The organism is Wolbachia endosymbiont of Culex quinquefasciatus Pel, assembly GCF_000073005.1.
Taxonomy (GTDB): domain Bacteria; phylum Pseudomonadota; class Alphaproteobacteria; order Rickettsiales; family Anaplasmataceae; genus Wolbachia.
The window spans coordinates 346,157-807,529 of record NC_010981.1 but is presented as its reverse complement, the minus strand read 5'-3'; the positions used below and the strand labels follow the sequence as shown (position 1 = coordinate 807,529).

Sequence of the window (461,373 nt, the reverse complement as noted above, 5' to 3'; positions counted from 1 at the left end):
CTTATTTTGGTAGAATTTTTCAACGTTTTTAAAATCATATTTCATAAATTCAATCACAGTTTATATGTACTAAAGGATCGACTGCTTGACCATTATGTCTTATTGTGAAACACATCTGCGGATCTTTATCTTGTGTGCTTGATTTACCTGCAGATCCAATTACTTGACCTTGTTTTACTTTATCACCAATTTCAACTTGTATGTTTTTTAAATAGGAGTACATAGTCATGTAATTATCTTTATGTTCCACTATAATTAAATTTCCGTACCACCTCAGGCCTTTGCCTACGTATATTACTTTGCCAGGTGCAGAAGCAATAACCTTTGTTCCACTTTGAGCAGTAATTTTTATGCCATCTTGACATATTTTATCAGAAGAGGTAACTGCACCTTTAACCGGTATTACAAATTTACACATGCTTTGTGCATTATTGTTATATACCTTATCTACAAAGGCTTTTCTACTTTCTTTTCGCAGCGAAGAATCAACATTTTCTTTAATCAAATGATACTCCCTTGTGTACTCTAGGTCTCTTTTCCCATAAAATTCTTCGCCTTTAAGTAGTACAGGTGCAGGTTTTTGCAGGCCACAGCTTATCAGTATTGCTGATAATATAAAGAACAAGGCTATACGACACATACACTTATCTCTAGATATATCAACTTTCACAAAACTTTATAGTGTTTTTCGTCTATTTATTACTTTCTTCATTTATTTTATCAGTCAAATAGTCTCTTAAATCGGTAAGTTCTTTCAACAAATTTCTTGAATAATGATCAATTCTTACATCGTTACCAAATTCCTTTTGTACTCCTTTTATTGTATATCCTTTGTCATATAGCATATATTTTATTTTCTTTATTGCCTCTATACACTTATGATCATATAGTCTTCTTCCCTTCCGTTTTATGGGTTTAATTTGATGGAATTGACTTTCCCAGAATCTTAAAACATGCTGCTCCAAATGTAGTTCTTCAGCTACTTCTCCAATTGTGTAAAATAATTTTTCCTTATTCATCGGTTGTTTATTAATTTCTTCATCATTTTTGAAGGTCTAAAAGAAATTGATTTTCTCGCTTTAATTACTACCCTTTCCGATGTCTTTGGTATATTTCCTGGTCTTTCTTTCTTGTTTTTAACCAAAAATGTTCCAAATGAAGATATTTTTACTATTCCATCCTTTGCTAAGCTCGTTTTTATCTCATCCAATATGTCATCTATTATTGCAATAGAGTCTTCTTTCGATAATCCAATTTCCTGGTTTATACATTCAGCTATTGTTGCCTTAGTTACTGTTGTGTCTTTTGTTGTCATAATTTATTACAGTATGTTAATATAATATAACAATCGACTCAAGATTCAGCTACTTTATTTTTATAGTATGTTTCTTTTGTAGCATAATTAAAAATACTAGCAAATGTTAACATTGCAAATATTGTGAAAAGCGCCATTTGATGATCTGAAAAAAGTGCTAAAATTGACACTAAAATTCCACTCATAACAAACATAAATCCATTGATAATGGATGATGATGTGCTAATATACTTCTGCTCAACAATCTCACTACCAACAGTAAAATTAAGCATATGTCCTCCTGCAAAAAAACCAAACATTAACATACAAAAGTATATAATATGAACTGTTAAATTACCGCATAGTAAAATAATAGCTGAAATACTTTGCAATGTGGCAAAAGCAGAGATTACGTGCCTTCTATTTTTAAATAGATTTGAGATTAGATCTGCAATTGGAGCACCAACTGCAAGACCAAGCCACAATATTGCAGTTGCCACACCTAACTCCATTGTATTGAGTTCTAAGTTGCTTAGTAACCTTGGTGCCCACAGCATATTAAGCGCTAAAAATGTTCCAAAAGTAATAGCACCCACTATTGAGGTTATCCAGATATCTCTTAATTTTAGCACTGTTAGTACAGAACATATTACTGTTTTTATAGAGCTCTTTATTGTGTATTCCCCCAAATTTTTTTTTGAAAGTCCTTTCGGATAAAAAAACATAAGTACGAATATCGATACGCCAAATAATATTACGCATACAATAAGATTTTTCCAATCTGCACCTTCGGCAAGCAAGCTAGAGAAGCACATTTGAATCATCAAAGCAGAAAGACTTGAAATTGTCTGCACTAGTGAGAACATCAGTCCAAATTGAGTAAGGGGAAAATATGTGCTACTTACATGAGCAGCGCCAACAAAACCAAACGATGCTCCAATTGCGATCAAAAATTGAGATAAAATTAAATGGGCAAAATTGTCACTCTTGATAAGGACAAAAAAACCAAAGAGCATGATTGACAACGAGAAAAAATAAATTTTTTTGCTGGAAAAAACATTAAACATTGCCCCACTAAAAAATTGTGAGATAGCAAAAGTCCAAGTATATGCTGAATTAGCTAGTGCAACTTGCGCAATCGTGAGCCCAAGTTCTTTTTCAAGATTCACACTTATAAAGGTGTAGATTATCTGCATATTGCTGAATATAACAATTAAGTTGCTGATCAGCCAAATGAACCAAGCTTTATTTTCCATAAGATTTTTTATAAATAGTCCATTGATAATAAACCTCTTTTAGGCTCTGATTATTGTTAAAACAGTTGCAATTATAGTATGATATAAAAGCTATGAAACAACAAATTTGTTGTGAGATTTAATTTGTTAGAGTCTGTACATAATCTCAAGAAAGAAATAAGTTCAACAATCATTACCTATAAGATAAAAGGTGAAAATTTGAAATTATCATGAACTGGCTCATTTTTCTGCCACTTAGATGATGTTTTTTCAAATTGTTGATAAATCAAAGTCAGTTTAGCTATTAATTATTCATCTTTTTTCTAATTATGCAGTGGATCTATTATTAAACCTTTCAATAATACTTTTTATTTTTGCTGCCTCTTCAAACTCTAAATTTTCAGCATGCTTCAACATTTGCTTTTTCAAACTATTTAGATCATCCTTGCTAAAATTCTCAATCACCACTTTTTCCTGTAAAGTATTTGATATAGGCTTTATTATAGTTTTTGGTACAATATTATGCAGTGTATTATGCTCTGTCTGTTTCTTTCTTCTCCTTTCAGTTTCTTTCAGTGCACGATCCATAGAATTAGTAATTTTGTCTGCATATAAAATTACTCTGCCTTCAACATTTCGTGCAGCACGACCTATCGTTTGAATGAGCGAAGTCTCTGATCGTAAAAACCCTTCTTTGTCAGCATCTAAAATTGCAACCAATCCACACTCGGGAATATCAAGACCTTCCCGCAACAAGTTAACGCCAACAAGAACATCTATTTCTTTAGATCTTAATTTGCATATAATTTCAATTCTTTCCAGTGCACCAATATCTGAATGTAGGTAAGTTACTTTCATACTGAGCTCACTCATATGCTCAGCTAGCTTTTCAGCCATTTTTTTTGTCAATGTGGTAATTAGAATACAAAATCCTTTTTTTATTGTTACTTGCGCCTCGTGAATCACATCATCAACCTGACTCTCTGTTGGTTTTATGGTGCAGATGGGATCTGTCAGTCCTGTTGGGCGGATAACTTGCTCTATAAATGCGTGATTAGTCTTTTCTAATTCATATTTTCCTGGAGTAGCCGAAACGTAAATAGTCTGTGGCCGTATTGCCTCCCACTCTTCCAATTTTAATGGACGGTTATCAAAAGCAGAAGGTAGCCTAAAACCATAATCTATCAATTTCTTTTTACGTGCTTCATTACCGCTATACATTGCACCTATCTGGGGAACGGTTACATGGCTTTCATCAACAAATAAAATTACATCTTTAGGTAAATACTCAAACAATGTAGGCGGTGGATCTCCGGCTTTCATTCCGTAAAGATAACGCGAATAATTTTCAATACCTTTACACACTCCCGTTGCCATCATCATTTCAATATCAAAATTAGTACGCTGCTCAAGGCGTTTTGCTTCAACAATTTTGTTCTGTGAATAGTAATAATCCAGGCGTTCATGTAGTTCTTTTTTAATCAATTGAACTGCTTGCAAAAGAGTCTCACGTGATGTAGTGTAATAGCTATTTGGAAAAATGGTGACTGTATCTATGCATCTGATAATATTGCTGTTCATGGCATCAATCTCAGAAATTTCCTCTATTTCATCACCAAACAATGATAAACGCCAAGCTTTATTTTCATAATAGGCAGGAAATATATCAATAATATCGCCGCGCACTCTGAAATATCCTCGCTCAAATCTGACATCAGAACGTTTATATTGGAGATTAACTAAATTATTCAGAAAGTCATTAACATGAATCTTATCTCCAGCACTTAAAGTCAAGGTCATGCTGAGATAGCTCTCAGGCGAACCAAGACCATATATACAAGAAACACTCGCAACTACAATCGTGTCCCTACGCTCCAAAAGAGAGCATATAGCAGAATAGCGTAGCATATCAATTCTTTCATTTATTAAAGAGTCTTTTTCAATATAAGTGTCTGTTTGTGGCGAATAAGCCTCAGGCTGATAATAATCATAATAAGAAATGAAGTATCCAACAGCATTGTGAGGGAAAAATCCTCTCATCTCCTCGTAAAGCTGCGCCGCTAAAGTTTTATTATGTGCCATAATTAATGCAGGCCTGTTTGTTCTTGCAATAACATTTGCCATAGTGAAGGTTTTTCCAGAACCAGTAACTCCAAGCAAAACCTGATCTCTTTTATTACTATTTAACCCTGCAACTAAGTTGTCTATTGCCTGTGGTTGATCTCCAGCTGGCTGAAAATGTGTAACTATTTGAAATTCCATACCTTTATATTTTCATAATGTATTTATTACTATACAATACATTTGCTAGTGTAAATAAGGTATGAAAGAATGAACATAAAAAACTCTATTTTTTCTTTTTATAGAGCCTGCTCCAAATCCTGTTGTTGGTTAATACAAAAAACACCGTCAAAATTATAAAATATGTCACTATTTTTAGCCCAAGTTTATGTCGGCGCTCCAGTTCTGGCTCTGCTGCCCATTGTAAGAAATTTACCACATCATATGCCATATTTTCAACTGTGGCTTGCCTTGTACCATCATATTCTACCATTCCTTCAGAGAGTGGTGGGGCCATAGCTAACCTGCCTGTTGAAAAATATGGATTAAAATATAAACCGTTCTCATCATGTTCACCGTTTTGATAACCAATTAGTAGTGAATAGACATAATTTGCACCATCATGTCTTGCTTTGACAATTAATGATAAGTCCGGTGGAATTGCTCCATTGTTGCTTGCTGCAGCTGCTTCTTTTGTGTCAAAAGGTGCAATAAAATAATCCGAAGACACTCCCGGCCTATCAAACATTTCACCCAAATCATTCGGACCATCTTTAACTTGGTAAGAGGCTGCAATTTGTTTTACATCCTCTTCAGAAAAACCAACATCTTGCAAATTACGAAACGCTATTCTATTCATTGAATGGCAAGCAGCACAGACTTCCTTGTATACTTTATAGCCACGCTGAATTGACTCTCTATCGAAAGATCCAGTAATTCCATCAAAACTCCAGTCGATTTTCTTATTTGGTAAAGGTTTAAACTCCTCTGCAGACAAAGAATTAGTGAGAAGTAATATACAAAATACAGCAACTTTAATCAACAGCATCACTTCATCTCCGGAACGGAATCGCTTATTGTTTTCGGTAATTTTTTTGGTTTCTCATACTTACTAAGTAAAGGTAAAACTATCACAAAATATGAAAAATAATAAAGAGTTGAGAGCCTACTTAAAGTAATGTAAGGCTCCTTAATTTCTTGTCCCCCAAGCCAGGCAAGAAATGCAAAATTTATTGCAAAAACCCAAAAAAATTTCTTAAATAATGGGCGATAAGCACCACTTTTAACCTTTGATTTATCAAGCCAAGGCAAAAGAAACCACACTAAAATAGATCCAAACATGGTAAGTACACCAATAAGTTTATTTGGAATTGAACGCAGCATCGCATAAAAAGGTAAGAAATACCACTCTGGCACTATATGTACTGGAGTTACCATAGGATCAGCCTCTATATAATTATCAGGATGCCCAAGATAATTAGGGGCATAAAAAACAAATGCAAATAAAATTATAAAAAATAAACCAAAAGTTATGCAGTCCTTTGCTATATAGTAAGGGTAAAAAGGAATGGTATCCTTATCTGACCTGACTTCTATTCCACTTGGATTATTAGAGCCAAACCTATGCAGAGCAACAACATGCAACATAGCTAAAGCGATAATAATGAAAGGCATAAGATAATGCAGCGCAAAAAAACGATTGAGCGTTGGATTATCAACAGAGAAACTTCCCCATAGCCATATAACTATTTTATCACCAATTAAAGGTATAGCCGAGAATAAAGTAGTTATAACTGTTGCACCCCAAAAACTCATTTGTCCCCATGGAAGAACATATCCCATAAAGGCAGTTGCCATCATTGCAAAAAATATAAATATGCCAATAAACCATACCATTTCTCGCGGTCTCTTATAAGATCCGTAATATAATCCACGCATGATATGAACATAGACCACCATAAAGAAGAGTGACGCCCCAACAGCATGAGTATAGCGTATTAGCCATCCGTAACTTACGTCACGCATTATACGCTCCACGCTATTAAACGCGTAATCAACATGCGGAGTATAGTGCATAGCAAGAAATATACCTGTTATTATTTGTAAAATCAGCGCTATACCAGCCAAAGAACCAAAATTCCAAGCATAATTTAAATTTTTTGGTACTTGATAAGAAGCAATATGTTTTAGAAAAGAAAATATAGGCAGTCTATATTCTATCCAACCTAATATACCTTTTTCTTCTATTATTTCTTTTTTGCTATCATCTTCCATAACTTAAAGCTTTGTCATCTTAACTCATTGTATTGTAACAATTTAACGCTAATAAACAATAAAAAGTTTAAGTTTAAAGAGTAGATTTCACAAAAACAAGCACTCAAATTTGAGTGCTTGTTTTAAAGGGACTTTTGATGATATACACCTTTAGATATTGTTGAATTGCTTAATGAACTTCGAGGACATTGATAAAGTTTTTCACAATTACTAAGTGCCATCTTGACATTTCTTTCTATAGCACTAACCTTTCTTTCTTTAATTTGCTCCAATGTCAAAAGCGAATTATCCAGTGGCATTGAATATCTTTCCCCTGTGAATTTACTGATTGCTATAGCAGTTAGCAGAATTGCTCCATTACAATCAACTTGTGAAGAACCAATTGAGCTTCCAGTTGAATGTGCAATAGATTGCTGTGCAGGAGGTAAAGCAGGGGCACTCTGAAATAAGCTACTGAGTGCAGCAGTTGTTGAAGTTCCCATCCAACTAAATACACTATTAATAAAAGAAGAAGGTCTTACTGCACTACTTGGTGCAAGAGTAGTATCACCTGGGTTTACATTGGCACTCTCTGCTTCTGCAACAATCTCTTTTATCGTTTTACCGGGATAAAATAACTTAACATAATCTGATGGTGTCTCGTTCCTTATATCCTTAACATTATCAATATCAGCACCACTATCGTATAACAGCTTCATTATTTTTGGACGTTTTAAACTAATAGCCAAATATATAGGTGTTTGTCCCTGTTCGTTTTGAACATTGACATCAGCACGATATTCAATAAGAAGCTCAACTATTCTTGAGTAGTTTTTTTCAATAGCAGCATGTAGGCATGAATTTTGTGAATAAGCAAGAAGATCAAATTTGCCGTTTGGGCTAGCACCATGTTTAAGTAAGACCTCCACTTTTTCCGGACTATTCTTGTCTATAGCCCAACCTACAAGAGTGCGTTTTTTATCAGCATATGAAAAATAACCACTAATGCTTGCTCCTTTATCGATTAGAAGCTCTATCATTTTTTTGGTGCCCTTTGTAACAGCATAGTATATAGGAGGCACACGAAAAAAGTCCTCAATATTAACATCTGCACCATTCTCAATTAAAAACCTCATCATTTCTAAATCTTGTTTACTAACAGCAATCGATAAAGGTGAGTTACCATTTCTATCTTTAGAGTTAATAACATTAGTAGTATGTGTCTTTCCTTCTCTAATATACTCCTCAGCTTTTTGAAAATCACGTTCCTTTACTGCAGAACGTAACCCATCTCTCCATTTTTCAACTTCTGTTTTTGTAACCATAACCCTCCTAAAACCTCAGTTATGGATTAGCCGATAAAGAAAGGCATAGAAATAGAAGGCTTTTTGGACTGCATGGAGTAGGAAATCAGAACAGAAAAAACATGAATTAGGAAATTTGTTGGCGATCTATGTCTTGTATGCTCAATCTCAAATTTGTTTTTCAAGGAATCAAAAACAGTCTCAATAATCGACCTTTTCCTTAATAAAATCTTCTCTTTAAGTGAAATTAGTGCGTTTTTCATACCTTTTTTTACTTTAGTGACTAACTTTAGGCCTCTATCGAAGAGTTTCTCAAAAAGCTCTTTCTTTATATAGCCCTTATCTCCAAACAAAAGTCCGGTCAGTCTTTTAGTGAGAGTTGGTAAAGGTTTTCTGTCATCAACGTTACCTTTGGTTAGGGTAAGTGCTTGAATTTCACCAATTTCGTTAATCACTAAGTGCAACTTGAAGCCAAAAAACCAACCATACGTACTCTTACTAATTTCTGCTAGATGATTAAAAACTTTATTCCTAGAGATCCTTTTTTTGTGGCAAACGGCAATCGTAGAGGTGTCGATGTAGGAAGTGCCGGTCATTTTCGCTTGTTCACAGAACCATTGCAAAAGTAATGCTAAATACCACAAAACTCGCGGCTTTAAGGCAATAAATCTGTGATATGAAGGCAGCTTTGAAAACTCTGATCTATAGAATAACTGAAGATAACAAAGATAAAAAGCCTTGAAGTTTTTACATGGTGATTTATGGTATAACAGGATTATGGTTAGAATTTCTGAGTGCGCTATTTCTGGTACTCTGGTTGGTTTTTTGCCGTTTGATAAGAACCTATTTGCAAAATTATCATCTACCGCACGACAAAAATCCTCGACGCAACAGTACAGTTCTGTAATATCTTTCTTCATGGGTAACCTCTTATTATTACTAAAATACTCGAGTTTACCCTGTTTCCCTCTTCTTAGTTATACTTTTATCTATTTTCTAATCCATAACTGAGGTCTAAAGGATAAAATTTTTGCCCTTATACCACATAATTTGGGCATATGCTAGTGAAATTTATATGTAAAATTAAAAAAAATTTACAACGTAAGAGATTGTTATTTGATCACGTGCTACATTTAGTTTTTGTACAAAACACCATAAGCCTCCTTAGTTTGCTTAAATTGCTTAGCAGCTTATTCTCAACATATAAGAGCTTTAACTTAAAGAGGATTATACGAAAATAAGCACTCAAGCTTGAGTGCTTATTTTAACTGATTAAAAGGGACTTTTGATGTATACCTTTAGATATCGTTAAATTGCTTAATGAACTTTCAGGACATTGATAAAGTTTTTTAAACTTACTAAGTGCTGTCTCGAAGTTTTTTTCTATAGTGTTAAGCTTTCTTTCTCTAATTTCTTCTATTGTGAGAAGTGAATTGTCCAGTGTCCTTGAATATTTTTTTTCTGTGAACTTACTCATTGCTGCAGCAGTTAGTAGAATTATTCCATTACAATCAACTTGTGAAGAACTAATTGGGCTACGATCTAAGTGGTCAACAGATTGCTGTGCAGGAAGTAAAGTAGGAGCACTGCTGAATAAGCCATTGAGTGTGGCAGTGGTTACCCAACTAAATATACTATTAATAGAAGAAGAAGGTTTTACTGCACCGCTTGTGATGCTGCTAGCTTCTTTAAAATCTGCTCTGGTAGGAGTGGAGGAAGAGTTCACTGTGCTACTTGCCAAGTTTTTGGTATTACTAACTTCCAATTCTATCTTAATTGCTTTGGTAGGGGATAATTGAAGACTCGCTGCACTACTTACAAAATCTGTGCTGTCGTTAGCGTCTTTAATACCTGCTTTTATAGAAGTTAATTTTGCTTCACAGTCAGCTTCAGTAGAACTGCTCAATACAGATTCTATTTTTTGAATTTCACTACTACTACATTCATCTTTTCTAGCATTTCCAACAACATCTAATGCTGTTTTGCCATACTGACTTTGAATACTAGCATCAGCACCCTTGCAGAGTAGGAGTTTTACCATATTTAAATGACAGTGGTCAGATGCTAAGTACAGAGGTGTAAAGCCTTTATAATTTGTAGCATTGATGTTAGCATCACGATCAAGTAAAAACTTTGCTATTTCTAGTTTATCATGTCTAGCAGCAATGTGCAAGGGAGTACTCAAATATCGATTACTAATAGTAGTATTAACATCAGCACCGCTGTTACATAAAAACTCTAATATCTTTAAATTACCCAAGAGAGTAGCATGATGTATAGGTTTCATATAGTATCTTTCATAATTCAAAACTTCATTTTTTATTTGTTCATACTCTATCTCTTTAATACATTCTTTAACTTTCTGAAAATCACCTCTGCTTATAGCAGAAACTAATTTTCTTCCTAAAATCTCAATTATTTTTTGTTTTTCCATCAAATACCTCCTAAAAGAGAATCTCCCGGGTTTATATCATGCAACTTAATATGCGCAAGCAAAATTTACAGAGAAAAATTTCAATAGTTAAAAATTAGGTCTTCAGCAACCTACCACGTTAACTTTTGTACAAAATATGCTGAGCTTCATTATTCAAATTTTTTTGCTCTTAATAAGAAGCAATCTGCTTTAGAAAAGGAAATAAGGGATAAGTTTTGTAAATAAGCACTCGAATTAGAGTGCTTAGTTTAACTGATTTAGAGGTGCTTTTGATGATGCACGCCTTTAGATATTGTGAAGTTGCTCAGTGAGCTTTCAGGATGCTGATGAAGCTTGTCACACTTGCTAAGTGCCATCTTGACATCTCTTTCTAGAGAATTAAGTTTTCTTTCTTTAACCTGTCTTATCGTTAAAAGTGAATCATCCAGTGGCATTGAATATCTTTTCCCTGTGAACTTACTTATTGCTACAGCAGTTAGCAGAATTATTCCATTACAATCAACTTGTGAAGAACCAATTGAGCTTCCAGTTGAATGTGCAATAGATTGCTGTGCAGGAGGTAAAGCAGGGGTACTTTGAAATAGGCTACTGAGTACAGCAGTAATTGAAGTTCTCACATAACTAAACATACTATTAATAAAAGAAGAAGGTTTTACTGCGCTGCTTAACGCATTTGTACTATTATCATGATAGCTAAAGTAATTCCTAGCTTCTATTACCTTAGGATTTGCTCTAGAAGCTAATGTCTGACAATTAACTTCTTTATCAGCACATTTTAATGTAGATATTATTTTTTGCCTTGTATTACTAGTACATATAGATTTTGGATCATCTCCAACAACATCTAGTGGTATTCTACCACCCGCATCTCTTATATAAATATTAGCATCATGCTTGATAAGAAGTTCCACCATTGCCACTTGGCAATGGAAAGACGCTAAGTGCAAAGGCACCTTACCCGTTATATCTTGCAAATTGATCTTAGCATAACGACTAAGTAGAAGCTGTCCTGCATCTTCTCTGCCATATTCAGCAGCAACGTGCAATGCAACTCTCAAGCTTTCACTACTAGCAGCATTAACATTGGCGCCGTTATTAACCAAAAACCTCAATATCTTTAAGCTATTTTCTTTCACAGCAAAACTTATAGGTTTCATACCGTATTTTTCACCAATAAAAATCTGCTTTCTTAGGTTCATGTACACTGCACTTCTGATACATATGTTAGCTTTTAGAAGACTATGCTCTTTTATGGCAATAAATAACTCATTTACAAAGTTCTCAGTTTTTATCCGTTTTTGCATCCCTTGCATCAAATATCTCCTAAAAGACAACGTTCCCGATTTTGTATCACACAATTTGATATATACAAGCAAAATTTACAGAGAAAAATTTCAATAGTTAAAAATTAGGTCTTCAGCAATCTATCACGTAACTTTTTTGCAAAATATTTTAAGCCCCTAATTCATAATTTTTATTACTTGATAATAAGCAATCTGCTTTAGAAGAGGAAATAAGGGATAAGTTTTGTAAATAAGCACTCGAATTAGAGAGCTTATTTTAACTGATTTGAAGGGACTTTTGATGCATACTTTTAGATATCGTTAAATTGCTTAATGAACTTTCAGGACATTGATAAAGTTTTTCACAACTACTAATTGCCGTCTCGAGTTTTTTTTCTATAATATCAAGTTTTGTCAGAGGTGGATTGTCCAGTAGTCTTGAATACTTTTTCCCTGTGAACTTTTTGACCACTACATCAACTAGTAGAGCTGTTGCATTAAAATCAACTTGTGAAGAACCAATTGGGCTACCAGCTAAGTGATCAACAAATTGCTGTGCAGGAAGTAAAGTAGGAGCACTGCTGAATAAGCCATTGAGTGTGGCAGTGGTTACCCAACTAAATATACTATTAATAAAAGAAAAAGGTTTTACTGCACTGCTTGGTGCAGGATTTGGAGTATCACCAGCTTCCAATCCTATCTTAGTATTTGCCCTGGTGGAGGTTGAGAAAGGGTTTGCTATACTACTTGCTGCATCTGGAGTATCACCAGCTTCTAACTCTAATTTAGTATTTATTCTAGCAGAAAGTAATAGTTCTGTACAATTATTTTTATGAAATCTTAACACAGCTAAGAATATTTTTTCTATGTCACAGCCATCACTGCAAAGACTTTCATAACCAGGGATAACCTCAAATGCCGTTTTGCCATTTGCATTTTTAATATTAATAGTGTTATTATTGAGCAGAAGATTCGCGATATCTAATCGACAATAAAAAAAGGCTAAGTGTAAAGCTGTAAAACCTTGCATTACTTGGGAAGTGGTACTACTAGTACAATGATATATCATTTCTTTTATTTCTGCTTTTCTATTCATGGCAGTAACGTACGAGTAAGGAACAAGACATCCATCACTAACAGCATTAATATTAGCATTATTTTTAAGCAAAAACCGCACTATCTCTAAGCTACCTCTATAAACAGCAAGATGTATAGGTGCCATACCATCTTTTTTACCATTAATAATCTCTTTTTCTTTATTTATATATCTTGCCTTTTTAACATATCTTTTAACTTTATTAATATTAAGCTCATCTATAGCCGCAAATAAATTCTTTCTCAATCTCTCAAGTTTTTTCATCAAATACCTCCTAAAGAATAATGTTTCCGGTTTTATATCATGCAACTTAATATGTACAAGCAAAATTTACAGAGAAAACAATAGTTAAAATTAGGTCTTCATCAACCTATCACGTGCTGCGTTTAACTTTTGTGCAAAATATTCCGAGCCTCCCTTGTCTGGATGGACCAGTTTCATTAAATTTTGGTATGCCTTATTGATTTCATTTTGGCTTGCCTCGGAATTCAGCCCCAGTATTTTTAATGCTTCATCTTTGGACATATTATCACCAGTGTAATTTTTGGTGTAACTTTTACTGCTGTTAAATTCGTTCAAAAACTTACTTAATATAGAGTGCATCATAAAACTTATGTTATTTCTCTTTGCCAAAAAGAGAAAAAATACAACAACGCTAGGTAAAACAAACGTGATTATTGTGAATATCAAAAAAAGGAAGAAGATGAATGACATGTATATTTTTTTATCATTTTATGATTAAATAGTAACAATTATAATTGTCATGGTAAATAACATGTTTATCCAGATTGAAGAAACACCAAACCCAAACACGCTGAAATTTCTTCCTGGTTTTGAAATTCTGAGCGAAGGAGAAACAGCTGATTTTTCAAATGCAGATGAAATAAAGAACTCCAAACTAGCAGTAAATCTTTTTCAAATAGAACATGTTGTAAGAGTATTTTTTGGTCATGATTTTATTTCGGTAACAAAATCAGATAGAATGAATTGGGATATAGTAAAGGTGGAAATTTTAACTACAATTATGGATCACTTTACTTCTGGTGGAAAAGCATTTGATAAAGAAGGAGTAAGTGATAATAAAATGCTAGAGGAAGAATTCTTTAATGAAAATGATATAGAAATTGTAAATAGAATAAAAGAATTGATGGAAAGTTATATTAAACCTGCAGTTGCTCAAGATGGTGGTGATATCAAGTTCCGTGGCTATAAAGACGGAATAGTTTACGTTGAACTGCAAGGAGCTTGCTCTGGGTGCCCAAGTGCTGCAATTACCTTAAAACAAGGAGTGCAGAATATGCTAAGCTATCACATACCAGAAGTTTCAGGTATAGAGACTATGCTATGACTAATCAAACAGTTAGAGGAACAAAAGATCTCCTGTTTGATGAATGGTACAAGTTTAAACACATAGAGCAAACAGCAAGCAGAATCTCAAGTTTATACGGCTTTTTACCTGTTCAAACTCCGATATTTGAATACACAGAAGTCTTTACAAAGACTTTAGGTGATAGCTCAGATATTATCACTAAAGAGATGTATACTTTTATTGATAAAGGGGGAAAGAGCATAACTCTGCGTCCTGAGTTCACTGCAGCTATTGTTAGGTTACTCATTGAAAAAAAACTACAAGCGCCGATAAAATTATTTTCAATAGGGCCTGCATTTCGCTATGAAAGACCGCAAAAGGGAAGACAAAGGCAATTTCATCAGATAAATTTTGAGGTTTTTGGCATAGAAGATCCAAAAGCTGATATTGAATTGATATCACTCGCTCAGCACTTACTAACTGAATTTGGCATCAATAAAAATGTAAAGCTGGAAATCAACTCTCTGGGTGATAGTGAAACAATAACTCAGTATAGAGAAGCTTTGATATCGTATTTAAAAAAGTTTCAAAATGACCTATCAGAAGATAGTCAAAATAGATTGATTAAAAACCCACTCAGAATATTAGACTCTAAGGATAAGACAGATAAAGAAATAATCTCTGACGCACCAAAAATCAGTGATTATTATACAAAAGAATCTTCATATTTCTTTGACCAGGTGTTAAATGGACTGCAAGCTCTTGGCATACCTTACACTGTAAATAGCAAATTAGTTCGAGGTCTAGACTATTATTGTCACACAGTATTTGAATTTGTCACAGAAGATTTAGGTGCACAAGGAGCAGTTTTTGCCGGTGGAAGATACGATAATCTAGTATCTTCAGTAGGTGGAAAACACACTCCAGCAATAGGATTTGCAGGGGGGATTGAGCGTATAATGGAATTAATCAACTATGCTGAAAAAAAAGAGAGGCCTATTTATATAATTCCAATCGGTGGAGAAGCTGAAGAACATGCTCTAACACTTGCAAGTGAATTACGCAGAAATGGTTTATATGTGATTTACGAATATAGTGGAACTCTAAAAACCCGAATGAAAAAAGCAAATCAAGCAAATGCAAAAGTTGTATTAATCTTTGGTGATGAAGAGCTAAGCAGTAAAACTTTAAAAATTAAAAATATGGACACGGGTGAAGAAAAAATGATTGCTCGCGATAAAACCGTAGAAAATATCTAATCAGAAGCAATAGGAGTGTTAGCTATAGAAGAAAATTCCTCTGCACAAGAATTTTTCATAGCATTTAATATATCATAATCTGTAAAATCTAATTTTATCGGTGTAATAGTAATAAAACCTCCTTTTATTTTATCTACACTACCACTGCCTGAGTGTTCCCGAGACCAATTTAAGCTCAAAGAACCATTTAAATTTTCAGTAAAAGTTAAATCACCATCAATGTTATATTCACCTTGTTCAGCAAATTCTACTCCTTTCACTTTTTCTGTAGCAGGAAAATTTATACTCATCACTATATCTTTAGGCCAACCAACTTTCATTAGCTTGGCAATAACCTTTGGTGCAAAAATCTTTGTATTGTTCCAGTCTATTTTATCATGATAAACTTGGCTCAGCGCAATAGAAGGTATAGATCTTGCAGCACCTTCCATTGCAGCACCGATTGTGCCTGAATAACAAATATCATCGCCGACATTTGATCCAATATTTACTCCAGATAATATTAAGTCTGGTTTTTTATTCATAATTTTATTTAACGCGATAATGACACAATCTGCGGGAGTACCAGACACACTAAACTCCCTTTCACTATGTTGACTTATTTTAATAAATTGCTTTACTGGATAGTCAAGAGACCTTGCAGCTCCACTCCTATCAGCATCTGGCGCCACTATCCATACTTCCGATGCAAAATTTTGTGCAATTTCTTTAAGTAATCTTATTCCTTCACTTTCAAAACCATCATCATTTGTTATCAATATTATCATATGTAACACTCAGCTATCAAAGTATACTGATGAGATTTCTTTGCATAATTACTAACTGTAACAAAAAAGCCCACTACAAATCAATAAGAAAAATTAAGAGATTAAGCAGCAGAAAATCTTGCCATGCCCCCTATAAATGCTTTCACTTTTTCAAGATAAGTAGATGGTTCTGCAGGAACTTCTATCTCGTCTATCTTACAAGATATTGCTGCATCTATGACTTCACCTGTTATTAATTCCCTTAGCTTTTGTTTTATCTGTCCTCTACGAATATGTTCTCCATAGTCATTATAAAACTTCACATATAACTCTTTAAATACAAATTCTTTTATAGCACTTCTCATATGAGAAATTCCATCCTTTACTTCATCATTTGCATTGCTCAAATCCACTTCAGAACCTAGCGAATATAAGTCATCAAAATTTTCTTTTAAAATTTTTATTTTAAAGTAGTGCTTATCTACAGATCTCTCAAGAAATCTTTTAGTAGCATTACCGGCCAATTCTCCTATTATCTGAGGCTCTAGTTGAGCTGCAAAATTATTTTCTGCTTCAAGGCCACTTAATGCATAAATGATACGATTAAGCATTCCAGGACCACATTGGCGATTACTTTCCTCAAAACGAACCAGCAATATGGATTTCAACAGCTCTACATCTGCATTTTGCTTTGTTGCTGCAATTAAAACTAGATTTATGGCCTGTGTTAATGTCAGTCCGGTTTTGGAATCTACCCACCTTACCCATTCTCCTTCTCTATAATTATCTACCTTCAAATAAGGCGCTATCAGTTCTTTCTGCTGATTTGTCAAACCGCCTATATAGTTTTTAAACTCTTCATCCAGCTCATTTGACGGAGTCCCATATTCTTCCTTTAATTTTTTGGCACACTCAATAACACTTTGCTCAAAACTTCTAGTATGAACATTCTGATTACCAGTACCTACATCACTTACATTAAACAAAAAGCTCATTTGCTTTACACTTAAACCCAGAGGCGAGAAGAGCTTTATTAATGGATACTTTATTAACTCAAGAAGCGCTACAGGGATCAATAATATAGTATTGATAAGCACTAAACATATTCTAAGACCGAGCGCTCTACTCTCTGATAACATTCTACTAAGTTCTGATATCTTTGATGCACAATACAAAAATGGTAATTGAATGTAGTATATTGAGTATATAGAAAAAAATAAAATCTTATCTTTTAACCCTACTGTTGGATCATTATATACTTCAGAAAAAATGTTATCATCACTATTTTCATTTTTGAAAGACTGATAGCTGCTTGTAATTTTTTCTGTAAAAATAGAACAGAGCTTATGCAGTCCGTAGCATGAAACGCCAACAGCTAAAAAAATTGCAAGTGTTCCAAAAAATGCTAATACTTCACTTGAAGTTTTGGCAAGAAGGAATGCATAAAGCGCATTAATAAAGATATCAAATAAATATTCAAATAAAAAAATTGCTCCAATAGCGGAAACAAACAATAAAATACCCCCACAAATAATCAAAAAATCTTTTAACCTTGGATTCATACCCCGCCTCTTAATAATCTATTAATATACTTTTTATTATATGCTTAAATTAAAAAAATGCAAATTTTGTAAAGACCAATTGAAATTTCTGAGCTTCAACTATATTGTTAATTATTCAGATAAAAATTAAACATTGTCGTGTCAAATAAAATAGGCTTTTTTGCTATTTTTGCCTTGGTGATTAGTAGCCAAATTGGCTCTGGAATTTTTATGCTCCCAATCAGCCTTGCACCATACGGCGCTTATAGCCTCATAAGCTGGGTTATATCAGGATTTGGTGCTATATCTCTTGCTTTAGTTTTTGCTTCACTCTGCGCAAAATTTCCAGAAACGGGTGGTCCTCATATTTATGTGAAACATGCCTTTGGCTCTACAGCAGCTTTTTTTGTTGGCTGGACATATTGGGTAAGCTCGTGGGTAAGCTCAACAGCTGTGACAATTGCAAGTATCGGTTATTTAGCCCCGCTTTTTCATAATGATATACAAGATATACGTTTGCTTTTAGAAATAACATTAATTTTAGCTATCATGCTAATAAACTTAAGAGGGGTAACTACTGCTGGGCATGTTGAGCTTCTTCTGACCATTGTTAAAATTATCGCACTTCTTGCAATACCCATAGCAGGATTATTTTTCTTTGATAGAAATAATTTTGTTGTAAGTGAGGAAGTATCAAACTTTACGATGTCTCAAGTCCTTGCGCGCTCTACACTCCTTACTCTATGGTGTTTTATTGGACTTGAATCAGCAACGGCACCTGCAGGATCTGTCAATAATCCCTCTAAAACAATACCAAGGGCTATAGTGCTTGGAACAGTCTGTGTTGCTGTGATATATTTCATCAATAGTCTTTCAATTATGGGATTGATAAGTGGTAATGAACTAGCTAGTTCAAAAGCACCATATGTTGATGCGATAAAAATTATGCTTCCAGGTAATTGGCATTTAATTGTTTCTGTTGTTGCCTTTATCGTTTCTGTAAGTAATTTAAATGCTTGGTTTTTAGCTGATGGACAGGTCACCTTAGGCCTTGCAAAAGACAAGTTAATGCCGCAATTTTTTGGCAAAAAAAATAAGCATGATGCTCCATTATGGGGAATAATACTCAGTACTTTGGGGGTGTTAGTTTTACTTATCCTAACGTCAAACAAAAGTTTTGCTGAGCAAGTAACTTCAATAATTGATATCTCTGTGGTGTCATTTTTGTTTATCTACTTAGCATGTAGCCTTGCTTTTCTCAAAGTTAATATACAAGACAAAAGCTACTGCAAATTTTTAATTGGAGGTGTGGCTGTATCTTTTTGCTGTTGGGTAATATACGAGACTTCTATAAAAACATTGTTAATATCAAGTCTATTCCCTTTAAGCGGAACACTTATTTATCTACTTTGGTATCATAAACTAAAAACTTAACTTAAATTTTTTATTTGCTAAAATTCTTAAGCTATACTACTGGCTTACATTAATAGAATTAAGAGGTATTGTGTCAAATAAAATAGGTTTTTGGGCTGTTTTTGCTTTAGTCATTAGTAGTCAGATCGGCTCTGGGGTTTTTATGCTTCCAATTAGCCTTGCTCCATATGGCGCTTATAGCCTTATAAGTTGGATGATATCAGGAGCTGGTGCTGTGTCTCTTGCGCTAGTTTTTGCTACGCTATGTGCAAAGTTTCCAGAAACAGGAGGTCCTCACGTTTATGTGAAACATACTTTTGGTTCTACCGCAGCGTTCTTTGTTGGTTGGACATATTGGGTAATCTCATGGGTTAGTACAACAGCTTTAATAGTTGTGGGTGTTGGCTATCTTACACCATTTTTCCATGAAGATATCAAAAGTATGCGTTTATTTTTAGAGCTGTTGTTATTTACAATCATTACATTAATAAATTTAAGGGGAATAGCTACTGCAGGGCACGTTGAGTTTCTGCTCACGGTTGTGAAGGTTGCTGTATTGCTTGCAATACCTGTAGCAGCGTTGTTTTTTTTCGATAGAAATAATTTTATCATAAGTGAAGAAATATTAAGTCTTACAACATCGCAAATTCTTGCCCGCTCTACACTCCTTACTTTATGGTGTTTTATTGGACTTGAATTGGCAACAGCACCTGCAGGGTCAGTTGATAATCCAGCTAAAACTATACCAAAAGCTGTGGTGCTTGGCACAGTTTGTGTTGCTGTTATATATTTTATCAACAATTTTGCAATTATGGGATTGATCAATGGCAACAATTTAGCAAGTTCAAGAGCACCATATGTTGATGCGATAAAAATTATGTTTTCTGGTAATTGGCATTTAATTGTTTCTATAGTTGCATTCATTTTTTGTGTTGGCAGTCTAAACGCTTGGGTTTTATCTAGTGGACAAGTTGCTTTTGGTCTTGCAGAAGATAGACTAATGCCAAAATTCTTTGCTAAAAGGAACAAGCATGGCTCTCCTTTTTGGGGAATAACAGTTAGTTCAATTGGAACTGCAATTTTACTAATTCTCACTTCAAACAACAATTTTGCCCAGCAGATTACGTCGATTATTGACTTTTCTGTAATTTCATTTTTGTTCGTTTATCTTGCGTGCTGTTTTGCCTTTCTAAAGGTTATTATACAGGAGAGGAGTTGTTATAAGCTTTTAATTGGTAGCATAGCAACAACCTTTTGTTGTTGGGTGATATTAGAAACCCCTGTAGGTACTCTGCTGATTTCGAGCCTGTTCACTGCAAGTGGCATACCCATTTATTTATTTTGGTACTGCAAAACTTCTGTGCAACAAATTCAGTAGTGAGAGATACACTTTAAATGGTTAATATTTATGGGCCAAGATTTTTTTTCTCTTTATCTACTTGTTCAATATTACCATTCTCAAGTTTGCTACCTACTTCTTCTGTGCGTTTATTATCTATGTAGATCTCATTTTTTGCTTTATTAGAAAGACCTATTTGCGATTGCAGTTTTTTATACTCTTCTTTTTCAGGCGTGAAAATTTTCACTAAAAATCTTCCTATTATTGGTATTGAACTTAAAAAATCTCTTAATCCAAAAGATTCTTGCTTCTTGTTTGAAAGATGCTGGTCTATCTTAGAAATTTTCACACCATACTTTTTATCATCAAAATTTATCGCTGGCTTGCTTTTTTTCGAAAGAACATTTTGAATCTCTAATCTATTGACTTTTTCAGGCTTTTGAAATGCAGATACTGCAGGTTTGACCTTAGTGTCATCATGTTTTTTACTCATTTCATTCTACCATGCAATATTATTAGTGTCTTATAATTATAACTAAATTATGGTTAATTGCAAGGTAAAAATATTAAAGTAATTGTAAATTTTATCAGTAAAAATATAATATAGCTTTAAAATCAGAGGTTTATTTATATGGGATGTAAGATTGCAGTTATTGGAGCAACAGGAAGAGTAGGATATGAGGTATTGACCATGCTTGCTGAGTTTCAAAAAGAGGGAAAATTTTCGATAGATTCTGTTGTTGCTTTTGCATCGAAAAAATCAAAGGGAAAAAAGGTAAGTTTCGGCGATGAAGAATTAACTGTCTTAGACCTTGAGAACTACGATTTTGCTGGAATTAATATAGCAATTTTCTGTGCTGGGTCTCATGTTTCCGAGAGATACGTACCGATTGCAACTGAAGCTGGATGTATTGTCGTAGATAATACCTCTCATTTTAGGATGAAAGAAGGCGTGCCACTAGTTATTCCAGAGATCAACAAAGATAAAATTACGGAGTATAAAAACCATAACATAATATCTAATCCAAATTGTACTACAATACAAATGTTGCTGGCATTACATTTATTACACCAAAAAGCAAAAATAAAGAGAATCGTTGCTTCAACTTATCAATCAACTTCTGGTGTAGGTAAAGCAGCAATGGATGAGCTTTACAATCAGACAAAAAAAATCTTTATGAATGAAGCTAAAAAACCTGAAATATTTCCTAAGCAAATAGCATTTAATTGCATTCCTCATATAGGAGAGTTCATGGAAGATGGTTCTACAAAAGAGGAGTGGAAAATGCAAGAGGAGGCAAAAAAAATTTTAGAAGAGGATATAAAAGTAACTGCAACTTGTGTCCGAGTACCTGTTCTTGTTGGTCATGCTATAGCAGTAAATGTAGAATTTGATCAGCATATAACTGAAGAAGAAGCTCGTGAAATGCTCAGTGAAGACGATGGAGTTTTAGTGCAAGATAAGCGCGAAGATGGTGGATATATGACTCAGATTGATGTTGTGCAAGAGAATGCCGTATACATATCGCGTATTAGACAAGACGATACCGTTAAACACGGATTAAATATGTGGATAGTAGCTGATAATCTACGCAAAGGTGCAGCACTAAATATAGTGCAGATCTTGGAGATCTTGATCAAAGAGCATTTATAGCTCAATAGCTTAAATCTATATTGACATGTCCCATTTTACGCTTGTCCCTAACCTCTTTTTTCCCATATATGGTTAAACTAGCTTTTTCGTTGCTCAAATATTTGTGAGAATTATATATATCATTACCTATTATATTTTTTGTCATGCAAGGAAAGCGTAATACTACTTCCTGCATAGATAGCCCGCATATTATCCTAACTAGCTGCTCGAATTGACTAACGTTGCATGCATCCAAGCTCCAGTGGCAAGAATTGTGGGGTCTTGGGGCCAGTTCATTAACTAGTAATTCATGATTTTGAGTGATGAAAAATTCAATAGCTAGAATTCCTACTACATCAAGTGCAGTTGCTATTTTCTCTGCAGTTTTTTGTACCTCTTGGGCTAATTTATTATCTATTTTAGCTGGTGCTATTGAAGTATTAAGTATTCCGTCAACGTGGTGATTCTCTGCTATAGGAAAAAAAGCTACTTTACCGTTTTTATCTCTTGCAACGACTATTGAAACCTCTTTCAGTAAATCAACACTTGCTTCAAGAATGTACTCTTTATTCCAATCGAAGGAAGCAAATTGCTTCAGTTCAGAATCATTTTCAATCATATATTGTCCTTTTCCATCATAACCCATTTCTGTTGTTTTTAGCCTCACTGGATAGCTAAAAGTTTCACTACTTTCTAGTAGCTGATTATAATTTTGTATACTTTTGTAATCAGCAGTTTTTATGCTTAAATCTCTAATAAAATCTTTCTCTCTCAGCCTATTTTGCGAAATGTGTAACGCCTTTTTACCTGGATAAAAATCTGTATGCTGCGACACAATATCAATTGCACTACATGGAATATTTTCAGACTCAATAGTGACTAAATCCACACTCTGTGCAAAAGATTCAAGTGCCCTCTTATCACAGAAGTCTGCTATTGTTAAATCATCAGCAACAGAACAAGCTGGATCGTTTTTAGCACTGGCAAAAATATGCGTTTTGTGCCCAAGTTTTATTGCAGCGATAGCAGTCATTTTACCTAATTGCCCACTTCCTATTATTCCTATCACTTTTTTATCCAGTGGATCTGTTTTGTTCATCATGTAGATTAATATTTCCTAGTTAGAGTACGATAATATGCTTGGAAAATCTATGAAAAAAGTGTATAATTGAAGTGTGTTAAACTTTTATCATGAACACTTTACGATGACCATGAAATACACACTTATTACTAATTCTGTTGAAGTTACAGTTTTGCCAATTTACATTGAAGAGCAATCCATTCCTTATGAAAATTGTTACGTATGGATGTATAATGTTAAGATAAAAAACAAAAGCTCATCAACCATTCAATTATTAAGTCGCTATTGGCAAATAATAGATCATAAGGGGAAAATAAATGAAATTGCCGGAGTTGGTGTTATTGGAGAACAACCTGTAATAAAATCTGGAGAGGTATTCAAATATACAAGTGGAACATACTTAAATACACCATCAGGAATAATGCAGGGTAAATATGAATTTCTGAACGAAGAGAGCATAAAAACCTTTGATGTTATGGTACCACCCTTTTCCTTAGATAGTCCATACGTTAACACTAGACCTCATTGATCATCAAGATAGTGTATTTGTTTAAGTGCATCTGAAACCAGTGCTTCTTGTTTTGTCATTTGAGCTTCCATAATGTCATCCGAGTAGCTGATACTGAGATCCAACTAAGTTGATAAACACGAAAGCACTGACCATTTGCTTCTATAGTTGTCTTTTTTCGTCTATCTTATTTTGTTACTCTGCTGAACAGATGCAAAATAGTTTATTTTTGATTCTTATCATCAAGTGTGAATAAGATTATTGTAGAGGTTAAACCTATAATAACTATCATTAACGAAAATGGGGCAGCTTCTCTGTAACGCTCATCGCTGACAAGTTCATATACTCTAGTTGATATAGTTTCAAAATTAAATGGTCTGATAATTAGTGTTGCCGTGAGTTCTTTTACCGTATCCATAAACACGAGCAGAAATCCCGATAGTATACTTTTCTTGATAAGGGGAATATGAATATTCAGGCACGTGGAAATAGGCCCATGACCCATAGTATATGCAGTCCATTCAATTTCATTTGGTGTTTTTTTGAGTCCCGACTCTATCGCCTTGAAAGATATAGCAAAAAAACGAAATAAATATGAGTAAACTAATGCGCCAATAGTTCCTACCAAGCTAATTTCTACAATATATTGAGTAATGAAAGAAGATATTCTGCTTAAAAACATTATTATGCTAATTGCAATAATTGCATTTGGAATTGCATATCCAAGAGAAATTAGACGTGCTATATTGCTTATTAGCTTATTTTTACGTGCTGTATATCCAATAATTATTGCAATGCTGATCGAGATTAGCGCGGTAATAAATGATAAACTAATACTGTTTGTTATTATATTGTAAAATCTTGCTTCGTATATGAAAAAGCCTTTCTCTATGCTCCAATATATAAGTGGAATCATTGGTAAAATAAAGCCTATTAATATCGGCAATAAACACATAAGATAAGAAAAGATCAACGATATAGAACCGTTTATACTACGTTTATTGTGATAATCTGCATTAGTATTGATTGAAGAGTAAGATATTTCTCTTTTTTGTAGTTTTTTCTCGATAACTATTAGTGTTGCAACGAAAATCAGTTCTGCAACTGCCAAAACAGTAGTTGAATATTTGTCATGCAGTAAAAACCAAGTACGGTATATTCCCGTCGTGAAAGTATCGATAGCAAGAAACTGTGGTGTGCCGAAATCTGTAATTACTTCCATTAGTACCAAGGATAACCCAGCTATAATTGATGGACGTATGGAGGGTATGATGACAGAAAACAGACTCTGTAATGAGGAGAACCCAAGTGTTGATGCAATAGTGACTGAGTTACTAACGCTCTTTAGACTTGAGCGGACCAACATATAAACGTATGGATATAGACTAAATCCCATTACTAATATTCCACCACCTAGGGATTTGATCTTGGGAAACCAATAGTCACCTTTGCCCAATTGAAAAGTATCTCTTAACAAGCTCTGAATCGGACCTGAAAACTCTAGCGTATTTACATAAACAAACGATACTATATATCCAGGAATTGATATCGGAAAGAATAAGGCAATCTCAAAAATTCTACTTCCGGGAAACGAAAAAAATGTAGTAAGCCAAGCTGGAATTACTCCAAATATAAAGGATATTAACCCTACTCCTACCATCAAAATCAACGTATTGAGTATATATTCAGGAAAAAGTCTACTAATTACCCATCCAGAGTTTGCTGATTCTGTAAATAGAATCGATATTAACGATAGTATAGGGCAGACAAATAATACACTTACTAAAAACAAGAATATATTTTTAAATACTCTCAGAAACATTAACTTGAATCTATATTTGATATTAAAATGTTATATGCAAAAACTAAAGATATCCAGTAATTAACAGCCGTCCTATTGAATATCTTCATAATTTTATATATTATGTTTTAAATCGATAAACTAATTAATTATGAGTTTTGTCATTGCAACTTTCTATCATTTTGTAAAACTCTCTAATTATTATGACATGAAAGATGAAATAAAAGTTGCATGCGACAATGTCGAATTAAAGGGTACTATACTCCTTGCAGAAGAGGGTATTAATGCAACCGTATCTGGTGAAAGAAACGCGATTGATAAAATATTCGATTTTCTACGTTCTGATTATAGACTAAGGGACCTTACATGGAAAGAGAGTGCAGCAGAATATCAACCATTTAGTAAGATGAAAGTGAGATTAAAAAGAGAAATTGTGAATCTTGGTGTAAGTAATCTCGATACTTCCGTTAGAGGTCAGTACATTGATCCAGATTATTGGGATGATTTTATCTCTCAACCTGATGTTTTAGTGATAGACACACGAAATGATTACGAAGTAAAACTAGGCAAGTTTAAAAATGCAATCAATCCACATACTCAGCGTTTTCGAGATTTTCCTCAGTGGGCAGAGTCTTTCTCTGAGAGTAAAGATCTGAAAGTGGCTATGTACTGCACTGGTGGAATCAGATGCGAGAAATCTACAGCATATATGAAAAGCCTTGGATTTAACGATGTTTATCACCTTAAAGGCGGTATTCTTTCCTACCTTGAAAAAACTCACAACAAAAGTGGTAATTGGGAAGGCGAGTGTTTTGTTTTTGATGATAGAATTGCTGTTGATCACTCACTCGCCCCAAGTGATAAAATAAAATGCATATTCTGCTCAAGTAAAGTTTCAACTGATGAGCTGAAATCAGTTCCACGTGGCCAGGTAGTTTGCTCTGATTGTAAATCTTTAAGTATTGAAAGAAAGCTAGAATTCAATACGAACCTCTAAGAAAATTTGCTTATTGCACACTTACTAACCTCAATTTTATCAAGACATTTACCTACTACATAGCTCGCTCCAGCTCCAAGTAACGCACCAACTATAGCAAATGCAATCAACACTACACCAGAACCGCCAATAAGAGCTAAAGTGTCTTGCCATAAACAACATGCTGCAACTAGACCAGCAACTAAACCAATTCCTACACCTATGCACCTAAGTTTCATGTTATTACTAATATTGTAACCTCTTCTATGCTTTAGGCTATGACTAGTATTGTTACTTATCCAATCAAAGATTTTGACATTTGGGTTTTTGTCCATAAAATCGATAAGCTCACCTATTGTTTTGTTACGCAAACTATCTAAAAATATAATTTTATCTTCTACATATTGTTCAAATACATTTTTTTTACGTGTCATTTATTTTTCCATACTATTAGAATATGTTTTTACTACACTGCACATCTTAACAATTGGTAAATTCCCATATAAGAATAAGTAGATAATCTTACCACTATAGGTGGGACTAAAGCGCTATAAGATTAAATTCCTGAAAAATGTTGGTAAGAAGAGCTTTTCCAAAAACAATAAAGTTAAGAGTTGAAGAGATAGTAAAAGAGCGACTTACAGTTAATCCAATTGATTTTGGTGAATCGTTTTGTTACAAACTCAAAGGATACAGAAGACTGAGAACTGGCGATTATCGTATCATATAAATGCTGCAAAGTATGAAGTGTTTCAATAAAACACAGAAAAGACATTTACGAGTCTGAGGCTCCATACTAATATCCTTCCAGTATTAACTTACTGTAACCTTTCCGGTTGAGCCACTGCGATTCTTTGCAACGTTTATCTCTAATCCGTTATTAGCATCGATTTTATAGTCTGTAGAGTAGTAAAATTATAGGGGTATAGTCAAAAAATGAGTTATTTTTGAGCTGAGCAAAGCCACCTAAGGTGAAGAGGAAGGAGGGCTGTATAATGAAATATACAATGCTTATAGGAAGGTTCTAACTTTTATAGATGTATTCTCTATTGCAGTAATTATTACTGTACGTTCTAATTTACTTATCCTATAAACCAAACGATAATCACCAGATCTTATTCTACGATGTCCTTTGAGCTCACCGAGCAAGGGATCTCCTGCCTTCTCAGGAGAAAGTGTAAGACGCTCTTTTACGATTTCTTTTACCCTTGACCATATTGTCTTTGGAAGATTTGGAATGTCTTTGTGAACTACATTTTCCTCATAGCAGATTAAATACTTATCACCAGTTGATGTCTTCATGCCTGATGAATTTTGCATTTCGAGTGTCACGTTGAATAGCAAGTTTGGCTATTGCCATATCTTCTTCATTTTCAATAGCTTCTTGTATAAACTGCTCTGCTAGCTCTTGAGCTGATTGATTCTTTACTTTAGCTAAACGAGTAAGGTTTTTTAAAACTTTTTCACTAATGTTAATACTTGAATCAGCCATAAGTTTTACCGAAATCTACTGCATAATTATACAACATTTTCCTAAAATTTTCAATAAAGAATTGTATTGACGGATTATGGTAGATTGAGTATATACTAGTATTAGATTTTAGGGAGAAATGACACAGACGTATTGCAAGACATCATTAGGAATAAGGAAGGTATGCTGGCTACTGGATGTATTTCTATGATAACAACTACTCTTCATCATCAAAAATCAAGAAGGCTCTGCAACTTGATAACTCTATTCTTTTATTGACGTAGATGACTCTGAAAAATTGCGGAGCTGAAGTGCTATGGTTATTACGGTTTAAGAACAAAACGGAAAATCCTATGTTACACTAGAAATAATGTGCGGAAAAGGGGGGATTCGAACCCCCGACATATTTTCATATGTGCACGCTTTCCAAGCGTGTGCTTTAGACCGCTCAGCCACCTTTCCATACTTATTCATAATATTAAAAATTATGCTGCTAAACAACTGGTATATATGGTTCGCCACGGAAATTCACAGTATTGTTAAACTTGTTTTTGCACGTTAAAAACGCTTTATCACAACCTGCAAGTATCGAATATTTATCTCCGGTAGAAATTTGATATGGAGGAGAAGCAAATAATGTAACTACTTTATTTTTGTATTCTTTAACTACAACTTCAAATGTTGCTGAACTAAACACTCCGTGCTTATAATATCCATCGCTTTCGATTAAATTAGTGTCTTCAAATCTTCTTTCATCTATCACTTTAGTAATTGTGCTCATTCTACTAAACTTTTTAGCATCAGCTTTACATCTATCATCGCAAAATTGTGCCCTGCATACAGGAGAATATAGCTCTGTTATGCTTCTCTCAAGCTTTGTCGCAAGACCTCTAATTTCAGCGATAAACCTCCCACTATTTAATGTTACTTTACCAAAAGTTCCTGCATGCAAATTCATAATTCCCTGACTCAAATCTTTATAATTCACAAGAAATATTTCAATATTTGCAAAGTCATACCTTCCTGATAAAACATCTTTTTCTTTAATATCAGCACTATTTAATATTCCTTCAATTTCTAAATTATCAGTTCTCAAATCGCTATTTAATATTATACTGCTGGCTATAAAACCGCTTGAAGATTTATAGAATACATTATTGAGATTTAAATCTTCATCATAGTCAGTAAATCCCATTACTTCTCCACTTACAAGTGTTAATTTCCAGCAAGTAGCGATGGTAAGTAATTCTCCAGTTAAATGGTTTTTTAGTTTGGTTTGCATACTGCTTAATTGATTGAATTTGAAAACGTTCGATAGGTAAGGGATTATATCCATTATCTGAGTAGCCATAGGGTGTCATGCCAGCGCCCAGACTATTGGCATCCAGTTAAATTTACGAGTATAAAAGTAATGTTAAAATACAACGTTTCTGATGATGATGGAAAAATGGATCCCAGTGTCAAGCACTGGGATGACACCATTTACTATGCAAATTGCCACAATTTTCGTACAGCTGTGACTGGGATGACATTACTTATTGTGTGAATAAAATAAATACTCGTAGAGTTTATTACGCACTGGCTTATGTTTATTTGATCGATGAGTAAATGCTAACAGATAAGATACACACCACATTCAAGTTGTGGTGTGTATTACTAGAACAAATTAGAAAGAAAACTTCACACCAGTGAGGAGAAGAATTCCTTTGTTGGAAGGTACATCAGCATTATTTTTATCTTTCAGCGCACCTTTTTCATCAGTCATAAAATAATGTAAGGCTGCATAAGGAACAAATTTGCTCTTATTGCAAGAAGATAGATCATACTGAACACCAAGTGCAACATCATGAAGCATATCTTTATCACTCATTCTGCTACCAAAGTATGTCAAGCTTGTGTAGATATTATCATATTGATAACCAGCACCTGCAGTCCAATACATAGTGTTTTTACCGTCCCCATCAAACTGAGCTTTCAGCCCTTTTACTCTTTTGTCATCATCAGTAGTACCGTTACCATCAATTTCTGTATAGGTATCACCGACTAATTTTTTAATACCCTTCGGTTGACCAGATTTGCCTAAATATGCAAAAGAAGCAGCGAATTTTATATTTTGACCTTCATCAATCTTATAATCAGCGCTTGCACCCAAATTAACACCCATCAGGTCATTGTACTCTACAAATTCCTTATAAAGATGCTTATCTTTACTCGGTTGCTTTGAAACCCCATATTCACCAACTACGGAAGTTTTAACTTTTACATTATGTTTACTAAAGTCATATTCATATGACGCACCAGCACTTATTATATGCTGGTAATCTGGTCCAACATGTCTTAACGTTTCCTCATTCTTTACCCCTGTTACCTTATTACTTGAATCTTTGAGGAAATCTGGAGCTATTTCTTTTACAACGGATAAACCACTATCGTAGCGAGGTGAGTAGCTAAGACCAAATCTTGCACCCATATAATTTGGTGAGTAGTAAGCAGCTCTAAATGGCAATGTGGTCATAACCTCTTTGTTGTATTTTCCTGCCATACGGAAGGAGAGTTTTTCGCTCTCGCTCGAGAAGCTTTCAGTGTAAAGACGTGGTGTTACGTAAAATGGGAAGTTTGCAGCACTTCCTTCTAAGTTTACTTTTCTGAACCAGTCACTATCTGCAGCTCCATCAACAGTTGCAATTCTTGTTGCATCAAGTCTCATCAGAGACTCAGGACCAAACTGATAGCCAAGTTTCAGATCACCATATTTTGAATTCAAAAACACATGTGCACTTCTACCTCTTGCAGCATTCACGCCTTGTGAAGCTCCTTTACCTTCAGTAACTGGAACATGGAATTGTACATCGGCACCATAACGAAGACCAATATCCTCATTTTTATTTTCAGCTCTTAAGTGCAATATTGCATCTGAAATCATGCCCATGTTTTCACTGTAATCACCAATATTCCCTATCCCTTTAGGAAATATTGGATTTGCTCCTTTTATACTATCTGGAGTATTGTTAAAATAATCTGTAGATTTACCTGGCATAACATTATAATGGTTATAGCCACTTAGCCCATGGTTACCATAACCTTGAGAATCAACAACGCCACCGAAAGTTATTCTTAAACCATCCCCTTGATTGGTATTGATAATATCAATACCACCAACTGAAACAACAGGACTTGCCTTACCTTTTTCCTCTGTATTGCTGTTAACAACTTTTACATCCTTTTTTATATCTTTAGCTTCAATTTTAGCATTCTTAGTTTTAGAACCCTTAATTTTTGACTTTTCTACATTAGAATTTTTAGTGCTTAGAGCTTTCGCCTTTGAATCCTCTATAAGCTTTGCTTTTTTCTCTTTTGCTAGCCTAATTTCATCTTTTTTCTTTTGTTTTGCTACTAATTTTAACTCTTCTTTTTTCTTCTTTTGTTCAGCTGCTAATTTTAACTCCTCTTTTTTCTTCTGCTCAGCTGCTAATCTTAGTTCTTCTTTTTTCTTAAGCTCCTCGGCTTTTTTTCTTGGATCAGCATTACATATCCTGTCCATTTTTTCTTTTAGTTTCTTATTTGACGTCTTCATCACTTCCATCTTTCCAGAAGTTTTGATTGACTCGTTACTCTCTTGCTTTTTTACTTCCTTCATACTCTCGTCAGAAAAGTCAGCAGCAAAGCCACTGAAAGAACATAAAGTCAATAGAGAAGCTAGAGCAGTTCTAGTATAAATAGATTTTTTCATGAAGTGCCCCCAAAAAATTTTAAAATCATAACATAAATAGTATAAAGGTGTTGAAAATCCAACTTAAAGCAACCTTATAGCGAAAATAAAGGTAAAATGCAATACTTTAAAAGCAACTTTCTTAATACGCTCAACGTGTATATTAACCAAAATTTAGTACAGAGGTTTGCTTGTTAGTGTATTATAACTCTATACTTATTCTATGGAAGTAAAATTTACTCAAAGTAAAAGCATAAAAAGATTAAATTATTAATATAAATTGTTGACAATAATATTAATTTGTATTATAGTTGGTAGATTATTGTTTTATTTTTGATAGATTAGGGTACTTATGGATTTTAGTTTTTTACGCAATTGGTTTAGCACTACAGGTGCTGCTACAGGCTCAGAGCCAGGTAATACTGAACAGCCAGACTCTATTTCAGTAGATGATGGCAAATACGAGATGAAAGAATATGACGATGAATTTGAGATCATTGAAGATTATGAATTTATAAATCGTGCTGATCCAAATGAGCCATGTTCTTTACCTTCTGACTATAAAATAGATGAAAGTATTGTAAAAATTGCAGGATTTGATAGAGAGAAATTATTAGAAATGGGTAATTTCTGCAAGATAAGCTATGGCGATGATGATGGTAAATTAAGTAAAAAAAAGATGTAACAACCTAGCTCAAAGAGTATACAAAACTGAATTTGAAATTGTAGAAGATTTTGAAATTGTTCCATCTACTGAAAAAATGTATAAAACTAGAGCTGAACTCATCAGCGAAGGTTATGAAATTATTCCATTTGGTAATAGCTTTGAAAAAGATGCTGGTCACGTTTTTATAAAAGGTAAAGAAATAACAATAGCCTACCATGGTACTCGTCTGAGCCAGAGTTTTAATGATGGAATTACTGATATAAATGTACTTTTTGCTACTTCGGAATTTTTACCTGAAGGTGGAAGAATTCATTGTGGTTTCTATAATTCATTTATGGATTCATGGCCTAATCTGTATGGCATTTTGAAATCTCATGCTGAAAAACAGGGATCAGAAATCAAGGATTTTAAAATTAATCTCACAGGTCACAGTATGGGAGGAGCTATTGCTAAGATAGCTGCTTTATGCCTCAATAAAACAGAAGGAGCTGAAGATGTTCATGTTGCAACTTTTGGTGATCCACGAGTTTTTGATCTTACTGCTAGTGAATTTTATAATGATGTTCTTCAAGAAAAAACCATTAGAGTAACTCAACATAGACAAGACCCAGTACCAGCGGTATCACCTGGTATTTGTGGTTATGCTCATGTAGGTGCACAATTGAGAATATCAGTACCTGAAGGATATTTTGTTCATCAAATAGATGGTTATCATGAAGCCATTAAAATAATGGATGAAAAAGATTTCCGATCGAACAATAACGTTTCTCTCTTTTATTACCCTTCGAGAATATTAAGTCGAATTAACTGTGCAGTTTTAGGTAATGCTCAATATTATGCTGCTAATTTAGGTAATTATATTCTTGGTGGACAAAATTTTTTCGAGAAAGTAAAAAAGGAATACCAAGATAAAAACTTAGAAAATTTTTCTAAGCTTGAACAAGCAGAAGTTAAGCAAAGGGCACATCAAAATGTCTTTTCTACTACAAGGAGTTTATAACTACTATACAGAGCAATCATTAGATTGCTCTGTAGCATCTATTCATTTAAATTCAATATAAAAATTTCCACCAGAAGTTATTTTCCATTCTTCTTTAAATTTCTTTAGGTGTTCTTTTTTTTCGCATTCTAAAAGCAGTTCTTCTATGCTCTTATTATAGCTTTCTGTAGTAATTCTTCCTTGATGATGCATAAACCTCAAATAAATCAAATAAGTGTTAATCACATCTGTTTCACAATAATCGCGAATCTCTTGTATTTTGCCACTATCATATAAGTCCATAACTTGTGAACCATCAACTCCAATCTTACCGGGAAGATTAAATGCTGCGCAAACTTCGTTCATCTTCATTCTTGCAGAAGCTCCAAAATCAGAGAGAGATTCAAGCAAATCACAATGCCAATCACTACTGTACCTCTGATTGTAACTATTCCACTTATCGCCAGCTTTGTGAAAATATTCTGCTTGAATGCCATGAACCATAGCACGGTACTTCAGTACCGGTATATCAAAAGTGCGTCCATTGAACGAAACTAGTCTTGGCTTTTTCTCTGATATGTAGTTAAAAAATCCCTTTACTAGCTCTTTTTCATTGGAGTTTACTGTGCCTCCAGATCTTATTTCTTGTAGTGTGAACATTTCATAACCGCTCTGGCGTGTTATATTACAAAGTAAAAAACTAATGACTACAACAAGGTGGAAGGGCTGACGCAGAAAAGAGTTTTGCCCGTTTGTTATTTCAAGATGATATTTTGTTAATGCGTTCCTCTTTTCTTCTACACTGCTATCATCACTAATATTTAGTAAATTCTTGCAGGAATTTACATCTGGTATAGTTTCAATATCAAATACTAACAAAGAATTAAGCATTACTTATATATTCCTCAGGGCGATCAGTCCAAGGTCGCACTTTTACGAACAAAAAGAGATGAACTTTACACTCAAATAACTTTTCCAATTCTGTACGCGCCTCGATATTAATTTTTTTTATGCTACTGCCGTCTTTTCCTAGCACTATTTTCTTATGATTATCTTTCAATACAAATATGATCTGTTTTATGACTAAACTCTTATCTTTTTTTTCCTCAAATTGTTCAGTTATAACAGCTGTAGAGTATGGCAATTCTTCACGTAGGTTCAAGAATAACTTTTCTCTCGTAATTTCCGCTGATAAAAAATCAGCTGAGGAATCAGTTATTTGATCTTTTTCATAAAACCAAGGGCCTATCGGTGCAATTTCAGACAAGTAACTAGTCAGATCAGAAAGTCCATCATTCTTCAGTGCCGAGATCGTAAAAATTTTTTCAAACTTATAAAGCAAATTTAGGTGCTCATGTGCCATCTTGAGCTCTGATTTCTTTACTAAATCAGTTTTATTGATAACCAAAATGCATCTGCCTTTTGTGCGCTCCAGTCGTGCAAATATCGTTTTTATTCTTTCTATATTTTTTAGGTAATTGTTTACATCAACAAGCAATAAAGTAATGTCACTATCCTTAACTGCTCCCCATGCAGATTTGACTAAAGCTTTTTCAAGATTTGTTTCTGCTGAAAACACTCCCGGAGAGTCAGTAAAAACAATTTGCGCATTGTTGCATATAGCAACACCCCTTACCTGTGTCCTTGTTGTCTGCACTTTAGGGGTGACAATTGCAATTTTCTTGCCTACGATGCTGTTAATTAGCGTTGACTTTCCAGCATTTGGCAAACCAGCTATCGTTACAAATAAGCATTTTTCTTCTTTCACAAAGGAAATTATAAAGAAAACTAAATGCTAACGTCAATTGATTATTTTGCAGGTAGATTGCACTCTTCCTCTTTTGAAGAAAAACGCTCAACTATAGGTGATATAATATAATCATTCACTTTTTCAGCTATTGGTTCAATAACACAAAATGTTACAAATACCCCTGCGATTACTGCTATGGGTGCTATCACCGCACCTGCTAAAGCTGCCGATCCCATTCCAAGCATTGCACCAGGGAAAACAGCAGTTGCAGCTGCAGCAAGACCAACTCCAGTTGCAAAGCTTGCAGCACATGAACAAGCACCAATAAAAAAACTTTCTTTGGAAAATTTTTCATTATAAATAAATTTACATGCAAGTAAGGCTGCCGAAACCGCAGCAATAATTCCACCCATTACTAAAGGTGATAAAGCTGTAAAACTGAGTCCCAAACCTGTAAGTGCTCCTATTGATGTAGCTATACCTAAGGCAAATAACATTGGTTTAGTCTTGTTGTCCATATAATCCTCCTAAATAATAATTTTCTAAAAAGCTTTTAGCTACTTTTAGTATAGCTGAACTAGTTGAATAGGGGAAGGAAATTTTTTATGTTAAAATTAAAGAGCGGGAGAAGGGGTTCGAACCCTCGACCTCAACCTTGGCAAGGTTGCGCTCTACCAACTGAGCTACTCCCGCAGTTAAATTCTGCTTAGATTCTACTTCTAATTATAGGTACATATTACAATTTGTAAACCCTACATGCATGAAAATCATGAGAGCCAATTTTCTATGATCTTTTCGTATACTTAAAACTCATTTTTGATTATTGTATGTGTCATAAAACATATTAAATTTATGAGAATATTTATATATAAGGACGACCTGCCAGCCAGTGCAATACCGAATGATATAAAATCTATAGCTGTTGATACAGAGGCAATGGGGCTACTGCATAGCAGAGATAGATTATGCCTTGTTCAGCTCTCTTTCAATGATGGCAACGCTCACTTAGTTCAATTCAAAAACGATTATACAGCTCCAAATTTGAGAAAAATATTAGAGGATAAAAATATAACCAAAATATTTCACTTTGCGCGATTTGATGTGAGTATAATACATTACTACCTGCAAACTTGGGCACTGCCTTGCTATTGCACGAAAATAGCCTCACGTTTAGTTCGCACCTACACAGATAATCATAGCTTAAAAGAGTTGTGCTTAGAACTACTTGATATAAAATTAAATAAGCAACAACAATCTTCTGATTGGGGAAATGAAAATTTAACAGACAAGCAAAAAAGTTATGCTGCATCTGATGTTTTATATCTCCATAAAATAAAGGAAAAGCTAGATTTAATGCTAGAACGTGAAAATAGAAAAGAATTAGCCGAAAAGTGCTTTGAATTTCTTCCTACTCGTATTGAGCTAGATTCAATGGGTTGGGGGAGTGTAGATATCTTTAATCATCATATGTAATCACTTCACTTGAATCCAGAAAAATTTAGTTGATCAGCTGTTAATTGATACGCTATATTTATAAAAATTTAGGTATTTTATGAGTGATGATATTAAAGCGGTAAATGATCAAAATTTCGAATCTGAAGTTGCTAACCACAAAGGATTTGTGCTGGTAGATTTTTGGGCAGAATGGTGTGGACCATGCAAAAGTCTGATGCCACGTATCGAGCAATTGGCTGAGGATAGAAAAGGCAAGATCAAGATCTGCAAGTTCGACATAGATGGAGAAACTGAAGTGCCAAGTAAGTATGGAGTTCAATCTATACCTACTTTAATCATATTTCAAGATGGTAAGGAAATTGCACGCAAAATTGGCGCAATAAATGATTTACACAGTTGGGTTGATAGTGAAATAAGCGAGTAGACAAATTTCCTTTTGCGTGTATTATAGGTGTTGATAAAAGGGATTGTAGCTCAGTCGGTTAGAGCAGTTCGCTCATAACGAATTGGTCGTAGGTTCGAGTCCTACCAATCCCACCACTATCGATACAATTGCAAGGTCTACTTTCTTGGATAAGCTTTTTGCCTTATTAAAGTACTTGGTTGTTAGTGTTTGAAAAATCCATGATATTAGATTCCTTGCATAACTGGAATTCAAAAATTCCAGCGCGGTTTTCTTATTGGATCTCAGCTGGGATGACGCCTGGTTATGAAAGAAATCTATTGTCAAAAAAAATTACTTCCGCGTATTTTGAATCTGATTATAATGACAATTAGAGATATTTTAAGAGCTCAAATTTGTCTGCAGACTTTCAATTAATCTTTCAATAAAAAGCGTGCTCTTCAGCTTATATCTGTCGTGTGTGCGCTGCATTTTTTTCTAATCTTTTTATACAGGAGGATTTTATGTCCAGAATTCCAGATATTTGACCTTTACTTTAGCTAATCACAGGCGCCTGTGATTTTTATAAAGAAAGTGTAGGAAAAACTTTTTCCAGGCATAAATTTGCCATGTATACCTAAAAAGTAATTATATTAGCATAATGTTCATACTTATATGCTAATATTAATATTATTAAAATTGAAGAATATTATGGAACAACAAGCATCAAACAAAGAGAAAGGGATTGAATTTAGATATAATCAATGTAATCAGAAATGCCATTCCTACAAAACAAAACGGACAGACCAAGAATGCCTAGATAAATGCTATGAGAAGTACGTTTCTAAACTTTATCCACAAATTAGTGAGAAATTATTAGCTAGTGAAAACAATCTCTATGATGAAAGCGAAAAATTATTGCTTATAGCAAATGAAATACACAATCAAGATGCAATGTTTTTTTAATCACAAAAGAAACACTTATTTCAATATTTGCAGAGATGTTAGATTTTTAGATATACTCTGACTTATTGAACAATTCTTTAAATTGGTAAAATACTGTTTCTTTTCCTCTATTTCTTTTTCACTATTCTTTCCACATATCGCTTCTGTTTTTATCTCTGGTTGTTTCTCTTGATTGAGAGAGCCCTTCTTTTCAAAATAATTATCTGTGAATTCTAAAAAGAGTGAAATCAGCTCAGGAAGATTGTATTTGTGTTCACTTGATGAGCACAATTCTGTAATCGAAGAAAAGTGAATATCATCTGCCTTAATAGGTAGTAACGATAGAAACTTATTCCAGCATTTTCTCATTATTCCAACTTCAGATTCAAGGTTTTTTATTTTAGCTAAATCGGTATGCTCCATGAAAAACTCTTTGTATTGCTCAAAACCTTCAAAAGTTTCTTTTTTTTGGTAGTTTTTTTCCTATGACTTTTTTCTATGTCAGCAATTTTAGTACCTATATTTGCCTGCTTACTAATAAAGCCATCGTTCTCTAAGTTAAAACAAATTGTGTATGGAGTAATGTCGTTTACTATTGTGTGTGGCTTAAAGTGCCAACCAAAGCATTTGAGTATGAATTTTATTATAGGAGGAAATAGCCATTTAGGTTTTGATATGTGTAGTAATTTCACTACAAGTTTTTTGAATGAGCTAAAGGATTTATTGATAACGCATCTTAAATGAACATTGTCATCTTTTTTAAACTTTTTATAAACCTCTGCAGCTATTGGTCCTCCAGCACAGCTTCCATACAGTACTATTGTCTGGGTGAATGCCTTGCTTTAGAAGATCTGAAATGACTGCAATTCCTGCATTTACTCGATTTTGACCGTTTAAAGAATGACCTTTGCTTTTTCCAGAACCAGGAAAATTAATAAGGTGAACATCCATACCTGCTTCAGCTGCCCAATTCCATTCACTTTTGTCTTCATCTGGCTCTTTTTCAAAAGTATATGTAAGCCCTGGAAAGTAAACTATATGCTTTTTCTTTCTGCTATCTGCACTGCTCTTCGAGTTTGACATCACTATCTTTTGAATTCGCATTCCATTTTGAACTTCTACGAACTCTTCCCTAATTTTTATTGTATTTTCTTCTGTTACTTTCATTTTGCGTTTTTCACTATATTGATTTAATAATACATGAAATTTTAGAAAAAATCAATTTTACTAAAAAATTAACTTATAGCGTATCTATCTTTATATTTATTGGAATTAAAGTAGTAGTGAGAAATGCCTCTTGACATTTGATAAACCTAAACGTAGCCTAAAACAATTTACTGTTTATTTATGACATTTGTTCAATCACTTAATAATCAATTAGATAGTTTACACTTATTAAAACACCCGTTTTACGAGTCATGGAATGAAGGTAGCTTAAGCCTGCAGGCTCTGCAAACCTACGCTAAGGAATATTATCACCATGTTGCTGCTTTTCCTCGTTATATCAGCGGTATACATTCCTTGTGTCCGAATTTGAAAATGCGGCAAGTTTTACTTGGTAATTTAATAGAGGAAGAACAAGGCGACGAGAATCACCCAGAATTATGGCAGCGTTTTGCTGAAGGACTGGGAGTAGCACGATCTCAACTTCTTGAGGATGCACAGGTTAAGGAGACACGAGAATTAGTTGACGGTTACTTTGATATTGTAAGATCAGGTTTTGTAGAAGGTCTTGGAGCTCTGTACGCTTATGAACGTCAAACTCCAGAGGTTTCTAAATCTAAAATTGAAGGTCTAAAAAAACACTATTCAATAAATGATGAGCGTCCTCTCAAATTTTTTACTGTTCATATGGAAGCTGATGAGTGGCATTCTGAAGAATGTGCAAACCTTATTGCAGATTTAAACGAAGAAGAACAAGAGAAAGTTATGCAAGGCGCTGAAAAAGGAGCAAAACTCTTATGGGGTTTTCTTGATGGCATGATGAATGTTGATGTTTGTCATTAATTATAAGTAGATACTAAATTCAGTGGTAGCATGTAATCTTCTTATATCTGATTTACGGCTTTGGGTTCATTTGGGATGTAGTGCAGAAGAGAAGTTTTCTCCCCAATTGGTGAGTATTGACGTTGATTTCACTTTTAAATCTCCTCCTTCAGGGCTTACAACTGATCAACTTAAAGATACTATCTGCTATTTGGAAGTAGTGCAAAATATTCAATCTCTTGTTCAGGGCAAGCAATTTAATTTAATCGAGCATTTAACTCATGATATATACAGGATGATTAACGACCTTTTTATGCAAAAAGAGCATTCTGTCAGGGTGACTACTCACAAAATCGCACCACCAGTTCCTGGTGTGCATGGGGGCGTTTTTTTTACTTACTGTAATGAATTGCAAGAATGATCTATATTTCTATTGGATCAAATATAGGGAATCGCCTTTCCCATTTACAAAGAGCTACTGAGTTACTAAAGAAGCGCTATTTAAAAGACTTAAAGTCTTCGATCATTCTAGAAACTAAGGCTATTTTACCAAATGGTGCTCCACCTGATTGGAACAAGCCATTTCTCAATATGATTGTCTATGGAAGTTGTTCTTCTTCTCCTGAGGAGCTACTAAAAGGCTTAAAACAAATCGAATGTGATATTGGTCGTCCACAAGTCTACGAAAAATGGGCACCTCGTGTTATTGATTTAGATATTTTGTTATGGGATGATCTAACGCTTGATACACCTGATCTTAAAATTCCTCACCCAGAATTGGTAAACAGGCCATTTTTGATCCACTTGATGGCAATGGTTAACAAAACATTTGCTTTCAATGTTCAAGACTGTTTTTCAAAGAGTTTTACGATTTCACCAAAGCTTATGGGTATTGTCAACATTACCCCTGATTCATTTTCAGATGGTGGTCTTTATTATGATGCGAATCGAGCAACCAAGCAGGCATTGCAGCTGGTATCAGATGGTGCAAGCATAGTTGATCTTGGAGCTCAATCAACAAGGCCTGGAGCTTCAATAAAGACGCCAGAGGAAGAGTATGAACGTCTAAAACCAGTACTTGATAATCTTAGCGACTATATGAAAAATGGTGATATTGAAGTCAGCATTGATAGTTTTTGGCCAGACGTTATTTTAAACGTTTTGAAGCACTACAATATTGCCTGGGTAAATGATCAGAAGGGAGATCTGAGTAGTATAGCCTTTCTTGTAATAGTCTGAATGTGATAAGATATGTGTTTATGGCTATAGCAGGCCAGTAGCATATTACGGTCCGTTCGGATTATTGTGAAAAAAGCTATAATACCTTAAAAGAAGTTGCTAGCAGTGGGTGTAGTGTCGTTATTATGCATTCACTTTCGATACCACCACATAAGGACAATATTATTCCACATGATATTGACCCAATTGATATCATAAATAATTGGGCAGAGGAGAGCATTAATAGGTTACTTGCCCTTGGTTTTGATGAAAGTTCAATAATTATTGATCCTGGTATTGGTTTTGGCAAATCTATGTATCAGAATATTCAGATTTTACGCAGTATAGAAACTTTACAAAATTTTGGCTGCAAGGTTTTAGTTGGCCATTCCAGAAAGTCATTTATTTCCTCTTTTTCCATAGAATCTCCCTCTAATAGAGATTTAGAAACAATTGCTATATCTGCTATACTGCAAAATAAGGTTGATTTCCTTAGAGTGCATAATGTACGCGACCACATGAGATTTTTTGTAGCCCAAGCTGTCTTAAAGTGATGAAGATTATTGGAATTATGGCTGTTGACCCTAATGGGGTAATTGGAATAAATAATGATTTGCCCTGGCGTTATCCAAGTGAGTTTAAACATTTTTGTCAAGTAACTGACAAGCAAGTTATTGTGATGGGAAGAAAGACATTTGAAACCGTGCCTCAGAGTATACTAAAGAATCGTACACCTATTGTTTTCTCCCGTAACAAGTGTTTTAATAGAGGCCCAAAATGTACTGTTGTCTCTTCCATGCAAGAATTTCTGTCAATTCAAAGTAGTTCTCAAGTCTTTGTGATTGGTGGGGCACAAATAGTACACCTTTTTTTAGAGCATAACCTAATCTCAGAATTTATTATGACTGAAATGCATAAAACTTATAAAGGTGATACGTATTTCAATTTAGCACTCCTTGATCAGTGGAATAAAACTATTCTCACTAAAACTAAAGACTATACTATATGCAATTGTGTCCGTTCAGCAGAGTAGTAAAATAAGGTAGGCGAGAAAAGACAACTATCAGTGCATGACACTGGCTCCTTTATGATGGTCAGTGCCCAGAAACTGGCATCCAGTTAAATTTATGGATCTCAGTGTTAGCTACTTAAATAACAGGGGAGAGCTACTAAATGACATCTTCAATTTCTGTACAGCTACATCGCAAGAAAGGAAGCACTGGCTTTCACATTAGCAAATTCCCTGAATAGATGAATACAATTTAATGCATAATGAAGTGTGACCTTAGCCAAAAAAAAAGCAGCAAAAAAGTTAACGCGTTCTAGACGTAACTTTACTAAGTACCATTTCTCTTAATTCTTCAGTCAGTGTGCCACTATCCAAAACACTGTTATGAGGATCATCTCCATATATAAACAGATCATCACGAATCTTAATCGGATTACCATTTAATAATTGATCACCTCTTATCGCATTTACCAATTGTGCAGGCAGTGGTATTAATGTGTCTCTTGCGTGATTAATAATTACTATTGGCGTTTTTTCATTTTGTGACTTTTGCAAATTATCTGCTATATCAAAGTCTAAAGCGAAGGCTTTTAGTATTCTTTTTAGTAGGAATAAAGGCAGTATACTCAAAATTTTCGTTTGAGGCATTGGAAAATGCTCTATTGCTGTATGAAAAGAACTAAAAGTGCTAGTGAAGACGATTCCTCCAAGTTTAACATCTCTATTCGCAAAATGCCTTGATACTTCCGATGCAACTGCTCCTCCAAAAGAATGACCGAAAAGTATAATATTTTCGGGTTTTACACCTTGATATATTAGTTGATCAATTTGCTCTATTGAAGACTTGAATAACTTTTGATCCTTATTTAGAAACGGAATCATGAGTAGGAATATAGATAAAAAAACACAAGCTGAAGCTGATAAGACTGCCAATCCAGCTGTTCTAGCTGTTATTGGATTAGTGAGCAGTATGACAGTAGGTGGCAATATTGATGCTAGTAAGCATACGAAGCTGGTTAAGGCATAAGTTACTATAATTTTGAAATGCAGCCGGGTATTTGTGTGCATGAGTGTGAAAATTAGGTATATCATGGTGGTGCATGAGCTCAGATTGCATATCTTTACAGAATGTAGTTGCATTTTTATAATTATCCCCTAACCCATGAAAGAATATAAGATGTATTTCTTTTTCTTTAGTGTTAGGCATTATTTTCACTATTAAATATTTTCAATTATATACTATTCTTATAATTTTGTTGAGCTTTTTCTATGTTAACTAGTGAACCGGCAATCTTAAAATGCTTGCAAGATCTACTTACATCAAGGTGCATGAGTTTTTTTTGTATCCGTTCATCAGAGTAGTAAAATAAGAAAAAGAGAAAAGAAGACTAAATGAATTTCATCCGAGTAGCTGATACTGGCATCTATATAAAGACAATCTAATGCACTCATTTAAAGTGAAGTTTTCTGGATCCCAGTGTCTAGGCACTGGGATGACAAGAAAAGAGTTGACTTGAATGACACCGAATAGGTATTGGGACAGAGGCTACTTGAATAATATTTTACCATGTCATTCCAGCACTTGATGCTGGAATCCAGAAGTTTTTTGAGCACAAAAGTCATGCTAAGTTTTTGTTGTTAAGAAAGGCTGGATAGCTACTTGCATGACATCATTTGTTACTGTGTTTTTGTCTATCTTATTTTGCTACTCTACTGAACGAATACACAAAATCTAACTTTTTTCTATACAACCAGCCAGGTCAAGAAAGGTGAATCTATCTCTTGTTGCAAATGTAAGATTGACTACCTTGCAATATTGCTCTTTGTTCCAATTAAGATGCTCCGGTAAGTACGGAATTGATAGATCTTCAAATACTTTCTGCAGGTGTTTTGCAGATAGTAAATTTTGCTTAATTAAACTAGAAATATTACTCCATTCTTTGCAAATAATCTCTTGAATTTTTTGCTGCATCATTTGCTTCTGCTTTAGAATTTTTATAAATTCGGTATTACCAAAGCACTGAGTTATATGTTTTACATCTAAAGTGATCGGTTTGGTAATCGGGTTTCGTATTGACAATATCTCCTCTTGCAAGTTAGCCATGGTAATCGTTGTCACAGCAATTTTTTCCCCATGTAACGAGGAGGAATAATCCTGTGTTACCATCTCAATTGCATGAGCTATCATATGTTCTCCTTGACTTGCAGAGTAACTGCCTTTTGACATCACCATTCCGAGTCCTGAAATCAATAAGGCTTCCATAAGTAATAAAACTACTCTTTTATCTTTTTTAGCAAGTGCCAAGTGTTCTCTGAGCAAAATTTCCTCCAGATTGCGAACAAGTTTAAAGGGGAGTTCATTATATTCTGTGCCAAGTAATAGATGAGATAATAGCCAATCGGCTTGTACTGTTGAACGGCAGATGAAATCTGCAAATCCACTTAATGTGAGGCGTAGTGGTGCGTTGGCAATTATATCGGTATCAATGTATATTGCCTTTGGAAGATGTGCTCCGAACGATTTTTTATATCCATCAACTAATATTGAAGCGTTTGCAGAGCTATATCCATTCATGGAAGCAGCTGTTGGAAAGGATATGTAGTCTTTGCCTTCTAAATAGCTTGCGTACTTACAGATATCATTAACAGTGCCACTGCCAAATGCAACCATTAAGTCACTATCTTTTGCTTTATTTCTAACTAGGTTTACAGCTTGGAGAGAAGCAGCTCTGTTCAGTCTATTTGGTGTCATCCAAGTAGCGTGACACTGCGATCCATCATAGTCACGCGCTGGAATGACAGGTGTGGCTGGAATAATTAAATGAGAAACTTTATTAAGTATGTTTTTGTTTAAAAGTTTTGCTGTATTTTCATCTGCAATCAGAAAAATGTCATTTCCATATTGTCTACATATTTCATAGATATTATCAGCAACTTCCCTAATAAGAACTTGTTCTGTGTGCTGTAATATTTGTTTTAAATATCGCATAGAATGTTTACAATACGGTAATGTTAGTATTTCAAGATTGGTATGAAGATTGACCCTGTAGAACTAACTAAGAAATTAATTTCTTTTAAAAGTATAACACCAAAAGACGATGGGGCAATAGAGCATATAGCAGCCATTCTCAAGAAAAGTGGTTTTGAATGTGAGATTTTAGAGTTTGGTGATAAAGTTAAAAATCTTTATGCGAAATATATAAATGGAGTACCAAACTTGTGTTTTGCTGGACATGTTGATGTTGTACCACCAGGTGAGTTAAAAGATTGGATATCTGATCCATTTAAGCCAGAAATTAGAGATGGAATGCTATATGGAAGAGGAGCAGCTGATATGAAAAGTGGAATAGCCGCATTTATTGCTGCTATCGTAGATTCAGTTGCAGGTAAGTTTCGATTCAGCGGTTCAATCAGTGCATTGATTACCAGCGCTGAAGAAAGCACGGAAGAACATGGAACAAAGGCCGTTTTGGAATGGATGAAAAGCAAGCAAAAAAAGATAGATTTTTGTATAGTTGGAGAACCAACGAGTAGTGAGAAATTAGGTGATACCATAAAAATAGGTAGAAGAGGTTCTGCAACATTTAAATTGATTTGCCATGGAAAACAAGGGCACGTTGCCTATCCAGAACTAGCGGATAATCCAATATATAAAATGATATCGATACTAAGTAAGATAAAAGATACCACTTTTGATACTGGTAATAAATATTTTCAGCCTTCACATTGCGAAATTACTACTATCGACGTTGGAAATAATACTAATAATCTAATACCTAGCTCAATAGCAGCAGGTTTCAATATTCGATATAACAACATACAGACGCTTGACGGCTTATATAAGCTGATTGATGAAATATGCTCTAGTGTAACTAACGATTATAAACTGTCTATGCAGAGCAGCAGAAACGTTTTTCTCTCTATTCCTGATAGAAATACTGATATTATGCTTGATGCGATAAATAAAATTACCGGCATTGATGCTGTGCTGAGTACAAATGGTGGCACATCTGATGCTGCGTTTATTAAGGATATTTGTCCAGTAATTGAATTTGGTATGATCAACAAAACCGCACATCAGGTAAATGAATGCGTATCAATAGACGATATACATAAATTAACAGCTATATATAAGGAGTTTATAAAAAATTATTTTTACCCCACTAATAAAATATTAAACCAGATCAATGTAATTGGTAATACGCCTGATGGTCCATTATTAGCTTGAGGTGCAGTTGCATAGAGAAGAAAACTTACTAGACACATTTTACCAGCCCCTTATTATAATATTAAGGGTATTTTTGACTCAAAACTTGTCTTTGATCTGTGCGAGCTCAATAACAAAAATTCAGTAGAAAGCTTATTGGCGAAAATTATCTGTTCAGCAGAGTGACAAAATAAGATAGACAAAAAGGGTATAAGAACAAATAGTGTCATGCAACACTGGTTTTTGTACACAAAACGTTGTAAAGCGCTTTTGTCAACCTGGATTCCAGCAGGCTTTGTTGCACCACTCAAGGAAAGAACAGGCAGTTACTGATGGAATTTGTTATAAAATAGATATTTAGCCGACAAAGGAAAAATATGCCAATAAGAATGAAAGTCAGTAACTGCAATGAATATAACAAATTTCTTCAAGAAAGGGGAAATGTTTTTCATTATATCAACGATGCCATTGAAAATTGGTACGAAAATAGTCCAAAAGTAGCAGGTGGCAACAATGTCTACAGCGACAAAGTAGTGATTCTAATTCACATAATAACCTATCTATTCAGGATTGGTCTTAGGCAAACAGTGGGATTTATAGAGAAATATCTTGAGCAAATAGGGAAAATTTTGCAAATTATCAGCTATTCGCAGGCTTCAAGAAGGTTTAAAAAGCTTAATATCAAAATCAACGACTGCAGAGTTGATAAGAACGATATGGAAGATATTGAAATTGCTATAGATAGTACAGGTATCAGCATCTACAATAATATTCCAAGCCATAGTAAGGCAAATGGTACAGATAGAAAGTATCGCCGCTATGAGCAAACAAGATGTAATGCTAGAGATAGGTAGTAAAAAAGTTATAGCTGCAAAATACAGTAGTGGAGTTTATTCCGACCACTATGGAGCCTGTGATCTTATTGAAAGAGTGGATACCAAGTATAACATAAGCACGATATATGCAGATAGATCGAAAGAAGTTATACAAACTGTGCGATGAGCTTGACATAAAGACAAGGATTCCTCCGCAAAATAATGCAGTAGAGCATCCAAAGTTGGATTATATGAATGAGAGAAATTCTACAATCAAGCTCATAAAGTCATATGATGAAGATGGTATGAAGAGGTGGAAAAAAGAGATAAATTATTGGAAGAGATCTTATATAGAAAGTTTTTTCTCGCGACTGAAGCAAATATTTGGATTTAGTTTTAGGAATAAATCTGAGATTAATCGTGAGAAGGAACTGCTACTCAAGTGTTATTTGCTTAACAAATTTACTGAAATAGGCATGGCTAAGTTTGATATAGCTTCATGAATTTATTATACATTACCCACTATCCGAAGAGCTGTGCAACAAAGCCCACTGGAATCCAGAAATTTTTTGAGAACAAAAGTTATGCTAAGTTTTTGTTGGTAAGAAAGGCTGGTGTCTAGGCACTGGGATGACAGTAGTGTGAGATGGGGCTACTTGGATCTAATTTGCTATTCACAATCCAATTATTACCTTGTTTAAAATAAATATTGAATTTTTATTTTAGTTATATAATAATTAAATATATCATTTAAGATTAAAGATGAGATTATGACAAGTGATCAATTACTAGCAGAAGTACTGAGTATAATTAACGATAAGACAGATTTAAATGAAGATAATATAATTCAGGAAATAGAAGAAGAACTAAAGAAACAGAATCAAGATCTACATGAAGAGTGGAAGAAAGTTGGATTTGATGTAAATCATTTATTTAGTCAAGAACTTACATTGTTGCACGTAGCTGCTAGAGGTGGCTTTGAAAACGTAGCAAAAGTCCTGGTAGCAGGAGGAGCTGATGTTAATAAGAAAGATAGTAAGCGCGAGAAGATTCCTTTACATTTAGCTGCTGAAAATGGTCATGTTGAAGTAGTAGAATTTTTCTTAAATAAAGGAATAAGTGTTAATGTAATGGATAAAGAGGGCAATACCCCTTTGCATTATGCTGCAGATAATGGAAGTAGAAAAACAATATCAATTCTAATAAGAAAAAATGCAGATCCTTGGTTAAAGAATTTTTATGGTAAAACTCCAGTGAATATTTATGCATTCAAGCATCCTAATGGCTCTGGATACTTAATGCAGCTGAAAAAAGCGAAAATTCAAGGTTATATCGTTTTTGGCTCAATGTTGTTGTTAGGTGCTGCTATGGCAACATCAATTGTTGCGGTTAATTTAATTGTACCTGATGTGCCTGTATTAAAGGTGTTATTGTGTGTAAGTATTTTGTATGCATTTGCATCTATAGCTAAATATATTACGTACAAAGCGGCTGAATTGGATGCTGAAAATGAGATTAAAAACGAGCAAGATTCAAACATAATAAATATTGAAGAAGTGAGTGATGAAAAAAAATCGGTTAATAAAGCAACGCACTCAAAAGAATTAAATGATCTTGTTTGTGCAATAAAAGGCTCTTCTAGAATAGAGATAGTTGATCCAGACAAGCAGAAAAAAGTAACACTTGATGGTGTTATTGTTTCAGATGAAGTAAGAAAAGAGTTAAAAATGATTTGTGGTCATATATCAGAGAAGAAGAAGAAAGCTCTTGAAATGCTAAGTTGCAAAATGCCAACAGGCTATATTTTATATGGTCGACCTGGAAATGGTAAAACTCTTATTGCTCGTGCAATTGCATGTGAAGCTAATGCTAAATTTATTAGCGTTTCTGGATCTGAATGTATGCAAAAATATGCTGGACAAAGCGCACATTACATAAAAGATCTTTTTGCAAAAGCGAGAGAAAATGCTCCTTGCATAGTCTTTATAGATGAAATAGATGCTGTTTGTACAAAACGTAGTAATAATAATGCATACAATGACGAAGAACGCAACCGAATTGTAAATCAGTTTTTACATGAACTTGATGGTTTTAATCCTATAGAAGGCGTGACAGTCATTGCTGCAACTAATCGTCTAGAAAGTTTAGATGAAGCAGTAATTAGATCAGGTCGCCTCTCTAAACATATTGAAATTATTTTACCAGATAAAAGCCTACGTGAAAAAATATTGGGTCTTTATACGGAGAAAGTGCCAATGGAACCAGATGTAAATCTAGCAAAACTTGCAGAAGAAACTAATGGTTTTTCAGGAGCTGATCTAGAAAATTTGGTAAATGAAGCAAAACTTCATGCTGTAGATCAGATTTGCGAAGAAGAGTCAGAAGATGAAGAGCTAAAAGTGACAGTGAACATGGATGATTTCAATAATGTACTTAAAGATCTTAAATCTAAAAAGGTTGAGAATGAGCAAGTGGATAGTAAGATGGAGTTGTTGAACAATATTGTGAATTTTGCAAATTTGAGCAAAATGCTTAATAAAAGTGCATAGAAAACATATGGAGCTGCTTTATTGTAAAGCAGGAAAGTGATTCAGCGAATGTAAATGCAAAAGTAGAGATAGAGTACAGAGAAAGCGGGTAAAATAGTGATTTTAATTGTGTTAGATAGATTTTGACTTTCTGTTCTTTTTCTTACTATTTATCACAAATCTCCCTAACGTTTATATCTCTCTTACAGATTCATTCAAACTTAATTAAGTGGGAGTATTGTTAATGCGAAAAGGGTTTAATTAAAATGGTATGGCGTGTGAGGAAGACATACATCAATTGGTAGAAAGTGGATTTGATATTAACTCAAAAGATGTAAGCGGAGTCACTCTCTTACATAAGTTTACAAAAGAAGGCGATTTAGTTGGAGTAAAATCATTATTAGAACACGAAGCTGACTTTAATGTTGTGGACAACGAAAATAGAAATCCACTGCATTATGCTATTATGCATGGACACAAAAAAATTGCTAAACTTCTTGTTAATCAACTGACAATTAATTCTAGAGATAAAAATGGATTTACTCCACTTCACCTTGCTACACTACAAGATGATACAGAATTAATGGATTTTTTAATAACAAAAGGCGCAAAAGTTAATGAAAAAGATGCTGAGGAAGGCTATACTCCTCTTCACATAGCTTCATTATACGGTTCTAAAAAGAGCGTCCAGATTTTAATTGATAGCGGAGCAAATCTTGAATGTGAAGATAACAACTTTCGTACTCCTTTATTTTTGACCATTTATCAATGTACTACACATTATGAAAGTAGAGCAGAGATTATAGAATATCTGATAAAGAAAGGTGCAAACATAGAAGCAAAAGATGCAGAAAATAATACTACGCTTTTTCTAGCAGCATATAACAACAAAATGCAACTGGTAAAGCTTATTGTAAAGCAAGCAAAAGCTAGGTTAAAAGAGTTTATTTGCATAAAAAACAAACATGGCTTTGATGCACTGGATTGCGCTATTGAGCATAATAATAGGCAAATGGTAACATTTCTTGTTTCAAAGGGAATAGAAGCAGATGACCAAGATTGTAGCGGTAACACCAGATTACATAAAGCTAGCTATAATGGTGATACTAAAGCAGTTAAGTTCTTATTGGAGCTTAAGGTAAACGTTAATGCCGTAACTAGATGCAACAGAACTCCTCTGCTACTTGCAGCTAAAAAAGGTCATATAGAAATTGTAAGAATGTTGTTAGCAGTAAAAGCCAATATGAATATTTGTGATCAACAAGGTTTTACACCTCTGCATCTTACTATTCAAAAGGATTATTTTGATATAGCTCAGCTATTAATAGAAAAAGGGGCAATTAATTGTAGTAATGATTATACTGCAATAGATATGTTTATTGACAAGGCTCATAGCAAAAAAAATATTGAAGAAAATTACAAAAAATTTTGTAGGTTTTTGATGCTTTACTTGAAAGAGCTACATAGTAAACACAAAGCCTTTTGTGTACTTTCAATCCTAGCTCTAAGCTTAACAATTATAGGTTTACCATTTATTTTCAAGCCTATTATTAAATATAGAGAAAGAAGTAAAATATATAAAAAAATTAGGGCTATGCTGATTTATATTTAAGTATAACAGGAGAACTAAGCTAATATATGACAATTATCTGCTCGATAAAAATGGAATTAAATGTATCCGTTTAGCAGAGTGGCAAAATAAAATAGACAAAACCATAAAAATAAATGGTGTCATGCAATTTGAGCTTCGGCATAGATCCCACATAAATTTTTTGGTACATATTTTTTCAACATTAATTTCGTATTCCATTCAAAGAATATTAATATTGGCATATAAGTATGAATATTATGCTAATATAATTACTTTTTAGGTATACATGGCAAATTTATGCCTGGAAACAGTTTTTCCTACACTTTCTTTATAAAAATCACAGGCGCCTGTTATTAGCTAAAGTAAAGGTCAAGTATCTGGAGTTCTGGACATAAAATCCTCCTGTATAAAAAGATTAGAAAAAAATGCAGCGCACATATGACAGACCGCTGAAAAAGATACGCTACGTTTTTTATTGAAAAGTTAACTGAAAGTCTGCAGACAAAGATAGATTTTGAGCTCTTAAAATATCTCTAATTGTCATTATAATCAGATTCAAAATATGCGGAAGTAATTTTTTTTGACAATAGATTTCTTGCATAACCAACCAGCTGGGATCCAACTAAACACTTTACAACGTTTTTTGCGCGAAAAGGCTGGATGCCAGTGTCAGCTACTTGCATGACATCGTCTTGGATGAAAATCAGTACGTGATGCACCAAAAATTGTGCATCAAAAGGGTGTCATTTGAGTAACTTTTTTGTTGTCGTGCCAGTGTCAGCTACTTTCATGACACCTATTTGTTCCTATGATAGTCTTATCTGTCTATCTTATTTTGCTACTCTACTGAACAGATACGTTTTTTTTACCTTTTTTATTCTGTAAATTTTTTAGTATTTGTATGTTTAACATAAGAACTACACAAGACTACAAATGGTGAATCAGCATTACCTTAAAGAGAGTACCCATATTTTCAGTTAACCTTAAAAATTCACTGAAGATCTTATTCTTCTGTTCATTACTTGCATTTTTCATTAAAGCTTGTGCTCTTTCCTTTATACCAAAAAGGTGTAAAAATTCTCTTTGAGTCAAAATCTCACAATTTACGTGCCTTAATGAATCTTTTAATGATTGAAAGTTCACAAGTGCAGTGATGTCACTATTACCGACGTTTTCAAGAAAATTAGTATATTTATGCTGCCTTATCGATTGCAAAGTGCTCTTATATTCAGGATATACATAACCATAATCTATAATCAGGGCAGCTCCTCCGTTATTGACTATCTTATTCTCAAGTTTCTTTAATATTTCGATTCCGGCTAGGCATACTTCCACTACTGCACCATTGAAACCCCCTGTCATTCCAGTCTGGAATCCAGTTTTTGGTCTGGTTAAGCACTGGAGTGACAATGAAAGACTGCCATCATCTTGTTTTATTACTCTATTTTCATACCACTGCTCATCACGATAAATAAATTGGTCAATTGGAAGGGCGTCAAATAACTCATTTGCAAAAAAAATAGTTGGCTGATTTGGTAAGTTGTCGACATCTGTGTGCCAATTAATATCTAATCCCTTTAATTTTTCCTTTTGTATTTTCTGTAAAAGAGGACTTATTTCAACTAGGTGAATGTTCATTGAGCTAAAAAAACAGCTGTATTTTTTAGTAACTCTTATTATATCGTGAATGAGTGTTCCTTTACCTGGTCCAAGTTCAACTAGAGAAAATTTTGATGGCTTTCCTAATTTTTCCCATGTATTCATTATCCACACTGCAATTGTTTCACCAAATAGCTGACTAATTTCAGGTGCAGTAATGAAGTCACCATCTTTGCCAAGTGGTAATTTATTCATGTAATAACCGTACTCTTTATGATATAGAGCAGCACTTATGAAATCGCTGATAGATATTGATCCTTGGCTTTTATCAATTAATTCGTGTATATAAGTGAGCATATTATTAATAAACATTTAACTATAGCGTGCCATACTATAAAATAGTGGAGTATTTATATATATAATATAAGTTTAAAAACATATGAGTAGTATTCCTTTGGTTATGGACAATCAAGATACGGATTATGTTACCCTTATACCTCAAGATGATGGTATTGAATATAAATTTAAAGAAGCTATCAATTTTGTAGAAAATAAGGTTGTAAGTGCTGATGGATTAACTTTAGCGGAGGTATTTCAAGCATTGGTTCAAATGTTGAATGGTGATCTAGAGTTAGTAAAAAAAGTGTTAGCATATACTAATATTATGGTAAAACATGGAATGAGGGTAGCAAAAGAGTCACAGCTAAGCAGAGCCGATGTTCGTCGAGCTTTAGAAGGCAAAGAAAGTGTGTTTAATAGGCAAGATTTTATCAAAAAACCACCTCTTGTATCTTCTATAAAATCGGTTAAAAAGAAAAGTAGAGGTCTTTAAATGGCTGAGTCTATAAAAAAATTTACTGTACAGTGTGATTTCAAAGGACAGAATGCACCTTTTGCAGTATATATAGGAAATCCAAAGGGTGATACTCATCCAATTCACCATCAAGATTCATGGCTTGCAAAGGAGCGTGGAGGAAACATTCCTAATAAAGTTAAAGAAAGTTTGCAAAAATTATACAAGTTGTCTCAAGAAAACGGGATCTCTTTTCCAGAATTATGCGCATATGCCATTACTATAGTTAGTAATAATGATAAAAAAAGTGACGGTAAGTAGTTAGATTCTCAATATTTCATTTATAGAAGTTTTTGATCTCGTCTTCTCGTCCACTTTTTTTACTATAACTGCACAATAGGTTGAGACATTATTTCTAGATCGAGTAGATCCTGGCACGACTACAGAATAAGGTGGCACTTCACCGTAAAATACTTTGTTCGTTTCCCTATCAATGATTTTTGTTGATGCTCCAATAAACACCCCCATACTAAGGACTGATCCTTCTCTTATTATAACACCTTCGGCTACCTCACTGCGCGCTCCAATAAAGCAATTATCCTCTATAATGACTGGAGAAGCTTGAATAGGCTCGAGAACTCCGCCTATTCCCACTCCACCGGAAATATGACAGTTTTTTCCTATTTGTGCACAACTACCAACTGTTGACCAAGTGTCTATCATTGTGCCAGAATCAATGTATGCACCAACGTTGATAAAGCTTGGCATTAGAACAACATTTTTACCTATGTAAGCAGATTGGCGGACAAAACATCCAGGAACTGCTCTAATTTTTGAATGGTAAAATTTTTCTTCATTCCATTCACTAAACTTACTACCGATTTTGTCAAACCAGCAATTGGTGTTGTCTATTATTTTGCTTTCCTCAGTGAGGAAATGTAATAATATTGACTGCTTTATCCACTTATGTACTATCCATTCTCCACTTGATAGCTTTTCTGCTACTCTAATTTTACCACTGTCAAGTAACTCAATTACCTCTTTGATTATTAATCTTGCTTCGTGTTTTAGATTATAGTCGTTAAGTTTTTCTTTATCTTTCCAAATATTTTCTATCTCATCTTGTAATTTTTTAGTTGCAAATTTTTCATTTATTATATACATATTGATATCAAATTTATATTATTTTATACGTAAGCACTATGAAAATACAATGTCATAATTGTACTAAAACTTACTTAGTATCTCGTGGGCAAATAGGTGAATCTGGAAGAAAAGTGAAATGTACAAACTGCAATCACATGTGGCATGAGTATCTAAAAGAAATGTCAAGTGAATTGTGCCCTGCTGGTATACAAGAAAAAAAAGCTAACTGGAGGCAAAGTTTAACTCTAGCTTTTGCAACAGTTGCAGGGTTATGCGTTATAATTGTTGGTGGTATCTTTCCAGGAGAGGTAAGTAAGATATATAAAGCAGTTAGTTCATATAAAGATTCAATAAGCCATAAATTAGGATACAAAAAAGTGCAAACGGAAAATTCAAGTGCGAGAGAACTTGTTGTAAATGAGTTTTATCAAGATTACCTTTTTCTATCTAATTTTAGATCTAATTAAATAGGCATAAGTCATCAATGTTATGCAAATAACTACACTTATTCCTTTATGATAGTGTCATTCCAATTTCAGCTACTTTCATGACGCCCTATGATTGTTATTACATCGTTTACTATAGATTTGTTTCAGAAGCTTACATCCAGAAAACTTGTATAGATTTTTTCTACTTCTGTGATATTATAAGCCTGTGATGATAAAATAAGTGGATATGGATAAGTCAGCGTATGAAATCATAGAGCATGAGTATGATGTGGTGATAGTAGGTGCAGGTGGAGCAGGGCTTAGAGCAACACTTGGAATGGCTGCAACTAATTTTTCAGTTGCCTGTATTTCTAAGATTTTCCCTACACGGAGTCATACAGTTGCAGCACAAGGCGGAATTAGTGCAGCCTTGAGCAACATTGCTGAAGATGATTGGCGCTGGCATGCGTATGACACAATAAAAGGTTCAGACTGGCTTGGCGATCAAGATGCAATAGAGTATATGTGTAAAAATGCTGCCAAAGCTGTGATTGAACTTGAAAATTTTGGTGTACCCTTTTCTCGTACGGAAGATGGAAAAATATATCAGCGTGCCTTTGGTGGAATGACAACTCACTTTGGTAAAGGAAAATCGGCTCAGCGTACTTGTGCAGCAGCAGATAAAACTGGGCATGCAATTCTTCATACTCTATATCAGCAATGTCTTAAATTTAACGCTGAATTTTTTGTCGAATATTTTGTAATCGATTTGATTATGGACAAAGGGACATGCTGTGGGGTGATAGCTTGGTCGCTGTGTGATGGTACGTTGCATAGATTTCGTGCACATTTTGTGGTAATAGCAACAGGTGGTTATGGACGTGTTTATTTTTCTGCAACAAGTGCACACACCTGCACAGGTGATGGTAATGGCATGGTGGTAAGAGCTGGGTTGCCACTTGAAGATATGGAGTTTGTGCAATTTCATCCAACAGGAATATATGGCTCAGGGTGCTTGATGACGGAAGGATGCCGCGGTGAAGGTGGGTACCTCGTTAATTCTCAGGGTGAGAAGTTTATGGAACGTTATGCGCCAAAGGCAAAAGATTTGGCTTCTCGTGATGTAGTAAGTCGAGCAATGACAATTGAAATTAGAGAGGGAAGGGGAGTTGGGCCAAAGAAAGATCACATGTACTTGAATATATCGCATCTTGATCCGGAAGTAATAAAGCTCAGATTGCCAGGTATTAGTGAAACAGCAAAGACCTTTGCAGGAGTTGATGTTACTAAAGATCCGATACCTGTTATTCCAACTGTTCACTACAACATGGGCGGTATTCCAACCAACTATCATGGGGAAGTGATCACGTTGCAAAAAGGTAAAGAAGAAGTGGTAGAAGGATTATTTGCAATAGGAGAGGCAGCATGTGTTTCTGTACATGGTGCAAATCGACTAGGTTCCAACTCGCTTCTTGATCTTGTGGTTTTTGGTAGAGCTGCCGCGCTTAGGGCAAAAGAAAAATTGAAACCTGATACACCACATAAAAAATTGCATTCAGACTGCACAGACTGGATAGTAGATAGATTTAATAAAATGAGATTTGCTTCCGGAGAGTTCAAAGTAGCAAAAATACGAAGTGAAATGCAGCACACTATGCAGAAATATGCATCGGTATTCCGTGTTGCTGAAGTTTTAGAGGAAGGTAAAAAAGCTATAAAAGAAGTAGCAAAAATGATGCCTAACATTGCAGTTGAAGATCGTAGTATGATATGGAATAGTGATTTGGTTGAAGCTCTGGAGCTTGCCAATATGATTCCACAAGCAGTTATTACCATGGAATGCGCAGCTAATCGCGAGGAAAGCAGGGGTGCTCATGCTCGTGAAGATTTCCCTGAACGTGATGATAAAAACTGGATGAAGCATACTATAGCATGGCTTAAAGAAGAGAAAAGCCAAGTTAGTGTAGAAATTGACTATAAAAAAGTTGCTGAAAAAACTCTGAGCGATGAGATTGATTTCATCGCCCCGGAAAAGAGAATTTATTAGTTAACCCATCTGGTTTATTTATAAATTGACGTAGTATTGATACATAGCTCATTTGAGTAGCTGGGCTTTCTGTATGCTCCGATTGATTTGACGATCTTTGTACTTCTTGCTCTGCTGAGTTGTTAGCTAAATTTTGTTGTTCAGTAATATTTTCAGGTTGTTTTGCAGCTAGGTGATCATCTTTACGGCTTTGCTTATCGTTGGTTAATTCCTTAACAGACTTCCTAATGCCGCTAAGTCCCAAAGTGAATATCAGACAGACCACTCCTGTTATAGCTATGATGGGTAACGCTGCTCCAATTGCAATTTGTCCTTGAAAGCAAGAAAGTGTTACCATTGTAATAATAGTAGTTGCTACTGTGATTGCTAACAATACACTAGCTCTCCTGCCCGGATCAATGCATTTCCATACAACAGATGCTCCTTTTTTTACACCAGAACCTAGCTTTTTAATGCCTGATTGACATTTTTTCGAAGCAGTTCCACAGTGGTATTTTTCCTCAAGCTTCTCTTTTAGTTCTTTAGCTTTCTCCTGTGCTTTCTGTGGAGTGCTTGAACAATCTTTTAGATCTCGTAAAGTTAAATAGTACTTTTTAGTATGGAGTTCTGGATCTTCTAACCATAAAGAATCAGGGTTAGCACCGTTTTGTAATAATGCTGCACAAAACTTTGTTGTATTATCATAATTAGTTGCTAAATCAAAAATTGTTTCTTGCGATAGGTATTCGATACTTTTTTTTTCTGCTTTTTTCTTTAGTGCTAATTCTAGAGGTGTATTTCCTTGCCTGTTAGTTGCTTTTATAGCTTCATCTAATTTATCTTCAGATATTTTTCTTTCTTTTACTAAGGCTGATATTAATTTCAAGCATGTAACTTTTTGCTTCCCTCTCAGCAAGGCAATATGGTGTAAAGCATTATTGCCATTTGCATCTTTAAGGTTAATATCTGCTCCTTTTTTCAATAATTCCTTAAAAGATTTTTCATCTTTATCTTTAATTGCTAAATGTAGTTGATAATTATCATTACTATCTGGAGTATTTATGGTATGGGCTATAACTTCTTCAACTTTTGTTTTTATTTCTGGTTTTCGCTCAGCCAATTTCTCTAAAAATTTAAGATAGTATTCATTTTGCTTTTTAGATAATTTTTCTAAATCCTCTGTAGGTAAGCTTAGCTTGGCTCCATACTTTAACAATTTTGCAAGAAACTTAAGTGTGTTATCGTTATCTTGGATTGTGTGAGAATCATGTTTCCCTTTTATTATCTTGTTAATTAGTGCTACCTGAAAAGGAGTCTTTCCTTCTTGATTTTCACTATCAACAAGTTGTACTAAATTTTTCTCGTTAGCTATTTTTATCAAGGTATCTAGAAACTTAAGCTTTTGTTTCTTTTTGAGCGATGCAATAAGGTGTAAAATATTATTTCCTTTTTCATCTGTTATGCCACTGATATTTGTGCAATCTTTTAGGTATTTTCTAAATTTCCTGTTGTTTCCATTTTGGATTGCATTTAGTAATTGAACGTCATTATCAGAATCCGATATTCCGTTTATTCCATCTTCAAAATCGCTATCAGAATCTGATATTCCGTTTATTTCATCTTCAAAATCGCTACCGTAGCCACTGTCTTGTTCGCTGTACCTACTAAAACAACTTTTAGTGACTTCAGAAATTACTTGTTTTTTTGTTTCATTTGATATTCTTTTCGATCGTTCTATTACTTCACCTAGCACTGGAAGGAAACATTGGACATAATATCTGTGATATTTTTCCTGTTCTCTAAGCGATTCTTCTAATTTAGTTAATACTTCAGGACTAGCGCCTTCCTTAAATAACCTTTTACATTCCTTGAGTGTTCCATCTCGACTTCTTGGTTTTTCATGCTTATGTTTTTCTTTTTTTACCTTTCTCTCTATAATATTATACAATTGCTTGTCTTTTTTATCTTGTTTTTCATTTTTGTTTATACATTTGTCTAGTTTATTTGCATTACTAACTAATACACTTGAATCTATACTCATATTAAAACCTCAATATTAAAAGCTATTTGGCGTTAACGAATTGTATTAAACTTTTAAATTGAGCTAGATGTTATCGAAATATAGGTGAAAAGGCAGAAAACTAGTTTCTATTAGAAAATCTATTGTCATAGTCAAATCCCCACTTTAGCACTTGTCTACTATTTTAACTATTTTATCTTAAAAAATAATAAATGTGGCTAAACTGTGAAGCGTGAATGCTGCTAAAAGAGATAAACAAATATTTTTATAGATCTTTCAAACTTGATTTTTCTTCTAATTTTTTAAGCATTCCTTTACTTAGTATTGATTTTATCTCTTCTACGCTTTTATCAAGATTATCATTAATTATTACGTAATCATATTTATTACTTTTACTTATCTCTTTTTGCGCTTCGGCTAATCTACGCTCTATTTCAATTTCATCATCACTATTACGCCTTTGTAGACGCAGTCTAAGCTCTTCCATTGAGGGAGGTAGTATAAAAACACTTACAACTTTTTCTCTTAAGATTTCAAACAAATGAAATGCTCCTTGCCAATCTATATTCAGTAAAACACTTATTCCACTGCTCAGGTTTTGTTCTATAAAATCTTTTGGTATACCGTAAAAATTCTCAAAAACTTTGGCATATTCAAGCATTTGACCAGCCTTACATAGTTCGTGAAACTTTTCTTCAGTAACGAAAAAATAGTCTTTTCCGTTTACTTCACCGGGACGAGGTTTGCGTGTAGTCATAGAAACAGACATAACTAAATCAGTTGATTGCTCAAGTAATTTTTCTGATATAGTAGTTTTTCCAGCTCCAGAAGGAGAGGATAGAATCAGTAGTATGCCCTCATTTTTTACGGTCATTTTTCTTTATTTAACAAGTACATTATAGAGCTTTTTTAAGACTTTGTATTTTTTAAATCAAAGTTTAAAAGACTAGAGCCCTCTAAATTAGAATTTGATAAATTGGCATCAATAAGAGAGGAATTATCAAAGACAGTATAACGTAAATCGGCTTTTTCAAGATTTGCCTTATTCAAATTAACGTTTACAAACTTTGCTCTGCTTAATATTGAATTAGAAAAAATAGCATTTTCTAAATTCATATCTTTAAACTCAAAGTAAGAATAATTTACATCAAATTTTTCACCCTGCGATATTTTCTCTTGCAGATCTTTAATTGAAGTTATAGCACTCTCTAGACCTGTAATTTTGCTCTGTCCCTGATTGTCAATCATAATTGAATTATCAAATTTGCAATCTGTTAAATGAATATCAGCAATTGAACTTTTATATATGCTTGAAGAGAGGAAAGAGACATCACTCACTGTTGAATTATTCAAATTGCTAAGAAAAAAACTAGTCTTTCTAAAGGCATTATCATAAAACACGGAGGATTTGAAATCACTTTCAATAAAGTTTGAATTAGTGACTTTTGACTTAGACCAGCTCGAATTATCAGCTAATAATTTGAAGAATATTGAATTTTCTATCTCACTCGAATCCATATTATGGTGGGAAAGAGTACTATTATAAATTTGAGAGTCTTTAATTTTTGTCTTATAAATTGAAGTTCTAGAAAGATCTGAATCTTCTATTTTTGCAGAGGTAAACAATGAATGATCAAAGAACGAACCACTCATGTCAGAATTCACAACTTTAGTATTATGAAACTTTCCATGACAAATGTTAGCGTTATAGGTATTAACTTTATACAATTCACTAAAACTAAAATCAATATTAGATAAATCAGCATCCTGAAGGTCTGCTTCGAAAACATATGCATGTTTTATCTTGGAACCATTTAGTATAGATTTAATGAAGTTTGAATTATCCCCTTTCACATAGGAAATTTGTGAATTGCTTAAATTGGCTTTTTCGAAATTACTGTTGACTATAATGGAAGAATTAAAATAGGCGTTTGAAAGATTGCTACCTGTAAAATCCGATTTTTTTATTTCTGCACCATATATGTTAGCATTTTTTAATGAAGAAAATTGTACCTTGAGCTTATGTGCATCCACTCCAAAGAAACTTGCGTTGTCGAAATTATTTTTCTGCATAACAGTGTCGTTTATTTCACTATCACTAAAATTGATGTAGCTTGCACTTGAGTTTGATAAATTGGAGAAATTCATTTTTACATTCAAAAACTTGGTATGCAAACCAATTATATTACGCATACTTACTTTGTTGAGATTAGAATTGATAAAATCAGCATAACTGATATTAGACTGATCAAATATGATATCTGTTAAATTTGTAGAAGCAAATTTTGAAAAACTTAAATTTGTGCCTTTTATTTTAACGCCATGTAAATTAGCATTGGAAAAATTGGCACCACGCAAATCAACATCGATAAAAGACACATCTGATAAATCGGTGTTAGAAAAATCGGCACCAATTAAACTTACTCCATCAAAAATAGATTTGCTTAAATACAATTGACTAAAATTAGCACCATTTAAATTAGGACCAAAACCTTTCTTAAAATCTTGTGGTATGCTGGCTTTATTACACTGTACTAAAAATTTAGCAAAATCTTTTGTATTGTAAGATATGTATTTTACATCGTGCAGAGCACTTAAAAAATCATTGATTGCATCATCTCCATAGCATAAATGACCAACTAAAATTAATATCAAAAGTCTAATTATCTTTTGCATCGCAGGTACTTTCTTTTGTTTTTATAGCAAAGTTATACATCTCTGAGTCTTCTTCATTGTTTATTTCTTTATCCTCTAAAAGGTATGGCATCATTTCAGCAATTGCATTTATTATATCGATCTTCTTTTTCTCAATTGCTATGTCGATAGGGGACTTAAAATTATTATCAACTACTCTAGGATCAGCACCTTGTAATAAGAGAAAGCGAACTGTGTCTATTTGACCTTGTTTCACTGCATAAATTAGAGGAGTATCACCCAATTTATTTCTAAATCTTAGTATTTCTTGAATTGTTAATCCAATTTTTTCTAGCTTATTTATTACTCCTCTTAGACAAATTAAGTTGCCCTTCTTGATGCAGTAAAAAAATTGCTTACTGTAATCATCAGTAAATATAGTTTTAGGAAGGTGCTCATTTAGGCTATCATATTGTCTTTTATATATAGACTTGCTTTTATGTTTTTTTATTTCTTTGTTTAGCTTTGTCCATTTTTCGCTTTTTTCATTTTTTTTGTTCACAGGTGTTATATTGTCAGGCTGTTCTTCTTTCTTTTTCTCTGTTAATTGGCTTGTTGAAAGTTCGGTGTCTTTTTTGCTAATCTCCTCTTCAGGCTGTAGGTTTGTTTGATTATTGTGACTGATTTTCTTCTCTTCAGGTTCTTCTTTTTTTTCTTCTGATAAAGGACTTGTTAGAGCTTTGGTATCTTTTATATTAGTCTCCTCTTCAGACTGTAGGTTTGTTTGATTACTTGAAGGTACTTCTTCATTGATTACATTTGTTGGGTCTGTGATTTCTTTGAGTTCGCTCAGAAGCGGAGAAGTTTTTTCAGCATCAGTGTTGCTTTTCGATACGTCTTCTTGATTTATACTGCTTTCATTTTTATTTTCTTCAGGCTGTTCTGCAGCAAGCAGGTTAGATATAACAATTAATAGTATGAAGAATGCTTTATATTTCATAAACATTGCAAATATAGGCTTAATTAAAATGATACTATAATCAAATGATTAATCTACAGTAAAAAGTGCTTTAGTTATTGTACAAGTATGATTATGTAAAAATTTATTTTTCTCTTTTATCTAGGTTTTATTTGAAATTGTCATTTGAGTAGCTGACATACAACTGTACGGACATTAAAGAAATCAGTATACAGCTGTATGAACATTGTGGTAATTTGCGTACTAAACAATGTCATCTAAGTAGCTGACACTGGTTTCTATCATTATCAGAAACGTTATATTTTAGCATAACTTTTAACTCACAAATTTAACTGGATGCCAGTACTGGCTACTTTTATGACATCTATCATTTTATGTTTATAGTATTTTTAGCAAATAAATATTTGCTAAATTAAGTGCAAAAATTACTTGACACATTTTGTAGTTTGATTATTATTGGTGAAAATGAGGGTATTTTAGAGCTCGAAATTCACCTTATTCAAGTCTGCAGACTTTTCAACTAATCTCTCAATAAAAAAATATAGCACAGTCTACTTCAGTGCATACTTAATTTCTGTCATGAGGTGTGTTATATTTTTCTAAATCGTTTTTTATAGGAGGATCATTATGTCTAAAATTCCTTAAAATTAATTAAAGTTAAACATTTATTAAATAGTGCAGTACTGCCTTACGCGTTGCTAATCCAAACTTTACTTGCTGTAAAATAACACAATCTGCTATATCATTGCTAATTTCGATACCTCTATTTATTGGTCCTGGGTGCATAACAATTGCATCGGGTTTTGCATGCGATAGTTTTTGTGCATCAAGTCCATACAAATGAAAATATTCTTTTTCTGAAGAATTATTATTCATGCGCTCTTTCTGCAACCTCAAGAGCATAATTACATCAGCATCCTTTATACCTTCAGTTAATGAATAATGAAGTGAATCTACTTCAGAAAAATGTTTACACATCAAAGCTGGTGGTGCAACTAAGCTTATTTTTGCTCCAAACATTTTTAGCAATCTTATATTTGATCTTGCAACTCTACTGTGCAAAATATCTCCACATATCACAATTTTGAGGTTTTTTATTTGCTTTTTATGACTGATAATTACGAGATAATCTGCAAGAGCTTGAGTTGGGTGTTCACTGCTTCCATCGCCTGCGTTGATTAGCGAGCAATTGACATGCTTTGCCAATGTATTAATAATACCACTACTTTTATGCCTGATTATCATATAGTCAGGATTCATTGCATTTAGTGTTTTTATCATATCTTTTAGATCTTCCCCTTTGTTAATAGAAGAAGATTTTATTGGTAAAGTTATAACATTTGCTCCAAGGCTCTTTGCTGCTATTTCAAAAGATGCGAGCGTACGTGTTGAATCTTCAAAGAATAGGTTTATGACTATTTTATTTTTCAGAACATGACTATTTTCAACTTTTTCTTCAAGGTATTGGTTGGCTAATTTAGTTATATTTTCTACATCACCGATTGTGAGGTCTGAGATATTTAATAAATTCCTTCTCTTGTCCATAGCTCCTTTTTTGAGCTTATTCTACTTTCTTAATTTCAATTACACAACTGTAAAGTAAAGTAGAAGGAAGCTATAAAATTTTATTTCCACTTACATTCATCTGCTATCATAACAGCCTCAAAGAGATGCTTCTCAAGCTCACTTATAGGCAGAGTACTTTGTAGGTAATTTCCCCAAGATTTTAACACATCAGAAGTTTCAATACCTTCAACAATAGGATATTCTTGATTTTTTTTAGCATATAGCTCTTGAGCCTGTTTGCTTACAAAAAACTCCAATAAAGCTATGGCATTTTCTCTGTGTTTTGCGTTTTTTGTTACTGCTGCACCACTAATATTCACCATTACACCATCACTCGGAAAGAAAGCTCCTAACTTTTCTGTGATATTCTTTTTATTTTCTGATGAAAGGATTCTTGCAAAGTAGTAGCTATTTACTATTGCAACATTGCCTTCACCAGCGGCTACAGCATAAATTTGATCTGTGTCACCACCGCTTGGTTTTCTTGCCATGTTGCTTACAATTCCACTCACCCATTCTTTTGTTTTTTCAAAACCATTTTTTGCAATCATAAAAGCGATCAATGATCGGTTATATGGACTTGTGGAAGAGCGTACTAATATTTTCCCTTTCCATTTTTCATTCGCTAAATCTTCATAGGTACTTAATTCCTTAGGATCTACTGATTCTTTATTGTAAACCAATATTCTAGCTCTTTTTGTGAGACCAAACCAATAATCTTCATTATCTCTAAATTTTGCAGGTATGGCATTTTTTAGAGTCTCTGAATCCACTTGAGATAAGAGCCCTCTTTTTTTGGCTAAAATCAAATTCACTGCATCTGCAGTTAAAAACAAATCAGCTTCACCACCATTTTCCATGCGTGAAAGCAATTGGGAATAATCGTCAATGATATAACGTACCTTAATGCCAGTGGTTTTTGTAAAATCATCAAACAAACTATGTACTAATTCTTCTTTACGTGATGAATAAACGTTTACTACTTGTGAATCATCAATTCCGCTATTTTTATATAAAAAATTAACGACTATCAATAAAGCCGCTACTAAAGATATAAATATTAAACCTTTTTTCATAAACAAACCCCTTCCTTGTCATCATCTCAAGCTATCAAAATAGCAAGGTCTTAGCAAGTGTAAATCTTCAAAACGTTGCAGTTACAGTACTGGAATAGCGATAAAAAGAAGTACGAGCCAGATTTAATTAATAATATAAGTAATATCTGGATGGCCACATCGTTCAGCAACTACTTGTAACAATTTTGAACTAATCTTTTCTTGACTGCTTTTTACAGTTTTAATAGCTGTTTTATTAGCTGTTTCATTAGGATTTTCACTATTAGCATCTTTTGTATCTAATAACAAGTAATCTTTAAAATCAGTTTTGCTCCAATGATGAATTGTGCAAGCTAAAGTGAAAAGCAGTAGAGTGCCTGAAATTGCAACGATTGGCCAGTAAATAGTAGGATTTGTGTATGAACTTACTATGTTGCTCAAACCACCTGTTGAATAAAGTGCTAAAGGGAAGGTTATGTTTCCAGTAATAAGAACTGTTCCTAAGATAGGAAGCCATATTCTATCATTGATTAATGAATTTACTTTACTCTTGTAATAGATTGGCTGGCCTGTAAGTTCTACGATGTTCGGATTACTTTTTGCTTTTTCTGGAAGAGAGTGAAACGTAAAGTAAACACGATTACCGTTGCTATATTTTAATACCAAAGATTTGATGCATTCCTCGTCTTTTGAAAGTGTATTTGATATCTCATCTAAAACTTCTTGAGTATCTCTTTTTGTGATCTTGTGCTCCTTAGTACGTACTGCTTGCATAAATTCCCACATAATTCCCAAGGCTAAACAAGACGCTAATACTCCGACAAATATAGTAACAGGATTTATGCTGCCGATGAATCCAATGAATTCTCTTTGCTTCACAGCTAAAACGATTGACGTAATACAACATGCCGTAATAAGACCTACGAAAGGCATTGTAACTTTCTTCTTTTGCATCGTATATTTTACTTTCTGTAAAAATCTGTTTGTCTTTTTATTATCTCCAAGGAAAGATTCTTCAGAGCCATTTGTGTGATATGATGGTGGAGGAGTTGGATTTGCCTTCACTCTTTCTTTTAAATTTTCTAATGTTTTTTGACTATTCCAAGGTTCGCTGTATACTGTTTCTTGAGAAGGTGATCTGCTAACTGATACACTATCTGAACTCTTTTTTGGAGATTTTGTATTTGGATCTATGGATGCATAAATATGTTCTGTATTTGCACCATTCGATTCTTCTTGCCTTTCTTCATCAGAACTTGATTCGCTAGCCGAATTTGTTTGTAACGCTGTGTTTCTAGGTGCTGGTGTTGGTTGAGTTGCTGCACTATTTTTACTCACCGTTGTATGAGAAACCAGTGTGACGTTATCTTTATTTCCTGATTCAGGCATATTCGCTCCAAAATTAATTACAATGTTATGTTGATTACGCTATAGTTATTAAGATATAGTGAATACTAATTTAAGAATAAATATTAGTATAAGAACTGCTGATCAAAGATCCTTTCATTCAAAGGGCAATCTTTGTCAAAAAGTAGAGTGACTGTATTTTCGTGATCTTTCTGTATTTTTACCTGCGATATGTCGTGAAATTCCTTGTAATCTGATACTACAAGTGCTGGACGATTTTTCACATCATTGATATCAATTTGCACTATTGTATCATTTGAGATTAGCGCTCCATTCCAACGCCTTGGGTAGTAGCTATTAATGGAAGTCAGTGCAAGTAAATTTGAATTAAGTGGTAAGATTGGCCCACCGGCAGAGAAGTTATATGCAGTGCTACCTGTTGGGGTAGACAATATAATTCCATCTCCTCTGAATTTTTCTACTTTTAGCTTATCATTAATGGTAATATTCATCTCCACTATTTGATTTGCATTTCTAAAGACATACACTTCATTTACTGCGATGTAATGGTGTTTTTTGCCATTTATGTCTTTGGCTTCCATTTTTAGTAAAGTTAGCTGAGTAGGAACTGCATGTTCTATATGATCAATTAGATCTTCAAAGCATTTATTCATCAAAAATCCGACGTTACCGGTATTTATTCCATACACATGTATATCTTTATTTCCTATGACGTAGTTGTGCAGAGTGCGTAGCATAAAACCATCACCACCAACAACTATCAGCAGATCAACTTCATGCTTACCTGCTTCTGCTATATTGATAAAATTGAGTTTCTGTAGTAGTTTAGATACTTCCTGAGACTTGGGTAGCGAAGAAGCAATATAGCCTACATTTTTATATTTATACATGTTAAATAAAGAGGGGAGGAACTAAAAAAGACTCCCGTATTTATCATTAAACTTAGCTATTTTACTATCCTTCTCCCCTGAACCGCTTGTCAAACTTCCAGTCCATGCAGGATGAGTAAGAGGATCTCTATCAAGCTTTATTCTTTGACCTTCTTTTCCATAAGTGGAATAAGTTTCAAACTCTTGACCATCTGTCATAACTATAGTAACTTTGTGATAGTCGATTTCTGCCATTGTTCTTACAAATTTCTTACCAGCTAAGATTTTAGTGAATCTGGTTCATTTGGTCAATCATTATTGTGAAATATTGACAAAAAATAAATAAAGTAGTATTATCAATGAAGAATGAAAAACTTTTTATGATTTTTGCTTTTCCTGGTCAGGGCTCCCAATTTGTAGGAATGGGAAAGAGCTTATATGATGAATTTTCAGTTGCAAGGAACGTATTTGATGAAGTAGATGACATATTGGGTAGAAAGCTGTCTCATTTGATTTTCAATGGCCCTATTGAGAAATTAACCATCACGGAAAACGCTCAGCCAGCTATAATGGCAGTGTCAATTGCAACGCTACGTGTTATGAAGCACGTATTTGGTGAATCTCTTTACAGCGTTCAGTATGTTTGTGGGCATTCAGTTGGCGAGTATACAGCGCTGTGTGCTGCAGGGGCATTGACGCTTGAGTCTGCAGTCAAGTTGCTAAAAGTTCGTAGCGAAGCAATGCATGAAGCTTCACTAAAATGCAAAGGTGGAATGTTTGCTCTACTTGGAGCAGAAATAAGTGAAGTAGAAGGTATATTAAAATCAGCTCAAATTGATTGTGAAATTGCAAACGATAATGGTGGTGGGCAGGTAGTGGTGAGTGGTACTGCAGAGGCTCTTGAGGTCTTACCTGATTTATTCAAAAACTCAAGTGTCAAGAAAATGATAAAATTACAAGTTAGTGGGCCTTTTCATTCATCTTTTATGAAACCTGCTGATGAAAAACTTCTGGAATTTTTAAAAAGCATCAACATAACTCGCCCTTCGATTCCTTTTGTATCAAACGTTACAGCTAAGGAAGAAAGTGATCCAGAGATCATAAGAGCTTTGCTCGCTAAGCAAGTTGTAAGTAGAGTAAGATGGAGAGAGATGGTTTTATATATGACAAGCCATGGCACTAATAAGTTTGTTGAAGTTGGCCCTAACAAAGTTTTATCTAATCTAGTTAAAAGAATTGACCAATCTATCAATACAAAAAGCATAGGTAGCATTAGTGATGCTGATAACTTCTTTAATGAATCATTAATGTTGACAGCAAAAAATTTAAAAATAAAAAGCTTATAACTAACATAAAGTAAAATTTGTACTATTTTTTGCTTTGATTATTGATAGCAGCGGAATGTCAAACATCGACACTAAAGAATATGATCTAGCGTTGGGTGATACCACGGTTAAGCTTTTTATTAAAAGTAGCGATACAAGTGGGATCAATTTTATTAATGTGCATCAAAATGAAGTAACTTCAAAAGGGGCTGGTGAGCATATACTCCAGCAGTTTGGTGGAAGAATGCTATACATTACTCATGGTGATGGTACTCCGCGTAATGTAGAATTTTACTTAAATGGTGAGCGGTATGAATTCGATCCCAATCGCATGTTTGATGATGTAGGTGCAGAAGCTAGCTTAAGAGAGTTTGGCAGTGTTTCAGAAGATGCTTTGAGAGCTGTTAGAAACTTTGCAGAAAGAATTTTAGATTTTTTACTTCCTGGTCAAGATCACGTTATCGCTCTGCACAATAACTACAATTCTCCCAGCTACTCATTCAAGAGCTATTTTTCTCCACCACTTTCTCATGATGTGCTAAAGATTTCTCCAGAAGTGTGTCCGGAAAGTGGAACGGGTGAGTTTTTCTATACGACAGTTGAAGATTGGTTCGATGCTTTAAAACAGAAAGAAATTTTTAATATAGTATTGCAAAATAACAAAGCAGTTGAAGATGATGGTTCTTTATCTGTATATGTAGGGAAGAATAATATTCGGTACTCTAATGTGGAAGCTGAGCATGATCATTTAGAGCAGCAAATAGATATGCTATCTTCTATACACAGTGTTTTATTTCCTCAACCCTTAACAATAGAGTTATAGCAACATGGAACGCACTAACGAACTACCTGTCATCTCGTTTGGCTTTTTAAGTCCAAGTAGCTGTAAAATAGTAGGAGCAATATCAGATAATTTTCCATCTCTCAGTTTTAAATTTTCACAAGATATAATAAATGGAACTTTATTTAGAGTGTGCGCTGTCTGAGGTGTGTTATTTTCTTCATCGAACATACATTCCACATTACCATGGTCTGCTGTAACAATGAGTGCAGTATTACCCACTTCTTTGACAACGCTGAGTACTTTTGCAAGGCAATCATCTACAGCGAGCACAGCTTGCTCGGCTGCTTTTATATTACCTGTGTGTCCCACCATATCAGGGTTAGCGTAGTTTACAACTATCAGCGCAAATTCTTGAGAATGAATTTTTTTTACAAGCTCTTCTGTGAGCTCAAAGGCTGACATTTCAGGCTGCAGGTCATAAGTTTTAACTTTTGGTGAAGGAATGAGTATTCTTTCTTCACCAGAAAAAGGTTCTTCTCTTCCACAATTAAAAAAGAAAGTCACATGCGCGTATTTCTCAGTTTCAGCAATGCGCAGTTGCCGTAATTTATTGTCTTCTATTATCTGTCCCAAAGTGTTGGCAAAAGATTCAGGAGGAAAGAGATAAGGGATTTTTAAGTCCGCTTTATATTGCATCATACTTAAAATTGAAGAAAATTTTGCTACCTTAGCGTAATCTGTTTTGCCTAGCAAAATACTTGCCAATTGTATCATTCGATCAGCACGAAAGTTAGCCAATAGCAATCCATCTTCTGGTTTTATACCTTGATAATCGCCTATTATTGCGGGCCTGATAAATTCATCGGTTATATTATTTTGATAATTTTCATCAATAAGCGATACTGCATCATCATAACGAGGCGCCTTTGCAAATGCGATGGCTTCATAAGCTTCAATTGTTCTTTCCCACCTATTATCACGGTCCATAGCATAATAACGCCCAGAGACAGTGGCGATTCTTATATCATTTTCCTTTATGCTTTCTGTAAATTCTTGAATGCATCTTTTCCCTGAATTTGGCAATGTATCTCTGCCATCTAAAAATGCGTGTATTACAACTTTAATTCCGCGCTGTGATATCTTGTTTGCTAAAGCTGAAATGTGCTTTTGATGCGAATGAACACCACCATCTGATATCAATCCCATTATATGGCATATGCCATTCTTACTTTTTAGATCATTAATAAAATTCTGTAGATTTGCATTATTTTCTATCGTTTCGATTGCTTGATTAATACGCTGAAGGCTTTGCATTACCACTCTACCGCTACCAATATTCATGTGACCAACTTCTGAATTGCCTATTTGGCCTTCTGGTAATCCAACATCAGTTCCACAGGCAGATAAACTGCACTTTGGATAATTAGAGCTAATATGTTGCCAACAAGGTGGATTTGAATTGCTAATAGCGTTGTATTTACTATTTTCTATTCCATTACCCCAGCCATCTAATATACATAAAACGACTGATTTAAAGTTCATATAAAAATTAACATCGAAAACCCTCGATGATACCAAAAATAAACTCTTCTCACAACTTTTGTGTTAAAGTAGGAGATAGAAAAAGCTGCGTAGAGGCAATAGTATATGAGTTTTTTCATAAAATATTTTATTAAAGTGATTGACAGTTGCTGAAGTGTTTACTAAAACACTTGCATAGCTTTAATAGTGAGGTTAAATGAGCTCTAGCCAATATATAAAAGGTAATACTTTAGCAACATCAGGTGCTATAATTAATGTTGATAGATTAGTAAACTTTTTAAAAAGCAATACAAACATTACAAGACTTATTTTACGATATTCAAAAATTAATTATGAAGGTATAAAAGAACTAGCTAAGCTTGCACATCTTACTTCACTTGATCTGAGTTGCAATTGTGTTGGTACAGAAGGTGCAAAGATTTTAGCAAGCGGGAATCTTATAAATCTTACTTCGCTTGATTTAGGAGGAAACGAAATTGGTGATGAAGGTGTAGAGGCTTTAGCCAGTGGAAATCTTACAAGTCTTACTGAGCTTAAATTATATGATAATAAAATTGGCGATAGGGGGGCAAAAGCTTTAGCAAGTGGAAACCTTCAAAAGCTTATTTTACTGAGTTTAGGATGGAATGAAATCAGTAATGAAGGTGCAGAGGCTTTAGCAGCAAGTGGAAACCTTAAAAATCTTATTACACTTAAAGTATATGATAACAGCATTAATTACAGAGATGTACAGACTTTGGCGAGTGGAAATTTGGTGCGTCTTACTTCGCTCATTTACAATTATTGCAGTATTGATGAAACATTGCCAAAAAATGTCCTTCCTCAATTAAAAAGGAAATGTAATAAAAGAAAAATAGGAGAGGAGCCGGATAGCAAGCTAAGTGAGGTACAGACGTCTTTGCATTTTGACAGTAAAGGCTTTAAAGCTATATAAATCCACACGTTTTGTCTGTTTAAGAGAAAGAGAAAAGATAGTGAACTCTGGGCTAAAAATGGGGTGTACAGATTGTATAAAACAATGCTCCCCGGGCCGGATTCGAACCAGCGACCAATTGGTTAACAGCCAACTGCTCTACCACTGAGCTACCGAGGAATAAACTGCTTTCAACTTATCACATTGAACGCCGATTGTAAACGATTTTTATGTAGACTTTAGACCTAGATATCATTCCAGTGCATGGAGCTGTAATCTAGTTCTTATTACCTGATATGCTCATTTGACAGTTAAGTCTTCTCTACCCCTATTTGCATAATACCTTCGTTTACGGTTAAAAGATATCGAGGTAGTAGGGTGTATTAGTTTTTGCAAGCTGTTATTTTGCTATGGATTGCTGTAATGGCATCATCTATTTTATTGTTATCACAGCCTGTTTGGGCAAGTTCGGCATTTCCACCGCAATCCCTTCTGGTTAAAGTAGATACTAGCTCTTTTGCATTGATCTTATTAGTTAAATCTTTACTTACTTTAACAATCAAAACTGTTTTATCCTTTTCTATTACCATGAAGGCTATTACAGTTTTCGGTTTTTGTTGCTGTAGAGCAAATTCCCTTATTATACTTCCTGGAACGTTATTGAAAGTGTGGCTTACGAAATTTATTCCATTTATTTCGGTACTTTTTACAGTTTCTACACTGATAAGCTTTTTATAAAGATTTTTTATTTTGACTTCAAATTCTTTGCGCTCCTGGCTTAAAATACTGAGTCGACTTATTATTTCATTTACTGGTGCTTTTACGCATTCTGCAACTTTTTTTAAGCTAATTTCGTTATTGCGTACATAATTAATTGCTTCTTGACCGGTTAAAGCTTCAATTCTTCTTACTCGAGATGCAACGGAACATTCTGCTGCTATCTTAAACAAACCAATTTCTCCGGTACGCTCCACGTGTGTACCACCACATAATTCTTTTGAATCTCCAATTTTTACAACCCTAACATTATCACCATATTTTTCACCAAATAAGGCCATCGCTCCTTCGTCTATTGCCTCATCCATACCTTGAACTTTTGTGGACGTAGAAAGATTTTCTCTGATTAGAGAGTTTACTATATCTTCTACTGAAGACAGCTGATCCTGAGTGACTGGCTTATTGTGACTAAAGTCAAATCTTAGTCTATTTGGTGCGACTAGAGAACCTTTTTGAGTAACGTGATCACCTAAGATTTTTCTGAGTGCAAAGTGTAGAAGATGTGTAGCTGAATGATTTCTTCTTAAGTCTTGTCTTCTTTTTTTATTAATACTAGCTGTAACTGTGTCACCTTTACGAACTGAACCAGATTCAACTATACATCTGTGTAAATATAGGTCGTTAATCTTGTTGGTATTTTCCACTGTTAACGTACTTCCATCAGACTTTATAAAATTTCCAGTATCTCCCACCTGTCCACCTGACTCTCCATAAAAAGGTGTTTTATCAAGTATAATAGTTATCTTTTCTCCTTCTTTTGCAGAATCAATTACTTCATTTTTAGAGGAAATTATTGCGAGTACTGTTGCATCCTTTACTTCATCACGTTCATAACCAACAAATTCCGTTTTGCCAAACTGATCGATTAAATTAAACCATACTTGTTCAACAGATTTTTCACCAGATCCAGTCCAATTAGCACGTGCTCTTTCTTTTTGCTCTTTCATTGCATTATCAAAACCTTTTTGGTCAAAATTTATTTTCCTTTCTTTCAAAATATCAAGTGTGATATCCAAAGGAAATCCATAAGTGTCATATAGTTTGAATGCTGATTCTCCAGATAGAGTGTCACCTGATTTTAAATCTGCAGTGAATTTGTCCAAGAGATTAATGCCTTTCATTAAAGTGTCTTTAAAGTTTTCTTCCTCTGATTTTAACGTTGTTTCTATTAAGCTTTTAGCTCTGATTAGCTCTGGATAAGCATCTCCCATATAAGCCAAACTTGTGCCATCTATGAGTGCAGGAAAAACAAGGTTCAATAGAGAATCATTATATCCAAGTAGGTGGATATAACGTGCTGCTCTCCTGATCAATCTGCGTAGTACATAATTTCTTCCTTCATTTCCAGGAAGCACTCCTTCTGCGATGAGAAATGCAGCTGCACGAAGGTGATCTGCGATAATCTTATGAGCTACTTTATTTTCCGTATTTCCACAGTACTCTTGCGATTTACTTACCAGAGCAGAAAATAGGTCAATATCATAGTTATCATGAACGTTCTGCATAACAGCTGCTATTCTTTCAAGGCCCATTCCGGTATCGATGCATTTTTTTGGTAATTTTTGTAAATTACCTTCTTCATCTTTATTAAATTCCATGAACACCAGGTTCCAAATTTCAACAATTCTGTCGTCTTCATGTAAAGCGGAATTTCCATGATCGTAAAAGATTTCAGAACATGGGCCACATGGACCAGTATTGCCCATGCTCCAAAAGTTATCATCTGTTGTAATTCTTATGATTTTATCATCTGAAAAGCCACTTATCTTACGCCAAATTTCATATGCTTCATCATCAGTGTGGTAAACAGTTATGGATAGTCTGTTTTTATCAAGAGACAATTCTTCAGTAATAAATTTCCACGCAAATTCTATCGCAGTTTCTTTAAAGTAATCACCAAAGCTAAAATTTCCGAGCATTTCAAAAAATGTGTGATGCCGAGATGTATAGCCAACATTTTCAAGATCATTGTGTTTACCACCTGCTCTGAGACACTTTTGACTTGAGACGGCACGTTTCATTTCAGTTTTTTGCGTGCCGGTAAAGATGTTTTTGAACTGTACCATACCAGCATTTGTAAACATGAGTGTTGGATCATGCTCTGGAATCAAAGGAGAAGAAGGAACTTGCTCGTGATTATTATTTACAAAAAATTTTATAAATCTTTCTCTAATTTCGTTTAGCTTCATCGTTTTTACTGAGGTTATCTATGCATAATAAGTTGTAACAGAAGTAAAATCAATTTATCAATCTAAATATTAATATATACATTACTTAGTATAATAAAAGTAACTTTTACATAAAAATTTTAATAAAAAGATATAGGTTTAAATATTTTATCCACTAACATAGAGAAGTATTTGTTAATTCAAATAATATTTTTGTTAATTAATTTAAGGAGTGTGAAATGCCAAAAAAATTCCAAAACACTAAGAATAGCATGCGAAAGAGAGAAACAACAAATAAGCAGGAGATGGATGGTCCAACAATTAGAATTGTATCTGACTTGGAAAGTATAAAACAAAACAGAAGAGTAGAATTTTTAATTAAAGGAGAGAATTTAACAGTAAAAGACCTCTCTATATCTTCTAGAGCAGCTGAGATAGGCTTGGTTACAGGAATAGTAAATTCAATAGACATTCCTCAAGCAATTCGTGAATCGACAATAGATGGAATTATTTTAGGTCTTAAGAGTGGAGAAATAGAAAAAAGTAAAGAATATAATTATAGAGAATTTAAGAAAATATATCTAAAAAACCTTGTAGATGAATTGGGTAAGGATAGTTCAAAAAAGCTAAAAGAAAGAACTGATGAAAATAGCCAATTGAGAGAATCTACTACTGAAGAAATTGATTATCAGATGCAGGAAGATGTAACTATCGAATCAGCTTCTTTAACAAAACAAGAATTCGATTTTGCATCAAGCAAAGTAACTACTAAAGAGATTAATGACGTAATAAATGAAATAGAAGAATCAAATGCTAGTTATGGAATTACTCCTGAAGATATAAGTAGTGTTTCCCGTTTTGATAGTAATTCACAAGAAGTGTTAGATCATTCTATATTTAATAGCACAGATGTGGAAGGGCCTAAATTACCCGAAATAAATGGAGGACAGTATATAGGAATAGCAGGGATTGCTGGTGGTATATTTGGTGGAGTGCTAGCAGTAGCTTTTGCAGGATTAGGATACTTTGTATGGCATAGAAAAAATAGGGAAGGTAGTTACGATGTTGAAAAAGCGATGAAAAACCTTCCTGAACAAGCTCAACTTGAGCATTCCGGATCTACATCAGAAATAGAATCTTTGCTCAGCAATGCTACATCGGTAGCACATCTATCTTCTCAGATTAGTGTCGAGTAAGATTCCAGAGTTTGATGGCACAACAGTGCCATCAACTTAGCTCTTACAGCACTTATATGCTCTGGAACCAAAGGAGAAGAAATTTTCCTGTCTTACAAAAAATTTTATAACTCTTTCTCTAATTTTATATCGTTTTTACTAAGGTATAATAAATTGCAATGAGAAATTCAGATATTAATATATGTATTATTTAGTATAATAAAAATATAAAAATCTTAGTGAAAAGATGTGGACTTAAATAATTTATCTTTTATACATAAGGAAATATTGGTCAGCTTGGGGGTCATATATGTCAAGAAGATTTAAAAATACTGTAGGAAAAAAAAGATCAATCAATAAGGAAAAAAGGAATAGATGGATTAGTATTGAATCAGAATTGCGAGATGTAGAACAAAACAGAACAATATATTTTCTATTGGGAGGAGGTGATTTAAAACTTAAGTATGTATGTATGCTTGACGATACATCTTATCGTATTCTTGTTGCTGAAGGAGAAATAGTGCATGCAGAAAATCCAAAAGTGATGATTGATGATATTGTTTCTGATCTCAAGAGTGGAAAAATACGAAGTTATAAAAGATATAATGCCAAAGAGTTTTATGAAAAGTATCTCAAAGAGTTTTTGAGTAATGAGAACTTGCAAAAGCTGGAAGCTGGTGATATTGAAAATACAACAGCAGAACTACCAAACTTAAAACAAGTAATGGAAGAAATGAAAAAATCAAACGCTAGCAATGGAATTACAATGCGAAATATAGAAAGTGTTCAAAATACGACGAATATTTTGGGTAATCCTATGATTCATGATACAAACTTGAGAGAGTTTAAATTATTGGAAACACCTTCAAACGAGAAAAATAATATAGTGTTCACAGTAGGTATGTTAGCAGTAACAGTAGCTTTGGTAGCAGCTGTACCATTTAAATGTTGGTTTTATAATAGAAAAAATAAAAGCCATAGTAGTGCTAAGGAAGAAACTCCATCTAGTTATTTATTAAGTGCAATAACTTTAGAAAGTGGAACTAATTCTATTCGTTAGCCAAAATATTGCAAAAATAGAATTTTTTTATTATTTTTTTACAGTTTCCTCATTTAATAATTTTTATGCTCTAATTATTATACTTAATTTATCATTACCTGTTGTGTAAACAGGATGAGAATTTTCAATAATCTACATCCTTTAGTAAGAAAAAATCAATACATTCACGATAAATTTACCTCATATCTGTGTTTTATATGTGGAATTTCGAATGGAAAATTATGCAGGCAAAGAAAGAAGAATAGTGAATATAGTTACTCAACATTGGAGTGATATAAAAGGATCAGATAGAGAATGGCCAGAAAGACATGAAATAGACACTGCAGAAATCATGGAGTCATGGCAGCATTGTTTTATCATTGAAGTTAAAGATCGAGGTTATATTTGTGAAAATGCAGGAGAAAAAGCTATTGAATTCTATGGTTTTGAAAAAAAGATGTACATCGATGATAAGTATGCAATTGATGCACCATTTTTGCGGTTATATAAAATAGATGCAGTTATTGATAAACTTGAGACTGTAATAGAGAGTAAATGCTCAATTAACGAAGAGGAAGAAAGTGAAAGTGTTAAAATGAGGCAAGTATTGTTGCCAATTGGAGATAAAGAAGGTATAACACATATACTGGGTGTGATTACATTCAAGCTGCTTTAAAATACAATTTTAATTTGATTTTTTAATAAAGTTATCTATACTCATACTTAATTACTAATAAAGAACTAAATAGTGATGTTTGTAAATTTGTTTAGAATATGACGAAAATAAAATTAAAAACCAAATCTTCTGTCAAAAAGCGCTTTCACCTTACAGCTAAGGGTAAAGTCATCTCTACTCAGTCAGGTAAGAGACATGGCATGGTAAAAAGAAGTAAATCTAATATTCGTAATCAACGCGGTACAACGATTCTCAATAAATCTGACTCGCGTATAGTTAAACTTTATATGCCTTATGGTATTTAATAAAATGGAGGTAAGATAAAAATGGCTCGGATAAAGCGTGGAACCGCTACTCATGCTCGTCATAAAAAGGTATTAAAATTAGCAAAGGGTTATAGAGGACGGGCAAAGAATTGTTATAGAATTGCATTACAAAGGGTTGAAAAAGCACTACAGTATGCTTATAGAGACAGAAGAAATCGCAAGCGTGATTTTCGTGGTTTGTGGATAATACGTATTAATGCAGCGGCAAGAGAACATGGACTTACTTATGGTAGGTTTATGCATGGTCTTAAACTTGTTGGAGTTGATTTGAATAGAAAAATTCTTGCTGAGATGGCTGTTAATCATAAGGATGATTTTGCTAAATTAATAGAAACTGTAAGTAGTAAGTTAGCAGAAAATTCCTAAAGCAAACACACCTGAAAACATGAGAATTATTTTCATGGGGTCACCGGGGTTTGCTGTTGGTGCGTTAAACTTACTATTGAAATTACAGAGTGAAGTAGTAGCAGTATATACCAAAGCTCCAAAGCCTTCTGGACGTAGGCAGAGGTTAACAAAATCGCCAGTACACATCGTTGCTGAAAAAAGTGACATAGAGGTATGTACTCCTGCCTCTTTAAAATCTTCGATAGAGCAAGAAAAGTTTGGAAATTTTAAGCCAGACGTTGCAGTTGTTGCTGCGTATGGATTGATACTTCCAAAAGAAATTTTAAATATTCCCAAATATGGTTGTATTAATATTCATCCATCATTGCTGCCTAGGTGGCGCGGTGCAGCTCCGATACAGCACACAATTTTAGCCGGAGATCAAGAAACCGGAGTTAGCATTATGCAGCTAGATGAAGGATTAGATTCTGGCCCTATTTTAAAACAGAAAAAATTTCTTATTGAAAAAAGCGATAATTATAAGACGTTGTATGATAAATTGTCTGAATTAGGTAGTGATTTACTGCTGAAAGTACTAAACGAAATTGAAAAGCAAGTTCCCTTAAAACAGAGCGATAACGATGCGTGCTATGCTGACAAAGTAAAAGACTATAAAATTTACGCAAGTGACGCCTGTGAAATTGCTTATAGAAAGGTTAAAGCATTTTATCCAAAAGCATTCATTAAGGTAGAGAATAAACGTATCAAGATACTTGATGCTGAATTTGAAGCCTTCACTTCAGGACAAGGTGAGATCATTAATGATAATATGCATATAAGTTTAAAAGGTGGTACTTTAATTCCTAAAGTTGTACAAATGGAAGGAAGAAATCCTTGCGATATTAAAGATTTTGTTCGTGGCTTAAAATCAAGTTTAACAAAAAAATTTATAGAATAGACTACTTTGAAAGGAGAGTGAGGAGAGCTAAAGCAACTTCTACAATTTGGTATTCCGCTGCTTGTTAGCGGAATCTACAACAAGATACCGCGTTTTGGTGTACGAACATTGCAATTTGCAGGTAATTTGAGTAGTAGATGGTCAGTGCTTGACACTGGAATGGCTTTGTTGCACAGCTCTTCGGATAGTGGGTAATGTATAATAAATTCATGAAGCTATATCAAACTTAGCCATGCCTATTTCAGTAAATTTGTTAAGCAAATAACACTTGAGTAGCAGTTCCTTCTCACGATTAATCTCAGATTTATTCCTAAAACTAAATCCAAATATTTGCTTCAGTCGCGAGAAAAAACTTTCTATATAAGATCTCTTCCAATAATTTATCTCTTTTTTCCACCTCTTCATACCATCTTCATCATATGACTTTATGAGCTTGATTGTAGAATTTCTCTCATTCATATAATCCAACTTTGGATGCTCTACTGCATTATTTTGCGGAGGAATCCTTGTCTTTATGTCAAGCTCATCGCACAGTTTGTATAACTTCTTTCGATCTATCTGCATATATCGTGCTTATGTTATACTTGGTATCCACTCTTTCAATAAGATCACAGGCTCCATAGTGGTCGGAATAAACTCCACTACTGTATTTTGCAGCTATAACTTTTTTACTACCTATCTCTAGCATTACATCTTGTTTGCTCATAACCTCAGTTATGGATTAGCCGATAAAGAAAGGCATAGAAATAGAAGGCTTTTTGGACTGCATGGAGTAGGAAATCAGAACAGAAAAAACATGAATTAGGAAATTTGTTGGCGATCTATGTCTTGTATGCTCAATCTCAAATTTGTTTTTCAAGGAATCAAAAACAGTCTCAATAATCGACCTTTTCCTTAATAAAATCTTCTCTTTAAGTGAAATTAGTGCGTTTTTCATACCTTTTTTTACTTTAGTGACTAACTTTAGGCCTCTATCGAAGAGTTTCTCAAAAAGCTCTTTCTTTATATAGCCCTTATCTCCAAACAAAAGTCCGGTCAGTCTTTTAGTGAGAGTTGGTAAAGGTTTTCTGTCATCAACGTTACCTTTGGTTAGGGTAAGTGCTTGAATTTCACCAATTTCGTTAATCACTAAGTGCAACTTGAAGCCAAAAAACCAACCATACGTACTCTTACTAATTTCTGCTAGATGATTAAAAACTTTATTCCTAGAGATCCTTTTTTTGTGGCAAACGGCAATCGTAGAGGTGTCGATGTAGGAAGTGCCGGTCATTTTCGCTTGTTCACAGAACCATTGCAAAAGTAATGCTAAATACCACAAAACTCGCGGCTTTAAGGCAATAAATCTGTGATATGAAGGCAGCTTTGAAAACTCTGATCTATAGAATAACTGAAGATAACAAAGATAAAAAGCCTTGAAGTTTTTACATGGTGATTTATGGTATAACAGGATTATGGTTAGAATTTCTGAGTGCGCTATTTCTGGTACTCTGGTTGGTTTTTTGCCGTTTGATAAGAACCTATTTGCAAAATTATCATCTACCGCACGACAAAAATCCTCGACGCAACAGTACAGTTCTGTAATATCTTTCTTCATGGGTAACCTCTTATTATTACTAAAATACTCGAGTTTACCCTGTTTCCCTCTTCTTAGTTATACTTTTATCTATTTTCTAATCCATAACTGAGGTTCATAGCGGCGATACTTTCTATCTGTACCATTTGCCTTACTATGGCCTGGAATATTATTGTAGATGCTGATACCTGTACTATCTATAGCAATTTCAATATCTTCCATATCGTTCTTATCAACTCTGCAGTCGTTGATTTTGATATTAAGCTTTTTAAACCTTCTTGAAGCCTGCGAATAGCTGATAATTTGCAAAATTTTCCCTATTTGCTCAAGATATTTCTCTATAAATCCCACTGTTTGCCTAAGACCAATCCTGAATAGATAGGTTATTATGTGAATTAGAATCACTACTTTGTCGCTGTAGACATTGTTGCCACCTGCTACTTTTGGACTATTTTCGTACCAATTTTCAATGGCATCGTTGATATAATGAAAAACATTTCCCCTTTCTTGAAGAAATTTGTTATATTCATTGCAGTTACTGACTTTCATTCTTATTGGCATATTTTTCCTTTGTCGGCTAAATATCTATTTTATAACAAATTCCATCAGTAACTGCCTGTTCTTTCCTTGAGTGGTGCAACAAAGCCCACTGGGATCCAGAACAGGTAATAAGAAGCACTGAAATGACATCTCTATAGAACTCCTAACCAATCAAAAATATTAAGAAATTTACCAAGCAAAAAAAGGCAAAAGAATCCCCCAGTAGTGAGTTTTAACCCTATAATAATGTAAATCGGCATTGTAATAATGTGCTAACGCTTATTTAAAGCGCGTTTTGGCTGAATGTAGAAAAAATAAAAAAGACATGCAGCCGCTATAATTTTATGTAATCTGCCAATATATACCTGAGTTTTTTACTGAATTTTTGTTGTTAAATCTGCAGAGATTAAAAACAAGGATAAATACTCTTATTGTCATGATAAGAAGACTGATGAGGTTTGTCAAGTTGACTCTATTGCATATCCTTATAAGTAAATTAATGTTATCCTTAACTATTGCTAATCTAAAATTTTTTATGTTCATACACTTACGTGTTCATAGCGTTTATTCTCTGCTTGAGAGTTCGGTTAAAATTGAGGAGCTGATTGGTCTTTGTTTGCAGAACAAAATGCCGGCAGTTGCAGTTACTGATTCAGGCAACTTATTTGGCTCACTTGAATTTGCAGAATATGCAGCAAATAAGGGAATACAGCTAATAGTAGGATGCAATATTATCGTTCGACACTTAGAACAAAATTTATCAATACTCCTACTTGCAAAAAATGAACAAGGGTACACTAATTTAGTCACTTTGGTGAGTGAGTCTTTTAAAAAGCGCAAAAATAGCAGCGATATTCCCTACGTTGATTTTGATGAGCTATTAAGTTTTAATACAGGTCTAATCGCCTTAACTGGTGGATGTTTGGCTCAACTGTTATTGGAGCAAGACAAAGAAACGGTTGAAAAACTGCTTTCAGCATTCGATGGTCATTTATATGTTGAATTGCAGCGTCATGGGCTGAATAAAGAGCTAGAGCTTGAAGAAGCTTTAATAGATTTTGCTTATCAGCGCAATATACCACTAGTGGCAACGAATGATGTGTTTTTTTCAAATAGATCTGATTATGAAGCTTATGATATATTAACGTGCATATCGGAGGGCAGTTATGCCCTGGAGAATAACAGAAAGAAGTTAACTACCGAGCATTACTTCAAATCTGTGGCAGAAATGGAGGAACTGTTCAGCGACATTCCCGAAGCAATTTATAACACTTTAGTGATAGCTAAGCGGTGCTCTTACATGCCAAGAAGCAGGCAGCCTATCTTGCCTAAATTTCCTTGTCGAGAAAATAAAACTGAGAATGAAGAACTGAGGGAGCAGGCAGTTGCAGGATTAGAATTCCGCATTGCAAATGAAACGGACATAGACCTTAAACAATACTACGATCGGCTGAATTACGAACTAAGCGTAATAACTTCGATGAACTACGCTGGCTACTTTTTGATAGTTTCTGATTTCATTCGTTGGAGCAAAGCAAATGGCATTCCAGTTGGACCGGGAAGAGGTTCTGGTGCTGGATCAATTGTTGCTTGGAGCTTGCAGATTACAGATCTTGATCCAATAAAATTTGGTCTGATCTTTGAAAGATTTTTAAATCCTGATCGTGTATCGATGCCTGACTTTGATATCGATTTCTGCCAAGAGAAAAGGGACCTGGTTATTGATTATGTTCAGAAAAAGTACGGTTATGTTGCTCAAATAATCACTTTTGGAAAATTGCAAGCAAGGGCAGTATTGCGTGATGTTGGTAGAGTATTGCAAATGCCTTACTCTCAAGTGGATAAAATATCTAAAATGGTTCCATTTAATCCAGTAAATCCTGTAACTTTATCGCAAGCGATAGAGTTTGATCAAAATCTTCAGAAAGAAAGGGATAGTGATGAAGTAATTGCCAAACTTCTTGATATATCTCTAAAGCTCGAAGGAATATATCGTCACGTTTCAACTCATGCTGCTGGAATTGTAATATGCGATCAAAAATTAGAAAATTTTGTTCCCGTCTATTATGATCCAAATTCGGCTCTGCCAATCACTCAATACAGCATGAAATATGTAGAGAAAGCTGGGTTAATAAAATTTGATTTTCTTGGACTTGGTACGCTAACACTAATAGATCATGTATGTCGTTTAATTAATCGTGATAAAAAAAAATTTGATATTTCCTCAGTTTCTTTGATTGATCAAAGAACCTATGAAATGCTCTCAAGAGGTGATTCAATCGGAGTGTTTCAGCTTGAAAGTTCGGGAATGAGAGAAGCTTTAATAAAACTAAAGCCAGACTGCATTGAAGATATCATCGCTTTAATTTCTCTTTATCGCCCAGGGCCTATGGATAACATTCCAACTTATGTTGCAAGAAAGCATGGACTTGAAAAGCCAGATTACATTCATCCATTGCTTGAGGAGGTGTTAAAAGAAACATTCGGAGTAATAATCTACCAAGAACAGGTAATGGAAATAGCGCGTATTCTCTCTGGATATAGCTTAGCAGAGGCGGATTTACTCAGACGTGCCATGGGTAAGAAAATTAAGGCAGAGATGGATAAACAACGTGAACTTTTTGTTCAAGGAGCAACAAAAAACGGTGTTGATTACGACAGGGCAAGTTATATTTTTGATCTTGTTGCAAAATTTGCTGGTTATGGATTTAATAAATCCCACGCTGCAGCATATGCGATTATATCTTACCAAACAGCTTACCTTAAGGCTAACTACCCGCTAGAATTTTTTACGGCCTTGATGAATCTCAACATTGATGATAGAGACAAACTGAATTTGTTTTATCATGCTGCAAAATTCAGTGGAGTTGCTGTTCTTTCGCCTGATATCAGCAAATCTAAGGCTGAATTTTCAATAGGGGGTGAGCACATACGCTACGGAATTGCTGCTTTGCGTAATGTTGGTTTTGCTATAGCAGAAGGAATAGTAAATGCACGCTCAAGTTCTTATAAGGACATATGGGAATTCATTCAAAATTTGGGGCATATAATAAATAAAAGGGCATTAGAAAGTTTAATTAAATCTGGAACATTCGATAGTGTGCACAAAAATAGAAAGCAGTTATACGAGTCAATAGACACATTGATTTACTTTGCAAATAAAAATAGGCAGTCAAATCAAGCTGCTTTATTTGGTCATCTTGATATTCTGAAGCCAAAACTTGAGAACGTGGAAGATTTTAATGAAGAGGAAAAATTAGAGCATGAGTTATTTTCATTGGGATTTTACTTAACTAATCATCCACTTGAAAAGTTTAGAACTCTCTTGAAAAAATTAAATATTGGGTTTATCGGAGAGAGTAAAACGATAAAAACTGCTGGTGTAATATTAAATGTGCGTATGAGAACCTCAGAACGTGGAAGATTTGTTATACTAACACTTTCTGATCCCCACAATGTTTCTGAAATAGCATTCTACAATAATGAAATAATAGAAGAAAAAAGGAATCTATTTTCACCTGGAGCATTTGTGATAATTGATCTTGAAATTTCAGAAAACACAACGAGACTATCAGGAAAGGACATATCTGAATTTACAGAAAAGGTTACTTCTCTAATGAAAGGATTAGTTTTAACTGCTGTATGTTCAGATTCGCAAAAAGTTGCTGAGGAGTTGAATGCAGTGTTGAAAAATGGAGGCAAAACCAAAATAATGCTAAAGTTTCTTCTCGAAAAACATAAAGTCAGCATCTTGTTGCCAGGTACATATTCAATCACCCCCAAAGCTATTTATGAAATATCTCACTTAAGTTGGATTGAAGACGTAGAAATTAATACAAATAACTTGCTTATATAAAAAAGTTTTATATAATTAAAGTGTTTAATTGATATTAAAGGAAGATATAGTGAATCTCTATGAATTTACTTTTATAGCACAACCGAACTTATTGCAGCAAGAAGTAGAAGAAATGGTCCAAGAATTGGCTATTTTGTTGAAAAATATTAAAGCAGATGTTATTTCTCAGGAGGTTAAAGGTCTCATAGAAAGAGAACATAGCACAGTTACAAAACAAGAGCTAGAGGCAAGTACCGAAAGCATTAAAAAAAGTCTGATTGTTTACTCTGATTTTTTGGAAACTCTGACAAAAATTTTGTGGGTTGAATTGGAAGAAGATTTTTCAAATTTAAAAGAAATAAAGTCAAGAATCGATAAAGAATTGAAAAATGAACTAAGTGATACGGGAATAAAACAAAATTTTATGGACCTTCCAGGAGCTAACATTAAAAGTGCATTTATCTATAATGTAGTAAATGCTTTTAAGGAAAATATTTCACAACATCTAATAAAGCCCCTTCAAGAGGTTTTAAAAAGTTTTAAAATAGTAGACTCAAATCAATTGAATAAAACGCTGGAAGTGCTTTTGAAAAATATTGAAGCTTCAGGATTGATAAAATATGAATATTGGGGTCTATTGGATTTTGCATACCCAATAAATAAGATGAAAAGTGGTCATTACTGTATGATGTGTATAAGTTTTACTTCAAGCATTATGGATGAATTTGAGCGTAGAGTAAAACTGAATGAGAATATTATTCGCCACTTGTCTGTACGGGTTAATGAGTTTTTTAAAGGTAAATCTTACATGATGGATAAACAAATTGAGGAGAAAAGTGCATAATGATGAAAAGACGAAATAGTTTTAATAATTCTTACGTGTCTGTAAATAACAGAACTGGCTTTAGGCGTCCTAAGGTCTGTCCTCTTGCTGCATCTAAAGATGAGGACATAGACTATAAGAATATAGATTTATTGTCCAAATTCACCTCTGACTATGGTAGAATATTACCTAGAAGGTTAACAGGTGTGTGCGCAAGAAAACAAAGAAAGTTGCGCTTAGCAATTATAAGAGCACGCTTTTTAGCTCTTGCTCCTTACTGTACTAAAAAAGTTAGGTAATTTATGTTAATAATTTTAAAGGAAAATATAACAACTTTAGGTAAGCTTGGTGAAGTTGTCAAAGTTAAGCCAGGTTATGCACGTAATTTTCTTTTTCCACAAAAAAAGGCGATGAAAGCCACTAAGGAAAATTTAATAAAGTTAGAGGAACAGCGTTTATTATTGGAAGAAGAAAATACCAAAAAATTAAATGCAGCAAAAGTGCTTGCATCATCACTGCATGATAAATTTATTATATTAATAAAGCAAGCTTCAGAGGATGGAAAGATTTTTGGCTCTGTAACCACACGTGAAATTGCAAAAACTTTATTACAAGAAGGATATGATATAAGTCATCATAGTTTATCTTTGGGTGGAATAAGCATCAAAAATTTGGGCGAGTATCAAGTGAATATAGAATTACATAGTAAAGTGATAGTGCCAATTACTATATACGTTGTCAGATCTGAGAAAGATGCACATGAATTAAGGCAAGCAAAGTTGCAAAATCAGAAATCTGAGCAACAAGAGGCAGAGCAAGATGCGAGTAAAGAAGCTGCTGATGCTGATGATAGCTGATCAAAGATGATCCCTTGTTATAGTCGTAAAGAAATGTCTTCCATTGCTAGGCTGGTATCATCCCAGTGCTCCCCTCATGTCATTCCAGTGCATGACACTGGAATGACACCATTATTGGAATAAATCAAAAATGATTCCACGCTATAGCCGCAAAGAAATCTCTTCTATTTGGGAAGAAAAAAATAAGTTCAACATATGGCTCAAAATAGAAAAATTAGCATGTGAAGCTCAAGCAAAATTAAAAGTTATTCCAAATGATGTTGCTGAAAAGCTCTCTGGTGCTATTGAATTTGATATTGAGCGTATTAACGAAATTGAATCCATTGTAAAACATGATGTTATAGCCTTTTTGACATATATTGCTGAAAAAGCGGGAGTTGATGTTCGTTATCTCCATTACGGAATGACAAGTTCTGATGTTTTAGATACATGCTTTGCAGTGCAGTTGAAAGAGTCATGTGATATTTTACTCAAGAATCTAAAAAATTTACTTATAGTATTGAAAAAAAAAGCTGAGGACTATAAAGATATTGTTTGTGTTGGGCGCAGTCATGGAATGCATGCAGAACCAATAACTCTTGGATTAAAATTTGCTAGATTTTATGCTGAATTTAAACGCAATTATCAGAGATTAATTAGCGCGCAAAAAGAGATCTCAATTTGTAAAATATCAGGTGCAGTAGGTAATTTTACAAATATTAATCCATTTGTTGAAGAGTATGTAGCGAAAGAAATGGGACTCATACCTGAAACCATATCGTCTCAAGTCATCCCTCGTGATAGACATGCCATGTTCTTTTCAATTTTGGGAGTAATTGCAAGCTCAATAGAAAATATTGCAATTGAGATTCGTCATTTGCAAAGAACTGAAGTCGGCGAAATCTCTGAATATTTTTCCACTGGACAGAAGGGAAGTTCTGCTATGCCGCATAAGTGTAATCCTATTTTAAGTGAGAATTTGACTGGGCTCTCACGCTTAGTACGCAGCTACGTTTTTCCTGCATTAGAAAATGTTGCATTATGGCACGAACGAGATATATCGCACTCGTCTGTGGAAAGGTGCATTGCTCCTGATGCTTGTATAGCAATGGATTTTGCTTTAGTACGATTAACAGATTTGATAGATAAATTGGTGATCAATAAGGAAAATATTGAAAAGAACTTAAATTCTTCAAAAGGCTTGGTTTTTTCACAACGAGTATTACTCGAGTTGGTAAATAGTGGTTTGGCGAGGGAAGAGGCGTATAAAATTGTTCAGAGCAATGCAATGAAAGTGAAACAAAACAATAGTGATTTTCTGGCCGAACTGAAACAAGATAAATCCTTACTTGAAGTTATTAACTCTAAAAAACTTGAATCTTTGTTTGATTTGAAGTATTATACGAAGCATGTAGATCATATATATAGCAAGGTTTTTAATGAGGCTGAGTAGCTCAGTGGTAGAGCAGGAGGATCATAATCTCTTGGTCGGGGGTTCAAATCCCTCCTCAGCCACTCAAGCTAAGCTATGGTTTGGCGATAGCAGCGCATTTGACAAAATAACGTGATTCATTGTCAATTAACTGAAGTCTTTTTTCAGTTGTTCATATAGTATATGGAATAATGTATGTGAAGTGATAAAGATACAACATTTGTTGTATCTATTCAGGGGAATGGCTAATGGTATCCGTTCAAGAAAGTGGTAAGGTAGATGAGAAAAGACAACTAAATGAATTTCATCCGAGTAGCTGACACTGACATCTATATAAAGACAATCTAATGCACTCATTTAAAGTGAAGTTTTCTGGATCCCAGTGTCTAGGCACTGGGATGAAAAGAGTTGACTTGAATGACACCGAATAGGCACTGGGACAGAGGCTACTTGAATAATATTTCACCATGTCATTCCAGCACTTGATGCTGGAATGGCTTTGTTGCACCACTCAAGGAAAGAACAGGCAGTTACTGATGGAATTTGTTATAAAATAGATATTTAGCCGACAAAGGAAAAATATGCCAATAAGAATGAAAGTCAGTAACTGCAATGAATATAACAAATTTCTTCAAGAAAGGGGAAATGTTTTTCATTATATCAACGATGCCATTGAAAATTGGTACGAAAATAGTCCAAAAGTAGCAGGTGGCAACAATGTCTACAGCGACAAAGTAGTGATTCTAATTCACATAATAACCTATCTATTCAGGATTGGTCTTAGGCAAACAGTGGGATTTATAGAGAAATATCTTGAGCAAATAGGGAAAATTTTGCAAATTATCAGCTATTCGCAGGCTTCAAGAAGGTTTAAAAAGCTTAATATCAAAATCAACGACTGCAGAGTTGATAAGAACGATATGGAAGATATTGAAATTGCTATAGATAGTACAGGTATCAGCATCTACAATAATATTCCAAGCCATAGTAAGGCAAATGGTACAGATAGAAAGTATCGCCGCTATGAGCAAACAAGATGTAATGCTAGAGATAGGTAGTAAAAAAGTTATAGCTGCAAAATACAGTAGTGGAGTTTATTCCGACCACTATGGAGCCTGTGATCTTATTGAAAGAGTGGATACCAAGTATAACATAAGCACGATATATGCAGATAGATCGAAAGAAGTTATACAAACTGTGCGATGAGCTTGACATAAAGACAAGGATTCCTCCGCAAAATAATGCAGTAGAGCATCCAAAGTTGGATTATATGAATGAGAGAAATTCTACAATCAAGCTCATAAAGTCATATGATGAAGATGGTATGAAGAGGTGGAAAAAAGAGATAAATTATTGGAAGAGATCTTATATAGAAAGTTTTTTCTCGCGACTGAAGCAAATATTTGGATTTAGTTTTAGGAATAAATCTGAGATTAATCGTGAGAAGGAACTGCTACTCAAGTGTTATTTGCTTAACAAATTTACTGAAATAGGCATGGCTAAGTTTGATATAGCTTCATGAATTTATTATACATTACCCACTATCCGAAGAGCTGTGCAACAAAGCCCACTGGCATCCAGTTTTTTTGTGCAATTCCGTCAAAAAAAGCGCTTTCGTGTTTACCAACTTAGTTAGATTCCAGTGTCAAGCTACTCGGATGACACCAAAGAGGCTATTTGAATCTAATTTACTATTCACAATCCCGGTTATTAGCTTATTTGAGTTGACTTTTCATCATAATTATGTAATAATTAAACATATTGTTTAATATTGAAGGTAGAATTATGATAGGAGAATATGAGTCACTGGGAAAAGTACTGAGGACGATTGAGGTTAAGGAAGGCTTAAATAAAGATAATATAATTGAGGAAATAAAAACAGAACTAGAAAAACAGGATCAAGGTCTATATAAAAATTGGGAGGAAGGTAAATTTGATGTAAATTATGTATTTCCTCTCTTCTTCTGTGAGTGTACGTTATTAACGATAGCTGCTGAGAATGGTCACGCAAGTGTAGTAGAGGTTTTACTCAAAGCAGAAGCAAATGTTAATGCAGTAGATAGTAATAAATGGTTTACTCCTTTACATGTCGCTGCTGAGAATGGTCACGCAAGTGTAGTAGAGGTTTTACTCAAAGCAGAAGCAAATGTTAATGCAGTAGGTATTGAAGGGTGTACTCCTTTACATTTCGCTGCTGGGAATGGTCACGTAGATATAGTAAACCTTTTACTAGAAAAAGGAGCAAATGTTAACGCAGTAGATCGATATGGAAAGACTCCTTTAGATTATGCTGAAGGTTATGCTAAGAATCAAGACGTAGTAAAAGCTCTATTAGACGCAAGAGGAGGTTCTTTTGTGAAAGCACGTAATAAGGCAATGATTGCTGGTGGAGTGAATACATTATTAGGCACTGCTATAGCAGTGGCACTTTTTACAACTGGAACAATTACAGCTCAGTTGATACCTATCGTTATAGCAGTGGTTGCAGTTACAGCAGCAGCACTGGTAGTTGGTTGTGCTACATATGAATTACTAAAGCCTAGTACTAAAGTTGATGGAGCAGAAAAACCAATTGTCAACTCAATAAATGAACAGCAGAGAGTTACTAGCATTTCTTCATATTAGAGCGCGTGACGCAGGTTCCTGGATCCCAGTACTGGGATGACAATGAAGGGGCTGCTTGAATAACAACGAAGGGTTATTTGGATAATAGCCGTACTTGATCTGGATCCCAGTGTCTAGGAACTGGGATGACAAGGGGGGATACTAGGATGACAACGAAGGTGCTGGAATGAAAGGAGTGTGAGATAAAGCTACTTGTATAACTGTTGCACATCCATAAACTCTTTCTCGTCTTGCATGCTGATGATAGTGTGAGTGTTGAGAGGTAAAGGGTCATTTCTATGTCCATGTCCTACCCCTTTTATTGTAAATACTGGAAAGTTAACACTTTTTGCAAACCTTTCTTTTACAATTTCAACAAGATTATCATTATAACAGTTAACAAAGTCACCGAATATTACTGCATCTACTCCATCAAAAATATGAGCTTGTTTTAGGTGATCTAGACTTCGCTCAATTGAATATGGATAAACTTTTATGTCTTCTAAAAATAGAATTTTGTTTTTTGCGTTTATTTGCCAAGCAGTTCCTATGCTATTTTCAACCAAAGTCATATTACCACCGATGATTTTAGACTCTAATTTGCCATTTTTTAGTTTAACTCCATTATTTATCATCTTTAAGTTGTCAAATCTGATAGAGTTGTGTTGGTTAAGAATTAATTCTTTTAATTTTTCAACAGAGCTTTCAGCAACAGAGTTATTTACTATCATTTCCAACATGGTGCCGTGAAGAGTTTGCCAATCATATTTAACTTGTAGATAAATATGTAAAGCAGTGATATCACTATAGCCTATGAGAATTTTTTTGTTTTGAGCAATTCTTTCTTTTTTATCATTGGGCAGCTTTTCTAGGTAAGGAATTAGCCGAGAAGCCCCTTCTCCTCCTCTGATACACCAAATTATTTTGCTATCATCAGTGAGCGCATTAACCAAATCATTCGCTCTAAACTCATCGGAGTTAGAATAAAATGGGTTGTCATTACTGTATATTTTCTCCGAAATGTGAGGATTAAAACCCAAAGTTTTTACGTATTCTCTTATAGTAGGCAGATCTGATTCTTTTCCTTTCGAAGAAGGAGCAATAATATCAACTTGATTTGCAGGATTAGTGAGTAAAAGGCATAGAAAATAAAGAATAAAGGAATACATTAAAATATCTTATGAAACTCTTGCTTTAATATATCATCTAATTCGCAAAGAGAAACTTTTACTCCTAGTTTTTCCATTGATGTAACGCCGTAATCTTTTAGTCCACAAGGAATAATACCCTCATAGTGGGAAAGGTTTGGAGAGACATTAAGCGCTATGCCGTGATAAGTTACCCATTTTCTCAAGCGAATGCCAAAAGCTGCTATTTTTTCTTCTACTCCTTTGTTGTTCACCCAAATGCCTATTCTATCTTCCTTAAATTCCCCAAGTATATTAAAGTGTTTTAAAACATTTATGATCCAATTACTTAGGTCTCTGATATATAGTTTTATGTCACATTTGTTTCTTTTTTTAAGATTTAGCATTAAATATATAATGCGCTGCCCTGGTCCGTGATATGTATATTTACCACCCCTACCTGTTTTATATATAGGAAATAATTTTTCAATAATGTCATCATCTGTTGCACCGATTCCTGCTGTGTAAAGTGGAGGGTGCTGGAGCAGCCATACTAGCTCATCAGACAAATTATTGTAAATTTGTTGAATTTTTGCTTCCATGAATTTCACAGAATGGTTATAATCAGTAAATTGGTTAGAGATTAGCCATTCTGTCATGTTCTATTTCTTTAGGTCTATCAATGTCATTCCAGCGCTTGACACTGGAATCCAGAAATTTAATTGTAGATAGCACACTGAACTGGTGAGCATAGTTGCTTTACGCTAAAAGGAACGTATTTGACTAAATTGTATAAAAAGATGGATCCTAGTGTCAAGCTACTTGGATGACAAATATGGGCTACTTGAATGGCACTATCGCAAACGAACTAGTGTCAGCTACTCAGATGATATCATTCTTGTAACACCAATTGATATAATTCAACTATAATTTTAATCTTTTAACAAATTTAATTTTTCAGGAGGCACATATGAATTTTAACATTTTTCAAAGAAAGAAAAGCAGTGAATACTCTGCTTTGCAACTAATGATGGAACCAAGTTGGAGTAGGCGTGATTATGTAAGTTTTGCTGAGGAAGGTTACATAAAAAATGTTATTGCCTTTCGAGCAATTAATATGATCGCAAGTGCTGCATCTTCGGTACCTTTTATTCTCTGCCAGCTTACTGACCAGGGAAAATCACAACTAAAAGCACATCCGTTACTGAAGTTACTTTATTCTCCTAATCCAATGACATCAAAATCAGAATTTATTGAGGGGATTGTAACTTATCGGTTAGTTAACGGCAATTCTTATATATTGATGATTGAGCTGCAGAACAAACCAACAGAGCTTTATCTTCTGCGCCCTGATAGAGTTGAAATTGTTCCGGGGAGAAGTAACGTTCCTTATGCCTATCGTTATACCGTAAATAACAACAGTTATGACTTTAAAGTTGATAAATTGACTGGGCGTTCAACAGTACTGCATCTTAAAACCTTTAACCCTTTGAATGATTGGTATGGACTTTCACCAATTGAGGCAGCTGCATATAGTATAGATCAGCATAATCAGGCTGGTGCTTGGAATCAGGCAATGCTGCAAAATGGAGCAAGACCAAGTGGTGCAATAGTTGTGAAATCAGAAAAGGATGGAAGCGTTGGAAACTTAAGTCAAGAGCAGTACCAACGCTTAAAAGCGCAGATAAATGATCATTACTCAGGTCCTGTCAACGCTGGAAGACCGATATTACTTGAAGGAGGTTTAGAGTGGAAGGAAATGAGCTTATCACCGAGGGATATGGATTTTATTGAGTCAAAACATAGCTCAGCTCGTGATATTGCGCTAGCTTTTGGCGTTCCGCCGCAGTTGCTTGGCATACCGGGTGATAACACTTACAGTAATTTAGTTGAAGCACGTCTTTCCCTTTGGGAACAGACGATTTTACCAACGCTAGAAAATATTATCTGTCACCTGAATTCTTGGCTAGTGCCCAAGTTTGGCAAAGATTTATGTTTGTCATATGATAAAGACGCGATAGAAATTCTAATGGAGAAAAGACAAAAGATGTGGAAATACGTGCAAAACGCAAGCTTCATGACGCTCAATGAAAAAAGAGAAGCTTTTGGCTTGCAACCGTTACCCGGTGGTGATAAGTTGAATTGATGTTTATATAGTATAGATATTTATACTAAGCTGTAAGAAATTAGAGGTATTTTATGTATCAAGAACAAGAAAATTCAGTAAGTAATTCTCGATTGACTCTTCCTCATATGGAATTATCGTTGAGAGCCAAACAAGATACTAATCCAACAGATAATGAAGGTCTTGTCCCTTTACATTATGCTGCTTGCGGAAATCGCTTAGAGCAAGTGAAATTATTGCTTAAAAACGGAGCAAATGTTAATGCATTGGATAATTATGGTTTTACTCCTTTACATTATGCTGCTTCCATAAATTGTAAAGAGGAGGTGGAATTATTGCTTAAAAACGGAGCAGATATTGATGTAAGAAATCATTTCGGTGCTACTCCTTTATATTTAGCTGTTCAGGGAGGCCATGAGAATGTGGTAAAATTATTGCTTAAAAACGGAGCAAATATTAATATAGCAGATAATTCTAGCAAGACTGTTTTACATTTATCTGTTCTCAAAGGCCACACAGAGATAACAAAGTTATTGCTTGGAGATATGGAGACTCCAAGTACAAGCTGCATCGATATAAGCATTGAAGAGTTACAAGTAACTAGTAAGTCTTATTATTAGAGGGTAGATGAAGTTTACTATCTCCTAAATCGTATCTGTTCAGATTCATGTGAAATCAGTCCTTTTTTTCTTGTCATGAAAGTAGCTGACACTGGGATCCAGTTTGACGAAAGCGCTCTACAACGTTTTTTGTGAAAAAGCCAGTGTCAGGCACTGACCATTTGTTGCTACGTTTTTGTCTATCTTATTTTGCCACCCTGCTGAACGGATACCCTAAATCATGTAGCTAAATGAGTTAACTATTTTTCTTGCTAACTAAGGTGTTGTAAATTTGGTCTACATCAAAACTCATCTTAGGGCACCAAATAGGGCCATCTAAGTGTGCCTCGATATAAAGAGGACTATTATGATTTGGTAGTATGAAAAAGAGTCTGAATATAGAAGTTAAGGAGAACTTAGATAAGATTAAATTAGAAGAGATAGAACCTGATGCTTGATCGATACTAAACTGTGAACTAGTTGAACATACACCACTGTTAATACTTACTTTTCCATTAATATTTTCAAAAAGCGTACTGCCATTATATATATCAACGTAAGCAAGCTTGGAAATTTCAGGTTTATTCTTACTGCTTAACAACTTAGTGATGAATGAATTAAAATCCACATTTGTAAACTCTATTTTCTGTGCTTGAAAGTTTACATTTCCTGATAAGTTACTAGCCCAATCATCAAAGCTTGTCCCTTGAGTTTTGATTTCACCACTTAAGCTTATCTTGCCATTTATGTTATTAACTCCTATAACTTCCTTGGTGTCCAAATTTGCAATAGAAAATTTTATGTGAATTGAGCCTGCTTTTAGATAACCCTGAAAAAACATTTGTCCATGTTCTAGTATGTAACTTATCTTTTTGATAGTGATAGTGCTGTTTCTTATCACTGTATCCAAGTTAAAATCTTTTAAGACGTTTTGCCCAATTTTAAATTCTGTAGTTTTGATTTGCACGTTTGCATCAAAATCTCCTTTCTCATCTAAAAAATTAAGCTGCTTTGTTGACCATTGAATTTGATTTATTTCATTTCTTGAGTTTCTTTTTACCTCTAATAGTTTTGGTAATTTAAAGATATTTCCATTAAATTTATTACCTGTAAGGTTTACGTCTAATAAAGGCTTAGTGTATTTTTGATCCACTAATATTTTTACACTACCGGTAATGTCGAAATTTTCTCCGAATAACTTTATTTTATCTGCAACTAGCTTGTTCTCTTGTATTTTTAATGAAAAATCCAAATCTTCAATTTTTGTACCATTGAATATAGAATCTTTAACACTAGTTCTTATATTTACATCATATTTAATATTTTTCAGCCATTGCACTTTGCTGAATAATGAATAATCATATTTATCTATATTAATGTTATGTATGCTAAATTTACTATCGATCATATTGTGTTTTTTTGTGTGATTTACCTTAATTGATCCTTGCCAAGATTCTTTGTTATTTAGCAATCTGATATCTGAAAGAGATAATATTCTAGGTGCTAAATATAGTTTAGAACTTGCTGTAAATTGACTTTTCTCTCTTTCTTGCATCTTGATAGAAGGTAAAATATGTGAAATGAACGACTCACCCTTTATCAATATATCACCATTAAATTCAGACAAGTTGCCATTGTTTGAAACTTTTCCTGATAAGCGAGATATATTATTGGTTCCAGGAAACTGAAGAAGAGTATCAACGTTTATTTCGCCATTAGCAAATTTTAGCGTAGCATGAAATTTGTCCAATATCCTGTTTTGATATTGAATATTTGAAGCTTCCATATTAAAATCCAAGCTCAGGTTCTTTGGCACAACCTCTCTAAAAGATTCTAAAAGACCCTTCATATCTGTTGTTTTGTGTGAGCCGTTTTTTAGGTCGACTTTACTAAAACTAATATTGATATTAGTATGATCACTTTTTCTATCATTTTGTATTATACCAGTGCCTTGCATGCTTTTGGACTCAATTTTTAAATCAGTTGCCGTAAACTCGCTTTCATTGAGATTGATATTGGATGATATCTCAATATTTTCGCTGGGAATCACATAAGAAAGGAAGCTAAGATTAATGATTTTTGCCAAGCCGCTCATAGAATCAGAATTATTATTAATCGTCAATACTAAATTGCCCTTGAGCTCTTCTTGATTTCTATTACCTTTAAATAGCAAATTTGCAAAATTTGAATCAACACTAATGTGTACATTATTTTTTGTGACATTAACCTTTCCAGAAAAATCGTAATTGTTGTCACCAATCTGTACTTCACCAAAAAACTGCTTATTTTTTTTTATAGCAACTTCCTTGATATTAATAGTATCGGCGTTAAAACTTATTTGGCTGTCCTTTATTAATATATCAACTATATTATCATTGGCTTTCGTATTTATAATATTAAGTAAATTTTCTTTGTTGCTTTTCATGCCCAAAAATGAGATTGACTTTGGTTGCAATGAAAATGAAAACAACGATGGCCTTATTTCAATTTTTTTTGCACTAATTAAATCTGATAATTTTTGCTCCTTGTTTTTGTTGTATTGTACATATACATTGTGAATAGTAAGTTTTGGAGTAATGAGCGAAACTTCAATTTTTCCTCCAACATGTACTTTAGCATCATACGTCTTCTCTAACTCTTTTACGATATATTCTCTGTAGCCACTCCAATCCTTAAAAGTTGCAGCAACGTGCATGAGAATTAATAGCAACGAGATTGATAATATGGCGTATAAAGAAAGTTTCATAATAGACCTCTCATTCCAGCATCCCTTCTCTTCTTGTCATCCCAGTTTGGGATCCAGGAAATTTGATTAGACATTAAGTTAATTAGCAAAAAAGTAGCTATTCTTATGTTAAAGCACAGCATTTTTACATGAGAAGCTGGTCTGATGAGCACTGGGTTCCCAGTGGAAATTGCTCTCAAACCACAACACTTATACAGTTGTGTGTGTGACACTGTGATCCAGTGTGACTTAAATAAGGTTTTCCAGATTATATAATCAACAAAATTTCTGGATCCCAGTGCTTGACACTGGGATGACAGGAATAGGTTATGGGATGAAAGAAGTGGATATTGGAATAGTAGCTGAAATGACATATAGCAATACAAAGGGTGTAATTTACACATATTTCAAATTATTCAAATTTCCTCTAAAAATCAGGTAAAGAGTGCTAGAATAAATAATAACACTCAAAGCTATTAAAGTTACTAAATAAACAATACGAGCTAGCCCTCTATCGAAAAACAACCCTGCTGATAAGTAATTAGAGAGATAAAGAACTATTGACATAACCAATGTTGCAGTGAGAATTTTTACAATATTTAGTAATAATGCTTGGCTAAGCTTATACATCTTATTTATTGTTAAATAATTAATCAATAAAATAGAATTTATCCAAGTGGAAATGGAAGTAGCAATAGCAATTCCTATATGTTGGTATTTGTTCATTAATAGGAGATTTAGTATTACGTTAATTCCAAGGCACGTTAATGAGAACATAGTTGGTATTTTTAGCTTTCCCCTAGCAAAGAATGTGGGTAGCAATACTTTATTTATAATAAATGCGGGTAAAGAAAGAGAAAATGCTACTAATGTAGGAACAGTTTGCTGCACTGCATAATAATCAAATCGGCCGTAAGAAAAAAGCGTAAGTAAAATCATGTCAGGAATAATGATAAAAGCAGCAGTTATTGGCATAATTAATATTAACCCTATATTAAGGGCCTTGTTCTGTATTTTGACTATATTCTCAGTATCATTTATTCGTTTTGAAATCATAGGAAGAAGTACTGTACCAATTGCAGTGCCAATTACTCCTTGCGGTAGTTGATTTAGTCTATCGGCATAATATATATAAGAAACTGCATTTGGTATAAAACTCGCCATGATTGTGTCAATCCATACACTTATTTGTATTACACAATTGTTGATAATTGCAGGTATTACACGCTTGAAAAACAACTTCACTTCGTTACTTAATTCTAAACTAAAAGAAAAGAAAGCCTTTAATTTGTATGCACTAAATATTATTAAAAGTAGCTGCAAAATCCCTCCAATCAGGACGGCTATAGAAAGGTTATGAGCCGGTGTTTCAATGTAAGGTAAAAACAAACTGATGATTAAACAGAGGTTCAAAATGATTGGTGAAATAGCTGTTGAAGCAAAATGCTGTTTTACTTGCAACATTCCACCAATAAGTGATGCGATTGACACGAAGATTATGTAGGGCATCATAATTTTCGACAAAGTTACAGTAAAGGTAAATTTATTTTGGTCAAATCCAGGAGTGAAGATTTTGATCATGTAAGGGAAGAAGGTTTGTGTGATAAGGCAAAAAATTACTAGAATAATAAACGTAATGGATATTACACTACTTGCGAAATTAAATGCCTTTTTATTATCATATGACTCTGCAGAGTATAATGGTATGAATGAGGTAGTAAATGCTCCCTCTGCAAAAAACGATCGAAATAAATTAGCAAAGCGAAACGAGGAAAAGAATATATCTGCAAGAGAAGTTGCACCAATAACCGTAGCAATCAATACATCTCTTATTAGCCCTAAAATTCTTGAAATAGCTGTAAAAAAACTAAATGTGAAAATACTTTTAAACATATCACGATTTCAATACGATTAACTATAATGCTAAAAGCATAAATGAAAATGTTTATTCGCTAAACTTAAAACTCTATGCAAAAGTAGGTAGCTTAAATAATTAATTGACTATTTATGCTTGTGTGTTAGAAATTTTATACCTTGGCGGGCGTAGCTCAGTTGGTAGAGCGTCAGTTTGTGGTACTGAATGTCGCCAGTTCGATCCTGGTCGCTCGCCCCACTAAAAATTTCCACTTTACATAAATATAAACATTAGATATTTTTGCACGTCCGTTAGCATTCCTTGTTGCTTTAGTATTTAGATGGCGGAGGGGAAGTTTGCGATTTAGAGTAAAAATGATGCCTATTAATTAGTGAGAGGGATTGTATGTATATTTGTTTGTTAGCTTATAGTATAGTGTCAGCACTAGGAATATTAGCTTGGTGGTTGAGTTTTGACACTTCATCACCTTTAGCCATAGGTGCAATTGCTGGTTCTATGGCTCTAGCATTGATTGCGGTTTTGCACGTAGGATGTTTGCTATATAAGTTTTGCAAAAGAGATCCTATTGAGGAAGATCATGGAAAAATAGCAATTTTTTTGGGTATGGCTATACCTATAAGTACTATGATTGGGGCAGTGCTTAATGCAAGTGTGATTGCTGTTCTTCCTAACCCAGTAGTAACAGTGATTATCTTAGTAAGTGCAATAACAGGGCTAATAGCAACAATTATGGGGGTTTATGTAGCCACATCTTTAGTGCATTGTGCAGATGAAGCAGCAATTACATTTGCAGCAAGTGCAACTTCGATTACAGATTCTACATTTGTTAGAATATCTCAGGAAGAAGAAGTGGATGAGCGTATTACCTCTCCTACAGTTGAAAAAGTTTCTTCTGTAAAAGAGACGATAATTTGAGCTAAGTTAGTTTGTAACACTGGAATCTGTAAAATTTGACATCAATCACTGATAGTTGGAATATTATAGATTAGGAATTACTCAAGAAGATGCATAAGTACGACGTAGTGGTAGTAGGTGGCGGTCATGCCGGGTGTGAAGCAGCTACAGCTGCAGCACGTCTTGGTGCAAGCACGCTACTTATAACTCACAAAATTTCAACTATAGGAGAGATGTCTTGTAATCCAGCAATTGGAGGAGTTGCAAAGGGTGTTGTAGTTAGAGAAGTAGACGCCCTTGATGGAATAATGGGGAGAGCTATCGACCGAGCAAGCATACACTCGGTCGTTTTAAATGGCAGCAGAGGCGCAGCAGTATGGGGCCCACGTGCACAAGCAGACCGAAAATTATACAAAAAAGCAATACAGGAAATTATTCTAAATTATAACAACTTGACAGTAAAAGAAGAGTCAGTTGACGATTTTCTTATCGAAAGTGATAGCAATGGAGAATCTTATATAAAAGCTGTAATAACAGACTCAGGTGAACGTATACTGACAAGCAGAGTTGTTTTGACTACAGGGACTTTTTTACGTGGTGTGATTCATATAGGAGAGCAAACAACTCCTTCTGGAAGAATAGGAGATAAACCTGCAATAGAGCTTGCAAACACGCTAAAGAAGTATGATTTTAAACTGGGCAGGTTACGTACCGGAACTCCACCGAGGCTTGATCGTGGCACTATAAACTGGTCGGTATTACAAGAACAAGTGGGTGACAATCCACCTACACCATTTTCTTATCTTACAGAGAAAATTAACCAGCCTCAGGTTTCATGTTTTATTACTCATACTAATGAACATACACACAGAGTAATTCGAGAGAATCTTCACAGATCAGCTTCTTCATATTTAGATAACGTTATTGCACCAAGATACTGCCCATCAATTGAAACTAAAGTTAAAAAATTTGCAGAAAAAAATAATCACCAAATATTTCTAGAACCAGAAGGGATTGATGATAACACTATATATCCAAATGGAATTTCAAATTCATTGCCCATCGAAGTGCAGTATGAAATGATAAAGAGTATAAAAGGGCTTGAAAATGCAGAAATATTAAGACCTGGATATGCAGTTGAATACGATTATATCGATCCACGAGAGCTATTTCATACTCTCGAAACTAAGAAAGTTAAAGGACTATATTTTGCTGGTCAAATTAATGGTACCACTGGATATGAAGAAGCAGCTGGGCAGGGAATTATTGCCGGAATCAATGCAGCACTCTCTTTATCTCAAAAAAGTTTTGTTCTTCATCGTACAGACTCATATATCGGTGTAATGATAGACGACTTGGTCACTAAGGGAATTACCGAGCCTTACAGATTATTTACCTCGCGTGCAGAATATAGACTGGCAATCAGGTCAGATAATGCAGATAGAAGATTGACACAAAAAGGTTATGACATCTCTCTTGTGTCGCATGAGAGATACTCTGTTTTGCAGGGTAAACTTAAATCCATTAAGCAACTTGAGGAGAAATTAGAGAGCCTAACAATTACTCCTGAGCAGCTCAGGTCCTATGGCATTAAAATATCTTATGATGGAATAAGAAAAACAGCATTAGATTTGCTCGGTTATCCAAATATTGACTGGAATAAATTACGAGAAATATGGCCAGAGTTAAACATGGGTTCCAGTGTCAGCTACTTGCATAACGCCAAAGCACCTCTTCCTGTCATCCAAGTAGCTGACACTGGGATCCAGTACTTGAATGATGATGGAATGGATGCAGTTGACACTGAAAAAAATGTAGATTCCAGCGTCATGTGCTGGAATAACACTATAACTGATAGCATAGCCAAGAATGAAATATATGAAGCAGTTGCAATTGAAGCAAAATACAAGCCTTATTTAGTAAGACAAGAAGCAGATATGAAGTTTCTACAAGAGGAAGTTAATACTCAAATTCCAACTAATTTCAACTACTCACAGATTAAAGGCTTGTCAACTGAAGTGATAGAAAAGTTGCAGTCAATAAAGCCAGCAACAATTGGTATTGCGAAGCAAATACAAGGTATCACTCCAGCAGCGATAGTTAGCATATTAGTGTACCTTAGGAATAAGAAAACGAAAATAGCTGCTAATTCTGCGTAACATGTCAAAAATCGAAGAATTTCGCTCTTTTATGCACGAAATAAATGTTGATACATTTATGTTGAATACTAAAGACGAGTATTTAAATGAATATTCAAAAGAGTTAGCAGAGTTATGTGGCTTCACGGGAACAAATGGGCTACTTATCGTTACAAAGAGTAATAAGTGCCCATTTTTTACAGATGGACGCTATATCACACAAGCTCGCAGTCAGCTCGATCAGGGCAGTTTTCGAGTATATAATATACAAGAAGAGGATCCACACAAATGGGTAAAAGCAAACTTAACATTGACTACCTCACTGGGTTACTATCCGCAATATTTTACTATGAAGGACATAAGAAAATATGAAGGCATTTGTAAACTAGTACCATACTTAATTAAAAAAGATAGTAGTCATAAAGCACAAACAATAGTCTCACATGTATCTGGTGAGAGTGGTAAGGATAAATGTGAAAGAGTAGCTAAAAACATAGAGGCTGAAGCAGTGCTTCTGACTGATCCAAATTCAATTTCGTGGTTATTAAATTTAAGAAATGAAAGTTCTGAATATACTCCTTGTATATTGGGTCGTGCTATATTGTATAAAAATGCCAATGTTGATTTATTTATTCAAGATAAAGAACATTCAACTATAGAAGCAAATTTTGATAACCATATAAATGTTTTTGATATTAGTGAGCTAGAAAATTCACTACATAAGTTAAATTTGGTGGTGATAGATCCAAGCACGACTCCAATGAGCATTATGAATGCAATAGATCCCTTGTATAACCATTATTTAAATGAAAAATCAGCTTCGGTGTCATTCCAGTGCTTGACCAGAAATAAAAAAGCATGGATCCCAGTGTCAAGAACTGGGATGACAATAAGTAATGAAAGAGGTCTAATAGAAAATAAGCAGATAATTGAGAAGGAGGATCCTTGTTTGATTCACAAAGCAGTAAAAAATCAAACTGAAATAACTGGAGCTATAAGTGCGCACATCAAAGATGGAGTAGCAGTTATAAATTTTCTATATTGGCTTGAAAACAATATTGACAGTGAAATTACTGAGCTTGAAGCTGAAGAAAAAGTTTTAGAATACAGAAAAGAGCAGAATTTGTTTAAGCAACCGAGTTTTCCAACAATTTCAGCATTCAACGAGAATGGAGCAATCATTCATTACCGTGCAAGCAATAAGACAAATAAAGTCATTCAAGAAGATGGGCTGTATTTAATTGATTCTGGTGGTCAGTACCTTGATGGCACAACCGATGTTACAAGAACTATAGCAATTGGTAGTCCAACCAATGAGCAACGAGCTCACTACACAATAGTATTAAAAGCTCACATTGCGATAGCAAGTGCGGTCTTTCCTTCTGGCACTACTGGTGGAGAATTGGACATATTAGCGCGTATACATTTATGGAAATTTGGAATGGATTACATGCACGGTACAGGACATGGAGTAGGAAGTTACCTTTCGGTACACGAAGGACCGCAAGCAATATCAAGAGGAAATAAAGTGGAACTCATTCCAGGCATGATACTTTCTAACGAGCCTGGTTATTATATTCCAGGAAAGTATGGAATAAGAATTGAGAATCTGATGTATATTGAAAGGCGAGAAAACGTCTTTTTAAGCTTTAAACAATTGACCTCTGTTCCTTATGATAAAAAGCTAATAGATATACAAATGCTTACTGAAGATGAAGTTAAATGGATAAATAGCTATCACCAATTTGTTTATAAAAATATAGAAAATGGCATAAAAGATAAGGAATGGTTAAAGAGAGTATGTGAACCTTTAAAATAGTTAATTTATCATTTAATCAAGTATTAATATAGTTGTTCTTGTATTGTTTTTAATTAAAAACAATATATAATATTAGTTTCAAATAGGTGTAATTATGACAGATAAAGTGCAAGATGATGAATTTATGAAGCAGTACATGGATACTTGCAAAGAGCAAATAGAAAAATTGGCAAGCGACCCTAATTTGCTTCAACAGACCTTAAAGCCATTCATGCAAATGTCTCAGCAACTTATGGCTGGCGGTATGCTAGAAGGAAATATGCCTAGCATGATACCTGATATGGGTGGTATGGATATCAACAAGATGATTGCTCAGATGAAGGAAATGTATGATTACATAAAGAGTAATCACAAAGAGCTCATGAGAAAAGATGCTTCACAAATTCAAGAGCTTGATGATTCCAGCAGAAGATTGAGAGGCTTGGTCAAGAAATTGATAGAGAAAGTTGAAGCTAAGTAGTATTTATTCATATCAAAGAGCTATAGCAGTAGTGAGGTCTTGTTCCTCAAATTTAGTATTACCATAGAGTTAAATATAAACATAAAGGGATGAAGAGATGATTGAACTTAAAAGCCAAGAAATTTGTCCAAATGGAAATAAGAAAAATTTGATTATTTTTTTTCATGGTTGGGGTTCAAGTGGCGATAATTTCGCTCACCTTGCTAAAGTTATGAGCAAATTTTTACCCGATTCATGTTTTGTGGTACCGAATGCTCCGTTTGAGAGGGAAATAGGTGATGGTTATCAGTGGTTTAGTTTAGAGGATCGTAGTGAAGAAGCACTATATAATGGGGTGAAAAATGCTGCATCAATTGTAAATCATTTTATTGATACAAAATTAAAGGAGCTTAATTTAAAAGATACTCAGCTTTCTTTAGTTGGATTTTCTCAAGGGGCAATGCTTGCAATGCATGTAGCTCTTACCCGGCTTCAGTCTTGTGCATCGGTTATTGCATATTCTGGTAGGTTTCTTTCACCTTCAAAAATTGCACCGGAGATCAAATCAAAACCCAGCATATGTGTTATTCATGGTGACGCTGATGATGTGGTACCTTTTTCTTCCCTTGATTTAGCGGTTAAAGCTCTGAAAGAAAATGGAGTAAACGCTCAAGGATACCCAATTCATGGATTAGGCCATATTATTAATGAAGAAGGAATAAGGTTAGGGGTTGAGTTTATCAAGAAGAATTTTGGAAATTAATTTCCATGCACTTGTTTTGCTTTGGTTACGGATATGTAGCTAAATTTCTATCGAAAAAATTGCTAAATTTAGGCTGGAAAGTTAACGGTACATCAAGAAATAAAGATATACAACTTTTTGATTATGAAAAGGTTGATCAAGATCTGCTTAAAAGCGTAACACATGTTTTAGTTTCTATTCCTCCAGACGGCGATGATGTTATGGAGAGATACGGTCATTGTCTGGAGAATATTAAATGGCTTGGTTATCTGTCTGCAACTAATGTTTATGGTGACCACTGTGGTAATTGGGTGAATGAGGAATCTGAAACAAAGCCTATAGAAATTAGAGGAGAAAAGCGCCTTGAGTCTGAAAAGAAGTGGCTAAGTAGCAAATTGCCTGTACATATTTTTCGTTTGGCTGGGATATATGGTCCTGGTAGAAATGCGCTAATTGACCTGCAGCTTGGCAAAGCAAGAAATGTGAAAAAAATTTTTTCTCGTGTTCATGTTGAAGATATATCGAATATTTTATTTTCTTCCATGCAAAATATAAAGCCTTATGAGATATACAATTGTGCAGATGATTTACCTGCTACGCAATCTGAAGTGGTCACGTATGCAGCCGAGCTTCTCAATATTAGCCCTCCAGAGCCAGTTGAGATTTCTTCCGTACCAAATTACGCACGGGGTTTTTATTTAGGGTCAAAAAAAGTAAGCAATACTAAAATTAAAAAAGACCTTGGTGTCTCTCTAGTTTATCCTGATTACAAGGTGGGTTTAAAGAGTTTGTATATATTAGAATAGAGAAAATAGATTGCCAGATGCAAAAAATTTTTCTTGAATGTTCCTTGTTTTGATGTAGTACCACTAGGCATACTATTATATAGAGGTAAATATGTTCAGCACTCAATCGCTCCCGGTTGAAAATATTCTATTACATCAAGCCGCTTATAATGGTAACATAAATGAAGTTAGGTTATTACTTAATGTAAAAACTGATATCAATATCAAGGATAAAAAAGGATTTACAGCCTTGCATTTTGCTGTTTATTCAGGACATTTAGACGTAGTAAAGTTACTAATCAGTAAAGAAGCTAATATTCATGCAAGAACTACTAAAGGCAGTACAGTTTTACACTTTGCTGTTGTAGCTAAAAGCAAAGCTATAGTAGAGGAGTTAATTAAAGCGGGAGCTGATCCCAATATAAAAGACTGTACTGATGGTAAGACACCTTTACATATTGCTGCTCAAAATGGACTTGTAGAAGTTGTAAAGGTGTTACTTAATACTCAAGAAATTGAGATTGATGCTAAAGACAATGAATTTGGTATAACAGCTCTGTACTTAGCCTCTCAGAACGGACATACTGAAATAGTTGAACTATTAATTAGCACAAAAAATGCTGATGTTAACATAGTAGATAAAAAAAATAATGTCACACCCTTGTATCTAGCTGCTCAGAATGGGCATGCAGCAGTAGTTAAGTTGCTTCTTGATAATGGTGCTAAAGTCAATGGCTGTGATACCAGTATGAATCCTTTGTGTGTAGCTATTGATAATGGCCATGACGAGGTAGCTCAATTATTACTTAGTGTAGAAGGGGTGGATGTCAATATTGGCAATCAGCTTGGCAATACACCTCTACATATAGCAGCTATGAAAGGTAATGAAAAAATGGCAAGATTACTGCTAGAAAAAGGTGCTGATCCTAATATTAAAAACCTTTCAGGAGATACTTCCTTACAAGCTGCTGAATACGTAAGAAAAATTAGCTGGCATGATAATCCTCCAAATGTACAAGGAGGATTCTTCGTGTTAGTTGGCTCGAATGGAATATATTCATTTCAGCAATTTTATGAGCAAAAAAAAATTATGGAGCTTTTGGTACAACATATAAAGGACAGCAGACCTAGCTCATCAGTAGATGAAATTGACGTATCTGTTCAGCAGAGTAGCAAAATAAGATAGATGAGAAAACTAGTTTGTGACATTGGCGTCCAGTTAAATTTACATGGATTCCAGTGTCAGCTACTCGAATGACATTATGGAAGCCGTGATGACAAGGAAGGAAGCACTAGAAAGAAATGGTGTCACGCACTGGGATGACATTATGGGAACTGAGATACAAGAAAAGAAACACTGGTTTGACATGCATCTGTCTCAGTGATGTAAATTCGACTTTACCCCATTTGCAACCATCAGGGTTCTTTGACTATAGACCTAACAATTCTTTTCTAATTTCTTCTTTAATTGTATCAATAATCTTTTGATCAAGTTTATTTATTAAGGAATCATCAATACCTGTGATGTCATCTGGATTTTGTATCATTTTTTCAATAGCATCATCTATTTTTTTTACTCTTTTTTCATTAATTTCCTCAAATATAGGTTTAATTTTCACATAACCAGGAGCGCCCTTGCTATAACTTTTGCTTCTTTCGTTGATACAACCACCAGCACCATATGTTTTATTCACGTAGTTTTTACTACATTTTGTTACATCTTTATACCCAATCTCACCATTTTCTATATATGCTATTTTATTATCTTTACTAGAGTTTAGCTTGTCCCCTTTCTTAATTTCTTCTTTTAATTTTAAACTTTGTTCATGAATTATTGTATCTTTGTAATTCTTTCCCCCATAGGTTCTGTATGTACCTCCGCCTGCAACAGTAATTAAATCTTTACAAATTGTTTCTGAAGAGTCTCTGCACATTTTTATTAAAGTTGGTCCCCCATCCTTGTTAGATTTATCATTTTCTTGTCCACCACCTCCTTCTGTTACTTTTACTTTAATATATGGATAACTAGGGTTGACTCTCAGTTTAGCTTTAATGTAATCACCTGGCATTCCTAGTCTACTTACAGTAGACTGAGCTTTACCATCTATATGACCAGCTTCACCACCTCCCCATGCTTCTATTTCAACGTAATCATACATTGACAGATCATCTGTATAGCCATCTCCAAGCTCATAAAGTTTTTGATCCCTGTCTTCAATAATCTTCTTCTTATGTTTCAATTGTGCTATTATTATTTCACGTAATCTCTTTTTTAAACCCTCTAAATCGAACCTACACAATTTATCAGCATAAAAGACTTCTGTTCTATTTGCTTTAATCGGTTGATTTTTTAATTGTGTGCACTTTTGTATTTCACCTTTCTCGTTTTTTACTGTTTTACCATCCTTATCCTTGCAATCCACTTCCTCATATCTTAAGTAAAATAGTTTATCATTCTTATCTACATACTGTGTTGAGCGACTACATACTCCATCAAAGCAGAGGCAACCATCATCACCGTGATTACAGTTTTTTTCTTCATACTTTCCATCTGTTAACTCATATACTATTTTGCATTTGTCACAATTTTGTTTTGTATCTACCTCTTTATCCTTTTTTTCCATGCAGTTATCTCTAGACTTATTTTCAGCAGGAATGGAAATATATCCTTTTTTATTAAATATTATTTCATTCAGTGCATCTTGTGGCTTTGCTAAAACATCAACTAATTCAATAATTCCCCCTTTTTTGCAAGGAAAATAATAAGATTGATTTGATTCTTTCGAGTAAACAGTATTGTGTTTAGCATAGCTTGCTCTCATTGACTTCAGTGATATTAGCTCACTTCCTTTTTCAAGAACGAATTCCTCCGGTTCTGGCTGCCAACCAGAAAGGCATAGCATTTTACTTTTAGGATTTTCTTTATATTTTATTTCTACTTTTGGATATCCTGAGCCATCTAGTTTGCACTTACCATTCTGAAGCTCTTTACATTCTGTTTCAATATCGGGAACATATCCATATTTTTCTAGAACTTCAAATTGCGAATTATTTTTTAATATACCTTCTATTACGCTATCGATGTCGCTTTTACTGTTACTGCTATCAGTTGTTTTTGCCACTATTGCTGGCTTTACTACTTTTAAAGGTAGATGGCCAACATATGTAGGAGAATTTTTATTAACATAAAAAGTACAGATGCCATTACTGTGAGTTCCACGTGCGTCATAAGTACAAACGTTCTCACTCATCTTCATTTTTACTTTTAGCGTATTTTCGCCTTTACCCTCATTAGGCTTTGGTATGCTCACTTCTTCAATCTTTGGAGCAGGTGGCGCTGGGAAGCAGCGAGCAGGAAATTGTAATTTTCTTTCGGACTCTTCTTCCTCAGTACCATAGTATTCAGCGCAGAGCTGACCTTTTTTTCTATAGGTTTTGAGATAATGGATAGTATCTTTAATAGTAAATGGATAAATTGGAGTATTCTCACTATTTGAAAAACCGCGCGGAAAAGGTAGCTCCCTTCTTTCTTTCAGCTCACCAATAATGACTCCAACTCTTGGATGGAAATAATCATTTTCTTCATTTGTTATAGGAACAATTCTAACTTGTGGAGGTGACATTGCAAGTTGTTCACAAAATGGAGGGGGGCCAGGTGCAAGTGGTACAGGAGCACATTTTATCTTTTGCTTTCCTTTATTCCATGATGAACAAGTATCACAAACGTTTTCCATATCCCCTGGACGGAAAATATTTTCTCCCTGAAGCACTCTTGAAAACCATGCAGAACTACCCATACAAGCGCCTTTTTGGCTACAAGCACATATTTTAGGAGACTTAGCAAACTTCGTTTTTTCTTCATCAGTAACATTGTCTGCCCATTCCCACTCAAGACTATCTGCTATTTTTGCATTAACAGATGTTTTATCTCCTTCCCAATCAATAAACACTGCTGCAGAGACTCCACCTCCTGTATCTTGTGTACCATATATCTGGCGGCAGGATGTTCCACTAGGTAATATATAACAATTATCTTTTCCTTCATAATCACAGACTTGAATCTTTGGATTAAAATAACCATCAATTCCTTGGTCTTTTACTTGTCTTACTGTAATATATTGGTATAGCTTTTCATCAACTTTAAAACTACCTTTAGTACCAAAAGTAAAAATTGCTAAAAAACCCTCCAAAGCTTTTTTGCCTCCAGCTTCAAGTGTAGTATTACTCTCTACAAGAGGCGGACAATCAGCATATCCTTGATAAGAAAGACAAAATATCAAGGAGAATATCAATAAAAAATTAAGCTTTACATTTTTCATAGAACGCCGGTAACCACTTACTCACTTTTTCGCCTTTTTCCTTTATTGCTTCATACATATACTTTATAGTCTCTTTATTAGCTGAAAGTACATGTATTTCTTTCATATTCTTCAAATCTAGATTTAAAGTTACTAAACCTTTGTATTGCTTTATCAAAAATAAACCTTCCTGTGTTGGTGTTTGCAAAATAACATTCAGTTCCTCTTTCGACAGAGAAAATGCTTTCATGTATAACCTGTTTGCATTTATGTTCGGCATCAGGATTCTCGTATCGACATGCTTATCTAAATATTGAGTAAACTTGCTAGCAAATGCTAGGTTTAAGTTTTCAGTACTTAGAATTACTACAACATTTAACTTTGTCATTCTTTGCATCCAGTCGTCAAACTCTCCCTCTGTAGGAAAAATATTACTTATCTCCCATGCTTCATCCAAAACAAGTATTGCAGGTGAGCCATCACATTTTGCTTCGAAAGAGTATAAGAAATAGTAAAGTATCACGGACATACATTCTTTTTGCTTAGTGAGATTTGCAGTATTGAGGGATATAGTTTTTGTTCCCCAGTCAATGTCTGACTCATCACCATCTTGGAATAAGTAAGCAAATTCACCTTCACCACACCATTTACTTATTTTGCCTCCAAGAAGTAAAAGCACTTCAGAAATTTGAGAAATAGATCGCGATTCTCTTGGTATAGCAAATATAGAATCTACAATTTTTTTTGTCTTTTCTTCTACGTCTACCAAACTTGCATCTGCAACCATCCTTTTGATCAATTCAACAAGCATATTGCGATTAGAAGCACTATCTTCAATGTTCAGTGGGTTAAATTTTAGACTTTTATCTTTATATTTTGGATCAATTATGTAATATTGGCCGCTTACTGCTTTAGTAAATATTATTGATTTTCCAGTATTATCCAATATAACAATCCTAGGGTTAAATTTTCTTGATTCCGAAAGTAAGAAATTGATCAGTGAGGTTCTACCTGAATTTGGAGCTCCAAGTATTGTGGTATGACCATTATTTTTCTTTCCATGAAAGTTAAAAAAGTAAGGACTGCCTTTTTTTGAAAAAAAAACTGTTACTGCTTCTTTCCATCTTCCTCCTTTTAACGTACCTGATGTAAAATCATGCAACATAGCAAAGCTGCAAGCATATTTTTCTAATATATTTTTTGGTTGTGTAACAAAAGCAAAGTTTCCAGGAAGCTGTGCCCAAAAATGATTTTCCATGTGCAGATCAGTCCTAAACATCATCAACCCGATTAACGACATTACAGAGGATAAATCACTGATATTTTTAGCTAACCTATTCTTATCATCTGCAAAGATTGTAACAATAATTTTCTGTTGACAAAAATCCATAGCAGAAATTTTTTCAAGCTCTATTATTTCATTTATTCCTGAGTTTTGAAGTAAGGTATTGTCCTCACTGATTTGCAGTATATTAATTTGTTTTTTGAATTCTTTTACTGCTTTATTATTACTAGTAAATATTATTATTTCTGTGATGATAAGCTCAGAGTCAAGTTGCAAACACCTATCTATATTTTCTAAGGGGATTTCTCGATATTCCTTTATGCAAAAAATAGAACCAAACTTCTGTTGACCTTCAAACGATGTTTGAAATTTATTGAAACCAAAAGCTACTTTTAAATTTTTAACATGCTGCGATAGATCCCTTTCACATATTGGATAATCTTTGTGCGTTAATGTAATAATGTAATGGAGAAATTCCATCATTTGAGAATATATTTTGCCTTCACTAGACCTAAGGCCCAGTTTTTTAGCTCCAAAAGGTTCTAAATCTTTTTGAATCAGGTCAGTTATTTTTTGTAATTCTTGATGATTTTTTTGTAAAAATAACTTGTGCCTATTCTTTATCCTGCCAAAAAAAAATGCATTATTAATATGTTTGCCAAAATCACTAAGTAACACCACAATGTATAACTCATTTATATACTGTAGTTTACTATCAACTAGTTTATTAAACCACGTTGAGTGTAGCTGATCGGAAAAGTCTGAAGTTTTATTCCACTGTAAGCTCAGTTTATTGCGCTTACGGACAGTGTGAATCCAAACGGTAAAATATAAACTCTTGATATTTTTTGATATACTTTTTCTAATTTCAGTTCTAAGATCACCATAGTTATCAACTGAAGAATAGTCTTCTAATTTGATTATTTTTAATAATTCCCCCTGTTTTGTTAGTATAGTTTCTTCATCGTAGTGGCAAGCATAAGGGATAAAATCTAAATTAATACTTTCTAGTAACGCTAAATTGTTCTTTTTTTCAGAATTAGATCTAGTGGCTGGTACTTTTGGTTGCATACAATATCATGCGTATTCAATAAAAAGATAATAAAGAATCATCTATCTTACTTAATCCTTATCTTCTTTTTTGTTATTGGATTGTAACTGTATGTCCTTTGCAAAGTTGAATTTTTCTTTCAGGTAATCTGTTGCCTTTTCTGTGCTTCCAAACATCATGATCAGTACGCCAAATATTATCATGAAAAAAATTAGGCCTCTGAACACTACTGCAAGTATCACTGTAGCTATACATAACCCTATAATTGTCGAAGGATTCATATTTTCTACAGTATCTTTAACTGAAAATGAAGAAATAAGTTCTTTCAACGTTCCTGGTATATTTTTCAATTCATCACTTGCTTTGCTAGAACATGACATGAAGATAAAACTTAACAGGGCTACAATAGCAAAAACTCTACCCAATTGAATACGCATCAGCTAAATACCTTTAAGATACTCCTCAAATGTAACAATTTTTACATCAATAGGCAAGAACCGAATTCACTTGCTCACCATAAGTAACTCATATTTAACTTTTATCACCGTGTTAGCTCTTTATTATCAACAAGAGGACTCACACTAATGGATGTCAATTTACTTGACAGAAAGTTTGAACACAATTCAGCAGCAGCTGCTGTAGCAAACACCGCAGCCACCACAAACAGTCCTGCTCCTACTAATCCTGATGTCATTGCTCCTGCAACAATGCACCCTATTGCTAAGAGAGCAGAACTTGTTACAAGTGCGACGTGAAGATTTTTGTTTTTACTATTATTTTCATAATTATTGGATTGCATTGTATCTTTTACCTTACTGCCTGTCACTGAGATCACACAATGAGGCCCTTCTTCAGTCTTCTTATAATGTTTAGAAGGGGATATTCTTCCGCTTGGGCCTTTGGGCCTTGTTTTGTTCGGATGTGCTAATTTTGTTTTTCCTTCATCTTCTAGTTGCAAACTATTATCTTTCTCAGCAGGGTTTAATTTTAAGTGTACACTTTCCTCAGATGAAATGCTTGTTACTGAAGTTAAGCTGTTCCTTCTGCTACTTGATGCCAAGCTAGATGAATTTATTCCACTATCTAAGTCACTGCTACTACTGAGTTTAGAAGTATTTGCACCGCTTGGCACTTCTACAGCATTCACAGTTATATTAGGCTTTTCATTTTTTAAATCTTTACTATCAATCGAAAGATCAGATTGACTATTCAATTGTGATTGTGCGATCTCCTTTCTTGCTTGCGATTGTTTTGATGTAGGATGTGCTGAAGCACCATAATAACCTGAATTTCTCAAGGTATTGTATTTTCCAGGGGTTCCTTTTCCACTTACACCCTTAGCTAAAGAATCCTTTTCCAGAGGATTAATACCTGAATTTTTGGGAATTTCAACTTCACCAGAAAGACTTTTTTTGTTAAATAGTTCCATAGTATTATTTTGTCTATTTGCTTGATTACTTCTAAGACTTTTCTGATTTTGAATAGTGCTACTAGAATGATCTTTGTCACTACTTTTATTAGTAATCCCTGTAATCTCTAAAATTATTTCTAATATTTTTCCTCTTATTGTTGGTGATCTTTGTGATGATTTTTCTTCATTGTTAAGTACTGAAGGTTTCATTAATTCCTCTGACTCTATCACTTCTTTTTCCAATGCTGGAAGAAATTTCTTGGTGTAATAATTATAATATTTTTCTTGCTCTCTCAGTAATTTTTCTAATTTAATTAATATGTTCGGATCAGCTCCTTTGTTGAACAACTCTATGCATTTTGCGATAGTTCCATCTCCCTTTTTTAGATTTTCATGATTATGTCTTTTTTTTGTGACCTTTTTGTGTATAATTTCGTGCAACTCTTTCGTTTTTGATGCTGAAGAATTCCCTGTTTTCTCCTTTCTCTTATCTGAGATTTGTGAACTTCTGATAGGATCGCTAGTAGATGAGTAAGTATTGTTTCCTACTGCGCTATCAAATAGCACTCTTTTCTCATATGATGAATCAAACATAACATTCCTCTCATATAAATAAAATGTATGAATACCTCTTTAGCGTTAATTTTAGATTAAAACTGGGCAGTTATGCCTTATTGCGGATAATTATAGCAATTTGCTAACTATTTTTTTTGCTGATTACTGATTTTACATTTCAACATAATTGCTTGCCTGTTGAACTAACATATCTATCACTTCTTTTACAGGCTTTTCTCTATCAACCATGCCAACACTTTGACCGGCCATTAAAGATCCTGTTTCAACATCTCCATCAATTACTGCCCTTCTTAAGGCTCCAGCCCAGAACTTTTCTATTTCAAGCTGCCCATTTTCTTTTGAGATTTCTCCATTTTGATATTTATCAATAATGTCTCTTTGATGCTCCATAAAATCGTCACTTGCTTTGTTAACTATAGCCCTTACTGGAATTACAGGGAAATCAGCACTAATCTGCACAGAAGATACAGCATTACGCGCAGCTGATTTGATGAATACTTCTTTAAAATTTTTGTGAGCGATTGACTCATTCGTGCAGACAAATAATGTACCTATTTGACAGCCACTTGCTCCCATTTCTAGGTAGTTCACTATCATTTCGCCTCTTCCTATTCCACCTGCAACAAACACCGGTGTTTTCTCATTTTTAAAATGAGGTAATATCTCTTGTGCGAGAACAGAAGTGCTAACAGGACCGATATGTCCTCCTGCTTCCATACCTTCTATTATTAACGCATCTACTCCCATTTTTACTAACCTTTTCGCGAGGCTTAATGCTGGTGCAAAACACATAACTTCAATGCCCGCACTCTTGATTTTTTCTATATTAGGCTTCGTTGGTAGTCCACCTGCAAGCACTATATGGCTTACTTTCGTTTCAATGCACACATCTATCAACTCACTCAACTTTGGGTGCATAGTAATTAGATTTACACCAAATGGTTTGTTAGTTAATTTCTGTGTCTCTATGATTTCTTTTTTCAGTAAGTCTGGAAACATTGCACCACATGCAATTACACCAAAACCACCGGCATTTGAGATTGCTGAAACTAAATTTCTCTCTGAAACCCAGCTCATAGCGCCACCCATTATGGCAAACTCACTACCGAGAAAATTTGTTCCTTTTTTCCAGAGGCTACTTAACATATAACCTATATCATACGTTTAAAAATGTTTTGTTTATCTATAAATGTGTGTTTTAAAGCACCAATTATATGCAAGGCTATAAAGAGTATCATAAAATATGCAAGTATCGAGTGTAACTGATTAGCTGCACTAGCTAGATCTGCATTATGGTTAATTAATAAAGGGATATGAAAAAAATATTTGATCTCTTTGCTAGAAGCAGAAGACATGACATAACCAGATAGTGGCATTAGCACCATCAAAGCATATAAACCAAAGTGTATCGTTTTGCTCGCATTGATTACAAATCGAGAAAAATTGGCTGGTAATGGCGGAACATAAGTAAAGACGCGAAAAAATATACGTACTATAATTAATCCAAGAACGGTGATACCACAAGCCTTATGAACAGCGTATATGCTGAATTTAATTTCACTGCTAATCGGCAAATTTTTCATGTATAGTCCAGAACAAAGCATGCCAATAATAAAAGCAGACATTAACCAATGAATGATCCTTAAACCTAAACTATATTTATTGTCTTTCATTAATTTTGATTACTCTAAAGTAGAATTTATATAGTAGAAAAACTATTTCTCAATCAAAATTATCTATACATAATTTCGCTGCCTTGATCAACATAAGTGCAATAATTGTATGTGACACATAAACATTGTCTATCAGATCATGAAGAAGTGGTGAAGTTTTTGAGAGTTTTTCTATTGTAACGATGAGTTATAGCTTGTACAAGAAGCCTATTGACTTTAAGCACATTTTACCCTATACAATTCCAATACCTTAAGCTACCAAAGCATGCCTGATCTAAAGACAATGATGCTAAATTTTGGTCCTCAGCACCCAGCTGCACATGGGGTGCTACGACTTGTTTTAGAGATGGATGGTGAAGTGATCGAGAGAGCAGACCCCCATATTGGGCTTTTGCACCGTGGCACTGAAAAATTGATAGAACATAAAACATATCTTCAAGCTCTGCCTTATTTTGACCGCCTTGATTATGTGTCGCCAATGTCACAAGAGCATGCATATTCGTTGTGTGTAGAGAAATTGTTGCAATGTGAAATTCCAATTAGAGCAAAATATTTGCGTGTTTTGTTTTGTGAGCTGACAAGAATACTAAATCATTTACTAAATATCTCTTCTCAAGCACTTGATGTTGGGGCGATGACTCCTCTTTTATGGCTCTTTGAAGAGAGAGAAAAAATACTCGAGTTCTATGAAAGGGCCTCAGGTGCAAGATTTCACGCAGCTTATATAAGGCCAGGTGGACTTGCAGCAGATATCCCAGAAGGTTTGATTGAAGATATTGCAAAATTTATAGAGCAATTTCCAAAGTATATAGATGATGTTGATGAACTTTTAACGGAAAATAGGATATGGAAGCAACGCACTGTAGGAATTAGTGAAATATCAATAAAACAGGCGCTTGATTGGGGCTTTAGTGGACCAATGCTCCGTGCTGCTGGACTTGCTTGGGACTTGCGAAAAAGCCAGCCATATGAGATATATGATCAGTTAGATTTTGATATACCTATCGGCCAAAATGGTGACTGTTATGATCGTTATTTAGTAAGAATGGCAGAGATTAGGCAGTCTGTTAGCTTGGTGAAGCAATGCATAGAGAAAATGCCTGAAGGGCCAATAAAAACTGAAGATAGAAAAATTTCTCCACCGCCAAGAGCAGAAATGAAAGAATCCATGGAGGCTATGATTCATCATTTTAAGCTTTATTCAGAAGGATATCATGTGCCAGAAGGTGAGGCTTATGTGGCTGTTGAAGCACCAAAAGGCGAGTTTGGAGTATATATAGTTTCAGATGGTACCAATAGACCTTATAGATGTCGAATAAGAGCACCTGGCTTTGCGCATTTACAGGCCTTAGATTTCATGGCAAAAGGACACATGCTTGCTGACATTGCAGCAATTATCGGTTCACTCGACATAGTCTTTGGTGAGATTGATAGGTAATTATTGTAAAATAGTAACTCAACTAATGGTCAATACATCCTCTATTAAAAACTGCACAAATTCATTGCCATTCCAGTAATTCATAGAGATTTTACCCAAAATGGCTTTAACATTACCCTGCATAATAGCAGAGCCAAGCTCAGTATTTGCACAGCGAAACGCAATAGCTTTGACCATAACATTATCGTCAGCAATAAAACATTTTATATGGTCAACTCCTATAACTTCCGGCTTTCTTATCTTTGCTCCTTGAATGATGAATCTCGGTTCAGGATTGCCAGCTCCAAATGGCTCTAAGCGCTGCAGTTGATTCCAAAGGGATAAGTTTATTGCTTTAGCTGTTACTATACCATCAGCTTTTATGATTTTGTCATTTGTAGAGTTTGCAAATCTTTCAGTAAAGAAATCATGTAGATCACTTATTTTATCTTCCTTAATCGAAAATCCTGCTGCCATACTGTGACCACCACCTTCAATGATTAGGTTGGTAAATTTTGCAGAAAGAACCGCAGCACCAATATCTACCCCAGAAATTGATCTGCAGCTTGCTTTTCCTATTCCATTATTTAAAGATATTACTATCGTTGGTAAGTGAAATTGCTCCTTTAGTCTTGATGCAATGATACCAATTATTCCCTGGTGCCAATTACCACTTACCATTATAAAATTTACACCTAAGTGGGCAAAATTTTCCGCTTGTGTTGTGGCTTCCAAAATAGCCTCATTTTCTAGCATTTTTCTTGCATTATTCAAATCTATTAGTTTTAGCGCGATTGAATGTGCATCATCATCATCATCGGTGGAAAGCAACCTTGCACCGAGCGATGCTTCTCCAATTCTTCCTCCGGCATTTATACATGGCCCAATACTAAACCCTAATCGTGAAACACTTGGTTTTTCAAGGATTCCCAAAGCGTCAAACAAAACACGTAAGCCAACATTTTTTCTTGCTGACATAACTTTTAATCCTTGTAAAACAAAAGCCCTATTTAGGCCTGTAATCTGCATAACATCGCAAACAGTTCCAAGAGCAACCAAATCCAGTAGATCAAATAAATCTGGTTCTTTTTTGTTGGTAAAAAATCCTTGCTCACGTAGGATTCTGTTAAGAGCAACAATTAGCAGAAATGACACTCCAACTGCTGCTAAGTTATTATAAGGAGAGCTCTCATCAAGGCGGTTGGGATTAACAACTGCTACAGCACTTGGTAATTTTTCTGTTCCAAGGTGATGGTCGACAACTATAATATCAAGTCCAAAGACTTTTGCATCTTCTATTGGTTGATATGCAAGCGTACCGCAATCAACAGAAATACATAAATCAATACCATTCTTTTTAAGTTGTAATAAAGCATCTGTGTTCAATCCATAGCCCTCATCAACACGATCTGGAATATAGATTATAGAGTGTGTCCCAATCGCTCTTAGGTACCTATTAATCAATGCTGATGACGTTGCACCATCAACATCGTAATCACCAAATATTGCAATATTCTCATTATTGTTTATTGCTTTTATTATGTGAGAAACAGCTTTATCCATATCAAGGAGGTGAAAGGGATCTGGTAATAGCGATCTGATTAGTGGGTGTAAGAAGTCATGTGCATTTTCTATGTTAACACCACGAGCAACTAATATTCTTGCTAATATTTCTGGCAACTCAAATCTCTGTATAAGAGTAAAAATCTCCCTTTGATCTGCTTCTTGTAACTTCCACAGTGCATTTGTTATGCTGCGTTTTTCAATATCAAGTAGCATATTTTTTGTAAATAAAACTACTTTACCAGAACTTTTACGCTTGTTCTATAATTGTGTTAGACTTCTGTATAACCTAAAGAAAGATATAGGAGAGTGTCACTCGAAAGGAATCACATTTATTTTGACAAAGAGCATCTGTAAAATCTGATACTTCTTCTTGCATAACATGCTCTTTAATTAGTATTATATCTATATTAGCATATAAGTGTGAATATTATATTAGTGTAATTACTTTTTGGTATACATAACAAATTTATGCCTGGAAACAGTTTTTGGTTACTCAAACCTTTTCTACCTTTATTTCATATTCTTTAAAGTATTTTTTGCACTTTCTTTATAAAAACCATAGGTACCAATCGGTTTTTAGCTTAAGAATAAAGGTTAAGTATCTGGAATTCTGGACATAAAATCCTCCTGAAAGATTAGAAAGAAAATGCAGCGCACATACAACAGAATTTGAACACGTGCTGAAGAAGATACACTACGTTTTTTTTTGAAAAATTGACTGAAAAGTCTGCAGACGAAGATAGATTTTTGAGCTCTTAAAATACCTCTACTGTTAGAGTAAGGAAAGCGAGAAGGTTTGTCAAGCAATCTTTATTGGCTGTTGTACTAGAATTCAGTTTTTCGTATAATTTGCTAGAATTTGTGTGAAGAATTTTAAATATGAAAGGCCTATATATTAAAACTTACGGCTGTCAGATGAACGTTTATGACTCCATTTTAATGGAGAATATAGTTAAGCCTTTAGGGTTCAACGTTGTTAGTGATGCAGAACAAGCTGATTTGGTGATATTAAATACTTGTCATATTAGAGAAAAGGCAGCAGAAAAGCTTTACTCAGAGCTTGGAAGAATCCATTCATCACAAAAAAATAAGGAAATGACCATAGTGGTGGCTGGATGTGTAGCGCAAGCAGAGGGAGAAGAAGTGTTCAGAAGGGCTCCTTTTGTTGATATTGTTGTTGGTCCGCAGAGTATTCCTGCTTTACCGGAGTTGATAGTCAAAGCAAGCAGAAGTAAAGGTCATGTAATAAATACTGATTTTCCAGAAGTTGCAAAGTTTGATAAATTGCCGGATGAATGCTATGGCAATAGCCAGGGGTCTTCTGCGTTTCTTGCCATACAAGAAGGTTGTGATAAATTTTGTACGTTTTGTGTGGTACCATATACACGCGGGGCTGAGTATTCACGACCAGTAAATGAAATATTTCGTGAAGCATTGAATTTGGTTAAAAACGGAGCAAAGGAAATTACTTTACTTGGTCAGAACGTCAATGCTTATCATGGAGAGTGCGAAGGAGAGGTGTGGGATTTAGGAAAATTAATTAGTCACATTGCTAAAATTGAAAAGCTAGAAAGAATCCGCTACACAACTTCTCATCCAAGAGATATGCACGAATCTCTCTACTTGGTACATGCGGAGGAATCAAAACTCATGCCGTTTGTTCACCTACCTGTGCAGTCAGGTTCGAATAAAATATTGCATGCAATGAACAGGAAACACACTGCAGAGGAGTATTTGGGAATAATAGACAGATTGCGCAAATTGAAACCTGAAATCGAATTTTCTTCTGATTTTATTGTTGGTTTTCCTGGAGAAACTGAAAAAGATTTTGAGGAAACTATGAAGTTAGTAGAAAAAGTAAAGTACGCTCAGGCTTATAGTTTTAAATATAGCCCAAGGCCAGGAACGCCAGGGGCGGAAAGAAAAGATCAAGTACCAGAAGAGGTTAAAACAGAGCGTCTTCTTCGTTTACAGGAATTAATTAGCAAGCAACAACTTGAATTTAATCAGAGTATGATAGGAAAAACTATTCCTGTTCTATTCAGTGATAAAAAAGGTAAACACCAAAATCAAATTATTGGTAAAAGCCCATACATGCAATCAGTATGCGTTGATGATCCTGACGATAAATACAAAGATAAAATAGTAAATGTAAGGATATTGGAAGCTCGGCAAAATAGTTTGTTGGGATGCGCTGCCTAATTAGAGAAAAGTGCTCCCATGGTCTCATGTAGAAGCACTTTGTGTGTTTTTATAAGTTTATAAGCTATCTAGATTTAATCCTTAAGGGACTACAACTCTCTGTTACGCAATCATATGAGACTTGATATAATAGATTTGCGGGATTTTTTTCTTTTCCCACTGATAGTGTACTTTTTCAACCTTTCCAGAATTATTATATTCATAAGAAAGCGATCTCCAAATAACGCTGCTTTTACTATTATTTTTGTTAGCATCGTGAAATTTCTGATAAGGCCAACTGTTATTGTCTTTATTCATCTTTAACTTAAGTAAATAAGTCTGATTTATTAATATGCTGTATAATAATGTCAATACCTATCTATGTTTATAGAAACAGAGTTTTTGAATTTGTAATTTTCCAGAAAGATCTATATTCTTTGATTTTATCCAGTTAAAATGAATATGAAGTATTATCCTGATACAAGCAGCAGTCCTGATTTTTCATTGCTAGAAAAGGAAATCATAAAATTTTGGCAGGAAAATAAAATTTTTGAGCAGTCAGTCGAGAAACGTTCCAAGGATCATTGTTTTGTATTTTATGATGGGCCTCCGTTTGCAAATGGACTTCCGCATTACGGACACTTGCTTACTGGTTTTATAAAAGATGCATTTGCAAGATATCAAACTATGCTGCAAAAAAGGGTTGAACGCAGATTTGGTTGGGATTGCCATGGGCTACCGGCTGAGATGGGCGCGGAAAAGGAACTTAGAATATCTGGTAGAACTGAGATAGAGAAATTTGGCATTGAAAAATTCAATAATCATTGCCGTACTTCTGTGATGAAATTTTCATCAGAATGGGAGAAGTATGTAAATAGACAAGCAAGATGGGTAGATTTTCACAATGACTATAAGACTATGGATAAGTCATTCATGGAGTCGGTCATGTGGGCATTTAAGCAGCTTTATGATAAAGGTCTGGTGTATGAATCAATACGCGTTGTTCCCTATAGCTGGGCGTGCGAAACTCCACTCTCTAATTTTGAAACAAGGCTTGATAATGCATATAGAGAAAAAATTAGCAAAGCTGTAACTGTTGCTTTTGAACTTTTAGAAAATCCAAAGCAATTTAAACAAAAATGTAGATTACTTGCTTGGACTACAACGCCTTGGACGTTGCCGAGCAATCTTGCACTGGCAGTAGGGGAGGATATTGAGTATTGTATGGTGTTAGTAAATGGTGAAGTCTGCATCTTTGCTGAAAGTTATTTAGAGAAATTTGTCAGCCACTGTGAACAAAGCAATATTCAATATGAAAACTGTAATACAAAACTTAAAGCGAGTGATCTTGCAGGTCTTTCCTATAAACCACTGTTTGATTACTTTAAAGATACAAAGAATGCGTTCCGTGTTTTCATTGCTGATTATGTTACAGGAGAAGATGGTACTGGTGTTGTGCACACTGCTCCTGGATTTGGTGAAGAAGATTTTTACCTTTGCCAAAGCCATGATATTCGAGCTGTTTGTCCAGTTGATAACGCTGGAAAATTTACTACTGAAGTTTCAGATTTGGCAGGAGTTCATGTTTTTGATGCCAATGATACAGTAATCAAGAAATTAAAAAGGCAGGGGAGCTGGTTTAAAACTGAGCAATATATTCACAATTATCCACACTGCTGGAGAACTGACACTCCTTTAATCTACCGCACTATGCCTTCTTGGTATGTTGCTGTGACAAAGTTTAAGGGAAGAATGACAGAGCTAAATAAGAGAGTTAATTGGATGCCAAATCATATAAGAGATGGTCAATTTGGAAAATGGCTTGAAGGAGCGCACGACTGGTCTATTTCACGCAATCGATTCTGGGGTACTCCAATTCCTGTGTGGAAATCAGACGATGCAAAATATCCAAGAGTGGATGTGTATGGCTCAATAGCAGAACTAGAGCGAGACTTTAATGTTAAGATAGATGACTTGCACAGACCGTTTATCGATACTTTGACGAGACCAAATCCTGATGATCCAACAGGAAAATCAGTTATGCGTCGTGTGCCTGATGTGTTTGATTGTTGGTTTGAGTCTGGCTCGATGCCGTTCGCGCAAGTTCACTATCCGTTTGAAAATAAAGAATGGTTCGAGAAAAATTTCCCTGCGGATTTTATCACTGAATATATAGCACAAACAAGAGGATGGTTCTATACGCTTTTTGTGCTTTCCACTGCTTTATTTGACAGTGAGCCATTTAAGAACTGCATATGCCACGGTGTGGTTCTTGATGTGAAAGGGCAGAAATTATCCAAACGTCTGAATAATTATGCGGACCCAATGGAAGTGTTTGACAAATATGGTTCTGATGCGCTGCGTTTTCTTATGCTGTCTGGTTCCATTGTCTGCGGTGGTAATTTACTACTCGACAAAGAAGGAAATTTAGTGCGTGATGTTCTGAAAAACGTAATAAAACCTATTTGGAACAGTTATCACTTTTTTACTATGTATGCAAATGCAGATGGAATTAAAGCTGAGATTTGTCAAGATTATCAAAGTACTATTGATCGCTACATGATTTCAAAATGTTTTGAAGCTGTGGAAGGTATCCAAGCTTCTATGAACAACTATAACTCCCAGGAGGCTTGCAAAATCCTGACAGATTTCTTTGAAGTGCTAAATAACTGGTATATTCGTCGCAGTCGCGAGCGTTTTTGGAAAAGTGACTTAGATCAAGATAAAACCGACGCTTATAATGTTCTGTACACAGTTTTTTATTACATGCTTCGAGCTGCAGCTCCTTTGTTGCCACTCATAACAGAGACTATATGGCAAGGGCTTCAGTACAAAGAAACATCTGTTCATTTGGCTGATTTTCCACAATCAGATAGATATGACAGTGAACTCATTGCCAAGATGGATTTGGTAAGAGAGATATGTAACTCTGCATTATCCATCAGAAATACGTTTAACATGCGCATCAGGCAGCCACTTGGCAGTATGACCATTTATCATAGGTCTTCCTGCGATTTCCTTGAAAATGAATATCAAGAGATAATAAGAGATGAGGTGAATGTAAAAGAACTAGAAATAGTAAGTGAGTTGAAAGAAGTTGCGTCACTAGAGCTAAAACTAAATTTTCCGCTACTTGGTAAGAAGGTTGCAGATAAAATCAAGAAACTAGTTCAATATGTCAAAGAAGAAAAGTGGAAGCAAATTGAGAATGAGCAAATATTTCTGGGGGATGAAACAGAGAACTATACTATAGAAAAAGGTGAATATGAACTATTGTTAAAAGCAAACAGTGAATATTCTTCTGTATTTGATAACAATAAAGGGGTTGTTATTCTGAGCACTGAGCTCGATGACGAACTAATTCTAGAAGGGCTTGCGAGAGATGTTGTGAGGCTTATTCAAGAAACTAGAAAACAAGCTGATTTTCATATATCAGATAGAATCAGAGTAATAATTAAAGCAGAAGATGAAAAAATTAAGGAAGCAATAAATACATGGGTTGAATATATAAAAGATCAGACCCTTGCCTTATCTTTGGACACTAATAAAGAGATTGAGGCCGATTTCTATTCTAAGGAATACCAAGGTTTGACAGTTGGTATTAAGTTAATAAAGTTGCAAAGTTAGTAATGTTTATGCTATACTTAAATTGCTTTAAGTAGGGTGGTGATATGAATCAAGTTGTTGCAGATGGTCATAGAGAAGTTATTGATTTAAATAACAACAGTGATGGTTCAGGTAAAGTAGAATCTATTTCCAATGTTGCTTTGGAAGAGGAAGAAGAGTTTTTTGATGCTATGGAAGATGTTTCTAATGTAGAAGAAGGGAATGATTTAGGTCTTGCTACTTCAGAGGAGAAGGAAGAGTTTTTTGATGCTATGGAACAACAAGAATCTACTTACGATTTAGAGGAAGTGGAAGAATTCTTTGATAGCAAGGCTGCTACTTTTGATATTCCACTCAGTATATTTCATTATAAAGATTATAATTCTGACTTTTTTACCTCCTGGTATAATATGTCAAGCGAAATATTGAAAGAGATAAACAGAGCTTGCCCAGAGAAGAAAATATTAAATTTAGCTCTGTCAGTTTTAATGCTCCCTTATATTGCTTTTACTGCGCTGGGGTTAGTCATATACAGTAGATTTAAAGCAAATAGCAAGACACAAGAAGGTGTAGTGGAAGATAAGACAAAAAAGAGTGAAACAGGTGTGCCAAAAAGATTGGCATATGGCGCTCTTGCTGCAATGGCAATTTTTGTTAATGTGACTGTACTTGTAGCTTTGGTTGTTCCTGCAACAATTGCTTTAGCTACTTTTTATCTTTTAAATAGAGATTTATCTCATTCTTTAGTGGCTGCTCTTAAAATAAGTATGGGGCATTATTCTAATAAGCACCAAAATATAGAGGTGTCTTTTTATGAAACAGTAGTTTATGATTCAAGAATTAAATATGATATGGAAATAAAATTTCCACCACAATTTAAACAATTACTTAGAGACTTATGTGAGAATGAAAATAATCAGTGGTTTAGTGCAGAGCCGGATTCGGAGCATAATATCGTACTGAAATTGCCAATTAACATCAATTTAAAAAATGGTCTTAAGCCCTTGCATAATGAAATTAAGAATGTGCTTGCAACTTCAATTCAAGAATTTGCAAAAACTATGGAAGAGCTGATGAAGCTAGAAAAGAAAGAGATTACATATGATCAACTGAAGGAATTGTTGAACGAATTCAGGCTGAAAGTGGTGAGTAGCATAGATTCTAAGTTGACAACTCACTTAATAGAAAATGCTTATCAAGTTGCTTTTATACAAGCAATTAAGTTTCAGCAAAATAGACGGGGAGAAGATTTTTCACTGGAGGATGAGCTAAAAAATACTTTAGTGAAACAGAAATTAGAAAGTCAAGGTAAGGAATTACCAAATGAGAAAGAAGTGATAATCAAAGATTTGAAAGAACTAAAAATAAAGGAGTTACTTAATTTGACTGATGAAGATGATCGGCTAGAGTCCCTTATGAAAGTAGATGATATAAGTGATGATGCACTTCCTGTATTTAAAGCAAAATGGAAACAGCTTATAAAAGAAGGGAAAATAGCTGAAAGGACAATAATTAATACTTATGAAGATATGTACCCTCAAGAAACAAAGAAAGCTCTAGATAATGCTGAAAGAGAGATTGAGGATTTAAGAGAAATAGTACAGATAAGATATAATAGTGAAAAATTAAAAGAGATGCATAAAAATAGGAAAAACGGTAACTTAAAAGATGGTGCTTTAAAAAGGAAATTAGAAGATTTTTTTAAATTTGAATATGATGGTCAAAAAGTTGAGGAAATGCTAATAGAATCGAGAATAAGGACTATTCAAACTCTACCGAATAAGTCAGATAAAAAAATAAAGCAATGTGAATTAAATGAAATAAGGATTTCGGGTGAAGTGAATGACTTTGTAGAGAAGATGTATTTAGAAATAACAAGATGTAGAATTCAAGAGTTATTTGAAAAGCAAGGGGAAAGTATAAAGAATGTAGAAGATAATAAGGACAGGCTATTCAATGGAGAAGATGAAAAACGTCTAGTAAACAAGATTGTTTCTTATCGAAAAGAAATTGGAGAATATTTTACGCAACCTACAAGACTGAAGGAAATAATAGGAAAGCAGAATGAGGATTTGGATGTTGAGAAAAATAGTAAAGAAGAGAAATCTTCAAGTATGGAGTTAATAGAGTTATGCTTGCGAAATAACCAAGAAATTCTAAAAACATTAGAACAGTTGAAATTGGAAGAAAAAGGATTATTGATAAATGAAAAAACAATAAATGATTATAGAGAAGAACTAGAATCTCGTGAAAAAATAAAATTTGCAATAATAGAAGATGATTTACTGAAGGCGTTCGAGCATGAAATTTTTAACGAAGAAGCAATTAAGAAGTTACTAGAGAGAGCAGAACTTGAGTACTATTTGGCAGAAAAGTGCATAAAAAGTCCTGTGATTAAGACAAAAGACAATATCAAACATTTTTGTCAAGATTTATTGTCTCCTTTAATAAATAGGTTGGTGGAAAATATAGTAAATAATGTACCAAAAAGTGATAAGAGTTCATGGCTGCAGCCTATAAAAGCTATTAGGACAGGCTTGGGATATATTCAAACAGGTCTTGCCGTTGCAATGCGTGGGGATAAGAGCACAGAAGGAAAAGCGTTGAGTGTGGCACATGATACTCATAAGGAAGTAGAAACATTTCTTCAACATTTTCAATCAAGTTATGAGGAAGTAGGAGTTTTTTTTTGGGTAATTTATTTCTGATGATGGAACGACATTTAAAAATGATGTATGGCCTAAAGTAGAAGAGCATTTGCATGGAATGTGGGATAGGTTTTTCAAGGATATTGAATTCAAGATAGGAAATAAATTGGATGAAGTAAACGTGACACAGCAAAATCAGGAAACGGCGATTATGGCTTAATGATGAGCTCTCAAAGTTCCTTCAGTATTTTCACACACTAAGTTGACTATCATATTTGATTCTTTTTGGATTTCCTCTTCAGTTAAAGTGTGAGTTGGAGAGCAGAAAGTAACTGAAAATGCTATAGACATCTTATTCGATTCTATATTGTTTCCATGATATACATCAAATATCAAAACTTCTGTGATGAGCTCTGAGCTTTTTTTCACCATATTGATTATACTGCCTGCTGCTACATCTTTATTTACAATGAATGCAAAGTCGCGTTTTACACTTTGATATTTATAATCGATAAATTTTTTTCTACTTATAGGTAAATTTTCGATATTTTCTAATATCAACTCAAAGCCTACAATTTTTTGTTTGATGTTAAAAAAATCCAATATACTCGGATGCAATTCTCCAAAATAACCAACTATTTTACTTCTAAAAGATAAGGAGCCTGATTTTCCTGGGTGATAATATTCTTTTTCTGCTCTCTCTATTGCTAAATTATCACAATTGACATTAAAAAGTTCCAAAGCTGTTATGAGGTCAGCCTTTGCGTCAAAAATATCTATTTTTCTATCAGTGTTATAGTGGTTTTTCGGCGAATTATTTCCTGATCTAATTCCACTTAAAACGTACTTAGACTGAGCCTCACCATTATAAATTGGTCCAATTTCAAAAATTGCGAGATCAGATATCCCGTGAGCAATATTATCTGCAGTGACTTGCAACAAATTTGGTATGACACTTGGCCTCATTATATTGAAGTTATTATTAAATGGATTGTCGATAATGAATAACTTATTCAAGTAACCAAACTTTTCAGCTATTGATTCACTCATAAAAGACCAAGTTATCACTTCATGAAATCCTCTGCTTGTCATTAAAATGCGCAAATCATCTTGTGTCTCTTCTTCTACTGTAACGTCTTCTGCTAGTTGCTCTTCCTTTATTTTATCATAGCCGTATATTCTTACTGCCTCTTCAACTAGGTCAGCAGGTATTTTTATGTCTGGTCTCCAGCTTGGTACTTGTATATTCCAATTACCTTCGGTTTTTTTATCGATACTAAACCCTAGCTTTGTTAAAATATCGAATAGCTCATTAGGTGATGCAGATACACTTCCAAGTTTGTTTGCATCTTGATAATCAAAATTTATCTTGGTATCAGCCTTATTCAAATTGCCAGCAGACACTATGCTTGACACTTCTCCGCCACATAAATCCAAAATCATTTTGGCTGCAAGATTGAGTCCATCAAGGGTAAATTCAGGGTCAATTGAACGTGCAAATCTGTAACTTGAGTCTGTGGAGATGCCTAGCTGCCTTGAAGATTTAGTGATGGAGATGGGGTCAAACCAAGCAGACTCTAAAAAGATATCAGTAGTTTTAAGTGTACATTCGCTATACTTGCTGCCCATAATTCCAGCAATTCCATGAACATTTTTATCATCAGAAATAACGCTTATGTCTTTGTTTAATAAGTACTCTTTATCATTTAAACCAATAAATTTTTCTTCATCATTTGCTTTGCGTACTATGAGCTCTCCTTCTATTTTTTTTGCATCATACGCGTGCATCGGGCGCCCGAAAGATATCATAATGTAATTAGTAATATCAACTATTGCAGAAATGGAGCGCATTCCTATCGATTCCAATTTATCTTTTAGCCATTTTGGACTCTCTTTATTTTTTACATTAGTGATATATACTCCACTAATAAAACTCTCCCCATCGATGACTTTGACGTTTATTAGTGAGTTCATAGAAGCGGTAAGTTGTGGAATGATTAAAGTCTTTAACGTTCCAATTCCAGTTGCTGCTAGATCACGTGCTATTCCATAAACACCTAAGCAATCTCCACGGTTTGGAGTGATGTTTATGTCAATTACAGGATCGCAATTGAAAAATTTATCTCCTGTTTTATAATCATCAGAAAGCTCGATTATTCCTTCACTTTCATCTTGAGTCAGCGAAAGCTCAGAGGCAGAGCAGAGCATCCCTTCACTTAGCACTCCTCTTATTTTTGTAGGCTTAATTGTAAAGTTGCTTTCTGGCAATGTGCTACCAAGAGATGCAAGTACAGTCTTCATGCCTTCTTTAACATTTTTTGCTCCGCAGACTATCTGCAGAACTTTACTTCCATCATTTACTCTACATAATTTTAATTTATCAGCATTTGGATGAGGTGCGACTTCTAATACTTCTGCAACAACAAACCCGGCCAATCTGGAATTGTCGATCACATTCTCTACTTCCAACCCTATGTGAGTTAATTTATCAGTAATTTCCTCTAAACTAGCATTGGTTTCTAAGTACTCTAATAACCAAGATAATGTGAACTTCATTTATTTAACAGAAAATAAAAAAGTTATTGTAATGTAAAATATAATGATTTTAAAGCTTGTTGTAGTGAGTAGCTTCTCTAATTGTAAAAAACGAAGGAGAAGCCTACTTTTTCTACAAAGAAAGAATTTTCTTTATATCACCTTTGCAGTCCATTTCCATGCAGAGTTGAATGTTCATATTGTGATCATCTATATGGAAATTATAAATGTAAGCATCACCAGTGAAATTTCCTATAACATCATGGCTTTCATTTAGCATTTCACCTGCCATGTGGAAAAGACCAGTGTCTGAGTTAGAAGAATAATCTGTAAACTTGATGTACCCGTTACCACATTCCTGTTCTAAATTTAAAGGTGGATTAGTAAAATCTATTTCGTTCATAATTGCCTCATATTAAAATTAAATTATAGTTAAAATAAGATGTTAAGTCAAGAATTTAGAATAAGATTGGTAGCTGACTATAATTTGCATTTTAATTGTATATTTTGTTAATATATTAATGCTATAATAATACAGAGCTCCTTATCTTAATTCTTGACTTTATTTTATAAAATTTATACTTTATTTACTGCTGCAGTTTAAGTATACAGGGTCAAAATGGCGTTAAATCCGCTAGAACAATTTAAAGTATATACAATAATAGAACTACCAAAATTATTTGGGTATGACATAAACTTTACCAACTCATCTCTTTTTATGATGATCTCGGTGATATTAATGGTACTGTTTTTGCTCCTTGGAATAAGAAAAGGTGCAGTAATACCAGGATATTTGCAAGCTGCAGTTGAATATGTATATGATTTTGTTGTTTCAATAATAGAAAGTAACACTGGAAGCAAAGGTTTGGAGCACATTCCTTTGATATTTACAGTATTTATTTTCATTTTATCGTGTAATTTAGTTGGTGTTCTTCCTTATAGTTTCACAGTTACAAGTCATGTGATAGTTACCTTCGCTTTATCAATGGTGGTTTTTACTTATATAACGATTGTTGGGTTTAAAGAAAGAGGAGTAGAATTTTTACGCATATTGCTACCAAAAGGAACTCCTTCGTGGCTTGCACCTATAATCATCATTATTAAATTATTTGCTTATTTAGTAAGACCGATTAGTTTATCAATAAGGCTTGCAGCAAATATGATTGCGGGTCATACAATCATCAAAGTGATAGCAGGATTCGTCATAAATATGAACATATTTTTTACACCTGCACCTTTTTTGTTTATAATTGCACTAATAGGATTTGAAGTATTTGTTGCAGTTTTGCAAGCTTATATATTTACTATATTAACATGTGTATATTTGTCAGATGCAGTAAAGTAATTGACTTCCTTGCAGAATATTTTACAATTATATTATAAAGAAATAGTTAAAGGTAATATATGGATTTAGTGGCTTTAAAATTTATAGCAATTGGTTTGGCTGTATTTGGAATGCTCGGTGCTGGTTTAGGTATAGCTAATATCTTCTCTGCTATGTTAAATGGGATTGCGAGAAATCCTGAGTCAGAAGGTAAAATGAAAAGTTACGTTTATATTGGTGCTGCCATGGTTGAAATCATGGGGTTGCTTGCGTTTGTACTTGCAATGTTATTAATATTTGCTGCTTAACAGATGCCACAGCTTGATGTTTCAACTTTCTCTTCTCAAATTTTTTGGTTTTTAATTTTTTTCTCTTCACTTTTTTTTGTAGTCAGTTGTTTGTTTTTACCGAAGTTAGATGAAATAATAAGCACTAGAAGTAAAGAAGTGTTAGATTCATTTAATAGTTCTATTCACCTTTTAAGACTTACAGAAGAGCAAATTGCCAAGTATAATGCAGCTTTAAATCAAGCTAGAGTACGGGCAAAAAAAATCATAGATGATGCATTTGCTCAAGTAGAAGAAATGAGAGCGAATGTTAAGGATATATTGGAAGAGGAAGACAAGAAGATGATTAAACTTGTTGAAGAAAAGGTAGTACAATTTAAATCTAAGTATATTAGTGAATTAAAACAAATGGCTACTAGTATTGCTTTGATTTACTATACTAAGTTAACTAATTCTGAGATTGAAGAGGAATTTGTTGCTGACTTGGTGTCAAAAGAATTTTAGGGTTTTTATGTCTACATTACTAGTTATAAGCCTTGCTTTTTTAGTAGGTTTTATCCTCTCATATAAATTGTTAAGGAAGGTAATAAAAAACGCGCTTAACAATAAACGTAACAAAAGCAAGTTTTCAAGTGAAGAAACTGAAAAATTCAGAAAAGATATATTGGAGTATTACAAAAAATCTTCTGAAAAATACAAAAGATTAGATGCAGAAGTTAACAAAATGATGAATGAAGCACTTGATAAGGCTAATAGTATTATTAAGCATAATAGACAGCAACTCGATCAAACGTTAGATGAAAATTCCCATTCTAATTTGAAGAAAGTTACTGACCAAGTTGAAAAAGCTCTTGGGGATTTACAAGCTAACACAGCGAGTATAGCTGCTGATGCTGTAAAAAAAATAATGCATGAACGTAAAGATGATAAGCGTAGTAGTGAGGTTATATCTTCGTTTTCACGTGACTTGAGCAAAAAGTTGCATTAAGTTTAATGCCTGTACTTCAAACTGATAATGTAGAAAAAATTAAATTTGATTCTAGTTTATGCAAAGAACAAGAGAAACTTTTCTACTATAGGTTTAATATAATTCCTTGGCAAAAATTAAATGATACTACTTTTTTTATGGTTGAAGACATAAGCCAAGATATCAACCTTTGGGTCGAATCTCATTACGGTATTGAATATGTATTGATAAAAGTAGATAGCAAACAGATTTTAAATCTTCTTAACTCACACTTTGGTATTTCAGAATTCGCAAGTAACTACTTATATTATAAGAATCCTAATTTTTCAGCTAAAAGCATTAGGCTGAGTTCAATCTTTTTTTCCTCTTTCTTTGTTATGATTTCGACTTTAACACTGACAAAAAAATATGCATATTTTGCTTTGATGTTGATATTTATAATCGGATGTTCTAGTTCTTTATTCAAATTTGTAACTAAAATTTTTGGCTTGCGTAAAATTTCTAACCAAAAAGCAGATTATGATAAGATGAATGAACCTATATATACTATTTTATTGCCTGCTTTTAAAGAGAATGCGGTTATAAAGCAATTGATTAAGAGCATTGAAAGTTTGGATTATCCAAAATCAAAATTAGATGTAAAGCTTGTGATAGAGAGCGATGATCAAGAAATGTTGGCAGCTATAGAAAAATGCACTTTACCACAGTATTTTGAAGTAATAAAAGTGCCTCATTCTCTGCCTAGAACAAAAGCTAAGTCATGCAATTATGCTATGAGCTTTGCTAGAGGAAAGTATGTGGTAATATATGATGCAGATGACAAGCCAGATCCGTTGCAGTTAAAAAAAGCACTAATTGAATTTAATAAGGGCGACGAAAAGTTGGCTTGTGTACAGGCGAAATTAAATTACTATAACTTTGGTTGCAATTTTCTTACAAAATTCTTTTCTCTTGAGTATATGAACTGGTTTCAATATTTTTTGCCTGGATTTCAAAAAATGAACATGCCAATACCTTTGGGTGGTAGCAGTAACCATTTTTCAGTGGAAATTTTAAAGAAAGTGCTTTTTTGGGATGCTTACAATGTCACTGAAGACGCTGACCTTGGTTTGAGACTTGCGCAAATGGGATATAAAACCAGGATTATTGATTCAGAAACATTGGAAGAATCACCAACTACTGTGTTTGCTTGGATCAAACAAAGAGCACGCTGGATTAAAGGTTATATGCAAACTTATATCGTTCATTTAAAAAATATAAAATTACTTTTTAAGCACACTGGGCTTAAGGGAGTTTTGCTATTAAACCTTTTTGTTGGTTCCTCAGCTTTTATATTTTTCACGACTCCTTTTTTGTTACTTTCATTGGTGCTGACTCAAATTTTGAATGAATTATTCTTATATTATTTTATAATAGTATACGGTATTAACTTGATTTTTTTGATAATAGCTATCAGACAACAAAAAATGCCTTTTTATTTTTATATAGTATCAATATTTTTTCCCGTCTATAGTCTACTACATAGCGTTGCAGCTTTTCTCGCTTTGTGGGAATTTGTTATTCACCCTCAGCAATGGAATAAAACTCAGCATGGATTATGGAAGCAAAACCTGTAGCTATTTGGCTTTTTCTCTGCTCTCTCATGGTGATTTGCATGGTGGGAATTGGTGGATTTACCAGACTTTCAAAAGCAGGATTGTCAATCACGGAATGGAAACCAATTACCGGAACATTGCCACCGCTGAGTGAACAAGACTGGCTAAAAGAAAAATCAAAATATGAAGCTACACCTGAATATAAAGCATTTAATTATGGTATGAGTATGGAAGAGTTTCGCACCATATACTTAATAGAATATGTGCACAGGTTAATTGCAAGGCTGACAGGTTTAGTTTTTATCTTACCATTTATATACTTTACACTAAAAAAAAGAATACCTAAAAATGCAGTAATAAGGTTATCTACAGCACTATTATTTGGAATTTTACAAGCTTTTGCCGGTTGGTATATGGTTAAAAGCGGTTTGGTATCTAATCCTCATGTTAGTCACTATAAGCTCGCACTTCACTTACTGCTTGCGTTGGTTATCTTTGCATTATTGTCATATCAATTTTTTGATTACCAAATCAAACCAAAACAGATAATTAAAATTAATAGCAACATTACATGTTACATATGGATAATTTTAATCCTAGTGACAGTACAAATAATCTTCGGTGCATTTGTTGCAGGGCTAAATGCTGGTTTAATTTATAATACCTTTCCACTAATGGATGGACAAATTGTTCCGGAAGATTTATTTTACTTACAGCCTGCTTGGCTAAATATCTTTGAAAATAGAGTAACAGTGCAATTCATACACCGGGCATTGGCATTGCTGATATTAGTTCTGACAGCAATACTCACAATAAAAAATGCCAGTATAAAACCATTATATGTTATGCTATTCTCCGTCATCATTCAGGTAATTCTAGGAATAGTCACTTTGTTGCTGCATATACCAATGGCTATTGCTATAGCCCATCAAATGTTTTCATTTATCTTATTTGGATCAGGTTTATACTGCTTGCGTTATTTAAGAAATCAGATCTAATACCAAATCACCAGCATGTATATTTTTTCCTTCTTTAACAGGGATATTTTTTATCACCATTTCTGATTCAGCACATATTATATTTTCCATTTTCATTGCCTCCACAACAAAGAGAGGTTGTCCTACCTCTACCTGATCTCCAGCATTGACGTGTAATTTAACCAATAAACCGGATATTGGAGATTTTACAGCGTCTACTGAAATCCCTTCTGTTTTGTTGTTTAGCATTAATTTGCTTAGTTCAGCTACATGAGGTTTCAATACACAACATTTAGCTTTCATACCTGCGTGTCTTATAAAGTATTTGCTACCTTGTCTTTCTATTTTAAGTGCTATATTGGTATCATCATTAATTGTGATATATAGTAATCTGTAACTTGATTTCCACTTACCCACCACGGAGTATTTATTGTGGTTATATACTGTTGTTAATGTGTTATCTTGATACTTTGCATTTACGGAGTACTCATTGTCATCTATTTTCACTATGAATGCTTCGTCTGTTGACTTACTGTAATACTTTCCCTCATTTTCTAAGTGAACATACAGTGCAGCAAAAATAAATATTTTAATATATTCCTCTGTGATAAAATCGCCTTGAAACCCACTAGGATAATGGTCTGGAATGAATCTTGTGTGGAGTTTTGCTGCAATAAAGTTTGGATGATGGAAAATGGATTCTAGAAATTCTATATTATTTGTTACTCCTTCTATATAACATTCAGACAATGCTTTTTGCATTCTGCTGATTGCTTCTATTCTATCTTTTCCATAGGTTATAATTTTTGCAATCATTGAGTCGTAGAACATGCTGATTTCTGAACCGCTAGCTACTCCATCATCTATTCTTACATCATCTGGTTTGTCGTAATATTTGATTCTTCCGCTGGAAGGAAAAAATCTCTTTGATGGATCTTCAGCGCAAATTCTGCTTTCTATTGCAGAGCCAATAAGTTTAATATCATTCTGACCAAATCTTAATTTTTCTCCGCAAGAAATTCTGATCATCTCTTCCACTATATCTATTCCAGTGACAAATTCTGTGACTGGATGCTCAACTTGTAATCTCGTATTTACCTCAAGAAAATAGAAGTTTTGGTTCTTATCTACAACAAACTCGACAGTACCTGCTGAAAAATAATCAACTTGCTTTGCCAAAGAAACACATTGAGCATACATTTTTTGTCTTACTTCTTCACTAATAAATGGGCTTGGTGTTTCTTCTATTATTTTCTGGTTATTCCTCTGTACCGAGCACTCTCTCTCCCCAAGACACACTATATTGCCGTATTTATCTGCTATGATTTGTATTTCAATGTGTCTTGGCAGCTCTATATATTTCTCTATAAAAATACTGCCATCTTTAAAACTTTTCTCTGCTTCATTTGTTGCTGATGTAAATGCTAGTTCAATTTCTTTTTTGGAATATACAATTCGCATTCCTTTGCCACCACCACCTGATGCAGCTTTGAGCATAACGGGAAAACCAATCTCTTCAGCAACGATGGCTGCGTGGGCAGCATCTTCGATCTTACCCATATATCCTGGCACTACATTTACTCCAGCTTTTCTTGCCTCTTCTTTTGCCGTTATTTTATTGGCTGTAACTTCTATTGTTTCTGCACTTGGACCAATGAAATCTATGTTATGTTTTTCCAGAGCACGGGGAAAATCTGGATTTTCTGCTAAAAACCCATAGCCAGGATGAACCGCCTCGGCACCTGTTTCAACTGCTACTTCGCATATTTTTTCGATATTTAAGTAACTAAGATAAGCAGGCGAAGGGCCAATGTGCCTTGACTCATCTGCTTGCTTTACATGCACAGAATTTGCATCTGCATCTGAGTACACAGACACACAAGATATGCCCATCTTGTGCGCAGTTTTGATTATTCTGCAGGCAATCTCCCCTCTGTTCGCTACTAAAATCTTACTATACTTCTTTCTTATCATCTTATAAGTATACTTTCTTAAGTTAAGAAAGTAAATTTCTATATTACTACCTGCAAATACTTCACACTGGGGCTAAACCACTATCTAAAAGTTGCATAACATCAGGATCTGTCACTATAGTACTTTCGTTATAGAGGCCATATACTTCATTACATGCCTTAAATAACAGATATGAAGATCCTCCAGAAGCTATTGTTGCTATTGAAGCCAATGCAAGAGATTGAGAAGCCGAAAATAGAAGATACAAAGATACACACATAGCGGTAGCACACACTATAGCTCCTACTATATATAAGCATATATGAAACTTCTTATTACATATAAAGCCACATTTTATATCTGCAATTTGCTTAACTTCCTTCTGCTCTGAAGGATCCAAGAAGTAAAGAGGTGATACTGCCTTATTATCCTTAATATAGCTTTTATCGAGGAGTGCTTCCTTAATATATTTCTTATTATTCTTAAGTTCCTTTTCTAATCTTTTTACTTTTTCCCAGTCTTTTGCTTTTTCAACCTCAACCCTGGTACTTTCTTCTAAATCCTTTATGATCTTCTGTAACGCAGATAATAGAAACCCTTTACTTGCTGCTATATGAAATGGGTTTCCATTTTCATCAATTCTATGCTTAGCTACACAAGCAACTCTTTCCTTGCAAGAATCGACAAATTTATCCACATTCCCTTTTCTTGCAATTTCAAATAAATTATCCATATATACACCTCACTGCATTCACTAATATTAAATTATACAATGCAGTTTGTTAAAAATAAATGTAAATTGATCTTTCAAATTTACTATAGTTCCACGTTGTTGCAAGTACAAATTTTAGTTATCATCGGTTACGTTATCACAATAGACAAATATGCCAGGTATAGTCACTAGATTCGCTCCATCACCAACAGGATTTTTACATATTGGAGGAGCTCGCACAGCTTTGTTTAATTGGCTCTATGCGCAGCGTCATGGTGGCCAGTTTTTACTAAGGATTGAGGATACCGACAGAAAACGTTCAACACAGGAAGCAATTGATGCAATAATAGATGGGTTAAAATGGCTTGGAATAAGCTATGATGGAGAAATAGTATATCAATCAAAAAGAATAGATAGACATATTGAAGTTGCAAATCTTTTAGTTGAAAAGGGTAGGGCGTATCATTGTTACTGCCCCGAGAATGAAGTTGCGGAGAAGAAAATAAGAGCAAGGGAAGAAGGAAAAATATATAAGCATAAGTGTACTCATTCAACATCAAATGCAGAGCCTGTTGTTCGCTTCAAAGTGCCAGACTCAGAAGATATTGTTGTTGACGATAAAATATACGGCCAAGTTACAATAAGTAGCGACCAGCTTGATGACATAGTAATCTTGCGCTCTGACAATACTCCAACATATATTTTTGCTGTAGTGGTTGATGACCATGATGCTGGAATAACCGATATTATACGTGGCTCTGATCATCTCACTAATACCTTCAAGCAATTACTAATATACCAAGCTCTTGATTTTGATGTCCCACGCTTTGCACACGTACCGCTTATTCATGGAGAAGACGGGAATAAGTTATCTAAAAGGCATGGTGCAACAAGTGTTTGCGATTATGAAAAGATGGGAATATTGCCACAGGCAATGCGTAATTACTTGCTAAGACTTGGCTGGAGTCATGGCAACGATGAGATTATTAGCGATGAGCAAGCAATAGAGTGGTTTAATTTAGAAAGCATCGGTCGCTCACCTGCACGGCTCGATTTCAAAAAACTGGAGCATTTGAATAACCACTATATTAGTAATATGAGCAATGAAGATATTCTGACTCTAATGCTTAGAGAAAATACTCTAACTGACAAAAAAAAGGGCTATTTACTGCAGGGACTGACAGAGCTGAAAAAAAGAGCAAACTATTTGACCGAATTATTGGACTTAGCAAAATTTTATATTCAAGTTGATTTAAGTGAAGAAGCTCAGCAAATTGTCAAATCTAACCTCAATGTAATTAAGTTACTTGCATCATTTCTTTCGAGTGTAGGTAGTGAAGATTGGAATAAGAATTTTTTATCTTCTCAGATTAAGGAATTTTCAAAATTACATAATATAAAAATGAGCGATATATACCACTCATTACGCGCTCCAATAACTGGAATAATGGATGCGCCTGGAATCATCGATATCATGGTAATTCTTGGTAAAGATGAGTGTATAAAAAGATTGCAAGCAATTTAAATAAAAAATTGCTTGACAGACTCTAGTAGCTTCATTATAGTGGAGAATGAAGATTTTTTAGGATCCAAAATCTATCTTCACCTGCAGGTTTTTTCACCAAATAATCAAATTTCAGCAAAAAATATATAAGTTTATTTTTGCTAGCTCTTTATTCATATAGGAGGGTTTATGTCTAGAATTCCTGATACTTGACTTTTATTTTTAAGTTAAAAAAACAATTGGCGCCTATGGTTTTCACATTAAATCATTTTAAATTGTTAAAGTTAATACGGGCTTTTTTTGCCTTTTTTTATTGGTATTTTTTTCATATTTTATTATATCATTATACTGTGGTACCATATAGACTTCAGTTTCATGATAAGGGGAGCAGGCTCCGTCTCAGCTATGGAATTAAAAAATGACTATGCATAAGATCTAATGGTGTGTCTAATCTATAGATAATTTTTTGTATTGCTAAGTTAATATTTTACATATCTGTTCAGTAAAGTGGCAAAAAAGACAACTAAATGAGTGTCATGAAAGTAGCTTACACGTAGCTGTAGGAATTTCATTTTTTAAGGTAAATTACACAGCAAATATTGTCATTCAAGTAGCTATTCCAGCTTCTATAATGTCATGCCAGTGCTCGACACTGGCATCCAGCAAAATTTATCACAAACAAGACAACATTTTCAATTAAAAAACCAGTGTCTGGATGCTAAGATGACACCTTCATAAGGGAGCCAGCATCAGCTACTTTCATGACACTCATTTAGTTGTCTTTTCTCGGTTACCTTATTTTGCCACTCTGCTGAACAGATATTAAAATAGCAAGCCTCAAGGTCAGAAGCCTGCTATTACTTACTGATTACTTTACATCAATTTTCTTGATGTGTTTCTCTGATTTAGGTATGGTTACATGCAATACCCCATCTAAAAAGTTGGCAGATACCTTATCTTGCTCTACATTTGTTGGAAGTTGAATAGATCTATAGAAAGAACCATAGTACCTTTCTTTGTGGTAAAACTGCTTATCTTTTGATTCATTATCACATGTTTTTTCACCCTTCACTATTAAGTTATCGCCAGATATACTAATGTCTATGCTTTCTTTAGGAATACCTGGTAACTCTAATGATAGGCAATAGCTTTCCTTTGTTTCATAAAGGTCACAAACTGGTAGTAGGCTACTGCCTCTTTTAGAAAGCTCTGGGTTCCATCCTGTAAAAAAGCTATCAAATATGTCATCAACGGCTCTTTGTAACCCTCTTACACTAAAATTATCACGATTATTGTTTTTATTTAAATGAACTATATTACTCATGTTGTACCTCCTTTTACTAATACATGAACTACATAATCACTCCACTTATTGATTTCAATCCTAAATCTAAAATTTTTTAGATGCGAAAAATTTTCCCCGTTTACTATAACCTGATTATGAAAAAAATCTTATTTGGATTACCACGAGTAGTTCTATAAACTAGATTAACTGTAAAAAAGGGCAAGTGTATGCAAATTTATTACTTCTCTTTCCACTTCCACAATCAAACAATTTTGAATGTTTCTTATTTGACTTGTCAACAATGAGAATTAGTATAACTGCTAGCTCCGTCTTTCAGCTATGGCATTAAACAATGACATGCATAAGATCTAATAATATGTATAATTTATAAATAATTTTTGAGGTAAATTGTGAAATTGGGCGTTAATATTGATCACGTTGCAACCCTTCGCAACGCACGTGGAGCTTCTTATCCAGATCCATTAAAAGCAGCAAAAATAGCTATTAATGCTGGAGCAGATTTTCTCACCGTACACTTACGAGAAGACAGAAGGCATATCAGAGATGAGGATGTATTCAATCTAAAACAAAACATTAGCACTGAGTTAAATCTTGAAATCGCAGCTACGGAAGAAATGCTCAAAATAGCAAAAGAAGTAAAACCCTACTCGATTTGTATAGTACCAGAAAAAAGAGAAGAATTAACAACCGAAGGTGGCCTGAATATCGTGAATATGCACAGTAAACTTTCTGGTATAATAGAGGAAATGCATAGCTTTGACATAAAAGTCTCACTGTTTATCGATCCAAATATTAATCAACTAAAATATCTTGAGAAGCTAGAAAGAAAGCCTGACATAATAGAAATTCACACGGGGGATTACTGTGATAATCCATCAGAGGAAAAATTAAAACTTATTACTAACTCTGCAGAATACATTAATAATCTAGGAATAGAATGCCACGCAGGACATGGCATAAATTATAAACACGCTAAAGAAATAAAAAAGATACCTCACATCTCAGCTCTTAATATAGGCCATTCTTTAATCAGCGAGGCTATATTTCATGGCTTACATAGTGTAACTAAAAAGATGAAAATGACAATATCTAAGTAGATAATACTTTTTGCTTGCTATTTAAAATACTTAAAAGAGTTTGGCTTATTTTAAATTTTACCCTTGTCTTTTCAGGAACGGTCATAATCTCACCATTTTGAGGATTACGGCATTTTCTCTCCTTATTTATAACAGTAGAGAATGTACCTATTCCATGTAGACGTATTTCGCCTTTGCGACTTAGCTGATCCTTTATCATTTCCATAAACATGTCATGAACATTACTTAAATCAGATTTTGTTATGTCTATATTCTGACTAACACAATCTTGTTTTAGTCGGTTTATTATATCTTCTTTACTCATAAATTACCTTAATATTGAAAAATCACATAAATAGCATATTATGCTAATGCTAATAGTCAACTAAATTTACTCTAAAAATAGGAAACATCATAAGCTTTACACAAATATTTATACAATATTTACAAAAAACATCACTATCTCTTAGAAAACTGACATTTTTTCCGAGCTTTATGTTGACCATATTTCTTACGCTCAACAACACGTGAATCTCTAGTTAGGAATCCACCCTTACGTAATATAGAGTGTAGATCTTGACTTATACTACTTAAAGCTCTGCTTATTCCATGAGCTAAGGCACCTGCTTGGCCAGATAGTCCTCCACCTTTTACAGTTGCAAACACATCATACCTATCTAACATAGAAGTTACTATGAATGGCGCTTTAATCATTTGACACACTGATTCTCTTTTAAAATAAGAAATTAAATCATCTTTTTTATTAACACTAAATTTTCCACTTCCTGGCTTTATCCATACTCTTGCTACAGATTCTTTCCTTCGACCTGTGGCATATGAACGACCAAGTGAGTCAATCATTGCCTTTTTTGGCTGATCATTATTATTTATTTTCACTTTTTACTCCATTATTTCTTATTTTTACGATTTAAAGAGGCAAAATCTATTTTTTCAGGTTGCTGTCCTTGATGCTTATGTTCTGAACCAGAATAAACATACAAATTTTCAAACCGTCTACGTGCCATAGGACCATCATCAAGCATTCTTTTTACTGCCATTTTTATCACACGCTCAGGGAATTTGCCATTTAAAATATTATCTGGAGTAGTTTTCTTTAAACCACCAGAATAACCTGTATGCCTATAGTAGATTTTATCTTTAAGTTTCTTTCCGGTAAAATGTACCTTTTCTGCATTAACAATAATTACATTATCTCCACAATCCATATGAGGTGTGTATTCAGGCTTATGCTTTCCACGCAATAGCGCTGCTACAAACGCTGCAAGCCTTCCTACTACTAATCCTTCTGCATCTATAACAAGCCATTTTTTATCGACTTGTTTCTCTTTTAAGAAAAAAGTTTTCATATATCAATACATAACAGTAGATTATGATACACTGAGTTGCTTGATAGTGTCAACAACATTAGTTACAACATTAGTTATTGATTATTAAAGTAATTTATGCTAATAACTTAAACAACATGCTAGAAAGCAAAATGTTTCGATTGATTATTATACTTATAATTGCTTTTGGTACTATAGGTTGCTATGCAATCGATTTGGAAGAAGCCATAAGCAAAGCTATCAAAAACAGCTCAAAAATAAAGTCTCAGTTTTACCAATATAAGAGTGCTGAAAAACAGCTGAAATCTTCTGGATTGGCTGGATTTTTACCTGACATTAATTTACAATATAATTTCGATAGTAATTTTAATATTATTAACGATCGACAAAACTCTGGAAAGCGTCTAACATTAAGCCAAAGAATAATAGACGGTGGGGGCACTTTTGCTACATTTAGCCGATCAAGTCATCTTCTTAAAGCAGCAAAAATTAGATTTCAGCAGTCAAAGCAAGAAGTTGCACTCAGCGCTGTGAAAGCATATGTTAATGTTTTACAAAAGGCAGAAATATTAAAACTGAGAGAACATAAAGAACGTGTTTCTTTAGAACATTTGTCAGCTATGAAAAAACGCTTTTCTCTTGGAGAAGTTACTAATGCTGAGGTTTTATTCGCAAAAGCAAAATTTTCATCTTCTATATCCAAAAGAGTTGATGCTGAAGGTGAATTAAAGCTCGCTAATATTGCTTACTATCATTTAATTGGTGAAGATGCTGATAATCTTCACGAGACTAATGGTAAACTACCTTCTATACCAGAATTAAATGAATGTTTACAATTAGCAAAAACTAATAACTTGTCCCTAAAAGCAGCAGTTTATCAAAAAAGAGCTGCTGGAATGGAAGTGATTGCTGAAAGTTCCAAGTGGCTTCCTTCTTTGAATCTAAGCGCAAGTAAAAATTTTGGAAAGGACAATATAAAATTGGACACGTTACTAGAAAATGTGAATGTTGTCTTTACTCTTGATATTCCGATCTTTAAAAGAGGAGTTAATGTTTTTGGTGTTAGTAGAGCTAAAATGGATGCAAAACAATCCACTTACGATTATTACGAAGCAGTAAAAAATATAGAACAAGCAGTTATAAATGCTTGGAATAACGTGCTGACAGCAAAAGCTATTATTAAAGCAAGTCAAGAAGCAGAAAAAGCAGCAGCTTTAGCATTGGAAGGAGTTGCGCAAGAAGTAAACTTAAATTTAAAGAGCACAATTGATCTTTTGGATACTGAAGATGAACTATTTAAAGCACGTTCCGATCTAATTCAGGCAAAAAGCAATTATGTAATTAGTGTTTACAACTTGCTTTTTATGATAAATAGTATAAACCTTTAAATTTAATGGTATGAGCGATAATCAATCTGTAAAAGATATACTAGAAGATATAAAAAAAGCTATATCGGGTAAAAATCCAAGTGGTGATAGAGCAGAAATAATAGATGAAGATGATGACGTATTATGCCTTGAAGAGGAGTATCCAGAAGACATCGAAGAAAAAGAAAATAGTGAAGAAGAGAATAATTGCCAAAGTGAGAAAATGAATAACCAATTTAATAGTTACAACTCAGAAGAGAAAAATTTGTATGATAATATCCAAATGAGTAATAACAAAGTGAGCTATCAAGAACAAAGTAACGAGCATTTAGTTTTAAAAGAAAATATGGAGGAAATTAAAACATTGCTTGAAAAGATGCAAAGCGAACTACGGCATAAACAACAAAAAAGAGCGGATCTTACTGTTGAAGAATTAGTTGTATCTCTTTTAAAACCTCAGCTTTCAGAGTGGCTGAATAAGTATCTACATGCATTGGTAAAAGAAGTAGTTGAAAAAGAGCTCAAAGATATAATCAATAATAAGTAGGTTATTAGTATAAAGACCAGAGTAAAAACAGCTAGAGGTAGAAAGTTATCTTCAACAAGATGGCTACATCGCCATTTGAATGATCAGTATGTGCAAAAAACCAATAAGGACGGTTATAGATCGCGCTCGGCATATAAGTTAATAGAAATAGACGATAAATTTAAACTACTCCAACAAGGGCAAAAAATTATTGATCTTGGCGCTTTTCCTGGTGGATGGTCACAAGTTGCATCTAAGAAAGGAGCGAGTGTGATTGCTGTTGACATAAAACCAATAAACGCAATTAGTGGAGTAGAGTGTATACAGTGTGATATTATCAGCGAACTTGAAATTTTAAGAGAAAAATTCAAGGATCACAAATTTGATGTAATTTTATCTGATATGGCACCAGAATCTTGCGGTTTAAAATCGTTAGATCATATCAGAATTATGCTTTTATGCGAAGCAGCGCTCAATTTTGCAAAGCATTTTTTGAATCATGATGGCAAATTTGTAGTAAAAATTTTTCAAGGAGAGTCTGATAAAGATTTCTGCAATGAGCTAAAAAAAATGTTCAAAACAGTAAGATACTTCAAACCAAAGTCAAGTAGATCTGAATCTACAGAAATGTATTTAGTAAGTTTAGGCTTTATTGGTGGCAACTATTCTGTATAGCATATACTTACAGAAACGTTGACGAATCTTATCCTATTAAACTGAAGATTAATAACGCTCGCACAAAAGCCCTTTTTCTTGTTTAAATATTTATGATAATTAATTAAATTCTTGACTTTATTACTAAAATATATAATAATTAAAGTATATTATTATTTTTATAGGAGAGTTTGATATGTATTTAGAATTGTTGAAACATATATTAAGTATAGTAAATCGTGAAAATGATTTGAATGGTAATAACATAGTTGAAAAAATAAAAGAGGAACTAAAAAAAAGAGACCTCCCTGCTTATCAAGAGTGGGAGAAGAAAGCTTTTAATATGAATTATGAATTTAGTAAAAATAATGATTATAACAAAAAAGAATTAACATTATTAAATGTAGCATGTCTATATAATCAAGAAAATGTAGTAAAAGCTCTATTAGAAGTAAAAGGTATAAATGTTAATTTTCAAGATGGATCTGGAAAAACTCCTTTGTATATAGCTGTTGATAAAGGTCATCACAAGATAGTAAGAGCTCTATTAGAAGCCGGTGCTAATCCTTTAGTAAAAAGTCGTTGTAACAAAAATTTGGCAGAAATATTTACTAAAAAAGCAATTGGGAAAGCAGTAGACTTGGGTGCTCATATATTTATTATTGCATCTTGTATAGCTGCTATAGTAGTTACTTATGCATATTTTTTTGGTGTGTCATTATCAGTAGGTGCTATGGCTGGGATAGCTGTGGCTGCTGCTGTACTCACAGGACTTGTTGCTGGTGGTATTACGTATGAAGTGTATAAGCCTTGTGATGAGTTAAAGGACGCTATTGCAAAAGCAAAGTCAAGTCCTGGTCAGAAGCTAAATGGAGTTGATTTACAATCAGAAATTTCTTCAAAGTCAAGTGTAACAGTGTAGTTAAGTAGAAGGAAGAAGTCTCTTCTTCCTTTTCAAGTAGCTGACACTGATTTTCATCCAAAATAGTTTCATTCAAGTAGCTGACACTGGTTTCTTACCAAGAAAAACTTAGCATAACTTTTGTGCTCAAAAAAACTTCTGGATTCCAGCATCAAGTGCTGGAATGACATGGTGAAATATTATTCAAGTAGCCTCTGTCTCAGTGTCCATTTGGTGTCATTCAAGTCAGCTCTCTTCTTGTCATCCCAGTACTGGGATTCAGAAAACTGACCAGGTTGGTCACGCGCTGGCTCTCTAAAATTACTTTAGCTACAAATATTAAGAAATTTACTAAATAAAAAAAGACAAAAGAATCCCCGTATAGCTAGTTTTAATAATGTAAATTGATAATGTGCTAACAAGCGCGATTTGGCTGAATGTAGAAAAAATAAAAAAAGCTGCTATAATTTTATGTAATTTGCCAATAAACACCTGAATTTTGTCGTTGAGCCCAAAAACAAGGATAAATACCTCTATCAGTATAATAAGGAAAGTGGGAAGGTTTGTCAAGTAATAAAACTAGAGGGCTCAAATGAAAGAAGGTAAACTCTAAAGTGTACGTTCAGTAGCACTTTCTATAAGAGAGATTGTATTATCTATCCCATAAAGCTTTATAAAAGATCCCATTCTAGGACCGGTTTTTTGGCCAAGCAGCGTTTCATATAGCAACTGAAACCAATCGCGTAAGTTATTGTAATTATGTTTTTTTCCGATGGAGAAAACCTGAGATTGAATCTCTTCAGCAGTGGCTGTAATAGGCAGGGAATGTAGGTTGTTCTTTAAATCTAGTAACGCTTCTTTCTCTTTTTCGTTTGAAGCTTTATACGCTTTTGTTGGCTTAATAAAGTCGTGATAATACCTAACTGCAAAATCCGAAAGCCTATCTAGCATTTTGTTGCTTTCTGGTGTAACGTTTGGTGCATAAGTTGATATAAAACCCCAAAGAATCTCTTTATTTTCAGCATTACAAGCTGCTGCCAGGTTTAAAAGTAACGAAAAATTTATGCCTGAAGTTTCTACGCTTGGAACTTTACCCTGGTGGATGTGCCATACAGGGCTATTTACATCCTTTTCTTCACTCTCATTGTAACGCTTAGCAAACTCTAAATATTCATCAGTTGATTTTGGTATCACATCAAAATATAAACGTTTAGCTTTTTTAGGACTCTGAAAGATGTATAACGCTAAACTCTCTGTGGGTGCATAAGTTAGCCACTCCTCAATTGAAATACCATTTCCTTTTGATTTTGATATCTTCTTTCCTTCTTTATCAAGAAATAACTCATAGCAAAACAAAAGCGGTGGCTTTTCTCCAAGTATTTTACATATTTGACTTGAAAGCACAGCAGATGGAGTCAAATCCTTTCCATGAGCTTCGTAATTAACTCCGAATGCAGACCACCTCATCCCCCAATCAGGTTTCCATTGCAGTTTACATTTTCCTTTTGTCACTGGAACTTCTATTTTTCCCCCGTTTGGGTCTTCATACGTGATTGTTCCTTTATCTGTATTTGTTTCAATTACTGGAACTTGTAAAACTTGGGAAGTTTTTGGGCATATCGGCAAGAATGGACTATAGGTTTGCTGCCTTTCTTCCCGAAATGATGGAAGCATTACGTCCATCACTTTATCATAATTTTTCAGCAGGAGTAAAAGTTTTTCATCGTAAACGCCAGATTTATAACACTCTGTTGCACTCCTAAATTCGTATTCAAATCCAAACAAATCAAGAAATTTACACAACAACGAATTCATGTGATGACCATAACTCTCATGAGTGCCAAATGGGTCAGGTATCATGGTTAATGGCTTGTTCAGATTCTCTCTTAGCATTTCCTGATTTGGTACATTATCTGGTATTTTTCGCAAACCATCCATATCGTCGGAAACTGCAATGATTTTGGTTTTTATACTAGGAGCTATTTTTTTTAGAGCGTTTGCAATAACTGTGGTACGAAAAACTTCCCCAAAAGTACCAATATGTGGTAAACCCGAGGGACCATAACCAGTCTCAAATATTATCTCTTTTTTATTAGGGAATTCTTGTAGTATTTTTTCTGCTTCTTGAAATGGCCAGCTTATAATCATTGAATTTAAATTAATTATCTTACCTAAAGTGCTATTCATTTCAATAGATTTTTAATTAATGATGTAGTATTAGTGTTAGAGCTCTTATTAGAAGGTTAAAGATATGTCTACTGGCAGCATACAAACGAATCAATTATTTAAAGGTCTTACAAGACCTGCAATGCTCTTTGGTGTGAGTTATATGTTTGCAATATTAAACGTTCTAATTTGCATGCTAATTTTCATTAATACAAATGATCTTAGAGTAATTCTCCTGATGTTACCAGGTATACATGGACTTGGCTATATAGCTTCTGCAAAGGAACCGTTGTTTATTGAGTTATTTATGGTAAAGTTGGGAAAATGTTCCAAATGTTTAAATCGGTTTTATCATGGAGCCAATTCTTATGACATTACTTGATGTTATGCAATGTTGAGATTTAGAGCTATTCAATCAAAGAATAAATCTATTCTAAGTAGAGAGGTTCACGCTGCCGAATTTATACCTTATTCTTGCTATTGGAATAGTACAACCTTGATAACAAAGCAGAATTGGTTAGTTAAATTTATAAAATTAAATGGCTTTGCGTTTGAAACGGCCGATGATGAAGACTTGGTGATACAAAATAATATCAGAAATCAGATGCTAAGAAGCATTTCATCTCCAGCATTTAGTTTGTACTTTCATACCATCAGACGTAAGAAAAATATTTTTTCTGATGAATTTGCAAATCAGAGTTTACCAAATTTTTTTGCTAACCATGTAAATCTAAAATGGAGAGAAAAACACGCAACTAGGCAATCTTTTATTAATGATTTATACATTACGATTATTCGTAGGGCAGATACAAAGGGAGTAGAATTTTTATCACATCTACTGAAAAAATTTGGGCATGTAACTTCAAAACATGCTTGGGAAAGTGATATGCGTGATACCTATGAAGATTTAGAGGAAACGACAAATCGTATAGTAACAAGCCTTAGGAATTATTCGCCTAAAGTCCTTGGAGTAAAAGAAACTCCAAACGGACTGTTTTGTGAAATAATGGAGTTTCTGTCTAGAGTTGTAAATTGTGGCTTTGTTACAAATACGCTTTTTCCACTAAAAACTGAAATATCAAGATACTTACCAGTTCATAGGTTATTTTTTGGCCATAAGATGATACAGGTTGTGACTCATAATGAAAGTAAATATGCTGGAATAGTTAGTATCAAAGAATATGGAAATAATACTTCCGCAGGAATGCTTGATTCTTTTTTACAACTTCCTTATGAATTTATTATCACGCAGTCTTTTCAATTTACAAATAGGCAAATGGCAATTGCGAAAATGCAGATACAGCAAAATCGTATGATACAATCTGCAGATAAAGCTATTTCTCAAATAGCAGAAATTTCTCATGCGCTTGATGATGCAATGAGTGGTAAAATTGCGTTTGGTGAACACCATTTAACTATCTTATGTATAGAAAAAAGCCCTAAATCATTGGACAATGCTTTATCATTGGTTGAATCGGAGCTTTCTAATTGTGGTGTTTATCCTGTTCGTGAGAGGGTTAATTTAGAACCAGCATTTTGGGCGCAAATTCCTGGTAATTTTGATTATATAGTAAGAAAAGGTACAATAAGTAGTCTTAATTTGGCCGGTTTTGCATCTCAACATAATTATCCTACTGGTAAAAAATTCAATAACCACTGGGGAGATGCTGTTACAGTTTTTGATACAACATCTGGCACTCCATTTTTCTTCAACTTTCATATAAGGGATGTTGGACATACTATGATAATTGGGCCAACAGGTGCTGGCAAAACTGTTTTAATGAATTTTTTATGTGCTCAAGCAATGAAATTTTCTCCAAGAATATTCTTTTTTGATAAAGATCGCGGTGCAGAAATTTTTTTAAGAGCACTTGGTGGTATCTATACTATAATAGAACCAAGAACTAAGACAAATTTTAATCCTCTGCAACTTGACGATACTCCTGATAATAAAACATTTTTGATGGAATGGATAAAATCTTTAATTTTAGTGTACAACGATAAATTCACTTCAGAAGATATTGCTAGAATTAATGATGCAATTGAGGGAAATTTTAAATTAAAAAAAGAAGACAGATTTTTGAGAAATCTTGTACCATTTTTAGGACTTGCGGGCCCTGATACTCTAGCTGGAGCAATATCTATGTGGCATGATGATGGCTCTCATTCTGCAATATTTGACAATAAAGAAGATTTGCTAGATTTTTCAAAAGCAAGAGTGTTTGGCTTTGAAATGGCTAGCTTGCTAAAAGATCCTGTTGCTCTTGGGCCGGTCTTGATTTATTTGTTTCATAGGATTAGTATATCGCTTGATGGCACTCCATCCATTATTGTTCTTGATGAAGCATGGGCGTTAATAGATAATCCAGTTTTTGCACCTAAGATAAAAGACTGGTTGAAAGTGCTGAGAAAGTTAAATGCTTTTGTGGTTTTTGCTACTCAGAGTGTTGAAGATGCAAGTAAAAGTGCTATTAGTGATACGCTTGTACAGCAGACAGCAACACAAATTTTTTTGCCAAATCTGAAAGCTACTAGTGTCTATCGAGATGTTTTTATGTTAACTGAACGTGAGTACATACTGATCAAACACACAGATCCAAGTACTAGATTCTTTTTAGTAAAGCAGGGAGTTAATGCTGTAGTAGCTAGAATAGATCTGAAAGATTTGGATGATGTGGTCAACGTGTTATCTGGACGTGCGGAAAGTGTTCTATTGTTATATGATATACTGAAAGAAGTCGGAGATGATCCAAAGATGTGGTTGCCTGTGTTTTATCAAAAGGTGAAAAATGTTTAAAACTAAACTGTCATTACTGTTAGTTGCGATATTTTTGTTAAATATAGATTTTTTGCTCTCGTATCCAGTGTTTGCAGATACAGTAAGTGGTACTGACAAAACGGAATTTGTTAGCAGATTTAATTCTACTGGCAGCTTTAGTCGTGCTTCTAATCCTGACTGTAAGGCGTTTGAAACAGCTGCAGCAGTTGCTGGGATAGCAATTGCTATTGGTGCAATATTTACTGGTATTGTTTTGATTGTCTCTTCTGCTGGTTTATTTACTGCTCTTGTTATCGTTGGAATGATAGCTGCAATTGTTGGGGTTTGGAAGGCGATAGGAGGACTTGTTGTTTGTGAGCATAGTTTTGTTAAACACCCAGTTGCACGTGATCATGATGGAAAGTATAAAGATTTCGAATTCTCAAAATCAGAATACTCAAAATATTCAGATTGCACAAATAAGAATTATCAAAAGGAAGATGAATATTTTAAATGTTTTGATGGGGCAAATGGATCAATAGAAGTAGGTAGAAAAATAGAGAAGGGCATTTTAAACTCCATACCTGACCAAAATACTGGTGGTTATTACTGGCCAAAAAACGGTGTGCAATACAGTGAATATATAGAAGTATGCCATAGAAATCCTTTAACATTTAGCAGATTGTTTTGGTTAGATACATCAATAAAAGCAGACTTTGATGTTAGAGAGAAGGACACTGGATATGAAGGTGGGTCATGGTCTCCAAAAGTTGATGGTGATCTGGAATGTAAAGTTCTTAAAGCAGGACAAAGCGAAACCATACATGGGTCAACATTCAAGGCAGTAAAAAAAATGGACAGATTGTGTGTGGAGCTGGCAAGTGTGAGAATGCTTGGTATCAAAATGACTCCTTGGCCGCAAGGGGTTGATATGGGATGCACAGAATTGCCACCTGACCCACTTGCTCCTATGTGTGAAAAATCTGTGATGATATTCAAAAATAAAGATGGTACAGGTGAATATGAGGAAGATCTTAATGATTCTAAAAATAAGGACAAAGATTACAAAACTATTATAAGGGAAAAGAAAGGAGAGGGAAAAATTTTTGTAGGTTATAATAATGCCAGTTGTTTTAGCCAGTATGTCTCTGAAGCTTGCTACAATCAAGCGGGAAGTAAGTCATTATCTCCTATTCCTATAACTTCTATGATAGTGCAATGTATTAAGGAGTCGTTAGATAATTTAGTGGCAGGTATTGATTCAAGTGGTAACTTACTTACAGACAAAAATGGACATGCTAAGGGTAGTTTTTTGTCTGTAGCACAAAAAAGACTGAAGAACACTGTTACTGCTATCTTAATTTTAGCTTTGATATTGTTCTCTATAAAAGTTATGTCTGGTGGAGTGCGTAGTCCGCAAGAAATGTACATGTTGATCATTAAATTCGCTTTAGTGATTTACTTTACGACAGGTAGCACTATGTCTCATTATTACGGGGAATTAACAAAACTTTCGAACGGCTTATCAGAAATAGTGCTTAAAGCTTCATCTGAGAGTAAAAATATATGTAATTATGAGGCAGGTAAAGATTATGAATACGATCGTGCAGGGCAGAAGGTATCCTACAGTTATCTTGCACCTTGGGATAGGCTTGATTGCAGAATTTTATTTTATTTAGGTGCCCCTTTAGATGGAATTGGTGGCAAAATTGGTACTGGAGGTGTTGCAACGTTAGCGGTCTTGCTTGGCGCTGCTCCTGTCTTGTTAGTTGCAGGTTCGGTGATTGGTATTATTTTCGCTGGTGGACAAATTTTAGTAGCTCTTGTCTGTATATTTATGGCCATTTTGATGATGATGGTTATTTTATGGATGTGCTATGTATTTATCTTATCTTTAGTTGCGCTTAGTGTAATTATCATCTTATCGCCTTTATTCATTCCTATGGTTTTGTTTCAACATACTAAAGGATATTTTGATGGTTGGCTAAAAGAGTTAATTACCTACAGTTTATACCCAGTTATCCTCTTTGCATTTCTATCTTTTATGTTCATAGCATGTGATAAAATCTATTTTAAAAATTTAAATTTTAAACTGGACGAGTCATATAAAAATGAACAACCAGACAAGTCATATGAAAAGAAACAAGCAGAAATCTCATATAGTAAGAAAAAACAGTGGTTTAAATTGAAAGATGGGGAATGTGATAAAAATGAAACTACTCTCGCATGTATGATGCAAAATTATAGCTTTAAAAAGAGCAGCATACTTGGTCTATTCGACTTTAGATACATGGAGTTTGGCAGCTCTCTAATCGGAGAATTATTAAAATTGTGTTTAGTATTATTCCTCTTTTACCACTTTTTAAACGTTCTTCCCGGCATGGCTGCTGAGCTTGCTGGTAATCACAGAGCAGCACTTGGTTCAGGTAGCACTCCTGCACAAATGGTGAATAAAGCTTTATCTGCTGCCAAAGCTGCTGCTGGAGGTGCTGGTCAAGTTGCTGCTGCGGCTGTAAATAAGGCAAGAGGGGCTATTGGAGGAGGTGGAGATGATAATAAGGGATCGGGATCTTCCTCTAGTGAATCTATAAAATCAGGTGGAGAGTGAGCGCAGGTGAGTAACAGATGTTTGAACATTTGAGCAACCAAAATTTGGTTAAGCTATGCATAAGTTTTGTGATACTCTTTTTATTATCTGGGTGCGGGTGTATTAAGCCAGAAGATTCATCAGGCTTGCGTGAGAAATTGGATATAGTGTCAACAGAGCAGAAATGGGTTGATTCTGGAGTCTATATTTCGGATAAAATAAAAGTAACAGAGATTAATATAGTACCTAATAAGGTTAATTTTTGTTCGCAATATAAAGATTTTGCAATTGAACCTGGAGTAAGAAACGTTACATTACCGTTTGCGCTTAAAGCTGGCGATGCGATAAGCTTTAGTGTTGTTGGAAGTAAAATGTGTAAAAACAATAATGGCATGGTCACCTGCAAAAAAATTGACGAAAATTGCGGTGAAGGGGAAAAGGAGTATTTTTCACATGTTTTAAATCAAGAGAAGTGTCAAGGTGAAATATGTCCTAATAAATATGAAATAGGCAATGCACAATGGTTAAATGGAAAAGAGTACTGGTCTTCAGAATTAGATCAAAGTGAAAGAGAGGAAATTAGAAATGTCATCGACTCTATAAAACAGCAAGGGGAAAATGTAGACTGTAGCAAGCTTTCAGAGAGCAGTGCAAGTAAGATAGATACGCGCATTTTAAATTTACTCTGTGGACGTATATGTAAATTTTCTTTCGGCAGCGGAGAAAAAGGTTGCGTATATATTGAATACAATAGTATAGAAGGTGAGATATTCAATACTTTAAATTCTAGAGGTGAATCTGTTATTGCTGAAATTATTGATAACGTATTAAAGGAAAAACGGGTAAAAACTGACATTACACTATTACGTGTTCACATGGATAATGAGGAATTTGAACACATTCCAGGAGGCGGTATATGTATTAACTGTGATCATAAGATAGATCGTAACCATCCAAAACCAGAGTTAACTTTTAGTTTAGGTGATGGTAAGGGCAAGGGTGGTTTCAATATAAGAGTAACGAAGAACCATAGTCTAAAAAACAACTTATATATACATGTTTCTGATAAGTTTCCTGAGCACAATCCTGGTGAAATTCTGGGGGATATACCTGTGGATATCAGTGAAGTTCATAATACTGAGTATATGGAAAGATTAAAAAAAAAGCTAAAAGACAAGAGTGGCACTATATATTACGGAATAAGAGATCATGGCTGTGATTATAAGAAAAATGAGGGTCAGTTTAGTATTAACCTTACAACTAAAGAGCCACCTGTAAGAACTTTTAGTGCGATATATAATTTTTTTGATGAAAAAGTAAAAACTGCATTTTTCGGTTCTAGCTACAAAGACACTAACGCGATTCACTCTGATACTAGCCCTGTGAAGTCTCTTTATCAAAGTTTTGTAGCATCAAATAGAACAAATACCATCAGATCTACAATAGTGTCGTTATTAGTATTATATATAGTTTTATACACCCTTTATTACTTTTTTGGATTGTCTCATGCTTCTATATATGAATTTTTAATTATATGTGTAAAGATAGGAGTTATTACCCAATTGCTGAACGATAACAGTTGGAGTTTTTTTTATAACAATGCATTTTCTATTTTTGTTAATGCTCCAAAACAGTTAATAGAAATAGCAAATTTCAGAGGTACAACATCAAATGTTTTTGAATTTCTTGATTTACCGCTCAATAGGTTTTTATCAGCACACTCAGTGTTACTAATAGTATCTCTTATATTCTCCGGTCCTTTGGGTATTGTATCGTTTTGCTTGGTGATTTGGGGTTTGATAACAGTGAGCTTATCGATGTTTAACGCCTTATTTTCTTTTATCACATCTATAGCAATAGTTGCATTATTGCTTTCCTTGGCGCCTCTTTTTATTATTTGCCTTCTATTTGGATATACTAGACAGATGTTTCACAATTGGGTCAAAAATTTAGCAAGATTTGCAATTCATCCGGTAGTGCTTTTAATTTTTATATCATTAATAAGCCAGGTTATGGATTATATTGTGTATTCGGTCTTTAATTTTGAGGTCTGTCCTACATGTATACTTAATCTTAACTTAAAGATTTTTAATCCTTGTATTATTTATGGTTATGCTTCCAAACATGCACCTAATATCACAGCTATGATGGCTTTTGTGATTTTGGGACATGCTATGAAAGCTTTAGTTGAGGCATCTTCAACAATATCTGATTCGTTGTTTGGTGTTTATGTGGCAAGCGAACCAGGAAGGCAATATCAGCAAAGCTTAATGGGAACAGTAGGTTTAGATGAACAAAGTATCCAAAGAAGAGCAGGTCAGCAATCTGGTACACCAAGTCGAAGACCTCAAATACCACAATCAGCTCAAAGATCAGCACCTAAAATACCGACAAACACAGGAAATCAATGATGAGCAGAAAATCATTATTATTGATACTATGTCTTGTAATTACTGGCTGCACAATGGATTGTGTTGAACCTGGGCTGCAGAGCAGAAATACTAGTGTCAGTATAGATGTTCCAGTTCGTGAAGCTGGCGAAGGAGTTAAAATTCATTGGGTTGATTCTGGTCAAGTAATTAGCAAGGATGAGAAAATCAAATTTACTCTTGGTGGGTCAGTAAATTTTTGTCCTCTTAAAGAAGGGAAAAATCCAAAGAGAGTACTTGTGCCCGCTGTATTTTGTGCTAATGATTTAATACCAAATTACAGTAATAAGTTAACTGATAATGCTAGTCTTGATGAACGAGAAATATGTGGGGATATAGGCTTTGGAAATAATGAATTCTATAGCAATAGACGTTATGTAGATACTGGAATTAAAGCAAATCCTGGTGATAAGTTAAGCTTTAGCTTAGTTCCCAGAGAGATAACGATTGATTATGACAATCCACAAGGAAAAGGTATCAGTTTTGATGATAATTGCTATAGAACTGAAAAAGGGGATGAAAAAGATAGAGCTACAATAAGAGACATGCTAAACGGAGGAAAGTTCTTTTGTGGAGAAAGTGGTAAAAGAACTGTAGTAGAATTTCCGCCGCTGAATAAAGAAGAAATGAATAAAAGAAGAGTGCTAGTTGGCAATGGCTACACTCCATATGATAATAAGGTACATTTTAATAAGGATTATATTCAAAATTCATGGATAAATGGTGCGTTGTTAGATCTACGACGAACTAAAATAGGACTGAATGAATTATGTAATGGGAAAAGGTGTGATTTTAATGAGCTGAACAAATACAGTTCTTATGAACTTAATTGTTACTATCAGAATATATGTTACAACGCAAAAGGTATAGGGGAGAATTGCGTCTCTTCTATAAGGTATGAGAAGTATGATAAAGGAAATACATGTGACATGTATTCTCACCTTAAACGTATTGAGGATGAACTAAAAAAGATTGAAGAAAATAAGAGGGATTCTAAGCAGATTGACATTAATTTAATATCAAATTCTAAATTAAACTTCAAAGAGGACAGAGGAGATATTTCTTGGGCCGAAGCTCTTGTTGCAAAAATTGGCGATTTTGATGATCAGGATATTGCTAAAGGTATTCAATGTTTTCCAAATGAGAAAGGTGCGAAAGGAGATAATGTATGTTCACAGATTAATTATAAATTTGAAGATTACTCTCTGAGATTAAATCATGATTATAAAATAAAAGGTATAACACCTGGTAGTAGTGTGATGCTTGCTATAGCAAGTAATGGCAACTACCAACTTCATAGAGGTGGATATCATGTTGAAGTAACTAGATCATGTAACTTTGATGGTGGTAAAAAATTGTATGTGTACTTAGGTGATAATCCGCCAAGGGATCCATCTGCTCGAAAGACTAATGATTTCAAAAAAGTAAAGAGGTTGGATAAAATAACAGAGGATAATGTAGACTATTACATAATAGATGGAAGTCATTTGGTAAATGAAGAGTCTAAGAAAATATATTTTGGTATTAATGTAGAAAACGTAGAGAAAGATGATATTACGGACAAAGATAGCAAATATTATGAAGATAACAAATACACAGTAAATTTATTTTTAAAAAGAAAAATAAACGATTTTATTTCATCAACTGTAAACAAGATTTTTGATTTCATAACAGACGGGAGTGAAGACGGAATTAAAATTCCATATGAAGGATATAGAAAGGGGCTTCTACAAGGAATAAGAGCTTTGCTTATTCTATACGTTATATTTACTGTTGTTGGCTATATGCTTGGAACAATACAATTAAGTAAATTCGATTTTATTATAAGAATATTCAAAATAGCATTTATAGCTTTTGCTTTTAGTGATAGAAGTTGGGAATTCTTTGGTACAACTTTGTCTGGGCTTTTTGTTGAGGGTAGCATTTATTTAGTTGATAGTTTTTCTGGCTATATAGGAGAAGGAGGTAAAAAATTTGCATTCTTAGATTTAACAGCCGGAGTATTATTTACAGGAGAAACATGGCTGAAATTTTTATCTTTAATGCTATCAGGACCTTTTGGCTTTATTGCATTTTTGGCAATACTTTATGCTACTTTTGTGTTTTTAAGATGCATTATTAGTGCTACGTTTAAGTATGTAATATCTACTGTTTTAGTGGCATTTTTATTGTCATTGGCACCTTTATTTATCGTATTTATTCTATTTCAACAAACTAAAACATTATTTGATAATTGGATAAAAACGCTGGCTCATGTTTCATTGCAACCAGTCATTTTATTTTCATCCTTGTCTCTTTTAAACCAGTTAATGTATTCAGTTCTATACAACCTCACAAATTTTTCTGCATGCTATCAATGCTTAATTAGTGTAAATTTTTTATCGTATGATCTGTGTCTTATGAAATCAATATTACCTCTTGGGTATAGTCCTGGTACTAGTGTTGATGTTGCGCTCAGTACTGGAGAAAGGGCTGGTGGGCACTTTGCAGCATTACCTATAGATCTAATCCAGGCATTTATATATCTCATCATTGCTAGTGCAATGGAAGCTTTTGTTTCTATATCAGAAACTATGGCGCAGGCGTTGTTCAGCTCTGGTTATGGAGTTGCTCAAAGTGTTAGTCATATTTCTAGGAGCGCATCACAAGCTATGCTGTCAACTGTTGGCCTTGATGATAGAACCCAAAATATGATACATAACATCAAGCAGGGAATGAGTAAAGATCGTAGCAAAATTGAAGCTAAATTGCCTGATACACCAAAGCAAGCAGATGGGAAAGGGAGTGCTGGCAGAGAAATGAGCAAATCTGAAACACTAAGCCAGCCAGATAAGCAAAAGGATTCTGATAAAACAAAAGGACAAGTCAAGGAAGATTGATGAGATATATGGAGTAACTAATTAAAAAGATATTTGAAGTAAGGTTTTAGAAATTTATTCTGTATTGGAAAAAGTTTAGGTATGCAATCACGCTTAGGCAAATGTTGGTTTAGGTTATTAATTTTGGTAATCTGTGTTCTGGTTACAGGTTGTAGTAAGAATGATATGCCTTTTCCAAGATGTATATCTGCTGATTATTTTGGTCCTGAACCCATTGCAATTGGTGCTCATTTTCCAATCGGTCATGATGCGTTTTTTCCAGAAGGTGAAAGTGGAGAACCTATTGATCCTGAAACCGGAGAAATCAATTATGGTTTTCACCCTAATCAAGTAGTGAAGTGGAAGGATACCGGCCTTGAAACCAATGGAGATAGTTTAGTAGTACGAGTAAATGGTGCATGGACATCTTGGAGCAATAGTAATAAGAAGAAATCTCAAAGTAGTTATAGTTTGGAAAGTTTGGAGCAGTTAAAATATGCAACCAAATTTGAAAGAGGGAAAGGTGACAACAGTCTGCCTGACTTTCACTTAGTTTGTAATGATTATAAACCTAGCATACAAAAATTTTCAAGTAAGCCTAAAGAAAGTTGCACTGTAAAGTGCAAGTGCATTAATGAAGATGATAGCGCAAATACAGTATCACGTGGTGCTCCATGTTGGTTTACTAACGGCCATGGTGCTTATCTTTTATTTAAAAGGCCTAGCGATTCTAGTCCTAACGAAAATTTAAAATCCATGCGTAACCCTGAGTCTCCTACTGTACATCTAGGTTACAATTCCGTAGCGGAAGATGGAAGTGGGCTTTTTACTTTAGACAGAGATAACACCACATTACAGGACAGGAGTTGTAATACGGTGAGGTTAGAAAAAGGATGGAAAATATATGTAAAGATATTAGATAGATATTATCTAGATAATGCAGGTGGCTACTCTTTTGAATTTTTGAGCGGAGTGCAGAAACCAAGTAACTTTGGATTTTTTGATTACATTTATAACTATCTAAAATGTGTATTATTGATTAACGAAAATTGTAAAAAGCATTTTGATAGCAATGATCCTGCAGCTGCACAAGCGATATTTCAAAATATAGCTGAAAAAAGTACGAGCTTTCACAATTTTGTTCTTTCCTTGCTTGTTCTATTTATAGTGATTTCATCGCTTCTTTATCTTTTTGGAATGATAAGAGAAACTAAGCATGATATGCTCATCAGAATGATGAAAATCACTCTAGTAATAGTGCTTATATCTCCTGGAAGTTTTAGATTTTTCTATGATCATTTTCTTGTTTTATTTGTTAAAGGTCTTGAACAATTGATAAGCATAATTACTAATTTTGCTCCCAACATGAACACCGGAGGTAATTCAAACGTTGCTCAAGGAAATGAAGCTAAATTGTTTAGCTTCATGGAGGATATGTTTAATAAGTTTTTTGCTTACTCTGTTTGGAAAAAGTTTGCAGCATTTTTACATTATCAAATGTGGGCAAGTCTCCTTATGATACCGGCAATTTTTATAGGGATTGTCTTATATTTCCTGCTGTGTATGTATGCTTACATAATATTCCTTTCTGGTTTTATGGGTATAGCTTTTCTTGTAGCTATAATGCCGCTATTCCTAATCTCTATTTTATTTTCACCACTGAAAAGTCTATTTGAGGGTTGGATAAAATTCTGTATTAGTTTCTGTTTGCAATCAATTATGATATTTACCCTGCTGTCATTACTTGCTGCGATGATAATGAATACCTTTTATAAACAGTTAGGCTTTACTGTGTGCTATAATAAATGGCTTGAAATAAAGTTATGTGCTCCAAAATGGGTATTTGGTGGTTTTTGTATAATTGATAAAGAATACTTTAGCTGGACTCCAGGGCAAATTTTTGTACCTTATGCTATTGGAGAGGCTTCTACATTGAACGTAGATAAGAATATAGAAGGTATAGAAAAACTAAGCAGAATAGGTGGTACAGTAAAGTTTACTGGTGGCGCTGGATATATCCCTCTTCCACCAGATTACATTAATAAAGGTTTTCGTTATATAGATTATCCTTTCTTTAATCCAATTCCTGGAACTAAAGATAATCCAGCAGACCACTATATTGCGGAAAGTGATATGATAGTTAGTAATGGCTGTAGTGCAAAAGATCTAGTACGCTTAACAAATAGTTTATCTCATGCATCAGAGAGGGCTGACATTATATTACTGATCAACAATATAGAGAAAAGGATAGGTGATGTTAGTGAAATAATAAAACGCTACTGTCAAGATATAAATAAATGCAATAGTTATAGGGAAATAATTAATGAAATAAGATCTTTAGTGCGGAGTGCGATAAAAAAACAAGGTTGTAGAATACTGAAACTTCATGATTTATATAAGGATTCCAACAGTGAATACTGTCAGAAATGTAAAGATTGTGAGGATTGCAAAAATTATAAAGAAGATAGTGATTACCAAAGGGTGCAAGACATACAGAGAGGTTATTTAATCAACGCAGGAGAGATCTTTGTATTGTTCTTGCTTTCGTTTTTGATGTTTTCTTTGAAGGAGTTTGTACAACAGATGGGCTCAAGCATTGCCGGTGGTGGGTTTGGTGTTTACAATATATCTAGTATGTATCAAGCATCACCTGTGACTGGTTTAATGCAGGGATTAAAACAACAGATGCAAGATAAAATTGGTGGAGGGCTAGAGTCTTTAGGTAATTGGGCTACTCATGTACCGGACAGATTAGCTGGAGGTACAGCTAATTTGCTAGGTAGAATACCAGGAGTTGGGGGTGTGCTGAAATATGCTATTAATGTGCCACGTAAGCTTGTAGGTGCTACTATTGAAGCAACAAAATTTGCAACATCACCTAAAAATGATGTTGATAAGCTTGAGGAAAAAATCTACAGGGCGTTTGGAATTGATAAAGAAGATATTGCACATAGAAGAATTGATAAATATTTAGAATATTATAAAGGATATGTAGGATCACATTTGGGCTATACAATAGAAGATGCTATGAAGTTTACTTGGGAACATGGTCTCGACTCTATAGGAACTAACCCTGCTACAGGAGAAAAGGATGGTTACCAGCATAATCTACTCTATAGAGCAAAAACATATAGACGGGAATTTCTTGAGAAGCTTCATGACTACACTATTGGCCGCAAGAGAGAACCAGAAGAAGATGAATCATCAAAAGAAAATAAGCCTAATCAATCAAATCGAAAATTAGGTACGGAACCAGAAACCCTAAAAAACACTACAGAAGCTATACGTGCCGGAGAAGATAGAGAGCGTCAAGATAATGAAAGGAATGAGAACATAGAGAATGATGAAGAATCGTAATTTCAAAGGGCTAAGTTATTATGGTCTTCAGCAAGACGAAGATGGTAATATCAAGTTAAACGATTACAATGATGTTTTAAATGCGCGCAGAGCGAGGGTAGATTTGTTACTAGATAGCACTAAGCAAGGTGATGTTAGTCTTTCAAAGCTAAATAAAGCTCTGAATGAGAGACTTATAGATGATAAAGGGCTATCGTCAGAATTTGACAAAGAAGACAAAGAAATTGCACAGAAGGAGCTTAAGATGTTCTCTATTTTAGACGATCTTGATAATCTTGCAAACATTGAAAGTGAAGATCTATTAGAGGTTAGTTTGTTACTATCAGATCTTAGTTTTATAGAGAGAAATATTGTGTTGAATGCCGATCAGAGTTCTGATCTAATAGGGTTCAAAAATCTATTTATAGAAAAAAAAGCATCTGGTGAGGAATATAGTGATGAAGAGTATCACAATTTCCTCGATAGTATAGAGAAAATCAATACTTTAATTAAGTTAGAGTTAGAAAGTAGAATTGAAGGGATGGGTCATGATGAAAAAAACAACCATGATGATTTACAAGACGAGATTGGTCGTGCAATCAGTATAGAAAATAAATCAAAGAAAAGCGATTGATCTTGCGTTCCTCCACAAGCAAACTTCTTTCTATTAGACTGCTGAAGCTATGTTGACATTAAATGTGTATTATAAATAATTAGTTAACTTCGAACTTGTTTTATATGTTACGTGTTATTGCGGGTAAATATCGTGGAAGAAAAATAACTACAGGCAAGAATTTAGCTGCACGGCCCACTATGAGTAGTGTCCGAGAAGCAATATTTAGTATACTTTCTTCAAGAAAACCTATTTATAACCTAAATGTACTTGATTTATTCTGCGGAAGTGGCTCTTTTTCATTTGAAGCACTTTCTCGAGGTGCTAAACATGCATTCATGGTAGATTCAGATTATTACAATTTGCAACTGCCTAAAAAAACAGCAGAAGATTTTGGAATTACGAACGATATCACGTTAATTTGTTGCAATGCTAACGGATTACCAAGACCTATTTCAAAGTGCGATATAGTTTTTATGGACCCACCTTATAATATCAATCTGGTTAACTCAACTTTAGACGAGTTAGCTCACTCAGGCTGGTTAAATGATAATGCGTTAATAATTCTAGAAATGAGGAAAAATGAAGGTTTTGAGTGCAATAAAAACTTCAATATAATTGTGGAGCGTACCTACGGTATTGCAAAAATAATTTTTCTTTCTTCACTCACTTGAATTTCTTTTGTAAACATCTATAGCTAAGCTAAGTAAGATTTTTCCGAGGACTGAAAGAAAAAATCAATTCGTTTTGGTGGGAATACGGTGTGTAACAGCAAATCAATACGAGTTGATATACTAGAAACCTCAGTTATGGATTAGCCGATAAAGAAAGGCATAGAAATAGAAGGCTTTTTGGACTGCATGGAGTAGGAAATCAGAACAGAAAAAACATGAATTAGGAAATTTGTTGGCGATCTATGTCTTGTATGCTCAATCTCAAATTTGTTTTTCAAGGAATCAAAAACAGTCTCAATAATCGACCTTTTCCTTAATAAAATCTTCTCTTTAAGTGAAATTAGTGCGTTTTTCATACCTTTTTTTACTTTAGTGACTAACTTTAGGCCTCTATCGAAGAGTTTCTCAAAAAGCTCTTTCTTTATATAGCCCTTATCTCCAAACAAAAGTCCGGTCAGTCTTTTAGTGAGAGTTGGTAAAGGTTTTCTGTCATCAACGTTACCTTTGGTTAGGGTAAGTGCTTGAATTTCACCAATTTCGTTAATCACTAAGTGCAACTTGAAGCCAAAAAACCAACCATACGTACTCTTACTAATTTCTGCTAGATGATTAAAAACTTTATTCCTAGAGATCCTTTTTTTGTGGCAAACGGCAATCGTAGAGGTGTCGATGTAGGAAGTGCCGGTCATTTTCGCTTGTTCACAGAACCATTGCAAAAGTAATGCTAAATACCACAAAACTCGCGGCTTTAAGGCAATAAATCTGTGATATGAAGGCAGCTTTGAAAACTCTGATCTATAGAATAACTGAAGATAACAAAGATAAAAAGCCTTGAAGTTTTTACATGGTGATTTATGGTATAACAGGATTATGGTTAGAATTTCTGAGTGCGCTATTTCTGGTACTCTGGTTGGTTTTTTGCCGTTTGATAAGAACCTATTTGCAAAATTATCATCTACCGCACGACAAAAATCCTCGACGCAACAGTACAGTTCTGTAATATCTTTCTTCATGGGTAACCTCTTATTATTACTAAAATACTCGAGTTTACCCTGTTTCCCTCTTCTTAGTTATACTTTTATCTATTTTCTAATCCATAACTGAGGTTAGAAGAAGCAGTATGGAAAGAAATGAAGATGGTACTCAAAACCTCAGTTATGGATTAGCCGATAAAGAAAGGCATAGAAATAGAAGGCTTTTTGGACTGCATGGAGTAGGAAATCAGAACAGAAAAAACATGAATTAGGAAATTTGTTGGCGATCTATGTCTTGTATGCTCAATCTCAAATTTGTTTTTCAAGGAATCAAAAACAGTCTCAATAATCGACCTTTTCCTTAATAAAATCTTCTCTTTAAGTGAAATTAGTGCGTTTTTCATACCTTTTTTTACTTTAGTGACTAACTTTAGGCCTCTATCGAAGAGTTTCTCAAAAAGCTCTTTCTTTATATAGCCCTTATCTCCAAACAAAAGTCCGGTCAGTCTTTTAGTGAGAGTTGGTAAAGGTTTTCTGTCATCAACGTTACCTTTGGTTAGGGTAAGTGCTTGAATTTCACCAATTTCGTTAATCACTAAGTGCAACTTGAAGCCAAAAAACCAACCATACGTACTCTTACTAATTTCTGCTAGATGATTAAAAACTTTATTCCTAGAGATCCTTTTTTTGTGGCAAACGGCAATCGTAGAGGTGTCGATGTAGGAAGTGCCGGTCATTTTCGCTTGTTCACAGAACCATTGCAAAAGTAATGCTAAATACCACAAAACTCGCGGCTTTAAGGCAATAAATCTGTGATATGAAGGCAGCTTTGAAAACTCTGATCTATAGAATAACTGAAGATAACAAAGATAAAAAGCCTTGAAGTTTTTACATGGTGATTTATGGTATAACAGGATTATGGTTAGAATTTCTGAGTGCGCTATTTCTGGTACTCTGGTTGGTTTTTTGCCGTTTGATAAGAACCTATTTGCAAAATTATCATCTACCGCACGACAAAAATCCTCGACGCAACAGTACAGTTCTGTAATATCTTTCTTCATGGGTAACCTCTTATTATTACTAAAATACTCGAGTTTACCCTGTTTCCCTCTTCTTAGTTATACTTTTATCTATTTTCTAATCCATAACTGAGGTTGAGAGAGCTTAATCAAGCAGACTATGAAACTAAACTTGATATAATAAGAAAGTTAGTTCAACGCATTGAAATTGACGATGATAACGTACATATAGTGTTTCGATTGAAAGAACTCGCTCGAAAGGGAGTGTTAAATAAACTGTGTCAAACCGAGAAGTAAAGTAATAAATTGATAAAATGGAGGTTTGACACAGTTTATTTAACACTCCCCAACATTCTATCGGGATGCCAGTGTCAGCTACTTGCATGACATCCTCTTGCTTCTATAGGTGTCTTTATCTCGTCTACTTTATTTTGCCACACAGATACAATGGTTTCACATGCACTTGGTAGGCTATCTATTTTGACAAAGAAGGACTACCAACACCTTCAGCGTTTGCATCACTAAACTTACTTGCTACTTTATCAATAGTCCAAACGAGTGGCGTAACAACGAGCGCAGCAGACCAAATAACAGCACTAACAACATAACTCAAAACTGTGTTAACAAACTGAGCTAATGCACTACTATGGACACGTGCCTTACCTGACAACATGGATGAATAATCTATCAACGATTTTGTACTGTACTTAAGATCACAACCATCTGTTACTTTCGCTAACCCTTTTGCCGGCCAATATGATAGATACGCCAATGCTAGATATAAAGGTTGTAGGGCTATATTAGCTAATGTATAAGTAGTAAGATAAGTCAGAGAATGACACCTCAAACTACCAAAAGCTACATTTTTCACTGGCTCAATAACACTATTAATATAATAAACGGACTTATAGAAACTATTTTGTGGAACTTCGTTACCTTCAACGCTTTTTCTAGGAATATCTCCGAACTTAGCATATCTACTAAAATTCTTGAATAAACTTGACATATTACCCCTCTAAAAATAAAAAATAATTACCTTGTCAGTATAGTTCATTTTAGAATAACTGCAATAAACATCTTACAAATTATGTGTTGCGCAAAAGCACATATTAACATACCATCGAAAATAAAGAGGTCAGCATGAGTTTTACTTTACCTGAGTTGCCATATGATAAAGCAGCTTTAGAACCTTACATATCTGCAAATACATTGAATTTTCATTATGATAAGCACCATAAGGGATATTTAAATAAACTCAACGAACTGGTTGAAAACACAGATTATCAACATATGGAAATTGAGGAATTAGTAACGAAAGTTCATGGAAATAATAATACAGTTCCTATTTTTAACAATGTAGCACAAGTTTGGAATCACACTTTTTATTGGAATTCAATGAAAAAAAATGGTGGTGGTAAACCTAAAGATGATGGTCTTCTAGCAAAAAAAATTCAAGATGATATTGGTGGCTTTGACAAATTTTGTGAAGAATTTTCAAATTATGGAGTAAGCCAATTTGGTAGTGGATGGGTGTGGTTAGTGCTTGAAAAAGGAAAACTCAAAATCACTAAAACTCCAAATGCGGATCTACCGCTAATTTATGGCCAGGTGCCACTACTTACTATGGATGTATGGGAGCATGCATACTATTTGGATTGCCAAAATCGCAGAATTGACTACATAAAAGTTTTTCTTGATCATTTGATCAATTGGGATTTTGTAGAAGAGAATTTAAAGAAGAATATATAAGATGAATATACCACAAGTAACAAAACTAGATAATGGTCTGCGCATAATAACTGAGCGAGTGCATGAAGTTGATTCCGTAGCTTTAAATATACGAGTTGGTGTTGGCAGTAGAGCTGAAAGTGCAAGTCAAAATGGAATATCTCATTTCCTAGAGCACATGGCTTTCAAAGGAACAAAGACAAGAACTGCTTTTGAAATTGCAAAAGCTTTTGACGATATAGGTGGAGCCTTCAATGCCTGCACCGGTAGAGAAAGCACCAGTTATTATGCAAAGGTTCTTAAAAAAGATATAAAAACTGGCATTGATATATTAATAGATATATTAATGAATTCTACATTTCCAGAGGATGAATTGGAACGCGAAAAGGGTGTTGTAATACAAGAGATTTTTCAAACCAATGATTCACCAAGTGATATCATTTTTGATAAGTATTTTGAAGCAGCTTATAAAGATCAACCATTTGGTAGGTCAATCTTGGGTACGCAAGATACTGTTAAATCTTTTACTCGAGCTAATCTAGATAACTATATAAATGAGCATTACTTTGGCGAGAACATTATATTTGCTGTTGCAGGAAATGTTGAACATGAGGAGGTTGTTCAATTAATCAAAGACTTTCTCTCAAAGATTCATTCAAAAGAGCTAAAAAAAAGCGAGAATGCAAGTTATACCGGTGGTGAGTATTTAGAACATCGTAAATTAGATCAGGTGCACTTGTTAATTGGGCTACCTAGTGTTTCTCGTGATGATAATAAATATCACACATTTAAAGTCCTTGATTCTATACTGGGAAGTGGCATGTCATCACGCCTGTTTCAGGAAGTAAGAGAAAAGCAGGGTCTTGCTTACTCCATTTACTCATTCAACTCTAGCTATGCTGATACGGGAATGCTTTCGATTTTTGCTGGTACAGATAGTAGTAATCTAGATAAGCTTTTAAAATCCATAACGACAGAGCTAAAGAAATTGTCTACAGATGATTTAAAGGAAGAAGAAGTAAATAGAGTAAAAGAACGAGTAAAATCTCAAATTTTAATGTCACGCGAAAGTGTTAGCTCACGTGCTGAAACATTAGGACACTACTACGGTAACTATAATAAATACATCAGTAAAAATGAATTAATAGAAAAAATTAGTGCTGTTACTATTTACGATATAAAAAAAGCAGCAGAAGAATTGCTATCTCAGCATGAGAGAATTACTTTAGCTGCGATTGGAGAAATTAAGTCACTGCCAAGTTACGATAAAGTTGTTTCTATGCTTAGTGTACTTTAATTATGTTGCTTATGCTCACTAAAAAGTTCAATGAATGGTTGCAAAATCCTTTCTATAAAAAGTTTCCTTTCTGGTTCATCGCGTATACCACTAATTATTTTATTGAAAGCTTTTTCGCTGTTTTGTAAAATAAATAGCTTTCTACTGATTGCACAATAGACAAGGCAGTTAAAACTCCTCCTATCACTAAACAAGAAGCTATAGCAGGTACAGTACCCACTGCAATTCCAGTTGCGATTAATGATAAACCAGCTAAGAGTGTAAAGGCTGAAACGCAAAACGCTATTTGATGTTTTTCTTTATTTTTAACCATAAATGCCTCACAAAATTATATTTTTAGTATACCCGTATATATACGGTACTGTCAAGTTTTTAAAGAAGATTAAAAAATGCAACGCACATGTACAAAATATGAACTAGGTATATAGTTCACAATGCAGCGGTATTTCACTAATCCAATTATTTTTTTCCTGATCTAGCCTATCATTCAATATTGCTTGTCTTATTGATTCCATCAACTTATTCATGAAGAAAACATTGTGAATGGTAACGAGTGTATAAGCCAGCAACTCTTTAGCTTTCAGTAGATGGTGTATATAGGCTCTTGAATGTTTTCTGCAAGTAAAGCACAAACAGTCATTTTCAATTGGGTTATCATCTAGTTCGAATCGTTGATTTCGCAAATTAATATGCTCTTTACGCTTTGAAGAAATAGAATCTCTGTTTTTTACTTTAACAAGCGCGCCACCATGTCTTGCGAGGCGAGTTGGATGCACGCAATCAAATGTATCAACTCCAAGCTCTACTCCACGAAAAATGTCTACAATTCCACCAATACCAAGCAAATGAGTAGGCCTATCTTTTTTTAAATGTTCCATAGTAAAGGAAACTACATCATACATCTGCTCTTTACTTTGACCAAGTGATCCACCTATTGCTTGACCAAAAAATGGCAAATCGTTGATAAAATCACAACTTTCTCTACGCAAATCTTGATACACTCCGCCTTGACTAATTCCATAAAGCGCCTGTTTGCCATCATTATTTTTTTCAAACTTATTTAAAGAACGTTCAGCCCATCTATGGCTCATGAGCATTGATTTTCTTGTGTATTCTTTACTGACATGGAATGGAGTACATTCATCTAAAACTAGGATTAAATCTGCACCTAATTTTTGTTGAATTTGTATCGACTTTTCAGGAGTTAGACAATAAGTTTTACCATTTATGTAAGAACGAAAAATTGCCCCATCCTCGTTAATTTTGATCAGAGTTTTTTGCTTCTGTCTTATTCCCTTTATTTCTTCCGAAACTGACCCGTGCCCTAAACTAAATATCTGGTATCCACCAGAATCAGTGAGCATTGGCCCACTCCATCCCATCATCTTGTGCAAGCCACCAAGCTTTGCCACAGTATCCTCTCCCGGTTGGAGCATTAGGTGATAGGTGTTGGAAAGTATTATCTGAGTACCTGCTTCTCTGATTCTCTCGATATCTGCAGCTTTAATAGCAGCTTTGGTTGCACAAAATATAAATGCTGGTGTTTCTATACTTCCATTTGGAGTTTTGATCGTTCCAACTCTTGCAGAACCTGATTGCTTAGTTATCCTAAACGAGAACTTTTCCATCTATTTACTTGAAAGTTCTGCTATGATATTTTCCACTTTTTCAGGAGTGAGGTTTTCATAAAAGTCATTATTGATCTGCACCACAGGGGCATTAACGCATGCACCAAGACATTCAACTTCCTTTAAAGTAAATAGATTATCTTTAGTAGTTTCACCGATATTGATTCCTAGTTTCTTTTTAAAGGTATTTAACACTTCTTCGCTATTGCACAACCAGCAAGGAGTTGTTCTACAAATTTGTATGAGATATTTACCTACTGGTTTTAAATTATACATGGTATAAAAATTTGCCACTTCATACACGCGAATATGTGGAATATGAAGCATGTCAGCAACGTAGCGCATGGCAGATTCAGGAACCCATCCGCATTGTTCTTGAACCAGGTATAGTAAAGGCATGACGGCACTACCTTCTCTACCTTTAGGATACATCTCTATAGACTTTTTCGCTTTTCTGAGGTTGTCTGATGTAAAACTAAACTGCTCTTCTTTCTCTTTCATCTAATAAAGTTCGTGTAAATCTCAACAAATTATACTTGAAGAGTTAACAATTGCAATTGTTGGTTTTTTGAGCTCTACAATATTATATCTGTAGAGTGGGTGCATTCAATTTGTGAATTCTTTACTGCTACTCATTTTCCATATTTCGCTTTGCAGATTATAAAGGTATTAATTTCTTAATTTTAGTTAAAATTTTATTGACGTTACATATAGAAATAATCATAATAGCGTTTTATTAAAATTTTAAATATAATTATGTCTATATTAAGTAGATTATTTAGAGTTAATACAACTACACTGAAAGTTAAAGAAGCGATAGGTTTTAACCCAGTAAACGTAGGGTTGATTGAAGGAAATGGAGTTACTTATGGACTCAGCTATCAAGATAACGGCAATGGAAGCAGTAGAGTAAAGTTACTTATTAGTCCATTATATCAATCGAAAACATACGAGTGTGATACATGTGTCAACGTAGCAAATGAATTCAAGGGCCAATTATCTCCCACACTAATAGAAAATTCAGCTGAAGTAGATAAAGTTGGAGTTATTTTTCCTACAGAAGAAACTAACAAAGAAAGAAAGTGCATCAAAGGCTTAACATTCAACACTTACGAAATCAAGCATTCAACTAATGTTCCCTTAGTTGAATACGTAGGAAAAGTAAAATTGTACAAGAACATTGATATAAATAATCTTGCAAATGAAGACAATAGTTATAGCTCTTTTCATAATAGTCCAAACGAGGTAAAATAAGTTTTTATAGTAGTGAAGGTAAGTATGCCAGCAGCATATAGTTATGATTTAAGAAAAAAAGCAATGGAAGTACTAGAAGAAGGGGAAAGGAGAGAAACAGTGGCAGCAAGATTTAAAATTGGAAAAACTACATTATGGGAGTGGCAGCAAAGAAAAAAAGAAACAGGAGATTTTCAGTCAAAAAAACTTGGAAATGTAGGTTATAATCACAAAATTACCGACAGGAATAAATTTACTGAATTTGCCAAAAAACATGGTGGAAAAACTCTATCGGAAATGGCTAAGCTTTGGGGCAATGTTAGTATCACAACGATCCATCGAGCTCTTAAAAAAATTGGACTCACACGCAAAAAAAGACATATGGATACAAAGAAAGGAACGAAGAAAAACGCGCTGAATTTTTGAAAATTATAGCAACAAAAGAACCTCAAAACTTAGTATATATAGATGAGTCTGGCATTGATAACACTGAGGACTACCCTTATGGATATTGCCAGAAGGGACAGCGCTTTTATGCTCTAAAATCTGGTAAAAAAATTCAACGAATCAGTATGATTGCAGCCTTAAACGGCAGAAAAATAGCTGTTCCGTTAACATTTGAAGGCCACTGTAATATGGATATCTTTAATAAATGGTTTGAGCAGTTCCTGACACCGATTTTGGAACCTGGACAAACTGTTATCCTTGATAATGCTACTTTTCATAAGTCTAATAAGATTACTGAACTTGCTAAAGGAGTTGGTGCAGAAATTTTATATCTACCGCCTTATTCTCCCGATTTTAACAAAATTGAGCATCATTGGTTTGCTATAAAAAACAGAGCTAGGAAAAACATCCCTCTATTCACATCTTTTCGTCATGCTGTTGATTCTGCTTTTCTATAAGCTTTTCGGACTATTATGAAAAGAGCTATACTTTCAACCAAAAGCAGTAAAAGTTGGTAATGGTAATGTCATTGTAATTGCTCATAACTTAAAGGATCAAATTTTAGTTTCTTGGTACTTAGAATTAAAAGTAGATGGAAAGTTCAGAGCTTTACCTGGAAAAGCAGGTATTATAGAAAGAAAATTATTCAAATTTGACAATCCAGGGCAATTAGTACTAGATGAAAATACGATGCTTTATGCACAGATGAGAAAGATTACTAAAAATCAAGAAGTAAGAACAAACATTTTTAAATTTGATGTGGCTGAAGTAGTTCAGAATCTGAAAGATAGAAAGGGAGCTAATGACTTTTTGCTTGGTAATAAAAGCGGCCAATTAAATATAGCACCATCTACTATCTATAATCCAGGAAAAATAAACTTTTTACAGTATGTAAGACGAACTGAAGGTGATGATTTAGTTGCTTTTCTTGCGAAAAAACAATCTTCTAATACGCAAGAATTGCATTTAGCAAGGCTTGCTAAGAGAGGACCAAAATCAAATTTTACTGTTTGTGAATGTGAAGATCCTATAGAACAATTGTATGTTAAAGACAATGGTCAAGGAGGTTTTATCGTCACTGCGGTAAGTGGAGAGAGTATTATAACTTTTAATAGAGAGAGCTCTGGAAAATCTTCTGAAGCAACGATAATACCGACAAGCAGTATCAAAGCTCTCAGTGATTTTGTTAATATCATTAACGGCCAATTGATGCCTAGTATTATTTCCAGCAGTACTGTGGCTCCTATAACTGTTACAGAGACGGTTGTGACTTCTAAGAAAACGACGACTGCTGCAATTACTAGCACAACAGAAACCGACACTGTAAAGACTACCAAATTAACAACAGAAGCATCAACTATCATTGTACCAACTTCCACAATGAGTAAATCTTCAACAGAGTCAACAACTCAGGCAAGTACAGTAACAGTGGAGTCAACAACAGTAGCATCAACTACCACTGCACCTACTTCTACAACGAGTAGGCCTTCAACAGAGTCAACAATTCAAACAAGTACAGTAACAGTGGGGCCAACAACAGTAGCAAAAACAACTACTACTCCACAAGCGACCACAGTTGCTACAACGTCAACTAGTGTGCCTTCGGAAACTGAGACAAGTACTGTAAAATCTACAGCAGCGACTGTTGAGTCAACTTTTACAGCAAGCAGTACTACGATGAGTAAGCCTTTAACAGAATTAACAACTAAGATGAGTACGTCATCAGAACCAACAACAGTAGCTGAAACTATTGCGACCTCACAAGCGACTATGATTACTACAATGCCAACTAATGTGACAACAACAAACTCAGAGGCAACTATACAAACAGTGTCCACTATATCAAATACTGGAACAAAGGTAACAACTCCTTTGTTCACTACAACTTTACTTCCTCAAACTACTCCTTCACCACAGCCCGCTCAGCTTGCTATAGAGTCTAATAGGGCAGGAATGATAGGTGGGTCTTTGGTTGGAGCGATAATAAGTATTGCTGGAATTATAGGATTCATAACATACAAATATGTTAAGGGTCGTAATTCTGCCCCTGTGTTAGAACTAACTAATTTCAATGATAGAAGGCGATCATCTTCAAGTGGCAATAGCGATGAAGAAATTTTTATCGCTAATAACAGAATGAGACATATATCTATGCGAACTATGGATCAATCTGAAACAGTGCTAAACAGTATATCGGTGGAGAGTAGTAGTCGGTCAAGAAGTAGCTCATCGTCTTCAAGCGGTGGACCAGGATCTTGACTGACTGAGCTAGAGTCTAAAAGTGAAAAAAGCTTATCTTGGGATAGCGATGATGTACCGGAATATCACCTTTAGCTATTTGTCTGAATGTTTTTAGTATGTAGACTGTTAGGAAATTTTCTTTTGCTTTTATGATTTTAATGTTAAAGTATAATTCCTAGGTGCAATAAGTAGCTGCTGTTGTGTGATAAACACAGCAGAGGAAAGTCCGAGCTCCAAGAAAAGGTAGTGACGGGTAACGCCCGCCGGAGGTAACTCCAGTTATAGGGCTACAGAAAATTACCGCCTAAATATTATTAGGTAAGGGTGAAAAGGTGTGGTAAGAGCACACCATAACAATGGCAACATTGGTAGTCAAGTAACCAACACTAGGAGCAAGATTAAATAGAAGTAGATTTTATGTTTTTCTCATATCTACTCGGGTAAATCGCACGAAGTAAATGGTAACATTTACTCCAGATAAATAGCTACATAAACAGAACTCGGCTTATATTTCACCTAGGCAATGCATGAATGTCAGCCATACTATGTAAATGTATCAAACATTTCACATACCCTGTACGCTCAATTTGACCACCTATATTCCTTTTACTTCTTGGCTTATCTCTTTATTTTATTTCCTTTTGAACTTAACAAAGCTTGAATTTTAACCGAGCTTTTCCTTTAACTAGTCATTCTCTATCTCTAAAGCCTTACTTTCTTACCTATAACTTTTTAGCTCCGCTTCCAACTTTTCTATCTTTTGTTGCAAATCTTTGTAAAGTTCTAAAAGACTGACCACGTTACCTCACTTTTAGGATTAGTTTTTATCTTACTAAATCTACCTTTTCGCTTCTTCAATCAACAAGTAAATAAAGCATTTCATGCGCTGTCCTTGACTTGTTCTGCTTGATAGTCACTACTGCTTTCGCTTATATTAACACTAGAGTATTCTTCATCGTCAACATACTCTTTTAGAACATATCCTCTACCCCAAACGGTTTCTATGTGGCTTATTCCGTCATTTGCACTTTCAAGTTTTTTACGTAATTTACACATAAAAACATCAACTATTTTGTTGTCTGAAGGTTCGTCCAAGCCATTGTAAAGATGGTTTAAAAACATTTCTTTTGTCAACACTGCTCCTTTACGCAATGCCAGCAATTCTATCATGGAATACTCTTTGTTAGTAAGGTGAACTGTTTTGCCTTTTACCTCAACAATCCTGTGATCAAAATTGATATTCATATTACCAATCTTTATCACTGATTCGGGATGGCCTTTAGTACGTCGGACTATGGCCTTAATTCGAGCTAATAATTCGCTCTTGTGAAATGGCTTGGTTAAGTAATCGTCGGCACCATACCCAAGTCCTTTAGCTTTATGGTTGGCAGCGGAGATACACGAAAGTATTAAAACAGGAACTTTGATTTTTGCACTTCTTAATCTTAACAGTATATCATATCCATCAATATCACCAGGCAGGTGTATATCTAGAATAACTAGATCGTAACAGTCTCCACCCGAGGAAACCATATTATTGTTATAATCTTGTGCAGAAGTAACAACGTCGCAAAAATGTCCATCAGAAGTTAAGGCATTAACTACAGTCCTTGCACTTACTTGATCATCTTCAATTAATAATATACGCATATTTTACACCCCATAAATAATTTATAATTTTAGTAATATATATAACCAAGGAAAGTAACAAATCAAATTTTTATTAATGAATAATAGAAATTACACTTATTAATTAATAGTTAATGTGTCGTTCCAAAATTATACAAATAGATCTAAAATACAATAGATATACTATAATAATACTATTTTTAGTAAATATTGAATAGAAGCTATTTTTATTAAAAGAATACTTAGGTTAATAGATATTTAAACTATTTTATACTTTTATGTTATATTTTTAATTTACTTATTCTACAGTTTTAAATTATAAGTAATACTTTCGGGAATATTGAGTGGTAATATCAGTTTTAGGTGCTGGCGCATGGGGTACAGCAATTGCGATTTCATTAAGTGGTAAGAAAAATGTAATTTTGTGGACTCGCAATAAGGCCATATTTGAATCAATTAAAGAGAAAAGAGAAAGTGACAAGCTACCTGATTGTCCAATTTCTGATAATGTATCAGTAAAATTAGCTATTGAAGATGCAGTGAATGCTTCAGTAATAATTCTAGCTGTTCCCACTCAGTCTCTAAGGGAGATATGTCATCAATTGAATGATTGTAACCTAAAAAAAAATGTAGCAATAATTTTGGCTTGTAAGGGAATAGAAAAATCTACATTAAAATTACCTAGTGAAGTAGTCAATGAAGTTTTACCTAATAATCCTCTTGCTGTTTTTTCTGGTCCTAGCTTTGCTATAGAAGTTGCAAGAAAATTACCATATTCGATGGTTCTTGCATGTCAAAATGAAGTATTAGGTTTAAAATTAGTATCAGAGCTACAGCAAGAAAATATTAAATTGTACCTTAGTAGCGATGTTATAGGAATACAGGTTTGTGCAGCGTTAAAGAATGTTTTTGCTATAGCATGTGGGGTTGTTCTAGGTAGGTTTGGGTTTAATGCTCATGCAGCATTAATTACGAAAAGTATGAGTGAAATTAAGGCTTTATACTCAGCAAAAGTTGGTGACGGCAATGTAGATATAAATACACTACTTGGACCAGCATGCTTAGGCGATTTGGTTGTGACATGCACATCATTAAATTCAAGAAATCTATCTTTTGGATCTAAAGTAGCTAATAGTAATGGTTCTAGTGCTCAGCAGATTTTATCAGAAGGTAAGTCGGTAATTGAAGGTTTTAACACTGCTAAGTCTGCATTTGATTTAGCAGAAAAGCTAAAGATAAAAATGCCCATATGTGAAGCGATCTATAGATTGCTATATGAAAATACTTCTATAGAAGATACTATTTCTGTTCTTGTAAATTAGTTTTATATTTCGGTATATTGTGAAATTTTTATATAAATTAATATCAACATGGTGGCTATCTGGCACGGTAAAACACATGCCAGGTACTATAGGCAGCTTGGCTGCTTACCCAATTGTTCCTATATTACTCAATGACAGAATTTTAGGTACAGCAATTATTTTTTTTTTATTCTTAGTTGGATTATGGTCTACAGGCAATTATATACAACATTACAAAGCTCCGCATGATCCAAAAGAGGTAGTAATTGATGAAGTAGTTGGTCAATTGCTGACAGTACTTCTAGTTTCAATATTATTAGAACAAGAAATGAATAGCTCTGTATTGTTGGTGTGCTTTTTCTCCTTTAGGTTTTTTGATATAATAAAAGTGTGGCCTATAAATTTGATTGATAAAAATACAAAAGGTCCTTTAGGTATTATGCTAGATGATGTTGTAGCTGCAATTTTAGCCTTTGTTTTTATAGGAGCCTTTTATTGTTTATTGTTGATTTATGCAGAATAAAAAAATTTGTTATTCAAGCTTAATTATTCAGAACCTAAAGGATTATATACTTTATGCAACGAATTTGTCCAAGTGGGAAATACATGACGAATTTGATAATGTTATATTTACAGTAAATGGTACCAGAGAATCGTTATTTAATTTTGTGTTTTGTGAAGATCAATGTACTGAGCTTTCCATATGCAGAACTCTAGATTATCTCAAAGCACGAAATATAGAAGCAACATGGATAATAAGTCCACGTATAAAAATAGGGGGTATTTTAGAAAAATGCGAAATAAAACACGTTAACGCACCAAAAAAAGTTTTACTCAATATAAAAGATTATTTTTTGCCTGATGATGCTGTTCCAAATTTGAAGTTCAATGTTGTAAATAGTAGTGAGCTCTTAGAGCAATTAGATTTACACACTTCTAAAATTTTTTATCATAGAATTAGTATTGTTAGCACGTTTTTTCGCCAATTATCGAATTATGATGATAAGAGCTCAAGGTTAAGATTTTTTCTTGTAATGCTAAATAACGAAATTGTTGGAACATGCGGTCTTTATATTCAAGACAGCATAGCTGGTTTTTATAGCGATGGAGTTTTACCAATTTACAGGGGTCGTGGAATAGGAACTCAAATGGTTCTAGAAAGAATAAAGATAGCTAGGCAATTTGAGTGCAAATACATAGTAGCACATTGCATGAAACCTTCTGTAAACCTTTATAAGAGATTAGGCTTTAGGGTATTGGGCAATCTTCACTTATATACCTCTTCAGTACAATCTCTTTGCTGAGAGGTTACAAATTTTTATATTTGTTTTAGAATACTATGTTTTTTTTGTATGAAATAGTTTTACTACTAATTCTAGTATTCTTCTTTTTCTCATATTCTAAATTAAAAATTAGTAATAAAATTAAGGACTTACAACATCAAAATGTTATCATAAATAATTTAATAGATACTGTGAATGATGGATTTTATATTTGGGACGCAAAAAAACGTATAGAAAAATTTTCTCCCAATTTACTAATTTTGCTTAATACTGTTTTTTATTCATTTAATGAGTTTGTAAATTTTTTTGAGCAATCAGAAAGCTTAATTAAAAGTTTTGCTGAGGCAAAGGAAATAAATAAATCTTTTACTCTAGATTTAAAGTCAAAAGACAGTGAGGTTTATTGCACATGTTATGGTAAAAGCATAATAGATTATTCTAATAATGTGATTGGTGTGTTGTTATGGATAAGGAATATCTCCGATTATAAGATAAAAGCTAATGAACTTGAGTTAGAAAATAGTAAGCTTATGCGAGAATTGGAGAGCTATAAAAAAATTTTTGACTCTTTACCATTTCCAATACTGAAGCACAATAAGAATAAAAAAGTAAGGTTTTATAACTTATTTTATGATAAATATATAGGCAGCTCTAAAAAATTTACTGTTGCGAGTGGCTCCTATAACGTAAAACCAGGAGAGTGTGTAATAACTTACAAGAACGAACCTAAGGTTTTTAATTTTGTTGAAGTTCCAGTGCAAAATTCTAATAGCATAGTAATGTATGGAAAAGATATTAGTGATGAAAAAAAATTACATACTGAGCTAAGCAATTGTTTAGCTGCACAAGAAAGTTTGCTTGAGAAGCTATCGATTGCTGTAGCGATATATAGTAAGAATCAAAAGCTAAAATTTTATAATAATGCTTTTATAAAAACTTTTCAGTTTGATCCAAAATTTTTGGAGTCTTATCCAACTTATCACGAGATTATGCTTCACCTATTTGAATCTAAAAAGCTTTTAGGAAAAAAGGATTTTCAAACTATTAATAATCAAAGACATGAGTTGTTCAAAAGATTACTGGAATCATATGGTGAAACAATACATTTCATGAATGGAAGAACGTTTAGAGTATTAACAATACCCTATGCTTCAGAGGGTCTACTATTTTCTTACGAAGAGTGCCAGAAATAACACTCAAATTCCTTCTCTCTCTACCATAAGCTGTTTTACTTTCGCTATCGCTTTTGCTGGGTTAAGCCCTTTCGGGCAGGTTTTTGTACAATTCATTATTGTATGACAACGATACAACTTAAATGGGTCGTTTAAAGAAGCAAGTCTTTCTTCTTTCTTATTATCACGACTGTCAGCAATCCATCTATAAGCTTGCAGTAATATCGCTGGCCCTAAAAATTTATCACCATTCCACCAATAGCTTGGGCAACCAGTCGAACAGCAAGCACATAGTATACAATCAGACAGACCATCCAATTTTTTTCTATCTTCAGGAGATTGAAAGTATTCTTTATTTTGTAAGGCAGATTTATCTGTTTGTAACCAAGGTTTAATCGATTTGTATTGCTCATAAAATTGGCTTAGATCTGGAACTAGATCCTTTACTATATACATATGAGGTAGTGGATATATTTTTACTTCACCTTTTATATCATGTATAGATTTAGTGCATGCAAGAGTGTTGGTACCATCAATATTCATTGCACAAGATCCGCATATTCCTTCTCTACAAGAGCGTCTAAAAGTTAAGGTTGAATCTATTTCATCCTTTATTTTTATTAATACATCAAGTACCATAGGGCCACAATTATCCATATCGATAAAAAATGTGTCTATTCTTGGATTTTTATCATCATCAGCAGACCAACGATAAATTTGAAATCTTCTAATATTTTTTGCTCCAGTAGGAGTAGGATAAATCTTGCCCTTTTTATTAACTTTAGAATTTTTTGGTAAAGAAAACTGAACCATATTGCTTACCTTTTACAGCTAAAACCCCTTTTTTGTAAATAACATATTTTGGTATTATCTACCATACTTTTCCTTTTCAAATTCAAGCAAAGCTAAAATCTTGCTCTCTAAACTTTTCATTATAATTTCTTCATCTTCTTTTTGATGATCATAGCCAAGTAAATGCAGCAATCCATGAACTAACATGTGTGCAGTGTGAGTGAGGATAGATATACAGTACTCATGAGACTCTCTTTCTATTGTATCTACTGCAATTGCTATGTCTCCTAGATCACATTCACTAGATAACTGTTCGCATGGAAATGATAGTACATTAGTTGGCTTATCTATTTCTCTAAACTTAAGATTAAGTTGATGTAGCAAGTTATCATCAGCGAGAGCTATTGATATATTTGGTTTATAATGATCTATTTTTAATTCTTTTAGAGAAGCATTAATAATATTTAATACAAAACTCTGTGGGTCCTTCGTAATACTATGCCACCTCTTATCAAGAATGCTCACTTCTAACATTCGCTCATCCTTATTATTTCATTCCACTCAGTCTCTAAAACTGGAGAAACTGATAAACGTGATTGTTTTAATATAACCATATTTTTCAAAAGTGGGTTTTGTTTTATACTGTTTAACGTCACTTGGTTACTTAAAGGTTTCAAAAATTTTACATTCACTAGTCCAAATTTGGAATTATAAACATGATAATACTCCTTTAATACTTCAACTATTCCAAGTATAACTCTCTCTTTACCTGTATGATAAAAAAATGCAAGATCGCCTAATTTCATAGCTCTCATGTAATTTTGAGCTTGATAATTGCATACACCATTCCACTGCGTCACCTGCTCCTTTTCCATTTTTTGCCAGGAGTATTCGCTTGGTTCTGACTTTAGTAGCCAAAATTGCATTATTTTTTTCTTCTTAAATAAGCTGGTATATCATAAACATTGCTGCCCCACTTAACTCTTTCATTTGTTTGCTCAGTTGAAGCATATTCTTTTGTTTCTAATATTGGAATTTGATTATAAGGCCATTTAAAATTTTTTTCCTCTGCTGGGATCTTGTTTTGATTAACAGATGAATTGTCGTTACAGCTATCAATGCCAGTTGCAAGAACAGAAACTCTAACTCTTCCTTCCATCGCCTGATCAAAAGTAGCACCAAATATTATATTTGCATTTTCATCCACTTCTTCACGCACTCTATTTGCTGCAGAATCAACTTCAAATAGAGTCATATCTCCACCACCAGTAATATTAATCAATATTCCTTGCGCACCTTTCATTGATACATTGTCAAGCAATGGATTAGATATCGCAGCCTCTGCAGCACTAATTGCCCTATCTTCTCCTTCTGCCTCTCCAGTACCAATCATTGCTTTACCCATCTCACTCATTACTGTTTCTATATCAGCAAAATCAAGATTAATCAGTCCTGGCATGATCATCAAATCAGTTACTCCTCTTATGCCAATATGTAGAACATTATCGGCGAGTTGAAATGCGTCAGCAAATGTAGTTTTCTCGTTAGCAATTCTAAATAAATTTTGATTGGGAATGACAATAAGTGTATCTACGTATTTTTGCAACTCTTCAAGTCCAAGCTCTGCAATGCGCATACGTCGCACACCTTCAAAACCGAACGGCTTAGTTACAACTCCAACAGTCAGTATCTTTTTTTCTTTTGCTCCTTTATCTTTAACTACCGCTCTTGCTTCTCTTGCTGCTTTTGCAATTACCGGTGCAGCACCTGTTCCAGTACCACCACCCATACCTGCTGTGATAAAGAGCATATGGCTATCTTTTATATGCTCCATAATCTCATCAATTGATTCTTCTGCTGCACCTTTACCAACATCAGGTAAAGCACCAGCACCAAGACCCTTAGTTAAGTTGATACCAAGTTGAATTTTTTTATCACACAATGACTTCTCTAACGCTTGAGCATCGGTATTTGCTACGACAAAATTTACCCCTTGCAAATTGGATTGGATCATGTTGTTTACAGCATTTCCGCCAGCACCACCCACTCCCACAACGGTAATCCTTGGGTGTAATACAGGTAGCTCTGGTAAACTAAGGTCGATTGACATTTAAATTTTACTCAAATATTAGTGAATTCACTTGATAACAAGTTACTGCTTTTTTAACAATATGCAAACATTTTTCATTTTGACATACGCAAACAGTAAACAAGATTTACTTATTCTTAACATTGTTAATCAGTAGGTATAATAATTGCAGGCTTTCAAACAGTACTACTTAGAATGCAAAAAAAATTGTGAAAAAGGGATAGAAGCCTATCCCTTTGCTTTGTCAAAGTTACTTAGAGAATGCTTTTTGCTCCCCCAACTGCTGAGACAACAGTCTCAAAGAATTTTGTACGGACAGTTTCATCACCACTAAATTCTAGCTTATCACCATTAGCTTTAGGCTTATTATCACCTTCTTTTACACAAGCATTAAGTACACCTTGGTTTACTTCCTCAATTTGACTTGCCTTATTATTGTTTTTATATGCAAGCACAGGTGCAGTTATTAAAGCTGCTACTGCAGCAACAATCACCAAACTAGCAATGAGCGGATGAGCAACTGCAAATGCAGACATTGCAGTAATAGCAGGACTAACAAGTGTTGCAGCCTTTGTTCCAACTGTACCAACAAAAGTTGCATAAGCTGGACTTAAGAAATAAGCAGCTGTAAGTGAAGTTACTAGTGCAATTGCTGCAAAAGTAGCAGCTGTTTTATACGGATGTTCTTTTACAAAATTACAACCCTTACCATAAACTTCTCCAGCTTTAGTTTTGATTGTTTCTACTGTCATCATAACCATACTCCTAAAATATTAAAATTTCACTAAGGATAGTATGCGGCAAAAAAGAGTTACCTGTCAAGTAAATTAATTTATTTATACATTCTTATTCTGTAATTCAGCGCTTCTGCAATGTGTGCTTTCTTTACCTCTTCACTTTTTACAAGATCTGCAATGGTTCTTGCGACTCTTAATACGCGTGTATAGCCTCGATTGGAAATGTAATTTTCTTTCAGTACGTATTTTAGCAATTCTAACCCTTCCTGATCTGGTTCAGTGAATTTATTTAATGCTTCACCACTGACTTCTGCATTGCAACGAATATTAAATTTACTATAACGCTCAGTTTGAATTTTCCTCGCTGCTATCACCCTTCCTCTTATAGCCTCGGTACTTTCTCCCTCCACAGAGATTTCAGGAGAAAGTATGCTAACATTTGGCATTTCAATGCATATGTCTATTCTATCAAGCAAAGGTCCTGATATTTTATTTCTATAATCTGTGCCGCATTTTGGAGCTTTATTGCACGATCTACTTGCATCACCTAAGTAACCGCACCTGCAGGGATTCATTGCAGCTATAAGTTGAAAATTAGCTGGATAAGTAATGTGAGCATTTGCACGTGCAATAGTTACCTTTCTATCTTCAAGTGGTTGGCGTAGAGAATCAAGCACAAGCCTTGGAAATTCAGGTAGCTCATCAAGAAATAACACACCATTGTGAGCCATGGTGATTTCCCCAGGCTTTGCATTTTTTCCTCCTCCTATCATCGCTGGCATGGAGCATGAATGATGAGGTTCACGAAAGGGACGAGTTACTTTAAATGTTTCGTTACCGGCTTTTGTTATGCTAGAGATAATATTCACATCAATCATCTCTTGTTCAGTTAAATCGGGTAATAGCCCTATAAATCGCTTAGCAAGCATTGACTTTCCAGTACCAGGAGGTCCAACAAGAAGCATATTGTGTCCACCTGCTGCTGCAATTTCAGCTGCTCTTTTTGCAACAACTTGACCTTTAATATCCTTTATATCTGGAACTGAATTTTTTTCTTTGGGCGCAGCGCTATAGTTAAAAGTTACCGGCTGAATTAACTGCTCACCCTTAAAATGTCTGATAATATCGGTTAATTTCTCTATAGCCAGAATAGAAACATTCTTTACCCATGAAGCTTCTATTCCATTTCCCCTTGGGCAAATTACTCCTTTATTTGACTGTTTTGCATTGATTGCTGTTGGAAGTACTCCTGAGATTGGTATGACTCTGCTGTCTAGTGCAAGCTCGCCCATAATTATATAAGACTGAACTTTTTCAACTGGTATCACACTCATTACAACAAGTAATCCAACAGCAATAGCTAAGTCATAATGACTACCTTCTTTAAGCAAATCCGCAGGGGAAAGATTAACCGTAATCCTTTTTGTAGGTAACAGAAGATTGATTGAATTTAACGCTGCTCTGATACGCTCTCTGGATTCTGCAACAGTTTTATCCGGCAGTCCAACAATATTAAAAGCTGGAATACCATTTGCCATGTGAATTTGTGCATTAACATTTACTGTGCTGGTTCCCTGAAGAGCAACGGTATTTATATTTGCAATCATACTATATTATATAAAGTTATTAATATAATATATTGACAAAGTAACGAAGTAAACAGTAGCTGTTAAAAGTGGTTTAATTTAGCAAAAAAGTGTAGTACTCTATCACTTTGCTGATTATATATGTTTATAAGAATAATCGCTTTTCTTTTGCTATATTCAAGCGCAGTTTTCTGTAGTGATTGTAACTTTAACTTACCGTATCGTGGGCTCAGTTGTGATTTGGATCTATCATATAGAAATTTAAGTAATATAAAGAAATTATTGAATAACAAAGATAAGTTTGTTGCACTTACGTTTGATGATGGTCCATCTTATAATAGATCAGGAGATATTATTAATATCCTGGAGAGCAATAAAACAAAAGCGACATTTTTTGTGCTTGGTGAGCGTATAAATAAAAAAACATCTGAAATAGTAAACAAAATCCATAAAGCAGGTCATGAATTAGGTAATCATTCTTGGTCGCATAGGAAGTTGACATCACTTTCAAGTGAGGAGCAATTGCAAGAACTGGAAAAGACAAATGTGGCAATTAAAAATGCAACAGAACAGAATGTAAAATGGTTTCGCCCACCATATGGATGTCATAACGATAATTTGATCGAAAATACTAATCGATTAAATATGTATTCCATATTATGGACAGTCGATTCTCTGGATTGGCAAGGTGATAAATCAGAGATTTTGGTTGAAAGAGTTTTAAGCAATGTACATAATGGAGCGATTATATTGTTCCATGATCACGATAACAAATCAAATACAGTTGAAGCTTTACCTCAGATTATTGAAATACTAAAAAAATCGGGTTACAAACTTGTTACCTTAAGTGAGTGGGAAGAAAGGGTTTGTGATGTAGTGAAAGCTAGAAATGTGCCAATAAAAGGAGGATGAGTGCGTTCTAAAGGAATTCTATGTGGACAAAAAACAAGGTCTTCAACCGTAGGTCATTCATATTAGGTGGTATTCAGCTTACTATTTCTGCTATTTTTAGTTGTAGGTTGTATACTTTACAAGTACGAGATAGACAAAAATATGAAGTGCTATCCAATAATAATAGGATAAAAGTTGTTACTATTGTGCCTAAACGAGGCAGGATTTTGGATAGGAATAGCGTTGAACTCGCAGTAAACAAAATTTCGTATATTGTTTTATTTGATGGGCAAAAAACCTTTACTAGGGAAGTTGATTTGCAGATGTTATCAGAAATTAAACCTGATACAACAAAATCATCAGATACAAAAATAACTGCTCTTTATAAACGTTATTACCCGTTTGGTTCGATATGTTCTCATATAATCGGATATACAAAAAAACAGCAAGACATAAATGAAGCAGGGGTTAGTGGAATTGAATATACATATGATCATGTATTAAAAGGCAAGACCGGAAAATCTGAGCAGGAAATAAATTCTAAGAAGCGTATCATGAGAGAGTTATCTAGCATACCGCAGCAAGATGGACAAGATATACAGCTGACAATTGATGTTGATTTACAGAAGAAAATTGCAGAGATATTTAAAGATCACCAAGGTTCCACAGTGGTAATTGATGTAAATAACGGAGAAATTTTAGCATTATATAATTCACCTTCTTACGATAATAATCTTTTCACTAGCAGATTATCAAATGAAACTTGGAAAAATTTAAACAATCCTTCATTACCGCTTGTAAACCGTGCATTATCATATCAAATTCCACCTGGTTCAATATTTAAAATAATAGATGCGCTTGCGGGTTTAAAAGATGGAATAATAACACCAGAAGAAAAGTTCTCGTGTAGGGGCTATATGAAAATAGGTGAACGAAAATTTCGTTGCCTAAAAAGCAAAGTCCATGGATATGTATCTTTAAACGAGGCAATGGCCTTCTCATGCAACACTTACTTTTATAATATAGGAAAAAAAATAAATGTAGATTCTCTACTAGAAATGGCTAGCAAATTTGGTATAGGAAGTGGACCATTAATTGGAATGTTTAAGGAAGAAGCTCCGGGATTGTTGCCTGATGTGGATTGGCGTGCACGCAAGCTATATTCAGAGTGGTATTTAGGTGATACCATTAACTTAGTTATAGGACAAGGGTATTTACTTACAACGCCATTACAGCTTGCAGTTCTTGCAGCGAGGGTTGCAACAGGAAAGGAGGTAATTCCCCACATTGAGATGAGTAAATCAGGGCAAGACTTTCTTGATATTGATGTGAATCATGAGCATCTTAGTGTGGTTCGAAAAGCTATGTTTGACGTGGTGAATTCTAACTATAGAAAAGGACTAGGCAGTATACAAATTGCTGGCAAAACCGGAACACCAGAGATAAACTCTAAAGGTGAAAGTCATAAATTGTTTATCGCTTATGGCCCCTACCATGATCCGCGCTATGCAATCTCAGTGTTTATAGAACATGGTAAAACTCCACGCCAAGATGTTGCAATTGCTAGTGAGATATTGCAATATATGCTTGAAAAATGAACTTATGAAATTGCCATATATGTTACTTGTAATTTATATATTCAAATCAGAGCTTTGAGGTTAAAAAAAAGAAACGAAAATTGCATAAACCTTTTCAATTTAGTGCTTTAATGTTTCTGATGAAGGGAAGGTATTATCCTTATTTTCTATGGAGGTAGACACACTAATTTCGTTATTATCATCAATTGAAGTAATAGGGTGCATCAAAGCAACTTTTATAACTTCATCAATATTCTCAGCAAAAATTACATTGATTTCTTCTTTTATATTTGCAGGAATCTCTTGCATATCTTTCTCATTTTCACTTGGTATAATCACAGTTTTGATTGATCCTCTTAGCGCAGCAAGCAATTTTTCTCTCAAACCCCCAATAGCCAACACTCTACCACGCAATGTTACTTCACCTGTCATAGCAACACTTTTGTTAACTGGTATATTTGTCATAAGAGAAACAATAGATGTACATACTGCACTGCCAGCAGAGGGACCATCTTTTGGCACAGCACCCTCAGGTACATGCAAATGTATATCATTATTTTGAAATTTTTCGGGTTTTATACCGAAAAATAAACAATTTGATCGCACATAACTATACGCAGCTTTTATAGACTCTTGCATAACCTCTCCAAGCTTTCCTGTGTATTTTATTTCCCCCTTGCCCGGAATTAGGACTGACTCTATCATTAAAATATCACCACCTGTTTCAGTATAGGCAAGACCAGTTACTATCCCTACCAAACTCTCATTTTCTGCAATGCCAAAGGTATACTTACGTACCCCTAGATAATCTTGTAAATTACCAGTCTCTACGGATATTTTCTTATTTTTATCAGTTAATATTGCTTTAACTGCCTTTCTCATGAGTTTTGCAAGTTCCCTTTCCATGCTTCGCACGCCGCTTTCACGTGTATATAAACGTATCAACTCGTATAATGCTTCATTGGTTATTTCCCACTCCTTCTGATGCAAACCATGCTCTTTTTTTAATTTTGGAATAAGGTGATGTGTAGCAATACTGATCTTCTCGTCTTCGGTATACCCAGATAATTGTATAATTTCCATCCTATCACGCAAAGGATGCGGTAAATTTAAGCTATTTGCTGTGGCTACAAACATTACACTTGAAAGATCAAACTCAACTTCCAAGTAATGATCTGTAAAATGTTTATTGTGCTCAGTATCCAAAACCTCAAGTAATGCAGATGCAGGATCACCACGCGAATCAGAACCCATCTTATCTATTTCATCAAGCAGGAAAAGCGGGTTGCATGAATTAGCTTTTTTCATGTGTTGAATGATTTTACCAGGCATTGAGCCAATATAAGTTTTCCTGTGTCCTCGTATTTCAGACTCATCACGTATACCACCAAGAGATATGCGAACAAAATCTCTTCCTACTGCTTTTGCCATAGACTTAGCTAAAGAAGTTTTACCAACACCAGGTGGTCCAACTAAGCAAAGTATAGGACCCTTTATCTCTTTTACTCTCTTTAATACTGCTAAAAATTCTATTATTCTATCTTTTACTTTCTCTATGCCATAATGATTTTCATCTAAGATTTTTTTAGCCGCATTTAAGTTAATTTTTGCATCTTTGTACTTTCCCCATGGCAAATCAAGCAACCAATGCAAGTAACTAGATATAACTGTTGCTTCAGGAGAAATGGGATTCATTTTCTTATATCTCTTTAAGTCAGTTATGGCTTTCTCTTTTGCTTCCTCAGAAAGCTTTGTTTCATTTATCTTTTTTTCAAATTCATTGAGTATATTCCCTTCATCTCCATTTTCAAACTCACCTAATTCTTTCTGTATAGCTTTTAATTGCTCATTAAGGTAGTAAACTTTTTGAGTACTTTCAACCTGTGATTTAATTGTCTTATACAAGCGGTTTTGTGCACTCAAAATACTTATTTCTCTCTCAATAAGAGCAAAAACTTTTTTTAAACGTTCTTTTGGGTTATAAACTTCAAGTATGTTTTGCTTATCTGATACCTTTATATTTAAGTGCGAAGCTATCATATCTACAATTTGATTAACCTCTTTAACTTGATCAATGGGGTCAATAATAATCTCGGGTCGACTTTTCTTGCTTAGTTTACACCAATTGTCGAATGCATCTATAACAGAACGCCTTAAAGCTTCTAAATCAATATTATCTTCATTTTCTCCATACTCATAATGACCATCTAACGCTACTCTGGCCTGTAACAAAGTGTGAGAGCTAATATATTCTATAACTCTTCCCCTTCTTACCCCATGAATCATGACTTTTACTGCATTGTCAGGCAGTTTTATTAATGGTTGTATAATGTTTGCTAACACGCCTACTTCATAAAGATTCTCTGGCTCTGGATTATCAATAGAACCATCTTTTTGTGCTATGAGAAAAATCTCGTTTTGGTGACTACTGCTACTTATTGCATATTCTAGTGCATGAACAGATTTTTCTCTACCTACGAATAAAGGCAACATTATATTTGGAAAAATTACTACATCTCTTAGAGGTAATACTGGTAATACAGTAGAATTAAAGTTTACAGCACGTCCAATACTCATAATATATGCCTCAAATTAATCATTAACCGTTATAACACTACCCTTATTATTATGATTAATCGTCACTTTGCCTAATTCTACCATTTTCTTAGTAACCGTTATAGTGCTACCTTCAAAACCTCCGTTGCCGGATATATACATAACATCAAGCAAAAGTGACTCTAAGATAGCACGTAACATCCTTGCACCTGTTTTATAGCTTATAGCTTTTTTAGCAATAGCTGATATTGCTTCATCTGAAAACTCAAGGTTTACTTTACTAAATGCAAGCAATGCTTTATATTGTTTTACTAGCGCATTTCTTGGCTCTGTCAACACATGTATTAAATCTTCGTGATCCAGCTCATCTAGAACAGCAGTTATTGGAACTCGTCCTACAAATTCGGGTATCAAACCGAATTTGATTAAGTCCTCAGGTTGAGCATCGCGTAAAGCATTTTTTTTCTTTTGTGCTTTAGACTGACTTATATCTGCTCCAAAGCCAACTGATGTTCCCTTTTTTCTTGCCTCAATAATTTTATTTAGGCCTTCAAAAGCTCCTCCACAAATAAATAGTATATTACTAGTATCTACTTGTATAAACTCTTGTTGCGGGTGTTTTCGCCCTCCTTGTGGCGGAACATAAGCAACTGTACCCTCCATAATCTTAAGCAGAGCTTGCTGGACCCCTTCACCTGAAACGTCACGGGTTATTGAAGTGCTTTCAGATTTTCTTGTAATCTTGTCTATTTCATCGATAAACACTATACCATGCTGTGCCTTTGCAACATCATAATTTGCAGCTTGTAATAGACGTGACAACACGCTTTCTACATCATCACCTACATAACCTGCCTCAGTCAAAGTTGTCGCATCGGCCATAGCAAATGGCACATCTGAAACTTTAGCAAGTGTTTTTGCTAGCAAAGTCTTACCAGAACCAGTAGGGCCAATAAGCATTATATTTGACTTCTCAATTTCAATATCACTTATAGAATGAAGTTGCACCATGGATTGACAATGGTTATACATAGCCACAGATAAAACGTGTTGCGCATGTTCCTGACCTACAACATGCTTACTAAGAAAAATTTTTATATCTTCAGGTTTCTTTAGTAATAGCTTCATATCAGATATATGATCTGAATTAAAAGCTCTCTCTTTCTTTTGACTTATTGCTTTATGGGATAACTCTATGCATTCATTACAAATGAACACCTTTAAACCATCTGAAGAGTTAGTAATCAATTTATCTACTTCGTTTTGTGCCTTGTTACAAAAAGAACAGTAGTGTAAATCATTATTGTTATCCATTAAACTACCTTTTGTTTAACTTTAATATTTTCAATCTTCATATCTTTACGCTCAGCTATTACTCTGTCAATTAAGCCAGTTTTCATTGCTTCTTCAGGATCCATGAATTTATCTCTTTCCATCATTTCTTCAATTTTTTTTAGTGAATTTCCAGTATGTTTTTCATAAATTTGATTTAATTTTTTCTTAACTCGCAAAATTTCATTAGCATGTATTTCTATATCAGTTGCTTGCCCATGATAACCACCAGATGGCTGATGTATCATAATTCTTGAATGAGGTAGCGAGTAACGTTTACCCTCCGCACCAGCTGTAAGCAACAAAGAACCCATAGATGCAGCTTGACCTATACACAAAGTTGAAACGTCTGGATTTATATACTGCATTGTATCGTAGATCGACAAACCAGCAGTTACAACACCACCTGGTGAGTTAATATACATACAAATGTCTTTATCGGGATTTTCCGATTCTAAAAATAAAAGCTGTGCTACTATTACGCTGGCCATGTTGTCTTCAATAGGGCCAGTTACGAAAATTATTCTTTCTTTTACTAGCCTTGAATATATGTCATAAGCCCGCTCACCGCGACTAGTTTGTTCAACTACAATTGGTATAAGAGTCATACCTTATTCCTATCAAATATTATCAAATAATTCCTTTAATTCTTTCACAGAAACAATCTGTTCTTCTTTACTAGCTTTTTCTATCATATAATCCGTCACTTTATACTCAAGCGCTTGCCCTCTAACTAATTCCTGAAATTGTCCATCTGATTTAAAATGTTTAAATACCCTGTCAAATGATACATCTTTACTGACATATTGATTTACAATAACATTCATAATATCACTTTGAGTTAATGATATTTCATGTTCTTTACTGAACTCCATGAATAGCATTGCAAGCTTTACGCGTCTTTCAGCTTCTTTACACGAATCATCTTTAGCATTCAACTCTCTTTCCACTCTCTGCTGTTCCTGTTTTACTACTTCTATAGGCAAATCAAAACTATAACTAGCATCCAAACAATCAAATAGCTCTTTCTTAATTAAGAGATCTTCCATTTCTTTACACTGATTATCAATTACTTCTTTTACATGATCTATTAGCGAAGAATGATCTTCAAAACCAATTCTCCTAGCTATTTCATTATCACTTTGCAAATCTTTGGCAATCTGAATGTCATTAACTCGAACAGAAAAAGCAGCCTCCTGTCCCGCAAGGGAAATTACCTGGTAATCTTCAGGAAATCTCAACTTAAAGCTTTTTGTTTCCCCTTTTTTCATGCCAATTAATTGATCTTCAAAACCATTTATAAATGTTCCAGATCCTAAATTAACAGTAAAATTTTTGCCACTTCCACCTTGAAAGAGCTTATTTCTAATTCGCCCTTCAAAGTCAATTATCAGTTTATCCTCGTTTTTTGCTTGATAAGAAGCATCATCAACAGAGACAAAGTTAGGAAATTTTGTTTTTATAGAATCAATAAATTCTTTTATGTCTCCCTCTTTGATTTTTGCCTTAACTTTCTTCAAATTTATTTTATCAAGATCTATTACTGGCACTTTTGGCATCGATTCAAAAGATAATTTGTACAGAAAGTCACCTTTTTTATCCTTTTTATCAAGGTTTGGTAATGACATAATATCAACCTTAGGATGGATGTGAGACTTAACTTCGATTTTTTTCATTAAATCACTTGAGCAATAGTCAATCGTATCGTTTATCACATATTCCAAAGCTTCGTTTTTATAATTTGTAATAACAAGATCGTAAGGCATCTTTCCTGATCTAAATCCAGGAAATTTTGCATTCTTCGCTATTTCTTGTAATCTAGAGTTTATCTTTTGTTCTATATAATCACTACTAACTGTGATTTCATACTCATACTTTAGTTTATCTACACTAAGTTCCTTATAGGTATATATATTACTTAATGTATCTGCTTCGACTGCATTTTGAGGTATATTACTAGACATTACAACCTGTTATCAATATTTTATTTATGTTTTAATAAAGCCATTTTACCAGAATTTAAGTTAAATACAATCCTTAAGAACAGGTTCTTATACAAACAAAAGTGTACTTAGTGATTATAAATTTTCTCTTAAAACCTGAGTTACATGACTTTAAGTGCGGATAGAGGGACTTGAACCCCCACGAGCAAGCTCACCAGGACCTAAACCTGGCACGTCTACCAATTTCGCCATATCCGCAAGAACCCTTCATTAACTTATAGATAACCACTTCTGTCATCTTATGCAATTTAAAGATTAGATTTTAGTACCACAGACTGAACTTATAATACTAGTTAACTCCACTATGAATCTAAGCCTGAATTACTTTAACTAACATTATTGAGATAAGTACTGTCTTAGAAATATTCAAGGCTTATTCAATTTATAGTATTTACACAATAAAAAAAGCTTATTAATATTCTTTAATTAAAGCTCTAAACTCTGGAAATTAATAATGAGATTAATAGCAAGCTTCTTACTCGCAATTTTTCTGATTACACAGAGTGGCTGTACGACTCTTGTAAGTGGTATAGTGGTAACAGCAACTGCAGCGGCTACAGCAATAACAATGCAAGATAAATCCTTGGGAAACATTATTGATGATACAACTATAGTAATAAAAATCAATAAGGGACTCTTAAAACACGGACTGTTCTCATCTATAAAAGTTAAAGTGAGTGAAGGAAGAGTATTACTCATTGGAAATGTTGATAATCATGAAAAGCAACTCACAGCAGAGAAAATAGCTTGGCAGCAAAAAGAGATTAAAGAAGTGATAAATGAAATAAGAGTCACACCAATTAAAATGACTTCTATGCTAGATGTTACTGTAGATGGTATGATAACAGCAGAGATAAGCACGAGGCTTCTGGGAAAAAGAAATATTAAATCAATTAATTATAGCGTTAATACAGTTGATAGAGTCGTTTATTTGATGGGTATAGCTCAAAATAAGGCGGAATTAAAAGCTGTAATAGCAATTGCAAGAAAAGTAAAAGGAGTAAAGCAAGTTGTAAGCTATGTGAGATATAGACATAGCAAATTGCGTCATTGATGAAAATTTACTTGAGTGTTAGTACCATGTAGCTAAGCCATAAAACTCCTTTACAAATTTCGTCAGTTCACTCTTATGGTATGTATAACAATGTTACAAAAAATAATATCATAGAATTCAATAGAATAATTCCTAGAAAATCTCTACATACTAAAAAAAGTAAAATGCTATTTAACACTCCCAAGCTTAAGAATAAATAGCAAACATCTATATCTTGTGCGATATGGCGTTTTATTCCTGAGATTTTTTTACCAGCGTCATAGCCTTTTTCTTCATCAGTGTCTGCGTTCTTTACACTCTGAGTGTCAATTATGCAAAAGCTGATTTTTTCTTTCCAAACATTGTTTTGTCGGACCACACTAACTATTTTTTTTAACATGCACTCCAAAATACTTTTTTTTATTTCCTTTTACTTTTTCACTCCATTTTTGAAATAATCATAACAATTGCGCCATTTTGGAAACTCTTTTGGTAGCATCCTCCACTGATAACCACTTTTTAGGGCGTACAACACTCCGCAAAATATATCATACAAATCAAGTTTTCTTGGTTTTGTTTTTTCCACAAGACTCCAGATCTGGTGAAATAATCTCAAACTTCTCTCGACTTATGTCACTTGGGTATACACTCCTAATATATCCTAATTTATACACTCTATTTCTTACTTTATGTCTTTCTTGAGATTATGAACAGGTTCTTAGAAAGCTAGCGTTCTACTAGTCATGTTCTTTATCTTGCTTTACAACAATGCATCTTTTCATTCCAGCCAAGTCGTATACGTATTCCTGAAAAGCCAGTCCATATAAGGGTATTATTTTGTCAATATTGCTTTGATCTTCGCCTATTTCCAATATCGCAAACCCATCTTTTTTAAGGCACTTTTTCAATATTGGAAAAATACTCAGGTAACAGCTCAATCCATCGATACCGCCATCAAGAGCAATTCTTGGCTCTTTTTGCACTTCAGCTTGCAGATCTTTTAACTTACTTCTTTTAATATATGGAGGATTGCTTATTATGAGATCAAATAAATCTCTGCATTCTATCCACGAATTTGGAAATATTTTAGCTCTGTTGAGAAGATTATGTTTCTTTGTGTTCTGGTAGGTAATTTTGTATGCTTCCAGGCTTTTTTCAAAACCAACTCCAATAGCATATTCATACTCACTAAGTACGGAGATCAACAAACAGCCTGTGCCTGTGCCAAAATCTGCAATTTTTATTTTTTGCTTCTTATTTTGGTAATATTTTAACACTGTTGAAATTACTGTCTCACTATCTGGTCTTGGATCTAGAACATGTTGGTTAACTATAAAATTTTTACTCCAGAATTCACGATTACCTATTATTTGCGATATTGGATATCTTTCTGCTCTTTTTTTTGTTAATTTCCAGAATAGAAGTTCTTTGTTTCTTGGTACCTGATTGGTGTGATTCATGATTGTGAATGATCTTTCTACTCCAAGTACGTACTGCATGATGATTTCACAATCCAAATGTGGTGATTCAATTCTATGTGATGATAGTAGCTTTGACCCTTCTTTAATTAAAGCGCTGATTGTTTTCATTATTCTAAAAACGTGTTCCTTGTATGCAAGAACAGCAAAATTGAGTATAGAATTTTGAACTTAGGGTAGCTGCATTAAATCTAAGTGTCAAGAGTAGGATTGTAAAAATCATCCGGCTTTACTGGTAATTCGGTTAGTTCGGTTGGTATTTTTGCATTAATGTTAGAAGCTCTTGGCTCTATTATAAGCATTATTTTCTGCATATTCTTTGATAGCCATCACAGTATATTACTTGTTCCATATCTATATTAATTCGACCACAGCAAGTGATAATTTCTTAATATTAAAACCAATATGCGCTTTAGCATATAATTATCAGTAGCTTTCAAAGCAATTGGGCTGAGATTATTAGAGTAGTAATGTTTATTTTTATATTGACTATTGAGGTTTATTATTTTATAACTAAGACTTAGTTGTTTTCAGAGTTTTAAATTTACAGTATATGCCTACGATAAATCAATTAATATGTAAGGGTAGATCAGGGTTAACTCGCAAGAAGAAGGTGCCAGCTTTGGGAAAATGCAATCCTCAAAGAAGGGGTGTTTGCACTAAGGTATATACTACAACTCCTAGAAAGCCTAACTCAGCACTACGTAAGGTAGCTAGAGTAAAGATTAGTGGATACGGTGAAGTGACGGCTTATATACCTGGCGAAGGTCATAATTTACAAGAGCATTCCGTTGTTTTAATACGTGGTGGGCGAGTTAAGGATTTGCCGGGTGTACGTTATCACATAATAAGAGGTGCTCTTGATCTACGTGGTGTGCAAAATCGAAAGAAAGCCCGTTCGAAATATGGTGTAAAGAAATCTGGTTAAAATTTATGGCACGTCGTAATAAAGCAAAAAAAAGAACAAGCCCTGACTCTCGTTATGGTAGTGTCTTGCTTATGCGTTTTATTAATATAATTATGAAATGTGGTAAAAAGTCTATTGCAGAAAAGATTGCTTATAGTGCTTTGTCCTTAGCTGAAAAGAAAATAGGCAAAGATGCCTTATCAATTTTTGAAACAGCAGTAGAAAATGTTACCCCTTCTATAGAAGTACGCTCTCGGCGTATTGGTGGTGCAACTTATCAAGTCCCTGTTGAAATTCGTCAAGATAGAGCAATTTCTTTGGCATTAAGGTGGATTGCTAGAGCAACTTCTGCTGCTCGCAAAAAGAGTGGTAGAACTACTGTTTATTGTTTGCAGTCTGAAATATTAGATGCTTATAATAAATGTGGTGGTGCATTTAAGATGTGTGAAGAAAAGTATAAAATGGCTGAAGCTAATAAGGCATTTTCTCATCTTCGTTTTTAATATTAGCTGATTGATTGTGGTATGGAAGTTTTAATATCTAGGTATAGAAATATAGGAATAATGGCTCATATAGATGCTGGCAAGACCACCACAACAGAGCGTATTTTATTTTATACTGGTAAACAAAATAGGATTGGTGAAGTGCACGATGGTGCAGCTTCTATGGATTGGATGGAGCAAGAGAAGGAGCGTGGCATTACAATTACCTCTGCTGCAACAACATGTTTTTGGAATGATCATAGGATTAATATAATAGATACTCCTGGTCATGTTGACTTCACTATTGAAGTTGAGAGATCTTTGAGGGTTTTGGATGGTGCGGTTGCTGTATTTGATGGAGTTGCTGGAGTTGAGCCTCAGTCTGAGACAGTTTGGCGTCAAGCTGATAAATATAACGTTCCTCGTATCTGCTTTGTTAATAAAATGGATAGAATCGGGGCAAATTTTTATCGATGTGTCGATATGATAAAAACGAAGCTTGGCGCATCACCTTTAGTTATTCAGTTGCCAATAGGAAGTGAGAAAGATTTTAAAGGCATAATCGATCTTATTTCTATGAAAGCTATTATATGGCAAGAAGAAACATTAGGCGCTAAATTTTCTTATGAAGATATTCCTTCTGATTTGCTTGATAAAGCTCAAGAGTATCGAAATCTTTTATTAGATGCTGCAGCTGAAATGGATGATGAGGCGATAAATACTTACTTTGAATCTAACGATCTGCCAATTGATTTGTTGAAAAAGTGTGTGAGAAGCGGGACCATTAAAGGAAAATTTGTCCCTGTATTATGTGGGTCAGCTTTTAAAAACAAAGGCGTGCAATCACTTTTAGATGGTGTGGTTGATTTTTTACCCTCTCCTATTGATGTTGATGTAATTATTGGAACTGATCCTAAAGATTCAGAAAAGAAAATTGAGATCAAACCTTCAGAAAAAGAGAAATTCGTTGCTCTTGCGTTTAAAGTGATGACGGATAAATTTGTAGGTAGCTTGACGTTTATTCGTATTTATTCCGGTAAGTTAAAATCTAAATCTGCTGTGTTAAATGCTGGAAAGAATGAGACTGAAGGAATTGGTAGAATGTTGCTTATGCATGCAAATAACAGAGAAGATATAAACGAAGCTAAAGTTGGTGATATAGTTGCCTTAGTTGGATTAAAGAAAACAATTACTGGTGATACTTTATGTTCATCTGATTTTCCTATACTATTAGAGCGTATGGAATTTCCTGATCCTGTTATTGAAATTGCTATAGAACCGAAAACCACCTCAGATCAGGAAAAATTAGGTGTTGCTTTGAATAGATTGGTTGCAGAAGATCCTTCTTTAAGGATGTCAGTAAATGCAGAGAGTGGGCAGACTATATTGAAAGGTATGGGTGAGCTGCATCTTGAGATTATTATTGATAGAATGAAGCGCGAGTTTAATGTTGAAGCTAACGTTGGTGCGCCTCAAGTTGCATATCGTGAAACTATCACTAAATCTGTTGAAATTGATTACACTCATAAAAAACAATCAGGTGGTGCTGGTCAGTTTGCTAAAGTTAAAATAAAATTCGAACCTCTTGAGCCTGGTTTTGGCTTTCAGTTTGAAAGTAAAATTGTAGGCGGTGCTATTCCAAAAGAGTATATACCTGGAGTGCAAAATGGCTTAGAGTTGATAAAAGAAGGTGGTATAATTTCCGGCTTTCCATTGATTGATTTTAAGGCTACTCTTCTTGATGGTGCTTTTCATGATGTTGATTCTAGTCCTTTGGCTTTTGAACTTGCTGCTAAAGGTGCTTTTAAGGAAATGGCAAATAAAGCTGGTCCAAAAATGCTAGAACCTATAATGAAAGTGGAAATCATTACTCCTGAAGAATATATGGGTGATGTTATGGGTGATATAAATAGTAGAAGAGGCAGTGTTGTTGATATGCTGGATTTAGGTAATAATAGCAAAATAATTACTGCTTCGGTTCCTCTTGCAAATATGTTTGGTTATATAAATGTTTTGCGTTCTATATCTCAGGGAAGAGCTCAGTATAGTATGCATTTTTCTTGTTATGAACAAGTGCCACAATATGTGGTTGATGAGTTAAAGTTAAAGTATAATTAAAGGTTAGTAATTATGACAGCGATAGTAGAAGCATTTGGAAAGCCGCATGTAAATGTGGGAACGATAGGACATGTGGATCATGGGAAGACAACGTTAACAGCGGCGATAACAAAGCATTATGGTAATTTTGTAGCATATGATCAAATAGATAAAGCGCCAGAAGAAAGAAAGAGAGGGATAACAATAGCAACAGCGCATGTTGAATATCAAACAGAAAAGAGACACTATGCACACGTTGATTGCCCTGGACATGCTGATTATGTAAAGAATATGATAGTAGGTGCAGCACAGATGGATGCAGCGATATTGGTAGTGTCAGGGGTTGATGGGCCGATGCCACAAACGAGAGAGCATATATTGCTGGCAAAACAGGTGGGTGTTGGATATATCGTGGTATATATAAATAAAGCTGATGTTGCTGATGCTGATATGATAGATTTGGTAGAGATGGAAGTGAGAGAGTTGCTGAGTAAGTATGGATTTCCAGGTGATGAAGTGCCTATGATAGTTGGGTCTGCGTTAAAAGCATTAGAGGATGATAGTAGTGAGTATGGAAAGAAATCAATAGATAAATTGATGGAGAAGTTAGATGAGTATGTGGCAGTACCTCCAAGGCCTATAGATTTGCCGTTTTTGTTGCCAATAGAAGATGTATTTTCAATATCGGGCCGAGGGACGGTAGTAACAGGAAGAATAGAGAAGGGGGAGATAAAGACAGGGGATGAGATAGAGATAATAGGTCTGAAAGCGACGCAAAAGACGATATGTACTGGTGTTGAGATGTTTAAGAAGTTGCTAGATAAGGGAAGTGCAGGACTCAATGTAGGAATACTACTAAGAGGAACAAAGAGAGAAGAAGTGGAGAGAGGGCAAGTATTGGCAAAACCAGGGACAATAACCCCGCATAAGAAATTTAATGCGGAGGTGTATATATTGAAGAAAGAAGAAGGAGGAAGGCATACACCATTTTTTGGAAATTATCAGCCACAGTTTTATTTAAGGACAACGGATGTAACTGGGAGCATAAAATTGCTAGATGGAAAGGAGATGGTAATGCCAGGGGACAATGTAAGTATAGAAGTGGAGTTGCAAGTACCAATAGCAATGGATAAAGGATTACGTTTTGCGATAAGAGAAGGTGGTAGAACTGTTGGTTCTGGCGTTGTTTCGGAAATTTTAGAGTAAACTTTGAATTATAGGAGTGTAGCTCAATTGGTAGAGCGCTGGTCTCCAAAACCAGAGGTTGTAGGTTCAATTCCTATCGCTCCTGCATTAATATTATGGTAGAAATGTTAAAAAACCTGTATGTTTTTTTTTGCGATATAAAGCAAGAAATAAGGAGAATTGCTTGGATAAAAAAACAGCAGGTATTGTCATCTTTGTTTATTGTAATAACTGTTATATTATGCTTTTCGATTTTCTTTTGCTTCGTAGATTTTATGTCTCTTTACGTAATTAAGACTTTATTTGGAATTATTTATGGAATATAAGTATAAATGGTATATCATTAAAGTCGATTATGGGTATGAGAAGGATATATGCGAGTTGGCAACCAATACTGTTTACTTTAAGGAGGTGTTTATTCCTTATCAGACAGTATGTGATGTAAAATCTGATATAAAAGAGTTATGTGAAGTATATATATGTATGCATCTGTGTGATGAAAGCAAAAATATTTTGAATCAAATGACTGGGTTTTGTGGTGATGAGTCTGGTCATTTTGAGATGATTTCAGATGATGAGGTAATTTTAAAACGTAAGGAATTTAATAGATATAAGTGGTACATTTTAAGAGTTGCCTCTAATTATGAAGAGAAAGTGCGCCAATATATATTAGAAAATTCTATGAGATTGAATATTAATAATTATTTTAATAGGGTTTTTATTCCTTGTGAAGAATTAAGTGAGATGGATTTAAAATCTAAAAAAAATGCTAAACGAAGGAAGTCCTTTCCTGGTTATGTCTTTTTATACATGAATTTATGCGATGAGGTATTAAATTTTATTAATAATATACCAAAATCTCTTAAGGTTTATGGATTTTTGAAAAATGGTAATGTTCCAAAGGTGATTGAGGATAATGAGATTCGCTCAATGTGTAGTGCGCTTTACAATGCTCAAGAAACGAAAAAGTTGAGTTATGGTTATGAGAAAGGTGAAAAAGTAAAAATTAATGATGGTCTTTTTCAAAATTTTACTGGTAAGGTAGATATGGTAAATGATGAGAAAAAAATTATTAATATTGAAGTATCAATCTTAGGTAAGCCAACAATAATAGAGCTTGATTTGGCTCAAGTAGAGAAAATAGAGGATTAATTATGAGTAATGTAGTTGCTAAGATTAACTTGCTTATGGAAGCTGGAAAAGCAGTTCCAGGACCGAAAATTGCTTCAGTACTTGGCCCGCGTGGTATACCTGTTCCTAAATTTTGTGAAGCTTTTAATAAAGCTACTAGCGCTGCTAACGCTAGTTATAAAGTAGGTGATTTAGTAACAGTGAGAATTTCCATAAAGGATGATCGCTCTCATGATTTTACTGTCAGCGGTCCGCCTGTGGCTTATTTGCTTAAGCAGGAAGCTAAATTAAGTAAAGCTTCTGGTAATTCTGGTAAAGAATTAGTGGCTAAATTATCTATGTCTGCTATCATTAAAGTGGCAAAGTGTAAGATGGTTGATATGAAAGTGGATAATGAAGATTCAGCAGTGAAGATGGTTATAGGCACTGCAAAATCTATGGGTATAGAAGTTGTGGAAGGTTAGGTAAATGAGTACATATAATGATAATTCTAAGCAGTGTTTGGAGAAGGTTGTTGAGTCTGCTTCAGCAAAATTTAATGAATCAGTTGATATCGCAGTCAATTTAGGTGTAGATTCACGTAAATCTGAAGAGCAGGTGCGTGGTACAGTAGTTTTGCCTAAAGGTATCGGGAAGAATATTAAAGTAGCTGTTTTTGCTCAAGATAAACATTTATTAGAAGCTGAAAAAGCTGGTGCTGATATTACAGGAGGAGAAGATTTAATTGAAGAGATAAAAAAAGGTAGAAAGTTGAATGTTGATTGGTGCATCACTACTCCTGATTTCATGGCAAAAATCACTCCTATTGCAAAAGTATTGGGTGCTAAAGGGCTGATGCCTAACCCTAAATTTGGTACTGTGACTTCTAACATTGCGGAAGCTACTAAAACCATTAAGTCTGGTCAAATAAAATTCAGGACGGATAAAAATGGGGTTATTCATGGTAAATTAGGAAGTATTAAATTTGATATTGATGATTTGCTGGAAAATTTAAAAGCCTTTCTTAAAGTAATTAGAGACAATAAACCTGCTTCTGTGAAAGGAGTTTACTTTAAAAGCGTTTTTTTAAATTCAACTATGGGTAAAGCTCATAAAATAAACAAAGTAGAAGATATAATTTAAGGGAGCGAAATTGTGAAGCGTAAAGATAAGGATGAATTTATACAAAACATAATGAATGTGTTTGTAAATAATGATTTCTTAATATTGGTAAATTTCAAGTCTATGAATGTTAGCAATTCATTAATTCTTAGGAATAGTCTAAAATCTGTAATGGGTGGGATGTTAGTAGTTAAAAATACTCTAGCTTGCTTGGCTTTGGAAAGGACTGGTAAATTTTCTTATTTATCAGGTAAATTTTCTGGTTCTGTTGCTATTATATATTCTAGTGCTATAGTAGAAGCTGCAAAGTTAATAGTTGATTTTATTAATGCTAACAAAGAAAAAATGTCTGTGATTTGTGCGGCTCATATAAATGAATTGTTAACAGTGGAAGATGTTAACAAATTGGCTAAGCTTCCCTCTCTGGATGAATTGCGTGTTAAAATTATGCGTTTAATATCTTATGATATTCCTGCTCGGTTAGCATTGTCTATTAATTCATCTTCTATGAGGCTTATGAGAGTTTTGGATTACTATAGTTCTAAAAAATAAATTTGTTGTTAAATAAGGTGGTCAGTATGAATAATGTAACAAGTGATTTGGTTGATAAAATATTATCTTTAAATCTATTAGAAGCTTCTGAACTTGTAAAAGTTCTAGAAGAAAAAATAGGGTTGCCTAGTGGTTCTTTTCTTGGTGGAGCTGTTGGTGCTGGGGTGCCTATTAGTGATAATGCTAATGCTCCTGTTGCTCAAGAAAAAGCTGAATATAAAGTTGTAATCAAAGAGATTGATGCAAGCAAAAAAATAGGAGTGATTAAAGCTATTAGAGAAGTTAATTCTACATTGAATTTAAAAGAAGCGAAAGAATTAGTTGAGTCTTTACCCAAAGATTTGACTGCTAATGTTTCTAAAGACGAAGCAGAAAAAATAAAGCAAAAACTTATTGAAGCAGGAGCAACTAAAGTTGAGCTTGAATAAAATGTTAGTATATTAATTTTATGTTGATATAGCTCTTTTAATTAGTGAAGGTATTTTAATGGTTGATTCTTCTTATATGTGTGCTTCTAGTGCTTTTGTTCCTAGAGTTTCTTATTCCAGGTCGATTGATTTAAAAGATTCTTTGTTGGATTTGGTTAAAGTCCAAAAGGGGTCATATAATTCCTTTACTCCTAATAATGAGAGTAATGAAAGACTTGAAGCTATCTTTCATACAATTTTTCCAATATCTGATCCTTTGCATAGGGCTACTATCGAATTTTTGAATTGTAGGGTAGATGATCTTAAGTATAGTGAATCTGAATGTATAAAACGTGGTATAACTTTTTCTGCTCAGGTTATTGCTTCTATACGTCTTGTTATTATGCAGGATGGTGTTTCTCTTGAAAAATATCAAGAGATTAAAGAAGATGATGATCATTCTAAGCTTGCAACTGTTATAAAATCTGCTGAAGAGCAGGAGGTTCGCTTTTGTGAACTGCCTATGATGACTGATAAAGGTACTTTCATCATCAATGGCGTAGAGAAAGTTATCGTTTCACAAATGCATAGATCTCCTGGAGTGTTTTTTGATAGTGATAGGGGAAAAACTTACAATTCTGGCAAATTGATCTATTCTGCTAGAGTTATTCCTTATAGAGGTTCTTGGCTTGATATTGAGTTTGATGTTAAAGATCATTTGTATTTTCATATTGATAGAAAGAGAAAGTTGCCAATATCAGTTTTATTAAAGGCTTTGGGCTTATCAAATAATGACATACTTAATAAATTTTATGAAAAAATAGAGTATATAAAACATAAAAGTGGCTGGAGAGTACCTTTTTCCCCTGATAAATTCAAGGGAGTGAGGCTTCCTTTTGATTTAAAGAATGTTGAAGGCAATGTGTTACTTAAAGCCAATGTTCGTATTACTTCAAAATTAGCTAAAAATCTATATGATAACGGATTGAAAGAGTATCTAATTCCTTATGATTCTATATGTGGTTTATTTCTTGCAGAAGATTTAATAGATAGTGCTAGTTCTACAAAAGTCTTATCTGCTGGTGAATCTATAAAATTAGAGGATATAAAAAAGCTTGAATTATTATCTATAGATAAAATATCAGTGTTGAACATAGATAATGTTTCTGTTGGACCTTACATATTAAACACACTTTTCTTAGATGAAAACATGTCTTATGAGAACGCTCTATATGAAATATATAAGGTTTTGCGTCCTGGTGAAGTTCCTATTTTAAAGATAGTAGAGGAGTTTTTTCGTAATCTTTTCTTCAGTTCGGAATATTATGATTTGTCTAACATTGGTAGATTAAAACTTAACTCTTGCCTTGGGTTAAATTATGAGGAAAATTTAACTACTTTAACACATGAAGACATTATTGAAATTATAAGAAAAATAGTATTGTTACGTGATGGTCAAGGATCTGTAGATGATATTGATCATTTAGCAAATAGAAGAGTCCGTTCAGTTGGAGAGTTTATAGAAAATCAATTTAGAACTGGATTATTAAAATTGGGACGGGCAGTAGTTGATTCTATGTCTACTTCTAGTTTAGATAAAGTCTCTCCATCTGATTTTATAAATCCAAAAGTGTTAACCAATGTCTTAAGAGATTTTTTCAACTCTTCCCAATTATCTCAATTTATGGATCAGACTAATCCATTATCTGAAATAACACATAAAAGAAGGTTGTCAGCGTTAGGTCCTGGTGGTTTAACAAGAGAGAGGGCGGGATTTGAAGTGCGTGATGTTCATCCAACTCATTACGGAAGAATTTGCCCTATTGAAACTCCTGAGGGGCAGAATATAGGCTTAATTAATAGCTTAGCTATATACGCTCGTATTAATAAATATGGGTTCATTGAAAGTCCTTATAGGAAAGTAGTTAATAAGGTTGTTACTGATCAAATTGAGTATCTGTCTGCTATAGATGAAGGTTTATATTATATAGCCGATACCAGCGCAAAGCTTGATGAGAACAACTGCTTTGTTGATGATATGTTATACTGTAGGTATGCTGGTACCTTTGTAATGGTAAATAGTAATCAAGTAAGTTACATTGATTTATCTCCTAAGCAGGTAATATCGGTTGCTGCTTCTTTAATTCCATTTTTAGAAAATGATGATGCTAATAGAGCGTTAATGGGTTCAAATATGCAGCGTCAAGCTGTACCTTTATTGAAGCCTACTGCTCCTTTGGTTGCTACTGGCATGGAATCTTTCGTAGCTTCTGGCTCTGGTGCTGTAGTTTTAGCAAAACGTGGTGGCATAGTTGACAGCTCAGATAGTAACTCTATAGTTATACGTGCTTTTGACAAAGGAGGAATTAACTACTTGGATGTAGATATTTATCATCTAAGAAAATTTCAGCGTTCTAACCATAATACTTGTATTAACCAGAAACCACTGGTGCATGTAGGTGATTGTGTTAAGGAAGGTGATGTGATAGCTGATGGTCCTGCTATTAATAACGGTGAATTGGCACTTGGCCAAAACTTGCTAGTCGCTTTTATGTCTTGGCAAGGTTATAATTTTGAAGACTCAATCATTATTTCTAGTGAAGTTGTTAAAAAAGATCTATTTACTTCTATTCATATAGAAGAATTTGAATGTGTTGTACATGACACTCCTTTAGGGTCGGAAAAAATAACTCGTGCCATACCCGGTGTTAATGAAGAAAATCTTTATCACTTGGATGATAGTGGTATAGTAAAGGTTGGTACAAGAGTTGGTCCAGGTTATATTTTGGTGGGGAAAGTTACACCTAAGCATTCTCTTTCATTGCCTCCTGAGACAAAATTGTTAATGACAATTTTTGGTGAAAAGTCATTTGATTGTGTGGATTCCTCTTTATATACATCTCCAGATATTGAAGGGATAGTGATTGATGTGCAGGTCTTTACACGCAGAGGGGAAGAAGAAAACGAAAGGGCGTTTCTTATTAAACAAAAAGAGGCAAACGACTTTGAGAAAGAACGAGACCATATAATCAATGTTATTAATCAATATTTCTATGATGAATTAAGAAAAATCCTTATTAATTCTGGCTCTCAAGATCGAGAAAGTATTAATTTTATTGAACGTGAGGGATGGTGGGATATAGGATTGAAAAACCAATCTATTTCTAAGCAAGTTGAGAGCTTAAAAAAAGATTTTGATGAAAAAGTATCACATGCGATAGCAAACTTTAAGCGAAAAGTAGAAAAATTGCATGAAGGCTATGATCTGCCTCAAGGTGTGTCGATGTCAGTAAAAGTTTTTATTGCTGTAAAACATAGTTTGCAGCCAGGGGATAAAATGGCTGGTAGACATGGAAATAAAGGTGTGATTTCTCGAGTTGTTCCAGTAGAAGATATGCCTTATTTAGAAGATGGTACTCCTATTGATATTATTCTTAACCCTCTTGGCGTTCCTTCGCGAATGAATGTAGGTCAAATATTGGAAACGCATGTAGGTTGGGCTTGTAAAAAATTAGGAGAAAAAGTAGGCAATATTCTTGATGAGATCAATAAAATCAAACGTGCTTTTTGTGAGGCAATTAGATCTCTCAGTGATGATGATTTTGAAAAATTTGCAGCATTATATCTTGATAATAAAAAATTTGAGGATATTAATGATGATGAAATAACGGCTTCTATTTTAGATACGCCTAATAAGGATGAATTAAATAATGAATTGACTACATTAGTAGAGAATTATTTCAACTCTTGTAAAGATGCACACAGTAGTTTACGTCACTTCCTGATTGAGGTTTATAGTTGTGGCAGTAATTTATCTATTTGTAATAACATTCGCGATATTAATGATAATCACCTCATTGAATTTGCGTATAAGTTGCGTGATGGCATTCCTGTTACTGCACCTGTATTTGAAGGTCCAAAAGATGAACAAATAGTAAAGCTATTTGAACTTGCTGGATTGGATAACTCTGGGCAAGTTGTATTATATGATGGTTGCTCGGGTGAGAAGTTTGATCGCAAAGTTACAGTTGGTTACATGTACATGCTTAAGTTGCATCACTTAGTAGATGGTAAAATTCATGCGCGTTCAGTAGGACCTTATAGCTTAGTTACTCAACAACCTCTTGGAGGAAAGTCTCATTTTGGTGGTCAGCGTTTTGGTGAAATGGAATGTTGGGCATTGCAAGCCTATGGTGCTGCTTACACTTTGCAGGAAATGTTAACTGTGAAGTCTGATGATATTAATGGCAGGGTTAAGATTTATGAATCGGTAATAAAAGGTGACAGTAACTTTGAATGTGGAATTCCTGAATCCTTTAATGTCATGATAAAAGAGTTGCGTTCCTTGTGTTTTAATGTGGATTTGAAGCAAAATGACATAGTAATTGAAGATATATCTCATACTAACATCGCGCAATCTTTTAATGAGGTTAGCATTTCCATTGCTAGCCCTGAAAGTATTAAACGTATGTCTTATGGAGAGATAACAGATGTTTCAACTGCAAACTACCGTACATTCAAAGTTGAGAAAGGTGGATTATTTTGTCCTAAAATTTTTGGTCCTGTCAATGATGATGAATGTTTATGTGGAAAGTACAAAAAAAGAAGACATAGGGGCCGTATATGCGAAAAATGTGGAGTAGAAGTTACATCTTCTAAAGTAAGAAGAGAAAGAATGGGTCATATAGAGCTTGCATCTCCTGTTGCTCATATATGGTTTTTGAAGTCACTTCCTTCAAGAATTGGAGCATTATTAGATATGTCTCTTAGAGATATCGAAAGTATTTTGTATAGTGATAATTATGTTGTAATAGATCCTCTTGTTTCCTCTTTTGAAAAAGGTGAAATTATTAGTGAGAAAGCTTATAATGAAGCTAAAGATAGCTATGGGGTCGATAGCTTTATAGCTATGCAAGGTGTTGAAGCTATAAGAGAATTGCTAATACGCCTTGATTTACATGAAATTAGGAAGAATTTAAGACAGGAGTTAGAGTCTGTTGCTTCTGAAATGAGAAGAAAGAAAATTATAAAGAGATTACGTATTGTTGAAAATTTTATCAAGTCTGGAAACAGACCTGAGTGGATGATACTTACAGCTATACCTATTTTACCACCTGACTTGCGTCCCTTGGTATCGCTTGAAAGTGGTCGACCTGCAGTTTCTGATTTAAATCATCATTATAGAACTATTATTAATCGAAATAATAGATTGAGAAAATTGTTAAGTTTAAATCCTCCTGAGATTATGATTCGTAATGAGAAAAGAATGTTACAAGAGGCAGTTGATTCTCTTTTTGATAATAGTCGTCGTAATGCTCTGGTAAATAAAGCTGGCGCTACTGGATATAAAAAGTCTATTAGCGATATGCTGAAAGGAAAGCAAGGTCGTTTCCGTCAGAATCTTTTAGGAAAAAGGGTAGATTATTCTGGACGTTCTGTAATAGTTGTTGGTCCAACTTTGAAACTAAATCAGTGTGGATTACCGAAAAGAATGGCTCTTGAGCTATTCAAGCCTTTTGTTTACTCAAGGCTTAAAATATATGGAATGGCTCCAACTATTAAATTTGCTAGTAAGTTAATAAGAGCAGAAAAGCCAGAAGTTTGGGATATGCTTGAAGAAGTAATAAAAGAGCATCCTGTTTTGCTAAATAGAGCGCCTACGCTACATAGGCTTGGTATTCAGGCTTTTGAGCCAGTCCTTATTGAAGGTAAAGCAATACAGCTTCATCCACTTGTTTGTACAGCATTTAACGCTGACTTTGATGGTGATCAAATGGCAGTACATGTGCCAATTTCATTGGAAGCTCAACTTGAAGCTAGAGTGTTGATGATGTCAATTAATAACGTTTTAAGTCCTTCTAATGGAAGACCGATTATAGTTCCTAGTAAAGATATAGTGCTTGGTATATACTACCTAACTTTACAGCAACTTAAGAAGGATGATTTACCACTTTTTTGTGCTTTTTGTGAAGTTGAGCATTCCTTAAACAACGGTACTCTGCATATTCATTCTCATATAAAGTACAAAATGGAACACATCAATAGCGATGGAAACATTCAGTATAAAACTATTTGTACAACTCCTGGACGTTTAATATTATGGCAGATTTTTCCTAAACATGAGAATCTAAGCTTCGATTTAATAAATCAGGTATTAACAGTTAAGGAAATAACTAGTATTGTTGATTTAGTATATCGTAGCTGCGGTCAAAGTGCTACAGTGGTATTTTCTGATAAATTGATGACACTTGGCTTTGAGTATGCTACATTTTCTGGTACTTCTTTTAGTCGTTGCGATATGGTCATACCTGAAACTAAAGCTACACACGTTGATTATACAAGGGGTGAAATTAAGAAATTTTCTGCACAGTATCAAGACGGACTAATCACTAAAAGTGAGAGGTATAATAAAGTTATAGATGAGTGGTCTAAGTGCACAGATATAATAGCGAATGATATGTTAAAAGCGATATCTCTGTATGATGAAAATAGTAAGTACAATTCAATATATATGATGGTTAGCTCCGGTGCAAGAGGTTCTACTTCCCAGATGAAGCAGTTAGCAGGAATGCGAGGGTTAATGACCAAACCTTCTGGTGAAATTATAGAAACACCTATAATTTCTAATTTTCGCGAAGGATTAAATGTATTTGAATACTTTAATTCTACTCACGGTGCGCGTAAAGGTTTAGCTGATACTGCACTTAAAACTGCAAACTCTGGATACTTAACTCGTCGCTTGGTTGATGTATCTCAAAATTGCATAGTTACAAAACATGACTGTAAAACGAAAAATGGCCTTATTGTAAGAGCTATAGTTGAAGGTAGTACTATAGTTGCATCTCTAGAGAGTGTTGTACTGGGTAGAACAGCTGCAAATGATATATATAACCCAGTAACCAAAGAGTTATTATTAAAAGCAGGGCAACTAATTGATGAAGGTAAAGTAAAGCAAATCAACATTGCAGGTCTTGATGTTATAAAAATTAGATCGCCTTTAACTTGTGAAATAAGTCCTGGTGTGTGTTCTTTGTGTTATGGAAGAGACCTTGCAACTGGTAAAATTGTTTCAATAGGTGAAGCAGTTGGTGTTATCGCTGCTCAATCTGTTGGAGAGCCAGGTACTCAGTTAACGATGCGTACTTTCCATATAGGTGGGGTAATGACTAGAGGTGTTGAATCCTCAAATATTATAGCTTCTATTAATGCTAGAATAAAATTAAACAATAGTAATATAATTATAGATAAAAACGGAAATAAAATTGTGATAAGCCGTTCCTGTGAAGTCGTTTTAATTGATAGCCTTGGTAGTGAAAAATTGAAGCACAGTGTGCCTTATGGTGCTAAACTTTATGTAAATGAGGGTGAGTTAGTAAAAATTGGTGATAAAGTTGCAGAATGGGATCCGTATACACTACCTATTATTACGGAAAAGAGTGGTACAATATCTTACCAGGATTTAAAAGATGGAATTTCAATCACTGAAGTGATGGATGAATCTACAGGGATATCAAATAGAGTAGTAAAAGATTGGAAATTGTACTCTGGTGTAGCTAATTTACGTCCTCGTATTGCACTGCTTGATGATAATGAAAAAGTAATAACACTTTCAAGTGGTGTGGAAGCATGTTACTTTATACCAGTTGGTGCAGTGCTTAATGTACAGGATGGCCAAAAGGTTCATGCAGGTGATGTTATCACAAGAACGCCGAGAGAGTCAGTTAGAACTCGTGATATTACTGGTGGCTTGCCTAAGGTTATAGAATTATTTGAAGCACGTCGTCCTAAAGAGCATGCTATCGTTAGTGAAATAGATGGCTATGTAATGTTCTCTGAAAAAGACCGTAGAGGAAAACGCAGTATAGTAATTAAACCTGTAGATAAGCAAGCTTCTCCAGTTGAGTATTTAGTATCAAGAAGTAAGCATGTAATAGTTAATGAAGGTGATTTTGTGCGTAAAGGTGATTTATTGATGGATGGCGATCCTGATCTTCATGATATTCTACGTGTGCTTGGGTTAGAAGCGTTAGCACACTATATGATTTCTGAAATACAGCAAGTTTATAGATTGCAAGGTGTGCGCATAGATAACAAGCATTTAGAAGTGATCTTAAAGCAAATGCTACAAAAAGTAGAAATTACCGATCCTGGTGATACTATGTACTTAATTGGAGAAAATATTGACAGGCTGGAAATTGATAGAGAAAATGATGCTATGAATAACTCTGGAAAACGACCTGCTCATTATCTTCCTATTCTGCAGGGAATTACTAGAGCAAGCCTTGAAACTAATTCCTTTATTTCTGCTGCCTCTTTCCAAGAAACAACAAAAGTACTTACGGAAGCAGCATTTTGCGGAAAGAGTGATCCTTTGAGTGGCTTAAAAGAAAATGTTATAGTAGGAAGGTTAATTCCTGCTGGTACGGGTCTGATTATGAATAAGGTGAAAACACTTTCGCTTTGTGAAAATATAGATAAATATGAAAAATATTTTGATATTGAGACTTATGACGAAAAATTGCTGAGTGATAATAGTTATCAATTACATTCTGATGAAGAAGAGAGTGTGGTGGCATCGCACTATGATCAGTCAAATTGAATATATCTAATGAGGTAGTATGTTTAATCTGTTTTTAACTAAAAAAATCGATTATATTTTCTTTCACCTCTGTGCTGTCTATTATGTTATTTACTCTTACACGAAATTCAGATGAGTTTTGAAGCCCGCTACTGTACCATCCTATATGTTTGCGGGCCATCTTTATTCCTGTATCGCTTCCATAGTACTCAAGAATACTGTCATAATGCTTGAGTATTATGCTTAATCTCTCTGAGGCTGTTGGCTCAGAAACTTTATTTCCACTCAAAAAGTTTATTGCTTGATTAATCAGCCAAGGTTTGCCGTAAGTACCACGACCTATCATTACTCCATCTGCCCCAGATTCTTTAAGTGCACTTTGAACATCATTCAAACTCTTAATATCTCCATTTACTATAACTGGAATTTTTACCTGCTCTTTAACATTTCTAACGAATTTCCAATCTGCTTGACCATTATAAAGCTGTGCCCTTGTCCTTCCATGTACAGTAATCATCTTTGCTCCCAAATCTTCTGCAATTTTTGCCAAGCGCGGAGCATTACGATTTTCGTCATTCCATCCAGTACGCATTTTTACTGTAACTGGCACACTCACTGCCTTGACTACAGCTTCTATTATCTCAGCAGCCTTTTTTTCATCACGCATAAGTGCTGACCCTGCGTAACCGTTTACAACTTTTTTAACTGGACAACCAAAATTTATATCTATGATTTTTGCACCCATGCCCTCATTTAACTTTGCAGCTTCCGCCATAACATCAGGCTCACAACCAGCAAGTTGTACAGCGGTTAGTTCATCAACTTTTGCTTTTTGCATGCTCTGGCGAGTTTGCATGATCATAGCTCTGCTTGCAATCATTTCTGAGACTAGCAAACTTGCACCAAGTTTCTTTACAATACTCCTAAATGGATAGTCAGTCACTCCAGACATTGGCGCTAAAATAACTGGAGAATCAATCGTCAAACTTCCTATTTGTAGGGACATAGGCTTTCTAGTCGCTAGAAAATGCATTTTTAACACTATTACAAGCTGCTATTATAACATCTTGCACAAATGAATTTACTTTCTCTATAAGAGAAGGCTCTACCTCTACCACCTCGCACCTCTCATAATGACCAGGCGTTAAGTATATCGTTTCTTGTTTTTTATCACCCCACAACTCGTCATTTAATTTATAACTCTCACGATTAAATATCTGATTTAGTTGATCATCATTTATCATTTGTAGATTTGGCTCAAACTTTTTTTGCTCCTCGCTGTTGTTATCTTTATAGTAAACATTAATTTCAATATTAGCTAAAGAAGCTAATATACTAATTTCTTCAATAAAAATAAAATAACTTTGACTTTTTATTGCTTCAAGATAAGCTTGATAGAGTTCAGGTTTGTTAAGGAATGATTGTGTAATAAATTCACTATTATACTGGGTATTGTATTCATTTTCACCAAGGCCATAAAGAGCTTCTGCATATTCTTTTAAATTATGTATAGCTTGATCGCGTGATATATTAAGTTTACTAACAGCTTTACTCACTAACTTTTCTACATTATCTTCAGCATTTTTAATTTCCTTATTCATTTGTTCAACCAACTTCCTTATTTTATCAGACTTACCAGTTAAATCGCCTGGCTTATTTAAAAACATATTAAAAACCTTTTCTAGCTGCTCCTTTAAAGGAGTTGGCATACTTGAATCACCTAAAGATTTAAATTGACTTAAAAATTTGTTCCATTCCATTCTCATATCTTGTGCTCTTTCAGCCTTATATTGACCGGAGCTGCTATCACCAAACACTGCATGAAAAAAGCAGTTTCCATCACCTGTAGTATTATATCGAACAATTTTTGTTTGTTTAGGTTGCTCACTTTCTATTGAGCCCATACTCACACCACTATCTGTAGATGGAGAATAGGAATTTCTACGTACCCTCTTATCCGAATCATCTGTTTTTCTTGATATAACATCTAGTCCACTGTCCAATGATTGACTTTTTATTAATTCTCCATTTTTAACAGTATTATCCAACATTACCAGACTATCCATACTTGTTAACTTTGGCTCTTTTGGATTCTGTTCTCGTAACTCAACTCCTTTTTCTTCACTCTTTTCTTCCTTTATAATTCCTTTTCCATCAACATAATCTTTTACCAAGTAAAATAAAGGTTCAATAACCATCTTGTATGTTGCTGTAAGCACTATTCCCATTAAGATCCAAGCTACAGGATGAAAAATTAGCATAGCAAGTGGTAAAGTTAAGAAAGTAGATCCTATTATTAACCCCAAACAGCCAATAGTAACTGTAGCTGCTAAGTATATACCAAGCGCATAAATGGCAAATCTTCCGCCAGCCTTAAGTTTAGTGAAGTGAGTACTCTCTTTAGATTTATTGTATCTTTCTATGATGGCTAACATATTATATTTCACGTTTATCAATTCTAGCAAATTATGAAGGTAAAATCAATATTAGCATTTATATGTAAAAATATTGAGCATTCAAAGCTTTTGAAGTAGAGTAATGATGTTAGTAATAGCACAACATATGCATGATATAGAACATATACGCAAAAACCCTAAAGGATTTGAAAAAGCAATAAAAAGCAGAGGGGTGAAAGAATTTACTGCAAAAGAAATATTAGAGATAGACCATAAAAAAAGATCACTGACTACTAAATTGCAAGCTTTAAATAAGCAACGAAACGAGGTCACGGAAGAAATAAAGAGGCTTAAAATGAACAAAAGCCCATGTGAAGAACAAGTAAAGTTATCAAAAAGCATCACAAGTGAGATAGAGACAATCAGCCTCAAGGAGCAAACAGAAAAAAATAAGTTAGTGGATATTTTATCTAACTTACCAAATATTTCTGCACAAAATGTACCAATAGGTGAAGATGAGAGCTCCAACGTAGAAATCAGAAAATATGGAAAGAAAAGAAAATTTGATTTTACACCAAAATTTCATTATGAACTCGGAGAAAGGTTAGGCTTGATGGATTTTGAACAAGCAGCAAAAATTTCTGGATCAAGGTTTACAATACTAAAAGGACAGTTAGCTAAGCTTGGACGAGCATTAATAAATTTTATGCTGGAAACACATGTTAATGAATTTGCCTATACTGAGGTGTATCACCCAGCCCTGGTGAAAAACGAGGCGATGTATAACGTTGGTCAGCTACCAAAATTTTCTGATGACTCATATTTAACTACCGATAAATTAAGATTAATTCCCACAAGTGAAGTAGTTTTAACAAATTTAGTTGCTGACAAAATAATAGAAGAAAAAGAACTGCCTATTCGGTTTACTGCATATTCAGAATGTTTTCGTAAAGAAGCTGGCAGTGCAGGACGAGATACAAGAGGTATGATAAGGCAACACCAATTTGGTAAAGTGGAGTTGGTAAGCATCACAACTGAAGACCAGTCAAAAGACGAGCTTGAACGTATGACAAATGCTGCTGAGGAAATATTAAAAAAATTAGAACTACCGTATAGAATAATGCTGCTTTGTAGTGGTGATATGGGCTTTGCTGCACAAAAGACTTATGATATAGAGGTATGGTTACCTGAGCAAAATAAGTACAGAGAAATATCAAGCTGCTCAAATTGCGGTACGTTCCAGGCAAGAAGAATGAATACTAAATACTTCTTAGAAACTGACAGAAAAACAAAAAAATACGTTCACACTTTAAACGGCTCAGCTTTAGCCATAGGAAGAACAATTGTTGCCATAATGGAGAATTATCAAAATTCCGATGGGTCAGTTACAATACCAAACGTGTTGCAAAGATACATGAGTAATGATACTGTTATAAGCAAACAATAATTTTGACATATAGAAAAGCGAGGAAATAAAGATGAAGGTTCTGGTTATAGGTTCTGGTGGGCGTGAGCATGCTTTACTTTGGGCTTTAAAGAAGTCTCCTACCTTGACTAAGTTATATGTTACTCCTGGTCGCCCGGCCATGGAAAATTTTGGAGTTCTTGTGAATATAAATATTCAAGATTCAGTGGATGTTACACAATTTTGCAAGAAAGAAAATATAGAGCTAGTGATTATTGGTCCAGAGCAGCCGATAATTAATGGGCTTGCTGATGATTTAACTGCGGAGGGGATAAACGTTTTTGCTCCAAGTCAAGCAGCTGCAAAACTTGAGGCATCAAAGTCTTTTACGAAGGAACTATGTAAACAATATGGTATACCGACCGCCAAGTATGAACGTTTTATTGATGAAAGGTTAGCTAAAAATTTTGTCCGTAGTAATAAAATAAAATTGCCGCTTGTAATTAAAGCAAATGGAATTGCAGCAGGGAAAGGTGTCATAATATGCCACACAGAAAATGAGGCTTTTTCAGCAATAGATTCAATGCTAGTGGAGAAAAATCTTGGTGAGTCAGGTGAAGAAATAATCATAGAAGAGTTTTTAATTGGAGAGGAAGTAAGTTTTTTTGCTCTTATTGATGGGTTGAAAGTAGTAACCTTTGGTTGTGCAAGAGATTATAAGAAAGTTGATGAAAATAACGAGGGCCAAAATACTGGAGGCATGGGGTCATATTCATCACCTTCGATTATAAGTAAGGACATGGAACAAAAAATTATACAAAAAATAATATATCCTACAATTCAAGCACTGACTAACATGGGAACATCCTATAAAGGAGTACTCTTTGCTGGTTTAATGATTTGCAAAGATAGTCCAAAGCTTCTTGAGTATAATGTTAGGTTTGGGGATCCGGAAATACAATCTATTTTACCTAGACTTGATCCAAATTGTGATTTGTTAAAGTTGATGTTGTCAGTTGCAGAAGGCAAGTTAAATACAAAAATGGTGGAGTTTAATCACAAAACTACAGTTTGTGTAGTTGTTGCAAGTAAAGGCTATCCTGGTGATTATCAAAAAGGAGAGGTAATTAAAGGATTGGATAAAATTGAAAACATTCCTGGTGTGCTAGTTTTTCATGCTGGTACTAAGTTGGATGAAAGTGGTAATTGGATTTCCGATGGCGGAAGAGTGCTAAATATAGTAGGAGAAGGAAACACTGTGGAAGAAGCTAAAAGTAAAGTGTACTCAGCGTTAAATTTTCTAGAATGGTCAGGTGGGTTCTTCAGGTATGATATTGGTAGTTAATTTAGCTCATGCAGAAACAAAAAAAGTCACTTTGTAAGCAGTAAACTAAAGAAAAACATGATATCTGTTCAGATTCATGTGAAACCAGTGCTTCTTTTCTTGTCATGAAAGTAGCTGACACTGGGATGACACCATCTATTATGCAAATTACCTGCTAATTTGCAATGTTCGTACAGATGTGGATCACGCGCTGGAATAACACCCTTGGTGGTAACAACTAAAGAAAAATATCAACTAGGTTTATAGTCTATTACTACTGTTTTTGCAATTTTGTCATAAAACGTTTGTTTGCGTTGATCAAATATTGCAAACATTAAAACTAAAGTTAGTATAATAAAAAGGCATCCAGAAACATAGCCAGGCAAAAGATAAGACAGAAAACTATAAACCTCAGTTATGGATTAGAAAATAGATAAAAGTATAACTAAGAAGAGGGAAACAGGGTAAACTCGAGTATTTTAGTAATAATAAGAGGTTACCCATGAAGAAAGATATTACAGAACTGTACTGTTGCGTCGAGGATTTTTGTCGTGCGGTAGATGATAATTTTGCAAATAGGTTCTTATCAAACGGCAAAAAACCAACCAGAGTACCAGAAATAGCGCACTCAGAAATTCTAACCATAATCCTGTTATACCATAAATCACCATGTAAAAACTTCAAGGCTTTTTATCTTTGTTATCTTCAGTTATTCTATAGATCAGAGTTTTCAAAGCTGCCTTCATATCACAGATTTATTGCCTTAAAGCCGCGAGTTTTGTGGTATTTAGCATTACTTTTGCAATGGTTCTGTGAACAAGCGAAAATGACCGGCACTTCCTACATCGACACCTCTACGATTGCCGTTTGCCACAAAAAAAGGATCTCTAGGAATAAAGTTTTTAATCATCTAGCAGAAATTAGTAAGAGTACGTATGGTTGGTTTTTTGGCTTCAAGTTGCACTTAGTGATTAACGAAATTGGTGAAATTCAAGCACTTACCCTAACCAAAGGTAACGTTGATGACAGAAAACCTTTACCAACTCTCACTAAAAGACTGACCGGACTTTTGTTTGGAGATAAGGGCTATATAAAGAAAGAGCTTTTTGAGAAACTCTTCGATAGAGGCCTAAAGTTAGTCACTAAAGTAAAAAAAGGTATGAAAAACGCACTAATTTCACTTAAAGAGAAGATTTTATTAAGGAAAAGGTCGATTATTGAGACTGTTTTTGATTCCTTGAAAAACAAATTTGAGATTGAGCATACAAGACATAGATCGCCAACAAATTTCCTAATTCATGTTTTTTCTGTTCTGATTTCCTACTCCATGCAGTCCAAAAAGCCTTCTATTTCTATGCCTTTCTTTATCGGCTAATCCATAACTGAGGTTATAAATAACCCAAATGCCTTCCCTAAAAATGTATCTTATTGTTGATTGCATTAGAGTAACGTTTTTAAATGTATTTGCATCTTTTATACGTACACTGCACAGTAATCTTCCTGGGGTGCAACCGTACTTTGTTATTGTTAATATATTAAATATTATATATGTTATAAGCAGTGTTGCCATAAGAATTGTCATGTTTTTATCCACATTATCTAGATCAAAAAGGAGTGAAACGAATGCTATTATCATCCATAAAACACCGTCGACCACACATGCTAAAACTCGCCTTAGAATTCCTGCATAACTTATTTTAGTATCCATACACTTTCCATATTTTGCAATGCTATAACCAGTATAAAAGTTCATTATTAAATAACCGTAAATATGCTATTTTAGCAACATTGACCCACTTTATTATTTGAATTAACATTAAATCATTTACAGTTAAGGAAGTTATGTCAACATCAGTCACAGTTGCGTATGGTGATGGTATCGGACCAGAAATTATGGAAGCGGTGCTGTCGATATTGCGTGAAGCGAAAGCAGAGATCTCAATAGATATTATTGAAATAGGAGAGCGTGTTTATAGTAAGGAATGGTCTCATGGAATTTCTCCGAGTGGTTGGGAATCTATCGAAAGGACAAAGATATTACTCAAATCTCCAACAACAACCCCTCAAGGTAAAGGGCACAAAAGCTTAAACGTTGCACTCAGAAAGAACTTAGGGCTGTATGCAAACATTAGACCATGCATTTCGTATCACCCTGTTATAGAAAATAAATTCGATAAATTTGATGTTGTTGTAATACGCGAAAATGAAGAGGACGTTTACACCGGAATAGAGCATAGGCTCACTGGTGACTCGTACCAATGCACTAAAATTATTACTAGATCTGGCTCAGAAAAAATATGCAGGTATGCTTTTGAATATGCGAAAAAACATAACAGAAAGAAAGTAACTTGCCTGACTAAAGACAACATAATGAAAATGACTGACGGCGCTTTTCATGCAGCGTTTGATCGTATTGCAAAAGAATATCCGGATATAAAGGCGGAACATTATATAGTTGATATTGGAATGGCACGTGTTGCCACAGAACCCGAGAATTTCGATGTTATAGTAACTGAAAATCTATATGGCGACATATTATCAGACATAGTAGCACAAACCTCAGGTTCTGTAGGGCTTGCAGGAAGTAGCAATATAGGTAATGAATATGCAATGTTTGAAGCGGTTCACGGCTCTGCTCCTGATATTGCAGGAAAAAATATAGCTAATCCTTCTGGTCTTTTAAATGCCGCAGTACATATGTTGGTCTATATTGGTCAAGTGAGTACTGCAAAACTAATCTACGATGCATGGCTCAAGACTTTGGAAGATGGAGTACATACCGCTGATTTATATAAGGAGAAAAAGAGTAAACAAAAGGTTGGAACAAAAGAATTTGCAAAAGCTGTTATAGATAATCTAGGGAAAAAACCCACAACGTTATCTGAGCTTATAATTAGCAGTGATTCGGATAGTAAAATAAATAAAGTACAAGACAATTACGAACAAGATTACAAAGTTAAAAAGCTAGTGGGTAGTGATATAACGCTTGCTTGGGACAAATCCAACAATTTTGATCAAATAGTTAGGTTATTTGAATCGAGTAATCTGAAAATGATAGCAATATACTCAAAAGGACTTGCAATTTGGCCAGGAGGCTCAAAGTCTTCAAGTGACCAAATAATCTGCAGGTTTATTGCAAATAATGAAATTACAAATAGTGATGTGAATAACTTGCTAATCAAATTTGAGGAACACAATTTTGATGTGGTGAGAATGGATAAGTTGTATTTGTATGATGGGAAAGAGGGTTTCTTCTCTTAGTGGTTGCTTGATATTTTTATGCTTGTGTGAAACATTAAATATATTATACTAATAGCATCGTGTATTTATGTGAGGTGTAGTAATGAGTCAACATTTTAAGTTAACTGGTCAGGAGTTTTATGATAGTAATGGTCTGTTTAACGTACTAGAGATAAAAGCTGAACAAATTGTAGGTAAAGATTATCAAGCTCTTAGCAAGTTTCTGAAAAAACAATATAATAAATTGATACTTGTAAACCATCCTGACAAAGGTGGAAACAAAAATAGATTTGATCAGATTTATAAAGCTTATCAAGAGCTAAAAAAGTACATTAAACCTTTGGAGTCAGGAAATCCTTGTGTTAAAGTCAGCGTTGATGCTGAAAGTAATGGACGTTTAACGGCAAGAGAGTTTCACTATAGGAGAAAGTTGTTTAACGAGCTAAAAATCAGTGAGGAAGAAGCTGTAGGTAGAGATTTTGATGGGTTGATTGCTATACTAAAAAGAAATGATTGTTCGTTTGGAGAAGACCTAAAAAGCTATAATGAACTTCAGGCTCAAATAGAGAGGATTTTGCTAAATCCAAATTTAGATAATTTTCAGAGGAGTGTACAAAGTGCAAAGTTAATGCAAGAGTTATATCAATATATAGCAAAGCCAAGCATACAATTATTCAATTATATTTCTCCTCTAAAGGAAAAAAAGAACCTAGTAGATGAGGATAAAAAAGAATTAGCGTTAAGATTTATAGAACGTAAAAATGCCTTACTATTTATTCGGACTCTTAGTGTTCTACCCTTAGGCCTGTTAACTACAGTTACTATAGGTTGCTATTTTTCATGGTGGATCATAGCATTTAACATCGCTATTAGTAGAGCCTCTGGTTTATTAGTGAATTATTATATGGAAAAGTATAAAAATTCAGAAATTTCTACTGATGAATTCATGAGTAAAATGAGCTATATCGAGCTAAGTAGTAAGCTTCTTATCAACTATCCTTTAGCTGCTTTTTCTGTTTATTTAGTTACAATAAATTTCATTGCTAATGGATTAACTGTTGGTGGAGCTGTACTTGGTCCACTATTGTTATTGGCAGTATTAATTGAAATGTTAGCTCCTGTTTTCTCAAAAGGCTGTGAAATATATGCTGACAAGCACACAAAAGATTTACTAGAAGAGGATCCAAGAGATAGAGTGCAAAAGGAGACTGATCTGTTAGGACGGTATGATCCACGAAGGCTATTAATGCCGATAATTATGCCTCTTGTTAGAAAGTGTTTTGCAGAAGTGGCAAGCAAATTTGCTGAGAGGAATTTTGATGAGGTAAAAACTGATATGTCTGATGTTAATACTGAAGGACTATCTAATCCTCAAGCAATTGAATTTGCACAGCAAACAGTATAGTATAAGCTTTTAGCTCTATGCATGGACTCAAAAAAAGTAGAATTAATATTTGAAAAATTTCAACAGTCAAATCCTGCGCCAAAAATAGAGCTAAATTATACCAATCATTTTACGTTATTAGTTGCAATAGTTCTGTCAGCGCGGACGACCGATATAAGTGTTAATAAAATTACAAAGGAGCTATTTAGTATCGCTGATACGCCAGAAAAGATGTTGAATCTTGGGCAAAGTGAGCTGAGAAAATGCATAAGCAGTATTGGTTTATATAATTCCAAAGCAAAAAATATAATCGGGCTCAGCAAAATATTGATTGAGAGGTACAATAGCAAAGTGCCTACTAATTTCGATGATTTGGTATCTTTACCAGGGGTTGGGAGAAAGAGCGCTAATGTGTTCTTAAATTCAGGGCTTGGTATTCCAACATTGGCAGTTGATACTCACGTTTTTAGAGTGAGCAATAGAGTTGGGCTTGTGAAAGAAAAAGATGTACTTAAAACAGAGCAGTCTCTTTTGAATGTAGTGCCAAAAAAATACCTACTTTATGCTCATCATTGGCTAGTTTTACACGGTAGATACATTTGCAAGGCACAAAAACCTTTGTGTGAAGCGTGCACAATTCATGATTTATGTGAGTTTGAATGCAAGAGGTATAAAGTCTAGCACAACACTTCGATATTTCTTACTTTTATCATCCAAGTAGCTGATCTCTATGATGGTGTCAACCGAGTAGCTTACACTGGGATGGCTTTGTTGCATCGCTTATCGGATAGTGGGTAAAGCATAAAAAATTCATGAAACTACCTAAAACTTAGCCATGCCAATATCAGTAAATTTATTGAGTAAGTAACATTTTATTAGCAACTCTTTTTCTCGATTTACTTCAGATCTATTTCTAAAACTAAACCCAAATATTTGCTTTAATCTTGAAAAAAATCCTTCAATATATGACCTTTTTCCATAAACTGCTTCCTTCTTCCACTCTTTCACACCGTCTTTACCACATAATCTAATGGCAGCATTCCTTTCAGCCATATAATCCAATTTTGTATGCTCCGCTGCACGATTTTTCGGTAAAATTTTGTCTTTATATCATATTTTTTGCACAATTTATAAAGCTTGATAGGCTCTGTCTGCATATAATGCTTTTATAGCATGCTGAAAGCTGAGCAAGTCGCAAGCACCATAATGGTCGGAGTAGGCACCATTGCTATATTGTGCAGCTATAGCTTTTTTACTATTTATACTCAATATTACGTGTAGCTTTCTTACCTGTTTATAACTGCGATACTTCGCTATTTTCCTTACTGTGACCAGGTGTATTATCTGATACTTGTACTGTCTATGGCAATTTCAATATCTTCCATATTGTTTTTATCAACTCTGCAATCATTGATCTTAATATTGAAACCTTCTTGAAGCCTGCGAATAGCTAATGACTGCTAACTACTTGCTGCAAATATCCTTTTATAAACCCTACCGTTTGTCTTAAGCCAATTCTAAAGAGACTAGCGACTATATGCACTAAAATCACAACTTTATTACTATAAATATAATTTCCACCTCGCATTTTGGGGCTATTTTCGTACCAATTTTCTATTGCCTCATTAATAAAATGAAAAATATTTCCTCTTTCTTGCAGAAATCTGTTATATCCATGGCAGTTACTGACTCTCATTTTTTGTGACATATTTTTCTTTCGTAGGTTAAATGCCTGTTTTATAGTGAATTTCGTCAGTAACTTCCAGTTCTTTTTATCTGAGCTATGCAACAAAGCCCACTGGAATCCAGTCTTTCTTACCAACAAAAACTTAGAATAACTTTTGTTCTTAAAAAACTTCTAGATTCCAGACTCATGTTTCAATGTTAAACAAGGTACAATAGAATTGAGTAGGGTAATTTCTAGGGAATTATTATATTCTAGAAAAAGTAAAATGTCATCCAGATAGGCTAATGTACAAGGTAAGCTGAATGTCTATAAGGAAAAACAGCAAGGCATTTTAGGATTTGCTATAAATCGCATCAGGAGCTCAAGAGTACAGCTTACAATTACAGATAGGTATAGTTGAGTTTAAAGTAACTACATAAATTTACTACAATTTTCATACCTATAAGCTGCTATGCAACAAAGCCCTGTGTGGGTATAATTTTGACAGGATACAAAGCTTAATGGAGAAAGTTACGAACATCAGTGAAAAACATGGCAATTTTATTCTCATTTGCAGCTGCTATCACGTCTTGATCTTTCAATGAGCCACCTGGCTGAATTATAGCTGTAATTCCATGCTTTGCACTTTCTACTATACTATCTGGAAATGGAAAAAATGCATCTGAAGCAAGCGCTGCGCCTTTACATTTTTCACCTGCTTTTTTTACTGCAATATTCACACTATCTATTCTGCTTGTTTGTCCTGCACCGATGCCAATAGCACAACCGTCTTTTGCTATCACTATTGCATTGGATTTTACATGTTTACATATTTTCCAAGCAAAAATAAGATCTTCCTTCTCTTTTTTTGTTGTAGTGCATTCTGTCACTCGGTTTATTTCTTCTACTTTTACTGTATGGTTATTATTTTCTTGCACTAAGAACCCGCCAACAACATTTTTGATTTGATATTTTGCATTTTGCTGAAGAGATTGATGAATAATCACTCTTAAATTTTTCTTTTTTTGTAAAATTTTTAGTGCCTCATTGTTTACCGATGGTGCTATCATCACTTCCAAAAATATCTCGTTTAATTTCTCTGCTAGCTTTAAATCTATCTCCCGATTGAAAGCAACTATTCCACCAAAACTGCTTATTTCATCACATGATAGAGCTTTTTCATATGCTTTTAAAGCACTATCACTAACAGCAGCGCCACATGGATTATTGTGCTTTATTATCACTGCTGCAGGTTCTTGAAACTCAGAAATTATGTTAAGTGCAGACTCTATGTCGACTATATTATTATAGCTCAACTCTTTTCCATGTATTTTCTCCAGTGGATACTTGCTAAATTGATTGCTATAAAATGCAGCTTTTTGATGAGGATTTTCACCATATCTGAGTCCTTGTGCTTTACATCCATATAAAGTAAAAAACTCTGGTAACTCATTGCTTTTACCCTGTGATAAAAACCAATTGTAAATATTAGAATCATACTGTGCAGTCAGAGCAAATGCTTTAGTTGCTAGATGTTTTCTATATTCTAATGTTGTCTGATTGTTATTTTTGATCATCTCAGCTTTCAGTGTTTCGTAATCTTGAATGCTAGAAATCACTGAAGTGAAATGAAAGTTTTTTGCTGTAGCTCTAATTAATGCTACTCCACCTATATCTATTTGTTCTATGATTTGCTTCTCACTTGAGTTGCTATTAACCGTTTTCCAAAATGGATATAAGTTAGTTATAAGCAGATCTATCGGCTTAATTTCTAGATTCTGCATTTCCTTTTCGTGCCTTTTTCGATCACAGAGTATTCCTCCATGAATTTTAGGATGTAAAGTTTTCACTCTGCCATCTAGTATTTCTGGAAATTGTGTGTAATCTGAAACTTCTTGCGTTTTTATTCCCGCACCTGATAGCACTTTATAAGTATTCCCTGTTGAGAGAATTTCTATTTGTTGCTGCATCAAAAACGATGCAAGTTCAATTATATTTGTCTTATCGTATACTGATATTAAAGCTCTTTTAATTTTCATATGGAAGGTTTCTTAAGATTATATCTAAGAAAAGAAAATTTGTCTATATATAGCTACTACGTCATACCACTGCGGTATCTCGTTGTAGATTCCGCTAACAAGCACATAGCTGTACGAACATTGTGATACAAGAGATCAAGAAAGATGTCATCCTAGTCCCCAGACACTGGGATGGCTTTGTTGCACCACTCAAGGAAAGAACAGGCAGTTACTGATGGAATTTGTTATAAAATAGATATTTAGCCGACAAAGGAAAAATATGCCAATAAGAATGAAAGTCAGTAACTGCAATGAATATAACAAATTTCTTCAAGAAAGGGGAAATGTTTTTCATTATATCAACGATGCCATTGAAAATTGGTACGAAAATAGTCCAAAAGTAGCAGGTGGCAACAATGTCTACAGCGACAAAGTAGTGATTCTAATTCACATAATAACCTATCTATTCAGGATTGGTCTTAGGCAAACAGTGGGATTTATAGAGAAATATCTTGAGCAAATAGGGAAAATTTTGCAAATTATCAGCTATTCGCAGGCTTCAAGAAGGTTTAAAAAGCTTAATATCAAAATCAACGACTGCAGAGTTGATAAGAACGATATGGAAGATATTGAAATTGCTATAGATAGTACAGGTATCAGCATCTACAATAATATTCCAAGCCATAGTAAGGCAAATGGTACAGATAGAAAGTATCGCCGCTATGAGCAAACAAGATGTAATGCTAGAGATAGGTAGTAAAAAAGTTATAGCTGCAAAATACAGTAGTGGAGTTTATTCCGACCACTATGGAGCCTGTGATCTTATTGAAAGAGTGGATACCAAGTATAACATAAGCACGATATATGCAGATAGATCGAAAGAAGTTATACAAACTGTGCGATGAGCTTGACATAAAGACAAGGATTCCTCCGCAAAATAATGCAGTAGAGCATCCAAAGTTGGATTATATGAATGAGAGAAATTCTACAATCAAGCTCATAAAGTCATATGATGAAGATGGTATGAAGAGGTGGAAAAAAGAGATAAATTATTGGAAGAGATCTTATATAGAAAGTTTTTTCTCGCGACTGAAGCAAATATTTGGATTTAGTTTTAGGAATAAATCTGAGATTAATCGTGAGAAGGAACTGCTACTCAAGTGTTATTTGCTTAACAAATTTACTGAAATAGGCATGGCTAAGTTTGATATAGCTTCATGAATTTATTATACATTACCCACTATCCGAAGAGCTGTGCAACAAAGCCCACTGGAATCCAGAAATTTTTTGAGAACAAAAGTTATGCTAAGTTTTTGTTGGTAAGAAAGGCTGGATAGCTACTTGCATGACAAGAGGAGAACTACTGGGATGACAAGGGGAGAGCTACTAAATGACATCTTCAATTTCTATGTGTCAAGCACTGAAGAGGTCTCTCCTATTTTCTCTTGATGAATAAATCTAAGTAGAGTATAGTAAAAATGCATTTATGTAGCGATTAATGAGCAACTTAGTTTTAGTCTATATAACTTTTTCAAACCTGAAAGAGGCTAAGACTATTTCTGAAGAATTGTTAAACGAGAAGTTAATTGCATGTGTAAATATATTTCCCAAAGTAAATTCTCTGTATTTATGGGAAGGTAAAATTAATAGTAATTGTGAAATAGTGGCAATTATGAAGAGCAGGAATGATCAGACTGATAAGATTGTAGAAAAAATCGAGGCAATGCATTCTTATGATCAACCAGCCGTTGTGATAATACCCATAGGAAAAGCGAATAAATCTTTTACTAATTGGGTTAATAATGTTATTGATATAAACAATATTGGGGTGTAGCCAAGTGGTAAGGCAGCGGTTTTTGATACCGCCACGCGAAGGTTCGAATCCTTCCACCCCAGCTTTATTAAAGTGTGCGTGAAATGATATCACTTTTTTATAAATTAAGGTTATTTAATTATATACTGGGCAGCTTGAAAGATATAGTTGTCAAGCTATTTCTTTTCACTCTGTATCTTTATACATCGAGCATTATGCTCATGTTTCTCACCAGTGGCTTTTGGTATGCTGTAGAGTTTAGCTCTTTCAAAAATGCATTTTACCATTTGTATCAATATTTAAAATGGTATTATGAAAATAGAGATGATTTGGGTTATGGAGTTTCTATTAGAATATTAGTAGCGTTTCTTACTCCGCATTTTCTCTACAAATTATTTTCTGGCACAGGCTGGAAGTCTTTTTTCAAGGAGAAGATAGTTCAGATACTCAGCACAAGAAGAAAAATGAGTAATAAACCAAATGGCAGTAGTTATGGTTATAGTAATAAGAACAGTTACGGTAACAATAATCTTCAAGAGGCAAAACGGAAAGTGAATATGATAAAGCAGCTATTAATCCAAGATATAGATGAAGCTATAGAAAAAAGATTAAATGATATTTTTCTTGGTGAGAGGGGTAAACCTCATTAAAAGGGCTTTATCTTTTTTAGAATTGGCTGTATTTTGTTTTTTACGTATAATGGATCGCAATCAGCCAGTATACATGTTTCAACAAAATCTTGACTGAAGTCTGATAGCCAGGAAATTGCTTTACGTTTCTCTACCAAGCTTTCTGTTTTTTTACAGTTACTTGCTGCATCAATCATTGCCTGTGATATCACTGATTGCCACAGTATGCAGTACCTTTGTATATCATCTAAAGTGCTATTTGCTTCGTGATGGTGAAAAAATTCTTTGAAATTGAAGTTATTTGACATTACGTACCTCTTTAAGTTGAAAATTAGAATTTGAAGTAGTGCGAAAGTTGTCTGCTGCAATGAGTAGCCTTTATGACAGTCAGACCGGGTTTTATGTGAGCTATAAATGTTTAAGAAATTATATCTGTTCAGATCTATGTGAAACCAGTGCTTCTTTTCTTGTTATCCGAGCTGGGATGGCTTTGTTGCACAGCTCTTCGGATAGTGGGTAATGTATAATAAATTCATGAAGCTATATCAAACTTAGCCATGCCTATTTCAGTAAATTTGTTAAGCAAATAACACTTGAGTAGCAGTTCCTTCTCACGATTAATCTCAGATTTATTCCTAAAACTAAATCCAAATATTTGCTTCAGTCGCGAGAAAAAACTTTCTATATAAGATCTCTTCCAATAATTTATCTCTTTTTTCCACCTCTTCATACCATCTTCATCATATGACTTTATGAGCTTGATTGTAGAATTTCTCTCATTCATATAATCCAACTTTGGATGCTCTACTGCATTATTTTGCGGAGGAATCCTTGTCTTTATGTCAAGCTCATCGCACAGTTTGTATAACTTCTTTCGATCTATCTGCATATATCGTGCTTATGTTATACTTGGTATCCACTCTTTCAATAAGATCACAGGCTCCATAGTGGTCGGAATAAACTCCACTACTGTATTTTGCAGCTATAACTTTTTTACTACCTATCTCTAGCATTACATCTTGTTTGCTCATAGCGGCGATACTTTCTATCTGTACCATTTGCCTTACTATGGCTTGGAATATTATTGTAGATGCTGATACCTGTACTATCTATAGCAATTTCAATATCTTCCATATCGTTCTTATCAACTCTGCAGTCGTTGATTTTGATATTAAGCTTTTTAAACCTTCTTGAAGCCTGCGAATAGCTGATAATTTGCAAAATTTTCCCTATTTGCTCAAGATATTTCTCTATAAATCCCACTGTTTGCCTAAGACCAATCCTGAATAGATAGGTTATTATGTGAATTAGAATCACTACTTTGTCGCTGTAGACATTGTTGCCACCTGCTACTTTTGGACTATTTTCGTACCAATTTTCAATGGCATCGTTGATATAATGAAAAACATTTCCCCTTTCTTGAAGAAATTTGTTATATTCATTGCAGTTACTGACTTTCATTCTTATTGGCATATTTTTCCTTTGTCGGCTAAATATCTATTTTATAACAAATTCCATCAGTAACTGCCTGTTCTTTCCTTGAGTGGTGCAACAAAGCCATTCCAGTGTCAAGCACTGATCTTCAATCTCCGTACATCTCTGCGTCACGCACTGAAATGACACCCTGAAGCTTTAGCTATAAATATTAAGCAAGCAAAAAAAGGCAAAAGAAGCCTCATGGAGATAGTTGCTCCACTCTTTTTACTTGATGCTGCTCAAGCAGGTCACTTGGATGTAGTAAAATACTTAGTAGAAATAGCAAACGCAGGTGTTAATTATGTAGTTAGTACTCTTAGTCTACCTCATTTTGACTATGAAAAAAACTGCTCTTGGAAAAACTGCTCTAATGTTTGCTGCTAAAAACCTCAGTTATGGATTAGAAAATAGATAAAAGTATAACTAAGAAGAGGGAAACAGGGTAAACTCGAGTATTTTAGTAATAATAAGAGGTTACCCATGAAGAAAGATATTACAGAACTGTACTGTTGCGTCGAGGATTTTTGTCGTGCGGTAGATGATAATTTTGCAAATAGGTTCTTATCAAACGGCAAAAAACCAACCAGAGTACCAGAAATAGCGCACTCAGAAATTCTAACCATAATCCTGTTATACCATAAATCACCATGTAAAAACTTCAAGGCTTTTTATCTTTGTTATCTTCAGTTATTCTATAGATCAGAGTTTTCAAAGCTGCCTTCATATCACAGATTTATTGCCTTAAAGCCGCGAGTTTTGTGGTATTTAGCATTACTTTTGCAATGGTTCTGTGAACAAGCGAAAATGACCGGCACTTCCTACATCGACACCTCTACGATTGCCGTTTGCCACAAAAAAAGGATCTCTAGGAATAAAGTTTTTAATCATCTAGCAGAAATTAGTAAGAGTACGTATGGTTGGTTTTTTGGCTTCAAGTTGCACTTAGTGATTAACGAAATTGGTGAAATTCAAGCACTTACCCTAACCAAAGGTAACGTTGATGACAGAAAACCTTTACCAACTCTCACTAAAAGACTGACCGGACTTTTGTTTGGAGATAAGGGCTATATAAAGAAAGAGCTTTTTGAGAAACTCTTCGATAGAGGCCTAAAGTTAGTCACTAAAGTAAAAAAAGGTATGAAAAACGCACTAATTTCACTTAAAGAGAAGATTTTATTAAGGAAAAGGTCGATTATTGAGACTGTTTTTGATTCCTTGAAAAACAAATTTGAGATTGAGCATACAAGACATAGATCGCCAACAAATTTCCTAATTCATGTTTTTTCTGTTCTGATTTCCTACTCCATGCAGTCCAAAAAGCCTTCTATTTCTATGCCTTTCTTTATCGGCTAATCCATAACTGAGGTTAAAAGTAGTCATTTTGTATAGTTTTATCCAACTCAGACGTAGTTTAACCTAAAATCCATTACTAATTAATTTATCCTTTGCAGTTGTAATAAGGTCTATAAACTACTGCAAATCCAAATTTCTATTTGATCTTACATTCTTATTGTAATAACCTCTATGGATCACACAGCATTAGTCGTGTATCTTAACAGATACTTTTGTACATGGATCAGCTTTATGTGTATCAATTCTGTCTACTTCAAGTTTCCAGCAAAACTACTTTTTAATGTATTGCTTTCAATCAAGTTCTTTGTTAAGCTCACTGTTAGTGGATGTTCAATTATCTTAACATAAAAATCAAGGCAGCTTTAGGTATAAATACGAGTAACTCGTATAAGTAAAGAGGCTATAAGAAGTTTCTTACCATTCTATTCAAACGGGTTTTAAACTTTTGAAATGTCATGACATTGTTGATACGTTTGTCAAGAAACGACAGGGTATCTGCAAAATCTTCTGAATAATCATTGATAAAAAAAAGTATCGTACTTAAGTACACTCCAGCTAATATTGCTCTTTTTGTATAGTAGTTAAAATCTGTTGATTGATCATGAATGCCATACCAAATCGCGCTAACAGTTCTGTACAAGAGTTTACTAGAAAAATATGTATTTTGGGGTAATATAGAGAATGATAAAACATTTTTTAAAAACTCTCTGTAATTTTGTAACTTAGCATAGTTTGAAAGGCGTATTTGGACAGCTAACTTTATCCGCTCTCTTACCTTCATATCTTCTAAATTGGAATTCCAAAGTTCAGTTTCCATTGAGCTATTTAAGTCCTCTGCTATGTACTCCAAAGCACTATATATTCCATTCTGAAATTTACAAAAACTATTGGCTAGGTTAAGGTTCGTGCACACTTTCAATAAGGTTGCATCACTTATTCCTTCAAATGGAATAACCTTAATCAGCTCATCTACTATTAACTTTTGTTCCATACAATATTATACTAAACATCACATATAATTGTACCTGAGATTTGCAAACATTCTGCAAAATGCTTCACCGCGCTCTTCAAAATTTTTCCACTGATCAAAAGAAGAACATGCAGGAGAAAGTAATATCGCTACTTCTTCTTTGCTATTTATGGCCTCTTCAAAAGCCAGTTTAAATGCGTTTTCTAGATTATAGCACTTCATATAATCTATTTTGTTCTCCATAATGTTTGCAAAAACTTCAGTTGATTCTCCAATAAGAAAAGCTTTTCTAATCTTGGTGAAATGCTTGCTTAATGATTCTATTCCGCCTTTTTTGCTTTTTCCGCCAACAATCCAATATATGTTTTTATAAGATAAAATTGCCTTTTCGGTCGATTCTGCATTGGTTGCTTTGCTATCGTTGATAAAAAGTACATTATGTATTTTGCCAAGAAATTCATTTCTGTGTCTTAGCCCTGGAAAGGATTTGATTTCATTGACAATAGTGCTGCTATCTACTCCAAGTAACTTGCACACAGCGTGTGCAGCTACTATATTTTCTACATTGGATACTAGGTTTATTTTCACGTCGCTTACTGATAAGCTATGATTCTCTAGTTTCCCAGTGCCTAGGCACTGGGATGACAAAGAGGGTGACATCGAAGCTGAGATTGGAATTTTGTTCCCAGTGAATTTATTGAATACATCAGAGGTAATTTTGTTATCACATCCTATCACGGCAATCTTGCTACCGTTTATCAATTTTAGTTTAGTTGCTATATAGTTATTCATACTTCCATGTCTATCTATGTGGTCTGGTGTGATGTTAAGCAATACAGAAATATCCACATTAATTTCATTCATTAGCTCCAATTGAAAAGAGGAGAATTCAATTACATAAATTTCTGCATCTCTTTCTAAATCCAAAATAGGCATACCTAAATTCCCACCGATAGCTACTTTTTTCCCTGTGGATTTTAATATGTGCCCTATTAGTGATGTGGTAGTTGATTTGCCATTTGTTCCTGTAATGCCTATAACCTTCTGATTTGTAGTTTTAGTTTCAAGAAATAGCTCAATGTCTGATTTTATTTTGCAGTCAAAGCTTCTTGCAAGTTTTACTACCCAATGCGTTGGTATTGGCACTCCAGGGCTCAAAATTAGTGTGCTTATCTCATGCCAATTATACTCATTGGGATGAGTAAAGTTACACTCTTTATATATCTTTTTTGCATTTGCTATTTGCTCTTTATTATCATCCCATGCATATATTTTTGCACTGCTTTTTGTTAGAGCATTAATAACGGACAAACCAGTTTTACCAAGGCCGAAAACCGCAACACTTTGATTTTTGTATTTGTTTAGTTGCACTTCTAGATAACTTATGCGAACCATTTTATAAAGATATAATACAAATTATAATGACTTCTTCCATAGTTTTTGGCAGTGCTTAACTTTATTGTCACAACCTTAGCCAATAGAAAACTCCTTGACACATTTTGCCAACTCCCTTGCCATGACAATAAGAGTATTTATCCTTTAGAATTAATTAAGAGAAAATTTTTTCTCGACTTGTTGTATGATTTTATAAAAGTGATCAAAATCTAAGCTTGCACTGCCAATTAAAACTCCTGATAAATTTGGAATACTGAGCAAGTTTTCTATATTTTCTGAACTGACTGAACCACCATATATAATGTGTTTTTTACCAGTACAGGATTTTATTACCTCAGCAATTGCGTCATTATTTGGCACATTTCCTGTTCCTATTGCCCATATCGGTTCGTATGCTATGGTATATTTACCTTGTGTTGGCAAACGGTTTTTGCATTGATATTCTATTACTTCTTTTGTTTTTTTATTTTTATAATCTTCTGAGTTTTCACCTACACAGATGATTGGGTGTAATCCTGATTCTATTGCTGTTTCTGATTTCAGTTTTATTTCACTATCTGTTTCATGAGCCCTTTCAGAATGTCCAAGTATTACGTAACTACATCCTAGTTCCTTCAACATTCCTGCACTAATTTCACCTGTGTAAGAACCGAACTCTTTATGATGGCAATTCTGTCCTCCTATTTTAATATTGTTGTTCAACTCTATATTGCTTTGAAATGATGTAAAAGGAGGGCAAATTACTAATTTAGAGGTAATTTCGTTGCTCTTGTTGTTAAGTTTGCCTATAAAGTCAACAAATGAAGAACGTGTTCCATTCATTTTCCAATTTGCTACTATTAAAAAAGACATCAATTTTTCTTATATGAATGAGAGTGCCGGCTGTCGGACTTGAACTGACAACCTACTGATTACAAGTCAGTTGCTCTACCAATTGAGCTAAGCCGGCATTAAATACACTGACAATATACAATTATTGATGAATTTTCGTCAACTAATTTTTAAAATACTGCATAATAAGATTATATGAGAAAATTTTTACTGAAGCCAAAAAAGAGTCTAGGGCAAAATTTTATTTTATCGAATGAGATAATAAAAAGAATAGTTGCCTTAGCCGGTAGCCTGAAAGATTTTAATGTTATTGAAATTGGTCCTGGGTATGGTGCGTTAACAAGAGAAATATTGGCATATAATCCAAAGTTTCTACTTTCTATAGAAAAAGATAGTAGTTTAGTGAAACATCACGAACAATTGCTAAATGAGCATCAGGGAAAATATAGAATTATAGAAGCAGATGCACTTAATGTTGTAGAAAAAGAGCTGGTAGAATGTCCAGTCAAAGTCATTGCTAACTTGCCTTACAATATCTCAGTAGCGTTATTTTTAAAGTGGTTAAATAATATAAAATTTTTTACGAATTTGACGTTAATGTTCCAAAAGGAGGTAGCAGAGCGTATTACAGCAGAACCTAATTCTAAGGATTATGGTTCCCTATCAGTGCTAAGCCAGTTACTATGCGACATAAAAAAGGAATTTGATATTGAACCTAAGGAATTTTTTCCAAGACCAAAAGTATATTCTTCAGTAATTACAGTAAAACCTTTACCCACTCCAAGATTTGCAGTAAATTTAGAAACCTTAACAAAGCTAACACGTGCTGTGTTCGCTCAAAGAAGAAAGATGCTGAGAAATAGCTTGCAAAGTATAACTAGTGATGTCTCAACTACTCTTGAGAATGCTAAACTGAGTGGAGACGAACGTCCAGAAAGCTTAACTATTGAGCAGTTCTGTTTGCTAGCAAATAATATAATTATGCGATAAATATATTAGGAGCTACATACCTCTTCTATCCTATTTTGATCTAAAAATAGCTGGAGCCAGGCTAATTTTGCAAAAGCTCTATTGCAATTTCATTAATTGGCGTATAAGCTTTAAATAAAGCATATGAAAAAAATGGAAGCTTGTTATTCGTTTGACGATGTACTTCTCTTACCGGCCTATTCTGATGTATTGCCTCGTGATGCAGACACAAGAACTTATCTAACAAATAATATAGAACTAAATATCCCTCTCATATCCTCTGCAATGGACACTGTCACTGAATCAGGCTTTGCAATAGCTATTGCCCAACATGGTGGAATAGGTTGCATACATAAGAATTTATCAATAGATGAACAAGTGTTAGAAGTAAGAAGGGTGAAAAAATATGAAAGCTGGATCGTGTATAACCCAATTACAATTTCCCCAGATAAAACAGTTGCAGAAGCAGTTTCATTAATGAGAGAGTATAATTATTCCGGCATTCCTGTAGTTGATCAACGCAAGTTAGTGGGAATTTTAACTAATCGAGATGTGAGGTTTATTGAAGACCAGAACATGAATATAAAAGTTTCCGAGGTAATGACAAAAGATAAGTTAGTAACAGTTCGAGAGCAGGCAGTAAATAGCGCCTCAGCAATGAAATTGTTGCATGCAAATAGAATAGAGAAGCTTTTGGTTGTTGATGAAAATTCTTGTTGCATAGGTCTAATCACAGTTAAAGACATCGAAAAATACAATAGATATCCAAATTCATGTAAAGACAGTAAAGGTCGACTCAGAGTTGCCGCTGCAATTGGTACTGGTAAAAAAGACGGTATAGAAAGATGTGAAGCTTTGGTCGAAGAAGAAGTTGATGTGGTTATTGTAGATACCGCTCACGGTCATTCCGAGAACGTTATCAGCACTATTAAGGAAATAAAAAAGATGTATCCGAATACGCAATTAATCGGCGGAAATATTACAACAAAGGAGGCTGCTGAAGCGTTGATTGATGCTGGTGTTGATGCAGTGAAAGTTGGAATAGGGCCAGGATCAATTTGTACTACCAGAATAGTTACAGGCGTTGGTATGCCACAATTCTCTGCGATCAAGAATATTGCAGAGGTTTGTAAAACAAAAAACGTCAGACTAATTGCTGATGGTGGAATAAAATATTCGGGAGATGTTGCAAAAGCTATTGCAGCTGGTGCTGATACTGTGATGATAGGTTCAATCTTTGCTGGTACTGAGGAAAGCCCAGGTGAGATTATCATGTATAAGGGTAGAGCATATAAGGAATATCGAGGAATGGGATCTATTAGTGCAATGAAACGAGGGTCAGCTAGCCGTTATTTTCAAGATTCAAAACTTGATTTAGTCCCACAAGGAGTAGAAGCAAGAGTTCCTTTTAAAGGTCCAGCTTCAGGAGTGATCTGTCAGTTAATTGGTGGGTTGCAAGCTGCAATGGGTTACACTGGCAACCGTAATATAGAAGAGATGAAAAAAAACTGCAAATTTGTCACTATTACTTCATCAGGGTTAAGAGAAAGTCATGCTCATGATATAATCATTACACAGGAAGCTCCAAATTACGCTTACCAAGCATCTAATTTATCATCTGATTCAGAGTAAATACAATCCCCTTTTGAGTGGGTCATTTCAACACTGGTACACAATTGATATTAATATTAAGAGTCAAAAAGATGTCATCTAAGTGGCTGACACTGGAAAATCGATTGTAAATAAACTGACTACATAAAATTTTTGATCAAAATCAGTGCTATAAGTTGGAATAGCAACTTAAGGTAGATTGCCAGCTTAATATATTTTGATAAATCCAAATTATTTTAGCTATAAGAGAGCTTTGCTTTTTTGCTCCATCAGAATTGGCTTACTTTTAGTGATTCATGGAGTTAAAAAAGTCAGCATTGCTCTTTGTTAAAAGTAATTTGTCACGTAAAAACTCCATTGCTTCAACAGATCCCATAGGGTTAAGTATCCTACGCAATACCCATATTTTATTTAGTATGGCCTTATCAACTAATAGCTCTTCCTTCCTTGTTCCGGATTTTGTAATATCAATAGCAGGGAATATACGTTTATCAGCAAGTTTTCTATCTAGTATAATTTCAGCATTACCTGTGCCTTTAAACTCTTCAAAAATAACATCATCCATTTTTGAACCAGTTTCTATAAGGGCTGTAGCGATGATTGTCAAAGAACCACCATTTTCAATATTACGAGCTGCTCCAAAAAAGCGTTTTGGTCTTTGCAGCGCATTTGAATCTACACCGCCGGTTAGAACCTTTCCAGACGAAGGAATGACTGCATTATAAGCACGTGCAAGACGAGTTATAGAATCAAGCAAAATCACTACATCTTTTTTGTGTTCAACCATTCTTTTAGCTTTTTCTATTACTATTTCAGCAAGTTGGACATGACGGTAGGCAGGTTCATCAAATGTAGAGCTTACCACTTCACCCTTTACAGAGCGTATCATATCTGTCACCTCTTCGGGTCTTTCATCTATAAGTAATACTATTAGTTCTATTTCAGGATGATTTGTAGCTATAGAGTGAGCCATTTGCTGAAGCAATATCGTTTTTCCTGTACGAGGTGGAGCAACTATCAATGCTCTTTGTCCTTTTCCAAGAGGTGTAACTATATCTACAGCACGCATGTTTATATCTTTTTTATTATCTCCGCTACTGTTGTTTTCAAGGATGAGGCTTTTTTCAGGATAAAGCGGAAGCAAATTATCAAAATGGACGTACTTTCTTAATTCACTGATTTCAGTAGAGTTTATACTTTGAACCTTAGTTAAAGTAAAATATCTTTCTTTATCACCAGGTGGCCTTATTTCTCCACATGCCATATCTCCTGTACGTAAATTAAACTTCTTTATTTGGCCATTGGAAATATAAACATCATCGGTACTTGGAGCATAATTTGCACTTGATGAACGTAAGAAACCAAAACCATCAGGCAATATTTCCACTACTCCACTTCCTGTGGTTATGCCTCCTTCTTCACTCATTTTCTTCATTAAACTGAATATCATTTCCTGTTTTAGCATCCTGCCATTGCCTTTACCACTAGTTGAAATTTTTCTTTCTTCAGCTAGCTCTAACAATTCTTCTGCTGTTTTCTCTTTCAATTCGCTCAGGTCCAATGTTTTCTTGTTTTTTTCAGCACCTTCACTGGTCATTTGTTTTACTGCGTCAGCATTATGAATTTGTTCGCTTTTTTCAGGTTGACCTACAACCCCTCCTTTTGCTAAGACATCTTCATTGATTGTTGTCATAATCCTCCAAAAATTTTAATTGATGCTTACTAACCTAAAATGTGAATATAAAACAATAAATTAGGCTGAGCTAGTTTTCAGTGCGTATTTAGACTTAATTATTATTAAACTAGATACTTTACTTGCATTATACTGATAAAAACTAACAAGTCAAGTCAATTTAATATTAACAAAGTACAAGAATTTGAGAATCATCAATAGCTATTATTTATATTTTTTAATCTTTGTTTCTTCTCTTCTTCTACTTTCGCTTTTTCTACTTCCGCTTCTAAATTTTCCTGGCTACATAAACCAAGTAGTACAGGATCTTGAGGTTTGATATTGAGTATGTTATGATGAGATCTATCTCTTACCTGCTCAACTGTGTAATTTGTTGTACCAACTAGCTTAGCTATTACATTATTGTTCAAGATAGGAAATTTTTTTACCAAATAATAAATCGCATTAGGTTTATCTCTACGCCTTGCTGTGGAAGCAAAGGCAAGAAAGCTAATCGTCTTTGCCCTTTTTTTCATATTTTTTATAATCAAATTTGGTACACGATTTGGATTTTTTTTGCAATTATCGATTTCTTTTTCAGTAATTATTTCAGAAATAATAGGGTCATACTTTTCAACTTCTATTTCCTCATCAGCTATGTCTTGTACTTTTTCAAGGGATAACTTGCAACATTGTGCTATTTGATCAAAAGTTAAGCTAGTGTTATCAACCAACCAAGCAGCTACTTGCATGAGAAATTGTTCATTTCTATCTTTATTGTCTTTAGAAGATTCCATTGACATCGAAAAAACATCTCCCATTTTAATATTCCTTTGCTGTTATAGAAATAAAATATAAACCATTAAAACTAAAAAAGCATTAACTTTGTCATCCAATGGCTTTTTGGTTTATATTTCTTATCTCTTAGAACCTGTTCATAATCTTTTGAAGAGGAAAGAAGCAAAAGCAAATTTGTAGGCTAGTATTAAATTTACGCTCGCAATTTTTCCAAAGTCGCCTACATTTTTCCAACCAGGCAAAAGAAGATCTCTCAACAACCCATCTTTTTGGCAATACAGCAAAGGTGCTTCACCTCAACAGTTGCACCAATAGTTACTTTCATCTGTGTTGCAAAATTTTCTCCAGTGTAGCCTGCATCAACCAGTATGTTTTTAACTTCAGAGAGACTTTCTTTAGCATTTTTAACCATTGTCAAAGCACTGCTACGATCAGTTATTTCTGCCGTTGTTATATGAATTGCTTGTGTCAAACCTTGTGTATCAACTGCGATCGGTATTTTTTACACTTTGGGCATCAATGATGCAGAAGCTTGTTTTGGTATTTCGACCACTGTTCTCTCCAACCAATTTTTTTAAAGACAATTTCTAGAACATTTTCTCTATCTTCATTCGTTTTTTTACTCCATTTCTTGAAGTAATCGTAAAAATTTCGCCATCTTGGAAACTCTTTTGGAAGCATTCGCCATTGACAGCCACTTTTTAGTACATAAAGCACACCACAAAATAACTCATATAAACCTAATCTTCTTGGCTTTGTTTTCTTTCGCACGCTTTCTAAAATTAGTCTAATCTTTTCGAATTTTTCACAACTTATGTCACTTGGATATGTATTCCTCATACTTTACCTCATGTCAACTATACCTCATCTTACCATATTCAGAGATCACTTACAGGCTCTTAGGTTAATATAAGCTTCCATTCAATTTAATACACTACAATATTACATATATTAGCTAATTTATTAATAGATTTACAAATATTAAATTATTGCTATTCTAAATTTAAGTGTTAGTTAACTAAGTTTACAATGAGTATTAGAAATTTTTTTACCAAGGCAATCGTTCTCCTTTTAGTTTGCTTATTAATCTTTATGGGGATTGGCAATCTTTTATCAAATGATGATGAAAGGAAAGAATTAGCTAAAGTAGGAAAGGAAGTTATAACATCAGATGAATATAAATTACTATATCAAAATTATAAAAAGCAAATTTCTGGATCTGATGTAAGTAAAGAACAAGTAAAAAAGCTGAAATATGATTTACTTAACGCACTTATAGAGCAAAAACTATTGTTTAACCTAATTAGCGAACTTGGATTAAAAGTTGGAGAAGAATCTATCAAAAGCCACATAAAAAATACCAAGTACTTTCAGGACGATAAAGGAGAATTTGACCATAATAAATTCCATCAAACTCTAAATAGCCTGCATATAACAGAAAAGGAATATATAGAAAAACTAGAGAAAATCCTGCCTGCAATGATGTTCATGACTTCGTTATTTAAAGATAATTATCCGGTAACTTTTGGTGAGGGTGTTGATGAGCAGATATACAAAAATCGCTACCAAACTAGAGTAGTTGATATTGTTAAAATAACTGAGGATGCAATTACAGACGTTCCTGAACCAGATGATCAAGCCTTACTTGATTTGTATGAAAGAAATAAGTCCAATTTTTATTACCCTGAGTATCGAACTGCGCAATACATTTCTCTGGATCAAAAATATTTTGAAGATCAAATCAGAATTTCAGATGAAGAGGTTGATAGTATAATAGAACATCAGGAACTTAAAAATCAAAGAGACATATTCAATGTGATATTTCCTACCAAAGAAAAAGCTGAAATAGCAAGAAGAGCACTTGAAGAAAGTAAAGCAAGCTTTGAACAAATAATAGAAGAGTTTAATAAAGTGAAACTCGATGAAACCAGAGTAAATAATATAACTAAGGATTTCTTACCTGAAAATATGAGAGAAAAGGTATTTGCTCTCAAAACAGGTGAAGTAAGTGAAGTTTTAACAAGCAATTTTGGATGGCACGTAATAAAGGTAGAAAGCATACATCAAATCTCTGATGAAGACTTGGTTGATTTAAAAAAAGACATAAGGTCAGTTTTAACCAATCAAAAGTCTTTTGAAAAAGTCAATGATTTCATAAATCAAGTGAATTATAAGATATACAATGGTGCAACGATTGAAGAAATCTCCAATAATTACAATTTACCTATACAAACCATTGGTCCAGTAGATGCTAGTGGAAAAGACCAAAGTGGTAATGAAGTAGGAAATTCCAGTGATTTCATTTCTTTCATTTTTTCACGCGAGAAAGATCAGAAGAGTTATTTTAAGGGTGTTGGAGATACTGTTGTTGGTGTAAAAATCAGTGATATCGTTCCTCCTAAATTACAAAATTTTGAAGAAAGTAGGGAATCAGCCATAAAGCTTTGGCGTAGTGAATTTATAAAAGAAAGAATGTTTAAAATGGGACAAGAAGTAGCAGTTCAACTAAGAGAAAAGACAGATTTGGAAGAAATGCAAGGTATAAAATTGGTTAAAGGCCAGCAAATACAACGCAATGAACAAAACTACCCTTTTTCTTTCATAGAAGAGATTTTCAATATGAAAACAACTAATTCGGTAACAGATCCTATTCAATACAATAATGAAATTATAATAGGCGTTCTAAAACAAATGCATTCATCAAATGGTAAATTAAACATGCTTGACACCGGAAAACGTGTGATGATATCGCTAAAGGAACAGTTAATTAGCTATCTAAAATCAAAGTATAGAGTAGAAGTTAATCATGCTATGATTGATGATATATAAAAAAGTTTATTATCTTCCTTTTATGAGTGATTAGAGGGGGCTATATTGTATTTTTAGGTAAAAGAGGTACAATTAGTTTGACTTGAGCTGTTTATTGTATTTAAATTGTAATTAATATATGAATAAAGGTTGACATGGCAGTTAAAATAAGGTTAGCAAGGTTTGGGGCAAAGAAACGTCCTTTTTATAGGATAGTTGTAGCCGACTCACGAGCACCAAGAGATGGGCGCTTTATTGAGAGAATAGGACAATATGATCCAATGTTGCCAAAAGACAATAAAAATCGTGTTGTGGTAAAAGCTGATAGATTAAAACATTGGCTAAGTGTAGGAGCGCAAGCAACTGAAAGGGTAATGTGGTTCATTAAAAAAGGCATAGTAGATTTAGAAACAGAATCGAAAAAAATAGAAAAGAAAAAAGTTGAGAAAGTACAAGGGCAAGAAGCATAAGTCCTCTTAAATGCTAAACACTGATTTAACAAAAAGTAGTAAATTAGATGATATTGTATCTTCTGATTTATTGGCTATGAATGACTTTATCTTCAAAAATGTCAATGATGAAGGTACTAAGCTTGCTACCGATATTACATCTCATCTTATTAATTCAGGAGGAAAAAAGATAAGGCCTAAGCTCATTTTTATTATGTGTAAAATGCTGAATTACTCTGGAGAGAGTAGGGTCAACATTGCTGCATCGGTAGAATTTATACACAACGCTACTTTACTTCATGATGATGTGCTTGATGAAAGTAAGGCACGCCATGGAGTTGCAACAGCAAATAAAATTTGGGGGAATAAATCAAGCATTTTAGTTGGTGATCTATTATTGACCTTAGCATTTAGATGGCTTATAGAATGTGGGAATTTAAGTGTTCTCTCTATTTTATCTAAGGCATCTAATTTGCTTGTCAAGGGTGAGATAAAGCAGATGACAACGCGTTTTGACCCTAACACAATTAGGAAAAATTATTTTAATATCATTGGAGAAAAGACAGCATCTTTATTTTCTGCATGCTCCGAGGCTGCATCAGTAGTATCTGGAGCCACAAGTGACGAAACAGAGAGGCTAAGGAATTTCGGGTTTAATTTTGGCATGGCATTCCAAATAATTGATGACGTGCTAGATTATACTGCTAATCAATGCACTTTAGGAAAGCAACTTGGAAAAGATTTCTTTGAAGGTAAAGTTACTTTACCTTCTATTATAGCATATGAAAAAGGCAGTCCATCAGAACAAAAATTCTGGGAGAAATCTTTTTCTTCAGCTAGACACAATTTTGACCAAGCATTACAATATATTAATCATCATAATGCCATTCATGTTTCTATGGAAGAAGCTAAACACTATATTAATATGGCGCAAAGTAATATTGATACTTTTTCTGATTCTCTTTATAAAACTGCTTTGATTGACTTTTTAAATGCAAGCATAGAAAGACAAGGATAGCTAACGCTTGATATTTTTGATTGATTGTTATATATTTATTAAGTTTGTAAGGGTGAATGATATGTCAGATAGTAATAAAGAGAAAAAAAAGAAATTTGCAGATATGGTCAGTAAACGAAAAGGGGATGATCAAGAAGATCAGCAAACAGGTGATTTAAGTGAAGAGCTTAATATATTAAAAGAACGTGCAGTTCAGCTTGAAGATCATTTACGTCGCGCTGTTGCGGATAATGAAAACGTTAAACGTATAATGCAAAAGCAAATTAGCGATGCAAGTGATTATGCAGTCACAAAATTTGCACGTGATATGATCGACTCTTGTGACAATTTAAAAAAAGCAATGGAAAACTTGAAAGATGGTGATCCTATTCATGAAGGAATAAAAGTGGCGCACCAAAAGATTGTGAGTGATCTAAAAAAACATGGAATAGAAGAAATAGATCCAATAGGTAACTCTTTTGACAGCAATTTACATCAAGCTGTTGTGGAAAGAGAAGATAATGAAAAAGAGCCTGGCACTATTGTAGAAGTACTACAAACTGGTTATACCATTAAAAATAGGTTGCTTCGTCCTGCAATGGTTATTCTTTCTAAAAAATCTGCTGATTGCGAAAGTAACTAATAAAACACTCAAGGTATGGAAGAAGTTGTCTTCTCAGGTATTCAGCCAAGTGGAGTATTACACTTGGGCAATTATCTTGGTGCAATTAAGCAGTGGATAGGCTTGCAGGATAAATATAAATCTCTTTTTTGTGTTGTTGATCTGCATGCAATCACAGCAAATAAGCTTCCCGCAAATGAATTAAAAAATAATATTTTTAAAGCAGCAGCAACTTATATTGCATGTGGAATAGATCCGGAAAAGTCGATTATTTTCAATCAATCCGCAGTTAGTGGTCATGCAGAATTGGGCTGGCTGCTAGGGTGCTATACACCAATTGGTTGGCTTAATCGTATGACTCAATTTAAAGATAAGGCTGGAAGCGATAGACAAAAAGCTTCTCTTGGTTTATATAGCTACCCAGTACTTATGGCTGCGGATATATTGCTGTATCAAACTAAATATGTTCCTGTTGGCGATGATCAAAAACAGCATTTAGAACTTGCACGTGATATTGCATCAGCTTTTAACAATCATTATAAATGTAGTCATTTCATCATACCTGAAATCTTAACTTTGGATTGTACATCAAGGATAATGAGCTTAAGAGATGGAGCAAGCAAGATGAGCAAATCTGATTCTTCAGAATACTCATGCATTAACCTTGACGATACAGATGACTTGATTGTCAAGAAAATAGAAAAAGCAAAAACAGATTCAATTCTAGGCTTTGATTTTGCTACTTTAAAGTGCCGTCCAGAAGTAAACAATTTGGTAAACGTTTATTCAGTGCTTAGTGATTTAAATGTGGAAAAAGTGTGTGAAGAAGTGAATAAACATGATATGAAACACTTTAAAAAAGAGTTAGCTGACTTAATCATCAGTGTTATATCACCCATACGTGAGAAGTTGAACGGTCTTTTGAGGGATCAGCTCCATTTACATAAAATATTAAAAGAAGGTACAGAAAAAGCAGCAGAGATTGCAAATAACAATATAAAAAAGATCAAGGATATTATAGGGTTTGTTCAATAGGTTACAACTATTTCTTCCCATGGCTTTCAAATCGTGCAGCTATTTTCTTTACACTAACATGAGTGAGAAGAGGTTTTTTACTAACCGGAAGTTTAGAATCGGACTTTGCTGTTATGGGGTTCATTTTAGATCTTTTATTTCCTACCGGAAATGAGTGAGATTGGGAGGCAGTTTCTTGCGATGGTGCAGGATCTTTCTTCATACCGATATCTGCTTGTGTTGCAGGGGTGGCTTTGCTCTTAGCAACTTGATTTTGCTCAAACTTTCCTACTATTGACTTTACTCTACCGTCCTTCTTGCTATTTACTTTTTCTTTTATAATAACCGCTTTTACTTCTGATGATGCTTTATCAGCAGATTTTTTCAGGATTGGTTTACTTTCAGCTGATTTTTGCGAAGTCACTTCTACTATTATTGGTTTCGTGCTCACTTGTTGATCAACAATATCTAGCCTTTTAGGATTTGACAGTATTTCAGATTTATCTTCTTTAGTTTCTTGCTTAATTTCTTGATTGGTAGCGTTTAGCGCTGGTGGCTCTGGAGCCTGTCTCTTTTTATATCCTCTTCTTGTTCCTGCATTTTTCTTAGGTTTCGTTTTGTGAGTTGGCTCCTTTTTAGCTAACTTTGAGTCTTCCGAATCTTTTGTTGAAGATTTACTACTTTTCTCTTGATAATTTGATATTTCCTCATTTCCAGACTCTTCACTTAATGAACTTTCATAGCCTGAATCTTCAGGAGATACATTCTCTATTTCTGGTTTAAAGTGTACCTTTTTTGAGGCAGTAGGAGGTGGCGGAGGTGCCGTTGTTGGCCGTTTTATTTTCTTCATACCTGATTTTCCTGCCGGCTGTTTTCCTTTTTGCAGCTTAGGAGTATCTTCCTTCTGCTTTGATGTCGTTTTATTTTCCGTGCTTACTTCGTATGATTTATGTTCTTTATTGCCTTTTCCACTCTGTTTCGAATCTAAAATTTCTTTAAGTCCTTTCTTGAATAGATTAATTGTACTTAAAATATTTGTGTATTCGGCTGCTTTTTCTATAGTGAAACCTGATAATTCATCACCAACAAAATTTTTTATGTCATTATCATTAGTTGGAATATCTTTTCCCAAGACTCTATCTAATATCCCTTTTAATGTTCCAATAAAACCGAGTGGCTTTGTGCTCAAAGGTTCTACATAATTATTCAAGTCGCTATATATAACAAATTTGGCTACATCTTTTGCGTTGTTTGTAAAATTCTTCAGAGCTTGAGATAAATCTTTCAGTGTTTCATCATATTGTTCATTAATTTTTTTTGTATCCTTCAGCTTTATGACTCTTATCAAAGAATTGAGATTTTTATCATAATTGTCACTTTTAAATAGATCACTCATACCAATTACTGTTTATCGTTTACTTAAATATAAATTCAAAGTATTAAGACCGAGTAAATGTTATATGACTTATCCTCTGACTCATAAACGCTTGCGTTCCTTAATGTGCAAAAAATTTCAATAATCTTCAATCAGCAATAGTATAGAAATCCAAAAAACAAGTAGCTAACACTGGAATCTAGGAATTATGATTGGGCACAAGTTGATGAGTATAGTTGTTTTATGTTGAAATACAGCATTTATGGAAAGATTAGATGTCAGTCTAGAATGACACCCTTTCTGGAAAACTCGGATTACAGTGTTTGTATAACTTAATAATTAGAAACTAAAGGAGTTCTTTTTTAAAAAACTTAAGTTATACTTATAAGTATTTGATATCTTTTGTAGTGATTATGTCGAATTTAAGCTGCCTTTATGGCGATAATGTCGAATTTGTGGAAGAAATTTATAGCCGTTACTTGCAAGGCGATAAATCAATTGGAGAAGATTGGCACAGAATTTTTTCGAGCAATTTAGAAGTTAATAAAGCAGAACCCTGCAGGGCACAGAATGAAGCTAAGGTAGATGTTGATGATTTAGCAAATTTTTTCAGATTTTATGGTCACTTTTTTGCAGACTTAAATCCATTATCACCGCATGTAAATAAGGAAATAGATTATCAAAAATACTTGAATCTTTCTCCTACAAGTGACACTAGAATCTACAGAGATATTTACTGCAAGAATATCGGTTTTGAATTTATGCATATTTCCTCTTATGAGGAAAGAGTTTGGCTGCAGGAGAAAATTGAAAATCAGGTCTATACGCTAAGCCCTCAGGATAAAAAAGAAATACTAAGGCACTTGATTGAATCTGAGATGTTCGAGCAATTTCTCCATATGAAATTTCCTGGATATAAGCGTTTTTCTATCGAAGGTGGGGAGTCAGCCATTGTTGCAATTGAAAGAGTTATTAGTGATTCTGCAGCTTTTGGTATTGAAGAAATAGTTCTTGGTATGGCCCACCGAGGACGGCTCAATGTTCTAACCAAAGTGATGGGAAAAGATTATGCGGCAATGCTGTCTGAATTTCAAGGCAACCTTGCATATCCAAGTGGTCTTGAGGTGTCTGGTGATGTCAAATATCACCTTGGTTACTCTTCTGATCGAGCACTTGCTGGTGGTAAAAAAATACACTTAAGTTTATGTCCTAACCCATCTCACCTTGAGGCGGTAAATCCGGTTCTAGCTGGAAGAGTAAGAGCAAAACAAAATACGAGATCTGTGCTTGGCATATCAATTCATGGTGATGCAGCTTTTATCGGGCAGGGAGTGGTTGCTGAAACCCTGACTTTGAGCAACATTGAAGGTTATAAAGTTGGTGGTATCGTGCATATTGTCATTAATAACCAAGTTGGTTTTACTGCAAATCCTAATTGTGCACGCTCATCTTTTTATTGCACTGATGTAGCAAAATCAATAGAAGCTCCAATATTTCATGTTAATGGAGATAATCCAGAAGCTGTGAGTTTTGTTGCGAATTTGGCAATGGAGTATGTGCAGAAATTTAAAAAGGATGTGGTGATTGACATAATATGCTACCGCAAATATGGCCATAATGAAGGCGATGAGCCAAATTTTACTCAGCCACTTATGTATAAAGCAATATCAAAGCATAAAACTCCAGGCACGCTGTACGAAGAGAAGCTGACTGCAGAGAAAGTGCTAGGTAGCGATGAAGTAAGTAAATTACGCAGCGAATTTAGAACAAGATTGGATAAAAGCCTTACTGAGTCAACGACTTATACTCCGAAGAAAGCTGACTGGTTTGATGGAGTGTGGTTAAAACTCAGGAGAGCAAAGTTGAACGATTTGAGTGAATATTATACGGACTCTGGTGTTTCACCAGATGAGCTAAAAAAATTGGGTGTACACATAAATAGCAATATTCCAAGTAGTTTTAATCTCAATAATAAAGTCAGAAGAATACTTGATGGCAGAATAGACAGTATAAATTCCGGTAGCAACATAGACTGGGCAACTGGTGAAAGTCTTGCATTCGCGTCATTGCTTAAAGAAGGAATAGGAGTGCGCTTGTCAGGACAAGATTCTGGTCGCGGTACCTTCTCGCACCGTCATTCAAGACTTGTTGATCAAGTAACAGAAGAAACGTTTATTCCACTGAACAACATAAGTGAGAAGCAAGCTCGCTTTGAAGTTATAGATAGCGCACTATCTGAGTATGCTGTGATGGGTTTTGAATATGGATATAGCCTTGATTCTCCTTATTCACTTGTGCTCTGGGAAGGGCAGTTTGGTGATTTTGCAAATGGCGCGCAAATTATGATCGACCAATTTATCTCATCTGCAGAAACAAAGTGGTTGCGGTCAAGTGGTCTAGTTCTACTTTTGCCTCATGGTTATGAAGGGCAGGGGCCTGAGCATAGTTCTGCTCGTATAGAGAGGTTTTTGCAGCTCTGTGCAGAGGATAATATGCAGGTGGTTAATTGCTCTACTCCTGCGAATTATTTTCATGCTTTACGCCGACAAATTAATCGAGATTTTCGTAAGCCTTTAGTGGTGTTTACACCTAAATCACTATTGCGTCATAAAAGCGCAGTTTCTAACCTTTCTGACTTTGAAGGAAAATTTCTTACGGTAATTCCAGAGTGTAGAACAGGTTTAGTTGCAAGTGATAAAATACGTAAAGTTGTAATATGTAGTGGTAAAGTTTATTACGACATAATTGAAATGCTTGAAGCACAAAAAATAAACGATATAGCAGTAGTGCGTTTAGAACAATTTTATCCATTCCCGGCCGATAAACTAAACAATGAACTCGAAAAATATAAGAACGCTGAAATTATATGGTGTCAAGAGGAACCAAAAAATATGGGAGGATGGTTCTTTGTCAACCCATTGATAGAAGAGGTATTGTCTGGCCTCAATGCTCAAGCAAAAAGACCTAAGTGCATTGCAAGACCTGCTGCTGCATCTCCTGCATGTGGTTATGCTAATATCCATGCTCAGCAACAAGCAGAAATTTTGAAGCAAGTTGCGCAGGTACAACTGTACAAACACTGAGCGGCTTCAAGCAGACTTATTAATTAGACTCTAGCACTTAGATAACTTACAACAATCAAACCTTTTATATACTCATACAAATATAAAAAGACTTTTATTTTTTTATAAAAGTATAATATTTATTAAGATTTTCATTTATTTTTCTCAAAGTAGTTAATATAGTAAATATTAATATTAATTAATATAAGATATATATGAGGACAAAAACATTTGAGAGGCTAATAGGGCAAACTAGACTACGCAGCGATAGCAAGGCTAAAATCATACGGTTAAATAGAGACAAAAAGGCTTTTATAGATGAGGATAAAAAGTCTATCGAATTAGCTGAGGCTATTTTTGCAGAAAATAATATGTTTCGTTTTCGTAAACCAGGTCCTGCTACGGATTACATTTTGCACAAACTAATAAATGATAGAAAGCTTCTCGAGGAAATGAAAGATAGAGGTACAAGTATAATACGTCTTTTTTCTTTGCTATCAATGTATCGTGGTCTTCCTAAGTGCTATGTTGTGAGAAAAGAAGGGTGTATTACTGAGTTTGGAATACTTACTTATATTGACGAATGTTTAGAATCAGTACCTTTAGAAGATTTTATACTTATTGAGTCTTCCTCGTACCTAGAGTACATTTTGTTTGATAATGATAATATCAGAAATAGGTTAGCTGAAGATTTGACTGAAGATAAAACAAAATTAGATATTTTCGTAAATGGAATTTTAGCAATAAATAGCTCGAATTTAGTATTATCTTGTATCAACACAATCGAGGCTTTTAATGAGGAAGCTAGAAATTTTGTCAATCACATACAGAAAACCAATAGGATGGACTACCTCTTTAAGGAAAATGGTACAACACTTGTAAAGTTAGTTCTAAAAGAATTATTAAAACTTTCTATTTTACAAGAAAGAGAAAACACTACATTAGAATTTCCTCAAATTTCGAGTGTGGAACATTGTAATGGGCGATAGACTTTAAAATGTGCAAGGCTCATTTAAATATGAGCCTCAGTATCGCTTAACTTTTATGGAGCATACTTTAACTTTATTTCACTTCCACCAAGGGAATATTGTTCCAGCTATTGCTGCCATAGTTATCAATAGAAGCGTTTAGGTAATCTGTATCAAATCGTACTGGTACATCAAATTCGAAGCTTGCGGTGATTATTGTGCCTTTTGCTGGTGGTTTCATAAATGCTATTTCTCCAGTTGAATAATTCACTGAATATTTTTCTGTCTTTTCACCATCTAGGTAAATTTTTATTGTATCATGCACTGGCTTTTTAATAGTTCGTATATGCTTGTCTTTTCCACTTATGTAAGTTTTCATCAGTTGAAAGATCGTTTTTTTATCGTCTCCTATGCCAATTTCTTGATTGATAACTGTAAAGTCTGACCAATCCTTAAAACGAAATCCTATTGCTTTACCTTTTCGTGCCTGAAAAAATGTTATGAGTTCTGTTAGCTGCTCGTTTGACCTGACTCCATAAGCTATGTTATACCTGGCACGTGCACGAGACCAATTGATATTGCGCTGCTCACAACCATTATGAACCTCAGTTATGGATTAGAAAATAGATAAAAGTATAACTAAGAAGAGGGAAACAGGGTAAACTCGAGTATTTTAGTAATAATAAGAGGTTACCCATGAAGAAAGATATTACAGAACTGTACTGTTGCGTCGAGGATTTTTGTCGTGCGGTAGATGATAATTTTGCAAATAGGTTCTTATCAAACGGCAAAAAACCAACCAGAGTACCAGAAATAGCGCACTCAGAAATTCTAACCATAATCCTGTTATACCATAAATCACCATGTAAAAACTTCAAGGCTTTTTATCTTTGTTATCTTCAGTTATTCTATAGATCAGAGTTTTCAAAGCTGCCTTCATATCACAGATTTATTGCCTTAAAGCCGCGAGTTTTGTGGTATTTAGCATTACTTTTGCAATGGTTCTGTGAACAAGCGAAAATGACCGGCACTTCCTACATCGACACCTCTACGATTGCCGTTTGCCACAAAAAAAGGATCTCTAGGAATAAAGTTTTTAATCATCTAGCAGAAATTAGTAAGAGTACGTATGGTTGGTTTTTTGGCTTCAAGTTGCACTTAGTGATTAACGAAATTGGTGAAATTCAAGCACTTACCCTAACCAAAGGTAACGTTGATGACAGAAAACCTTTACCAACTCTCACTAAAAGACTGACCGGACTTTTGTTTGGAGATAAGGGCTATATAAAGAAAGAGCTTTTTGAGAAACTCTTCGATAGAGGCCTAAAGTTAGTCACTAAAGTAAAAAAAGGTATGAAAAACGCACTAATTTCACTTAAAGAGAAGATTTTATTAAGGAAAAGGTCGATTATTGAGACTGTTTTTGATTCCTTGAAAAACAAATTTGAGATTGAGCATACAAGACATAGATCGCCAACAAATTTCCTAATTCATGTTTTTTCTGTTCTGATTTCCTACTCCATGCAGTCCAAAAAGCCTTCTATTTCTATGCCTTTCTTTATCGGCTAATCCATAACTGAGGTTATGAGTTGTTACAACGTCAGTGGAAAATTCAGGTCCTCCAGTAGAGCCATAAGATATATTTTCTGGAAATCTAATTTCTGTAAATGACATATGCCCTCCTGTAAAAATAAAATTGAGTTGATATAGATGAAGTAGGAAAGATCTTAAATTTTTGAAGCTGCTTTATCAATCAGGCTATAAATTTTAAATCCCGTTTCTTCTAAAAAAGTAAAGGTGTTGTTTTCTCCTACCTTACCTTTCAGTTCGTTAATGTCTTGATGACTCTGCGTTAACTGATATACACAAACACATGCAATGGCTAAAGCAACTCCAGCAAGACATGCTAAAGGCATTGGTTGAGTAAAAACAGCAGCTATAGCAGATGCTGTGAATGCTATAGGGGAGTGTTAAATAAACTGTGTCAAACCGAAAAAAAAGTAATAAATTGATATAAAAAAATGGAGGTTTGACAATGAGTCAGAAAGTAGTAAACAGAACTACCGGTTTGGTAGATTATAAAGAATTAGAAACAAATATCCTGTCGTCTATACGAGAAGGAAGACCGTTGACAGGAAGAGATGGAGCATTAACACCGTTTATAAAAAAGTTGCTGGAGGTAAGCCTGGAAGGTGAAATAGAAAACCACTTGTCGGCCGAAAGCGAAGAGAATAATCGAAGAAATGGGAGGAATGCAAAGACTTTACGTACAAGCGCAGGGTCATTTGAGCTTTTGACGCCAAGAGATAGGGAAGGAAGTTTCGAACCACAAATAGTCAAAAAAAGGCAAACAAACTTACATCCAGAGCTTGAAACGAAGATTTTGAGCACATTTGCCAGTGGTATGGGCTATAGAGATATAGTGTCACATGTTGAGGAAATTTATGATCACAAAATATCGGCGGCAGAGATATCAAGTATTACTGACAAATTGCTACCAGTAATCAACGAATGGCGTAGTCGCCCGCTGCAGTCTGTATATCCGATAGTTTTCATGGATGGCATGTTTTTTAAAGTCAAAGAGGACGGGCATTGCGTAAGTAAATGCATGTATAACATATTAGGCATAGATCAAAATGGCAAAAAAGAAGTATTAGGTTTTTATTTGGCTGAAAGTGAAGGAGCTAACTTCTGGTTGGGAGTGCTAAATGACCTCAAAGAAAGAGGAGTAGAAGATATCCTTATTGCCTGCGTTGATGGGCTGAAAAGCTTTCCTGCAGCTATAAACAGTGTCTTTCCTAATGCGGAAGTGCAGATGTGTATAGTGCATCAGATACGCAACTCACTGAAGTATGTGGCCAGTAAAGATGCGAAGAGTTTTTTGAGCGATTTAAAGAAGGTATATCAAGCTTCAAGCAAGGAAATTGCCGAGAATTATCTGTTGGAATTGGATGAAAAATGGGGCACAAAGTACCCTATGGTTATAAAATCTTGGCAGAATAATTGGGAAAACTTGTCTGGTTATTTTAAGTATTCTGGTCCAGTTAGGAGGATAATCTACACCACCAATCCCATAGAGGGGCTACATAGGCAAATTAGGAAATTCACTAAGACCAAAGGCTCATTTACCAGCATAAATGCCTTGTATAAGCAGGTATATTGTGCTATAAAGAAGGTAGAGGAAAAGTCGACGATGCCTGTACATGATTGGGCATTAACTATCTCTCAACTTGATGTTTTCTTTCCTGGCAGATTGAAAATTGAGTTGAACTAAAAATGCGGTTTGACACAGTTTATTTAACACTCCCTGCTATAGCTGTTATTACAGCAGCTATGCTATAAATAGCTTCTCTTCTGTAACTATTGATTAATTTCTTTTCTATTTCCTCTTGTTGTGTTTCTTGCCCTTGTTGATGAGAAATAGTAATTACTGTATCTGTATGAATTGGCTCACTAGCGCTGGTATTAATTCTCTCTTTTTGTGTTTCATGATCTTGCACAATTGCTGATTTGCTAGTTCTGATATTATATTGTTCTTCTTGCTCTGATTGATCAGAAGCAGAAGCTTCTGTAACCTCACCAAAGATTTCTTCATTAGAAACTGATTGATTTTCTGTTATATCAGAAGGGATTTTGCTAAGAAGTGGCACAAAATGCCTCATGTAATTCACTACTCCTACAGTTTTTTTGCTACTATCTATCTCTAGTTGATTGAGATTTATATCTTGTATAAAAACTTCTGGATCATCATCATGTCCTGTAATTTTAGTTACCGTAACTTTTTGACTATCTTCCTCTATTGAATAAATATAAAGTTCCACTTTGTACTTGTCGCATATCATTCTCCCTTCAATCTCTGGACGACCCCATATAGCTAGAGAATTAGTTTCTGTAGACATATTTTTAATGTTGTTTAGATATTTAGAAAAAGACTTGGAATTATCTGGCTTAATAGTAACTTTTTCTCCTTTTTCTTTTCCATCTTCGCTTATTTCTTCTTCATCTTCGCTTATTTCTTCTTCTTTATCTTTACTTGTTTCATATTCGTTATAGTCTTCTAGTAACAAATCATTATCTGTGCCATATCTACTTTTCAAAATCTCTAAAATCTTCCCTTCTCTATCTTCACGATATTCCTCTAGTAACCAGCTGAAAAACTCCTCTTCTGTATATTTGGTTATTATTTCTTCACCTTTACACCAGTCTGTTTGTGCAGATATGCCTTTTTCATCTTCGCTATTTCTTTCCTTCGCTATTACTTTGCTATCCAAATTTCCTTCACCTACAAAATATCCTCCTTCTTCAGCATCTCCTGTTATTTTTTTATAAACCCACGAATTTGCATTTGCTTTAGCATAATTTTCACAATCTTCTCTTAATGATTTTGCGGTAAAACGATGACCAGGTTTTATATTTAGCTCATTCAATCCTTGAGCCAAGGAGTCAAAAAAGCAATCTCCTTCTGATATAGAAGCTCCTATTTTTAGCTTTTCAGGATAAGCTTTCTTTAGATCAGTCAATGAATTACTTTTTTTTGTTTTTTGTGCCCGAAATTTATCAACTAGTCTTCCTAGCCTTTGAGAATAAAAAGAGTCTAGATTCTTCAATAAAAATTGACTTAATTTTGTGCTTTTTTCGACTTGCCGAAAAAGAGCAATTGGTTTTCTGTTGAAATTTTTCATGTTATAACTCCAAAATAATAATTGTATTTTAATAGATTAACCAGCCTAGGAAGGCTAATTACTTAAGGTCGTGCTGTGTTGCAAGCAAACATCACCTACTTTTCTTGAACTAATATGTAGCCTATACATATTGTTACTTACTATATCTTAACTATACTTAAACTCTCTTGTGCTGTCAAGCAGGAAATTTATTAATCTTTTAACTCATTCACTTTTTTACGTAATATATTCAAATCAGTTTTTCCTACAAAAAGACTATCTCCTATTATCAAAAAAGGTGTACCGCCTACTCCTAGATCCCTTACTAAAAGTTTGCTGTTGTTTATCATTTGCTCAATTTTGTCTGCATTATTTTTCATAGAGTTATTAAAATCGTTCTCGTTAATCCCTATATTTTTCACTATACCTAATATAGTTTTATCTGAAAATTCTCCTCTGTGATCTAGTGCAGCATAGTGAAAATCTAAGTACTTTTCTTTATCGATAAAATAAGTTGCTAAAGCACCTTTTGCTGCCTTTAAAGAATTGTTACCAAGTATTGGAGCATCCCTAAAGATATACTTAACTTTGCCATCATTGATCAATTGTTTTACATCGTTCTTTATAGCTTTGCAATATCCACAAGAATAGTCAAAAAAACCTACAGCTATGATATTGCTATTTTCATTTCCTGAGTAAGGATAAGTAGAGTCGAATATTTCATTTTTATGCTGAGAAATTTTATTTTTGGTTGCATTAGCATAACTATTTTTAGCTGACTCTTCCTGGAGAGCTTTTAGAACTCTATCAAAATTTTTACTGATGTAATTATCCAATCTCTCACCTATATAATCATCATTTAAGTTCTGACTGCGGTGTGAAAGCCAATTGTTTATTACTGGTAAACTTGCTACTGCAAGTATAAAAATCAATAAAAATGGTATCTTAGACATATACTTACTTAAAGAATACAAATATTAAAGAAATGCTTAATGTTAAAACATTTTTATCAAGAAATGCAAACTTTATAAAATGAAATTTAAGATATTTTTGTAAAGTTCATCATAAGATTTGGTGATGAAAAATTTTGCAAAGTAAGGCATTTATAAAGATTTAGATAGTCTTTACCGCTATTTCTAGCAAATTGTAAGCAAAAAAGTTGATTATCTTGTAATCGCTGCATATAATATCGGTAAGCGCGTCGCTAAGTAATATGAACACACTAAGTCTTACATTTCCGATAGTGTTGTTCGGATATAATAGAATGATTTTTCAATAAATGTAAGTAAAAAATGAGGTTTTTAAAAGCTGTCTTTAACTTAGCAATGTTAGCATTTTTTGTAGCTTCGACAGCTGAAGCAAGGTGGAGTAAGTACGAAGATGCTTCTGTCGAGGTTAAGTTTTCTAATGTTAACATTAATGTTAATAGAGATGGTACCTACGAAACGGAAGTAGAACTACAAGCAAAAATACTCAAGGAGTCTGGGCGTGATAGATTTTCTCTGTATAGTTTAATCTACAATGATGATAGTGCAGATTTGACTGTTTTAGAAGCTAAAACAGCTTATAACGGAGAGGAATATATAGTCACTGAAGACATGATAGAGGATAAACCGCTAGCTAGCCCTAGCAAAGGTTTCGATCAGTTAAGGCAAGTAACTATATCGTTTCCTAAAATAGAAATTGGTACAGAAGTATATTTAAGGTATAAACAAGTTAACAAAAAGGTTCCTGTTGATAACTTTTATGGCTTGAGCTTTTCTTATCATGGGGATTATTTACAAGCAGAAAATACTAAAATCAATTCTGAATTACCCCTGGAGATTAAAGTTAATGATCCAAGAGAAGTATTAGAAATCGCTGAGGAAAAAAATGATGATATACACTCTATAAGCATTGCTTTAAAGAAAGCAGTTTATGAAAACACAACAAATGAACCACATAATGGAATATTGAACATAAAACACAACACTTGGGTATCACTTTCAAGCTTATCTGAATGGGAGGATTTAGCTAAAAAATTAGCTCCTGGATATCATAGCGTTATCAATCAGCCGCTTCCTGCAACTTTTGAAGCTATAGCAGAATTTGCTGACAATGAGAGTACCGATGAGGAGAAAATTAATGCAGTCACTTCTTTATTGAATGAAAAAGTTCAGTACATGGGAGACTGGCGTACAGTGTCAGGAAAATTTTTTCCGAGAGATTTGGAGAAAATTGCTGATTCTCAAGTCGGGGATTGCAAAGACTTTTCTGCTAGCACGGCTGCTATTCTGCAAAAACTTGGTTATAAAGTTCAACCTATTTTAGTTATGAGAGGAACTACTAGCACTTCTAATCCTGAAGCATTACCTAATATGGGTAATTTTAATCATGTGATGCTCAAAGTAACAAATAGAGATGGAAAAATATATTGGATCGATCCAACTAATACCGTCAGTATGGCACAGGGTATTTTTCCAGACATTGCTGATAGGAACGCTCTAGTACTCGATTCTGAGGAAGCAGATTACATAAAGATTCCTGCTGTACAAGGTGAAAATTCAAAAGTGATATCCCATAGTGAATTAACTATAGAAGATAATGTTGTAAATGAATATGGCCAGCTTACCGTGCAAGGGGAAGCAGCCTTAGGCTTAACAGGGGTTGGATTGTATTATTCAAATGAGCAATTAAGGGATTCTGTTTTTCGTATGATTAGTGGAGTATATCTTGATGAAGAAGAAAAGAAGTTCTTAGAATTGCCTGACCTTACTTTACGTAATGTAGAAGATCTTACAATCAAATATGAGTTTCAGCAAAAAAATAAGATTTTTAAGACAAATCTAGGACCTGCTTTGAATTTAGGAGATAATTGGCTTAATGATGTTGTCAATACAGCTTCTGACCAAGTGTCAGATCTTTTTATTGGTGTTCCTAAAACTAAGGAAAGCCATATGATAATAAAAGATATCAAAATTAAAAATTGTGAAAATTTGAATTTTGAAATAAATTCTCCTTGGTTATATGTAAATAGGTTCTGTAAATATCAAAATGATGGAACCGAATTTAGCAATTTAATAACCATAAAGAAAAGCTTTATTACCAATGAAGAATTAAAGACTGCTGAATATAAAAACTTAAAAAGCGAATTGGAGAATAATTTTTCTAGAGCCTCTATAATAATAAGTGAATGAGTTGTGCTGGGAAAAGCACTTCTTAAAAGGCTTAAAATTTTTAAAATATGTACAATAACTTACGCGACTTCATCAGAGCATTAGAAGAAAAAAAAGATCTAATTAGAATTAAAAAAGAAGTTTCAACTATTCTTGAAATGACAGAAATTCATCGTAGGGTTTTGTCAAACAAGGGACCAGCTATCATCTTTGAAAATGTTGTCACAGAAAATGGCAAAAATTCAATTCCCGTTTTAGTGAATTTATTTGGTACTATTGAGAGAATTGCATTCGGACTTGGTATAAATTCTGATGAATTAAGGGATCTGGGTAAACTTCTAGCATTTTTGCGATCACCTGAGCCACCAAAAACCTTCAAAGATGCTGTGAAAATGTTTCCTCTACTAAAAGTTGTATTGTCGATGCGGAGCAAAGTTGTGAGCAAAGCCCCATGTCAAGAGGTGGTGCTAACTGGGGATGAGGTGGATCTTAGTTTGCTACCTATTCAGACATGCTGGCCAAACGAGCCTGCACCGCTTATCACTTGGCCACTTGTGGTAACAAAAGGACCAACAGCAGACAAGCAAGATAATTTCAATCTTGGAATATATCGTATGCAGGTTGTGAATAAAAAAACGACTCTCATGCGCTGGCTTGCACATCGTGGTGGTGCAGGTCACCATAAACGGTGGAAGGAGAGGGGACAAAATATGAAGTTTCCTGCGGCTGCTGTGATTGGTAGCGATCCTGCAACAATTATTGCTGCGGTAACTCCGGTGCCGGAGACTTTATCAGAATACCAATTTGCCGGGCTGCTGCGAAAAAAACCACTTGAGCTTGTAAATTGTAAAACTATTCCTCTTCAGGTTCCAGCTCATGCTGAGATCGTTCTGGAAGGATATGTAAGTTTAGATAAGTATAGAGATGAAGGGCCATACGGAGACCATACCGGTTACTATAATGCTGTTGAACAGTTTCCTGAGTTTAACATTACTGCAATTACAATGCGCAAAGATCCAATTTATCTCAGCACTTTCACTGGCAAGCCACCAGATGAACCATCAATTCTTGGTGAAGCACTCAACGAAATTTTTGTGCCGATTCTTATCAATCAGTTTCCGGAGATAGTAGATTTTTATCTGCCTCCAGAAGGTTGTTCATATAGAATAGCGGTAGTATCGATAAAAAAGGCTTATCCAGGGCATGCAAAAAGAATTGTTATGGGCATACTCTCTTTTCTCAAACAGTTTTTATATACCAAATTTATCATAGTTGTTGATGATGATATAAATATACGTGATTGGAAGGAAGTGATGTGGGCAATGTCAACAAGAATGGACCCTGTGCGTGATACAATTACGATAGAGAATGCCCCAATTGATTATTTAGATTTTGCTTCCCCTGAAAGTGGTCTCGGAGGTAAAATAGGGTTTGATGCAACAAACAAACTTCCACCTGAAACCAAACGAGAATGGGGAAGAAAAATTGAAATGAGCGAGGAAATAATAAAGAAAGTTACAGAGAAGTGGAAGGAATATGGGTTGACAGATGATTGAGATATGATGTAGACTACCGCCGTGTATTTAGGTGTGGTTTGTGAGGCTTTTATATCTTTTATTTTTGTCGGCATGTTTTTCTCTGTATTACTATGTGGGTCCTACATTCTCGCCTTGCCCAAAAGCAACAGTTTGCTTCTCACCTGAAGAAGACTGTGCTGTACCGATAATCAGCGAGATAGACCAATCTAAAGAATCTATCTTAGTTCAAGAATATACATTTACTCTTGGAACAGTTGCAAAATCTTTGATTAACGCCAAAGAGCGTGGTGTTGATGTTAAAGTCGTCTTAGATAAATCACAACTCCATTCAAAATATAGTGTCATAAGCGAATTGTTTTCAAATGGAATACCGATTTGGATCGATAATAAGCCAAAAATTGCTCATAATAAGGTAATAATTGTTGATAATCAAAAAGTCATCACAGGATCGTTTAACCTCAGTAAGACAGCTGAAAAGGGAAACGCTGAAAATTTATTAATTATTGAAAATTATCCTGAATTAGTCCAGCAGTATGTGAAGAACTGGGAAATACGAATGTCACAATCCTATCAATATGCTCCCTAGATACTTGATATCAAAAAAAGTCTTTTTATTGATAGATTTAATTTCTTGTGATATAATAAATTAAAAGGTTTTAAGGGGTAGGTAATGGATTACATAAATGATGCTGCTGATAGTTACGCTGCCATTCATGATTTTTTTCAAAATAATGGTGTTGGAGATTACAAAGTTCAATGCAATTATGGTGGTGTACCGTATGCTACTGACAAATATGTACATTCTGGAGACAAATTTTGGAGCAATAATTTTATAGACTCACATTTTGGAAGGGAAATAAAAATGTATCCTCAAAGTGAGCTTTTAGCTAAAGAGTATGCTGGTAATACACTACCGGTTTCAATATCACTAGACAAGGATCTAATAAAAATAAAAGAATGTCAGAAAAAAACTAAATTTGTAGAACTAGAAGGGGAATCAGGTGATATAGTATATGATAAGCAAAAGCATATAAAGTGCTACACGACAAAGTTATCATATGACGATGTTTCTGTTCATAATAAAAACGAAGTTTCAATACTGAATATTAGATATGATGTGCCAAACGATCCAAGATACAGTTTAAACATAGCCTTCACAAAGGTTAATGATAATAAACCAGGGTTTTGGCAAAAGTTTAAAAATATGTTTTAATAGAGTAGCTTCTAAATCAAGGGGATTTTGTTGAAAAATGAATATCTACTTAATAATGAATTTGGTCAGTAGCTACTAAGTTTGTTTCATAGCTATGCAACAAAAGGTTTGTGCCCTCACGTTTATTCTCTGCAACACGAAAAGTTCGTACAGTTGTACATGCTATGTAGTAGATAAACTTCTACTATATTTTTTTATTCAACTTACCTCTTGTCTATTGAATAGATTTTGTATTAAACCTAAAATTCAACGCACCTAAATATATAAGCATTCCCAACAAAATCATAGGTATAGAAAGCAACTGTCCCATAGTTAAATTGAACCATAAATAGCCAATTTGATAGTCTGGCTCGCGGAAAAATTCAACCATAAAACGTGCTACTCCATACAACATAACTGCAACTCCAGTTGTTGCACCATAATACAATCTCATTTTGTTCAAGTAAAATAGTGAATTTACAACTACGAAAAGTAGCGCTCCTTCAAAAAATGCCTCATAAAGTTGGCTTGGATGGCGCAATAAATTATCACCACTTTCTGGAAATACCATACCCCACGGCATAGTTGTAACCCTGCCAAATAACTCTCCATTTATAAAATTACCTATGCGGCCTAGAAGTAAACCTATCGGAACTCCACAAGAAATTAGATCCAGTGTGTAAAATATAGGAATGTTATGTCTTCTACAGGAGATTATTACTGCAAGCAAAACTCCTATAGCACCGCCATGAAATGACATACCTCCTTCCCAGGTCTTTAGTATTTCGATAGGATTGCTTATATAGAGAACTGGATCATATATCAATACGTACCCAAGCCTACCTCCAAGGATAATGCCTATAATAACGGCTGTTAATAACGAATCGTAAAAATTCTTAGTAAATATTTTTTGATTGTCTAGCTTATGTAAATACCAATATGCAAAAACTATACCCAAAACATATGCTAAAGAGTACCAATATATAGAAACAGGACCGATGCTAAAAATAACTGGACTTAAAGACATATTTTACTACAAATTATTCTTAGACAATCTACTTTTCTCACGTTCCCACTCTCTCTGCTTTATGGTTGCTCTCTTATCATAGAGTTTTTTTCCTTTCACAATGGCAATTTTAGTTTTTGCCAACCCTTTATCATTAAAATAGATAGAAAGTGGCACAACAGTTATTCCAGAGGTTTTGATTTGACCAATTAGCTTATTTATCTCTTTTTTATGCAAAAGCAATTTTCGTTCTCTTTTTGGCTTGTGATTCTTTTGGTTTGCAGCTTTATACTCTGCGATATGCATATTGTTTAGCCATATTTCACCTTTTTTTTCAGTAACGTAAGCATCAGAAATGTTTGCTTTTCTTTCCCTTAGTGATTTCACTTCACTACTTAAGAGGATCATACCTGCTTCAAATTCTTCTAAGATAAAGTATTCAAACCTTGCTTTTCTATTTTCTGCAATAACTTCCATATCTAAAGATATCTTTAAGCTTCAATATATTACAGAACTTTTGGTTTAATTCATAACAAAACAATTATCTCAGTAAATGCAAGTTTGGTTAAAAAAGTTCCAATCTTCCTGCAAGTGTAATTTGTTCCACTCTTCCTACTGCCATTTCAGCCCTAGGACTAGCATTACCTGACAAAGAACTTATCACATCTTTGCAGCCCCATTCAATAGCAAAGTGTAAAGGAGCATATCTATTATTGTTCTGTTTACTAACATATGCCCCACTTTCAATTAAAATATCTCTTATACTTTCATGATCGCTAGCAAAATGCAAAGGAGTGCGTCCACAACTATCCCACACATTAACACATGCTCCATGTTCAATCAGAGTTCTTACTATGTTTTCATTATCACTTTCAGCAGCAAAATGCAAGGGAGTGCTTCTATAATTATCCCACGCATCGACGTATGCTCCGTGTTCAATTAGAGCTATTACTATGTTCTCATAGCCACTCTTAGTAGCAAAATGTAGAGGAGTGTGTCCATCATTGTTCTGCGCGTTAACATCTGCTCCACATGCAATTAGAGCTCTTACTACACTTTCATTCCCACCTTCGGCAGCAAGATGTAAAGGTGTACATACATCATTGTCCCACGCATTAACATTTGCTCCACTTTCAATTAAAATATCTAATATGCCTTTGTGGTTCCATTCAGCAGCAAAATGTAAAGGAGTGCATCCATCGCTGTCCCATGCATCAACATATGCTCCATATTCAATTAGAGCTATTACTATGTTCTCATAGCCACTCTTAGCAGCAAAATGCAACAATGTAGTTTCTACAGGATCTAGATCACTATGTGTAGTGAATATATGATTGATATTAAATCCACTATCTTCCCACCTCCGTAAATCAATTCTTTCTAATTTTATTTTTATTCGTTCAACTATGTTGTTCTTGCTTAAACCTGAAGTATCATTTATTTCTTCAAGCATTTTTAGAAAATCATCAAGCGTCATAATCTCCACTACTTATTAAAATAACTTGGTTATTATGTTCTTTGACACAAAAATCAAGAACTTTTTATTTTTCTAAAAAATCATTTAAGTTATACTCCAAATCATGAAAGTCAGGCAAAATATTAAGTTTTTTTCTCTATCATTTGTGATTTTGTCTTCTCTATGGATTACATTGTCTGGTTATTTTGAGCCTTTTTTTATTCTCTGTGGAGTATTTTCTTCTGTGTTCACATTGATTATCTTTAAAAGGTTAATTGATGCTGAAAGTGCCCTTAGTCAAATTCTAAATGATAGTGGTAGGCTGTCACTTTATCAGCTTATAAGTTATATACCTTGGCTAATTTACCAAATTATTTTTTCAAGTATTTATGTAACAAAAAAGGTGCTACGATTCAAATCTACAGTTGAGCCAATTGTTATTGTAAGAGAATGCATAGGACATAATGATAAGACCATTGCATTATTTGCTAACTCGGTTACGATTACTCCTGGAACTTTAACTATCAATGTTGAAAAGAAGCAGAAAACATATTTATCTACCATATGTTTGATAGATAAAGATCTTGAAAGTGGCATTTCTGAAATAGAAGGTAAAGTCTTAAAAATGTTACACCTAGTTAAGTAATTGCTTTAAATAAGTTAACAGCGTCTCTGTATTCTCTTCTTAGGCTTTCAAGCATTTCTTTTGGAAGGCTATCAATAACAGTAGAACATAAATAATTGTACAAATCTTCTAGCCTTGATATGTTATTTTTCTTCTTGCTGTTGAATTTGTACGGAAAAATGCCCTCCATAATTTCAATATCAACAACCTTATTTAAAAATGCATTTTCACTTGTTATGCTTATTCTTGTAAGTATAGTATTAATTTCAGGTTCATTACTCGTATAAATATCTGATAATTCTGCCATTTTAATGACGTATAAAGTTACTACTTTTGATAAACAATTATCAGAATATTCACAATTTTTTATTACCTCCCACTGAGTAACCTGAGACTTGCTTGTTTTTGCATTGCTTGGTAATTTATTCATTGAATTTTCTCCATTTAATTCAGTGTAGTAAATTATACTAATACTTTGTTAAATAAATAATAACGCAGCCATAAAAATATGCATTTATTTACCATAAATTGTATAATATTCCTAAAATGAAATGTTAAAGTTACTTCAAACTGAATGATTTCTTTAATTCCATGTTATTCAGCAGTGTAAAATATTGCTACACAATAGTATTTATTCTAAAATAAACTTTCCTTTTGAGCTATTTTATTAATATCCATTCTTACGGCTGCACTAAAATGAAAAAGATAAAACTCGGAATACTAATTTCAGGTAGAGGATCAAACATGCAGGCTTTAATAGAAGCATGTCAAGATCAGAATTTCCCTGCTGAAACTGTGTGTGTTATCACAAATAATAGTGAAGCTGGAGGCCTTAAAATAGCAAAGCAAGCAGGAGTTTCAGCGTTTGTTGTTGAAGATAAGCCACTTGATACTGATAAAATTCATGAAATACTTGTTCAACATAAGGTTGATTTAATTTGCCTTGCAGGGTTTATGAGAATTATAAAGGCCAATTTCCTGAATAAATGGCATAACAAAGTTATAAATATTCATCCCTCTTTACTTCCGTCATTTAAGGGCCTAAATGCTCAGGAGCAAGCTCTGAAAGCGGGTGTAAAAATTACAGGATGTACTGTGCATTATGTTACTCCTGAAATTGATGCTGGAGCCATAATCGCTCAAGCTACTGTTCCAGTGTTACCAAATGATGATGTTCACAGTCTCTCAGAGCGCATTCTAGCTGAAGAGCATAAGTGTTATGTAAAAGCAGTAAGATCAATAGTAGAAGGTATTAACTATTGACCTTGAGCGTTTCTTCCAACTTCAACAAAAAATAAATTTTCAGGATTCAGTAAAGAACTTGCCAGCTTGTTTACTTTTTCCAATTGAACATCATTAATGATATTTGCATAATTATTTATATGGTTAATATCACGATCATCTATCTGCATACTATCCAGTAACGTTGCTGTATTCGCATTATTGGATAGAAAAGAGAAGATAAGGTTATTTACTAAACTGGTTTTTGCATCCTTGAATAATTGTTCGTCAATTCCTTCCTCTTTTATTCTGCTAAATGTATCTTTTACTGCTGATATAGCTTTGCTAGCAGTGGAACTATCAGTACTCATAAATCCAGATACAATATTTCCATGCTTATTAGGAACATTACGTGCACTAACACCATAAGTAATACCTAGATTTTGTCTCAACTCTTTCATCAGTATTGAGTTTAGACTCATACCACCAAGCGCATTAATCAAAACACTAGCATTATAGTAATTAGGGTCTTCATATGCTATGCCTTTTTGAGCAAAAAGTATTACACTCTGTGGTATATCCATAAAAACGCTCTTACTTTCTGCAGGCCCAAATTCATTTTTTACAGATACCTTCCTAACTTTCGATCTTTTTGATGGTAACTTAGATAAATATTTATCGAGCAGCGTACTAACTTCTTCTTTTGTTGCACAACCAACAATACTAATAACGATATTATCCTTAGTAAAACTACGCTTTATGTATGTTAAAACATCGTCTCTAGTAATGTTCATTATAGTGTCTAGAGTTCCATATGGATCTCTTGAGTAAGGATGTTTTTTGAACAACAATGTATCTAACTCTTTTGCAGCAATAAAATAAGGGTCTTTTTCAAAATTATTAAAGTTTACTTTGGCTTTTTCGAATACTCTATTTAACCCCTCAGGATCAACTTTAGGGCGCATTATAGCATCACTCAGTAGTGAAATTGCATCCTCTAGATTCTCAGATAAAGTGTTTAATGAAACCCTAAATGCTTCTAAACCAGCAGTAAAATTTAAACTAATTCCTTTATCCTCAAGCCTTTTCGCAAAATCTTTGGCATCATTTTTTCCTGCTCCTTCTTGAATTACAAGAGAAGTAAACCAAGCAAGCCCCTGCTTTTCTGCACTTTCATACACACAACCTGCATCTTTGAATGATATATTAAGTGAAACTTTTGGTAGATCATGGTTTTCAACAAATAAAAACTTAAATCCTTTATTAGTAGTAACCTCCTCTATATTTAAGTGACTGCTTGCTTGCAAATTAAAGCCTAGACAGAAAAAAAATAGAAATACATATTTACTTATCTTCATTATTACCTCCTTTTGGTAGCAAACGACCAACTAATTTATTAGTAGAAAAGATAGCGTGAACTTTATTATTTACATCCTCTAGATTGACATCATTAATTTTGCTATATGAAATGTCTATTTCATCAAGTGGAATACCTAGTGCTAGACGTGGTATATAAAACATTGCTATATTAGTTAAATCAGATAGATTATCAAGCTGTGCTGCTTTGTATTTAGACTTTGTACTTTGCAACTCTTCACTTGTTATTCCTTCAGAGTTAAAGTGATTAATAGAATTTTCTAACTCTCTTGCAACAGCATCCAAATTCACCCCGCTTTTTGGAGTTACCCGAATCTCAATGTAACCATTACTAAAAGCTAAGCTATTATAATAAGCAAACACTTCTACTGCTACATTCTTATCTAGAACTAAATCTTTATATAGCTTACTAGACTTGCCATTCCCCAAAACATCAACTGCCAAATCAACAGGAAAAGTTTCACTTATTTGCTCAAATAAAGGAACACTATAGCGAAAGTATAAAACTGGCTCTTTTACTTCAGTGCTTTCTAAAATTACCGATATATCTGCATTATGTATTGAATCTTGGTTCGGATAATGCTTCACTACAGGCTCAGCTTTAATTGCACCATATTTTTCCTTTGCTAATCCCACTACTTCTTCAAATTCTACATCACCAACAACGAGCAGTATAGCATTACCTGGATGATAATAGTTATCATGAAACCTTGTTATGTCATCTTGATTGTAAGTTTTAATATCGCTCTCCCAACCAATAACAGACCTACCATAACCATTACGATAAAATGCACTGTTCATTTCCTCCCATAGTAAAGCTTCAGGATTATTATCAAATCTCATCTTTCTTTCTTCTAATACGATATTTTTTTCTCTATCTATTTTGTCTTGAGTAACATCAAAATTGCCCATTCTATCTGCTTCAATTTCCATTGCTAGTGGTAAATCTTTTTTGAGAACTAATTCGTAGTAGCAGGTGTATTCTTTAGTGGTAAAAGCATTAAATTGGGCCCCAATGCTGCCCAAAGTGGATTCTATGTCTTTAAATTTTCCTGTAGTTTCAAACATTAAGTGTTCAAAGTAGTGAGCCAATCCTGCTTTGCCAATTGGGTCATCCATTCCCCCAACTTTATATATTATTGCATGAAAAACAGCTGGAATTCGGTGATTAGGTACTACATAAACATCCAATCCGTTACTGAGCTTAGCATGCTTTATGATTTCAGCTTCCAAAGAAATCGGACAAATGAAAAAAAACACAGATAGTATAAAAAAACTAAAGAATTTGCGAAGCATTATTTCATTCCTCATTTTGCTTAGAGATAGACCTATCATATATATACCACTTATATAACAATGTACACATTCCACAAACTATAGATAGATCTGCTAAATTAAAGGCTGGCCAATACCAATCATTGATATGAAAATATATGAAATCATATACAGCGCCCCAATAGATTCTATCAATTACATTTCCGATCGCTCCACCAATCATCAGAGAAAAACTAAGGTAAATTGACTTATCATTAGATTTATATATCAAGTATGCAAGTATACCAATTATTAATATTGAACATGCCGAAAAAAAGAAGCTGCCATGCGGTAGAGTACTACACATTCCAAAGCTAATTCCTGAATTCCAAACTTCAACTAATTTCATAAAACTAGTAATCTCGATTGACTCCCCCTCATCAATCAATGAGTTTATATACAATTTACTTGTTTGATCGAATGATACTATAATCAATATAATAACTAAACATATCCTTTTCATAAGTTTATCTTTAACTGGTAAGCCTTCATTATATCACGGTCTATCTGTTTTGTTAACTCGTTAATACTATGGAATTTTTTTTCTGCCCTAATAAATTTTAAAAGTTGTATGTCAACCTTAAAATTGTATACATTTTCGTTGAAGTCAAATATATGCATTTCTACTATAGGTTTTTTTAAGTCCTTAAATGTAGGTCTCATACCAATGTTGACTACTCCATATAGCCAACTTGAACTATTTTCAGAAAATGCAACTTTGGCGTAATATGTACCAAGCTTAGGTTTTATCATGTAATCTTCTATCGGAATGTTTATGGTTGGAAACCCTATTTCTCTACCTCTACATGCACCTTTTGTTACAATACCAGAAACTTGATAAGACCTACCAAGCAATTTATTAGCAATTTCTATTTCGCCTTTTTGTAAACACTCCCTGATTGAGGAAGAAGAGCAAATTTTTCTATCGATTATCAATGGCTCTAATTTAGTTAAAGAATATTCATACACCTGAGAATATTTTTCTAGAGTTAATATGTTACCCAATCGTTTGTGACCAAAAGTACAACTTTCTCCAACAGTTATATGTTTAGCACCATACTTCTTTACCAAAATCTTACCAATGAAGTCATCGCAGCTAACCTCAGAAAAACCTCTATTAAAATTAATAATATACAAGTAATCTATACCATAGCTGCTGATTAGTTCCTTTTTTTGTTCTTGGTCTATTAACCTAAAATTGTTCCTACTAAATAAAACAGTTGATGGGTGAGGCTCAAAAGTTAAAACTGCAGAGGGTAATCCTCTTTCTTGTGCTACCTTCTTTAGATTGGAAATTGCAAACTTATGTCCTAAATGAACGCCATCGAAATTTCCGAAAGTTAGTGCCACATTATCTTTTATCCCTTGCTCACAGTTGTAAATAATTTTCATACAATTTGATATTTTATATATATTTTTTATATATAATAGTTGTATTTTATGAACTATGGAGATAAATCGTGAAAAACACTAAAGGAAAAGTTGTAATATATGTGAAGAAGTACTGCCCATTCTGCAAGAAAGCAAAAGAGTTATTGGATGAAAAAGGTGTGAAATACGAAGAAATTGATGTACTTAGAAACTCGGATTTGTTTGACGGTATAAAATCAAAATATAACGTCAGGACAGTTCCACAAATTTTTATTACTGATGAAAATGGTGATTATGTACATCATATTGCTGGATGTGACAAATTGATGGATCTTGAAAAAGAAGGAAAGTTGGATAATATGTTAAATAACAATGAAGATAGCATTAATGCAACAGCTTACACAAGCGGCAGTGATGAACACGAGGGATGTAATATAATACATAATGAAGATTTATGTGATTTTTTTGTCTTACTGTTGCTGGCATACCCACTTTAAACAATTTTTAATGAATTAAAAATACAATTCATCTAGTGAGTTTTTTTAGTGGGAAAAAATGATAAAAAATATTATAATTGTTAGCAAAAACTTAATTAGTATTGAATTAATTAACAAACAAGATTTAGAGAGTTTCATCAAGATTTTCACAGTGCTTGATAAGCATATAGCAGCTAAAACTCTTTTTACAGAAGAAGTGACAATAGAGTATAAACAACACAATTGCATAGAAGTTGTTGAATTGATAAAAGATACAGGTTTTACATATCATGATGTTGAGAATGTGTTAAATCACCTAAGTAATCATGGAATGAAAGTACCAAGTAGCGTTATAGCAAGCACCCTTTCTTCTTCATACAATCACGCACTTGAGTCTAAGGATGTAGCATTTGCCTGTTCTAAAGGGTTGCCACAATTTTACATCAGGGTAAATAAGAATACCTTTATAATGACTCCTATAAGTGAAGAGAATCTGGAATTGAATTCGCAAAATAGCAAAATGCTTATAGAGTCATTAAAGAGCGAAAAAAGCACTTATGATTGCATAGTGGAAGAAAATATCATCAAAGTTATAGTGCATTCTGAAATACATCAGGCTATAAACTCGATTATAAAATCACTGATAAAGTCTTGCCTTTTAGCAAGAGATGAAGAAGAAAAATTCAAAGAGAAATTGAGACAACTTGCTTTTAAAGATCAAGCTTTCGTTGAGTATTCTAGCATCAAAACCATTCATAGATATCCGAATAACCATCCTCTGAGAAAGCATGAAAGTGTTATTAAAGATATAGAAAATATTTTATGTGATTTCATAATAAATGAGAACAGCGGGTTTGCTATAGAGCGGTTAAATAGACTGGGCTCAGAAGTCTCTCCAAATACTCCAAGAATCATCACTAAAACTATAGATAAGCTTGTTAAGTTTCACTAAAATGTTGTTGGAATGGTTTTAGCCAATGTCTACATATATCTGATTTTTACTGATTGAGTGGAGCAATTGAGCTGCTCTCTGTCATCCCAGCGTTTAACACTGGGATGATTTCGTTGTATGGTATCTTATATAGTGTTTTACAAATTCACATAGCTATTTCAAATTTACCCATATCAATGTCAGTAAATTTATTGAGAAAATATCACTTAGTTCTTTAAATTTATGTTTTTGAATATATATTAATCATTTATTTTCAAAGCCTCAATAAAAGCATTTTGTGGGATGTTTATGTTTCCTACAGAATGCAATCTTTTCTTACCTTTCTTCTGCTTTTCAAGCAGCTTCATCCTTCGTGTAACGTCTCCACCATAGAGCTTGGCTGTTACATCTTTTCTATACGGGTTAATCGTTTCTCTAGCAATAATTTTTCCGCCTACTGCCGCTTGAATCGCGATTTTATATTGCTGGCGTGGTATCAAGTCTTTCAAACGTGCACATATTTCACGGCCTCTTTTTTCTGCCCTGCTTTTATGAACAATGCAGGCTAACGCATCCACAGGTTCTCCATTAACTAAAAAACTTAATTTATCTATCTGACTTTCCTGATAATCGGATATTTCCCAATCTAAACTTGCATATCCCTTGGAAATTGATTTTAGTCTATCGTAAAAATCAAAAACAACCTCAGACAGCGGTAATTTATACTTCAGTAGTGCTGTTGTCGTATTACCAACATAAGATAAATCCTGCTGTTCTCCTCTCCTCTCTTCACACAGAGATAGAATCTCTCCTAAATATTGATCAGGTACCATTATAGTTGCAGTGATCCACGGTTCTTCCACTATTTCAATTTTTGTAGGGTCTGGCATATCGCTTGGGTTATGGATATTTAAAACTTTACCATTTTGTGTTTCAACTTTATATATAACACTCGGTGCAGTTGCTGTTAGATCTAAATCAAATTCTCTTTCGAGTCTTTCTTGAATGACTTCAAGATGTAGCATTCCTAAGAAACCGCAACGAAATCCATAACCTAGGGCATTTGACGTTTCAGCATCAAATGTAAAACTAGCATCATTTAAATGTAATTTTTCTAGTGCTTCCCTTAAATATTTAAAATCATCTGTGTTATTGGGAAAAATACTGCAAAATACTACAGGATGTACTTCTTTAAAGCCAGGTAATGCCTTGCTGCACGGCCTTTTCTCTTCAGTAATAGTGTCTCCTACTTTGCAGTCTGCTACTTCTTTCATTGAAGCAGTTATAAAACCAACTTCACCTGCTGAAAGTTCACCAGTCATAACTTTTTTAGGAGTGAAAATACCGATATTATCGACCTGATATGTAGCATTATTAGACATCATAACGATTCTCATGCCTTTTTTTAGTACTCCATTTTTAACTCGCACTAAAATTACTACTCCTAGGTAAGGATCATACCAACTATCAACTAAAATTGCTTGCAGTGGAGCATTTGTATCACCTTGAGGAGCGGGAAGTTTTGTCACTATAGCTTCAAGTACATCCTTTATCCCAAGACCAGTTTTTGCCGATATCAAAATTGACTCAGTTGCATCAATTCCGATTACCTCTTCAATCTGAAGCTTTATCCTTTCTGGATCTGCAGCAGGAAGATCGACTTTATTAAGCACAACTATTATCTCATGATTATTGTCAATTGCCTTGTAGACATTTGCCAGAGTCTGAGCTTCAACTCCTTGGCTGCTATCTACTACCAAAAGTGAGCCTTCACATGCGGCTAAGCTTCGGCTGACTTCATATGAAAAGTCAACATGACCTGGTGTGTCCATGAGGTTGAGGCAATATTTATTACCATTATTTGCAGTGTAATTGAGTCTTACCGTTTGTGCTTTGATTGTGATTCCGCGTTCACGCTCTATATCCATTGAGTCAAGTACCTGATTGGTCATTTCCCTTGTCTCAAGACCGTTACATTCTTCTATCAAACGATCAGCAAGAGTTGACTTCCCATGATCTATATGTGCTATTATTGCAAAATTTCTTATATTGTTCATAGATCTACTTATTTAAGTAGATCTATTTTACATTTTAAGTATTACAAGAGCAATTACTTATATCTCTCTTTGCTAAAAACATTAAGCTGTCCTTGCCAATGGACGGCAATGCTCATTAGCTGATGCTTGCTTCACTGTGCTACTTGGATCTTCTTGCTGTCTACACGTTTTTACTGCATCAGCAAGGCTTAGGTAAGCATCACCAACTTTAATCTTTACATCTTTATTTTTTTCTAAATCCGCATCAGTTGGTCTATCACTTATTATTCTAATACTATCATCACTGTTAGCACCTAATGTAATGCTACATTCCTTTCCGTCTACATACCAGTTAAACTTTATTCCATATTGAACTGTGGTACCTATATGATAATATCTAATCCCCTCATGTATTTTACCACTGATAAATTCTTTTTGATCTCCACTTGAAAGAAGAAAACCGGCAATATTGTTTTCTTTACAAAAATCACTATTTAAAAATTCGCTTACTTTAATATCTGTGCTTTTATTGTCTTCTTTTAGCTTAATTATTGTATAAAGAAGATCTGAATTACTATCCCTTTTGATTGACATCGCATCAATAGTGCCGTTTTCTATATACTTGCTAAACTCTGCTTTAGCTTTCTCTTCTAACTCTTTTTTCCTTGCTGCACTTTGTTCTTGTTGTTGCATGTTTTCTAGCACTTCTTTCATTTTTTTTTGGAGTGATTCGATATCCTGGATTAACCCGGATTCATCAAAGTCGAAGATCACGAATGCTTGGCCCAATCTTGTCTTCAATTCTTTAATTATGTTTACTATCTTTAAGATAGACTCTAAGTTTTGATAATGTACAATAATTTTTTGAGCATTTAGGCTACCCTTATTGCCATTCCAGTCAGAACTAATGTTATCAAATATTGAATTAAGTCCTTTATAAATGGTTATCAATTCATTTGATTCCTCTTCGCCTATTCCATTACTTTTAATACTGCTAATACAATTATTGAATAACTCTATCTCTTTAGAATCTGCAAATAATACACCATACAATTTTTTATGTGCTACTGCATCTTGTATCTTTTGTTTTAGTTTCTTTAATTCTTCTAATTCATCACTATTCATACATTTTACCTCATAAAACTATTCAATATTATATACATAAACATTAGGGAATGTTAGCACTTTCTATATGCTTGCGCACTTCCTATTATTCCTTTAACATAGCTGACACTTTTTTTGAATGAGAAATCACTTTATTAATCATATAATTTTCATGATTGTTATCTATTTTAGGCAGCTCATACAGATAATTCACCATTATTCCGGCTGACTGACTAATGCCTTTTTCAGAAGTATCAGCCATCCAGTTGATTTGTTTGATTGATGCACCATTGCTTAAATGAAAGTGTGCTACTGGATCATAAGCACCTCCACCACTGCTTTTAACCTTTAGCAAATAATGTGCACAAAGTTTCAGTAGGGGCTGTTTTTCGCATTCAATGTTAGTTTTTATGCTTTCTAAAATTTCTGTACCTGATTGTTTTATATTAAGCTTACCTAATAAAGCTACGTCTTGATTTTTTAGCCATTTTGTAAATCCAGGAACTGGAGAAAGAGTTGCATACACTTTTACGCTTTTAAATTCTTGCGATAGTTTTTCTACGACTCTCTTTATTAAAAAGTTACCGAGGCTAATTCCAGATAAACCAGTTTGAGTGTTTGATATTGAATAGAATATAGCAGTACTTGCACTGCTTGGGTCACTTGAGGGCACTGACTCATCCAAAAGGTGTTGAATACTATCTGAAATCTCATTCATCAATGCAACCTCTACAAAAATTAGAGGTTCGTTTGGTATTTTGTAATGAAAGAAAGCAAAACAGAGACGATCAGAATCTAGTCTGTTTTTTAAGTCACCCCAAGAGGAAATTTTATGTACAGCTTCATATTTTATAAGTTTTTCCAACAATGATGCAGGTGAATCCCAGGTGATTTGATGAAGATCAAGTAGATCAACATCAACCAAAGTACAGAGTATATTTTTTAATTCATTTTCTAGTGGGTTTAGATTTTCATATTGGTTCTTTAGCTTAAGCACATCAGAACGCATATCAACAATAAACTTAAGACCTTCTGGTAAGGAGATAAACTGCTTCAATATTTTAGAGCGTGGTGATTCAAGGACTTTTATTAAGTCTTGTTCAAACTTATAGCTCGACTCAGAATCTTGATTTTTCTTATATACTTTTATTTCTTCATCTATTTTCGTTTTATCCGGATTGAACTTTTCTGCCAGGGTTTGTAAAAATTTTATTTGACCTGCCTCTGATAAACTCAAGTACAAATTACCAAGAGATACGGTGTTCTTACGTGCTGAGACTTCACCCCCCTTTGGGTTTAAGCATTCGTTCATCTTCAAGACTAAACTATCGACATCGCGACTACTACTTAAATCAGGGTTAATATTGCCAACCCATGATCTTACAGCGTTTGCTACTTCACCTAGTATCTTAAAAAAGCTCTTTGGTGCTTTCTGATCTTCAACTTTCACTATATCAGTTTTTGCTAATGATTCTTTTGTCATATTTCCTTTTATCGTGTATCTATCTTAATTTAAAGAAAAATCTTAGTCTACAAAGAAGGCATATACTTTCATGGTACAACTATTTTATAATCTATTTAAAATTTTCGTAAAGAGAGTTAGATTTTTAATTTTATTATTCTTCTTATAAAAGTACTTTTATTATAAAAATGACCTTTTTTCTCTTCCTTTTTCGGATAAGGCTGATTTTTTAATTACCTAGGCGAAGTTACTTAATTTTTACACATCTATTGTAAAGTACAAAATCTGACTTTGGAATGAAAATGCTAGCTGATGCTTGGACTTTATTGATACTTACGCTACTTGAAACTATACTTGGTATAGACAATTTAATCTTTATTTCTCTAGCAATAGATAAGGTGCCAAATCTGCTGAGAGAAAGAGCACGTCTTATAGGTTTTGGCTTGGCGCTATTGATGCGTTTTGTAATACTATTTTTTACATCACATATATTATCAATGCAAAAGCCTATATTTCACTCTGTATCACTAGATATTTCAGTAAAAGATTTGCTTATGATTGCAGGAGGGTTATTTCTTATTGTTAAAAGTTCTATGGAGTTATGGAGCGAAATTTTTGTACATAAGGAGAACAAAACAAAGGCAAACGTTAAATCACAATTTTTTTTAGTTGTGCTACAAATTATATTAATAGATTTAGTTTTTTCTGTTGATTCAATATTAACTGCTATAGCATTAACTCATAATATGATAATCATTGCTATAGCATTTACATTTTCCATATTAGCAATGCTATTTTCATCAAGTTATACTGCTCAGTTAATAAAATCCAGCCCAAGCTTAAAAGTAATTGCCATTCTATTTATTTTACTCATCGGTATATATTTAATACTTGAAGGACTTCACATAGAGCTACCAAAAGCATATTTGTATTCTTCATTTATGTTTGCACTGCTTGTGGAAGCTATAAGCAAAATAAAGACAATGCGGCCTTGAAATTATTTTCCACAAAGCAAAAGTCTAATTTTTATTCCGGTGTGTGACGAATATCTGTACGAACATTTCGATGTCATCCGAGTAGCTGACACTGGTTCTTTTTTTCTGGATTCCAGCGTTACGCGCTGGAATGACATTAAATAGTTTTCCTTAAAATTTGAGTTATGCAAGCAGCCTCTTTGGTGTGATTCGAGTAGCTGAAACTGGAATGAAATTATTGCTACTCCCACTCAATAGTTGCTGGTGGCTTGGAAGTTAAATCATACACAACTCGATTTACTCTGGAAACTTTGTTAACAATTATACTACTGATGTCTTGCAAAAACCTCCAAAATACTAACGAATGTTGATCTTTATTTTCAAATGGAAATGCATCAGCTGTCATGCCATCAGATGAAGTCACAGCCCTTAAAGCGCAAACATATCCGTATGTACGATTATCTCCCATAACTCCCACAGTTTTTACTGGTAACAGTACAGCAAAAGCCTGCCATATTTTATCATACAGATCATAATTTTTCATTGTGTTGATATATATTTCATCTACTTCTTGCAATATTCGTACCTTTTCTTCATCAACCTCACATATGATCCTCACTGCAAGTCCAGGCCCAGGAAATGGATGTTGAAATATTATCTCATCTGAAAGCCCAATTTCTTTGCCAAGCAGCCTTACTTCATCTTTAAAGAGATAGCGTAAAGGTTCTACTAATTTCAGATTCATTTTTTCTGGCAACCCACCAACATTGTGATGAGATTTAATTGTACTAGTGTTTCCTGAAGCGTGCCCTGATTCAACTACATCAGAGTAAATGGTGCCTTGCATTAAAAAATCCACATCACCTATTTTTTTTGCCTCTTCTTCAAATACTTCGATAAAAGTATTGCCGATAATTTTTCGCTTTTCTTCCGGATCAGTTATTCCCTTTAACCTACTTAAAAACAAGTTTGATTTATCAACGTAATTTATTGGAATTTCTTTTAACATAGCAGTGGTCTGGCTCTTACGCAATAACCCAGTATCGATAAAAATACAGTTTAATTGTTTTCCTATAGCTTTGTGTGTAAGAACTGCTGCAACACTTGAATCAACCCCCCCACTTACTGCAGCAATTACTTTTTTCTCCCCTACTAAGTTTTGAATTTTTTCCTTCTGTTTTTCAATGAATGACTTCATTGTCCAATCTCTCTCACAATTTGCAATATCTAAGAAATTAGAGAGAAGTTTACTACCATTTGTCGTAGGCTTAACTTCAGGATGGAACTGAGTGCAGTAAATCTTCCGCTGTTCGTTGGCAATTATTGCGATTGTTTGATTTATTATACCTGAGGCAATAGCAGTAAATCCTTGCGGTATAGTTTCGACACTGTCTGCATGGTTCATTAGCACATCGACTTCGGAATTAACGTCCCAAGTATCCTTTATAATTGGGGATTCTTTTAGTATCTTGATTTTAGTTTTGCCAAATTCCTGATTGAATTCTTTTCTTACCTTTGCCCCGAAATAATGACAAATGAGTTGCTGTCCATAACATATTCCAAGTATAGGAGTGTTTATTGTTTCGTTAAGTTTTATAATTTTATGTGCTACTTCACTTACTTCAGAGCAATTGTCATTTACAGATTGCGGTCCTCCAGAAAAAATAAATCCATTGAATTTTGATACTGTTTCGAAATCGATATTGCTTGGAAATATTTCACAGTAAACGCCCATTTCCCTGATTTGTCTTGCAATAAGCTGTGTAAACTGTGAACCAAAATCAATAACGGCAATTGCTGACAATGTGCTCCTCCATATTATTTAAAGCAATATTTGATAATAAAGAAAACAATAAAGTAAGTAAACTAAGACCTGTTTAAAAACTTTAATATATGACTAAAGTAACTTAAATTTACTGCAACAGATTTATGATTAAGCTGTCTTAATTATCATTCTGATACTCTCTTCTTATCATAATAGCAACCCCAACATCTTTCCTTAAGTTGATGCCATTGCCTGAACGGATACGTTTAATATATATATAAATTCCTATCTTTTATATCTAATAAACCAAGTGTTGGTACGATTGTTGCTTTCAGGAAGATGACGGTTTCTACTGTCTTAGCCAGTTTTTTTGACTTTTGATGCAATAAGTTTTGGTTATCTTTTCTATGCTCTATAAGCCCACCAATTACCATAACTTCGCCGCTCTTAATTTTTAACGTAGAGTGCATTTCTCTGGTTTCAATAATTGGAATGTCACTATTTAATTTCATTTTATTCTGTTGTGCGACATATTCTATATTTGGGTCTTTAGTGTAATTGTTAATTCTTGATAAGGTTGGGTGTATATCCATAAATATTTCGTTAGTATCAATGTTAATGCTTGGGTGGATTATTAACACCACACCTATTGGAGTGCTATTCATCTTGGTAATTAAGGCATGATTGGAGTTTCCGGTATCTTTCTGTATATCGGAAGTAAAATAGATATGGTTTTTAGTAAATGAAATCATTGCTTGCTGATTATTTATAGCATGTACTCTAGGGCTTGAAATTACGGTTGAAGTGCCAAACTTGTCTAAAGTTTTTACTAAATTTTCTAAATCAGAGTTCATTACCAGGCTAGTAATGGAACTATCTTGATTTGTTATAGATTTTGTTTTATTATGCAAATCATTTAAGTTGATACCAGAAAGGTATTTATCGTCTAATACAACTTCAACTATTTTGGCCTCGATCATTACTTGAGAAGACGCCAATTTCTTAACTTTATTAATATATTCTTCAACAGCTTTGTGAATATCTTTTCTAGCATTTAGAATAATGACACCAGCTTCTCTGTTGGATGAAAGAAATTCACCATCATCCACTCCATTAACATCCATTATTGCATTTAAGCCTTTTTCTAATGAACTCCATAAGTCACTGCTATATTGAGACTTTCTAACATTCCTGTCAGCATCGCTGCTTGTAACATTGCCACTAACGACAAAATTGCTTTGAGCAGAGTGTTGAATATTGATGAAGTCTACGTAATAATTTTGTGCATATGGCAAATCTTGTTCAATTCTAATTACACCATTATTCATTGAGTAACGCAATTTGGCGCTGTTGGCTATATTCTGAATTACTTCGTTTATGTTCTTATCTTTTAGTTTTAAAGTAATATTACCTGATATTTTTGGGTCTATGTCTAAGTTAATGTCAGAAAGTTTTCCTATCTCAATCAGTAAATCCTTTACTGGTACTTTTTCATCAACATTAATCGAAAGAAACTGATTACTGGTTGTAAGATCGGGAAACTCTACCGGTAAAGGTATCATTTCTGGTATTGCTGGTTCGTTATTCTTCAAAGGAGTATTATATTGTTGCAACGAATAATCGTGCTTATAATTGTCTATATTAACAGAATGTTGCTTGTTAGGTAGATGTGTACAAGAAATAATGAAAAGGAGTATTAAACATTTTAAAATAGCCATGAGGGCAACATACAAATCTATACTAATAGTTTTCTATAAAAATGTTAAAAATGTATTTAATTGTATCCGTTCAGGGGAGTGGTTTAAGAAATGATAGATAGGAGATTATGAAAAGGGTTTAGCCGCATGGAAGTGGGATGAAAAGAAGCACTGGTTTCACATGCGTCTGAACAGACACCATTTTACAGCATTTTAAATTTGTCCTGTGCAATGTTTGTACAGTTGCGATAAAAATTACTTGACAAATTTTGACAGCTTTGTTACTTTGATAGTGAAGATATTCTAGAGCTCGAAATCTATCTTCGTCTGCAGACTTTTCAACTTCATTAATTTATAATCTCTAGTTAAAGTATATTGTACTTATGTATAGATAACTTCTATCATAGCTATATACATTTTTCTGAGTTTTTTTGTATTACTTAGGAGGATCATCATGTTTAAAATCATGGATTACGCATATCATTGACATAAATGCCTTAAAAGGACAGATGGTACCTACGTCCTCTTTATATAGATTATGTATTTGTTCAGATACGACTAAATTGTGTCTAGTGTAGAAAAAATTAGACAAATTCAGCCTTATATAGAACCAAATTCAACGGAAGTAGAATTATCCTCATTTCCATAATAGTAAGGATTTGCTTCTTGCGTATTATTAACAGCAGTTTTTAATAGTACTTCCTTATCACTATTCCATGCAACTTTCTCCATAATTGGAATATAATCCTTACACTTTTGATTATCTCCACAATCCTTGATTTTACCATCATCATTTAGATAACGCTTCAATGCATCATAGTATACTTTAGTGTTATTACCCTCTTTATCTATCATTTGTCCTAAGGTATTAACAAGTATCAATGGTGCAACTTGTTTTGCTTTTACAACACTTGTTTCACTGGGCTCTCTAAAGAGATTAGGACATGCTCCTCTGGAAAAAAAGCTTTTGTTGAATTCTGGATTACTATGGTAAACGTTCGGGTAACAGAAACTCTTAATCTCTTCTTCTTGACACGCTAACTCTATTTGATCATCCACACATTTTTCACATTCTATATTACCAAGCCAGGATATTGAATTAAGATCCTCTGTAAAGGCAAATTTAAAATTTACTGCACCATAATTACCATTTGCTCCCTCTTCTATATATTTTGCAATCTTAGGATTACTGTACATCTCAGGATATAATTCCTTTAGTAAATCAGATGAACTAAAACCTTGACAACCTATCTTATTATCAACTTTATAAAAATGAGAATACGGCCCACAATTTTCATACTTGGAACAATCTGAGGTTACTTTTCGAGATGTAATTTCTCCATTTTCATTCTCTCCTTCATCGGTAACAGGTTCGCCCGTACCACTTCCTTTTTTACATTCTTCAGCTATTTTTTTATACCACTCAGTCTCTGCTTTTGCTCGCTTAACTTCCTCTTCACATTTCGTAAGCTTCTTTTCTACTAGTTCAAAATCCTCTTTTACTACGGAACTATTTGTAAATTCCTTCTCAGTCGTAGTTTCACCTTCAGTGATCTCATCTATATCCTCTTCACCATAAAAAAGTTTGTTGTTATATAAATAACTATTATTAATTTGGTCACTATAGGTGTTTTTTGACATCGGAACCTCCTCTACAGTCAAAATTGAAATTGTATTAAAATAAAAAAACTACAAATTTAATGTGAGTAAAAGAAACCACATTTCAAGAAACTTCATGGTAACTTAGGAGCTATTATAAGCTAAAGTAATTAAAAATTTAATAACTTGAATTATAAATATAGCATATCTATCAATAGAAATTTTCTTTCAATTTCTAACGTATCTTTGCTAATTTTGCATACAGTTCACCTTAGAACCTCAGTTATGGATTAGCCGATAAAGAAAGGCATAGAAATAGAAGGCTTTTTGGACTGCATGGAGTAGGAAATCAGAACAGAAAAAACATGAATTAGGAAATTTGTTGGCGATCTATGTCTTGTATGCTCAATCTCAAATTTGTTTTTCAAGGAATCAAAAACAGTCTCAATAATCGACCTTTTCCTTAATAAAATCTTCTCTTTAAGTGAAATTAGTGCGTTTTTCATACCTTTTTTTACTTTAGTGACTAACTTTAGGCCTCTATCGAAGAGTTTCTCAAAAAGCTCTTTCTTTATATAGCCCTTATCTCCAAACAAAAGTCCGGTCAGTCTTTTAGTGAGAGTTGGTAAAGGTTTTCTGTCATCAACGTTACCTTTGGTTAGGGTAAGTGCTTGAATTTCACCAATTTCGTTAATCACTAAGTGCAACTTGAAGCCAAAAAACCAACCATACGTACTCTTACTAATTTCTGCTAGATGATTAAAAACTTTATTCCTAGAGATCCTTTTTTTGTGGCAAACGGCAATCGTAGAGGTGTCGATGTAGGAAGTGCCGGTCATTTTCGCTTGTTCACAGAACCATTGCAAAAGTAATGCTAAATACCACAAAACTCGCGGCTTTAAGGCAATAAATCTGTGATATGAAGGCAGCTTTGAAAACTCTGATCTATAGAATAACTGAAGATAACAAAGATAAAAAGCCTTGAAGTTTTTACATGGTGATTTATGGTATAACAGGATTATGGTTAGAATTTCTGAGTGCGCTATTTCTGGTACTCTGGTTGGTTTTTTGCCGTTTGATAAGAACCTATTTGCAAAATTATCATCTACCGCACGACAAAAATCCTCGACGCAACAGTACAGTTCTGTAATATCTTTCTTCATGGGTAACCTCTTATTATTACTAAAATACTCGAGTTTACCCTGTTTCCCTCTTCTTAGTTATACTTTTATCTATTTTCTAATCCATAACTGAGGTTTAGAGAGTCATGATTCTTCTACTTTCATGTGATTAATCACTATAATCTTGAAGTGTGGTTTGTACGTAATTAGTTCTGGAACTTGCTAATGGATGATTGCTCTACATTTTAATCTCTGTCGCTGTTCACAACATTACACTCTGGAACTGCATACCTAATACCGCATACTGATTTCTCTCTTTATCTTCTGCAAATTAATTAAATGAAGGGCATTAAGTATCCACACTACTAAAAAAAGTGTGGTACAAAATATAAACATTGCAATGAGTGGCAGCAGTAAAGAACCTTCTATTGCTACTCCACCTTTTCTAAAAATACTTGCTGGCTGATGAAGAGTAGACCATAAATTCACAGAAAATTTTACTATGGGAATATTTATAGCACTAAAAATGGCAAATACTGCTGATGATTTCTCTGCTCTTGCTTGATTATCAAAAGCGCTCCACAATGAAAGATAACCAACATACAGAAAAAACAAAATCAGCATTGAAGTAAGCCTTGCATCCCATACCCACCAAGTACCCCATGTTCCTTTTCCCCAGACGCTACCTGTGATTAAGCATATTGCCGAAAAGACTGTCCCTGCAGGAGCAGCAGCATGTGCCAAAACACTAGCAACGCTATTGTTCCACACCAATGAAATGAAACTGAGTGATGCAATGAGTCCGTATATTCCAAGAGCAAGCCATGCAGAAGGCACATGAAGATACATAATTCGTACGATTTCTCCTTGTTTATAATCTCCTGGGGAGAAGAATAATGCTAAGAACATTCCAATTAAAAAACATGCGAAACAAATAACCCCAAGCCAAGGTAGAGCTTTTTTAGTAAAAGAAGTGAAATTTGTAGGCTTTAATAAAAACATTTGTTTTGAGAATAATTGTGTTAAGAATTTATCAATTAGTTTGAGTTTTATCAACAAGATAGTTTTTCTATATTTACGTAGTATAATAAATTAGCACAATTTCAGTAGCAGATTTCTTGCTATTATTTTTAGTATAACGTTGATGACCCTTAAAAAGCTTAACCTACACTTAGTGTCAGATTCAAGTGGTGAAACTGTTATATCAGTTGCAAAATCAGCCCTGAAACATTTTCGTTCTGTAGAAACTATCGAATATGTTTGGTCTTTTGTAAAAGGAGAAGAGCAGATCGATAAAATTCTGGAGGAAATTGAGAGAAAAAGTGATGAGCATAACTTTGTTATATGCACTATTACTGATGATGGGCTCAGAAAATATCTAAAAGATAATTGTATCAAGTTAAAAATTCCATATCGAGCAATATTATCACATATTATTAGAGAAATCTCATCCTATCTTGAAATTGAAAAGGATGAAAAACTTGACCTGTATACTGAAATAAATAACGAGTATTTTCAGCGTATTGAGGCAATAAACTATACCATCAATCACGATGATGGACAAAATATTCAAGATATTGATAAAGCCGATATAATTTTGGTTGGAGTTTCACGCACATCAAAATCTCCCACTAGTATGTATTTAGCTTACCGAGGCTATAAAGTTGCAAATGTTCCTTTTGTTAGCGAGATACCCTTTTACGTCGACTTAGCAAAATTAAGAAATAAACTGACTATAGGAGTAACAATAGACGTAAGAAGGCTAATAGAAATACGCAAAAATAGACTGACTTCAATTAATAATGAAGGTAATAATATATATGCTGACCCTAGAAAAGTAGAAGAGGAAATTAAAGAAGCAGAGGAGTTCTTTAAGCAAAATAACTGGCCAATTATTGATGTTACGCAAAGGTCGATCGAAGAAGTATCAGCAACAATTATACAATATTTTAATAAAATTTAATCAATTGACTAACTCGCTGTAAGTGATAATAATGTAAGGTAATTCTATTCTTACTGTAGATATGAAAGTTAAAGGATCGCTAAAATCTCATCGTAACAGAGATAAAAATTGTAAAGTTGTGAAAAGGGGTGGTAAGGTTTATATTATAAATAAGGTAAAGCCAAGATGTAAAGCGCGTCAAGGTTCTTAGCTTTTTGTTTTCCTTTTTATGTCATATGTTTTTCATATGGAAGCATGGTTAGAAAGAAACAAAAACTGTTGCATAGCACTGCCCATTTCTTCTCTTACATTATATTTTGGTATTAACATGATTACAGGCAGACGTGGCTTGTTAACATTAATTAACTTAAAAAAAAGAAATTAATTACGTGCGTCAACAAGTCCATGAATTTTAGTTCCACCCTAAGCCCTCTTGAGCTTGAGAATTTTTTCTATATATAGGCTGAGCATGAATGACATCTGATCATCAATTATGCAAATCTTGTTGTGCATACTTAAGTCATTTTGCCAAAATTCCCTTTTTGCATCACCTTTTAAACCTCTTGTGTATACTTCTGTAATTGTGGTAAATTTTTGATCATTGGCAGCCACTTCTCCACACTGCTTCCATACATATTCTCAACTTCTTCTCGCTTTTACTGTGTATTCCTTTTGTGCTCTTTAAAACGGTACCTTCTATATATATATTTATTGTCATTAGGCTAATTTACCGCTTTTTTTCCATTTTTATACTTCCTGCCCTTGATTAATTTGACCTGCTAACATTTTGTTTACAGGGCCTGCTATTAACTCTGCACAATTTATTCTTATGGTAAAAACTTCTTCTTCACTCTTATTTTTCCTTAACTTGACGCATATGGTTTGTTAAATACTCCCGTCTGTCAAGGAATTTCTACTCATGAAGGTTATGGCTTGGAAGATTACTGAAATTTTGAAAAATGTAGTCTACTTCTATATTCAAATATATCAAGCAGTAATTCAAAATTAGCTATTGTACCTTTTGCACTATTATATGCAAGGTTGAGCAATTCTCTGTCCTCATATAAATCAGCAAATTTAAACTCCATGCACCCTGATTGTTTTGTGCCTAGAATATCTCCGCTACCCCTCAGCATCATATCCTTTTCAGCAATATAAAATCCATCTTGTGACTCACACATAATCTTTAACTTTGAATACGAACTTTTACTGAGATTGTCATATAACAGTACACAAAAAGACGGTTTATTTCCTCGTCCTACTCTACCTCTTAACTGATGTAATTGCGATAACCCAAACTGTTCTGCATTCTCTATAATCATAATAGTTGCATCTGGTACATCTATGCCAACTTCTATCACAGTGGTTGCAACAAGCAGAGAAAATTCATTTCTCTTGAAGGAAAACATCACTTGATCTTTCTGCTCTTGAGTTAGTTTTCCGTGTATTATTCCAACTCTATCAAAAAATGTCTTTTGTAGTTCCTGAAAGCGCATTTCTGCTGCGGCAATATTGAGTTCTTCGTTTTCTTCTATGTATGGACAAATCCAATATGCTTTTTCGCCTCTATTTATAGCATCTTTCAGTCTTTGAATAATATCTGACACTTTTTTAACGTTCATAATAACGGTTTTTATTGGCAATCTAGATTTTGGTTTTTCCCTTAAAATAGAACATTCAACATCACCATACATAGCTTGCTGCAAGGTTCTTGGAATGGGAGTTGCAGTAACAAAAAGTATATCGGTATTTTCTCCTTTTCCTACCAACCGATTCCTCTGTATCACTCCAAATCGCTGTTGTTCGTCTATGACTGCGAGTCCTAAATTTTTAAATGTAACGTTGGCTTGAAATAATGCATGAGTACCAATTACTATATTTAAAATACCACTTGCAAGTTCGTTCATAATAATCTTTCTTTCCTTGCGCGCAGTTTTACCGGTAAGCAAAGCAACTTTTATATCAGTACAAGATAGAGCTTCTTCGATCCAATTATAATGTTGCTCAGCCAAGATAGTAGTTGGTGCCATTAGAGCTGCTTGCATGTTATTTTCTACCACATTCAGCATCGCAAAGAGTGCAACTACAGTTTTGCCACTCCCAACGTCACCTTGCAGCAGACTTACCATGCGGTATCTGGATTTTTGTCTTTCTGAGATTTCATCTATCGCTCGAATTTGATCATTTGTTAATTGGAACGGTAATTCATTTAAGACCTGCTCTTTGTATTTACTCAATATTATAAATTCTTTTCCCTCTTTTTTTACATGATTTTCCCTTGCAAGCTTTAGTGCCAACTGGTACGCAAATAGCTCATCATAAGCAAGTCTTTCTCTGCAAACTTCTGCTTCTGCGAGTGAGCTCGGTCTGTGCAATCTTATGATGCTTTCTTTCCAATTCAGCCATTTCTTTTGCTTGATTAATGTTTCATCTATCCACTCTGGCAAATCAGGCAAATCTTTTAGATTAGAACTTATTATGTTTCTAATGCTCTTGTTAGTAATACCGCGACATAATTGGTAAATTGGCTCTATGCAGGCTATTTCTTTAAATTGATTGATATCAGATAACATATAATCTGGGTGAGTAATTTGCCAACGTTCGGCAAACTTTTCAAGTTTACCACTGATGACTATATCTGTTCCAACTGGAAATAATTTATACAAATATTTAACTGAGTAATTAAAAAAAACTATAAATAAATACTGACTTTCACTTTCAACGATTATTTTATATGGCCTACCTCTAACAGTGGGGCGCTGGTGCTCATACACTTTTGCCACAAAAGTTGTAAATTCTCCCACTTGAGCATCAGGTAGTGATTTACTTCTATCCACATAACTGAGCGGCCTATAAAACAGCAAGTCCATTACTCTGTCTCCACCGCAAAGTTTAGGCAATATTGCGGAATGAAACTTAGGTATATTCTCCAGCCTGCTATTTAGAAAAATCTGATTGCTCATTGAGATTCATACATGTGTAAAACTGTTATAGAGCCTTACTAAAATCCTGTCACCCCTATTATGACTGTCCATGTTAAGTATATTATTGACATATTAACTATTTTTATGTATTATTATACTATTAGTAGTTCAGATCAAAGTGTTAATAATGAGCAACTCTATACAGGAAAAAAAGGGAAATCCAGTAGTTACGCTAAAGGCTCAAGCGGAAAAGTTTGATTTTAGTGCGTTAAGAGCTAGTAAAGATAATACTGAGGCAAACTCTGGTTCTGCTATGTATAAAGATTTTCCAAGAATGAAATTTATTATTCAAAATAAAGTTATAACAAAAGAGCTTGTTGATGAATTATATAATAAGCATAAAGACCTGATTTCAAATGATAAAAATAATAAGTACCGCCAATTTGCAAAACAAGTTTTTACAGGGTTATTTGAATATGCTGAAGCAGAGGTTCCAAGTGATCCTATCTTAGAGGAACTGGTTACCAATTGTAATCAAGCAGGGTACGAAGGTGCTTTATTTACACAAACTTCTCTTGAGCTTGGTAATAAGCATGGCTTAACGCTACAAACTCCTGTAAAAGTAATAAATATTGACTGTACTGATATAAATCACATAACGGTTAAATCTCATATGGAGATACCTGTAGTTGAATTTGATAATCCTGAAAAAAAGTTAAGCGAATTGTCTAGTTCACTAAAGTTTACACTTGAATCTCAAGATGGAAAAGACGATGTAACATACAAAGATGGTAAATTGTCACTTACTGTACCCCGAGAATTGAAAAATTACAAAATCGATGGCAAAAGTTTATTTGATATCATTAAAGAATATTTCTATAAATTCTGCGAGAAATTAGGATTTAAGTTTGAAGTAGAAATAGAGCACAATTTAGGCGATTCAATCGAAGTGAATAGCCATCTGGAAAGTGTGCAGCCACCCACTCATAGCAATGAACACGAAAATACACCTGGAAACTAATAATTAAAATATTTCAAGCGCCGTTAGCTTATTTGCATAGTCAATGACTTCAGTTGTACTAGACGCAACTTAATCTGACAGAAAAACTAATATCAATCTCTATGTTTGATGCTACTAATATTTTTCTAAAAAGCAATATGCTTGCTATCAAGAAAAGTCTGCATAGCAATATTTACCTAAATGAGGCCTTGTCTCAATTCCTAAATATAGCTGTGATTTTCTGGTTTATCATAGCCCATATCAGTCAAAATGCGCGATAATAGCACCATCAAAGAAAGATATATTAAAAAGATTAGCGGCAGTAATTGCAGTTTTCTCTGTTTGCCATAGCAACTCTTGAGTAGGTATCAATAATAATGATAATCTATATATCTGCTATAAAACCTCGAGATCCGTAGAATAGGGCTGACTAAGGTTCTCATACATTCCTGTATGCTGAGAACATAAAAGCTCTTTTGATTCTATTCCTAAATCCTCAAGTATTTGCTCCTGTTCAGCTATAAGTTCTAATAGCCCTGTTCCACTTTCACTTACTTCACTTCGTTCAAGACACATAAGTTCTGTTAACTCTGCTATGTCTTCTCTAGAAAGCTGATTTTTTTCAGAAAAAGTTGCTTCACTCATATGGTCCTCTTTTTTATATAAAGAGTATCTTATACAAGAGAATAACTAAAATAATCTAAACTCTTGTGTCATATTTGTAGCTTGGTGTAGTTATATGGTACATTTCAGATAAGAGTACTGATTATCTAATTGTAGGAGAAGACCTAGTCAAAATATAAAAAAGCAGTGGAATTGGGGGTGGTAAATTCAGAAGTGTCTGAATAACTGTGTGAACTAAGTTCGGAGGAGAATAGTATCAAGAAAGGAGAAAATTATATGGTCTTACCTTTATTGATGTATTAATTGAGAAGAGTTCTTAAAAGTTAATGTTTTGTTAGTTGTTTTATACTAAAATAGGCATATATAAATAATTAGGAGAATGTTATGCGGTCTAATTCCAATTCACTTAATAAATACGGATATGTATCTGATGCAAATGGATTGTCTCACCAACAAATGGGAATGTATGATGATTTAGGGAGATATGAAGTTGCTGATGAAGATATGATGTACCAAAAAAACTATGGTATTATTGGTGATAGTTTAAAAAAAGTAACAAATCTGACTGGAGATACAGCAAAGAGTATAGCAGATTACCTTATTAAACCTGTTAGTGATCAGGTTGCAAAGCAAATCGTTGTTCCATTAGGAACGGAGATTATAAGTAAAATTGTCGTACCTATTACAAAGAAAGTTGCAGAACAAAATCAAGACATGATAAAAGAGCTAACAGATAAACTCATGGTTCGCGTGGAAGATTTTGCTCGGTTACAAATAGAAAAATTAAAAGAAGACGTAAAGCAAGAGATAACATCAATACCAGGTAAAGTTTTAGAGAAGATAAAACCTTCTTCATGGCTTCCATGGAAAGCAGAAAGTTTGGATGAAGCTTATTCTGACACTTATGTACCAAATGATATAGATGAATTTGCATGGTAGAGCTTCAAGGTTTAGCAAAATGTTTTTTGGTTTATATTCGCTTGAGGTTAACATCATTGGCCTTAAGCTTTTTTTAATGCTAAATGATCTTACTGTATATCTACAAATTCTTCCTGTGATTTTCAACTCTAGAGGTTATGCTTAAATTATAATATCTACCAAAAAAATAGTCATTTTGCTTGGATATTTGATATAATTTAGATCTATTAAAGCAAAAGCATGAATGAAGTAATAACATTTGGTTGTCGTCTAAATTTCTACGAGAGTGAGTTAATCAAAGAAGCATTAAAAAAAGCAAAGAGAGAAAATGTTGTTGTAGTGCATAGCTGTGCAGTGACAAACGAAGCAGAACGCCAAGTGAAGCAAAAAATACGTAAGATCTATAAAAACGACCCAAGTAAAGAAATTATCGTAGTTGGCTGTGCCGTTCAATTAGATCCTAAATCATATAGTGATATTCCTGGTGTAAGTAAAGTGCTAGGTAATCAAGACAAGCTAAGAGCTGAAAATTATCTACTAAATAATGATGAAATCTTAGTCAGTGATAACCAAGTAGAACCTATTCTCATTAATGGATTTGAAGATAAATCAAGGGCATTTATTGAAATTCAAAATGGTTGTAATCATAGTTGTACATTTTGCTCAATTACTGAGGCAAGAGGAAATAATCGATCTGTGCCAGTAAACAATATTATAGAGCAAATTAAGATTTTTATAGAAAATGGGTATCAAGAAGTGGTGTTTACAGGTGTTGATATTACTGACTTTGGTACAGATTTGTTTGGTAAGCAATCACTTGGTTCGATGGTTAGGAGAGTTTTAAAGGATATACCACAGTTAAAGAGACTAAGACTTTCCTCTATTGATGTTGCTGAAGTTGATGATGAACTAATGGATTTAATAGCTAATGAGTCAAGACTTATGCCTCACTTACACTTGAGTCTACAGTCTGGTAATAATTTAATACTAAAGAGAATGAAACGTCGTCACAATAGAGAACAAGTGATAGAATTTTGTCATAAAATGAAGAGCTTAAGACCTAATATAGCATTTGGCGCTGATATTATTGCTGGATTTCCAACAGAAACTGATGAAATGTTTCAGGATACAGTTGATTTACTGAAAAAAATAAATGTAGTTTATCTACATGCTTTTCCATATTCAGAGCGGAAAAACACACCTGCTGCACGGATGCCACAAATATCAGAGAATGTACGTAAAGAACGAGTAAAGCATCTAAGAGAAATAAATAAAGAAATGATGAGCAGTTTTTATCAATCTTTGCTCGGCACTGAGCAAAGCGTTTTGGTTGAGCAGAATAATATTGGTAGAACAGAAAATTTTGCATTAATAAAACTTACATCAAGAGTTCAAGCTAAAAGTATTGTGAAAGCTCATGTTAAAGGAATAGAAAATAATTGTTTAATTGGAAATATTATTTCTTAATTTTTGTACATTAAAGGAATATATGATATAGTAGTTATACTATAAGTGATAATTCATTTATGATAATTAGAATATCTATTGCTTTATTTTTCATCTTCATTCCGTGTGTCTATTTTTTTATTACTTATATCAGTAACAATACACACATTGAGCAAGTGCAGCCCTTAAAATTAGAAACGGACAATAATGAAAGTGTGATACATTCTGAAGAAGTTACTGAAAAAGAAGTGCCAATAAAATGTCAAGAACTTGAAAGTAGTTCACCTTCTGTTTTCCAAGTAGCTAATCAGAAAAATATGTGGCCAAGTATTGCAGATCAAGCTGAACCTACAAAGGAAAAATCAAAAAAACTTGATTTCTATGTTAGTGCTAACGGTGGTAAGATATATTCTGATAACTCAGAAGTATTTGTGGAGGGTATACGTGAAATAGGAAAAAGAATTCTTGCTTTAGCTGAGGGCCGTTATGGTAGTTTTCTTTTAGACCTATTCTTAGGAGATGAAATTAAAAACATAAAAAAATTTAACGGTAAAATTGATTTTCAGTGGCTTAGCAGCATATCTGTAGGTTACTATGCTGGAGAAAATGGCCGAGTTGATTTTGAGACCATGTATTCTAAAGTCAATATTGAAGATAGTAACTCTCCTCCGGTATTTGATAAATCAGCAAGTGTATCTGCATTCTTATTAAATTTTTACTATAACCCTAATGTTCAAAATACTCAATTTGCTCCGTATATTGGTCTTGGTATAGGATCAACAGTTTTTAGATTAAAAAGGATTGATAAATCATCTAAAAATTTAGTGCCACTGAATGTTCCTTGGTTTGCTTATCAAATAAAGCTTGGTGTTGACTACTCAATAATCCCAGAAGTTAAAACCTTTTTCGGCTATCGTTACTTTAGTATCCCAATACCTATTGCAGATGATATATCCACTCATAATATTGAAGTTGGTTTGATGTTTAATTTTTAGTAATAATATCTTTTCAATTCTAATATCCTGATTTCCATTCAGAAATTTGATAAATCTATCCATATCTTTAATCTTATGGCCATATCCTTTGTGATAGCCTGAAGATGGTTTCTGTTTCTTTTTTCCTTTTCTTCCACAAATATATTGGTTTTATGCTCACTAAATTGGTGAGCATGTTACAACGTTTTTGACGACGAAAAGACTGGATAGCTACTTTCATGACAACCATTTAGTTGTCTTTTCTCGTCTATCTTATTTTGTCACTCTGCTGAACAGATACTAAAGTACTAGCTTTTGTGGGTTGATGCACAATTCTATCAGAAGTTTTGTGACTATAATTGCAGAAAACATCGAGCATAAAACTCCTATCGATAAAGTGATAGAAAATCCTCTAATTGCTCCGCTACCAATAATGAACATTATTCCTGAAGCAATTAGTGTAGTGAGGTTTGAATCAAGAATTGTTTTTATTGCGTTTTTAAATCCTTCTTCAATGGCACGAGCTGTTCTTTTTCCTGCTCTTATTTCTTCGCGGATGCGTTCAAATATTAAAACATTTGCATCAACTGACATGCCAACAGTTAGCGCAATTCCAGCAATTCCAGGGAGAGTAAGAGTTGCTTCAAGTAAGGTAAGAATGAGTAGTATAGAGATTACATTAAAAACGAGTGCAACAGACGCTAATAAGCCTAATTTGCCGTAAGTAATGATTATAGATAAACCAACGGCTATGATAGAGATTATTGCTGCAATTTCTCCTGCTTTTATTGACTCTTCTCCAAGGCTTGGACCAATGTTTTTTTCTTCAATTATTTTAAGTGGTGCAGGTAGTGCACCTGATTTTAAAAGTATTGCAAGTTCACTCGCTTGTTTTTCAGTGAAATTACCGCTAATTTCTCCCTCTCCATTTAGAATAGGTTCACGTATTGTTGGTACAGTTAAGACTGTGTTATCTAAAACAATTGCAAAAGGCTTTCCTACATTTTCTTTAGTAATTTTTGCAAATTTTTTACTTGCTATGCTGTCGAATTTGAAATGTACTGTTGGTTTACCTAAATTGCCAAATCTAACTGATGCGTTAACTAATGAATCACCGCCTATTTCAGTTTTGCGGAATATCGGGTAGGAATTACCCAAAGAATCCTTGAGCATAATCGTAGTGTCATGATCGATATCTTGCATTTTAGCTACATTGGTGTTTGCCAAATGGAAGGCCAGCTTGGCTGTTTTGCCAAGCAGAGATTTTATCTGCTGAGTGTCTTCTACTCCAGGAACTTGGACTAATATCTTATTTTGTCCTTGTTTTTGCACACTTACTTCCTTAGTACCAAGCTTATCTAAGCGTCTTTGAACATTAACTATTGACTCTGAAACTACTTCATTGATTAATGAATTCTTATAATGCGGTTTATATGAAATGAAAATTGCAGTATTTTTTCTACTCAATTCTAAATTTGGGTTTATTTTATGTATTAACGTTGAAACTTTTTTGTAATCATCAATATTATTTAAAGTTACAACCACTTGTTTATCGTTTTTTGCGCTAAATTCAATCTTTTGTGTTAACAGACCTTCTTTTATTTCATCGGTTAGCATGCTTAGTTTCTCTTTGAAGTAAAAATCTAAGTCTACATTTAGAAGCAGAGATGATCCACCTTTCAGGTCAAGCCCTAAATTTATTCTCTTTTTTGAGGTAAAGAACTTATTATCAATAAAATTTGGCAGTATTATATATAAGGACAGCAAAAAAATTAGTAACACTGAAAGAGATTTAACTATTATCTTGTTTGGCATAAATTTAAACTATATTAGTGCATTGTAGACCGAATAGTTGCTAATCACAAGCACCTAAAAGATTAGGACCGCCTAAAGCCCTGATCTATAATTGATGGTCTGCGTTTGTTTTTCTAAAATATCATTATAAATCCATGAATGAGGTTCAGAGGTAGCTTTAAGATTCTCTATTTGTTTATTTTTTCTAATGCTATCAATCGGAAGGTAAATGCATAAACCAAGTATTGAGAAAGTAACTATGGTAGCTGGTATGTGAATAGCAAGAAATTCACTATAACTTGGATCTTTCCAACCGAGAGGACTAGATAGAGAAGGATGAGAGGAAAATCTGGGAATTGCTACTACTGCACTTAATGCTGTTAGAATAATAGCGACAGTAGTACATACAAGAGGTAAAATATTCTTTTTATTAAATCTGCCATTAGAATCTTTTAAAATATCAAACATACATACTCCTAGATTACTAAATGTTCGTGATACTAAGGGCTAATTGTAAAATGTTCAATAACTAAATTGGAGATAATAAAAAATGGGCATAGAATATAGACATATAATATGAAGGATATATGCTAGTTAAAATAGGTACGAGAGGAAGCGACCTTGCGCTCATCCAAGCTTTGGAAGCAAAACAAAGATTATTAGAGTCTTTTCCTAATCTATCCGTTGAGATCATTAAAATCAAAACTTCTGGTGATAAATATGCTAATGTAACCCTTGCTGAAATAGGAGGTAAAGGACTGTTCCTCAGGGAGATTGAGGCTGAATTACTCAAAAATAATATAGATATGGCGGTTCATTCGCTAAAAGATGTACCTGCGTTTTTCTCGAAGGACTTAACAATTCCTTGTGTTTTAGAGAGGCTAAGTCCATGTGATGTATTTATTTCTCATAAATATAAGAGCCTAAAAACTTTGCCACAGCAGGCTACAATTGCAACTTCTTCAATAAGAAGAAAAGTTCAGCTGTTAAATCTCAGGCCAGACTTAAATGTAGTGCCACTGCGTGGAAATGTGACAACTAGACTGCAAAATCAGAATTTTGATGGAATGATTTTAGCTGAAGCAGGGCTGATAAGATTAAAAAAATATCACTTAATTACAGAGGTATTGCCACCAAAAGTCATGTTAAGCGCAGTAGGGCAGGGGACAATTTGCATTCAATGCCGAAAGAATGATATAAAAGTTATCGATCTTTTAGAGAAAATTAATAATAATATGTCTTTTATAAGGGCAAAATCAGAGCGCAGTTTCATGAAGACAGTAAATGGTTCATGCTTTACACCGCTTGCAGCTTTAGCAGAATATGTGAGTGAAAACATGCTACATCTTTATTGTATGTTAGCGGGCGAGAGAGTTATATACTTTACTGAACGCACTTCGTTTGTAGAAGATGCAGAAAAAATGGGTATGGATGCAGGATTAGAGTTAAAATCAAAATGCTTATAAGCTTACCTAAAGTATGTGGAATCTACCGTTATAATGTTTCAATGTCTAAAATGACTTGGTTAAATGTTGGTGGCCAAGCTGATGTACTATTTAAGCCACGTGACATTGAAGATCTAATGTGCTTGATAAAAGATGCGGAGTTACCAATTAGCGTTATCGGTGCAACATCCAACATAATAATTCGAGATAGTGGCATTCGAGGAATAACGGTGAAATTAGGTAAGGAATTTGCGTATATTAAATGTAAAGATAATAGCTCCATAGTTGCAGGTGGTGCTGCACTGCTTAGTAACCTTGCCTACTTTGCAGGGGAACAGCAAATTAGTGGGCTTGAGTTTCTTGCTGGAATTCCAGGAACAGTTGGCGGTGGAATAGAAATGAATGCAGGTGCATATGGTAGTGATATTGCGAGTGTTGTAAAATTTATAAGGGCAGTGAATCTAGAAGATGGAAATTTATATGAATTCTCCAGCGAAGAAATGGGATATTTTTATCGTGGACATAGTCTAAAAGGCAGGTGGATTTTTATTGAAGCTGAATTTAAAGGAGTAAGTTCAGAGTATGAGCTTATATTGCAAAGATTGAAAGAAGTTATTGATAAAAAAAATAAAAGTCAACCAGTAAGAGGAAAAACTGCTGGTTGTATATTCAAAAATCCAATAGGCTGCAAGGCATGGAAACTGATTGATGAATCTGGCTGCCGAGGATTAGATAATGGTGTAGCTAAAATTTCTAAGAAACATTGTAATTTTCTACTCAATTACAATAATGCAACTGCACTTGACTTAGAAAACCTTGGCAACAGAGTAAAAGATGCAGTAAAAGATAAATTTAACATTGAACTTGAGTGGGAGATAAGGGTTTTGGGTAGGTAACTTCTAACCTTCTCTAATATGACCTATTTCAATTGAGTACACTTCAATTTAAGTCCAAGGTACACTATTTTGCGAGGATAATTTATGCTTCCTTTGAAGAAAAGCATTCTTTTATTTTTTCAATTACCGGCTCTATAATGTAGTGATTTATTTTCTTAATCATAGGTTCTACAATCATATTTCCAACAATAAGGCCTGTAATTGGGGCAATAATTCCTATTGTCGCACCCATCAAAACTGCTGATCCTGTATTTAACATTACACCAGGAAAAATAGCACCTATAGCTGCACCAAGACCAATCCCGATTGCAGTGCTAGTAACGCCCATACAAAATATAGGGAAAATGCATTCTCGATTTACTTTATCTTCCTTATAATCACAATATGTAAGGTATGCGATAGATAATATTGTAGAAACAGCAGCAATAATTCCACCTATAATGGAAGGTGATAAAATTGCGAAACTTGGACCAAGACCTACAAGCACTCCTATTGAAATATTCATTCCCATTAATATTCCAACAAGGATTAACTCTTCTTTAGTTTTTTTATCCATACCCCTCCTTAACACTTAATTAATAATAAAATGTTACTCATCTTTACTTAACCTGTAAAGTTATCTTAACCTAATTTCAAAAATTATTGTATAATATCATTTTGAGGTTTTATTTTCAATGCGCAAACTTGCAATACTCTTTTCTATACTGTTTGCGGTAATTGCTTACTATTTAAACAATGAAGTAATATTTGAAATAGCAAAGCTATTTAGCGATATATTCATCAGTCTGTTGAAATTGATTAGCTTACCTTTAGTTTTTCTATCTATAGTGTCCACAATTTCAGGGCTTAAAGACTCAATTGAAATTAAAGTATTACTTAAGAAGACGCTGTTTTACACGCTGTTTACAACAATTGTAGCTGCATTTGTTGCGTTATCTTTCTATTTATTCATAGACCCAGTAAGAAAAAATTTCATAAGTAACACAATAGAAAGTGTGAGTGACAGCAACCACAATTACTTCTCATACTTAAAATCACTCATTCCATCAAATTTTGTGCAAGTTTTTCTTGAAAATAACGTTATTGGCAGCATATTGATTGCTTTTTTGATGGGTGGAGCTATTATTTCGCTCTCAAAAGAAAAACAGGATATATTACACCAAATATTCTCTGCACTGTTTGATACACTTCTTAAAATTGCTCAAGGGTTGTTAAAGTTTATTCCTCTTGCTGTATGGTCTTTTATCACATGTTTTTTATACGAGTTAAAAGGTGGCAGCGAATTCCATAGTCTTTTTTGGTATTTTGCTTGCATAATGTCTGCAAATTTCGTGCAAGCATTTGTGATTTTGCCACTACTCATGTGGTATAAAGGTATATCACCAATTCAAACGATGAAAGGTGTTATGCCAGCACTTACACTTGCGTTTTTTTCTAAATCATCTAGTGCAACGCTGCCTACAACCATAGACTGTGTGCAAAATCAGCTAAAAGTGCCAAAGAAATTGTCATCTTTTATTCTACCAATATGTACAACTATCAATATGAATGCGTGTGCTGCATTTATTTTGATTACAGTGATGTTTGTTGCAGAGATGAATGGGCACACATTTTCCTTAAGTGAGATGTTCATATGGATTTTTTTAGCTACAGGAGCTGCAATTGGTAACGCTGGAGTGCCGATGGGGTGCTATTTTATGGCAACTAGTTATTTGGTATCAATGAATGTTCCTTTGTACATTATGGGATTGATTTTGCCTATTTATACAATCATTGATATGTTTGAAACTGCAATAAATGTGTGGTCTGATATCTGTATAACGCAGATAATTAATAAAGAATTTCAAACTCAAGAATGATATTAGATAATACAATAATAAAAGAATTTGAAGAGGTTGGTGCGATTTTGCACGGACATTTTGTACTCTCGTCAGGGCTGCACAGCAACACTTACATACAATGCGCTAAAATTTTTGAAAATCCAAGCAGAGCAATGAACGTTTGTGAGCTATTGGCGAATAAAATAAGAAAAGAGCTTATTGAACCCATAGATTTAATACTATCTCCTGCGATTGGTGGAATAATCGTGGGTTATGAGATTGGTAGACAGCTTGGAATCCGAACAATATTTTGCGAACGTGTTAATGGTAAATTTGAATTACGCCGTGGATTTGAGATTAAACAAGGTGAGAAAATCTTACTAATTGAAGATGTGATTACCACAGGTAAATCTTCACTTGAAGCAGTAAAATGTGGAGAAGAGAAGGGAGGTAAAGTTGTTGCTGAAGCTTCTTTGATAAAGAGAAGTAGTGAGACAAAACTACCTTTTTCTGTTATATCTTTGATTGAACTAAACATTCAAAACTATAGCGAGAAAGAACTGCCAAGTGAATTAAAACAATTACCTATAATGAAACCTGGAAGTAGAGAATATTTAACAAAGTAATTCTATATAGTATATTTTCTCTTGGTTTAGCTAAGGGTTTTATGGGTTTTTGAAATTTTGCCCATAAAACCCCTTTCATGATTAAAAATACACTAAATCTTGGTTTTCACATGTTTCATCTCGTGCAGCAGAAAACAATAAGTCTGCACTCTCATTCAAACTATTTGCAGCAGTCTTTAAAACCTGTGCATTTTCGATTAACTTATTCATTTCATATTCTAGAAATTTGCTTGATTTTTCACTTTGTTCAGTGAGGAAATCACCTATTTTGCTTGTGATTTCAGGTTTGATAAGACTTTCAATTTTTTCTTCAGTGTATTTTTTTACTGCTTCTTCTACCTGAGTTTTTATTGTCCCAAATTTGGGAGAAAAACCCTGGACTTGAAGTCCATCCTTTTAAGAATATAATTTTAAGGTGAAAAATCTGAAAGAATGTGGAATATTATAGAAAAAGCAGTCACTCTGTATATATATCACATAGTGTGGATAACAAAATATCGATATCCAGTACTAGTTGGAGATATTGGACAGAAAGCTAAAGAAGTTGTACAAGAAGTATGTGCAAATAATCAAGTAGAAATTATCAGAGGTAGAGTTGCGTCAAGTCATGTACACGTATACGTTTCTGTACCCCCATACTTAAGTATTAGTAAGTTAGTGCAGTTAATAAAAGGAAAAAGTTCCAGAAAAATCCAGCAAAACTTTCCAGAGCTAAAAAAGAGATATTGGGTTGTGGGCAGTAGGCTAGTTTGTCAGGACTAGCGGAAATGTAACTGACGAAATGATAAAAAATTATATTGAAAATCACTCTAAAAAAGAAGATAAATTTGGTGACTTTCAAGTCGAAAGTTAGCATTCTATGCTCTCTCTCAATCTTTGGAGGGAGTGTTAAATAAACTGTGTCAAACCGAAAAAAAAGTAATAAATTGATATAAAAAAATGGAGGTTTGACAATGAGTCAGAAAGTAGTAAACAGAACTACCGGTTTGGTAGATTATAAAGAATTAGAAACAAATATCCTGTCGTCTATACGAGAAGGAAGACCGTTGACAGGAAGAGATGGAGCATTAACACCGTTTATAAAAAAGTTGCTGGAGGTAAGCCTGGAAGGTGAAATAGAAAACCACTTGTCGGCCGAAAGCGAAGAGAATAATCGAAGAAATGGGAGGAATGCAAAGACTTTACGTACAAGCGCAGGGTAATTTGAGCTTTTGACGCCAAGAGATAGGGAAGGAAGTTTCGAACCACAAATAGTCAAAAAAAGGCAAACAAACTTACATCCAGAGCTTGAAACGAAGATTTTGAGCACATTTGCCAGTGGTATGGGCTATAGAGATATAGTGTCACATGTTGAGGAAATTTATGATCACAAAATATCGGCGGCAGAGATATCAAGTATTACTGACAAATTGCTACCAGTAATCAACGAATGGCGTAGTCGCCCGCTGCAGTCTGTATATCCGATAGTTTTCATGGATGGCATGTTTTTTAAAGTCAAAGAGGACGGGCATTGCGTAAGTAAATGCATGTATAACATATTAGGCATAGATCAAAATGGCAAAAAAGAAGTATTAGGTTTTTATTTGGCTGAAAGTGAAGGAGCTAACTTCTGGTTGGGAGTGCTAAATGACCTCAAAGAAAGAGGAGTAGAAGATATCCTTATTGCCTGCGTTGATGGGCTGAAAAGCTTTCCTGCAGCTATAAACAGTGTCTTTCCTAATGCGGAAGTGCAGATGTGTATAGTGCATCAGATACGCAACTCACTGAAGTATGTGGCCAGTAAAGATGCGAAGAGTTTTTTGAGCGATTTAAAGAAGGTATATCAAGCTTCAAGCAAGGAAATTGCCGAGAATTATCTGTTGGAATTGGATGAAAAATGGGGCACAAAGTACCCTATGGTTATAAAATCTTGGCAGAATAATTGGGAAAACTTGTCTGGTTATTTTAAGTATTCTGGTCCAGTTAGGAGGATAATCTACACCACCAATCCCATAGAGGGGCTACATAGGCAAATTAGGAAATTCACTAAGACCAAAGGCTCATTTACCAGCATAAATGCCTTGTATAAGCAGGTATATTGTGCTATAAAGAAGGTAGAGGAAAAGTCGACGATGCCTGTACATGATTGGGCATTAACTATCTCTCAACTTGATGTTTTCTTTCCTGGCAGATTGAAAATTGAGTTGAACTAAAAATGCGGTTTGACACAGTTTATTTAACACTCCCTCTTTGGATTTTAATCCATAGTGGTTGAATTCTGGCTTTAGCAAATCTGCAACTTCTGGTCCTACTTTTTTCACTGCTTTTTCAGCTGCATTTTTTGCTGCTTTTTCAGCGTTTGCTTCTACTGACTTTACTGTCTTATCAATTGAAGTCGATATTTTTTTTCTATTTGATTAGCTTTTGCGCTAGCTATTTTGTTAGCTTTTTCTTCAGCTAAAGTTAGCATTTTTCCTTCTATTTTTTTTACTTCATCTTGAGCTGCTTTTCTAGCTTCTAGTTTTAAATCGTTACCCATTTTAGATATTACTTGATTCGCAGCTTCTTTTGCTGTTTTGCTTATACCAAGAATTTTATCAAACATTCCTGCACGATACACTTGAGAGCCGAAGTTTGATTCGTCAGCCAAATTTTTGTAATTGTATTCTTTCATAATGTACTCCTTAATTTAAAAACTATACTAACATTAATATACAAGTACAAAAATTATATTAATATTAGTATTGCTTTTCAGGGCAGTAGTATAAATTTATAGTACCTTTTGAAAAAATTCATGACTTGACGGCAAAGAGCATTATATTGGTATCATGACTGACTTGGAAAAGATGAGAGAAAAACTGCAAAATCAAATTAATTATCATAATATCTTATATTATCAAAAAAGTAAGCCAGAGATAAGTGATGCTGAATATGATGAACTGAAAAAAAAGTTAGCTGCAATAGAGCCAGAAGCTTATGCAACACAAGATAGTGTTGGTGCTCCGCCTGATGAGAGATTTTCTAAGGTGGAACATCAAGAACCTATGCTTTCTCTTGAGAATGCTTATGATGAACAAGGTGTAGAAAAATTTTTGTCTAAAATAAAGAGATTTTTAATTGCAGATGAAATAGAGATATTATGTGAGCCAAAAATTGATGGATTGTCATTTTCTGCAATTTATGAAGATGGGAAATTTGTTAAAGCTGCAACTCGAGGTGACGGTTTTGTAGGAGAGGATGTAACTCACAATGTTGCAACAATAAAAGGCTTTCCTAAGTTTTTACAAGATGTGCAAGGAAGACTAGAAGTAAGGGGTGAAATATATATCAGTAACAGCGACTTTTTAAAGTTAAATGAAAATAATGAATTCGCTAATCCTCGAAATGCAGCTGCTGGTTCTTTAAAGCAATTGAATGCGAACATTACAGCAAAAAGGCCTCTTAGATATTTTGCTTATTCTTTAATTGGTGGAATAGAGAAAAGTCAAAGTGAAGTACTAGAAAAACTTGAGAAACTTGGTTTTTGCGTAAATGAGCATCGTTCCTTAACAAGTAGTTTGAATGGAATGCTAAAGTTCTATAACGAGATCTATGATTGTCGTTATAACTTGGATTATGATATCGATGGGATAGTCTATAAAGTGAATGATTTGGTGCTACAAAGTCGTCTGGGAAGTACACACAAAGCGCCACGCTCAGCGCTTGCATATAAGTTTTCTGCGATTTATGCGAAGACAAAGTTAAATAAAATATTTATACAGGTGGGTAGAACGGGGGTTTTAACTCCAGTTGCAGATTTGGTACCAGTTAATATTGGCGGAGTGCTAGTTAGCAGAGCAAGTCTACATAACCAAGATGAGATAAAACGTAAAGATATAAGAGAAGGAGATGTTGTAACAATTAAAAGAGCTGGAGATGTAATTCCTCAAATTGTCAAAGTAGATGAAGGTTCTCGTCATACAAATATGCCTGAATTTGTTTTTCCTGACATATGTCCTGAATGTGGTAGTAAAGTGCAGATTGAAGGAGTGGCAGTAAGATGTCCTGAAGAATTTAATTGCAAGGCTCAAATAGTAGAAAAACTAAAACATTTTGTGTCAAAAGATGCATTTGACATTGTTGGCCTTGGTGAAAAACAAATAAAGTTTTTTTATGATCTGGAACTAATAAGACAAATTCCAGACATTTTTATTTTAGAGGAAAGATTAAAAGAGTTTTCCTTAAAAGAGCATCATGGTTGGGGCGAGAAGTCAATAGCTAATCTATTAAGTGCTATACAAAGCAGAAGAGTAATCTCTCTAGATAGGTTCATATTTTCTTTGGGTATCAGATTTATCGGCCAAGTTGTAGCAGAATTGCTCGCAAATTATTATGTATCTTATGATAACTGGTATAATTCGATGTCATCAAATGATGTTGAGTTGGTAGGTATAGATGGTATAGGAGAAAAAGTAGCTGAATCTTTAAAATCGTTTTTTTCTCAGGAACGTAACATTAAAATGTTAAATGATCTTACTGCATATCTGCAAATTCTTCCCGTGAGCTCCAACTCTAGCGATTCTTTTTTGAATAACAAAATTATAGTGTTTACTGGTAAGCTACGTGCTATGAGTAGAGGGGAGGCAAAAGTAAGAGCTAAAGTTTTAGGGGCAAAGATCAGTTCAAGCCTTTCTACTAAAACTGACTATTTAATTGCAGGAGAAGATCCAGGTTCAAAATATAAAAAAGCAATGGAATTGGGTGTGGAAATTTTAGATGAAGAACAGTGGAACAGATTGTGCTAAACACAACTTAATCTGACGGGAATGAATTAACTGATAGAAGAATTGAAAACTAATATCAGACTCTTATTTAATACAATTTATAGATGCGACAGAACCCTAAACTTTCCCTGTATCGGTTATAGGGTAGCATAAAAGATCTGTTCTGCACTAACATTAAAAAAAATTACTTAGCAACAATCTTTGATTATTCATTATTAATGATAGTCCAAGTAACACTAATAATAAGCCAACTAATAAAAACATTATATCAATTGTAATAAAACTGATTAGCAATGCACCAACCAAAGGAGAAATAATCATGAAAAAGTTTTGAATAGATTCGCTAAAGGCAGAAACTGAGCCTATTATACTTTGGTCAACTTCTGTCTGTAATAGACTAGCATATGGTACATTAATCAGCGCCCCCGTTATTCCAAATAAAAACCATATTAATACATAAAAATACACAGACAAATTTATATGATAAAAAGCTAATGAACCTAAAAGGAATAATAATAATCCACCAAGAGTTTGCCCTGCAGAAATCAACAGTATGTATCTAAAGCGCGTAATGTAAGTAGTAACTACTACTGCACCAACAACACTGCCCATTCCTATAGCACTTATTGCTATTGCATATATTGATGCACTAAAATTCATAAATTTGTTGAAAACTATTATATAAAGATCGAATATAAATATTATGGCAAACCTTAATGCACTATTAATAATAACAATTCTTAAAAGCTTATTGTTTTTAATTGTACTGGCAACATTTATTAGTTTCTTATATATAAAAGTCAATTTACTAATCTTATTGTTAGACAATTTTGTTTCTGTAATTTTCATAGGTAGACTAATAGCTTTGATAAAGCATGCAGATGCTAGAAAAGTTAAGGCATTGATAATAAACAAAAATTTTATATTGCAATACAAGATCAACAAACCACCAAATGCTGGACCAATAATTTTTGCAAGTTGACTTGAAGTATGCAAAAAACCTGATGCTTTTGGTAATAGATCATTAAGAACTAGTACTTTTAAGGCTATTTGCCTAGAAGGTAAGAAAAAACAACGGCATATTCCCTCCAAAAAGAGTAATAACAAAACTATTTCGTAATGATAAGCTAAAAAATATAAAATAATTGATAAAACTGCTCGAGAAATATCAGAATAAATCAAAATAGGTATTGGATTTTTATTATCTACAGATACTCCTATAATTGATCCAAAAAAAACGCTTGGAGCTGCAATAATAATTTCAACAATAGCAAGCATTTGTGATGATAAACCAATATCATAAAAGAATAATGAGCCAATAATAGGTATTACCATCCAGTCACCTAAACTGGAAATAAAGTCAGCAATAACTAAGTTAATATAGTTAGTATTACTAATCAAGCGATTTGTTTTTACCATAATTTAATACTATTAAACTTTACATGACAGGTGATATGCTTTAGCTTGAAAGCCATTATTTAAATAAAATTTCGAACCCAAATGATTACTCATACTTACATCGAGGTGAATTTGATGGTAACCAATTCTTTTACTTTCTTCTTTGAGCCATTCAATTAGCTGGTGCCCGTAGCCTCTTGATCGATACTCAGGTAGAGTTACTAAATCATCGACATAAACATATTTTCCAAACGCAAACTTATAGAGTAATCTATACGCTAAAATAGCAATAAGATCATTATCTACGTATTTGCCAATAACTTTATATCCATTATTGCATAAAGACGTAAAATTAGCTATAAAGGTATCTTCGTTATCAATATGTACATATAATTCATTAATTAAATTATATAACTGTTTAGGGTTAATAGTTTGAGATATCATGTTAAATAAGTTGTTGTTTTAGCCATTCAAATTCTTTTATTTTTAACTCAGCTATTTGCCGTATATCACCTTTATTTTCATCATTTAGCTGCCTTAAAGTAGGATATAACCCGAATTCTGGATTAAGGATGAAAAAAGAGCAAGAATATCAATAGCTTATAATTTAAACATTTACGATAGAAAAATTAATGGGCACCTAAATTTAAGCAGCAGGTATCTTAAAGCTACCAGTCAATTTAGTAAAATCCAAGAATTTCAGTGGCTTAGCCGTATGAGGCATGCAATAAACTGCCATTTTTAAATTTGATCGGACTTAGTTAAAAGAGTCAAGATTTTCAATAATTTACCTAAGATCTAATCCAGAATTCGCGTTTGTAAGGCTACTATAGTATTTCTAAACAGCAGAAAATAATTATGTGTGAACTTGTTTGTTATTTTGCTTAGAAAATACTACTGTGCCTTCTGCTAAGACTGTACAATAATCATTAAGTCTTTTACAAAAGATCCAGGAGCTTTTATAAACCATTATAAGTATATCTTAATGTTAATTAACTGTAAGATAGCCAACTCTACTCATAAGTCAATCCATTGTTTCAAAAAATATTTTAGCAAAATACCATAGAATTAGCGTTACACAGGATTCGATTATTTACTTTTTTATGAAAACGCAAAAAGTACGTACATTTGTGAGAACAAGCTGTCTAAAAATAGGGTTGTAAAAATCAAAGCATAAAATTATTGCAACAAAATTAGGCAGATTAGTTCATATATGAATTTAGCTGAAGTAAGCTAATGTGGGTAGTTTTAGCGTATAGTAAAATCACTATAATAAAAAGTTCGTATGTATCACATGGTAGACCAACTGATTCCAAAGAAAAAACTTCTCACGGGCAGAAGTTTTGGTTGCTGAAAGTGACTATGTTACTTAAGTTATTAGTGAAATACGTTGCTAGATTAATAATAATTTATTTGATAACAAAAGGAAAAATTGAGCTAGAAAACAAAGTTTCAAAAAGCTCACACAAAATAAAACAGCGTGAAAATAAAATATCATGATACACATAAAAATTACTTGCATTGCCAATTTTATTTATTAGCATATAGCTACATCTAGTATAATATTACATTTTCATTTAAATACAGGCAGGGGGTTTTATGCTGAAGGCAAGAGATTATCTAAAGTCAGAAGTGACTGATCCGGTAAAAGAAGAACAAAATGCGGAACAAAGCACTAAATCTTTTCATCCTAAATTGAGAGTAAGGCGGCAATATAATCCTAACGATAATAATTTGCGATTACTTTCTTTAATAAGTCTATATAAAAACTATCCTGCTTTAATAAATGATATTAAAGATTTACTCAATGATGTAGACATTAATTATGTAGATAAAGATGGTGATACATTCTTACATGCTGCTGTAAGCGAAGGACATCAAGATATTGTCGAACTTCTTTTGAATGTTCCTGATATAGATCCAAAGATTAAAAATAACAAAGGTGATACACCACTAGATATTGCTGTGCGCTCTGGCAATCAGATTATTATAGGAGAATTACAAAAGTATTCTGAGTTAGGTTCTTCTAATCAGCAAGTTTCTTCGGTCGAGCAACAACCTAGAAGTGATGATACTCTAAAAGAGTTACAAACTAGAGAGCCTGTTTCTATCTTTCAAGAGATAAATAAGGCAAAAGATCAGTCAAAAAAACGAAATCTTGAGGGTTTATTAAATAAATTAAGAAGTTCTTACTCTGATGACCTTAAAATAGGAGTAGCACTTAAAGCAGGAGATTGTTTTTTTGACTCCGTAGCTCAAGGCTTGAATGAGTTAAAGGATAAAGGTCTGGTCGAAAATAGTGAAAGGTTTAATGTAAAATCACTGAGAAAAGATTGTGCAGATTATGCTAGAGAAAATAATAAAGGGGAGACTTTTCGTAAATACTTAAAAGACATTAAGAATATGGCTAAAGGAACTGATTCTCCAGCTATATGGGAAAGACCAGAAATTGAAGGTCAAATGATTTCGAATAAGTATGATGTGGTGCTTTATTTTTATTCTACTAATGAAGAAAATGGTCAAAAAATTACAGTAACTAAAATTACACCAGGCAGTGATGACCCTGAAGTTTTTATAGAAGGAGAGAATCTTGATCAGTTACATATAGATAGTAATGAAAAGGTTGTAAGAATAGTAAATTACAAGAAGCATTTTGTACCACTTCTCAGTAGGCTCGAAAAAGACATTGAAAAAGCTATAGAAGTTTCTAGGGAAGAAGTTTATGGTGTGGAAAATAAGAAAAGCTATTCTTTAATTCAGGATATTGGTAACTTTAATCCTGAAGAGAATAATGATCCAAATATTAGTGAACAAGCAGAGAGTCAGGCTCAACATCCTAAGATAGCAGAACAGCAACTAGATCCACTAGAAGGTAGAGCAAAAAGAGCTGACAATGAACCGGGACCTTCAAGTCAGATAGGACAGGATTCACAATCGTCAGGTCAGCAGACAAGAACAAGATCTAAGAAACCTAGGTCAGAGTTAATTGAGATGTTTTTATCTGAAGTAACTAAAGAGTTTGATGATAGCTTTGAAAAACTTCTCAAGGAGGTTCCTAGTGGCCATCCAGCACCGAGCTATGATGAATTTTTTATCTATTTTTTCCTTGGTTCAACTATTACCATTCCTGATAGGTTGATAGCAAAAATTGGTATTAAGAGTGTACACTTTAATTTAAATTTCACGGATAAAGGAAGTAAAATTATAAAATTACTTTTTGAAATTAATAAAGATCCTCAAGATAGACGATTAGTGCTGAGGACTATTATTGCTGATGGAGTAAAGACTTTGAGTGGTCAATACTACAGTAATGATAATATTCAAGAGATAGTTGAAAAACTAAATTTAGCAGGTGATGATGCAAATTCCTATAAAGTAGATGCACGTATCTTTCATATAACTTTAAGCAAAGATACAGGAAGAGTACTAAGAACATCAGAAGACCAAAAGACGAAACAAGATTTAGAAAAAGCTTTACAAAAAATCCAGGCAAATGTGATTGAAGGAGTAGAGTTGCAAGATAAGGCTAAGGAGTTTGAAAGTATAGAGCTACAGAATAAGGACGATAGTTCAAAATTTGAGAACGCACTGGAGAATCTTTCTAAAAAAATAAATGCAGTGGAAGAAGGTGTAAAAGAACTTTTTAAAGGTTTTATTGAAGTATGCAAAAAAAATAAAAAGCATTTTCCAAAAGTAGCAGGACGGAATAAAAATGATCATAATCGTTATAAGGAAAGTAGATTTCATGGTTTTATTTATGGTGCTTTAGTATTAAATTTCAAATCTAAGTACTACCTTAATTGCTATGCTGAAAGGTCCTCTGGTAGGGGAGGTGGTGCTGATTTGGTTCTCATTTCACGTAAAGATGAATATAAAAACAGGAATTTGGGTGCTGTTCCAGTTATTGTTGAATTAAAAGTAGACCAATCTGCTTCTACTACAGATGTCAAGAAAGAAGTAGAAAGCAATATTTTTTCTAATGTGAGAACTTTTTCTGATGAAGCTATAGTAGCATGTGCAAGCCTTTGGATTGAAAAATCCAAGACTAGGTTAGGAGAATCAGAGTTAATAGCAAAAAGATATAATATACCTAAAGTAGAAGGTCTTATAACGTTACTATTAGAGAATCTCAATGATTCTGATCTAGATAACATCATTAAGGAAGAGCTAGAACGCTTGCATCATTCAATTCCTTCTATGGGTAAGATAAATGGTAATCCCAATTATTTAAGTAGGTTGATATTAGGGGAAATTTTAACTAATAACGACAAGTTGAGGAAATTTGCCTTTATATATAAAGATAAAGAAAAATTTACTACTTTTTTATTACAACGAGATGGCGTAGACCAAATCATAATTTTAAATGTTGTTGAGTCAGTTTTAATTAAATTGGAAAAGACTGTTACTTTTAATGATAAAGTAGTTATAAGTGACTCTGGATATATTTATCAAATTGATATAGGGATAAATCCTGAACAAACAAAAAAATTTTTCGATGAAAAGAGTAGTACAGAGAAATATCTTCAACTGTTACAAATAAGAAAATGGAATTTTCAAGAGTATAAAAATGAGCAAAAATATAATGGTGAACTTATAGAATTTGGAAGTGTAAATTATGTTAATTTAAATAAAGAAGTAGAACTAAAAGTTATAGAAGATGAACAATTAACTAACAATCTAAATGAAGCTTTGTTTCCTATAAGAGAATTAATTACATTAGTTGATGGAAATCAAGATTGGAGTAAGATAAGTAAAAATAAGGCAGGTAACATTGATAAGACTACTAAAAGTAATTTAATGGCAGTTATACATGGTCTGTTCATAGGTAAACAAAATATTGCTAAGAAAAGTAACCAAATTATTAAAGTTCTGGCAAAAACTAGTCTTGCTTATAAACGAGATTTAGATCTTGCCATATCTATTGCAAGCAAGGATAGAAACACTTATCAAGAGAATGAAGTAGTTGCTATATGTACTAGTGAGCCAGACACATTTATAGAACGTGGGTTAAGGTCTCTAATCCAGAAAATGCGTGCAAAAGTACAGGTAGTAAGTTTTAATGTTAAAGCTAATAGTAAAAATGATTTAATCAATATAAAAAGTAAAAATTATGATATAGAACACACTTCTATCGGTGAAGAAGATATAATAGAAGATTTTTTTGATGCCATTTATGAAGGTAAAGTGAATGAGTTAGTGGACTTATTGAAAAATAGAGTTACGAGTGAGCGAATTAAATTAAGAAAACGTGAATATAATGATGCTTTCAAGCTAACTCTAGAACTTGAAGAATTTGAAATGTCAGATTTGTTGTTGAAATATGCCATTGATGACAAACAAAAACACCTTATGTTAAATGGAGCTGATAAAAATGGTATAACTCTTCTCGATAATGCCGCTGAAAACGACAAATGGAATATAGTGGAGTATCTTATAAATAAAGGTGGTGAGAGTGATTATGTTCTTGAACCATATATGTTCAGGCTTATTGAAGAACAAAAGTGGGAAAAAGTAAAATTTCTTATTGACAAAGAAGTTGATGTTAATGCTACGGATGGAAAAGATATGACTCCTTTACACCATGCTGTTAGAGATAATAATGCAAAGATGGTAAGTTTTCTTATTGATAAAGGTGCTGATGTTGATGCCGAGGATAAAGGAAAAAACACTCCTTTACACTATGCTTGCAGAGATGGAAACTATGATATCGTATATTTGCTTTTAGACCGAGATGCTAAGTCCATTTCCAATGAAGATGGTAAAGAACCTGATTATTACCTTGATTACGATAATCCAGAAAGTGAACAAATACGCGAACTTTTTGAAGAAAGATTCTCTAATAGTGACTCGCAGAATCCTTCCTCGGATGAGGAATCTCACGCCCCAGAGGAATATCACTCCTCATCTGATGAAATTGATAGTGATGACTCGCAAGCTTACTTTGAGCATCTTTTTAATAAAGAACCTGACCCCGACTCAGATCTCACTCCTTCCAGTTCTGATGAGTTAGATATAGAATATGATTCAGTTAGATGCCTATCAAGTGATAGTGGTAGAAAGAAAAGAGAAGCAGAAAGTGAATGTTTATTCACGTGGGAAGATGTAGATGAATTCAATGAAGAGAAAGATAAGAAAAGAGATTTAAGTAAGATTAAGATAGATAGTGAAAGGTTTGTCAGTTACATTAAAGATTTGCCAGAGGGAAAGCAGAGTCAGCTAATTCAACTAGCAGGTGAAACAGGTAATGCTCAAGGTCTTGTTAGTAAGCTTATTAGCAATCAAAAAATCATGAATCATTTGAGTAGAGTGGGAAGAGTCTCAGGCATGACCATGCACGGAATGATGGCTAAAAATGTTCTCGCTGACTTTTTAAATAGTAATTATCAAGGTGTAGCAATCAATGTTGGTTTTATAGCCGGTGGTCAAGGATTTGCTAAAGTTGCTGAAGCTGCATCTCTTAAAGGATTAAAACTAGCTGAAGAGGGAAAATTATTAGTTGGTCAATCTTTAAAAGCAGCATCTCCTTTTCTTGCTCGCGGTACTTCTGCTTTTGTTGTCTATGATCTAGTAAATCAGATAAAAGCATTTAAAAATGGTACAGAAGAGGCACTAGTTGGTGTAGTAGGAGATAGTATTTACTTAGGTGTTGACGCTGCAGAGATTGGTGTGGAAGTTGCTGAAGCTTTTGGAGTACTGGAAGGAGTATCAAGTGTTACTGGTCCTATTGGAGCTACAATTGGCGCTGTAGTATTTGTTGGCACTGATATTTATATGGCAGTAAAGAGAGTTGATAAAATTGATCAGATTATTCATCTAACTGGAGATGAGAAGTTTGTTGAAGGTTTACGTGCGTTTATAGGTATGAAGCCCGAACAATATATAGAAGAGCTCATGGAGAAAAAACAACTTTATAATCAGTTAGTTAAGCAAGGACTTGGGTATTTAAAACAGCATAGTGATATTCAAAGCTATGTTTTTCCTACTACTGATAAACTAGATAGTAAAGTACTACTTGATAGAAAAAGAACGGGTATAAGATGGAGCAGAGCAAGACCCGATGATTTAAATGAAGGTCGAGTATTTTGTTTACCACAGGGAAATGATGAGCCTGCACCAGATTATGGATCATATCTATGTGAAAATGCAATTGGTATATTCGCAAATAAAACAGGAGATCATACTTTAATTAATCTCGGAGAAGGTAAAGATTACGCAAAAGGATTTTTAAATAGTCCAAATATCTTTGTAGTGAATAATGGCTCTAAAGAATATTATGGAGGAAATAAAGACGATATATTTGTTTTACAGGCAGAGTACATAAAGGGACATCTATCTGGAGAAGGTGGAATCAATACTTTAGATACAACATTGTTTGCTTTACAGGAAGAGCAATTAAACATTCAATTAGAGATAGGAGAGATAGCAGACTATTTCAGAGACAATTGGCTAAAAATATGTGAAATAAATAAGGTAATAGGAAGAGCAAATAAAGCAGAGACAATAACAGTTTCCTGTGATGGTTGTAATAGTAATGTAAGACTGATAGATGGTCAAAGTGGTAATGAAGAAATTAAAGATAGAATAAACATAATAGATGATAGCTGTGATTATCAAATGCAAATAGTAGTAAGGCCTAATACGGCAGTATACAATCGAGCATTGAAAGGAAGCTTTGATTATCTAGTACCATTAAATAGCAGTGGAAGTGCTGAGGTTAGTTTTATCTATGGCCCTGAAAGATTTAATGTAAACAACACGTTTTGGTTTGCATATCAGGCAGTTGATATAAAAAGTATCGATGTAAAATATATAAATGTTTTTAACAGAACTGAACATGAAGTAAAATTCAATTTTGTTGAGTCAAATAAAGAATTTAATGTCACAATCTCTTATTCAGAAAATCCTGCTTACAGACTAGGAAAGAGTGGTGAGATAAGAATAGGGAATAAAGGTAATTTGTATATGCTAGAAAGTAGTGATAAGTCTAGTGAAGAGGTGATAAGAGACTATTTACCTGTAGCAAATAGAGTAAGTAAAATGTCATTTTTTATACAATCAGTTTTAAGTAATGAGACAGTGGTAATAGGAAGTGGAAATCATGAAGTAATACATAGCAATCCAGCGTATAGGAGTCATTTAGTGGGTAACGGTGGTGAAAATGTATATGTAATTGATTCTGAAACTACTGAGGTTATTATTCATGATGTTGATGAGGAGAATTCAATAGATACGATTGACTTAAGAAATGTAGTAAGGCAGGTAAGAGGTGAACTCTCAAATCAAGATAATTTTCAATTAAAAGTTCTAAAATCTGCAAATGATTTGTTATTAGAAGCAACAGTAGTTGAAGTGAAGCCAACAGAAGATTCATCTGTGAGTAAGATGAGAAAACATGAGTATTGTACTGTGAGATTAAAAGATGGGGTTAATTGGTATAACAAAACTCATGTGATTGTGGATAATGCTCCTATGAAAATCAACCTTGATAATAATGAGTGGAGTTTGAAACCACAGCCTTTGATGTTTGAAAGGGATAAGGAAATTATTGTGGTCACGAATCAAGATATAGAACAAGGTAGTGAAATTATTACACCGAGAAAAGGAGGAAATTATAAGTTTGTTCGTAGTAATGATAATGATCTAATGATAACTAATGCTTTTGACTTGACTATTACTAAGAATGATCTCTGCACTATTACACTTAGTAAGTTCTACGAAACACCGAGAATGAAAACATTATTCATAAAGTTTGCTGATAAGGAAATAATTCTAAAAGAGCATCAGGAAGAAATAAGTACGGCAAGAGATGTGAATGTTGTGAAAAAAGAACATAAGGATCAAGTCTATAATGATGTTTTCAATCCAGAAGTTATGATGTTGTCTGATCAACCTGTAACGCACAGACATAGGCATAGTAGACATAGAGAGCAAGCTCGTCATCGTCGGAGTACAACAAGTAGTAGCACAAGACCAACTGGATGGATAAATGATTTATTTGGTTGGGTAAAAAGCTCAATAAGTGGATTATTAAGTTCTAAACCTGAAAGTACTAAAAGTCCAATCTCACAAGTAGATGCAAAAATGGATGTAAATGGTACGATAATTTTACTTGACATGCTCATTAGAAAAGTTACAGGTCAGAAGTATGTTTCTACAGCAGATCAGTCTATATCTCCACTAGAAGCACAGGGATATGCACTCAATATTACAAAGGGATTTGAGAAAGTGTTAAATAAAACTGCTATTAAATCAGGAATATCACTAACAAATCTAAACTTTGATCCTGTGGTAGTGCAATCAGCTATAATTGGAAAAATAATAAATGGAAAATTTTCTGAAATAGCAAAAACCTTATATTCATTTGCAAAAGAAGCATGTCCAGAATTTAAACAAACTGATAAGTTTCTAGATCATTTGAAAAGCTCTTTAAAAGAGGAAAAAGAAACAGTCATGCTACAACAGAAAGTAGAAAAGCCTTCTAAAGACTTGAGTCAGGAAGTTTCAAGGAAAGTAGAGTTATCTAAAAAGCCGAATACATTCTTAAATGGCACATCAGTAGTTAGAGGAATAAGCAGAGCGATAAATTGAGGGAACTATGAGGTCTTTTCTGCCTGTAACTGTTTGATCTCATCAAAAGAAAGACCTGTAGTTTGCGATACAACGTCAATAGAGATGCCAGCTTTAAGTAAATTTTTTGCAACTTCAATTTTACCTTCAATTTTACCTTTTTCATGGCCAATTTGGATGCCTTCTTGTCTACCTTCATGTTTAGCATCATCGAGTTTTTGTTCCAAGATAGCAGCTTCTTTCTGTAAATCCATTACTCTTTCTTCATAAGCTACAAGATCTTTCTCATTCCAATGAAACTTATCTAGCTCATCATATGCTAATTTTATTATTGGTGATTTTTCTGCTATTTTTCTTAAATCTTCATCCGTTGTTTCTTCTGCATATTTAAAGAAAAATAGCCAACGATCTACTACATTTTCTAGCTGCTCTTCTCTACTCTTAGGAAACTTTGGCAGCTCAATGAAGATAAATTGAAAATCTTTTAAGTCATGCTCGTTAGTTTTTTCATCTCTTATGGTATGGCTAGATATATAATCAAGCTTATCAGGAAATAAATTACAATTAGAAATAGCAATAAAGAAAACCTTCTTTAAATCAATGTACTTACCACCTTTATCAGCCTGCCTCGAGTAAGCCTTAGCAGCATATAATTGAGCCCGTTTTTCGAAGCCTTTATCACGAGCGAGTTGCATCTCAATCACGTACCTGGCCCCAGTGGAATCTCTGCATAGAACATCAACAATACTCTGCTTATCAGAGGCAATTTCAGGGTCCATAATGGTGCTAAGGAATTCAACTTCTTGTATAGTATTTATTTCAGTAAACCCCAAAATATCATTCAAAAAGTGGATAAGGATATTCTTATTTTTTTCAGTACCGAATATTTTCTTAAATGTTAAGTCTAATTTTGGATCGAGAAACTTCGAAAGAGCCATAGGAAATCCACTTAAAAAGCATTAATAATTATACACAATTGTGAAGAAATATTCAACTAAAATTCAAACATAGAAGTTTTTGTATATCTTTATTTGGTAGTATTAACCTCTATAATATTTATGGCAAACATCTCAATAAGGTATCAGATAGCACAAAAAGTAAGGAGCTGGAGGTTAAAGAGAAAATATACTCTGAAAGTCTTAATAGACAAAACAAGCATAAACTACCACACGCTGCTAAGATATGAGCAAGGAACATGTGGCATTCCAATTGAAAAGTTAAAAATATTAGCAGGGGCATTATCAATTCCTATTAGAAATCTATTTCCCAAACGAAAGGTGCTAAGAGAAAATAGCTGTTTTGATAAAGCTAAGGAACAAGCAATGTATAATCTAATGCAAGGATACATACAAATAGGAGAGCGAGAATTACGCAAGGTGGTTTATGCTTTGACCCAATCTATTCAAGCTGAAAAGGAAAGTAATATCAAAGCAGCAAGAATAAGAATTGCGAGGAATCTAGTTAAGGCAGGGTTTGATACTGAGATTATCTATCGAGCAACAGGCTTATCAACTGAGGAATATGCTGATAAAGAGAGATACGAGCCAAACGGAGGACAAGAGATCAAGAAGTGGAGAATAATAAGAGGATATACACAAAGCAAAAAAGCTTAATGTAGGGCCCTCACAGATACATCATTATGAACAAGACTCTTTTAAGTGAAAGGTTGTGGGAGATAGAAAGAGAATTGTCAGTGAATGCTGAAGATCTGATAAAGGAAGAAGATAATTATGAAGATGGTGAAGCAGAAAATGATTTATTAAGTTTGGCGAGGGAATATAGAAAAATTGACAATCAGGAATCACGAGATGAACTGGACATATGGGTAGAATTTTTCTTGCAAAGAAAGCAAATTTACAAAGAGAAGATTGATAAAATAGAGGGAATGAAAGTTACAAATAATTTACTTAAATTAGGCTTTTCTACTGATGTTATTTCTAAAATAATTGATTAACAACAACCTTTTTACATAACTTGAAAACAAATATATATTAATATCTTTACCTATTAATGAAAAAATAAGTAAAAAAGATTGAAAAATTGATTTGACTTCACTCGAAAGCTATGGCTCTATGCCAATGCTGATAAAAAACAGCAGTAAACATTTAAAAACAATTTGTTATTAACGAGGAGTATATTTTATGAATAATGGTAAAAAACTTACAGAAGAAATAGAGAGAGTATTACAGAGTGGAGGAGGAAGTGCTCTATTTGATCGGGAGATAGTGTCAGTGCTTCTAGGAGCAGTTCATGACAGAAAGCAAGCACAAGATGTTACTAAAACTCTAATGGATAATTGCCCAGGAATAGGAGAAATTTTAGGGCGAGAAATCGATGATCTGAAAATGATAGAAGGAATGACTGAACACGCAGCTGCAGCAATTGAATGTGTAAAAGAAGCTTATAAGAGAGCACTAAGAGAAGGGTTAAAAAGAGGACCTGTAATGGATAGCCAAGAAAAGCTGATAGAGTATGTAAGGGTAAACATAGGCTTTTCAGCAAAAGAAGCTGTCCTGATAATATACTTGGATAAACAGAACCGTTTGATAAGAGACGAAGTGTATTTTGGTACAATAGATGAAGTACACCTATCTGAAAGGAAAGTGGTAAAAAAGGCGTTATCAATGGAAGCAGCGTCAATAATATTATCCCATAATCATCCAGGAGGGAGTTTAGAACCATCAGAAGATGATAAGGTTATGACTAGAGAATTAGTGTCAGCATGTCAAGGAGTGGGAATTGAACTAGAGGATCACATTATTATGACAGACAAAGGATATTGCAGTTTTAAGGAAAGAGAGCTGTTATAAACCAAATTTCAATTGCTTGAGAAGTTTGGCTACCAACTACTACAAAACAATACAAAGAGCATAAGTAGCAAAAAAACTTAGTCAAGAATCTGTATTGGAGAATTACAAAATATAAAAGATCTTTGTATAGCTTGTATATTAAGTCGTGATTAAAGAATAAAATTCCCAAAAATCTATTCTTTTATTATAAATAGTTGCAGAATATACAAGATCTTTTTATAATTTGTGTATTCAGTTAATCATAAAGCAATAAATTGCTCTGTAGACTTGAATAACATGCTTAATAGGAGGCTATATGACTACTAAAAAAACAGTATCATTTGATGATACAGATGGAAATACTTATGAGTTAATCATTGATTCTAAAAAGTTACCAAAAGGACTATATAGTGCTATTAGGCGTACTAGCAAAAAAAATCAGCAGCTTATACTTGTAGACGAGACTGATCCGAAAATATTTGATGATAAAAGTAGGTTTGAGAATCCTGAAGGTGTGCCTTCCCCTAGCGATGTTTCTGGAAAATCAATCAATCTTGGAGAAGGACGCGAGGTTTATAACAAAAAATCTTCAAATCGTCAAAATCCGTTTATTCCAGCCTTAAGCAAGATAGAGCCAAGTGCAAGTGAAAATGCAGAATTAAGATGGTTTAAAAGTAGAGTAGTAAAGGCAAAAAGCGTAGACGAACTGAACAAAACTATAGATCAAGCACTAAGTACTGGAATAAGGATAAATGCGTATAGCGAAGGACAGAAGAGTTTTGCTGATACGGTGATATCGAAAATGCCTTTGATCAAATGCAAAGAAAATGAGAAGGAAGACATAATATGTGAATTGATGCTAAATGGAGCAATATTCAGTTACGATCTATTGCAGGATAAGGGAATAAGTGAAATGCATAACAAACTGTATCAAGAGATTCGTCCACAGATAGATGAGTGGCTTAAAGAATTGAGAGAAATCGGTGAAAGTGCTATTGAAAATGAAGGAATCATAGAAGACGTGGAAATGGATAATCAGACGTTTTTTATGAAATTTTCTGAGAATAGTAAGGTAAATATTGCAAGAGTATTGGAAGGTACAAAAAATTTAGGATTAACCACAGGAGAGGTAAAATTAGGAGGTGATGTTATAGAAATAGGAGATAGTAAGGTTGAAGTTAGAAGTGAAAAAGAAGGTGAGAGGAATTACGTTGATGTGTCTGACAATAGTGCTTTTGAGATAACATTTCCTACAAGTATTGGTAGCCTAAAAATTGTAATATACCATAATGCAGAAAATGACCATGAGATAGAGGTCAGAGTAGCAGATAAAGAAATGTGGTCTGAATTACAAAAGAAAGGGGAAAATATAGGAAAAGGGTGTTTTTTTGGAGGAATGACGGTCACAGAAGCGGTAGAAAAAGGAAGTTTCCCTAGGAGTGGTAAGTGGAGTAAAGAAAAGGTAAAAGAAGAAATAAAGGCGATTAGTAATAATGAAGCATTATCATGGGTTGATAGGGTGTGTGGAGGTAGTAAAGAAACCTCTCGAAAGCTTTAAACAATCGGAAACTTTTCCTCAATAAAGTTAAGCTATAGCAAAAAATTTTCTAGCAGGGTATATATGTTTATTTCCGTAAAAATAGTGAACAATAATACAAAGAACATTAGCCCTGCAAGATACAAAATAGCGCAGAATGTAAGAAGCTGGAGGTTAAAACAAAAATATGCTCTGAAAGACTTAGTAGATAAGACAGGGATAAAATATCATACATTGCTAAGGTATGAGCAAGGAGCATGTGGCATTCCAATTGAAAAGTTAAAAGTGATAGCAGAGGGATTATCAATCCATGTTAGAAATCTATTTCCTAGGCGAAAAGCGCTAAGAGAAAGTGGTTGTTTTGACGAAAGTAAGATCGAATGGATGTATAATTTTATAGCAAAAACAAGAGGACGCAAGGCAATTTATGCATTAACTAAATCTATTGGAGCTGAAGAGGAAAATAATGTAAAAGCTGCAAGAATAAAAATAGCAAAAAATATTTTAAAGGCAGGGTTTACTAATGATATAATTTACCGAGCAGTAGGTTTATCAACTGAAGAATATTCTGATAAAGAGAGTATACATTATACAAGCCAAAACGGAGGACAAGAGATAAAAAAGTGGAGAATAATAAGAGGATATACGCAGGAAGAGTTAGCAAAAAAGCTTAATGTGGGACCCTCGCAGATACATCATTATGAACAGGGGAGTGTGAAAATTTTAAGTGAAAGGCTATGGGAAATAGCAGAAAAATTATCGGTGAATGCTGAAGATTTGATAAGGGAAAAAGATTGTTATGAGGATGATGAAGGAGAAAAAGAGCTATTAAGCTTGGCAAGAGAGTTAAAAAAAATTAACAATCAAGAATCACGAGATGAACTGGACATATGGGTAGAATTTTTATCGCAAAGAAAGCAAGTTTACAAAGAAAAGATTTACAAAGCAGAGGCAATAAAAGTTGCGAATAATCTACGTATGTTGGACGTTTCTATTGATGCTATTTCTAAAATAACAGATTTATCTATTGAGGAGCTTGAAAATTATGCTTTCAAAACTTAGCCTGGGTTAAAAACTGCAGTAGCTTACTGACTCATAAATAATACATTAAAATATCAATAAAATAGTTGTATATTTAATATATCTAAATTACTGAATGAAATTCTTGTGCTTCTGTACTTAATATATAATGTTCAAATAGATTGAAGTGAATTATAGCTTTTTTCACAATAATCCGAACGGACCGTAATATGCTACTGGCCTGCTATAGCCATAAACACATATCTTATCACATTCAGACTATTACAAGAAAGGCTATAACTAAATTAGGTACTAGAAATTTGCTTAATGTAATTCATTGGTATCACAAATGATTATCTTGAGTATGCCAATTTTTCTAAAAATATTGACGGTACTAAAAAAATAAGTTATCCTTTTAACAGATTTATTAAGAAGGTGTGTATGGTTAGTCATGAAAGGAAACATACAGTAGCATTTTGCATTTCAGCTATTGCGTTTTGTGTTGGCATCTCATTAATTGCAGCAGTACTTACAACAATAGCACCTTTAATTGCCATAATTGTTTCAACTATAATAGGGGCAATAACTATTTTGTCTGCTTGCCAAGCTATTGAAAGCTACTCAGTCATAAAAAATAGCAATAAGGTAACAAGTAGTTTGCATGAAATAAAAGAAGCTTTTACAGGAAAGGAAAGCGAGCTTTTTATTGAAAAGGTTTTTAACCATTTATGTGGATTTTTTAGTAGTGAAAAAGAAAGTAGTACACAAAGATAATAAGATTTCTCAACAAGGCAAATTTGCTTATTTTACTTTTCTGGTTCAACTAAAGCTTTAGATTTTACTTGATGTAAATTAAGATACAATGTCACAAAATTTATCGATTACTTTTTGATTGCCTTCTACCATTGCCTTTGCCTCTTGCTGAAGAGATTTGATATTTTTTGATGTAATATTATCCATGTCAGGTGATGCTATTTTCAATTGCGATTGTATGCGTATATATTTATCAGCTATAACTTGATCAAGTTGGTAATTTACTGCATCTAAACTTGAGGCAAACATTACGTTCAACAGAGGTTTTATCCAACCTATCTTTCCAAATCTCCTTGAATTAGCTATGCTTCTATCTGTCCTGCCAGTACCAATTGATAACAGTATAATCTCATCATTTGGAAATAACCTCTTACCACTTGCATATGCACAAGCCGCTGGATTATTGGCAAACACCCCACCATCCACTAATACCATTTCCTTTTGGTTGATTTTAAGATATTTAGGTGCAAAGTAAGTAGGTGCTGCAGTTGTAGCTCGTAATGCATCTTTCAATTTGATAAAATTTCTGTCTTCTCTCCAGCTCTTAAAAAAGAAAGGATAGTTGTTGTTAATATCATAACTTGTTATCAGTACCTTACTTAATGTATTTTTTAGAATATCCTCTCCAAAATATTTATCCAGTACAAATTCAATATTTTTATGTGGGTATTGTGCGCAATTAAGCCAAGAAAATATTGATCTTCTCAAAAATGAAGATTTAAAAATATATGCTCCGTACTTTTGGTAAAACTCAACTAGGTCGTTGGCTGAGTATTGGGGATTTCCTTGTTTATCTTTTTTACATAATCCTGCTATAACAATTCCACCGGTTGAGGTTCCTGCCATTAAGTGAAAGATTTCAGCTATCCTCTTTCTTGTTCTTTTTTCTATTTCTGCTAGAATGATGGCTGGTATTATGCCCCTTATGCCTCCGCCGTCAACTGAAAGGATGTATTTTTTCATGATTAGATATTTATTAATTCTGTTAACTTGCTCACTTTTATCAGGTTGTGTTTCTTGTCCAAGTACTACTGTATGTTTCACTCCTGGGGAAAATTGCACCAATCTAATAATTGATTCCGTAGAGCATGCTAAAGGGTCTGTGTTAGTTCAAGCATACCAATTTACTTCAAAGCCTATTGCTGAGTCCTTGATTCAAGCCAAAAAACGAGGTGTAGAAGTTAAGATAATTCTTGATAAGTCGCAAATTCATTCAAAATATAGTGTCATCAATGAGTTATTCGAGCAAGGTATTAAGATTTATATTGATTTCAAACCAGCAATCGCTCACAATAAAGTCATGATTATTGATAACCAAAAAATCATAACTGGGTCTTTCAATTTCTCTGACGCCGCACAGAAAAAAAACGCTGAGAATCTACTAATTATAACAGGAGATCCTCCATTAGTCGAGCAATACATCAAAAACTGGAAGGATCGTCAATCTCAATCTGATGCTTACACACCAAAAGTAGAAGAATCATTACTTTAAATCAGCTTTAAATTCGTCCAATTCCTCAGAGAGATTTTTTACCCGTTCCTCTAGACGATATACCGTAACGTTTAATCCGTTGTTCTGCTCTATAAATTTATCATGCATGTGAACCCGTAAATCTAGCTTGGCAAGCCACCAAATTGTTGCTACGGTCTGTATTAACATCGTTACAATTACTGTAATTGGGATTTTTTGCTTTTGCATAATGATTTAAAATGTGAATTTATTATGGATAGCTACTTTAGTAACTACTATTTTGATTTATGCTGTTCCTCTGCATTTGCAAGTAGCTTAATAATTTCTCTGTAAGGTTTATCTTTGTTGTGCCTTGATTCTATTACAGCTACATCCCGAGGGTTTTTTCCATCTGTATCTCTAGTATTAGGATTAGCACCTCTTTCTAATAAGAACTTAACTATCTCTAAATTGCCTCCGTATGCGGCAGAATGTAATACTGTCCATCCTTTATATCTACCTGTATCATTTATATCAACTCCTTCATTCACTAGAAATTTTACTAATTCTAGACATTTTCCTTCTGCTGCACAATGTAGCGCAGTTAATCTAGGAATTTGTGTGTTAATGCTCAATAGGTTCTTTACTGAAAACTTTACTACATCTAGATTACAATTTTCAGAAGCAATGCGTAAGATTGTTTTGTAATTATCTGTAGCTTTAGATTTTTGATAGCAATATGTAATAACAAGACATACTATTAATAGTGCGAACCATGCGAAATGTAACTTATATTTTTCATTAGACTTTATTTTTTTCATATTTCGCACACAGTTTCTTCATATTAAATAGATCATTACTCATTTTTTTCTTAACATTACTTACTCAAAGATGCTGATAACATAGTAAGGTAACCTGAGCTATTTAAAGTATGCTCCGCTCTATTAACTATCCATTCACTATCTACTGCTTGATTGAAACCTATAAGATTAAGTTTAGCTTCTGCAAATAACTCTGGATTACCAGGCATAGTTATATCTAAAGTTTCATTGTTACGCTTCAATTGTTTCAACTTGGCATTTGCTGCACTTAGTGCTGACTCTGCATTTGAGTAAAGTTCCAGCATAATATAACTTGGTTCACCGCTACCAACTGTTTCTTTAATAGTTTCACCTTTTTCATAGCTATACCATTTTGCTACTACTGAATTATACTTATCACGTACGGTAAAATGCACTTTCCAATTAATTGTGTCTTGAGGTATAATAGTAGTTGTTCCTAAAGCTTTTCCTGTGGCTGATTTTGCCATATTTTTTGAAATAAACAATATATACCCACCAGCTAATTTTGCCATTGCTTCACGCTCTGTTGCGATCTTTGTTAACAGACTTATATCACTTTCATCTGCCTGATTAATATGGGGTATCAATACATTCTTAAATTCCTCAGCAACTTTATGTCCATATCCATGTTTTTGAGCTATTTCTTTCACTAAGTTTTCTATGGTAATTTGATGCCATTCTTTTGATACCTTTGCTTTTAAAGATATTCTTAAATTTGTTGCATGAGCTTTGATTAATAGAGTCTTAGGTGGACCTTGTATCGTAACTTCGTTGACTGTATATATACCCATTGGAAAGATTCCCGTTTCCTTATAACCTAGTGCTATGTTCAATTCATTTGGAACTTCTACATTTTCATTGCCATAATCAACGCATACCTCTGCAACATCATCTATAGTACCAGATTCATCAGTAAGATGCACCGATATTACATGATCTTTTATTCCTTCAATGCTAAATTCAGGTTTCATTTACTCCCACACTTTTAACTTCGATTTTTTTAATTGCTCTTGTATTATAGGTAACTTAATTTTTAATCCTGCAGGCAAAAAACTTCCATACTCCGCAAGTCCAGGATTTTCCTTCAATACTAATTCTACTGCTCCAGAGCTATGTCCATAGTGTTTAAAGCATATGTAATCCAACATTTCATTTTCTCGTGCTATATAATGTACTGTCATACATAACTCCTTAAACTTAAGCTAAATTCAACCTTTTTTGGTAATCCACAGGGAAAATACGACGTTTGCTTTTCTTCTAACCGCACAATAACAAATCTTCCCAAAACATTCCCTAAATTATCTACTAAGATACTTGGTTCCTGATTTTTCTCAGCTTCTTTCATACTTTTTAATCGATTAAAATCATTGAGATTATGGAAATAAATTACTCCTTCTAAGTCTATATTTTCTGTACCTTGGCCAATATTTTGTAATGAAGGTATTTTACCAATACACTCAATAGTACTCCAACGATTTTCTTTACTATACCTTACACTTGTTGGAGAAAGCTTATGTTGACCAAGTGATAGCATTAATAAATTGGTTCTATTGAATCAAATAGAACGTCTCGCGATTTTTCTCTTATTCTTTTTATCACTGCATCGGCAAGACTACGTACGTCTTGGTTAGGTTCTGCTTTTATACTTATATTAAATGTAAAAGTTTGATTGAAAATTTTTTGTTCACACTTTTCACAGTCTTTTAAAACTTTCTCTGAATTATCTGCTACAGAACTTTTTTCTGTAATCACACTTTCAATAATATTCGTTCTACTATTTGAAACTCCACTAAAAGCATTATTATTCAATAAAGGATTTCCTTTACTAAAAACATTATTTTCACTAGTTGCACTGCCTATTTTTGCTTCTACTGGTTTCTCTAATGCTTTTATTGGACTATCATTAAAAAATTTTCCTATACCAATCCAATTTTCTATAGATTTTGTAATTGATTTCCAGAGACTTGAAAAAAAGTCCTTTACCTTTTGCCAATTAGCAATTACAAGCGCTGCACCAAATGATAGTCCAGCAATAGCAGCTCCTATAGGATTGGTTAGCGTTAAAGCTTTCAGTCCCATGATCACTGCTGGAATTACTCGAGCTGATAACGAAGTTAATACTGGCAAAAGTGTTCCCTGCAAAATAGCCTTAAAAGTTAATATTCCACCTCCAGCCAATGCAAATGCATAACCAAAACCTACTACTGCAATCTTGCCAATAATAAGAGCTGAAATTATGCTCATAACTCCTGTAGTCAAAATTGGACACTTCTCTGCGAACCAAGCTATACCTGTAGATATAGACCTCAAAATCTTACTTATCCAATTTAAAGGAGGTAGCATAATTGACCCTAAGTTCATTCCTAGTTCTGCTATTGTATTTTTGAGTAGCTGCAAATTATTTGCTGTAGTCCTTGCGCGATTGTCAAATTCTTCTTGCATGGAATGTTTATACTTTTCTTTGTCAGCTACAAAAGCTATGGCATCTTCATATTTTTTTAGGCTTCCAACTATCAACGCAATATCATCTTGATATTCTTGACCAAAGAGATTGAGAAGGATTTGTGAACGTTCCTGTTTATCTACTTTCTCCAGGGTTTCAAAAAAATAAAGTAGTGCGTCTTGACCATTTTGAGCAATTTTTTGTGACATCTCTTCTGCAGTTATGCCTATGGATTCCAATGCTGCTTTAAATTCTTTGCCTTGCCCTTCAGCAGTTTGAAGTTTGCTAAGTAGAGCATTTATAGCAGTTGCAGCTTTTGCTGGTTGTTTACCTAAACTAACGAAGGCATTTACTAAACTACTTGTTTCCTTGATATCAAGACCAAATTGTTTTGCAGTACCACCAACTATTGCTAGAGCTTCAACCATATCTTTTGCTTTGGCAGCACTGTTATCTGACAAGTGGTTGATCACATTACCAACATGTTCCATTTCACTAACATCAATTCCATAAACGTTAGAAAGTTTAGCTATGGAATCACCAGCTTGTTCGGCAGACATGTCAAATGCTGTGGCCATTTTAGCTACTGTTGTGGTAAATCCAAGTAGCTTATTTTTGTCAATACCAAGTTGTCCACCACTTGCAGCTATTTGTGCTAACTCTGCAGCTGATAGCGGTATTTCACGGGATAATTTTTTTATATTCTCACTGAATTCGTTCATTTCTTCATCATACTGAAACTTTACAACTTTCTTAACATCAGCCATGGCAGATTCAAAGTCAATCGCAACTTTAATTGGTGCTGCAAGTGAAAGACCTAGTCCTATAGTCTCCATTACTTGTGATCTATAATGCGCTTTTTTTGCCAAAGCATTTTGCTGTTTTTGTATTACAGATCCTAATTTACTGTATTTTCCTTTAAGTACTTCAATAGATGAACCAAGTTTAGTTTGATCTCTCACTAATGATTTAATATCCTTTCCACTTTTCCTTACTTCTTCATTTAATGTGTGAAGTGCATCTCTCTTTTTAATATAAGCCTCTTTTGCCTTTGATGCCGATGCTTTCAATTTTTCAAATTCATTTTTCAGTGCTTTGCTTGGTTCTTTTTTTTCCTTCTTTTCTTTAGCAATTGCTGCAGCTGATTCTTTTGATTTCTTCTCCGCTTCCTTCCAATTCTTCATGGCTTCAAGGGCATCATGATTTAGTTGCTTAAATTTGGAAACAGATTTCATTGACGAATCAAGCTGCTTTATACTATCACCCAACTTAGAAAGCTTTGCTGCACTACCTGTCATTGCACTATTAAAACTGCCATCTAATGTTGCACCGATCTTTATTGAAAGCATTGACATTTTTTTGTTACTCCTTCACTTACTTCTAACCACTTTAGAAACTCTTTTATACTCATATTAATAATTTGCTCAATTCCACTTCCTGTTGTTGAGCTAAGTTTTAAAATATTGAATCTTAACTCCTCTGTTCCAGCGGCGACAAAAAACCTTTTAGCACCTTCTGTATTTCTACATAATCTTTAATACATAAATCTTCAACTACTTCTTTTGGTACGGATGCTAGATTAGCAATTAAAGCTACTTCTTTTAAAGCTTCGCCTTCTATGCGTTCTATAGCAAGTAAATCTCTTACTTTAGGTTCACGCATCGATAATTCTGAGACAGAAATCCCGTCAACTGTTATTGGGTTATTAAGTATTATAGTGTGCATTATCGCCTCCTTAAAAATAAAATTTCAAATATGTTTTTATATGCCTAAAACCGTCTGAAGTAGTGCCATTTGATCAACACCATTTATCTTTCTAACCATATTTTCAGCATCGATTTCTATCAGCTCATTACCGCCTATAGTAAGTTTATAGTAATGGGCAGCTACAGTACATTTCAGCGTTGCTTTCTCAGCAGGTTTCCAGCTACCAAAATCAAATTCTCTAAATACTCCTCTAAGGTTTATTACTACTGCTTCTATATCATTGCTACCACTGCCTTGCATACCACCACGAAGAGTTAAAGATACTGAATTTCCATTTATCAACCCAAATAGCCGAAATAGCTCTGTATCATATTCAGCAAAAGTAAACTCAGCTTCAAGCTTTTCCATGCCCATATCGATGTTTATTGGAATATCCATACCACCAGCACGATACTCTTCTGTTTTTATGGTAAGTTTTGGCAAGGTTATTTCATCTATTTTTCCTGCATAACCACGACCATCTACGAATACATTAAAATTCTTTAAAATCTTCGGTAACATCTCTTTCTCCCATTTTTATAATATTGTACCACTCACCAGGTGTGACCTGAAAGTAATCTGTTCTGCTGGATATGGTGGTGTAAATTCGAAATCAAAATATACTTTCCCGCTTGCAATATTTGCCGGTGTATTGAGTTCAGGTGTTGCATAACATTTTCCGCTAATAATAGCTCCTTGTGCTTTTAAATTGGCCAAATAAGAATTCACCCCCTCAATTACATCATCTATATAAGTTTTGGTGATATTGCGATCAACTGCCCATAAATGAGCTCGAAGTAAACTATCATTGATTAAATCTGCAGTCCTTCTCACTGACAGAAAAGCCCATTTTGAGTCATTTGAACATGTTCTATTTCCCCAAAGCCTATAGCCATTTTGATGAATTATCGTTGTTACTTCATTTTCATTCAAGTGGTTTGCTCTACAATTTGTATTACCGAGCGTAAAATCAATAGGCCTGCTTGTTCCAACAATACCATTTATCTCTTTGTTTGAAGGTGAATGCCAAAATCCTTGCTCACTATCTACTTTCGCTATTAAACCAGCTACAAATGGGCTTACTGGCAAAATTTCTTCTTTTCCTTCAATAAATACCTTAACCCAAGGATCAACTACGTAAACTCTTGAGCTGCCTACACTTTTTCTCCATTTTATTACTTCTTCATCATTGGTATTTGGACCATCTGCTACTATTATGCTTCTTAGCTTTTCTGCTACTCCTATCAAAGCTGCTACTACTGGGTTTTTAGATTCAGGCAATTGATGAGTAAATTGAGGAGCAATTAATATTCTTGGAGCAACATGAACTATACTTTCACTGTTGAGGAATGCCTCTATCCCTTGATACTCTCCAGTCTCTTTATCAACACCGCCAATTATATTCTTCAGCGTCTCTTCTTCTTTTAATTTTGGATCGCTGTTTTCACTCTCTTCAACTCTAATTACTATAACTGTTACACCAATCTGGGAAAATATTCCATTTACTGCAGAAGGTAAACTTCCACTCTTTCCAAGCTTTGCTGCTTCCTTCAAGCTTCCTGCAATTAACACTGGTTTATTCAGTGGAAATTTTTGCCCATCTGCTTCAGGTGCGGTACCAATTACACCTATCACTGATGATTTAGCTGTACGTACTGTTTTTGCCCCTGAGGTTACCTCTATAACATTTACTCCGTGTAAAAATTCTTCAGCCATTTCTTTGTATCTTTTGTTTAAAATCGTTTAGTAAGTTCTCTAGCTCATTTTTACTTTTGGCTTCTGCAATTTTCTTCTTGGTAATGTCTTCCAACTCTTCACATTTAATTATTTCTTTTACTGCTTTTTTTGCTTTTTCTTCAATTATTCTTGCCATTTCAATAACTGTAATACCACGGACTTTTGCTAATGGTTCTATAATTTCTTTATCCTTTTCATCCTGGTCTGCTAGAATGCTTTTTGCGGCTTTTTCTTGTATTTGATACGATTTAGACTTTTGATGAGATACTCCTGTGTATTGGTTAGTATAGTTATCATAATAAGCACGAAGATTAGAAAGTGCAGAAAACTTCGCATTTTGTAGTAACTCCAATTCAATATCTTCTTGACTCCGCTGAGCAATTTCTCCTCCTTCTGTTAACTGATAACTCTTTTGCCAGTCAAAATTCTTTGGCGCTTCATACCAATCATTTCCAATTGGCTTACTTTCAAGCGTTGTTGTTTCTACTTGTTTGTTATGTTCAAATCTAATATAAATTGGCATTGGTTTTCTCCGTTTTCTAGTATCAATTCCAAATTTTATGAGTGGCATCTAATCCTGGGCATTGCCAAGCTCTTAGCGTTCTCTCTACGTCCACCTCAAGTCCCGTGGTTAGAAAATTGCTGCGAAAATTATATATTCCCCACTGAATAAATTGACCATAGATTGTGCTATACGTGTGCTCACTTGCAAAGAACTCAGGTGTCTCACCAACTCTTTCACCTTCTGAGTGAAGATTAGATGACGTATAAAGTAACACTGCAACAGTTTTTCCTGCTGGAATGAGTATGTTACCTGATGCAATAAATTCAGGACTGTTAATTTCATGCTGGTAAATACGTGTCCAAGTAATTCTCGAAATCTCTGACTTCCTTGTATTAGTTTTATCAGGTGTACCTATAAATAATCCTGCTCCTCCATAATTAACTTCATCTTTATACCACATTGCAGATCCAACAAAGTTTAGAGTTTTACTTATATCTACATTGCTTGTGTTTTTTACGAATATTAGTCCCAATGCAGCATAAGGGTATTTCAGCATATTGAATTGCTCCGAAAATCCATCATACATGAATCTTGGGTATGATTCTCCATAGATAAATGTACCTTTGCTTCCCTCTAAAAAACTGAGTTGTCTTGGCCGATAAAAACTAACATAGCTTTCATATGTGTGAGTACCTGCTAGTAGTTGTAGCATATAGTCTGTTTTTGTTACATCACTACTCCACTGACCAAGCTCAGTTGTAAAAGTTCCGTGGCCAAAGTAATTATTTTTTCTACTTAGTACACCAAATAAAAAAGGTAATGCTCCAGGTTCAATCATATGACGATTTCTTACTTCTTTCATGATTGATGAGCCACTTGGTACATCATTAACAGTACGGAAGTTATTCACTAAACCTTTAAGACCATCTTTATGATCATTGCCAACACTGTTTATTGCTGCAATATTGGCATTCTTTCTCGTATCAAGTAGCGATAAATTTGTTGTTCCTTTTTCATCAATTCTCTTTAATAACTGCTTCTCTGATTCAGAGATCACTGCTAAAGAACTAGCTTTTTTATTATCCAGATCAGTTAAGTGTTTTTTTGCACTATCAAGAAGTTCTTTTAGCTTACCATCAGTCATCTGTACAATTTCAGAAACCGCACTTTTGTCGATTATTGATTCCAGTGCTTTAGCAAGATATGCTAATTGATCTGGAGTACTGTTTTCTGCTAAATCCTTAAGTCTTTTTTGTAGTGCATCAATTATTTCTTTTATTTTAGCCATTTGCACAATATCAGAAATAGCTTTTTTATCTGCTATCAATTCCAGCGATTTTGCAAGATATGCAAGTTGATCAGGTGTGCTGTTTGCTGCTAAATCCTTTATCCTTTGGTATATTGCTTCTTTCATTCCCAAAAATTCAAAAAAGTTTCAAATCTAAATCGTTTAAAATTATTTTTTAGTTGATTATGCTCATCTTCTCTTTCGGTAATATCTTCATCTATTTTCTCAATTGTGGTACGGATACGAACAACATCCTGCACAGCAATATTTTCTGGATGAGGCAAAGAATATCCTCTACTTGTTTTATCATCTGACATTCTGCTAAGTGATAATGATTCGTAGATTTTTGACTTTAGGGCGATAAACAACTGTTCCACTTAAAACCAATTTTATCCTTGTATCATTACCATTAAAATTTGATAGCACATGAGTTCTCTCTACCAAATTTTCTCCAATTGGTTTTCCTGATGTTAAATTTACTAATTGCCAATCCACGTTTTTTTGTACATATGCTTTAACATCTGCAGTGCCAGGTATTAGCGCATCATATGTTATGGTAATCTTAGTGTTAGCTCCTGCTGTAATACTTCTTGTAACATAATCTCCAGACTCTAAAAGATTACCTAGAACTAGCTGTAACCCAGGATATAGCACTGGACTTTTTTCTTTTGACCCTTTTAAATTTGCCTTTACTGTTAGCTTTCCAGATAGTCTTTCACGTAGTGCAAGTGGCAAATTATCAGACAAAAAATTTTCTTTTCCTTCTTCATCTGTTAAGATAAATTCCACATTGGTATCAAATGCTACTTTTTCGACGTTCGTCAAAACAATTAAATCTGAAGTATTGGTTGCTGTAACTTTTCCCAGATCAATAACGTGAGAATTTTCGCTAAATTTTGCAGCTAGTAGTCGAAACGTTAAATCTAAATTTTGATGTGGAGTCCAGGTACTTGCATTACTAGATGACAGTAATACTCCTACTTGATATGGCTGGCTTGTTACCCAACGGCTATTTACTGCATCATACTTACCAAGTTCTGCTATTTTTACTGCAGTACCCGAATCATCAGTAAGTAGTACTATTGCATACTCCTCTCCTGCATGGCAAAACACTGGTGACCACTCTATACGTGTTGCTGTGCCATCTATCTTTATATCTTTTGGCTCAATATAGCTTTCAGCAATGACAGTTTGCGAGGGCACTCCCACTGCTGTTTCTCTAATCTGCACAACAACACGTTTTTTGCCTTTATTTACAAACCATAGCTCCACACCTCCTATGTGCCTACTCTCATTCAGAGTAAATGTTTGCGCTAAAGGATCAACTCTTCTTGCTGCGATAACTCTTCTTCTTTCCTCTATGGTAATTGTTTTTTTACCAGTATAAGTTGCCTCTCCATAGCTTCCTTTATCCCCATAAAACTGTACTAATTTGGTACCTGCTGGAATATTTGCTGGTACTTTCACCTTTCCCTGTAATTTTCCCTGATTGTTAGCTGTGAGCATGTTTTTATGCAGTAGGCTGAATGACGATACCATCGAACTTCACCTCCTTAAGCTTCTCACTTGGCCCAAAACCTTCAATTTCAAAATTCTGTACTGCTTCTCTCATAAATTCAGCTTCATATGAAGTACTTGACAGCAGCTCTGTTGTTTCTCTAGTATTAAATTCTCTAGTTACTGGACTTTTCCAGTTTGTGGTAACTTCCGTCCAGTGATCTATGTTTTTGTTCATGGTAACTTTTGCCGGTACTGGATCAAAAGCTTGATATGGATTAATCTTTTCTCCTTTAGTCTGTAAAAGCTGCTCCAGTACCGGCTCAAGTTCATACGGTAAAAGATAAGGTTTTGTGCTCTTTTCAACATCAATAATTTCTACGTCTATCGGTAAAATTAGTTCCTTATTTACTATTGCTGCAGACTGTGAAATTCCTTGATCACGCATATCATCATCAAAAAACGAATCAACAAATACTCCTTTTTTGGTAGTAGGTTCTCTTGAATTTGCATCACTGCGTAGACGTTCATAGGCAACCAGCGCATAAAGATCATTTATTCCTTTTTTCATTGCTTCAAGCTCATTCATCGGTACAGCATGAATAGCATTATTCACTATTTTTACCCCTTCGCCTTTTTTCCACGTCTGATGAATGTAGCAGAGCAAAAGTTGTCCACTAGGCGCTCTAGGCATTGATGGTCGCCAAGGGTGGGAAATTCCTTTTATTCTTCTTACCACTCCTTTGCTATCGATAGTAATTAAATCATAGCGGGGCATTTTCCAGGTGTAATCAATCAGAACCAAGCTGTTATCAACTGCTCCTTTTACTTTGCATCCCTGTTCACTTATATCTTCAGGGCTTACATGAGTACGACAGCGGTAAGTTATTTGATAACTACTTCCAGGAGCTGGTTCTTTGCCGGGTAATGACCAATCAACGTTTCCTGCGTTTAATTTGTAATCTATACTATTTTCATAAATAACATTGCCTTGTTTAACTTGAATAATCTCAAGTACTGCAGAGTCAGGTATTGGATCAATAGCTCCAGAATATTGTAAGTCAAAAATATGATATAAAGGAAATAAGAGGGAAAGATAACCCTACTCACTATAGGAATAGGGTTATCACGGGCGTGTGCGACCGGCAGAATATTGGTATTACAACCGTGTCCATCAAGGTACACTAGCCCATCTCTCGATACGTTTGAATAGTTGTGTGGGACATGTATATGCACCCGTTTACAATCTTAAATTAATTAAACTATCGAGGTTATAATGATTACATCTTATCAAAATTTTATTGGCATTGATATCGGGAAATTTAAAAATGTTGTTGCAGTTCACGAACAGAAGAATACTGTAGGATTTGACAATAATACTTCTGGCTGGCAACAATTGTTTCAAAAGTTTTCAGATATCCTACCTAATTCTTTAGTAACTTTAGAAAATACAGGAAAGTATGAGCTTGGTTTATTACATTTTCTTGTTGACAAAAATATTGCCACACATCGAGCTAATACCCGTAAAGTAAAAAGCTTTATCTTGTCTCACGGAACTTTAGCAAAGTCTGATAAATCAGATGCAAGAGCTCTTGCTCAATATGGATTTGAACGCCACAGCACTATCTCTCTATTTGTACCCACTTTTGAAAATCAATCAACCTTGGTTGCACTTTGTCAACGTCGTGATGACATTACGCAAATGAGAGCTCAGGAAAAATGTAGACTGGCAGCACCTGAAAATGACCATATAAAAGAAAGTTGTCAAAAAACTATCGAATTCTTTAATATTCAAATAGATGAACTCAATAATACTATACAAAAAATTATTGATGAAAGCCGTGAGTTACAACAACGTCAAAAAATCCTAAAAACAGTTCCTGGAATAGGTCCAAAGTTATCTCAAGATTTTCTCTGTTTAATGCCAGAGCTTGGTTACTTAAGCAGGAGAGAAGTTGCAAGCCTTGCTGGGGTTGCACCTTATCCAAAAGAAAGTGGTAAAACTATTGGATACCGAAGAATAACAGGTGGTAGAAGCAATGTTCGTGCAAAACTTTTTACATCTGCCATGGCTGCTGCAAAGTCCAAATCTGTACTTGGTGCCTTTTATTCTAAGCTTGTTGAAAGTGGTAAGAAGAAGATGGTAGCTATAACAGCTCTAATGCGTAAAATTATAGTAATTGCTAACGCAAGGCTTAAAGAAGCAATTAATTTGAATATTTAAAATTTACATAGCAGTAATTGAAATGAATATTGTGAATAAGCACGTCCGCACAAACTTAAAGTGCTTATTCACAATAGCTTAAACGGAAATTGTTGCAGCAGCTGTTTGATATAGAATTCTGTTTCTATGACAAACGGGTTTTTATTATCTATATGGTTGGGTAAAGTTGCAAAATTATACAAATAAAAAATTTAAAAAACATAGTTGATGAACCGTGAGTAACAGTAATAGTTTTTTGAACAGTTATGTCTACTTTTTTGATTTCACTTATTGGAAAATCATTAACCTTCAGTTCCATTACTCTTTGGCTATTTGGCTGAAAAGTATGTGGTTCTGATTCAACTGATTTTATATCCGGATCTTCATCAAAAGAAACTCGAATACTGTGAGGAAGTTCAATCTCATAGCCATCAACATGAGCTTTGCCCTCATTAATCACAAATATTTTTTTTCCTCCTTCTCCCTCTTTCTTTTGCAAGAACATTACTTCAAGACCATTTACGACGTAGGAACCATTTGCTTCTTTATCATAACGAGCAAGAGCTGTAGTTACTATGTTTGCTTGTGGTGGCGGTGAATGTTCTATTAATACTCCATTTTCAATGTTATAAATTGGATAAAATTCTCCTGAAGCATTAGTAGTCACACCCTCAGCTTGATAACTCCAAATGGTGGAAACTTTAAGCCTTGCTGCTCCTACTTCCTGATAATTTCTTGTACCAATTGCAGGATCACGAAGGTTTTCATCCTCAAGTTCTGTAATGGTAGATTCTACATAATAAACACCTATGCGAACTATAGTACTCAGTGGAATAGTAAATTCTTCTTTTTCGACTTTTCTAACTGCTCCACGCAGATAGATTTTTCCTCCTTCAAGTGTAACTTTACCAGTTTCTCTATCTATAATACAATTGCTTCCTGTTATAACATCACCATCACGAAATATTGCATCACCTATACCTTTAAGCTTAGAAAGAGCATACTCCTGAGTTTCATTTAATTCTGCAGACTGTAAACCTCTTCCTGCAAGAAATAAGCTTTTTTCGTATTCTTTGTCAGGATTAAAGCGGTTATAATAGGCGTTTAAAGTCATTTTGTTTCAAAAAGTTACAACAAATGAAAAAGTTTCCCGGGTTGCTGAAGTCCTAATGAGCGGTACTGTATGCTCTAAAACTAATAAGATCCCTGGGTCTTCTATATCTTGTGGTTCAAAATATCTCTGTCCAGGAGGCAACTTTTCTTTTACCTTTGTACCAACCATAACTCCTAATTCCCGTATAACTTGATTTGCTGCGTTCGTGAAATCGAAAGTAAATTTAAGGTATAAATTATTGGTTGGTACATTTGATGGCTTAAACCGTCCTGAGGGAGTAATTAGTTCTCCATTTTCATCACCTGTGCAGAAAAGAACTTCATCTGCAGTACGTCTACCAAGCTCATTGAGCAGTTTTTCAGAAGTTATCAGCTCTGGTGGTGTGCTTTCAGTATACTCTATAGTAACTGCACTATTTGCCGTGATAGAGCTATTTTCCGTACGTTTTATTACACCACTACTGCTATCAACTATATAATCTATACTTGGCTGATAAGTTGTTTGTCCTGTAAAAACCCTTACATCTTTAATAGTATGGTGATCTAGAGCTATTTCATCCTCAACAAAAACTTTTTCGACTTGATGACTACTTTCCCAATTGGCATCACCACTGCCCCAAGCAAGATGTAGAGATTGCTCTTTTATGCTGGCTGCTATTGCTGCTCTGCCTGATTGTGTGAGTATTGACATGTTTGCCCCTCTTACTATATATATACCGGATTTCTCACAGGTTTTTCCGGAAAAAATGAAAATTTTTTTTGAAGTGCATTTCTATGCTTAAATATTCTTTTATCTTAAGAAACCAGAACTACTTTTTTCTTTTGAGAATATCGAAACAATGCTTTTTGACATATTGAAAATCAAAGCTCACAAACAGTTTCAAAAGACTCTGCATTTTATCGCTTCTTCTTTCAGCTTTACGTTTTTTCCTACTGCATCTTTCATAGCCCTCTCAATGGCAGCAATCCATATTCGTCATACCTCAAAACGGAACAACCCAATCATTTTCAACATTTTTATTTTGCTCTGGGGTAATAACAGTAGCAATCTTGTTTTTTTCTCCATACCGATCAGCTTCAATACCAACTTTTGCAGTAAACTCTAATCCGTTAAAATCAGCTATAGAGTTGATTTTTCTAGCAATAACTGCTTTCTCTGAAGTGTCATGTGCATGAATATTTCGTGCTGACTCCAAAATACTTCTAAGCATGGAACGACCAGATTCTCCCCAAGTATCTTCTCCTTCAACGCTTGCTTTGCCACTTTTAATACCAATTACTTGAAAAATCTTACGTTTTGCATATTGACCTTCAGTGACGGTAAATTCAGCGTTTAAATAGATGCTGCCGGTAGTGTAGCTTTTAGTGAACCAATTTTCATAACCTCCAGGCTTTATTGCCATTTTTACCTTGACTATTGTACCTTTTGGTATTAAATTGCTCTGCAGTTTTGCGTTATTAAAATCAGTTAAAAAATCTGATAACATATTGTCCTCCTATAAATTAAGTGAAAAAAAGGAATCAACTCCATTGGTCTGCAAGCTTCCAACGACTATCTATCTTATCAACAAGCTTACTTGCTACACGTTCACCATTACGAAGCTCAAATACTATTTGACGGACAGTGCTTTCCTCATCATGAGCAAACATCACCATGCCAGTGCTATAAAATCCACGTAAAGATCCAGCACCGCTTAGGCCTTGAAATGGATCTTCTTCCAGCATCTTTTTGGACAGTTTTTTTGTGTGGTGAGTGAGTATTATGCCCGAATCTGGATTGATAACATTTCTCAGTCTTTCAAGCGTTTTTTGCAAAAAGAATAGCATAGCGCTATTGTCATTTTCATTGCCATATTCACTTGAGTTGAAGATGTTGCGAAGAGGATCGATTGCAATAATATCAGGTTTAAAACGCTCTTTAATAACATTTTTAATTTCATCTATTTCTTCACTGCTGAAAGATAATTGTACTCTTGGTGTAATGATTAAGTTATTGGCAGCTATATTCAAAAGTTCGTTATCCAGTTGAAGTTGTTGCAAACGTTCTTTCATATATTCATATTCAATTTCAGTTTGCAGATAGAAAATTTTCATAGGTTTGCTTGGAGTCATACCCAAAAATGAAACTCCAGCAGCCATGTAAACAAGCCAAGAGATCAAAAAGTCGCTTTTGCCAATCTTAGGTGGGCCACCCAGTACTAATAGACCTCTTTTAGTTAGAATCCTTGGTGCGATTATATCTTCTGGTATTGGCGATTGATCATCCAAGTATTCTTTTACACTGAAAAAGGGAATTTTTTGAGTAATGGTGAAAAAGTCTTGTAACATATATAACCTCTAAAAGTTAACTTTGAGTAGAAATTTAAGCAGCAGTAGCAAAAGCCTTAGCTTTAATTTTCGTAAGTAATTTTCCCAGATGCGGTTCTTCAACCATATTCAGGCAGCCACTGCGATCTTTAGCTGGATATCCCCAAGTATTAATAGTCTGACAGACAAATGAACGTTTCTCCGTTCCATCATCTTTCTTGATTCCAACCATACTGATTACTTCATCAACTATCCCAGGAATTTCACTAGCAGTTTTAGCTCCTTCACATTGAGGCAGCCATGTTGAACGATTGCAGTCATCAAGATATTGACCTAATGTGCCAACTATGATGATGTCTTTGTCTCTGATATGTTGAAACTGATTGAGCCAGGCCATCATTTCTTGAGCAAGTAACCCATAAGCAGCTCTTTTATCTTCTCTTCCTGATCTATCTGAAAAAGCTTCCGGTTGCATTCTTGCCCATGAAAAGCATAAACGTGATGCTACAGTTATGCTATCAATAAAGATAGAGCGGTATTTAGAAACTTCAGAAAGAAGATCTTTGTGCTTGCTACAGACATGCTCATAGTGTTTTTGACTATACGCTTGATCAGACCTTAATGCAGGATTAGGACCACCAATAAGACAAGCAATGTCTCTGGCCTCATTCCAAGTGCGAATCTCAGTTGAATCTCCTTTCCAGTCTTGTACAGCAAGAAGTCCTGCTTCAAAATCAAGGCAAAGCGTTGTTGATTCATCAAGAGTTTTAAGTAGGCTAGTCTTGCCGATTCCATAAGGTCCGAAGATTACCATTTTCACACCTGTGACCATTTTTGCTCTTTCTTTGCTGTTTATTATTTTCATATTTTCCCTCCTTATAGTTAGAAATCTCGTTTTAGGTATGTTTTAAGGTGGGAAAACTCTTTGCGTAACTTGTTGATTGTGTCGTAGAGAGTTGATTTTGGTATACCAGTCCTTCTGGAAATTTCACAAATGCTGTGATCTTCTGCCAATAGTTTACATATTTTTCTTAACTCTCGAGGTAACTTTGCAATTGCTTCATTTACGTCAATGCGTACTGCGGAGGTATATTCAAGACTTTCATCGCTCTCTTCGTATAAAGCTTCATCAACAAAATTAATGGTACGTTTTTTACATAGTTCTTTTTCTTTTAAATTGAGGGCACGGCATTTAACGTACTGTTTTATAAAATGCCCTTCAAGTTCATTAAGGCCAGGCAAACAGTCAAGTAAAAGATCTTGCTCAATATCTTCAATCTCTTTATAAGCAAAAGCTTTTCCTCTCTTCAGAAGTTTAGCATAGTGTCGTATGTGTTTAACAACTTTTGGGTTAATACCAGTATAGGAATTTTTAGAATGCATATTTTCTCCCTCTAATTAAGAAATGATTAAAGTGTTAATTGTGATAAACCCAAGTATTTGGATTTTCTACAGGAATTACGCTGCCATAGTGTGGTGACTTGTAGTGTGTGGGTAGTAATCTGTGATAGACTGTAACCTTTTTGTTCTTCTCTGGATCAAATATTTTTTGCCCAAATTCCATACCTTCAACGCAAAGTACTCCGTATTTGTTTCTTGCAGCGTTTTTGCCTTCTTTGTTGAATTTAACGTAGCCTTTGGTAGCAAGAACATCGAGACGATCACGAATAGAATGTGTACTGCCGAGACCTTCTTTATTTTCAAATGCCTGACAAAACTGATTAATTGTATAAGCATGACCCTTACGTCCTTCTGCACATATTAAGTCCAAGATGATGTCATATCTGCGAGAACGTTCGGCATCTAGTTTTTCACCATAGTCTTTATTTATTAACCTTTGTGACTCAGCGTCAACTTCGTACCAATGACCATTAATTTTATCAACAAATTTTGGCATAACAGAATTTCCATTACGTAACTCAAACATCAGTTGACGATAGCTGTTCTTCTCATCAGGCCTAAACATGATCATTCCAGTGGTATAGAATCCTCGTAAGCTGCTAGCGCCACTAAAACTTTGAAATGGATCTTCTTCTAATAGTTTCTTTTGCATTTTCTTTGTATGGTGCACAAGAATAACTCCAGCATCTGGATTGATTAGAGAACGCAGTTTTTCAACTCTCTCCTGGAGAAAGAAAATCATGGCATTATTATCATTTTCGTTACCGTATTCATCAGCATCAAAAACGTTACGCAATGGATCTACCGCTATGATATCGATGGTGTTTAGGTCAAAGTTTCTTTCTGCTTCAGTTACGATATCTTTAATGCTATTTTCATTTAAAAGCAGCTTAGTCTGTGGTGTAATAACTAAATTGTTTGCAGCAAGTTTAATAAGCTCTTCACTAAATTTCATCTGTTGCAGCCGTTCACGCATATAGTGGTAACCGATTTCAGTCTGAAGGTAGAAGATTCTTAAGGGCCTTTTTGGCACCATATCAAAAAATGGAGTTCCAGATGCCATATGAAAAAGCCAAGAAATAAGAAAGTCACTTTTTCCCACTTTAGGCGCACCAGCAAAAACTAAAAGACCACTGGGAGTTAAAACTCTAGGAGCAATTATGTCTTCTGGCATTGGTGATTTGTCATTTAGGTACTGCAATACAGGAAATGAAGTAACGTTTTTTGTATATGGGAGAGAAACAGTTGAGGTTAAAAATCTTTTTACGTCTACTCCTTCTTTAATACAATCAGCAGCATCCCAAGCTTTTGGTTTATCTTGTGGAATTTTAAGAATAGAAAGCGATGCAACGCCTATATCTAAAAGCTTCTTTGCAACATTTTCAGCATATTTCTGACCTGAACTATCGTTGTCTGGCCATATGGTTATGTGTTTACCTTTGAGTGGAGCCCAATCTGTTTTATTTACAGGTGAATTTGCTCCAAACATCATTGTTGTGGCTGTTATGCCCTTACTGATTAAACTTTCAGCACATTTTTCACCTTCAACGAAAACAATTTTATCGGATTTAATTATACCTGGAACATTGTACAAAGGCCTTGGATCTGGAGCAGTACTACTTGAGTTTTTTACATCAAAACAGCTATATCGTTTTTTCCCTGAAGTGCTATCATAACGGTAAATTTTAGCTATTACTTGATTATTTTCATCATGATAGTCCCAACATGCTATTAAATGTTCTGAAAATTCTTCTTTATGGTTTGTTGAGTGACCAAGCCATTTTTCTATATCTTCTATGGTATCAAGAAACTTAGTCTGACTAGTAACATCCCACCAGAGATTAAGTATATCTCCGCCTTCACCAGTAGCAAAATCGTGCCATAATCCGGCTCTTTCTCCTCTTGTTTCTACTACTAAACTTTTCCCTTTATCTCCTCTAATATTACCAACATAGAACTTACCACCGTGGAAAGTACCATTTGGTAATAAGTAGGATAAAGATGATTCTATTCTTGAGAGTAGTTCTGCTTTTACTTCTGCTGCTCTTTCAAATAAAGCTTGCTTGTCATGCATATTGTTTTCTCCTGTTAAAATAAGCTATGTTTATTGACAAAATGTCTCTGCTACATAGCTCATGATGATGTTCTTAAAGGCTGGTAATTTAAAATACAGTCATAAATGGGTAGAGAGATGTCTCTGTACCTTTTACTATAGTAATACCGGATTTCTCATAGGTTTTTCCGGAAGAGTGGAGAAATTTTTTTCAAGCATAAGTTGACACTGTCCATATTTACCCCAAATATTTACAATTCAGAAGACCAGGTCTGCTAGGTCTTACTATAGTAAGTTCAACAAAATTACAAAAACTGTTCACTTTTTAGAAAATTTTGCACAACTCCGTTCTCTTATCTTTCATATGCCCCTGTAGTATATATACACGTTCAATTTCAAATTCGTCCGAAAAACTACAAAAATATATAGGCAACACTAAAAACCTCAGTTATGGATTAGAAAATAGATAAAAGTATAACTAAGAAGAGGGAAACAGGGTAAACTCGAGTATTTTAGTAATAATAAGAGGTTACCCATGAAGAAAGATATTACAGAACTGTACTGTTGCGTCGAGGATTTTTGTCGTGCGGTAGATGATAATTTTGCAAATAGGTTCTTATCAAACGGCAAAAAACCAACCAGAGTACCAGAAATAGCGCACTCAGAAATTCTAACCATAATCCTGTTATACCATAAATCACCATGTAAAAACTTCAAGGCTTTTTATCTTTGTTATCTTCAGTTATTCTATAGATCAGAGTTTTCAAAGCTGCCTTCATATCACAGATTTATTGCCTTAAAGCCGCGAGTTTTGTGGTATTTAGCATTACTTTTGCAATGGTTCTGTGAACAAGCGAAAATGACCGGCACTTCCTACATCGACACCTCTACGATTGCCGTTTGCCACAAAAAAAGGATCTCTAGGAATAAAGTTTTTAATCATCTAGCAGAAATTAGTAAGAGTACGTATGGTTGGTTTTTTGGCTTCAAGTTGCACTTAGTGATTAACGAAATTGGTGAAATTCAAGCACTTACCCTAACCAAAGGTAACGTTGATGACAGAAAACCTTTACCAACTCTCACTAAAAGACTGACCGGACTTTTGTTTGGAGATAAGGGCTATATAAAGAAAGAGCTTTTTGAGAAACTCTTCGATAGAGGCCTAAAGTTAGTCACTAAAGTAAAAAAAGGTATGAAAAACGCACTAATTTCACTTAAAGAGAAGATTTTATTAAGGAAAAGGTCGATTATTGAGACTGTTTTTGATTCCTTGAAAAACAAATTTGAGATTGAGCATACAAGACATAGATCGCCAACAAATTTCCTAATTCATGTTTTTTCTGTTCTGATTTCCTACTCCATGCAGTCCAAAAAGCCTTCTATTTCTATGCCTTTCTTTATCGGCTAATCCATAACTGAGGTTAAAAAAGTTCTCTTCTGTAGAGGTAAATGGTGGTATTGAAAATTTAACTCTGCTCTCAACTTACACTCCTCAAAAAAATTACAAAATTTAATTTCATTTTAACTTTAAACAAAAAGGCCGCCTATAAGTTGCGTCTGCATTATGTTGCAAAATATACTATACTTTGCTTATGAGAATAACCAAATAAGCCATCCTTTCTTCTCCTCCATAACAGATATATACTGTAAATGTGGTTTGAAATATGATTTGCTCTAAAATTTTTTTCATTACGATTTTGCTATTAAACTTTAATAGAGCTTAACGTGTTTACAATATACTCAGGGGAGAGTCTATAAGAAGTAGCCACAAAACGCTATATTGGTAAAGGTATTCATAATAATTATTTGTGAATTAAGTACTTTAGATTCGAGATTACATAGATTTTTGGCAGTTTAAGCCATTTTAGATTGGAAAATGAAATCTCCTAAAAGGAAAAAACCCGCCTATATTAAAGGGTTAAGAGTAATTTAAGTTTGAAATTCAAAAAAACTTCTTAATTGCTTTAAAAGCTAGGATTATAGCGGGTTTTTGAGTGTAGCCCAGTTTCAGGTAAAACCTTATATATTATATATATAATAAATAATAATATATAATAATAGAACATATAGGATATGTACCTTTCATAATACCTACCTAAATATTATTAACGCGCTTAAGTGTTTAATTTATTACTTTTTTAATTTTTAAATAACAAGTTAAGCAAAAAAAACATGAACTGTAATAAGTTTATTATAATATAAACCTTAAGAGAAGTTCCGCGGTGCTCAACTGAAATGGTTTTCAAAAAGGCTAATATACCGTCCATTTAAATTTTTAACCGAAATATAAAAGTCATTTAAAAAATAAACTCAAGTGGCAACTAACCGGTTTTTTAAAGTCACCTATAACCTACTCTAACTACTTACGCATACAGGTGGACCAGCTGCATTTCATGATATTAGTAGACATAAACCTAGTTATTGTAAGATAGTCAAAGGCATCACTCAAAGGAAGATAAATGTGTGGCCTATTCTTCAAAGTAAGGTTTTAAGGAATAAGAAGCTGTTCTTAGTTTTGTGATTTCCAGTAAAATTGAAAAATTAGGAACAAAAACATACTATACTTAACTCACTGAATTTCTATGCTTTTAGCCACTTAGTGTATTACTTTTCTATTTTCAAAAGACTTAATGAATCAGATCGCCCTAAATAAAAATACAACACAGAGACAAAAATATGAAAAACCTGCTATTGCATTTTGGATAACCTAAAAAAAGATGAAAGACAAATGCTTACAAAAAACAAGATGGCTAATAATATCGTTTTAAAAAGATTCTACGACTCCAGGGTACAATTATACTACTAAGACCTAAGTTACTTATGTAAGGTAGCTTAAAACTCGATTATGAGGCATTTCTAAATTATCCTTTACCTTAAACTTTTACTTACTACAAAAAGCCTCACTTTATTTTATCATGTTTTTTATTTGTTGTAAAATATTTTTTCAAAAAAGTGAACAGCTTTTGTAATTTAGGTAAATATATATAACAAGAGCTGGTTATAAAGATTTATGTTTTCACTAGGGTGGTTCACCCCTTGAAATTAAAACAAAAGCAAGATGTCAAACACAGATAGCTCAACTACAAGCTGGTTTTTGTTGTAGTTATTTTCTCACTTTCTTTACTTGCTTTAATCAATTCATCAAAGTCAGATTCATGTAATTTATCTTGTATAACTCTGTACTTTTCGTATTCTCCTTCAGCTAGAGCTTTTGCAACTTCAGCACTAACTTTACCAGCATCTTTAAGTACTTCATAATCATTGAACAATAGAAATGCATCCAACTTTTCAACCCAATTCTGCATTTTCATTAGCCGATGCTTTCTTGCTTGAAGTTCTGCATAATCTAGATACATCGAAACAATATGATTTAGTTCACTCAACTCTTCCTTAGTCAAATAGTTTTTCGCAGTACTGACATCACTCTTATGAATTTTGTTACCTGGACCATCTTTCCATGTAGTTAGCCCCATATGCAGCTTTTTGTGGTCAGCTCGTGAACATATCAACTCTGCTGCAGTTAAGCCATAAATTGCCCAATATAATTTATTTTGTACTTTTGCGTAAAACTGTTTTGTTATTTCTGAATTTGGATCATAGTCTGCAGAGCATTCAGCATAAATGTCGGTAATCTTCTGGTAAAACCTACGTTCGGATGCTCGTATTTCCCTGATTTTTTCAAGTAATTCATTGAAGTAGTCTTTGCCAAACTTTGGGCCGTTTTTTAGCCGTTCGCTATCTAATGCAAATCCTTTGATGATAAAATCTCTCAAAATTTTTGTAGCCCATACTCTGAAAGATGTAGCCTTTTTAGAATTAACTCGATAACCAACAGCTATGATTGTATCTACATTGTAAAATTGCGTCGGGTAATTTTTACCATCTGCAGCAGTGACATCAAAAGTGGAAATAACTTCTTTTTCCTGTAATTCACCAGACTCAAATATGTTTTTAATATGCTTACTAATAGCCGGCAACTGAACATCAAACAATTCAGCCATCTTTTTCTGTGTAAGCCAAAGATTTTCATTTCTGCATAAAACTTCAATTTCTATATTTCCACCTGGAGTAGTATAAAATATGATCTTACTTTCATCCATTACCTACCTCCACTTTATAAGTAAACTGTTGCTGAAGAAACATATGTGAGCCACTTTTAATAAAGGTAAAGTTCTATATAGCACTTGTAGGAAAGAGCTGCTTTTCATTATAACCAATTAACTGCCTCTACTGCAACTTAATTCTTTAAAATATTTTAAAGGGCTATTATAGCGTTATCTCTGATTTAGATAGGGGAGACGATATGTTTTGCCAAAATCTCATGTAATCTCTTCTAAACCCAAATAAACAGTTATTTCCAAAATGGAAACAACTCAAATAGCGAAGAAGCTGCTGTAAAAGATATAGCTGATTTTCAAAGCTCTTTAATTCCTTAGCTGTCTTAAAATTATTTTAACTTTTTTTGAAAAAATCCCGGAAAAAGTAGTAAGAAATCCGGTATATATATAATAGAAGGGCATTGTTTCAACGAGGTTAGTTTACCTCTACGCGCTTCAAACATAAAGAAAATGTCAATCCTAACACTTGATCTCGGCAAGCAAACGGGCTGGGCAATTCTTACAGATGGAGTAATTGAAAGTGGCAGTGAGAGTTTTCATACTAGTCGTTTTAGTGGAGGTGGCATGTGCTTCTTAAATTTTCGTAATTGGCTTAATTCTTTGAAAGAGATTTCTGTAGTGTATCTTGAGGAAGTAAGAAGACATCTAGGAACTGATGCAGCGCATTGCTACGGTGGTTTTCTTGCCGTTCTATCTGCTTGGTGTGAAGAACATCATGTGCCGTACAAAGGTGTTAATGTTAAAACTATCAAACGCTTTATAGCTGGTAATGGTAACGCAAGTAAGAGTGAAGTTATTGAAGCTGTAAAGGAAAAAGGGTTTTTACCTAGAGATGATAATGAATCTGATGCTTTGGCACTAATATTCTACGTTATGAATTTTAGTAAAGATTTTAACACATTAAAAATACCATAAAAGTGGGTCCTTTCGGCTATAATGGCGGGTTTGGTGGTGCTGACCTCAGGCCTTTTCTAGTGTTAGACATATTTTGAATATTAACTTTTTAATTATTAAGAATTTAAACATATATGAATTTAGCAATCCACTACTATCCTACTCGAGATCTAGTCGAATATGAGCGTAACCCACGTAAAAATGATGACGTAGTAAATAGAATGTGTGCTTCTATTCGGGAGTTTGGTTTTCGTATACCAATAGTTGCAAAAAGCGATGGGACTGTGGTTGATGGCCATTTAAGACTTAAAGCAGCAAGAAAACTTGGTATGGAGAGTATTCCAGTGGTCCTCAGTGATAATCTAAATGAACCACAAACCAAAGCTTTTCGATTGCTGGCAAATCAATCAGCTAATTGGGCAAAGTGGGATGATGAGCTTTTGAAAGTAGAAATTCAAGAGTTAGAAGATTTACAGTTTGATCTTAAAATGACTGGATTTGAATTAGAAAAAGTTCAACATTTCCTTGATGATTTAGATAGTGAAAAAGAAGATCTTTCTGACTTAGTTGTTGATGACAAAAAGGTAGAAATAACAAAACCAGGTGATCTATGGATTTTAGGTGATCATCGAATCTATTGTGGTGATAGCTCTGTAGTTGAATCATATAAAGCGCTGTTAGATGATAAAATGGCAGACATTACTGTTTGTGATCCTCCATATAACGTTGATTATGGTAGCAGTCAAGAAAGAGAGGATAAAAAGATACTAAACGATAATCAAGGTGAAAAGTATGAGCTTTTTCTCTACGACATCTGTTCCCATATTTTAGCATATACGAAAGGAGCAATTTACATCTGCATATCATCATCAGAGTTTTCAACGTTGCAAAAAGCATTTGAGGAAGCGGGAGGAAAATGGTCAACTTTTATCATTTGGGCGAAGAATCACTTTACGCTAGGAAGATCAGATTATCAAAGACAATACGAAGCAATGCTTTATGGATGGAAAAGCGGCAATAAACGTGAGTGGCATGGAGGAAGAAATCAAAGTGATCTGTGGTTTTATGATAAGCCAACACACAATACACTACACCCAACGATGAAGCCAGTAGAGCTAATGGAGAGAGCAATAGTAAACAGCAGCAGACCAGGAGACATAGTACTTGATCCATTTAGCGGCTCTGGCAGCACACTGATTGCATGTGAGAGAACAGGAAGAATTTGTAGAACAATAGAGCTAGATTCAAAATTTGTAGATGTAACGATAAAACGTTGGCAAGTGTATACAGGCAGGGAGGCAATTCTTTCTGGTGCTGGTAAAACTTTTTCAGAGATTCAAGAAGAAAAACAGTAAGAAAAAAGTGGAAAAGATAACGCAAACAGAAATTTAGTAAGCCTTGGTAGTTGTAATATTAATTTACTGGTATATACCGTATTTTAATGAGTTTAGCGTAACAAATAACTTTGGATTAAATGTGGTGTACTTAATGAATCAAGAAAAGACGTTAGCTGGAGTAGTAACGTCGCAAACAAATAATGAAGCATCGTTTTCTGAAGAAGTAGAAAATAATGTTTCAAATTCTACACTCTCTGTTAAGGAGAGAATTGAATTGTTTGAAAAAGGTACGAAGCAAGAACCTGACCTGAACACTGAATGCAAACTAGCTTCTTTAAATGTGATTAGCAATAGTAGTGATAGCAGTATTACAGCAAAAATAGACGAAGCAGGTGCTGATTTTTCAGTGAGTTGTTCTTCTTTAGTATTTGATGATGGTAAAGACATAGAGGACGAATTTAATGCAGTTTGTGAGGCAAATGGAATAGAATATAACCGTCCGTATTCTCTTGATCAGCTTGAGGCAGCATCCAACACATCTTCCAACCCCAAAATAGACAATACAAAAGAAATGCAAAAAGAGGAAGAGGATAAAGAATTAGGAGATAAACCAAAGCCGTTACCTAGGAATGGAATGTTGGAGAAGGACAATATTAGAAATGTAGCTCCACCTTCACCTAGAACAGCAGAAAATCATCGGTTGAGTATTATTCAGGATATTGCACCACCAAAGCTACCACATTCTTCTTTCCAATTAAATGGAGAAAAATGTGATGAGCAAGAAGCTATAGGAGAACCTATGTATGCAACTATAGACAAAAATAAAAAATTCTCGAAAAGAGGTTTAGATGGTGAAATAAACGATCAAAGTCCGGAGATGGAAAAGTCAAATTCTGAAGAAACATCAATTAAGAAAGGATCAATTGATGAACCTATAGATCTGAATACAAAATTTTTAAAAAAGAGTTTGGAAGGAAGTGATAGTGGAATAGACAATAGAAGTGCAGAGATGACAAGATCAAATTCTCAAGTAACAGAAATGAGTGAGTTTTGTGGCAATCAAGGATGGGAGAATATGTCATTAAATCATGATAGTCCAGTTACACTTTCAACTAGCTCATCAGAAAAAAGTGATAATGAAGAAACCCCGTTAATTAAAAAAGAAAAGAAAACAAATAGAATTTTGCCAAGAGTAAAATATGCAGTGCAGCAGAAGGAATTTGTAATTTTCGGTATAGCTGCTGTTGCACTTAGCGCTTCTGCAGCTTTGGTATATCTACAGGATAAAGGACAATTTATTGCATTTTTTGCAAACAGCCCTCTCTATATTACTATGCCAATGATAGCAATTACTTCATTGCTTGCAATTAGCACAATATTTTGTGGAATAAAGCAATTTAGAGATACTGAAGAGTGTCAAATAGGAGGAAAGAATGCGAATGAAACTTTGAATCAGGTGCTAAAGTATCAACCAAAAGATAAAGTAATAAAATCATTCAAACTTGAATACAGCAATGGTACTCATTCACATTTTACACTTAACGCTTGGAAGGGTAAGAACAACTTCATTAATATTGACGACAAAGTCATTAGTAGAAGAAATAAAGTAGAATCAGTAATCAAAGATAGGCCATTATTTACAGCATTATTAAGCAGTTTGGTTGCTGCAAATATAGTATTGCCTTTATTACTGTATGTAGAAGGTGGTATTCATAGTGTACAGAAGTTTTACCAGAACGCTTTGATTAATAACGTAGGGCTATCAGTACTTGTAGGCTCGAGTATACTTGCACTATCAGTGATATTCCTTGGAGTACATTACTACAGAAAAACAAATTGCACAAATCTTGTATATTGTGAGGAAAGAATTGAACCAGAAAAAGTTAATGGAAAGTTCATTGAGGAAACAAAGGAAGCAAGGACAAAAGTGCTTGAAGAAAACCATAGTAAAGATGCTAAATGCAGCAGTTTAACGCTAGAGCAAGTAGTGGTTGAATCTCATAACTACAAAGATGTAATTTATAGTATTAGTTGAAAATAGCCAAATTTCACTATGTAAAAAGAAAGCACCGGAGTATTTTGCTTTGTGTTAGTAAAATATCTCTGAAATATTGGCAAGTATAAACAGGTAGGGAATTGCTGATACTGGCAAAACCTTTTCAGAGACTCAAGAAGAAAACTCGTAAAAAATAGGCAAAAAAAAGTGAAAATCACACAAACAGAATGGGCAAGAGAGATAGGAGTATCAAAGCAATATGTCTGTTATTTAGTAAAAAAAGGAATAGTTGAGCTGGAGGATGGACTCATTGACCGAGAACAAGCAAACAGAGCTATAGAAACAATAAGAGATCCAAGTCAACCACTGAGAAGAAAAAACTATTCAGAAAGCGGAGAAAAACTTTCTACGATGTTGCTAAAAACTAGAATAAAAAATGAAATGGAACGTGGCAAATTGCTTGAGGCAAAAGCTAAGGCTGAGATAGGAGAACTTGTAGCAGTAGAAGAAGTAAAAAGTGAGGCATTTAATGTAGCAAGGATTGAGTTTAACAAGCTTGGGCAAAGAGAAGCTTATTACTTATTTAAAGAACACCCTGGTGAAAATACCTTTGGAGAGTCAGTAAGAGTACCAGCAAACGATGTTTTACATATCTATAAACCACTGAGACCTGGACAAATTAGAGGGGAACCTTGGCTTTCTAACGTGCTTTTAAAACTTTACGAACTTGACCAGTATGATGATGCAGAATTAGTGAGAAAAAAGACAGCAGCAATGTTTGCTGGATTTATTACAAGACTCGATCCAGAAGCAAATATCATGGGAGAAGGTGAAGCAAGTGAGCAAGGAGTAGCACTATCTGGCCTAGAACCTGGTACTATGCAACTACTTGATCCAGGTGAGGATATAAAGTTTTCAGAGCCATCTGATGTAGGAGGAAGCTATGAAGCATTTATGAGACAGCAACTGAGGGCAATAGCAATAGGCACAGGGATAACATACGAACAACTAACAGGAGATTTAACCGGTGTTAATTATTCATCAATCAGAGCAGGACTGATAGAGTTTCGTCGTCGATGCGCTATGCTGCAACATAACATTATGGTATTCCAATTTTGTAGACCAGTATGGAGTAGATGGCTAGAGTTAGCAGTACTTTGTGGAGAACTCCGTATAGATGAAAAAGTGGCAAAAGCAGCGAAAGAAGAAGTAAAATGGATACCACAGGGATTTGATTGGGTGGATCCACTGAAAGATCAACAAGCACAACAGATGGCAGTAAGAAATGGATTTAAGAGTCGATCGGAAGTAGTATCAGAAATGGGTTACGATGTAGAAGAAATTGACCAAGAAATAGCAGAAGATCAAAAGCGTGCTGATTCTCTCAACCTTTTCTTTGATTCTGATGTCAGGACACAAACAAAATAAATCTCGTTTACTTTATGGAAATTTTACAAACCAACTGGCTATGTAGGCCGATGATGATAGAGCAAAAAAGCTTTGACCTGTTGTCACTATATAAGGGAAAACAACCTATCTTGAAAAATATAAAACATACAGTAAATCAGAATATAGAAAAAACAGCAGTAATAGCAATACATGGAATTTTGACCAAAAAACCAGGAGCTTTTGACGTCTTTCTGGGAATGACATCATATGAGCAAATAGAAGAACAAATTACACAAGCATTAGCAGATAGTAGCATAGAGACAATTATACTGGAAATAGACAGCCCAGGAGGAGAGGTAAACGGTATATTTGACCTGGCTGATTTTATTTATGAATCAAGAGCAAAAAAGAGGATAATAGCGATAGCAAATGATGATGCATACTCTGCTGCATATGCTATAGCCTCTAGCGCTGAGAAGGTATTTGTGAGCAGAACTTCTGGTGTTGGCAGTATAGGAGTAATAGCAAGTCATATAGATCAAAGTGGGTTTGATGAAAAATGTGGAATAAAATATACCACAGTATTTGCAGGAAGTAGAAAAAATGATTTAAATCCACATGAGCCAATGACGTCTGAAAGTCTGGAAAGCTTACAAAAAGAAGTAGACCGACTATATGAAATGTTTGTGCAGCTAATAGCACGAAATCGAAACCTTTCTATAGAAGCAATCAAATCAACGGAAGCAGGGCTATATTTTGGGGAGAAAGCAGTAGAAATAGGTCTTGCAGACGGAATGACAATTCTTTCATCTATTAATAAAAATAGGAGTATTACTATGAATGAACAAACTACAAATGACCTAGAAACTGATAATTTAACCAAGTATCGTACTGAAGTTCTTGAATTAATACGTTTATGTAATTTATCGAAGATGCCAGAAAAGATAGGAGAATTTATTGAGCAAAGTGTAAGTGTTGAGCAAGCAAGGGAGGTTTTAATGGAATTACTTGCAGAGCGAACGAAAAAGACAGAGATACTGAGTGCAATACCACAGAATTCAGGAGAAGAGTTGATGATGCAGGTAGCGAAAAGTCGTGCGCAATCAAACATTTAAAGTATGTGTATAACCGCCGTGTATAACAACCACAAATATGGCGGTAAAAAAATAAAAAAAGGAGAGAAAAAGACATGATAAGTATAACTGAAGGAAATAATTTAGGAGATCTTCTGAAATATGAAGTGTCCAACTTATATTCAAGAGATCAGATAACAGTAGCCAAGGGACAAAATCTAAAGCTGGGAACAGTAGTTGGTTATGATACTAAAGATGGTTTTATTAAAGCTTTAAATCCAACTGCCACAGATGGTACACAAACGGCGATAGGAGTGATAGCAAGCGATGTAAACGCAAAGGAAAATAGTAAAGGAGTAATTATTGCTCGTGGTGCAATACTAGCAGATCATGCAGTTGTGTGGCCAGCAGGTATCACTGAAGAGCAAAAAGCTGCAGCAATAAAGCAACTTGAAGGACGAGGGATCATTGTCCGCAAGGGAGTGTAACTTAAATTAATAAGGGGGAAAAAGAATGCAAAATCCATTTACAAATACAGCATTTAGCATGACGGCACTAACAAATGCGATGAATATATTGCCGATAAATTATGGACGAGTTGAAAATTTAAATTTGTTTCCAAGTAGGTCAGTAAGATTTAGACATATTACAATAGAAGAACATAACGGAGTTTTAAGTTTACTACCAACGCAAGTTCCAGGGGCGCCAGCAACAGTAGGAAAAAGAGGAAAAAGAAAGGTAAGAACGTTTACGATTCCACATATTCCACATGATGATGTAGTACTGCCAGAGGAAGTACAAGGAATAAGGGCATTTGGATCAGAGAGTGAACTTAAAGCGCTTGCAGACGTAATAACTGACCATTTACAGCTAATGAGAAACAAGCACGCAATAACATTAGAGCATTTGCGAATGGGAGCGCTGAAAGGAATAATTCTGGACGCAGATGGCAGTGAATTATTAAATCTGTACAACGAATTTGAAATCACGCCAAAAGTAGTAAATTTTGCCCTTGGAACAGCAACAACTGATGTAAAGCGTAAGTGTCTGGAAGTATTGCGACATATTGAAGACAACTTAAGTGGTGAATATATGACGGGAATTCATGCACTCATAAGCCCTGAGTTTTTTGATGCACTTACTTCTCATACTAAAGTGAAAGAAGCATATGAGAGATGGCAAGAAGGAGCAGCGCTTCGGAATGATATGAGGTCAGGGTTTACGTTCTGTGGAATAACGTTTGAGGAATATAGAGGGCAAGCAACTGACCCTGAAGGAACGGTGAGAAGATTTATTGAGAAAGATACAGGGCACTGTTTTCCACTAGGAACAGCGAGCACATTTACAACATATTTTGCACCAGCAGATTTTAATGAAACAGTAAATACACTAGGACAGCCACTATATGCAAAACAAGAGCCAAGAAGATTTGATAGAGGAACAGATTTACATACGCAGTCAAATCCTCTGCCAATGTGCCACCGCCCGGCCGTTTTGGTAAAAATTACTGTGTAAATTTGTGAACGTATTGTAATCTTAGCAGTATATTTTTATTTATAGGTAAAATATGACAGAACTATTAGGAAAAATAATTCCAATATTAATTATAAAAGACGCTACGTCTGCTATTGAATTATATAAACAAGCCTTAAATGCAAAAGTATTGGAAATTCACTTTGATGAAAACAATAAGAATATGGTAATGCATGCAGCAATACAGATAGGTGATTCATTAGTATATATCGATGATGTACAAAGTAATTCTATCGCTGGCGGGAATGTTTTACAAGCTGCTAAGCTATGTGTCTATGTTGAAAATGCTGACGAGTTGTTTAATAAGGCAGTAAGTAAAGGAATGCAAGTAGAAAGGTCGTTAGAGAATATGCATTGGGGTTACAGATTTGGTGTAGTAAAGGATGAATACGGTATTCAGTGGTGTTTCTCCAGTCCATTGAAAAAGTAGCAGAAGGTGAAAAACATATCAAAATTATTTAAAGATTGCTTCGAACATCTGGGGCAGCAAGCTTTGTATGAGTCAAAGGATAAGTCATATATGGTACAAGTATTAAAGCAAGAGCCAGATAAATTATACGAGATTGGTGAAGGACAATTTGTGGGAGAGATGCTTTTTCTTGAGGTAAGCATTTTTGATATACTGAGGCCAATTGTAGGAGATATTTTTGTTATAGGTGATTGCAAATACAAAATACACACGCCACCACTTAGGGATAAGTCTGGAATGATCTGGAGAATCGAAGCATCTGGGGTGTAAAATGTCTGTGCATATAGAAGTTGAGGTAATAGAAAGTGTAAATGCTAAAAGAAAAAAAATAGAATTAGCAATAGTGAGAGCATTAAACAAAACAGCACTATGGTTAAAAGCGCAAGCAGCTAAGGAAATCAGTGAGGAAAAGAAAAGTTTGATAAGAAAGAGATTAAGAATTTTTAAGGCGAAAACTAGCAGATTAGAAGTGTTAATTAGAGCAAATCTCTATGACATTAGAGCATCGGCAATTGGCAAAATACAAAAAACAAAAAGAGGATCGAAAGTAGGAAAGCATGAGTTTATAGGAGGATTTGCAGCAGTTATGCCAAAAGGAAATAGCGGTATGTTTAAACGTGAAGGAAGAGCAGCATTTCCAATAAAGGAAGTAAAACTACCACTCGAACCTGAGGCTTCAAGGATAATAGGAAATCTTGTTAATTATGAGGTTGAGAAAGTGTTTACAAAATTTTTTGAACGTGAATTGAGCTATAAAGGATGAATTTGAAAGATTTACATGATAAAATTTGTACCACGCTGAAGAGAGAAATACCAGCAATTCAAACTTGTGAAATTTATCCATCGATAAGAAAAGAATTATTAGCGCCAGCGTTATTTGTAGAGCTTGTGAGTTTAGAATCGGGAAAAGATCCTGGAACAGAGGAATTAGCGCTGAAAGCAAGATTTGAAGCACGCATTGTGACTGATAGCACAATAGAAAATGCCCCTATTATTGTCAGAACATTAGCAGCAGAAGTAGCAAGAGTAGTAAATAAAAATACTTGGAATGTGGAAAATGTTTCACCAGGAGAATTTATCTCTACGGAAATTGACGGATTTAGACCCGAATTAGATGCGTATTTGTTGTGGTTGGTTGAGTGGAGTCATCAGCTTCATTTAGGTAAATCGATATGGACAGAAAATAAGATTAAACCACATACGATTACAATAGGAGAAAATGTTAGAGAGTAATTTTGCTATTTCAGAGCTGCAAAGAAAATTAGCAAACATTGTACGAATAGGGCTTGTAAAAGAAGTAGATTATGAAAAAGCAAAAGTAAGAATTAAAATAGGCGAATTTTTAACAGATTGGTTGCCATGGATAACAAGCAAAGCAGGAAAAGATAGAAATTGGTCTCCGCCAGGTATTGATGAGCAAGTAGTGATACTTTCCCCGCTAGGAGAATTATCTTTAGGAGTAGTACTTCCTGGAATATATCAACAAAAGTACTCTGCACCAGAAAATAAAAAAGAGGTGAGTAGCTTAACATTTCAAGATGGAACAAAGTTGTCATACGATAAAGATAAACATCATTTAGAGATTGAAGTAGTAGACAAAATAACACTGAAAGCTGGGGAATCGAGCATAGAAATGACAAAAAGTGGAATAAAACTGAAAGCAGAAAGGATCGACTTAAATTGAACAAAGGAATAGTAAGGTTAGGAGACTATTGTGGAGAAGCTATACCACATTTCTGCATTAGCGGAAGTAATAATGTTTTTGTAAACGGTAAGTCAATATGTAGACAAGGAGAAAGTTTTAGTGAAGGAAAAGTAATGATTCAAGGATCAAAAACAGTGTTTGCAAATGGTCTTAGTGTAGGAAGAGTAGGAGATATAGTTTCATGTGGGTTTAAAGTAATAAAAGGCAGTGAAAGCGTTTTTGCAAAATAGAAATGAAGGGTATGGATGCTAAAACAGGAAAAACGTTAGAAGGAATAGAGCACTTAAAGCAGTCGATAATTGATATACTGACCACTCCTATTAACAGTAGAATAATGAGGAGAGATTATGGTTCTCGATTATTTGAATTAGTAGATAAGTCAATAAATAGAGATCTAACTTTGGAAATCTATTCAGCAGTAGCAGAAGCTCTACAAAGGTGGGAGGAAAGATTTAAGCTAGAAAAAGTAAAAATGACAGAGGTGAAAGAAGGAAAAGTAACGCTTGATCTAGAAGGATTATACTTACCAAGCGGGAAAAACATTCATTTTGATGAAATTGTAGTTTAAAGATGAAGCAGCTAAATATTGTAGAAAAGCTGAGTTATGAAGAAATCTTTTCGAGAATGAAGGAAGAGTTAGTAAAGCGAGATGCAAGTTTTACAGGATTGGTAGAAAGTGATCCAGCAATGAAGGTATTAGAAGTAGCAGCATGGCGAGAACTTTTACTCAGACAAAGGATAAACGAAGCTGTAAAGGGTAATTTACTTAAATTTGCAACAGGAGAAGATCTTGACTCTTTAGCTGAATTTTATGGAGTAGAGAGGCAAAATGAAGAAGATGATGAACATTTTAGAAAAAGAATAAAAGCAAAAATAGCAGGTTGGTCAACAGGAGGAAGTAAGGAATATTATAAATATCATGCACTGTCAGCAGATAGTAGAGTAAAAGATGCACTAGTAGAATCACCTATACCAGGAAAAGTACAAATTTCAATCTTATCAACACAAACTGGCATATTGTCAGAAGAGCTACTAGAAATTGTAAAAAAGCAGGTTACTAGAGATGATATAAGGGTTTTAACAGATACAGTAACAGTAGTTGGTTGCAATATTACGGAAATAGATATTCACAGCAGAATGAGCATAAGTCCTGTAATATCGAAGGAGGAAATCAAGAAGCAGTTTATTGAGAAGTTTGAATTAGCAAAAAGATTAGGGTGGAGTGTAACAAGATCGTGGATAATAGCGAATCTATTTGTAGATGGTGTAGAAAACGTAGAATTAATCGAGCCAAAAGAGGATGTTGTGGTGCTAGGTAACGAGTGTGCAAATTTGCGAAATTTAAAGATTGAGTAATGCTATTACCCCCAAACGCGACAAAGCAAGAGCAAGCATTGGTTGATGCAATCGATTACAAAGTTGATCCAAGTTGCATCAGGAGATTTAAATTTAGTCTTAAAGAAGAAACATTGCCGTGGATAATAGAAGAATATGGTTTAGAAGAGATACTGCGTTGGGTAAAAGATAGAAGAAAAGCCGTAATAGAAGGAGTAAAATTTCAAAGACTGCGAGGAACTCCAGCATCACTAAAAATAGCACTAAAATGGGCAAATATAGAAGATATTAAAATTATTGAAGAACCACCTGGTAAACATTTTTTTGAGTTGCAAGTAGGGATAAAAGAGGTACCAAATGACTTCTTCGTAGATGCAGTAGTAGAACTTGCAAAACTATCACTGCCTGTAAGATCCAGATTGATGAGGATTTTTAACGATTATTATAATGTGCAGAGATTTATATTGGATGAGAGTTTATTTGGAGATCTTCTTTCTGATTATTCAGGGGTAAAAATAGAAAAAGATGGACCAGTGTTATCATTTGGAAGAGTAAATTTTTTCAGGTCTAGTGGTCCAGTTATTAGGATTATAGAAAACTATCTACGCGATCATTATGAACGAGCTTTAAGCAATGATATATATCGCCTAGATGTAGCAGTACTTGGAGAAACAGAGGCTCATACAAAGGATTACAAAGGCATTTATGAAAGAAGTCATCAGTGGTACAACTTAAAAGCACTATATCCTCTATCACAGAGCTTATTACCAGAAATAAAGTTTGCCAAAGCACAGATTGTACTGTCAGATAGCTGGAAATTAGGAGAAATAAATGGGTGCTTTCCAGTAAGTAGCGTAGAAGAAAAAGGAAATAAATTTGTATTGGGAAACGATAAACTTTCAGGGCAACGTTGGAATTTAAAACACAAGCCAATTTTAGAAAGATTCAGTATTATCCATCGTTACAAAGTAGAAAATTATACAGATCAGAAGGTCAGAAAATATGTTTTAGCAGAACACAACATTTACTATAAAAACGACTTATATTCAGAGCAAAAAGACTCAATACACGAATTAGAAAAGCACATTTTAGTGTTTTACCCGGGAGTACTGAAATGGCACGAACATCGACATTTGCACAGAAGTTGGAAAAATAGTCAAGTAATATCTATAATAAGTTAAATACTTATATTTAGATCCTCATATATTATATTAATAATAGGTTAAAATGTATGAAATAAAAAGAAAAGGACTTGCTTTCTCATGCTAAAAAGGACATGACTTGAATAGCGGCAGGTAAATATAAGAAATTTGTCTGGCGCTAGAAAAGCTAATTTTGTGAGGTAAGTATGAAGTTTAGCAAAGAATCTTTTAGTAAGTTTTGTAAAGAAGTATCAAGTAAGGATATTAATAAAAGAAATGAAGAAGGAGAGACGATATTACACCAAGCAGTAGAAATCTCCAATTACAAAACAGTGAGGTTCTTAATAAAGAAAGGAGCAGAGGTAAATGCAAGAGATAAAAATGGTTATACACCTCTGCACTGTGCAGTATTTGCGAAAAGCTTAGAAAATGTAAAAGTGCTGCTAAGAGAAGGAGCGGAAGTAAATGCTACTCAATATGTCACTGGATGTACGCCACTCCACTCTGCGTGCAAAATAGGAGGAGCAGGAGTTGAAATAATAAAAGAGCTAGTGAAGGCCGGAGCTGAAGTTAATCAACTGAATAAGTATGGTGCAACACCAATGTATTACATCTGGGAAAGTGAAAAGTATTGCCTATGTGATAGCAAAGAGAGTGAAAAGGCAAGTAAATTTTTGAGAGAAAAAGGAGGAATAACAAAAAGTAGAGAACTGACGTGCTATGGAATAGAGGGGCTAGTGGGAGAAATAGCAGACATGTTGAATGGAAGCTACATGCCGGAGCTAAAAATAATAGAGATAGGAGAAATAAGAAAGAGAGACAAATCACTAATAAAGGAAGAATGTGAAAATTTAGCAAGCAAAATAATGAGCCAAGTAAATGAGATGATAGATGAGGTGGTGAAAAGGAAGGCTTAGGTTTAAAGAAAGGTAGGGGTAGATTATGATAAAGCTTGGTAAGAAAGAGAAATCTCTATTAGAGAGCTCATTTAAAAAGAAAGAGACGAAAAGGGAACTACATTATGCAGTAGACGCAAAAACAGTGAGATTATTAGTCGAAAAAGGAGCGAATGTGAATGCTAAAGATGTAGAAGGATACACAGCACTGCACCTAGCGGTAACGGAGAAACGTCTAGAAATCGTGAGGGAATTGATAAAATCAGGAGGGAATGTAAATGCGGAAGAATATGGAAATAAATGCACACCGCTGCACCTTGCATGCATGATAGGCGAAAAAGAGATAGTGAAAGAATTAGTGAAGGCTGGAGGAGAAATAGAACAAGCGGATAAATTTGGAATGACAGCAATGGATTATGCGAAAAACAGTAAGGAGATCACTGAAATATTGAAGAAAGAAATAGACAGAATTGAAAAGCTATTTATGAAGGGCTAAAAATATGGAGAAAGAAATAGAAAAGAAAGTAATGAATTTAGAGAAAAAACCTTTGGGTGAAATGAGAAAAATATGGAAGAAGGTATATGGGGAAGAGGCACCTAGACATTCAAAGAAGTACCTGATACCAAGATTGGCGTATAGGTTACAGGAGAAAGTGCATGGAGAAATATCAAGAAAGGGGGCAAAAAGACTAGAATATCTAGCAGATCGACTAGAGAAGGGAAAAAGAATAAGTAGCGATAAACTGCCAGTAGCAGGAACAGAGCTGATATTAGAAAGGGGTGAAGAAACACATGCAATAATGGTAACAGATAAGGGTTTAATCTACAGAGAAGAATTTTATACGTCATTGTCAGCAGTAGCCGGGAAAATAATGGGAATGAGCTACAACGGACCTTTATTATTCGGGATGCGTGACAAAAGTGGAAATTGAGGAGAGAGAATGCTAAAAGAAGTAAGATGTGCAATATATACGAGAAAATCAAATGAAGATGGTCTAGAACAAAAGTTTAATAGTCTTGATGCGCAACGTGTAGCATGTGAAAAATATATAAAAAGCCGAGAAGGATGGGTAGCATTGGCAAAAAGGTACGATGATGGCGGATATTCAGGAAAAAACTTAGAAAGACCAGCAATAAAAGAATTATTTGAAGATGTAAAGGCAGGAGAAGTAGATTGTGTAGTAGTATATACGCTCGATAGGCTATCAAGAGAAACAAAAGACAGCATAGAAGTGACATCATTTTTTAGAAGGCACCGAGTAAATTTTATAGCAGTAACGCAGATATTTGATAATAACACACCAATGGGAAAATTTGTACAAACGGTATTATCAGGAGCAGCGCAACTAGAAAGAGAAATGATCGTAGAAAGAGTAAAAAATAAAATAGCAACATCAAAAGAACAAGGATTATGGATGGGTGGAACTTTACCGCTTGGGTATGATGTGAAAGATAAGGAATTAATAATAAATGGAAAAGAAGCAAAGACGGTAAAACATATATTTGAGAGGTATATGGAGCTAAAATCAATGGCAGAATTGGCAAGGGAGTTAAATAGTCAAGGTTACAGAACGAAAGCAAGGTTTGATATCTTTAAAAAAGCAACGGTGAGGAGAATAATAACAAATCCAATATATATGGGAAAAATACGGCATTATGAGAAAGAGTATGAAGGAAAACATGAAGCAATAATAGAAGAGGAAAAGTGGCAAAAAGCACAAGAATTAATAAGGAATCAGCCATATAGAAAAGCAAAATATGAGGAAGCGCTGCTTAGGGGAATAATTAAGTGCAAAAGCTGTGATGTAAATATGACTTTGACGTACTCAAAAAAAGAGAATAAAAGGTACCGATATTATATATGTAATAACCATTTAAGAGGAAAAAGTTGTGAATCGGTAAATCGAACAGTAGTAGCAGGAAAAGTGGAAAAAGAAGTGATGAAAAGAGCAGAAGATTTATATGAAAAATGTGGAGAAGAATGGAAAAATTTAAGTTTTGGAAAACAGAAAGAAGTAGTGAAAAAGTTAATAAAGGGAGTAATGGTAAAAGAAGATGGAATAGAGGTGAGCTCAGAGGATAAGGTGGAATTTATACCAATAAAAAAGAAAGGAAACAAATGCACAGTAGTAGAGCCAGAGGGGAAAACAAACAATGCATTACTGAAAGCAGTGGTGAGGGCTCACCTATGGAAACGTCAGCTAGAGGAAGGAAAATACGCAAATATAAAAGAGCTGAGTGCTAAAGTTAATATAGGTACAAGACGTATACAACAAATTTTAAGATTAAATTATTTAGCACCAAAAATTAAAGAAGATATAGTAAATGGGAGGCAGCCAAGGGGTTTGAGGTTAGTGGATTTAAGAGAAATACCGATGCTTTGGGGTGAGCAGATGGAGAAGTTTTATGGTCTTAATTTACAAAAGTAACAGGAGATCGATGTGCCAGAAATTGGGGAAATCAGTGTTAAAAGCTTAATTATATAATGAAAATAGTAATAATCTTAACTTATATACGAAATGACACCAGAGCTCTAAAATTATTGTGTAAGAGCCAAACTTCTCCAGTTTAGCCATGTTTTATAGTGACGCTGTAACCTTTAATATGGCAAGTGATTAGTTGTATTAGCATACTGAGCTGTATAATACGCCAAGGCCAAGTACAAAGATCGAAAAAATAGACCAGCCTGCAGTTTTCTTTTAGCTCAACACAATCTTAAAAAGAATAAACATCAAGCTAGAGAAACCTCCATTCATTTCCACATTCCAGTCTTGTTGTCACTAATTTTCACTTCATTCACATCAGTACTAGGACTACTCCATCCCTCTTCTTTGGCTTTTTGTAGAGATTCCTCCAAAAGTCTACTTGAGTCGTCTATATTCCTCATAAGCTGCTCTCTTGGTGATAAAAGACTTTCATGAATTGGTTGCTTATATTGTGTTTTGTTAAACAGACTAGCAGCTAGAATACCTAATAATAGTGTGTTATTTACTACAGTAGTGTTTATTTCCGGTACAGAAGTAACAGTAGTACTATTGTGTCCTCTAGAAGTAAGTAAAGCTGGAGATCCTGTAGACGATATTAGACCTTTAACCCAAATGACAACACTATTGTTCATCCATGAATTGCTTGGTACTATATCACGGCGATTACGGTCTCCGTGTTGGTAAGACGACAGAAATTCAACAATTTGTGAATAGCCTCTACTTTTTGCAATATCTAATGGTGTTTCACCATCATTATCTTCAACATTAGCATTAGCTCCTCTTTCCACAAGATATTTTATTGTATTTAATGATGATGGTGATGGGTAAATACACCTATGACACCAATACTGATTACCCATAATAGCAAAATGTAAAAGTGTATTGCCGCCACATCTACTTTTAGCATTAATATCAGCACCATTTTCTATGAGAAAATCGAAGTCATTCCATCTACGATCACCAGCAGCTAAGCATAAAACTGATCTGTCTTGTTCATTTCTAGCATTAACATCAGCTCCCTTGTCTATTAGGTACTTCATCATATCTAGTCGTCTATCACAATAATAATCTTGGGTATTGAAAGCTATAATAAGAGCTGTTTCACCTTCTGTATTCCTAGCATTAACATCCGCCCCTTTCTCTACTAAGTACTTTACTATGTCCAAGTGACAACTTTTAACAGCATAATGTAAAGGAATTTCGCCATTCTTATCCTTAGTGTTTAAATCAGCTCCCTTATTAATTAGATATTTCACAACTTCTAAACTGCCTCTTTGAGCAGCAAAGTGTAGAGAGGTACGACCAGATCTACTAGCTTCGGTGTTGATATTAGCTCCTTTCTCTATAAGGTATTTTACTATATCTAGGTGACCTTTTGCAGCAGCTAAATGTAAAGGTCCCTCATGCTCATCGGCAACATTGATGTCAGCTCCTTTTTTCACAAGGTATTTTACTACATCTAATTGGTTGTTCCAAACTGCCCAATGCAAAGGTGTTTTTCTACCATACCTATCTTTAGCATTAATATCAGCACCATTTTCTATGAGATACTCTACCGCATCCAGCCTACCATATCGAGCAGCTAAATGTAGAAGTGTGTTGCCATCGGTGTCTTTAACATCAGCTCTCTTATCTGTAAAGTATTTTACCATGTCTAAATGAAAAACAACTTCGTGTATGGGTGTTTTATCATAATCATTTAATTTACTATTTAAATCAGCCCCTTTATCAACTAGATATTTTACAACTTCTAAATTACCTCGTTCAGCAGCAATATAAAGAGGTGTACGTCCCGTCCATCCATCCTTAGCATCAATGTCAGCACCTTTTTCCACTAAGTACTTTACTATATCCAAATTATCTCGCTTAGCAGCGAAATGCAAAGGTGTATTCTCTCCTTTATTTCTAGCATTAACATCAGCCCCTCTTTCTACAAAGTATTTCACTGCATTTAAATTACCTTGCTCAGCAGCATCGTGCAAAGATGTATTACTATAATCCTCCGTAACCTGCTGTCCCTCTGTAGTTTGTGAAATTTCTGTTGTAACTTGCTGTCTTCCCGTAGTCTGTTGTCTCTCTGTGACCTGAGGCACTTCTGTAACTTGTTGTCTTCTTGTGACTTGTTGCCTTTCTGTGACCTGAGGCACTTCTGTAGTTCGTTGTCTTCTTGTAACTTGTTGCCTTTCTGTAACTCGCTGCGTTTCTGTTGTAACTTGCTGTCTCTCTGTAACCTGTTGCCCTCTTGTGACCTGAGACACTTCTGTAACTTGTTGTCCCTCTGTAGTGTGTGGCACTTCTGTAACTTGTTGCCCTTTCTCCGTAAAGTATCCAGCTATATCTACATAACCTGAACCTTCATCTAAAGGAATATCACCTTTTTCATCCTTTCCTTTTGCTACAAAGAATCCCTCTTCATCTAAATTATCTTGCTCAGCAGCAACCTGCTGTCTCTCTGTAACCCTAGGTACTTCTGTAATTTGTTGCTTTTCGGTGACTAATTGCCCTTCTGTTGTAACTTGTTGCCCATCTGTAGTATATGATACTTCCGTAACCTGAGGCACTTCTGTAACTTGTGGCACTCCTGTAGGATACAGAAAACGTTTAAGAGTATCTATAAGATCACCTAAAGTTTCTACCTCACCTAAAGCACCCCTGGCTGTATCTAAAGCCTTCTGCTGTCCACTTTGTGTGCCTAAGTGCCGCGTAACTACCTGTGAACTACGATCCCAACCTAGTTTTTTTGACAGCTGATACCAACGATATATATAGGTTGCTATTTTATATATATCATTTCCTATACCTCGTTTTGAACGATGAAGTTTAACTGTATTATCTTCACTTGAACTTATAATATCATTTACTAATCTGCTTATTTCTTCATGACTAATTTTATCACTAAGATTTTTTTGCTTAAAAGTACCAGACTGTAGTAGCTGAACAATTTTATTAATTGTACCATTACTGGATTGTTGCTGATTCACATGCATTTTATTACCATTAAGTATAACTAAAACTACCCACACTATAAAACTAAATGGTTATAAACAGTTTATGTAAATACCAAATACAGACTAATCTTTAGCGCAGATATTTTGAGTGTCAATAATTTTTTCCATGTGGATGGAAAATTAATTTTATATTGTAAGAAATCGCATAGTTTACTTGAAACTAGTATTAAAAGAATCACATCAACTACAGTAGGCATATATTATCAATTATAGCAAGAAGAAAATTATCTTGAAGATTTGTAGTATATTGCCACTGTTTTTGCAATTTTATCGTAAAAAAGCTGCTTGCGTTTGTCGAGTATTGCGAATATAAAAATTAATATTATAACTACAAATGTTAATGTTAATAAAGCTCCAGACCACTTTTCAGAATTATGCTGATTACAGAATTCTTCTAGAGACAAAATATAACACGGTATGAATACATTAAAAGCTTCAAACAAAACGTACCTGACTGTTGCCTGTACTAAAGTGATATTTTCAAGTGTATTTGCATCTTTTATGTGAATACCGCACAATAGTTGTCCTGGAGTACCGCTAAATCTTCTCATCATGAATACTCCAAATATTATTGATAGTAGAAAAAATAAGTATGTGGTTAATAAATCAGCTTTAATAGGATCAAAAGCTATTTGTACGAAAGAGAAAAAAGCTAAAGAAATTCCAATAATAATAAAATGGTCTATAATATATGCTACTGCGCGCCTAATTATCCCCACACAGTTTAAATTTAAGTGATGTTTTTCAGGTTTGTAGTCAATTACCACTGTTTTTATAGTTTTATCATAAAAAGTCTGTTTACGTTGATCAAATGTTGCAAATATTAAAACTAAAATTGGTAAAATGAAGAACCAGTTAGAAATACAGCTCAACAAGAGCACCTTAAGAGTACTCCTTATCACTGCTTGCATTAAAGCAACGTTTTTAAGTGTATTTGCATCCTTTATGTATATACCAAATAGCAATTTTCCAGGAGTCCAGCCAAACTTTGTTATCATTAATGTTTCTAGTGCTATAAACAGTAATGTTTCTAATACTTCCCCTTGAATTGACGTGGAGATTATAGCAGTGTCAGAAAAGATATAATTAAAAAATTCAGTAAAGGATTTATCTGATGATATGAACAAAGTGAATAAATAAAAGGATAGAAATATTATTGCATCGACTACACATGCTGCAACACGTTTAGTAATTTCTGCATGGCTTACTTTAGCATCCATTTTTATACCTAACACCATTATCTAATGTATCACGTTAGCGGTTAAATAATAGTAAAATTGGTTGCTTGTACTGCTGGTTGAGAGCATGAGAAATATTTGCATTCATATAGAAAACATGGGTTCCTTTAGCATCACAACAAATTGAATTATTTACTTTCTCCAAAAAACATAAAAAGGTCGTATATTTTTGAGAACAAGTTGCGTAAAAATAAGGTTATAAAAATAGAAGCTTGCAATCTTTGCAACGAAGTTATACAAAACAGTTCGTATGTAAACATGGCTAAAGTAGGCTAATATAGTTGGTTTTAGCGTACAGTGAAATCACCATATAAAAAAGTTCGAACGGTACACGTGGTAGACCAACGCATCCTAAAACAAACTCTTCTCTCGTCTCTTGATTTCGAGTCCTAGAAATGGTTATTTTATTTAAATTATTAGTGTAATATGTTGCTAGATTAATAATAATTGATTTGACAATAGTAAAGAAAATTTTAGGTGATTTATAGCAAAAACGAAATTTAAAGATAGAACAAAGCCCTTCTACAAGCTTAACTCAAAAACTTAAATAAAATAGCCTAAAGATACAATATCTATAAAAGTTACTTGTATTATCGATTTCATTTACTAATATATAATAAAATCTAATATGATCTTAAATTTAAATATAAAATAAGTAATTAACTTTATGGTGAAGGTAATAGATTATCTCAGGACAGATTCACAAGCAGTTAAGTTAGATAGGGAAGAAAAATCTTTTCAATTTAAAAATAGAATAAGACGTCAATATAACCCTAATGATATTAATATTGCCAAGTTGTTTCTTGCGATACGTGAGCATAGAACGGATAATCCTCAGCTAAATAAGATTAGTGAAATTGAAGGGTTACTTACTCAAGTAGAAAATATTAATGATATTGATCTCAATGATGGTGGTAATACACCACTACATGTTGCTGTAAGCAAAAATCATCAAGACATTGTTGAACTTCTTTTGAATGTGTCTGGTATAGACCCAAATATTAAAAATAATCAAGGTAAAACTCCACTAGATATTGCTAAGCAACAAAATAAGGGAGAGATTATTAGGACTCTAGAAGAACATTTAAAAAAATTTTCTGATCAAGTAAAAGGACTTTCTGCACAGGAGGAGGAAGTACATGAAAAGCTAAGAAAGTTTGTTGAAGATTTTGTTTTTATTTATGAACGCTCTTTATCAGAGTACTATGAGAGACTAGAAAATCAAAGAGGAAAGCAAGGTAAATGGGCTGATTTTGTTAATATGATAATATATATAGGAAAAGGTGGAACAGAACAAGGAGAAGCGGAATCAAAAGTAATTCCTCTTATTGGAATTAACATTCTTCGAGCAACAATATCCAGCATTGGTAGTAGTTATAATAGAGCAGAGCTTAAAAAGCTGATAGATCAATTGTATATATTTAAAAAGGATCCAATCAAAGTCAGGGAAGAGTTAGTAAAATCTGGTATTGAAATCTTTCAAAGTTTTGAGAGCCAATTTATACAAGTAACAGCAGAAGGAAGTTGGCGGAGAGCAATGACAAAATTAGCAGAAGATGCTGTGAATAGAGTGGTTGATTACTATAGAAAAAATACTGAAAAAGAGCTTTGTGCTTCCTCAATTACTGAGGGTATTATTTTTGGAAAATCAAAAAGATATAAACAAACCTACACTGGTGTTCCTCATATTAAGCTAGGACATACTTTAGAAAGTAAAAATTCATGGAATACTGCAGAAATATTTGATAAAGCGGGATTAGTAACGATAAAGAGCGATGGTCGTGCTGATAAATACTATAGGAGAATAGACGGAAAGAGTGATACTAGCAAATATGGCTATCGTCTTCTTTTGAAGTGGGAGTTGGAAAATAAAATAAAAAAATTCATGAAAGAATACAGTGAAGAAAATCCTCCCAGAGAAGAGTATAGGTATGTTTTAAAGTCAGATGGGAAAACAAATGAAGAATGGGAAGATGAATTATTGAATGAGATTAATAAGCAAGATCCGAAGTTAGTCGAAGAGAGGTTACTAAGCAAATTCAAAGGAGAAATGGAACAGGAAGCTGAAAAAAACTTCAATGAATTAGAGGATTATATAGGTAAGAATTTTAATGAGTTATCAGGTTACATAGAAAGTAATCAAAATGAGATTAAGGGAGTCTTTGATGAATTAATGAGTCAATATCAGGAAGCCAGTAGGCAACGTCACAAGATAGCAGATTCTATTGTAGAAGGAAGGAAAGAAAGTGAAAAAAGTTTCGAGAAAATAGATAAAAAGCTTGATAAGATATATGATGCAGTTGTAGCAAGAGAGCAAGTAAGAAAGCCTATTTGGTTTAATGTGAAAAAGCCAGTAATTTTGTTTGCTGGAAGAAGGGAAGAGTTAATTGACCTACATAATAAGATACAACTTAATTCAGAAAAAGTAACAGTAATATCACAAATAACCTCAATTAGCGGTTTAGGAGGAATAGGAAAAACTGAGTTAGCTAGACAATATGTTCAAGAATATAGTAAAGATTGTTATGACAACGTTATATGGATCAATGCTGAAAGTGAGATAGCTCTTGTTGAATCATTTACTCGATTAGCGAAGGATAAGCTAAAAATTGATACAAAAGATGCAAATGGAAAAGAAAAGGATATAAGATCTATCGTAGAAGAAGTTTACAATTTTTTTAGTAATAGTAAAAGCTTGTTTATTTTTGATGATGCCGAGAAAAGTAATTATTTGAATAAGTTTTTACCAATTCATGATTCATTACCGGGTGGTAATGGACCTTATATTTTAATTACTTCTCGTAATCGAGAGTGGGAAAGGGGGATAGAAGTTATTAATCTGAACGAATTAAAGTCAGAAGAAGCGATAGAATTTGTAAAAAAGGGCTTGATTATAGAAGATGAATCTCAAAATGAAAAGATAAAAGCTTTGGTAGAGAAATTACAACACTTTCCTTTAGCTATACAGCAAGCAATATCATATATTGAAGATCAAAGAGTTACTAGAAAATTTGATATAGATGATTACCTAAAGGAATATGAGAAAAAAGCGAAAGATTTGCTTAATTATGAAGGATTTAGAGGAATTGATAATAACTATGCAAAAACAACTTTCACAACTTGGAAGATTACAACCGATAAGATAGCAAGCAATGAAAAGCATGGAAATTTAGCTTTAAGGATTCTTGATGTTATCTCTTATCTTGCACCTGACAATATTAGTAGAGAATTCTTTTTAGATTTGACAGGAAATAATGAAGAGGAATTAAGGTCTGCTGTTCGTTTACTTATAAAATATTCTATGGTTAATGGTGAACAAGAGCAAGGTGTGTTGAGTATTCATAAATTAGTTCAAGAAGTGACAAAAATAGCGTTGGTAGAGAAAGGTAAGAATAAGGAAGTTATGAAAGAGACTTTCGAGCTACTCAGAGCAAGTTTTCCTTATAATGGTGATAAATTAGAAGACTATTTAAAGAAACGAGAATTATTACCGCACTTAGAGGCATTTTTATCACGTATAGATAGTTGGTTAAAAAAGAACCCTCAAGATAAAGAAAAAATAGAAAAGGATTATCTTGAAAATTTGTTGACATGGATGAGTGATGGGTATTTTAATTTGGGTAATCCCAAAAGAGAAAAGGAGTTGCTAGAAAGGGTTTTGCCTATTTTAGAAAAGCATTACGGAGAAGATCATTTTGAAGTATTTAAAAGACTAGTAAATCTAAGCAACAGTTATCTAGTTTTAGGTGATTACCAAAGAGCAAAAGATTTGCTAGAAAGAGCTTTAAAAATTGAAAAGCAAGATTATGAAGAAGAGCGTTTTCAATTAGTTAGAACACTGGTAAATCTGAGTATCAGCTATCGAGCTTTAGATGATTATCAGACAGCGAAAGAGTTACTAGAAAGGGCCTTTCCCATTTTAGAGAATCATTATCGGGAGGATCGTTCTTCATTAGCTCAAGTACTAATAAACCTGAGTATTGCTTATGGATCTTTAGGTGATTATGAAAGAGCGAAAAAGTCAATAGAAAGAGTATTCTCTATTTTAGGTGACAATTATGAAGAAGAGCACTTTGAGTCAGCTAAAATGTTAGTAAATCTTAGTATTGCTTGTAGAGGTTTTGGTGATTATCAGACAGCAAAAGAGTTACTAGAAAGGGCACTACCTATTTTAGAAAATTATTATGGAGAAGATCATTTTCAGGTAGCTATAGCTAAAACAAATCAAGGTATCACTTATATAGCTTTAGATGATTATGGAAGAGCAGAAGAGTTGCTAGAAAGAGCTTTGCCTATTTTAGAGAATCATTATGGAGAAAATCATGTTGAAGTAGCTAAAATATTAGTAAATTTAAGTACCATCTATAGATACTTTGATAATTATCAAGGAGCAAAAGAGTTGCTAGAGAGAGCTTTACCTATTTTAGAGAAGCACTATGGGGAAGAGCATTTTGAAATAGGTATGGTTCTGGAAAGTTTAGGCACTGATTATATAGCCTTAGGTGATAATCAGGAAGCAAAAGAGGTGCTAGAAAGAGCTTTATCTATTTTAGAGAAATATCATGAAAGAGATCATGTTGAAGTAAGTAAAATATTAGTAAATTTGAGTATCGCCTATAGAGGTTTAGGTGATACTCAGGGAGTAAAAAAGTTGCTAGAAAGGGCTTTACCTATTTTAGAGAAGCATTATGGAGAAAATCATTTTGAAGTAGCTATAGCCTTAGAAGATTTAGCTATTGCCGATGGAGCTTTAGGTAATGTTCAGAGAGCAAAAGATTTACTAGAAAGGGCTTCTGCAATATATCAAAGGAGTAAAGTTGAAGAATGTTTGCCGAGTACGAGTTCATTAAGGAACAGAAGAGAAGCAAAAATTGGGAAATGTGAACTGTCTTGGGAAGACGTAGATGAATTCAATACAGAAAAAGATGAGAAAAGAGATTTTAGTAAAATTAAAATAGATAGTAAAAAGTTTATTGACTATATAAAAGATATACCAGAAGAAAAACGTTCTCAGCTAATTGAGCTAGCAGGTAAAGTTGAAGTTACAGGTGAGTTTCATGATTTAATCAATAAGCTTACCAGTAATCAGAAGGTTATGAATCATTTAAATAGAGTAAAAAAAATCTCTAGCATAACTATGCATGGAATGATGGCTAAAAATATTTTAGCTGATTTTTTAAACAGAGATTATCAGGGTGTAGCAATTAATATTGGTTTTATAGCAGGTGGTCAAGGATTTGCTAAAGTTGCTGAAGTTGCATCTCGTAAAGGATTAAATTTACTCTCAGAAGGAAAAGCATTACTCGGTAAATCTTTAAGAGTAGCATCTTCTTTTCTTGCTCGTGGTACTTCTACCTTTGTTGTTTATGATCTGGTAAATCAGGTAGAAGCATTTAGAAACGGTACGGAAGAAGAATTAGTTGGCGTAGTAGGAGATAGTATTTACCTAGGTGTTAATACTGCAGAGATTGGCATCGAAGTTGCTGAAGGTTTTGAAATATTAGAAGGAATATCAAGTGTTACTGGACTAATTGGAGCAGAAATTGGAGATGTAGTATTTATTGGTACTGATGTTTACATGGCAGTAAAGAGAGTTGATAAGATTGATCAATTGATTCACTTAAGTGGAAGAGAAAAATTTATTGAAGGATTGCGTGCATTTATAGGTATGCAACCTGAACAATATATAGAAGAATTAATAGAAGAAAAACAACTTTACAACCAATTAGTTAAGCAAGGATTTGAGTATTTGAAGCAGCATAATGATATTCAAAGTTATGTATTCCCTACTGGTCAATCAGTTGTTAGTTCTTGTCGTCAGGTGCCATACCAAGTGCTTCAGTGTGATGGCGCTGGATTTGGAGAATTATGCATGAGAAGAATTAATGTTACACTTTACACTGAAGAATGCAAAGTTAAGTTTAAGATAGACTTAGACAGTAAAGTACTGCTTGATGGAAAAGGAACCGATATAAAATGGAGTAGAGCAAGGCCGAATAATCCAAGTGGTGGAAAATTGTTTTGTTTCTCGCAGGGAAATGACGAACCTGCTCCAAATTATGGGTCATATTTATGCGAAAATGCGATTGGTTTATCTAATAACAAGATAGAAGGATATAATCTAATTAATTTAGGAGAAGGTGAAGATTATGCCAGGGGATTTAAGGATAGTCCGAACGTATTTGTAGTGAATGATGGGTCTAAAGAATATTATGGGGGAAATAAGAATGATATCTTTGTTTTACAGGGAGATCTGATAGAAGGGTCCTTGTACGGAGAAGATGGAATTGATACCTTAGATCTGACTGGATTTGCTCAAGAAGCTGTGAGTGTGAATGTGTATTTAAATACAAATATTGGCACTATTGTGTACAACAGATATGGTTATTCTGGATTTCAAATTAATTCAGTAGAAAGAGTGCTTGGTAGAAAAGCTAAGGCAGATCATATATTTAGTGCATGTGAAACTAAATTCTTGGATGGTAATGGTGGTAAGGAAGATCAACTTGATTATTTGGAAATAAAAGATAATAACTGTGTCTATGATATACAAGTAATAGTTAGAAATTACACTGAAGTAAATAATCTAGCACTCAAAGGTAACTTTAACTATATTGTACCATTTCAAAAAGGTAGTGCATCTGTTAAATTACTTGCTAATTTCGAAAATAACCATAGGTTTATATTCGACTACTTGCTTGCTGATATTCAGAGTATTGATATTAAAGATCACAATAGTATAAAGTTCGATTTTTCCTCAAAAGTTGCAAATAGTAACTTTAGTATATCTATCTCATATAACATAATGAACAATATAATCTATCAATTAAAAGACAGTGCTGAAATAAAAGTAGGTAAGGAAAGAAACTTGTATGCAATACAGAATACTAATAAAACTATTGATGAAATTATAGAAAGTTACCCAGCTATAGCAAATAAACTCAATATGACTATCGCTGTTCAAGATGGTGATGAATCTATACTTGTTGGCTATGGGAAGTGTGAGGTAATTTACAATAATCCAATCTATAACAGTCACTTAATTGGAAATGGTGGTAAAAACATATACGTAATTACTATAGCCTCAGGTGAGCAAAGATATGAACATAATATTTTTTCTATGCCACAAATAAACATCTACAATCCTGATCAAGCAAGTTCTATAGATACGTTAGATTTACGTAACGTGATAAAAATAATACAAGATGATTTGAAAATACATATTAATCTGCCAAGAATTTTTCAAGATGGAAATGATTTGCTAGTTAGGTTAGAAGCAGAAATGGGACAAAGTTTTTTATTAGAAGTGCTAACAGTAAGATTAAAAGACGGTTTGGATTGGTATGAAAATCTTCATATTATCTCAGATAGTGCGCCTATGAAAATAAGTTCTGAATTAGAATTAAAGCCACTACCTTTGATCTTTGAAAAGGATAAAGAAATTATTGTGGTAACGGGTCAAGATGTGGAGAAAGATGCTGAGCTTATCACGCCTAGAAAAGGAGGAAACAATACGTTTGTTCGTAGTAATGGTCATGATCTAATAATAACTAATGCTTTTGATTCGACTATTACTAAAGATGATTTTTGCAGTATTACACTTAGTAAATTCTATAAAACACCTAAGATGAAAACGTTATCAATAAAATTTGTTGATAAAGAGATAGTGTTAAAAGATCATGAGAAAGAAATAAGTACAGCAAGAGAAGTTAATGTTGTGAAAAAAGAACATAAGGATCAAGTGTACGATGATGTTTTTAGTTTTAATCAAGAAGGAGTAGAAACAACACAACACCGCAAACGTCGTCATCATCACAGGGATCATCATGTTTACTCATCACGAAAATCTCTTGTTATGGATTTAAACAATCAACCTGAGGTAATAGCAAGTAGTGGTACAAGATCATCTTCATGGATAAATGATTTATTTGGTTGGATAAGGAGCTCTGTGAGTGGATTATTAAGTTCTAAACCTGAAGTAGTATCAAGTACTAAAAGTCCAATCTCACAAGTAGATGCAAAAATGGATGTAAATGGTACGATAATGTTACTTGATGTGCTTGTAAGAAAGTTTACGGGTAAACAATATATATCTACAGTAGATCAATCTATACCTTTATTAGAAGCGAGAGGTTATGCACTAAATGTTACAAATAGATTTGAGAAAGTGTTGAATAAAACTGCTATTAAGTCAGGAGTATCATTGACAAATCTAAACTTTGATCCCGTGGCAGTGCAATCAGCTATAATTGGAAAAATAATAGATGGAAGATTTTCTGAAATAGCAAAAACCTTATATTTATTTGCAAAAGAAGCATGTCCAGAACTTAAACAAACTGATAAGTTTCTAGATCATTTGAGAAGCAATTTAAAAGAGGAAAAAGAAACAGTACTGCTACAACAGAAAGTAGAAAGGCCTTCTAAAGTCTTAGATCAGGAAGTTTCAAGGAAAGTAGAGGTATCTAAAAAGCCGGATATATTCTTAAATGGAACATCAGTAGTTAAAGGAATGAGCAGAGCGATAAATTGAGGGGACTATGTGATCTTTTCTGCCTGTAACTGTTTGATCTCATCAAGAGAAAGACCTGTGGTTTGTGATATGATGTCAGTAGAGACTCCAGCACTAAGTAGATTTTTGGCCACAGCTATTTTAGCCTGTTGTTCACCCTCTGCTATACCTTCAATTTTACCTTTTTGACCTCAGTTATGGATTAGAAAATAGATAAAAGTATAACTAAGAAGAGGGAAACAGGGTAAACTCGAGTATTTTAGTAATAATAAGAGGTTACCCATGAAGAAAGATATTACAGAACTGTACTGTTGCGTCGAGGATTTTTGTCGTGCGGTAGATGATAATTTTGCAAATAGGTTCTTATCAAACGGCAAAAAACCAACCAGAGTACCAGAAATAGCGCACTCAGAAATTCTAACCATAATCCTGTTATACCATAAATCACCATGTAAAAACTTCAAGGCTTTTTATCTTTGTTATCTTCAGTTATTCTATAGATCAGAGTTTTCAAAGCTGCCTTCATATCACAGATTTATTGCCTTAAAGCCGCGAGTTTTGTGGTATTTAGCATTACTTTTGCAATGGTTCTGTGAACAAGCGAAAATGACCGGCACTTCCTACATCGACACCTCTACGATTGCCGTTTGCCACAAAAAAAGGATCTCTAGGAATAAAGTTTTTAATCATCTAGCAGAAATTAGTAAGAGTACGTATGGTTGGTTTTTTGGCTTCAAGTTGCACTTAGTGATTAACGAAATTGGTGAAATTCAAGCACTTACCCTAACCAAAGGTAACGTTGATGACAGAAAACCTTTACCAACTCTCACTAAAAGACTGACCGGACTTTTGTTTGGAGATAAGGGCTATATAAAGAAAGAGCTTTTTGAGAAACTCTTCGATAGAGGCCTAAAGTTAGTCACTAAAGTAAAAAAAGGTATGAAAAACGCACTAATTTCACTTAAAGAGAAGATTTTATTAAGGAAAAGGTCGATTATTGAGACTGTTTTTGATTCCTTGAAAAACAAATTTGAGATTGAGCATACAAGACATAGATCGCCAACAAATTTCCTAATTCATGTTTTTTCTGTTCTGATTTCCTACTCCATGCAGTCCAAAAAGCCTTCTATTTCTATGCCTTTCTTTATCGGCTAATCCATAACTGAGGTTAATGATAATGTTTCTACTTTTGAGAATTTTGCTATGCTAATTGCTCTATAACTCCCATAATCCCAGTTTAACGATCTTCTTGTACCACAATTTATAGATGCGACAGAACCAAAACCCATACTCACCCAACCTAATCAATTACTTGCAATCTGGATTCCAGTTTTAAGCTACTCGGATGACAGAGAAAGGGCTACTTGCATGAAATGAAAAGGAGCACCGAGCAGATCACTTCTTCACAAAGATCTTATCAGCAACACGCATATCAATTATGCTCCAATTGCTAAAAGTAAAGTCGGTTGTATTTTGCAAGTGGCTTAAATAATCCCATGCGCTATAAGGATTATCTTCAGGCAATTTTACTGTGGAACTGTCATCGAGTATGATATTCCATCTTCTATTTCCTACATAAATACAAGAAGAAATATGATCACTTAATTGAGTTTTTCTCTCTAGTATATCTTTAATGAATTTTAGATTTGATAACGAATTTTGTCCTTTAATTACAACGAGGTTATCTATCGGGTAGTCATTTACGATCACTTTACCTTCAGAATCAATTACTGAAGTTCTGTTATCATCTTTCCAAAGAGCGAAAGGTGTATGTTCATCTACATCAATGTGTAAGGTATTAGGTAAAATTCTATAAATTTTTACATATTTTATCCATTTGCTTACAGATTGTATATTATCTGTTAGTTTTGAGAGTGATACATACATGATAGGTTGCGTTCTATCTACTAAACTTAGAATGTCCTTTTCATTTGTAAATTTGTTTCCAGTAACGGTTACTTTGTCGATTAAAAATCCATTGCTAAGTAATAAGCTCGATAAGCGATTGTTACACCAAGTAAAGTAGTAATTGAATCGATTTGTTATTTTATCAAGTGAACTATAAAGTACTAATGTGAGAAAAAGTGCAGTGATAATAACAAGAGCGCACTTGCGCAAAAAACTTCTTTGGCTTCTAGTAACATTGTTCAACATCGGCTTGATCTCTAATATTCCTGTGGTGTAAACTGTCTTCGACAATAATTTTGACTAATTCATTAAAATCAATTCCTCTTGTCAATTTTGCAATTTCTGGTACTAACGACAATTCAGTAAAGCCAGGATGTGTATTAACCTCAAGCATTTTTAAAGTGTTATTTTGGGGATTATAACGGAAGTCTGAGCGGGAAACAGTTTTACATCCTAAAAATTGATGAACTTTTAACGCGTGTTCCAAGGTTATTCTATATATGTTGTTAGGAATTTCAGCAGGAAATATATGTTCTGCAAATCCATCTGTATACTTTGCTTCATAATCATAGAATTTATTTTTCGGTCGTATTTCCATAGTGCCAATTGCTTCATTCAGTAATACAGCAGTATGTAACTCTATACCCGGTATGTATTCTTCTATGATCATCTTTTCCATTATAGTAGAACTATTATTTTTCAGCTCTAAGTAATCCTCATGTGAGAAAATCATGTGTACTCCAATGCTTGAGCCTTCGTTAATCGGTTTTAAGACGTACGGATAATCAACTTTAATATTATTTTTTAGCACATCTTCTCGACTAATTACATAGCCTCTTGGAGTGTCGATATTAAGAGAATGGAATATATGCTTTGACATCACTTTATTCATAGCAACAGCCGAAGCCATAACTTCTGAGTGTGTATATTTTATACCTAAAATCTCCAGTAAACCTTGAATACAGCCATCTTCACCATAAGGTCCATGTAGGGCAATAAAAGCAAGAGCGGGATTAGTTTTTTTAAGCTTTTGAGCAATGTTGCTATCAACATCTATTTCTATTGCATTATATGAAAGGCTATCAAGCGCCTTCTTTACTGCTTTTCCGCTCATAAGCGATATTTCTCTTTCGCAAGAAAATCCACCACTTAAAATTGCTATATTTGGAACCATAAGCACCCTAATATTTTGCTATATATCATATATAAAAGATACTTTTATCTTCAATAGAAAAAACGCTTTGAAAAATTCCACAGCTGTACAGATATTGAAACTTGCAGATGGTGTCATGCAAACTGGTTCCTTTATGATCAGACACCAGATTGCAAGTAAAACTGGAAGATCTTTTTCAGTAATATTCTTTAAAAATTTAATTTTGTAATCCACTTGATTTCCACTGGTTCTGTCGCATCTATAAATTGTGGTACAAGAAGATCGTTAAACTGGGATTATGGGAGTTATAGAGCAATTAGCATAGCAAAATTCTCAAAAGTAGAAACATTATCATTAGCCCCGATAATTTGTCTTTTTTGAATCATACGAATATTTTCTATGCCGGTAATGGTATCTTTGCGGAGTGGAAGCTCTTAAAACCAAGCATTGGCTTTATTCGTTTTTTGATAAATCTATGATCTTGTTCGACAATATTATTTAGATATTTTATTTGAAAAACCATGATTCTACAATCTTCAGAAATTTCTGTATTCAAATCATCAAGAGCAGCAGTATTACTGCCGCTTTTATCAATTACTACTTTCTCAGGAAGGTTATTCTCTCTAAAGGCTTTACGAAAGAACGCAAGTGCCGCAGACTTGTCTCTACGAGCACACAACAGAAAGTCTACAGTATTACCAATAGTGCTCTGTATAGATAAACCCATTTGCCGTTTAATTTAACGTAGGTCTCTCCAGCTACTGCCAACCTGCTTCTTCCTTTTCCTTACCGCTTCATCTATCAGTGGTGATAACCCACCTTTGTAACGTAGCATTTTGCTCCCCTTATACTCAGCATTTCTTCCAAATCTCGATAGCTCAAAGAGAATCTACATTTCATATATACAGATAACATTATTATCTCTGCTGAAAAGCTAAATCCTTTGAAATATGGCAATAATTTTGAACTAATACGAAACATCTTTGCTTTTTTTTTAGATGATCATATCACTTCTTTTCTACTTTCCTACAAATGTTACATACCAGGATTTATAGATGCGACAGAACCAAAAAAGGCCATACTGAAGGTAGCAATTTGTCAGTGATACTTGATATCTCTGCTGCCGATATTTTGTGTGATCATAAATTTCTTCAACATGCGACGCTATATCTCTGTACCCCATGCCGCTACCGCTAGATCCGTGCGAACTTTTCTTTATAGTAATTTTACTATATACTAAAATCACCTATATTAGCCCATTTAATCAATATCTATATACGAACTGTTTTGCCTAATTTTGTTGCAGAGATTTCAAAATTCTATTTTTATAACCCTATTTTTACGCACTTATTCTCGCAAATATACGATGTTTTTATGTTTTTGAAAAAGTAAACATTCAAGATTTTTATGGTGCTAATTTATAGTATATTTCTGAAGCTGAAGGAAATTAAATTAATTGTTAGTAACTTTCTGTAAAATATAAAAAATAAGTAAATCTTGACTTTATCTATTAAAAATGTAATAATTAAGTGGCATGACTTTTTAGGAGATCAAAAATAGATCTTAATAACCATACGTAAGGTAATAGCTTTGTAATGTGCTCATACAAGGAGTTAATAAGCTTTTTATAATAAAACATATTATTACTTTATAGTTTATATAATTTAATGTGATGGAGTTTTAAAATGAAATATCAAGATTTTGACTACTACGAAGCTCTAGGAGTTGATAATAGCGCTACGGAACTTGAAATAAAGAAGGCATATCGTAAGATAGCAAATGAATACCATCCTGATAAGGCTTTCAAATCTGATGAACAAGAGAAATACAGAACTTTGAAACAAACTTTAAGAGAAGGTATAGAACTTTTAGAATCAGAAAAAGAATTATTGAATAAGCTTGAAAAGAAAATTGAACCGTTCCTTAAGGCTGCTATTGCAAACGAAACGTTATCTAATCAGAATGAAAGAAAAGAGTATGATAGAGCAAAAGGGGTAAGAAAGAGTGGTTCAGCATCTTCTGATCCAGAAAAAAGGAATGGGTGTGACAAAAAAGAGGAAACAAAGAAGAGTTATCAAGCACCGAAAACGAATAAAAAGAAAGCTCAAGATATTGAATCTGAGTTATTTGATGCCATTTACTACAAAGATTTACAAAAAGCGAAGGGTTTAATAGAGAGATTAAATAATCTGGGAGTGTTAAATAAACTGTGTCAAACCGCATTTTTAGTTCAACTCAATTTTCAATCTGCCAGGAAAGAAAACATCAAGTTGAGAGATAGTTAATGCCCAATCATGTACAGGCATCGTCGACTTTTCCTCTACCTTCTTTATAGCACAATATACCTGCTTATACAAGGCATTTATGCTGGTAAATGAGCCTTTGGTCTTAGTGAATTTCCTAATTTGCCTATGTAGCCCCTCTATGGGATTGGTGGTGTAGATTATCCTCCTAACTGGACCAGAATACTTAAAATAACCAGACAAGTTTTCCCAATTATTCTGCCAAGATTTTATAACCATAGGGTACTTTGTGCCCCATTTTTCATCCAATTCCAACAGATAATTCTCGGCAATTTCCTTGCTTGAAGCTTGATATACCTTCTTTAAATCGCTCAAAAAACTCTTCGCATCTTTACTGGCCACATACTTCAGTGAGTTGCGTATCTGATGCACTATACACATCTGCACTTCCGCATTAGGAAAGACACTGTTTATAGCTGCAGGAAAGCTTTTCAGCCCATCAACGCAGGCAATAAGGATATCTTCTACTCCTCTTTCTTTGAGGTCATTTAGCACTCCCAACCAGAACTTCACTTTCAGCCAAATAAAAACCTAATACTTCTTTTTTGCCATTTTGATCTATGCCTAATATGTTATACATGCATTTACTTACGCAATGCCCGTCCTCTTTGACTTTAAAAAACATGCCATCCATGAAAACTATCGGATATACAGACTGCAGCGGGCGACTACGCCATTCGTTGATTACTGGTAGCAATTTGTCAGTAATACTTGATATCTCTGCCGCCGATATTTTGTGATCATAAATTTCCTCAACATGTGACACTATATCTCTATAGCCCATACCACTGGCAAATGTGCTCAAAATCTTCGTTTCAAGCTCTGGATGTAAGTTTGTTTGCCTTTTTTTGACTATTTGTGGTTCGAAACTTCCTTCCCTATCTCTTGGCGTCAAAAGCTCAAATGACCCTGCGCTTGTACGTAAAGTCTTTGCATTCCTCCCATTTCTTCGATTATTCTCTTCGCTTTCGGCCGACAAGTGGTTTTCTATTTCACCTTCCAGGCTTACCTCCAGCAACTTTTTTATAAACGGTGTTAATGCTCCATCTCTTCCTGTCAACGGTCTTCCTTCTCGTATAGACGACAGGATATTTGTTTCTAATTCTTTATAATCTACCAAACCGGTAGTTCTGTTTACTACTTTCTGACTCATTGTCAAACCTCCATTTTTTTATATCAATTTATTACTTTTTTTTCGGTTTGACACAGTTTATTTAACACTCCCATACAAGCAACTTATTGAAAATCTTATTTTTTGTAATCAGTTTATCCAATTTAGTTGGAGTGTTAAGTTTACTAATCTTTCCATAATTGAGATTAAAGAATTGTAAATAATTTATAGATTCTTCCGAAGAAATTATCTTATTTTTTACTGGCAGACAGCTTGCTTAAACCCGTAAAACTTCTCCATCTGCTCATTCCACAACATCGGTATTTCTCTTAAATCAACTAATTTCAAATCTCTTGGCTGTTTCCCATTTACTATGTCTTCTTTAATCTTCGGAGCTAAATAATTCAACCTTAAAATTTGCTGTATACGTCTTGTACCTATATTAATTTTGGCACTCAGCTCCTTCACACTTTCGTATTTTCCCTCTTCTAGTTGCCGTTTCCACAGATGGGCTCTTACCACTGCTTTCAGTAGTGCATTGTTTGTTTTGCCTTCTGGCTCAGTTACTGTGCATTTCTTTCCTTTCTTTTTTATTGGTATAAATTCCACCTTATCCTCTAAACTCACCTCTATTCCATCTTCTTTTATCATTACTCCTTTTATTAACTTTTTCACTACTTCTTTCTGCTTTCCAAAATTTAAATTTTCCCATTTTTCTTCGGTCTTTTCTCTCCAATTTTCATATATCTGCTCCGCTTTTCTCATCACTTCTTTTTCTACTTCTCCTGCTACTATTGTTCGATTTACTGATTCACAATTCTTTCCCCTTAAGTGATTGTTGCATACATAATATCGGTACCTTTTATTTTCTTTTTTTGAGTATGTCAGTGTCATATTTACACTACAGCTCTTACACTTAATTATTCCCCTAAGCAGCGCTTCCTCATATTTTGCTTTTCTATATGGCTGATTACTTATCAATTCCTGCGCTTTTTGCCATTTTTCTTCCTCTATTAACCTCAGTTATGGATTAGAAAATAGATAAAAGTATAACTAAGAAGAGGGAAACAGGGTAAACTCGAGTATTTTAGTAATAATAAGAGGTTACCCATGAAGAAAGATATTACAGAACTGTACTGTTGCGTCGAGGATTTTTGTCGTGCGGTAGATGATAATTTTGCAAATAGGTTCTTATCAAACGGCAAAAAACCAACCAGAGTACCAGAAATAGCGCACTCAGAAATTCTAACCATAATCCTGTTATACCATAAATCACCATGTAAAAACTTCAAGGCTTTTTATCTTTGTTATCTTCAGTTATTCTATAGATCAGAGTTTTCAAAGCTGCCTTCATATCACAGATTTATTGCCTTAAAGCCGCGAGTTTTGTGGTATTTAGCATTACTTTTGCAATGGTTCTGTGAACAAGCGAAAATGACCGGCACTTCCTACATCGACACCTCTACGATTGCCGTTTGCCACAAAAAAAGGATCTCTAGGAATAAAGTTTTTAATCATCTAGCAGAAATTAGTAAGAGTACGTATGGTTGGTTTTTTGGCTTCAAGTTGCACTTAGTGATTAACGAAATTGGTGAAATTCAAGCACTTACCCTAACCAAAGGTAACGTTGATGACAGAAAACCTTTACCAACTCTCACTAAAAGACTGACCGGACTTTTGTTTGGAGATAAGGGCTATATAAAGAAAGAGCTTTTTGAGAAACTCTTCGATAGAGGCCTAAAGTTAGTCACTAAAGTAAAAAAAGGTATGAAAAACGCACTAATTTCACTTAAAGAGAAGATTTTATTAAGGAAAAGGTCGATTATTGAGACTGTTTTGGGAGTGTTAAATAAACTGTGTCAAACCGAAAAAAAAGTAATAAATTGATATAAAAAAATGGAGGTTTGACAATGAGTCAGAAAGTAGTAAACAGAACTACCGGTTTGGTAGATTATAAAGAATTAGAAACAAATATCCTGTCGTCTATACGAGAAGGAAGACCGTTGACAGGAAGAGATGGAGCATTAACACCGTTTATAAAAAAGTTGCTGGAGGTAAGCCTGGAAGGTGAAATAGAAAACCACTTGTCGGCCGAAAGCGAAGAGAATAATCGAAGAAATGGGAGGAATGCAAAGACTTTACGTACAAGCGCAGGGTAATTTGAGCTTTTGACGCCAAGAGATAGGGAAGGAAGTTTCGAACCACAAATAGTCAAAAAAAGGCAAACAAACTTACATCCAGAGCTTGAAACGAAGATTTTGAGCACATTTGCCAGTGGTATGGGCTATAGAGATATAGTGTCACATGTTGAGGAAATTTATGATCACAAAATATCGGCGGCAGAGATATCAAGTATTACTGACAAATTGCTACCAGTAATCAACGAATGGCGTAGTCGCCCGCTGCAGTCTGTATATCCGATAGTTTTCATGGATGGCATGTTTTTTAAAGTCAAAGAGGACGGGCATTGCGTAAGTAAATGCATGTATAACATATTAGGCATAGATCAAAATGGCAAAAAAGAAGTATTAGGTTTTTATTTGGCTGAAAGTGAAGTTCTGGTTAGGAGTGTTAAATGACCTAAAAGAGAGAGGGGTAGAGGATATTCTGATTGCATGTGTTGATGGTCTAAAAAGTTTTCCTGCGGCTATAAATAGTGTATTTCCCAAAGCAGAAGTACAAATATGTATAGTGCATCAGATAAGAAATTCATTGAAATATGTATCCAGCAAAGATGTGAAAATTTTCATGAATGATTTGAAAAAAATATATCGTGCTTCAAGTAAAGAAATCGCTGAAAATTATTTGCTTGAGCTGGAAGAAAAATGGGGTGAAAAATATCCTTTGGTCATAAAATCGTGGCAAAACAATTGGGAAAATTTGTCTGGTTATTTTAAGTATTCTGGCCCTGTTAGAAGGCTAATTTATACCACCAATCCAATTGAGGGGTTGCATAGATGAATCAGGAAATTCATTAAAACCAAGGGCTCATTTACCAGCATAAATGCCTTGTATAAGCAGGTATATTGTGCTATAAAGAAGGTAGAGGAAAAGTCGACGATGCCTGTACATGATTGGGCATTAACTATCTCTCAACTTGATGTTTTCTTTCCTGGCAGATTGAAAATTGAGTTGAACTAAAAATGCGGTTTGACACAGTTTATTTAACACTCCCGTGAAAGGCTTTTGTTCGTTCTGCACGAGAAGAAATAAAGGACCTACCTATAATCAATAACTGGGAAAATTTGCTTGATTATTTAAAAGTAAGTATAGGAAGCCTTAATAAAGAAAATTTTCGCGTCATCTATATGAATAAAAGATATCGTCTAATAGCGGAAGATCTGCAGAACTTTGGTACAGTAGATCAAACTCCTATTTACGTTAGAGAGATCATAAGACGCGCTCTTTTGATTGGCTCAACATCGATTGTAATATCCCACAATCACCCAAGTGGAGATATACAGCCTTCAAGTAGCGATATGTTTCTCACTAGACAGCTTGCAGAAGCTTGCAAAAGCATAGGAATAGAATTAATAGATCATATTATTATCACATTTAGTAGCTATTTTAGTTTCAAGGAAAATAGGCTTTTATTAGAGTAGATCTAAAATTGCTTTTGCCATTTTTCTTATTATGAAAGTAAAGCTATACATGAGGTGGTTGCCAGTGGAACAAAAATTTTCCTTCTGGAAGACAATGTGTGATTTAGGTAGTGGCAAATTGAAAGAAATACATGGTATTTGCCACTATTAGAAATCTCCTATTTTGATAAGACTTATGAGGTCTTTATTGGTTTTTTGAATTTTGTTGAAGCACTCACATGCTTACTCTAATATTTTGTTCACAGAGCCTAGTTAGCTCAATTTCAACGTTGATTTGTGAAGCTCTGAGTTCTGTTAGGGGATTTTCTGGTTGAATATCTAGCTTATTCTGTATGTTCGATAAACAAATTAAAGCCGAATCAAAAATTTCATCATACTGCTCTGCTTCATGCACACAATTGATTATTTCCTTAAATTTTTCCACATCTTGCGGCGTATCTTTTAATATTGCTCTTATTTGGTTTAGGTTTTGACGAATTTTTTCCTGATATCCAGCAATTCTCTCTTGATATATATCAATCATTTTTTGACATGAGGTGCCTCTAAATGGGTGTTCTGCTTTTTCCTTTATGTAGGAGCTCTGAAAATTTTTGCAACTAAGGACTGCTTCTCTACATTTTTTTATGTCACTAATTATACTGGTTATTGACTTACTTGCTTTCTCATGTTCTTCTTTTTTGATTATACATTCATCCTTTGTTTGGCTCATTTTATCATACAGATTTCTGCATTCTTTATATGATACCAGCGGTTGTAGTATTCCTTCCTCTACACCTTTATTATAAAAATTCTTCAACTCATCGCTTGATAGTATTCGTATAGCATCTTCCCTTTTACCTTGTGATTTAGGATACTTTTTGTTCAGTGAACTAATATAATTTAATAGGAAACTCTTAGTTAAATCTTCCTTTTTAACTTCTGATAATTTTTCTAGTGTTTCTATATATTTCAAAGTTTCCGCAAAAAGCTGTGCACCAGATGTAGCAAATCCTGGCAGTGGTTTGCTCTGCGCCTTATAAAAATCGGTTTGTAAAAAATCTTCGGCTTGTTTTTTTATTACTGAAAGTTCATTGAAGGCTTTTTCTGGATTGATTTTTTTTAAAATACTAGTAGCTTTTTTAATCGCTCTTTCTCTCTTTTTATTATCTTGTTTTTCGTTTAAGATTAAGCTTTCAGCTTCAGTAAAAGCATTGCCTTGGGCACTTTTGGCAATATTACAAACAACGTTTTTTACAACTTGCTTAGTTGCTACATAATCTATTTCCTTTGTAAAGCAATCAATAAATAGCTGCCAAATTTTTTTGTTAACGGACTTACTTGTCTTATGTTCTAAATCTTCTACATCTTTGAATCCTAAAATAGTATAGAGATTTTTTTCAATTATTGGTTCAGCATGTTGTTTTGCCACTTTACCTTTTATATTGAATAGAAATTCACTAATCTTAGTTGTGCCCATAATATTACCTCACAATATTAATGTTATATAATATAAAGTATAAAAGCTTAATGCTTAATTTTTACTTACTATTAATATAATTGAAGATTAACTTTGTTCCTATATTAAAACTTTAACTCCCAATTTATTATTAGTAATATCATTATATGAATCTTATGCCTGAATTTGGGAATATATTGTTATTGGTAGCCTGTTTGTTATCTTTAACGTATTTGTTTCTACCGTTTAGTTCTTACCGATTCGTCTCCTCTGCCATATTTTTTTGTGTGTCAGCATCAATGGCTATTTTGATCTACTGCCACATTAAAAATGATTTCTCACTTGAAAACGTATATTACCACTCACACACAACAAAACCTTTAATCTATAAGATTTGTGGTGTTTGGGGAAATAAAGAAGGGTCTATGTTGCTTTGGACCTTAGTGCTTGTCATGTATTTATTACTAATGGATATTTATATACCTTCTGTCATCCCAGTGCTTGACTACTTGGATCCAGACAATTTAATTGCAAATGAGTACATCAAATGGCAGTGTAATAAAAACTGGATTCCAGTGTCAGCTACTTGCATGACACCAGAACGAACTAATGGTAGTAAATTAAAAAAAATATCTCTTATCACCCAAGGCTTGATTTGCTTTTGTTTTTTACTGTTCACTTTACTTGAATCCAGCCCCTTCACTAAAATGCCAGGCATTGAAACAGATGGACTGGGTTTTAATCCGATATTGCAGGATATAGGCCTTGCTATTCATCCACCGGTATTATATTTGGGGTACCTTGGATTTAGCATTCCTTTTTCGCTCTCTATAGCTGGATTAATTTTAAATACTGAAGGAAATGTTTGGGCTAAAATTGTCAGGCCTTGGGTACTTATTTCTTGGTCGCTGCTCACTTTGGGCATCAGCTTGGGTAGCTGGTGGGCATATCGTGAACTCGGTTGGGGTGGATTTTGGTTCTGGGATCCAGTGGAAAACGTTTCTTTGATGCCTTGGCTAATTGCAGTGGCGCTGACACATTTGTTGCTCGTTGTACGAAATTTCAATACTTTAAGGAATTTCGCTATTTTACTTACGCTTACAACTTTTATATTGAGTGTGACTGGAACATTTCTAGTCCGCTCAGGAATACTTACCTCAGTGCACACGTTTGCAGATGACCCAAGATATGGACTGTATATATTAGCTCTACTTGGTGTAATTACAGTCAGTAGCTTAGTAATATTTGTAGTGTTTACGAGAAAGAATCACACATCTTTCCAGTATTCGATATTGGAATCTGAAAAGAAATCTGCTACTCAAGTGACAGAAGGTAGAAGATTCTTTTCACGCCTTACGATGATGCTGATGAACAATTTATTATTCATCACTGCCTTTTTCATCGTGTTCGTTGGCACTTTATACCCTACAGTGCTTGAGTATTTAACCGGTGAATTAATTTCAGTTGGAGCACCATATTACAATTCTTTATTTAACTCTATTGCACTAGCTATTCTAGTACTCACCATGATAGGGCAATACTGCAGTTGGCAGGGAAATAGTCTATTGCCAATATTCCGTGAATATAGATTTTCATTTTGTAGTGCTGCAGCTATTTTGCCGTTTATCTTTCACATGGAGCTAATGATTGTGCTATCAATTACCATCTCCATAGCATTATTAATCTTTGTTTTAGAAGCATATAGTAAAAGAATTTGTTTATTTAAGGTAGCATTTGGTGAATCAATTTTATTAGCAAGAAGAGTTTCTAAGTCCTACTATGGAATGATGCTTGCTCATGCTGGAGTGGCAATTCTAGTGCTTGGTATATCTTATTCCGTTGGTTGGCAGGAGAAAAAAGAAAACTACTTGGGAATAGGAGACAGCATAACAGTCAATAAATTTAAAGTTACTTTACGAAATATTGAGCTAATAAAAGAAAAAAATTTCCATGCAGTGAGGGGTACAATGGATATCAGGAATTTGCTGAATAATAAGATATTAGGTGAAGTAACTCCTGAATATAGATTTTACCTTGCGGAAGGTCAGAAAAATGTTGAAAGCAGTATCTACCACAATTTATTTTCTGATATTTATGTTGTAATTGGAGAGATTGATAAGAGTAAGAGCAAAATCGCAGCTAAAGTGCACTATAAACCTGGAATGTCTATAATCTGGCTAGGATCCTTTCTTATCGCTTTTGGCTCGCTCCTTGCTGCTTTGCCTTCTACCAAAAAAGTAGTTCCTTCAGTATCATAAAGTTTGCATTTTTTGGCAATTTAAACTTAAGCTAAGCAACACTAACCTCGCTAGCGAATTTTCTCTGTGTTCTGTTGTACAATAGGAAATAAAGATATATTTTCTAATGAAGAACTTACATGATATATGGAATCTACTTCCTCAGGCCTTTTAAAATATCCCTGCTTAATAGCGTCGTAGACAGAAGAACCACCAAGCAAGCAGTTCTCACCTAACTCTTCTTTATAATTTTTAAACTTTTCCAATATTTCCTCCTTGTTACTCACTTCTACTATAATTTTTTCTTCATCTTGCACATCAGAATACAATCTAGCATCTACTTTTCCCAAATCAGTATGAAAAGTCAGTACTATATTACCTATAAGGTCAGTATAATTTCTTACCCCACCTTCCGTTAAAATTTCTATCTCGCTTTCACCGATTGCTATCACGTCTCTTCGAAATTCTGTGCTTTCATCTGTTCCATTTATGATTTTTGCAACCTCGACTATACTATTCTTTGAGTATTTCAAGCAGAAAGTGAAGTTGTCCATTTTTGCCTCTTTTACCTTACCAGTAGTTGCGTTTTTTGCAGCTTCCAAAAACCTTAGAGAATAATGTATATAGCTTTTACGTGCTTCTTTCAGATTAGCTTTGTGGTCTTTAAACTTCTCTAGTTTATCAATTACAATTATACTACTTAGAGTTTCAAGTACTGCACCTCTTTTTACCAAATTACATACTATGCGACTAGCAACTTCTATGTCCCTTTCAACTTGAAAAATCTTTAATTCACTAATTCTTCTTATTACATAATCTGTAAAATTATACTTATTCTCATAAGTATTTTCATATATATTTCCCTCACAAGTAAGATTGAACCTTACCCTAGATTTTATAGCTTCATTTACAACCTGTTCTAGCTGATTTATGTCTTGAACTTCATCTAATTTACAAAAATATTTACCTGGATCTTGCTCATCTAGTAGAAAATCATTCCCCCATAGATTTACACTTTTGCGCAAATACTTTTTTCCATTATAGTCAGCTTGTGTTTTGTTACGAAAAGTTCCATAAATAACATCATCAGTTAAAAAGCACTCTTTAATATTAAGGTGGGGGTTATTAACTGCAAATTCTATTGGGGTTTTACCTTTTTTATCCTTTATATCAAGATTAGCTCCTTTCCTTAGAAGCAATTTGATAATTGTATCACAATGACCAGAACGAGTAGCATAATGCAAAGGCGTCCTTCCTGTGTCGTCCTTTTCATTAGGATCAGCACCTGAATTCAACAGTAAATCTATGCATTCTTCTGAATTGCTACATTCCATACTTGATAGAATATGCAGTATTGTCAGTTTAGATTCTCCTCTTTTAAGGTTGAGAATGGTTTTTAGATCTTGATTACTTTTATGATCTAGTAAAAATTTTTTAATTTTTTCAACATCGTTCTTATAATCCTTATAAGTAACATGTGGAAAGTCTTTAAAAGTACTTAAGAATTTTTTATTCAATTCCTTCTGACTCTCTGTTAAGTTGGACATGTCAACAAGCCACGTAGATATCAGCTTGCCAAATGCACTTCTTTCGACAACATCCGTTAAGGAGCAGTCATTGCGAAGTAGCAACGAGTATTTAATCAATTCATATTCATCATCTTCTTGTTGCTGTGTTTCTTCTGCTTTCTTAGAGTGCTTAAAATCATTTTTTATTAATTCAATCAAAAGCTTTAATGTGTTAAAACTTTTATGTCCCAATAAAGGATCTGCTTTGTTTTCAAGTAGAATTCTTGCTATTTCTGAATAGCCATTTCTAATAGCCCAGCATAACGGAGTACGCCCGTATTCATCCGCTACGTCAACATTAGCCCTTTTCTCTAATAGGAGTTCTACTATTTCTTCATGTCCATTGATAGTAGCACAATGCAAAGGAGTACACCCATTTTGATTTACTGCATCAACATTAGCCCCCTTGTCTAATATGAGTTCTACTATCTCTTTATTTTCATTGTGAGCAGCACAATGCAAAGGAGTAAACCCATTTTGATCTGCTACATTAACATTAACCCCGTTTGCTATGAGAATCTCTACCACTCCTATACTGCTACTTGCAGCAGCAAAGTGTAAAGTATTCCATCCATCTTGATCTGCTGTATTAACATTACCCCCTTTTTTTATTAAAAGCTCTGCTATCTTTACAAGATCATTTCTAGCAGCTATATGTAACAATGTACTTTGATCATCGAATGTATAATTTATGTTAAATCCATTATCTTGCCACTTTTTATACGTGTCTGGATCTTCTTTTTCCAATTCCTCTTTTACCCTTTCGATTATATTGTTCTCATTTAAGTCACTTATTGTCCTTAATATTTTTAACAACCGTTCATATTCCATAATTCTACCTCAAACTATTTGTTTTTGTACTATAGCTAAAAAAAATTATTGATCCATAATAAAATAACCAACACCAGAGTAAGTGGTTTGCTGCTAACATATTTAAAAATGTTATGAACTTAATAAGAGAAAAAAATACCCCTGTAATGGAGCAATATTTAAATTTGAAAGCTCAATACACGGATCATCTATTGTTTTATAGACTGGACGATTTTTATGAATTGTTTTTCGATGATGCTATTAAAGCTGCGAAATTGCTGAATATAGTGCTAACCAAGAGGGGCAATTCAAATGGGCAAGAAATACCAATGTGTGGAGTGCCAGCACACAGTAGCGAATCTTACCTACACAAGCTAATAGATTTAGGATTCAAAGTAGCAATCTGTGACCAATTAGAAACTGCTGATGAAGCAAAAAAGAGGGGCTATAAATCCATAGTAAAGCGTGATGTAGTGCGAGTTGTAACTCCAGGTACAATTATAGAAGATTCACTACTGGAGGATAAAAGCAATAATTATCTCGCATCCATAGTTGAACAAAATGACGAATATGCTATGAGTTGGCTTGAATTATCGACGGGAAAATTTTTTCACACTTTAACGAGTTTGAAAGCTCTAGATAGTGATTTATTGCGTATATCACCAAGAGAATTATTAATTTCTGAAAAATTCACTGAGGATGAAAAAATTAGATCGATTTTAAAAAATTATAAAATATCAATTACGCAACACGCACAGAGCTTTTTTGAGTATAGTAAATCTCACAGAACATTATGCGAGTTTTATAAAATCAGGGAACTTGGGAGTATAGGAAATTTCAGCAAAGTAGAAATCATGGCGTGTGGTGCACTGCTTGAATATGTCAGAGTAACGCAAAGGGGCTCCATTCCAAGGCTTGAATTCCCAAAAACCTATAAGCAACAAAATTTCATGCTTATTGATGCTTCAGCAAGGAGAAATCTTGAGTTGTTTTCAACTCAATTTGGTGAAAAGAAAGGTTCACTAATTTCAGTTATTGATCATACAGTTACAGCTTCTGGTGGACGCCTGCTCAAACAAATGCTCGCTTCACCCCTTGCTTGCTCTAAGGCAATTAATTTGAGGCTCAGCACCGCTCAATTTTTTGTAAATAATCATGATTCACGCAGAAAAATACGAGAGATATTATCTAACATTCCGGATATTGAAAGGTCTTTATCGCGCTTAATACTAGGGCGTGGTTCACCAAAGGATATGAACCTATTGAAAATAGGCCTAGGAAAGACTTTAGAATTGTCTGAGTTTCTGTCTACCTTGCATAATTATTGTTTAAGTGAAAAATCAGAAATTAACTCTCAGATGTCATTCCAGTGCTTGACCAGAGAAAAGGAACCAGTTCAGGTGATAAGTAGTGACGAGAGTGAACTAAGCACAATACATAAAAGTCTTGGTAATCATAAAGATCTATTCGAGCTTCTAAACAGCGCTATACTTGATAACAACCTCAGTTCCGTAAAAGAAGGAGGATTTATCAATCCAAAATACAACTCAGAATTATCTGAGTTATCTTATATATTGAACAACAGTAACAAGTTGGTAACTAAGCTCCGTGAATCTTATCGCGACCTAACTGGCATTGCTGCACTCAAAATATTACACAACAATATACTTGGTTATTACGTTGAAGTGTCGGCAAATCACAAAATAACTTCGGATATATTTATTCATAGACAAAGCTTAGCAAATAGCATGCGCTACACTACTAATGAATTGAAAGAACTAGAAAATAAAATTCTTACGGCACGTGATGCTGCAATCGGCTTAGAAATGAAAATTTTTAGTGAACTGTGTAGTGAAGTCGCTAAAGAATCTGAAAAAATTGCTCTTGCTGCAAATGCTTTGGCAAAACTTGATATTAGAACTGCATTTGCAGAGCTTGCAGTGCAAAATAATTACGTAAAACCCATTATTGATGACAGCAAAGAGTTCAATATCTGTAGCGGAAGACACCCAGTGGTTGAAGTTAACGATAAATTCATTGCAAATAGCATCAATTTAGCTGGTATACATCTAATTACTGGTCCTAATATGGCTGGAAAAAGCACTTTCTTGAGGCAAAACGCTCTCATTGCAGTTTTAGCTCACATGGGGTCATTTGTGCCAGCAGAGAGTGCGCATGTAGGAGTGATTGACAAGATATTCAGCAGGGTTGGCGCAACGGATAATATAACAGCTGGTTATTCTACCTTCATGGTAGAGATGATCGAAACAGCAACGATAGTAAATCAGGCAACGGACCGTTCCTTGGTGATACTTGATGAAATTGGTAGGGGCACAGGGGTGTATGATGGATTATCTATTGCACAGGCGGTGATTGAACATATTCACAATGTAAATAAGTGCCGCGCCATTTTTGCAACTCATTATCATGAATTGACTAAAGTAGGTGAATACTTAGAAAATGTGAAATGTTTTTGTATGAAAATAAAAGAATGGAAAGGAGAAGTCATCTTTTTACATGAAGTAATTGAAGGCATTGCAGATGAGTCATATGGAATACATGTAGCAAAACTTGCTGGTTTTCCTGATTCTGTTTTAAACAGAGCAAGAGAAGTATTTGAGGAGCTAAAGGCTTGAGGAAAGTAACATTATATTACTCCACAATTATGGATTTTAGCAATCTATGGCGCTTTAATTTTAGTCAGCTTTCTGAGTAACTGAATTAACGTAGCATTGATCGATTGCCACATTAGTCAAGATTCCAATTCCACCACCTACAACTGCACCTACAGCTCCTAATGCTAGTTGAGTACCAATTCCAGCAGAAGACCCAATGATTAATGGAGCAAGAAAATATAATGCTAAAGCGCAAGTTATTGCAGCTACACTTATAACAGCCAGCTTTCTCGGACAAAAATTTTCTGGTGCCTCAGCACTAGATATAAATGATGATTTTACTAGATTTTTTCTACTTTCATGATCTAAAAAGCCACTCACTGTTCTCATTATAGGACGGGTAGAGCCGTCACCAGTCAAGTCAATTCTATCTCCCACTATATCATGAAGCTCTTTAACTTGAGCTTTATATTCATCCCAATAGTTTGATAACTCTTGTTGGTCATTGAGAAGATCTGGTTTATTTGAAGTTGTTAACCAGTGTGAGTCATGTTCCAAAATATATCGAATTGTAGCTTTCCCTATATCTATATGCCCTTCAGTAATTGCATACTTTAAAACACCTTCTGCTTTTTTCCTTCCAACATTAAGATCAGCACCAGCTTTTATCAATAATTCTACTATCTTTGGAGAATTATGAAATATAGCAATATCTAAAGGGACCATCTCATTACAATCTTTGATATTTAAGTTTGCTTTGTGTTCTATTAAATAACTTATAAATTTTAAGGTTTTATCAGATTTTTGATCGTCTATGTCTTTATGTCTGTAATATATTCTAATTGCAAAATTCAACGCAGTTTGACCCTTTAACGCACTACCACCAATAATTAAGTTCTGATAGCTTTTTACCTCTTGATTTATTAAGTTAACATCCGCACCGTTTTCTATTAAAGCCTTAGCTCCTTCGAAATTGCCTTGTGCAGTTTGCAGATGAAGTAAGTAACGACCAAGATGATCAGTTGCATTAGGATTTGCACCTTGTTCAATCAAATACCTTGCAATTTTATCATTAAATTTGTGATCATAAGTTGCAGATTCTAGTGGCTCAGGATTTTGCGATAACTCATCTTTAGCTATTAAGCTGTTAATCTGACAGATTGATTTTACTGACTCTAAATCTCTTCTTTTAACTGCCTTTGTGACTGCAGCGCTAAAGCTTATACCCTTTTCTATTAGATATTCGGCCATTTTGTTATTAGTAGAACACTTTAATAAATTTGTACCGCTTTGGGAATTAACCTCAGTGACAACATCTCGAATAATGGAACTATTTTCCTCAAAAATTGACTTTACTTTTTCTAAATCATTTTTGGTGACAGTATCAACAAGATCTTTTATTACAGCATTCACCCTCTCTTTTTTAGCTAAAATTTCTTTTAATTCTTCAGGGTTCATAAATACACCTCAACACACATAATAAAAAAGTATATCTAAATCAGAATTGCTTGTAAAGGATCTTTAGATATTATCTTGCCCAAAGGTTAATTTATTTTATAATCTTTTTGTATTCTAGAAATTTCAATTAAATGAACTGTTATAAAACTCACGAGTGTAATGAATTAAGGAAGAATGATGTAGAAAAGGAAGTTACTCTCTCTGGGTGGCTGTACCGTAAACGTGACCATGGTAACCTAATCTTTGTTGATTTAAGAGATTTTCATGGGATTACTCAGTTGGTATTCAATAACGATAAAGATTTTTTTGATGAAATTTCGAATTTAAAATCAGAAAGTGTGATTACTGTCACAGGAATAGTCAAAGCTAGAACTGAAGATACGGTAAATAGCTCTATTTCCACAGGAGAAATTGAAGTTATAGTTAGTAATTTACAAGTTGAATCTGAAGTTGAGTTCCACTGTGATGAAGAAATAGCAAAAGAAGAAAGGAGTATATTAGCAAGTATCGCCGGTGAGCAAGAATACCCAGAAAACATGAGATTTAAATATCGTTTTCTTGATTTAAGACGTGAAAAGGTTCGTAATAACATTATTCTACGTTCACAGATCATTTCAGAGCTCAGGAGGCTCATGATAGAGCAAGGATTCTTAGATATTCAAACTCCCATACTTACTGCCTCTTCTCCTGAAGGAGCACGTGATTATTTAGTGCCAAGCAGACTAAATCCTGGTAAATTCTATGCATTACCACAAGCTCCACAGATTTTTAAGCAGTTGCTTATGGTTTCAGGGTTTGATAAATATTTTCAAATTGCACCTTGTTTTCGTGATGAGGACGCAAGGGCTGACCGTTCTCCTGGGGAGTTTTATCAGCTAGATCTTGAAATGTCTTTTGTAACTCAAGAAGATATATTTCAGGTTATTGAATCTACCTTATATAAAGTGTTTGCCAAATTTTCTCGCAAATCAGTTGATAAAGATTTTCCACGTATTACATACAAAGAAGCAATGCTCAAATATGGATCTGATAAGCCAGATCTGCGTAATCCATTATTAATCAGCGATGTTACAGAGATTTTCCGTGATTCAGAGTTCAATATTTTCAAAAGCAATATCGAGCGAGGTATGGTAGTCAGAGCCATCCCTGCTCCTAAAACAGCAGAGGAACCACGCAGTTTTTTTGATAAAAAAATAGAACATGCGCAAAAAGAATTCGGTGCTAAAGGTCTTGGATATATAACGTTTGATAAAGATGGCATCGCAAAAGGGCCAATTGCTAAATTCCTCGATGACAATAGGCTAAATTCCATAAAAGAAATAACGAATGTAAAGCCCGGAGATAGTGTATTTTTTGCTTCTGATAAGGAAAATGAAGCAGCAACAATTGCAGGGAAAGTGCGCACTCTTTTAGGTTCAGAATTGGGATTAATAGATGACGATATCTTCAAATTCTGTTGGATTATTGATTTTCCATATTTTGTATATGACGATAAGAGCAAAAAAATAGATTTCTTTCACAACCCATTCTCTATGCCACATGGTGGCTTGAAAGATTTAGAAGAAAAAGATCCGCTGGATATCCTTGCTTACCAATATGATCTTGTTTGCAATGGAATAGAGCTGTCAAGTGGAGCAATTCGTAATAACAAACTGAATATTATGTACAGAGCTTTTGCCATTGCAGGCTACAGTAAAGAGGAAGTTGATACAAAATTTGGCGCGCTTGTGCGTGCATTCAGGTTTGGAGCGCCACCTCATGGTGGAATAGCGCCAGGGGTTGATAGAATGGTTATGCTACTTGCAGATGAGCCGAATATTCGTGAAGTAATCTGTTTTCCTATGAATCAGCAAGGAGAAGATGTTCTAATGGGCGCTCCTTCTAAAGTAGATGATAAGCATTTACGTGAGTTGTCTTTAAAGGTTGTTGAATAAAGTTGTATATAACTTGAGTTTAGGTGGGGAAAAAACAAGAATATTGAATTCTGTTAAAGTAGTGCTAGGCCCTAGCACTACTTTATAGTTTTAGGATATCAAAAAGTTTGGTCTAGCGGGACTTGGCCCTCTATTCCGTTTACTTCTCCTTGAGAGGTGTAATTCCAATAAGTATAGTTTTTACCCGCATCCTTCCAATCTTTAGGTAATTCAGGCTCCGATCTTCCTCTCCAATCAGCAACCCATAATGGGTAGTGAGAAAAATTATGTTCTTCTTGTGTATAGTAATCATTCCACGTTTTTGGTGAAGCATATACAATTGGACTGTATCCTTTTTCATTCAATTGAGTCAATAAAGAATGAAGTTTTTCGGCTCTCTGTGTGTTAGTGTGTTTTGTAGGATCATCACATTTTGTTGTTCTTCCTTCGCAAATACCAGTTGTAGCACTAACAGCTAACTTATTTGTACCTGGCTCAAAATTAGCTTTTTTAAGTTCGTTAACTATGTTATTCAACTGACCTTCAGGTGTTGAGGTCATCCTAAATACGTGATATGCCCCAGCTTGCACATTATTATCTTTCATACTTTGAAAATTTTGTCCAAATTTAGTGTCTTGAAAAGTTTCTCCCTCAGTTGCTTTGGCAAATGCAAACCTTACCTCATCCTTTGCAACTTTCAACCAATCAATCTCTCCATTCCAATGAGATACGTCTATACCTTTTTCACTCATACTAACCTCATAATTACAATAAATGTTGAATATAGAATATAATAGTGAAAATTTAATGAATATCTTGTGAGCATATTGTAAACAATTTTATACTAAAACAGTTACAAAGTTCTAAACTACAATCTATAGACAAAAATACTTGTTATTAGTAAGTTAAATTATAGTGAGTTAAAAATTATGAGCGATATTCAAAAAGCAATACTATCAAGTATAATCTGCAATATGATTATATGGTATGAAATAACTCTGTTTGGAGTTTTGACGCATATAATAAGTGACGTTTTTTTTTCATCAGAAAGCGACTACATAAAAAAAATCAAATTCCTTGGCAGTTTTGCAATTGGCTTTGGATTTAGACCACTTGGTGCGTTTATTTTTGGTTACATTGGAGATAAGTATGGCAGGAGGAAAATTTTACTGACTTCCGTAATATTAGCTTCGATATCGTCTACTGCAATTGCGGTTATACCTAGCTTTAGAGAAATAGGAATATTTTCTCCTATACTGCTTCTGTTTTGTAGGATAGTACAAGGAATGGCAGCAGGTGGAGAAACAAGTGTTAACTCTGCTTTTTTAATAGAGCATTCAAGCGATAAAAAAAATCTAGGATTCTTAGGGAGCATGAAAGCGTTTAGTGGTGCTCTCGGTTCTATCACATGCTTTGTAATGATAGCTATTTGCAAAAAGTTTACAGGTGAAAATTATGAAATTTGGGGCTGGAGGTTGCCCTTCTATTTCTGCTTCATTATGGGCATAATAGGCTTTTTAACAAGATATATAATGGAAGAGAGCTTAGCATATAAAATTCATGATCAAAATAGAAGCTTATCTGATTCTCCATTTTTAGAATTAATCAAAACCTACAAAAAAGCATTTATATTAGCAATTGGGCTTGGTATCGCTCAAAATGCAATCGTTTATTCGGTAATAATGTTTTATAACATATCTGTAAAAGCGCTTACTCTGTCAGGTATTGATATTAAAAATGTAGTAAGGATTATAGTTGAAATTACATTTGGAACGTCCGCAGTGCTATTTGCAATACTGTCTGATAAAGTTGGAAGAAAAAATGTAATGATTCCTACATTAGTAGCTCTAGCTTGCGCCGGTTTGCCGGTACTTTCGCTATTATCAAATGATAACCACTATATTGTCACGCTCTCTTTTCTGTTGATAAGTGTGCCGATAGGTGCATCTTTTGGAATATATAATTCTCTTGCCTGCGAGTTATTTCCAACAAAAGTTAGGTGCACCGGCTTTAGCCTCGCACATAACATATCTGCAGGTATTTTTGGCGGCCTTTCTCCATCGATATGCATGTGGCTTATAGAAAAAACCGAAACAAAACTTGCCGCAGGGATTTACCTTACTGTTTGTGCATTGATTAGCCTAATATCTGTACTTCAAATTAAAGCCAAAGACAAAAAAATTGATTGGTGAAATCGCTTTAGTCAAAAGATAGCGCTTCAATAGATTTTTCGATATGTTTAGGGACAGGAGCAGTAATAGTGACTTCTTTATTATTTGGCAATTTTAAAGACAAAGAATATGAATGTAGGTGAATCTGATTTGCTACTCCATCAATAAAAGCTTTTTTACCGCCATATTTACCGTCACCAAGAATAGGACAATTTATATGAGCTAAATGTGCACGTAATTGATGAGTTCTGCCAGTAATTGGTTGTAATTTTAAATAAGCAACATTATGTTTTAACCTTGCTATAATTAAAAAATGCGTAGTGGCATTTTGAGGTGAATCTTCATCAACGACTACTTTTTCTTGCCCTGAAATATATTTTTTCACCAACGGATAGTCTATTGTTCCATTATCTTTGCTCGGTATACCAAAAGTTAATGCTAGGTAAGTTTTTTTTATCCTCCGTCCTTTAAATTCTTCCATAAGGTATTTGGCAACGCTGGCATTGCGTGCGAATATTATTACTCCGCTTGTATCCCTATCCAGCCTGTGAACAATTTTAAATATTTCTCTCTCTCTTATTTGGTCAAGTAAATCACTAATGCTAATTTTTACCTTTATGCCGCCTTGAACAATGACCCCTGCGGGTTTGTTTATAGCTAGTATATATTCGTCTTCATATAATATGTTCTCTCTTAGTAGATTCACTAACTTTTCATTATATTTGCAGTCAGAATTAGTGTTCTCAATATAGTCTAAGTATCTTATCATTATAGTTTGCCCAGAGCTTACCCTATCGCTGGATTTTGCCGTGCAATTATCAACCTTGATTAATCCTTTCCTTAAAGACTTCTCAATTGCAGATTGTTTCAAATTGGGAAAAATTCTTCTAATGTACCTATCGAGCCTAACATTATTGTCTTCTACTAATATGGTTTTGATACCTTCTGACATCTTACTTATAAAAATTTTATTGTGTAAACTAAAATCTAACATACCTAATGTACTTCTCAGTTTCAGCTACTTGCATCGAGTGCTACGTGCTGGAATTTAGAGGATTATTTAACTATTTATAACGGCTTCATATTTTCCTACAGCTGAGTAAAGTGGTAACAATGATAGTTTCTCGATCATAGAGAGGTGAGTATTAGGCTCTTTAGTACTAGGGCCTTGACACGCTTCAGTGTTAGGCCCTAACTTCATACACTCAATGCCGTTAGCTAAAGATGTTACTCTTCTTACATTAACATTTTTAGTGCGATATGACCACCTGCAAGGACTATGTAATATTTGTTCTTTTACTCCATCCATTTCAGCTGAACACGCTTTAGTGTTAGTCTCTAACTGCACACATTTAATGTGGTCAGTTATAAATGCTACTCCTTTTTCATTAAGTTTAGCGTTATACTGTAATTGTTCAATTTGATTAGCTTGATCTCTTATCATACGTTCAAAGCTGATAGATAGATTATGTGATTCTATTTCTCTCAACATATGTGATTCTATGTGTTGCACTGTCATTAATTTTTTGTTTCTGAGTATACTTGATTCTAAGTTAAGCCGCGTAAGTATATCTAGTGCTCTTTGTTCTGCTTCCACTAGAAGATTACTTATGCCTTGATGTTCAGCTAAATCTCTTACAGTTTCACCGCAGTGATCAGGCAATAAAGTACTTGCGCCATAACATAGTAAAGTCATTACTACTATCCAGTGTCTATGTTCGAAAGCATAAGCTAAAGGAGATTGCCCTGAGCTATCCTGTGCATTAACATTTGCTCCATATAAAATTAAGGTCCTTACTACTTCCGCATGGCCACCTTTGGCAGCTTTATGTAAAGCAGTTGATTCTAAATCGTCACGTGCATTAGCATTTATTCCAGATTCTAATAGAGCATGTACCATTAGTGTATCACCATGTCCGGCAGCACAACGTAAAAACTCAGCTACCATCAATTTCATCACATCCTTCCATATTCCAAGTTGTGTTATAGTAGTTACTGCTTCTAGATAATTATATGGACAAATAGAAAGTAATATTTTCTGTGGATCATTTGTCTCAATACTTGCTCCATGGGCTATTAGATAATTCATTACTTTTCTATTGCCTTTTGCGGCAGCACAATTAAAAGGAGTCCATCCCCATGCATCCTTATGGTTAACATTTGCTTCATAGTTTATTAAGAGCTCTACTGCTTCCACATTATCATTCGTAGCAGCAATATGTAAGGGAGATCGCCCAATTAACTTATCCTCTATATCAACACTTGCTCTATATCGTGATGTGGCCTGTAATAGGATCTCTAATATTAATGTATTATTCTTTGCAGCAGCCCAATATAAAGGACTCCATCCAAATACATCTACTATCTCAATATTTTCAACAATATTCTTATCATTTTTTATTATACAATTCACCATTGCTTCATCAACATTTGCAACAGCAATATGTAAAGGAGTAAGTTTAAGCGCTCCATTCTTCTTAACATCTGCTCCATTCTCCATTAAGTACTTTGCTACTTCTTCATGGCCATTATCGGCAGCCTTATATAAAGCAGTCAATCTCGCTAGATCCTCTGCATTAACATCTGCATTATTTTTTACTAAGATTCTTGTTATTTCTATATCGCCATTTACAGCTGGCTGATATAAAGTAGTTCGTTGAGATGAATCCAACTGATTAACATTTGCCCCTTTTTCTATTAGCTTGCGTGCTACTTCTGTGTTCCTATCTTCAACAGCCCAATGTAAAGCAGTCCATTCGGAAAACGGACTTGGTGCATTAATATCGATTCCTTTTACTTTAAGCATAGCATTTATTAAATTATTCAGCTTAAAATCAATAGCTAAATACAATAACGTGTATGAAAAGCGTTCATGCAAACAATCTACTTTAAACCAATGATTTACATCAAACTTATTTTTCTCCCACTCTCTATACACATTTTTACTTGCTCTCTTTAGTGCCTTTAGTGTCTCTAATATCTTTCCTACATCTAGCATCACTGGTACCTTTTCTGAGATCTTTCGTGCATTTAGCACATCCTCTAGCGCCACTGCTTTTGATTCTTCTGATGTCTCTTGTACACCTAACCTTTTTAGCATTCTTTTTACCATCTGTTGAGCATTTGATACCCTTGACTCCTTTAGTATCTTTTTTGCTTCTTCTTTTGTCTGCGGTACATTTACCACCTTTAGTCTCTTTTTTAATGGCTCTTGTGTCTCTTGTACTCTTGGAATCTTGCTTGGTACTTCTAATCCATGCGATATCTCTTCTAACATTCTTAATATTTCTGCTTGCCCTAGTATCTTTACTTCCTTTAATAGCTCTTTTATTCTTTCAATTACATTGTCTTCACTTAAATTTACCTCTTGATCAATTACACCTAATATTATGTTCCACTGTTCATATGTCATTACCATGGCTTTACCTCATACTATAGAGTATTTTTTGATGCTATATATTATGGTAGAATAGTCAACGCATTTTCCGTAGCGTAACTTGAGAGTCTAAAAGGACTGTTATTAACTTACAGAAAACCAAGCTTGCCTGAAATCACTTAATTGATTATAATCATAGCTTTTAAGGCAGTAAAATGACAGCTTTTTTTTCCTTTGGTTATTTTTTTAATCTTATACCTTGGAAGTGGTGTCTATTTTTTCTTTATTGGAATTGATAATCCGCTTCGCCAAGTTTCACCGGTAATTTGCCTACTACCGGCGCTATTTTTTGCTGTTGCATGCAGTGCAGGTAAAATTCAACGTCACATCGATACTGTCATCGAGGGTATGGGCGATAAAAACACCCTTACTATGTGTTTAACTTTTCTATTTTCTGGAGCATTTTCTGTGGTGACTCAATCAATTGGTAGTGCAGATACTGTTGCTGATTTAATTCTCAAATTCCTTCCAGCAAGATTACTACTGCCTGGAGTATTTTTGGCTTCCGCTTTTATATCAACTGCAATTGGTACGTCTATGGGAGTTGTTGTATTAATGGTACCAATAGCTGTTAACTTAGCAAAAAATGGGGCTTTTGGTCTTGAAATAGGAACTGCAACTGTAGTTGGAGGTGCCGTATTTGGTGATAATCTTTCAATGATATCTGACACTACTATTGCATCTGTTTCTTCACAGGGGGCCACGATAAAGGATAAACTTAAAGTGAATTCTAAAGTAGCATTTGTTGCCAGCATTATAACGCTTGTCTATCTGGCAATTATGGCAGATAGTACAAAAATTATTCCTACATCAAATTTAGATTATTTATCAGTAATAAAGATTATTCCTTATATTTCTTTAATAATCATGGGGTTATTTGAAGTTACTACTTTAGTAACAATAACTATAAATATAATTGTTGCTAGTGTATTAGGGATGGCTTTTTTTGACTATACTATCATTCAACTCTCTCATGACATATATGACGGTTTCAAAAAAGTAAACGAGATAGTGATATTTGCTCTATTTATTGGCGGATTGAGTCATATAATGTACAAGCAGGGTCAAAAGGCATTACACAAACTTATCGATGAAAGCAATATCACAAAAACTAAAGCTGAATTTGTAATAGCGGGCATAGCATCTATGTTTACTGTTTTAGTTGCTAATAATACCATTGCTATTTTATTAAGTGGCGATATTGCAAAAAGGCTCGCGCAAAAGCATAATATTCCGTCATACCGTAGTGCATACTTGTTAGACATTTTTGCTTGCGTTACAAAAGGCATTTTGCCTTATGGTTCCCAGCTGCTGCTAGCAGGTAGCATTGCTTCTGTCTCACCTATTTCTTTGTTAACACAAGTTTATTACTGCTTTATTTTAGCAGCAGTTACAGTAGGTGAAATAATCATCAATGGCAGACGTTGCGCAGCTACAACGGTTCTGTCGCATCTATAAATCCTGGTATGTAACATTTGTAGGAAAGTAGAAAAGAAGTGATATGATCATCTAAAAAAAAAGCAAAGATGTTTCGTATTAGTTCAAAATTATTGCCATATTTCAAAGGATTTAGCTTTTCAGCAGAGATAATAATGTTATCTGTATATATGAAATGTAGATTCTCTTTGAGCTATCGAGATTTGGAAGAAATGCTGAGTATAAGGGGAGCAAAATGCTACGTTACAAAGGTGGGTTATCACCACTGATAGATGAAGCGGTAAGGAAAAGGAAGAAGCAGGTTGGCAGTAGCTGGAGAGACCTACGTTAAATTAAACGGCAAATGGGTTTATCTATACAGAGCACTATTGGTAATACTGTAGACTTTCTGTTGTGTGCTCGTAGAGACAAGTCTGCGGCACTTGCGTTCTTTCGTAAAGCCTTTAGAGAGAATAACCTTCCTGAGAAAGTAGTAATTGATAAAAGCGGCAGTAATACTGCTGCTCTTGATGATTTGAATACAGAAATTTCTGAAGATTGTAGAATCATGGTTTTTCAAATAAAATATCTAAATAATATTGTCGAACAAGATCATAGATTTATCAAAAAACGAATAAAGCCAATGCTTGGTTTTAAGAGCTTCCACTCCGCAAAGATTACCATTACCGGCATAGAAAATATTCGTATGATTCAAAAAAGACAAATTATCGGGGCTAATGATAATGTTTCTACTTTTGAGAATTTTGCTATGCTAATTGCTCTATAACTCCCATAATCCCAGTTTAACGATCTTCTTGTACCACAATTTATAGATGCGACAGAACCGTATCAATTGCATATGGTGACCATGTTGTGAGATATGCTGAAGTTCAGATAAATGACCTGCTAAGCTTAAGACAACGTATTAAAGCTGAACTGAAAGTTGCAGGTGTGAGACCGAAGAGAAGAATTGTGATTGCGACAAGTAAGGGGATTGACAAAATTGTGTAAAAATGTTATAGTTTAAAATTGGTATTTTCTAGTTAAAATATGGATCAAAGTCAAGAAAGGCTTAATGTTAATGTAAATTTTGAGGGGGAATTTGCTCACTACCTTATAGAAATGGCAAAAGTTCAAAATAGAACTATAGGAGAAGTTGTAAAGGACCTAGTGGAAGAAGAAATTGAAGCAAGCAAATTATCTGAAGAAGATGATGAAATAGATGAAGTAGATATAAAGTTGGCTAAGCTTTCTCTTGAGCGTGATGCTAGAGGTGATGAAGAAATTAGAAGTGAGGATGTAGATTGGAATAGAATATTATCTGCAAAAACAGTCTAAAGGTGGAGATACAAGCTGGGATACGATATTATCTATTCAAAAAGAGTTCTTGAGGAGGACTTTCTTGCATTACCACAAACGATAAGATCTAGAGTGAGAAGAGCTGTAGATAGTCGTCTTGCAACCAACCCTAAAGCAATAGGTAAAGCATTATCGCATGAATTCAAAGGGTATTTTAGGATACGAGTAAGTGATTATCGTGTAATTTATAGGATAAACTACTTAAAACACACAGTAACTATTACTGCAATGGGACATCGGAAGGACATTTATGAACGCAGCCCAGAATAAGCGTTGGTATTTGTGCAAGAGCCTCATGCATAATTTATAAAGTGTTAACAGCCAGACTCTCCAGCAGCTTGCTGTAATTTTTTAATGTCAAATTGCGCAACAAACTGCTGCATAATCAAAGAGGCAAAATGCTATTAAAATCGTTCAAACAACTATTTAGTAAGCCAAAGATAAAAGGCTCAGCGTGGGATGCAGCAGACTCAGGAAGAAGATTTTTTCACTTTCAACCAGAGTTAGGAAGTATAAACAATTTGCTGTCTCAAAGCCTTGAAACTTTACGTAGTAGATCACGTGATATGGTGAGAAAAAATCCTTACGCTACCTCAGTTATGGATTAGCCGATAAAGAAAGGCATAGAAATAGAAGGCTTTTTGGACTGCATGGAGTAGGAAATCAGAACAGAAAAAACATGAATTAGGAAATTTGTTGGCGATCTATGTCTTGTATGCTCAATCTCAAATTTGTTTTTCAAGGAATCAAAAACAGTCTCAATAATCGACCTTTTCCTTAATAAAATCTTCTCTTTAAGTGAAATTAGTGCGTTTTTCATACCTTTTTTTACTTTAGTGACTAACTTTAGGCCTCTATCGAAGAGTTTCTCAAAAAGCTCTTTCTTTATATAGCCCTTATCTCCAAACAAAAGTCCGGTCAGTCTTTTAGTGAGAGTTGGTAAAGGTTTTCTGTCATCAACGTTACCTTTGGTTAGGGTAAGTGCTTGAATTTCACCAATTTCGTTAATCACTAAGTGCAACTTGAAGCCAAAAAACCAACCATACGTACTCTTACTAATTTCTGCTAGATGATTAAAAACTTTATTCCTAGAGATCCTTTTTTTGTGGCAAACGGCAATCGTAGAGGTGTCGATGTAGGAAGTGCCGGTCATTTTCGCTTGTTCACAGAACCATTGCAAAAGTAATGCTAAATACCACAAAACTCGCGGCTTTAAGGCAATAAATCTGTGATATGAAGGCAGCTTTGAAAACTCTGATCTATAGAATAACTGAAGATAACAAAGATAAAAAGCCTTGAAGTTTTTACATGGTGATTTATGGTATAACAGGATTATGGTTAGAATTTCTGAGTGCGCTATTTCTGGTACTCTGGTTGGTTTTTTGCCGTTTGATAAGAACCTATTTGCAAAATTATCATCTACCGCACGACAAAAATCCTCGACGCAACAGTACAGTTCTGTAATATCTTTCTTCATGGGTAACCTCTTATTATTACTAAAATACTCGAGTTTACCCTGTTTCCCTCTTCTTAGTTATACTTTTATCTATTTTCTAATCCATAACTGAGGTTACGCTGCAAATATAATTGATACGATAGTAAGTAACTCTATCGGAACAGGAATAAAACCAAAATCAAAAGCAAAAGATGGAGAATTTCGAAAGAAAGTACAAGAATTATGGCTAAAATGGACAGACGAAGCAGATAGCTGTGGAATAAGTGATTTTTATGGATTACAAGCTCTAGTATGCAGAAGTATGATAGAGGGAGGAGAATGTTTTGTACGTTTAAGAACGAGAAAGCTGGAAGATAGATTTTCTGTGCCATTACAACTGCAAGTACTTGAGTCTGAACATTTAGATAATAAAACAAATCAAACTTTAGGAAATGGTAATGTAATAAGAAACGGGATTGAGTTCAATAGACTTGGGCAAAGAGAAGCATATTACTTATTTAGAGAACATCCAGGAGAAGGCTCATTTGGCGAATCAGTTAGAGTACCAGCAAACGATGTTTTACATATCTATAAACCACTGAGACCTGGGCAAATTAGAGGAGAGCCATGGCTTTCGAGTATACTGCTAAAGCTCTATGAACTTGATCAATACGATGATGCAGAATTAGTAAGAAAAAAGACAGCAGCGATGTTTGCAGGGTTTATTACGAGACTTGATCCTGAGGCAAATATTTTAGGTGAGGCGCAAGCAAATGAGCAAGGAGTAGCATTATCTGGCCTAGAACCTGGAACAATGCAGCTTTTAGACCCAGGAGAGGACATAAAATTTTCAGAGCCATCAGATGTTGGAGGAAGTTATGAAGCATTCATGAGACAGCAACTGAGGGCAATAGCAATAGGCACAGGAATAACATATGAGCAACTAACAGGAGATTTAACAGGTGTTAATTATTCATCTATTCGTGCAGGGTTAATAGAGTTCAGAAGAAGATGCTCAATGTTGCAGCATAATATTATGGTATATCAGTTTTGCAGACCTATATGGAATAGATGGCTAGAGCTTGCTCTTTTATCTGGAAAACTTTCTACAACAGATGATCAAACGCTGAAAGAAGTAAAATGGATATCTCAAGGGTTTGATTGGGTGGATCCACTGAAAGACCAGCAAGCACAGCAAATGGCGGTAAGAAATGGCTTCAAGAGCCGCTCAGAAGTAGTATCAGAAATGGGTTACGATGTAGAAGAAATTGACCAAGAAATAGCAGAAGATCAAAAGCGTGCTGATTCTCTCAACCTTTTCTTTGATTCTGATGTCAGGACACAAACAAAATAAATCTCATTTACATTATGAAAATTTTACAAACCAACTGGCTATGTAGGCCGATGATGATAGAGCAAAAAAGCTTTGACCTGTTGTCACTATATAACGGAAAACAACCTATCTTTAAAAATATAAAACATGCAGTAAATCAGAATATAGAAAAAACAGCAGTAATAGCAATACATGGAATTTTGACCAAAAAACCAGGGGCTTTTGACGATTTTCTGGGAATGACATCATATGAGAAAATTCAAGAAGAAATAGAAGAAGCATTATCAAACAAAGATATAGAAACTATTCTGCTTGATATAGATAGCCCCGGAGGAGAGGTAAACGGTATATTTGACCTAGCTGACTTTATTTATGAATCAAGAGCAAAAAAGAGGATAATAGCGATAGCAAATGATGATGCATACTCTGCTGCATATGCTATAGCCTCTAGCGCTGAGAAGGTATTTGTGAGCAGAACTTCTGACCTCAGTTATGGATTAGAAAATAGATAAAAGTATAACTAAGAAGAGGGAAACAGGGTAAACTCGAGTATTTTAGTAATAATAAGAGGTTACCCATGAAGAAAGATATTACAGAACTGTACTGTTGCGTCGAGGATTTTTGTCGTGCGGTAGATGATAATTTTGCAAATAGGTTCTTATCAAACGGCAAAAAACCAACCAGAGTACCAGAAATAGCGCACTCAGAAATTCTAACCATAATCCTGTTATACCATAAATCACCATGTAAAAACTTCAAGGCTTTTTATCTTTGTTATCTTCAGTTATTCTATAGATCAGAGTTTTCAAAGCTGCCTTCATATCACAGATTTATTGCCTTAAAGCCGCGAGTTTTGTGGTATTTAGCATTACTTTTGCAATGGTTCTGTGAACAAGCGAAAATGACCGGCACTTCCTACATCGACACCTCTACGATTGCCGTTTGCCACAAAAAAAGGATCTCTAGGAATAAAGTTTTTAATCATCTAGCAGAAATTAGTAAGAGTACGTATGGTTGGTTTTTTGGCTTCAAGTTGCACTTAGTGATTAACGAAATTGGTGAAATTCAAGCACTTACCCTAACCAAAGGTAACGTTGATGACAGAAAACCTTTACCAACTCTCACTAAAAGACTGACCGGACTTTTGTTTGGAGATAAGGGCTATATAAAGAAAGAGCTTTTTGAGAAACTCTTCGATAGAGGCCTAAAGTTAGTCACTAAAGTAAAAAAAGGTATGAAAAACGCACTAATTTCACTTAAAGAGAAGATTTTATTAAGGAAAAGGTCGATTATTGAGACTGTTTTTGATTCCTTGAAAAACAAATTTGAGATTGAGCATACAAGACATAGATCGCCAACAAATTTCCTAATTCATGTTTTTTCTGTTCTGATTTCCTACTCCATGCAGTCCAAAAAGCCTTCTATTTCTATGCCTTTCTTTATCGGCTAATCCATAACTGAGGTTTCTTGTACCACAATTTATAGATGCGACAGAACCCCTCCCGAATCTCCTGGATAGGCATCTATCTCATCAAGAAAGAGGTATTTTACTGGCATAGATCGGAGGCCTACACTGCTGTTTGCTCCAGTTATTACTACTATTCCACCTGGAAATTCCTTACTTTGCACAGTATTGCCTGAATCTCTTGACCTTGGGTCTTTTACTTTACTTTTTAAACATGGTGTACTCTCTATTAACGGCGCAAATCTTCCTTTTGACCAACGCTTTCCCATTTCAACTGTTGGCTGTACTACCAGCATTGGACCTGGTGTCTGATCTATGATATAGCCTATCCAATTGTTACCAGCTTCTGTTCCTCCAATCTGCGCTCCTTTCATGAATACTATTTTTTCAGTTGGTGAAGAAGGAGATAGTGAATCCATAATTTCTTTTAAATAAGGAGTTCTTTCCGTTCTCCATTTTCCTGGCTCTGATGCTGCAGTTGGTGCTAGAACTCGATACTCATTCGCCCACTCTGATACTTTAAGCTCTGGATCTGGTTTTAAACCTTCAGAAAATGATGTGGCGTATATCATATTGCTAGCTCTTCACCATCATTAGATGATACTTCAACATCACTTAAATTAGGACTACTTGTTTTCTCACTTTCGAGTTCATTCAACCACTATGGATTAAAATCCAAAGATTGAGAGAGAGCATAGAATGCTAACTTTCGACTTGAAAGTCACCAAATTTATCTTCTTTTTTAGAGTGATTTTCAATATAATTTTTTATCATTTCGTCAGTTACATTTCCGCTAGTCCTGACAAAGTAGCCTACTGCCCACAACCCAATATCTCTTTTTTAGCTCTGGAAAGTTTTGCTGGATTTTTCTGGAACTTTTTCCTTTTATTAACTGCACTAACTTACTAATACTTAAGTATGGGGGTACAGAAACGTATACGTGTATATGACTTGACGCAACTCTACCTCTGATAATTTCTACTTGATTATTTGCACATACTTCTTGTACAACTTCTTTAGCTTTCTGTCCAATATCTCCAACTAGTACTGGATATCGATATTTTGTTATCCACACTATGTGATATATATACAGAGTGACTGCTTTTTCTATAATATTCCACATTCTTTCAGATTTTTCACCTTAAAATTATATTCTTAAAAGGATGGACTTCAAGTCCAGGGTTTTTCTCCCAAATTTGGGACAATAAATTATCCTTATCCTTAAGCTTTTCATTGCTAAATAATCTGTATGCACCCTTAGCTTCTTTCCATCCACTACAGCTTTGATTAATTGATCCAGACACCTTACCCTCTATACAATAGCCTGTTTTAATAAGTCTCTTATTAAGTCTTGTATCTCCTAAATTAACGTGTTTTAACTCTCTTTCCAGCCATTTATCCCCTAAGCCATCAGTATATTGCACATTTGTACTTACTTCACTCATTTTAATCCCAAATTTATTTGGTATCCATTTTACTCACTTTTTTATTTGTGACCTCAGTTATGGATTAGAAAATAGATAAAAGTATAACTAAGAAGAGGGAAACAGGGTAAACTCGAGTATTTTAGTAATAATAAGAGGTTACCCATGAAGAAAGATATTACAGAACTGTACTGTTGCGTCGAGGATTTTTGTCGTGCGGTAGATGATAATTTTGCAAATAGGTTCTTATCAAACGGCAAAAAACCAACCAGAGTACCAGAAATAGCGCACTCAGAAATTCTAACCATAATCCTGTTATACCATAAATCACCATGTAAAAACTTCAAGGCTTTTTATCTTTGTTATCTTCAGTTATTCTATAGATCAGAGTTTTCAAAGCTGCCTTCATATCACAGATTTATTGCCTTAAAGCCGCGAGTTTTGTGGTATTTAGCATTACTTTTGCAATGGTTCTGTGAACAAGCGAAAATGACCGGCACTTCCTACATCGACACCTCTACGATTGCCGTTTGCCACAAAAAAAGGATCTCTAGGAATAAAGTTTTTAATCATCTAGCAGAAATTAGTAAGAGTACGTATGGTTGGTTTTTTGGCTTCAAGTTGCACTTAGTGATTAACGAAATTGGTGAAATTCAAGCACTTACCCTAACCAAAGGTAACGTTGATGACAGAAAACCTTTACCAACTCTCACTAAAAGACTGACCGGACTTTTGTTTGGAGATAAGGGCTATATAAAGAAAGAGCTTTTTGAGAAACTCTTCGATAGAGGCCTAAAGTTAGTCACTAAAGTAAAAAAAGGTATGAAAAACGCACTAATTTCACTTAAAGAGAAGATTTTATTAAGGAAAAGGTCGATTATTGAGACTGTTTTTGATTCCTTGAAAAACAAATTTGAGATTGAGCATACAAGACATAGATCGCCAACAAATTTCCTAATTCATGTTTTTTCTGTTCTGATTTCCTACTCCATGCAGTCCAAAAAGCCTTCTATTTCTATGCCTTTCTTTATCGGCTAATCCATAACTGAGGTTTGTGGGTAAAAGTGAGATTTGAATCCGATTGAGAAGTTCTGATCAAGCACGCCATAAGAAAGTCTCTACAAACCTTTTGGCCCAATATTAATTCGGCTATTGATTTTGTCTTTCAGAGTGCTCGAGCAGATCTGACTTCGGTTAGCTATAGCAGCTATAATGTGCTTGCAACAACTAATTCACTACGGCAACTGCACCGTGACAGTGTTTGTATTTTTTTCCAGAGTTACAAGGGCACTTGTCATTTCTTGAAACTTTTGGAAGTCTGCTATTTTTAGTAGAGCGTGACCTATTGCCTATTTCTTGATTGTCTAGCAACTTAAAGTGCGCTAGGCGGTGAATGGTAAGCTCCCTCCACTTTTCAAGCATCGACTCAAACATTAAGAAAGCTTCGCGTTTAAATTCATTCAGTGGGTCTTTTTGCCCCATGGCACGCAAATTTATGCTTTGTCTTAGGCTCTCTAAGACCGAAAGGTGCTCCCTCCATAAATGATCAAGTGTCATGATCATCACTTGTTTCACTATCGTATTCCACAAATCTGTAGTTTGTTGACTATTGAAATATTTTTCTTTCTCAGTAAAAAATTCTTGTATTTTGTCATTTATATAATCCAAGGCTTCTTGTTTATTCAAAAACTCTGCTAGATTAAGCGTTATCCCGTATCTTATGTGGAATTCTTTTGCAATATCTTCAACATAATCTTCGTAATAACCACTTTGTACTATACCTTCTATTATATCCTCATTTACTTCACTATATACTTCAACTAAATCATTGATTTCATTGTTTAAAATATGATTTCTCTGCTTAAAAATAACCTTACGTTGATTGTTAATTACATCATCAAACTTTAGCAAAGACTTCCGCACATCATAATTTCTAACTTCAACTTTCTTCTGTGCTTTCTCAAGTGCTTTATTAATCCATGGGTGATGAATAGCTTCATTGTTCTTTAGTCCCACTTTTTGTAAAAAATTCCTCATTCTATCAGAGCCAAATATTCTCATTAAATCATCTTCAAGTGATAGAAAGAACTTAGAAAGTCCAGGGTCACCCTGACGACCAGAACGGCCACGCAGTTGATCATCTATTCTCCTGCTTTCATGCCTTTCGGTTCCGATAACACATAAGCCACCAGCTTTTATAGCAATTTCCTTATCTTTTTTTACTCTTTCGACTATTTCTTGATATTTTTTTTCTCTTTCATCAGCATTTTTTATTTTCTCGAGCTCTATTTTTGCAATCATTTCAACATTTCCACCAAGCTGAATATCAGTTCCACGTCCTGCCATGTTTGTTGCTATAGTAATGCTGCCTGGTATTCCAGCTTGCGCTATTATGTACGCTTCTTGTTCATGATAACGAGCATTTAGTACTGAATGCTTAAGAGAATAGCTTTGCAAAAGCGCAGAAAGTTTTTCAGAGTTTTCAATACTTACCGTACCAACAAGGATTGGTTGTAGGCGTTTGTGGCATTCTTCTATGAACTTCAATACAGCACTAAATTTTTCTTTTTCTGTGCCATAAATTTCATCGTCAACATCTATTCTTTTAACAGACACATTAGTTGGAATTTTTACTACATTTAATCTATATATATCATGAAACTCCTCTGCCTCTGTTACTGCTGTTCCTGTCATACCAGAAAGTTTGTTGTACATACGAAAGTAGTTCTGAAATGTGACTGATGCTAAAGTTTGACTTTCATGCTGAATTTCAAGATTCTCCTTTGCCTCCAATGCCTGGTGAAGACCATCAGAATATCTCCTACCTTCCATCATGCGCCCAGTAAACTCATCAATAATTACCACCTTACCGTTTTTCACTATATAATCTTTATCAGCAGTAAACAGCTTATGTGCACGAAGTGCTTGATCTATATAATGAGTCAGTATAATATTGCTAGTATCATAGAGCGAGGAATTTTCAGGAATGATGTTATACGATTTTAGTAATTCCTCCACTCGTGAAATGCCATTTTCAGTGAGGAACACTGCTCTACTCTTTTCATCGACTTCATAGTCAGAATCAACTAATTTGATTACTATTTTATTGATATGCTTATATATCTGATTATTTTCCTCAAGTGGGCCAGAAATAATGAGCGGAGTACGCGCTTCATCAATCAGTATAGAGTCTACTTCGTCTACTATCGCGTAATTGAAGCCTCTCTGAACCATATCTTCTTGAGAAAATTTCATATTATCTCGTAGATAATCAAAGGCAAGTTCATTATTTGTTGAGTATACGATATCTGCGCTATAAGCCTTTTTTCTCTCGTCGTCTGTCAAATTATTTGTAATAAATGCAACAGAAACTCCAAGAGAATTATATAATTTACTCATCCACTCTGTATCTCGTTTTGCAAGATAGTCGTTAACAGTTACGATGTGCACACCTTTTCCTTCTAAAGAATTTAGATATGCAGCTAAAGTTGCGACGAGTGTCTTTCCTTCTCCTGTTTTCATTTCTGATATCATGCCATTATGGAGAACCATGCCACCAATTAGCTGAACGTCGAAATGCCTCATGTTAAGGAATCTTCGTGATGCTTCTCGTACAACCGCAAATGCAGGTACGAGAAGGTCATTTAGTGTTTTTCCATTTTTCAGTTCTTGTTTTAATTCCGCAGTTTTACTAGCAAGATCCTCATCAGATAAGCTCTGCATTTCTTGCTCTAGCGCATTAATCTGCTGAGCAATTTTTCTGAAGGATTTTATTATCTTCTTGTTCGTTGATCCAAATATCCTTTTTATAAAAAAAAGTGACAACGTAAAGATGAAGAATATAAGAATAGTTGTTAAAACTAACGTAGAGTCTGGCATAAACTTAGGTAAAGTTTTATTTAATATGAGATTATATTACTAAACGTAACCTGCGGCAATTAGATTCAGAAAATCTTTATTTACAAACTAAGGAAAAGATTCTTGCAGATGAAATGTAAAAGAGTCTATTTATTTTATTAAATATTATAATTAATAATTAAACTTTCTTGATAAATTATTAAAATAGTCTTAAGCTACATGTATAAAACGGTTAGTGGAGTTACAATGTTAAGCAATATTATAAAAGTAAAATTAGAGAAAAATAGTTGTCCTTTTGAAGAATTAGAAGAATTTTTTGCTTCATTAAAATTTGGTACAAAAGGGTTTAAAGATTCTTCATTCAACCACTATGGATTAAAATCCAAAGATTGAGAGAGAGCATAGAAGGTTCTGTCGCATCTATAAATTGTGGTACAAGAAGATCGTTAAACTGGGATTATGGGAGTTATAGAGCAATTAGCATAGCAAAATTCTCAAAAGTAGAAACATTATCATTAGCCCCGATAATTTGTCTTTTTTGAATCATACGAATATTTTCTATGCCGGTAATGGTAATCTTTGCGGAGTGGAAGCTCTTAAAACCAAGCATTGGCTTTATTCGTTTTTTGATAAATCTATGATCTTGTTCGACAATATTATTTAGATATTTTATTTGAAAAACCATGATTCTACAATCTTCAGAAATTTCTGTATTCAAATCATCAAGAGCAGCAGTATTACTGCCGCTTTTATCAATTACTACTTTCTCAGGAAGGTTATTCTCTCTAAAGGCTTTACGAAAGAACGCAAGTGCCGCAGACTTGTCTCTACGAGCACACAACAGAAAGTCTACAGTATTACCAATAGTGCTCTGTATAGATAAACCCATTTGCCGTTTAATTTAACGTAGGTCTCTCCAGCTACTGCCAACCTGCTTCTTCCTTTTCCTTACCGCTTCATCTATCAGTGGTGATAACCCACCTTTGTAACGTAGCATTTTGCTCCCCTTATACTCAGCATTTCTTCCAAATCTCGATAGCTCAAAGAGAATCTACATTTCATATATACAGATAACATTATTATCTCTGCTGAAAAGCTAAATCCTTTGAAATATGGCAATAATTTTGAACTAATACGAAACATCTTTGCTTTTTTTTTAGATGATCATATCACTTCTTTTCTACTTTCCTACAAATGTTACATACCAGGATTTATAGATGCGACAGAACCAATGTGAACTGTCTTGGGAAGACGTAGATGAATTCAATACAGAAAAAGATGAGAAAAGAGATTTTAGTAAAATTAAAATAGATAGTAAAAAGTTTATTGACTATATAAAAGATATACCAGAAGAAAAACGTTCTCAGCTAATTGAGCTAGCAGGTAAAGTTGAAGTTACAGGTGAGTTTCATGATTTAATCAATAAGCTTACCAGTAATCAGAAGGTTATGAATCATTTAAATAGAGTAAAAAAAATCTCTAGCATAACTATGCATGGAATGATGGCTAAAAATATTTTAGCTGATTTTTTAAACAGAGATTATCAGGGTGTAGCAATTAATATTGGTTTTATAGCAGGTGGTCAAGGATTTGCTAAAGTTGCTGAAGTTGCATCTCGTAAAGGATTAAATTTACTCTCAGAAGGAAAAGCATTACTCGGTAAATCTTTAAGAGTAGCATCTTCTTTTCTTGCTCGTGGTACTTCTACCTTTGTTGTTTATGATCTGGTAAATCAGGTAGAAGCATTTAGAAACGGTACGGAAGAAGAATTAGTTGGCGTAGTAGGAGATAGTATTTACCTAGGTGTTAATACTGCAGAGATTGGCATCGAAGTTGCTGAAGGTTTTGAAATATTAGAAGGAATATCAAGTGTTACTGGACTAATTGGAGCAGAAATTGGAGATGTAGTATTTATTGGTACTGATGTTTACATGGCAGTAAAGAGAGTTGATAAGATTGATCAATTGATTCACTTAAGTGGAAGAGAAAAATTTATTGAAGGATTGCGTGCATTTATAGGTATGCAACCTGAACAATATATAGAAGAATTAATAGAAGAAAAACAACTTTACAACCAATTAGTTAAGCAAGGATTTGAGTATTTGAAGCAGCATAATGATATTCAAAGTTATGTATTCCCTACTGGTCAATCAGTTGTTAGTTCTTGTCGTCAGGTGCCATACCAAGTGCTTCAGTGTGATGGCGCTGGATTTGGAGAATTATGCATGAGAAGAATTAATGTTACACTTTACACTGAAGAATGCAAAGTTAAGTTTAAGATAGACTTAGACAGTAAAGTACTGCTTGATGGAAAAGGAACCGATATAAAATGGAGTAGAGCAAGGCCGAATAATCCAAGTGGTGGAAAATTGTTTTGTTTCTCGCAGGGAAATGACGAACCTGCTCCAAATTATGGGTCATATTTATGCGAAAATGCGATTGGTTTATCTAATAACAAGATAGAAGGATATAATCTAATTAATTTAGGAGAAGGTGAAGATTATGCCAGGGGATTTAAGGATAGTCCGAACGTATTTGTAGTGAATGATGGGTCTAAAGAATATTATGGGGGAAATAAGAATGATATCTTTGTTTTACAGGGAGATCTGATAGAAGGGTCCTTGTACGGAGAAGATGGAATTGATACCTTAGATCTGACTGGATTTGCTCAAGAAGCTGTGAGTGTGAATGTGTATTTAAATACAAATATTGGCACTATTGTGTACAACAGATATGGTTATTCTGGATTTCAAATTAATTCAGTAGAAAGAGTGCTTGGTAGAAAAGCTAAGGCAGATCATATATTTAGTGCATGTGAAACTAAATTCTTGGATGGTAATGGTGGTAAGGAAGATCAACTTGATTATTTGGAAATAAAAGATAATAACTGTGTCTATGATATACAAGTAATAGTTAGAAATTACACTGAAGTAAATAATCTAGCACTCAAAGGTAACTTTAACTATATTGTACCATTTCAAAAAGGTAGTGCATCTGTTAAATTACTTGCTAATTTCGAAAATAACCATAGGTTTATATTCGACTACTTGCTTGCTGATATTCAGAGTATTGATATTAAAGATCACAATAGTATAAAGTTCGATTTTTCCTCAAAAGTTGCAAATAGTAACTTTAGTATATCTATCTCATATAACATAATGAACAATATAATCTATCAATTAAAAGACAGTGCTGAAATAAAAGTAGGTAAGGAAAGAAACTTGTATGCAATACAGAATACTAATAAAACTATTGATGAAATTATAGAAAGTTACCCAGCTATAGCAAATAAACTCAATATGACTATCGCTGTTCAAGATGGTGATGAATCTATACTTGTTGGCTATGGGAAGTGTGAGGTAATTTACAATAATCCAATCTATAACAGTCACTTAATTGGAAATGGTGGTAAAAACATATACGTAATTACTATAGCCTCAGGTGAGCAAAGATATGAACATAATATTTTTTCTATGCCACAAATAAACATCTACAATCCTGATCAAGCAAGTTCTATAGACCTCAGTTATGGATTAGAAAATAGATAAAAGTATAACTAAGAAGAGGGAAACAGGGTAAACTCGAGTATTTTAGTAATAATAAGAGGTTACCCATGAAGAAAGATATTACAGAACTGTACTGTTGCGTCGAGGATTTTTGTCGTGCGGTAGATGATAATTTTGCAAATAGGTTCTTATCAAACGGCAAAAAACCAACCAGAGTACCAGAAATAGCGCACTCAGAAATTCTAACCATAATCCTGTTATACCATAAATCACCATGTAAAAACTTCAAGGCTTTTTATCTTTGTTATCTTCAGTTATTCTATAGATCAGAGTTTTCAAAGCTGCCTTCATATCACAGATTTATTGCCTTAAAGCCGCGAGTTTTGTGGTATTTAGCATTACTTTTGCAATGGTTCTGTGAACAAGCGAAAATGACCGGCACTTCCTACATCGACACCTCTACGATTGCCGTTTGCCACAAAAAAAGGATCTCTAGGAATAAAGTTTTTAATCATCTAGCAGAAATTAGTAAGAGTACGTATGGTTGGTTTTTTGGCTTCAAGTTGCACTTAGTGATTAACGAAATTGGTGAAATTCAAGCACTTACCCTAACCAAAGGTAACGTTGATGACAGAAAACCTTTACCAACTCTCACTAAAAGACTGACCGGACTTTTGTTTGGAGATAAGGGCTATATAAAGAAAGAGCTTTTTGAGAAACTCTTCGATAGAGGCCTAAAGTTAGTCACTAAAGTAAAAAAAGGTATGAAAAACGCACTAATTTCACTTAAAGAGAAGATTTTATTAAGGAAAAGGTCGATTATTGAGACTGTTTTGGGAGTGTTAAATAAACTGTGTCAAACCGAAAAAAAAGTAATAAATTGATATAAAAAAATGGAGGTTTGACAATGAGTCAGAAAGTAGTAAACAGAACTACCGGTTTGGTAGATTATAAAGAATTAGAAACAAATATCCTGTCGTCTATACGAGAAGGAAGACCGTTGACAGGAAGAGATGGAGCATTAACACCGTTTATAAAAAAGTTGCTGGAGGTAAGCCTGGAAGGTGAAATAGAAAACCACTTGTCGGCCGAAAGCGAAGAGAATAATCGAAGAAATGGGAGGAATGCAAAGACTTTACGTACAAGCGCAGGGTAATTTGAGCTTTTGACGCCAAGAGATAGGGAAGGAAGTTTCGAACCACAAATAGTCAAAAAAAGGCAAACAAACTTACATCCAGAGCTTGAAACGAAGATTTTGAGCACATTTGCCAGTGGTATGGGCTATAGAGATATAGTGTCACATGTTGAGGAAATTTATGATCACAAAATATCGGCGGCAGAGATATCAAGTATTACTGACAAATTGCTACCAGTAATCAACGAATGGCGTAGTCGCCCGCTGCAGTCTGTATATCCGATAGTTTTCATGGATGGCATGTTTTTTAAAGTCAAAGAGGACGGGCATTGCGTAAGTAAATGCATGTATAACATATTAGGCATAGATCAAAATGGCAAAAAAGAAGTATTAGGTTTTTATTTGGCTGAAAGTGAAGTTCTGGTTAGGAGTGTTAAATGACCTAAAAGAGAGAGGGGTAGAGGATATTCTGATTGCATGTGTTGATGGTCTAAAAAGTTTTCCTGCGGCTATAAATAGTGTATTTCCCAAAGCAGAAGTACAAATATGTATAGTGCATCAGATAAGAAATTCATTGAAATATGTATCCAGCAAAGATGTGAAAATTTTCATGAATGATTTGAAAAAAATATATCGTGCTTCAAGTAAAGAAATCGCTGAAAATTATTTGCTTGAGCTGGAAGAAAAATGGGGTGAAAAATATCCTTTGGTCATAAAATCGTGGCAAAACAATTGGGAAAATTTGTCTGGTTATTTTAAGTATTCTGGCCCTGTTAGAAGGCTAATTTATACCACCAATCCAATTGAGGGGTTGCATAGATGAATCAGGAAATTCATTAAAACCAAGGGCTCATTTACCAGCATAAATGCCTTGTATAAGCAGGTATATTGTGCTATAAAGAAGGTAGAGGAAAAGTCGACGATGCCTGTACATGATTGGGCATTAACTATCTCTCAACTTGATGTTTTCTTTCCTGGCAGATTGAAAATTGAGTTGAACTAAAAATGCGGTTTGACACACTTTTTTGAACATTCCCGCCTATTCGAATTTGCCTCGTAAATCCCTTACATCACACCTTCTCATTGGTAGCCATGCAACAAAGCCATCCAATATCTCCAACTAATACTGGATATCGATATTTTGTTATCCACACTATGTGATATATATACAGAGTGACTGCTTTTTCTATAATATTCCACATTCTTTGAGATTTTTCACCTTAAAATTATATTCTTAAAAGGATGGACTTTAAGTCCAGTGTTTTTCTCCTAAATTTGGGACAATAAAATCTAACGTGACTTCGCGCCAAATGTGATGCTGCTCAGCAGGTAAGCCAATTAACGGGCTACATTTATATACTGCACGCATTGCATTATCTGCTGCTGATCTAAAAAGAGGATTATTTTGATAAGAACTACTATCTGCTACGTTGGCTACAACGATCTCGCCTTTACTGGATAATAATAAGTTAATTTTTATACTAAAATTTTCTTTATAAACTATGCTCTCAGGAATTCTCCAACACTCTGTCAGTTTATCCCTTATAGAATTAATAATTTCTGTTACAGCCAATTCATCATCTTTGTTCTCAATATTTTTCTTATCTCTTATTTCATTTTTCACCTCTTTGATGTCTTCTCTTAGTTTTCTTTCTACACCCTTTTTTCTTTTGGGAATTGGAATACCCTCATCAATTTCCTGTATTTCAATAATTTGCCTCGGTTGTACTAACTCAACTAATTCTTTTTTTCTTTGTGGTATAGGAATAACTGACGAATCATCCGTTTGGGCTTTCATTGAAAAAAGCAAAAAACAACATAGAAACAAAAGAAGAGTATAATTAAAATAGAGAGGGCGCATATGTTAAGCAGCTTGTTTTACTGGTTTAAAGCTAATATTGCACATAAAGTCAATATATTTCAGTTGACTTAAACTCAAATTTGCTACACTAATTTTATTATCTCTATAATATCATATGGTCAATATACTCTGAATGAGATGGAAAGATGAAGGTGTTATTATAGCTGTTAAAAAATACGGTGATAAAAATTTAATTCTTTCTCTATTTACAAAAAATCATGGAAAGTGCAGAGGATTAACTAGGTTAACAAACAATAGCAATTATAAGTTTCAAATAAGTAATCTATTACATGCAGAATGGAGTGCTAAGCTACCTGAAAATCTAGGTTTTTTAAAGTGCGAATTGATTGAATCTCCATTTCATCATTTCTTTCAAGATAGGTTAAAAAGCATTGCTATTGTTTCTTTCTCGTCTATATTAGAAAAAGTGCTTCCAGAAAGTGAATCCTGCATCAAGTTATATGATAATTTTAGACACTTCATCGATGTAATAAAACATAATAGCCAGTTTTGGCAAAGTCATTACCTTAACTTAGAGCTTCTGCTTCTTACGCAACTTGGATTTAAGTTAGACCTATCAAAATGTGCTGTAACAGGTGTGAAAGAAAATCTACAATTTATTTCTCCAAAAACTGGTAGAGCAGTGTCAAAAAAAGTAGGTGACTGTTATGCAGATAAATTACTACCTTTTCCACAGATGTTGCATGATGTATACAATAACAACCTACAAAATAGCTACTCATATCAAGAATTCAGACTAGGGTTAAAAATTACAGGGTATTTTTTAAATAAATATCTATTTCTGCAGTTAAATGCGAAATTTCCGGAGTTGAGAAATTTTATGCTATCATTTGAATCTTAGTTACTACTTATTTGAAAGAACTTCAACCAGTAACCACTCTATTTCTACCACTGTTTTTTGCTTTATATAAATATTTGTCAGCACGTACTATAAATTTTTTAACATCATCAAGGTCAGATCTTTGCATTGCTGAAATTCCAATGCTCACAGTTACATTATGGGTTGTATTTTTACCCACAAGTATAAAAGGTTCTTTGGCAATAATTTTCCTTATTCTCTCTGCAATAGTATACGCATCTGATACATTGGTATCTGGCATTACAACAACAAATTCCTCACCACCAAACCTAGCTAATAAATCTGTCACTCTGATATTTTCAGAAATTCTTTTCTGTATTTCCTTTAAAAGTTCATCTCCAGCATTATGCCCAAAGTTATCATTCACCATCTTAAAATAATCTATATCAAGTATCATAAGAGATAAACTTCTATCTTTTTCCACAGAATCCTTAACAATATTTCTTAAGTGTGCATCAAAATATCTTCTATTATAACAGTTAGTTAATGGATCCTTTATAGACATTTCTACATTATTAAATAAATTCATTCTCAAGGCATCTTGATACCTTTTGCGTTTCACTTGCAAATTAACCCTAGCTATTAATTCACTCTCATCTAAAGGTACTGTTAAATAATCATTAGCACCTACATCAAGTGCCTTTACTAAATTGCTTTTATCATAATCTTCAGAAAGGATCAGAATTGGTGTATAACGTGTTTCTACTTTACTACGAAACTTAGAACACAACCGTAGGCCGTCAGTTTTTGAAAACTGCATGTCAGAAATAATCAGGTCGTAATTATCCTTAATACCAACCTTTAATGCTTCTTTTGGATCGTGCAGTATTTTAATTGATCTGAAGCGTTGCTTTAGAACATTGTGTATCTGCTCTGCTTGAAAGGTGTCCTCATCTACAACAAGTATGTTAGCATCAAAAATCTGATTAGAATAATCCATAATACTGCTTTCTGCTACTCCACCAATCTCAGCATTAGTTTCTCCTCTCAAGCACAACTCATCTATTATCATCTTTAAGCGCACAAGAGACTTAATTCTTGCAGATAAAGCAGTTTCATCTATCGGCTTAGTTAGAAAGTCATCCGCACCAGCATTAATTCCTTCCACTCTATCATGAGTGTCATGCAGCGCAGTTACCATAATGATTGGAATATAAGTCGTTAAGGGATCATTCTTTAGCTTCTTACAAACCTCAAAACCACTCATTTTTGGCATCATGACATCAAGTAAGATAATATCTGGCTGCTGTTCCGCTACTAAATCTATCGCCTCCTCGCCATCATAAGCTACAATAACTGTATAGTACTCTGCTTTTAGCTGAGCCTCCAAAAGCTTAACATTAGATGGTATATCATCTACTACTAGGATTTTTGCTGTCATTTTTTGTACTATCTACATTGTAAGTAGGATAAAGCTTGCCATCTTCACCAATTATGTAATTGACTTTTTCAACGTTATGCCCTTCATATAATTCTTTAATTCCGGTATCCTTCAACAATTTCCTAACTCTTGATTTTACAACCCAGAAATACCTATATATATTTTTAATAAGATTAAGAAATACAGGTACTTTACTTTTATCAAAAACAATTATACTCACTAAAGCTACAACTAAAATTTCTGAAAGACCTATATTAAACATTTTTCCTATGAAGCAAGTACTTTAATTCTCCTGATTATGAGTATTAATTTACTTAAATCAAGTTTAGAAGCAACCATCTCATCTAAAAAGCTATTGTAACGCTCTATATAATCCTTATCATTAAGAGCCCAAGTTTGAACCTTATCTATATGATTATCAGTAGCTTTTATAACTTTAACAGCTAGCTTATGATGATAATTGCTTAAATCATCTAATAAATCATTAATTAAGCTGCGATCCCAATAAGAAGAATGGCTTTTAATCTTGACAGCAATTGTTCTAATCATATCAAACCTTAGCAGCGACTTTAATTTAAAGTATATTCTACCAGCTTCAAAGATTGATAAAGATGTCTGTTCAGCAATAGATATAACGTCCAGCGCATAAATAAGAATACGTAAATCAGCAACCTTTTTTGCTAGATCTTTATTTATGTTAAGCTCTACCAAAGAGGTTAATCCATGATTATAGATCTTTAACAGGCGATCATCTAAAATATCATGGCCTAAAGTTTCAATTGCACCCCTAAATTTTGTAACACCATCTAGTTCTACAAGATTAAGCTTACCAAGATTTTTTACTAACCAAAATGATACCCTACCAATAAATTTTTGCACACTTCTCACTACTTGCAAATATGAATCAACATCAATTTTTCCATCCAATTCATCAATTTTCTGCCAAAGGCTACTTAAATTATATAGGTGATTAACAACGATATATATGTTAACTGCTTCATGTACTTTAATTCCAGTACTCTCAACCAAATTATTAATAAATATACAGCCCATCCTATTTACTACATCGTTTGTAATGCAAGTAGAAATAATTTCCCTACAAAGTTGGTGTTTCAATATGGAATCCTTGAACTCTGTTACCATCCTTTGTGGAAAGTAATTTAGTAAGTAATCACGGCACAAAAAATCTTTTTCAGGTAGCTCAGAGTGTATAACTTCATTTTTTATTGCTGTTCTTGCATAAGACATCAGAACAGAAAGCTGAGGAGAACAGAAACCTTCTCCATCAGTTAACATTCTTGCTACCTCTTCTTCAGCTGGAAGAAATTCTACATCTCGGTTTAGCAGCCCAAATTTCTCTAAACTGAGTAATAATTTATGGTGCTGCTCCAACTTTTCTTTAGCTTGCAAGCACTCAAGAAGCAATGCTTTTGTTTCAATCCTGTTATGGTTTTCAAGTACCTTAGATGCAACTTCATCTATCATGCTAGCCAGTATTTCATTCCTTTTTTCCAAGAAAATTCCCCCTTCTTTCATAATTGCAACAAAAGCAATCTTGATGTTAACTTCAAGATCAGAACATATTACTCCTGCTGAATTATCAATAAAATCTGCATTGATATACCCACCTATTTTAGCGTATTCTACCCTTCCAAGCTGCGTGCAACCAAGGTTGCCACCCTCTATAAACATAGAAGCTCTAATATCATGACCGTTTACTCTTAATTCATCATTTGCTTTATCGCCAACCATGCCATGGCTTTCACTTTTTGCCTTAACAAAGGTGCCAATTCCTCCATTCCATATGAAATCCACTTTTGCCTTGAGCAAATATCGAATCAAATCATTTGGAGATAATGTATCTTCCGTTATATCAAAGCACTTTTTCATTTCTTGAGAAATTTCTACTTGTTTGCTACTACGTTCAAATACCCCGCCACCATGAGAAATCAAATCTCTATTGTAATCCATCCAAGTGGAAAACGGTAATTCAAAGAGCCGTTTACGCTCCACGAAACTCTTTTCCGCATCAGGATTTGGATCAACAAAAATATGCATATGATTAAATGCTCCAATTAAACTCATATTTCTTGAAAGCAGCATGCCGTTCCCAAATAGATCGCCAGCCATATCTCCAATTCCAATAACAGTTGTATCCTGGTAAATATCCTTATTCATTCTCCAAAAATGGCGTTGTGCTGCAATCCATGCACCTCTTGCTGTAATACCCATCTTTTTGTGGTCATAACCTGCTGATCCACCAGATGCAAATGCATCTTCGAGCCAAAAGTTACATTCAGAGGATATTTCGTTTGCATAATCAGAAAATGAAGCAGTGCCTTTATCTGCTGCAACTACCAAATATGGATCATCTTCGTCATACCTAATCACATTTTCTGGTGGAGTTATTTTGCCATCAACTACATTATCAGTAATATCAAGCATTCCTCTGATGAAATTCTTATAGCATTCAACACCTTTCTCCCTTGAAATGTTTTTGTCTTTATAAACTTGCTTTATTACAAACCCACCCTTTGCGCCAACAGGTACAATGACCGCATTTTTTGTCATCTGGGCTTTCATGAGTCCCAAAACTTCAGTGCGAAAATCTTCCGTTCTATCCGACCATCTCAAACCACCACGAGCCAACTTCCCTCCTCTTAGATGTATTCCCTCAAAAAGGTTTGAATAAACATACAATTCACGGTATGGGCGCGGGTCAGGTAAACCATTTATTTTACTTGAATCAAATTTGATAGATAAGTATGGCTTATCATCTTGATAATAACTGGTTCTCAAAATTGCCATTATCAAGTTAAATATCGAACGCAAAACGTAATCATTTGAAACGTTGCTGATCTCTTTTAGTAGTTCTTCAATTTTTTCTATCAAAATGCTAGTAGTTTCTGCCCTATCAATATCTATTTTAGTATCAAATCTTGAATGAAATAATTCTACTAAATACCTTACTACTTTTGGATACTCTGATACTACTTTCTGGATATATTCTGGGTTATAGCTAAATGATGTCTGCTTTAGGTAGGCGCTTAGCGCTCTAATCAGAAGTACTTCCTTCCACTCGAGCCCAGCAATAATGATCAAGCTGTTAAAATAGTCATTTTTTATTTCCTTGCTGAACACTTTTACAAGTGTTACCTCAAACTGCTCTTTTAAAGTAATGTTGTCTATTAATTCATCAACTCTTGACAACACAAAATGATGTATCCATATTCCACCGTTGATTTCTATATAATAACCATTATGAGATAGAATCTTAGCCCCTAAATTCTTAGTAACCTTTAATATCTTTGACAATTCAAGGCCTCCGTTGCTTGGAGTGTAAACCTTCAATTGATAGTTGAAATTGTCACGAGTAAGCCTCAAATCAACTTCGCTGACTTTTTTCTTTCTCACTATCTCCAATTTTTTCATATCATAATACGCATCATGAGGTTCAAAATTCTCTTGATAACTTATCGGAAATGCCTTGCAATAGCGGATAAATATATCCTCAACAGTGCTAAAAGTATTATATAAATTGTCTATAAAACGATCTTCCCACTTTTCTGTAATGTTTCTTAACTTGTTTTCGATACGCAAAACTTCATCATCAAAAATGCTAGCGCTTTTGGTTCTTAGCACCACGTGTAATTTCATCAAATCATATTCATTGATAATGTGATTGTTATAAATATCTGAACTTTCTGCATTCGTTTCATCTTTCAATATATCGCGTATCTTAAACATTAGTCTTGCACTAGCATAACGCATCGGTATCAATACTATGCAACTAATAAAGTTCCCTACCTTTCTCAAAAATAATTTGACTCTTGGTCTAATCGCAAGAGACATGATCGAGGTGCAAATTTCAAATAACTCGTCTTCATTTGATTGGAATAATTCGTCACAAGAAAATGCCTGTAAAATGGAAATTAAAGCTTTATTGTTATGGCCACCAGGAACAAATCCTGCCTTTTTTTCTATTGTTGTAACCTTATCCTTTATTACCGGAATAGTTCGAATATCTTGCACTTCTGCTATAGAAGTAAATAGCCCAAAAAAATGCTGTTCCCTTATTACATCACCCTGATCATTAAATTCTTTCACTCCTATACAATTCATATAGGTACGCCGATGAACTATTGAGATTAGGTCTGATCTTAGTATGTATAAAGAATTCAAGCTTTCAGAAAAAATTGATGAATTTTGGTACTCTTCACTTGCTCTCATTAACCCGAGGCTCTCCTTACCACTTAGAGCAAGCTTCCCTTCTTTATTAGTAATGTATTCTTGATAACCTAAAAATACAAAATTGTTATTTTTCAACCAAGCTAGAAAATCTCTGCCTCCAGCATCCAATGCCGGATGCTCAAGAAGCTTCTTGAGCATCAATTGCCAGTCCTTTACAACGCAGTTAACTGCTTTTAGCGTCTTTCGTAGAGATTCTTCTAGTGTATCAACAAAGCTACCGCTTATGCCTTTAATAATTACATATATTACTGACTCTTTGATTCCATTACTTTCTTCTAAAAGATGAATTTTATCTATTAGGCTATTTTTTCTTTGAACATTAATTATGCTGTTACTATAATAGCATATAGTTAAACCGTTTGACTTAATAGTGGAAATGACAGAATCCACTAAAAAGGGCATGTCATAATTTGTGATTTTAATTATAGTGAAATTGCCTTCTATTCCTGAAATATCATTTACATTACTTACTGCCAATTTACTTTCTTCTTTTTCTTTTTTAAGAATGAAGTTGTATGCATCTTCTGCAATGTATAAAAGAAATTTATCGTTGACTTTTAGGTCACTATTATAAACAAAATTATAAAAGTACTGTATAAACTCTTTAATTTTTTCTTTCTCTTTTTTATTCCCTTGATCAACTAGCTTAAATAAAGACTCAACATTAACATTATGATTTATACACATTTTTCAAAACAAAAATACACAGCGAATCTAGATCTTTTTAACTAAGATTTCGTTACCAGAAGTATACACTATTAGCTCATCTCCTTCTACTATTTCCCCAGATAAAACTAACTTAGCTAGATTATTTTGAATGCATTCTTGTATTACCCTTTTCAGAGGCCGCGCTCCATATTCAGGGTCATATCCAGTTTGTGCTATTAGTCCTTTAGCTTCTTGCGATAAACTAATACTCAGTTTACGCTTAGCAAGCATCTTTTGTAAATAAGAGAATTGAACATCTATAATTTTATCAATGTCATCTTTGGTTAAGCTGTGGAATATAATAATTTCATCCAGTCTATTTAAAAATTCTGGACGAAACGCTGACTTAACTATTTTCATCACCTCATCTTTCACAGATTCGGTAGCTCCTCTTAGCATCATCTCAGCTCCAAGGTTAGAAGTTAAAATTAGTATGGTATTACGAAAATCAATTAATTTGCCATGGCTATCGGTTAGTCTACCTTCATCCAAAATCTGCAGTAGTATATTAAATATATCTGGATTTGCCTTTTCTATCTCATCAAACAAAATTACCTGATATGGTCTTCTCCTTACTGCTTCGGTTAATCTGCCACCTTGTTCATAACCAACATATCCTGGAGGCGCACCAATTAACTTTGAAACGGAGTGTTTTTCCATATACTCTGACATATCAAAGCGTAGAAGTGCTGATTGATCATCAAACAAAAATTCGGCAAGAGATTTTGCTAACTCTGTTTTTCCAACTCCGGTTGGACCTAAGAATAAAAATGAACCAAAAGGTCGATTAGTATCCTGAACACCAGAACGGGAGCGCCTTACTGCATTACTTATCGCTTCAATTGCATCTCTCTGCCCTATTACTCTTTTTCCTATTTCATTTTCCATGTTAAGGAGCTTTTCCTTTTCACTATGCATCATGTTATCAACTGGAATGCCTGTCCATTTTGAAACAATATTTGCAATATCACTCTCAGTAACTTCTTTCTTTAGGAAACTATCAGTAACTTTTTCCTGATTTTTTAACTCATTTTCAAGTTGAGGAATCACACCATACATCAATTCCCCTGCCCTTCCTAAATTTCCATTCCGCTGAGCCAATTCTAGCTCTTTCCTCGCATTATCCAATTTTTCAGCAGTTTCTTGTATTTTAGCTATTTTATTCTTTTCCATCTGCCATTTACTGCTTAAGTCAGCAAATTTACTGTTTAGACTCTCAATTTCCTCATTTATCTTTTTTAAACGTTGCTTAGAGTTTTCATCACTTTCTTTTTTCAAAGCCTCTGACTCAATTTTCAGCTGTATAATCTTTCTTTCAAGCTCATCAACAACCTCAGGCTTGCTGTCCATTTCAATTCTAACCCTACTTGCTGCTTCATCAATTAAATCGATCGCTTTATCAGGTAAAAACCTATCTGTTATATATCTATTAGAAAGCGTTGCAGCAGCGATTATTGCACCATCTGTGATTCTAATACCATGGTGCACCTCATACCTCTCCTTCAAACCCCTCAGTATTGAAATAGTATCAGTCTCAGTCGGTTGAGAAATAAACACAGGCTGAAAACGCCTTGCAAGCGCAGGGTCTTTCTCTATATGTTGACGATACTCATCCAAAGTTGTAGCCCCTATACAGCGAATTTCTCCACGCGCAAGAGCAGGCTTGAGCAAATTTGAAGCATCCATCGCACCACTTGTCGCTCCTGCTCCCACTAAAGTATGAAGCTCATCTATAAACAAAATAACTTTGCCCTCTGCTTTTAAAATCTCATTAATCACTGCTTTTAGTCTCTCTTCAAACTCCCCTCTAAATTTTGTTCCAGCAATTAATGCACCAAGATCCAAAGCTAAAACTTTTGCATCACGCAAACCAAGTGGTACATCATTTGCAACAATTCTGTTTGCTAAACCTTCAACTATTGCAGTTTTTCCAACACCAGGTTCACCTATCAGTACTGGATTATTTTTTGTTCGCCTCAACGATACCTGCATAGTTCTTCTGATTTCCTCATCACGACCAATTACAGGATCAAGCTTACCTTGCATAGCAAGCTCTGTAATATCTTTTGTATACCTCTTTGCCGCATTTAATTTTTCCTCGCTATTTGGAGAGTCTGCACTGCCACCTTTTCTCATTTCTGCAATAACTGAATTTAATTTTTGCGGTGTTACACCACCTTCTGCTAAAATTTTACCTACAATTTCATCTTTTTGTGCAGCAAGGCCCTGCAACAACCGCTCAACAGTAACAAATGTGTCTTTATTTTTCCTCGCAATACCAATTGAATCATCAAAAACTTTTGCTACCTCTCTTGAAAGCTGAAGTCCAACACTACCTGGTCCTCCAACCACTGGAAACTTTTTAATTGTACTACTCACAGCATCAGAAATATTCTGAACATTTCCACCACAGGTGCCTATCAAATCCTGAACTAAACCTGACTCATCTTCAAGCATTACTTTAAGTAAATGTTCAGGCATAAAAATCTGATGCCCAGCTCCCAATGCTTTCATTTGAGCTCTCTGGATTAGGCTTTTTGCTTTTTCGGTAAATTTATTCAAGTCCATAATACAAATTTAACTCATACTTGCTGATATATATAACAACTACTTTCTCAATTTTAAACTTAAAGTCATTCAGCATTCAACCACTATGGATTAAAATCCATAGTGGTTGAATATTTGATCGTAGGGCTTATCTTTGTTATGCCTTGACCTTAACACAGCTACATTTCTAGGTTTTTCCATCATCGTTTATAATGTTAGGATTAGCGCCTTTTTCTAGCAAAAATTTGATAATCCTTAAATCACTATAATATGCAACATTATGTAGTGCTGTGCTTACATACTTGTTAATAATGTTTACGTTAACTCCCTCATCTATTAAAAACCTAACTATCTCTAAATATTCCCTTCTGCAGCATAATGTAACGCAGTTAACTTAGGCATGTGTGTATCAGTATCTAATAAATTTTTTACTGAGAATTTTACAGTTTCTAAGTTACAATTTTGAGAAGCAATGCGTAATATCGTTTTATAATTATCTGCAGCTTTTGACTTCATGTAGTAATAGGTAGCAATAATACATACTATTAATGTTATAAGCCACCAAAAATGCAGCTTTTTTTTTGTATCTTGACTCAATTTATCCATATTCAACATCTTTTTAACCTCAGTTATGGATTAGCCGATAAAGAAAGGCATAGAAATAGAAGGCTTTTTGGACTGCATGGAGTAGGAAATCAGAACAGAAAAAACATGAATTAGGAAATTTGTTGGCGATCTATGTCTTGTATGCTCAATCTCAAATTTGTTTTTCAAGGAATCAAAAACAGTCTCAATAATCGACCTTTTCCTTAATAAAATCTTCTCTTTAAGTGAAATTAGTGCGTTTTTCATACCTTTTTTTACTTTAGTGACTAACTTTAGGCCTCTATCGAAGAGTTTCTCAAAAAGCTCTTTCTTTATATAGCCCTTATCTCCAAACAAAAGTCCGGTCAGTCTTTTAGTGAGAGTTGGTAAAGGTTTTCTGTCATCAACGTTACCTTTGGTTAGGGTAAGTGCTTGAATTTCACCAATTTCGTTAATCACTAAGTGCAACTTGAAGCCAAAAAACCAACCATACGTACTCTTACTAATTTCTGCTAGATGATTAAAAACTTTATTCCTAGAGATCCTTTTTTTGTGGCAAACGGCAATCGTAGAGGTGTCGATGTAGGAAGTGCCGGTCATTTTCGCTTGTTCACAGAACCATTGCAAAAGTAATGCTAAATACCACAAAACTCGCGGCTTTAAGGCAATAAATCTGTGATATGAAGGCAGCTTTGAAAACTCTGATCTATAGAATAACTGAAGATAACAAAGATAAAAAGCCTTGAAGTTTTTACATGGTGATTTATGGTATAACAGGATTATGGTTAGAATTTCTGAGTGCGCTATTTCTGGTACTCTGGTTGGTTTTTTGCCGTTTGATAAGAACCTATTTGCAAAATTATCATCTACCGCACGACAAAAATCCTCGACGCAACAGTACAGTTCTGTAATATCTTTCTTCATGGGTAACCTCTTATTATTACTAAAATACTCGAGTTTACCCTGTTTCCCTCTTCTTAGTTATACTTTTATCTATTTTCTAATCCATAACTGAGGTTATCAGTGGTGATAACCCACCTTTGTAACGTAGCATTTTGCTCCCCTTATACTCAGCATTTCTTCCAAATCTCGATAGCTCAAAGAGAATCTACATTTCATATATACAGATAACATTATTATCTCTGCTGAAAAGCTAAATCCTTTGAAATATGGCAATAATTTTGAACTAATACGAAACATCTTTGCTTTTTTTTTAGATGATCATATCACTTCTTTTCTACTTTCCTACAAATGTTACATACCAGGATTTATAGATGCGACAGAACCCTTTTTCTTACCTCCTATAAACCTCTCGAAGTGTCTTTCAATTTTGCTATAGGATTAATAAACTCAGTGCTTGGTGAAATAATTTCTTCAGTAGTAAAAGGCTTAACGTTTTTCTCAAGATCATTTTTAACTTCATTTGCTTTATCAACAACACTATTGATAATTTTTTTATCTTCTTCTGAGCTTTGCTTATTTTTTGCTGCACGAGAAGAGTCACCAAGCAGTGGAGAGATAACATAATCTGCAGCTTCTTTTGCCAATTTTATATTTTCTCTTTGTGACAAAACCTTTAGCTCATTTAAGTCATTTTTACAAACACTTTTAGCTCTACCTTTTTGCCACTTTAAGTATAGATTTCTCCTACTTTGTAACTTCTCGTCCTCTATAACGTCAAATCTACTATTAACCCTATAATCCAATAACTTAGCAGGAATAATATCACCTTTGTACTCTTCTACTCTATAATAATGATTATTATACATTCCAATTCTTTCAATTATACTCTGCAAATAAGATTGCACCTGTTCTATGTCTCCTAAGTCATCTTTTGTGAATTGAAAAGATTTGTCTTTTAAATTTTTCCTGAATTTTTTCAAATTCTCCACTTTATTTTGATTGTTTTCTCCTGGATAAATCTGATCAAGTAACTTGAGTAAATAATCGCCTTTCATCAATGGTGATATTATTTTATCAAACAATTTAAGATGCACTGGATGTTTCAAACATGCATTAATATGCTCTAAGTAATTATTGAAGCTTTTAGTGTCAGCTTCGTCCTGTGTTTTTTCTTTCTGTTGATAAACTTCATTAAATTTCTGATTTAACAAATTAATCTCTTCAACATTTTTAACGCTATATTCTGCTATAATATGAGCATAAGTATCCACATTAGGATCACTTTTTAATCCATTAACTTTCTTTAAAAAACCATTATAAGTACTCCTTGTTTCCAAGTAATACTCGAAACGGATCAAAAGATACTTAGCTGTGATAAGAGCCTTATATAGTATTTTAATTATTTTTACGCCCAAAGTATCACTTCTTTTGTATGGAAAGAACAGTAGTGCATGTTCATCTAAATTTGGAGTGGCATCTTCTTCATTATCCCTTAACTCTTTTTCATAATTATTAAGCTTTCTTCGTGCATGTTTTAATACACCAATAAATTCCTTCTTACTTTTATTGAAGTCATGCTCATTGGTATTGTAAACCTCTATAAATGAATTTAAGGTAATTTGAATACTGTGATCAGCCAGATCGTCAATTCTTTTCAGGCTTTTTATTTCCTGGTTAATATAATCTATTATCTCTGTTGCAAGTTTACTTCCATAAGCTTGTTGATCTGACAGCTTTGCTACTGATTCATTATAGGCATCAATATAATCTCCTTTTTTGAGTAGGTTTATGTCAAAGCTCAATTCACCACTCGAATAGCAAAAGAATGTAGAGTGCCTATTAGAATTTAGGCATCTAAGTCTACCTGGAGCTTGAATAAGTTGTGCAGGCTTGTTCAAGTCAGTAGATATTGGGTCTACTAGCATTCCAACATGTTGTAAATTGATATCATTGTATCCCTGTACCTTGGTAGGATTTACATCATTACCAACTAATCCCATGCGGCACAAAGCATGATAATAATTTTCTTCTTCTAATAGATTTTGATATAAATCTCCTAGCTCAGCTTCTGATAAATAGTCAATTGCTAACTGAGCCAACTGTTCCTGGTTTAAGTCTTTTAAAATTCCTTTTTTATGATGACTGATAGACCAATTATCCTTCTGAGTTCTTGCTTTCTTGAGTTCCTTAGCATGGTATGTATCTAGCTTCATTAGATCTTCATATATGCTTTGATTATCACTCGACAACAATTTCTTTCTTACAAGCTCTAATTCTTCTAATGGTTGGCCACTTATATAGTCTGAAAGCTTACTCTTAAGATCTTCTACAGATAAATTGCCTGAGCGATTTAAATTTTCTAATTTTACTTTGTGCTTATTTTCTTAACAAAAATCTTGTAGTGCTCCTAATGGATATGCTTTTTCATCACAAGAATACGAAGAACTAGAATAGTCTGAATAAGTTAGCTTACTACCATTTTTTAATATCATTTTAAGCGCTTTCCCAAGATCTTCAAGTAGTTTTTTCTCATTTCCTCCTAGAGGTGTAGATCTTGCGAGCTCATCTTGTTCTTTATCACTCAACCCTCTTAAAGAATTCATAAACTTTCTTCTTTCAGCAGATGCTTCTTTTCCCAGTTCACATAAGTCATCTATTTTACTTTCTTCTACTCCATAATATTCAAGATAATCTCTCACTACAGAGTAATTGCCTCTACTTAGCAAAGCTACCAGCTTTTCAGGAATTTGTTCTAATTCTTTAGATGACATCAAGAGGTGAAGTTTTTTATCTTGGTTCCAATTTCTTATTAACCTTATAAACAAATCAGAGCCTTTATTTTCCTTTAGAACATTAATTACAGATTGCATTTGCTGAACAAGCTCTTTCTTTAATTTATCGCTTTGAACACCTTGATCTTTAACATATATTTCTAAATCATGAGTATTATCTAACGCCGCTTTAACTTCTCCAGCTAAGCCTTTCAAATCTGCACACCTCTTTTCATCAAGCTCGTGTCTGTTTAGACCAGTTAAGCATGAAAGTGTATTCTCAATTATTCCATGCATTACGCGAAATACAGAATAATCTGCAATGCCACTGAAATCATAATATTCTTTCACAATTTTTTCTGCTTTTTCTTTTGTAATATTGAACTGCTTAGCAACTTGCTCTGTTATGAGAGCAAACTTTTTTGACTGGGTTACTAACTTATAGCCCGGTTTAGGTTCGAACATTCGCTCTAAGAAATCATAAATCTTCGATTTACTAAACTTTGGTAAGGTTTCGTTTCTACCATATTGCAATATTTCTTTCAGGTTATCTATCTGCTTATTTGACTCAGCTAAAATCAACGCTGGTTCACCAATTACGCTTTGAACATTTCTATACAGATAATTCTCTACTTCTTCTTTTAACTCACCTTCTGTTAAAATTTTATCGCTATATTTATCTTTTTCTTCCTTCTTGAAATCTACATACTCTTCAACGCCATTAGAGTATTCCTTTGCTAGATTTTTACTTTTTACTTTTGTATGAACTTGTAGATTTAAATCTCCATACACACCTGACTTCATTTTATCTGTCAAAGAAAGAGTTTTAAGTAAACCATCATTTTCTCTAATATATTTATGAGTGCTTATTGAAGGCGTTGCACTTAAAAACAGTGTAGGCACAAGTGCAGATAAGATTCCCATACGGTGTTTATACAACTCCTGCTCTGCCACTCGGTGCTCTTCATCAAAGGATAGAGATATAGATTTTTCAATATTTAGCCCAAATTCTTGATCATCAATTGTAACTTTACCATCTTGAATTTTATATTCCTTATCTCCAAATTGAATTTTATCTGCAAGAATCAAAAAATCTTTGCCATCTACGTTTATTTTTCCATTTCTTATTTCAAATCTTTTGTCTCCAATATTAAGAGCGTTTATAATATCAGGAAGCTGTCCAAGACCTATTACCTCTAAAAATTGATTCCAATTTTTCATCAAGCTTTCGCTGCTCAATATAGAGCACCCTTTATCACCGCTTATCTCTTTCAACTCAATATCTTCAATATCGGAGTCAGATAATACTTTTTTCCAATCATCACGTTTCTGTGTTACAAGATCTTCATTAGGTGCTAGGGATATATAAGGTACACCGATTAGCCTAGCAGGCAAATATTCAACAAGTAATTCTATGAATGTTTTTCCAGTTCCTGTTGCAAGTGCAAACTCTTTAGTTGGACTCTTACCTTCTTTTAAGTGTTCTATTGTTTCTTTGATGTAAGATAAATGTTGTGGAAATATTACAATTTTACCAGGCCCACCTACTGTTGCACTTTTTTCTTTACCTTTGATTGTTACACTATAATGGTGATTACCTTTCTTATCTCTGCTGATTGTCAACTCATGCTGTGTGCACAAAGTAAGTAGATCCTCGGCAGTGTAATCTTTCGTATCTTTAATATCTACCGAAGAAGGATCACTTTCATCAAATTTAACACTGTATGTACCTTCTTCCTTCTTCGTTAAAGTTACACTAATTTCTCTTTCACCTATTGTTACTTTATCATTTATTGCATCTTTATTGCTACTCAACAAACTTTCTATTTTTTCTTTAATGCCCTTCGCAATTTGAGAAGTTTTGCTATTTAATTCAATTGACAGCAAGACTCCCAAGTAAGTCTTTTCTAGCCCTTCTATATTTCTCTGTTTTGAATCGTTATCAAACTTTGTGAATATTTGCGCAGATGAATGTACCATGTTTTTACCTTTAAAATACAGTGTTAATATTCTAATAATATACGAGATTAGATAATTTATCAAGATATTTCATTAATGAATTATAAAATAGTCATAAATTTTCTATTATTTTCAAATAAATCAGTATTAACTCTTTAATGTACGTTAGTAAAAATCCAAATGATATAACCATTAACAGCAACAAAAACCAAATATCGTGAAAACTGTTTTTCTTTGAATTTGCAGGTCTAATTTATTAATTAATTTAAAATATTACATACTATATTTATTTATATTACTATTAAAATAATAAATTAACTATAGAGAGGTATATAATGAAAAGTATATTTAATAAAGCTAATGCACCTTATCTTGTGAGCGGTGCTTTGGCTACTTCGGCTTTATTGGCATCAGGAGTGTTTGCTATAGCCCCTTACATTGGGTTTTTAGCTCCAGTTGAGCTTTTATAGTCTTGGCCTTCCACTTATTGTTGTTGCTGCTGTGTTTTCTTTTGTAACTATTGCATTTTCATGTGCTGCAATTAGTAAAAACAACACTATTGCTGAGAAAAAAGATCAACTTAATCAACAAAGTAATGAGATTGCTAGCCTAAAAAAGCAACTTGATGAGAAAGAAATTGACGTACGAAATTACAAAAACTCAGAAGAAGGTAATTCTGCTTCTAGGTTAGCAAAAGCAGCAGTAGCAGGAACAATGGCAACAGGAGGAATAGTAGGAGTGATGTTAGGAGGAATAACAGGAGGGATTTTAGGAGCAATAGTAGGACAATCAATATTAGGAGTATATGTTGACAATTCTAAAGAAGGAGAAGCACGGAGAAAAGCGACTGTTGATAATGCTGTACATGTTTGGGATGTATCGCAATCGGCGTTTGGCGTTGTTAAAAGTAGTGTGAAATATACTTGTGGTAGCATTATTGAGTGTTCAAAAAGTAGCATTAACAGTGTAGGAACCGTCTTGAAAAGTGTTTGTAATGTCATTCCTCATTCCACAGCGAATTTAAATTTCTCTTCAATGATTGACTGATAAAAGTTAACTCTATTAGGGGAGAATGGCTGAAATTATTTTTTCCTTTGATGTTAAATCTCAAAAAAAACTGGCGTAAGTTTAGGCGGTGTTGTGTCTGAGCTTACGCACATGCTATATAATATTCTAAATCATATTATCCTTTTGGAATGCATGTAGGCTCCAGGTTATAACAAATGATCTCACCATTCCAAACAAATTATATTAACTTAATATTATTTATCATTAAAAACTCAAATAATATGATCACTTCCGGCAACCAAAACCAAGGACGGTGAGAAGTGTTTTTCTTGGAATCAATTGGTCTACCAAGTGATACATGCGAACTTTTCTATATAATAATTTTAATATACGCTAAAATCAGCTATATTAGCCTGCTTTTGCCATATTTAGATATGAACTAACTTGCTTAGCTTTGTTGCAACAATTTTGCGTTTTTATTTTTGAAACACCACTTTTACGTAAAAAGGTCTCACAAATATACGTACTACTTTTATGCTTTTAAAAAAGTAAACAAATAAATTTTTGTTGATGCTAGAAAGCATAGTGCTTTGTTCAATTAGAATAGGCTTTATGTTGACAAGAACTTGAGTGAGTGACACCATTAGTAATGAAGGAAGTATTATAGCACTACTAAAGGAATTTATGCCTGGTTTCAACGTTAACGGCCTCTCTGAGATTGATCACTATAAGATATTAGGGGTGTCAAGAAATGCTACTCTTACAGAGATAAAGGAAGCACGTAATAGATTAGCGCTTATATTTCACCCAGATAAAATTATTTCCCCTGAGGAAAAACCCATATACAATAAATTATTATGCAAAGCCAATAATAGACAGGCATTTTCACAATCAGAAGAAAAAGATTGGGCTAAGTTTCAAGAAAAGTTCAATTCTGCAAAAAAAATCAATATTGCATATGAAGTACTAAGTGATGAAAAGAAAAGGAATGATTACGATAGAAAACTCCAGGTCGATAATAGTGGTCTGAATAATTTCAAGCGATCTTCTAAAAATACACAATCGACTGATAGAGAAACAGAAAAAAACAAAAAAGATATTAAAGTTCGTTTATTTCATGCATTTCATAATGGAGATTTACAGGAGGCAAAAAATCTAGTAAGGAAAGTGGATGACCTTGATATAACTCTACCAGAATACCCTATCGGTTCCGCATTGTATTTTTTTGTTCTACGCGCTTGCATGAGTGAGGATTGGTTCAAATTTTATCAAGATGTTTTATCGAAGCAAGGCAGTAACGTTGACCTTAACATTGAAGTTCATCCAAAGTTAGGAACAGCTTTAAGTGCTGCATGCAGCAAAGAAAGACCAAACTCAAAAAAGAGAGATGTTGTAAAATTACTATTGAGCTATGGAGTTGATGTTAATAAAGTTAGTCAATCGCGAGAGAGAGCACCAATCCTTTACGCTCTAAAAAACAATGACCACGACTTAGCATCCTTACTTTTTAAACATGGAGCAAAGATTGATGTTACTCCTGAATTGGAAAGTTCAATTATTCTTTATAGCAATCTGAGAGGCTGCAGTAAATATACAAAGAAACAATGGAAGTTTTGTTGCAACATACTTCTCCTAAGCAAAACACTGAGATGCTAAAGCGTTTTGCAAATAATCGAACCTTAGAAAATCAAGATATTGAAATTGTAAAGTTACTTTTAAGTAAAGGGGCTAACCCTTCAATCATTCAGGGCAATTCTGAGCTTGTGTCTCTACTTAGACAATACTTATTTTCAGCGTTTAAAGATAGAGATCTTAAAAGGGCAAGAGAGCTAGTGAAGGAAGTGAAAGATCTAGATATAAAGGAATCTGGAAAGCCATTATTACATTGTTTTGTTGAAAATGCTTGTCAAGATGGCAATTGGTTTGAGTTTCTTAAAGAAGTTCTTTCTAAACAAAGAGTATTTTGCTCTCTCTTTGGAACAGGTATGAGATTTAAGATGGACATTAATATTTGTGATGATGAGCATAATGAAACAGCCTTAAACTATGCATGCAGATGCAATAAAAAAGATGTTATAGAATTCCTATTGGACAGTGGCGCTGATGTTAATAAAGTTAATGGCATATACGCCCACAGAACACCAATCCTTATTGCTCTGAAGTATAATTATTATGATTCAGTACGTTTACTTTTTGAATATGGAGCAAAAATTGATATATCTTCTGGAATCGAACAAGAAATTATTAATAATAGCCGTGAATACAAGAGGGAGACAATGGAAATTCTGTTAGAACATACTTCTCCTCAGCAAAACACTAAAGTCCTAGAATGTTTTGTAAATAATGAAACCTCAAGGAGTGTAGATATTGAAATTGTAAAGCTACTTTTAAATGCAGGAGCAGATCTTTCGATCATTCCTAGAGGTCGATTTACGGAATGTTCATTTTCAACATTTAATAATAAAGATTTAGAAACGGCGAAATTGTTAATAGATCACGTAGACCTTAATAAGGTTTTCAAAGTATTACGTGGTAATAAGGAAGTAGAGATATCATTATCCTATTTGTTTCTTATGAATGCCTGTCTAGGTACTGATTGGTTTGAGTTTTATGAAGATGTTTTAAAAGATAGGAAGGTTGATATTAATGCTGTCTTTTCTCATGGTTATACAGCTTTAGGTTATGCATGTAAAAAAGGAAAAGAAGATGTTATAAAACTACTTTTAAGTAAAGGAGCTGAAATTAATAAAGGTAAGAAGACACCAATTTATTTTGCTTTAAAGAATAATGATGACAGGTTAGCATCTTTGCTTTTTGAACATGGAGCGGACATTAATGCAACTCCTGAATTAGGACAAGAAATTATTGCTAACAGCTATAATAAACGAAGTAAGTACACAAAAGAAACAATAAAGATTCTGCTACAACATACTTCTAAAGAACAAAATACTGAAATACTAAGGCGTTTTGCAAATAATGGAACCTTGGAAAATAAAGATATTGAAATTGTGAAATTGCTTTTAAGCAAAGGAGCTGACCCTTGTTTTGGAAACCCAAATGCAGTAGCACTTGCAACTGAGCAAGGTAATACTCAGCTCAAAGATCTATTTAGTCAATCACAATTAGACAGTGAAAGTCAAGAAGCACAAGTTACTCTACTTGGTAGTGAACAAGGCTTTGAAGGGAGTGATAATGAGTTCTATTCTGCAGAAGAGGATATAGTAAAGGGTACTAGTGAAGATAAGTATGAAGGCAATACACCACAAACAACGGCTGAGGAAGATTGTAACGGTCAATCAGGCGATCAAAAAAGTTCAGAACCTGAAAGTGCTGGTAGCCAACAGACGGAAAAAAATGTTCTTTCATCAACAAAAAAAAGTAATGCAATAAATAATGCAGGGGCTTCAATGGAGGAAACTGTAAGCAATGATCATAAGAAGGGTAAAATGCATGCAAACACACAGCAGGGCACAAGCTCATTAGAGCAAAATAAAAAAGTTAGTGAAGCGGCTAAGCTTGCTGGAGGAAATAGTCAACTAAAGGAAAGTCTAAATAGTACACAGCACCAGCTAATCGAAGAGCTACAAGAACAGCTTGCAAGTAAAGATAAAGGGATAGATGCTGCAAATCAAGCTTTGAATGCAAAAACTAAAGAATTCGAGAGTGCAAAAGCTCAGTTAGAACGGGAGCTGGGTAGTGTACAGCAAGAATTGGATAAAACAACTGAGGAACTTAGGAGGAAAAAGGCTGATCTTGAAAACAGCAAGAAAGAGCTGGGTAATGTAAATGAAAAGGTTTTAAAGTTAGAGCACGAGACATTAAATCAACAAGCAAGTATTAATGATCTTACTAAAGAAAGAGATCAACTAGCTAGTAGGACAAATACACTTACTGAAAAACTTAAAAATGAAAGTAAAAAGCTAAATGATGCAAATCAAGCTCTGGATACAAAAATTAGTGAAGTAACTCAACTGACTAAGCAAAATAGTCAACTAGAAGAGCAGCTTAGAAAAGAGCTGAATAATGTAGCAGAAAAGTTAACACAAGAACAACAGAAGGCTTTTGAATTAGGTAATCAAGTCACTACACTTACTAAAGAGCTTAAGGAAAAAAAAGCTGAACTAGAACGAGAGAATAGTAGTTTGGTTAGTCAAGTAGGAGAGCTTAAAGGGGAATTTGAGGGAATAAAAACTAAGCTTGCAGGGAAAGAGGAAGAGCTAAGAAGCAAAATTAAAGAAGTAGCCGAGCTTAGTGTCACTGTAGGGAAGCTTGAAAGGCAGACGGAAGAGTTGATGGCTACTCAAGCTGAATTTGAGACAGAGAAGGCGAAATTGAAAAGTGAACTCACAAAGCAAGATGAAGTTCTGGAGAGTACTCAAGCTCAACTCAAACAAGAGGTTAGCAGTCTAAAAGGTCAAGTCACTCAACTGGCTAAAGAAAAAGATCAATTAGCAAAGCAGCTAAATGACACTCAGCAGAACCCTAATCCAGATAATGAAAACAAGAAACTCCTGGCAGTAAGCGCTCAAAGTAGAAAGCAAATAACCTACGCCTCTGTTTCTTTTGTGTTATCTGGCGCATTTGCTGTTGGTGCAAGTTTAACAATGTTTCATTTAACAACATGTATTTCACTCGCTGTAGTTGCATTAACTTTTCTTGCAGTAGGATGTTACTGTTCGTATAAGGCAAATACAGCGCTTAGTAATGTTGAAATTGATAATTGTGTTAATCCTGCAGTTGTGGAAGTTTGAAATAGCCCAATTTGAGAAGGAATGGAGGTTAAGTTTTAGAGGTTTTTCTAAACTTATGGTTTTTAAAATAGCTTTTTAAGATCTTGAAGTTGAGTGAAGAGAGGCAATTTTCTCCACTTAGATAACGTTGTTACCCCTAGTTATTTGAGGTTTATGCTTTTGGGTCATTTTTTACAACTATTGCTATAAACCCCATAAAAACCGCAGCAAATGAATCTATGGATTTAACCGCATAAAAGACCATAAAAATGCCAATTATGCTGGATTCAAACAAGGCTGAGCGATAAGTTGCTCCAAATCTTCTACTTTTTCAAATTTGGTATTGGGCTTTATAGCATTATACAGGGAAAAACCCATACAAACCAACCCAACAATCCCTCCAATTACCGCTATAACGTGTGCTTTGGAATATTCAATCAGTAGATAAGATGCAACACAACTTACCAATAATTTTGATGATTTTTCGTCTACAGAATTTCCTTCACTATCGAAATATGCAGTAGAAACCTCAGTTATGGATTAGAAAATAGATAAAAGTATAACTAAGAAGAGGGAAACAGGGTAAACTCGAGTATTTTAGTAATAATAAGAGGTTACCCATGAAGAAAGATATTACAGAACTGTACTGTTGCGTCGAGGATTTTTGTCGTGCGGTAGATGATAATTTTGCAAATAGGTTCTTATCAAACGGCAAAAAACCAACCAGAGTACCAGAAATAGCGCACTCAGAAATTCTAACCATAATCCTGTTATACCATAAATCACCATGTAAAAACTTCAAGGCTTTTTATCTTTGTTATCTTCAGTTATTCTATAGATCAGAGTTTTCAAAGCTGCCTTCATATCACAGATTTATTGCCTTAAAGCCGCGAGTTTTGTGGTATTTAGCATTACTTTTGCAATGGTTCTGTGAACAAGCGAAAATGACCGGCACTTCCTACATCGACACCTCTACGATTGCCGTTTGCCACAAAAAAAGGATCTCTAGGAATAAAGTTTTTAATCATCTAGCAGAAATTAGTAAGAGTACGTATGGTTGGTTTTTTGGCTTCAAGTTGCACTTAGTGATTAACGAAATTGGTGAAATTCAAGCACTTACCCTAACCAAAGGTAACGTTGATGACAGAAAACCTTTACCAACTCTCACTAAAAGACTGACCGGACTTTTGTTTGGAGATAAGGGCTATATAAAGAAAGAGCTTTTTGAGAAACTCTTCGATAGAGGCCTAAAGTTAGTCACTAAAGTAAAAAAAGGTATGAAAAACGCACTAATTTCACTTAAAGAGAAGATTTTATTAAGGAAAAGGTCGATTATTGAGACTGTTTTTGATTCCTTGAAAAACAAATTTGAGATTGAGCATACAAGACATAGATCGCCAACAAATTTCCTAATTCATGTTTTTTCTGTTCTGATTTCCTACTCCATGCAGTCCAAAAAGCCTTCTATTTCTATGCCTTTCTTTATCGGCTAATCCATAACTGAGGTTAGAAGAGGAGCTGTCAGGGGCGTTTGGCTCTGCAGTGGTTTCTACTGAATCATTTTGCATTTCTTCTCTGCTTTCAAATATTGGTTGTTCTATCGGGAATGTTCAAAAAAGTGTGTCAAATCGAAAAAAAGTAATAAATTGATATAAAAAAATGGAGGTTTGAAAATGAGTCAGAAAATAGTAAACAGAACTAACGGATTGGTAGATTATAAAGAGTTGGAAACAAATATACTGTCGTCTATACGAGAAGGTAGGCCACTGATGGGAAGAGATGGTGCATTAACGCCATTTATAAAAAGGCTGCTTGAAGCTAGTCTAGAGGGTGAAATAGAACATCATTTATCTGCTGGAAGTGAAGAAAACAATCGTAGAAACGGGAGGAATGGCAAGACTTTGAAGACAAGCGCAGGTTCATTTGAACTATTGACGCCAAGAGACAGAGAAGGAAGTTTTGAACCACAAATAGTGAAAAAAAGGCAAACAAGCTTACATCCGGAACTTGAAGCAAAGGTTTTAAGCACATACGCTAGTGGCATGGGATATAGGGACATAGCATCGCATGTAGAGGAGATGTATGACCACAAAATATCTGCAGCAGAAATATCCAATATCACCGACAAATTACTGCCGTTAATCAATGAATGGCGCAGTCGTCCACTGCAATCTGTATATCCAATAGTATTCATGGATGGCATGTTTTTCAAAGTCAAGGAGGACGGGCATTGCGTAAGTAAATGCATGTATAATATATTAGGCATAGATCAAAATGGCAGAAAAGAAGTACTAGGCTTTTATTTAGCCGAAAGTGAAGTTCTGGTTAGGAGTGTTAAATGACCTAAAAGAGAGAGGGGTAGAGGATATTCTGATTGCATGTGTTGATGGTCTAAAAAGTTTTCCTGCGGCTATAAATAGTGTATTTCCCAAAGCAGAAGTACAAATATGTATAGTGCATCAGATAAGAAATTCATTGAAATATGTATCCAGCAAAGATGTGAAAATTTTCATGAATGATTTGAAAAAAATATATCGTGCTTCAAGTAAAGAAATCGCTGAAAATTATTTGCTTGAGCTGGAAGAAAAATGGGGCACGAAATATCCAATGGTTATAAAGTCTTGGCAGAATAATTGGGAAAATTTGTCTGGCTATTTTAAGTATTCTGACCCAGTGAAAAGGCTGGTTTACACTACAAATCCAATTGAGGGCCTGCATAGACAAATCAGAAAATTTACCAAAACCAAGGGCTCATTTACCAGCATAAGTGCCTTGTACAAACAGGTATATTGTGCTATAAAAAAGGTGGAAGAGAAATGGACAATGTCTGTACAAAATTGGGCATTAACCGTGTCTCAACTTGATATTTTCTTTCCGAACAGATTGAAAATTGAGTTGAATTAAAAATGCGGTTTGACACAGTTTACAGAACACTCCCCTTTGCCTAATTGGGCTTTAACTATGTCTCAACTTGATATCTTCTTTCCCAACAGATTGAAAATTGAGTTGAACTAAAAATGCGGCTTGACACACTTTTTTGAACATTCCCGACGTTTCCACAGATGAGCCCTTACCACTGCTTTCAGTAGTGCATTGTTTGTTTTGCCTTCTGGCTCAATTACTGTGCATTTCTTTCCTTTCTTTTTTATTGGTATAAATTCCACCTTATCCTCTAAACTCACCTCTATTCCATCCTCTCTCACCATTACTCCCTTTATTAACTTTTTCACTACTTCTTTTTGCTTTCCAAAGCTTAAATTTTTCCACTCTTCCGCTTTTTCTCCCAATTTTCCATATAGCTGCTCTGTCTTCCTCATTACTTCTTTTTCCACTTCTCCTGCTATTACATTTCGGTTTTCTGATTCACAACCTTTTCCCCTTAAATGATTGTTGCATACGTAATATCGATATCTCTTATTCTCCTTTTTTGCATATGTCAGTGTCATATTCACATCACAGCTCTTGCACTTAATTATTCCCCTAAGCAGTGCTTCCTCATATTTTGCTTTTCTATATGGTTGATTCCTTATCAATTCCTGCGCTTTTTGCCACTTTTCTTCTTCTATTATTGCTTCATGCTTTCCCTCATACTCTTTTTCATAATGTTTGATTTTTCCCATATATATTGGATTTGTTATTATTCTCCTTACCGTCGCTTTTTTAAAGATATCTGATTTTGTCCGGTATCCTTGACTATTTAACTCCCTTGCCAATTCTGCCATTGATTTTAGCTCCAAATATCTTTCAAATATGTGCCCTACTATTTTCGCTTCTTTTTCATTTATTATTAATTCTTTATCTTTTACATCATACCCAAGCGGTAAAGTTCCACCCATCCATAATCCCTGCTCTTTTGATGTTGCTATTTTATTTTTTACCCTTTCTACTATCATTTCTCTTTCTAGTTGTGCTGCTCCTGATAACACTGTTTGTACAAACTTTCCCATTGGCGTATTATTGTCAAATATTTGCGTTACTGCTACAAAATTTACTCGGTGCCTTCTAAAAAATGATGTTACTTCAATGCTGTCTTTTGTTTCCCTTGATAACCTGTCTAGCGTATATACTACCACACAATCTACTTCTCCTGTTTTTACATCTTCAAATAATCCCTTTATCGCTGGTCTTTCTAAATTCTTTCCTGAGAAACCTCCATCATCGTACCTTTTTGCCAATGCTACCCAGCCTTCTCTGCTCTTTATGTACTTTTCACATGCTACTCGCTGCGCATCAAGACTGTTAAACTTTTGTTCTAGCCCATCCTCATTTGATTTTCTTGTATATATCGCACACCTTACTTCTTTTAGCATTTTCAATTTTCATTTTTATCACGCATACCGAATAATAAAGGTCCGTTGTAGCTCATTCCCATTATTTTCCCGGCTACTGCTGATAATGATGTGAAAAATTCTTCTCGGTAGATTAAACCCTTGTCTGTTACCATTACCGCATGTGTCTCTTCTCCTCTCTCTAGTATTAATTCTGTCCCTTCTACTGGTAATTTATCGCTACTTATTCTTTTTCCCTTCTCTAGCCGATCTGCCAGATACTCCAGTCTTTTTGCTCCTTTTCTTGACATTTCTCCATACGCTTTTTCCTGCATTCTATAAGCTAATCTTGGTATCAGATATTTCTTTGAGTATCTAGGTGCTTCTTCCTCATATACCTTCTTCCATATTTTTCTCAGTTCTGCCAACGCTTTTTTCTCTAAATTCATTACTTTCTTTTCTGTTTCTTCCTCCATATTTTTAGCCTCTCATAAATAGCTTTTCAATCCTGTCTGTTTCTTTCTTTAATACCTCGGTTATCTCTTTACTATTTTTCGCATAATCCATCCCTGTCATTCCAAATTTATCTGCTTGCTCTATTTCTGCTCCTGCTTTTACTAGCTCCTCCACTATTTCTTTTTCACCTACCATGCACGCAAGGTGTAGAGGTATGCATTTATTTCCATATTCCTCAGCATTTACTTCTGCTCCTGATTTTATCAATTCTCTCACGATTTCTAGACGTTTCTCCGTTACCGCTAGGTGCAGTGCTGTATATCCTCCTACGTCTGCTGCATTTACATTCACTCCTTTTTCAACTAATACCCTCACTGTTTTTGCGTTTATTGCATAATGCAGAGCTGTTCTTCCATTCTCGTCTCTTGCATAAATATTTTTATATGAGTTCTCTAATAATTCTTTTGCTGATTTATTAAATTTGCCAAGCTTTAACATAATCCACCTCACCTTTTCTTTAAATTTAAATCCCTCTTTTAAACCTTCCTTTTCGCTACCTCATCTATCATTTCGTTCACTTGGCTCATTATCTTGCTTGCTAAATTTTTACATTCTTCCTTTATTAGCGATTTGTCTCTCTTCCTTATTTCTCCTATCTCTATTATTTTTAGCTCCGGCATGTAGCTCCCATTCAACATGTCTGCTATTTCTCCCACTAGCCTCTCTATTCCATAGCATGTCAGTTCTCTACTTCTTGTTATTCCTCCTTGTTCTCTCAGAAATTTACTCGCCTTTTCATTCTCTTCTCTATTCCATGAACAATACTTTTCACTTTCCCAAATGTAATACATTGGTGTTGCACCATATTTATTCAGTTGATTAACCTCAGCTCCGGCCTTCACTAGCTCTTTTATTATTTCAACTCCTGCTCCTCCTATTTTGCACGCAGAGTGGAGTGGCGTACATCCAGTGACATATTGAGTAGCATTTACTTCCGCTCCTTCTCTTAGCAGCACTTTTACATTTTCTAAACTTTTTGCGAATACTGCACAGTGCAGAGGTGTATAACCATTTTTGTCTCTTGCATTTACCTCTGCTCCTTTCTTTATTAAGAACCTCACTGTTTTGTAATTGGAGATTTCTACTGCTTGGTGTAATATCGTCTCTCCTTCTTCATTTCTTTTATTAATATCCTTACTTGATACTTCTTTAAAAAACTTACTCTTGCTAAAACTGTTTGGTAGAAGCTGTAGCTTTACTCCTCTCGTTTGAGTTTTATTACTACAACTCCCCCTAAAGAACCGTGCTTGCAGATTTCCCGCACACGGCTCATCAATATTAGTTTTCACAGTCGTCCCTCTTATGCATATAAAGAAAAATGTATTTTTGGCTTTGGTAATGGATTTACTTCTACGTAGTGTACAAACTGTTCCCAGGTCATACTCTTTTTCTGACTACGCCGATTTATCCATTTAAATGCTAGCTTTCTTACTGATGTATAAAATTGTTTTAAACACCAATAATTTCCGCTAATACCAAAGTAGTTATAGTGTCCTGTTAATTTAGCCTTCAGTACTTGCCACCAATCTTTAAGTCGAATACTTCCGCGGACTTTTTCCAACCACTCTTTGATTTCTTTTAGTTTTCTGGCTAGATTTAACTTTGAGGTTTTATGTCCCATCATTAATCTACCAAGACGACTTTTTGCACCATAGTGCGTAAACCCCAGAAAATTGAAACTTTCCGTCCTTCGTTTCTCTCTTATCGCTTGTTGCCACTCCCTCTTGCCAAACTTTACTACTCTGGTCTTGTTTTCAGATACTTCCAACCCGAATTTATTTAACCTTTGTTTCAGTAATTCCAGAAATTCTTCCGCGTCTACCTTACTTTCGCAACAAACCACAAAATCGTCGCAAAACCTTATTAGTTGTATATATCCTCTGGATCTTGGTTTAAATTTCTTTTCAAGCCATAAATCCAACACATAATGTAAGTATATATTTGCTAATACAGGACTTACTATACCACCTTGGGGTGTACCTTGTTTTGTTGCTTCATAATATCCAGCTTCAACTATCCCTGCCTTAAGAAAACGCTTTATTAACCACAGTAAATTTGGGTCAGTTATTCGTTCCCTTAGACATCTCATTAGCCATTTATGCTGTATATTATCGTAGAACTTCTTGATATCCACTTCTACAATGTAGTTTATTGGTTTGTACATAACTGCTTTATCTAGTGCATTTACCGTTTGATGACAGTTTCTTCCAGGTCGAAATCCATATGAGCTGTCCAGAAAGTTTGCCTCGTAAATATTTTCTAATATCTTCTTCAGCATAATCTGTACCAACTTATCCTCAGTTGATGGTATTCCGAGTCCGCGTTTCTCTTTACTTCCGGCTTTTGGTATATACACCCTCCTCACCGGTTGTGGTTGATATTGCTTTCCCTTCATACTATCCACTAGTCCTTCCAGTCGCTCTTTTAGATTTTCTCCGTAAGCTTCCACTGTTACCCAGTCTATTCCACAAGCCTTGTTACGCTTTAGCTCTTTATAACACTCTGCAAGGTTTCCTACATTTATTAGATGTATTAGCGATGTGAATTTCAGTCGCTTATCTTGCTTTGCTCTTACTGCTATCTGGTTTAGTTTATCTTGCATGTTATTCCAACCTCCGTTGTATTGGCATAGCAATCCCTATACCAGTTACTATATTGCTGATCGCTTCCCCTTGTACGTGGCTTTCCCACACTCCGAGTACTATCAATCAGTCCGACTTCCTCTGCATCTTCCGCTAGTTCTTGCCTTTGTTGACTTGTTCCAGCGTACCTTTATAGGAATGCATAGGATCTCCCAAGTTCACTTGAAGTCCATTTCAATACATGGCACGGTCTCAGATCCCGATAGAGTGAGTGATAACTCGCCTTTGCATTATCCCTCATGCTGTCTTCCACCGAAATGAAAATGTCGACCTCTATGTCTTCAGGTATTTCGGGACTCAATCCCTTCACTTTCGTTGTACCCTGCATTGTCCATTCCACTAGCTCTATTACACTCGTTACCTCATGCAACATAGTGGTCTGTTCTAAACTGTTGGCTAGACTTTGTTTATGTTGGATTTTCACCAACTGTTCTCCAAGCACTTCTTGGCGCACCATTTCATACCTCACAAAATTAGCTTTTCTAGCGCCAGACAAATTTCTTATATTTACCTGCCGCTATTCAAGTCATGTCCTTTTTAGCATGAGAAAGCAAGTCCTTTTCTTTTTATTTCATACATTTTAACCTATTATTAATATAATATATGAGGATCTAAATATAAGTATTTAACTTATTATAGATATTACTTGACTATTTTTCCAACTTCTGTGCAAATGTCGATGTTCGTGCCATTTCAGTACTCCCGGGTAAAACACTAAAATGTGCTTTTCTAATTCGTGTATTGAGTCTTTTTGCTCTGAATATAAGTCGTTTTTATAGTAAATGTTGTGTTCTGCTAAAACATATTTTCTGACCTTCTGATCTGTATAATTTTCTACTTTGTAACGATGGATAATACTGAATCTTTCTAAAATTGGCTTGTGTTTTAAATTCCAACGTTGCCCTGAAAGTTTATCGTTTCCCAATACAAATTTATTTCCTTTTTCTTCTACGCTACTTACTGGAAAGCACCCATTTATTTCTCCTAATTTCCAGCTATCTGACAGTACAATCTGTGCTTTGGCAAACTTTATTTCTGGTAATAAGCTCTGTGATAGAGGATATAGTGCTTTTAAGTTGTACCACTGATGACTTCTTTCATAAATGCCTTTGTAATCCTTTGTATGAGCCTCTGTTTCTCCAAGTACTGCTACATCTAGGCGATATATATCATTGCTTAAAGCTCGTTCATAATGATCGCGTAGATAGTTTTCTATAATCCTAATAACTGGACCACTAGACCTGAAAAAATTTACTCTTCCAAATGATAACACTGGTCCATCTTTTTCTATTTTTACCCCTGAATAATCAGAAAGAAGATCTCCAAATAAACTCTCATCCAATATAAATCTCTGCACATTATAATAATCGTTAAAAATCCTCATCAATCTGGATCTTACAGGCAGTGATAGTTTTGCAAGTTCTACTACTGCATCTACGAAGAAGTCATTTGGTACCTCTTTTATCCCTACTTGCAACTCAAAAAAATGTTTACCAGGTGGTTCTTCAATAATTTTAATATCTTCTATATTTGCCCATTTTAGTGCTATTTTTAGTGATGCTGGAGTTCCTCGCAGTCTTTGAAATTTTACTCCTTCTATTACGGCTTTTCTTCTATCTTTTACCCAACGCAGTATCTCTTCTAAACCATATTCTTCTATTATCCACGGCAATGTTTCTTCTTTAAGACTAAATTTAAATCTCCTGATGCAACTTGGATCAACTTTGTAATCGATTGCATCAACCAATGCTTGCTCTTGCTTTGTCGCGTTTGGGGGTAATAGCATTACTCAATCTTTAAATTTCGCAAATTTGCACACTCATTACCTAGCACAACAACATCCTCTTTTGGCTCGATTAATTCTACGTTTTCTACACCATCTACAAATAGATTCGCTATTATCCACGATCTTGTTACACTCCACCCTAATCTTTTTGCTAATTCAAACTTCTCAATAAACTGCTTCTTGATTTCCTCCTTCGATATTACAGGACTTATGCTCATTCTGCTGTGAATATCTATTTCCGTAATATTGCAACCAACTACTGTTACTGTATCTGTTAAAACCCTTATATCATCTCTAGTAACCTGCTTTTTTACAATTTCTAGTAGCTCTTCTGACAATATGCCAGTTTGTGTTGATAAGATTGAAATTTGTACTTTTCCTGGTATAGGTGATTCTACTAGTGCATCTTTTACTCTACTATCTGCTGACAGTGCATGATATTTATAATATTCCTTACTTCCTCCTGTTGACCAACCTGCTATTTTTGCTTTTACCCTCTTTCTAAATCTTTCATCCTCTTCTTCTTTTTCTCTCTCTACTCCATAAAATTCAGCCAAATTATCAAGATCTTCTCCCTTTGCAAATTTCAGTAAATTACTCTTTACTGCTTCGTTCATCCTTTGTCTGAGCAAAAGTTCTCGCCATGCTGCTACCTCCAGAATCTTTATCGCTGGATCACTTTCCACCAATCCTGTAAAGCTTGCATCCCGACTCACTAACTCTTCTTTCATTCTGAAAAATATTTCCTCAAAGTTCAGTGGTTCGATAATATTTGGCTGCTGCATTTTTAAACAACTACTCCATTAATATTTATGAACTTACCTTCTGAAAGATAGACACCTTCTAAATTCAATGTTACTCTCCCTTCTTTTACTTCTGTTATCTTTACTTTTTCTAACTTAAATCTCTTCTCAAATTTCCCCAGTGCTTCTGCTGTTGCTGCATAGATTTCCAAAGTTAAATCTCTATTTATTGGCTTATCTACTAATTCAAATAGTCTTGACCCATAATCTCTCCTCATTACTCTGCTATTAATAGGGGTAGTTAAAATATCTACGACAGATTGCTTTAAATGCTCTATTCCTTCTAACGCTTTTCCTGTTTTAGCATCCATACCCTTCATTTCTATTTTGCAAAAACGCTTTCACTGCCTTTTATTACTTTAAACCCACATGAAACTATATCTCCTACTCTTCCTATACTATAGCCATTCGCAAACACTGTTTTTGACCCTTCAGTTAATGCTCTTCCTTCTGTAAAATTATCTCCTTTACGGCAAACTGGCTTACCATTTACAAAAACATTGTTACTGCCACTAACGCAAAAATGTGGTGTTGCTTCTGCACAATGATCTCCTACTCGCACAACCGATTTATTCATCAATTAAGGTTTATTTTATCTGCCTTCAATTTTATTCCACTTTTTGTCATTTCTATACTTGATTCCCCAGCTTTCAGTGTTACTTTGTCCATTACTTCAATCTCCAAATGATGCTTCTCTTTATCATATAACAGTCTTGTTCCATCCTGAAACTTCACACTATTTATTTCTTTTTTATTCTCTGGTGCAGAGTACTTTTGTTGATATATTCCAGGAAGTACTACTCCTAAAGATAATTCTCCCAGCGGGGAAAGTATAACTACTTGCTCATCAATATCTGGCGGAGACCAATCTCTATCTTTTCCTGCTTTACTTGTTATCCATGGCAACCAATCTGTTAAAAATTCTCCTATTTTAACTCTTACTTTTGCTTTTTCATAATCTATTTCTTTTACCACTCCTATACGAATAACGTTTGCTAGCTTCCTATTCAGCTCTGAAATCGCAAAACTATGATCCAACATGTACGTTACCTATCTCTATAATATGCGGCTTAATTCCAGTTTCTGACCACACTGATTTACCAATATGTATCTCATGAACCCAATCAACTACCCAAACAAGATACGCATCTAATTCTGGCCTAAATCCGTCAATTTCCGCAGAGATAAATTCTCCTGGTGAAACATTTTCCACATTCCAAGTATTTTTATTTACTACTCTCGCAACCTCAGCAGCTAATGTTCTAACAATAACAGGGGCATTTTCTATTGTGCTATCAATCACAATTCTTGCTTCAAATCTTGCTTTCAGCGCTAATTCTTCTGTTCCAGGATCATGTCCTTTTTCAAATCCGCTAAGTTCCACAAACACCGCTGGCGCTAATAATTCTTTCCTTATTGCTGGATAAATTTCGCACGTCTGTATTGCTGATATTTCTTCTTTTAACTTAGTGCAAATTGCTTTATGTAAATCTTGCCAATTCATATAGGTGTAATGTAACTTAATTCGCGGTGGAAGAATTTTTCAAATACCTTTTCAACTTCATAATTAACAAAATTTTCTATTATCCTTGAAGCCTCAGGTTCGAGTGGCAACTTAACTTCCTTTATTGGCAATGCTGCTCTTCCTTCACGTTTAAACATACCGCTATTTCCTTTTGGCATAACTGCTGCAAATCCTCCTATAAACTCATGCTTTCCTACTTTCGATCCTCTTCTTGTTTTTTGTATTTTGCCAATTGTCGATGCTCTAATGTCATAGAGATTTGCTCTAATTAACACTTCTAATCTGCTAGTTTTTGCCTTAAAAATTCTTAATCTCTTTCTTATCAAACTTTTCTTTTCCTCACTGATTTTCTTAGCTGCTTTTGATTTTAGCCATAGTGCTGTTCTGTTTAACGCTCTCACTATTGCTAATTCTATTTTTTTTCTTTTAGCATTTGCACTTTCTATTACCTCAACTTCTATATGCACAGACATTTTACACCCCAGACGCTTCGATTCGCCAGATCATTCCAGATTTATCTCTAAGTGGTAGTGAGTGCACCTTATACTTACAGTTACCAATAACGAAGATATCTCCTACCATTGGCTTTAATATATCAAAGACACTCACCTCCAAAATCAACATCTCCCCCACAAATTGTCCTTCACCAATCTCGTATAATTTATCTGGCTGTTGCTTTAATACTTGTACCATGTACGCCTTATTTTTCGACTCATACAAAGCTACTTCTCCTAAATGGGCAAAACAATCTTCTAATAATCGCTTAATATTCTCTTGCATATCTCTTTTTGATATACTAACCTTTACATGCTAAGAAAGCGCATACCGGTAGAGTCGTTCTGTGCCTCACCTACCTTGTAGTTACTCTACCAGTATGTTAAGCTATAGCGACTTTTACTAATACGCCAGGTCTATGGCACATTGGCAGAGGATTTGACTGCGTATGTAAATCTGTTCCTCTATCAAATCTTCTTGGCTCTTGTTTTGCATATAGTGGCTGTCCTAGTGTATTTACTGTTTCATTAAAATCTGCTGGTGCAAAATATGTTGTAAATGTGCTCGCTGTTCCTAGTGGAAAACAGTGCCCTGTATCTTTCTCAATAAATCTTCTCACCGTTCCTTCAGGGTCAGTTGCTTGCCCTCTATATTCCTCAAACGTTATTCCACAGAACGTAAACCCTGACCTCATATCATTCCGAAGCGCTGCTCCTTCTTGCCATCTCTCATATGCTTCTTTCACTTTAGTATGAGAAGTAAGTGCATCAAAAAACTCAGGGCTTATGAGTGCATGAATTCCCGTCATATATTCACCACTTAAGTTGTCTTCAATATGTCGCAATACTTCCAGACACTTACGCTTTACATCAGTTGTTGCTGTTCCAAGGGCAAAATTTACTACTTTTGGCGTGATTTCAAATTCGTTGTACAGATTTAATAATTCACTGCCATCTGCGTCCAGAATTATTCCTTTCAGCGCTCCCATTCGCAAATGCTCTAATGTTATTGCGTGCTTGTTTCTCATTAGCTGTAAATGGTCAGTTATTACGTCTGCAAGCGCTTTAAGTTCACTCTCTGATCCAAATGCCCTTATTCCTTGTACTTCCTCTGGCAGTACTACATCATCATGTGGAATATGTGGAATCGTAAACGTTCTTACCTTTCTTTTTCCTCTTTTTCCTACTGTTGCTGGCGCCCCTGGAACTTGCGTTGGTAGTAAACTTAAAACTCCGTTATGTTCTTCTATTGTAATATGTCTAAATCTTACTGACCTATTTGGAAATAAATTTAAATTTTCAACCCGTCCATAATTTATCGGCAATATATTCATCGCATTTGTTAGTGCCGTCATGCTAAATGCTGTATTTGTAAATGGATTTTGCATTCTTTTTCCCCCTTATTAATTTAAGTTACACTCCCTTGCGGACAATGATCCCTCGTCCTTCAAGTTGCTTTATTGCTGCAGCTTTTTGCTCTTCAGTGATACCTGCTGGCCACACAACTGCATGATCTGCTAGTATTGCACCACGAGTAATAATTACTGCTTTGGAATTTTCTGTCGCATTTACATCACTTACTATTGCACCTATTGCTGTTTGTGTGCCATCTGTTCCAACAGGATTAAGTACTCTAATAAAACCATCTTCCGTCTTTTTGGCAACTACTTCACCAAGCTTAAGATTTTGACCTTTAGCTACTGTTATTTGATCTCTTGAATATAGGTTGGACACTTCATATTTCAGAAGATCGCCTAAATTATTTCCTTCAGTTATACTTATCATGTCTTTTTCTCTCCTTTTTTTATTTTTTTACCGCCGTGTTTATAAATGCTATACACCGCAGTTATTACCTTATAATTAGCCATTATGGCACATTTTGGACACTTATTTACCGCAGAGCACTATATATGGCGGTTATAAAATTTAAATGCACCGACTTTTCGCTACCTGTGTCATCAAATCTTCCTGCGAATTCTGTGGTATTGCACTCAGTATCTCTGTCTTTTTCGTTCTCTCTGCAAGTAATTCCATTAAAACTTCCCTCGCTTGCTCAATACTTACACCCTGCTCAATAAATTCTCCTATTTTCTCTGGCATTCGTGATAAGTTACATAAACGTATTAATTCAACAATTTCAGTACGATACTTAGTTAAATTATCAGTTTCTAGGTCATCAATTTCTAGGTCAGTTGTAGTTTGTTTATTCATAGTATTTTCTCCTTTGTTAATAAATTCAAAAAATGTTGTAACTCCATCTGCAAGACCTATTTCTACTGCTTTCTCGCCAAAATATAGACCTGCTTCTGTTGATCGAATCTTTTCAATTGAAAGACCTCTGTTTCTTGCTATTAGCTGCACAAACATTTCATATAGTCGGTCTACTTCTTTTTGTAAGCTTTCCAGACTTTCAGACGTCATTGGCTCATGTGGATTTAAATCATTCTTTCTCTTGCCTGCAAAAATAGTTGTGTATTTTATTCCTTGCTTTTCATCAAAACCGCTTTGGTCAATGTGACTTGCAATAACACCTATACTTCCAACACCAGAGGTTCTACACACAAAAACCTTTTCAGCGCTTGAAGCTATAGCATATGCAGCAGAGTACGCATCATCATTTGCTATCGCTATTATCCTCTTTTTTCCTCTTACACCGTAGATAAAATCAGCTAGATCAAACACTCCATTTACTTCTCCACCTGGACTATCTATGTCAAGTAGAATCGTCTCTATGCTTTTATCTTCTAAAGCACTCTCTATCTCTTCATGAATATTTTCATACGAAGTCATATCTAAAATATGATCAAAAGCTTCTGTTTTTTTTGTCAAAACTCCATAAATACGTATTATTGCTATTCCTTTTGGGTTTATATGAAAATGCTTTAAGTTCTTAAAGATAGGTTGTTTGCTATTATATAATGATAATAGTTCAAAGCTTCTTCTCTCTACCATTACTGGTTTATTTATCCACATCACCTTCCTTCCCTTTTATGATTAATGTCAGAATCGAAACAAAGTCCAAAAGAATCAGCTCGCTTTTGATCTTCGGCAATCTCTTGATCAATTTCTTCAACATCGTAACCCAATTCTGAAACAACTTCTGAGCGACTCTTGAAGCCATTTCTTACTGCCATCTGTTGTGCTTGTTGATCTTTCAGTGGATCCACCCAATCAAATCCCTGTGGTATCCATTTTACTTCTTCTTTCGCTGCTTTTGCCACTTTTTCATCTATACGGAGTTCTCCACAAAGTACTGCTAACTCTAGCCATCTACTCCATACTGGTCTACAAAATTGGAATACCATAATGTTATGTTGCAGCATAGCGCATCGACGACGAAACTCTATCAGTCCTGCTCTGATTGATGAATAATTAACACCGGTTAAATCTCCTGTTAGTTGTTCGTATGTTATCCCTGTGCCTATTGCTATTGCCCTCAGTTGCTGTCTCATGAATGCTTCATAACTTCCTCCAACATCAGACGGCTCTGAAAATTTTATGTCTTCTCCTGGGTCTAAAAGCTGCATTGTTCCAGGTTCTAGGCCAGATAGTGCTACTCCTTGCTCATTACTTTCACCTTCTCCTAAAATATTTGCCTCAGGATCGAGTCTCGTAATAAATCCAGCAAACATTGCTGCAGTTTTCTTTCTTACCAGCTCCGCATCATCGTACTGATCAAGCTCATAAAGCTTTAGCAGTATATTAGAAAGCCAAGGTTCTCCTCTAATTTGTCCAGGCCTTAAAGGTTTATAGATATGTAAAACATCATTTGCCGGTACTCTAACTGATTCTCCAAACGAACCTTCACCTGGGTGCTCTCTAAATAAGTAATAAGCTTCTCTTTGCCCAAGTCGGTTAAATTCAATGCCACTACGAATAATATTGCCATTTGCAAGTGTTTGATTGCTTTTGTTATCTAAATGCTCTGATTCCAATACTTGAAGTTGCAATGGTACAGAAAATCCATCTTCGAGTTTACGATTTCGGAGGCGTACAAAACACTCTCCACCTTCTATCATACTTCTGCACACTAGAGCTTGTAATCCATAAAAATCACTTACTCCACTACTGTCTGCTTCATCTGTCCATTTCAGCCATAATTCTTGTACTTTCTTTCGAAATTCTGCATTCTTTGCTTTTGATTGCGGCTTTATTCCTGTTCCAATAGAGTTACTTACTATTGTATCAATAATATTTGCTGCATATGGATTTTTTCTCACCATATCACGTGATCTACTACGTAAAGTTTCAAGGCTTTGAGACAGCAAATTGTTTATACTTCCTAACTCTGGTTGAAAGTGAAAAAATCTTCTTCCTGAACCTGCTGTATCCCACGCTGAGCTTTTTATCTTTGGTTTGTTAAATAATTGCTTGAAGGTTTTTAGCAGCATTTATAAAATTCCTTTACTCGTTGAAAAAACAATTTTCCTCTTTGGCCTCATGCCTGCAACTTTTAACTCAGCCTTAATTCGTTGTCTTAAATTCAATAAATCATTTATTTGAACTTCCCCGTACCTCACAACATGGTCACCATATGCAATTGAGACAACTCTTTCTCCGCTTTGCAGTTTTTGAATTGCTTTCTCAACTTGAGTTAAATATTCTTCACTGTACATTTTGATTACCAAGCCACTTACTCTGTATTACTTTTTTAGGCTTTTTGCTTTCCATTTTTCCACTCAAACTATTCCATTTACTCTCTGGCCAACGATCAATTCCAAGTGCAATAGATGCTGCTCTCGCATAAATTCGGCAATCTAGCACTTCATTTCTTTCTCTTACCTTTTGCCACTCTTGTTTGGTGTATCCTTTTACCACTTTGCTGACTAATTGCTCTGCCGTTAGCTGCTTAAAATATTCAGGTGCATACTCGGGAAAATGACAGTATCCTGCTGGAGCTTCTTCACCGTCCTTTAAAACATTAAGTAATTGAAAAAGTTCTGACTTTAATATCGATACTCCTACTGGCCAGAGCTTTATTCCTCTTTTCAGCTTTTGACCACCAACTGTTATATCAACTCTACTTGGGCTGCTAAGTGGCACTAGAGCTTTATTTACACCTTTGACTGCCATTACTCTTCCAGAGCCCTGATGACCTCTTACCCAGTTGTATACTTCCTGCGTTGCATACCCTGCATCAACCGCCATCATGCTTATCATATATTCAAGCCCATTTTCACCAATAAAATGATGATTTAAAAGCTCAGAGAGTTTTCCCCATACTTCCCTACCTCCTGTATCTCCTTCAAATACTCGGTAGTCTATTGACCAACTTTCACGGCTTTTTCCCCATGCTACAACTTCTACTTCTAACCGATCTTTTTGGACATCTACTCCTGCTGTGAGAACCACTTCACCTTTTGGTACTGTGCCTACGGGAAAAAATTCTCTCCTGTTAAATAATTGCTTCCAATCAGGTACTTCTCCTTTATCTACCCAAGTTTCTCCAAGCGTAGTATTTATCCAAACTTTCAGTAA

General features: G+C 34.3%; 376 protein-coding genes, 10 tRNA genes, 1 other RNA gene and 36 pseudogenes (1 of these 423 running past the window's edge). 211 read left to right on the top strand and 212 right to left on the bottom strand.

What is annotated here, in order from left to right:
- From leuS to WP_RS03635, 14 genes are all read right to left on the bottom strand, one after another.
- Window positions 1–45, bottom strand: the beginning of a protein-coding gene (leuS, locus tag WP_RS03700) for a leucine--tRNA ligase (RefSeq protein WP_012481901.1). Its footprint begins 2,415 nt before the window's first position; 45 of the gene's 2,460 nt are visible here — the first part of the coding sequence; it begins with the start codon at window positions 43–45; the stop codon falls past the left edge of the window.
- Between the two features lie 4 nt (window positions 46–49).
- Window positions 50–640: a murein hydrolase activator EnvC family protein gene (locus tag WP_RS03695; protein WP_007302156.1), complete on the bottom strand. Its 591-nt coding sequence runs from the start codon at window positions 638–640 to the stop codon at window positions 50–52.
- A 52-nt stretch (window positions 641–692) separates the two neighbouring features.
- The gene (locus WP_RS03690) at window positions 693–1,019 is read right to left on the bottom strand and encodes a MerR family transcriptional regulator (RefSeq protein WP_012481900.1); all 327 of its coding nucleotides are present in this window, start codon (window positions 1,017–1,019) and stop codon (window positions 693–695) included.
- On the bottom strand, window positions 1,016–1,315 hold the full coding sequence (locus WP_RS03685; RefSeq protein ID WP_007302154.1) for an integration host factor subunit alpha: 300 nt from the start codon (window positions 1,313–1,315) through the stop codon (window positions 1,016–1,018). Before WP_RS03685 ends, WP_RS03690 begins: the two co-directional genes overlap by 4 nt.
- 38 nt (window positions 1,316–1,353) lie before the next feature.
- Window positions 1,354–2,550: an MFS transporter gene (locus WP_RS03680; protein ID WP_007302153.1), complete on the bottom strand. Its 1,197-nt coding sequence runs from the start codon at window positions 2,548–2,550 to the stop codon at window positions 1,354–1,356.
- A 306-nt stretch (window positions 2,551–2,856) separates the two neighbouring features.
- A complete protein-coding gene (uvrB, locus tag WP_RS03675) occupies window positions 2,857–4,791 on the bottom strand; it encodes an excinuclease ABC subunit UvrB (RefSeq protein WP_007302152.1) in 1,935 nt (644 codons plus the stop codon).
- Window positions 4,792–4,876: 85 nt separating this feature from the next.
- Window positions 4,877–5,638, bottom strand: coding sequence for a cytochrome c1 (locus WP_RS03670; protein WP_007302151.1), 762 nt, complete (start codon window positions 5,636–5,638; stop codon window positions 4,877–4,879).
- Window positions 5,638–6,864 carry a cytochrome b gene (locus WP_RS03665; protein ID WP_007302150.1) on the bottom strand — a complete coding sequence of 409 codons (1,227 nt, stop codon included), beginning with the start codon at window positions 6,862–6,864 and terminating at the stop codon, window positions 5,638–5,640. The genes WP_RS03670 and WP_RS03665 overlap by 1 nt, the downstream gene beginning before the upstream one ends.
- 122 nt (window positions 6,865–6,986) lie before the next feature.
- The gene (locus WP_RS03660; protein ID WP_007302149.1) at window positions 6,987–8,168 is read right to left on the bottom strand and encodes an ankyrin repeat domain-containing protein; all 1,182 of its coding nucleotides are present in this window, start codon (window positions 8,166–8,168) and stop codon (window positions 6,987–6,989) included.
- Between the two features lie 26 nt (window positions 8,169–8,194).
- On the bottom strand, window positions 8,195–9,067 hold the full coding sequence (locus WP_RS03655) for an IS982-like element ISWpi16 family transposase (protein ID WP_007301954.1): 873 nt from the start codon (window positions 9,065–9,067) through the stop codon (window positions 8,195–8,197).
- Between the two features lie 344 nt (window positions 9,068–9,411).
- Entirely contained in the window at window positions 9,412–10,581 is a 1,170-nt protein-coding gene (locus WP_RS03650; RefSeq protein WP_007302148.1) for an ankyrin repeat domain-containing protein, read from the bottom strand.
- Between the two features lie 257 nt (window positions 10,582–10,838).
- Window positions 10,839–11,894 carry an ankyrin repeat domain-containing protein gene (locus tag WP_RS03645; protein WP_007302147.1) on the bottom strand — a complete coding sequence of 352 codons (1,056 nt, stop codon included), beginning with the start codon at window positions 11,892–11,894 and terminating at the stop codon, window positions 10,839–10,841.
- Window positions 11,895–12,141: 247 nt separating this feature from the next.
- Complete coding sequence (locus tag WP_RS03640; RefSeq protein ID WP_007302146.1) at window positions 12,142–13,224, bottom strand: ankyrin repeat domain-containing protein; 1,083 nt, start codon at window positions 13,222–13,224, stop codon at window positions 12,142–12,144.
- A gap of 90 nt (window positions 13,225–13,314) precedes the next feature.
- Window positions 13,315–13,593, bottom strand: a complete 279-nt coding sequence (locus WP_RS03635; protein WP_231834391.1) for a J domain-containing protein — start codon at window positions 13,591–13,593, stop codon at window positions 13,315–13,317.
- Window positions 13,594–13,735: 142 nt separating this feature from the next.
- Between WP_RS03635 and WP_RS03630 the strand changes: the two genes are divergently transcribed.
- On the top strand, window positions 13,736–14,308 hold the full coding sequence (locus WP_RS03630; protein ID WP_006015115.1) for a NifU family protein: 573 nt from the start codon (window positions 13,736–13,738) through the stop codon (window positions 14,306–14,308).
- The gene (gene hisS, locus WP_RS03625; protein WP_007302144.1) at window positions 14,305–15,528 is read left to right on the top strand and encodes a histidine--tRNA ligase; all 1,224 of its coding nucleotides are present in this window, start codon (window positions 14,305–14,307) and stop codon (window positions 15,526–15,528) included. The genes WP_RS03630 and hisS overlap by 4 nt, the downstream gene beginning before the upstream one ends.
- On the opposite strand, the gene surE is transcribed toward hisS, so the two are convergent.
- Together surE and WP_RS03615 are read right to left on the bottom strand one after the other, a co-directional pair.
- Window positions 15,525–16,295 (bottom strand): 5'/3'-nucleotidase SurE, encoded by a 771-nt coding sequence (surE, locus tag WP_RS03620; protein WP_007302143.1) that lies wholly within the window; start codon window positions 16,293–16,295, stop codon window positions 15,525–15,527. The two genes, hisS and surE, sit on opposite strands and share 4 nt — an antisense overlap.
- Window positions 16,296–16,396: 101 nt before the next feature.
- The gene (locus WP_RS03615) at window positions 16,397–17,836 is read right to left on the bottom strand and encodes a hypothetical protein (protein ID WP_007302142.1); all 1,440 of its coding nucleotides are present in this window, start codon (window positions 17,834–17,836) and stop codon (window positions 16,397–16,399) included.
- Window positions 17,837–17,974: 138 nt separating this feature from the next.
- On the opposite strand from WP_RS03615, the gene WP_RS03610 reads away from it, so the two are divergent.
- Together WP_RS03610 and WP_RS03605 are read left to right on the top strand one after the other, a co-directional pair.
- The gene (locus WP_RS03610; RefSeq protein WP_012481896.1) at window positions 17,975–19,249 is read left to right on the top strand and encodes an APC family permease; all 1,275 of its coding nucleotides are present in this window, start codon (window positions 17,975–17,977) and stop codon (window positions 19,247–19,249) included.
- Between the two features lie 70 nt (window positions 19,250–19,319).
- Entirely contained in the window at window positions 19,320–20,606 is a 1,287-nt protein-coding gene (locus tag WP_RS03605) for an APC family permease (protein ID WP_007302140.1), read from the top strand.
- Window positions 20,607–20,634: 28 nt separating this feature from the next.
- Here the strand turns inward: WP_RS03605 and WP_RS03600 are convergent, their stop codons facing one another.
- Complete coding sequence (locus WP_RS03600; RefSeq protein ID WP_007302139.1) at window positions 20,635–21,060, bottom strand: hypothetical protein; 426 nt, start codon at window positions 21,058–21,060, stop codon at window positions 20,635–20,637.
- A gap of 138 nt (window positions 21,061–21,198) precedes the next feature.
- On the opposite strand from WP_RS03600, the gene WP_RS03595 reads away from it, so the two are divergent.
- Window positions 21,199–22,221, top strand: a complete 1,023-nt coding sequence (locus tag WP_RS03595) for an aspartate-semialdehyde dehydrogenase (protein ID WP_007302138.1) — start codon at window positions 21,199–21,201, stop codon at window positions 22,219–22,221.
- A gap of 1 nt (window position 22,222) precedes the next feature.
- Here the strand turns inward: WP_RS03595 and WP_RS03590 are convergent, their stop codons facing one another.
- Window positions 22,223–23,299, bottom strand: a complete 1,077-nt coding sequence (locus WP_RS03590) for a 5-(carboxyamino)imidazole ribonucleotide synthase (protein ID WP_029237555.1) — start codon at window positions 23,297–23,299, stop codon at window positions 22,223–22,225.
- Between the two features lie 106 nt (window positions 23,300–23,405).
- Here WP_RS03590 and apaG point away from each other — a divergent pair, with 106 nt between their 5' ends.
- Entirely contained in the window at window positions 23,406–23,810 is a 405-nt protein-coding gene (apaG, locus tag WP_RS03585) for a Co2+/Mg2+ efflux protein ApaG (protein WP_012481895.1), read from the top strand.
- 202 nt (window positions 23,811–24,012) lie between these two features.
- Here apaG and WP_RS03580 read toward each other — a convergent pair whose 3' ends face one another.
- The gene (locus WP_RS03580; protein ID WP_007302135.1) at window positions 24,013–25,611 is read right to left on the bottom strand and encodes an ABC transporter permease; all 1,599 of its coding nucleotides are present in this window, start codon (window positions 25,609–25,611) and stop codon (window positions 24,013–24,015) included.
- A gap of 130 nt (window positions 25,612–25,741) precedes the next feature.
- Between WP_RS03580 and trhO the strand changes: the two genes are divergently transcribed.
- Complete coding sequence (gene trhO / locus WP_RS03575; RefSeq protein ID WP_012481894.1) at window positions 25,742–26,587, top strand: oxygen-dependent tRNA uridine(34) hydroxylase TrhO; 846 nt, start codon at window positions 25,742–25,744, stop codon at window positions 26,585–26,587.
- Here the strand turns inward: trhO and WP_RS03570 are convergent.
- Complete coding sequence (locus WP_RS03570; RefSeq protein WP_007302133.1) at window positions 26,584–27,000, bottom strand: hypothetical protein; 417 nt, start codon at window positions 26,998–27,000, stop codon at window positions 26,584–26,586. The genes trhO and WP_RS03570 overlap by 4 nt on opposite strands.
- A 137-nt stretch (window positions 27,001–27,137) precedes the next feature.
- Between WP_RS03570 and WP_RS07530 the strand changes: the two genes are divergently transcribed.
- On the top strand, window positions 27,138–27,296 hold the full coding sequence (locus WP_RS07530) for a type II toxin-antitoxin system RelE family toxin (RefSeq protein ID WP_007302132.1): 159 nt from the start codon (window positions 27,138–27,140) through the stop codon (window positions 27,294–27,296).
- A gap of 281 nt (window positions 27,297–27,577) precedes the next feature.
- Here WP_RS07530 and WP_RS03565 read toward each other — a convergent pair whose 3' ends face one another.
- The 4 genes from WP_RS03565 to WP_RS03550 all read right to left on the bottom strand — a co-directional run bounded on the left by WP_RS03565 (window position 27,578) and on the right by WP_RS03550 (window position 29,388).
- Entirely contained in the window at window positions 27,578–27,868 is a 291-nt protein-coding gene (locus WP_RS03565) for a type II toxin-antitoxin system RelE family toxin (RefSeq protein ID WP_012481893.1), read from the bottom strand.
- On the bottom strand, window positions 27,849–28,058 hold the full coding sequence (locus WP_RS03560; protein ID WP_007302130.1) for a DUF6290 family protein: 210 nt from the start codon (window positions 28,056–28,058) through the stop codon (window positions 27,849–27,851). The genes WP_RS03565 and WP_RS03560 overlap by 20 nt, the downstream gene beginning before the upstream one ends.
- A gap of 354 nt (window positions 28,059–28,412) precedes the next feature.
- A tRNA-Ser gene (locus WP_RS03555) sits at window positions 28,413–28,499 on the bottom strand.
- A gap of 31 nt (window positions 28,500–28,530) precedes the next feature.
- Window positions 28,531–29,388, bottom strand: coding sequence for a DUF2163 domain-containing protein (locus WP_RS03550; protein ID WP_012481892.1), 858 nt, complete (start codon window positions 29,386–29,388; stop codon window positions 28,531–28,533).
- A 60-nt stretch (window positions 29,389–29,448) separates the two neighbouring features.
- On the opposite strand from WP_RS03550, the gene WP_RS07820 reads away from it, so the two are divergent.
- A complete protein-coding gene (locus WP_RS07820) occupies window positions 29,449–29,583 on the top strand; it encodes a hypothetical protein (RefSeq protein ID WP_007302128.1) in 135 nt (44 codons plus the stop codon).
- A gap of 120 nt (window positions 29,584–29,703) precedes the next feature.
- On the opposite strand, the gene WP_RS03545 is transcribed toward WP_RS07820, so the two are convergent.
- On the bottom strand, window positions 29,704–31,767 hold the full coding sequence (locus WP_RS03545) for a WD0745 family porin (protein WP_012481890.1): 2,064 nt from the start codon (window positions 31,765–31,767) through the stop codon (window positions 29,704–29,706).
- A 331-nt stretch (window positions 31,768–32,098) separates the two neighbouring features.
- Here WP_RS03545 and WP_RS07695 point away from each other — a divergent pair, with 331 nt between their 5' ends.
- Both WP_RS07695 and WP_RS03540 read left to right on the top strand, forming a co-directional pair.
- Entirely contained in the window at window positions 32,099–32,431 is a 333-nt protein-coding gene (locus WP_RS07695) for a hypothetical protein (protein ID WP_012481889.1), read from the top strand.
- Window positions 32,432–32,507: 76 nt separating this feature from the next.
- Window positions 32,508–33,413: a lipase family protein gene (locus WP_RS03540; protein ID WP_012481888.1), complete on the top strand. Its 906-nt coding sequence runs from the start codon at window positions 32,508–32,510 to the stop codon at window positions 33,411–33,413.
- Window positions 33,414–33,455: 42 nt separating this feature from the next.
- Here the strand turns inward: WP_RS03540 and WP_RS03535 are convergent, their stop codons facing one another.
- From WP_RS03535 to WP_RS03520, 4 genes are all read right to left on the bottom strand, one after another.
- Complete coding sequence (locus WP_RS03535; protein ID WP_007302124.1) at window positions 33,456–34,283, bottom strand: 3'-5' exonuclease; 828 nt, start codon at window positions 34,281–34,283, stop codon at window positions 33,456–33,458.
- Window positions 34,276–35,160, bottom strand: coding sequence for a GTPase Era (gene era / locus WP_RS03530; protein WP_007302123.1), 885 nt, complete (start codon window positions 35,158–35,160; stop codon window positions 34,276–34,278). The genes WP_RS03535 and era overlap by 8 nt, the downstream gene beginning before the upstream one ends.
- Window positions 35,161–35,201: 41 nt before the next feature.
- Window positions 35,202–35,660 carry a hypothetical protein gene (locus tag WP_RS03525; protein WP_007302122.1) on the bottom strand — a complete coding sequence of 153 codons (459 nt, stop codon included), beginning with the start codon at window positions 35,658–35,660 and terminating at the stop codon, window positions 35,202–35,204.
- 102 nt (window positions 35,661–35,762) lie between these two features.
- Window positions 35,763–35,835: transfer RNA gene (locus tag WP_RS03520), tRNA-Gly, on the bottom strand.
- Window positions 35,836–35,994: 159 nt separating this feature from the next.
- Here WP_RS03520 and WP_RS03515 point away from each other — a divergent pair.
- The 4 genes from WP_RS03515 (at window position 35,995) to WP_RS03500 (ending at window position 37,945) form a co-directional block, all read left to right on the top strand.
- Window positions 35,995–36,615 carry a ribonuclease D gene (locus tag WP_RS03515; protein WP_007302121.1) on the top strand — a complete coding sequence of 207 codons (621 nt, stop codon included), beginning with the start codon at window positions 35,995–35,997 and terminating at the stop codon, window positions 36,613–36,615.
- A 79-nt stretch (window positions 36,616–36,694) separates the two neighbouring features.
- Entirely contained in the window at window positions 36,695–37,021 is a 327-nt protein-coding gene (gene trxA / locus WP_RS03510; RefSeq protein ID WP_007302120.1) for a thioredoxin, read from the top strand.
- Window positions 37,022–37,060: 39 nt separating this feature from the next.
- Window positions 37,061–37,137 (top strand) — tRNA-Ile (locus WP_RS03505).
- A 517-nt stretch (window positions 37,138–37,654) separates the two neighbouring features.
- Window positions 37,655–37,945 carry a hypothetical protein gene (locus WP_RS03500; protein WP_012481886.1) on the top strand — a complete coding sequence of 97 codons (291 nt, stop codon included), beginning with the start codon at window positions 37,655–37,657 and terminating at the stop codon, window positions 37,943–37,945.
- Between the two features lie 15 nt (window positions 37,946–37,960).
- On the opposite strand, the gene WP_RS03495 is transcribed toward WP_RS03500, so the two are convergent.
- The 3 genes from WP_RS03495 to WP_RS03485 form a co-directional block, all read right to left on the bottom strand.
- Window positions 37,961–38,347 carry a hypothetical protein gene (locus WP_RS03495; protein WP_007302117.1) on the bottom strand — a complete coding sequence of 129 codons (387 nt, stop codon included), beginning with the start codon at window positions 38,345–38,347 and terminating at the stop codon, window positions 37,961–37,963.
- A complete protein-coding gene (locus WP_RS03490; RefSeq protein ID WP_019078666.1) occupies window positions 38,329–38,616 on the bottom strand; it encodes a hypothetical protein in 288 nt (95 codons plus the stop codon). Before WP_RS03490 ends, WP_RS03495 begins: the two co-directional genes overlap by 19 nt.
- 76 nt (window positions 38,617–38,692) lie before the next feature.
- Entirely contained in the window at window positions 38,693–39,091 is a 399-nt protein-coding gene (locus WP_RS03485; protein ID WP_007302116.1) for a hypothetical protein, read from the bottom strand.
- A 180-nt stretch (window positions 39,092–39,271) separates the two neighbouring features.
- Between WP_RS03485 and WP_RS03480 the strand changes: the two genes are divergently transcribed.
- Genes WP_RS03480 through WP_RS03460 form a run of 5 tightly spaced genes read left to right on the top strand, consistent with a single transcriptional unit; the run spans window position 39,272 to window position 42,161 of the window.
- On the top strand, window positions 39,272–39,931 hold the full coding sequence (locus tag WP_RS03480; RefSeq protein ID WP_007302115.1) for a CADD family putative folate metabolism protein: 660 nt from the start codon (window positions 39,272–39,274) through the stop codon (window positions 39,929–39,931).
- Between the two features lie 22 nt (window positions 39,932–39,953).
- Window positions 39,954–40,331, top strand: coding sequence for a dihydroneopterin aldolase (locus tag WP_RS03475; protein ID WP_007302114.1), 378 nt, complete (start codon window positions 39,954–39,956; stop codon window positions 40,329–40,331).
- On the top strand, window positions 40,328–41,149 hold the full coding sequence (folK, locus tag WP_RS07815) for a 2-amino-4-hydroxy-6-hydroxymethyldihydropteridine diphosphokinase (RefSeq protein WP_007302113.1): 822 nt from the start codon (window positions 40,328–40,330) through the stop codon (window positions 41,147–41,149). The genes WP_RS03475 and folK overlap by 4 nt, the downstream gene beginning before the upstream one ends.
- A 44-nt stretch (window positions 41,150–41,193) precedes the next feature.
- Entirely contained in the window at window positions 41,194–41,682 is a 489-nt protein-coding gene (locus WP_RS07810) for a dihydropteroate synthase (RefSeq protein ID WP_087740671.1), read from the top strand.
- Window positions 41,682–42,161 carry a dihydrofolate reductase gene (locus WP_RS03460; RefSeq protein WP_007302111.1) on the top strand — a complete coding sequence of 160 codons (480 nt, stop codon included), beginning with the start codon at window positions 41,682–41,684 and terminating at the stop codon, window positions 42,159–42,161. The genes WP_RS07810 and WP_RS03460 overlap by 1 nt, the downstream gene beginning before the upstream one ends.
- 279 nt (window positions 42,162–42,440) lie before the next feature.
- Here WP_RS03460 and WP_RS07975 read toward each other — a convergent pair.
- Window positions 42,441–43,344: pseudogene (locus WP_RS07975) on the bottom strand (alpha/beta hydrolase family protein).
- 525 nt (window positions 43,345–43,869) lie between these two features.
- On the bottom strand, window positions 43,870–45,126 hold the full coding sequence (locus WP_RS03450; protein ID WP_007302109.1) for an iron-containing alcohol dehydrogenase: 1,257 nt from the start codon (window positions 45,124–45,126) through the stop codon (window positions 43,870–43,872).
- A gap of 42 nt (window positions 45,127–45,168) precedes the next feature.
- On the opposite strand from WP_RS03450, the gene dapE reads away from it, so the two are divergent.
- The 4 genes and pseudogenes from dapE (at window position 45,169) to WP_RS03425 (ending at window position 51,299) form a co-directional block, all read left to right on the top strand.
- The gene (gene dapE / locus WP_RS03445; RefSeq protein WP_007302108.1) at window positions 45,169–46,365 is read left to right on the top strand and encodes a succinyl-diaminopimelate desuccinylase; all 1,197 of its coding nucleotides are present in this window, start codon (window positions 45,169–45,171) and stop codon (window positions 46,363–46,365) included.
- 356 nt (window positions 46,366–46,721) lie between these two features.
- Window positions 46,722–47,662: pseudogene (locus tag WP_RS07970) on the top strand (IS5 family transposase).
- A gap of 267 nt (window positions 47,663–47,929) precedes the next feature.
- Window positions 47,930–49,708, top strand: coding sequence for an ankyrin repeat domain-containing protein (locus tag WP_RS03430; protein WP_012481884.1), 1,779 nt, complete (start codon window positions 47,930–47,932; stop codon window positions 49,706–49,708).
- Between the two features lie 250 nt (window positions 49,709–49,958).
- Complete coding sequence (locus tag WP_RS03425) at window positions 49,959–51,299, top strand: ankyrin repeat domain-containing protein (RefSeq protein ID WP_012481883.1); 1,341 nt, start codon at window positions 49,959–49,961, stop codon at window positions 51,297–51,299.
- Between the two features lie 906 nt (window positions 51,300–52,205).
- Here the strand turns inward: WP_RS03425 and WP_RS03420 are convergent.
- Entirely contained in the window at window positions 52,206–53,234 is a 1,029-nt protein-coding gene (locus WP_RS03420) for a class I SAM-dependent methyltransferase (protein ID WP_029237556.1), read from the bottom strand.
- 82 nt (window positions 53,235–53,316) lie between these two features.
- Here WP_RS03420 and WP_RS03415 point away from each other — a divergent pair, with 82 nt between their 5' ends.
- Together WP_RS03415 and WP_RS03410 are read left to right on the top strand one after the other, a co-directional pair.
- Entirely contained in the window at window positions 53,317–53,709 is a 393-nt protein-coding gene (locus WP_RS03415; RefSeq protein WP_007302103.1) for a hypothetical protein, read from the top strand.
- Window positions 53,710–53,991: a DUF2610 domain-containing protein gene (locus WP_RS03410; RefSeq protein WP_007302102.1), complete on the top strand. Its 282-nt coding sequence runs from the start codon at window positions 53,710–53,712 to the stop codon at window positions 53,989–53,991.
- Here WP_RS03410 and dapD read toward each other — a convergent pair whose 3' ends face one another.
- Entirely contained in the window at window positions 53,992–54,834 is an 843-nt protein-coding gene (gene dapD / locus WP_RS03405) for a 2,3,4,5-tetrahydropyridine-2,6-dicarboxylate N-succinyltransferase (protein ID WP_007302101.1), read from the bottom strand.
- Window positions 54,835–54,872: 38 nt separating this feature from the next.
- Between dapD and WP_RS03400 the strand changes: the two genes are divergently transcribed.
- On the top strand, window positions 54,873–55,283 hold the full coding sequence (locus WP_RS03400) for a zinc-ribbon domain-containing protein (RefSeq protein ID WP_007302100.1): 411 nt from the start codon (window positions 54,873–54,875) through the stop codon (window positions 55,281–55,283).
- Window positions 55,284–55,491: 208 nt separating this feature from the next.
- Window positions 55,492–57,291, top strand: a complete 1,800-nt coding sequence (sdhA, locus tag WP_RS03395) for a succinate dehydrogenase flavoprotein subunit (protein WP_012481881.1) — start codon at window positions 55,492–55,494, stop codon at window positions 57,289–57,291.
- Here the strand turns inward: sdhA and WP_RS03390 are convergent.
- The 9 genes from WP_RS03390 to rpmE all read right to left on the bottom strand — a co-directional run bounded on the left by WP_RS03390 (window position 57,263) and on the right by rpmE (window position 68,016).
- Window positions 57,263–59,311, bottom strand: coding sequence for an ankyrin repeat domain-containing protein (locus WP_RS03390; protein WP_007302098.1), 2,049 nt, complete (start codon window positions 59,309–59,311; stop codon window positions 57,263–57,265). The two genes, sdhA and WP_RS03390, sit on opposite strands and share 29 nt — an antisense overlap.
- Before the next feature lie 244 nt (window positions 59,312–59,555).
- Entirely contained in the window at window positions 59,556–60,164 is a 609-nt protein-coding gene (gene gmk / locus WP_RS03385) for a guanylate kinase (protein ID WP_007302097.1), read from the bottom strand.
- 35 nt (window positions 60,165–60,199) lie between these two features.
- Complete coding sequence (locus WP_RS03380) at window positions 60,200–61,966, bottom strand: pentapeptide repeat-containing protein (protein WP_012481880.1); 1,767 nt, start codon at window positions 61,964–61,966, stop codon at window positions 60,200–60,202.
- The gene (locus WP_RS03375; RefSeq protein ID WP_029237557.1) at window positions 61,950–62,924 is read right to left on the bottom strand and encodes an ankyrin repeat domain-containing protein; all 975 of its coding nucleotides are present in this window, start codon (window positions 62,922–62,924) and stop codon (window positions 61,950–61,952) included. The genes WP_RS03380 and WP_RS03375 overlap by 17 nt, the downstream gene beginning before the upstream one ends.
- Window positions 62,925–63,560: 636 nt before the next feature.
- Window positions 63,561–64,448: an aspartate carbamoyltransferase catalytic subunit gene (locus WP_RS03370; RefSeq protein ID WP_007302094.1), complete on the bottom strand. Its 888-nt coding sequence runs from the start codon at window positions 64,446–64,448 to the stop codon at window positions 63,561–63,563.
- 80 nt (window positions 64,449–64,528) lie between these two features.
- Window positions 64,529–65,545 (bottom strand): Fe(3+) ABC transporter substrate-binding protein, encoded by a 1,017-nt coding sequence (locus WP_RS03365; RefSeq protein WP_007302093.1) that lies wholly within the window; start codon window positions 65,543–65,545, stop codon window positions 64,529–64,531.
- Between the two features lie 123 nt (window positions 65,546–65,668).
- Entirely contained in the window at window positions 65,669–66,913 is a 1,245-nt protein-coding gene (locus WP_RS03360) for a hypothetical protein (RefSeq protein ID WP_007302092.1), read from the bottom strand.
- Window positions 66,914–66,996: 83 nt separating this feature from the next.
- The gene (locus tag WP_RS03355; RefSeq protein ID WP_007302091.1) at window positions 66,997–67,782 is read right to left on the bottom strand and encodes an NAD kinase; all 786 of its coding nucleotides are present in this window, start codon (window positions 67,780–67,782) and stop codon (window positions 66,997–66,999) included.
- 21 nt (window positions 67,783–67,803) lie between these two features.
- Window positions 67,804–68,016, bottom strand: a complete 213-nt coding sequence (gene rpmE / locus WP_RS03350) for a 50S ribosomal protein L31 (RefSeq protein WP_006013575.1) — start codon at window positions 68,014–68,016, stop codon at window positions 67,804–67,806.
- A 125-nt stretch (window positions 68,017–68,141) separates the two neighbouring features.
- Between rpmE and fabD the strand changes: the two genes are divergently transcribed.
- Window positions 68,142–69,107 (top strand): ACP S-malonyltransferase, encoded by a 966-nt coding sequence (gene fabD, locus WP_RS03345; RefSeq protein WP_012481879.1) that lies wholly within the window; start codon window positions 68,142–68,144, stop codon window positions 69,105–69,107.
- Between the two features lie 34 nt (window positions 69,108–69,141).
- Entirely contained in the window at window positions 69,142–69,909 is a 768-nt protein-coding gene (locus tag WP_RS03340) for a hypothetical protein (RefSeq protein ID WP_231834426.1), read from the top strand.
- Here the strand turns inward: WP_RS03340 and gpmI are convergent.
- Window positions 69,904–71,412, bottom strand: a complete 1,509-nt coding sequence (gpmI, locus tag WP_RS03335; protein ID WP_012481878.1) for a 2,3-bisphosphoglycerate-independent phosphoglycerate mutase — start codon at window positions 71,410–71,412, stop codon at window positions 69,904–69,906. The two genes, WP_RS03340 and gpmI, sit on opposite strands and share 6 nt — an antisense overlap.
- Window positions 71,413–71,608: 196 nt before the next feature.
- On the opposite strand from gpmI, the gene WP_RS03330 reads away from it, so the two are divergent.
- Window positions 71,609–72,346 (top strand): leucine-rich repeat domain-containing protein, encoded by a 738-nt coding sequence (locus tag WP_RS03330; protein ID WP_007302086.1) that lies wholly within the window; start codon window positions 71,609–71,611, stop codon window positions 72,344–72,346.
- Window positions 72,347–72,433: 87 nt separating this feature from the next.
- Here the strand turns inward: WP_RS03330 and WP_RS03325 are convergent.
- Together WP_RS03325 and alaS are read right to left on the bottom strand one after the other, a co-directional pair.
- Window positions 72,434–72,505: transfer RNA gene (locus WP_RS03325), tRNA-Asn, on the bottom strand.
- Between the two features lie 203 nt (window positions 72,506–72,708).
- A complete protein-coding gene (gene alaS / locus WP_RS03320) occupies window positions 72,709–75,291 on the bottom strand; it encodes an alanine--tRNA ligase (RefSeq protein ID WP_007302085.1) in 2,583 nt (860 codons plus the stop codon).
- A 218-nt stretch (window positions 75,292–75,509) separates the two neighbouring features.
- Between alaS and WP_RS03315 the strand changes: the two genes are divergently transcribed.
- The 6 genes from WP_RS03315 (at window position 75,510) to fmt (ending at window position 79,771) form a co-directional block, all read left to right on the top strand.
- On the top strand, window positions 75,510–76,466 hold the full coding sequence (locus WP_RS03315; protein WP_007302084.1) for a hypothetical protein: 957 nt from the start codon (window positions 75,510–75,512) through the stop codon (window positions 76,464–76,466).
- Between the two features lie 289 nt (window positions 76,467–76,755).
- Window positions 76,756–77,505, top strand: coding sequence for a hypothetical protein (locus WP_RS03310; protein ID WP_007302083.1), 750 nt, complete (start codon window positions 76,756–76,758; stop codon window positions 77,503–77,505).
- 211 nt (window positions 77,506–77,716) lie between these two features.
- Window positions 77,717–78,160 (top strand): PAS domain-containing protein, encoded by a 444-nt coding sequence (locus tag WP_RS03305; RefSeq protein WP_007302082.1) that lies wholly within the window; start codon window positions 77,717–77,719, stop codon window positions 78,158–78,160.
- Window positions 78,161–78,258: 98 nt separating this feature from the next.
- Complete coding sequence (rpmI, locus tag WP_RS07140) at window positions 78,259–78,465, top strand: 50S ribosomal protein L35 (RefSeq protein WP_006013548.1); 207 nt, start codon at window positions 78,259–78,261, stop codon at window positions 78,463–78,465.
- Window positions 78,466–78,486: 21 nt separating this feature from the next.
- Complete coding sequence (rplT, locus tag WP_RS03300) at window positions 78,487–78,852, top strand: 50S ribosomal protein L20 (RefSeq protein WP_007302081.1); 366 nt, start codon at window positions 78,487–78,489, stop codon at window positions 78,850–78,852.
- A gap of 19 nt (window positions 78,853–78,871) precedes the next feature.
- Complete coding sequence (fmt, locus tag WP_RS03295) at window positions 78,872–79,771, top strand: methionyl-tRNA formyltransferase (protein WP_012481877.1); 900 nt, start codon at window positions 78,872–78,874, stop codon at window positions 79,769–79,771.
- A 207-nt stretch (window positions 79,772–79,978) separates the two neighbouring features.
- On the opposite strand, the pseudogene WP_RS03290 reads toward fmt, so the two are convergent.
- From WP_RS03290 to WP_RS03275, 3 genes and pseudogenes are all read right to left on the bottom strand, one after another.
- A pseudogene (locus WP_RS03290) lies at window positions 79,979–80,471 on the bottom strand (transposase); the annotation flags it as partial.
- A gap of 21 nt (window positions 80,472–80,492) precedes the next feature.
- Window positions 80,493–81,365 carry an IS982-like element ISWpi16 family transposase gene (locus WP_RS03280; RefSeq protein WP_007301954.1) on the bottom strand — a complete coding sequence of 291 codons (873 nt, stop codon included), beginning with the start codon at window positions 81,363–81,365 and terminating at the stop codon, window positions 80,493–80,495.
- Window positions 81,366–81,458: 93 nt separating this feature from the next.
- A pseudogene (locus WP_RS03275) lies at window positions 81,459–81,905 on the bottom strand (transposase); the annotation flags it as partial.
- Between the two features lie 514 nt (window positions 81,906–82,419).
- Between WP_RS03275 and dnaE the strand changes: the two are divergent.
- The 8 genes and pseudogenes from dnaE (at window position 82,420) to WP_RS03235 (ending at window position 91,435) form a co-directional block, all read left to right on the top strand.
- Window positions 82,420–85,740: a DNA polymerase III subunit alpha gene (gene dnaE, locus WP_RS03270; RefSeq protein WP_012481876.1), complete on the top strand. Its 3,321-nt coding sequence runs from the start codon at window positions 82,420–82,422 to the stop codon at window positions 85,738–85,740.
- Window positions 85,741–85,789: 49 nt separating this feature from the next.
- Entirely contained in the window at window positions 85,790–86,563 is a 774-nt protein-coding gene (gene rpsF / locus WP_RS03265; RefSeq protein WP_012481875.1) for a 30S ribosomal protein S6, read from the top strand.
- A complete protein-coding gene (gene rpsR / locus WP_RS03260) occupies window positions 86,563–86,841 on the top strand; it encodes a 30S ribosomal protein S18 (protein WP_015587948.1) in 279 nt (92 codons plus the stop codon). Before rpsF ends, rpsR begins: the two co-directional genes overlap by 1 nt.
- A 3-nt stretch (window positions 86,842–86,844) precedes the next feature.
- Window positions 86,845–87,399 carry a 50S ribosomal protein L9 gene (gene rplI / locus WP_RS03255; RefSeq protein ID WP_007302077.1) on the top strand — a complete coding sequence of 185 codons (555 nt, stop codon included), beginning with the start codon at window positions 86,845–86,847 and terminating at the stop codon, window positions 87,397–87,399.
- A gap of 130 nt (window positions 87,400–87,529) precedes the next feature.
- Window positions 87,530–88,831 carry an adenylosuccinate lyase gene (gene purB, locus WP_RS06960; RefSeq protein ID WP_007302075.1) on the top strand — a complete coding sequence of 434 codons (1,302 nt, stop codon included), beginning with the start codon at window positions 87,530–87,532 and terminating at the stop codon, window positions 88,829–88,831.
- Window positions 88,822–88,893: transfer RNA gene (locus WP_RS03250), tRNA-Met, on the top strand. Before purB ends, WP_RS03250 begins: the two co-directional genes overlap by 10 nt.
- 498 nt (window positions 88,894–89,391) lie before the next feature.
- Window positions 89,392–90,332, top strand: a pseudogene (locus WP_RS07965) (IS5 family transposase).
- Window positions 90,333–90,595: 263 nt separating this feature from the next.
- Window positions 90,596–91,435, top strand: a complete 840-nt coding sequence (locus tag WP_RS03235) for an ankyrin repeat domain-containing protein (RefSeq protein ID WP_007302074.1) — start codon at window positions 90,596–90,598, stop codon at window positions 91,433–91,435.
- Window positions 91,436–91,623: 188 nt separating this feature from the next.
- Here WP_RS03235 and WP_RS03230 read toward each other — a convergent pair whose 3' ends face one another.
- Window positions 91,624–92,583 carry an LD-carboxypeptidase gene (locus WP_RS03230; protein WP_007302073.1) on the bottom strand — a complete coding sequence of 320 codons (960 nt, stop codon included), beginning with the start codon at window positions 92,581–92,583 and terminating at the stop codon, window positions 91,624–91,626.
- Window positions 92,583–93,200, bottom strand: a complete 618-nt coding sequence (gene lipB / locus WP_RS03225; RefSeq protein ID WP_007302072.1) for a lipoyl(octanoyl) transferase LipB — start codon at window positions 93,198–93,200, stop codon at window positions 92,583–92,585. The genes WP_RS03230 and lipB overlap by 1 nt, the downstream gene beginning before the upstream one ends.
- Window positions 93,201–93,511: 311 nt before the next feature.
- Here lipB and WP_RS03220 point away from each other — a divergent pair, with 311 nt between their 5' ends.
- Window positions 93,512–94,687, top strand: a complete 1,176-nt coding sequence (locus tag WP_RS03220; protein WP_007302071.1) for a phage portal protein — start codon at window positions 93,512–93,514, stop codon at window positions 94,685–94,687.
- 53 nt (window positions 94,688–94,740) lie between these two features.
- A complete protein-coding gene (locus tag WP_RS03215; RefSeq protein WP_007302070.1) occupies window positions 94,741–95,286 on the top strand; it encodes an ankyrin repeat domain-containing protein in 546 nt (181 codons plus the stop codon).
- Window positions 95,287–95,521: 235 nt separating this feature from the next.
- Here the strand turns inward: WP_RS03215 and WP_RS03210 are convergent, their stop codons facing one another.
- Window positions 95,522–98,011 (bottom strand): AsmA family protein, encoded by a 2,490-nt coding sequence (locus WP_RS03210; RefSeq protein ID WP_007302069.1) that lies wholly within the window; start codon window positions 98,009–98,011, stop codon window positions 95,522–95,524.
- 375 nt (window positions 98,012–98,386) lie between these two features.
- Complete coding sequence (gene murJ, locus WP_RS03200) at window positions 98,387–99,883, bottom strand: murein biosynthesis integral membrane protein MurJ (RefSeq protein WP_007302067.1); 1,497 nt, start codon at window positions 99,881–99,883, stop codon at window positions 98,387–98,389.
- Between the two features lie 144 nt (window positions 99,884–100,027).
- On the opposite strand from murJ, the gene WP_RS03195 reads away from it, so the two are divergent.
- From WP_RS03195 to WP_RS03160, 8 genes are all read left to right on the top strand, one after another.
- Window positions 100,028–100,103, top strand: a tRNA-His gene (locus tag WP_RS03195).
- A 147-nt stretch (window positions 100,104–100,250) separates the two neighbouring features.
- Window positions 100,251–100,781 (top strand): hypothetical protein, encoded by a 531-nt coding sequence (locus WP_RS03190; RefSeq protein WP_007302066.1) that lies wholly within the window; start codon window positions 100,251–100,253, stop codon window positions 100,779–100,781.
- A gap of 89 nt (window positions 100,782–100,870) precedes the next feature.
- Window positions 100,871–102,919 (top strand): tRNA uridine-5-carboxymethylaminomethyl(34) synthesis enzyme MnmG, encoded by a 2,049-nt coding sequence (gene mnmG / locus WP_RS03185; RefSeq protein WP_007302065.1) that lies wholly within the window; start codon window positions 100,871–100,873, stop codon window positions 102,917–102,919.
- Window position 102,920: 1 nt separating this feature from the next.
- Complete coding sequence (locus WP_RS03180) at window positions 102,921–104,717, top strand: aminopeptidase P family protein (RefSeq protein WP_012481871.1); 1,797 nt, start codon at window positions 102,921–102,923, stop codon at window positions 104,715–104,717.
- Between the two features lie 94 nt (window positions 104,718–104,811).
- Entirely contained in the window at window positions 104,812–105,177 is a 366-nt protein-coding gene (locus tag WP_RS03175; RefSeq protein WP_006014880.1) for a hypothetical protein, read from the top strand.
- Between the two features lie 97 nt (window positions 105,178–105,274).
- Window positions 105,275–105,919 (top strand): alpha/beta hydrolase, encoded by a 645-nt coding sequence (locus tag WP_RS03170; RefSeq protein WP_007302063.1) that lies wholly within the window; start codon window positions 105,275–105,277, stop codon window positions 105,917–105,919.
- 5 nt (window positions 105,920–105,924) lie between these two features.
- A complete protein-coding gene (locus WP_RS03165; RefSeq protein WP_007302062.1) occupies window positions 105,925–106,704 on the top strand; it encodes an SDR family oxidoreductase in 780 nt (259 codons plus the stop codon).
- Between the two features lie 91 nt (window positions 106,705–106,795).
- Window positions 106,796–107,869, top strand: a complete 1,074-nt coding sequence (locus tag WP_RS03160; RefSeq protein WP_007302061.1) for an ankyrin repeat domain-containing protein — start codon at window positions 106,796–106,798, stop codon at window positions 107,867–107,869.
- Between the two features lie 244 nt (window positions 107,870–108,113).
- On the opposite strand, the gene WP_RS03155 is transcribed toward WP_RS03160, so the two are convergent.
- From WP_RS03155 to WP_RS03130, 6 genes are all read right to left on the bottom strand, one after another.
- A complete protein-coding gene (locus tag WP_RS03155) occupies window positions 108,114–111,002 on the bottom strand; it encodes a hypothetical protein (RefSeq protein ID WP_007302060.1) in 2,889 nt (962 codons plus the stop codon).
- A complete protein-coding gene (locus tag WP_RS03150) occupies window positions 110,983–113,337 on the bottom strand; it encodes a VirB4 family type IV secretion/conjugal transfer ATPase (RefSeq protein WP_007302059.1) in 2,355 nt (784 codons plus the stop codon). Before WP_RS03150 ends, WP_RS03155 begins: the two co-directional genes overlap by 20 nt.
- Window positions 113,338–113,388: 51 nt before the next feature.
- Entirely contained in the window at window positions 113,389–113,754 is a 366-nt protein-coding gene (locus WP_RS03145; RefSeq protein ID WP_007302058.1) for a hypothetical protein, read from the bottom strand.
- Between the two features lie 104 nt (window positions 113,755–113,858).
- Window positions 113,859–115,322, bottom strand: coding sequence for a hypothetical protein (locus tag WP_RS03140; RefSeq protein WP_007302057.1), 1,464 nt, complete (start codon window positions 115,320–115,322; stop codon window positions 113,859–113,861).
- A 132-nt stretch (window positions 115,323–115,454) separates the two neighbouring features.
- A complete protein-coding gene (locus WP_RS03135) occupies window positions 115,455–116,450 on the bottom strand; it encodes an NAD(P)H-dependent flavin oxidoreductase (protein ID WP_007302056.1) in 996 nt (331 codons plus the stop codon).
- A 5-nt stretch (window positions 116,451–116,455) separates the two neighbouring features.
- Window positions 116,456–116,977 (bottom strand): cytochrome b, encoded by a 522-nt coding sequence (locus tag WP_RS03130; protein WP_007302055.1) that lies wholly within the window; start codon window positions 116,975–116,977, stop codon window positions 116,456–116,458.
- A gap of 265 nt (window positions 116,978–117,242) precedes the next feature.
- Here WP_RS03130 and WP_RS03125 point away from each other — a divergent pair, with 265 nt between their 5' ends.
- A complete protein-coding gene (locus WP_RS03125) occupies window positions 117,243–118,415 on the top strand; it encodes an NADH-quinone oxidoreductase subunit D (RefSeq protein WP_007302054.1) in 1,173 nt (390 codons plus the stop codon).
- Between the two features lie 18 nt (window positions 118,416–118,433).
- On the opposite strand, the gene recJ is transcribed toward WP_RS03125, so the two are convergent.
- Window positions 118,434–120,173: a single-stranded-DNA-specific exonuclease RecJ gene (gene recJ / locus WP_RS03120; protein ID WP_007302053.1), complete on the bottom strand. Its 1,740-nt coding sequence runs from the start codon at window positions 120,171–120,173 to the stop codon at window positions 118,434–118,436.
- A gap of 666 nt (window positions 120,174–120,839) precedes the next feature.
- On the opposite strand from recJ, the gene miaB reads away from it, so the two are divergent.
- The 3 genes and pseudogenes from miaB (at window position 120,840) to WP_RS03100 (ending at window position 128,615) form a co-directional block, all read left to right on the top strand.
- Window positions 120,840–122,162, top strand: coding sequence for a tRNA (N6-isopentenyl adenosine(37)-C2)-methylthiotransferase MiaB (gene miaB, locus WP_RS03115; RefSeq protein ID WP_012481870.1), 1,323 nt, complete (start codon window positions 120,840–120,842; stop codon window positions 122,160–122,162).
- 435 nt (window positions 122,163–122,597) lie between these two features.
- The gene (gene ileS, locus WP_RS03105) at window positions 122,598–125,768 is read left to right on the top strand and encodes an isoleucine--tRNA ligase (protein ID WP_012481868.1); all 3,171 of its coding nucleotides are present in this window, start codon (window positions 122,598–122,600) and stop codon (window positions 125,766–125,768) included.
- A 44-nt stretch (window positions 125,769–125,812) separates the two neighbouring features.
- A pseudogene (locus WP_RS03100) lies at window positions 125,813–128,615 on the top strand (hypothetical protein).
- Here the strand turns inward: WP_RS03100 and pheT are convergent.
- Both pheT and WP_RS03090 read right to left on the bottom strand, forming a co-directional pair.
- On the bottom strand, window positions 128,612–130,951 hold the full coding sequence (gene pheT / locus WP_RS03095) for a phenylalanine--tRNA ligase subunit beta (RefSeq protein ID WP_007302049.1): 2,340 nt from the start codon (window positions 130,949–130,951) through the stop codon (window positions 128,612–128,614). The pseudogene WP_RS03100 and the gene pheT sit on opposite strands and share 4 nt — an antisense overlap.
- 112 nt (window positions 130,952–131,063) lie before the next feature.
- The gene (locus WP_RS03090; RefSeq protein WP_010402566.1) at window positions 131,064–131,333 is read right to left on the bottom strand and encodes a hypothetical protein; all 270 of its coding nucleotides are present in this window, start codon (window positions 131,331–131,333) and stop codon (window positions 131,064–131,066) included.
- A 216-nt stretch (window positions 131,334–131,549) separates the two neighbouring features.
- Between WP_RS03090 and WP_RS03085 the strand changes: the two genes are divergently transcribed.
- Genes WP_RS03085 through WP_RS03060 form a run of 6 tightly spaced genes read left to right on the top strand, consistent with a single transcriptional unit; the run spans window position 131,550 to window position 136,101 of the window.
- Window positions 131,550–132,275, top strand: coding sequence for a F0F1 ATP synthase subunit A (locus WP_RS03085; protein ID WP_007302047.1), 726 nt, complete (start codon window positions 131,550–131,552; stop codon window positions 132,273–132,275).
- 59 nt (window positions 132,276–132,334) lie between these two features.
- Window positions 132,335–132,562: a F0F1 ATP synthase subunit C gene (locus tag WP_RS03080; RefSeq protein WP_006014985.1), complete on the top strand. Its 228-nt coding sequence runs from the start codon at window positions 132,335–132,337 to the stop codon at window positions 132,560–132,562.
- Between the two features lie 3 nt (window positions 132,563–132,565).
- A complete protein-coding gene (locus WP_RS03075; RefSeq protein ID WP_007302046.1) occupies window positions 132,566–133,045 on the top strand; it encodes a F0F1 ATP synthase subunit B family protein in 480 nt (159 codons plus the stop codon).
- Window positions 133,046–133,052: 7 nt separating this feature from the next.
- Window positions 133,053–133,529: a F0F1 ATP synthase subunit B family protein gene (locus tag WP_RS03070; RefSeq protein ID WP_007302045.1), complete on the top strand. Its 477-nt coding sequence runs from the start codon at window positions 133,053–133,055 to the stop codon at window positions 133,527–133,529.
- Between the two features lie 5 nt (window positions 133,530–133,534).
- On the top strand, window positions 133,535–135,124 hold the full coding sequence (locus WP_RS03065; RefSeq protein WP_007302044.1) for a glycosyltransferase family 2 protein: 1,590 nt from the start codon (window positions 133,535–133,537) through the stop codon (window positions 135,122–135,124).
- Window positions 135,106–136,101: a COX15/CtaA family protein gene (locus WP_RS03060; RefSeq protein ID WP_012481867.1), complete on the top strand. Its 996-nt coding sequence runs from the start codon at window positions 135,106–135,108 to the stop codon at window positions 136,099–136,101. Before WP_RS03065 ends, WP_RS03060 begins: the two co-directional genes overlap by 19 nt.
- On the opposite strand, the gene WP_RS03055 is transcribed toward WP_RS03060, so the two are convergent.
- Both WP_RS03055 and WP_RS03050 read right to left on the bottom strand, forming a co-directional pair.
- Window positions 136,084–138,054 carry an acetyl-CoA carboxylase biotin carboxylase subunit gene (locus tag WP_RS03055; RefSeq protein WP_012481866.1) on the bottom strand — a complete coding sequence of 657 codons (1,971 nt, stop codon included), beginning with the start codon at window positions 138,052–138,054 and terminating at the stop codon, window positions 136,084–136,086. The two genes, WP_RS03060 and WP_RS03055, sit on opposite strands and share 18 nt — an antisense overlap.
- Before the next feature lie 61 nt (window positions 138,055–138,115).
- The gene (locus WP_RS03050) at window positions 138,116–138,766 is read right to left on the bottom strand and encodes a hypothetical protein (RefSeq protein ID WP_007302041.1); all 651 of its coding nucleotides are present in this window, start codon (window positions 138,764–138,766) and stop codon (window positions 138,116–138,118) included.
- 151 nt (window positions 138,767–138,917) lie between these two features.
- Between WP_RS03050 and gltX the strand changes: the two genes are divergently transcribed.
- Window positions 138,918–140,270, top strand: coding sequence for a glutamate--tRNA ligase (gene gltX, locus WP_RS03045; RefSeq protein WP_007302040.1), 1,353 nt, complete (start codon window positions 138,918–138,920; stop codon window positions 140,268–140,270).
- Between the two features lie 847 nt (window positions 140,271–141,117).
- Here gltX and WP_RS03040 read toward each other — a convergent pair.
- Entirely contained in the window at window positions 141,118–141,573 is a 456-nt protein-coding gene (locus WP_RS03040) for an Hsp20/alpha crystallin family protein (RefSeq protein WP_007302039.1), read from the bottom strand.
- A gap of 371 nt (window positions 141,574–141,944) precedes the next feature.
- Between WP_RS03040 and WP_RS03035 the strand changes: the two genes are divergently transcribed.
- The gene (locus tag WP_RS03035) at window positions 141,945–142,652 is read left to right on the top strand and encodes a pyridoxine 5'-phosphate synthase (RefSeq protein ID WP_007302038.1); all 708 of its coding nucleotides are present in this window, start codon (window positions 141,945–141,947) and stop codon (window positions 142,650–142,652) included.
- Here WP_RS03035 and WP_RS03030 read toward each other — a convergent pair.
- From WP_RS03030 to rplM, 3 genes are all read right to left on the bottom strand, one after another.
- Window positions 142,645–142,956, bottom strand: a complete 312-nt coding sequence (locus WP_RS03030) for an HU family DNA-binding protein (protein WP_007302037.1) — start codon at window positions 142,954–142,956, stop codon at window positions 142,645–142,647. The two genes, WP_RS03035 and WP_RS03030, sit on opposite strands and share 8 nt — an antisense overlap.
- 134 nt (window positions 142,957–143,090) lie before the next feature.
- The gene (rpsI, locus tag WP_RS03025; protein ID WP_052264863.1) at window positions 143,091–143,492 is read right to left on the bottom strand and encodes a 30S ribosomal protein S9; all 402 of its coding nucleotides are present in this window, start codon (window positions 143,490–143,492) and stop codon (window positions 143,091–143,093) included.
- A 47-nt stretch (window positions 143,493–143,539) separates the two neighbouring features.
- Entirely contained in the window at window positions 143,540–143,998 is a 459-nt protein-coding gene (gene rplM, locus WP_RS03020) for a 50S ribosomal protein L13 (RefSeq protein ID WP_006014941.1), read from the bottom strand.
- A gap of 131 nt (window positions 143,999–144,129) precedes the next feature.
- Between rplM and WP_RS03015 the strand changes: the two genes are divergently transcribed.
- The 4 genes from WP_RS03015 (at window position 144,130) to WP_RS03000 (ending at window position 147,446) form a co-directional block, all read left to right on the top strand.
- On the top strand, window positions 144,130–145,365 hold the full coding sequence (locus WP_RS03015) for a TolC family protein (RefSeq protein WP_012481865.1): 1,236 nt from the start codon (window positions 144,130–144,132) through the stop codon (window positions 145,363–145,365).
- 10 nt (window positions 145,366–145,375) lie between these two features.
- A complete protein-coding gene (locus tag WP_RS03010; RefSeq protein WP_007302034.1) occupies window positions 145,376–145,891 on the top strand; it encodes a PopZ family protein in 516 nt (171 codons plus the stop codon).
- Window positions 145,892–145,966: 75 nt separating this feature from the next.
- Window positions 145,967–146,545 (top strand): RlmE family RNA methyltransferase, encoded by a 579-nt coding sequence (locus tag WP_RS03005; RefSeq protein WP_007302033.1) that lies wholly within the window; start codon window positions 145,967–145,969, stop codon window positions 146,543–146,545.
- 175 nt (window positions 146,546–146,720) lie between these two features.
- Entirely contained in the window at window positions 146,721–147,446 is a 726-nt protein-coding gene (locus WP_RS03000; protein WP_007302032.1) for an ankyrin repeat domain-containing protein, read from the top strand.
- Between the two features lie 588 nt (window positions 147,447–148,034).
- On the opposite strand, the gene WP_RS02995 is transcribed toward WP_RS03000, so the two are convergent.
- Window positions 148,035–149,612: a lysine--tRNA ligase gene (locus WP_RS02995; RefSeq protein WP_007302031.1), complete on the bottom strand. Its 1,578-nt coding sequence runs from the start codon at window positions 149,610–149,612 to the stop codon at window positions 148,035–148,037.
- Between the two features lie 64 nt (window positions 149,613–149,676).
- On the opposite strand from WP_RS02995, the gene WP_RS02990 reads away from it, so the two are divergent.
- From WP_RS02990 to rsmD, 8 genes are all read left to right on the top strand, one after another.
- Window positions 149,677–149,973: a type IV secretion system protein VirB3 gene (locus tag WP_RS02990; RefSeq protein WP_006015054.1), complete on the top strand. Its 297-nt coding sequence runs from the start codon at window positions 149,677–149,679 to the stop codon at window positions 149,971–149,973.
- Between the two features lie 9 nt (window positions 149,974–149,982).
- Window positions 149,983–152,388 (top strand): VirB4 family type IV secretion/conjugal transfer ATPase, encoded by a 2,406-nt coding sequence (locus WP_RS02985; protein ID WP_007302030.1) that lies wholly within the window; start codon window positions 149,983–149,985, stop codon window positions 152,386–152,388.
- Entirely contained in the window at window positions 152,381–154,957 is a 2,577-nt protein-coding gene (locus WP_RS02980) for a TrbL/VirB6 family protein (RefSeq protein ID WP_007302029.1), read from the top strand. The genes WP_RS02985 and WP_RS02980 overlap by 8 nt, the downstream gene beginning before the upstream one ends.
- 17 nt (window positions 154,958–154,974) lie before the next feature.
- On the top strand, window positions 154,975–157,347 hold the full coding sequence (locus tag WP_RS02975) for a TrbL/VirB6 family protein (protein ID WP_007302028.1): 2,373 nt from the start codon (window positions 154,975–154,977) through the stop codon (window positions 157,345–157,347).
- On the top strand, window positions 157,344–160,244 hold the full coding sequence (locus WP_RS02970) for a TrbL/VirB6 family protein (protein ID WP_012481864.1): 2,901 nt from the start codon (window positions 157,344–157,346) through the stop codon (window positions 160,242–160,244). Before WP_RS02975 ends, WP_RS02970 begins: the two co-directional genes overlap by 4 nt.
- Before the next feature lie 81 nt (window positions 160,245–160,325).
- A complete protein-coding gene (locus WP_RS02965; RefSeq protein WP_012481863.1) occupies window positions 160,326–163,580 on the top strand; it encodes a TrbL/VirB6 family protein in 3,255 nt (1,084 codons plus the stop codon).
- Complete coding sequence (locus WP_RS02960; RefSeq protein ID WP_012481862.1) at window positions 163,564–164,193, top strand: WD_0853 family protein; 630 nt, start codon at window positions 163,564–163,566, stop codon at window positions 164,191–164,193. Before WP_RS02965 ends, WP_RS02960 begins: the two co-directional genes overlap by 17 nt.
- Before the next feature lie 104 nt (window positions 164,194–164,297).
- Entirely contained in the window at window positions 164,298–164,846 is a 549-nt protein-coding gene (gene rsmD / locus WP_RS02955) for a 16S rRNA (guanine(966)-N(2))-methyltransferase RsmD (protein WP_007302024.1), read from the top strand.
- A 140-nt stretch (window positions 164,847–164,986) separates the two neighbouring features.
- On the opposite strand, the gene WP_RS02950 is transcribed toward rsmD, so the two are convergent.
- The 3 genes from WP_RS02950 to WP_RS02940 form a co-directional block, all read right to left on the bottom strand.
- Entirely contained in the window at window positions 164,987–165,859 is an 873-nt protein-coding gene (locus WP_RS02950; RefSeq protein WP_007301954.1) for an IS982-like element ISWpi16 family transposase, read from the bottom strand.
- A 149-nt stretch (window positions 165,860–166,008) separates the two neighbouring features.
- Window positions 166,009–166,881: an IS982-like element ISWpi16 family transposase gene (locus WP_RS02945; RefSeq protein WP_007301954.1), complete on the bottom strand. Its 873-nt coding sequence runs from the start codon at window positions 166,879–166,881 to the stop codon at window positions 166,009–166,011.
- 433 nt (window positions 166,882–167,314) lie between these two features.
- Entirely contained in the window at window positions 167,315–167,845 is a 531-nt protein-coding gene (locus WP_RS02940) for a hypothetical protein (protein WP_007302022.1), read from the bottom strand.
- Between the two features lie 134 nt (window positions 167,846–167,979).
- Between WP_RS02940 and WP_RS02935 the strand changes: the two genes are divergently transcribed.
- Together WP_RS02935 and WP_RS02930 are read left to right on the top strand one after the other, a co-directional pair.
- On the top strand, window positions 167,980–168,588 hold the full coding sequence (locus tag WP_RS02935; RefSeq protein ID WP_007302021.1) for a superoxide dismutase: 609 nt from the start codon (window positions 167,980–167,982) through the stop codon (window positions 168,586–168,588).
- A 1-nt stretch (window position 168,589) separates the two neighbouring features.
- Window positions 168,590–169,864 (top strand): M16 family metallopeptidase, encoded by a 1,275-nt coding sequence (locus WP_RS02930; RefSeq protein ID WP_007302020.1) that lies wholly within the window; start codon window positions 168,590–168,592, stop codon window positions 169,862–169,864.
- Between the two features lie 94 nt (window positions 169,865–169,958).
- Here the strand turns inward: WP_RS02930 and WP_RS02925 are convergent, their stop codons facing one another.
- From WP_RS02925 to nuoE, 3 genes are all read right to left on the bottom strand, one after another.
- Window positions 169,959–170,177, bottom strand: a complete 219-nt coding sequence (locus WP_RS02925) for a WD_0736 family protein (protein ID WP_007302019.1) — start codon at window positions 170,175–170,177, stop codon at window positions 169,959–169,961.
- A gap of 103 nt (window positions 170,178–170,280) precedes the next feature.
- On the bottom strand, window positions 170,281–171,492 hold the full coding sequence (tgt, locus tag WP_RS02920; RefSeq protein ID WP_007302018.1) for a tRNA guanosine(34) transglycosylase Tgt: 1,212 nt from the start codon (window positions 171,490–171,492) through the stop codon (window positions 170,281–170,283).
- A complete protein-coding gene (gene nuoE / locus WP_RS02915) occupies window positions 171,493–171,993 on the bottom strand; it encodes an NADH-quinone oxidoreductase subunit NuoE (protein ID WP_007302017.1) in 501 nt (166 codons plus the stop codon).
- A gap of 255 nt (window positions 171,994–172,248) precedes the next feature.
- Here nuoE and WP_RS02910 point away from each other — a divergent pair, with 255 nt between their 5' ends.
- From WP_RS02910 to rnpB, 4 genes are all read left to right on the top strand, one after another.
- On the top strand, window positions 172,249–172,746 hold the full coding sequence (locus WP_RS02910; protein ID WP_007302016.1) for a hypothetical protein: 498 nt from the start codon (window positions 172,249–172,251) through the stop codon (window positions 172,744–172,746).
- 24 nt (window positions 172,747–172,770) lie between these two features.
- Window positions 172,771–173,630, top strand: a protein-coding gene (locus tag WP_RS07135; protein WP_076611713.1) for an IS630-like element ISWpi11 family transposase whose coding sequence is annotated in 2 segments (ribosomal slippage) — window positions 172,771–173,095 and window positions 173,095–173,630 — 861 coding nt in all. Because the reading frame shifts where the segments join, the coding sequence is not laid out codon by codon here.
- A gap of 232 nt (window positions 173,631–173,862) precedes the next feature.
- Window positions 173,863–175,431, top strand: coding sequence for a hypothetical protein (locus tag WP_RS02895; RefSeq protein WP_231834425.1), 1,569 nt, complete (start codon window positions 173,863–173,865; stop codon window positions 175,429–175,431).
- A 157-nt stretch (window positions 175,432–175,588) separates the two neighbouring features.
- An RNA gene (rnpB, locus tag WP_RS06945) (RNase P RNA component class A) lies at window positions 175,589–175,937 on the top strand.
- 355 nt (window positions 175,938–176,292) lie between these two features.
- Here rnpB and WP_RS02890 read toward each other — a convergent pair.
- Window positions 176,293–177,063 carry a response regulator transcription factor gene (locus WP_RS02890; RefSeq protein WP_007302014.1) on the bottom strand — a complete coding sequence of 257 codons (771 nt, stop codon included), beginning with the start codon at window positions 177,061–177,063 and terminating at the stop codon, window positions 176,293–176,295.
- Window positions 177,064–177,386: 323 nt separating this feature from the next.
- Here WP_RS02890 and WP_RS02885 point away from each other — a divergent pair, with 323 nt between their 5' ends.
- From WP_RS02885 to WP_RS02870, 4 genes are read left to right on the top strand one after another with little or no spacing between them, the layout of a single operon-like run.
- Window positions 177,387–178,364 carry an NAD(P)H-dependent glycerol-3-phosphate dehydrogenase gene (locus tag WP_RS02885; protein WP_007302013.1) on the top strand — a complete coding sequence of 326 codons (978 nt, stop codon included), beginning with the start codon at window positions 177,387–177,389 and terminating at the stop codon, window positions 178,362–178,364.
- 19 nt (window positions 178,365–178,383) lie between these two features.
- Window positions 178,384–178,866, top strand: coding sequence for a phosphatidylglycerophosphatase A family protein (locus WP_RS02880; RefSeq protein ID WP_012481861.1), 483 nt, complete (start codon window positions 178,384–178,386; stop codon window positions 178,864–178,866).
- Entirely contained in the window at window positions 178,856–179,647 is a 792-nt protein-coding gene (locus tag WP_RS02875) for a GNAT family N-acetyltransferase (protein WP_007302011.1), read from the top strand. The genes WP_RS02880 and WP_RS02875 overlap by 11 nt, the downstream gene beginning before the upstream one ends.
- A 35-nt stretch (window positions 179,648–179,682) precedes the next feature.
- Window positions 179,683–180,819, top strand: a complete 1,137-nt coding sequence (locus WP_RS02870; RefSeq protein ID WP_007302010.1) for a hypothetical protein — start codon at window positions 179,683–179,685, stop codon at window positions 180,817–180,819.
- Window positions 180,820–180,822: 3 nt separating this feature from the next.
- Here the strand turns inward: WP_RS02870 and WP_RS02865 are convergent, their stop codons facing one another.
- From WP_RS02865 to WP_RS02840, 6 genes are all read right to left on the bottom strand, one after another.
- On the bottom strand, window positions 180,823–181,611 hold the full coding sequence (locus WP_RS02865; RefSeq protein WP_007302009.1) for a succinate dehydrogenase iron-sulfur subunit: 789 nt from the start codon (window positions 181,609–181,611) through the stop codon (window positions 180,823–180,825).
- A 54-nt stretch (window positions 181,612–181,665) separates the two neighbouring features.
- Window positions 181,666–182,124 carry an rRNA maturation RNase YbeY gene (ybeY, locus tag WP_RS02860; protein ID WP_007302008.1) on the bottom strand — a complete coding sequence of 153 codons (459 nt, stop codon included), beginning with the start codon at window positions 182,122–182,124 and terminating at the stop codon, window positions 181,666–181,668.
- Window positions 182,118–182,516 carry an EVE domain-containing protein gene (locus tag WP_RS02855; protein WP_007302007.1) on the bottom strand — a complete coding sequence of 133 codons (399 nt, stop codon included), beginning with the start codon at window positions 182,514–182,516 and terminating at the stop codon, window positions 182,118–182,120. The genes ybeY and WP_RS02855 overlap by 7 nt, the downstream gene beginning before the upstream one ends.
- Window positions 182,516–183,700 carry a cell division protein FtsZ gene (gene ftsZ / locus WP_RS02850; protein ID WP_012481860.1) on the bottom strand — a complete coding sequence of 395 codons (1,185 nt, stop codon included), beginning with the start codon at window positions 183,698–183,700 and terminating at the stop codon, window positions 182,516–182,518. The genes WP_RS02855 and ftsZ overlap by 1 nt, the downstream gene beginning before the upstream one ends.
- A gap of 233 nt (window positions 183,701–183,933) precedes the next feature.
- A complete protein-coding gene (locus WP_RS02845) occupies window positions 183,934–184,434 on the bottom strand; it encodes a hypothetical protein (protein WP_370397692.1) in 501 nt (166 codons plus the stop codon).
- Between the two features lie 77 nt (window positions 184,435–184,511).
- Window positions 184,512–186,023, bottom strand: a complete 1,512-nt coding sequence (locus tag WP_RS02840; RefSeq protein WP_007302004.1) for a YifB family Mg chelatase-like AAA ATPase — start codon at window positions 186,021–186,023, stop codon at window positions 184,512–184,514.
- Window positions 186,024–186,143: 120 nt separating this feature from the next.
- Between WP_RS02840 and WP_RS02835 the strand changes: the two genes are divergently transcribed.
- Window positions 186,144–186,914: a polysaccharide deacetylase family protein gene (locus tag WP_RS02835; RefSeq protein WP_007302003.1), complete on the top strand. Its 771-nt coding sequence runs from the start codon at window positions 186,144–186,146 to the stop codon at window positions 186,912–186,914.
- 20 nt (window positions 186,915–186,934) lie between these two features.
- A complete protein-coding gene (locus WP_RS02830) occupies window positions 186,935–188,491 on the top strand; it encodes a penicillin-binding transpeptidase domain-containing protein (protein ID WP_007302002.1) in 1,557 nt (518 codons plus the stop codon).
- A 99-nt stretch (window positions 188,492–188,590) separates the two neighbouring features.
- On the opposite strand, the gene lon is transcribed toward WP_RS02830, so the two are convergent.
- The 5 genes from lon to WP_RS02805 form a co-directional block, all read right to left on the bottom strand.
- Window positions 188,591–191,047: an endopeptidase La gene (gene lon / locus WP_RS02825; RefSeq protein ID WP_007302001.1), complete on the bottom strand. Its 2,457-nt coding sequence runs from the start codon at window positions 191,045–191,047 to the stop codon at window positions 188,591–188,593.
- A 15-nt stretch (window positions 191,048–191,062) separates the two neighbouring features.
- Window positions 191,063–192,340 (bottom strand): ATP-dependent Clp protease ATP-binding subunit ClpX, encoded by a 1,278-nt coding sequence (gene clpX, locus WP_RS02820; RefSeq protein WP_007302000.1) that lies wholly within the window; start codon window positions 192,338–192,340, stop codon window positions 191,063–191,065.
- Window positions 192,340–192,966: an ATP-dependent Clp endopeptidase proteolytic subunit ClpP gene (gene clpP, locus WP_RS02815; protein WP_007301999.1), complete on the bottom strand. Its 627-nt coding sequence runs from the start codon at window positions 192,964–192,966 to the stop codon at window positions 192,340–192,342. The genes clpX and clpP overlap by 1 nt, the downstream gene beginning before the upstream one ends.
- Window positions 192,967–192,978: 12 nt before the next feature.
- Window positions 192,979–194,322: a trigger factor gene (tig, locus tag WP_RS02810; RefSeq protein ID WP_007301998.1), complete on the bottom strand. Its 1,344-nt coding sequence runs from the start codon at window positions 194,320–194,322 to the stop codon at window positions 192,979–192,981.
- Window positions 194,323–194,477: 155 nt separating this feature from the next.
- Window positions 194,478–194,559: transfer RNA gene (locus tag WP_RS02805), tRNA-Leu, on the bottom strand.
- Between the two features lie 256 nt (window positions 194,560–194,815).
- On the opposite strand from WP_RS02805, the gene WP_RS02800 reads away from it, so the two are divergent.
- Window positions 194,816–195,415, top strand: a complete 600-nt coding sequence (locus WP_RS02800) for a BON domain-containing protein (protein WP_012481858.1) — start codon at window positions 194,816–194,818, stop codon at window positions 195,413–195,415.
- Between the two features lie 211 nt (window positions 195,416–195,626).
- Here WP_RS02800 and WP_RS07890 read toward each other — a convergent pair.
- The 3 genes and pseudogenes from WP_RS07890 to WP_RS07805 form a co-directional block, all read right to left on the bottom strand.
- A pseudogene (locus tag WP_RS07890) lies at window positions 195,627–196,050 on the bottom strand (transposase); the annotation flags it as partial.
- 81 nt (window positions 196,051–196,131) lie between these two features.
- Complete coding sequence (gene prmC / locus WP_RS02790; RefSeq protein WP_007301995.1) at window positions 196,132–196,983, bottom strand: peptide chain release factor N(5)-glutamine methyltransferase; 852 nt, start codon at window positions 196,981–196,983, stop codon at window positions 196,132–196,134.
- A gap of 80 nt (window positions 196,984–197,063) precedes the next feature.
- A complete protein-coding gene (locus WP_RS07805; RefSeq protein WP_019078684.1) occupies window positions 197,064–197,186 on the bottom strand; it encodes a hypothetical protein in 123 nt (40 codons plus the stop codon).
- Window positions 197,187–197,425: 239 nt separating this feature from the next.
- On the opposite strand from WP_RS07805, the gene rpsL reads away from it, so the two are divergent.
- From rpsL to WP_RS07125, 12 genes are all read left to right on the top strand, one after another.
- A complete protein-coding gene (rpsL, locus tag WP_RS02785; protein WP_010406837.1) occupies window positions 197,426–197,800 on the top strand; it encodes a 30S ribosomal protein S12 in 375 nt (124 codons plus the stop codon).
- A gap of 5 nt (window positions 197,801–197,805) precedes the next feature.
- Window positions 197,806–198,282 (top strand): 30S ribosomal protein S7, encoded by a 477-nt coding sequence (rpsG, locus tag WP_RS02780; protein ID WP_006014699.1) that lies wholly within the window; start codon window positions 197,806–197,808, stop codon window positions 198,280–198,282.
- A 21-nt stretch (window positions 198,283–198,303) separates the two neighbouring features.
- Window positions 198,304–200,379 (top strand): elongation factor G, encoded by a 2,076-nt coding sequence (gene fusA, locus WP_RS02775; RefSeq protein ID WP_010406835.1) that lies wholly within the window; start codon window positions 198,304–198,306, stop codon window positions 200,377–200,379.
- Between the two features lie 12 nt (window positions 200,380–200,391).
- A complete protein-coding gene (gene tuf / locus WP_RS02770; protein WP_007301992.1) occupies window positions 200,392–201,564 on the top strand; it encodes an elongation factor Tu in 1,173 nt (390 codons plus the stop codon).
- Window positions 201,565–201,576: 12 nt separating this feature from the next.
- Window positions 201,577–201,649: transfer RNA gene (locus tag WP_RS02765), tRNA-Trp, on the top strand.
- A gap of 10 nt (window positions 201,650–201,659) precedes the next feature.
- The gene (gene secE, locus WP_RS02760) at window positions 201,660–201,869 is read left to right on the top strand and encodes a preprotein translocase subunit SecE (RefSeq protein ID WP_012481857.1); all 210 of its coding nucleotides are present in this window, start codon (window positions 201,660–201,662) and stop codon (window positions 201,867–201,869) included.
- Window positions 201,859–202,695, top strand: a complete 837-nt coding sequence (nusG, locus tag WP_RS02755) for a transcription termination/antitermination protein NusG (RefSeq protein WP_010406831.1) — start codon at window positions 201,859–201,861, stop codon at window positions 202,693–202,695. Before secE ends, nusG begins: the two co-directional genes overlap by 11 nt.
- Window positions 202,696–202,697: 2 nt before the next feature.
- Window positions 202,698–203,138 carry a 50S ribosomal protein L11 gene (locus WP_RS02750; RefSeq protein WP_007301989.1) on the top strand — a complete coding sequence of 147 codons (441 nt, stop codon included), beginning with the start codon at window positions 202,698–202,700 and terminating at the stop codon, window positions 203,136–203,138.
- Between the two features lie 4 nt (window positions 203,139–203,142).
- Window positions 203,143–203,796: a 50S ribosomal protein L1 gene (gene rplA / locus WP_RS02745; protein ID WP_007301988.1), complete on the top strand. Its 654-nt coding sequence runs from the start codon at window positions 203,143–203,145 to the stop codon at window positions 203,794–203,796.
- Between the two features lie 12 nt (window positions 203,797–203,808).
- The gene (gene rplJ, locus WP_RS02740) at window positions 203,809–204,327 is read left to right on the top strand and encodes a 50S ribosomal protein L10 (protein WP_007301987.1); all 519 of its coding nucleotides are present in this window, start codon (window positions 203,809–203,811) and stop codon (window positions 204,325–204,327) included.
- Between the two features lie 26 nt (window positions 204,328–204,353).
- Window positions 204,354–204,755 (top strand): 50S ribosomal protein L7/L12, encoded by a 402-nt coding sequence (gene rplL, locus WP_RS02735; protein ID WP_007301986.1) that lies wholly within the window; start codon window positions 204,354–204,356, stop codon window positions 204,753–204,755.
- A gap of 58 nt (window positions 204,756–204,813) precedes the next feature.
- Window positions 204,814–213,333 carry a DNA-directed RNA polymerase subunit beta/beta' gene (locus WP_RS07125; protein WP_007301985.1) on the top strand — a complete coding sequence of 2,840 codons (8,520 nt, stop codon included), beginning with the start codon at window positions 204,814–204,816 and terminating at the stop codon, window positions 213,331–213,333.
- Window positions 213,334–213,367: 34 nt separating this feature from the next.
- Here WP_RS07125 and dusB read toward each other — a convergent pair whose 3' ends face one another.
- A complete protein-coding gene (gene dusB, locus WP_RS02720; protein WP_012481856.1) occupies window positions 213,368–214,318 on the bottom strand; it encodes a tRNA dihydrouridine synthase DusB in 951 nt (316 codons plus the stop codon).
- A gap of 7 nt (window positions 214,319–214,325) precedes the next feature.
- On the bottom strand, window positions 214,326–215,747 hold the full coding sequence (locus tag WP_RS02715; protein WP_007301983.1) for a hypothetical protein: 1,422 nt from the start codon (window positions 215,745–215,747) through the stop codon (window positions 214,326–214,328).
- A 127-nt stretch (window positions 215,748–215,874) separates the two neighbouring features.
- Between WP_RS02715 and serS the strand changes: the two genes are divergently transcribed.
- The 3 genes from serS (at window position 215,875) to WP_RS02700 (ending at window position 219,812) form a co-directional block, all read left to right on the top strand.
- Window positions 215,875–217,155 (top strand): serine--tRNA ligase, encoded by a 1,281-nt coding sequence (gene serS, locus WP_RS02710; RefSeq protein WP_012481855.1) that lies wholly within the window; start codon window positions 215,875–215,877, stop codon window positions 217,153–217,155.
- 31 nt (window positions 217,156–217,186) lie between these two features.
- Entirely contained in the window at window positions 217,187–218,458 is a 1,272-nt protein-coding gene (purD, locus tag WP_RS02705) for a phosphoribosylamine--glycine ligase (RefSeq protein ID WP_007301981.1), read from the top strand.
- Between the two features lie 481 nt (window positions 218,459–218,939).
- Complete coding sequence (locus WP_RS02700) at window positions 218,940–219,812, top strand: IS982-like element ISWpi16 family transposase (protein WP_007301954.1); 873 nt, start codon at window positions 218,940–218,942, stop codon at window positions 219,810–219,812.
- Here WP_RS02700 and WP_RS02695 read toward each other — a convergent pair.
- A complete protein-coding gene (locus tag WP_RS02695) occupies window positions 219,729–220,145 on the bottom strand; it encodes an RDD family protein (RefSeq protein WP_255324075.1) in 417 nt (138 codons plus the stop codon). The two genes, WP_RS02700 and WP_RS02695, sit on opposite strands and share 84 nt — an antisense overlap.
- A 134-nt stretch (window positions 220,146–220,279) precedes the next feature.
- On the opposite strand from WP_RS02695, the gene icd reads away from it, so the two are divergent.
- The 3 genes from icd to nth all read left to right on the top strand — a co-directional run bounded on the left by icd (window position 220,280) and on the right by nth (window position 223,742).
- A complete protein-coding gene (gene icd / locus WP_RS02690; protein ID WP_007301979.1) occupies window positions 220,280–221,698 on the top strand; it encodes an isocitrate dehydrogenase in 1,419 nt (472 codons plus the stop codon).
- Between the two features lie 82 nt (window positions 221,699–221,780).
- Window positions 221,781–223,082, top strand: a complete 1,302-nt coding sequence (locus WP_RS02685; RefSeq protein ID WP_007301978.1) for a hypothetical protein — start codon at window positions 221,781–221,783, stop codon at window positions 223,080–223,082.
- 21 nt (window positions 223,083–223,103) lie between these two features.
- A complete protein-coding gene (nth, locus tag WP_RS02680; RefSeq protein ID WP_007301977.1) occupies window positions 223,104–223,742 on the top strand; it encodes an endonuclease III in 639 nt (212 codons plus the stop codon).
- Between the two features lie 141 nt (window positions 223,743–223,883).
- Here nth and WP_RS07960 read toward each other — a convergent pair.
- Together WP_RS07960 and purH are read right to left on the bottom strand one after the other, a co-directional pair.
- A pseudogene (locus WP_RS07960) lies at window positions 223,884–224,769 on the bottom strand (IS5 family transposase).
- Window positions 224,770–225,245: 476 nt separating this feature from the next.
- Window positions 225,246–226,766, bottom strand: coding sequence for a bifunctional phosphoribosylaminoimidazolecarboxamide formyltransferase/IMP cyclohydrolase (gene purH, locus WP_RS02665; protein WP_007301976.1), 1,521 nt, complete (start codon window positions 226,764–226,766; stop codon window positions 225,246–225,248).
- 259 nt (window positions 226,767–227,025) lie between these two features.
- On the opposite strand from purH, the pseudogene WP_RS07955 reads away from it, so the two are divergent.
- The 4 genes and pseudogenes from WP_RS07955 (at window position 227,026) to WP_RS02645 (ending at window position 229,208) form a co-directional block, all read left to right on the top strand.
- Window positions 227,026–227,966, top strand: a pseudogene (locus tag WP_RS07955) (IS5 family transposase).
- Between the two features lie 277 nt (window positions 227,967–228,243).
- Window positions 228,244–228,579 (top strand): divalent-cation tolerance protein CutA, encoded by a 336-nt coding sequence (gene cutA / locus WP_RS06955; protein WP_007301975.1) that lies wholly within the window; start codon window positions 228,244–228,246, stop codon window positions 228,577–228,579.
- Window positions 228,570–228,641: transfer RNA gene (locus tag WP_RS02650), tRNA-Gln, on the top strand. Before cutA ends, WP_RS02650 begins: the two co-directional genes overlap by 10 nt.
- A 204-nt stretch (window positions 228,642–228,845) precedes the next feature.
- A complete protein-coding gene (locus WP_RS02645; protein ID WP_231834422.1) occupies window positions 228,846–229,208 on the top strand; it encodes a hypothetical protein in 363 nt (120 codons plus the stop codon).
- On the opposite strand, the gene WP_RS02640 is transcribed toward WP_RS02645, so the two are convergent.
- Window positions 229,205–229,495 (bottom strand): hypothetical protein, encoded by a 291-nt coding sequence (locus tag WP_RS02640; RefSeq protein ID WP_007301973.1) that lies wholly within the window; start codon window positions 229,493–229,495, stop codon window positions 229,205–229,207. The genes WP_RS02645 and WP_RS02640 overlap by 4 nt on opposite strands.
- A gap of 224 nt (window positions 229,496–229,719) precedes the next feature.
- Window positions 229,720–230,660, bottom strand: a pseudogene (locus WP_RS07950) (IS5 family transposase).
- Between the two features lie 204 nt (window positions 230,661–230,864).
- Between WP_RS07950 and WP_RS02625 the strand changes: the two are divergent.
- Entirely contained in the window at window positions 230,865–231,047 is a 183-nt protein-coding gene (locus WP_RS02625; protein ID WP_007301971.1) for a hypothetical protein, read from the top strand.
- A gap of 96 nt (window positions 231,048–231,143) precedes the next feature.
- Window positions 231,144–232,016 carry an IS982-like element ISWpi16 family transposase gene (locus tag WP_RS02620; RefSeq protein ID WP_007301954.1) on the top strand — a complete coding sequence of 291 codons (873 nt, stop codon included), beginning with the start codon at window positions 231,144–231,146 and terminating at the stop codon, window positions 232,014–232,016.
- A 400-nt stretch (window positions 232,017–232,416) separates the two neighbouring features.
- On the opposite strand, the gene WP_RS02615 is transcribed toward WP_RS02620, so the two are convergent.
- The 4 genes from WP_RS02615 to WP_RS02600 form a co-directional block, all read right to left on the bottom strand.
- On the bottom strand, window positions 232,417–233,007 hold the full coding sequence (locus WP_RS02615) for a COQ9 family protein (RefSeq protein WP_007301970.1): 591 nt from the start codon (window positions 233,005–233,007) through the stop codon (window positions 232,417–232,419).
- Between the two features lie 18 nt (window positions 233,008–233,025).
- On the bottom strand, window positions 233,026–234,381 hold the full coding sequence (gene murD / locus WP_RS02610) for a UDP-N-acetylmuramoyl-L-alanine--D-glutamate ligase (protein ID WP_012481852.1): 1,356 nt from the start codon (window positions 234,379–234,381) through the stop codon (window positions 233,026–233,028).
- 150 nt (window positions 234,382–234,531) lie between these two features.
- The gene (locus tag WP_RS02605; protein WP_007301968.1) at window positions 234,532–235,233 is read right to left on the bottom strand and encodes a triosephosphate isomerase; all 702 of its coding nucleotides are present in this window, start codon (window positions 235,231–235,233) and stop codon (window positions 234,532–234,534) included.
- A 24-nt stretch (window positions 235,234–235,257) separates the two neighbouring features.
- Window positions 235,258–235,330 (bottom strand) — tRNA-Thr (locus WP_RS02600).
- Window positions 235,331–235,407: 77 nt separating this feature from the next.
- Between WP_RS02600 and rsmA the strand changes: the two genes are divergently transcribed.
- Together rsmA and guaB are read left to right on the top strand one after the other, a co-directional pair.
- Window positions 235,408–236,202, top strand: a complete 795-nt coding sequence (gene rsmA, locus WP_RS02595; RefSeq protein ID WP_007301967.1) for a 16S rRNA (adenine(1518)-N(6)/adenine(1519)-N(6))-dimethyltransferase RsmA — start codon at window positions 235,408–235,410, stop codon at window positions 236,200–236,202.
- A 123-nt stretch (window positions 236,203–236,325) separates the two neighbouring features.
- Window positions 236,326–237,813, top strand: a complete 1,488-nt coding sequence (gene guaB, locus WP_RS02590) for an IMP dehydrogenase (protein ID WP_012481851.1) — start codon at window positions 236,326–236,328, stop codon at window positions 237,811–237,813.
- A 265-nt stretch (window positions 237,814–238,078) separates the two neighbouring features.
- Here the strand turns inward: guaB and rho are convergent, their stop codons facing one another.
- The 3 genes and pseudogenes from rho to WP_RS07120 all read right to left on the bottom strand — a co-directional run bounded on the left by rho (window position 238,079) and on the right by WP_RS07120 (window position 241,102).
- The gene (rho, locus tag WP_RS02585; RefSeq protein WP_007301965.1) at window positions 238,079–239,485 is read right to left on the bottom strand and encodes a transcription termination factor Rho; all 1,407 of its coding nucleotides are present in this window, start codon (window positions 239,483–239,485) and stop codon (window positions 238,079–238,081) included.
- Between the two features lie 194 nt (window positions 239,486–239,679).
- Window positions 239,680–240,285 (bottom strand): cell cycle transcriptional regulator TrcR, encoded by a 606-nt coding sequence (locus WP_RS02580; protein ID WP_007301964.1) that lies wholly within the window; start codon window positions 240,283–240,285, stop codon window positions 239,680–239,682.
- A gap of 103 nt (window positions 240,286–240,388) precedes the next feature.
- Window positions 240,389–241,102: pseudogene (locus tag WP_RS07120) on the bottom strand (IS5 family transposase).
- Between the two features lie 189 nt (window positions 241,103–241,291).
- Here WP_RS07120 and WP_RS02565 point away from each other — a divergent pair.
- The 5 genes from WP_RS02565 to trpS all read left to right on the top strand — a co-directional run bounded on the left by WP_RS02565 (window position 241,292) and on the right by trpS (window position 246,173).
- Complete coding sequence (locus tag WP_RS02565) at window positions 241,292–243,091, top strand: peptidylprolyl isomerase (protein WP_012481850.1); 1,800 nt, start codon at window positions 241,292–241,294, stop codon at window positions 243,089–243,091.
- 134 nt (window positions 243,092–243,225) lie between these two features.
- A complete protein-coding gene (gene rpsP, locus WP_RS02560; RefSeq protein WP_006015540.1) occupies window positions 243,226–243,540 on the top strand; it encodes a 30S ribosomal protein S16 in 315 nt (104 codons plus the stop codon).
- A gap of 10 nt (window positions 243,541–243,550) precedes the next feature.
- The gene (locus tag WP_RS02555; RefSeq protein ID WP_007301961.1) at window positions 243,551–244,537 is read left to right on the top strand and encodes a polyprenyl synthetase family protein; all 987 of its coding nucleotides are present in this window, start codon (window positions 243,551–243,553) and stop codon (window positions 244,535–244,537) included.
- A 61-nt stretch (window positions 244,538–244,598) separates the two neighbouring features.
- Complete coding sequence (locus WP_RS02550) at window positions 244,599–245,159, top strand: nucleotide exchange factor GrpE (protein WP_007301960.1); 561 nt, start codon at window positions 244,599–244,601, stop codon at window positions 245,157–245,159.
- A 15-nt stretch (window positions 245,160–245,174) separates the two neighbouring features.
- Window positions 245,175–246,173, top strand: a complete 999-nt coding sequence (gene trpS / locus WP_RS02545) for a tryptophan--tRNA ligase (RefSeq protein WP_007301959.1) — start codon at window positions 245,175–245,177, stop codon at window positions 246,171–246,173.
- A 7-nt stretch (window positions 246,174–246,180) separates the two neighbouring features.
- Here trpS and WP_RS02540 read toward each other — a convergent pair whose 3' ends face one another.
- The gene (locus WP_RS02540) at window positions 246,181–247,548 is read right to left on the bottom strand and encodes a hypothetical protein (protein ID WP_007301958.1); all 1,368 of its coding nucleotides are present in this window, start codon (window positions 247,546–247,548) and stop codon (window positions 246,181–246,183) included.
- 392 nt (window positions 247,549–247,940) lie between these two features.
- On the opposite strand from WP_RS02540, the gene WP_RS02535 reads away from it, so the two are divergent.
- Entirely contained in the window at window positions 247,941–250,610 is a 2,670-nt protein-coding gene (locus WP_RS02535) for a 2-oxoglutarate dehydrogenase E1 component (RefSeq protein WP_007301957.1), read from the top strand.
- A 194-nt stretch (window positions 250,611–250,804) separates the two neighbouring features.
- Window positions 250,805–251,578 (top strand): hypothetical protein, encoded by a 774-nt coding sequence (locus tag WP_RS02530; RefSeq protein ID WP_007301956.1) that lies wholly within the window; start codon window positions 250,805–250,807, stop codon window positions 251,576–251,578.
- Window positions 251,579–251,651: 73 nt separating this feature from the next.
- Here WP_RS02530 and WP_RS02525 read toward each other — a convergent pair whose 3' ends face one another.
- Window positions 251,652–252,170, bottom strand: coding sequence for a TIGR02217 family protein (locus WP_RS02525; protein ID WP_255324074.1), 519 nt, complete (start codon window positions 252,168–252,170; stop codon window positions 251,652–251,654).
- 83 nt (window positions 252,171–252,253) lie between these two features.
- Between WP_RS02525 and WP_RS02520 the strand changes: the two genes are divergently transcribed.
- Window positions 252,254–253,126, top strand: coding sequence for an IS982-like element ISWpi16 family transposase (locus tag WP_RS02520; RefSeq protein WP_007301954.1), 873 nt, complete (start codon window positions 252,254–252,256; stop codon window positions 253,124–253,126).
- Window positions 253,127–253,138: 12 nt separating this feature from the next.
- Here the strand turns inward: WP_RS02520 and WP_RS07685 are convergent.
- Window positions 253,139–253,231: pseudogene (locus WP_RS07685) on the bottom strand (TIGR02217 family protein); the annotation flags it as partial.
- Between the two features lie 53 nt (window positions 253,232–253,284).
- Window positions 253,285–253,473, bottom strand: coding sequence for a hypothetical protein (locus tag WP_RS02515; protein WP_012481849.1), 189 nt, complete (start codon window positions 253,471–253,473; stop codon window positions 253,285–253,287).
- 119 nt (window positions 253,474–253,592) lie between these two features.
- Between WP_RS02515 and WP_RS02510 the strand changes: the two genes are divergently transcribed.
- Window positions 253,593–254,831, top strand: a complete 1,239-nt coding sequence (locus WP_RS02510; RefSeq protein ID WP_007301911.1) for an IS256-like element ISWpi15 family transposase — start codon at window positions 253,593–253,595, stop codon at window positions 254,829–254,831.
- Between the two features lie 19 nt (window positions 254,832–254,850).
- On the opposite strand, the gene WP_RS02505 is transcribed toward WP_RS02510, so the two are convergent.
- Together WP_RS02505 and WP_RS02500 are read right to left on the bottom strand one after the other, a co-directional pair.
- Window positions 254,851–256,239, bottom strand: coding sequence for an OTU domain-containing protein (locus WP_RS02505; protein WP_012481848.1), 1,389 nt, complete (start codon window positions 256,237–256,239; stop codon window positions 254,851–254,853).
- A gap of 191 nt (window positions 256,240–256,430) precedes the next feature.
- Window positions 256,431–257,171: a DsbA family protein gene (locus WP_RS02500; RefSeq protein WP_007301952.1), complete on the bottom strand. Its 741-nt coding sequence runs from the start codon at window positions 257,169–257,171 to the stop codon at window positions 256,431–256,433.
- Window positions 257,172–257,510: 339 nt separating this feature from the next.
- Between WP_RS02500 and WP_RS02495 the strand changes: the two genes are divergently transcribed.
- The 4 genes from WP_RS02495 to WP_RS02480 all read left to right on the top strand — a co-directional run bounded on the left by WP_RS02495 (window position 257,511) and on the right by WP_RS02480 (window position 262,124).
- The gene (locus tag WP_RS02495; protein ID WP_007301951.1) at window positions 257,511–259,394 is read left to right on the top strand and encodes a DUF3857 domain-containing protein; all 1,884 of its coding nucleotides are present in this window, start codon (window positions 257,511–257,513) and stop codon (window positions 259,392–259,394) included.
- Window positions 259,395–259,441: 47 nt separating this feature from the next.
- On the top strand, window positions 259,442–260,929 hold the full coding sequence (locus WP_RS02490; RefSeq protein ID WP_007301950.1) for a UbiD family decarboxylase: 1,488 nt from the start codon (window positions 259,442–259,444) through the stop codon (window positions 260,927–260,929).
- 40 nt (window positions 260,930–260,969) lie between these two features.
- Window positions 260,970–261,497: a phospholipase D family nuclease gene (locus WP_RS02485; RefSeq protein ID WP_007301949.1), complete on the top strand. Its 528-nt coding sequence runs from the start codon at window positions 260,970–260,972 to the stop codon at window positions 261,495–261,497.
- 84 nt (window positions 261,498–261,581) lie between these two features.
- On the top strand, window positions 261,582–262,124 hold the full coding sequence (locus WP_RS02480; RefSeq protein ID WP_007301948.1) for a hypothetical protein: 543 nt from the start codon (window positions 261,582–261,584) through the stop codon (window positions 262,122–262,124).
- Between the two features lie 214 nt (window positions 262,125–262,338).
- On the opposite strand, the gene lgt is transcribed toward WP_RS02480, so the two are convergent.
- The 3 genes from lgt to WP_RS02465 all read right to left on the bottom strand — a co-directional run bounded on the left by lgt (window position 262,339) and on the right by WP_RS02465 (window position 264,586).
- A complete protein-coding gene (gene lgt / locus WP_RS02475; protein ID WP_007301947.1) occupies window positions 262,339–263,130 on the bottom strand; it encodes a prolipoprotein diacylglyceryl transferase in 792 nt (263 codons plus the stop codon).
- Between the two features lie 6 nt (window positions 263,131–263,136).
- Window positions 263,137–263,586, bottom strand: coding sequence for an SsrA-binding protein SmpB (gene smpB, locus WP_RS02470; RefSeq protein ID WP_007301946.1), 450 nt, complete (start codon window positions 263,584–263,586; stop codon window positions 263,137–263,139).
- Between the two features lie 88 nt (window positions 263,587–263,674).
- Window positions 263,675–264,586: an ankyrin repeat domain-containing protein gene (locus WP_RS02465; RefSeq protein ID WP_007301945.1), complete on the bottom strand. Its 912-nt coding sequence runs from the start codon at window positions 264,584–264,586 to the stop codon at window positions 263,675–263,677.
- Window positions 264,587–264,689: 103 nt separating this feature from the next.
- Between WP_RS02465 and WP_RS02460 the strand changes: the two genes are divergently transcribed.
- Window positions 264,690–265,211: a Na+/H+ antiporter subunit E gene (locus WP_RS02460; RefSeq protein WP_006015458.1), complete on the top strand. Its 522-nt coding sequence runs from the start codon at window positions 264,690–264,692 to the stop codon at window positions 265,209–265,211.
- Here WP_RS02460 and WP_RS02455 read toward each other — a convergent pair.
- Entirely contained in the window at window positions 265,204–265,620 is a 417-nt protein-coding gene (locus WP_RS02455; protein ID WP_007301944.1) for a hypothetical protein, read from the bottom strand. The genes WP_RS02460 and WP_RS02455 overlap by 8 nt on opposite strands.
- Window positions 265,621–265,886: 266 nt before the next feature.
- Between WP_RS02455 and purN the strand changes: the two genes are divergently transcribed.
- The gene (gene purN, locus WP_RS02450; RefSeq protein WP_007301943.1) at window positions 265,887–266,453 is read left to right on the top strand and encodes a phosphoribosylglycinamide formyltransferase; all 567 of its coding nucleotides are present in this window, start codon (window positions 265,887–265,889) and stop codon (window positions 266,451–266,453) included.
- Here the strand turns inward: purN and WP_RS02445 are convergent.
- The 4 genes from WP_RS02445 to ribF are packed head-to-tail and all read right to left on the bottom strand — an operon-like array spanning window position 266,447 to window position 270,494.
- The gene (locus WP_RS02445) at window positions 266,447–267,769 is read right to left on the bottom strand and encodes a M16 family metallopeptidase (RefSeq protein ID WP_012481846.1); all 1,323 of its coding nucleotides are present in this window, start codon (window positions 267,767–267,769) and stop codon (window positions 266,447–266,449) included. The two genes, purN and WP_RS02445, sit on opposite strands and share 7 nt — an antisense overlap.
- Window positions 267,756–269,084: a M16 family metallopeptidase gene (locus tag WP_RS02440; protein ID WP_012481845.1), complete on the bottom strand. Its 1,329-nt coding sequence runs from the start codon at window positions 269,082–269,084 to the stop codon at window positions 267,756–267,758. Before WP_RS02440 ends, WP_RS02445 begins: the two co-directional genes overlap by 14 nt.
- Window positions 269,085–269,088: 4 nt before the next feature.
- Window positions 269,089–269,565, bottom strand: a complete 477-nt coding sequence (gene lspA, locus WP_RS02435; protein WP_007301940.1) for a signal peptidase II — start codon at window positions 269,563–269,565, stop codon at window positions 269,089–269,091.
- The gene (gene ribF, locus WP_RS02430; RefSeq protein ID WP_007301939.1) at window positions 269,562–270,494 is read right to left on the bottom strand and encodes a riboflavin biosynthesis protein RibF; all 933 of its coding nucleotides are present in this window, start codon (window positions 270,492–270,494) and stop codon (window positions 269,562–269,564) included. The genes lspA and ribF overlap by 4 nt, the downstream gene beginning before the upstream one ends.
- Window positions 270,495–270,562: 68 nt before the next feature.
- Between ribF and WP_RS02425 the strand changes: the two genes are divergently transcribed.
- Both WP_RS02425 and WP_RS02420 read left to right on the top strand, forming a co-directional pair.
- Window positions 270,563–270,970: a glutaredoxin gene (locus WP_RS02425; protein WP_007301938.1), complete on the top strand. Its 408-nt coding sequence runs from the start codon at window positions 270,563–270,565 to the stop codon at window positions 270,968–270,970.
- 58 nt (window positions 270,971–271,028) lie between these two features.
- On the top strand, window positions 271,029–271,901 hold the full coding sequence (locus tag WP_RS02420) for a hypothetical protein (protein ID WP_007301937.1): 873 nt from the start codon (window positions 271,029–271,031) through the stop codon (window positions 271,899–271,901).
- Between the two features lie 239 nt (window positions 271,902–272,140).
- Here the strand turns inward: WP_RS02420 and lepA are convergent, their stop codons facing one another.
- The 3 genes from lepA to WP_RS02405 form a co-directional block, all read right to left on the bottom strand.
- Complete coding sequence (gene lepA / locus WP_RS02415; RefSeq protein ID WP_007301936.1) at window positions 272,141–273,937, bottom strand: translation elongation factor 4; 1,797 nt, start codon at window positions 273,935–273,937, stop codon at window positions 272,141–272,143.
- 81 nt (window positions 273,938–274,018) lie between these two features.
- On the bottom strand, window positions 274,019–275,041 hold the full coding sequence (locus WP_RS02410; RefSeq protein ID WP_007301935.1) for a hypothetical protein: 1,023 nt from the start codon (window positions 275,039–275,041) through the stop codon (window positions 274,019–274,021).
- An 85-nt stretch (window positions 275,042–275,126) separates the two neighbouring features.
- A complete protein-coding gene (locus WP_RS02405; RefSeq protein WP_007301934.1) occupies window positions 275,127–276,503 on the bottom strand; it encodes a malonyl-CoA decarboxylase in 1,377 nt (458 codons plus the stop codon).
- Window positions 276,504–276,784: 281 nt separating this feature from the next.
- Between WP_RS02405 and WP_RS02400 the strand changes: the two genes are divergently transcribed.
- On the top strand, window positions 276,785–277,477 hold the full coding sequence (locus WP_RS02400) for a TerC family protein (RefSeq protein WP_012481844.1): 693 nt from the start codon (window positions 276,785–276,787) through the stop codon (window positions 277,475–277,477).
- A 220-nt stretch (window positions 277,478–277,697) separates the two neighbouring features.
- Here WP_RS02400 and guaA read toward each other — a convergent pair whose 3' ends face one another.
- From guaA to ccmC, 5 genes are all read right to left on the bottom strand, one after another.
- On the bottom strand, window positions 277,698–279,260 hold the full coding sequence (gene guaA, locus WP_RS02395; RefSeq protein ID WP_007301932.1) for a glutamine-hydrolyzing GMP synthase: 1,563 nt from the start codon (window positions 279,258–279,260) through the stop codon (window positions 277,698–277,700).
- A gap of 227 nt (window positions 279,261–279,487) precedes the next feature.
- A complete protein-coding gene (locus WP_RS02390) occupies window positions 279,488–280,954 on the bottom strand; it encodes a type II secretion system protein GspD (RefSeq protein ID WP_012481843.1) in 1,467 nt (488 codons plus the stop codon).
- Between the two features lie 564 nt (window positions 280,955–281,518).
- A complete protein-coding gene (locus tag WP_RS02385) occupies window positions 281,519–282,559 on the bottom strand; it encodes a hypothetical protein (protein ID WP_007301930.1) in 1,041 nt (346 codons plus the stop codon).
- 248 nt (window positions 282,560–282,807) lie between these two features.
- Entirely contained in the window at window positions 282,808–283,680 is an 873-nt protein-coding gene (locus tag WP_RS02380; RefSeq protein ID WP_007301954.1) for an IS982-like element ISWpi16 family transposase, read from the bottom strand.
- A gap of 249 nt (window positions 283,681–283,929) precedes the next feature.
- Entirely contained in the window at window positions 283,930–284,640 is a 711-nt protein-coding gene (ccmC, locus tag WP_RS02375; protein ID WP_007301928.1) for a heme ABC transporter permease CcmC, read from the bottom strand.
- Window positions 284,641–284,782: 142 nt separating this feature from the next.
- Between ccmC and WP_RS02370 the strand changes: the two genes are divergently transcribed.
- Together WP_RS02370 and ykgO are read left to right on the top strand one after the other, a co-directional pair.
- Window positions 284,783–285,601, top strand: a complete 819-nt coding sequence (locus WP_RS02370; protein WP_007301927.1) for a pyruvate, water dikinase regulatory protein — start codon at window positions 284,783–284,785, stop codon at window positions 285,599–285,601.
- Window positions 285,602–285,662: 61 nt separating this feature from the next.
- Window positions 285,663–285,791 (top strand): type B 50S ribosomal protein L36, encoded by a 129-nt coding sequence (gene ykgO / locus WP_RS02365; protein WP_006015378.1) that lies wholly within the window; start codon window positions 285,663–285,665, stop codon window positions 285,789–285,791.
- A gap of 730 nt (window positions 285,792–286,521) precedes the next feature.
- On the opposite strand, the gene recG is transcribed toward ykgO, so the two are convergent.
- Complete coding sequence (gene recG / locus WP_RS02355) at window positions 286,522–288,543, bottom strand: ATP-dependent DNA helicase RecG (RefSeq protein ID WP_007301925.1); 2,022 nt, start codon at window positions 288,541–288,543, stop codon at window positions 286,522–286,524.
- 148 nt (window positions 288,544–288,691) lie between these two features.
- On the opposite strand from recG, the gene WP_RS02350 reads away from it, so the two are divergent.
- Window positions 288,692–289,525, top strand: a complete 834-nt coding sequence (locus WP_RS02350) for a hypothetical protein (RefSeq protein ID WP_007301924.1) — start codon at window positions 288,692–288,694, stop codon at window positions 289,523–289,525.
- 375 nt (window positions 289,526–289,900) lie between these two features.
- Here WP_RS02350 and WP_RS02345 read toward each other — a convergent pair whose 3' ends face one another.
- Window positions 289,901–290,149, bottom strand: coding sequence for a hypothetical protein (locus WP_RS02345; RefSeq protein ID WP_007301923.1), 249 nt, complete (start codon window positions 290,147–290,149; stop codon window positions 289,901–289,903).
- A 363-nt stretch (window positions 290,150–290,512) separates the two neighbouring features.
- Between WP_RS02345 and WP_RS02340 the strand changes: the two genes are divergently transcribed.
- From WP_RS02340 to WP_RS02325, 3 genes are all read left to right on the top strand, one after another.
- The gene (locus tag WP_RS02340) at window positions 290,513–291,067 is read left to right on the top strand and encodes a hypothetical protein (protein ID WP_007301922.1); all 555 of its coding nucleotides are present in this window, start codon (window positions 290,513–290,515) and stop codon (window positions 291,065–291,067) included.
- Window positions 291,068–291,286: 219 nt separating this feature from the next.
- Window positions 291,287–292,513 carry a tRNA (N(6)-L-threonylcarbamoyladenosine(37)-C(2))-methylthiotransferase MtaB gene (gene mtaB / locus WP_RS02330; RefSeq protein WP_007301920.1) on the top strand — a complete coding sequence of 409 codons (1,227 nt, stop codon included), beginning with the start codon at window positions 291,287–291,289 and terminating at the stop codon, window positions 292,511–292,513.
- Window positions 292,514–292,572: 59 nt separating this feature from the next.
- Window positions 292,573–293,487: an outer membrane protein gene (locus WP_RS02325; protein ID WP_007301919.1), complete on the top strand. Its 915-nt coding sequence runs from the start codon at window positions 292,573–292,575 to the stop codon at window positions 293,485–293,487.
- A gap of 279 nt (window positions 293,488–293,766) precedes the next feature.
- On the opposite strand, the gene secD is transcribed toward WP_RS02325, so the two are convergent.
- Together secD and WP_RS02315 are read right to left on the bottom strand one after the other, a co-directional pair.
- On the bottom strand, window positions 293,767–295,281 hold the full coding sequence (gene secD, locus WP_RS02320; protein WP_012481842.1) for a protein translocase subunit SecD: 1,515 nt from the start codon (window positions 295,279–295,281) through the stop codon (window positions 293,767–293,769).
- A 72-nt stretch (window positions 295,282–295,353) separates the two neighbouring features.
- Window positions 295,354–295,728 (bottom strand): hypothetical protein, encoded by a 375-nt coding sequence (locus WP_RS02315; RefSeq protein WP_007301917.1) that lies wholly within the window; start codon window positions 295,726–295,728, stop codon window positions 295,354–295,356.
- Between the two features lie 119 nt (window positions 295,729–295,847).
- On the opposite strand from WP_RS02315, the gene hemC reads away from it, so the two are divergent.
- Window positions 295,848–296,726 (top strand): hydroxymethylbilane synthase, encoded by an 879-nt coding sequence (gene hemC, locus WP_RS02310; protein ID WP_007301916.1) that lies wholly within the window; start codon window positions 295,848–295,850, stop codon window positions 296,724–296,726.
- Window positions 296,717–297,601, top strand: a complete 885-nt coding sequence (murB, locus tag WP_RS02305; protein ID WP_012481841.1) for a UDP-N-acetylmuramate dehydrogenase — start codon at window positions 296,717–296,719, stop codon at window positions 297,599–297,601. Before hemC ends, murB begins: the two co-directional genes overlap by 10 nt.
- Window positions 297,602–297,683: 82 nt before the next feature.
- Here the strand turns inward: murB and WP_RS02300 are convergent, their stop codons facing one another.
- Window positions 297,684–298,157, bottom strand: a complete 474-nt coding sequence (locus WP_RS02300; protein WP_007301914.1) for a glycine zipper family protein — start codon at window positions 298,155–298,157, stop codon at window positions 297,684–297,686.
- A gap of 118 nt (window positions 298,158–298,275) precedes the next feature.
- Here WP_RS02300 and WP_RS02295 point away from each other — a divergent pair, with 118 nt between their 5' ends.
- Both WP_RS02295 and pyrE read left to right on the top strand, forming a co-directional pair.
- Entirely contained in the window at window positions 298,276–299,460 is a 1,185-nt protein-coding gene (locus WP_RS02295) for a dicarboxylate/amino acid:cation symporter (protein ID WP_007301913.1), read from the top strand.
- Entirely contained in the window at window positions 299,457–300,047 is a 591-nt protein-coding gene (gene pyrE / locus WP_RS02290) for an orotate phosphoribosyltransferase (protein ID WP_007301912.1), read from the top strand. The genes WP_RS02295 and pyrE overlap by 4 nt, the downstream gene beginning before the upstream one ends.
- 81 nt (window positions 300,048–300,128) lie before the next feature.
- On the opposite strand, the gene WP_RS07800 is transcribed toward pyrE, so the two are convergent.
- Complete coding sequence (locus WP_RS07800; protein WP_255324072.1) at window positions 300,129–300,257, bottom strand: hypothetical protein; 129 nt, start codon at window positions 300,255–300,257, stop codon at window positions 300,129–300,131.
- A 224-nt stretch (window positions 300,258–300,481) separates the two neighbouring features.
- On the opposite strand from WP_RS07800, the pseudogene tnpA (WP_RS02285) reads away from it, so the two are divergent.
- Together tnpA (WP_RS02285) and WP_RS02280 are read left to right on the top strand one after the other, a co-directional pair.
- A pseudogene (tnpA, locus tag WP_RS02285) lies at window positions 300,482–300,900 on the top strand (IS200/IS605 family transposase).
- 100 nt (window positions 300,901–301,000) lie between these two features.
- A pseudogene (locus WP_RS02280) lies at window positions 301,001–302,239 on the top strand (IS256-like element ISWpi15 family transposase).
- Between the two features lie 161 nt (window positions 302,240–302,400).
- On the opposite strand, the gene WP_RS02275 reads toward WP_RS02280, so the two are convergent.
- Window positions 302,401–302,700, bottom strand: a complete 300-nt coding sequence (locus tag WP_RS02275) for a hypothetical protein (protein ID WP_007301910.1) — start codon at window positions 302,698–302,700, stop codon at window positions 302,401–302,403.
- Between the two features lie 154 nt (window positions 302,701–302,854).
- Between WP_RS02275 and ligA the strand changes: the two genes are divergently transcribed.
- The gene (gene ligA / locus WP_RS02270) at window positions 302,855–304,810 is read left to right on the top strand and encodes an NAD-dependent DNA ligase LigA (protein WP_007301909.1); all 1,956 of its coding nucleotides are present in this window, start codon (window positions 302,855–302,857) and stop codon (window positions 304,808–304,810) included.
- A 153-nt stretch (window positions 304,811–304,963) separates the two neighbouring features.
- Here the strand turns inward: ligA and WP_RS02265 are convergent, their stop codons facing one another.
- Complete coding sequence (locus WP_RS02265; RefSeq protein WP_012481840.1) at window positions 304,964–306,208, bottom strand: MFS transporter; 1,245 nt, start codon at window positions 306,206–306,208, stop codon at window positions 304,964–304,966.
- 12 nt (window positions 306,209–306,220) lie between these two features.
- A complete protein-coding gene (locus WP_RS02260; RefSeq protein WP_007301907.1) occupies window positions 306,221–306,631 on the bottom strand; it encodes a GNAT family N-acetyltransferase in 411 nt (136 codons plus the stop codon).
- A gap of 792 nt (window positions 306,632–307,423) precedes the next feature.
- On the opposite strand from WP_RS02260, the gene WP_RS02255 reads away from it, so the two are divergent.
- Both WP_RS02255 and WP_RS02250 read left to right on the top strand, forming a co-directional pair.
- Window positions 307,424–307,687, top strand: coding sequence for a hypothetical protein (locus WP_RS02255; protein ID WP_012481839.1), 264 nt, complete (start codon window positions 307,424–307,426; stop codon window positions 307,685–307,687).
- Window positions 307,688–307,786: 99 nt separating this feature from the next.
- Window positions 307,787–315,775, top strand: a complete 7,989-nt coding sequence (locus tag WP_RS02250) for an ankyrin repeat domain-containing protein (protein WP_012481838.1) — start codon at window positions 307,787–307,789, stop codon at window positions 315,773–315,775.
- A 5-nt stretch (window positions 315,776–315,780) separates the two neighbouring features.
- On the opposite strand, the gene WP_RS02245 is transcribed toward WP_RS02250, so the two are convergent.
- On the bottom strand, window positions 315,781–316,692 hold the full coding sequence (locus WP_RS02245; protein WP_007301904.1) for an Rpn family recombination-promoting nuclease/putative transposase: 912 nt from the start codon (window positions 316,690–316,692) through the stop codon (window positions 315,781–315,783).
- A 120-nt stretch (window positions 316,693–316,812) separates the two neighbouring features.
- On the opposite strand from WP_RS02245, the gene WP_RS07680 reads away from it, so the two are divergent.
- From WP_RS07680 to WP_RS02220, 6 genes are all read left to right on the top strand, one after another.
- Window positions 316,813–317,367, top strand: coding sequence for a helix-turn-helix transcriptional regulator (locus WP_RS07680; protein ID WP_007301903.1), 555 nt, complete (start codon window positions 316,813–316,815; stop codon window positions 317,365–317,367).
- Between the two features lie 26 nt (window positions 317,368–317,393).
- Entirely contained in the window at window positions 317,394–317,708 is a 315-nt protein-coding gene (locus tag WP_RS07675) for a hypothetical protein (protein ID WP_007301902.1), read from the top strand.
- Window positions 317,709–317,895: 187 nt separating this feature from the next.
- Window positions 317,896–318,564 (top strand): JAB domain-containing protein, encoded by a 669-nt coding sequence (locus WP_RS02235; protein WP_007301901.1) that lies wholly within the window; start codon window positions 317,896–317,898, stop codon window positions 318,562–318,564.
- 295 nt (window positions 318,565–318,859) lie between these two features.
- On the top strand, window positions 318,860–320,101 hold the full coding sequence (locus WP_RS02230) for a hypothetical protein (protein WP_007301900.1): 1,242 nt from the start codon (window positions 318,860–318,862) through the stop codon (window positions 320,099–320,101).
- 63 nt (window positions 320,102–320,164) lie between these two features.
- On the top strand, window positions 320,165–321,142 hold the full coding sequence (gene wmk / locus WP_RS02225; RefSeq protein WP_007301899.1) for a WO male-killing family protein Wmk: 978 nt from the start codon (window positions 320,165–320,167) through the stop codon (window positions 321,140–321,142).
- Window positions 321,143–321,541: 399 nt separating this feature from the next.
- Complete coding sequence (locus tag WP_RS02220; protein WP_007301898.1) at window positions 321,542–321,874, top strand: WD_0736 family protein; 333 nt, start codon at window positions 321,542–321,544, stop codon at window positions 321,872–321,874.
- 78 nt (window positions 321,875–321,952) lie between these two features.
- Here WP_RS02220 and WP_RS02215 read toward each other — a convergent pair whose 3' ends face one another.
- Window positions 321,953–322,876 (bottom strand): patatin-like phospholipase family protein, encoded by a 924-nt coding sequence (locus WP_RS02215; RefSeq protein ID WP_007301897.1) that lies wholly within the window; start codon window positions 322,874–322,876, stop codon window positions 321,953–321,955.
- On the opposite strand from WP_RS02215, the gene WP_RS02210 reads away from it, so the two are divergent.
- Window positions 322,875–323,405, top strand: a complete 531-nt coding sequence (locus tag WP_RS02210; protein ID WP_038227336.1) for a phospholipase D family nuclease — start codon at window positions 322,875–322,877, stop codon at window positions 323,403–323,405. The genes WP_RS02215 and WP_RS02210 overlap by 2 nt on opposite strands.
- Here WP_RS02210 and WP_RS02205 read toward each other — a convergent pair.
- The 14 genes and pseudogenes from WP_RS02205 to WP_RS02140 form a co-directional block, all read right to left on the bottom strand.
- Window positions 323,397–323,612, bottom strand: a complete 216-nt coding sequence (locus WP_RS02205; RefSeq protein ID WP_012481836.1) for a hypothetical protein — start codon at window positions 323,610–323,612, stop codon at window positions 323,397–323,399. The genes WP_RS02210 and WP_RS02205 overlap by 9 nt on opposite strands.
- Before the next feature lie 47 nt (window positions 323,613–323,659).
- Window positions 323,660–324,184, bottom strand: coding sequence for an ankyrin repeat domain-containing protein (locus WP_RS02200; RefSeq protein WP_007301895.1), 525 nt, complete (start codon window positions 324,182–324,184; stop codon window positions 323,660–323,662).
- A gap of 56 nt (window positions 324,185–324,240) precedes the next feature.
- A complete protein-coding gene (locus tag WP_RS02195; RefSeq protein ID WP_012481834.1) occupies window positions 324,241–325,176 on the bottom strand; it encodes a contractile injection system protein, VgrG/Pvc8 family in 936 nt (311 codons plus the stop codon).
- On the bottom strand, window positions 325,177–325,386 hold the full coding sequence (locus WP_RS02190; RefSeq protein ID WP_007301893.1) for a tail protein X: 210 nt from the start codon (window positions 325,384–325,386) through the stop codon (window positions 325,177–325,179).
- Entirely contained in the window at window positions 325,383–325,739 is a 357-nt protein-coding gene (locus WP_RS02185) for a phage tail protein (RefSeq protein WP_007301892.1), read from the bottom strand. The genes WP_RS02190 and WP_RS02185 overlap by 4 nt, the downstream gene beginning before the upstream one ends.
- Window positions 325,739–328,003 carry a phage tail tape measure protein gene (locus tag WP_RS02180; RefSeq protein ID WP_007301891.1) on the bottom strand — a complete coding sequence of 755 codons (2,265 nt, stop codon included), beginning with the start codon at window positions 328,001–328,003 and terminating at the stop codon, window positions 325,739–325,741. The genes WP_RS02185 and WP_RS02180 overlap by 1 nt, the downstream gene beginning before the upstream one ends.
- Before the next feature lie 115 nt (window positions 328,004–328,118).
- A complete protein-coding gene (locus tag WP_RS02175) occupies window positions 328,119–328,373 on the bottom strand; it encodes a phage tail assembly protein (protein WP_007301890.1) in 255 nt (84 codons plus the stop codon).
- 36 nt (window positions 328,374–328,409) lie between these two features.
- Window positions 328,410–328,916, bottom strand: a complete 507-nt coding sequence (locus WP_RS02170) for a phage major tail tube protein (protein ID WP_007301889.1) — start codon at window positions 328,914–328,916, stop codon at window positions 328,410–328,412.
- Window positions 328,917–328,931: 15 nt separating this feature from the next.
- Window positions 328,932–330,110: a phage tail sheath subtilisin-like domain-containing protein gene (locus tag WP_RS02165; RefSeq protein ID WP_007301888.1), complete on the bottom strand. Its 1,179-nt coding sequence runs from the start codon at window positions 330,108–330,110 to the stop codon at window positions 328,932–328,934.
- Complete coding sequence (locus WP_RS02160; protein WP_012481833.1) at window positions 330,103–330,654, bottom strand: hypothetical protein; 552 nt, start codon at window positions 330,652–330,654, stop codon at window positions 330,103–330,105. The genes WP_RS02165 and WP_RS02160 overlap by 8 nt, the downstream gene beginning before the upstream one ends.
- 22 nt (window positions 330,655–330,676) lie before the next feature.
- Window positions 330,677–332,050, bottom strand: coding sequence for a hypothetical protein (locus WP_RS02155; RefSeq protein ID WP_007301886.1), 1,374 nt, complete (start codon window positions 332,048–332,050; stop codon window positions 330,677–330,679).
- On the bottom strand, window positions 332,047–332,241 hold the full coding sequence (locus tag WP_RS02150; protein ID WP_007301885.1) for a hypothetical protein: 195 nt from the start codon (window positions 332,239–332,241) through the stop codon (window positions 332,047–332,049). Before WP_RS02150 ends, WP_RS02155 begins: the two co-directional genes overlap by 4 nt.
- A 4-nt stretch (window positions 332,242–332,245) precedes the next feature.
- The gene (locus WP_RS02145) at window positions 332,246–333,430 is read right to left on the bottom strand and encodes a hypothetical protein (protein WP_012481832.1); all 1,185 of its coding nucleotides are present in this window, start codon (window positions 333,428–333,430) and stop codon (window positions 332,246–332,248) included.
- A gap of 4 nt (window positions 333,431–333,434) precedes the next feature.
- Window positions 333,435–334,475: pseudogene (locus WP_RS02140) on the bottom strand (DUF4815 domain-containing protein); the annotation flags it as partial.
- Window positions 334,476–334,697: 222 nt separating this feature from the next.
- Here WP_RS02140 and WP_RS02135 point away from each other — a divergent pair.
- Window positions 334,698–335,645, top strand: a complete 948-nt coding sequence (locus WP_RS02135; protein ID WP_007302573.1) for an IS110-like element ISWpi12 family transposase — start codon at window positions 334,698–334,700, stop codon at window positions 335,643–335,645.
- A gap of 208 nt (window positions 335,646–335,853) precedes the next feature.
- Here the strand turns inward: WP_RS02135 and WP_RS02130 are convergent.
- From WP_RS02130 to WP_RS02100, 7 genes and pseudogenes are all read right to left on the bottom strand, one after another.
- Window positions 335,854–336,738 (bottom strand): annotated as a pseudogene (locus WP_RS02130) (DUF4815 domain-containing protein); the annotation flags it as partial.
- 6 nt (window positions 336,739–336,744) lie between these two features.
- Window positions 336,745–337,428, bottom strand: coding sequence for a hypothetical protein (locus WP_RS02125; protein WP_007302857.1), 684 nt, complete (start codon window positions 337,426–337,428; stop codon window positions 336,745–336,747).
- A gap of 292 nt (window positions 337,429–337,720) precedes the next feature.
- On the bottom strand, window positions 337,721–338,224 hold the full coding sequence (locus WP_RS02120) for a hypothetical protein (protein WP_012481831.1): 504 nt from the start codon (window positions 338,222–338,224) through the stop codon (window positions 337,721–337,723).
- Between the two features lie 34 nt (window positions 338,225–338,258).
- Window positions 338,259–339,065, bottom strand: a complete 807-nt coding sequence (locus WP_RS02115) for an AAA family ATPase (protein WP_012481777.1) — start codon at window positions 339,063–339,065, stop codon at window positions 338,259–338,261.
- A 34-nt stretch (window positions 339,066–339,099) separates the two neighbouring features.
- Window positions 339,100–339,909: an ATP-binding protein gene (locus WP_RS02110; RefSeq protein WP_007302861.1), complete on the bottom strand. Its 810-nt coding sequence runs from the start codon at window positions 339,907–339,909 to the stop codon at window positions 339,100–339,102.
- A 17-nt stretch (window positions 339,910–339,926) separates the two neighbouring features.
- Window positions 339,927–340,427: a sigma-70 RNA polymerase sigma factor region 4 domain-containing protein gene (locus WP_RS02105; protein ID WP_007302862.1), complete on the bottom strand. Its 501-nt coding sequence runs from the start codon at window positions 340,425–340,427 to the stop codon at window positions 339,927–339,929.
- A gap of 34 nt (window positions 340,428–340,461) precedes the next feature.
- Window positions 340,462–342,519 (bottom strand): AAA family ATPase, encoded by a 2,058-nt coding sequence (locus WP_RS02100; RefSeq protein ID WP_007302863.1) that lies wholly within the window; start codon window positions 342,517–342,519, stop codon window positions 340,462–340,464.
- Between the two features lie 514 nt (window positions 342,520–343,033).
- Here WP_RS02100 and WP_RS02095 point away from each other — a divergent pair.
- Window positions 343,034–343,906, top strand: coding sequence for an IS982-like element ISWpi16 family transposase (locus WP_RS02095; RefSeq protein WP_007301954.1), 873 nt, complete (start codon window positions 343,034–343,036; stop codon window positions 343,904–343,906).
- Window positions 343,907–345,578: 1,672 nt separating this feature from the next.
- On the opposite strand, the gene WP_RS02090 is transcribed toward WP_RS02095, so the two are convergent.
- Window positions 345,579–346,598, bottom strand: a complete 1,020-nt coding sequence (locus WP_RS02090; RefSeq protein WP_007302864.1) for a virulence RhuM family protein — start codon at window positions 346,596–346,598, stop codon at window positions 345,579–345,581.
- Window positions 346,599–347,066: 468 nt separating this feature from the next.
- Here WP_RS02090 and WP_RS02085 point away from each other — a divergent pair, with 468 nt between their 5' ends.
- The 20 genes from WP_RS02085 (at window position 347,067) to WP_RS01990 (ending at window position 362,814) form a co-directional block, all read left to right on the top strand.
- On the top strand, window positions 347,067–347,531 hold the full coding sequence (locus WP_RS02085) for a crossover junction endodeoxyribonuclease RuvC (RefSeq protein ID WP_012481830.1): 465 nt from the start codon (window positions 347,067–347,069) through the stop codon (window positions 347,529–347,531).
- Between the two features lie 113 nt (window positions 347,532–347,644).
- Complete coding sequence (locus WP_RS02080) at window positions 347,645–348,865, top strand: DNA modification methylase (RefSeq protein WP_007302866.1); 1,221 nt, start codon at window positions 347,645–347,647, stop codon at window positions 348,863–348,865.
- Window positions 348,866–348,998: 133 nt separating this feature from the next.
- Entirely contained in the window at window positions 348,999–350,882 is a 1,884-nt protein-coding gene (locus WP_RS02075) for a hypothetical protein (RefSeq protein ID WP_007302867.1), read from the top strand.
- A gap of 168 nt (window positions 350,883–351,050) precedes the next feature.
- A complete protein-coding gene (locus tag WP_RS02070) occupies window positions 351,051–352,271 on the top strand; it encodes a phage portal protein (protein ID WP_012481828.1) in 1,221 nt (406 codons plus the stop codon).
- Between the two features lie 14 nt (window positions 352,272–352,285).
- The gene (locus WP_RS02065; protein ID WP_012481827.1) at window positions 352,286–353,347 is read left to right on the top strand and encodes a S49 family peptidase; all 1,062 of its coding nucleotides are present in this window, start codon (window positions 352,286–352,288) and stop codon (window positions 353,345–353,347) included.
- A 74-nt stretch (window positions 353,348–353,421) separates the two neighbouring features.
- Entirely contained in the window at window positions 353,422–353,793 is a 372-nt protein-coding gene (locus WP_RS02060) for a head decoration protein (protein WP_007302870.1), read from the top strand.
- A gap of 25 nt (window positions 353,794–353,818) precedes the next feature.
- On the top strand, window positions 353,819–354,820 hold the full coding sequence (locus WP_RS02055; protein ID WP_012481826.1) for a major capsid protein: 1,002 nt from the start codon (window positions 353,819–353,821) through the stop codon (window positions 354,818–354,820).
- 52 nt (window positions 354,821–354,872) lie between these two features.
- Entirely contained in the window at window positions 354,873–355,268 is a 396-nt protein-coding gene (locus WP_RS02050) for a VOC family protein (RefSeq protein WP_012481825.1), read from the top strand.
- Between the two features lie 6 nt (window positions 355,269–355,274).
- Window positions 355,275–355,577 (top strand): head-tail joining protein, encoded by a 303-nt coding sequence (locus tag WP_RS02045; protein WP_012481824.1) that lies wholly within the window; start codon window positions 355,275–355,277, stop codon window positions 355,575–355,577.
- Window position 355,578: 1 nt separating this feature from the next.
- Window positions 355,579–356,070: a phage tail protein gene (locus WP_RS02040; RefSeq protein WP_012481823.1), complete on the top strand. Its 492-nt coding sequence runs from the start codon at window positions 355,579–355,581 to the stop codon at window positions 356,068–356,070.
- The gene (locus WP_RS02035) at window positions 356,067–356,540 is read left to right on the top strand and encodes a hypothetical protein (protein ID WP_012481799.1); all 474 of its coding nucleotides are present in this window, start codon (window positions 356,067–356,069) and stop codon (window positions 356,538–356,540) included. Before WP_RS02040 ends, WP_RS02035 begins: the two co-directional genes overlap by 4 nt.
- A complete protein-coding gene (locus tag WP_RS02030; protein ID WP_012481798.1) occupies window positions 356,527–356,991 on the top strand; it encodes a phage baseplate assembly protein V in 465 nt (154 codons plus the stop codon). Before WP_RS02035 ends, WP_RS02030 begins: the two co-directional genes overlap by 14 nt.
- Complete coding sequence (locus tag WP_RS02025; protein WP_012481797.1) at window positions 356,988–357,242, top strand: PAAR domain-containing protein; 255 nt, start codon at window positions 356,988–356,990, stop codon at window positions 357,240–357,242. Before WP_RS02030 ends, WP_RS02025 begins: the two co-directional genes overlap by 4 nt.
- 2 nt (window positions 357,243–357,244) lie before the next feature.
- A complete protein-coding gene (locus WP_RS02020; RefSeq protein ID WP_012481796.1) occupies window positions 357,245–357,580 on the top strand; it encodes a GPW/gp25 family protein in 336 nt (111 codons plus the stop codon).
- A 2-nt stretch (window positions 357,581–357,582) separates the two neighbouring features.
- Window positions 357,583–358,368: a baseplate assembly protein gene (locus WP_RS02015; protein WP_012481795.1), complete on the top strand. Its 786-nt coding sequence runs from the start codon at window positions 357,583–357,585 to the stop codon at window positions 358,366–358,368.
- Complete coding sequence (locus WP_RS02010) at window positions 358,368–359,528, top strand: phage tail protein (protein ID WP_007302879.1); 1,161 nt, start codon at window positions 358,368–358,370, stop codon at window positions 359,526–359,528. Before WP_RS02015 ends, WP_RS02010 begins: the two co-directional genes overlap by 1 nt.
- Window positions 359,529–359,695: 167 nt before the next feature.
- A complete protein-coding gene (locus WP_RS02005; protein ID WP_007302881.1) occupies window positions 359,696–360,406 on the top strand; it encodes an ankyrin repeat domain-containing protein in 711 nt (236 codons plus the stop codon).
- 25 nt (window positions 360,407–360,431) lie between these two features.
- Entirely contained in the window at window positions 360,432–360,881 is a 450-nt protein-coding gene (locus WP_RS02000) for an ankyrin repeat domain-containing protein (RefSeq protein WP_007302882.1), read from the top strand.
- Between the two features lie 4 nt (window positions 360,882–360,885).
- On the top strand, window positions 360,886–361,317 hold the full coding sequence (locus WP_RS01995) for a DUF2924 domain-containing protein (protein WP_007302883.1): 432 nt from the start codon (window positions 360,886–360,888) through the stop codon (window positions 361,315–361,317).
- Window positions 361,318–361,326: 9 nt separating this feature from the next.
- Entirely contained in the window at window positions 361,327–362,814 is a 1,488-nt protein-coding gene (locus WP_RS01990) for a recombinase family protein (protein ID WP_007302884.1), read from the top strand.
- A gap of 323 nt (window positions 362,815–363,137) precedes the next feature.
- Here WP_RS01990 and WP_RS01985 read toward each other — a convergent pair whose 3' ends face one another.
- A complete protein-coding gene (locus WP_RS01985; protein ID WP_007302885.1) occupies window positions 363,138–365,858 on the bottom strand; it encodes an ankyrin repeat domain-containing protein in 2,721 nt (906 codons plus the stop codon).
- A gap of 245 nt (window positions 365,859–366,103) precedes the next feature.
- Window positions 366,104–367,099, bottom strand: a complete 996-nt coding sequence (locus tag WP_RS01980; protein ID WP_007302886.1) for an RDD family protein — start codon at window positions 367,097–367,099, stop codon at window positions 366,104–366,106.
- A gap of 685 nt (window positions 367,100–367,784) precedes the next feature.
- Here WP_RS01980 and WP_RS01975 point away from each other — a divergent pair.
- A complete protein-coding gene (locus tag WP_RS01975; RefSeq protein WP_007302887.1) occupies window positions 367,785–375,647 on the top strand; it encodes a tetratricopeptide repeat protein in 7,863 nt (2,620 codons plus the stop codon).
- A 5-nt stretch (window positions 375,648–375,652) separates the two neighbouring features.
- Here the strand turns inward: WP_RS01975 and WP_RS07945 are convergent.
- Window positions 375,653–375,814, bottom strand: a pseudogene (locus WP_RS07945) (Rpn family recombination-promoting nuclease/putative transposase); the annotation flags it as partial.
- 94 nt (window positions 375,815–375,908) lie between these two features.
- On the opposite strand from WP_RS07945, the gene WP_RS01970 reads away from it, so the two are divergent.
- Window positions 375,909–376,781 carry an IS982-like element ISWpi16 family transposase gene (locus WP_RS01970; protein ID WP_007301954.1) on the top strand — a complete coding sequence of 291 codons (873 nt, stop codon included), beginning with the start codon at window positions 375,909–375,911 and terminating at the stop codon, window positions 376,779–376,781.
- Window positions 376,782–377,021: 240 nt separating this feature from the next.
- On the opposite strand, the gene WP_RS01965 is transcribed toward WP_RS01970, so the two are convergent.
- From WP_RS01965 to WP_RS07885, 4 genes and pseudogenes are all read right to left on the bottom strand, one after another.
- Window positions 377,022–377,780 (bottom strand): cell division protein FtsQ/DivIB, encoded by a 759-nt coding sequence (locus WP_RS01965; RefSeq protein WP_007302888.1) that lies wholly within the window; start codon window positions 377,778–377,780, stop codon window positions 377,022–377,024.
- Window positions 377,761–378,714 carry a D-alanine--D-alanine ligase gene (locus WP_RS01960; RefSeq protein WP_012481821.1) on the bottom strand — a complete coding sequence of 318 codons (954 nt, stop codon included), beginning with the start codon at window positions 378,712–378,714 and terminating at the stop codon, window positions 377,761–377,763. The genes WP_RS01965 and WP_RS01960 overlap by 20 nt, the downstream gene beginning before the upstream one ends.
- Window positions 378,715–378,992: 278 nt before the next feature.
- Window positions 378,993–379,668: pseudogene (locus tag WP_RS07105) on the bottom strand (IS6 family transposase).
- A gap of 98 nt (window positions 379,669–379,766) precedes the next feature.
- Window positions 379,767–379,876, bottom strand: a pseudogene (locus tag WP_RS07885) (transposase); the annotation flags it as partial.
- Window positions 379,877–380,372: 496 nt separating this feature from the next.
- Here WP_RS07885 and WP_RS07880 point away from each other — a divergent pair.
- Window positions 380,373–380,972 (top strand): DnaJ domain-containing protein, encoded by a 600-nt coding sequence (locus tag WP_RS07880; RefSeq protein ID WP_038227398.1) that lies wholly within the window; start codon window positions 380,373–380,375, stop codon window positions 380,970–380,972.
- On the opposite strand, the pseudogene WP_RS01940 reads toward WP_RS07880, so the two are convergent.
- Together WP_RS01940 and WP_RS01935 are read right to left on the bottom strand one after the other, a co-directional pair.
- A pseudogene (locus WP_RS01940) lies at window positions 380,913–382,143 on the bottom strand (IS256-like element ISWpi15 family transposase). The gene WP_RS07880 and the pseudogene WP_RS01940 sit on opposite strands and share 60 nt — an antisense overlap.
- Before the next feature lie 216 nt (window positions 382,144–382,359).
- A pseudogene (locus WP_RS01935) lies at window positions 382,360–383,118 on the bottom strand (recombinase zinc ribbon domain-containing protein); the annotation flags it as partial.
- A 93-nt stretch (window positions 383,119–383,211) separates the two neighbouring features.
- Here WP_RS01935 and WP_RS01930 point away from each other — a divergent pair.
- From WP_RS01930 to WP_RS07100, 3 genes and pseudogenes are all read left to right on the top strand, one after another.
- Window positions 383,212–383,970, top strand: a pseudogene (locus WP_RS01930) (IS982 family transposase); the annotation flags it as partial.
- 41 nt (window positions 383,971–384,011) lie between these two features.
- A pseudogene (locus WP_RS01925) lies at window positions 384,012–385,242 on the top strand (IS256 family transposase).
- Between the two features lie 68 nt (window positions 385,243–385,310).
- The gene (locus tag WP_RS07100) at window positions 385,311–385,703 is read left to right on the top strand and encodes a JAB domain-containing protein (RefSeq protein ID WP_369336061.1); all 393 of its coding nucleotides are present in this window, start codon (window positions 385,311–385,313) and stop codon (window positions 385,701–385,703) included.
- Window positions 385,704–385,917: 214 nt separating this feature from the next.
- Here WP_RS07100 and WP_RS01915 read toward each other — a convergent pair whose 3' ends face one another.
- Entirely contained in the window at window positions 385,918–387,159 is a 1,242-nt protein-coding gene (locus WP_RS01915; RefSeq protein ID WP_007302893.1) for a hypothetical protein, read from the bottom strand.
- A gap of 155 nt (window positions 387,160–387,314) precedes the next feature.
- Between WP_RS01915 and WP_RS01910 the strand changes: the two genes are divergently transcribed.
- Window positions 387,315–389,396: a heme lyase CcmF/NrfE family subunit gene (locus tag WP_RS01910; protein WP_418089961.1), complete on the top strand. Its 2,082-nt coding sequence runs from the start codon at window positions 387,315–387,317 to the stop codon at window positions 389,394–389,396.
- A 50-nt stretch (window positions 389,397–389,446) separates the two neighbouring features.
- On the opposite strand, the gene WP_RS01905 is transcribed toward WP_RS01910, so the two are convergent.
- Window positions 389,447–391,774, bottom strand: a complete 2,328-nt coding sequence (locus tag WP_RS01905; RefSeq protein ID WP_007302895.1) for an ankyrin repeat domain-containing protein — start codon at window positions 391,772–391,774, stop codon at window positions 389,447–389,449.
- 113 nt (window positions 391,775–391,887) lie between these two features.
- On the opposite strand from WP_RS01905, the gene mutS reads away from it, so the two are divergent.
- Window positions 391,888–394,389, top strand: coding sequence for a DNA mismatch repair protein MutS (gene mutS / locus WP_RS01900; RefSeq protein ID WP_007302896.1), 2,502 nt, complete (start codon window positions 391,888–391,890; stop codon window positions 394,387–394,389).
- Between the two features lie 60 nt (window positions 394,390–394,449).
- Here mutS and WP_RS01895 read toward each other — a convergent pair whose 3' ends face one another.
- Complete coding sequence (locus WP_RS01895; RefSeq protein WP_012481817.1) at window positions 394,450–395,826, bottom strand: ankyrin repeat domain-containing protein; 1,377 nt, start codon at window positions 395,824–395,826, stop codon at window positions 394,450–394,452.
- Between the two features lie 131 nt (window positions 395,827–395,957).
- Here WP_RS01895 and aspS point away from each other — a divergent pair, with 131 nt between their 5' ends.
- Window positions 395,958–397,760, top strand: coding sequence for an aspartate--tRNA ligase (gene aspS, locus WP_RS01890; RefSeq protein WP_012481816.1), 1,803 nt, complete (start codon window positions 395,958–395,960; stop codon window positions 397,758–397,760).
- Between the two features lie 98 nt (window positions 397,761–397,858).
- Here the strand turns inward: aspS and WP_RS01885 are convergent, their stop codons facing one another.
- A complete protein-coding gene (locus tag WP_RS01885; RefSeq protein ID WP_007302899.1) occupies window positions 397,859–398,491 on the bottom strand; it encodes a glycoside hydrolase family 25 protein in 633 nt (210 codons plus the stop codon).
- Window positions 398,492–398,668: 177 nt separating this feature from the next.
- Here WP_RS01885 and WP_RS01880 point away from each other — a divergent pair, with 177 nt between their 5' ends.
- The gene (locus WP_RS01880) at window positions 398,669–399,931 is read left to right on the top strand and encodes an MFS transporter (protein WP_007302900.1); all 1,263 of its coding nucleotides are present in this window, start codon (window positions 398,669–398,671) and stop codon (window positions 399,929–399,931) included.
- A 7-nt stretch (window positions 399,932–399,938) separates the two neighbouring features.
- Here WP_RS01880 and WP_RS01875 read toward each other — a convergent pair whose 3' ends face one another.
- A complete protein-coding gene (locus tag WP_RS01875; protein WP_007302901.1) occupies window positions 399,939–400,862 on the bottom strand; it encodes an RluA family pseudouridine synthase in 924 nt (307 codons plus the stop codon).
- Between the two features lie 108 nt (window positions 400,863–400,970).
- Complete coding sequence (locus WP_RS01870; RefSeq protein WP_007302902.1) at window positions 400,971–403,328, bottom strand: ankyrin repeat domain-containing protein; 2,358 nt, start codon at window positions 403,326–403,328, stop codon at window positions 400,971–400,973.
- Between the two features lie 192 nt (window positions 403,329–403,520).
- Between WP_RS01870 and WP_RS01865 the strand changes: the two genes are divergently transcribed.
- The 6 genes and pseudogenes from WP_RS01865 to WP_RS01845 form a co-directional block, all read left to right on the top strand.
- Complete coding sequence (locus WP_RS01865; RefSeq protein WP_012481815.1) at window positions 403,521–404,804, top strand: Na+/H+ antiporter NhaC family protein; 1,284 nt, start codon at window positions 403,521–403,523, stop codon at window positions 404,802–404,804.
- Between the two features lie 68 nt (window positions 404,805–404,872).
- Window positions 404,873–405,549: pseudogene (locus tag WP_RS07095) on the top strand (IS6 family transposase).
- A gap of 38 nt (window positions 405,550–405,587) precedes the next feature.
- Entirely contained in the window at window positions 405,588–405,773 is a 186-nt protein-coding gene (locus tag WP_RS07665; protein WP_044475425.1) for a hypothetical protein, read from the top strand.
- 39 nt (window positions 405,774–405,812) lie between these two features.
- Window positions 405,813–406,100 (top strand): hypothetical protein, encoded by a 288-nt coding sequence (locus WP_RS01850; RefSeq protein ID WP_007302904.1) that lies wholly within the window; start codon window positions 405,813–405,815, stop codon window positions 406,098–406,100.
- Between the two features lie 15 nt (window positions 406,101–406,115).
- Complete coding sequence (locus WP_RS07090) at window positions 406,116–406,391, top strand: type II toxin-antitoxin system RelE family toxin (protein WP_080600785.1); 276 nt, start codon at window positions 406,116–406,118, stop codon at window positions 406,389–406,391.
- Window positions 406,392–406,519: 128 nt separating this feature from the next.
- Window positions 406,520–406,726, top strand: a pseudogene (locus WP_RS01845) (phage portal protein); the annotation flags it as partial.
- Here the strand turns inward: WP_RS01845 and WP_RS01840 are convergent.
- Window positions 406,726–407,598 carry an IS982-like element ISWpi16 family transposase gene (locus WP_RS01840; RefSeq protein ID WP_007301954.1) on the bottom strand — a complete coding sequence of 291 codons (873 nt, stop codon included), beginning with the start codon at window positions 407,596–407,598 and terminating at the stop codon, window positions 406,726–406,728. The pseudogene WP_RS01845 and the gene WP_RS01840 overlap by 1 nt on opposite strands.
- A gap of 94 nt (window positions 407,599–407,692) precedes the next feature.
- Between WP_RS01840 and WP_RS01835 the strand changes: the two are divergent.
- The 3 genes and pseudogenes from WP_RS01835 to WP_RS01825 all read left to right on the top strand — a co-directional run.
- A pseudogene (locus tag WP_RS01835) lies at window positions 407,693–408,910 on the top strand (phage portal protein); the annotation flags it as partial.
- A 14-nt stretch (window positions 408,911–408,924) separates the two neighbouring features.
- Window positions 408,925–409,371 (top strand): annotated as a pseudogene (locus WP_RS01830) (Clp protease/crotonase-like domain-containing protein); the annotation flags it as partial.
- A 95-nt stretch (window positions 409,372–409,466) separates the two neighbouring features.
- Complete coding sequence (locus WP_RS01825; protein WP_007301954.1) at window positions 409,467–410,339, top strand: IS982-like element ISWpi16 family transposase; 873 nt, start codon at window positions 409,467–409,469, stop codon at window positions 410,337–410,339.
- A gap of 47 nt (window positions 410,340–410,386) precedes the next feature.
- Here WP_RS01825 and WP_RS01820 read toward each other — a convergent pair.
- From WP_RS01820 to WP_RS01810, 3 genes and pseudogenes are all read right to left on the bottom strand, one after another.
- A pseudogene (locus WP_RS01820) lies at window positions 410,387–410,926 on the bottom strand (phage terminase large subunit family protein); the annotation flags it as partial.
- 130 nt (window positions 410,927–411,056) lie between these two features.
- Window positions 411,057–411,475, bottom strand: a pseudogene (gene tnpA / locus WP_RS01815) (IS200/IS605 family transposase).
- 15 nt (window positions 411,476–411,490) lie between these two features.
- On the bottom strand, window positions 411,491–411,799 hold the full coding sequence (locus WP_RS01810; protein WP_038227401.1) for an IS4/Tn5 family transposase DNA-binding protein: 309 nt from the start codon (window positions 411,797–411,799) through the stop codon (window positions 411,491–411,493).
- Between the two features lie 144 nt (window positions 411,800–411,943).
- On the opposite strand from WP_RS01810, the gene WP_RS01805 reads away from it, so the two are divergent.
- Entirely contained in the window at window positions 411,944–412,816 is an 873-nt protein-coding gene (locus WP_RS01805) for an IS982-like element ISWpi16 family transposase (protein ID WP_007301954.1), read from the top strand.
- A gap of 189 nt (window positions 412,817–413,005) precedes the next feature.
- Here the strand turns inward: WP_RS01805 and secA are convergent, their stop codons facing one another.
- Window positions 413,006–415,657, bottom strand: a complete 2,652-nt coding sequence (gene secA, locus WP_RS01800; RefSeq protein WP_012481813.1) for a preprotein translocase subunit SecA — start codon at window positions 415,655–415,657, stop codon at window positions 413,006–413,008.
- A gap of 225 nt (window positions 415,658–415,882) precedes the next feature.
- Between secA and WP_RS07490 the strand changes: the two genes are divergently transcribed.
- Window positions 415,883–416,029 carry a hypothetical protein gene (locus WP_RS07490; RefSeq protein WP_007302910.1) on the top strand — a complete coding sequence of 49 codons (147 nt, stop codon included), beginning with the start codon at window positions 415,883–415,885 and terminating at the stop codon, window positions 416,027–416,029.
- A gap of 73 nt (window positions 416,030–416,102) precedes the next feature.
- Here WP_RS07490 and WP_RS07085 read toward each other — a convergent pair.
- A pseudogene (locus tag WP_RS07085) lies at window positions 416,103–416,779 on the bottom strand (IS6 family transposase).
- Between the two features lie 74 nt (window positions 416,780–416,853).
- Between WP_RS07085 and WP_RS01790 the strand changes: the two are divergent.
- From WP_RS01790 to WP_RS01780, 3 genes and pseudogenes are all read left to right on the top strand, one after another.
- A complete protein-coding gene (locus WP_RS01790) occupies window positions 416,854–419,184 on the top strand; it encodes a hypothetical protein (protein WP_007302911.1) in 2,331 nt (776 codons plus the stop codon).
- Between the two features lie 65 nt (window positions 419,185–419,249).
- A pseudogene (locus WP_RS01785) lies at window positions 419,250–420,008 on the top strand (IS982 family transposase); the annotation flags it as partial.
- 41 nt (window positions 420,009–420,049) lie between these two features.
- Window positions 420,050–421,280, top strand: a pseudogene (locus WP_RS01780) (IS256 family transposase).
- A 103-nt stretch (window positions 421,281–421,383) separates the two neighbouring features.
- On the opposite strand, the pseudogene WP_RS07330 reads toward WP_RS01780, so the two are convergent.
- Together WP_RS07330 and WP_RS01775 are read right to left on the bottom strand one after the other, a co-directional pair.
- Window positions 421,384–421,477 (bottom strand): annotated as a pseudogene (locus WP_RS07330) (IS200/IS605-like element ISW1 family transposase); the annotation flags it as partial.
- A 49-nt stretch (window positions 421,478–421,526) separates the two neighbouring features.
- Window positions 421,527–422,075, bottom strand: a complete 549-nt coding sequence (locus WP_RS01775) for a hypothetical protein (protein WP_007302912.1) — start codon at window positions 422,073–422,075, stop codon at window positions 421,527–421,529.
- Between the two features lie 196 nt (window positions 422,076–422,271).
- Between WP_RS01775 and recO the strand changes: the two genes are divergently transcribed.
- Window positions 422,272–423,000: a DNA repair protein RecO gene (recO, locus tag WP_RS01770; protein ID WP_007302913.1), complete on the top strand. Its 729-nt coding sequence runs from the start codon at window positions 422,272–422,274 to the stop codon at window positions 422,998–423,000.
- A 22-nt stretch (window positions 423,001–423,022) separates the two neighbouring features.
- On the opposite strand, the gene WP_RS01765 is transcribed toward recO, so the two are convergent.
- The 9 genes and pseudogenes from WP_RS01765 to WP_RS01730 all read right to left on the bottom strand — a co-directional run bounded on the left by WP_RS01765 (window position 423,023) and on the right by WP_RS01730 (window position 438,144).
- Window positions 423,023–424,399 carry a PleD family two-component system response regulator gene (locus tag WP_RS01765; protein WP_007302914.1) on the bottom strand — a complete coding sequence of 459 codons (1,377 nt, stop codon included), beginning with the start codon at window positions 424,397–424,399 and terminating at the stop codon, window positions 423,023–423,025.
- On the bottom strand, window positions 424,371–424,661 hold the full coding sequence (tatB, locus tag WP_RS01760; protein ID WP_007302915.1) for a Sec-independent protein translocase subunit TatB: 291 nt from the start codon (window positions 424,659–424,661) through the stop codon (window positions 424,371–424,373). The genes WP_RS01765 and tatB overlap by 29 nt, the downstream gene beginning before the upstream one ends.
- A 5-nt stretch (window positions 424,662–424,666) precedes the next feature.
- Window positions 424,667–429,337, bottom strand: coding sequence for an NAD-glutamate dehydrogenase (locus tag WP_RS01755; RefSeq protein ID WP_007302916.1), 4,671 nt, complete (start codon window positions 429,335–429,337; stop codon window positions 424,667–424,669).
- A gap of 27 nt (window positions 429,338–429,364) precedes the next feature.
- Window positions 429,365–431,926, bottom strand: coding sequence for an ATP-dependent chaperone ClpB (gene clpB / locus WP_RS01750; RefSeq protein ID WP_007302917.1), 2,562 nt, complete (start codon window positions 431,924–431,926; stop codon window positions 429,365–429,367).
- A 90-nt stretch (window positions 431,927–432,016) separates the two neighbouring features.
- A pseudogene (locus WP_RS01745) lies at window positions 432,017–432,511 on the bottom strand (ankyrin repeat domain-containing protein).
- Between the two features lie 30 nt (window positions 432,512–432,541).
- Entirely contained in the window at window positions 432,542–433,414 is an 873-nt protein-coding gene (locus WP_RS01740; RefSeq protein WP_007301954.1) for an IS982-like element ISWpi16 family transposase, read from the bottom strand.
- Window positions 433,415–433,518: 104 nt separating this feature from the next.
- Window positions 433,519–433,690 (bottom strand): annotated as a pseudogene (locus WP_RS07325) (IS6 family transposase); the annotation flags it as partial.
- A gap of 101 nt (window positions 433,691–433,791) precedes the next feature.
- The gene (locus WP_RS01735) at window positions 433,792–435,606 is read right to left on the bottom strand and encodes a hypothetical protein (protein ID WP_231834420.1); all 1,815 of its coding nucleotides are present in this window, start codon (window positions 435,604–435,606) and stop codon (window positions 433,792–433,794) included.
- Between the two features lie 171 nt (window positions 435,607–435,777).
- A complete protein-coding gene (locus tag WP_RS01730) occupies window positions 435,778–438,144 on the bottom strand; it encodes a DEAD/DEAH box helicase family protein (RefSeq protein WP_007302920.1) in 2,367 nt (788 codons plus the stop codon).
- Between the two features lie 314 nt (window positions 438,145–438,458).
- On the opposite strand from WP_RS01730, the gene WP_RS07790 reads away from it, so the two are divergent.
- The 6 genes and pseudogenes from WP_RS07790 to WP_RS01705 all read left to right on the top strand — a co-directional run bounded on the left by WP_RS07790 (window position 438,459) and on the right by WP_RS01705 (window position 446,765).
- On the top strand, window positions 438,459–438,593 hold the full coding sequence (locus tag WP_RS07790) for a hypothetical protein (RefSeq protein ID WP_007302921.1): 135 nt from the start codon (window positions 438,459–438,461) through the stop codon (window positions 438,591–438,593).
- A complete protein-coding gene (locus tag WP_RS01725) occupies window positions 438,580–439,170 on the top strand; it encodes a hypothetical protein (protein WP_007302922.1) in 591 nt (196 codons plus the stop codon). Before WP_RS07790 ends, WP_RS01725 begins: the two co-directional genes overlap by 14 nt.
- Before the next feature lie 591 nt (window positions 439,171–439,761).
- The gene (locus WP_RS07660) at window positions 439,762–440,787 is read left to right on the top strand and encodes a J domain-containing protein (RefSeq protein ID WP_012481808.1); all 1,026 of its coding nucleotides are present in this window, start codon (window positions 439,762–439,764) and stop codon (window positions 440,785–440,787) included.
- Window positions 440,736–443,882, top strand: coding sequence for an ankyrin repeat domain-containing protein (locus tag WP_RS01720; protein WP_231834419.1), 3,147 nt, complete (start codon window positions 440,736–440,738; stop codon window positions 443,880–443,882). Before WP_RS07660 ends, WP_RS01720 begins: the two co-directional genes overlap by 52 nt.
- A gap of 599 nt (window positions 443,883–444,481) precedes the next feature.
- Complete coding sequence (locus WP_RS01710) at window positions 444,482–445,354, top strand: IS982-like element ISWpi16 family transposase (protein WP_007301954.1); 873 nt, start codon at window positions 444,482–444,484, stop codon at window positions 445,352–445,354.
- A gap of 180 nt (window positions 445,355–445,534) precedes the next feature.
- Window positions 445,535–446,765: pseudogene (locus WP_RS01705) on the top strand (IS256 family transposase).
- A gap of 107 nt (window positions 446,766–446,872) precedes the next feature.
- Here the strand turns inward: WP_RS01705 and WP_RS01700 are convergent.
- The 19 genes from WP_RS01700 to WP_RS01605 all read right to left on the bottom strand — a co-directional run.
- The gene (locus WP_RS01700; RefSeq protein WP_012481806.1) at window positions 446,873–448,171 is read right to left on the bottom strand and encodes a recombinase family protein; all 1,299 of its coding nucleotides are present in this window, start codon (window positions 448,169–448,171) and stop codon (window positions 446,873–446,875) included.
- A 2-nt stretch (window positions 448,172–448,173) separates the two neighbouring features.
- Window positions 448,174–448,605, bottom strand: coding sequence for a DUF2924 domain-containing protein (locus WP_RS01695; RefSeq protein ID WP_007302926.1), 432 nt, complete (start codon window positions 448,603–448,605; stop codon window positions 448,174–448,176).
- A gap of 4 nt (window positions 448,606–448,609) precedes the next feature.
- Complete coding sequence (locus WP_RS01690; protein ID WP_007302927.1) at window positions 448,610–449,083, bottom strand: ankyrin repeat domain-containing protein; 474 nt, start codon at window positions 449,081–449,083, stop codon at window positions 448,610–448,612.
- A 38-nt stretch (window positions 449,084–449,121) separates the two neighbouring features.
- The gene (locus WP_RS01685) at window positions 449,122–449,775 is read right to left on the bottom strand and encodes an ankyrin repeat domain-containing protein (RefSeq protein WP_044475433.1); all 654 of its coding nucleotides are present in this window, start codon (window positions 449,773–449,775) and stop codon (window positions 449,122–449,124) included.
- A 170-nt stretch (window positions 449,776–449,945) separates the two neighbouring features.
- On the bottom strand, window positions 449,946–451,247 hold the full coding sequence (gene ltrA, locus WP_RS01680) for a group II intron reverse transcriptase/maturase (protein ID WP_007302929.1): 1,302 nt from the start codon (window positions 451,245–451,247) through the stop codon (window positions 449,946–449,948).
- A gap of 665 nt (window positions 451,248–451,912) precedes the next feature.
- Entirely contained in the window at window positions 451,913–453,073 is a 1,161-nt protein-coding gene (locus WP_RS01670; RefSeq protein ID WP_007302879.1) for a phage tail protein, read from the bottom strand.
- Window positions 453,073–453,858, bottom strand: coding sequence for a baseplate assembly protein (locus tag WP_RS01665; RefSeq protein ID WP_007301818.1), 786 nt, complete (start codon window positions 453,856–453,858; stop codon window positions 453,073–453,075). The genes WP_RS01670 and WP_RS01665 overlap by 1 nt, the downstream gene beginning before the upstream one ends.
- Before the next feature lie 2 nt (window positions 453,859–453,860).
- On the bottom strand, window positions 453,861–454,196 hold the full coding sequence (locus WP_RS01660) for a GPW/gp25 family protein (protein ID WP_007302878.1): 336 nt from the start codon (window positions 454,194–454,196) through the stop codon (window positions 453,861–453,863).
- Between the two features lie 2 nt (window positions 454,197–454,198).
- The gene (locus WP_RS01655; protein ID WP_007302877.1) at window positions 454,199–454,453 is read right to left on the bottom strand and encodes a PAAR domain-containing protein; all 255 of its coding nucleotides are present in this window, start codon (window positions 454,451–454,453) and stop codon (window positions 454,199–454,201) included.
- Complete coding sequence (locus WP_RS01650; protein WP_007302876.1) at window positions 454,453–454,917, bottom strand: phage baseplate assembly protein V; 465 nt, start codon at window positions 454,915–454,917, stop codon at window positions 454,453–454,455. The genes WP_RS01655 and WP_RS01650 overlap by 1 nt, the downstream gene beginning before the upstream one ends.
- The gene (locus WP_RS01645; RefSeq protein WP_007302875.1) at window positions 454,904–455,380 is read right to left on the bottom strand and encodes a hypothetical protein; all 477 of its coding nucleotides are present in this window, start codon (window positions 455,378–455,380) and stop codon (window positions 454,904–454,906) included. The genes WP_RS01650 and WP_RS01645 overlap by 14 nt, the downstream gene beginning before the upstream one ends.
- A complete protein-coding gene (locus tag WP_RS01640; RefSeq protein ID WP_007302874.1) occupies window positions 455,377–455,874 on the bottom strand; it encodes a phage tail protein in 498 nt (165 codons plus the stop codon). The genes WP_RS01645 and WP_RS01640 overlap by 4 nt, the downstream gene beginning before the upstream one ends.
- 1 nt (window position 455,875) lies before the next feature.
- Window positions 455,876–456,181, bottom strand: coding sequence for a head-tail joining protein (locus WP_RS01635; RefSeq protein ID WP_012481768.1), 306 nt, complete (start codon window positions 456,179–456,181; stop codon window positions 455,876–455,878).
- Window positions 456,182–456,278: 97 nt separating this feature from the next.
- Entirely contained in the window at window positions 456,279–457,283 is a 1,005-nt protein-coding gene (locus WP_RS01630) for a major capsid protein (RefSeq protein ID WP_012481769.1), read from the bottom strand.
- Between the two features lie 25 nt (window positions 457,284–457,308).
- Entirely contained in the window at window positions 457,309–457,680 is a 372-nt protein-coding gene (locus WP_RS01625; protein WP_007302934.1) for a head decoration protein, read from the bottom strand.
- A 141-nt stretch (window positions 457,681–457,821) separates the two neighbouring features.
- Window positions 457,822–458,868 (bottom strand): S49 family peptidase, encoded by a 1,047-nt coding sequence (locus WP_RS01620; protein WP_012481770.1) that lies wholly within the window; start codon window positions 458,866–458,868, stop codon window positions 457,822–457,824.
- Window positions 458,868–460,286, bottom strand: coding sequence for a phage portal protein (locus WP_RS01615; protein ID WP_007302936.1), 1,419 nt, complete (start codon window positions 460,284–460,286; stop codon window positions 458,868–458,870). The genes WP_RS01620 and WP_RS01615 overlap by 1 nt, the downstream gene beginning before the upstream one ends.
- Window positions 460,287–460,511, bottom strand: coding sequence for a gpW family head-tail joining protein (locus tag WP_RS01610; RefSeq protein WP_007302937.1), 225 nt, complete (start codon window positions 460,509–460,511; stop codon window positions 460,287–460,289).
- Window positions 460,501–461,373 (bottom strand): terminase gpA endonuclease subunit (locus WP_RS01605; protein WP_012481804.1); only part of this gene is annotated, 873 nt, incomplete at its 5' end. The genes WP_RS01605 and WP_RS01610, both read right to left, overlap by 11 nt.

Bases quoted from the DNA above. Each gene is read 5' to 3' on its own strand.
- WP_RS03695 (WP_007302156.1), bottom strand. From the start codon at position 640: ATGTGTCGTATAGCCTTGTTCTTTATATTATCAGCAATACTGATAAGC.
- WP_RS03690 (WP_012481900.1), bottom strand. From the start codon at position 1,019: ATGAATAAGGAAAAATTATTTTACACAATTGGAGAAGTAGCTGAAGAA.
- WP_RS03685 (WP_007302154.1), bottom strand. From the start codon at position 1,315: ATGACAACAAAAGACACAACAGTAACTAAGGCAACAATAGCTGAATGT.
- WP_RS03680 (WP_007302153.1), bottom strand. From the start codon at position 2,550: ATGGAAAATAAAGCTTGGTTCATTTGGCTGATCAGCAACTTAATTGTT.
- uvrB (WP_007302152.1), bottom strand. From the start codon at position 4,791: ATGGAATTTCAAATAGTTACACATTTTCAGCCAGCTGGAGATCAACCA.
- WP_RS03670 (WP_007302151.1), bottom strand. From the start codon at position 5,638: ATGCTGTTGATTAAAGTTGCTGTATTTTGTATATTACTTCTCACTAAT.
- WP_RS03665 (WP_007302150.1), bottom strand. From the start codon at position 6,864: ATGGAAGATGATAGCAAAAAAGAAATAATAGAAGAAAAAGGTATATTA.
- WP_RS03660 (WP_007302149.1), bottom strand. From the start codon at position 8,168: ATGGTTACAAAAACAGAAGTTGAAAAATGGAGAGATGGGTTACGTTCT.
- WP_RS03655 (WP_007301954.1), bottom strand. From the start codon at position 9,067: ATGAAGAAAGATATTACAGAACTGTACTGTTGCGTCGAGGATTTTTGT.
- WP_RS03650 (WP_007302148.1), bottom strand. From the start codon at position 10,581: ATGGAAAAACAAAAAATAATTGAGATTTTAGGAAGAAAATTAGTTTCT.
- WP_RS03645 (WP_007302147.1), bottom strand. From the start codon at position 11,894: ATGCAAGGGATGCAAAAACGGATAAAAACTGAGAACTTTGTAAATGAG.
- WP_RS03640 (WP_007302146.1), bottom strand. From the start codon at position 13,224: ATGAAAAAACTTGAGAGATTGAGAAAGAATTTATTTGCGGCTATAGAT.
- WP_RS03630 (WP_006015115.1), top strand. From the start codon at position 13,736: ATGTTTATCCAGATTGAAGAAACACCAAACCCAAACACGCTGAAATTT.
- hisS (WP_007302144.1), top strand. From the start codon at position 14,305: ATGACTAATCAAACAGTTAGAGGAACAAAAGATCTCCTGTTTGATGAA.
- surE (WP_007302143.1), bottom strand. From the start codon at position 16,295: ATGATAATATTGATAACAAATGATGATGGTTTTGAAAGTGAAGGAATA.
- WP_RS03615 (WP_007302142.1), bottom strand. From the start codon at position 17,836: ATGAATCCAAGGTTAAAAGATTTTTTGATTATTTGTGGGGGTATTTTA.
- WP_RS03600 (WP_007302139.1), bottom strand. From the start codon at position 21,060: ATGAGTAAAAAACATGATGACACTAAGGTCAAACCTGCAGTATCTGCA.
- WP_RS03595 (WP_007302138.1), top strand. From the start codon at position 21,199: ATGGGATGTAAGATTGCAGTTATTGGAGCAACAGGAAGAGTAGGATAT.
- WP_RS03590 (WP_029237555.1), bottom strand. From the start codon at position 23,299: ATGAACAAAACAGATCCACTGGATAAAAAAGTGATAGGAATAATAGGA.
- apaG (WP_012481895.1), top strand. From the start codon at position 23,406: ATGACCATGAAATACACACTTATTACTAATTCTGTTGAAGTTACAGTT.
- WP_RS03580 (WP_007302135.1), bottom strand. From the start codon at position 25,611: ATGTTTCTGAGAGTATTTAAAAATATATTCTTGTTTTTAGTAAGTGTA.
- trhO (WP_012481894.1), top strand. From the start codon at position 25,742: ATGAGTTTTGTCATTGCAACTTTCTATCATTTTGTAAAACTCTCTAAT.
- WP_RS03570 (WP_007302133.1), bottom strand. From the start codon at position 27,000: ATGACACGTAAAAAAAATGTATTTGAACAATATGTAGAAGATAAAATT.
- WP_RS07530 (WP_007302132.1), top strand. From the start codon at position 27,138: ATGTTGGTAAGAAGAGCTTTTCCAAAAACAATAAAGTTAAGAGTTGAA.
- WP_RS03565 (WP_012481893.1), bottom strand. From the start codon at position 27,868: ATGAAGACATCAACTGGTGATAAGTATTTAATCTGCTATGAGGAAAAT.
- WP_RS03560 (WP_007302130.1), bottom strand. From the start codon at position 28,058: ATGGCTGATTCAAGTATTAACATTAGTGAAAAAGTTTTAAAAAACCTT.
- WP_RS03550 (WP_012481892.1), bottom strand. From the start codon at position 29,388: ATGGCTACTCAGATAATGGATATAATCCCTTACCTATCGAACGTTTTC.
- WP_RS07820 (WP_007302128.1), top strand. From the start codon at position 29,449: ATGTTAAAATACAACGTTTCTGATGATGATGGAAAAATGGATCCCAGT.
- WP_RS03545 (WP_012481890.1), bottom strand. From the start codon at position 31,767: ATGAAAAAATCTATTTATACTAGAACTGCTCTAGCTTCTCTATTGACT.
- WP_RS07695 (WP_012481889.1), top strand. From the start codon at position 32,099: ATGGATTTTAGTTTTTTACGCAATTGGTTTAGCACTACAGGTGCTGCT.
- WP_RS03540 (WP_012481888.1), top strand. From the start codon at position 32,508: ATGTATAAAACTAGAGCTGAACTCATCAGCGAAGGTTATGAAATTATT.
- WP_RS03535 (WP_007302124.1), bottom strand. From the start codon at position 34,283: ATGCTTAATTCTTTGTTAGTATTTGATATTGAAACTATACCAGATGTA.
- WP_RS03525 (WP_007302122.1), bottom strand. From the start codon at position 35,660: ATGGACAACAAGACTAAACCAATGTTATTTGCCTTAGGTATAGCTACA.
- WP_RS03515 (WP_007302121.1), top strand. From the start codon at position 35,995: ATGAGAATATTTATATATAAGGACGACCTGCCAGCCAGTGCAATACCG.
- trxA (WP_007302120.1), top strand. From the start codon at position 36,695: ATGAGTGATGATATTAAAGCGGTAAATGATCAAAATTTCGAATCTGAA.
- WP_RS03500 (WP_012481886.1), top strand. From the start codon at position 37,655: ATGCTAATATTAATATTATTAAAATTGAAGAATATTATGGAACAACAA.
- WP_RS03495 (WP_007302117.1), bottom strand. From the start codon at position 38,347: ATGGAGCATACCGATTTAGCTAAAATAAAAAACCTTGAATCTGAAGTT.
- WP_RS03485 (WP_007302116.1), bottom strand. From the start codon at position 39,091: ATGAAAGTAACAGAAGAAAATACAATAAAAATTAGGGAAGAGTTCGTA.
- WP_RS03480 (WP_007302115.1), top strand. From the start codon at position 39,272: ATGACATTTGTTCAATCACTTAATAATCAATTAGATAGTTTACACTTA.
- folK (WP_007302113.1), top strand. From the start codon at position 40,328: ATGATCTATATTTCTATTGGATCAAATATAGGGAATCGCCTTTCCCAT.
- WP_RS03460 (WP_007302111.1), top strand. From the start codon at position 41,682: ATGAAGATTATTGGAATTATGGCTGTTGACCCTAATGGGGTAATTGGA.
- WP_RS03450 (WP_007302109.1), bottom strand. From the start codon at position 45,126: ATGCGATATTTAAAACAAATATTACAGCACACAGAACAAGTTCTTATT.
- dapE (WP_007302108.1), top strand. From the start codon at position 45,169: ATGAAGATTGACCCTGTAGAACTAACTAAGAAATTAATTTCTTTTAAA.
- WP_RS03430 (WP_012481884.1), top strand. From the start codon at position 47,930: ATGACAAGTGATCAATTACTAGCAGAAGTACTGAGTATAATTAACGAT.
- WP_RS03425 (WP_012481883.1), top strand. From the start codon at position 49,959: ATGGCGTGTGAGGAAGACATACATCAATTGGTAGAAAGTGGATTTGAT.
- WP_RS03420 (WP_029237556.1), bottom strand. From the start codon at position 53,234: ATGCTCACTTATATACACGAATTAATTGATAAAAGCCAAGGATCAATA.
- WP_RS03415 (WP_007302103.1), top strand. From the start codon at position 53,317: ATGAGTAGTATTCCTTTGGTTATGGACAATCAAGATACGGATTATGTT.
- WP_RS03410 (WP_007302102.1), top strand. From the start codon at position 53,710: ATGGCTGAGTCTATAAAAAAATTTACTGTACAGTGTGATTTCAAAGGA.
- dapD (WP_007302101.1), bottom strand. From the start codon at position 54,834: ATGTATATAATAAATGAAAAATTTGCAACTAAAAAATTACAAGATGAG.
- WP_RS03400 (WP_007302100.1), top strand. From the start codon at position 54,873: ATGAAAATACAATGTCATAATTGTACTAAAACTTACTTAGTATCTCGT.
- sdhA (WP_012481881.1), top strand. From the start codon at position 55,492: ATGGATAAGTCAGCGTATGAAATCATAGAGCATGAGTATGATGTGGTG.
- WP_RS03390 (WP_007302098.1), bottom strand. From the start codon at position 59,311: ATGAGTATAGATTCAAGTGTATTAGTTAGTAATGCAAATAAACTAGAC.
- gmk (WP_007302097.1), bottom strand. From the start codon at position 60,164: ATGACCGTAAAAAATGAGGGCATACTACTGATTCTATCCTCTCCTTCT.
- WP_RS03380 (WP_012481880.1), bottom strand. From the start codon at position 61,966: ATGCAAAAGATAATTAGACTTTTGATATTAATTTTAGTTGGTCATTTA.
- WP_RS03375 (WP_029237557.1), bottom strand. From the start codon at position 62,924: ATGAAATATAAAGCATTCTTCATACTATTAATTGTTATATCTAACCTG.
- WP_RS03370 (WP_007302094.1), bottom strand. From the start codon at position 64,448: ATGGACAAGAGAAGGAATTTATTAAATATCTCAGACCTCACAATCGGT.
- WP_RS03365 (WP_007302093.1), bottom strand. From the start codon at position 65,545: ATGAAAAAAGGTTTAATATTTATATCTTTAGTAGCGGCTTTATTGATA.
- WP_RS03360 (WP_007302092.1), bottom strand. From the start codon at position 66,913: ATGCCTGAATCAGGAAATAAAGATAACGTCACACTGGTTTCTCATACA.
- WP_RS03355 (WP_007302091.1), bottom strand. From the start codon at position 67,782: ATGTATAAATATAAAAATGTAGGCTATATTGCTTCTTCGCTACCCAAG.
- rpmE (WP_006013575.1), bottom strand. From the start codon at position 68,016: ATGGCAGAAATCGACTATCACAAAGTTACTATAGTTATGACAGATGGT.
- fabD (WP_012481879.1), top strand. From the start codon at position 68,142: ATGATTTTTGCTTTTCCTGGTCAGGGCTCCCAATTTGTAGGAATGGGA.
- gpmI (WP_012481878.1), bottom strand. From the start codon at position 71,412: ATGAACTTTAAATCAGTCGTTTTATGTATATTAGATGGCTGGGGTAAT.
- WP_RS03330 (WP_007302086.1), top strand. From the start codon at position 71,609: ATGAGCTCTAGCCAATATATAAAAGGTAATACTTTAGCAACATCAGGT.
- alaS (WP_007302085.1), bottom strand. From the start codon at position 75,291: ATGAAGCTAAACGAAATTAGAGAAAGATTTATAAAATTTTTTGTAAAT.
- WP_RS03315 (WP_007302084.1), top strand. From the start codon at position 75,510: ATGCCAAAAAAATTCCAAAACACTAAGAATAGCATGCGAAAGAGAGAA.
- WP_RS03310 (WP_007302083.1), top strand. From the start codon at position 76,756: ATGTCAAGAAGATTTAAAAATACTGTAGGAAAAAAAAGATCAATCAAT.
- WP_RS03305 (WP_007302082.1), top strand. From the start codon at position 77,717: ATGGAAAATTATGCAGGCAAAGAAAGAAGAATAGTGAATATAGTTACT.
- rpmI (WP_006013548.1), top strand. From the start codon at position 78,259: ATGACGAAAATAAAATTAAAAACCAAATCTTCTGTCAAAAAGCGCTTT.
- rplT (WP_007302081.1), top strand. From the start codon at position 78,487: ATGGCTCGGATAAAGCGTGGAACCGCTACTCATGCTCGTCATAAAAAG.
- fmt (WP_012481877.1), top strand. From the start codon at position 78,872: ATGAGAATTATTTTCATGGGGTCACCGGGGTTTGCTGTTGGTGCGTTA.
- WP_RS03280 (WP_007301954.1), bottom strand. From the start codon at position 81,365: ATGAAGAAAGATATTACAGAACTGTACTGTTGCGTCGAGGATTTTTGT.
- dnaE (WP_012481876.1), top strand. From the start codon at position 82,420: ATGTTCATACACTTACGTGTTCATAGCGTTTATTCTCTGCTTGAGAGT.
- rpsR (WP_015587948.1), top strand. From the start codon at position 86,563: ATGATGAAAAGACGAAATAGTTTTAATAATTCTTACGTGTCTGTAAAT.
- rplI (WP_007302077.1), top strand. From the start codon at position 86,845: ATGTTAATAATTTTAAAGGAAAATATAACAACTTTAGGTAAGCTTGGT.
- purB (WP_007302075.1), top strand. From the start codon at position 87,530: ATGATTCCACGCTATAGCCGCAAAGAAATCTCTTCTATTTGGGAAGAA.
- WP_RS03235 (WP_007302074.1), top strand. From the start codon at position 90,596: ATGATAGGAGAATATGAGTCACTGGGAAAAGTACTGAGGACGATTGAG.
- WP_RS03230 (WP_007302073.1), bottom strand. From the start codon at position 92,583: ATGTATTCCTTTATTCTTTATTTTCTATGCCTTTTACTCACTAATCCT.
- lipB (WP_007302072.1), bottom strand. From the start codon at position 93,200: ATGACAGAATGGCTAATCTCTAACCAATTTACTGATTATAACCATTCT.
- WP_RS03220 (WP_007302071.1), top strand. From the start codon at position 93,512: ATGAATTTTAACATTTTTCAAAGAAAGAAAAGCAGTGAATACTCTGCT.
- WP_RS03215 (WP_007302070.1), top strand. From the start codon at position 94,741: ATGTATCAAGAACAAGAAAATTCAGTAAGTAATTCTCGATTGACTCTT.
- WP_RS03210 (WP_007302069.1), bottom strand. From the start codon at position 98,011: ATGAAACTTTCTTTATACGCCATATTATCAATCTCGTTGCTATTAATT.
- murJ (WP_007302067.1), bottom strand. From the start codon at position 99,883: ATGTTTAAAAGTATTTTCACATTTAGTTTTTTTACAGCTATTTCAAGA.
- WP_RS03190 (WP_007302066.1), top strand. From the start codon at position 100,251: ATGTATATTTGTTTGTTAGCTTATAGTATAGTGTCAGCACTAGGAATA.
- mnmG (WP_007302065.1), top strand. From the start codon at position 100,871: ATGCATAAGTACGACGTAGTGGTAGTAGGTGGCGGTCATGCCGGGTGT.
- WP_RS03180 (WP_012481871.1), top strand. From the start codon at position 102,921: ATGTCAAAAATCGAAGAATTTCGCTCTTTTATGCACGAAATAAATGTT.
- WP_RS03175 (WP_006014880.1), top strand. From the start codon at position 104,812: ATGACAGATAAAGTGCAAGATGATGAATTTATGAAGCAGTACATGGAT.
- WP_RS03170 (WP_007302063.1), top strand. From the start codon at position 105,275: ATGATTGAACTTAAAAGCCAAGAAATTTGTCCAAATGGAAATAAGAAA.
- WP_RS03165 (WP_007302062.1), top strand. From the start codon at position 105,925: ATGCACTTGTTTTGCTTTGGTTACGGATATGTAGCTAAATTTCTATCG.
- WP_RS03160 (WP_007302061.1), top strand. From the start codon at position 106,796: ATGTTCAGCACTCAATCGCTCCCGGTTGAAAATATTCTATTACATCAA.
- WP_RS03155 (WP_007302060.1), bottom strand. From the start codon at position 111,002: ATGAAAAATGTAAAGCTTAATTTTTTATTGATATTCTCCTTGATATTT.
- WP_RS03150 (WP_007302059.1), bottom strand. From the start codon at position 113,337: ATGCAACCAAAAGTACCAGCCACTAGATCTAATTCTGAAAAAAAGAAC.
- WP_RS03145 (WP_007302058.1), bottom strand. From the start codon at position 113,754: ATGCGTATTCAATTGGGTAGAGTTTTTGCTATTGTAGCCCTGTTAAGT.
- WP_RS03140 (WP_007302057.1), bottom strand. From the start codon at position 115,322: ATGTTTGATTCATCATATGAGAAAAGAGTGCTATTTGATAGCGCAGTA.
- WP_RS03135 (WP_007302056.1), bottom strand. From the start codon at position 116,450: ATGTTAAGTAGCCTCTGGAAAAAAGGAACAAATTTTCTCGGTAGTGAG.
- WP_RS03130 (WP_007302055.1), bottom strand. From the start codon at position 116,977: ATGAAAGACAATAAATATAGTTTAGGTTTAAGGATCATTCATTGGTTA.
- WP_RS03125 (WP_007302054.1), top strand. From the start codon at position 117,243: ATGCCTGATCTAAAGACAATGATGCTAAATTTTGGTCCTCAGCACCCA.
- recJ (WP_007302053.1), bottom strand. From the start codon at position 120,173: ATGCTACTTGATATTGAAAAACGCAGCATAACAAATGCACTGTGGAAG.
- miaB (WP_012481870.1), top strand. From the start codon at position 120,840: ATGAAAGGCCTATATATTAAAACTTACGGCTGTCAGATGAACGTTTAT.
- ileS (WP_012481868.1), top strand. From the start codon at position 122,598: ATGAATATGAAGTATTATCCTGATACAAGCAGCAGTCCTGATTTTTCA.
- pheT (WP_007302049.1), bottom strand. From the start codon at position 130,951: ATGAAGTTCACATTATCTTGGTTATTAGAGTACTTAGAAACCAATGCT.
- WP_RS03090 (WP_010402566.1), bottom strand. From the start codon at position 131,333: ATGAACGAAATAGATTTTACTAATCCACCTTTAAATTTAGAACAGGAA.
- WP_RS03085 (WP_007302047.1), top strand. From the start codon at position 131,550: ATGGCGTTAAATCCGCTAGAACAATTTAAAGTATATACAATAATAGAA.
- WP_RS03080 (WP_006014985.1), top strand. From the start codon at position 132,335: ATGGATTTAGTGGCTTTAAAATTTATAGCAATTGGTTTGGCTGTATTT.
- WP_RS03075 (WP_007302046.1), top strand. From the start codon at position 132,566: ATGCCACAGCTTGATGTTTCAACTTTCTCTTCTCAAATTTTTTGGTTT.
- WP_RS03070 (WP_007302045.1), top strand. From the start codon at position 133,053: ATGTCTACATTACTAGTTATAAGCCTTGCTTTTTTAGTAGGTTTTATC.
- WP_RS03065 (WP_007302044.1), top strand. From the start codon at position 133,535: ATGCCTGTACTTCAAACTGATAATGTAGAAAAAATTAAATTTGATTCT.
- WP_RS03060 (WP_012481867.1), top strand. From the start codon at position 135,106: ATGGAAGCAAAACCTGTAGCTATTTGGCTTTTTCTCTGCTCTCTCATG.
- WP_RS03055 (WP_012481866.1), bottom strand. From the start codon at position 138,054: ATGATAAGAAAGAAGTATAGTAAGATTTTAGTAGCGAACAGAGGGGAG.
- WP_RS03050 (WP_007302041.1), bottom strand. From the start codon at position 138,766: ATGGATAATTTATTTGAAATTGCAAGAAAAGGGAATGTGGATAAATTT.
- gltX (WP_007302040.1), top strand. From the start codon at position 138,918: ATGCCAGGTATAGTCACTAGATTCGCTCCATCACCAACAGGATTTTTA.
- WP_RS03040 (WP_007302039.1), bottom strand. From the start codon at position 141,573: ATGAGTAATATAGTTCATTTAAATAAAAACAATAATCGTGATAATTTT.
- WP_RS03030 (WP_007302037.1), bottom strand. From the start codon at position 142,956: ATGAGTAAAGAAGATATAATAAACCGACTAAAACAAGATTGTGTTAGT.
- rpsI (WP_052264863.1), bottom strand. From the start codon at position 143,492: ATGATTGACTCACTTGGTCGTTCATATGCCACAGGTCGAAGGAAAGAA.
- rplM (WP_006014941.1), bottom strand. From the start codon at position 143,998: ATGAAAACTTTTTTCTTAAAAGAGAAACAAGTCGATAAAAAATGGCTT.
- WP_RS03015 (WP_012481865.1), top strand. From the start codon at position 144,130: ATGTTTCGATTGATTATTATACTTATAATTGCTTTTGGTACTATAGGT.
- WP_RS03010 (WP_007302034.1), top strand. From the start codon at position 145,376: ATGAGCGATAATCAATCTGTAAAAGATATACTAGAAGATATAAAAAAA.
- WP_RS03000 (WP_007302032.1), top strand. From the start codon at position 146,721: ATGTATTTAGAATTGTTGAAACATATATTAAGTATAGTAAATCGTGAA.
- WP_RS02995 (WP_007302031.1), bottom strand. From the start codon at position 149,612: ATGAATAGCACTTTAGGTAAGATAATTAATTTAAATTCAATGATTATA.
- WP_RS02990 (WP_006015054.1), top strand. From the start codon at position 149,677: ATGTCTACTGGCAGCATACAAACGAATCAATTATTTAAAGGTCTTACA.
- WP_RS02985 (WP_007302030.1), top strand. From the start codon at position 149,983: ATGTTGAGATTTAGAGCTATTCAATCAAAGAATAAATCTATTCTAAGT.
- WP_RS02980 (WP_007302029.1), top strand. From the start codon at position 152,381: ATGTTTAAAACTAAACTGTCATTACTGTTAGTTGCGATATTTTTGTTA.
- WP_RS02975 (WP_007302028.1), top strand. From the start codon at position 154,975: ATGTTTGAACATTTGAGCAACCAAAATTTGGTTAAGCTATGCATAAGT.
- WP_RS02970 (WP_012481864.1), top strand. From the start codon at position 157,344: ATGATGAGCAGAAAATCATTATTATTGATACTATGTCTTGTAATTACT.
- WP_RS02965 (WP_012481863.1), top strand. From the start codon at position 160,326: ATGCAATCACGCTTAGGCAAATGTTGGTTTAGGTTATTAATTTTGGTA.
- WP_RS02960 (WP_012481862.1), top strand. From the start codon at position 163,564: ATGATGAAGAATCGTAATTTCAAAGGGCTAAGTTATTATGGTCTTCAG.
- rsmD (WP_007302024.1), top strand. From the start codon at position 164,298: ATGTTACGTGTTATTGCGGGTAAATATCGTGGAAGAAAAATAACTACA.
- WP_RS02950 (WP_007301954.1), bottom strand. From the start codon at position 165,859: ATGAAGAAAGATATTACAGAACTGTACTGTTGCGTCGAGGATTTTTGT.
- WP_RS02945 (WP_007301954.1), bottom strand. From the start codon at position 166,881: ATGAAGAAAGATATTACAGAACTGTACTGTTGCGTCGAGGATTTTTGT.
- WP_RS02940 (WP_007302022.1), bottom strand. From the start codon at position 167,845: ATGTCAAGTTTATTCAAGAATTTTAGTAGATATGCTAAGTTCGGAGAT.
- WP_RS02935 (WP_007302021.1), top strand. From the start codon at position 167,980: ATGAGTTTTACTTTACCTGAGTTGCCATATGATAAAGCAGCTTTAGAA.
- WP_RS02930 (WP_007302020.1), top strand. From the start codon at position 168,590: ATGAATATACCACAAGTAACAAAACTAGATAATGGTCTGCGCATAATA.
- WP_RS02925 (WP_007302019.1), bottom strand. From the start codon at position 170,177: ATGGTTAAAAATAAAGAAAAACATCAAATAGCGTTTTGCGTTTCAGCC.
- tgt (WP_007302018.1), bottom strand. From the start codon at position 171,492: ATGGAAAAGTTCTCGTTTAGGATAACTAAGCAATCAGGTTCTGCAAGA.
- nuoE (WP_007302017.1), bottom strand. From the start codon at position 171,993: ATGAAAGAGAAAGAAGAGCAGTTTAGTTTTACATCAGACAACCTCAGA.
- WP_RS02910 (WP_007302016.1), top strand. From the start codon at position 172,249: ATGTCTATATTAAGTAGATTATTTAGAGTTAATACAACTACACTGAAA.
- WP_RS02895 (WP_231834425.1), top strand. From the start codon at position 173,863: ATGCTTTATGCACAGATGAGAAAGATTACTAAAAATCAAGAAGTAAGA.
- WP_RS02890 (WP_007302014.1), bottom strand. From the start codon at position 177,063: ATGCGTATATTATTAATTGAAGATGATCAAGTAAGTGCAAGGACTGTA.
- WP_RS02875 (WP_007302011.1), top strand. From the start codon at position 178,856: ATGCAGAATAAAAAAATTTGTTATTCAAGCTTAATTATTCAGAACCTA.
- WP_RS02870 (WP_007302010.1), top strand. From the start codon at position 179,683: ATGTTTTTTTTGTATGAAATAGTTTTACTACTAATTCTAGTATTCTTC.
- WP_RS02865 (WP_007302009.1), bottom strand. From the start codon at position 181,611: ATGGTTCAGTTTTCTTTACCAAAAAATTCTAAAGTTAATAAAAAGGGC.
- ybeY (WP_007302008.1), bottom strand. From the start codon at position 182,124: ATGTTAGAAGTGAGCATTCTTGATAAGAGGTGGCATAGTATTACGAAG.
- WP_RS02855 (WP_007302007.1), bottom strand. From the start codon at position 182,516: ATGCAATTTTGGCTACTAAAGTCAGAACCAAGCGAATACTCCTGGCAA.
- ftsZ (WP_012481860.1), bottom strand. From the start codon at position 183,700: ATGTCAATCGACCTTAGTTTACCAGAGCTACCTGTATTACACCCAAGG.
- WP_RS02845 (WP_370397692.1), bottom strand. From the start codon at position 184,434: ATGATGACAGTAGAAACAATCAAAACTAAAGCTGGAGAAGTTTATGGT.
- WP_RS02840 (WP_007302004.1), bottom strand. From the start codon at position 186,023: ATGATTGCAAATATAAATACCGTTGCTCTTCAGGGAACCAGCACAGTA.
- WP_RS02835 (WP_007302003.1), top strand. From the start codon at position 186,144: ATGTTTATAAGAATAATCGCTTTTCTTTTGCTATATTCAAGCGCAGTT.
- WP_RS02830 (WP_007302002.1), top strand. From the start codon at position 186,935: ATGTGGACAAAAAACAAGGTCTTCAACCGTAGGTCATTCATATTAGGT.
- lon (WP_007302001.1), bottom strand. From the start codon at position 191,047: ATGAGTATTGGACGTGCTGTAAACTTTAATTCTACTGTATTACCAGTA.
- clpX (WP_007302000.1), bottom strand. From the start codon at position 192,340: ATGGATAACAATAATGATTTACACTACTGTTCTTTTTGTAACAAGGCA.
- clpP (WP_007301999.1), bottom strand. From the start codon at position 192,966: ATGACTCTTATACCAATTGTAGTTGAACAAACTAGTCGCGGTGAGCGG.
- tig (WP_007301998.1), bottom strand. From the start codon at position 194,322: ATGTCTAGTAATATACCTCAAAATGCAGTCGAAGCAGATACATTAAGT.
- WP_RS02800 (WP_012481858.1), top strand. From the start codon at position 194,816: ATGAGATTAATAGCAAGCTTCTTACTCGCAATTTTTCTGATTACACAG.
- prmC (WP_007301995.1), bottom strand. From the start codon at position 196,983: ATGAAAACAATCAGCGCTTTAATTAAAGAAGGGTCAAAGCTACTATCA.
- WP_RS07805 (WP_019078684.1), bottom strand. From the start codon at position 197,186: ATGCAGAAAATAATGCTTATAATAGAGCCAAGAGCTTCTAACATTAAT.
- rpsL (WP_010406837.1), top strand. From the start codon at position 197,426: ATGCCTACGATAAATCAATTAATATGTAAGGGTAGATCAGGGTTAACT.
- rpsG (WP_006014699.1), top strand. From the start codon at position 197,806: ATGGCACGTCGTAATAAAGCAAAAAAAAGAACAAGCCCTGACTCTCGT.
- fusA (WP_010406835.1), top strand. From the start codon at position 198,304: ATGGAAGTTTTAATATCTAGGTATAGAAATATAGGAATAATGGCTCAT.
- tuf (WP_007301992.1), top strand. From the start codon at position 200,392: ATGACAGCGATAGTAGAAGCATTTGGAAAGCCGCATGTAAATGTGGGA.
- secE (WP_012481857.1), top strand. From the start codon at position 201,660: ATGGTAGAAATGTTAAAAAACCTGTATGTTTTTTTTTGCGATATAAAG.
- nusG (WP_010406831.1), top strand. From the start codon at position 201,859: ATGGAATATAAGTATAAATGGTATATCATTAAAGTCGATTATGGGTAT.
- WP_RS02750 (WP_007301989.1), top strand. From the start codon at position 202,698: ATGAGTAATGTAGTTGCTAAGATTAACTTGCTTATGGAAGCTGGAAAA.
- rplA (WP_007301988.1), top strand. From the start codon at position 203,143: ATGAGTACATATAATGATAATTCTAAGCAGTGTTTGGAGAAGGTTGTT.
- rplL (WP_007301986.1), top strand. From the start codon at position 204,354: ATGAATAATGTAACAAGTGATTTGGTTGATAAAATATTATCTTTAAAT.
- WP_RS07125 (WP_007301985.1), top strand. From the start codon at position 204,814: ATGGTTGATTCTTCTTATATGTGTGCTTCTAGTGCTTTTGTTCCTAGA.
- dusB (WP_012481856.1), bottom strand. From the start codon at position 214,318: ATGTCCCTACAAATAGGAAGTTTGACGATTGATTCTCCAGTTATTTTA.
- WP_RS02715 (WP_007301983.1), bottom strand. From the start codon at position 215,747: ATGTTAGCCATCATAGAAAGATACAATAAATCTAAAGAGAGTACTCAC.
- serS (WP_012481855.1), top strand. From the start codon at position 215,875: ATGCATGATATAGAACATATACGCAAAAACCCTAAAGGATTTGAAAAA.
- purD (WP_007301981.1), top strand. From the start codon at position 217,187: ATGAAGGTTCTGGTTATAGGTTCTGGTGGGCGTGAGCATGCTTTACTT.
- WP_RS02700 (WP_007301954.1), top strand. From the start codon at position 218,940: ATGAAGAAAGATATTACAGAACTGTACTGTTGCGTCGAGGATTTTTGT.
- WP_RS02695 (WP_255324075.1), bottom strand. From the start codon at position 220,145: ATGGATACTAAAATAAGTTATGCAGGAATTCTAAGGCGAGTTTTAGCA.
- icd (WP_007301979.1), top strand. From the start codon at position 220,280: ATGTCAACATCAGTCACAGTTGCGTATGGTGATGGTATCGGACCAGAA.
- WP_RS02685 (WP_007301978.1), top strand. From the start codon at position 221,781: ATGAGTCAACATTTTAAGTTAACTGGTCAGGAGTTTTATGATAGTAAT.
- nth (WP_007301977.1), top strand. From the start codon at position 223,104: ATGGACTCAAAAAAAGTAGAATTAATATTTGAAAAATTTCAACAGTCA.
- purH (WP_007301976.1), bottom strand. From the start codon at position 226,766: ATGAAAATTAAAAGAGCTTTAATATCAGTATACGATAAGACAAATATA.
- cutA (WP_007301975.1), top strand. From the start codon at position 228,244: ATGAGCAACTTAGTTTTAGTCTATATAACTTTTTCAAACCTGAAAGAG.
- WP_RS02640 (WP_007301973.1), bottom strand. From the start codon at position 229,495: ATGTCAAATAACTTCAATTTCAAAGAATTTTTTCACCATCACGAAGCA.
- WP_RS02625 (WP_007301971.1), top strand. From the start codon at position 230,865: ATGGAGATAGTTGCTCCACTCTTTTTACTTGATGCTGCTCAAGCAGGT.
- WP_RS02620 (WP_007301954.1), top strand. From the start codon at position 231,144: ATGAAGAAAGATATTACAGAACTGTACTGTTGCGTCGAGGATTTTTGT.
- WP_RS02615 (WP_007301970.1), bottom strand. From the start codon at position 233,007: ATGGAACAAAAGTTAATAGTAGATGAGCTGATTAAGGTTATTCCATTT.
- murD (WP_012481852.1), bottom strand. From the start codon at position 234,381: ATGGTTCGCATAAGTTATCTAGAAGTGCAACTAAACAAATACAAAAAT.
- WP_RS02605 (WP_007301968.1), bottom strand. From the start codon at position 235,233: ATGTCTTTTTTAATAGTAGCAAATTGGAAAATGAATGGAACACGTTCT.
- rsmA (WP_007301967.1), top strand. From the start codon at position 235,408: ATGAGAAAATTTTTACTGAAGCCAAAAAAGAGTCTAGGGCAAAATTTT.
- guaB (WP_012481851.1), top strand. From the start codon at position 236,326: ATGAAAAAAATGGAAGCTTGTTATTCGTTTGACGATGTACTTCTCTTA.
- rho (WP_007301965.1), bottom strand. From the start codon at position 239,485: ATGACAACAATCAATGAAGATGTCTTAGCAAAAGGAGGGGTTGTAGGT.
- WP_RS02580 (WP_007301964.1), bottom strand. From the start codon at position 240,285: ATGGGAGATGTTTTTTCGATGTCAATGGAATCTTCTAAAGACAATAAA.
- WP_RS02565 (WP_012481850.1), top strand. From the start codon at position 241,292: ATGAGTATTAGAAATTTTTTTACCAAGGCAATCGTTCTCCTTTTAGTT.
- rpsP (WP_006015540.1), top strand. From the start codon at position 243,226: ATGGCAGTTAAAATAAGGTTAGCAAGGTTTGGGGCAAAGAAACGTCCT.
- WP_RS02555 (WP_007301961.1), top strand. From the start codon at position 243,551: ATGCTAAACACTGATTTAACAAAAAGTAGTAAATTAGATGATATTGTA.
- WP_RS02550 (WP_007301960.1), top strand. From the start codon at position 244,599: ATGTCAGATAGTAATAAAGAGAAAAAAAAGAAATTTGCAGATATGGTC.
- trpS (WP_007301959.1), top strand. From the start codon at position 245,175: ATGGAAGAAGTTGTCTTCTCAGGTATTCAGCCAAGTGGAGTATTACAC.
- WP_RS02540 (WP_007301958.1), bottom strand. From the start codon at position 247,548: ATGAGTGATCTATTTAAAAGTGACAATTATGATAAAAATCTCAATTCT.
- WP_RS02535 (WP_007301957.1), top strand. From the start codon at position 247,941: ATGTCGAATTTAAGCTGCCTTTATGGCGATAATGTCGAATTTGTGGAA.
- WP_RS02530 (WP_007301956.1), top strand. From the start codon at position 250,805: ATGAGGACAAAAACATTTGAGAGGCTAATAGGGCAAACTAGACTACGC.
- WP_RS02520 (WP_007301954.1), top strand. From the start codon at position 252,254: ATGAAGAAAGATATTACAGAACTGTACTGTTGCGTCGAGGATTTTTGT.
- WP_RS02515 (WP_012481849.1), bottom strand. From the start codon at position 253,473: ATGCCTTTAGCATGTCTTGCTGGAGTTGCTTTAGCCATTGCATGTGTT.
- WP_RS02510 (WP_007301911.1), top strand. From the start codon at position 253,593: ATGAGTCAGAAAGTAGTAAACAGAACTACCGGTTTGGTAGATTATAAA.
- WP_RS02505 (WP_012481848.1), bottom strand. From the start codon at position 256,239: ATGAAAAATTTCAACAGAAAACCAATTGCTCTTTTTCGGCAAGTCGAA.
- WP_RS02500 (WP_007301952.1), bottom strand. From the start codon at position 257,171: ATGTCTAAGATACCATTTTTATTGATTTTTATACTTGCAGTAGCAAGT.
- WP_RS02495 (WP_007301951.1), top strand. From the start codon at position 257,511: ATGAGGTTTTTAAAAGCTGTCTTTAACTTAGCAATGTTAGCATTTTTT.
- WP_RS02490 (WP_007301950.1), top strand. From the start codon at position 259,442: ATGTACAATAACTTACGCGACTTCATCAGAGCATTAGAAGAAAAAAAA.
- WP_RS02480 (WP_007301948.1), top strand. From the start codon at position 261,582: ATGGATTACATAAATGATGCTGCTGATAGTTACGCTGCCATTCATGAT.
- lgt (WP_007301947.1), bottom strand. From the start codon at position 263,130: ATGTCTTTAAGTCCAGTTATTTTTAGCATCGGTCCTGTTTCTATATAT.
- smpB (WP_007301946.1), bottom strand. From the start codon at position 263,586: ATGGAAGTTATTGCAGAAAATAGAAAAGCAAGGTTTGAATACTTTATC.
- WP_RS02465 (WP_007301945.1), bottom strand. From the start codon at position 264,586: ATGACGCTTGATGATTTTCTAAAAATGCTTGAAGAAATAAATGATACT.
- WP_RS02460 (WP_006015458.1), top strand. From the start codon at position 264,690: ATGAAAGTCAGGCAAAATATTAAGTTTTTTTCTCTATCATTTGTGATT.
- WP_RS02455 (WP_007301944.1), bottom strand. From the start codon at position 265,620: ATGAATAAATTACCAAGCAATGCAAAAACAAGCAAGTCTCAGGTTACT.
- purN (WP_007301943.1), top strand. From the start codon at position 265,887: ATGAAAAAGATAAAACTCGGAATACTAATTTCAGGTAGAGGATCAAAC.
- WP_RS02445 (WP_012481846.1), bottom strand. From the start codon at position 267,769: ATGAAGATAAGTAAATATGTATTTCTATTTTTTTTCTGTCTAGGCTTT.
- WP_RS02440 (WP_012481845.1), bottom strand. From the start codon at position 269,084: ATGCTTCGCAAATTCTTTAGTTTTTTTATACTATCTGTGTTTTTTTTC.
- lspA (WP_007301940.1), bottom strand. From the start codon at position 269,565: ATGAAAAGGATATGTTTAGTTATTATATTGATTATAGTATCATTCGAT.
- ribF (WP_007301939.1), bottom strand. From the start codon at position 270,494: ATGAAAATTATTTACAACTGTGAGCAAGGGATAAAAGATAATGTGGCA.
- WP_RS02420 (WP_007301937.1), top strand. From the start codon at position 271,029: ATGATAAAAAATATTATAATTGTTAGCAAAAACTTAATTAGTATTGAA.
- lepA (WP_007301936.1), bottom strand. From the start codon at position 273,937: ATGAACAATATAAGAAATTTTGCAATAATAGCACATATAGATCATGGG.
- WP_RS02410 (WP_007301935.1), bottom strand. From the start codon at position 275,041: ATGAATAGTGATGAATTAGAAGAATTAAAGAAACTAAAACAAAAGATA.
- WP_RS02405 (WP_007301934.1), bottom strand. From the start codon at position 276,503: ATGACAAAAGAATCATTAGCAAAAACTGATATAGTGAAAGTTGAAGAT.
- WP_RS02400 (WP_012481844.1), top strand. From the start codon at position 276,785: ATGCTAGCTGATGCTTGGACTTTATTGATACTTACGCTACTTGAAACT.
- WP_RS02385 (WP_007301930.1), bottom strand. From the start codon at position 282,559: ATGTCAAAAAACACCTATAGTGACCAAATTAATAATAGTTATTTATAT.
- WP_RS02380 (WP_007301954.1), bottom strand. From the start codon at position 283,680: ATGAAGAAAGATATTACAGAACTGTACTGTTGCGTCGAGGATTTTTGT.
- ccmC (WP_007301928.1), bottom strand. From the start codon at position 284,640: ATGTTTTTATTAAAGCCTACAAATTTCACTTCTTTTACTAAAAAAGCT.
- WP_RS02370 (WP_007301927.1), top strand. From the start codon at position 284,783: ATGACCCTTAAAAAGCTTAACCTACACTTAGTGTCAGATTCAAGTGGT.
- ykgO (WP_006015378.1), top strand. From the start codon at position 285,663: ATGAAAGTTAAAGGATCGCTAAAATCTCATCGTAACAGAGATAAAAAT.
- recG (WP_007301925.1), bottom strand. From the start codon at position 288,543: ATGAGCAATCAGATTTTTCTAAATAGCAGGCTGGAGAATATACCTAAG.
- WP_RS02350 (WP_007301924.1), top strand. From the start codon at position 288,692: ATGAGCAACTCTATACAGGAAAAAAAGGGAAATCCAGTAGTTACGCTA.
- WP_RS02345 (WP_007301923.1), bottom strand. From the start codon at position 290,149: ATGAGTGAAGCAACTTTTTCTGAAAAAAATCAGCTTTCTAGAGAAGAC.
- WP_RS02340 (WP_007301922.1), top strand. From the start codon at position 290,513: ATGCGGTCTAATTCCAATTCACTTAATAAATACGGATATGTATCTGAT.
- mtaB (WP_007301920.1), top strand. From the start codon at position 291,287: ATGAATGAAGTAATAACATTTGGTTGTCGTCTAAATTTCTACGAGAGT.
- WP_RS02325 (WP_007301919.1), top strand. From the start codon at position 292,573: ATGATAATTAGAATATCTATTGCTTTATTTTTCATCTTCATTCCGTGT.
- secD (WP_012481842.1), bottom strand. From the start codon at position 295,281: ATGCCAAACAAGATAATAGTTAAATCTCTTTCAGTGTTACTAATTTTT.
- WP_RS02315 (WP_007301917.1), bottom strand. From the start codon at position 295,728: ATGTTTGATATTTTAAAAGATTCTAATGGCAGATTTAATAAAAAGAAT.
- hemC (WP_007301916.1), top strand. From the start codon at position 295,848: ATGCTAGTTAAAATAGGTACGAGAGGAAGCGACCTTGCGCTCATCCAA.
- murB (WP_012481841.1), top strand. From the start codon at position 296,717: ATGCTTATAAGCTTACCTAAAGTATGTGGAATCTACCGTTATAATGTT.
- WP_RS02300 (WP_007301914.1), bottom strand. From the start codon at position 298,157: ATGGATAAAAAAACTAAAGAAGAGTTAATCCTTGTTGGAATATTAATG.
- WP_RS02295 (WP_007301913.1), top strand. From the start codon at position 298,276: ATGCGCAAACTTGCAATACTCTTTTCTATACTGTTTGCGGTAATTGCT.
- pyrE (WP_007301912.1), top strand. From the start codon at position 299,457: ATGATATTAGATAATACAATAATAAAAGAATTTGAAGAGGTTGGTGCG.
- WP_RS07800 (WP_255324072.1), bottom strand. From the start codon at position 300,257: ATGAATAAGTTAATCGAAAATGCACAGGTTTTAAAGACTGCTGCAAAT.
- WP_RS02275 (WP_007301910.1), bottom strand. From the start codon at position 302,700: ATGAAAGAATACAATTACAAAAATTTGGCTGACGAATCAAACTTCGGC.
- ligA (WP_007301909.1), top strand. From the start codon at position 302,855: ATGACTGACTTGGAAAAGATGAGAGAAAAACTGCAAAATCAAATTAAT.
- WP_RS02265 (WP_012481840.1), bottom strand. From the start codon at position 306,208: ATGGTAAAAACAAATCGCTTGATTAGTAATACTAACTATATTAACTTA.
- WP_RS02260 (WP_007301907.1), bottom strand. From the start codon at position 306,631: ATGATATCTCAAACTATTAACCCTAAACAGTTATATAATTTAATTAAT.
- WP_RS02255 (WP_012481839.1), top strand. From the start codon at position 307,424: ATGTGGGTAGTTTTAGCGTATAGTAAAATCACTATAATAAAAAGTTCG.
- WP_RS02250 (WP_012481838.1), top strand. From the start codon at position 307,787: ATGCTGAAGGCAAGAGATTATCTAAAGTCAGAAGTGACTGATCCGGTA.
- WP_RS02245 (WP_007301904.1), bottom strand. From the start codon at position 316,692: ATGGCTCTTTCGAAGTTTCTCGATCCAAAATTAGACTTAACATTTAAG.
- WP_RS07680 (WP_007301903.1), top strand. From the start codon at position 316,813: ATGGCAAACATCTCAATAAGGTATCAGATAGCACAAAAAGTAAGGAGC.
- WP_RS07675 (WP_007301902.1), top strand. From the start codon at position 317,394: ATGAACAAGACTCTTTTAAGTGAAAGGTTGTGGGAGATAGAAAGAGAA.
- WP_RS02235 (WP_007301901.1), top strand. From the start codon at position 317,896: ATGAATAATGGTAAAAAACTTACAGAAGAAATAGAGAGAGTATTACAG.
- WP_RS02230 (WP_007301900.1), top strand. From the start codon at position 318,860: ATGACTACTAAAAAAACAGTATCATTTGATGATACAGATGGAAATACT.
- wmk (WP_007301899.1), top strand. From the start codon at position 320,165: ATGTTTATTTCCGTAAAAATAGTGAACAATAATACAAAGAACATTAGC.
- WP_RS02220 (WP_007301898.1), top strand. From the start codon at position 321,542: ATGGTTAGTCATGAAAGGAAACATACAGTAGCATTTTGCATTTCAGCT.
- WP_RS02210 (WP_038227336.1), top strand. From the start codon at position 322,875: ATGATTAGATATTTATTAATTCTGTTAACTTGCTCACTTTTATCAGGT.
- WP_RS02215 (WP_007301897.1), bottom strand. From the start codon at position 322,876: ATGAAAAAATACATCCTTTCAGTTGACGGCGGAGGCATAAGGGGCATA.
- WP_RS02205 (WP_012481836.1), bottom strand. From the start codon at position 323,612: ATGCAAAAGCAAAAAATCCCAATTACAGTAATTGTAACGATGTTAATA.
- WP_RS02200 (WP_007301895.1), bottom strand. From the start codon at position 324,184: ATGAAAAAAATAAAGTCTAATGAAAAATATAAGTTACATTTCGCATGG.
- WP_RS02195 (WP_012481834.1), bottom strand. From the start codon at position 325,176: ATGAAACCTGAATTTAGCATTGAAGGAATAAAAGATCATGTAATATCG.
- WP_RS02190 (WP_007301893.1), bottom strand. From the start codon at position 325,386: ATGACAGTACATTATATAGCACGAGAAAATGAAATGTTGGATTACATA.
- WP_RS02185 (WP_007301892.1), bottom strand. From the start codon at position 325,739: ATGCTATCACTTGGTCAACATAAGCTTTCTCCAACAAGTGTAAGGTAT.
- WP_RS02180 (WP_007301891.1), bottom strand. From the start codon at position 328,003: ATGTCAATGCTTTCAATAAAGATCGGTGCAACATTAGATGGCAGTTTT.
- WP_RS02175 (WP_007301890.1), bottom strand. From the start codon at position 328,373: ATGCACACTATAATACTTAATAACCCAATAACAGTTGACGGGATTTCT.
- WP_RS02170 (WP_007301889.1), bottom strand. From the start codon at position 328,916: ATGTTACCGAAGATTTTAAAGAATTTTAATGTATTCGTAGATGGTCGT.
- WP_RS02165 (WP_007301888.1), bottom strand. From the start codon at position 330,110: ATGGCTGAAGAATTTTTACACGGAGTAAATGTTATAGAGGTAACCTCA.
- WP_RS02160 (WP_012481833.1), bottom strand. From the start codon at position 330,654: ATGCCAATTTATATTAGATTTGAACATAACAAACAAGTAGAAACAACA.
- WP_RS02155 (WP_007301886.1), bottom strand. From the start codon at position 332,050: ATGAAAGAAGCAATATACCAAAGGATAAAGGATTTAGCAGCAAACAGC.
- WP_RS02150 (WP_007301885.1), bottom strand. From the start codon at position 332,241: ATGTCAGATGATAAAACAAGTAGAGGATATTCTTTGCCTCATCCAGAA.
- WP_RS02145 (WP_012481832.1), bottom strand. From the start codon at position 333,430: ATGCTCACAGCTAACAATCAGGGAAAATTACAGGGAAAGGTGAAAGTA.
- WP_RS02135 (WP_007302573.1), top strand. From the start codon at position 334,698: ATGATTACATCTTATCAAAATTTTATTGGCATTGATATCGGGAAATTT.
- WP_RS02125 (WP_007302857.1), bottom strand. From the start codon at position 337,428: ATGTCAATACTCACACAATCAGGCAGAGCAGCAATAGCAGCCAGCATA.
- WP_RS02120 (WP_012481831.1), bottom strand. From the start codon at position 338,224: ATGTTATCAGATTTTTTAACTGATTTTAATAACGCAAAACTGCAGAGC.
- WP_RS02115 (WP_012481777.1), bottom strand. From the start codon at position 339,065: ATGTTACAAGACTTTTTCACCATTACTCAAAAAATTCCCTTTTTCAGT.
- WP_RS02110 (WP_007302861.1), bottom strand. From the start codon at position 339,909: ATGAAAATAATAAACAGCAAAGAAAGAGCAAAAATGGTCACAGGTGTG.
- WP_RS02105 (WP_007302862.1), bottom strand. From the start codon at position 340,427: ATGCATTCTAAAAATTCCTATACTGGTATTAACCCAAAAGTTGTTAAA.
- WP_RS02100 (WP_007302863.1), bottom strand. From the start codon at position 342,519: ATGCATGACAAGCAAGCTTTATTTGAAAGAGCAGCAGAAGTAAAAGCA.
- WP_RS02095 (WP_007301954.1), top strand. From the start codon at position 343,034: ATGAAGAAAGATATTACAGAACTGTACTGTTGCGTCGAGGATTTTTGT.
- WP_RS02090 (WP_007302864.1), bottom strand. From the start codon at position 346,598: ATGGATGAAAGTAAGATCATATTTTATACTACTCCAGGTGGAAATATA.
- WP_RS02085 (WP_012481830.1), top strand. From the start codon at position 347,067: ATGTCAATCCTAACACTTGATCTCGGCAAGCAAACGGGCTGGGCAATT.
- WP_RS02080 (WP_007302866.1), top strand. From the start codon at position 347,645: ATGAATTTAGCAATCCACTACTATCCTACTCGAGATCTAGTCGAATAT.
- WP_RS02075 (WP_007302867.1), top strand. From the start codon at position 348,999: ATGAATCAAGAAAAGACGTTAGCTGGAGTAGTAACGTCGCAAACAAAT.
- WP_RS02065 (WP_012481827.1), top strand. From the start codon at position 352,286: ATGGAAATTTTACAAACCAACTGGCTATGTAGGCCGATGATGATAGAG.
- WP_RS02060 (WP_007302870.1), top strand. From the start codon at position 353,422: ATGATAAGTATAACTGAAGGAAATAATTTAGGAGATCTTCTGAAATAT.
- WP_RS02055 (WP_012481826.1), top strand. From the start codon at position 353,819: ATGCAAAATCCATTTACAAATACAGCATTTAGCATGACGGCACTAACA.
- WP_RS02050 (WP_012481825.1), top strand. From the start codon at position 354,873: ATGACAGAACTATTAGGAAAAATAATTCCAATATTAATTATAAAAGAC.
- WP_RS02040 (WP_012481823.1), top strand. From the start codon at position 355,579: ATGTCTGTGCATATAGAAGTTGAGGTAATAGAAAGTGTAAATGCTAAA.
- WP_RS02035 (WP_012481799.1), top strand. From the start codon at position 356,067: ATGAATTTGAAAGATTTACATGATAAAATTTGTACCACGCTGAAGAGA.
- WP_RS02030 (WP_012481798.1), top strand. From the start codon at position 356,527: ATGTTAGAGAGTAATTTTGCTATTTCAGAGCTGCAAAGAAAATTAGCA.
- WP_RS02020 (WP_012481796.1), top strand. From the start codon at position 357,245: ATGAAGGGTATGGATGCTAAAACAGGAAAAACGTTAGAAGGAATAGAG.
- WP_RS02015 (WP_012481795.1), top strand. From the start codon at position 357,583: ATGAAGCAGCTAAATATTGTAGAAAAGCTGAGTTATGAAGAAATCTTT.
- WP_RS02010 (WP_007302879.1), top strand. From the start codon at position 358,368: ATGCTATTACCCCCAAACGCGACAAAGCAAGAGCAAGCATTGGTTGAT.
- WP_RS02005 (WP_007302881.1), top strand. From the start codon at position 359,696: ATGAAGTTTAGCAAAGAATCTTTTAGTAAGTTTTGTAAAGAAGTATCA.
- WP_RS02000 (WP_007302882.1), top strand. From the start codon at position 360,432: ATGATAAAGCTTGGTAAGAAAGAGAAATCTCTATTAGAGAGCTCATTT.
- WP_RS01995 (WP_007302883.1), top strand. From the start codon at position 360,886: ATGGAGAAAGAAATAGAAAAGAAAGTAATGAATTTAGAGAAAAAACCT.
- WP_RS01990 (WP_007302884.1), top strand. From the start codon at position 361,327: ATGCTAAAAGAAGTAAGATGTGCAATATATACGAGAAAATCAAATGAA.
- WP_RS01985 (WP_007302885.1), bottom strand. From the start codon at position 365,858: ATGCATGTGAATCAGCAACAATCCAGTAATGGTACAATTAATAAAATT.
- WP_RS01980 (WP_007302886.1), bottom strand. From the start codon at position 367,099: ATGGATGCTAAAGTAAGCCATGCAGAAATTACTAAACGTGTTGCAGCA.
- WP_RS01975 (WP_007302887.1), top strand. From the start codon at position 367,785: ATGGTGAAGGTAATAGATTATCTCAGGACAGATTCACAAGCAGTTAAG.
- WP_RS01970 (WP_007301954.1), top strand. From the start codon at position 375,909: ATGAAGAAAGATATTACAGAACTGTACTGTTGCGTCGAGGATTTTTGT.
- WP_RS01965 (WP_007302888.1), bottom strand. From the start codon at position 377,780: ATGTTGAACAATGTTACTAGAAGCCAAAGAAGTTTTTTGCGCAAGTGC.
- WP_RS07880 (WP_038227398.1), top strand. From the start codon at position 380,373: ATGAAATATCAAGATTTTGACTACTACGAAGCTCTAGGAGTTGATAAT.
- WP_RS01915 (WP_007302893.1), bottom strand. From the start codon at position 387,159: ATGGGCACAACTAAGATTAGTGAATTTCTATTCAATATAAAAGGTAAA.
- WP_RS01910 (WP_418089961.1), top strand. From the start codon at position 387,315: ATGCCTGAATTTGGGAATATATTGTTATTGGTAGCCTGTTTGTTATCT.
- WP_RS01905 (WP_007302895.1), bottom strand. From the start codon at position 391,774: ATGGAATATGAACGGTTGTTAAAAATATTAAGGACAATAAGTGACTTA.
- mutS (WP_007302896.1), top strand. From the start codon at position 391,888: ATGAACTTAATAAGAGAAAAAAATACCCCTGTAATGGAGCAATATTTA.
- WP_RS01895 (WP_012481817.1), bottom strand. From the start codon at position 395,826: ATGAACCCTGAAGAATTAAAAGAAATTTTAGCTAAAAAAGAGAGGGTG.
- aspS (WP_012481816.1), top strand. From the start codon at position 395,958: ATGAACTGTTATAAAACTCACGAGTGTAATGAATTAAGGAAGAATGAT.
- WP_RS01885 (WP_007302899.1), bottom strand. From the start codon at position 398,491: ATGAGTGAAAAAGGTATAGACGTATCTCATTGGAATGGAGAGATTGAT.
- WP_RS01880 (WP_007302900.1), top strand. From the start codon at position 398,669: ATGAGCGATATTCAAAAAGCAATACTATCAAGTATAATCTGCAATATG.
- WP_RS01875 (WP_007302901.1), bottom strand. From the start codon at position 400,862: ATGTCAGAAGGTATCAAAACCATATTAGTAGAAGACAATAATGTTAGG.
- WP_RS01870 (WP_007302902.1), bottom strand. From the start codon at position 403,328: ATGGTAATGACATATGAACAGTGGAACATAATATTAGGTGTAATTGAT.
- WP_RS01850 (WP_007302904.1), top strand. From the start codon at position 405,813: ATGGATCAAAGTCAAGAAAGGCTTAATGTTAATGTAAATTTTGAGGGG.
- WP_RS01840 (WP_007301954.1), bottom strand. From the start codon at position 407,598: ATGAAGAAAGATATTACAGAACTGTACTGTTGCGTCGAGGATTTTTGT.
- WP_RS01825 (WP_007301954.1), top strand. From the start codon at position 409,467: ATGAAGAAAGATATTACAGAACTGTACTGTTGCGTCGAGGATTTTTGT.
- WP_RS01810 (WP_038227401.1), bottom strand. From the start codon at position 411,799: ATGAGTGAAGTAAGTACAAATGTGCAATATACTGATGGCTTAGGGGAT.
- WP_RS01805 (WP_007301954.1), top strand. From the start codon at position 411,944: ATGAAGAAAGATATTACAGAACTGTACTGTTGCGTCGAGGATTTTTGT.
- secA (WP_012481813.1), bottom strand. From the start codon at position 415,657: ATGCCAGACTCTACGTTAGTTTTAACAACTATTCTTATATTCTTCATC.
- WP_RS07490 (WP_007302910.1), top strand. From the start codon at position 415,883: ATGTTAAGCAATATTATAAAAGTAAAATTAGAGAAAAATAGTTGTCCT.
- WP_RS01790 (WP_007302911.1), top strand. From the start codon at position 416,854: ATGCGACAGAACCAATGTGAACTGTCTTGGGAAGACGTAGATGAATTC.
- WP_RS01775 (WP_007302912.1), bottom strand. From the start codon at position 422,075: ATGAAAGCCCAAACGGATGATTCGTCAGTTATTCCTATACCACAAAGA.
- recO (WP_007302913.1), top strand. From the start codon at position 422,272: ATGAGATGGAAAGATGAAGGTGTTATTATAGCTGTTAAAAAATACGGT.
- WP_RS01765 (WP_007302914.1), bottom strand. From the start codon at position 424,399: ATGACAGCAAAAATCCTAGTAGTAGATGATATACCATCTAATGTTAAG.
- tatB (WP_007302915.1), bottom strand. From the start codon at position 424,661: ATGTTTAATATAGGTCTTTCAGAAATTTTAGTTGTAGCTTTAGTGAGT.
- WP_RS01755 (WP_007302916.1), bottom strand. From the start codon at position 429,337: ATGTGTATAAATCATAATGTTAATGTTGAGTCTTTATTTAAGCTAGTT.
- clpB (WP_007302917.1), bottom strand. From the start codon at position 431,926: ATGGACTTGAATAAATTTACCGAAAAAGCAAAAAGCCTAATCCAGAGA.
- WP_RS01740 (WP_007301954.1), bottom strand. From the start codon at position 433,414: ATGAAGAAAGATATTACAGAACTGTACTGTTGCGTCGAGGATTTTTGT.
- WP_RS01735 (WP_231834420.1), bottom strand. From the start codon at position 435,606: ATGAAGCTAGATACATACCATGCTAAGGAACTCAAGAAAGCAAGAACT.
- WP_RS01730 (WP_007302920.1), bottom strand. From the start codon at position 438,144: ATGGTACATTCATCTGCGCAAATATTCACAAAGTTTGATAACGATTCA.
- WP_RS07790 (WP_007302921.1), top strand. From the start codon at position 438,459: ATGAAAAGTATATTTAATAAAGCTAATGCACCTTATCTTGTGAGCGGT.
- WP_RS01720 (WP_231834419.1), top strand. From the start codon at position 440,736: ATGGAAGTTTTGTTGCAACATACTTCTCCTAAGCAAAACACTGAGATG.
- WP_RS01710 (WP_007301954.1), top strand. From the start codon at position 444,482: ATGAAGAAAGATATTACAGAACTGTACTGTTGCGTCGAGGATTTTTGT.
- WP_RS01700 (WP_012481806.1), bottom strand. From the start codon at position 448,171: ATGCTAAAAGAAGTAAGGTGTGCGATATATACAAGAAAATCAAATGAG.
- WP_RS01695 (WP_007302926.1), bottom strand. From the start codon at position 448,605: ATGGAGGAAGAAACAGAAAAGAAAGTAATGAATTTAGAGAAAAAAGCG.
- WP_RS01690 (WP_007302927.1), bottom strand. From the start codon at position 449,083: ATGTTAAAGCTTGGCAAATTTAATAAATCAGCAAAAGAATTATTAGAG.
- ltrA (WP_007302929.1), bottom strand. From the start codon at position 451,247: ATGCAAGATAAACTAAACCAGATAGCAGTAAGAGCAAAGCAAGATAAG.
- WP_RS01670 (WP_007302879.1), bottom strand. From the start codon at position 453,073: ATGCTATTACCCCCAAACGCGACAAAGCAAGAGCAAGCATTGGTTGAT.
- WP_RS01665 (WP_007301818.1), bottom strand. From the start codon at position 453,858: ATGCAGCAGCCAAATATTATCGAACCACTGAACTTTGAGGAAATATTT.
- WP_RS01660 (WP_007302878.1), bottom strand. From the start codon at position 454,196: ATGAAGGGTATGGATGCTAAAACAGGAAAAGCGTTAGAAGGAATAGAG.
- WP_RS01655 (WP_007302877.1), bottom strand. From the start codon at position 454,453: ATGAATAAATCGGTTGTGCGAGTAGGAGATCATTGTGCAGAAGCAACA.
- WP_RS01650 (WP_007302876.1), bottom strand. From the start codon at position 454,917: ATGTTGGATCATAGTTTTGCGATTTCAGAGCTGAATAGGAAGCTAGCA.
- WP_RS01645 (WP_007302875.1), bottom strand. From the start codon at position 455,380: ATGAATTGGCAAGATTTACATAAAGCAATTTGCACTAAGTTAAAAGAA.
- WP_RS01640 (WP_007302874.1), bottom strand. From the start codon at position 455,874: ATGTCTGTGCATATAGAAGTTGAGGTAATAGAAAGTGCAAATGCTAAA.
- WP_RS01635 (WP_012481768.1), bottom strand. From the start codon at position 456,181: ATGCAAGAGAATATTAAGCGATTATTAGAAGATTGTTTTGCCCATTTA.
- WP_RS01630 (WP_012481769.1), bottom strand. From the start codon at position 457,283: ATGCAAAATCCATTTACAAATACAGCATTTAGCATGACGGCACTAACA.
- WP_RS01625 (WP_007302934.1), bottom strand. From the start codon at position 457,680: ATGATAAGTATAACTGAAGGAAATAATTTAGGCGATCTTCTGAAATAT.
- WP_RS01620 (WP_012481770.1), bottom strand. From the start codon at position 458,868: ATGTGGATAAATAAACCAGTAATGGTAGAGAGAAGAAGCTTTGAACTA.
- WP_RS01615 (WP_007302936.1), bottom strand. From the start codon at position 460,286: ATGCTGCTAAAAACCTTCAAGCAATTATTTAACAAACCAAAGATAAAA.
- WP_RS01610 (WP_007302937.1), bottom strand. From the start codon at position 460,511: ATGTACAGTGAAGAATATTTAACTCAAGTTGAGAAAGCAATTCAAAAA.